Annotated in this window: 447 protein-coding genes, 8 tRNA genes and 3 pseudogenes (2 of these 458 cut by a window edge); 208 read left to right on the top strand and 250 right to left on the bottom strand. The window is 71.2% G+C overall.

The window, feature by feature from the left end:
* The 5 genes from HUO13_RS13580 to HUO13_RS13560 form a co-directional block, all read right to left on the bottom strand.
* Positions 1–473, bottom strand: partial view of an enoyl-CoA hydratase/isomerase family protein gene (locus tag HUO13_RS13580; protein WP_211901726.1) — the 5' portion only. Its footprint begins 346 nt before the window's first position; only the first 473 of its 819 coding nucleotides appear in the window; its start codon is at positions 471–473; its stop codon lies beyond the left edge, outside the window.
* A 146-nt stretch (positions 474–619) separates the two neighbouring features.
* On the bottom strand, positions 620–829 hold the full coding sequence (locus tag HUO13_RS13575) for a helix-turn-helix domain-containing protein (RefSeq protein WP_009942935.1): 210 nt from the start codon (positions 827–829) through the stop codon (positions 620–622).
* A 224-nt stretch (positions 830–1,053) separates the two neighbouring features.
* Positions 1,054–2,682: an ABC-F family ATP-binding cassette domain-containing protein gene (locus HUO13_RS13570; protein WP_211901725.1), complete on the bottom strand. Its 1,629-nt coding sequence runs from the start codon at positions 2,680–2,682 to the stop codon at positions 1,054–1,056.
* Positions 2,683–3,039: 357 nt separating this feature from the next.
* Positions 3,040–3,714 (bottom strand): acVLRF1 family peptidyl-tRNA hydrolase, encoded by a 675-nt coding sequence (locus HUO13_RS13565; protein WP_211901724.1) that lies wholly within the window; start codon positions 3,712–3,714, stop codon positions 3,040–3,042.
* Positions 3,704–5,284 (bottom strand): deoxyguanosinetriphosphate triphosphohydrolase family protein, encoded by a 1,581-nt coding sequence (locus HUO13_RS13560; RefSeq protein WP_211901723.1) that lies wholly within the window; start codon positions 5,282–5,284, stop codon positions 3,704–3,706. Before HUO13_RS13560 ends, HUO13_RS13565 begins: the two co-directional genes overlap by 11 nt.
* 82 nt (positions 5,285–5,366) lie before the next feature.
* Between HUO13_RS13560 and HUO13_RS13555 the strand changes: the two genes are divergently transcribed.
* From HUO13_RS13555 to add, 5 genes are all read left to right on the top strand, one after another.
* Entirely contained in the window at positions 5,367–6,551 is a 1,185-nt protein-coding gene (locus HUO13_RS13555; RefSeq protein ID WP_211901722.1) for a lycopene cyclase family protein, read from the top strand.
* A gap of 943 nt (positions 6,552–7,494) precedes the next feature.
* Positions 7,495–9,291, top strand: a complete 1,797-nt coding sequence (locus HUO13_RS13550) for a GGDEF domain-containing protein (RefSeq protein ID WP_211901721.1) — start codon at positions 7,495–7,497, stop codon at positions 9,289–9,291.
* A gap of 537 nt (positions 9,292–9,828) precedes the next feature.
* Positions 9,829–12,231: a GH92 family glycosyl hydrolase gene (locus HUO13_RS13545; RefSeq protein ID WP_211901720.1), complete on the top strand. Its 2,403-nt coding sequence runs from the start codon at positions 9,829–9,831 to the stop codon at positions 12,229–12,231.
* 91 nt (positions 12,232–12,322) lie between these two features.
* Positions 12,323–13,186, top strand: coding sequence for an MOSC domain-containing protein (locus HUO13_RS13540; protein ID WP_211901719.1), 864 nt, complete (start codon positions 12,323–12,325; stop codon positions 13,184–13,186).
* A gap of 230 nt (positions 13,187–13,416) precedes the next feature.
* Positions 13,417–14,478, top strand: a complete 1,062-nt coding sequence (gene add, locus HUO13_RS13535) for an adenosine deaminase (RefSeq protein ID WP_211901718.1) — start codon at positions 13,417–13,419, stop codon at positions 14,476–14,478.
* A gap of 137 nt (positions 14,479–14,615) precedes the next feature.
* On the opposite strand, the gene HUO13_RS13530 is transcribed toward add, so the two are convergent.
* From HUO13_RS13530 to HUO13_RS13500, 7 genes are read right to left on the bottom strand one after another with little or no spacing between them, the layout of a single operon-like run.
* Positions 14,616–15,026: a metal-sulfur cluster assembly factor gene (locus HUO13_RS13530; protein ID WP_211901717.1), complete on the bottom strand. Its 411-nt coding sequence runs from the start codon at positions 15,024–15,026 to the stop codon at positions 14,616–14,618.
* A gap of 34 nt (positions 15,027–15,060) precedes the next feature.
* Positions 15,061–15,519: a Fe-S cluster assembly sulfur transfer protein SufU gene (sufU, locus tag HUO13_RS13525; protein ID WP_211901716.1), complete on the bottom strand. Its 459-nt coding sequence runs from the start codon at positions 15,517–15,519 to the stop codon at positions 15,061–15,063.
* 10 nt (positions 15,520–15,529) lie between these two features.
* Positions 15,530–16,852 carry a cysteine desulfurase gene (locus HUO13_RS13520; RefSeq protein WP_211901715.1) on the bottom strand — a complete coding sequence of 441 codons (1,323 nt, stop codon included), beginning with the start codon at positions 16,850–16,852 and terminating at the stop codon, positions 15,530–15,532.
* Positions 16,849–17,622: a Fe-S cluster assembly ATPase SufC gene (gene sufC / locus HUO13_RS13515; RefSeq protein WP_211901714.1), complete on the bottom strand. Its 774-nt coding sequence runs from the start codon at positions 17,620–17,622 to the stop codon at positions 16,849–16,851. The genes HUO13_RS13520 and sufC overlap by 4 nt, the downstream gene beginning before the upstream one ends.
* 47 nt (positions 17,623–17,669) lie before the next feature.
* Positions 17,670–18,860: a Fe-S cluster assembly protein SufD gene (sufD, locus tag HUO13_RS13510; protein ID WP_249124764.1), complete on the bottom strand. Its 1,191-nt coding sequence runs from the start codon at positions 18,858–18,860 to the stop codon at positions 17,670–17,672.
* Between the two features lies 1 nt (position 18,861).
* Positions 18,862–20,325 (bottom strand): Fe-S cluster assembly protein SufB, encoded by a 1,464-nt coding sequence (gene sufB, locus HUO13_RS13505; protein WP_211901713.1) that lies wholly within the window; start codon positions 20,323–20,325, stop codon positions 18,862–18,864.
* A complete protein-coding gene (locus HUO13_RS13500) occupies positions 20,322–21,140 on the bottom strand; it encodes a helix-turn-helix transcriptional regulator (RefSeq protein ID WP_211901712.1) in 819 nt (272 codons plus the stop codon). The genes sufB and HUO13_RS13500 overlap by 4 nt, the downstream gene beginning before the upstream one ends.
* A 145-nt stretch (positions 21,141–21,285) precedes the next feature.
* On the opposite strand from HUO13_RS13500, the gene mptB reads away from it, so the two are divergent.
* The 5 genes from mptB to HUO13_RS13475 all read left to right on the top strand — a co-directional run bounded on the left by mptB (position 21,286) and on the right by HUO13_RS13475 (position 26,553).
* Positions 21,286–22,911: a polyprenol phosphomannose-dependent alpha 1,6 mannosyltransferase MptB gene (gene mptB, locus HUO13_RS13495; protein ID WP_211901711.1), complete on the top strand. Its 1,626-nt coding sequence runs from the start codon at positions 21,286–21,288 to the stop codon at positions 22,909–22,911.
* 11 nt (positions 22,912–22,922) lie between these two features.
* Complete coding sequence (locus HUO13_RS13490) at positions 22,923–23,858, top strand: ABC transporter ATP-binding protein (protein ID WP_011873587.1); 936 nt, start codon at positions 22,923–22,925, stop codon at positions 23,856–23,858.
* A gap of 77 nt (positions 23,859–23,935) precedes the next feature.
* Entirely contained in the window at positions 23,936–24,652 is a 717-nt protein-coding gene (locus tag HUO13_RS13485; RefSeq protein ID WP_249125100.1) for an ABC transporter permease, read from the top strand.
* A 28-nt stretch (positions 24,653–24,680) separates the two neighbouring features.
* Positions 24,681–25,532 carry an SCO6745 family protein gene (locus HUO13_RS13480; RefSeq protein WP_211901709.1) on the top strand — a complete coding sequence of 284 codons (852 nt, stop codon included), beginning with the start codon at positions 24,681–24,683 and terminating at the stop codon, positions 25,530–25,532.
* A gap of 136 nt (positions 25,533–25,668) precedes the next feature.
* On the top strand, positions 25,669–26,553 hold the full coding sequence (locus HUO13_RS13475; protein WP_211902869.1) for a COX15/CtaA family protein: 885 nt from the start codon (positions 25,669–25,671) through the stop codon (positions 26,551–26,553).
* Positions 26,554–26,570: 17 nt separating this feature from the next.
* Here HUO13_RS13475 and HUO13_RS13470 read toward each other — a convergent pair whose 3' ends face one another.
* From HUO13_RS13470 to HUO13_RS13460, 3 genes are all read right to left on the bottom strand, one after another.
* Entirely contained in the window at positions 26,571–27,065 is a 495-nt protein-coding gene (locus HUO13_RS13470; protein ID WP_211901708.1) for a GbsR/MarR family transcriptional regulator, read from the bottom strand.
* A gap of 410 nt (positions 27,066–27,475) precedes the next feature.
* Complete coding sequence (locus tag HUO13_RS13465) at positions 27,476–28,357, bottom strand: ATP-grasp domain-containing protein (RefSeq protein ID WP_432757856.1); 882 nt, start codon at positions 28,355–28,357, stop codon at positions 27,476–27,478.
* The gene (locus tag HUO13_RS13460; protein WP_211901706.1) at positions 28,354–28,668 is read right to left on the bottom strand and encodes a hypothetical protein; all 315 of its coding nucleotides are present in this window, start codon (positions 28,666–28,668) and stop codon (positions 28,354–28,356) included. The genes HUO13_RS13465 and HUO13_RS13460 overlap by 4 nt, the downstream gene beginning before the upstream one ends.
* 141 nt (positions 28,669–28,809) lie before the next feature.
* On the opposite strand from HUO13_RS13460, the gene HUO13_RS13455 reads away from it, so the two are divergent.
* The 4 genes from HUO13_RS13455 to HUO13_RS13435 all read left to right on the top strand — a co-directional run bounded on the left by HUO13_RS13455 (position 28,810) and on the right by HUO13_RS13435 (position 32,668).
* On the top strand, positions 28,810–29,778 hold the full coding sequence (locus HUO13_RS13455; protein WP_211901705.1) for a quinone oxidoreductase family protein: 969 nt from the start codon (positions 28,810–28,812) through the stop codon (positions 29,776–29,778).
* Positions 29,779–29,973: 195 nt separating this feature from the next.
* Positions 29,974–30,867, top strand: coding sequence for an NAD-dependent epimerase/dehydratase family protein (locus HUO13_RS37370; protein WP_249124762.1), 894 nt, complete (start codon positions 29,974–29,976; stop codon positions 30,865–30,867).
* A gap of 19 nt (positions 30,868–30,886) precedes the next feature.
* Positions 30,887–31,252 carry an iron chaperone gene (locus tag HUO13_RS13440; RefSeq protein WP_211901703.1) on the top strand — a complete coding sequence of 122 codons (366 nt, stop codon included), beginning with the start codon at positions 30,887–30,889 and terminating at the stop codon, positions 31,250–31,252.
* A 27-nt stretch (positions 31,253–31,279) separates the two neighbouring features.
* Positions 31,280–32,668, top strand: coding sequence for an MFS transporter (locus HUO13_RS13435; RefSeq protein ID WP_249124761.1), 1,389 nt, complete (start codon positions 31,280–31,282; stop codon positions 32,666–32,668).
* Between the two features lie 188 nt (positions 32,669–32,856).
* Here the strand turns inward: HUO13_RS13435 and HUO13_RS13430 are convergent, their stop codons facing one another.
* On the bottom strand, positions 32,857–33,831 hold the full coding sequence (locus HUO13_RS13430) for a heme o synthase (protein ID WP_211901702.1): 975 nt from the start codon (positions 33,829–33,831) through the stop codon (positions 32,857–32,859).
* A 454-nt stretch (positions 33,832–34,285) separates the two neighbouring features.
* Here HUO13_RS13430 and tkt point away from each other — a divergent pair, with 454 nt between their 5' ends.
* From tkt to HUO13_RS13395, 7 genes are all read left to right on the top strand, one after another.
* Complete coding sequence (tkt, locus tag HUO13_RS13425) at positions 34,286–36,385, top strand: transketolase (RefSeq protein ID WP_211901701.1); 2,100 nt, start codon at positions 34,286–34,288, stop codon at positions 36,383–36,385.
* Between the two features lie 14 nt (positions 36,386–36,399).
* Entirely contained in the window at positions 36,400–37,500 is a 1,101-nt protein-coding gene (tal, locus tag HUO13_RS13420; RefSeq protein WP_211901700.1) for a transaldolase, read from the top strand.
* 258 nt (positions 37,501–37,758) lie between these two features.
* A complete protein-coding gene (locus HUO13_RS13415; RefSeq protein ID WP_211901699.1) occupies positions 37,759–39,402 on the top strand; it encodes a glucose-6-phosphate isomerase in 1,644 nt (547 codons plus the stop codon).
* Entirely contained in the window at positions 39,399–40,928 is a 1,530-nt protein-coding gene (gene zwf, locus HUO13_RS13410) for a glucose-6-phosphate dehydrogenase (RefSeq protein WP_211901698.1), read from the top strand. The genes HUO13_RS13415 and zwf overlap by 4 nt, the downstream gene beginning before the upstream one ends.
* Positions 40,925–41,890, top strand: a complete 966-nt coding sequence (opcA, locus tag HUO13_RS13405) for a glucose-6-phosphate dehydrogenase assembly protein OpcA (RefSeq protein ID WP_211901697.1) — start codon at positions 40,925–40,927, stop codon at positions 41,888–41,890. Before zwf ends, opcA begins: the two co-directional genes overlap by 4 nt.
* Positions 41,887–42,666, top strand: coding sequence for a 6-phosphogluconolactonase (pgl, locus tag HUO13_RS13400; RefSeq protein ID WP_211901696.1), 780 nt, complete (start codon positions 41,887–41,889; stop codon positions 42,664–42,666). Before opcA ends, pgl begins: the two co-directional genes overlap by 4 nt.
* Positions 42,667–42,965: 299 nt before the next feature.
* Positions 42,966–44,180, top strand: coding sequence for a glycoside hydrolase family 10 protein (locus tag HUO13_RS13395; protein ID WP_211901695.1), 1,215 nt, complete (start codon positions 42,966–42,968; stop codon positions 44,178–44,180).
* Between the two features lie 69 nt (positions 44,181–44,249).
* Here HUO13_RS13395 and HUO13_RS13390 read toward each other — a convergent pair whose 3' ends face one another.
* The 4 genes from HUO13_RS13390 to rraA form a co-directional block, all read right to left on the bottom strand.
* Entirely contained in the window at positions 44,250–44,708 is a 459-nt protein-coding gene (locus HUO13_RS13390) for a pyridoxamine 5'-phosphate oxidase family protein (RefSeq protein ID WP_211901694.1), read from the bottom strand.
* Between the two features lie 190 nt (positions 44,709–44,898).
* A complete protein-coding gene (locus HUO13_RS13385; RefSeq protein WP_211902866.1) occupies positions 44,899–45,534 on the bottom strand; it encodes a potassium channel family protein in 636 nt (211 codons plus the stop codon).
* 19 nt (positions 45,535–45,553) lie between these two features.
* Entirely contained in the window at positions 45,554–46,921 is a 1,368-nt protein-coding gene (locus HUO13_RS13380) for a TrkH family potassium uptake protein (protein ID WP_249124760.1), read from the bottom strand.
* A gap of 60 nt (positions 46,922–46,981) precedes the next feature.
* Entirely contained in the window at positions 46,982–47,458 is a 477-nt protein-coding gene (gene rraA / locus HUO13_RS13375; RefSeq protein ID WP_211901693.1) for a ribonuclease E activity regulator RraA, read from the bottom strand.
* 154 nt (positions 47,459–47,612) lie between these two features.
* On the opposite strand from rraA, the gene HUO13_RS13370 reads away from it, so the two are divergent.
* The gene (locus HUO13_RS13370) at positions 47,613–48,524 is read left to right on the top strand and encodes an amidohydrolase family protein (RefSeq protein ID WP_211901692.1); all 912 of its coding nucleotides are present in this window, start codon (positions 47,613–47,615) and stop codon (positions 48,522–48,524) included.
* A 145-nt stretch (positions 48,525–48,669) separates the two neighbouring features.
* Here HUO13_RS13370 and HUO13_RS13365 read toward each other — a convergent pair whose 3' ends face one another.
* From HUO13_RS13365 to gap, 5 genes are all read right to left on the bottom strand, one after another.
* Positions 48,670–49,011: an RNA polymerase-binding protein RbpA gene (locus tag HUO13_RS13365; protein WP_211901691.1), complete on the bottom strand. Its 342-nt coding sequence runs from the start codon at positions 49,009–49,011 to the stop codon at positions 48,670–48,672.
* Positions 49,012–49,067: 56 nt separating this feature from the next.
* On the bottom strand, positions 49,068–49,301 hold the full coding sequence (secG, locus tag HUO13_RS13360; RefSeq protein WP_009942974.1) for a preprotein translocase subunit SecG: 234 nt from the start codon (positions 49,299–49,301) through the stop codon (positions 49,068–49,070).
* 97 nt (positions 49,302–49,398) lie between these two features.
* Positions 49,399–50,184 (bottom strand): triose-phosphate isomerase, encoded by a 786-nt coding sequence (gene tpiA, locus HUO13_RS13355; protein WP_211901690.1) that lies wholly within the window; start codon positions 50,182–50,184, stop codon positions 49,399–49,401.
* Positions 50,185–50,186: 2 nt separating this feature from the next.
* On the bottom strand, positions 50,187–51,389 hold the full coding sequence (locus HUO13_RS13350; protein WP_211901689.1) for a phosphoglycerate kinase: 1,203 nt from the start codon (positions 51,387–51,389) through the stop codon (positions 50,187–50,189).
* Positions 51,390–51,417: 28 nt separating this feature from the next.
* Positions 51,418–52,428, bottom strand: coding sequence for a type I glyceraldehyde-3-phosphate dehydrogenase (gap, locus tag HUO13_RS13345; RefSeq protein WP_211901688.1), 1,011 nt, complete (start codon positions 52,426–52,428; stop codon positions 51,418–51,420).
* A gap of 419 nt (positions 52,429–52,847) precedes the next feature.
* On the opposite strand from gap, the gene HUO13_RS13340 reads away from it, so the two are divergent.
* Positions 52,848–53,825 (top strand): glycoside hydrolase family 16 protein, encoded by a 978-nt coding sequence (locus tag HUO13_RS13340; RefSeq protein WP_211901687.1) that lies wholly within the window; start codon positions 52,848–52,850, stop codon positions 53,823–53,825.
* 81 nt (positions 53,826–53,906) lie between these two features.
* Here HUO13_RS13340 and whiA read toward each other — a convergent pair whose 3' ends face one another.
* The 6 genes from whiA to HUO13_RS13310 all read right to left on the bottom strand — a co-directional run bounded on the left by whiA (position 53,907) and on the right by HUO13_RS13310 (position 61,353).
* Positions 53,907–54,887, bottom strand: a complete 981-nt coding sequence (gene whiA / locus HUO13_RS13335) for a DNA-binding protein WhiA (RefSeq protein WP_211901686.1) — start codon at positions 54,885–54,887, stop codon at positions 53,907–53,909.
* Positions 54,878–55,834, bottom strand: a complete 957-nt coding sequence (locus HUO13_RS13330; RefSeq protein WP_211902865.1) for a gluconeogenesis factor YvcK family protein — start codon at positions 55,832–55,834, stop codon at positions 54,878–54,880. The genes whiA and HUO13_RS13330 overlap by 10 nt, the downstream gene beginning before the upstream one ends.
* A gap of 20 nt (positions 55,835–55,854) precedes the next feature.
* Complete coding sequence (gene rapZ, locus HUO13_RS13325; protein WP_211901685.1) at positions 55,855–56,733, bottom strand: RNase adapter RapZ; 879 nt, start codon at positions 56,731–56,733, stop codon at positions 55,855–55,857.
* On the bottom strand, positions 56,730–58,868 hold the full coding sequence (gene uvrC / locus HUO13_RS13320; protein WP_211901684.1) for an excinuclease ABC subunit UvrC: 2,139 nt from the start codon (positions 58,866–58,868) through the stop codon (positions 56,730–56,732). Before uvrC ends, rapZ begins: the two co-directional genes overlap by 4 nt.
* 180 nt (positions 58,869–59,048) lie before the next feature.
* Positions 59,049–60,128 (bottom strand): glycoside hydrolase family 172 protein, encoded by a 1,080-nt coding sequence (locus tag HUO13_RS13315; RefSeq protein ID WP_211901683.1) that lies wholly within the window; start codon positions 60,126–60,128, stop codon positions 59,049–59,051.
* Between the two features lie 202 nt (positions 60,129–60,330).
* Positions 60,331–61,353: a dihydroorotate dehydrogenase gene (locus HUO13_RS13310; protein WP_249124759.1), complete on the bottom strand. Its 1,023-nt coding sequence runs from the start codon at positions 61,351–61,353 to the stop codon at positions 60,331–60,333.
* A 149-nt stretch (positions 61,354–61,502) separates the two neighbouring features.
* Between HUO13_RS13310 and HUO13_RS13305 the strand changes: the two genes are divergently transcribed.
* From HUO13_RS13305 to HUO13_RS13295, 3 genes are all read left to right on the top strand, one after another.
* On the top strand, positions 61,503–62,261 hold the full coding sequence (locus tag HUO13_RS13305) for a DeoR/GlpR family DNA-binding transcription regulator (RefSeq protein WP_211901682.1): 759 nt from the start codon (positions 61,503–61,505) through the stop codon (positions 62,259–62,261).
* A complete protein-coding gene (locus tag HUO13_RS13300; protein WP_211901681.1) occupies positions 62,254–63,432 on the top strand; it encodes an MFS transporter in 1,179 nt (392 codons plus the stop codon). The genes HUO13_RS13305 and HUO13_RS13300 overlap by 8 nt, the downstream gene beginning before the upstream one ends.
* A 246-nt stretch (positions 63,433–63,678) precedes the next feature.
* The gene (locus HUO13_RS13295) at positions 63,679–64,005 is read left to right on the top strand and encodes a hypothetical protein (RefSeq protein ID WP_211901680.1); all 327 of its coding nucleotides are present in this window, start codon (positions 63,679–63,681) and stop codon (positions 64,003–64,005) included.
* 17 nt (positions 64,006–64,022) lie between these two features.
* On the opposite strand, the gene HUO13_RS13290 is transcribed toward HUO13_RS13295, so the two are convergent.
* Positions 64,023–64,607 carry a helix-turn-helix domain-containing protein gene (locus tag HUO13_RS13290; protein WP_211901679.1) on the bottom strand — a complete coding sequence of 195 codons (585 nt, stop codon included), beginning with the start codon at positions 64,605–64,607 and terminating at the stop codon, positions 64,023–64,025.
* A gap of 117 nt (positions 64,608–64,724) precedes the next feature.
* Between HUO13_RS13290 and HUO13_RS13285 the strand changes: the two genes are divergently transcribed.
* On the top strand, positions 64,725–65,561 hold the full coding sequence (locus HUO13_RS13285) for an EamA family transporter (RefSeq protein ID WP_211901678.1): 837 nt from the start codon (positions 64,725–64,727) through the stop codon (positions 65,559–65,561).
* 125 nt (positions 65,562–65,686) lie between these two features.
* A complete protein-coding gene (locus tag HUO13_RS13280; protein ID WP_211901677.1) occupies positions 65,687–66,394 on the top strand; it encodes a B3/B4 domain-containing protein in 708 nt (235 codons plus the stop codon).
* 285 nt (positions 66,395–66,679) lie between these two features.
* On the opposite strand, the gene HUO13_RS13275 is transcribed toward HUO13_RS13280, so the two are convergent.
* The 9 genes from HUO13_RS13275 to HUO13_RS13235 form a co-directional block, all read right to left on the bottom strand.
* Positions 66,680–67,846 carry a GDSL-type esterase/lipase family protein gene (locus HUO13_RS13275; protein WP_249124758.1) on the bottom strand — a complete coding sequence of 389 codons (1,167 nt, stop codon included), beginning with the start codon at positions 67,844–67,846 and terminating at the stop codon, positions 66,680–66,682.
* A 157-nt stretch (positions 67,847–68,003) separates the two neighbouring features.
* Positions 68,004–68,459 (bottom strand): PH domain-containing protein, encoded by a 456-nt coding sequence (locus HUO13_RS13270; RefSeq protein ID WP_211901676.1) that lies wholly within the window; start codon positions 68,457–68,459, stop codon positions 68,004–68,006.
* Positions 68,456–68,953, bottom strand: coding sequence for a 6,7-dimethyl-8-ribityllumazine synthase (gene ribH, locus HUO13_RS13265; RefSeq protein ID WP_211901675.1), 498 nt, complete (start codon positions 68,951–68,953; stop codon positions 68,456–68,458). The genes HUO13_RS13270 and ribH overlap by 4 nt, the downstream gene beginning before the upstream one ends.
* Entirely contained in the window at positions 68,950–70,248 is a 1,299-nt protein-coding gene (locus HUO13_RS13260; RefSeq protein WP_211902862.1) for a bifunctional 3,4-dihydroxy-2-butanone-4-phosphate synthase/GTP cyclohydrolase II, read from the bottom strand. The genes ribH and HUO13_RS13260 overlap by 4 nt, the downstream gene beginning before the upstream one ends.
* A gap of 11 nt (positions 70,249–70,259) precedes the next feature.
* Entirely contained in the window at positions 70,260–70,910 is a 651-nt protein-coding gene (locus tag HUO13_RS13255) for a riboflavin synthase (RefSeq protein WP_211901674.1), read from the bottom strand.
* A gap of 9 nt (positions 70,911–70,919) precedes the next feature.
* Positions 70,920–71,918, bottom strand: coding sequence for a bifunctional diaminohydroxyphosphoribosylaminopyrimidine deaminase/5-amino-6-(5-phosphoribosylamino)uracil reductase RibD (gene ribD / locus HUO13_RS13250; protein WP_211902861.1), 999 nt, complete (start codon positions 71,916–71,918; stop codon positions 70,920–70,922).
* Positions 71,919–71,962: 44 nt separating this feature from the next.
* A complete protein-coding gene (gene rpe, locus HUO13_RS13245; RefSeq protein ID WP_211902860.1) occupies positions 71,963–72,649 on the bottom strand; it encodes a ribulose-phosphate 3-epimerase in 687 nt (228 codons plus the stop codon).
* A 150-nt stretch (positions 72,650–72,799) separates the two neighbouring features.
* The gene (locus HUO13_RS13240; protein WP_211901673.1) at positions 72,800–74,194 is read right to left on the bottom strand and encodes an amino acid permease; all 1,395 of its coding nucleotides are present in this window, start codon (positions 74,192–74,194) and stop codon (positions 72,800–72,802) included.
* A 133-nt stretch (positions 74,195–74,327) separates the two neighbouring features.
* Positions 74,328–74,747 carry an OsmC family protein gene (locus tag HUO13_RS13235; protein WP_211901672.1) on the bottom strand — a complete coding sequence of 140 codons (420 nt, stop codon included), beginning with the start codon at positions 74,745–74,747 and terminating at the stop codon, positions 74,328–74,330.
* A gap of 427 nt (positions 74,748–75,174) precedes the next feature.
* On the opposite strand from HUO13_RS13235, the gene HUO13_RS13230 reads away from it, so the two are divergent.
* Positions 75,175–75,888, top strand: a complete 714-nt coding sequence (locus HUO13_RS13230; protein WP_211901671.1) for a zf-HC2 domain-containing protein — start codon at positions 75,175–75,177, stop codon at positions 75,886–75,888.
* A gap of 231 nt (positions 75,889–76,119) precedes the next feature.
* On the opposite strand, the gene HUO13_RS13225 is transcribed toward HUO13_RS13230, so the two are convergent.
* From HUO13_RS13225 to ggt, 5 genes are all read right to left on the bottom strand, one after another.
* Positions 76,120–76,590: a nucleoside deaminase gene (locus tag HUO13_RS13225; protein WP_211901670.1), complete on the bottom strand. Its 471-nt coding sequence runs from the start codon at positions 76,588–76,590 to the stop codon at positions 76,120–76,122.
* Positions 76,591–76,667: 77 nt separating this feature from the next.
* On the bottom strand, positions 76,668–78,089 hold the full coding sequence (locus HUO13_RS13220; RefSeq protein ID WP_211901669.1) for an RsmB/NOP family class I SAM-dependent RNA methyltransferase: 1,422 nt from the start codon (positions 78,087–78,089) through the stop codon (positions 76,668–76,670).
* Positions 78,086–79,015, bottom strand: coding sequence for a methionyl-tRNA formyltransferase (gene fmt / locus HUO13_RS13215; protein ID WP_211901668.1), 930 nt, complete (start codon positions 79,013–79,015; stop codon positions 78,086–78,088). Before fmt ends, HUO13_RS13220 begins: the two co-directional genes overlap by 4 nt.
* Before the next feature lies 1 nt (position 79,016).
* A complete protein-coding gene (gene def, locus HUO13_RS13210) occupies positions 79,017–79,565 on the bottom strand; it encodes a peptide deformylase (RefSeq protein ID WP_211901667.1) in 549 nt (182 codons plus the stop codon).
* Positions 79,566–79,761: 196 nt separating this feature from the next.
* Positions 79,762–81,570, bottom strand: coding sequence for a gamma-glutamyltransferase (gene ggt, locus HUO13_RS13205; RefSeq protein WP_211901666.1), 1,809 nt, complete (start codon positions 81,568–81,570; stop codon positions 79,762–79,764).
* A gap of 171 nt (positions 81,571–81,741) precedes the next feature.
* Between ggt and HUO13_RS13200 the strand changes: the two genes are divergently transcribed.
* Positions 81,742–82,533, top strand: coding sequence for a hypothetical protein (locus HUO13_RS13200; protein ID WP_211901665.1), 792 nt, complete (start codon positions 81,742–81,744; stop codon positions 82,531–82,533).
* A gap of 58 nt (positions 82,534–82,591) precedes the next feature.
* Here HUO13_RS13200 and HUO13_RS13195 read toward each other — a convergent pair whose 3' ends face one another.
* The gene (locus tag HUO13_RS13195) at positions 82,592–84,130 is read right to left on the bottom strand and encodes a putative glycoside hydrolase (protein ID WP_249124756.1); all 1,539 of its coding nucleotides are present in this window, start codon (positions 84,128–84,130) and stop codon (positions 82,592–82,594) included.
* Between the two features lie 482 nt (positions 84,131–84,612).
* Between HUO13_RS13195 and HUO13_RS13190 the strand changes: the two genes are divergently transcribed.
* A complete protein-coding gene (locus HUO13_RS13190) occupies positions 84,613–85,449 on the top strand; it encodes a polysaccharide deacetylase family protein (protein WP_349253379.1) in 837 nt (278 codons plus the stop codon).
* A 19-nt stretch (positions 85,450–85,468) separates the two neighbouring features.
* Here the strand turns inward: HUO13_RS13190 and HUO13_RS13185 are convergent, their stop codons facing one another.
* Positions 85,469–87,490, bottom strand: a complete 2,022-nt coding sequence (locus HUO13_RS13185; RefSeq protein WP_211901662.1) for a primosomal protein N' — start codon at positions 87,488–87,490, stop codon at positions 85,469–85,471.
* Positions 87,491–87,655: 165 nt separating this feature from the next.
* Between HUO13_RS13185 and lysA the strand changes: the two genes are divergently transcribed.
* Positions 87,656–88,981 carry a diaminopimelate decarboxylase gene (gene lysA / locus HUO13_RS13180; RefSeq protein ID WP_211901661.1) on the top strand — a complete coding sequence of 442 codons (1,326 nt, stop codon included), beginning with the start codon at positions 87,656–87,658 and terminating at the stop codon, positions 88,979–88,981.
* An 87-nt stretch (positions 88,982–89,068) separates the two neighbouring features.
* Here the strand turns inward: lysA and HUO13_RS13175 are convergent, their stop codons facing one another.
* Complete coding sequence (locus tag HUO13_RS13175) at positions 89,069–90,016, bottom strand: helix-turn-helix transcriptional regulator (protein ID WP_211901660.1); 948 nt, start codon at positions 90,014–90,016, stop codon at positions 89,069–89,071.
* 60 nt (positions 90,017–90,076) lie between these two features.
* Here HUO13_RS13175 and HUO13_RS13170 point away from each other — a divergent pair, with 60 nt between their 5' ends.
* Together HUO13_RS13170 and HUO13_RS13165 are read left to right on the top strand one after the other, a co-directional pair.
* Positions 90,077–90,817 carry an SDR family oxidoreductase gene (locus HUO13_RS13170; protein ID WP_211901659.1) on the top strand — a complete coding sequence of 247 codons (741 nt, stop codon included), beginning with the start codon at positions 90,077–90,079 and terminating at the stop codon, positions 90,815–90,817.
* Between the two features lie 67 nt (positions 90,818–90,884).
* A complete protein-coding gene (locus HUO13_RS13165) occupies positions 90,885–91,343 on the top strand; it encodes a tRNA (cytidine(34)-2'-O)-methyltransferase (RefSeq protein ID WP_211901658.1) in 459 nt (152 codons plus the stop codon).
* Here the strand turns inward: HUO13_RS13165 and HUO13_RS13160 are convergent.
* On the bottom strand, positions 91,319–92,038 hold the full coding sequence (locus HUO13_RS13160; RefSeq protein WP_211901657.1) for a YwaF family protein: 720 nt from the start codon (positions 92,036–92,038) through the stop codon (positions 91,319–91,321). The genes HUO13_RS13165 and HUO13_RS13160 overlap by 25 nt on opposite strands.
* Before the next feature lie 221 nt (positions 92,039–92,259).
* On the opposite strand from HUO13_RS13160, the gene HUO13_RS13155 reads away from it, so the two are divergent.
* The gene (locus tag HUO13_RS13155; protein ID WP_211901656.1) at positions 92,260–93,018 is read left to right on the top strand and encodes a S1 family peptidase; all 759 of its coding nucleotides are present in this window, start codon (positions 92,260–92,262) and stop codon (positions 93,016–93,018) included.
* Positions 93,019–93,098: 80 nt separating this feature from the next.
* Here the strand turns inward: HUO13_RS13155 and metK are convergent, their stop codons facing one another.
* The 9 genes from metK to HUO13_RS13110 all read right to left on the bottom strand — a co-directional run bounded on the left by metK (position 93,099) and on the right by HUO13_RS13110 (position 101,336).
* On the bottom strand, positions 93,099–94,280 hold the full coding sequence (metK, locus tag HUO13_RS13150; RefSeq protein WP_432757855.1) for a methionine adenosyltransferase: 1,182 nt from the start codon (positions 94,278–94,280) through the stop codon (positions 93,099–93,101).
* Between the two features lie 116 nt (positions 94,281–94,396).
* Positions 94,397–95,650 carry a bifunctional phosphopantothenoylcysteine decarboxylase/phosphopantothenate--cysteine ligase CoaBC gene (coaBC, locus tag HUO13_RS13145; RefSeq protein ID WP_211901655.1) on the bottom strand — a complete coding sequence of 418 codons (1,254 nt, stop codon included), beginning with the start codon at positions 95,648–95,650 and terminating at the stop codon, positions 94,397–94,399.
* On the bottom strand, positions 95,647–95,940 hold the full coding sequence (gene rpoZ / locus HUO13_RS13140; RefSeq protein ID WP_211901654.1) for a DNA-directed RNA polymerase subunit omega: 294 nt from the start codon (positions 95,938–95,940) through the stop codon (positions 95,647–95,649). Before rpoZ ends, coaBC begins: the two co-directional genes overlap by 4 nt.
* A gap of 232 nt (positions 95,941–96,172) precedes the next feature.
* A complete protein-coding gene (gene gmk / locus HUO13_RS13135) occupies positions 96,173–96,775 on the bottom strand; it encodes a guanylate kinase (protein WP_211901653.1) in 603 nt (200 codons plus the stop codon).
* The gene (mihF, locus tag HUO13_RS13130; RefSeq protein WP_029621395.1) at positions 96,772–97,089 is read right to left on the bottom strand and encodes an integration host factor, actinobacterial type; all 318 of its coding nucleotides are present in this window, start codon (positions 97,087–97,089) and stop codon (positions 96,772–96,774) included. Before mihF ends, gmk begins: the two co-directional genes overlap by 4 nt.
* Before the next feature lie 1,063 nt (positions 97,090–98,152).
* Positions 98,153–98,932 (bottom strand): ESX secretion-associated protein EspG, encoded by a 780-nt coding sequence (locus tag HUO13_RS13125; protein WP_211901652.1) that lies wholly within the window; start codon positions 98,930–98,932, stop codon positions 98,153–98,155.
* A gap of 73 nt (positions 98,933–99,005) precedes the next feature.
* Positions 99,006–100,202, bottom strand: coding sequence for a hypothetical protein (locus HUO13_RS13120; RefSeq protein ID WP_249124754.1), 1,197 nt, complete (start codon positions 100,200–100,202; stop codon positions 99,006–99,008).
* A 68-nt stretch (positions 100,203–100,270) separates the two neighbouring features.
* Positions 100,271–100,822 carry a DUF3558 domain-containing protein gene (locus HUO13_RS13115; protein WP_249125098.1) on the bottom strand — a complete coding sequence of 184 codons (552 nt, stop codon included), beginning with the start codon at positions 100,820–100,822 and terminating at the stop codon, positions 100,271–100,273.
* Between the two features lie 7 nt (positions 100,823–100,829).
* Positions 100,830–101,336, bottom strand: a complete 507-nt coding sequence (locus tag HUO13_RS13110) for a hypothetical protein (protein WP_211901649.1) — start codon at positions 101,334–101,336, stop codon at positions 100,830–100,832.
* 307 nt (positions 101,337–101,643) lie between these two features.
* Here HUO13_RS13110 and HUO13_RS13105 point away from each other — a divergent pair, with 307 nt between their 5' ends.
* Positions 101,644–102,597, top strand: coding sequence for an alpha/beta hydrolase (locus HUO13_RS13105; RefSeq protein WP_211901648.1), 954 nt, complete (start codon positions 101,644–101,646; stop codon positions 102,595–102,597).
* Positions 102,598–102,663: 66 nt separating this feature from the next.
* On the opposite strand, the gene HUO13_RS13100 is transcribed toward HUO13_RS13105, so the two are convergent.
* The 7 genes and pseudogenes from HUO13_RS13100 to HUO13_RS13070 form a co-directional block, all read right to left on the bottom strand.
* A complete protein-coding gene (locus tag HUO13_RS13100) occupies positions 102,664–103,146 on the bottom strand; it encodes a hypothetical protein (RefSeq protein ID WP_211901647.1) in 483 nt (160 codons plus the stop codon).
* Complete coding sequence (locus tag HUO13_RS13095) at positions 103,143–104,219, bottom strand: serine/threonine-protein kinase (RefSeq protein WP_211901646.1); 1,077 nt, start codon at positions 104,217–104,219, stop codon at positions 103,143–103,145. The genes HUO13_RS13100 and HUO13_RS13095 overlap by 4 nt, the downstream gene beginning before the upstream one ends.
* A gap of 142 nt (positions 104,220–104,361) precedes the next feature.
* A pseudogene (locus tag HUO13_RS38055) lies at positions 104,362–104,595 on the bottom strand (cytochrome P450); the annotation flags it as partial.
* Positions 104,596–104,790: 195 nt separating this feature from the next.
* A complete protein-coding gene (locus tag HUO13_RS13085) occupies positions 104,791–105,048 on the bottom strand; it encodes a hypothetical protein (protein ID WP_211901645.1) in 258 nt (85 codons plus the stop codon).
* Position 105,049: 1 nt separating this feature from the next.
* Complete coding sequence (locus HUO13_RS13080) at positions 105,050–105,310, bottom strand: non-oxidative hydroxyarylic acid decarboxylases subunit D (RefSeq protein WP_249124749.1); 261 nt, start codon at positions 105,308–105,310, stop codon at positions 105,050–105,052.
* On the bottom strand, positions 105,307–106,731 hold the full coding sequence (locus HUO13_RS13075; RefSeq protein ID WP_211901644.1) for a non-oxidative hydroxyarylic acid decarboxylases subunit C: 1,425 nt from the start codon (positions 106,729–106,731) through the stop codon (positions 105,307–105,309). The genes HUO13_RS13080 and HUO13_RS13075 overlap by 4 nt, the downstream gene beginning before the upstream one ends.
* A 12-nt stretch (positions 106,732–106,743) precedes the next feature.
* Positions 106,744–107,325: a non-oxidative hydroxyarylic acid decarboxylases subunit B gene (locus HUO13_RS13070; RefSeq protein ID WP_211901643.1), complete on the bottom strand. Its 582-nt coding sequence runs from the start codon at positions 107,323–107,325 to the stop codon at positions 106,744–106,746.
* Positions 107,326–107,551: 226 nt separating this feature from the next.
* Between HUO13_RS13070 and HUO13_RS13065 the strand changes: the two genes are divergently transcribed.
* A complete protein-coding gene (locus HUO13_RS13065) occupies positions 107,552–107,980 on the top strand; it encodes a MarR family winged helix-turn-helix transcriptional regulator (RefSeq protein WP_249124746.1) in 429 nt (142 codons plus the stop codon).
* A 147-nt stretch (positions 107,981–108,127) separates the two neighbouring features.
* Here HUO13_RS13065 and pyrF read toward each other — a convergent pair whose 3' ends face one another.
* The 7 genes from pyrF to pyrR form a co-directional block, all read right to left on the bottom strand.
* A complete protein-coding gene (pyrF, locus tag HUO13_RS13060; protein ID WP_211902856.1) occupies positions 108,128–108,964 on the bottom strand; it encodes an orotidine-5'-phosphate decarboxylase in 837 nt (278 codons plus the stop codon).
* The gene (gene carB, locus HUO13_RS13055) at positions 108,964–112,296 is read right to left on the bottom strand and encodes a carbamoyl-phosphate synthase large subunit (RefSeq protein WP_211901642.1); all 3,333 of its coding nucleotides are present in this window, start codon (positions 112,294–112,296) and stop codon (positions 108,964–108,966) included. The genes pyrF and carB overlap by 1 nt, the downstream gene beginning before the upstream one ends.
* A complete protein-coding gene (gene carA, locus HUO13_RS13050) occupies positions 112,296–113,417 on the bottom strand; it encodes a glutamine-hydrolyzing carbamoyl-phosphate synthase small subunit (RefSeq protein ID WP_211901641.1) in 1,122 nt (373 codons plus the stop codon). The genes carB and carA overlap by 1 nt, the downstream gene beginning before the upstream one ends.
* Positions 113,414–113,950 carry a transporter gene (locus tag HUO13_RS13045; RefSeq protein WP_211901640.1) on the bottom strand — a complete coding sequence of 179 codons (537 nt, stop codon included), beginning with the start codon at positions 113,948–113,950 and terminating at the stop codon, positions 113,414–113,416. The genes carA and HUO13_RS13045 overlap by 4 nt, the downstream gene beginning before the upstream one ends.
* Entirely contained in the window at positions 113,950–115,248 is a 1,299-nt protein-coding gene (locus tag HUO13_RS13040) for a dihydroorotase (RefSeq protein WP_211901639.1), read from the bottom strand. The genes HUO13_RS13045 and HUO13_RS13040 overlap by 1 nt, the downstream gene beginning before the upstream one ends.
* Positions 115,249–115,384: 136 nt before the next feature.
* Positions 115,385–116,317, bottom strand: coding sequence for an aspartate carbamoyltransferase catalytic subunit (locus tag HUO13_RS13035; protein ID WP_211901638.1), 933 nt, complete (start codon positions 116,315–116,317; stop codon positions 115,385–115,387).
* A complete protein-coding gene (gene pyrR, locus HUO13_RS13030; RefSeq protein WP_211901637.1) occupies positions 116,317–116,907 on the bottom strand; it encodes a bifunctional pyr operon transcriptional regulator/uracil phosphoribosyltransferase PyrR in 591 nt (196 codons plus the stop codon). Before pyrR ends, HUO13_RS13035 begins: the two co-directional genes overlap by 1 nt.
* Positions 116,908–117,256: 349 nt before the next feature.
* Here pyrR and bldD point away from each other — a divergent pair, with 349 nt between their 5' ends.
* Positions 117,257–117,745: a transcriptional regulator BldD gene (gene bldD / locus HUO13_RS13025; RefSeq protein ID WP_009943043.1), complete on the top strand. Its 489-nt coding sequence runs from the start codon at positions 117,257–117,259 to the stop codon at positions 117,743–117,745.
* A 176-nt stretch (positions 117,746–117,921) separates the two neighbouring features.
* On the opposite strand, the gene nusB is transcribed toward bldD, so the two are convergent.
* The 3 genes from nusB to HUO13_RS13010 form a co-directional block, all read right to left on the bottom strand.
* Entirely contained in the window at positions 117,922–118,368 is a 447-nt protein-coding gene (gene nusB / locus HUO13_RS13020) for a transcription antitermination factor NusB (RefSeq protein WP_211901636.1), read from the bottom strand.
* A gap of 66 nt (positions 118,369–118,434) precedes the next feature.
* A complete protein-coding gene (gene efp / locus HUO13_RS13015; RefSeq protein ID WP_211901635.1) occupies positions 118,435–119,001 on the bottom strand; it encodes an elongation factor P in 567 nt (188 codons plus the stop codon).
* 83 nt (positions 119,002–119,084) lie between these two features.
* Positions 119,085–120,194, bottom strand: a complete 1,110-nt coding sequence (locus tag HUO13_RS13010; protein ID WP_211901634.1) for a M24 family metallopeptidase — start codon at positions 120,192–120,194, stop codon at positions 119,085–119,087.
* A gap of 137 nt (positions 120,195–120,331) precedes the next feature.
* On the opposite strand from HUO13_RS13010, the gene HUO13_RS13005 reads away from it, so the two are divergent.
* Positions 120,332–120,859, top strand: coding sequence for a methylated-DNA--[protein]-cysteine S-methyltransferase (locus tag HUO13_RS13005; RefSeq protein WP_211901633.1), 528 nt, complete (start codon positions 120,332–120,334; stop codon positions 120,857–120,859).
* A gap of 26 nt (positions 120,860–120,885) precedes the next feature.
* On the opposite strand, the gene HUO13_RS13000 is transcribed toward HUO13_RS13005, so the two are convergent.
* Positions 120,886–122,190, bottom strand: a complete 1,305-nt coding sequence (locus tag HUO13_RS13000) for an MFS transporter (RefSeq protein ID WP_211901632.1) — start codon at positions 122,188–122,190, stop codon at positions 120,886–120,888.
* Between the two features lie 63 nt (positions 122,191–122,253).
* Here HUO13_RS13000 and HUO13_RS12995 point away from each other — a divergent pair, with 63 nt between their 5' ends.
* On the top strand, positions 122,254–123,246 hold the full coding sequence (locus tag HUO13_RS12995; RefSeq protein ID WP_211901631.1) for a GlxA family transcriptional regulator: 993 nt from the start codon (positions 122,254–122,256) through the stop codon (positions 123,244–123,246).
* Here HUO13_RS12995 and HUO13_RS12990 read toward each other — a convergent pair.
* Positions 123,243–124,016, bottom strand: a complete 774-nt coding sequence (locus HUO13_RS12990; protein WP_211901630.1) for a PIG-L deacetylase family protein — start codon at positions 124,014–124,016, stop codon at positions 123,243–123,245. The genes HUO13_RS12995 and HUO13_RS12990 overlap by 4 nt on opposite strands.
* 439 nt (positions 124,017–124,455) lie before the next feature.
* Here HUO13_RS12990 and HUO13_RS12985 point away from each other — a divergent pair, with 439 nt between their 5' ends.
* The gene (locus HUO13_RS12985; RefSeq protein WP_211901629.1) at positions 124,456–125,631 is read left to right on the top strand and encodes a glycoside hydrolase family 64 protein; all 1,176 of its coding nucleotides are present in this window, start codon (positions 124,456–124,458) and stop codon (positions 125,629–125,631) included.
* 36 nt (positions 125,632–125,667) lie between these two features.
* Here HUO13_RS12985 and HUO13_RS12980 read toward each other — a convergent pair whose 3' ends face one another.
* The 8 genes from HUO13_RS12980 to HUO13_RS12945 all read right to left on the bottom strand — a co-directional run bounded on the left by HUO13_RS12980 (position 125,668) and on the right by HUO13_RS12945 (position 132,346).
* On the bottom strand, positions 125,668–127,149 hold the full coding sequence (locus tag HUO13_RS12980; protein ID WP_211901628.1) for a beta-xylosidase: 1,482 nt from the start codon (positions 127,147–127,149) through the stop codon (positions 125,668–125,670).
* A gap of 345 nt (positions 127,150–127,494) precedes the next feature.
* Complete coding sequence (gene aroQ / locus HUO13_RS12975) at positions 127,495–127,926, bottom strand: type II 3-dehydroquinate dehydratase (RefSeq protein ID WP_211901627.1); 432 nt, start codon at positions 127,924–127,926, stop codon at positions 127,495–127,497.
* A complete protein-coding gene (gene aroB, locus HUO13_RS12970; RefSeq protein ID WP_211901626.1) occupies positions 127,923–129,038 on the bottom strand; it encodes a 3-dehydroquinate synthase in 1,116 nt (371 codons plus the stop codon). Before aroB ends, aroQ begins: the two co-directional genes overlap by 4 nt.
* 43 nt (positions 129,039–129,081) lie before the next feature.
* Complete coding sequence (locus tag HUO13_RS12965; protein WP_211901625.1) at positions 129,082–129,609, bottom strand: shikimate kinase; 528 nt, start codon at positions 129,607–129,609, stop codon at positions 129,082–129,084.
* Positions 129,609–130,814 carry a chorismate synthase gene (aroC, locus tag HUO13_RS12960; protein ID WP_211901624.1) on the bottom strand — a complete coding sequence of 402 codons (1,206 nt, stop codon included), beginning with the start codon at positions 130,812–130,814 and terminating at the stop codon, positions 129,609–129,611. The genes HUO13_RS12965 and aroC overlap by 1 nt, the downstream gene beginning before the upstream one ends.
* Before the next feature lie 69 nt (positions 130,815–130,883).
* On the bottom strand, positions 130,884–131,513 hold the full coding sequence (locus tag HUO13_RS12955; RefSeq protein ID WP_249124744.1) for a prepilin peptidase: 630 nt from the start codon (positions 131,511–131,513) through the stop codon (positions 130,884–130,886).
* Between the two features lie 144 nt (positions 131,514–131,657).
* A complete protein-coding gene (locus HUO13_RS12950) occupies positions 131,658–132,113 on the bottom strand; it encodes a PTS sugar transporter subunit IIA (RefSeq protein WP_211901623.1) in 456 nt (151 codons plus the stop codon).
* Positions 132,110–132,346: a glucose PTS transporter subunit EIIB gene (locus HUO13_RS12945; RefSeq protein WP_009943059.1), complete on the bottom strand. Its 237-nt coding sequence runs from the start codon at positions 132,344–132,346 to the stop codon at positions 132,110–132,112. The genes HUO13_RS12950 and HUO13_RS12945 overlap by 4 nt, the downstream gene beginning before the upstream one ends.
* Positions 132,347–132,631: 285 nt before the next feature.
* Between HUO13_RS12945 and HUO13_RS12940 the strand changes: the two genes are divergently transcribed.
* From HUO13_RS12940 to HUO13_RS12925, 4 genes are all read left to right on the top strand, one after another.
* A complete protein-coding gene (locus HUO13_RS12940) occupies positions 132,632–133,453 on the top strand; it encodes a GntR family transcriptional regulator (RefSeq protein ID WP_211902854.1) in 822 nt (273 codons plus the stop codon).
* On the top strand, positions 133,450–134,739 hold the full coding sequence (locus HUO13_RS12935) for a PTS transporter subunit EIIC (RefSeq protein WP_211901622.1): 1,290 nt from the start codon (positions 133,450–133,452) through the stop codon (positions 134,737–134,739). Before HUO13_RS12940 ends, HUO13_RS12935 begins: the two co-directional genes overlap by 4 nt.
* Before the next feature lie 45 nt (positions 134,740–134,784).
* Positions 134,785–135,054: an HPr family phosphocarrier protein gene (locus HUO13_RS12930; protein WP_009943063.1), complete on the top strand. Its 270-nt coding sequence runs from the start codon at positions 134,785–134,787 to the stop codon at positions 135,052–135,054.
* Between the two features lie 165 nt (positions 135,055–135,219).
* A complete protein-coding gene (locus HUO13_RS12925) occupies positions 135,220–135,801 on the top strand; it encodes a hypothetical protein (protein WP_211901621.1) in 582 nt (193 codons plus the stop codon).
* Positions 135,802–135,816: 15 nt separating this feature from the next.
* On the opposite strand, the gene HUO13_RS12920 is transcribed toward HUO13_RS12925, so the two are convergent.
* The 14 genes from HUO13_RS12920 to aspS all read right to left on the bottom strand — a co-directional run bounded on the left by HUO13_RS12920 (position 135,817) and on the right by aspS (position 152,959).
* On the bottom strand, positions 135,817–136,671 hold the full coding sequence (locus HUO13_RS12920; protein WP_211901620.1) for a shikimate dehydrogenase: 855 nt from the start codon (positions 136,669–136,671) through the stop codon (positions 135,817–135,819).
* Entirely contained in the window at positions 136,658–137,884 is a 1,227-nt protein-coding gene (gene mltG, locus HUO13_RS12915) for an endolytic transglycosylase MltG (RefSeq protein WP_249124741.1), read from the bottom strand. The genes HUO13_RS12920 and mltG overlap by 14 nt, the downstream gene beginning before the upstream one ends.
* The gene (gene ruvX / locus HUO13_RS12910) at positions 137,881–138,357 is read right to left on the bottom strand and encodes a Holliday junction resolvase RuvX (RefSeq protein WP_211901619.1); all 477 of its coding nucleotides are present in this window, start codon (positions 138,355–138,357) and stop codon (positions 137,881–137,883) included. Before ruvX ends, mltG begins: the two co-directional genes overlap by 4 nt.
* Complete coding sequence (gene alaS, locus HUO13_RS12905) at positions 138,354–141,026, bottom strand: alanine--tRNA ligase (RefSeq protein ID WP_211901618.1); 2,673 nt, start codon at positions 141,024–141,026, stop codon at positions 138,354–138,356. The genes ruvX and alaS overlap by 4 nt, the downstream gene beginning before the upstream one ends.
* A gap of 67 nt (positions 141,027–141,093) precedes the next feature.
* On the bottom strand, positions 141,094–141,393 hold the full coding sequence (locus HUO13_RS12900) for a hypothetical protein (RefSeq protein WP_249124738.1): 300 nt from the start codon (positions 141,391–141,393) through the stop codon (positions 141,094–141,096).
* Positions 141,390–141,791 carry a DUF948 domain-containing protein gene (locus HUO13_RS12895; protein ID WP_009950852.1) on the bottom strand — a complete coding sequence of 134 codons (402 nt, stop codon included), beginning with the start codon at positions 141,789–141,791 and terminating at the stop codon, positions 141,390–141,392. Before HUO13_RS12895 ends, HUO13_RS12900 begins: the two co-directional genes overlap by 4 nt.
* Before the next feature lie 102 nt (positions 141,792–141,893).
* A complete protein-coding gene (locus HUO13_RS12890; protein ID WP_211901617.1) occupies positions 141,894–142,853 on the bottom strand; it encodes a 2-hydroxyacid dehydrogenase in 960 nt (319 codons plus the stop codon).
* A 587-nt stretch (positions 142,854–143,440) separates the two neighbouring features.
* Positions 143,441–144,802 carry a replication-associated recombination protein A gene (locus tag HUO13_RS12885; RefSeq protein ID WP_211901616.1) on the bottom strand — a complete coding sequence of 454 codons (1,362 nt, stop codon included), beginning with the start codon at positions 144,800–144,802 and terminating at the stop codon, positions 143,441–143,443.
* A 35-nt stretch (positions 144,803–144,837) separates the two neighbouring features.
* Positions 144,838–146,349: a SulP family inorganic anion transporter gene (locus tag HUO13_RS12880; protein ID WP_211901615.1), complete on the bottom strand. Its 1,512-nt coding sequence runs from the start codon at positions 146,347–146,349 to the stop codon at positions 144,838–144,840.
* Between the two features lie 95 nt (positions 146,350–146,444).
* A complete protein-coding gene (locus HUO13_RS12875) occupies positions 146,445–147,044 on the bottom strand; it encodes a carbonic anhydrase (RefSeq protein ID WP_211901614.1) in 600 nt (199 codons plus the stop codon).
* A 69-nt stretch (positions 147,045–147,113) separates the two neighbouring features.
* Positions 147,114–147,446: a hypothetical protein gene (locus HUO13_RS12870; RefSeq protein WP_211901613.1), complete on the bottom strand. Its 333-nt coding sequence runs from the start codon at positions 147,444–147,446 to the stop codon at positions 147,114–147,116.
* Positions 147,447–147,844: 398 nt separating this feature from the next.
* Positions 147,845–148,582 carry a GNAT family N-acetyltransferase gene (locus HUO13_RS12865; protein ID WP_249124735.1) on the bottom strand — a complete coding sequence of 246 codons (738 nt, stop codon included), beginning with the start codon at positions 148,580–148,582 and terminating at the stop codon, positions 147,845–147,847.
* Positions 148,583–148,837: 255 nt separating this feature from the next.
* Positions 148,838–150,049 carry a phosphotransferase gene (locus HUO13_RS12860; RefSeq protein ID WP_211901611.1) on the bottom strand — a complete coding sequence of 404 codons (1,212 nt, stop codon included), beginning with the start codon at positions 150,047–150,049 and terminating at the stop codon, positions 148,838–148,840.
* 1,089 nt (positions 150,050–151,138) lie between these two features.
* Entirely contained in the window at positions 151,139–152,959 is a 1,821-nt protein-coding gene (aspS, locus tag HUO13_RS12855) for an aspartate--tRNA ligase (RefSeq protein WP_211901610.1), read from the bottom strand.
* A 1,010-nt stretch (positions 152,960–153,969) separates the two neighbouring features.
* Between aspS and HUO13_RS12850 the strand changes: the two genes are divergently transcribed.
* Positions 153,970–155,013, top strand: a complete 1,044-nt coding sequence (locus tag HUO13_RS12850) for a hypothetical protein (protein WP_211901609.1) — start codon at positions 153,970–153,972, stop codon at positions 155,011–155,013.
* 1,052 nt (positions 155,014–156,065) lie between these two features.
* On the opposite strand, the gene HUO13_RS12845 is transcribed toward HUO13_RS12850, so the two are convergent.
* Positions 156,066–157,178, bottom strand: a complete 1,113-nt coding sequence (locus HUO13_RS12845; protein ID WP_211901608.1) for an Rv2578c family radical SAM protein — start codon at positions 157,176–157,178, stop codon at positions 156,066–156,068.
* Positions 157,179–158,101: 923 nt separating this feature from the next.
* Between HUO13_RS12845 and HUO13_RS12840 the strand changes: the two genes are divergently transcribed.
* The gene (locus tag HUO13_RS12840; protein ID WP_211901607.1) at positions 158,102–159,349 is read left to right on the top strand and encodes a YibE/F family protein; all 1,248 of its coding nucleotides are present in this window, start codon (positions 158,102–158,104) and stop codon (positions 159,347–159,349) included.
* A gap of 55 nt (positions 159,350–159,404) precedes the next feature.
* Here HUO13_RS12840 and HUO13_RS12835 read toward each other — a convergent pair whose 3' ends face one another.
* Genes HUO13_RS12835 through HUO13_RS12825 form a run of 3 tightly spaced genes read right to left on the bottom strand, consistent with a single transcriptional unit; the run spans position 159,405 to position 162,035 of the window.
* Positions 159,405–160,040: a hypothetical protein gene (locus HUO13_RS12835; RefSeq protein WP_211901606.1), complete on the bottom strand. Its 636-nt coding sequence runs from the start codon at positions 160,038–160,040 to the stop codon at positions 159,405–159,407.
* Positions 160,037–161,299: a histidine--tRNA ligase gene (gene hisS, locus HUO13_RS12830; RefSeq protein WP_211901605.1), complete on the bottom strand. Its 1,263-nt coding sequence runs from the start codon at positions 161,297–161,299 to the stop codon at positions 160,037–160,039. Before hisS ends, HUO13_RS12835 begins: the two co-directional genes overlap by 4 nt.
* A 43-nt stretch (positions 161,300–161,342) precedes the next feature.
* Positions 161,343–162,035 (bottom strand): MBL fold metallo-hydrolase, encoded by a 693-nt coding sequence (locus HUO13_RS12825; RefSeq protein ID WP_211901604.1) that lies wholly within the window; start codon positions 162,033–162,035, stop codon positions 161,343–161,345.
* Between the two features lie 210 nt (positions 162,036–162,245).
* Between HUO13_RS12825 and HUO13_RS12820 the strand changes: the two genes are divergently transcribed.
* Both HUO13_RS12820 and HUO13_RS12815 read left to right on the top strand, forming a co-directional pair.
* Entirely contained in the window at positions 162,246–163,070 is an 825-nt protein-coding gene (locus tag HUO13_RS12820; RefSeq protein WP_211901603.1) for a peptidylprolyl isomerase, read from the top strand.
* 143 nt (positions 163,071–163,213) lie between these two features.
* The gene (locus tag HUO13_RS12815) at positions 163,214–163,615 is read left to right on the top strand and encodes a VOC family protein (RefSeq protein WP_211901602.1); all 402 of its coding nucleotides are present in this window, start codon (positions 163,214–163,216) and stop codon (positions 163,613–163,615) included.
* A gap of 4 nt (positions 163,616–163,619) precedes the next feature.
* Here HUO13_RS12815 and HUO13_RS12810 read toward each other — a convergent pair whose 3' ends face one another.
* The 9 genes from HUO13_RS12810 to HUO13_RS12770 all read right to left on the bottom strand — a co-directional run bounded on the left by HUO13_RS12810 (position 163,620) and on the right by HUO13_RS12770 (position 173,816).
* Positions 163,620–165,935 (bottom strand): RelA/SpoT family protein, encoded by a 2,316-nt coding sequence (locus HUO13_RS12810; RefSeq protein WP_211901601.1) that lies wholly within the window; start codon positions 165,933–165,935, stop codon positions 163,620–163,622.
* 174 nt (positions 165,936–166,109) lie between these two features.
* On the bottom strand, positions 166,110–166,658 hold the full coding sequence (locus HUO13_RS12805; protein WP_211901600.1) for an adenine phosphoribosyltransferase: 549 nt from the start codon (positions 166,656–166,658) through the stop codon (positions 166,110–166,112).
* Complete coding sequence (gene secF, locus HUO13_RS12800) at positions 166,655–167,881, bottom strand: protein translocase subunit SecF (protein WP_211901599.1); 1,227 nt, start codon at positions 167,879–167,881, stop codon at positions 166,655–166,657. Before secF ends, HUO13_RS12805 begins: the two co-directional genes overlap by 4 nt.
* A complete protein-coding gene (gene secD / locus HUO13_RS12795; protein ID WP_211901598.1) occupies positions 167,878–169,473 on the bottom strand; it encodes a protein translocase subunit SecD in 1,596 nt (531 codons plus the stop codon). Before secD ends, secF begins: the two co-directional genes overlap by 4 nt.
* Positions 169,474–169,888: 415 nt before the next feature.
* Positions 169,889–170,290 carry a preprotein translocase subunit YajC gene (yajC, locus tag HUO13_RS12790; protein ID WP_211901597.1) on the bottom strand — a complete coding sequence of 134 codons (402 nt, stop codon included), beginning with the start codon at positions 170,288–170,290 and terminating at the stop codon, positions 169,889–169,891.
* A gap of 407 nt (positions 170,291–170,697) precedes the next feature.
* The gene (gene ruvB, locus HUO13_RS12785) at positions 170,698–171,777 is read right to left on the bottom strand and encodes a Holliday junction branch migration DNA helicase RuvB (RefSeq protein WP_211901596.1); all 1,080 of its coding nucleotides are present in this window, start codon (positions 171,775–171,777) and stop codon (positions 170,698–170,700) included.
* 16 nt (positions 171,778–171,793) lie between these two features.
* Entirely contained in the window at positions 171,794–172,396 is a 603-nt protein-coding gene (ruvA, locus tag HUO13_RS12780) for a Holliday junction branch migration protein RuvA (RefSeq protein ID WP_211901595.1), read from the bottom strand.
* The gene (gene ruvC / locus HUO13_RS12775; RefSeq protein WP_211901594.1) at positions 172,393–172,992 is read right to left on the bottom strand and encodes a crossover junction endodeoxyribonuclease RuvC; all 600 of its coding nucleotides are present in this window, start codon (positions 172,990–172,992) and stop codon (positions 172,393–172,395) included. Before ruvC ends, ruvA begins: the two co-directional genes overlap by 4 nt.
* Before the next feature lie 317 nt (positions 172,993–173,309).
* The gene (locus tag HUO13_RS12770) at positions 173,310–173,816 is read right to left on the bottom strand and encodes a DUF4262 domain-containing protein (protein ID WP_211901593.1); all 507 of its coding nucleotides are present in this window, start codon (positions 173,814–173,816) and stop codon (positions 173,310–173,312) included.
* A 228-nt stretch (positions 173,817–174,044) separates the two neighbouring features.
* On the opposite strand from HUO13_RS12770, the gene HUO13_RS12765 reads away from it, so the two are divergent.
* Positions 174,045–174,674, top strand: a complete 630-nt coding sequence (locus tag HUO13_RS12765; protein WP_211901592.1) for a class I SAM-dependent methyltransferase — start codon at positions 174,045–174,047, stop codon at positions 174,672–174,674.
* 94 nt (positions 174,675–174,768) lie between these two features.
* Here the strand turns inward: HUO13_RS12765 and HUO13_RS12760 are convergent, their stop codons facing one another.
* From HUO13_RS12760 to HUO13_RS12730, 7 genes are all read right to left on the bottom strand, one after another.
* A complete protein-coding gene (locus HUO13_RS12760) occupies positions 174,769–175,521 on the bottom strand; it encodes a YebC/PmpR family DNA-binding transcriptional regulator (RefSeq protein ID WP_211901591.1) in 753 nt (250 codons plus the stop codon).
* Positions 175,522–175,570: 49 nt separating this feature from the next.
* A complete protein-coding gene (gene pdxT, locus HUO13_RS12755) occupies positions 175,571–176,227 on the bottom strand; it encodes a pyridoxal 5'-phosphate synthase glutaminase subunit PdxT (protein ID WP_211901590.1) in 657 nt (218 codons plus the stop codon).
* Between the two features lie 14 nt (positions 176,228–176,241).
* On the bottom strand, positions 176,242–177,642 hold the full coding sequence (locus tag HUO13_RS12750) for an amino acid permease (RefSeq protein ID WP_211901589.1): 1,401 nt from the start codon (positions 177,640–177,642) through the stop codon (positions 176,242–176,244).
* Positions 177,643–177,973: 331 nt separating this feature from the next.
* Positions 177,974–178,186 carry a hypothetical protein gene (locus HUO13_RS12745; RefSeq protein WP_211901588.1) on the bottom strand — a complete coding sequence of 71 codons (213 nt, stop codon included), beginning with the start codon at positions 178,184–178,186 and terminating at the stop codon, positions 177,974–177,976.
* Between the two features lie 85 nt (positions 178,187–178,271).
* Positions 178,272–178,475 (bottom strand): hypothetical protein, encoded by a 204-nt coding sequence (locus HUO13_RS12740; protein WP_211901587.1) that lies wholly within the window; start codon positions 178,473–178,475, stop codon positions 178,272–178,274.
* Positions 178,476–178,672: 197 nt separating this feature from the next.
* Positions 178,673–178,984 carry an AzlD domain-containing protein gene (locus HUO13_RS12735; protein WP_211901586.1) on the bottom strand — a complete coding sequence of 104 codons (312 nt, stop codon included), beginning with the start codon at positions 178,982–178,984 and terminating at the stop codon, positions 178,673–178,675.
* Positions 178,981–179,697, bottom strand: coding sequence for an AzlC family ABC transporter permease (locus HUO13_RS12730; protein WP_249124733.1), 717 nt, complete (start codon positions 179,695–179,697; stop codon positions 178,981–178,983). The genes HUO13_RS12735 and HUO13_RS12730 overlap by 4 nt, the downstream gene beginning before the upstream one ends.
* 70 nt (positions 179,698–179,767) lie before the next feature.
* Between HUO13_RS12730 and HUO13_RS12725 the strand changes: the two genes are divergently transcribed.
* A complete protein-coding gene (locus HUO13_RS12725; RefSeq protein WP_211901584.1) occupies positions 179,768–180,328 on the top strand; it encodes a helix-turn-helix domain-containing protein in 561 nt (186 codons plus the stop codon).
* A 21-nt stretch (positions 180,329–180,349) separates the two neighbouring features.
* Here the strand turns inward: HUO13_RS12725 and HUO13_RS12720 are convergent, their stop codons facing one another.
* From HUO13_RS12720 to pdxS, 4 genes are all read right to left on the bottom strand, one after another.
* Positions 180,350–180,751, bottom strand: coding sequence for a VOC family protein (locus HUO13_RS12720; RefSeq protein ID WP_211901583.1), 402 nt, complete (start codon positions 180,749–180,751; stop codon positions 180,350–180,352).
* A gap of 89 nt (positions 180,752–180,840) precedes the next feature.
* Entirely contained in the window at positions 180,841–181,689 is an 849-nt protein-coding gene (locus tag HUO13_RS12715) for a helix-turn-helix transcriptional regulator (RefSeq protein WP_211901582.1), read from the bottom strand.
* A gap of 115 nt (positions 181,690–181,804) precedes the next feature.
* Entirely contained in the window at positions 181,805–182,959 is a 1,155-nt protein-coding gene (locus tag HUO13_RS12710) for a glycosyltransferase (protein WP_211901581.1), read from the bottom strand.
* A gap of 262 nt (positions 182,960–183,221) precedes the next feature.
* On the bottom strand, positions 183,222–184,139 hold the full coding sequence (gene pdxS / locus HUO13_RS12705) for a pyridoxal 5'-phosphate synthase lyase subunit PdxS (protein ID WP_211901580.1): 918 nt from the start codon (positions 184,137–184,139) through the stop codon (positions 183,222–183,224).
* Between the two features lie 214 nt (positions 184,140–184,353).
* Between pdxS and HUO13_RS12700 the strand changes: the two genes are divergently transcribed.
* Entirely contained in the window at positions 184,354–186,468 is a 2,115-nt protein-coding gene (locus tag HUO13_RS12700; protein ID WP_211901579.1) for an elongation factor G-like protein EF-G2, read from the top strand.
* Between the two features lie 42 nt (positions 186,469–186,510).
* Here HUO13_RS12700 and pgsA read toward each other — a convergent pair whose 3' ends face one another.
* The 6 genes from pgsA to HUO13_RS12670 form a co-directional block, all read right to left on the bottom strand.
* Complete coding sequence (pgsA, locus tag HUO13_RS12695; RefSeq protein ID WP_211901578.1) at positions 186,511–187,116, bottom strand: phosphatidylinositol phosphate synthase; 606 nt, start codon at positions 187,114–187,116, stop codon at positions 186,511–186,513.
* 92 nt (positions 187,117–187,208) lie between these two features.
* On the bottom strand, positions 187,209–187,868 hold the full coding sequence (locus HUO13_RS12690) for an SDR family oxidoreductase (protein WP_249124731.1): 660 nt from the start codon (positions 187,866–187,868) through the stop codon (positions 187,209–187,211).
* A 211-nt stretch (positions 187,869–188,079) separates the two neighbouring features.
* Positions 188,080–188,655 (bottom strand): HIT family protein, encoded by a 576-nt coding sequence (locus HUO13_RS12685; RefSeq protein ID WP_211901577.1) that lies wholly within the window; start codon positions 188,653–188,655, stop codon positions 188,080–188,082.
* Positions 188,652–190,676, bottom strand: coding sequence for a threonine--tRNA ligase (thrS, locus tag HUO13_RS12680; protein ID WP_211902851.1), 2,025 nt, complete (start codon positions 190,674–190,676; stop codon positions 188,652–188,654). The genes HUO13_RS12685 and thrS overlap by 4 nt, the downstream gene beginning before the upstream one ends.
* Before the next feature lie 146 nt (positions 190,677–190,822).
* A complete protein-coding gene (locus HUO13_RS12675) occupies positions 190,823–192,916 on the bottom strand; it encodes a putative bifunctional diguanylate cyclase/phosphodiesterase (RefSeq protein WP_249124729.1) in 2,094 nt (697 codons plus the stop codon).
* A gap of 15 nt (positions 192,917–192,931) precedes the next feature.
* Positions 192,932–193,741 (bottom strand): SAM-dependent methyltransferase, encoded by an 810-nt coding sequence (locus tag HUO13_RS12670; RefSeq protein ID WP_211901575.1) that lies wholly within the window; start codon positions 193,739–193,741, stop codon positions 192,932–192,934.
* 330 nt (positions 193,742–194,071) lie between these two features.
* Between HUO13_RS12670 and HUO13_RS12665 the strand changes: the two genes are divergently transcribed.
* Positions 194,072–195,424, top strand: a complete 1,353-nt coding sequence (locus HUO13_RS12665; RefSeq protein ID WP_211901574.1) for an FAD-dependent oxidoreductase — start codon at positions 194,072–194,074, stop codon at positions 195,422–195,424.
* An 80-nt stretch (positions 195,425–195,504) separates the two neighbouring features.
* On the opposite strand, the gene HUO13_RS12660 is transcribed toward HUO13_RS12665, so the two are convergent.
* On the bottom strand, positions 195,505–196,803 hold the full coding sequence (locus tag HUO13_RS12660) for an enolase C-terminal domain-like protein (RefSeq protein WP_211901573.1): 1,299 nt from the start codon (positions 196,801–196,803) through the stop codon (positions 195,505–195,507).
* 228 nt (positions 196,804–197,031) lie between these two features.
* On the opposite strand from HUO13_RS12660, the gene HUO13_RS12655 reads away from it, so the two are divergent.
* Positions 197,032–198,492 carry an aldehyde dehydrogenase (NADP(+)) gene (locus HUO13_RS12655; RefSeq protein ID WP_432757854.1) on the top strand — a complete coding sequence of 487 codons (1,461 nt, stop codon included), beginning with the start codon at positions 197,032–197,034 and terminating at the stop codon, positions 198,490–198,492.
* Positions 198,493–198,539: 47 nt separating this feature from the next.
* Here the strand turns inward: HUO13_RS12655 and HUO13_RS12650 are convergent, their stop codons facing one another.
* Positions 198,540–199,091, bottom strand: a complete 552-nt coding sequence (locus HUO13_RS12650; RefSeq protein WP_249124728.1) for a TetR/AcrR family transcriptional regulator — start codon at positions 199,089–199,091, stop codon at positions 198,540–198,542.
* A gap of 53 nt (positions 199,092–199,144) precedes the next feature.
* On the opposite strand from HUO13_RS12650, the gene HUO13_RS12645 reads away from it, so the two are divergent.
* Positions 199,145–200,200, top strand: a complete 1,056-nt coding sequence (locus HUO13_RS12645; RefSeq protein ID WP_211901570.1) for an FAD-dependent monooxygenase — start codon at positions 199,145–199,147, stop codon at positions 200,198–200,200.
* A 71-nt stretch (positions 200,201–200,271) separates the two neighbouring features.
* Here the strand turns inward: HUO13_RS12645 and HUO13_RS12640 are convergent, their stop codons facing one another.
* Positions 200,272–201,105: a putative RNA methyltransferase gene (locus HUO13_RS12640; protein WP_211902850.1), complete on the bottom strand. Its 834-nt coding sequence runs from the start codon at positions 201,103–201,105 to the stop codon at positions 200,272–200,274.
* Positions 201,106–201,192: 87 nt separating this feature from the next.
* Here HUO13_RS12640 and HUO13_RS12635 point away from each other — a divergent pair, with 87 nt between their 5' ends.
* Positions 201,193–202,611 (top strand): lipase maturation factor family protein, encoded by a 1,419-nt coding sequence (locus tag HUO13_RS12635; RefSeq protein WP_211901569.1) that lies wholly within the window; start codon positions 201,193–201,195, stop codon positions 202,609–202,611.
* Positions 202,612–202,656: 45 nt separating this feature from the next.
* Here HUO13_RS12635 and HUO13_RS12630 read toward each other — a convergent pair whose 3' ends face one another.
* The 4 genes from HUO13_RS12630 to HUO13_RS12615 all read right to left on the bottom strand — a co-directional run bounded on the left by HUO13_RS12630 (position 202,657) and on the right by HUO13_RS12615 (position 207,283).
* On the bottom strand, positions 202,657–203,886 hold the full coding sequence (locus HUO13_RS12630; RefSeq protein WP_211901568.1) for an SAM-dependent methyltransferase: 1,230 nt from the start codon (positions 203,884–203,886) through the stop codon (positions 202,657–202,659).
* A gap of 26 nt (positions 203,887–203,912) precedes the next feature.
* Complete coding sequence (locus tag HUO13_RS12625) at positions 203,913–205,295, bottom strand: FAD-binding oxidoreductase (RefSeq protein ID WP_211901567.1); 1,383 nt, start codon at positions 205,293–205,295, stop codon at positions 203,913–203,915.
* A gap of 577 nt (positions 205,296–205,872) precedes the next feature.
* Positions 205,873–206,859 carry an adenylate/guanylate cyclase domain-containing protein gene (locus tag HUO13_RS12620; protein WP_211901566.1) on the bottom strand — a complete coding sequence of 329 codons (987 nt, stop codon included), beginning with the start codon at positions 206,857–206,859 and terminating at the stop codon, positions 205,873–205,875.
* On the bottom strand, positions 206,831–207,283 hold the full coding sequence (locus HUO13_RS12615) for a universal stress protein (protein ID WP_211901565.1): 453 nt from the start codon (positions 207,281–207,283) through the stop codon (positions 206,831–206,833). The genes HUO13_RS12620 and HUO13_RS12615 overlap by 29 nt, the downstream gene beginning before the upstream one ends.
* A 350-nt stretch (positions 207,284–207,633) precedes the next feature.
* Here HUO13_RS12615 and HUO13_RS12610 point away from each other — a divergent pair, with 350 nt between their 5' ends.
* Entirely contained in the window at positions 207,634–209,091 is a 1,458-nt protein-coding gene (locus HUO13_RS12610) for an amino acid permease (RefSeq protein WP_211901564.1), read from the top strand.
* A 130-nt stretch (positions 209,092–209,221) separates the two neighbouring features.
* Positions 209,222–210,154 carry a type I pantothenate kinase gene (gene coaA / locus HUO13_RS12605; RefSeq protein WP_211901563.1) on the top strand — a complete coding sequence of 311 codons (933 nt, stop codon included), beginning with the start codon at positions 209,222–209,224 and terminating at the stop codon, positions 210,152–210,154.
* 12 nt (positions 210,155–210,166) lie between these two features.
* On the opposite strand, the gene HUO13_RS12600 is transcribed toward coaA, so the two are convergent.
* Positions 210,167–210,589 (bottom strand): hypothetical protein, encoded by a 423-nt coding sequence (locus HUO13_RS12600; RefSeq protein WP_211901562.1) that lies wholly within the window; start codon positions 210,587–210,589, stop codon positions 210,167–210,169.
* On the opposite strand from HUO13_RS12600, the gene HUO13_RS12595 reads away from it, so the two are divergent.
* Positions 210,570–211,151 carry a hypothetical protein gene (locus tag HUO13_RS12595; protein ID WP_249124726.1) on the top strand — a complete coding sequence of 194 codons (582 nt, stop codon included), beginning with the start codon at positions 210,570–210,572 and terminating at the stop codon, positions 211,149–211,151. The two genes, HUO13_RS12600 and HUO13_RS12595, sit on opposite strands and share 20 nt — an antisense overlap.
* Before the next feature lie 16 nt (positions 211,152–211,167).
* Here the strand turns inward: HUO13_RS12595 and HUO13_RS12590 are convergent, their stop codons facing one another.
* Complete coding sequence (locus HUO13_RS12590; protein ID WP_249124725.1) at positions 211,168–211,743, bottom strand: DUF6114 domain-containing protein; 576 nt, start codon at positions 211,741–211,743, stop codon at positions 211,168–211,170.
* 42 nt (positions 211,744–211,785) lie between these two features.
* Positions 211,786–212,388: a DUF6230 family protein gene (locus tag HUO13_RS12585; protein WP_249124724.1), complete on the bottom strand. Its 603-nt coding sequence runs from the start codon at positions 212,386–212,388 to the stop codon at positions 211,786–211,788.
* A gap of 262 nt (positions 212,389–212,650) precedes the next feature.
* Between HUO13_RS12585 and HUO13_RS12580 the strand changes: the two genes are divergently transcribed.
* The gene (locus HUO13_RS12580; RefSeq protein WP_211901560.1) at positions 212,651–214,987 is read left to right on the top strand and encodes an ATP-binding protein; all 2,337 of its coding nucleotides are present in this window, start codon (positions 212,651–212,653) and stop codon (positions 214,985–214,987) included.
* 104 nt (positions 214,988–215,091) lie between these two features.
* On the opposite strand, the gene HUO13_RS12575 is transcribed toward HUO13_RS12580, so the two are convergent.
* Positions 215,092–216,738, bottom strand: coding sequence for a PucR family transcriptional regulator (locus HUO13_RS12575; protein ID WP_211901559.1), 1,647 nt, complete (start codon positions 216,736–216,738; stop codon positions 215,092–215,094).
* A gap of 175 nt (positions 216,739–216,913) precedes the next feature.
* On the opposite strand from HUO13_RS12575, the gene pruA reads away from it, so the two are divergent.
* Both pruA and HUO13_RS12565 read left to right on the top strand, forming a co-directional pair.
* Positions 216,914–218,542: an L-glutamate gamma-semialdehyde dehydrogenase gene (gene pruA / locus HUO13_RS12570; RefSeq protein WP_211901558.1), complete on the top strand. Its 1,629-nt coding sequence runs from the start codon at positions 216,914–216,916 to the stop codon at positions 218,540–218,542.
* Between the two features lie 222 nt (positions 218,543–218,764).
* The gene (locus tag HUO13_RS12565) at positions 218,765–219,694 is read left to right on the top strand and encodes a proline dehydrogenase family protein (RefSeq protein ID WP_211901557.1); all 930 of its coding nucleotides are present in this window, start codon (positions 218,765–218,767) and stop codon (positions 219,692–219,694) included.
* A gap of 296 nt (positions 219,695–219,990) precedes the next feature.
* Here HUO13_RS12565 and HUO13_RS12560 read toward each other — a convergent pair whose 3' ends face one another.
* Together HUO13_RS12560 and HUO13_RS12555 are read right to left on the bottom strand one after the other, a co-directional pair.
* Complete coding sequence (locus HUO13_RS12560) at positions 219,991–220,362, bottom strand: hypothetical protein (RefSeq protein ID WP_211901556.1); 372 nt, start codon at positions 220,360–220,362, stop codon at positions 219,991–219,993.
* A 210-nt stretch (positions 220,363–220,572) separates the two neighbouring features.
* Complete coding sequence (locus HUO13_RS12555) at positions 220,573–220,836, bottom strand: hypothetical protein (RefSeq protein WP_211901555.1); 264 nt, start codon at positions 220,834–220,836, stop codon at positions 220,573–220,575.
* Here HUO13_RS12555 and HUO13_RS12550 point away from each other — a divergent pair.
* A complete protein-coding gene (locus HUO13_RS12550) occupies positions 220,745–221,356 on the top strand; it encodes a DUF5753 domain-containing protein (RefSeq protein ID WP_282976442.1) in 612 nt (203 codons plus the stop codon). The genes HUO13_RS12555 and HUO13_RS12550 overlap by 92 nt on opposite strands.
* A gap of 24 nt (positions 221,357–221,380) precedes the next feature.
* The gene (locus HUO13_RS12545; RefSeq protein WP_211901553.1) at positions 221,381–221,755 is read left to right on the top strand and encodes a DUF397 domain-containing protein; all 375 of its coding nucleotides are present in this window, start codon (positions 221,381–221,383) and stop codon (positions 221,753–221,755) included.
* Between the two features lie 75 nt (positions 221,756–221,830).
* Here the strand turns inward: HUO13_RS12545 and HUO13_RS12540 are convergent, their stop codons facing one another.
* Complete coding sequence (locus HUO13_RS12540) at positions 221,831–223,195, bottom strand: CitMHS family transporter (RefSeq protein ID WP_211901552.1); 1,365 nt, start codon at positions 223,193–223,195, stop codon at positions 221,831–221,833.
* A gap of 187 nt (positions 223,196–223,382) precedes the next feature.
* Here HUO13_RS12540 and HUO13_RS12535 point away from each other — a divergent pair, with 187 nt between their 5' ends.
* From HUO13_RS12535 to HUO13_RS12525, 3 genes are all read left to right on the top strand, one after another.
* On the top strand, positions 223,383–225,002 hold the full coding sequence (locus HUO13_RS12535; protein ID WP_249124722.1) for an ATP-binding protein: 1,620 nt from the start codon (positions 223,383–223,385) through the stop codon (positions 225,000–225,002).
* Positions 224,999–225,667 (top strand): response regulator, encoded by a 669-nt coding sequence (locus tag HUO13_RS12530; protein ID WP_211901551.1) that lies wholly within the window; start codon positions 224,999–225,001, stop codon positions 225,665–225,667. The genes HUO13_RS12535 and HUO13_RS12530 overlap by 4 nt, the downstream gene beginning before the upstream one ends.
* A 196-nt stretch (positions 225,668–225,863) precedes the next feature.
* Positions 225,864–226,709 (top strand): polysaccharide lyase, encoded by an 846-nt coding sequence (locus tag HUO13_RS12525; RefSeq protein ID WP_249124720.1) that lies wholly within the window; start codon positions 225,864–225,866, stop codon positions 226,707–226,709.
* A 178-nt stretch (positions 226,710–226,887) separates the two neighbouring features.
* Here the strand turns inward: HUO13_RS12525 and HUO13_RS12520 are convergent, their stop codons facing one another.
* The 16 genes from HUO13_RS12520 to HUO13_RS12445 all read right to left on the bottom strand — a co-directional run bounded on the left by HUO13_RS12520 (position 226,888) and on the right by HUO13_RS12445 (position 246,445).
* Positions 226,888–227,490: a hypothetical protein gene (locus HUO13_RS12520; protein ID WP_249124718.1), complete on the bottom strand. Its 603-nt coding sequence runs from the start codon at positions 227,488–227,490 to the stop codon at positions 226,888–226,890.
* A gap of 63 nt (positions 227,491–227,553) precedes the next feature.
* Entirely contained in the window at positions 227,554–228,432 is an 879-nt protein-coding gene (locus tag HUO13_RS12515; RefSeq protein ID WP_211901550.1) for a 1-aminocyclopropane-1-carboxylate deaminase/D-cysteine desulfhydrase, read from the bottom strand.
* Positions 228,433–228,537: 105 nt separating this feature from the next.
* A complete protein-coding gene (locus HUO13_RS12510) occupies positions 228,538–228,993 on the bottom strand; it encodes an ester cyclase (protein ID WP_211901549.1) in 456 nt (151 codons plus the stop codon).
* Positions 228,990–230,237 carry an MFS transporter gene (locus HUO13_RS12505; RefSeq protein ID WP_211901548.1) on the bottom strand — a complete coding sequence of 416 codons (1,248 nt, stop codon included), beginning with the start codon at positions 230,235–230,237 and terminating at the stop codon, positions 228,990–228,992. The genes HUO13_RS12510 and HUO13_RS12505 overlap by 4 nt, the downstream gene beginning before the upstream one ends.
* A gap of 98 nt (positions 230,238–230,335) precedes the next feature.
* A complete protein-coding gene (locus tag HUO13_RS12500; protein WP_211901547.1) occupies positions 230,336–230,776 on the bottom strand; it encodes an acyl-CoA hydrolase in 441 nt (146 codons plus the stop codon).
* Positions 230,769–231,242 carry a holo-ACP synthase gene (gene acpS, locus HUO13_RS12495; RefSeq protein WP_211901546.1) on the bottom strand — a complete coding sequence of 158 codons (474 nt, stop codon included), beginning with the start codon at positions 231,240–231,242 and terminating at the stop codon, positions 230,769–230,771. The genes HUO13_RS12500 and acpS overlap by 8 nt, the downstream gene beginning before the upstream one ends.
* 5 nt (positions 231,243–231,247) lie before the next feature.
* Positions 231,248–232,054, bottom strand: coding sequence for a hypothetical protein (locus tag HUO13_RS12490; protein ID WP_211901545.1), 807 nt, complete (start codon positions 232,052–232,054; stop codon positions 231,248–231,250).
* Positions 232,054–232,335 carry an acyl carrier protein gene (locus HUO13_RS12485; RefSeq protein WP_211901544.1) on the bottom strand — a complete coding sequence of 94 codons (282 nt, stop codon included), beginning with the start codon at positions 232,333–232,335 and terminating at the stop codon, positions 232,054–232,056. Before HUO13_RS12485 ends, HUO13_RS12490 begins: the two co-directional genes overlap by 1 nt.
* A gap of 36 nt (positions 232,336–232,371) precedes the next feature.
* Positions 232,372–233,643 (bottom strand): type III PLP-dependent enzyme, encoded by a 1,272-nt coding sequence (locus tag HUO13_RS12480; protein ID WP_211901543.1) that lies wholly within the window; start codon positions 233,641–233,643, stop codon positions 232,372–232,374.
* On the bottom strand, positions 233,640–234,995 hold the full coding sequence (locus HUO13_RS12475; RefSeq protein WP_211901542.1) for an ATP-grasp domain-containing protein: 1,356 nt from the start codon (positions 234,993–234,995) through the stop codon (positions 233,640–233,642). The genes HUO13_RS12480 and HUO13_RS12475 overlap by 4 nt, the downstream gene beginning before the upstream one ends.
* On the bottom strand, positions 234,988–235,956 hold the full coding sequence (locus tag HUO13_RS12470) for a 3-oxoacyl-ACP synthase III family protein (RefSeq protein WP_211901541.1): 969 nt from the start codon (positions 235,954–235,956) through the stop codon (positions 234,988–234,990). The genes HUO13_RS12475 and HUO13_RS12470 overlap by 8 nt, the downstream gene beginning before the upstream one ends.
* A gap of 58 nt (positions 235,957–236,014) precedes the next feature.
* Complete coding sequence (locus tag HUO13_RS12465) at positions 236,015–236,971, bottom strand: 3-oxoacyl-[acyl-carrier-protein] synthase III C-terminal domain-containing protein (RefSeq protein WP_249124716.1); 957 nt, start codon at positions 236,969–236,971, stop codon at positions 236,015–236,017.
* Positions 236,968–243,006, bottom strand: coding sequence for a type I polyketide synthase (locus HUO13_RS12460; protein WP_211901540.1), 6,039 nt, complete (start codon positions 243,004–243,006; stop codon positions 236,968–236,970). The genes HUO13_RS12465 and HUO13_RS12460 overlap by 4 nt, the downstream gene beginning before the upstream one ends.
* A gap of 60 nt (positions 243,007–243,066) precedes the next feature.
* Positions 243,067–244,035, bottom strand: a complete 969-nt coding sequence (locus HUO13_RS12455; RefSeq protein ID WP_211901539.1) for an ester cyclase — start codon at positions 244,033–244,035, stop codon at positions 243,067–243,069.
* Positions 244,032–245,321: an NAD(P)/FAD-dependent oxidoreductase gene (locus tag HUO13_RS12450; RefSeq protein WP_211901538.1), complete on the bottom strand. Its 1,290-nt coding sequence runs from the start codon at positions 245,319–245,321 to the stop codon at positions 244,032–244,034. Before HUO13_RS12450 ends, HUO13_RS12455 begins: the two co-directional genes overlap by 4 nt.
* Positions 245,322–245,422: 101 nt before the next feature.
* Positions 245,423–246,445, bottom strand: coding sequence for a ketoacyl-ACP synthase III family protein (locus tag HUO13_RS12445; protein ID WP_211901537.1), 1,023 nt, complete (start codon positions 246,443–246,445; stop codon positions 245,423–245,425).
* A 545-nt stretch (positions 246,446–246,990) separates the two neighbouring features.
* Between HUO13_RS12445 and HUO13_RS12440 the strand changes: the two genes are divergently transcribed.
* A complete protein-coding gene (locus tag HUO13_RS12440; RefSeq protein ID WP_211901536.1) occupies positions 246,991–248,568 on the top strand; it encodes a helix-turn-helix domain-containing protein in 1,578 nt (525 codons plus the stop codon).
* 41 nt (positions 248,569–248,609) lie between these two features.
* Here the strand turns inward: HUO13_RS12440 and HUO13_RS12435 are convergent, their stop codons facing one another.
* Together HUO13_RS12435 and HUO13_RS12430 are read right to left on the bottom strand one after the other, a co-directional pair.
* The gene (locus HUO13_RS12435; RefSeq protein ID WP_249124714.1) at positions 248,610–249,386 is read right to left on the bottom strand and encodes a protocatechuate dioxygenase; all 777 of its coding nucleotides are present in this window, start codon (positions 249,384–249,386) and stop codon (positions 248,610–248,612) included.
* 184 nt (positions 249,387–249,570) lie between these two features.
* The gene (locus tag HUO13_RS12430; RefSeq protein WP_211901535.1) at positions 249,571–250,383 is read right to left on the bottom strand and encodes a helix-turn-helix domain-containing GNAT family N-acetyltransferase; all 813 of its coding nucleotides are present in this window, start codon (positions 250,381–250,383) and stop codon (positions 249,571–249,573) included.
* Between the two features lie 250 nt (positions 250,384–250,633).
* Here HUO13_RS12430 and HUO13_RS12425 point away from each other — a divergent pair, with 250 nt between their 5' ends.
* Positions 250,634–251,047: a cold-shock protein gene (locus HUO13_RS12425; protein WP_211901534.1), complete on the top strand. Its 414-nt coding sequence runs from the start codon at positions 250,634–250,636 to the stop codon at positions 251,045–251,047.
* 73 nt (positions 251,048–251,120) lie between these two features.
* On the opposite strand, the gene HUO13_RS37360 is transcribed toward HUO13_RS12425, so the two are convergent.
* Together HUO13_RS37360 and HUO13_RS37355 are read right to left on the bottom strand one after the other, a co-directional pair.
* The gene (locus HUO13_RS37360) at positions 251,121–252,290 is read right to left on the bottom strand and encodes a zinc-binding dehydrogenase (protein WP_282976866.1); all 1,170 of its coding nucleotides are present in this window, start codon (positions 252,288–252,290) and stop codon (positions 251,121–251,123) included.
* Positions 252,267–253,397, bottom strand: a pseudogene (locus HUO13_RS37355) (aminotransferase class V-fold PLP-dependent enzyme); the annotation flags it as partial. The pseudogene HUO13_RS37355 and the gene HUO13_RS37360, both read right to left, overlap by 24 nt.
* A gap of 167 nt (positions 253,398–253,564) precedes the next feature.
* Between HUO13_RS37355 and HUO13_RS12415 the strand changes: the two are divergent.
* On the top strand, positions 253,565–254,392 hold the full coding sequence (locus tag HUO13_RS12415; RefSeq protein ID WP_211901532.1) for an aldo/keto reductase: 828 nt from the start codon (positions 253,565–253,567) through the stop codon (positions 254,390–254,392).
* 120 nt (positions 254,393–254,512) lie between these two features.
* Here the strand turns inward: HUO13_RS12415 and HUO13_RS12410 are convergent.
* The 4 genes from HUO13_RS12410 to HUO13_RS12395 form a co-directional block, all read right to left on the bottom strand.
* Positions 254,513–254,587: transfer RNA gene (locus tag HUO13_RS12410), tRNA-Val, on the bottom strand.
* A 1-nt stretch (position 254,588) separates the two neighbouring features.
* Positions 254,589–254,660, bottom strand: a tRNA-Cys gene (locus HUO13_RS12405).
* 45 nt (positions 254,661–254,705) lie between these two features.
* A tRNA-Gly gene (locus HUO13_RS12400) sits at positions 254,706–254,778 on the bottom strand.
* A 173-nt stretch (positions 254,779–254,951) separates the two neighbouring features.
* A complete protein-coding gene (locus tag HUO13_RS12395) occupies positions 254,952–255,377 on the bottom strand; it encodes an SsgA family sporulation/cell division regulator (protein WP_011873518.1) in 426 nt (141 codons plus the stop codon).
* A gap of 888 nt (positions 255,378–256,265) precedes the next feature.
* Between HUO13_RS12395 and HUO13_RS12390 the strand changes: the two genes are divergently transcribed.
* The 4 genes from HUO13_RS12390 to HUO13_RS12375 all read left to right on the top strand — a co-directional run bounded on the left by HUO13_RS12390 (position 256,266) and on the right by HUO13_RS12375 (position 260,037).
* Positions 256,266–256,676, top strand: a complete 411-nt coding sequence (locus HUO13_RS12390) for a TIGR02611 family protein (protein WP_211901531.1) — start codon at positions 256,266–256,268, stop codon at positions 256,674–256,676.
* A gap of 49 nt (positions 256,677–256,725) precedes the next feature.
* A tRNA-Val gene (locus HUO13_RS12385) sits at positions 256,726–256,797 on the top strand.
* Between the two features lie 733 nt (positions 256,798–257,530).
* Entirely contained in the window at positions 257,531–258,619 is a 1,089-nt protein-coding gene (locus HUO13_RS12380) for a tryptophan dimethylallyltransferase family protein (RefSeq protein WP_249124712.1), read from the top strand.
* A gap of 38 nt (positions 258,620–258,657) precedes the next feature.
* The gene (locus HUO13_RS12375; RefSeq protein WP_211901530.1) at positions 258,658–260,037 is read left to right on the top strand and encodes a tryptophanase; all 1,380 of its coding nucleotides are present in this window, start codon (positions 258,658–258,660) and stop codon (positions 260,035–260,037) included.
* Positions 260,038–260,110: 73 nt separating this feature from the next.
* On the opposite strand, the gene HUO13_RS12370 is transcribed toward HUO13_RS12375, so the two are convergent.
* From HUO13_RS12370 to pepE, 5 genes are all read right to left on the bottom strand, one after another.
* Positions 260,111–260,737 (bottom strand): GTP-binding protein, encoded by a 627-nt coding sequence (locus HUO13_RS12370; RefSeq protein ID WP_211901529.1) that lies wholly within the window; start codon positions 260,735–260,737, stop codon positions 260,111–260,113.
* Between the two features lie 22 nt (positions 260,738–260,759).
* Positions 260,760–261,137, bottom strand: a complete 378-nt coding sequence (locus HUO13_RS12365) for a DUF742 domain-containing protein (protein ID WP_211902843.1) — start codon at positions 261,135–261,137, stop codon at positions 260,760–260,762.
* 12 nt (positions 261,138–261,149) lie between these two features.
* Positions 261,150–261,575 (bottom strand): roadblock/LC7 domain-containing protein, encoded by a 426-nt coding sequence (locus HUO13_RS12360; RefSeq protein WP_009942554.1) that lies wholly within the window; start codon positions 261,573–261,575, stop codon positions 261,150–261,152.
* A 19-nt stretch (positions 261,576–261,594) separates the two neighbouring features.
* Entirely contained in the window at positions 261,595–263,868 is a 2,274-nt protein-coding gene (locus HUO13_RS12355) for a sensor histidine kinase (protein ID WP_249124709.1), read from the bottom strand.
* Between the two features lie 492 nt (positions 263,869–264,360).
* Positions 264,361–265,122, bottom strand: coding sequence for a dipeptidase PepE (gene pepE, locus HUO13_RS12350; protein ID WP_211901527.1), 762 nt, complete (start codon positions 265,120–265,122; stop codon positions 264,361–264,363).
* A 74-nt stretch (positions 265,123–265,196) separates the two neighbouring features.
* Here pepE and lhgO point away from each other — a divergent pair, with 74 nt between their 5' ends.
* Entirely contained in the window at positions 265,197–266,405 is a 1,209-nt protein-coding gene (lhgO, locus tag HUO13_RS12345; RefSeq protein WP_211901526.1) for an L-2-hydroxyglutarate oxidase, read from the top strand.
* A gap of 130 nt (positions 266,406–266,535) precedes the next feature.
* Here lhgO and HUO13_RS12340 read toward each other — a convergent pair whose 3' ends face one another.
* From HUO13_RS12340 to HUO13_RS12330, 3 genes are all read right to left on the bottom strand, one after another.
* A complete protein-coding gene (locus HUO13_RS12340; protein ID WP_249124707.1) occupies positions 266,536–267,177 on the bottom strand; it encodes an ESX secretion-associated protein EspG in 642 nt (213 codons plus the stop codon).
* A 296-nt stretch (positions 267,178–267,473) separates the two neighbouring features.
* Entirely contained in the window at positions 267,474–267,872 is a 399-nt protein-coding gene (locus tag HUO13_RS12335; protein WP_211901524.1) for a phage holin family protein, read from the bottom strand.
* A 164-nt stretch (positions 267,873–268,036) separates the two neighbouring features.
* A complete protein-coding gene (locus HUO13_RS12330) occupies positions 268,037–269,014 on the bottom strand; it encodes a Ppx/GppA phosphatase family protein (RefSeq protein ID WP_211901523.1) in 978 nt (325 codons plus the stop codon).
* Positions 269,015–269,309: 295 nt separating this feature from the next.
* On the opposite strand from HUO13_RS12330, the gene HUO13_RS12325 reads away from it, so the two are divergent.
* Both HUO13_RS12325 and HUO13_RS12320 read left to right on the top strand, forming a co-directional pair.
* On the top strand, positions 269,310–270,356 hold the full coding sequence (locus tag HUO13_RS12325; RefSeq protein ID WP_211901522.1) for an LLM class F420-dependent oxidoreductase: 1,047 nt from the start codon (positions 269,310–269,312) through the stop codon (positions 270,354–270,356).
* Positions 270,357–270,429: 73 nt separating this feature from the next.
* Positions 270,430–271,518 (top strand): Zn-dependent alcohol dehydrogenase, encoded by a 1,089-nt coding sequence (locus HUO13_RS12320; RefSeq protein WP_211901521.1) that lies wholly within the window; start codon positions 270,430–270,432, stop codon positions 271,516–271,518.
* A gap of 168 nt (positions 271,519–271,686) precedes the next feature.
* Here HUO13_RS12320 and HUO13_RS12315 read toward each other — a convergent pair whose 3' ends face one another.
* Together HUO13_RS12315 and HUO13_RS12310 are read right to left on the bottom strand one after the other, a co-directional pair.
* Complete coding sequence (locus HUO13_RS12315) at positions 271,687–273,027, bottom strand: MFS transporter (RefSeq protein ID WP_211901520.1); 1,341 nt, start codon at positions 273,025–273,027, stop codon at positions 271,687–271,689.
* 173 nt (positions 273,028–273,200) lie between these two features.
* Positions 273,201–274,172, bottom strand: coding sequence for a D-2-hydroxyacid dehydrogenase family protein (locus tag HUO13_RS12310; RefSeq protein ID WP_211901519.1), 972 nt, complete (start codon positions 274,170–274,172; stop codon positions 273,201–273,203).
* Between the two features lie 139 nt (positions 274,173–274,311).
* Between HUO13_RS12310 and HUO13_RS12305 the strand changes: the two genes are divergently transcribed.
* Complete coding sequence (locus HUO13_RS12305; protein WP_249124705.1) at positions 274,312–275,091, top strand: cupin domain-containing protein; 780 nt, start codon at positions 274,312–274,314, stop codon at positions 275,089–275,091.
* Here HUO13_RS12305 and HUO13_RS12300 read toward each other — a convergent pair.
* A complete protein-coding gene (locus HUO13_RS12300) occupies positions 275,039–275,692 on the bottom strand; it encodes a hypothetical protein (protein ID WP_211901517.1) in 654 nt (217 codons plus the stop codon). The genes HUO13_RS12305 and HUO13_RS12300 overlap by 53 nt on opposite strands.
* Before the next feature lie 445 nt (positions 275,693–276,137).
* On the opposite strand from HUO13_RS12300, the gene HUO13_RS12295 reads away from it, so the two are divergent.
* Together HUO13_RS12295 and HUO13_RS12290 are read left to right on the top strand one after the other, a co-directional pair.
* On the top strand, positions 276,138–276,689 hold the full coding sequence (locus HUO13_RS12295; protein WP_211901516.1) for a hypothetical protein: 552 nt from the start codon (positions 276,138–276,140) through the stop codon (positions 276,687–276,689).
* A 299-nt stretch (positions 276,690–276,988) separates the two neighbouring features.
* Complete coding sequence (locus HUO13_RS12290; protein WP_249124703.1) at positions 276,989–278,926, top strand: glycoside hydrolase family 2 protein; 1,938 nt, start codon at positions 276,989–276,991, stop codon at positions 278,924–278,926.
* 18 nt (positions 278,927–278,944) lie between these two features.
* Here the strand turns inward: HUO13_RS12290 and HUO13_RS12285 are convergent, their stop codons facing one another.
* The 3 genes from HUO13_RS12285 to dctA all read right to left on the bottom strand — a co-directional run bounded on the left by HUO13_RS12285 (position 278,945) and on the right by dctA (position 281,706).
* Positions 278,945–279,595, bottom strand: coding sequence for a cyclase family protein (locus tag HUO13_RS12285; protein ID WP_211901515.1), 651 nt, complete (start codon positions 279,593–279,595; stop codon positions 278,945–278,947).
* A gap of 110 nt (positions 279,596–279,705) precedes the next feature.
* The gene (locus HUO13_RS12280) at positions 279,706–280,161 is read right to left on the bottom strand and encodes a carboxymuconolactone decarboxylase family protein (RefSeq protein ID WP_211901514.1); all 456 of its coding nucleotides are present in this window, start codon (positions 280,159–280,161) and stop codon (positions 279,706–279,708) included.
* 87 nt (positions 280,162–280,248) lie between these two features.
* Complete coding sequence (dctA, locus tag HUO13_RS12275; protein ID WP_211901513.1) at positions 280,249–281,706, bottom strand: C4-dicarboxylate transporter DctA; 1,458 nt, start codon at positions 281,704–281,706, stop codon at positions 280,249–280,251.
* 432 nt (positions 281,707–282,138) lie between these two features.
* Here dctA and HUO13_RS12270 point away from each other — a divergent pair.
* The 3 genes and pseudogenes from HUO13_RS12270 to HUO13_RS12260 form a co-directional block, all read left to right on the top strand.
* Positions 282,139–283,038 (top strand): annotated as a pseudogene (locus tag HUO13_RS12270) (2-hydroxy-3-oxopropionate reductase); the annotation flags it as partial.
* A 16-nt stretch (positions 283,039–283,054) separates the two neighbouring features.
* Positions 283,055–284,830 (top strand): glyoxylate carboligase, encoded by a 1,776-nt coding sequence (gene gcl / locus HUO13_RS12265; protein ID WP_211901511.1) that lies wholly within the window; start codon positions 283,055–283,057, stop codon positions 284,828–284,830.
* 154 nt (positions 284,831–284,984) lie between these two features.
* Positions 284,985–285,905, top strand: coding sequence for a sigma-70 family RNA polymerase sigma factor (locus HUO13_RS12260; RefSeq protein WP_211901510.1), 921 nt, complete (start codon positions 284,985–284,987; stop codon positions 285,903–285,905).
* A 57-nt stretch (positions 285,906–285,962) separates the two neighbouring features.
* Here the strand turns inward: HUO13_RS12260 and HUO13_RS12255 are convergent, their stop codons facing one another.
* From HUO13_RS12255 to HUO13_RS12240, 4 genes are all read right to left on the bottom strand, one after another.
* Entirely contained in the window at positions 285,963–286,724 is a 762-nt protein-coding gene (locus HUO13_RS12255) for a DUF427 domain-containing protein (RefSeq protein WP_211901509.1), read from the bottom strand.
* A 97-nt stretch (positions 286,725–286,821) separates the two neighbouring features.
* Complete coding sequence (fmdA, locus tag HUO13_RS12250; RefSeq protein WP_211901508.1) at positions 286,822–288,069, bottom strand: formamidase; 1,248 nt, start codon at positions 288,067–288,069, stop codon at positions 286,822–286,824.
* A 51-nt stretch (positions 288,070–288,120) separates the two neighbouring features.
* Entirely contained in the window at positions 288,121–288,765 is a 645-nt protein-coding gene (locus HUO13_RS12245) for an AmiS/UreI family transporter (protein WP_211901507.1), read from the bottom strand.
* A gap of 53 nt (positions 288,766–288,818) precedes the next feature.
* The gene (locus HUO13_RS12240; protein WP_211901506.1) at positions 288,819–289,091 is read right to left on the bottom strand and encodes an FmdB family zinc ribbon protein; all 273 of its coding nucleotides are present in this window, start codon (positions 289,089–289,091) and stop codon (positions 288,819–288,821) included.
* A 206-nt stretch (positions 289,092–289,297) separates the two neighbouring features.
* On the opposite strand from HUO13_RS12240, the gene HUO13_RS12235 reads away from it, so the two are divergent.
* The 4 genes from HUO13_RS12235 (at position 289,298) to HUO13_RS12220 (ending at position 292,325) form a co-directional block, all read left to right on the top strand.
* Positions 289,298–289,474, top strand: coding sequence for a hypothetical protein (locus tag HUO13_RS12235; RefSeq protein WP_211901505.1), 177 nt, complete (start codon positions 289,298–289,300; stop codon positions 289,472–289,474).
* A gap of 111 nt (positions 289,475–289,585) precedes the next feature.
* Complete coding sequence (locus HUO13_RS12230) at positions 289,586–290,506, top strand: ABC transporter ATP-binding protein (RefSeq protein ID WP_211901504.1); 921 nt, start codon at positions 289,586–289,588, stop codon at positions 290,504–290,506.
* Positions 290,503–291,534 carry an ABC transporter permease gene (locus tag HUO13_RS12225; RefSeq protein WP_211901503.1) on the top strand — a complete coding sequence of 344 codons (1,032 nt, stop codon included), beginning with the start codon at positions 290,503–290,505 and terminating at the stop codon, positions 291,532–291,534. Before HUO13_RS12230 ends, HUO13_RS12225 begins: the two co-directional genes overlap by 4 nt.
* A gap of 14 nt (positions 291,535–291,548) precedes the next feature.
* Entirely contained in the window at positions 291,549–292,325 is a 777-nt protein-coding gene (locus HUO13_RS12220; RefSeq protein WP_249124701.1) for a hypothetical protein, read from the top strand.
* Here the strand turns inward: HUO13_RS12220 and HUO13_RS12215 are convergent.
* From HUO13_RS12215 to HUO13_RS12185, 7 genes are all read right to left on the bottom strand, one after another.
* Positions 292,308–293,096, bottom strand: coding sequence for an alpha/beta fold hydrolase (locus HUO13_RS12215; protein ID WP_211901501.1), 789 nt, complete (start codon positions 293,094–293,096; stop codon positions 292,308–292,310). The two genes, HUO13_RS12220 and HUO13_RS12215, sit on opposite strands and share 18 nt — an antisense overlap.
* A gap of 34 nt (positions 293,097–293,130) precedes the next feature.
* Positions 293,131–293,598, bottom strand: coding sequence for a hypothetical protein (locus tag HUO13_RS12210; RefSeq protein WP_211901500.1), 468 nt, complete (start codon positions 293,596–293,598; stop codon positions 293,131–293,133).
* A gap of 52 nt (positions 293,599–293,650) precedes the next feature.
* Positions 293,651–294,748, bottom strand: a complete 1,098-nt coding sequence (locus HUO13_RS12205) for an acetate/propionate family kinase (RefSeq protein ID WP_249124700.1) — start codon at positions 294,746–294,748, stop codon at positions 293,651–293,653.
* The gene (locus HUO13_RS12200) at positions 294,736–297,132 is read right to left on the bottom strand and encodes a phosphoketolase family protein (protein WP_211901499.1); all 2,397 of its coding nucleotides are present in this window, start codon (positions 297,130–297,132) and stop codon (positions 294,736–294,738) included. The genes HUO13_RS12205 and HUO13_RS12200 overlap by 13 nt, the downstream gene beginning before the upstream one ends.
* Positions 297,133–297,387: 255 nt before the next feature.
* Positions 297,388–298,443 (bottom strand): Gfo/Idh/MocA family oxidoreductase, encoded by a 1,056-nt coding sequence (locus tag HUO13_RS12195; protein WP_211901498.1) that lies wholly within the window; start codon positions 298,441–298,443, stop codon positions 297,388–297,390.
* Between the two features lie 21 nt (positions 298,444–298,464).
* Positions 298,465–299,172: a response regulator gene (locus HUO13_RS12190; RefSeq protein WP_211901497.1), complete on the bottom strand. Its 708-nt coding sequence runs from the start codon at positions 299,170–299,172 to the stop codon at positions 298,465–298,467.
* 46 nt (positions 299,173–299,218) lie between these two features.
* A complete protein-coding gene (locus HUO13_RS12185; protein ID WP_211901496.1) occupies positions 299,219–300,403 on the bottom strand; it encodes a sensor histidine kinase in 1,185 nt (394 codons plus the stop codon).
* Between the two features lie 368 nt (positions 300,404–300,771).
* On the opposite strand from HUO13_RS12185, the gene HUO13_RS12180 reads away from it, so the two are divergent.
* Positions 300,772–301,581 (top strand): SAM-dependent methyltransferase, encoded by an 810-nt coding sequence (locus tag HUO13_RS12180; protein WP_211901495.1) that lies wholly within the window; start codon positions 300,772–300,774, stop codon positions 301,579–301,581.
* Between the two features lie 87 nt (positions 301,582–301,668).
* Here the strand turns inward: HUO13_RS12180 and HUO13_RS12175 are convergent, their stop codons facing one another.
* On the bottom strand, positions 301,669–301,938 hold the full coding sequence (locus HUO13_RS12175; RefSeq protein WP_211901494.1) for a helix-turn-helix domain-containing protein: 270 nt from the start codon (positions 301,936–301,938) through the stop codon (positions 301,669–301,671).
* Positions 301,939–302,248: 310 nt separating this feature from the next.
* Between HUO13_RS12175 and HUO13_RS12170 the strand changes: the two genes are divergently transcribed.
* From HUO13_RS12170 to HUO13_RS12010, 34 genes are all read left to right on the top strand, one after another.
* Entirely contained in the window at positions 302,249–303,073 is an 825-nt protein-coding gene (locus HUO13_RS12170) for an alpha/beta fold hydrolase (RefSeq protein WP_211901493.1), read from the top strand.
* Between the two features lie 139 nt (positions 303,074–303,212).
* Positions 303,213–303,842: an amidase family protein gene (locus HUO13_RS12165; RefSeq protein WP_249124698.1), complete on the top strand. Its 630-nt coding sequence runs from the start codon at positions 303,213–303,215 to the stop codon at positions 303,840–303,842.
* Positions 303,839–305,329, top strand: coding sequence for a recombinase family protein (locus HUO13_RS12160; protein WP_211901492.1), 1,491 nt, complete (start codon positions 303,839–303,841; stop codon positions 305,327–305,329). The genes HUO13_RS12165 and HUO13_RS12160 overlap by 4 nt, the downstream gene beginning before the upstream one ends.
* A gap of 494 nt (positions 305,330–305,823) precedes the next feature.
* A tRNA-Gly gene (locus tag HUO13_RS12155) sits at positions 305,824–305,891 on the top strand.
* A gap of 191 nt (positions 305,892–306,082) precedes the next feature.
* Positions 306,083–306,154, top strand: a tRNA-Trp gene (locus tag HUO13_RS12150).
* A 58-nt stretch (positions 306,155–306,212) separates the two neighbouring features.
* A complete protein-coding gene (locus tag HUO13_RS12145) occupies positions 306,213–306,626 on the top strand; it encodes a hypothetical protein (RefSeq protein WP_211901491.1) in 414 nt (137 codons plus the stop codon).
* Between the two features lie 16 nt (positions 306,627–306,642).
* Complete coding sequence (locus tag HUO13_RS12140; RefSeq protein WP_211901490.1) at positions 306,643–306,798, top strand: hypothetical protein; 156 nt, start codon at positions 306,643–306,645, stop codon at positions 306,796–306,798.
* Positions 306,795–306,920 (top strand): hypothetical protein, encoded by a 126-nt coding sequence (locus tag HUO13_RS38050; protein ID WP_282976412.1) that lies wholly within the window; start codon positions 306,795–306,797, stop codon positions 306,918–306,920. The genes HUO13_RS12140 and HUO13_RS38050 overlap by 4 nt, the downstream gene beginning before the upstream one ends.
* Before the next feature lie 592 nt (positions 306,921–307,512).
* Entirely contained in the window at positions 307,513–307,950 is a 438-nt protein-coding gene (locus HUO13_RS12135) for a hypothetical protein (protein ID WP_211901489.1), read from the top strand.
* Positions 307,951–308,191: 241 nt separating this feature from the next.
* Positions 308,192–309,577, top strand: coding sequence for a hypothetical protein (locus HUO13_RS12130; RefSeq protein ID WP_211901488.1), 1,386 nt, complete (start codon positions 308,192–308,194; stop codon positions 309,575–309,577).
* Between the two features lie 57 nt (positions 309,578–309,634).
* Positions 309,635–310,996: a phage portal protein gene (locus HUO13_RS12125; RefSeq protein WP_211901487.1), complete on the top strand. Its 1,362-nt coding sequence runs from the start codon at positions 309,635–309,637 to the stop codon at positions 310,994–310,996.
* The gene (locus HUO13_RS12120; RefSeq protein WP_211901486.1) at positions 310,996–311,739 is read left to right on the top strand and encodes a hypothetical protein; all 744 of its coding nucleotides are present in this window, start codon (positions 310,996–310,998) and stop codon (positions 311,737–311,739) included. Before HUO13_RS12125 ends, HUO13_RS12120 begins: the two co-directional genes overlap by 1 nt.
* Entirely contained in the window at positions 311,736–313,508 is a 1,773-nt protein-coding gene (locus tag HUO13_RS12115) for a glycerophosphodiester phosphodiesterase (RefSeq protein WP_211901485.1), read from the top strand. Before HUO13_RS12120 ends, HUO13_RS12115 begins: the two co-directional genes overlap by 4 nt.
* A 72-nt stretch (positions 313,509–313,580) precedes the next feature.
* Positions 313,581–314,090 (top strand): PspA/IM30 family protein, encoded by a 510-nt coding sequence (locus HUO13_RS12110; protein ID WP_211901484.1) that lies wholly within the window; start codon positions 313,581–313,583, stop codon positions 314,088–314,090.
* 54 nt (positions 314,091–314,144) lie between these two features.
* A complete protein-coding gene (locus HUO13_RS12105) occupies positions 314,145–315,041 on the top strand; it encodes a phage major capsid protein (RefSeq protein WP_211901483.1) in 897 nt (298 codons plus the stop codon).
* Between the two features lie 153 nt (positions 315,042–315,194).
* A complete protein-coding gene (locus HUO13_RS12100; RefSeq protein ID WP_211901482.1) occupies positions 315,195–315,566 on the top strand; it encodes a Gp19/Gp15/Gp42 family protein in 372 nt (123 codons plus the stop codon).
* A gap of 10 nt (positions 315,567–315,576) precedes the next feature.
* Entirely contained in the window at positions 315,577–315,870 is a 294-nt protein-coding gene (locus tag HUO13_RS12095; RefSeq protein WP_211901481.1) for a hypothetical protein, read from the top strand.
* A gap of 4 nt (positions 315,871–315,874) precedes the next feature.
* Positions 315,875–316,210, top strand: a complete 336-nt coding sequence (locus tag HUO13_RS12090; RefSeq protein WP_211901480.1) for an HK97 gp10 family phage protein — start codon at positions 315,875–315,877, stop codon at positions 316,208–316,210.
* Positions 316,207–316,590 (top strand): hypothetical protein, encoded by a 384-nt coding sequence (locus tag HUO13_RS12085; protein WP_211901479.1) that lies wholly within the window; start codon positions 316,207–316,209, stop codon positions 316,588–316,590. Before HUO13_RS12090 ends, HUO13_RS12085 begins: the two co-directional genes overlap by 4 nt.
* Before the next feature lie 39 nt (positions 316,591–316,629).
* Entirely contained in the window at positions 316,630–317,286 is a 657-nt protein-coding gene (locus HUO13_RS12080) for a hypothetical protein (RefSeq protein ID WP_211901478.1), read from the top strand.
* 72 nt (positions 317,287–317,358) lie between these two features.
* Positions 317,359–317,529: a hypothetical protein gene (locus tag HUO13_RS12075; RefSeq protein WP_211901477.1), complete on the top strand. Its 171-nt coding sequence runs from the start codon at positions 317,359–317,361 to the stop codon at positions 317,527–317,529.
* 31 nt (positions 317,530–317,560) lie between these two features.
* Entirely contained in the window at positions 317,561–317,878 is a 318-nt protein-coding gene (locus HUO13_RS12070; RefSeq protein WP_211901476.1) for a hypothetical protein, read from the top strand.
* Positions 317,879–318,042: 164 nt separating this feature from the next.
* On the top strand, positions 318,043–318,381 hold the full coding sequence (locus HUO13_RS12065; RefSeq protein WP_211901475.1) for a hypothetical protein: 339 nt from the start codon (positions 318,043–318,045) through the stop codon (positions 318,379–318,381).
* Between the two features lie 39 nt (positions 318,382–318,420).
* Positions 318,421–322,014 (top strand): transglycosylase SLT domain-containing protein, encoded by a 3,594-nt coding sequence (locus HUO13_RS12060; RefSeq protein ID WP_211901474.1) that lies wholly within the window; start codon positions 318,421–318,423, stop codon positions 322,012–322,014.
* A gap of 110 nt (positions 322,015–322,124) precedes the next feature.
* Positions 322,125–322,994, top strand: coding sequence for a phage tail family protein (locus tag HUO13_RS12055; RefSeq protein ID WP_211901473.1), 870 nt, complete (start codon positions 322,125–322,127; stop codon positions 322,992–322,994).
* A gap of 31 nt (positions 322,995–323,025) precedes the next feature.
* Complete coding sequence (locus HUO13_RS12050) at positions 323,026–324,285, top strand: hypothetical protein (RefSeq protein ID WP_211901472.1); 1,260 nt, start codon at positions 323,026–323,028, stop codon at positions 324,283–324,285.
* Positions 324,286–324,339: 54 nt separating this feature from the next.
* On the top strand, positions 324,340–325,485 hold the full coding sequence (locus HUO13_RS12045) for a hypothetical protein (RefSeq protein WP_211901471.1): 1,146 nt from the start codon (positions 324,340–324,342) through the stop codon (positions 325,483–325,485).
* 104 nt (positions 325,486–325,589) lie between these two features.
* Positions 325,590–326,084, top strand: coding sequence for a hypothetical protein (locus tag HUO13_RS12040; protein ID WP_211901470.1), 495 nt, complete (start codon positions 325,590–325,592; stop codon positions 326,082–326,084).
* 13 nt (positions 326,085–326,097) lie between these two features.
* Entirely contained in the window at positions 326,098–326,400 is a 303-nt protein-coding gene (locus tag HUO13_RS12035) for a hypothetical protein (protein ID WP_211901469.1), read from the top strand.
* A gap of 1 nt (position 326,401) precedes the next feature.
* Positions 326,402–327,190 (top strand): hypothetical protein, encoded by a 789-nt coding sequence (locus HUO13_RS12030; protein WP_211901468.1) that lies wholly within the window; start codon positions 326,402–326,404, stop codon positions 327,188–327,190.
* Entirely contained in the window at positions 327,187–327,414 is a 228-nt protein-coding gene (locus HUO13_RS12025) for a hypothetical protein (RefSeq protein WP_211901467.1), read from the top strand. Before HUO13_RS12030 ends, HUO13_RS12025 begins: the two co-directional genes overlap by 4 nt.
* Before the next feature lie 129 nt (positions 327,415–327,543).
* Positions 327,544–328,233, top strand: a complete 690-nt coding sequence (locus HUO13_RS12020; protein ID WP_211901466.1) for a DUF2637 domain-containing protein — start codon at positions 327,544–327,546, stop codon at positions 328,231–328,233.
* A gap of 71 nt (positions 328,234–328,304) precedes the next feature.
* Positions 328,305–328,565 (top strand): hypothetical protein, encoded by a 261-nt coding sequence (locus HUO13_RS12015; RefSeq protein WP_211901465.1) that lies wholly within the window; start codon positions 328,305–328,307, stop codon positions 328,563–328,565.
* A 132-nt stretch (positions 328,566–328,697) separates the two neighbouring features.
* Positions 328,698–329,183: a hypothetical protein gene (locus tag HUO13_RS12010; protein WP_211903427.1), complete on the top strand. Its 486-nt coding sequence runs from the start codon at positions 328,698–328,700 to the stop codon at positions 329,181–329,183.
* A 58-nt stretch (positions 329,184–329,241) separates the two neighbouring features.
* On the opposite strand, the gene HUO13_RS12005 is transcribed toward HUO13_RS12010, so the two are convergent.
* Entirely contained in the window at positions 329,242–329,955 is a 714-nt protein-coding gene (locus HUO13_RS12005) for a helix-turn-helix domain-containing protein (RefSeq protein ID WP_211901464.1), read from the bottom strand.
* Positions 329,956–330,829: 874 nt separating this feature from the next.
* On the opposite strand from HUO13_RS12005, the gene HUO13_RS12000 reads away from it, so the two are divergent.
* The 32 genes from HUO13_RS12000 to HUO13_RS11850 all read left to right on the top strand — a co-directional run bounded on the left by HUO13_RS12000 (position 330,830) and on the right by HUO13_RS11850 (position 351,698).
* Positions 330,830–331,051 (top strand): hypothetical protein, encoded by a 222-nt coding sequence (locus tag HUO13_RS12000; RefSeq protein ID WP_211901463.1) that lies wholly within the window; start codon positions 330,830–330,832, stop codon positions 331,049–331,051.
* Positions 331,052–331,306: 255 nt separating this feature from the next.
* Positions 331,307–331,930, top strand: a complete 624-nt coding sequence (locus HUO13_RS11995) for a hypothetical protein (protein WP_211901462.1) — start codon at positions 331,307–331,309, stop codon at positions 331,928–331,930.
* Positions 331,931–332,043: 113 nt separating this feature from the next.
* Entirely contained in the window at positions 332,044–332,853 is an 810-nt protein-coding gene (locus tag HUO13_RS11990) for a hypothetical protein (RefSeq protein ID WP_211901461.1), read from the top strand.
* A gap of 970 nt (positions 332,854–333,823) precedes the next feature.
* A complete protein-coding gene (locus HUO13_RS11985) occupies positions 333,824–334,627 on the top strand; it encodes a hypothetical protein (RefSeq protein WP_211901460.1) in 804 nt (267 codons plus the stop codon).
* Between the two features lie 139 nt (positions 334,628–334,766).
* A complete protein-coding gene (locus tag HUO13_RS11980) occupies positions 334,767–335,435 on the top strand; it encodes a hypothetical protein (protein WP_211901459.1) in 669 nt (222 codons plus the stop codon).
* 39 nt (positions 335,436–335,474) lie between these two features.
* A tRNA-OTHER gene (locus HUO13_RS11975) sits at positions 335,475–335,578 on the top strand.
* Positions 335,579–335,611: 33 nt separating this feature from the next.
* Positions 335,612–335,851 carry a hypothetical protein gene (locus tag HUO13_RS11970; RefSeq protein WP_211901458.1) on the top strand — a complete coding sequence of 80 codons (240 nt, stop codon included), beginning with the start codon at positions 335,612–335,614 and terminating at the stop codon, positions 335,849–335,851.
* Positions 335,852–335,881: 30 nt separating this feature from the next.
* Positions 335,882–335,961, top strand: a tRNA-OTHER gene (locus HUO13_RS11965).
* A 74-nt stretch (positions 335,962–336,035) separates the two neighbouring features.
* Positions 336,036–336,404 (top strand): hypothetical protein, encoded by a 369-nt coding sequence (locus HUO13_RS11960; protein ID WP_211901457.1) that lies wholly within the window; start codon positions 336,036–336,038, stop codon positions 336,402–336,404.
* Between the two features lie 10 nt (positions 336,405–336,414).
* Positions 336,415–337,626 (top strand): hypothetical protein, encoded by a 1,212-nt coding sequence (locus tag HUO13_RS11955; RefSeq protein ID WP_211901456.1) that lies wholly within the window; start codon positions 336,415–336,417, stop codon positions 337,624–337,626.
* Positions 337,627–337,630: 4 nt separating this feature from the next.
* Positions 337,631–337,825, top strand: a complete 195-nt coding sequence (locus HUO13_RS11950; RefSeq protein WP_211901455.1) for a hypothetical protein — start codon at positions 337,631–337,633, stop codon at positions 337,823–337,825.
* Positions 337,826–337,827: 2 nt separating this feature from the next.
* Positions 337,828–338,064: a hypothetical protein gene (locus HUO13_RS11945; RefSeq protein ID WP_211901454.1), complete on the top strand. Its 237-nt coding sequence runs from the start codon at positions 337,828–337,830 to the stop codon at positions 338,062–338,064.
* Positions 338,057–338,338 (top strand): hypothetical protein, encoded by a 282-nt coding sequence (locus tag HUO13_RS11940; RefSeq protein WP_211901453.1) that lies wholly within the window; start codon positions 338,057–338,059, stop codon positions 338,336–338,338. Before HUO13_RS11945 ends, HUO13_RS11940 begins: the two co-directional genes overlap by 8 nt.
* A gap of 26 nt (positions 338,339–338,364) precedes the next feature.
* Entirely contained in the window at positions 338,365–338,526 is a 162-nt protein-coding gene (locus tag HUO13_RS11935) for a hypothetical protein (protein ID WP_211901452.1), read from the top strand.
* 76 nt (positions 338,527–338,602) lie between these two features.
* Positions 338,603–338,845, top strand: coding sequence for a hypothetical protein (locus HUO13_RS11930; RefSeq protein ID WP_211901451.1), 243 nt, complete (start codon positions 338,603–338,605; stop codon positions 338,843–338,845).
* Between the two features lie 188 nt (positions 338,846–339,033).
* A complete protein-coding gene (locus HUO13_RS11925) occupies positions 339,034–339,273 on the top strand; it encodes a hypothetical protein (RefSeq protein WP_211901450.1) in 240 nt (79 codons plus the stop codon).
* Positions 339,273–339,491 (top strand): hypothetical protein, encoded by a 219-nt coding sequence (locus HUO13_RS11920; protein WP_211901449.1) that lies wholly within the window; start codon positions 339,273–339,275, stop codon positions 339,489–339,491. Before HUO13_RS11925 ends, HUO13_RS11920 begins: the two co-directional genes overlap by 1 nt.
* Positions 339,488–339,640 (top strand): hypothetical protein, encoded by a 153-nt coding sequence (locus tag HUO13_RS11915; RefSeq protein WP_211901448.1) that lies wholly within the window; start codon positions 339,488–339,490, stop codon positions 339,638–339,640. Before HUO13_RS11920 ends, HUO13_RS11915 begins: the two co-directional genes overlap by 4 nt.
* A gap of 390 nt (positions 339,641–340,030) precedes the next feature.
* Positions 340,031–340,600: a hypothetical protein gene (locus HUO13_RS11910; RefSeq protein ID WP_211901447.1), complete on the top strand. Its 570-nt coding sequence runs from the start codon at positions 340,031–340,033 to the stop codon at positions 340,598–340,600.
* 24 nt (positions 340,601–340,624) lie between these two features.
* Positions 340,625–340,804 carry a hypothetical protein gene (locus HUO13_RS11905; RefSeq protein ID WP_211901446.1) on the top strand — a complete coding sequence of 60 codons (180 nt, stop codon included), beginning with the start codon at positions 340,625–340,627 and terminating at the stop codon, positions 340,802–340,804.
* A gap of 129 nt (positions 340,805–340,933) precedes the next feature.
* Positions 340,934–343,510: a phage/plasmid primase, P4 family gene (locus tag HUO13_RS11900; protein WP_211901445.1), complete on the top strand. Its 2,577-nt coding sequence runs from the start codon at positions 340,934–340,936 to the stop codon at positions 343,508–343,510.
* Positions 343,511–343,568: 58 nt separating this feature from the next.
* Complete coding sequence (locus HUO13_RS11895) at positions 343,569–344,021, top strand: GIY-YIG nuclease family protein (protein ID WP_211901444.1); 453 nt, start codon at positions 343,569–343,571, stop codon at positions 344,019–344,021.
* Positions 344,018–344,536 (top strand): NUMOD4 motif-containing HNH endonuclease, encoded by a 519-nt coding sequence (locus tag HUO13_RS11890; RefSeq protein WP_211901443.1) that lies wholly within the window; start codon positions 344,018–344,020, stop codon positions 344,534–344,536. Before HUO13_RS11895 ends, HUO13_RS11890 begins: the two co-directional genes overlap by 4 nt.
* The gene (locus tag HUO13_RS11885) at positions 344,533–346,353 is read left to right on the top strand and encodes a DNA polymerase (protein WP_249124695.1); all 1,821 of its coding nucleotides are present in this window, start codon (positions 344,533–344,535) and stop codon (positions 346,351–346,353) included. Before HUO13_RS11890 ends, HUO13_RS11885 begins: the two co-directional genes overlap by 4 nt.
* A gap of 44 nt (positions 346,354–346,397) precedes the next feature.
* Positions 346,398–346,709, top strand: coding sequence for a hypothetical protein (locus tag HUO13_RS11880; RefSeq protein WP_211901442.1), 312 nt, complete (start codon positions 346,398–346,400; stop codon positions 346,707–346,709).
* A gap of 77 nt (positions 346,710–346,786) precedes the next feature.
* On the top strand, positions 346,787–346,963 hold the full coding sequence (locus HUO13_RS11875; RefSeq protein ID WP_211901441.1) for a hypothetical protein: 177 nt from the start codon (positions 346,787–346,789) through the stop codon (positions 346,961–346,963).
* 343 nt (positions 346,964–347,306) lie between these two features.
* Positions 347,307–348,260, top strand: a complete 954-nt coding sequence (locus HUO13_RS11870; protein ID WP_211901440.1) for a sigma factor-like helix-turn-helix DNA-binding protein — start codon at positions 347,307–347,309, stop codon at positions 348,258–348,260.
* A 56-nt stretch (positions 348,261–348,316) separates the two neighbouring features.
* Entirely contained in the window at positions 348,317–349,105 is a 789-nt protein-coding gene (locus HUO13_RS11865; RefSeq protein WP_211901439.1) for a hypothetical protein, read from the top strand.
* Between the two features lie 13 nt (positions 349,106–349,118).
* The gene (locus HUO13_RS38045; protein ID WP_282976390.1) at positions 349,119–349,244 is read left to right on the top strand and encodes a hypothetical protein; all 126 of its coding nucleotides are present in this window, start codon (positions 349,119–349,121) and stop codon (positions 349,242–349,244) included.
* Positions 349,245–349,548: 304 nt separating this feature from the next.
* Positions 349,549–349,923 carry a hypothetical protein gene (locus tag HUO13_RS11860; RefSeq protein ID WP_211901438.1) on the top strand — a complete coding sequence of 125 codons (375 nt, stop codon included), beginning with the start codon at positions 349,549–349,551 and terminating at the stop codon, positions 349,921–349,923.
* Between the two features lie 54 nt (positions 349,924–349,977).
* The gene (locus HUO13_RS11855; protein ID WP_282976389.1) at positions 349,978–350,895 is read left to right on the top strand and encodes an amidase family protein; all 918 of its coding nucleotides are present in this window, start codon (positions 349,978–349,980) and stop codon (positions 350,893–350,895) included.
* A 44-nt stretch (positions 350,896–350,939) separates the two neighbouring features.
* Positions 350,940–351,698 carry an SDR family NAD(P)-dependent oxidoreductase gene (locus HUO13_RS11850; protein ID WP_211901437.1) on the top strand — a complete coding sequence of 253 codons (759 nt, stop codon included), beginning with the start codon at positions 350,940–350,942 and terminating at the stop codon, positions 351,696–351,698.
* 47 nt (positions 351,699–351,745) lie between these two features.
* Here HUO13_RS11850 and HUO13_RS11845 read toward each other — a convergent pair whose 3' ends face one another.
* The 3 genes from HUO13_RS11845 to HUO13_RS11835 all read right to left on the bottom strand — a co-directional run bounded on the left by HUO13_RS11845 (position 351,746) and on the right by HUO13_RS11835 (position 355,716).
* Positions 351,746–352,966 (bottom strand): S8 family serine peptidase, encoded by a 1,221-nt coding sequence (locus HUO13_RS11845; RefSeq protein WP_432757836.1) that lies wholly within the window; start codon positions 352,964–352,966, stop codon positions 351,746–351,748.
* Positions 352,967–353,296: 330 nt separating this feature from the next.
* A complete protein-coding gene (locus tag HUO13_RS11840) occupies positions 353,297–354,490 on the bottom strand; it encodes an acyl-CoA dehydrogenase family protein (RefSeq protein WP_211901436.1) in 1,194 nt (397 codons plus the stop codon).
* Positions 354,491–354,555: 65 nt separating this feature from the next.
* Positions 354,556–355,716 (bottom strand): CaiB/BaiF CoA transferase family protein, encoded by a 1,161-nt coding sequence (locus tag HUO13_RS11835; protein ID WP_211901435.1) that lies wholly within the window; start codon positions 355,714–355,716, stop codon positions 354,556–354,558.
* Positions 355,717–355,878: 162 nt separating this feature from the next.
* On the opposite strand from HUO13_RS11835, the gene HUO13_RS11830 reads away from it, so the two are divergent.
* Complete coding sequence (locus tag HUO13_RS11830; protein WP_211901434.1) at positions 355,879–356,532, top strand: GntR family transcriptional regulator; 654 nt, start codon at positions 355,879–355,881, stop codon at positions 356,530–356,532.
* A 37-nt stretch (positions 356,533–356,569) separates the two neighbouring features.
* Here the strand turns inward: HUO13_RS11830 and HUO13_RS11825 are convergent, their stop codons facing one another.
* Positions 356,570–357,022, bottom strand: coding sequence for a MarR family winged helix-turn-helix transcriptional regulator (locus tag HUO13_RS11825; protein ID WP_211901433.1), 453 nt, complete (start codon positions 357,020–357,022; stop codon positions 356,570–356,572).
* 137 nt (positions 357,023–357,159) lie between these two features.
* On the opposite strand from HUO13_RS11825, the gene HUO13_RS11820 reads away from it, so the two are divergent.
* On the top strand, positions 357,160–358,353 hold the full coding sequence (locus HUO13_RS11820) for an MFS transporter (protein ID WP_211901432.1): 1,194 nt from the start codon (positions 357,160–357,162) through the stop codon (positions 358,351–358,353).
* 78 nt (positions 358,354–358,431) lie between these two features.
* On the opposite strand, the gene HUO13_RS11815 is transcribed toward HUO13_RS11820, so the two are convergent.
* Entirely contained in the window at positions 358,432–359,004 is a 573-nt protein-coding gene (locus tag HUO13_RS11815; protein ID WP_211901431.1) for a TetR/AcrR family transcriptional regulator, read from the bottom strand.
* A 94-nt stretch (positions 359,005–359,098) separates the two neighbouring features.
* Between HUO13_RS11815 and HUO13_RS11810 the strand changes: the two genes are divergently transcribed.
* A complete protein-coding gene (locus HUO13_RS11810) occupies positions 359,099–360,145 on the top strand; it encodes an alcohol dehydrogenase family protein (protein WP_211901430.1) in 1,047 nt (348 codons plus the stop codon).
* Positions 360,146–360,207: 62 nt separating this feature from the next.
* Positions 360,208–361,056: an alpha/beta fold hydrolase gene (locus HUO13_RS11805; protein WP_249124691.1), complete on the top strand. Its 849-nt coding sequence runs from the start codon at positions 360,208–360,210 to the stop codon at positions 361,054–361,056.
* A 102-nt stretch (positions 361,057–361,158) separates the two neighbouring features.
* Here the strand turns inward: HUO13_RS11805 and HUO13_RS11800 are convergent, their stop codons facing one another.
* Positions 361,159–362,019 (bottom strand): 3-hydroxybutyryl-CoA dehydrogenase, encoded by an 861-nt coding sequence (locus HUO13_RS11800; RefSeq protein WP_211901429.1) that lies wholly within the window; start codon positions 362,017–362,019, stop codon positions 361,159–361,161.
* Positions 362,020–362,256: 237 nt separating this feature from the next.
* On the opposite strand from HUO13_RS11800, the gene HUO13_RS11795 reads away from it, so the two are divergent.
* Entirely contained in the window at positions 362,257–362,934 is a 678-nt protein-coding gene (locus HUO13_RS11795) for a hypothetical protein (protein WP_211901428.1), read from the top strand.
* A 244-nt stretch (positions 362,935–363,178) separates the two neighbouring features.
* Positions 363,179–364,384 (top strand): low temperature requirement protein A, encoded by a 1,206-nt coding sequence (locus HUO13_RS11790; protein WP_211901427.1) that lies wholly within the window; start codon positions 363,179–363,181, stop codon positions 364,382–364,384.
* A gap of 10 nt (positions 364,385–364,394) precedes the next feature.
* On the opposite strand, the gene HUO13_RS11785 is transcribed toward HUO13_RS11790, so the two are convergent.
* On the bottom strand, positions 364,395–364,943 hold the full coding sequence (locus HUO13_RS11785; protein WP_211901426.1) for a TetR/AcrR family transcriptional regulator: 549 nt from the start codon (positions 364,941–364,943) through the stop codon (positions 364,395–364,397).
* A 56-nt stretch (positions 364,944–364,999) separates the two neighbouring features.
* Between HUO13_RS11785 and HUO13_RS11780 the strand changes: the two genes are divergently transcribed.
* A complete protein-coding gene (locus HUO13_RS11780) occupies positions 365,000–366,115 on the top strand; it encodes an FAD-dependent monooxygenase (protein WP_211901425.1) in 1,116 nt (371 codons plus the stop codon).
* Positions 366,116–366,125: 10 nt separating this feature from the next.
* Here the strand turns inward: HUO13_RS11780 and HUO13_RS11775 are convergent, their stop codons facing one another.
* The 3 genes from HUO13_RS11775 to HUO13_RS11765 form a co-directional block, all read right to left on the bottom strand.
* Complete coding sequence (locus HUO13_RS11775; RefSeq protein WP_249124689.1) at positions 366,126–368,129, bottom strand: tetratricopeptide repeat protein; 2,004 nt, start codon at positions 368,127–368,129, stop codon at positions 366,126–366,128.
* A 198-nt stretch (positions 368,130–368,327) separates the two neighbouring features.
* A complete protein-coding gene (locus HUO13_RS11770; RefSeq protein WP_211901424.1) occupies positions 368,328–368,528 on the bottom strand; it encodes a DUF397 domain-containing protein in 201 nt (66 codons plus the stop codon).
* Positions 368,529–368,552: 24 nt separating this feature from the next.
* Positions 368,553–369,398 (bottom strand): Scr1 family TA system antitoxin-like transcriptional regulator, encoded by an 846-nt coding sequence (locus HUO13_RS11765; protein WP_211901423.1) that lies wholly within the window; start codon positions 369,396–369,398, stop codon positions 368,553–368,555.
* Between the two features lie 444 nt (positions 369,399–369,842).
* Between HUO13_RS11765 and HUO13_RS11760 the strand changes: the two genes are divergently transcribed.
* Positions 369,843–370,124: a hypothetical protein gene (locus tag HUO13_RS11760; protein WP_211901422.1), complete on the top strand. Its 282-nt coding sequence runs from the start codon at positions 369,843–369,845 to the stop codon at positions 370,122–370,124.
* On the opposite strand, the gene HUO13_RS11755 is transcribed toward HUO13_RS11760, so the two are convergent.
* The 4 genes from HUO13_RS11755 to HUO13_RS11740 are packed head-to-tail and all read right to left on the bottom strand — an operon-like array spanning position 370,076 to position 375,144.
* The gene (locus HUO13_RS11755; RefSeq protein ID WP_211901421.1) at positions 370,076–372,025 is read right to left on the bottom strand and encodes a beta-galactosidase trimerization domain-containing protein; all 1,950 of its coding nucleotides are present in this window, start codon (positions 372,023–372,025) and stop codon (positions 370,076–370,078) included. The genes HUO13_RS11760 and HUO13_RS11755 overlap by 49 nt on opposite strands.
* A gap of 11 nt (positions 372,026–372,036) precedes the next feature.
* Positions 372,037–372,876, bottom strand: a complete 840-nt coding sequence (locus HUO13_RS11750; protein WP_211901420.1) for a carbohydrate ABC transporter permease — start codon at positions 372,874–372,876, stop codon at positions 372,037–372,039.
* Positions 372,869–373,825: a carbohydrate ABC transporter permease gene (locus tag HUO13_RS11745; RefSeq protein WP_211901419.1), complete on the bottom strand. Its 957-nt coding sequence runs from the start codon at positions 373,823–373,825 to the stop codon at positions 372,869–372,871. Before HUO13_RS11745 ends, HUO13_RS11750 begins: the two co-directional genes overlap by 8 nt.
* Positions 373,825–375,144 (bottom strand): ABC transporter substrate-binding protein, encoded by a 1,320-nt coding sequence (locus tag HUO13_RS11740; RefSeq protein WP_211901418.1) that lies wholly within the window; start codon positions 375,142–375,144, stop codon positions 373,825–373,827. Before HUO13_RS11740 ends, HUO13_RS11745 begins: the two co-directional genes overlap by 1 nt.
* A gap of 265 nt (positions 375,145–375,409) precedes the next feature.
* On the opposite strand from HUO13_RS11740, the gene HUO13_RS11735 reads away from it, so the two are divergent.
* Positions 375,410–376,012, top strand: coding sequence for a hypothetical protein (locus tag HUO13_RS11735; RefSeq protein ID WP_211901417.1), 603 nt, complete (start codon positions 375,410–375,412; stop codon positions 376,010–376,012).
* A gap of 38 nt (positions 376,013–376,050) precedes the next feature.
* On the opposite strand, the gene HUO13_RS11730 is transcribed toward HUO13_RS11735, so the two are convergent.
* Positions 376,051–376,908, bottom strand: coding sequence for a serine hydrolase (locus HUO13_RS11730; protein ID WP_211901416.1), 858 nt, complete (start codon positions 376,906–376,908; stop codon positions 376,051–376,053).
* A gap of 166 nt (positions 376,909–377,074) precedes the next feature.
* On the opposite strand from HUO13_RS11730, the gene HUO13_RS11725 reads away from it, so the two are divergent.
* Positions 377,075–377,533, top strand: coding sequence for a peroxiredoxin (locus HUO13_RS11725; RefSeq protein WP_211901415.1), 459 nt, complete (start codon positions 377,075–377,077; stop codon positions 377,531–377,533).
* Between the two features lie 115 nt (positions 377,534–377,648).
* Here HUO13_RS11725 and HUO13_RS11720 read toward each other — a convergent pair whose 3' ends face one another.
* Complete coding sequence (locus HUO13_RS11720) at positions 377,649–378,077, bottom strand: PaaI family thioesterase (protein WP_211901414.1); 429 nt, start codon at positions 378,075–378,077, stop codon at positions 377,649–377,651.
* A gap of 92 nt (positions 378,078–378,169) precedes the next feature.
* Positions 378,170–378,826 (bottom strand): trimeric intracellular cation channel family protein, encoded by a 657-nt coding sequence (locus HUO13_RS11715; RefSeq protein WP_211901413.1) that lies wholly within the window; start codon positions 378,824–378,826, stop codon positions 378,170–378,172.
* A gap of 104 nt (positions 378,827–378,930) precedes the next feature.
* On the opposite strand from HUO13_RS11715, the gene HUO13_RS11710 reads away from it, so the two are divergent.
* Entirely contained in the window at positions 378,931–380,115 is a 1,185-nt protein-coding gene (locus tag HUO13_RS11710) for a macrolide family glycosyltransferase (protein ID WP_211901412.1), read from the top strand.
* Between the two features lie 108 nt (positions 380,116–380,223).
* On the opposite strand, the gene HUO13_RS11705 is transcribed toward HUO13_RS11710, so the two are convergent.
* The 4 genes from HUO13_RS11705 to HUO13_RS11690 all read right to left on the bottom strand — a co-directional run bounded on the left by HUO13_RS11705 (position 380,224) and on the right by HUO13_RS11690 (position 384,768).
* The gene (locus HUO13_RS11705; protein WP_211901411.1) at positions 380,224–381,231 is read right to left on the bottom strand and encodes a sugar ABC transporter substrate-binding protein; all 1,008 of its coding nucleotides are present in this window, start codon (positions 381,229–381,231) and stop codon (positions 380,224–380,226) included.
* A gap of 55 nt (positions 381,232–381,286) precedes the next feature.
* On the bottom strand, positions 381,287–382,282 hold the full coding sequence (locus HUO13_RS11700; protein WP_211901410.1) for an ABC transporter permease: 996 nt from the start codon (positions 382,280–382,282) through the stop codon (positions 381,287–381,289).
* The gene (locus HUO13_RS11695) at positions 382,275–383,783 is read right to left on the bottom strand and encodes a sugar ABC transporter ATP-binding protein (RefSeq protein ID WP_249124688.1); all 1,509 of its coding nucleotides are present in this window, start codon (positions 383,781–383,783) and stop codon (positions 382,275–382,277) included. The genes HUO13_RS11700 and HUO13_RS11695 overlap by 8 nt, the downstream gene beginning before the upstream one ends.
* 202 nt (positions 383,784–383,985) lie before the next feature.
* Positions 383,986–384,768, bottom strand: coding sequence for a VOC family protein (locus HUO13_RS11690; protein ID WP_211901409.1), 783 nt, complete (start codon positions 384,766–384,768; stop codon positions 383,986–383,988).
* A 330-nt stretch (positions 384,769–385,098) separates the two neighbouring features.
* Between HUO13_RS11690 and HUO13_RS11685 the strand changes: the two genes are divergently transcribed.
* Positions 385,099–386,868 (top strand): serine/threonine-protein kinase, encoded by a 1,770-nt coding sequence (locus HUO13_RS11685; protein ID WP_211901408.1) that lies wholly within the window; start codon positions 385,099–385,101, stop codon positions 386,866–386,868.
* Between the two features lie 33 nt (positions 386,869–386,901).
* The gene (locus HUO13_RS11680; RefSeq protein ID WP_211901407.1) at positions 386,902–387,558 is read left to right on the top strand and encodes a ClpX C4-type zinc finger protein; all 657 of its coding nucleotides are present in this window, start codon (positions 386,902–386,904) and stop codon (positions 387,556–387,558) included.
* Between the two features lie 18 nt (positions 387,559–387,576).
* Here the strand turns inward: HUO13_RS11680 and HUO13_RS11675 are convergent, their stop codons facing one another.
* Positions 387,577–388,617 (bottom strand): lactonase family protein, encoded by a 1,041-nt coding sequence (locus tag HUO13_RS11675; RefSeq protein ID WP_211901406.1) that lies wholly within the window; start codon positions 388,615–388,617, stop codon positions 387,577–387,579.
* A 167-nt stretch (positions 388,618–388,784) separates the two neighbouring features.
* On the opposite strand from HUO13_RS11675, the gene rocD reads away from it, so the two are divergent.
* The gene (gene rocD / locus HUO13_RS11670; protein WP_211901405.1) at positions 388,785–390,038 is read left to right on the top strand and encodes an ornithine--oxo-acid transaminase; all 1,254 of its coding nucleotides are present in this window, start codon (positions 388,785–388,787) and stop codon (positions 390,036–390,038) included.
* A gap of 171 nt (positions 390,039–390,209) precedes the next feature.
* On the top strand, positions 390,210–390,839 hold the full coding sequence (locus tag HUO13_RS11665; RefSeq protein WP_211901404.1) for a TetR/AcrR family transcriptional regulator: 630 nt from the start codon (positions 390,210–390,212) through the stop codon (positions 390,837–390,839).
* On the opposite strand, the gene HUO13_RS11660 is transcribed toward HUO13_RS11665, so the two are convergent.
* Both HUO13_RS11660 and zapE read right to left on the bottom strand, forming a co-directional pair.
* Complete coding sequence (locus HUO13_RS11660; protein WP_211901403.1) at positions 390,836–392,068, bottom strand: FAD-dependent oxidoreductase; 1,233 nt, start codon at positions 392,066–392,068, stop codon at positions 390,836–390,838. The two genes, HUO13_RS11665 and HUO13_RS11660, sit on opposite strands and share 4 nt — an antisense overlap.
* 133 nt (positions 392,069–392,201) lie before the next feature.
* Positions 392,202–393,230 carry a cell division protein ZapE gene (zapE, locus tag HUO13_RS11655; RefSeq protein WP_211901402.1) on the bottom strand — a complete coding sequence of 343 codons (1,029 nt, stop codon included), beginning with the start codon at positions 393,228–393,230 and terminating at the stop codon, positions 392,202–392,204.
* Positions 393,231–393,282: 52 nt separating this feature from the next.
* On the opposite strand from zapE, the gene HUO13_RS11650 reads away from it, so the two are divergent.
* The 12 genes from HUO13_RS11650 (at position 393,283) to HUO13_RS11595 (ending at position 400,286) form a co-directional block, all read left to right on the top strand.
* A complete protein-coding gene (locus HUO13_RS11650) occupies positions 393,283–394,017 on the top strand; it encodes a pyrimidine reductase family protein (RefSeq protein WP_211901401.1) in 735 nt (244 codons plus the stop codon).
* Positions 394,014–394,577: an RNA polymerase sigma factor gene (locus HUO13_RS11645; RefSeq protein WP_211901400.1), complete on the top strand. Its 564-nt coding sequence runs from the start codon at positions 394,014–394,016 to the stop codon at positions 394,575–394,577. Before HUO13_RS11650 ends, HUO13_RS11645 begins: the two co-directional genes overlap by 4 nt.
* Positions 394,570–395,148 carry an anti-sigma factor family protein gene (locus HUO13_RS11640; RefSeq protein ID WP_211901399.1) on the top strand — a complete coding sequence of 193 codons (579 nt, stop codon included), beginning with the start codon at positions 394,570–394,572 and terminating at the stop codon, positions 395,146–395,148. The genes HUO13_RS11645 and HUO13_RS11640 overlap by 8 nt, the downstream gene beginning before the upstream one ends.
* Before the next feature lie 101 nt (positions 395,149–395,249).
* A complete protein-coding gene (locus tag HUO13_RS11635; protein ID WP_211901398.1) occupies positions 395,250–395,765 on the top strand; it encodes an Asp23/Gls24 family envelope stress response protein in 516 nt (171 codons plus the stop codon).
* 40 nt (positions 395,766–395,805) lie between these two features.
* The gene (locus HUO13_RS11630; protein ID WP_211901397.1) at positions 395,806–396,102 is read left to right on the top strand and encodes a hypothetical protein; all 297 of its coding nucleotides are present in this window, start codon (positions 395,806–395,808) and stop codon (positions 396,100–396,102) included.
* A complete protein-coding gene (locus HUO13_RS11625) occupies positions 396,102–396,359 on the top strand; it encodes a hypothetical protein (protein WP_211901396.1) in 258 nt (85 codons plus the stop codon). The genes HUO13_RS11630 and HUO13_RS11625 overlap by 1 nt, the downstream gene beginning before the upstream one ends.
* Before the next feature lie 129 nt (positions 396,360–396,488).
* A complete protein-coding gene (locus HUO13_RS11620) occupies positions 396,489–396,671 on the top strand; it encodes a hypothetical protein (RefSeq protein ID WP_011873490.1) in 183 nt (60 codons plus the stop codon).
* Entirely contained in the window at positions 396,668–397,072 is a 405-nt protein-coding gene (locus HUO13_RS11615; RefSeq protein WP_211901395.1) for an Asp23/Gls24 family envelope stress response protein, read from the top strand. Before HUO13_RS11620 ends, HUO13_RS11615 begins: the two co-directional genes overlap by 4 nt.
* A gap of 4 nt (positions 397,073–397,076) precedes the next feature.
* Positions 397,077–397,613 carry a DUF6286 domain-containing protein gene (locus HUO13_RS11610; protein ID WP_211901394.1) on the top strand — a complete coding sequence of 179 codons (537 nt, stop codon included), beginning with the start codon at positions 397,077–397,079 and terminating at the stop codon, positions 397,611–397,613.
* A gap of 35 nt (positions 397,614–397,648) precedes the next feature.
* Positions 397,649–398,260 carry an alkaline shock response membrane anchor protein AmaP gene (amaP, locus tag HUO13_RS11605; RefSeq protein WP_211901393.1) on the top strand — a complete coding sequence of 204 codons (612 nt, stop codon included), beginning with the start codon at positions 397,649–397,651 and terminating at the stop codon, positions 398,258–398,260.
* A 16-nt stretch (positions 398,261–398,276) separates the two neighbouring features.
* Positions 398,277–399,389 carry an ATP-dependent DNA ligase gene (locus tag HUO13_RS11600; RefSeq protein ID WP_211901392.1) on the top strand — a complete coding sequence of 371 codons (1,113 nt, stop codon included), beginning with the start codon at positions 398,277–398,279 and terminating at the stop codon, positions 399,387–399,389.
* A 9-nt stretch (positions 399,390–399,398) separates the two neighbouring features.
* Positions 399,399–400,286 (top strand): 2-dehydropantoate 2-reductase, encoded by an 888-nt coding sequence (locus tag HUO13_RS11595; RefSeq protein WP_211901391.1) that lies wholly within the window; start codon positions 399,399–399,401, stop codon positions 400,284–400,286.
* Positions 400,287–400,497: 211 nt separating this feature from the next.
* Here HUO13_RS11595 and HUO13_RS11590 read toward each other — a convergent pair whose 3' ends face one another.
* Together HUO13_RS11590 and HUO13_RS11585 are read right to left on the bottom strand one after the other, a co-directional pair.
* Positions 400,498–401,301, bottom strand: a complete 804-nt coding sequence (locus HUO13_RS11590; RefSeq protein ID WP_211901390.1) for a maleylpyruvate isomerase family mycothiol-dependent enzyme — start codon at positions 401,299–401,301, stop codon at positions 400,498–400,500.
* 50 nt (positions 401,302–401,351) lie between these two features.
* Entirely contained in the window at positions 401,352–402,263 is a 912-nt protein-coding gene (locus tag HUO13_RS11585) for an EamA family transporter (RefSeq protein WP_211901389.1), read from the bottom strand.
* Between the two features lie 187 nt (positions 402,264–402,450).
* Between HUO13_RS11585 and HUO13_RS11580 the strand changes: the two genes are divergently transcribed.
* Together HUO13_RS11580 and HUO13_RS11575 are read left to right on the top strand one after the other, a co-directional pair.
* Positions 402,451–404,025: an alpha/beta hydrolase gene (locus tag HUO13_RS11580; protein ID WP_211901388.1), complete on the top strand. Its 1,575-nt coding sequence runs from the start codon at positions 402,451–402,453 to the stop codon at positions 404,023–404,025.
* 354 nt (positions 404,026–404,379) lie between these two features.
* The gene (locus HUO13_RS11575; RefSeq protein ID WP_211901387.1) at positions 404,380–404,922 is read left to right on the top strand and encodes an AAA family ATPase; all 543 of its coding nucleotides are present in this window, start codon (positions 404,380–404,382) and stop codon (positions 404,920–404,922) included.
* 102 nt (positions 404,923–405,024) lie between these two features.
* On the opposite strand, the gene HUO13_RS11570 is transcribed toward HUO13_RS11575, so the two are convergent.
* The gene (locus tag HUO13_RS11570) at positions 405,025–405,819 is read right to left on the bottom strand and encodes a DUF4389 domain-containing protein (protein ID WP_211901386.1); all 795 of its coding nucleotides are present in this window, start codon (positions 405,817–405,819) and stop codon (positions 405,025–405,027) included.
* A 376-nt stretch (positions 405,820–406,195) separates the two neighbouring features.
* On the opposite strand from HUO13_RS11570, the gene HUO13_RS11565 reads away from it, so the two are divergent.
* From HUO13_RS11565 to HUO13_RS11545, 5 genes are all read left to right on the top strand, one after another.
* The gene (locus HUO13_RS11565; protein WP_211901385.1) at positions 406,196–406,879 is read left to right on the top strand and encodes a hypothetical protein; all 684 of its coding nucleotides are present in this window, start codon (positions 406,196–406,198) and stop codon (positions 406,877–406,879) included.
* A 37-nt stretch (positions 406,880–406,916) separates the two neighbouring features.
* Complete coding sequence (locus tag HUO13_RS11560; protein WP_211901384.1) at positions 406,917–407,249, top strand: type VII secretion target; 333 nt, start codon at positions 406,917–406,919, stop codon at positions 407,247–407,249.
* Entirely contained in the window at positions 407,249–408,013 is a 765-nt protein-coding gene (locus tag HUO13_RS11555; RefSeq protein ID WP_211901383.1) for a hypothetical protein, read from the top strand. Before HUO13_RS11560 ends, HUO13_RS11555 begins: the two co-directional genes overlap by 1 nt.
* Positions 408,010–408,570, top strand: a complete 561-nt coding sequence (locus HUO13_RS11550) for a hypothetical protein (RefSeq protein WP_249124685.1) — start codon at positions 408,010–408,012, stop codon at positions 408,568–408,570. Before HUO13_RS11555 ends, HUO13_RS11550 begins: the two co-directional genes overlap by 4 nt.
* Before the next feature lie 182 nt (positions 408,571–408,752).
* Entirely contained in the window at positions 408,753–410,204 is a 1,452-nt protein-coding gene (locus HUO13_RS11545) for an Nramp family divalent metal transporter (RefSeq protein ID WP_211901382.1), read from the top strand.
* On the opposite strand, the gene ligD is transcribed toward HUO13_RS11545, so the two are convergent.
* On the bottom strand, positions 410,174–411,217 hold the full coding sequence (ligD, locus tag HUO13_RS11540; RefSeq protein WP_211901381.1) for a non-homologous end-joining DNA ligase: 1,044 nt from the start codon (positions 411,215–411,217) through the stop codon (positions 410,174–410,176). The two genes, HUO13_RS11545 and ligD, sit on opposite strands and share 31 nt — an antisense overlap.
* 10 nt (positions 411,218–411,227) lie before the next feature.
* Complete coding sequence (locus HUO13_RS11535) at positions 411,228–411,920, bottom strand: HAD-IA family hydrolase (RefSeq protein WP_249124683.1); 693 nt, start codon at positions 411,918–411,920, stop codon at positions 411,228–411,230.
* Between the two features lie 44 nt (positions 411,921–411,964).
* Here HUO13_RS11535 and HUO13_RS11530 point away from each other — a divergent pair, with 44 nt between their 5' ends.
* From HUO13_RS11530 to msrB, 3 genes are read left to right on the top strand one after another with little or no spacing between them, the layout of a single operon-like run.
* Positions 411,965–413,185: an ROK family protein gene (locus HUO13_RS11530; protein WP_249124682.1), complete on the top strand. Its 1,221-nt coding sequence runs from the start codon at positions 411,965–411,967 to the stop codon at positions 413,183–413,185.
* Between the two features lie 31 nt (positions 413,186–413,216).
* Positions 413,217–413,525: a hypothetical protein gene (locus HUO13_RS11525; protein WP_211901380.1), complete on the top strand. Its 309-nt coding sequence runs from the start codon at positions 413,217–413,219 to the stop codon at positions 413,523–413,525.
* Positions 413,526–413,585: 60 nt separating this feature from the next.
* Positions 413,586–414,008 (top strand): peptide-methionine (R)-S-oxide reductase MsrB, encoded by a 423-nt coding sequence (gene msrB, locus HUO13_RS11520; protein WP_211901379.1) that lies wholly within the window; start codon positions 413,586–413,588, stop codon positions 414,006–414,008.
* A 16-nt stretch (positions 414,009–414,024) separates the two neighbouring features.
* On the opposite strand, the gene HUO13_RS11515 is transcribed toward msrB, so the two are convergent.
* Complete coding sequence (locus HUO13_RS11515) at positions 414,025–414,858, bottom strand: helix-turn-helix transcriptional regulator (protein WP_211901378.1); 834 nt, start codon at positions 414,856–414,858, stop codon at positions 414,025–414,027.
* 89 nt (positions 414,859–414,947) lie between these two features.
* On the opposite strand from HUO13_RS11515, the gene HUO13_RS11510 reads away from it, so the two are divergent.
* Positions 414,948–415,997, top strand: coding sequence for an NAD(P)-dependent alcohol dehydrogenase (locus HUO13_RS11510; RefSeq protein ID WP_211901377.1), 1,050 nt, complete (start codon positions 414,948–414,950; stop codon positions 415,995–415,997).
* A 54-nt stretch (positions 415,998–416,051) separates the two neighbouring features.
* Here the strand turns inward: HUO13_RS11510 and HUO13_RS11505 are convergent, their stop codons facing one another.
* Complete coding sequence (locus HUO13_RS11505; RefSeq protein WP_211901376.1) at positions 416,052–416,603, bottom strand: GNAT family N-acetyltransferase; 552 nt, start codon at positions 416,601–416,603, stop codon at positions 416,052–416,054.
* A gap of 91 nt (positions 416,604–416,694) precedes the next feature.
* Positions 416,695–417,021, bottom strand: coding sequence for an antibiotic biosynthesis monooxygenase family protein (locus HUO13_RS11500; RefSeq protein WP_211901375.1), 327 nt, complete (start codon positions 417,019–417,021; stop codon positions 416,695–416,697).
* Between the two features lie 54 nt (positions 417,022–417,075).
* Between HUO13_RS11500 and HUO13_RS11495 the strand changes: the two genes are divergently transcribed.
* Positions 417,076–417,504 carry a MarR family winged helix-turn-helix transcriptional regulator gene (locus HUO13_RS11495; RefSeq protein ID WP_211901374.1) on the top strand — a complete coding sequence of 143 codons (429 nt, stop codon included), beginning with the start codon at positions 417,076–417,078 and terminating at the stop codon, positions 417,502–417,504.
* Between the two features lie 8 nt (positions 417,505–417,512).
* On the opposite strand, the gene HUO13_RS11490 is transcribed toward HUO13_RS11495, so the two are convergent.
* The 4 genes from HUO13_RS11490 to hemE all read right to left on the bottom strand — a co-directional run bounded on the left by HUO13_RS11490 (position 417,513) and on the right by hemE (position 421,606).
* A complete protein-coding gene (locus HUO13_RS11490) occupies positions 417,513–418,298 on the bottom strand; it encodes a maleate cis-trans isomerase family protein (protein ID WP_211901373.1) in 786 nt (261 codons plus the stop codon).
* Between the two features lie 70 nt (positions 418,299–418,368).
* Positions 418,369–419,064 (bottom strand): hydrogen peroxide-dependent heme synthase, encoded by a 696-nt coding sequence (hemQ, locus tag HUO13_RS11485; protein ID WP_211901372.1) that lies wholly within the window; start codon positions 419,062–419,064, stop codon positions 418,369–418,371.
* A gap of 26 nt (positions 419,065–419,090) precedes the next feature.
* Complete coding sequence (gene hemG, locus HUO13_RS11480; protein WP_211901371.1) at positions 419,091–420,503, bottom strand: protoporphyrinogen oxidase; 1,413 nt, start codon at positions 420,501–420,503, stop codon at positions 419,091–419,093.
* Between the two features lie 11 nt (positions 420,504–420,514).
* A complete protein-coding gene (hemE, locus tag HUO13_RS11475; protein WP_211901370.1) occupies positions 420,515–421,606 on the bottom strand; it encodes a uroporphyrinogen decarboxylase in 1,092 nt (363 codons plus the stop codon).
* Between the two features lie 202 nt (positions 421,607–421,808).
* Between hemE and HUO13_RS11470 the strand changes: the two genes are divergently transcribed.
* The 3 genes from HUO13_RS11470 to HUO13_RS11460 all read left to right on the top strand — a co-directional run bounded on the left by HUO13_RS11470 (position 421,809) and on the right by HUO13_RS11460 (position 425,482).
* Complete coding sequence (locus tag HUO13_RS11470) at positions 421,809–422,387, top strand: DUF3000 domain-containing protein (protein WP_432757835.1); 579 nt, start codon at positions 421,809–421,811, stop codon at positions 422,385–422,387.
* A gap of 996 nt (positions 422,388–423,383) precedes the next feature.
* On the top strand, positions 423,384–424,100 hold the full coding sequence (locus HUO13_RS11465) for a response regulator (RefSeq protein ID WP_037304891.1): 717 nt from the start codon (positions 423,384–423,386) through the stop codon (positions 424,098–424,100).
* Between the two features lie 122 nt (positions 424,101–424,222).
* Positions 424,223–425,482 carry a ribonuclease D gene (locus HUO13_RS11460; protein ID WP_211901369.1) on the top strand — a complete coding sequence of 420 codons (1,260 nt, stop codon included), beginning with the start codon at positions 424,223–424,225 and terminating at the stop codon, positions 425,480–425,482.
* A gap of 64 nt (positions 425,483–425,546) precedes the next feature.
* Here HUO13_RS11460 and HUO13_RS11455 read toward each other — a convergent pair whose 3' ends face one another.
* Complete coding sequence (locus tag HUO13_RS11455) at positions 425,547–426,095, bottom strand: TIGR03086 family metal-binding protein (RefSeq protein WP_211901368.1); 549 nt, start codon at positions 426,093–426,095, stop codon at positions 425,547–425,549.
* A 68-nt stretch (positions 426,096–426,163) separates the two neighbouring features.
* Positions 426,164–426,886 (bottom strand): helix-turn-helix domain-containing protein, encoded by a 723-nt coding sequence (locus HUO13_RS11450; RefSeq protein ID WP_211901367.1) that lies wholly within the window; start codon positions 426,884–426,886, stop codon positions 426,164–426,166.
* Positions 426,887–427,419: 533 nt separating this feature from the next.
* Here HUO13_RS11450 and HUO13_RS11445 point away from each other — a divergent pair.
* The 3 genes from HUO13_RS11445 (at position 427,420) to HUO13_RS11435 (ending at position 431,589) form a co-directional block, all read left to right on the top strand.
* Positions 427,420–428,667 carry a thiolase family protein gene (locus HUO13_RS11445; RefSeq protein WP_211901366.1) on the top strand — a complete coding sequence of 416 codons (1,248 nt, stop codon included), beginning with the start codon at positions 427,420–427,422 and terminating at the stop codon, positions 428,665–428,667.
* The gene (locus HUO13_RS11440; protein WP_211901365.1) at positions 428,664–430,763 is read left to right on the top strand and encodes a 3-hydroxyacyl-CoA dehydrogenase NAD-binding domain-containing protein; all 2,100 of its coding nucleotides are present in this window, start codon (positions 428,664–428,666) and stop codon (positions 430,761–430,763) included. Before HUO13_RS11445 ends, HUO13_RS11440 begins: the two co-directional genes overlap by 4 nt.
* 244 nt (positions 430,764–431,007) lie before the next feature.
* Positions 431,008–431,589, top strand: a complete 582-nt coding sequence (locus HUO13_RS11435; protein WP_249124681.1) for a Uma2 family endonuclease — start codon at positions 431,008–431,010, stop codon at positions 431,587–431,589.
* A gap of 7 nt (positions 431,590–431,596) precedes the next feature.
* On the opposite strand, the gene HUO13_RS11430 is transcribed toward HUO13_RS11435, so the two are convergent.
* From HUO13_RS11430 to HUO13_RS11405, 6 genes are all read right to left on the bottom strand, one after another.
* Complete coding sequence (locus tag HUO13_RS11430) at positions 431,597–432,727, bottom strand: sensor histidine kinase (RefSeq protein WP_211901364.1); 1,131 nt, start codon at positions 432,725–432,727, stop codon at positions 431,597–431,599.
* Between the two features lie 25 nt (positions 432,728–432,752).
* On the bottom strand, positions 432,753–433,424 hold the full coding sequence (locus HUO13_RS11425; RefSeq protein ID WP_211902832.1) for a response regulator transcription factor: 672 nt from the start codon (positions 433,422–433,424) through the stop codon (positions 432,753–432,755).
* 49 nt (positions 433,425–433,473) lie between these two features.
* The gene (locus HUO13_RS11420; RefSeq protein WP_249124678.1) at positions 433,474–433,962 is read right to left on the bottom strand and encodes a DUF6790 family protein; all 489 of its coding nucleotides are present in this window, start codon (positions 433,960–433,962) and stop codon (positions 433,474–433,476) included.
* Between the two features lie 293 nt (positions 433,963–434,255).
* Positions 434,256–436,187 (bottom strand): 1-deoxy-D-xylulose-5-phosphate synthase, encoded by a 1,932-nt coding sequence (dxs, locus tag HUO13_RS11415; RefSeq protein WP_211901362.1) that lies wholly within the window; start codon positions 436,185–436,187, stop codon positions 434,256–434,258.
* A gap of 243 nt (positions 436,188–436,430) precedes the next feature.
* Positions 436,431–437,663: a class I SAM-dependent RNA methyltransferase gene (locus tag HUO13_RS11410; protein ID WP_211901361.1), complete on the bottom strand. Its 1,233-nt coding sequence runs from the start codon at positions 437,661–437,663 to the stop codon at positions 436,431–436,433.
* Positions 437,660–439,660 carry an APC family permease gene (locus HUO13_RS11405; RefSeq protein WP_211901360.1) on the bottom strand — a complete coding sequence of 667 codons (2,001 nt, stop codon included), beginning with the start codon at positions 439,658–439,660 and terminating at the stop codon, positions 437,660–437,662. The genes HUO13_RS11410 and HUO13_RS11405 overlap by 4 nt, the downstream gene beginning before the upstream one ends.
* Before the next feature lie 245 nt (positions 439,661–439,905).
* Between HUO13_RS11405 and HUO13_RS11400 the strand changes: the two genes are divergently transcribed.
* Positions 439,906–440,571, top strand: coding sequence for a potassium channel family protein (locus HUO13_RS11400; RefSeq protein ID WP_211901359.1), 666 nt, complete (start codon positions 439,906–439,908; stop codon positions 440,569–440,571).
* Entirely contained in the window at positions 440,571–441,242 is a 672-nt protein-coding gene (locus HUO13_RS11395) for a potassium channel family protein (RefSeq protein WP_211901358.1), read from the top strand. Before HUO13_RS11400 ends, HUO13_RS11395 begins: the two co-directional genes overlap by 1 nt.
* Before the next feature lie 64 nt (positions 441,243–441,306).
* On the opposite strand, the gene HUO13_RS11390 is transcribed toward HUO13_RS11395, so the two are convergent.
* The 5 genes from HUO13_RS11390 to dut all read right to left on the bottom strand — a co-directional run bounded on the left by HUO13_RS11390 (position 441,307) and on the right by dut (position 444,548).
* The gene (locus HUO13_RS11390; RefSeq protein WP_211901357.1) at positions 441,307–442,065 is read right to left on the bottom strand and encodes a DUF3159 domain-containing protein; all 759 of its coding nucleotides are present in this window, start codon (positions 442,063–442,065) and stop codon (positions 441,307–441,309) included.
* Positions 442,062–442,439: an OB-fold nucleic acid binding domain-containing protein gene (locus HUO13_RS11385; protein ID WP_211901356.1), complete on the bottom strand. Its 378-nt coding sequence runs from the start codon at positions 442,437–442,439 to the stop codon at positions 442,062–442,064. The genes HUO13_RS11390 and HUO13_RS11385 overlap by 4 nt, the downstream gene beginning before the upstream one ends.
* A gap of 276 nt (positions 442,440–442,715) precedes the next feature.
* Entirely contained in the window at positions 442,716–443,327 is a 612-nt protein-coding gene (locus HUO13_RS11380; protein ID WP_211901355.1) for a LysE family translocator, read from the bottom strand.
* Positions 443,328–443,411: 84 nt separating this feature from the next.
* Positions 443,412–444,050 (bottom strand): DUF3710 domain-containing protein, encoded by a 639-nt coding sequence (locus tag HUO13_RS11375; RefSeq protein ID WP_211901354.1) that lies wholly within the window; start codon positions 444,048–444,050, stop codon positions 443,412–443,414.
* 3 nt (positions 444,051–444,053) lie between these two features.
* The gene (dut, locus tag HUO13_RS11370; RefSeq protein ID WP_211901353.1) at positions 444,054–444,548 is read right to left on the bottom strand and encodes a dUTP diphosphatase; all 495 of its coding nucleotides are present in this window, start codon (positions 444,546–444,548) and stop codon (positions 444,054–444,056) included.
* Between the two features lie 24 nt (positions 444,549–444,572).
* Between dut and HUO13_RS11365 the strand changes: the two genes are divergently transcribed.
* Complete coding sequence (locus tag HUO13_RS11365; RefSeq protein ID WP_211901352.1) at positions 444,573–445,085, top strand: DUF3093 domain-containing protein; 513 nt, start codon at positions 444,573–444,575, stop codon at positions 445,083–445,085.
* 94 nt (positions 445,086–445,179) lie between these two features.
* On the opposite strand, the gene HUO13_RS11360 is transcribed toward HUO13_RS11365, so the two are convergent.
* On the bottom strand, positions 445,180–445,482 hold the full coding sequence (locus HUO13_RS11360; protein ID WP_211901351.1) for a DUF4193 domain-containing protein: 303 nt from the start codon (positions 445,480–445,482) through the stop codon (positions 445,180–445,182).
* Positions 445,483–445,967: 485 nt separating this feature from the next.
* On the opposite strand from HUO13_RS11360, the gene cei reads away from it, so the two are divergent.
* A complete protein-coding gene (gene cei, locus HUO13_RS11355; RefSeq protein ID WP_211901350.1) occupies positions 445,968–446,663 on the top strand; it encodes an envelope integrity protein Cei in 696 nt (231 codons plus the stop codon).
* Between the two features lie 109 nt (positions 446,664–446,772).
* Here cei and HUO13_RS11350 read toward each other — a convergent pair whose 3' ends face one another.
* Positions 446,773–447,567, bottom strand: coding sequence for an inositol monophosphatase family protein (locus HUO13_RS11350; protein ID WP_249124676.1), 795 nt, complete (start codon positions 447,565–447,567; stop codon positions 446,773–446,775).
* Positions 447,568–447,660: 93 nt separating this feature from the next.
* On the opposite strand from HUO13_RS11350, the gene ppgK reads away from it, so the two are divergent.
* The 4 genes from ppgK to HUO13_RS11330 all read left to right on the top strand — a co-directional run bounded on the left by ppgK (position 447,661) and on the right by HUO13_RS11330 (position 452,103).
* Positions 447,661–448,422 (top strand): polyphosphate--glucose phosphotransferase, encoded by a 762-nt coding sequence (ppgK, locus tag HUO13_RS11345; RefSeq protein ID WP_211901348.1) that lies wholly within the window; start codon positions 447,661–447,663, stop codon positions 448,420–448,422.
* Between the two features lie 240 nt (positions 448,423–448,662).
* Positions 448,663–450,066 (top strand): RNA polymerase sigma factor, encoded by a 1,404-nt coding sequence (locus HUO13_RS11340; RefSeq protein ID WP_432757834.1) that lies wholly within the window; start codon positions 448,663–448,665, stop codon positions 450,064–450,066.
* A 131-nt stretch (positions 450,067–450,197) separates the two neighbouring features.
* A complete protein-coding gene (locus HUO13_RS11335) occupies positions 450,198–451,127 on the top strand; it encodes a pentapeptide repeat-containing protein (protein ID WP_349253370.1) in 930 nt (309 codons plus the stop codon).
* Between the two features lie 787 nt (positions 451,128–451,914).
* Positions 451,915–452,103, top strand: coding sequence for a DUF7455 domain-containing protein (locus HUO13_RS11330; protein ID WP_211901347.1), 189 nt, complete (start codon positions 451,915–451,917; stop codon positions 452,101–452,103).
* A gap of 100 nt (positions 452,104–452,203) precedes the next feature.
* Here HUO13_RS11330 and HUO13_RS11325 read toward each other — a convergent pair whose 3' ends face one another.
* The 3 genes from HUO13_RS11325 to HUO13_RS11315 are packed head-to-tail and all read right to left on the bottom strand — an operon-like array spanning position 452,204 to position 454,588.
* Entirely contained in the window at positions 452,204–453,415 is a 1,212-nt protein-coding gene (locus HUO13_RS11325) for a cysteine desulfurase-like protein (RefSeq protein ID WP_211901346.1), read from the bottom strand.
* 9 nt (positions 453,416–453,424) lie between these two features.
* Positions 453,425–454,165: a hypothetical protein gene (locus tag HUO13_RS11320; RefSeq protein ID WP_211901345.1), complete on the bottom strand. Its 741-nt coding sequence runs from the start codon at positions 454,163–454,165 to the stop codon at positions 453,425–453,427.
* 18 nt (positions 454,166–454,183) lie between these two features.
* Positions 454,184–454,588, bottom strand: a complete 405-nt coding sequence (locus HUO13_RS11315; protein WP_211901344.1) for a helix-turn-helix domain-containing protein — start codon at positions 454,586–454,588, stop codon at positions 454,184–454,186.
* On the opposite strand from HUO13_RS11315, the gene HUO13_RS38040 reads away from it, so the two are divergent.
* On the top strand, positions 454,587–454,712 hold the full coding sequence (locus HUO13_RS38040) for a hypothetical protein (RefSeq protein WP_282976350.1): 126 nt from the start codon (positions 454,587–454,589) through the stop codon (positions 454,710–454,712). The genes HUO13_RS11315 and HUO13_RS38040 overlap by 2 nt on opposite strands.
* A gap of 98 nt (positions 454,713–454,810) precedes the next feature.
* On the opposite strand, the gene HUO13_RS11310 is transcribed toward HUO13_RS38040, so the two are convergent.
* A protein-coding gene (locus tag HUO13_RS11310) for a DEAD/DEAH box helicase (RefSeq protein ID WP_211901343.1) crosses the window boundary here: on the bottom strand, positions 454,811–455,634 show its 3' end. It continues 952 nt past the right edge of the window; the window shows 824 of its 1,776 coding nt (coding positions 953–1,776); its start codon lies beyond the right edge, outside the window; it ends in the stop codon at positions 454,811–454,813.

Genomic DNA, 455,634 nt, shown 5'->3' with positions numbered 1-455,634 from the left:
GCCATCCGCAGCCGCGCGTCACTGGCCAGCACCCGCAGGTCGCAGGCCAGCGCGAGCTGGAACCCCGCGCCGATGGCGTGGCCCTGCACGGCCGCGATGGTCACGCGGTCGGGATCGCGCAGCCAGCTGAACCCCTGCTGGAAACCGGCGATCTCGGCGTCGGCCTGCTCCGTCGGGCGTCTGCCCAGCGACATCACGCCGGGCGAACCCTCGACCTCGTCGAAACCGAACAGCCTGCGGTCGAGTCCGGCGGAGAAGGCCCTGCCCTCACCGCGGACGACCACGACCCGGATGTCGGAATCCAGGCTCTGACCGATCTCCCGCAGCGCGTACCAGGTCTGCGGGGTCTGCGCGTTGAGCTTGTCCGGACGATTCAGAGTGATCGTGGCACGCCGACCCTGGATCGTGAGCCCCACACCGCCACGATCCAGCAGGTCGGCGTCCACTGTCGACTCCGCCACGCGACCCTCCATGCAGATTTGCGTTGATCGGTCGGCGCCAAGCGTACCCGCCGATCAAGGAGCGGCCGCGTGAGCAGGACATCGACCTCACCGGGCGGCTCGGCGCGCGATCACGCCCCGTCCGGCCTTGCGCGGTCGGCGACAGGTGTCGCTCGTGCTCACTTCTTCTTGGTCCGGGTCGCGCCACCGCGGCCCCGAAGCTGCACGCCGGATTCGCTCAGAACCCGGTGGACGAATCCGTAGGACCGGCCGGTCGCCTCCGCCAGAGCGCGGATACTGGCCCCCTTCTCGTACTTCTTCTTCAGGTCACTGGCAAGCTTGTCCCGTGCGCTTCCGGTGATACGCGCACCTTTCTTCAGGTCAGCCACAGTGTCCCCGCCTTCCCTCCGAGCAGGTCGGGCCGCTCGCGACCCCTGTCAGCGCAATGATCGAACAGGAAAGCCGCAAACGCCAGGCGATCATGGAAAAAGATCCGGCGCCAACCGAGGTTCACGCCCCGTCGATCACCGGAATGCACTAATCCATACGTAGTAGCCCCGGGACTCTGCTTGCTCGTGGTATCGGCACCCGATTCGGGGGCCCCACGCCTCGCTCAGGCGAGCTGGACCAGCTCCAGGTAGTCCTGCGACCAGTGGTCCTCGGTACCGTCCGGGAGGAGGATCACCCGTTCCGGTTGCAATGCCTCAACCGCTCCGGGGTCGTGGGTGACCAGCACGACCGCGCCCGTGAAGCTGCGCAGGGCGTCCAGCACCTGCTCGCGGCTGGCGGGGTCGAGGTTGTTCGTCGGCTCGTCGAGCAGCAGGACGTTGGCGGCGCTGGAGACCAGGCCCGCCAGCGCGAGCCGGGTCTTCTCGCCACCGGAAAGCGTGCCCGCGGGCTGCTGCAGTTGTTCACCGCTGAACAGGAAGGCGCCCAGCAGCGTGCGAAGCTGCTGCTCGGAGGTGTCCGGCGCGGCGCTGCGCACGTTCTCCCACACGGTCGCGTCGTGGTCCAGCGTCTCGTGCTCCTGGGCGTAGTAACCCAGCCGGAGCCCGTGACCAGGCACGATGGCGCCGGAGTCGGGCTTTTCCATCCCGCCCAGCAGCCGCAGCAGGGTGGTCTTGCCCGCACCGTTGAGGCCGAGCACGACGACCTTGGAGCCGCGGTCGACGGCCAGGTCGACGCCGGTGAAGATCTCCAGGGAGCCGTAGGACTTCGACAAACCGTCAGCGGTCAGCGGCGTGCGACCGCAGGGCGCCGGATCGGGGAAGCGGATCTTGGCGACCTTCTCCTGCGCCTGCTCGGCGTCCAGGCCGGATACCAGCTTCTCGGCACGGCGCGCCATGTTCTGGGCGGCGACCGCCTTGGTCGCCTTGGCGCGCATCTTGTCCGCCTGGGCCATCAGCGCCGACGCCTTCTTCTCGGCGTTGGCGCGCTCTCGCCTGCGGCGCTTCTCGTCGGCGGCCCGCGCCTCCTGGTAGCGCTTCCAGTCCATGTTGTAGACGTCGGCCTCGCCGCGGATCGCGTCGAGGAACCAGACCTTGTTCACCACCGCGGCCAGCAGGTCGACGTCGTGGCTGATGACCACGAGTCCGCCGTCGTGGGCCTTGAGGAACTCGCGCAGCCAGTTGATCGAGTCGGCGTCGAGGTGGTTGGTCGGCTCGTCCAGCAGCAGCGTGGTCGCCGACCTGCCGCCCGGCCCCGCCTCGGAGGCGGCGAACAGGATGCGGGCGAGCTCGACGCGGCGCCGCTGCCCACCGGAGAGCGTGCGCAGCGGCTGGCTGAGCACCCGGTCGGCCAGGCCGAGGTTGCTGCAGATCCGGCCCGCCTCGCTCTCGGCGGCGTAGCCGCCGCGGGCGGCGAAGCGCTCCTCCAGCCGCCCGTAGCGGGCGACCGCCTTGTCCCGCTGGCGGTCGTCGGCCAGCTCGGCCATCTCCGACTGCGCCTTCTCCATGTCGCGCAGGAGCTGGTCGAGGCCGCGGGCGGAGAGCACCCGGTCCTTGGCGGTGACCGACAGGTCGCCTTCGCGCGGGTCCTGCGGCAGGTAGCCGAGCTCCCCGCGGCGCAGCACCTCACCCGCGTACGGCTGGCCCTCGCCCGCGAGCACGCGCAGCGTGGTCGTCTTGCCCGCGCCGTTGCGGCCCACCAGGCCGATGCGGTCGCCCGGCTGGACGCGCAGCGTCGCTTCGGACAGCAGGATGCGAGAGCCCGCACGCAGTTCCAGGCCGGTGGCAGAGATCAAGGAAAACTCCGGAAGTCGGTGGTCGAGCGTTCACACACGAACGCCCACCGGCCGGGCCAGGACAAGGCTCGAAACCGGTGAGCGCGGTCGCCGCTAATAGGCTTGCCGGGTTCTTCTGTTAACCCGAACCCGGACTACGGGGCGCTCACGAACCACCCGTCGAGTGTACCGGTGGCCGTCCAGCGGATTTCCGGCCACCTGAATCGGCTTGCTCACACCGCGCGGGGCTTTCCGATGGCAGCGGGCTGACGTGCAGGACACTACCCGTGCGTATGCGGTTGCCGTCACGGATCGGTTCGTCACCGGCAGTGTTGGGATCGCCACGCTCCGCAGGCTGTCGCCGTATACGAGTGCCGCTCAGGCGTCGTGGATCTCGACCTCGACCGCGATGGCGCGGCGGGCCGCCTCGTCGAGGACGGTCCGCCTCGGCTCGGGCACGTCGAGCACGCGCGGCTCGGCCGAGGCCAGCAGGGTGGTCAGCCTGGGGTCCGCGCGCAGCGCGTCGAGGGCCTGGCGGTCGCCTCCGAGGACGACGGCGTCGAGCTCGGCGCGCTCGGGCAGCAGCACGCGGGCGACCGCGTCGGCGGCCGCGTCGAGCGCGCGCCGCGACTGGCCTTCCCTGCGCCGGGCGAACCGCTGCTGCGACCAGCCGCCCGCCTTGTTCCTGCCGTGGACCAGGTGCCGGTCGGTGCTCGAGCGCTCCACCCGCCCGCCCCGGCTGACCCCCACGCTGTGCGCGCCGAGCCGGACCAGCACCAGACCGATTGTGCGCGGTGTGGTCACGTGCTCGACCAGCGAGGTGACCTCCAGCCCCTCGGCATCGCCGTGCGGCGGGGCCAGCGGAGCGAACGGGACGTCGACCGCCGCGCGGGCACCGTCGGCGGCACGGACCTCGACCCGCTCCGGCGCGACACTGGTGCCCACCGCACCGCCGTGGCCGTCGGCGAAGCGCCGGAACCAGCCCTCCAGCCGTTCCGGCGCCACCTCCACCGCGCGGCCACCACCCGGGAGCTGCCTCGATCTAGAGGACAAACGTGTCGCTCCACAACTGCGTCGTGCGACCGGACAGCGCCTCCAGCAGTGCGGCGGCCTGGTCGTCGGTCAGCGACGCGATGAAGTCGACCACCGCTCGCCCGCGGGCCATCCGTTCGAGGTGCTGTTCGCCCTCGCTGCCGGTCGGCAGCGCTTCGCCGGGCCGGACCAGCAGTTCCGGCTCCTGGGCGCGCAGCTCCTCGAACTCCGCGCGGGCGCCGTCGAACAGGTCTCGCAGCCGGTGCGGGAGGCGGGCCGACTCGCTGCGGTCGATCAGCCAGTTGTCCAGCGCCTCGACCAGCTTGCTCAGCAATCTGTCCTGGCCGCGCTGGTGCAGCGCGAGGTCGGGGCGCTGGAGGACGAAGTGGCGGTGCACGAACTTGAGCACCTGCACCTCGTGCCACTGGTCGACCGCGAGGGCGACGTGCCCGGACCGGGTCGTCGGGTGCTCGTGCAGCTCGATGCCCTCCACGAGGCGCTGCGTCCACTCACCCGAGAACGCCGCGACCGACTGCTCGGCCTGCTTGGAACGGTCGAACGGGACTTCCAGCAGCTTGGTGACCAGGTTGGCCACGACCTTCTTCACGGCGCTGACGAACGCCTCGTCGTCGGCGATCCACGAGTCCTTGGCGTGCAGCCTGCGCCGCAGCCACTCCAGCGACCGGCCCTGCCGCGGGCCGGCGCCCGCGAGCTCGGCGTCGGTCAGCGTGGCCAGCTCGGTGAACTGCCCCAGCCACGCGGTCAGCTCCTGCGAGACCGTGGTGTGCTGGAGGATGCCGACGCGGTGGAAGTCCTCGAGGTCGTGGATCGCGTAGGCGATGTCGTCGGCGGTGTCCATGATCGACGCTTCGACCGTCTGCTGCCAGTCGGCGATGCGGCCGGCGAAGGCGGCCCGGCAGTCCCGCATGTCGCCCAGTTCGGTGACGTAGCAGGAGAATTTCGCCGAGCCGGTGCCCGGCGCGTCCTCGGGTTCGGACGCGCCGCGCGGGGGCGAGGGCATGTCGCGGGGGTGCGGATGCGGGCGGGAGAGCCGCGTCCACGGGTACTTCAGCAGCGCCGCCCGGACGGCCGCGGTCAGGTCGAGGCCCTCGGCGCCGACACCGCGCACGTCTATGCGGCTGACGATGCGGAACGACTGCGCGTTGCCCTCGAAGCCGTCGGGCAGGTCGAAGCGCTGCCGGGCCAGCCGGTCCAGGACGCTCTCCCCGAGGTGGCCGAACGGCGGGTGGCCGAGGTCGTGTCCGAGCGCGGCGGCCTCCACCACGTCGACGTCGCAGCCACCGAGGCGCTCCAGCAGTTCGACGTCGCGGCTGCTCGCCGAAAGCCGCTCGGCCAGAGCCCGGGCGACGTTGGCGACCTTGAGGCTGTGGGTCAGCCGGTTGTGCAGCAGCAGCCCGGAACCGCTCGGGCTGACGACCTGGGTGACCCCACCCAGTCGGGCGAAGAACGCCGAGCTCGACACCCGGTCGCGGTCGGCCCGGAACGGGCTCGCCGCGAGGTCGCCCGCCGGGTGCAGGTGTCCGGTTCGTTCGCTTCGACGGCTTGTCCTGTCGGTTTCCGGCTGGTGCATGGCCACACGTTATAGAACGCCGGTCGGAAGGCACGCACCGCGACGGGCGTGATCTGATGCTCACGTGGTGGATGTCGTAGTCGTGGGTGCTGGACCCGCCGGCCGCGCCGTCGCGGCGGCCGCCAGCGATACCGGCCTGCAGGTCGCCCTGATCGACCCGAACCCGCGGCGGGTCTGGCCGCAGACCTACGCCGCCTGGTGCGACGAACTCCCGGCCTCGGTGCCGCAGTCGGCGCTCTCGGAGGTCATGGGCCGGATGCGCGCCTTCGGCACGACCATGCACGAGTGGCCGCGGGCATACGCGGTCATCGACAACGCGACCCTGTGGAAGCACCTCTGGCGCGACGACGTCACCGAGATCTCGGGCCGCGTGGTCTCCGCCGAGCACGGGTCGACCGGTTCGACGGTGCACCTCAAGGACGGTCGCCGCATCGCATCGGCCGTCGTCGTCGACGCCTCGGGCGCGGCCCGCGTCCTCTCCGGCGGCAGACCGCCGCGCACCTCCGCCCAGCAGACCGCGGTCGGCGTCGTGCTGGAGGAGCACGAGGCGGCCGGGCTGTGTCCGCGGGGCACCGGCCTGTTCATGGACTGGCGGCCCGCGCCCGACACGCGAGGCGGCTGGCCGTCGTTCCTGTACGGGGTGCGACTGGGTGGCGAGCAGGTGCTGCTGGAGGAGACCTCGCTGGCCAGGCGCCCCGCGCTGCCGCTGGCCCTGCTGCGGCGTCGTCTGCGGAGCCGGCTCGGCGAGGCCGGGGTCGCGATCCCGGAGGGCGCGGTCGAGGAACGCGTGCGCTTCCCCGTCGACGACCCGCTGCCCCGTCCCGGCCGCGTGATCCCGTTCGGCGCGTCGGCCGGCCTGGTGCACCCGGCCACCGGCTTCAGCGTCGCGACCTCGCTGCGCAAGGCCCCGTGGATCGCCTCGGCCATCACCGCGGGCCTGCCCGCCGGTCCCGCGGCCGCCGCGAGGGCGGCGTGGTCGATCCTGTGGCCACCCCGCGCGCTGGCCGCGCACGCGCTGCGCCGCCGCGCGTTGCAGGCGCTGCTGACGTTCCCGCCGAACCTCGTCCCGGAGTTCTTCGAGTCGTTCTTCGCGCTGCCACAGCACCACCAGTCGGCCTTCCTCTCGGTCGACCACGACCCGGCCGCAACTGCGGCGGCCATGACGGCGATGTTCCGCCGCGCCCCCTGGCCGGTCCGGCGGCAGCTGGTCACCGGCGGCCTGTCCCTCGGCCGCCCGCACGCCCATCACGGCCTGGGCGGCCTGTAGGCAGGCCGGGCGGGCGGGGTGAACGGACGCGGCAGCGTCCGGGAGCGGGCGCGCGCACCCGGCGGGCGGCGTGCAGTCGGACCGGGCGGGCACGCGCACCGAGCGGACAGACGCACCGCGCGGGCAGGCAGACCGGGCTGGCAGGCGCACCGAGCGGGGCCCGGTCGGAGTCCGGGCCTGGCCGGAGACTGGCGGTTGAGCTGGTGCGTGGCGGCCGGCTGGGGCCTGGCGGTCCGGCGGGGCCTGGCGGTCCGGCTGGGCCTGGCGGTCCGGCTGGGGCCTGGCGGTCCGGCGGGGCCTGGAAGACACGGGCCGCCGGGAATGGCTCGGCGACGAACCGAGCTGACCGCTGCGCGGAGGCAGACGCACCGGACTTGACGCATTGCGGCGCGGCCAGTGGAGCGCGCGTGGTGCGGCGCGATGCGGCCAGCGGACCGGGATGGCAGGTAGGAGCTGCTGGCAGGTCCCGCGAGGCGGCAGATTGCAACCACGCTGGGCGAAGCAGCCGGGTTCGTGGCGTGGTGAACCGGCGGCGTCGCGTGCTGGATCGCGGGCGGGGTGCTCGGTCGGGGGCAGGGTCGGTCGGGCGCGGGGTCGGTCCCGGGCCGGAGCGGCTGGGCAAACACCCCTGATCATGATCATTTTCGAAGGGTGAAAGAATTCGATCTGCACGCCCGTTCCGGAAATTGGTCGCACAATTCATGGCACGATTCGTTTGTTGTTCACCAGCGCAGTTCGAACACCCGCCCGCGTTCAGACGAACTGCGACACAACGTGGCAGAACAAACGCGTTTCGTTGTGCCGCCGGACACAGTTCCGGGGGCCTTCTGCTGTTCCCGGCTGGTCAAGCGCGTTAGTTTGGCACATTGGACCCGGCGTCCTCGGAAACGAGGAGGAGCTGAGATGTCGGTGAACAGGTCGTGAACAAGCTCGATGGAACCACATGAGTACGGGCAACATCGACTCCGTGCTTGCGCTGGTGGACGAAGTACGCTTCGCATTCCAGCCGTTGATCAATGTGAAGACCGGTGCAATCGTGGCGGTGGAAGCACTCGCCAGGCCAGCCGGTGCGCATGTGCATGACCTCTTCCGGGAGGCCGCGCGGCAGCGCAGGCTCACAGAGCTGGACGTCCAGCTCGCGGTCGCGGCCCTGAAGTCGGCATCCGAGTACGAGACCCTCCTCCCGCTGCACCTGAACGTCTTCGGCGGCACGGTCGCCCACGACCTCGCCCGCCTCGACGTGCTCGGCGAGGACCTGCGCCGCGTCGGCAGGCGCCCTCAGGAGCTCACGATCGAGATCGGGCCCCCGTTCGCGCGGCTCGACCCCGCCCAGCTCGTCGCCGGCGTGGAGAAGCTGCGGGCCGACGGCTACCAGGTCGCGCTCGACGGCGTGGGTGAGGGAGACGTTCCGCTCACGCTGATCGCCGACATGCGCCCGAGCATGGTCAAGCTCGACCGGGGTGTCGTGCAGGGCCTGCCCGACACCCAGGCGCGGCTGCCGGTGCTGGAGGCGGTGCGCCACCTCTGCGACGCCACGGAGTCGCTGCTGGTCGCCGAGGGCGTGGAGAACGAACGGCAGCTCACGGCGCTGCGCCGCAACGGGGTGCGGCTGGTGCAGGGCAACCTGCTCGCACCCGCGGCGAGACGGCCGCCGACCGTGCTGACGATCCCCGGCGTGGCCGCCGAGGTCACCGACCCGCACGCCCCCTCGGTCTCCACGCTGGCGGCCGGGCCGCGCGTGACGGAGTTCCTCTCCCCCGCCACGACGCTGCCGACCGACGTCATCGCCGACCAGGTCCGGCAGGTCCTCGCCGACCACCCCGAGATCAGCGGAGTGGTGCTGGTCGACGAGCAGAACCACCCGCACTGGACCATCGACCGCAACCGCTTCCTGCTCGCCGTCACCGGCCCGTACGGGCACGCCCTGCACGCCAGGCGCCCGGCCTCGCGGCTCGCCGACGAACCGCGGGTCGTCACCACCACGACGACGGCGATGGAGGCGCTGGGGCTGATCACCGGCTCGGACCAGTACCGGATGTACGACGACGCGATCGTCGTCGACGAGTCCGGTCGCTGCCTGGGGATCGTGCGCGCCGGACACCTGATCCGCGGCATGGCCGACCTCAAGGTGGAGGAGGCCGCCGCGCTCAACCCGCTCACCCGCCTGCCCGGCAGCGACGCGATCGCCCGCGACGTGGCCCGCAGGCTGGCCGCCGACGAGGTGTTCGCGGTGAGCTGGCTGGACATCGACGGCTTCAAGACCGTCAACGACACGGCCGGGTTCTCCGCGGGCGACGACCTCATCCGCTCGATCGGCCGCACCCTGACCGACTCCGCCGCGGGGTTGAGCTCGGTGCAGGTGGGCCACGTCGGCGGCGACGACTTCCTGATCGTGTCCGACCTGGACGACCTGGTGCCGCTTTCGGAGATCCTCCTCGACCCGCCCCGCACCGCGGGCGGCGTCGACGTGAGCCTCTCGCTGGCGACGTTCGTCTGCGCCCGGGGCACGGCCACCACCTACGACGAGGTCTCGCGGCAGCTGGCTCCGCTGAAGCGGCACGCCAAGTCGCTGCACGGGTCGAGCTGGGTGATGTCGCGCCCCGGCTCGGACCGCATCGACGTGCTGCGGGGTACGCCCACGGCGCCCGAGTTCCCGACTCAGGACTTCCCGGCGTCCCACTTCCCGACGCACGGACCGGACACGCCGTCGATGGGCGGCTTCCCGCCGCGGCCGCAGTAGGCACAGCGCCACGGCAAGACCGCTCCAGCCGGAGCGCGGGACGCAAGGGGGCGCAAGCGCCCGAAGCGTCGCGGGCGCCGTGGGCGGTGGCCTCCACGCGACGAACGCCCGAACGAGCGCGGTGAGCAGCCGAGCACCTGCTGCCGGGACAGCAACCGTGCGCAGAGCCGGCGCGGCGAGCAGGAACCGCGCGGCGAGCAGGAACCGCGCGGCGAGCAGGAACCGGGCGGCGAGCAGGAACCGGGCGGCGAGCAGGAACGGGGCGGCGATCAATCCGGTCATACCACCGATGCTCCAGAGTCGAACTGGCGTTCGCCATAGCTGGATCCGGTGAACCGCGAAGCGCTGAGCGACGGCCCCGGGCGAGCGCCGCCCGCCGCAACCGCAACAGCCCCGGATCGATCGGCGCATCGCCCTGGTCCGATCAGCCGCCGAGAGGCCGTCGATCACTCGTCCTGCGCATTGCCGCCGCACGCGGGCGCCTCTTACGTTGAAGGGGTTCAGACCCATGACAACGTTGTCGACGGGAGTCAGGTTATGCCGCAGCGCCCGCGCCGAGCCTCCACGATCGCCGTCGCGTCCCTGGCCGCGCTGGTCGCCGCGGGCACTCCCGCCATCGCGCGGCCGGCCGACCCGGTGGAGGCGGTCAACACCTTCATCGGCACCCAGGACGAGGGCAACACCTTTCCCGGCGCGTCGGCTCCGTTCGGCATGACGCAGGTCAGCCCCATCGGCACGCACTACGCGGGCTGGCGCTACGACGACGCGCGCATCCGCGGCTTCGGCCACTTCTTCCTGTCCGGAGCCGGATGCTGGGAGCAGGGCGGCCTGATCTCCACGCTGCCCACCACGGGCACGGTCGGCCCCGGCGCGGGCAACGACTTCGACACCACCAGGCCCGAGGAGTTCGACCACGAGAACTACGCGGCGGGCTACACTCACGAGGGCGAGGTGGGCGACGCGGGCTACTACCGCACCAGGCTCACCGACTACGACGGCATCGACGTCGAGGCCACCGCCGACACCCGGGTCGGGGTCGAGCGCTACACCTTCGGCGATGCCGCGCCCGCCAACGTCTTCATCAACGTCGGACAGGCCAACAAGGACAACCCGATCAGCGCCAGCGGCGTGGAGGTCGTCGACGACCACACGGTGCGGGGGTGGGTCCGCAGCAAGGGCTTCTGCGGCGGCCGCGAGTACACGGTGTGGTTCACGACCAGGTTCGACCGCCCGATCTCGTCGTTCGGCACGTGGCAGCCCGATGGCGGCCAACCCGGCCGCCGCGCGGTCTCCGGCGAGCGCGGCCTGCGCGGCGCGTGGCTCTCCTTCGGCGACCGCCAGGTCACCGCGACCACCGCCATCTCCCACGTCGACCAGCAGGGCGCCGACACCAACCTGGCCGCGGAGGGCCTTGACGACTCAGGCCAGCCGCACGGCTTCGACGAGGTCCGCGAGCGCACCCAGGACCGCTGGCGGCGCGAGCTGGACCGGATCAGCGTCCAGGGCGGCAGCGCCGACGACACGGCGGTCTTCACCACGTCGCTGTACCACGTGCTGCTGCAACCGCTGACCGGCAACGACGCCGACGGCCGCTACCGCGGTTTCGACGAGCGCATCCACGTCGCCCACGACTGGACCTACTACCAGTTCTTCTCGCTGTGGGACACCTACCGGACGCAGAACCAGCTGCTGGCGATGCTGGTGCCCGACCGCGCCCGCGACATCGCGCGCTCGGTGCTCACCATCGACGAGCAGGGCGGCTGGCTGCCCCGGTGGGCCTACGCCAACTACGAGACCAACACCATGACGGGCGACCCGGTCACCCCGTTCCTGGTCGACCTGTGGCGGTTCGGCGCGCTGACGGGCGACGAGCGGCGGGCCTACGAAGCGCTCCTGCGCAACGCGAACGAGGTGCCCCCGGCGGAGTCGCCGTACGAGGGACGCGCGGGCAACGAGTCGTATCTGTCGCGGGGGTTCGTGCAGCACGACCCGGACTTCCCGAAGAAGGGCCAGGACGTCGACCCGCACCACGGCGGGTCGGCGACGATGGAGTACGCGCTGGCGGACTGCTCGCTTTCCATCATGGCCACCGCGCTGGGCAGGCAGCAGGACGCGGCGGCGTTCGCCGAACGCGGGCGGTCGTGGCGCAACGTGTGGGACGGCACCGTGCACGACCCCGAACGCGGGTTCACCGGGTTCCCGCGCCCGCGCAACCCCGACGGGTCCTGGGTGACGCCCTACGAACCGGTCTCCGACGACGGGTTCCACGAGGGCACCGCGTGGCAGTACCAGTGGCTGACGCAGCAGGACGTGCCGGGCCTGCTGGACGCCGTCGGTGGCCGGGAGCAGGCGGAGAAGCGGCTCGACACGTTCTTCGCCTACGACAAGCTGCTCGCCGACCCGGCGCGGACCGCCCGCGAGGAGTGGGTCATCGACCCCTACGACTACTACGGGCAGTTCCGCTACAACCCCAACAACGAGCCCGACCTGCACGCGCCGTGGATGTACGCGCTGGTCGGCCACCCGGGCAAGACCTCCGCGGTCGCGCGGGCCCAGCAGACGCTGTTCACCAACGCCCCCGACGGCGTGACGGGCAACGACGACCTGGGCACGATGTCGGCCTGGTACGTCTTCAGCGCGCTCGGGCTGTACCCGGCGGTGCCGGGCACCGGGCAGTTCGTCCTCAACGCACCGCGGTTCGAGCGCGCTGTGGTGCAGTTCCCGGGTCGGCGGCCGCTGACCATCACCGCGCCCGGCGCGGACGGCGGCAGGCTGCAGTACGACGCCGGTGTGCGGGTGTCCGAGGCACCGCACGAGCAGGTGTGGGTCGGATGGGAGCAGTTGCGCGACGGTGGCTCGGTCGACCACACCCTGTCGGACCGTCCTTCGGACTGGGGCACAGGTCCGGGTGCGGCGCCGGTTTCCCCCTGCGCCGGTTAGGAGCTGCTCAGCAACGGAGTCCCCGGCAGCGCGGCCGGTGGCGCCCCGCTAGCGTGTCGGCCGGGTGTCCACCGGCCGAGGAGTCCCGCGCATGCCAGCAAGTCACGTCGGCGCCGTATCGGTGCTGCGCCGCTACCCCGTCAAGTCGATGTTCGGCGAGGTCGTCGAGTCCTGCGAGGTGACCGAGCGCGGGATCGCGGGCGACCGGGCCTACGCGCTGCTCGACGTCGCGACGGGCCGCATCGCGAGTGCGAAGAATCCGCGCCTGTGGAGGGCGCTTCCCACCATCCGGGCCGGCCACGACGGCGACCACGTCGCGATGACGCTGCCCGCGGCCGCGCCGCGGACGAGCCTGTCGACCGCCGACCCGGCCGGGGCCGGCGCCGCGCTCAGCGCCTACCTCGGCCGCGAGGTCGCGCTCGTCAACCGCAAGCCGGGCGGGGCCACGCTGCAGCGCTCCGACCCGGACGAGGTGCTGGCGAGCGGCCTGGACGCCGAGGTGCACATCGAGGAGAACGAGTTCGGTTCCCTCGCGCCGCCAGGGACTCTGGTCGACGCCGCACCGGTGCACCTGATCACCACCGCGACGCTCGCCGCGATCGACGAGCACGCCGGGTCGCCGGTGGATCCGGTGCGGTACCGGCCGAACATCGTCATTGACACGCCGCATCTGCGCGGTTTCGCGGAGAACGACTGGTCGCAGCGGTACGTGCGCATCGGTGCCGAGGTGATGCTGCGCGTCATCGTGGGCACTCCGCGCTGCGCGATCCCGACGCTGGCCCACGGCGACCTGCCGGTCGACCGCGAGGCGCTGCGGATTCCCGCGCGGCACAACACCATCACGACCGAGCGCTACGGCCGGGGCGCGGTCGCCGGGGTCTACGCCGAGGTGGTGCGTCCCGGGCGGATCCGGTGCGACGACCGGGTGGAGCTGGACACCGACGAACGGGTGTGACGCGGCGGATTCGTTGCCAGGGCGAGGAAGGCGCCATACAGTGATCGACGTGGTCGCTCCCGTGCTCCGGAACCCGGTTCCGCGCGGGCGCACGCCCGTTCTCCCGCTCTACGGCCAGGACCACAGGCGCGGTGATCTCGCCTGGTAGCCGGTGACGCGCTTCTCCCGTCACCCCACCAGCCAGCACGCCGGCGCGTCCGCCGGCGGTCACCGTTGAAAGGCCGTTCCTGGTGTCCTCAGCATCGATCGACCAGTTCGTCACCGCGCTCCCGAAGGTGGAACTGCACGTCCACCTCGAAGGTTCCATGCAGCCCCCGCTGCTGCTCGCACTCGCCGAGAAGCACGGCATCGCCGGGTTCTCCCGTTCGCTGCGGGAGATCCGCGAGTGGTACGAGTTCCGCGACTTCCCGCACTTCCTCGACGTCTACCGGCGGGCGGTGGAGGTGCTGCGCGACGAGGAGGACTTCGCCGCGCTGGCGTTCGACACCGCGCGCACCCTCGCCGCGCAGAACGTGCGCTACGCCGAGGTGCACTTCAGCCTCTCCGATCACCTGCTGCGCGGCATCCCCGCCCCGGTCGTCTTCGCCGGGATCGAGCACGGCAGGAAGCGGGCCGAACGCGAGAGCGGCATCCGGCTCCGCTGGATACCCGACTTCGCCGGGGATTACGGCGCCGAGGCCGGCGAGCGCACGCTCGACGGCGTCATCGCGCACGGGCCGCAGACGGTGCTGGGCTTCGGTGTCGGCGGCCTGGAGGTCGAGCGGGACCAGTTCCGCGAGGTCTTCGCCCGGGCCAGGGCCGCCGGTCTGCACAGTCTGCCGCACGCCGGTGAGACCCGCGGCCCGGACCGGGTGTGGTCGGCGATCCGCGCGCTGGGCGCGGAACGCATCGGCCACGGCATCGGGAGCGTGGCCGACGCCGAGCTCATCGCCCACCTGCGGGACACCCAGCTCCCGGTGGACGTCTCCCCCACCTCGAACCTGCGAACGGGCGCGGTGCGGGCGCTGCCCCGTGGGTCTTCCGAGTCGCTGTGGCAGTCCGGCGGGACCGAGCACCCGCTGCCGTGGATGCTCGAGCAAGGGCTGCTCGTCACCCTCAACTCCGACGATCCGCCGATGTTCGGCACCGACCTGAGCGGCGAGTACCGGGCCGCGCACCGGATGGGACTCGACCAGGCGGCGCTGGTGCGGCTGGCCCGCAACGGCGTCCGGGCGTCGTTCCTGCCCGAACGCGACAAGACCGCGCTGCTCGCCGAGATCGACGCGGTGGCCTCGCGGCAGGCGCAGCGCTGAGCGCCTGTCTTTGACGCTGAGCCTGAGGTTCCGTCACCGCAACCGCTTCGCAAGGTGAAGTCCGAAGACAGCCTCTGAGAAGCGCGAGGGGCGCTCCTGCCCGTCCGGCAGGAGCGCCCCTCGACCGCAGGCGATCGTCAGACCGTGAAACCGAGAGCGCGCAGCTGCTCGCGGCCTTCCTCGGTGATCTTCTCCGGTCCCCACGGCGGCATCCACACCCAGTTGATGCGGAAGTCGTTCACCAGCCCGCCACCGGGACCACCGGTCAGCGCGGCCCGCGCCTGGTCCTCGATGACGTCGGTGAGCGGGCAGGCCGCCGAGGTCAGCGTCATGTCCACGGTCGCGGAGTTGTCCTCCTCGACGCGGACGTCGTAGACCAGTCCGAGGTCCACGACGTTGATGCCGAGCTCGGGGTCGACCACGTCGCGCAGGGCTTCCTCGACGTCCTCCACCGCGGCGAGGTCGGCCTTGGGAGCCGCCGGCTCCGGCATGCCTTCCACGCCGCGCTGGACGTCGTCCTCGGTCTGGACCTGGGTCTCGTCGGTCATGACGTTCCCACCTCTGTGTTGGCACGAGTGTCGCTCATGACGCCTCCTCCACACCGACGCTGGAGACGGCGTCCTTGAAAGCCATCCAACCCAGCAGCGCGCACTTCACGCGCATCGGGTACTTGGCCACCCCGGCGAAGGCGATGCCGTCCTCCAGGACGTCCTCGTCGGGCTCGACCTGCCCGCGACCCTGCATCATCTCCCCGAAGGCGGCCTGGGTCCTGAACGCCTCCCCGACGGTGCGGCCGACCACCAGGTCGGTCAGCACCGACGCCGAGGCCTGGCTGATCGAACAGCCCTGCCCCGCGTAGGAGACGTCCTCGACTACCGCGTCCGAGCCCTCGCCGTCCAGCCGGACCCGGAGCGTGATCTCGTCCCCGCAGGTCGGGTTGACCTGGAAGGACTCCGCATCGTAGGGCTCGCGCAGCCCGTGCCGGTGCGGGTTCTTGTAGTGGTCCAGGATGATCTCCTGGTACATCTGCTCCAGTTGCACAGCGCTCCCCTCACGCCACGCCGAAGAACCGCTGCGCCTCGCGCACCGCGTCCACCAGCGCCTTCACCTCGTCGAGCTCGTTGTAGAGGTAGAAGCTGGCCCGGACGGTGGCCGGGACCCCCATCGCGCGGTGCAGCGGCCACGCGCAGTGGTGGCCGACGCGGACCTCGACGCCCCGGTCGTCCAGCACCTGGCCGACGTCGTGCGGGTGCACGCCCTCGACCACGAAGGACACCGTACCGCCGCGGTCCTCGGTGCTCAGCGGGCCGATGATCCGCACGCCCTCGACCGCCGACAGCTCGCGCAGCGCCGGTTCGGTGAGGCGGCGCTCGTGCTCGGCGATGCGCTCCATGCCGACCACCGACAGGTAGTCCACGGCCGTGCCCAGCCCGATGACCTGGGAGGTCATCGGCACCCCGGCCTCGAAGCGCTGGGGCGGCTCGGCGTAGGTGGAGCGGTCGATGTGCACCATCTCGATCATCGAGCCGCCGGTGATGAACGGCGGCATCGCCGCCAGCAGCTCCTTGCGGCCGTAGAGCACGCCGACCCCGGAGGGGCCGAGCATCTTGTGCCCGGAGAACACCGCGAAGTCCACGTCCAGGGCGCCGAAGTCGACCGGCTTGTGCGGCACCGACTGGCAGGCGTCGAGCACGGTGAGCGCGCCGACCTGCCTGGCCCGCGCCACCAGCGGCTCGACCGGGTTGACCGTGCCCAGCACGTTGGACTGGTGGCTGAAGGCCACGACCTTGGCCCGCTCGGTGATCACTCCGTCGACGTCGGACAGGTCGAGCCTGCCCTCCGGGGTGACGCCGAACCAGCGCAGCGTGGCGCCGGTGCGGCGGCACAGCTCCTGCCACGGCACCAGGTTGGCGTGGTGCTCCATCTCGGTCACCACGACCTCGTCGCCCGGTCCGAGGCGGAAGCGCTCGGCCTCCGCCCCGGACGTGGCGGCGTTGCTCATGGCGTAGGCGACCAGGTTGACGCCCTCGGTGGCGTTCTTGACGAACACCACCTCGTCGACGCCGGCCCCGATGAAGCGGGCGATCTTGGCGCGCGCGCCCTCGTAGGCGTCCGTGGCCTCCTCGGCGAGCTGGTGCGCGCCGCGGTGCACCGCGGCGTTGGAGGTCTCCACGTAGGAGCGCTCCGCGTCGAGCACCTGGCGGGGACGCTGCGAGGTCGCGCCCGAGTCCAGGTAGACGAGCGGACGGTTTTCGCGCACCGTGCGCCCCAGGATCGGGAAATCCGAGCGGATCGCCGCGACGTCCAGGGGCGTGGCGGTGTCCCGTGCGTTGGTGGTGCTCGCACCAGGGGTGCGAGGAGGCTGAACGGTCATGACTGCGCGGCTGCCTCCTTCTTGCCGGTGAAGCGCACGTAGCCAGTGGTCTCGAGCTCTTCGGCCAGCTCCGGCCCGCCGGACTCCACGACCTTGCCGTCGGAGAAGACGTGCACGAAGTCCGGGGTGATGTGCTTGAGGATCCGGGTGTAGTGCGTGATCAGCAGGACGCCCCGGTCCCCCTCGGCGGTGTAGCGGTTGACGCCCTCGGACACCACGCGCAGCGCGTCGACGTCCAGACCGGAGTCGGTCTCGTCGAGGATGGCGAACTTCGGCTTGAGCAGGTCGAGCTGCAGGATCTCGTGGCGCTTCTTCTCACCGCCGGAGAAGCCCTCGTTGACGCTGCGCTCGGCGAAGGCCGGGTCGATGTCCAGGTCGCTCATGGCCTGCTTGACTTCCTTGACCCAGTGCCGGATCTGCGGCGCCTCGCCCCGCACGGCGGTGGCGGCGGTGCGCAGGAAGTTCGACATCGACACGCCCGGCACCTCGACCGGGTACTGCATGGCGAGGAACAGGCCGGCACGGGCGCGCTCGTCGACGCTCATCTCCAGCACGTCCTCGCCGTCGAGCAGGACCTGGCCGGAGTCGATCCGGTACTTCGGGTGGCCCGCGATGGCGTAGGCCAGCGTCGACTTGCCCGAGCCGTTGGGGCCCATGATGGCGTGGATCTGGCCGGAGTTCACGGTCAGGTCGACGCCCTTGAGGATCGGCTTGGCGCCTTCGTCGGTCACGACCGAGCCGTGCAGGTCCTTGATCTCCAGGGTGGCCATTTGTTTCGTTTCTCCTGGTGTGTGGAAGCTTCGTGGGTGGGCCGGGCTCAGGCGCCGACCACGGCGAGTTCGGCCTCGATGGCGGCCTCCAGCCGCTCGCGGACCTCGGGCACGGTGATCTTCTGCAGGATCTCGCCGAAGAACCCGCGCACCACCAGGCGTCGCGCCTGCTCCTGCGGGATGCCCCTGGCCTGCAGGTAGAACAGCTGCTCGTCGTCGAACCGGCCGGTGGCGCTGGCGTGGCCGGCACCCTCGATCTCGCCGGTCTCGATCTCCAGGTTCGGCACCGAGTCGGCCCGGGCGCCCTGGGTGAGCACCAGGTTCCGGTTCAGCTCGAAGGTCTCGGTGCCCTCGGCCGCGGCCCGGATCAGCACGTCGCCGATCCACACCGAGTGCGCCCCGTCGCCCTGCAGCGCGCCCTTGTAGAGCACGTTGCTGCGGCAGTTGGGCATCGAGTGGTCGACCAGCATGCGGTGTTCGAGGTGCTGGCCGGCGTCGGCGAAGTACAGGCCGAGCAGCTCGGCGTCGCCGCCCTTGTCGCCGTAGTTGACGGTGGTGTTGACCCGGACCAGGTCTCCGCCCAGGGTCACCGCCAGGTGCCGGAACACCGAGTCGCGGCCGAGGCCGGCGTGCTCGGAGCTGACCTGGGTGGCGTCGTCGGCCCAGTCGTGGATCGAGACGACCGACAGCCGCGCGGAGTCCTCGACGACGAACTCGACGTTGTCGCCGAGCACACCGGAGCCGCGGTAGTCGATGACGACGGTGGCCTCGGCGAACTGCTCGGCGCGCACCTGGAGGTGGCCGAAGGCGGTCTGGCCCTCGCCCGGGCCCTCCACGGTGATGCTGATCGGCGCGGAGGGCTGGGTGTCCTTGGGAACGGTGACGACGGTGGCCTCGGTGAACGAGCTCCACGCCTGCGCGGCGATCCGGTCGGCGGGCACGCCGCCGTCGCCGAGCCGGGAGTCGTCGCGACCCACGGTCTCGACCTTGGCGGCGTCACCCGAGTCGACCGCGACCTTGATGGAGCCGGTCGCGGTGGCCGTGCCGTCGTGCAGGCCCTTCAGGCGCTTGGTCGGGGTGAACCGCCAGTCCTCCTCGCGGCCGCCGGGGACCTCGAAGGCCTCGACGTCGTAGGAGGTGAAGCGCTGCCCGCGGGAGGACTGCGGAACCACAGTCCCCCCGTGGGAGTGCTCGGTCAGGCCGTGCTGGGCACCGTCGGTGGTGGTGGTACTCGTCATCTCAGCCGACGGCCCCTTCCATCTGCAGCTCGATCAGGCGGTTCAGTTCCAGTGCGTACTCCATCGGCAGCTCGCGCGCGATCGGCTCGACGAAGCCGCGCACGATCATCGCCATCGCCTCGTCCTCGGTCAGGCCGCGCTGCATCAGGTAGAACAGCTGGTCGTCGCTGACCTTGGAGACGGTGGCCTCGTGGCCCATGGAGACGTCGTCGACGCGGACGTCGACGTACGGGTATGTGTCGGAGCGGCTGATGGTGTCGACCAGCAGCGCGTCGCACTTGACCGTGGAGGCCGAGTGGTTGGCGCGCTTGGCGACCTTGACCAGACCGCGGTAGGAGGTGCGGCCGCCGCCCCGGGCGATCGACTTGGACACGATCGTCGAGGACGTGTGCGGAGCCAGGTGCTCCATCTTCGCGCCCGCGTCCTGGTGCTGGCCCTCACCGGCGAAGGCCACCGAGAGCACCTCGCCCTTGGCGTGCTCGCCCATCAGGAACACCGACGGGTACTTCATGGTCACCTTGGAGCCGAGGTTGCCGTCGACCCACTCCATGGTCGCGCCCTCTTCGGCCTTGGCGCGCTTGGTGACCAGGTTGTACACGTTGTTCGACCAGTTCTGGATGGTCGTGTAGCGGCAGCGGGCGCCCTTCTTGACCACGATCTCCACGACCGCCGAGTGCAGCGAGTCGCTGGAGTAGATCGGCGCGGTGCAGCCCTCGACGTAGTGGACGTAGGCGTCCTCGTCGACCACGATCAGCGTCCGCTCGAACTGGCCCATGTTCTCGGTGTTGATCCGGAAGTAGGCCTGCAGCGGGATGTCGACGTGCACGCCCTTGGGGACGTAGATGAACGAGCCGCCGGACCACACCGCGGTGTTGAGCGCGGAGAACTTGTTGTCACCGGCCGGGATGACCGAGCCGAAGTACTCCTTGAAGGTCTCCGGGTGCTCCTTGAGCGCGGTGTCGGTGTCCAGGAACTGCACGCCCTGGGCCTCGAGGTCCTCGCGGATCTTGTGGTAGACGACCTCGGACTCGTACTGGGCGGCGACACCGGCGACCAGGCGCTGCTTCTCCGCCTCCGGGATGCCCAGCTTGTCGTAGGTGTTCTTGATGTCCTCCGGCAGGTCCTCCCAGGTCTGGGCCTGCTTCTCGGTGGAACGCACGAAGTACTTGATGTTGTCGAAGTCGATGCCGGACAGGTCGGCACCCCAGTTGGGCATCGGCTTGCGCTCGAAGAGCTTCAGGGCCTTGAGCCTGGCCTCGAGCATCCACTCGGGCTCGCCCTTCTTGGCCGAGATGTCCCGGACGACGTCCTCGTTGAGACCACGTCGAGCGCCCTCGCCCGCGGTGTCCGGGTCGGCCCAGCCGTACTCGTAGTTGCCCAGCGTCGCCAGGGTCTCCTCCTGGCTGAGCTGGCCAGAGGCATTCGGCACCGTGGTGGGTGTGCGCTGCTCCGCAGCGGCAGTCATACGGGCTCCCCTCCATCAGGAATCGGGGCGGTCTCCTGCCGGTCCTTCGGGACCGGGCCGGCAGTCTTCGGATCGGTTACCGCACTGCTCTCGCCGCACTCGGACCGCGCGAGCGGGACGTGCGTCGTGCAGACCGCATCGCCGTTGGCGATGGTGGCCAACCGCTGCACGTGGGTGCCGAGGACTTCGGCGAAGGCCGCCGTCTCGGCTTCGCACAGCTGCGGGAAGTCCGCAGCCACGTGCGCCACCGGGCAGTGGTGCTGGCAGAGCTGCTCACCGCTGCCCACACGACGCGTCGAGGCAGCGTAGCCCTCCCTGGTGAGCGCGTTGGCCAGCACCTCGGCCCGTTCGGCCGGGCTGCCGCTGGCCGCCAGCGCCTCGCGGTGGTTGGCCACCAGGGCGGCCATCCTGCGCTCGGCGAAGGAGCGCACCGCCTGCTCCCCGTCGGTCTCGGCGATGAACCGCAGCGCCGCGACCGCCAGGTCGTCGTAGGCGTGCCCGAAGCGCGCCCTGCCCACCTCGGTGAGCAGGAACAGCTTCGCGGGCCTGCCCCGGCCGCGGCGACCGCGGGCGGAAGCGTCCCGCGTGTAGGCCTCGCCCTCGGCGAGCAGCACGTCGAGATGCCTGCGCACCGCGGTGGGGCTGACGCCGAGCTCCTCGGCGACCGCCGCGGCGGTGATCGGCCCGCGTTCCAGCAGCAACCGCGCGACCGCGTGCCGGGTGCGCCCGTCGGCGTGCTGCCCCGGCGCGACCTGGTGGGCCGCGGGGCCCTGGTCGGCCGCCGCAGCCCGCTGAGGCGTTCCGGCGTTTTTCACAACACGAATGTTACCTATTTAGTCGGCGGGCACCATAGGGCGGGGCCGCCACGTGATTCGTCTCACCGTCATCCGCCCCGCCGTGAACAGCGCCACCCGCGGCCCGCAGCGGCGTGCCTCGCGCCTCCCGGACGGTGCCCGGTGGATGGGACCGGTCGCCCGATTACGCTTCGTCATCGTGGTGGCAGGTGAGGCAACCGGAGAGACCGCGCCCGGCAGCGGCCCGGCGGCGGGGTCGGAGCAGGCAGACCAGGCGGGCGCGCCCCAGCCGCTGGACCGCACCGAACGGCGGCGGCTCGACGTCGTGCGCCGCTTCGGCACGACCGGCTCGCTGCTGCTGGCGGTCGGCGCGATCGGCGCGGGCGCGGCCCCGGTGGACAACCCGCTCTCCGGCGTCCGGCTGATCGGGCTCCCCGCCCGCATGCCGACCGTGGCGATGGCCTGCGCCTGGCTGGGCATGCTGATGATCGTGATGGCCTGGGTGTGGCTGGGCAGGCTGTCGTGGCCGGGCAGCAACCGGCTGGTCTCGGTGACGCAGCTGGCCCGCACCGTCGCGATGTGGGCGCTGCCGCTGGCGCTGGCGCCGCCGCTGTTCAGCCGCGACATGTACGCCTACCTCGCGCAGAGCGAGATCGCCCACCGCGGCCTGGACCCCTACGTGCTCAGCCCGCTGACCGCGCTCGGCGTGGACCACCCGCTGACCAGCAACGTCAACAACATCTGGCGGGACACCCCGGCGCCCTACGGGCCGCTGTTCCTGATGTTCGGGCGCGTCATCTCCTCGATCGTCGGCGACAACGTGATCCTCGGCGTGCTGCTGTGGCGGGTGGTGATGCTGTCCGGGCTGGCGCTGGCGATCTGGGCGATCCCCCGGCTGGCCCGCCGCTGCGGCGTGCACCCGGTGAGCGCGCTGTGGCTGAGCGCGGCGAACCCGATCGTGCTGTTCCACGTGGTCAGCGGCATGCACAACGAGGCGCTGATGGTCGGCATCATGCTGGCCGCCATCGAGCTGGGCCTGCGCTGGAAGCGGGTGCTCGGCGTGGTCGTCGCCGGGGTGCTGCTGACCGTCGGCGGCGCGATCAAACCCCCGGGCTTCATCGCGCTGGGCTTCTTCGGCGTCTACGTGGCACGCCGGTGGGGCGGGCGCTACGCCGACCTGTTCAAGGCCGCCGCCCTGCTGACCGCGGTGTTCCTGGTGACCATGACGGTGGTCACGGTCTCCAGCGGCTGGGGCCTGGGCTGGATCGAGACCTACGACGTGCCCAACCGGCTCAAGACCTGGCTGGCGCCGATGTCGGCGATCGGCATGACCGGCGGCGGCGTCTCGATGCTGCTCGGACTGGGCAACCACACCGACGCGCTGCTGGTCATCACCAAGATCCTCGGCTACGGCGTCGCCGCGACGGTGTGCCTGCGGATGCTGTGGCTGTCCTTCCGCGGCCGGATCGAACCGCTGGCCGGGCTGGGCATCACCTTCGGCGCGCTGGCGCTGTTCGGACCGGTGGTGCACCCCTGGTACCTGCTGTGGGCACTGGTGCCGCTGGCGCTGTCGACCAACGACAACCGGTTCCGCATCGCCGCGGCGGTGATCAGCCTGCCGCTGGCGCTGTTCGTACCGCCCACCGGATCCGGCTTCGAACTGCGGATCTACCAGATCCCGCTGGCCGTGGCCGCCGCGCTGGTGATCTTCGGGCTCCTGGTGTGGCTGGTGCGCGGGAGGGTGCCGTGGCCGGGCCCCACCCGCGGCGGTGTTCGCCGCGTCACGGCATAGGCTTGGATTTCGTGAGCAACGCCGACAGTCCGGCCGTCGAGCTGCGTGGGCTGAGGAAGCGCTTCGGCGGCACGGTCGCCGTCGACGGCCTCGACCTGCGCCTGGAACGCGGCCACGTGCTGGCGCTCCTCGGTCCCAACGGTGCGGGCAAGACCACCACCGTGGAGATCTGCGAGGGCTTCCAGCGACCCGACGACGGATCGGTCCGCGTGCTCGGCCTCGATCCCGCCGCGCAGGGCGAGGCGCTGCGCCCCCGCATCGGCGTGATGCCGCAGGGCGGCGGCGCCTACCCCGGCGTGCGGGCCGACGAGATGCTGCGGCTGGTCGCCTCCTGCACGGCCGACCCGCTGGACCCGGCCTGGCTGCTGGAGACCCTCGGCCTCGGATCGGTGGGCCGGACCCCCTACAAACGGCTCTCCGGCGGTCAGCAGCAGCGGTTGTCGCTGGCCTGCGCCCTGGTCGGCCGCCCGGAGCTGGTGTTCCTGGACGAGCCCACCGCGGGGATGGACCCGCAGGCGCGGCGGTTGGTGTGGGAGCTGGTGTCGGCGCTGCGCCGCGACGGGGTGAGCGTGCTGCTGACCACGCACCTGATGGACGAGGCCGAGGCGCTGGCCGACCGGGTCGTGATCGTCGACCACGGCCGGGCGGTGGCCGAGGGCACCGCCGCCGAGCTGACCGCGCCCGAGGACGGGCTGCAGGAGCTGCGGTTCCGCTCGCAGTCGTCGCTGGAGCTGGACCTGCTGCTCTCGGCGCTGCCGGAGGGATGCCAGGCCACCGAGCCGCGCGCCGGTGAGTACGTCATCCGCGGTGTCATCGACCCGCAGGTGGTCTCCACCGTGACCGCCTGGTGCGCCCGCCACGGCGTGCTCGCCCAGGAGCTGCGCGTCGGCAAGCGCAGCCTGGAGGACGTTTTCCTGGAACTGACCGGACGGGAGCTCCGATCGTGAGCGCCGAGACCGACAGCGCACCGCGGTTCCCCGCGGGGACCTTCCGGCCCTCGCCGGGGCGGGGCCGCCCCGGGCGGATGCTGGCCGCGCACACCCGCATCGAGGCGCTGCTCATCCTGCGCCACGGCGAGCAGGCGCTGCTCACGCTGATCATCCCGCTGGCGCTGCTGATCGGGCTGAGCACGCTGCACATCGGCACCGTGCCGGAGCCGCGCGTCGACTCGGTGATGCCGCGCATCCTCGCGCTGGCGGTCATGTCGACGGCGTTCACCGGCCAGGCGATCGCGCTGGGCTTCGACCGCCGATACGGGGTGATCAAGCGGCTGTCGGCGACCGCGCTGCCCCGCTGGGTGCTGGCCTGCGGTCGCGTGCTGGCGACGCTGCTGGTCGTCGCGTTGCAGGCGGTGGTGCTCGGAGTCGCCGCCGCGCTGCTGGGCTGGACGCCCTCGCCGCTCGGGCTGCTGGCCGCGGTGCCGCTGCTGGTGCTGGGAACGCTGGCCTTCGGCGCGGCCGGGGTGCTCGTGGGCGGGACGCTGCGGGCGGAGATCGTGCTCGCGCTGGCCAACGCGGTGTGGTTCGTGCTGCTGCTCGCGGGAGGCTTGGCGCTGCCCGCGTCGGACCTGCCGGGACCGCTGTCGGCGATCGCCGGGCTGCTGCCCTCGGGCGCGCTCGCCGAGTCGCTGGACGCCGCGCTCGTGCACGGTGCCCTGCCCGGATTGCAGCCGATCGCGGTGCTGGTCGTCTGGGGCGCGGTGGCCGGCGGCGTCGCGAGCCGGACAATGAAGCTGACCTGATCGAGTTACCCCGCAGTAGGGTGGGCGCATGACGACGCTCCCCCGCCAGGGCAAAGCCGCCCTGGAACTCGTGCACTCGATGATCTACTTCGCTCCCGAGGCCGCGGACGCCTTCGCCGGTCTCGGCCTCGAACGCGGCCGGATGTCCTACTTCGCGGGCCGCTCGGCCCCGATGGGCGCGGTGGGCCCCGGCGTGGTCAGCGCCACCTTCTACAACTTCAGTCCCACCAGCATCGCCGCGGCCATCCCGCGGGCCTGGGAGATCACCACGCCCGCCGAGGTCGTGGCCGCCCGCTTCGGCGCCGCGGACGGCGCGCTGCGGCGGATGCTCGGCGATGACGAGGTGAAGTCGGAGGCGGTCGCCGAGACCGCCGAACTGGCCCGCAAGGCGTCGGTGGCGTGCTCTCCCGACGGCAAGCCCCTCTTCGCCGCCCACGCCGACCTCGAGTGGCCGCAGGAGCCGCACCTGCGGCTCTGGCACGCGGTCTCGCTGCTGCGGGAGTTCCGCGGCGACGCGCACATCGCCGCCCTCCAGCGCGGCGCGCTGACCGGCTTGCAGGCCCTCGTCCTGCACGTCGCGACCGGGAAGTCGTTCACCGAGCAGGCCGCGCTCAAGACGCGCGGATGGACCGAGGACGAGTGGGCGGCCGCTCGCCGGGAGCTCCAGGAGCGCGGCCTGATCGACGCCGACGGTGCGATCACCGAGAGCGCAACGGCTCTGCGCGAGGAGATCGAGGCCGACACCGACGCCATGTCCGCCGCGCCGTGGGAGGCGCTCTCCGACGACGAGGCCCAGACCCTGTTGCAGAACGGGGGCCGGCTCAGCAAGGCGCTGTCGGACGCGGGCGCGTTGCCGCAGGGCGTCTTCTCCAAGCGCTGACGCCCTGGGTCGCCAAGCCCTGCGCAGAACGTGAAGGGGGCTTGCGCTTACCATCGACTGCGTGCCGACGGCGTTTTCCAGCCCCACAGTTCCGCGCAACGCGACCTTCTGGGTCCGCGTGCTCGCCCTGGCCGTGATGGTGACGCAAGCCCTCATCTCGGTGACCGGCTCGGTCGTGCGCGTGACCGGTTCCGGACTCGGCTGCCCGACCTGGCCGGAGTGCTTCCCGGGGAGCATGGTCCCGGTCGCCCACCCCGAGGTCGCGACGCTGCACCAGGTGATCGAGTTCGGCAACCGCACGCTCACCGGCGTGATCGGCTTCATCGCGCTCGGCTGCCTCATCGCCGCGTGGCGGGTCCGGCCGCGCAGGCCGCGTCTGGTCCGGCTGGCGCTGGTGATGCCGGTCGGCGTCGTCGTGCAGGCGATCATCGGCGGGCTGACCGTGCGGGTCGACCTCGCCTGGTGGAGCGTGTCGGTGCACTACATGGCCTCGGCCGTGCTGATCTGGCTGGCGGCCTACCTCTACAAGGCCGCCCGCGAGGGCGACCGCGAGCGGGTGCTGGTCATCACCCCGGCGATGCGGCGGCTGCTGGTGGCGCTGACCGCGGTGACCGCCGCGATGCTGGTCGCGGGCACGCTGGTCACCGCGGCCGGACCGCACGGCGGCGACCCGGACACGCCTCGCCTGGACCTGCCCATCCCGCGGCTGGTCGAGGTGCACGGGCTGCTGGTGATGGCCTACGTGTGCCTGCTCGCCGTCTTCGGCGTGTGGCTTCGCAGCGCACGCCCCACCAAGGGGCTGCTGCGGGCCTACATCGCGGCCTGCGTGCTGGTGCTCGCCCAGGGCGCGCTCGGCTCGGTGCAGTACGCGATCGGCGTTCCCGCCGTCCTGGTCGTCCTGCACGTCACCGGCTCCACGCTGGTGATCATCGTGACCGCGCTGCTGTGGGGCGAGTCGCGCTACCGCGGCCCGGTGCCCGCAGAGCCCGCGCCGGCCGCGAAGGCACCGGTCGCGGCCTGACTCCCGCGCGGAGCGCGTCAGAAGCGCAGCGTGCCCTTGCCCTCGCGCTCCCAGCGCCGCCACAGCTCGGGCATCTCCGCGGCGAGCCACCGGTAGAACTCGTGGACGGTGCGCAGCCGTCGCGCTCGTTCGCCCTGGCCGCTGAACATCCGCAGCCCGGACTCGGTGAGCTGCTCCAGCTCGGTCACGCGCTGCATGCGGTGGCGCACGAGCTGCGGCCAGCGGTCCTCCTCCACCCGGTACAGCGCGGCTTCGCGGCCCTGGCGGGTGGTCTTGGAGATGATGCCCAGCCGCAGCAGGAGCCGGACGTTGGTGCTCACCGACCCGGTGCTGGCGCTGAGTGCGTGGGACAGCTCGGCCGCGGTGCGCTCCGGCGGGTCGCAGATCAGCAGGAACGCCAGGATGCGCCCGGCGATCAGCGGCATCGCCTCGGTCGCCTCGAAGTGCGCTGCCATCTGCTCGATCCACTCCGGCATCGCCGGGCGGTCGGTGCGGTGCTCGTACTCGGCCACGCTCGCCCTCCAGGGTCCGTGCCGGGCGCGGCGCCGCGCCCTGAGATCGACTTTAGTCTTCGCTGAAAAGATAGGCGAAGGCAAACGGCGATGCCAGCACCTGAGCGCCGCAAGTCGGTGGCGATCGGGTGAAGGGCCGGTTCCCGCGCAGCGGAGGAGAGCGCCGACCAGGTCAGCAGCGGGTGCTCGACGGCCCGGGCGGTTCAGCGTCCGATGTCCGAGGGCGCGGGCGGCTCAACGGCCGGGCCCGGCGGAACGGGGGTTCGATGGCGGGCGTCTGAAGGCACGGGCCATCAGTTGCGGGCGTCCGGCGGCGAGGCCAGCTCAGTTGCGGGCGTCCGGCGGCGCGGCGGGCTCAGCGACGGGCGCCCGAGGCACACCCGGCCGAACGGCCGGGTGCCCGACGCGGCTCAGCGGCGGGCGAGCGCGGTGCGTACGGCGGAGGCGAACCTGCGCAGGGCACCGGCGTCGGTCTGGCGGAAGCCCAGCGACGGCTCGGCCAGCTCCAGTTCCAGCAGCAACGGCCTGCCATCGGCGACGCGCACGAGGTCCACCCGCGCGTAGAGCAGCTCCGCGCGGTCGACCTTGAGCAGCGCCGACGCCGCGTCCATGGCGTCCTCGGCGGCCCGGCGCAGCGCTGGGCCGGCTTCGACCGGGCGCAGTCCTTCGGTGACGAACAGCCCCGAGGAGTCCATCGCGGCGGAGTCCGAAAGCATCGCGCCCTTGACGAAGGCGTGCGAGAAGACGCCGCCGATGAACACCATCGCGGTCTCGCCCTCGGCGTCGACCGTCGCCTGGTAGGGCTGGAGCACCGCCACCCCGCCGTCGGTGTGCAGGATCTCCAGGTGCGCCCGGGCAGCGTCATGGTCGTCGGCGTCGAAGCGCGCGGCCCCGCGCGAGCCCGCGCCCACCGCCGGCTTCAGCACGAAGTCGCCCTCCGGCCACACCGGGCGCTCCCCCGGCCGGATCAGCCGGGTCGGGACCACCTCCACCCCGGCGTCGCCGAGCTCGGCCAGGTAGGACTTGTCGGTGTTCCACCGCACCGCCGGGGCCGGGTTGGCCAGCGCGGGCACCGAGTCGCACCACGCGAGGAACTCGTCGCGGCGCGGCGCGTAGTCCCACGTCGCGCGCAGCACGACGAGGTCGGCCTCGGCGAACGCCGCGGCCGGGTCGTCCCACGGCGCCCACGCCGCGTCAACGCCCAGTTCCGCGAGCGCGCCGGTCAGCGGCGTGTCGTCACCGTCGGACTCCGGCAGCTCGGCGCAGCTCGCGAGCAGGACCCGCGCCATCAGCGGGCTCGCGGCCCGGCCATCTTCCTGCGGTGGGCGGCGCCGATCTTCAGCGCCGCGGTGGTCTCGCCGTCCCAGTCCGCGGCGGTGAGCCCGTCGACGGCCTCCACCACGGCCTCACCGGTGGCGACGTCGGGCACCATCACATCGCCCAGCGCGCCGTCCTCGCCGATCAGGACCAGGCGGGCGCCGGCGCGGCCCAGGTTCTCCACCACGGCGCGCCCTGACTCGCCGTGCTCCCGCACGAACGCGCTGGCGGTCGCGACGGCCTTCGGCGACGCTTTGGTCTCGGCCTGCTTCTCGGGTGCGGTCATGCCCGGATCCTAGACGCGGTCCCGGCCCGGCCGAGACGGTTTCGTGAGCCAGCCCTCGGCGATCTCCCGGCCCGCCCGGGAAGATCACGAGCCGACGCCGGGTTGCACGGAGCAACAGGTGCAGATCGACAGGAGGCAGGCATGCGCGCTATCCGGGTACAGGCCAACGGCGGGCCGGAGGTCCTGAAACTCGCCGAGATCGAGGACCCGAGCCCGGGCCCGCGTGAGGTGCTGATCGACGTCGCCGCCGCGGGTGTCAACTTCATCGACACCTACCAGCGCTCGGGCGTCTACGACCTGGCGCTGCCTTTCACGCCCGGGTCCGAGGGCGCTGGCACCGTCGCCGAGGTCGGTTCGGAGGTCACCGGCTTCGCCGCCGGCGACCGCGTGGCCTGGGCGATGGTCCCCGGCGGTTACGCCGAGCGCGCCGTGATCCCGGTCGACAAGCTGGTGCGGGTGCCCGACGGCGTGGACGACCGGACGGCCGCGGCCGCGCTGCTGCAGGGCATGACCGCCCACTACCTGGTCACCTCGACCTACCCGGTCAAGACCGGCGACACCGCGCTGGTGCACGCCGCCGCGGGCGGCATGGGGCTGCTGCTGACGCAGCTGGTCAAGGCGCTCGGCGGCAACGTCATCGGCACCGTGTCCACGCCGGAGAAGGAGAAGCTCGCCCGCGAGGCCGGTGCCGACGAGGTCATCCGCTACACCGAGGCCGACGTCGCCGAGGAGGTCCGCGACCTGACCGACGGGCGCGGTGTGGACGTGGTCTACGACGGCGTCGGCAAGTCCACCTTCGACGCGAGCCTGGCCAGCCTCCGGCCGCGCGGCCTGCTGGCGCTGTTCGGCGCGTCGAGCGGCCCGGTGCCGCCGCAGGACCCGCAGCGCCTGAACTCCGGTGGCTCGCTGTTCCTGACCCGTCCGAGCCTGGCGCACCACATCCTGACCGCCGAGGAGCTGGCCTGGCGTTCCGGGGAGCTGTTCGAGTGGATCGGGAACGGCACGCTGCGGATCACCGTCGGAGGCAGCTACCCGCTCGCCGACGCCCACCGCGCGCACGAGGACCTCGAAGGCCGCCGCACGACCGGAAAGCTGCTGCTGATCCCGTGATCGCCGCGCCGCCCGGGGGTGCCGCTGAGGCGCCCTCGGCGGCCGCTTCCACCCGGGGCGAACAGCGCGGACGCGACGGTCCTCCTGTGCTGTGGTTGCGGCGACGGAGGTGATCGGCATGCGCGTGCTCGTCGTCGGCGGAACCCGGTTCATCGGCCGCAGGATCACCGAGGAGCTGGCCGCCGGGGCGACGAGGTGCTCGTCGCGCACCGGGGCAGGCACAACCCCGAGAACTGGGTCGCGGTGCGGCACCTGCACATGGATCGCGCCGCCTTCGCGAGCGCCGCCGAGCGGATCGGCGAGTTCGCCCCCGACGCGGTCGTGGACACCCTCGCCATGACCAGCACAGACGCCGAGTCGGTGCTGCCCCACCTGCCCGGCGTGCCGATCGTCGTGCTCTCCAGCATGGACGTCTACCGCGCGTACGAACTGGCCCTCGCCGGTGGCGGCCGCATCCCGGTGCCGATCACCGAGGATTCCCCGCTTCGGCAGGAGCGCTACCCGCACCGGGGCGCGCCTGGCGTCGATGGCTACGACGTCGACATGGACGCCTACGAAAAGCTCGACGTGGAACCGCTCTACCTGGCACGGGCCGCGACCGTGCTGCGGCTGGCGGTCGTCTACGGCGAGCACGACCCCCAGCGTCGCGAGGACTTCGTGCTGCGCAGGGTCCGCGCCGGCCGCGAACGCATCCCGGTCGGGCCCGGAAACCTGCTGTGGTCGCGCGTGCACGTCGACGACGTCGCCCGCGCCGTGATGGCCGCGCTGGACGAGCCCGCGGCGCGCGGCGAGGTCTTCAACATCTGCGAGACCACGACGGTGACCGTCCGGGAGTGGATGGCGCAGATCCTGCGGGCCGCGGGATCCGGCGCCGAACTGGTGACCGTCGCCGACGTGCCGCCCGAGTCGCTCACCGGCACCTTCGGCCAGCACCTGCTGTTCAGCAACGAGAAGGCCCGCCGGGTGCTGGGCTGGGAGCCCGGGGATCCGGCGGAGTCGGTGGCGCGGTCGGTGCGCTGGCACCTCGAACATCCGCCCACCGCCGAAGATGCCGACTTCAGCGCCGACGACCGGGCGTTGGAGAGCTGATCACGGCTAGGCTCCGGGCATGGTGCAGAGCAAGGCCGCCGACGTCGACGGCTACCTCGCGGAACTCCCCGACGACCGCAGACGGGCTCTGGAGCGGGTGCGCGAGCTCTGCCGCGCCGAGCTCACCGGCTTCACCGAGGTCATGGCCTACGGCATGCCCGGGTACCAGCGAGACGGCACGATCGAGATCGCGTTCGCCGCCCAGAAACGCTGCATCTCCCTCTACCTGCTGCGCACCGACGTGCGCGACGCGTTCGCGCAGCGGCTCGCCGACCACGACATGGGCAAGGGCTGCCTGCGCTTCCGCCACGCCGACCGCATCGACTTCGAGCTCGTCCGCGACCTGCTGACGGCCACCGCCGCCACCACCGGCGAGGTGTGCTGAGCCCCAGGCGCGGCGACACTACTTCGGGTGTCCCGTACCAGCGAGTGGCGATCGCTCGACCAGCGGCAGCGGCACGTGCTCATGTGCACGCTGAGCGTCAACATGCTGCTGTTCTTCGACCAGACCTCGGTAGTGGTCGCGCTGCCTGCGCTGCAACGCGAGTTCGGCGCCTCCGCGACCCGGTTGCAGTGGACGATCACCGCCTACCTGCTGGCGCTCGCGGTGCTGATGGTCGCCGCGGGACGGCTCGCCGACCGGTTCGGCCGCAGGCGGATGCTGCTGGCCGGGCTCGCCGTGTTCGGCCTGGCCTCCGCGGCCTGCGCGGCGGCGCCGAGCCTCGGCTTCCTCATCGGCGCCCGGTTCGTCCAGGGAGTCGGCGGTGCGGTCATGCAGCCGCTGGCGCTGGCCGCTACCTCCCGCACCGTCGGCGCGGAGCACCGCGGCTGGGCGGTGGGGCTGCTGTCCACCGGAGGCACCACGCTGCTCACGGCGGGCCCGCTGATCTCCGGGGCGCTGCTGGAGGTGGCGAGCTGGCGGTGGCTGTTCCTGGTGAACCTGCCCGTCGTGGTGTTCGCCTTCCACCAGGGACGCCGCTGGCTCGTCGCGTCGCGCGAACCCGATCCGCAGCCGGTCGAGGTCGGTTCCCTGGTGCTGCTGATGACCGGCATGGCCGGTGTGGTCGTCGGCCTCACCGAGATCGCAGACTGGGGGTTCGCGGCGGCCGGACCGGTGGCCGCCGGGTTGCTGCTGCTCTGGCTGCTGGTCCGCCACGAGCTGCGCTCGCCGCACCCGCTGCTGCCGGTCGCGCTGATGGCCCGCAACCGCGCGTTGCTCGCCTCGCTGGTGGCGCTGTTCGCCATCCAGTTCGCGGTCCTGGGCAACGCCGTCTACCTGGTGCTCTTCCTCCAGCACGGACTGGGCGAGAGCGCGTTCACCGCCGGTCTGGTGCTCGCGCTGGCCGGGGTGTTCACCCCGCTGCTGTCGCTGACCACCGGGCAGCTGACCGACCGGCGCGGACCGTGGAAGCTGGTCGTCGGCGGACTCGTGCTCGCCACCGCCGGGCTGTGCTGGGTGGGGATGCTCGCGCCGCGCGCCGGGCTGCTCGTGCTGGTCCCCGGCCTGCTCGCGTTCAGCCTCTCCCGGCCCGCGGTGTTCACCCCGGCCAGCACGGGCGCGTTCACCACCACGCCGGCCGAGCGGCGCGGCCTGGCCAGCGGACTGGTGACCGAGGCCCGCCAGCTCGGCGGGCTGCTGGGCGTCTCGGCCTGCGGCGCGGTGCTCACCGCCGTGCAGGGCACCGACCTGACCGCGCCGGCGAGGCTCGCGAACGGCTTCGAGGCCGCGATGCTGCTGGCCTCGGCGGTGACGGCCGCCGCCGCGCTCGCGGTGACCGCGGTGCTGCGCTGGGTGCGCTAGGACGTGTCTCGGATGTGTTTGCGTAGTGGGTCGCCTGGCGGAACCTCAGCCGCCTTCTCGCTCCGGGATCTCCGACTGACGTATGCCCCGCGGCGTCGAAGCTGTCCTCGCGAGAAGACGGCTGAGAACCCGCGGGAGTCCAGCTGAGTCCCACACCGCAAGCGGCTCCGCCGCTTGTGAAACAGAACCTAGAACGGCCAGCCGAGCACCGGCAGGCTGAGCGCGGAGTCCACCGCCAGCGCCACGCACACGATCATCAGGTACGTGTTGGACAGGTGGAACAGCTTCAGCGGCTTGGTCGGCTCGCCCCGTCGGGTCTGCGCGTGCAGCCGGTGCGCGAGGTAGAGGAACCAGGCACCCGCGGCCACCGCGAACGCCGCGTAGAGCCAGCCGGTGGCCGGGGCCAGCAGCAGCGTCCACAGCACCATGAGCCAGGTGAACACCACGATCTGGCGGGAGACGTAGGTCGGGCGGGCGACCACCGGCAGCATCGGCACCCCGGCGCGCTCGTAGTCGTCCCGGTACTTCATCGCCAGCGACCAGGTGTGCGGCGGCGTCCAGAAGAAGATGATCCCGAACATCACCAGCGCGGGCCAGTCCACCCGCCCGGTAACCCCGGCCCAGCCGATGACCACCGGCATGCAGCCCGCGGCCCCGCCCCAGACGATGTTCTGGGCCGTGCGGCGCTTGAGCACCAGGGTGTAGACGAAGACGTAGAACAGGATCGTGGCGACCGCCAGCACCGCCGACAGCAGGTTCGTGGTCGCCCACAGCCAGCCGAAGGACCCGAGGCCGAGCGCGATGCCGAAGACCAGCGCGTGCCGGTTCGACACGGTGTGGCGCACCAGCGGCCGGGCGCGCGTGCGCTTCATCACCTGGTCGATGTCGGCGTCGGCGACGCAGTTGAGCGCGTTGGCGCTGCCCGCGGCCATCGTGCCGCCGACCAGCGTGGCGATCACCAGCCACGGCGACGGGATGCCGCGCGCGGCCAGCAGCATGGCCGGGATGGTGGTCACCAGCAGCAGCTCGATGACGCGCGGCTTGATCAGCCCGGCGTAGGCCTTCAGCAGCTCGGCGGGGCGCCGGGCGTGCCGGGCCTGGGGTGCGTCGACGGCGGTGGTCACGACGCTGCGCTCACCGACGGCATGGAACTCCTTGGTCACTTCGGCGGAGGTTCGCGCCGGAGCGAGGGCGCAGTTGGCACCTGCGGCACGGACCGCAATGAATAGTAGGCGCGCTACCTGAACGCGCCTCGGTCGGGTGGCAGGCGGGTGGCTACCCTGCCACCGGCGCGAGAAACGGTGGCACCGGTCACGGCTGCTCGCTGGGTATTCTCGACGCCGTTCCCGCTGCCGGTACCAGGTGCGGGGCGCGGCGCGGACGGTGGCCGGGTTCCCGTACGGCCGGTCCGCACGGCCGCGTCCACGTTCGGGGCGCGAGCAGGGGCGAGCTGCGCTGCGCGTTCGGCGACGCGGGAGACGACATCAATCCAGACGGGTCGCCAGGTCCCTGATCGGACATGACTAGGCTGCCCGTCGGACGAGGGATAACAGCGGTTCGGATCGGTCAAGTCAAGCGACCGCATTCGCCGCGCCGAGGGAAACTGGAGCTGCGTCCGTGTCCGTCACCGACGATCTTGCCCGCTTGACCACCAAGCGACTCCCCGAAGACTGGACCGAGTTGGACCAGCGCGCCGTGGACACGGCCCGGGTGCTGGCCGCCGACGCGGTCGAGAACTGCGGGAGCGGGCACCCAGGCACCGCGATGAGCCTGGCCCCCGCCGCCTACGCGCTGTTCCAGCGCGTCATGAGGCACGACCCCAGCGACGCCGAGTGGATCGGCCGCGACCGGTTCGTGCTCTCCGCCGGGCACTCGAGCCTCACCCTGTACGTGCAGCTCTTCCTCTCCGGCTACGGCCTGGAGCTGGACGACCTCAAGGCGCTGCGCAAGTGGGACTCGAAGACCCCGGGCCACCCCGAGTACGGCCACACCACGGGTGTGGAGACCACCACCGGCCCGCTCGGCCAGGGCCTGGCGACCGCGGTCGGCATGGCGATGGCATCCCGCCGCGAGCGCGGGCTGTTCGACCCCGAGGCCGCCGCGGGTGAGAGCATCTTCGACCACCACGTCTACGTCATCGCCTCCGACGGCGACATCGAGGAGGGCGTGACCTCCGAGGCGTCGTCCCTGGCGGGCACCCAGCAGCTCGGCAACCTCACGGTGATCTACGACGCCAACGAGATCTCCATCGAGGACGACACCCGCATCGCGCTGTCGGAGGACACCGCCAAGCGCTACGAGGCCTACGGCTGGCAGGTGCTCACCGTGCACGGCGGCGAGGACGTGACCGGGCTGCTCGAGGCCATCGAGACCGCCAAGGCCGACACCAGTCGCCCGACGCTGATCGTGCTGCGCACGGTGATCGGCTACCCCGCTCCGACCAAGATGAACACCGGCAAGGCCCACGGCGCCGCGCTCGGTGCCGAGGAGGTCGCCGGGGTCAAGCAGGCGCTGGGCTTCGACCCGGAGAAGTCCTTCGAGGTCGCCCCCGAGGTGCTCGAGCACGCCCGCAAGGTCGCCGAGCGCGGCAAGGCCGCCCACGACAAGTGGCAGGTCGAGTTCGAGGCGTGGGCGCAGGCCAACCCGGAGCGCAAGGCGCTGCTGGACCGCCTGAGCAAGCGCGAGCTGCCCGCGGGCTGGCAGGAGAAGCTGCCGACCTACGAGGCCGGCGGCAAGGCCGTGGCCACCCGCAAGGCCTCCGGTGAGGTCCTGGCGGCGCTGGCCGACGTGCTGCCCGAGCTGTGGGGCGGCTCGGCCGACCTCGCCGAGAGCAACAACACCACCATGAAGGGCGTGGAGTCCTTCGGCCCCGCCGAGATCTCCACCGGCAGCTGGACCGCCCAGCCCTACGGCCGGACGCTGCACTTCGGCATCCGCGAGCACGCGATGGGCTCGATCCTCAACGGCATCGCGCTGCACGGCGGCACCCGCCCCTACGGCGGCACCTTCCTCATCTTCAGCGACTACATGCGGCCCGCGGTGCGGCTCGCGGCGCTGATGAAGACCCCGGTCGTCTACGTGTGGACGCACGACTCGATCGGCCTGGGCGAGGACGGCCCGACCCACCAGCCGATCGAGCAGCTCGCCTCGCTGCGCGCCATCCCCGGCCTGTCGGTGGTCCGCCCGGCCGACGCCAACGAGACCGCCGCGGCGTGGAAGGCGATCCTGGAGGACACCAGCGGCCCCGCCGGCCTGGCGCTGACCCGCCAGGGCGTGCCGACGCTGGAGGGCACCGACGCCGAGGGCGTCGCCCGCGGCGGCTACGTGCTGGCCGAGGCCGGCTCCGGCGAGCCCGACCTGGTGATCATCGCCACCGGTTCCGAGGTCGAGCTGGCCGTGGAGGCCAGGAAGACCCTGGAGGCCGACGGCGTTGCAACCCGTGTGGTGTCCATGCCGTGCGTGGAGTGGTTCGACGCGCAGGACGATGCCTACCGCGAGCAGGTGCTGCCGCGGGGCGTGCGCGCCCGCGTGGTCGTCGAGGCCGGTATCGCGCAGCCGTGGTACCGCTTCGCCAAGGACAGCGGCGAGATCGTCTCGATCGAGCACTTCGGCGCCTCGGCGGACTACAAGACCCTGTTCAAGGAGTTCGGGTTCACCGCCGACGCCGTGGTCGCCGCGGCGCGCCGGAGCCTGGACAACGCACGCGCCAACGCGTGAGTGGAGGAACATCAGTGACCACCAACAGCAACCTCGAGGCGCTGAGCGACGCGGGTGTCTCCATCTGGCTGGACGACCTCTCCCGCAAGCGGATCAACTCCGGCAACCTGGCCGAGCTGATCTCCGACCACGCGGTCGTGGGCGTCACCAGCAACCCGACGATCTTCGCCAAGGCGCTGTCCAACGCCGCGGACTACGACGAGCAGGTGCGCGAGCTGGCCGCGCGCGGCGCGAGCGTCGACGACGCCGTCCGCGAGCTGACCACCCGCGACATCCGCGAGGCGGCCGACATCTTCCGCAACGTCTACGAGGCCGGCCACGACGGCCGCGTCTCGCTGGAGGTCGACCCGCGGCTGGCGCACGACACCGAGCGCACCGTCGCCGAGGCCCTGGACCTGTGGAAGGCCGTCGACCGTCCCAACCTGATGGTCAAGATCCCGGCCACCGTCGAGGGCCTGCCTGCCATCACCCGCGTGCTGGCCGAGGGCGTCAGCGTCAACGTGACGCTGATCTTCTCGGTCGAGCGCTACCGGGACGTCATGGACGCCTACCTCGCCGGTCTGGAGCAGGCCAAGGCCAACGGCCACGACCTCGCCCAGATCGCTTCGGTGGCCTCGTTCTTCGTCTCCCGGGTCGACACCGAGATCGACAAGCGCCTGGAGTCGGTCGAGGGCGGCCAGGAGCTGCGGGGCAAGGCGGCCATCGCCAACGCCCGGCTGGCCTACGCCGCCTACGAGGAGGTCTTCGCCTCCGACCGGTTCAAGGCCCTGGCCGCCGACGGCGGCAAGCCGCAGCGCCCGCTGTGGGCCTCGACCGGCGTCAAGGACCCGTCCTACTCCGACACCCGCTACGTCGACGAGCTGGTCGCGCCGAACACGGTGAACACCATGCCGGAGGCGACGCTTTTCGCCACGGCCGACCACGCCGACGTGCGGGGCGACCAGGTGTCGGGCAGGGCGGCCGAGTCGCAGCAGGTCTTCGACTCGCTGTCGGCCGCGGGCATCGACCTCGACGACGTGTTCGCCGTGCTGGAGCGCGAGGGCGTCGACAAGTTCGAGAAGTCCTGGGAAGAACTGCTGCAGACGGTTCGCGAGCAGCTCGACCAGGCCAAGTGAGCGGTGGGCGCGGGGCGCCGGCGGCCAGGCCGCCGGTGCTCCGCGCCCTTCCGGTGCGCGGCCATGCCGCGCTTGGCCGGATCAAGCAGACTGTGTGGGCACGCCGCCGGTGTCGTGCCCGCAGTTCGGCAACGCCGAGGACGGCACCCCGGCTCGCTGCGGGGGCCACGACGGCCGTCAGGTCGCCCACGACCACCGGCCGGTGCGCACCTCGGTGTCCAATCCACGCTATTGGAACTCGAGCGCTGAAGGATTTGCATGGCGACCGAAACCTCAGTCGAAATCTCCGACTCGGCGCTGGCTGACGAGGCCCGGCCGCTGGCCGAGCGGCTGGCCGGTGACAAGGCGGCGAGCAGGCTCGCCGCGAAGGATCACACCCTGTGGGGCCCGGACGCCGAGAGCGAGGCGTCCATCCGGCTGTCCTGGACCACCCTGCACGAGAGCTCCCGGCCGCTGCTGGCCGAGATCGACGCGCTGCGCGCGGATCTGCACTCCGAGGGGCTGGACCGGATCGTGCTGGCCGGCATGGGCGGCTCTTCGCTGGCGCCGGAGGTGATCACCGCGACCGCCGGTGTGCCGCTGACCGTGCTGGACACCACCGATCCCGGTCAGGTCGCCGACGCGCTGGCCGGCGACCTCGAGCGCACCGTGCTGGTCGTCTCGTCGAAGTCGGGCACCACCGTCGAGACCGACAGCCACCGCCGCGTCTTCGAGCGGGCGTTCTCCGAGAACGGAATCGATCCTGTGACCCGCATCATCGTGGTCACCGACCCGGGCTCGCCGATGCAGAAGGCCGCCGAGGAGGCCGGCTACCGCAAGGTCTTCACCGCCGACCCCGACGTCGGCGGCCGCTACTCGGCGCTGACGGCCTTCGGGCTGGTGCCCGCCGGGCTGGCGGGCGCCGACATCTCCGCGCTGCTCGACGACGCCGCCGCGGCCTTCGCTGCGCTGCGCGAGGACTCCGAGAGCAGCCCGGCCGTGCGACTGGCCTCGGCGCTCGGCGCGGCGCACGCCAGGGGCGCCGAGAAGGTCGTCTTCGCCGACACCGGCTCGGGCATCAAGGGCCTGCCGGACTGGGCCGAGCAGCTCATCGCGGAGTCGACCGGCAAGAACGGCACCGGCCTGCTGCCGGTGGTCACCGAGGACGCCCGCGCCGCGGGCTTCGCCGACGCCGGTGACGACGCGACGACGGTGGCGATCGGTCCCGCCGACGAAGCGGCGCGGATCAGCGTCGACGGCCCGCTCGGCGGCCAGTTCCTGCTGTGGGAGTTCGCCACCGCGCTGGCCGGCCGCCTGCTGGGCATCGACCCGTTCGACCAGCCCGACGTCGAGGCCGCCAAGAAGGCCGCGCGTGCGCTGCTGGACGGCGCGGGCGGCGGCCCGGCCGCGACCCCTGCGACCGTCGACGGCTCGATCGAGGTGCACCCCTCGGGCGACTGGCTCTCGGCCGGGGTCGGCACCGTCGCCGAGGCGCTGCGGGCGTTCCTGGCGACCGCGCCGGGCGGCGGCTACCTGTCGGTGCAGGCCTACCTCGACCGGCTCGACGACGCCTCGGCGGCCGTGCTGCGCCCGGAGTTGGCGCGCCGCACCGGCCTGCAGACGACCTTCGGGTGGGGGCCGCGGTTCCTGCACTCCACCGGGCAGTACCACAAGGGCGGCCACCAGAACGGGATCTTCCTGCAGATCACAGGCACCGCCGAGGAGGAGCTGGAGGTCCCCGGCCGGCCCTACACGCTGGGCGAGCTCCAGCGCGCCCAGGCGCTGGGCGACGGCCAGGTGCTGGCCGAGCACAACCGGCCGGTTCTCCGGCTGCACCTCAACGACCGGGCGGCGGGCCTGGTCGAGCTGGTGAAGGCGGTGCAGAGCCTGCACCAGGACCAGGCACAGGAGGGCGAGGCGTGAGTTCGCACTGGCAGAACCCATTACGTGACCCGCGGGACAAGCGGCTGCCGCGCATCGCGGGCCCGTCCGGGCTGACGATCTTCGGCGTGACCGGCGACCTGTCCCGCAAGAAGCTGATGCCGGCGATCTACGACCTGGCCAACCGCGGGCTGCTGCCGCCGGGCTTCGCGCTCACCGGCTTCGCCCGGCGCGACTGGGCCGACCAGGACTTCGGGCAGGTCGTCTACGAGGCGGTCAAGGAGCACGCCCGCACCCCGTTCCACCAGACGGTGTGGGACCGGCTGGCCGAGGGTTTCCGGTTCGTGCCCGGTTCCTTCGACGACCCGCCGGCGTTCGACAGGCTGGCCGAGACCGTCAAGCAGCTCGACGCCGAGCGCGGCACCGGCGGCAACCACGCGTTCTACCTGTCGGTTCCGCCGTCGGCGTTCCCGACGGTGCTCAAGCAGCTGTCGCGTTCGGGGCTGACCGAGCAGTCGCCCGACACCTGGCGGCGGGTGGTCATCGAGAAGCCGTTCGGCCACGACCTGGCCAGCGCGCAGGAGCTCAACCGGATCGTCAACGAGGTCTTCCCCGAGGACTCGGTGTTCCGCATCGACCACTACCTGGGCAAGGAGACCGTCCAGAACATCCTGGCGCTGCGCTTCGCCAACCAGCTGTTCGAGCCGATCTGGAACGCCCACTACGTCGACCATGTGCAGATCACGATGGCCGAGGACATCGGCCTCGGCGGCCGGGCGGGCTACTACGACGGCATCGGCGCGGCGCGCGACGTCATCCAGAACCACCTGCTGCAGCTGATGGCGCTCACCGCGATGGAGGAGCCGGTCTCCTTCGCGCCGCAGGACCTGCGCGCCGAGAAGCTGAAGGTGCTCTCGGCGACCAAGCCGGTCGGTCCGTTCGACCAGACCACCGCGCGCGGTCAGTACACCGGTGGCTGGCAGGGCGGTTCGCTGGTGCCCGGGCTGCACGAGGAGGGCGGTTTCTCCCCCGACTCCATCACCGAGACCTACGCCGCGATCACCCTGGAGGTCGAGAGCAGGCGCTGGGCCGGGGTGCCGTTCTACCTGCGCACCGGCAAGCGGCTGGGCAGGCGGGTCACCGAGATCGCGGTGGTGTTCAAGCGCGCCCCGCACCTGCCCTTCGACGACACCATGACCGAGGAGCTGGGGCAGAACGCGCTGGTGATCCGGGTGCAGCCGGACGAGGGCGTGACGATGCGCTTCGGCTCGAAGGTCCCCGGCACCTCGATGGAGGTGCGGGACGTGACGATGGACTTCGGCTACGGCCACGCCTTCACCGAGTCCTCGCCGGAGGCCTACGAGCGGCTGATCCTCGACGTGCTGCTCGGCGAGCCCTCGCTGTTCCCGGTCAACGAAGAAGTCGAGCAGTCCTGGAAGATCCTCGACCCGGTGCTGGACTACTGGGCCGCGCACGGCAAGCCCGAGTCCTACAAGGCCGGGACCTGGGGTCCGCCGTCGGCGGACGCCATGATGGCCCGCACCGGACGCACCTGGAGGCGACCGTGATCATCGATCTGCCGTCCACCACCACGTCGCAGGTCAACAAGAAGCTGGTCGAGCTGCGCGAGAGCGGTGGCGCCGTGGCGCTGGGCCGGGTGCTGACCCTGGTGATCGTCACCGGTGACGGGACCGAGGTCGAGAAGGCCATCCAAGCCGCCAACGACGCCAGCCGGGAGCACCCGGCGCGGGTGATCGTCGTGGCGCGCGGCCTCAAGCAGGCGGCGCCGCGGCTCGACGCCCAGATCCGGGTCGGCGGTGACGCCGGCGCGTCCGAGGTCATCGTGCTGCGCCTGTACGGCGCGCTGGCCGACGAGGGCGCCGGGTCGGTCGTGCCGCTGCTGCTGCCGGACGCGCCGGTCGTGGCGTGGTGGCCCAGCGACGCGCCGGAGAGCCCGGCCAAGGACCCGATCGGCGCGCTGTCGCACCGGCGGATCACCGACGCCGCCGCCGAGCAAGACCCCATCGGCGCGCTGCAGGACCGCGTCCGCTCCTACACCGACGGTGACACCGACCTGGCCTGGACGCGGCTGACGTCGTGGCGCGCGGTGCTGGCGGCGGCGCTGGACCTGCCGCCGCACGAGCCGGTCACCGCGGCCACCGTCAGCGGCGCGGCGGACTCGCCGTCGACCGACCTGCTGGCGGCGTGGCTGGCGAGCTACCTGGACATCCCGGTGCGGCGGCTGGAGCACCCGCGCGGCCCGGGCATCGTCTCGGCGGTGCTGGAGCGGCCGTCGGGCAACGTCGAGATCGTCCGGCCGGACGGCAAGGTCGGGTCGCTGACCCAGCCGGGCCAGCCGGACCGGCGGGTGGCGTTGCAGCGCCGCGAGGTGCGGGACTGCCTGTCCGAGGACCTGCGCAGGCTGGACCCCGACGAGATCTACGAGGCGACCCTGCACGGGCTCTCCAAGATCACCAAGGGCGACGAGGCCGCGGAGCAGGAGACCGACGAGGAGGGCGAGGAGTCGTGACCGCTCCTGACGTCGTCGTCCACGAGGGCAGCGACAGCCTGGCCGCCGCGGCCGCGGCCAGGCTGATCACCGCCGTCGTCGACGCGCAGACCGCGCGCGGTTCGGCGTCGGTGGTGCTCACCGGCGGGCGCACCGGGATCGGCGTGCTGGAGCAGGTCCGGCTCTCCCCCGCCTGCGGCGCGGTGGACTGGGGCCGGGTCGACCTGTACTGGGGCGACGAGCGGTTCCTGCCCGACGGCGATCCCGAGCGCAACGAGACGCAGGCGCGCAAGGCACTGCTCGACCACGTCGCCGTCGACCCCGCCAGGGTGCACCCGATGGCTCCGTCGGACGGCAGGTTCGGCCCGGACGCCGACGCGGCGGCGGCGCACTACGCCGAGGTGCTGGCCACCCAGGCGGACGCGGCGACCGACACGCCGGTGCCCGCGTTCGACGTGCTGATGCTCGGCGTCGGCGAGGAGGGCCACACCGCCTCGCTGTTCCCGGACACCCCGTACGTGCGGGAGTCCGGGCACACGGTGGTCGGCGTGCACGACTGCCCGAAGCCGCCGCCGACGCGGATCTCGCTCACCCTGCCCGCGATCCGCGCGGCCTCGCAGGTGTGGCTGATGACCACCGGTGCGGCCAAGGCCGAGCCGGTGGCGGCGGCCCTGAGCGGCGCGGACCCGGTCGACATCCCGGCCGCGGGCGCACACGGTCGCAACCGCACCCTGTGGCTGCTCGACCGCGAAGCGGCCGCGGCCGTCGCACCCCTCGAGGAAGCCGAGGAGCGCTGAGCCGGCGGTAGCTGGGAAGCGGGCCTGTCGCCACCGGCGGCAGGCCCGCTTCCGCTCTTCGGGGAAGCCGAGATCCGGCAACCGGACCAGTTCCGCGGTCGCATCCGGGGCACCCGGCTCGCTCGTCGGGGGCAAATCGCCGGTGGCCGGCCTCGCGGGCGGCCGGGCCGTGCAACCCTGCGGTGATCATCAACGTCACACCGGAACACGCCCACCACCGATCCACGTCCGGTCACCGCCCGCCGCCGCGCGCTACCGTCGGCGGCCGGCACCGGACCAGCTTCGAAGGCGAGTCCTCGATGACCTCCCACCCGTCCCGCAGGACGTTCCTGGGCGCGGCGATCGCCTCCGCCGCGTTGCTGCCCGGCCTGGTCGCCGTCGCGGGCGCGACGGCACCGGCCGGTCCGACCACCGAGATGCGCGGGGAGTGGATCTCCTCGGTGTCCAACATCGACTGGCCGAGCAAGCCCGGCCTGAGCGCAGAGGCCCAGCGCGCCGAGCACACCAGGCTGCTCGACCAGGCCGTGGCAGACAAGCTCAACGCGGTGTTCGTGCAGGTCCGCCCGACCGCCGACGCCTTCTGGCCGTCACCGCACGAGCCGTGGTCGCACTGGCTGACCGGCGAGCAGGGCAAGGACCCCGGCTACGACCCGCTCGAGTTCATGGTCGCCGAGGCCCACAAGCGAGGGTTGCAGTTCCACGCCTGGTTCAACCCGTACCGGGTGAGTATGCAGGCCGACCCGAACGCCCTGGTGCCCGAGCACCCCGCGCGCAAGCACCCAGACTGGGTCTTCGCCTACAACGGCAAGCTGTACTACAACCCCGGGGTTCCCGAGGCGCGCGCGTTCGTCGAGGAAGCCATCATGCACGCCGTCGAGAACTACGACGTGGACGGCGTGCACCTCGACGACTACTTCTACCCCTACCCCGCCTCCGGCCAGAAGATCCCCGACGAGGAGACGTTCCGCCAGCACGGCGGCGGTTTCGACAACATCGAGGACTGGCGGCGCAACAACGTCGACCTGCTGGTGTCCGAACTGGACCAGCGCATCCACGCGGCCAAGCCCGACGCCCGGTTCGGCATCAGCCCGTTCGGCATCTGGCGCAACGCCTCCAGCGACCCCAACGGCTCCGACACCAAGGGGCTGGAGTCCTATTCGGCCATCTACGCCGACAGCCGCAAGTGGGTCAAGGAGGGCTGGGTCGACTACATCACCCCGCAGATCTACTGGCAGATCGGGCACTCCGCCGCCGACTACGCGGTGCTGGTGCCGTGGTGGGCGAAGACGGTGGCCGGCACCGACGTCGAGCTCTACATAGGACAGGGCGCCTACAAGGTCGGCAGCGAGGGCTGGACCGACCCTGGCGAGCTGTCGGCGCACCTGACGCTCAACCGCGACCACCCCGAGGTCAAGGGCGACGTGTACTTCAGCGCCAAGTCCCTGACCGGCAACGCCAAGGACGCCTACGCCAAGGTGGTCGCCGACCACTACGGCGACGTCCACGCGCGGTGACGTGCGGGGGCCGGTGACCGCCACCGGCCCCCGCCCACCGCAGAGACAGGGGGAGGCGCGTCGGCTCCGTCAGCGCGCGAGCTTGCGGAAGTCCCAGCTGCGCACGGTTTCCGGGGTGATCCGCAGCCACGCGTGCCGCTGGTCGTGGACGAACTCCTCGGAGTCGAAGTACTTGCGCGCGAACAACCGCTCGGGCGCCTCCAGCGCCCGTTCGGGCTCCCCGGTCCTGGGCACCTCGCCGATCACCTCGGCGTCGCCGACCAGCTCCGCGCCCCGCAGCTCGTGGTACTCCACGCCGGCGTCGACCAGCACCGCCACCCGCGGGTTGCGGGCGATGTCGGTCCACCGCTGGCTGCGGGTCAGCGAGTACAGCCACAGCGACCCGGCGTTCCAGACGAACCACAGCGGTGTGACGTGCGGTCCCGATGGCCCGCTGGTCCCGACCCGGCAGGTCCGCTCCGAGGCCAGGAAAGCGTCCAGTTCGCCAGGGGACATGGCGATCCGCCGACCGCGCTTCTGCTCCACCACGCCCGGTTCCTCCCATCGACGAGCCGTCGGGCCGATCAAAGCACACCGGCACCCGTCACCCGGTCGGCAGGCACGGCCACGGGGTGTCAGGGCATGACTTCCATCTTCGAAAGCGGTGTCGGCCGCTTGGCCCATCCTCGTGACCGGCACCGCCGCCGGAACCGCCACGCAAGACGAGTTCAACGAACTCTCACGTGACGTCGGCGAACTCCTCCACCTGGTCCTTCTGCCCGGCCACGATGAGGATGTCGCCCTTGCGCACGACGGTGTCGGCGGTGGCGTAGGTGAACTCCTCCCCCGGCCGCTTCACGCCGACCACGGTGACGCCGTACTTGGAGCGCAGCCTGCTCTCGCCCAGTGCCCGGTCCACCGCCTCGTCCGGCGTGAGCGTCTTGACCAGCGCGAAGTCCTCCTCGATCTCGATGTAGTCGAGCATCCGGCCGGTCACCAGGTGCGCCACGCGCTCGCCCATGTCGTGCTCGGGCAGCACGACGTGGTGCGCGCCGACCCGTTCGAGGATGCGGCCGTGCTGCCTGCTGGTGGCCTTGGCCCAGATGTGCGGGATGCCGAAGTCGGCCAGCAGCGAGGTGGTCAGGATGCTGGCCTCCAGGTCGGTGCCGATCGCCACCACGGCGCGGCGGAACTGCGGCACGCCCAGCTGGCGCAGGCTCTCGGGGTCGGTGGTGTCGGCGACCGCGGTGTGGGTGAGCTCGTCGGCGTGCCGCTGCACCACCTCCGGCCTGGAGTCGATGCCCAGCACCTCCGACCCGCGGCTCACCAGCTCCCCGGCCAGCGAGCTGCCGAACCGGCCCAGCCCGATCACCACGATCTGACTCGCTTCGTTCCTAGCCAACGATCGGTCGCTCCTCCGGTCGTTCGTAGCGGCGCATGCGGTCCCGCAGCGCCAGCGCGGAGGCCAGCGTGACGGGACCGAGCCGCCCGATGAACATCAGCAACACCAGCAGCACCTGCCCGCCGGCCCCTACCTCCGGGGTGATGCCGGTGGAGAGGCCGACCGTGGCGAACGCCGAAACCGTTTCGAACAGCACCTGGTCGACCCCGAAAGGCGTGATGGCCAGCAGAACCAGCGTGCACGTCATGACCAGTGCGACGCCCAGCAGGGCGATGGTCAGCGCCTGACGCTGCACCCCCTCGGGCAGCCTGCGGCCCATGACGTGCACGGTGGGCTCACCGCGGATCTCGGCGTAGATCACGAAGGCCAGCAGCGCGAAGGTGGTGATCTTGATGCCGCCCGCGGTGCCCGCGCTGCCGCCGCCGATGAACATCAGCACGTCCTGCATGAGCAGGGTCCCCGGGTACATGCCGCCGACATCGAGGTTGTTGAAGCCCGCGGTACGGGGCATCACCCCGGCGAAGAACCCGGCCAGCAGCTTGCCGGGCGCACCCAGGGGCCCCAGCGTCGCGGGATTGGCCCACTCGGTGACGGTGATGGCCGCGCCCCCTCCGGCGAGCAGCACCGCGGTCCCCCAGAGCGTGATCCTGGTGTGCAGGCTCCACCGTCCCGGCCGTCCGAAGCGTCGTCCGATCTCCAGCAGGACCGGGAAGCCGAGCCCGCCCGCGATCACGGCGAAGGCGATGGGCAGGCAGAAGTACGGGTCTGTGGCGAAGCCGATCAGGTTGTCGGAGTAGAGCGCGAAGCCGGCGTTGTTGAACGCCGAGACCGCGTGGAACACGCCTTCGTAGACGGCCCGCCCGAGTGGCAGGTCGTAGCCGAGCGAAAGCCTCGCGGCCAGCGCGAGCGCAACCACGGTTTCGAACGCCACCGCGAGTACGACGATCCTGCCCAGCACCCTGCGGACGTCGCCCAGCCCGAGCGTCTTGGTCTCGGCCTGCGCCGTGAGCCGCATCCGCAGGCCGAACCGGCGCAGCACCAGCAGGCTGAGCAGCGACGCCAGCGTCATGATCCCGAGCCCGCCGAGCTGGATCAGGCACATGATCACGACCTCGCCGGCAGCCGACCAGTACGTCGGCGTGTCCACGACGACCAGGCCGGTGACGCACACCGCCGAAGTGGAGGTGAACAGTGCGGTGATGAGGTCGCTTCCCCGGCCGTTCTCGGTGGACGCGGGAAGCATCAACAGCAGCGTTCCGATCGCGATGAGCGCCGCGAAGCCACCCGCGACGAGCAACGCCGGGAGCCTGCGCGTGGCGATGCCCGTCTTGGTGCCCGTAGACCGAGTCCGTTGAACCACTGGGTGCACGTCCCGCTGTCGTCGTTGCCCGACAGCCTCGCAGAATAGCCCGCCCCGTGCTCAGTCCACCGAGGCTACGACGACGATGCCGTCGGTGTCGCTGACCAGGTGTTCGCCCGGAACGAATTCGACGCCGCCGAAGGACACCACCTCGTCGAGCACGCCCTCGCCGGTCTTGGTGCTCTTGCGCGGGTTGGTGCCCAGCGCCTTCACGCCGAACTCCATCCCGGCCAGCACGGCCGAGTCTCGCACCGCGCCGTGCACCACGACGCCGCTCCAGCCGTTGGAGCGCCCGAGCTCGGCGATCAGGTCGCCGATCAGCGCCGTGTGCACCGAGCCGCCACCGTCGACGACCAGCACGTCGCCCTCACCTGGCCCGGAGAGAACCTGCTTGAGCAGCGCGTTGTCCTGGAAGCAGCGCACCGTGCGGATCCGGCCGGAGAACACCGCGCGACCGCCGTAGTTGCGCAGCTGCACGTCGCAGCTGCGCACCGACGGTCCTTCCCGGTCGGCGAGGTCAGCGGTCGACAGGTCCATGGTTCCTCCACGCGACGTCTCCAGAAGTGGCGTGAGCGTATCGGCTCCGCCCGGTACCGGAATCGCGGTCGCGAGCAACGCCACACCGGTTCGAGCCCTCCGCGACCCGTCCGCACACACGGCGAGACGCGGCGTCCCCTTCTATCGTCGGGCGATGGGAGCCACCGGCAAGATGTCGCCGCTCGAACCCGTCGTCGACTCCAACGTGCACCTGTGGGACCAGCGCGTGAACCCGGTGTTCTGGCTGACCGACCGCACCGCGGCCAAGGCCCTGCTGGGCGACTACGAGTCGCTGCCCGACACCTACCTGCTGGAGGACTACCGCGCCGAGACCGAGGGCTGCGGCGTGCGGGGCATCGTGTGGTCCGATCCGGGTGCGGCCGACCCGGTGGCGGCGGCGGAATGGGTGCGGCGGCAGGACGACGGCAGCGGCCAGGTGACCGGGCTGGTGACGCTCGGCGACCCGGCCTCGCCGGACTTCGCCGGCCTGGTGGAACGCGTGCGGCGAATCCCGCTGGTGCGCAGCGTGCGCGTCCGGTTCGTCGAGGCCCTGGCTCCCGGCGGCGCGGCGGACGGGTCGCCGCTGGACGACCCGCGGACCATGGACAACCTCGCCCTGCTCGCCCGGCACAATCTGGTCGCGACGATCGAGGCCGAGAGCGGGCAACTGCACCTGGCCGCCCGGATCGCCCGCGAGCTGCCGGACCTGCGCGTCGTCATCGACCACTTCGGATGGCCGACCGACCTGACCGATGCGGGCTACCAGCGGCACACCGAGCGGCTCGACGCCCTGGCGGCGGAGCCCAACGTCGCGACGCGGATCGACGCGCTCGGCACGGTCTTCGGCGACTGGACCACCGACGGCGTGCGCCGCTGGCTGCTCGCGGCCGTGGAGATCTTCGGGGCGGGCCGGTGCATGCTCGGCTCCGACCTGCCGATCGAACGGCTGCGCTCGGGTTTCCGCCCGCTGTTCGACGCCTACGGCGAGATCTTCACCCACCACTCCGACGCCGAGCGCCAGATGCTCGGTCACGGCACCGCACAGCGCTGGTACGGCGCCCCGTGACAGCGGCCGCGGCCCCGTAGTAGCCGCGGGCAGCACGGCCGCGGCGAGTTCCGCCCCACCACGGGCTGCGGCCGGGCGCGACCGGTCCGCAAAAAGCAGAACCGGGCGGGTGGGGAGATCCCCGCCCGCCCGGTTCCGGCGTCACTCAGCGGCCCTTGCGCTCCTTCAGCTTCGACAGCGCCTCCTCGAGGATGGCCATGCCATCGGAGTCGCTGCGGCGTTCCTTCACGTAGGCCAGATGACTCTTGTAAGGCTCGTTGCGCCGCGCTTCCGGCGGGTTCTGCTCGTCCTGTCCCGCCGGGAGACCGCAACGCGGGCAATCCCACTGCTCCGGCACGTCGGCGTCCATGGCGAACGACGGCCGGGTGTGGTGGCCGTTGGCGCACCAGTAGTCGACCCGCTTGCGCGGCGCCGACTCACCCCGCTCCGACTCGCCCATCGGACCCGCCCCCACGCGCGTGCCGCGAATGGCGTTACCACCGGTCATCCATCCTCACCCACCAAGCCGCCCGGGGTCGCCCGCTGCACCAGGGGTGCAGCCGGTCAACCGATCTTGATCAGCAGGCCGACCCCGACGATGGCGATGATCCACAACGCGATGACGAAGAGCGTCATCCGGTCGAGGTTCTTCTCCGCGACGCTGGAACCGGCCAGGCTGGACTGCATACCGCCGCCGAATAGCGAGGAGAGCCCGCCGCCCTTCGCCCGGTGCAGCAGCACCAGCAGCACCAGCAGCACACTCGTCACGATCAGCATGATCTTCAGGAAAAGGTCCATCACGTCCTCGTTCGCACAGCGGTTCGCAACCTAGAGTACCGGGCCGCTCTCAGCCAGTGGACCGCCGTCCGCCTCAAGCGGCCCGGCACTCACCGAGTCACGGCAGTGGTCCGCCCGCGGCCATGGCGCTGAGCTTGGTGAACTCGTCGCCGTTGAGGCTCGCACCGCCGACCAGAGCGCCGTCGACGTCGTTCTGGCCGATGAGCTCGCCGATGTTGCTGGACTTCACCGAGCCCCCGTAGAGGACCCGGATCTCGTCGGCGATCTCCTTGCCGTACTTGTCCGCCAGGGCTGTCCGCAGCGCCGCGCACACTTCCTGCGCGTCCGCCGCAGTCGCGACCTTACCGGTCCCGATCGCCCAGACCGGCTCGTAAGCCACCACGACCTGGCGAACCTGCTCGGTTTTCAGCCCCTTGAGCGCGTTGATGAGCTGGGTGGTGCTGTGCTCGACGTGCCCGCCGGCCTCGCGCACCTCCAGCGGCTCGCCGACGCAGAGGATCGGCGACATCCCGTTCTTGAGCACCGCGCGCACCTTGCGGTTGACGACCTCGTCGGTCTCGGCGTGGTGCTCGCGGCGCTCGGAGTGGCCGACGACGACGTAGCTGCAACCGAGCTTGGCCAGCATCGGGCCGGACACCTCACCGGTGTAGGCACCGGACTCGTGCTCGGAGACGTCCTGCGCGCCGTGCTTGAGCAGGAGCTTGTCGCCGTCGATCAGCGTCTGCACGCTGCGGATGTCGGTGAACGGCGGGATCACCGCCACCTCGACCTTGGCGAAGTACTTCTCCGGCAGGGAGAAGGCGATCTTCTGCACCAGGGCGATGGCCTCGAGGTGGTTGAGGTTCATCTTCCAGTTGCCCGCGATCAGCGGTTGCCTGGCCATGCTCAGCTACCCTCCTCGAGCACCGAGACACCGGGGAGCTCCTTGCCCTCCAGGTACTCCAGCGACGCACCGCCACCGGTGGAGATGTGGGTGAAGCCGTCCTCGGGCAGGCCGAGGCTGCGCACCGCGGCGGCCGAGTCGCCGCCGCCGACGACGCTGAACGAGCCGGAGTCCACGATGGCCTGCGCGATGCCGCGGGTCCCCTCGGCGAACGCGGGGTACTCGAAGACACCGGCCGGGCCGTTCCAGAACACCGTCCTGGCGCCGGCCAGGATGCCCGCGAACAGCTCCACGCTGCGCGGACCGATGTCCAGGCCCATCCAGTCGGCCGGGATCGCGTCGGCGTCGACCACGCGGGACTCGGCGTCGGCGGCGAAGCGGTCGGCGACCACGACGTCCACGGGCAGCACCAGCTTGTCGCCGTGCTCCTCCAGCAGCTTGCACGTGGACTCGACCTGGTCCTGCTGCAGCAGCGACTTGCCCACGCTGTGGCCCTTGGCGGCCAGGAACGTGTAGGCCATGCCGCCGCCGATCAGCAGCTTGTCGACCTTGGGCAGCAGCGCCTGGATGACGCCCAGCTTGTCGGAGACCTTCGAGCCGCCCAGCACCACCGCGTAGGGGCGCTTCGGGTCGCCGGTCAGCGTGCGCAGCACCTCGACCTCCGACAGCACCAGGCCGCCGGCGTAGCCCGGCAGCCGCTTGGCGATGTCGTAGACCGATGCCTGCTTGCGGTGCACCACGCCGAAACCGTCGGAGACGAAGGCAGCGCCGTCACCGGCCAGCGCGGCCAGCTCGTCGGCCAGCGCACCGCGCTCGGCGTCGTCCTTGCTGGTCTCGCGGGCGTCGAAGCGGACGTTCTCCAGCAGCACCACCGAGCCGTCCGCCTGGGTCGCCACCGCCGACTTCGCCGACTCGCCGACCACGTCACCGGCGAGGGCGACGTCGGCGCCGAGCAGCTCGCCGAGCCTGGCGGCGACCGGAGCCAGCGAGAACTTCGCGTCCGGCTCGCCCTTGGGACGCCCGAGGTGGGCGGTGACCACGACCCGCGCGCCCGCGCCGGTCAGCTTCTCGATCGTCGGCAACGACGCCCGCACCCGGCCGTCGTCGGTGATCCTGTCGCCGTCCAGCGGGACGTTGAGGTCGGCGCGCACGAGCACGCGCCGACCCCGGACGCCTTCGGACAGCAGATCGTCAAGGTTCTTCACGGTCTGCTCCTGCAGTGGGACTTCGGGTTCAGGCCAGCTTCTTGCCGACCAGCGCGGCCAGGTCGGCCAGGCGGTTGGAGTAGCCCCACTCGTTGTCGTACCAGGAGACGACCTTGACCTGGTTGTCGATGACCTTGGTCAGCGGCGAGTCGTAGATCGACGAGGCCGGGTCGGTCACGATGTCGCTGGAGACGATCGGGTCCTCGTTGTAGCGCAGGATGCCCTTGAGCTTGCCCTCCGCGGCGGCGGCCTTGAACGCCTCGTTGACCTCCTCGACCGAGGTCTTCCTGCCGACGGTCGCGGTGAGGTCGGTGACCGAGCCGGTCGGGACCGGGACGCGCAGCGCGTAGCCGTCCAGCTTGCCGTTGAGCTCGGGCAGCACCAGGCCGATGGCCTTGGCCGCACCGGTGCCGGTCGGCACGACGTTCAGCGCGGCGGCGCGGGCGCGGCGCAGGTCCTTGTGCGGGCCGTCCTGCAGGTTCTGGTCCGCGGTGTAGGCGTGCACCGTGGTCATCAGGCCGTGCTCGATGCCGAAGCTGTCCTGCAGCACCTTGGCGATCGGCGCGAGGCAGTTGGTGGTGCAGGAGGCGTTGGAGATGATGGTCTGCGAACCGTCGTAGAGGTCGTCGTTGACGCCCAGCACGACGGTCAGGTCCTCGCCCTTGGCCGGGGCGGAGATGATGACCTTCTTGGCCCCGCCCTCGTCGACGTGCTTGCGCGCGTCGGCGGCGTTGGTGAAGAAGCCGGTGGACTCCACGACGACGTCGACACCCAGCTCGCCCCACGGCAGCTTGCCCGGGTCGCGCTCGGCGAGGATCTTGATGAGCTTGCCGCCCACCTCGATGCCCTCACCGGTGACCTTCACCTCCTGGTCGACCCGACCGAGGATGCTGTCGTACTTCAGCAGGTGGGCCATGGTCGCGACATCGCCCAGGTCGTTGGCGGCCACGATCTCGATGTCGTGTTGGCTGGCGGTGGCTGCCCGCCAGAAGTTCCGCCCAATACGACCGAAGCCGTTGATACCTACGCGAACGGTCACGCCGATCTCTCCTCGTGACTGACCCAGCCGGCTGCCCGGCGGGCGAGCGGTTTATGTCTCACCGGCAACCCTATCGGTCCTGCTCCGGGTCTCAACCGGGCGGGCGACGCAGGTCGCGCAGGGGGTTGGTGGTGTCCACGGTGCGGGATGGCAACGGGTCGCGGCGGCCTCCCGCCACCCGTGCGCGCTCCCCCTTCCGGTGCACCGGGATTGGCTGCGTTCGCCGGTTGATCGGATGCTGTGAGAGCGCTCTCATATACCCGTGACCGACGTCTCTGCACCGGTCCCGCACACACACATGACGCGCCGGCGCATGACGCGCAGCGTCATGAGGCCGCGTCAGCGGCATCCGCGCTTGCGCGGATGAGTCACGGCCCCACTGGCCCACCGACCGGTGCCCGGAAGGAAGGCGAACCCCGATGCCCCGACCCCCGATGCCCAGTACGCCCCGACCCCCACGTCCCAGTAACCCGCGTCGGAAGCGGCGCGTCGCCGGCCTGTCGCTCGCCCTCGGCCTCACCCTCACCGGGCTGGCCACGGTCCCCGCGCAGGCCGACGTCCCGCCGCCGGAGCCGGGCTGGACGCCGGCCTTCGGCGACGACTTCACCGGTCCGGCCGGCTCCGGGCCCTCCGGCGAGTGGATCGTCGACACCGGCCACTCCTACCCCGGCGGCCCCGCGAACTGGGGCACCGGGGAGATCCAGAACTACACCGGCGATCCCGCCAACCTCAGCCACGACGGCCAGGGCAACCTGCGGATCACGCCGCTGCGCGACGGATCGGGTGGCTGGACCTCCGCCCGCATCGAGACCCGGCGCGCGGACTTCAAGGCGGCCGAGGGCGGCGTCATGCGGCTCGAAGCGCGGATCAGGATGCCCGACGTCACCGGAGAGGCCGCGCTGGGCTACTGGCCCGCGTTCTGGGCGCTCGGGGCGCCCTACCGCGGGAACTACTGGAACTGGCCGGGAATCGGCGAGTTCGACGTCATGGAGAACGTCAACGGGCAGAACAACGTCCACGGGGTCCTGCACTGCGACGTCGCGCCCGGCGGCTCGTGCAACGAGAACAACGGGCTCGGCGGGAGCCGGGAGTGCCCGGGACAGCCGTGCCAGCAGGACTTCCACACGTTCCGCTTCGAGTGGGACCGATCCGGCTCCGAGGAGCAGCTGCGCTGGTACGTCGACGGCCAGCAGTACCACTCGGTGTCGGAGTCGCAGGTGAACCCGACCGCGTGGCAGAACATGACCTCGCACGAGGGCTACTTCCTGCTCCTCAACGTCGCGATGGGCGGCGCCTTCCCCGACGGCGTTGCCGGACACCCCACCCCGACCGCGGCGACCGAGCCGGGGCACCCGATGGTCGTGGACTACGTGGCGGTTTACTCGCGCAGCGAGTAAAGGGCGCGTGAGCGCCATCCGCGCAAGCGCGGATGGCGCTAGGGCGCCCTCATGACTCAGAGCGTCATGTGACGCGGAGCGTCACGCCTCCAACATCTCCGCCGTGACGGCGGATTCGGTGTCGGGGAGGCCGAGTTCGCGGGCGCGCTTGTCGGCCATGGCCAGGAGGCGGCGGATGCGGCCCGCGACGGCGTCCTTGGTCATCGGGGGCTCGGCGAGCTGGCCGAGCTCCTCCAGGGACGCCTGGCGGTGCGAGAGGCGCAGCTTGCCCGCGACCAGCAGGTGGTCCGGCGCCGTGGGCCCCAGCAGCTCCAGTGCCCGCTCCACCCTGGCCGCCGCGGCGACCGCCGCACGCGCCGAGCGCCGCAGGTTCGCGTCGTCGAAGTTGGCCAGCCGGTTGGCCGTGGCGCGGACCTCGCGGCGCATCCGCCGCTCCTCCCACGCCAGCACGCTGGAATGCGCGCCGAGGCGGGTGAGCAGGGCGCCGATGGCGTCGCCGTCGCGGACCACGACCCGGTCCGCCCCGCGCACCTCGCGGGACTTCGCCTGGATGCCCAGCCTGCGCGCGGCCCCGACGAGGGCCAGCGCGGCCTCCGGCCCGGGGCAGGTGACCTCCAGCGAGGAGGAGCGGCCGGGTTCGGTCAGCGAGCCGTGGGCCAGGAAGGCGCCGCGCCACGCCGACTCGGAGTCGCAGGCGCCGCCGGAGACCACGTGCGCGGGCAGGCCCCGCACCGGACGGCCGCGCGGGTCGAGCAGCCCGGTCTGGCGGGCCAGCCCCTCGCCGTCCTTGACCACGCGCACCACGTACCGGGTGCCCTTGCGCAGACCACCGGAGGTGATCACGTGCACGTCGGACTGGTGGCCGAACAGCTCGTGGATCTCCTTGCGCAGCCGGCGCGCCGAGGACCCGCTGTCCAGCTCGGCCTCGACCACCACCCGGCCCGCGACGATGTGCAGGCCGCCCGCGAAGCGCAGCAGCGACGACACCTCGGATCGCCGGCAACAGGTCTTGGTCACCGACAGCCTGCTCAGCTCGTCCTTGACCGACGAGGTCATCGCCACCGGTCCGTCCTCCTCTCCAGAGCGGCCGTCAGGCTCGCCGCCAGCGCCTCGGGATCGTGCCGTCCCGGCATGCCGGGCAGGGCGACCCGATCAAGCAATGTCTGCGCACCCAGACCGGCCGCGGCGGCGCGGAGCCGGTCCGGGGTCGGCACCGAGTCGGCGTCGGCCAGCACCGCGTCCACCCGCAGCGCGGGTGCGTGCTGCGAGAGTACGTCGAGGTGCTGTTCGGGTGAGAATCCCGCGGTCTCGCCCGGTTGCGGGACAAGGTTGAGCACCACGACCCGCCGCGCGGAGGTGTTCACCAGCGCCTCGTGCAGCTCCGGGACGAGCAGGTGCGGCAGCACGCTGGTGAACCAGGAACCCGGTCCTAGCAGCACAACATCGGCTTCCAGCACCGCCTGGACGGCCTGCGGGCACGCCTCGGGTTCACCCCGTTCCCCGTTGCTGGAGTAGAGCCGCACCTGCTTCACCCGACCGGGCGTACTTGCCAATGCGACTTGTCCCCGGATCGTGCGAACGGCGGTGGGGTCGGAGTCGAGCCCGACGACGTCGCCCTCCATGTCCAGCGGGGTGCTCGACATCGGCAGCACCCGGCCGCGCACGCCCAGCAGCTCGCACGCCTGGTCGAGCACGGCGACGGGGTCGCCGAGCACCTCGAGCAGGCCGGCGAGCACCAGGTTGCCGACCGAGTGGCCGGCCAGCGCGCCGTTGCCGCCGAAGCGGTGCTCGAAGACCTCCGACCACACCCGGCGGTCGGTGTCGGACAGCGCGGCCAGGGCCTTGCGCAGGTCGCCGGGCGGCAGCAGGCCGAGCTCGCGCCGCAGCCTGCCGGAGGACCCGCCGTCGTCGGCGACGGTGACCACGGCGGTCACGTCCGCGGTGATCCGCCGAAGCGCCGACAGCGTCGCCTGCAGACCGTGCCCGCCGCCCAGCGCCACCGCTCGCACGGTGCCCTCGTCTCCGGTGCTCACTCGCGTCCCAGGTCCCGGTGCACGGTCTTGACCATCATCCCTTCGTCGTCGGCGAGCCGTCTGGCCAGTTCCTCGACCAGCGCGACGCTGCGGTGCTTGCCGCCGGTGCAGCCCAGCGCCAGCGTCAGGTAGCGCTTGCCCTCGCGGTGGTAGCCCGCGCCGACCAGCCGCAGCAGCTGCTGGTAGTTGACCAGGAACTCCTCGGCGCCCTCCTGGCCGAGCACGTAGTTGCGGACCTCCTCGTCGAGGCCGTTGAACTCGCGCAGCTCGGGAATCCAGAACGGGTTGGGCAGGAACCGGCAGTCCATCACCAGGTCGGCGTCCATCGGCAGGCCGTACTTGTAGCCGAAGGACAGCACCGTCACCCGGGTGCGGGTGCTGGCCTCGGTGCCGAAGGCGTCCTCGATCTTGGCGCGCAGCTGGTGCACCGACAGGGCGGTGGTGTCCAGCACCAGGTCGGCCTCCGAGCGCAGCCGCGACAGCAGCGAGCGCTCCGCGGCGATGCCGTCGGCCAGCCTGCCCTCGCCCTGCAGCGGGTGCCCGCGCCGCACCTGCTCGAAGCGGCGGATCAGCACCTCGTCGGTGGCCTCCAGGAACAGCACCTTCGGCTTGTAGCCGCGGGCGTCCAGGTCCTTGATCACCGACCCCAGGTCCTCGGTGAACGCGCGGCTGCGCACGTCCATCACCACCGCGACCCTGGTGATCGCCCCGCTCGAGCGGGCCCCCAGCTCCACCATGGTCGCGATCAGTTCCGGTGGCAGGTTGTCCACCACGAACCAGCCCAGGTCCTCCAGGCACTTGGCCGCGGTGCTGCGGCCGGCACCGGACAGGCCGCTGACGACCGCGACCTCGATGCCGGACTGCTCCTCGCTCACTGGCTCTCCCCTTCAGCGTTGTCCCGGCCCTCGCCGGTTCCCCCTCCTGCCGCCAGAGCCGCATGGACGGTCTCGGCGGTGCGCTGCCCGAACCCGGGCACCGCGCTGATCTCCTCGACGGTCGCCTGACGCAGCCTGCGCAGCGAGCCGAAGTGCTTGAGCAGCGCGGTGCGTCGGGCCTCTCCCAGACCCGGTATCGAGTCCAATGTGGAGGATGTCATGCGCTTGGACCGCTTCTGCCGGTGGTAGCGGATCGCGAAGTCGTGGGCCGCGTCGCGCACCCGTTGCAGCAGGTAGAGCGCCTCGCTGGTGCGCGGCAGGATCACCGGCTCCGGTTCGTCGGGCAGCCACACCTCCTCCAGCCGCTTGGCGATGCCGATCACGGCCACGTCGGTGATGCCGAGCTCGGTGAGCGCGTCGGCCGCGGCGTTGGCCTGCGGGGCGCCGCCGTCGATGACCAGCAGGTTCGGCGGGTAGGCGAACTTGCGGGGTCGGCCGGTCTCGGGGTCGATGCCGGCACGCTCGGCTTCCTGCGGGGTGACGGCGACGTCGGCCTCGGGCTCCCCGGCGGCGGTGTCCGCCGAGCCGTTGCCGGCGGCGGTGCCGTTGCCGGCGGCGGTGCCGTTCCCGGCGGCCGAGCCGTTGACGGCGGCGGTGCCGTTGCCGACGGCGGTGCCCGCGGAGCCGTTGGCACCGTCCTGCGGCGGGACGGTCTCCTTGAGGTAGCGGGCGAAGCGGCGGCGCACGACCTCGGCGATGGACCCGACGTCGCCGCCCTCGGCGCCTTCGCGGACCGCGAAGCGGCGGTACTCGGACTTGCGCGGGACGCCGTCCTCGAACACCACCAGCGAGGCCACCACGTCGGTGCCCTGCACGTGGCTGACGTCGATGCACTCGATGCGCAGCGGAGCCGTGTCGAGGCCGAGCGCGTCCTGCAGCTCCTGCAGCGCGGCCGAGCGCGCGGTCAGGTCACCCGCCCTGCGCAGCTTGTACTGGGTGAACGCCTCCTTGGCGTTGCGCTCCACCGTCTCCATCAGCGCGCGCTTGTCCCCGCGCTGCGGGACCCGCACGGCGACGCGGCCGCCGCGCAGCCCGCCCAGCCACTCGGTGATCGCCTCGCACTCCGGCGGCAGCTCCGGCACCAGCACCTCGCGCGGCACCGGGGTGCCGCCCGCGTCGGCCTGCTCGGCCAGCGCCGCCTGCTCGCCGTAGAACTGGGTGAGGAAGCGCTCGGTGAGCGCGGCGGTGCCGGTCTCCTCGACCTTGTCGATGACCCAGCCGCGCTGGCCCCGCACCCGGCCGCCGCGGATGTGGAAGACCTGCACCGCGGCGGCGAGCTCGTCGTCGGCGAAGGCGATCACGTCGGCGTCGGTGCCGTCGCCGAGCACGACCGCCTGCTTCTCCATCGCCCGGCGCAGCGCCTCGAGGTCGTCGCGCAGCCGGGCGGCGCGCTCGAACTCCAGCTCCTCGGACGCCTGGCGCATCTCCCGGTCCAACTTGCGGATCAGGGTGTCGGTGCGGCCGGCGAAGAAGTCGCAGAAGTCCTCGACGATGCGGCGGTGCTCGTCGGCGTCGACCCGCCCGACGCACGGCGCCGAGCACTTGCCGATGTAGCCGAGCAGGCACGGCCTGCCGATCTGGGAGTGCCGCTTGAACACCCCCGCCGAGCAGGTCCGCGCCGGGAAGACCCGCAGCAGCATGTCGAGCGTCTCGCGGATCGCCCACGCGTGGGCGTAGGGGCCGAAGTACCGGACGCCCTTGCGCCGGGGGCCGCGGGTGACGTAGAGCCGGGGGAAGTCCTCGTGCAGGGTGACCGCGAGCACCGGGTAGGACTTGTCGTCGCGGTAGCGGACGTTGAACCGGGGGTCGTACTCCTTGATCCAGGAGTACTCGAGCTGCAGCGCCTCGACCTCGGTGCCGACGACGGTCCAGCGGACACCGGTGGCGGTGGTGACCATCTGCCGGGTGCGCGGGTGCAGTCCGGAGAGGTCGGCGAAGTACGACGACAGCCTGCTGCGCAGGCTCTTCGCCTTGCCGACGTAGATCACCCGCCCCTCGGCGTCGTGGAAGCGGTACACGCCGGGGGCGTCCGGGATCGTCCCGGGAGCTGGTCTGTAGGTGGACGGATCGGCCACGCCTCCACCCTACGTGCGCGACCGACACGCCCGGTCATGAGCCGGGCGGCACCGGGCGGGTCCGGGCACGGCCTCGGCCGGATGCCCGCCCGGTGCCCGGAGAACGGGCCCGGACACCGTCCACCCCGCGCTGGCGCCACTGGTCAGCCGGGGCGGACGGGCCTGATCAGCCGGACCGGGTCACAGCGGGCGCGGCAGGCGCTGGTCCACCGGGGCCAGCCCGAACGGCAGCGACGGCAGCGTCTGGTACCAGTACGCGGTCGACGAGACGTCGTTGTTGAGCTTGTTGGCGTGCCCGTGCTCGATGGTGACCCGGATCGAGCGCTCGAAGACCACCGGGTCCTCGACGTGGAAGCGGTAGTAGGACACCTGGCCGCTCCAGTTCGCGCCTCCCGGCATGGTCAGCCCGTGGTAGGGCGCGTGGTATGCCTGCGACGGGCACCACGCGGTGTTGAAGTAGTCCTCGGTCCCGGTCCCGTGCAGGCGCGGCGGCCACGGCTCGCCGTCGATGAAGATCATGTCGTCGCCCTCGCCGTACCAGTTCCATTCGCTGGTCTCGCGCAGGTTGTGGACGTTGAGCACGCAGCCCACGTAGTGGCCGCGGCCCTCGGCCTCCAGCAGCACGTAGTTGCCCGCGCCGTCGCTGTTGGCGCCGCCGAAGAGGTACTCGTCGTTGGTCTGGTCGCCCTGCTCGATGCCGTCGGTGGGGTTCTCCCGGCGCCACTGGGCGTGGAAGTAGCCCAGCTCGGGATCGGCCTCGTCGTGCTGCTCGAAGTCGATGTAGTAATAGAAGACCACCGGTTTGACGCTCATCTCGCTGATCAGCTCGAAGCGCGCCCCGGAAGCGAAGGGCATGGCGAACCAGCAGTTGAAGCCCTTGCCGTCCTGCGGGCTCATCTGCAGCGGCGCGGAGACGAAGTTGCCGGTCCGGCCGTGGCCCATGCCGAAGAAGTCGCCCAGCGGCACCAGCACGCTCGGGTGCGCCGAGTCGTCCCAGGTGATCTTCAGCACGAGCCTGCGCAGGTAGTCGGCCTCCACCTCCTCGGGCTGACCGGCGTGCTCGACGGCCACGGTGCACCAGATGTGGGTGATCACGCCCGGCCCGCGGATGTCGGCCAGTTCGCGGGTCTGCCCCGGCTGGAGCCGGATCCGGTCGTCGTTGCCGCCGCTGGTGTCCCAGCTCGACACCCTTCCCCGTCTGCTGCGCCGCAACCTCGGCAGGTCCCGCAGACTGCTCCCGAATGATCCGTACCCGGACATCGCTGCCCCTCCCCAGTCGTTGTGCTGATCGCCGTGCCGCCGGCACCCTCGCACGGGTTGTGCCGATGATCACAACGCAACCGGAGAACGACTCGCGACGCCGGAATACTCCCGGATGCGAGCCAGAAGATCGCGATTCCCCCGAATGAAGGCAGCAACGAGCCGCGCGCCGCAGTCGGTCACGCGGTGCGGCTGGAGTCCGTCAGCGGGTCGGCGGGTGGTAGCTCTCGATGCGTCGCAGCAGGTTGCGCACCCGCGCGGCGTAGAACGGCGAGAGCGCGTAGCCGGGGTAGCTGGCGAACCAGGTCGCGCTGCCGAGGCTGACCGCGTCGGCACCGGCCCAGAAGTACTCGCGGCAGTCGTCGAAGGTGCGGATGCCGCCGGTGGCGATGATCGGCAGCTTCACCCCCGCGTCGCGCAGCTCGGCGACCACCCGCAGGCCGATCGGCTTGATCGCGCGCCCGGACAGCCCGCCGAAGCGGTTCTTCAGCAGCGGCTCGCCGGTCTCGGGGTCCAGCCGCAGGCCCTTCACCGTGTTGATGGCGGTCAGCGCGGAGACGCCGTGCTTGGCGGCGAGCCGGGCGTGGGCCAGGTAGTCGTAGTCCGGCGACAGCTTGAGGATGACCGGGTGCGCGCTGCGCGGCACGGCCTCGGCCAGCACCGACTCGATGATGGCGTTGAAGTCGAAGTTGACGTTGTGGCAGGAGACGTTGAACTCCACGGCCGCGATGTCGCCTGCGGGCACCGCGTCGTTGATCTTGTCGACCAGCGTCACGAACTCCTCCGCCGAGAACCCGCCGACGGAGATGATCGTGTTCTGCCCGCCGGTGCGCGGGTAGTAGTCGCGCAGGTAGGCGTCGAGCCCGACGTTGCACCAGCCGAAGGCGTTGAGCCAGCCGCCGTCCACCTGCCGCAGCGCCTGCCCGTAGCGCTTGAGCAGCGCGGGCAGCTCGTGCAGCGGCCACTGGTCGCGGGTGGTGAAGTGGCCCTCGCGCGGCTCGACGGTCAGCGTCCGGGTGGTGACCGCGCCGAAGCGCTCCAGCGGCACGAACTGCGAGATCGGGCTCATGCCGTAGGGGATGAGCTTGGCGTTGGCGACCCCGTAGCCGAGCAGGCTGGACGAGGTCACCAGGCGGTTGCGCAGGTGGATGTCGCCGAGCCGGACGGCGGGCGCGAGGGGTTCGTCCCGGACCAGCCGTAGGTTGCGCTCTGGGGCCACGCTCACGATCTCCTCCTGCCTGCGCCGACGACCGGCACCGTGCGTCGTCGCGTCCCATTGTCCCCCACGCCGCGCGGTGCCTCACAGGCGCCATCCAAACACACCGCTTGTTCGTTTTGTTGACTTTCGAACACTCCATGAGTTCGAATGCACTCATGGAAGCAGCGGAGCGCTCACGCGCGATCATCGAACGCCTGCGAGCGGCGGAACGGGTCACCGTGGCCGAGCTCGCCGAGGAGACCGCCAGTTCGGAGATGACCATCCGGCGCGACCTCGACCAGCTCGCCGAGCAGGGCGTGCTGCGCCGCGTGCGCGGCGGCGCGGTCAGCCTGCTGCTGCGCGGCGAGGCGACGCCGTTCGCCGTGCGCGAGCGGGAGTCGGCCGAGGCCAAGCGCCGCATCGCCGCCGAGGCCGGCGGCCTGCTCACCGACGGCGAGTCGGTGGTGCTCGACAGCGGCACCACGACGCTGGAGCTGGCCAGGGTCCTGGCGCACCGGCGCCTCACGGTGATCCCGCTCGACCTGCACTCGGCCAACGCGCTCAGCACCGGGCCGGGGGTCCGGCTGCTGATGCCGGGCGGGCAGACCCAGCCCGGCGAGCTGTCGTTCGTGGGGCACCTGACCGAGACGTCGCTGCGTGCGCTGCGCACCGACACCGCCGTGATCGGCGTCTGCGGGCTGTCGGTCCAGCACGGCCTCACCGCGCACGACCTCGCCGAGGTGCCGGTCAAGCAGGCGGCGATCGCGTCGGCGCGGCGCACCATCGCCGTGTGCGACGGCACGAAGTTCGGCCGCACCGGCCTGGGGCACGTCTGCGACATCACCGCGCTGGACGTGGTGATCACCGACCGCGACGCCCCCGCGGACGCGATCGCCGAGCTGGAGGCGGCGGGAGTGGTGGTGCGCGTTGTCTGAGACGCTCGCCACGGCTCGTCGTCCCGTCCGCGCCGAGCAGCGCGCCCGGTGGGCGTGCACGACCTACTTCGTGCTCACCGGCCTGACCTTGGCGACCTGGACCGCGCGCATCCCCGCGGTCAAGGGCGACCTGCGGCTGGACGACGCCCAGATCACGCTCGCGCTGTTCGCGCTCGCGGCCGGGACCGTGCTGGCGATGCAGGTCGTGGGCAGGCTCGCCGACCGCTTCGGCAGCGCGCGGGTCATGGTGCCCGCCGGGGTGCTGCTCGGGCTCACCACCGCCGTGCTCGGCCTCGCGTGGAACGCACCAACGCTCCTGGCCGGACTGCTGGTGCTCGGTCTGTGGCACGGCACTGTGGACGTGACCATGAACGCGCACGCGGTCCAGGTGCAGCGCCACTACGGGCGGCCGATCATGGGGGGATTCCACGGAATGTTCAGCGTCGGCGGCCTCCTGGGAGCCGGACTCGGCGCCTTCGCCGCGCACTTCCAGCTCACCGCCGCGACCAACTTCCTGGTCGTCGGCATCGCGGTCACGGTGCTGGCGGCGGTGACCGGCCGGGCGTTGTTGCCCGCGGAGGAGCACCCGCCGCAGGAGAAGCCGAGCGCGGGCCGGGGTGTGCCCGCGGCGATCCTGTTCCTCGGCGCGCTGGGTTTCTTCTGCTCGGTCGGCGAGGGGTCGGTGGCCGACTGGTCACCGCTGTACCTGCACGACACGCTGCACACCAGCGCGGCGGTGGCGCCCATCGGCTACGCGGTCTTCTCGGTGGCGATGGCGGTGTTCCGGTTCCTCGGGGACCGGATGTCCATGCTGCTCGGCCCGGTCGTGCTGGTGCGCTGCTGCGGTCTGGTCGCCGGGATCGGACTCGGGACGGCGCTGCTGCTGCACCACCCGGTCGCCGCGATCACCGGGTTCGGTCTGTTCGGCGTCGGGCTGTCCTGCATCGTGCCGCAGGTGTTCAGCGCGGCGGGCAACCGCGACCCGCAGCGCCGCGCCCGCGACCTCGCCCAGGTGAGCACCCTCAGCTACGGCGGTCTGATGGCGGGTCCGGTGTTCATCGGTCTGGTGGCGCACGGTTTCGGCCTGGCGGTCGGCCTGGCCATCCCCGCGGTTCTGGCGCTGCTGGTGGCGCTGTCCGCACCCGCCGTCCGGCCGCGGCGGGCGGGCTGAGGCGGCATCGGCGGCTCGGGCACGGGCCGGGAGTCTTCCGGTGCCGTCCCGAGTCGTTCGGTTTTGCCGGCCTGTGCGACGGGCGTCCCACGCCGTCGACCTTCCCCTGTCGCGACGCGGGACGCCCGGCTGCGAAGACGCCTCCGAGCCGGGGTACGCCGGGGGCGTCTGGCTGACCGGGTACTTCCCCTACCCGGACCAACCCTGTGCGTGCATCCGGAGCACGCGCATCCCATACTAGAACTCGTGTTCGACTTCGTCCAACCGGGTCCGCTCTCCCGGTCCGGCGACGACCGCCGGATCCGGCCACCGCGGCCCGTGTGGGTCGACCTCGCCCGCCTGTACCCGCGGCCGGAGCGCGCCCGCCCGTTCCCCGAGGGGTGGGACGTGCAGGCGGTCGTCCCCGGCGACCTGCTCGCCTGGCGGCGCACCACCACCGGGACGTGGATAGCCGAAGTGCAGTTCCGCATCCGCCGCGGCGACGACTCCGAGGGCGTCCGGCACACGGCGTGGATACCCGCCGAAGCCGTGCGACCCCGCCACGACGCGCCCGCACGCAAGGACCAGCCCTAACGGCCCCACGTGGCGGATCAGGCAGTGGAAGCAGGGCCCGGCGGCAGGTGAACGGTCATGATCAGGCGGCAGGTCTCGCCACCCGAGCCGCGGTAGGCATGAGGGGCGTCGCCGTCGAAGGTGGCGGTCTGCCCGGCTTCGACGACGTGCTCGACGCCGTCGACGACCAGGACCATCCGGCCGGAGGTGACGCTGACGGTTTCCACGACTCCGGCCTGGTGCGGGTGGCTGGGGTACTCCTCGTCCGGCTCGAGCCTCCAGCGCCAGACCTCGACGGGAGCCGAGCCCGAGGTCGTCAGCACGAGCCGAGCCTCGCTTCCCCGCTCTCCAGTCCACAGTGGCGCCACGGCGTCGGCGGTCACGACGCGGACGCGACCTTCGGGCTGCCCCTGCATCAGCGCGGACACCGAGATGCCGAGGGTGTCGGCCAGCCGGACCAGGGTGGCCAGGTTGGGGTTGCCGTGGGCTTTCTCCAGCGCCACCAGGGCCCCCTTGCTGACCTGTGCCCGCCGGCCGAGCTCCTCCAGCGACAGGCCGGCGCGGACGCGGGCCGCCCGGACGTTGTGGGCGACGGTCCGCAGGGCCGCGGCTGTCTCGGCCATCTGATCATCATCCTCGCATCAAGACCATTTCAATGAACCGATCGGTCGTTCGGTTGACCCGACCCGGTCGTTTTGCTGTACGGTCTGGTCGTTCGAATGAATGGTAAGGGATGTGCCGTGATCGCTCTGCTGCTGGCTCTGGGCAGCTCGCTCGCCTACGGGTGCGCCGACTTCCTCGGCGGCCTCGGAGCCCGCAGGGCTCATGTGCTGCGCACCGTGATGATCGCGGCCCCGGCGAGCCTCGCGGTCGAGCTGCTGCTGTGGCCGTTGCTGGGTGCCTCTTTCAGCGCCGCGGTCCTCGGCTGGGGTGCCGCATCGGGCGTCGCGTCGGCCGCCGCGTTCGCCCTGCTCTACCGCACCCTGGCGATCGGCCCGATGAACGTGCTCTCGCCCGTGACCGCGCTGGTGTCCGCCGCGCTGCCCGTCGGCGTGGGGCTTCTGCAGGGCGAGCACCTGGCCGCCGCCGGGTTTGTGGGACTGCCGCTCGCGCTGGTGGCGGTGGTGCTGGTCAGCGCCGGACACGGCGCGGATTCGGCGCGCCCGTCACCCACCGCGCTGCTGCTGGCCTTCGGTGCGGGTGCCGCCATCGCCCTTCAGTTGGTCTTCCTGCACCAGGCTCCGTCCGACAGCGGGGTGGCTCCGCTGATCGTGGGCAGGGCGGTCTCCTCGGCCATCAGCCTCGCCGCGGCGGGGCTGATGCGGCGCAAGCTGGGCACCGAGCGGCCCGCATACGCGATGTCGGCGGGCGCCGGTGCCCTGGACTCCGTGGCGAACCTGTTGTTCCTTCTCGCCGCCCGCAGCGGGGACCTCGCCGTCGTCGCCGTGATCGTCGCCCTGTACCCGGCAGGCACGGTCCTGCTCGCCCGCGGCGTGCTTGCCGAACGCATCCACCGCGGCCAGCTCGTCGGCCTGGGCACCGCCGCCGTCGCCGTCAGCCTCCTCGCCGTGACCTGAGCAAGCCCGCGACACGAACCGAGGAGAAGACCCGTATCAGGCCTCGACCTCCCCGCCGCACGCCAGCAGCGCCGCATCGGCCGCTGGAAACCCTGATCTCTCCGCAAAGGACCGGAACACCGCCCATGCGCACCTTCCAACTTGCCCCCGCCGTCGCAGATGCCTTCCCCGGCACCCTGATCGCCGTGGTCGCCGCCGCCGGCCTGCGCGGCGGCGAGCCCTGGCCGCACACCGCCGCCCTCCTGGACGAACTGGAGCAGCAGCTCGCCGACGGCACCTGGCAGCCCGCCGACGAGACCGATCCCCGCATCGAGGCCTGGCACACCGCATACCGCTCCTTCGGCACCAACCCCCGCCGCACGCGCCCCAGCGTCGACGCGCTCGGCCGCCGCCTGGCCAAGAGGGGAACCCTGCCGCGCATCAACCCGGCCGTCGACTCCTACAACGCCGTCTCCGTCCGCCACGCGCTGCCCGCGGGTGCTTTCGACCTGGACCACGTCACCGGCGACGTCGTCATCCGCCACGCCGACGGCACCGAGTCCTTCACCCCGCTCGGCGAACCCGGCACCGTCGAGAACCCCAGGCCCGGCGAGGTCATCTACACCGACGCCACCGGAGTCCTGACGCGCCACTGGAACCACCGCGACGCCCACCGCACCCGCGTCACCGAGGACTCCGCGCACGTCGCCTTCGTCCTCGAAACCCTCCACGCCGACCGTGACGGCCACCTCCTGGAGGAAGCGGTGAACGACCTGCAGGGGCTGCTCACCCCGCACGCCGAGCAAACCGCCGTGCAGTACCTCAGCCCGGCGCAGTGCCGGATCATCGCCTGAGACATGCCTCGGCGCGCACCGAGGTGAGCCAGTGGCGGTAGCGGCGCGTCTCGGGGCCGAGGCGGGGGCTCGGCGGTGACACCGGTACGCGCGTGGGGCGTACCCCTCGGCCACGCCCCACGCGCACGACGCCGGTGCACCGGCGGCCGGGATGCCGCCTGGACCAGGGCGCACACCATCCGGAGCAGCACATCTTCGGATAGCAGGGTGCCGGAGCACAAGAACGGGGTTGCCGGTCCACCAGCCTCGCCGGAACACGCCGAGGGGACCGAGCGCCATCCCGCCTCAGCCGACCTCCGCAGCGAACGGACCGCCGTCCCCGAAGACCAGCTCCGCGAAGCGCTCCCCTACTCGGCGGTGCCCGGCGGGGTCCGGGTGCAGTTCGTCGGGCAGCGGCAGCTCGGCGAAGTCCCGTTCGCCGTAGAGCGAGCGGCCGTCGAGGTAGTGCAGGTTCGGGTCGTCGGCGGCTCGGCGCTCGACGATGCGGGCGAGCTCGTCGCGGATGACGTTGAGCGTCAGCCGGCCTCCGGCGACGTCGGCGGGGTCGCCCATGGCCCGGAACCGCAGCGCGGGAGCCTCCTGGTCCAGGGCCCCGGGACCCGGGGTGTCCTCGTGGATCGGGCACAGGATCGGGGAGACGACCAGCAGCGGCGTGGCCGGATGCCCCTCGCGGACGGTGTCGAGGAAGCCGTGGACCGCCGGGCCGAAGGCGCGCAGGCGCATCAGGTCTGAGCCGACCAGGTTGATGCCGATCTTGACGCTGATCAGGTCGGCGGTGGTGTCCCGCATGGTCCGCGCGGTGAACGGGTCGAGCAGGGCGTTGCCGCTCAAGCCCAGGTTGACCAGCTCCACCTCGCCCCGGGAGGCGGCCAGCGCGGGCCAGGTCGCGGTGGGGCCCTCGGCGGTGGAGCCGTGGCTGATCGAACTGCCGTGGTGCAGCCACACCCGGCGGCCTCGGGCCGGCGCCGGCTCGACCGGGGCGTCGGCGCGCAGCGCCACCAGCTCGGTGATCTCGTTCTGGGGCAGCCAGATCTCGAGATCCTTCTCACCGGCGGGCAGGTCGGTGAACCGGGCGGTGCCAGGCTGGCCCGGCGTGGTGTCCGCGGCCCAGGTGGACATGTCGACGGTGCGGACGTTGCCGCCGGGCACGCTGGTCCGCCCGGCCTGGCGGCCGTCGACGAGCAGCTCGTACACGCCGTCCGCGGTGGCCGGGCCGCCCCCGTAGACCATCTTCGTGGGCAGCACGTCCAGCTCGACGGCGGTGGCCCGGGTGCGCAGGGCGAGCCGCACACCCGAGGGCTGGGCGGCGGCCATGGCCACGTACTCGTGCGGGAACTGGGTGCGGAAGCGGGCAGGAAGCCGGAGCGGAAGCACGCCGTGCTCGGTGCGTTCCAGCTCGATCGCGCCGCGCAGCATGGCCGGCTCGATCGGGGTGGTGATCCAGTCCGTCACCGTGCCTCCTGGACGCCGTTGAGCGGAAAGTTCATGATCACAGCGTCCCAACCGGGCAACCGATCCGCACGTGAACTTCCGATGCCCCGCGCCCCGGAGGACGGCGATCACGAGGGCGACGCGTCACCGCTCGCGCTCGGGAGGGCGTCCCAGCGCCTCAGTCCTGCTCGTCGTCAAGCCTGCGGCGCAGCTCGCGGAGCTCGCGCATCGCCGCCACCGCGTGCGCGCCGTCGGTCGCCTGGATCGCCATGATCGGCACGTACTCGTCCTCCGGCAGCTCCAGCCGCGCCCACGGCGCGCCGTCGGGGAAGCTGACCGCCTGGACCAGCTCCCAGCGGTAGCGCTGGGTGCCGATGATGTTGCGGACCTCGATGCCCGCGCTGTCGGCGCGCATGCGCGGCCGGGTCAGCAGCATCACGCCTGCCGCCAGCAGCAGGCCGAGCACGGCCATCGCCACCTGGTCGGAGACCTGGAACGTCACGCCGGTCGGCGTGTTGCGCAGCAGCGTTCCCACCACCGCGAAGGTCACGACGAGTACGACGGCCAGCGGGATCGCCACCCGGCGGATCTTCTTCGGCCGGACCTCCACCGAGCCGACCGCCGCCGCGTTCACAGGAATCCCCGCCCGTTCTCGAAGCCGCGCAGCTCGCGCAGGACCAGCGCGGTCTCCAGCGCCGCCGCGGTGGCCTCGAAGCCCTTGTCCTCGGCCGAGCCCTCGAACCCGGCACGGGCCAGCGCCTGCTCCTCGGTGTCGCAGGTCAGCACGCCGTTGCCGACCGGGGTCGACTCGTCCAGCGAGACCCTGGTCAGGCCCGCGGTGACCGAGTCGCACACGTACTCGAAGTGCGGGGTGCCGCCGCGGATCACCACGCCCAGCGCGACCACCGCGTCGTGCTGGTGGGCCAGCTGCTGGCACACCACCGGCAGCTCGACCGAGCCCGGCACCCGCACCACGGTCGGCTCGGCGATGCCGGCCTCGCTCGCCGCCGCCAGGGCGCGTTCGAGCATCCGGTCGGTGATCTTCTCGTGCCACCGGATGGCGGCGATCCCCAGCCGCAGTTCACCGGCCTGCGGCACCGACACCCGCGGACGACCCTCGCCGCTCATGCCGTCACTCCCGCCTCGCCACCGAGCGAGGAGTCCTCGCCGTCTTCCAGGTCGTACAGCTCGTGGCCCATCCGATCGCGCTTGGTCTGCAGGTAGCGCAGGTTCTCCGGGTTCGGCCGGATCGGCAGCGGCTCGCGGCCGACGACCCGCAGCCCGTAGCCCTCCAGCCCGACCCGCTTGGCCGGGTTGTTGGTCAGCAGCCGCATCGACTTGATGCCCAGGTCGCAGAGGATCTGCGCGCCCTGGCCGTAGTCGCGGCCGTCGACCGGCATGCCCAGCGCGACGTTGGCGTCGACGGTGTCGGCGCCGTCGTCCTGCAGCTGGTAGGCCTGCAGCTTGTGCATCAGCCCGATGCCGCGGCCCTCGTGTCCGCGCATGTAGAGCACGACGCCGCGCCCGGCCTCGGCGACCTTCTCCATCGCCGCGGCCAGCTGCGGGCCGCAGTCGCAGCGCAGCGAGCCGAGCACGTCGCCGGTCAGGCACTCCGAGTGCACCCGGACCAGGATGTCCTCGCCGTCGCCGATGTCGCCGTAGACCAGCGCGAGGTGCTCGATGCCGTCCAGCGTGCTGTCGTAGCCGACGGTGCGGAACGTGCCGTGCGCGGTGGGGATGCGCGCCTCGGCGACCCGCACGACCTGCTGCTCGAACCGGCGACGGTAGGCGATCAGGTCCGCGATGGTGATCAGCGCGAGGTCGTGCTCGTCGGCGAAGACCTCCAGCTCGTCGCGGCGGGCCATGTCGCCCTCGCTCTTCTGGCTGACGATCTCGCACAGCGCGCCCACCGGGCGCAGCCCGGCCAGCCGGGACAGGTCCACCGCCGCCTCGGTGTGGCCCGGGCGGCGCAGGACGCCGCCGTCGCGGGCCCGCAGCGGCACCACGTGCCCGGGGCGGTTGAGGTCGTCGGCGGCGGAGTCGGCGTGGGCCAGGACCTTGAGCGTGTGCGCGCGGTCGGCCGCCGAGATGCCGGTGCTGACGCCCTCGGCCGCGTCGACGGTGACCGTGTAGGCGGTGCCCTTGCGGTCCTGGTTCCAGTGGTACATCGGCGGCAGGTCGAGCCGGTCGCAGTCCTCGCCGGTGAGCGCCACGCAGATGTAGCCGGAGGTGTAGCGGACCATGAACGCCACCATCTCCGGCGTGGCCATCTCGGCGGCGAAGATCAGGTCGCCCTCGTTCTCGCGGTCCTCGTCATCGACGACGATCACCGGGCGTCCGGCCGCGATGTCGGCCAGTGCGCGCTCGATGTCGTCGAACTTGTGTGTGCTCACCGTGTTCGTGCCCTTGCCTTCGGGGTGCACCTCGTGCTGGTTCACCACGTCCGCCCCCTGCTGCCCCCATTGTCCCCCGAAAGCGGAGAAGCTCCACGGCCCAGGTCCGCCAACTGCGCCTGCGCGAGCCGTTCCACGTGCTTGGCCAGCACGTCGACCTCGATGTTGACCTCGTCACCAGGAGCGCGGAAGCCCAGCGTGGTGAGCTCCTTGGTGGTCGGGATCAGCGCGACGCTGAACGACTCGTCGCCCGCCTCCACCACGGTCAGCGACACGCCGTCGACGGTGATCGAGCCCTTCTCCACCACGTAGCGGGAGAGCCGCGCGGGCAGGTCGAAGCGGGTCAGGCCGTCGGCCTCGGCGGAGCGCAGCACGGCCGTGCCGTCGACGTGGCCCTGCACGATGTGCCCGCCGAGCCGGTCGCCGAGCGCCATCGCGCGCTCCAGGTTGACCCGGTCGCCGACGCCCACGTGCTTCAGCGAGGACCGGCGCAGCGTCTCGGCCACCACGTCCACCGTGAACGCTGCATCGAGGACGTCCACGACGGTCAGGCACACGCCGTTGACCGCGATCGAGTCCCCGTGGCCCGCATCCGAGGTCACCACCGGGCCGGCCACGGTGAGGCGGCTGCCGTCGGCCAGCGGCTCGGCGGCGGTGACGGTGCCGAGCTCCTCCACAATCCCGGTGAACACGGGCTCCTCCTACTCCTGCGCGACCGGTACGGCGCTGACGCGCACGTCCGGGCCCACCATCGTGACCTGCTCCACGTGCAACCGGAACGCCTGCGAGATACTTCCCACTCCGGCGTCGCCGAGGGCCGCGCGGCCCGAACCGAGCAGCGCGGGAGCGATGTAGCCCAGCACGCGGTCGATCCGACCGGCCGCCGCGAAGGCCCCGGCCAGCACCGGCCCGCCCTCCAGCAGCACGTCGACCGCTCCGCGGCCGGCGAGCTCGGCCAGCACGGTGTCCGGATCGGACGCCGGCAGCAGGATCGTCTCGGCGCTGTCGTCGAGCACCCGCGCTCCCGCCGGTACCGGCCGGTTTCCCACCACGACGCGCAGCGGCTGGTGCTCGTGCAGCCCGCCCTCCGGCGTCCGGGCGGTCAGCTGCGGGTCGTCGGCCAGCACGGTGCCGGTGCCCGCGACGACGGCGTCCACCCGCCGTCGCAGCTCGTGGACCTCGGCGCGCGCCTCGGGCGAGCTGATCCACTTGCTGGTGCCGTCGGCCGCCGCGGAGCGACCGTCCAAAGTGGCCGCGTACTTCCACGTCACGTGCGGCCGCCCGGTCCGGGCGAAGTGCAGCCAGGCGCGCAGCGGGCCGGTCGCCACCTCGTCGGCGAGCAGTCCGCTGTGGACCTCCACGCCCGCCGCGCCCAGGACGTCGGCGCCACCCGCGGCAACCGGCATCGGGTCGCTGACCGCGTGCACGACGCGGGCGATCCCGGCCGCGAGCAACGCTTCGGTGCAGGGCGGGGTGCGGCCGGTGTGCGAGCAGGGCTCCAGCGTCACCACGGCCGTGCCGCCCCTGGCCCGCTCGCCCGCCTCGCGCAGGGCGACGACCTCGGCGTGCGGGCCGCCGGGCGGCCGGGTCGCGCCGAGCCCGGCGACCGCACCGGCGGCGTCGAGCACGACGCACCCGACGGGCGGGTTGGGGCTCGTCGTGCCGCGCACGCCCTCGGCCGCGCCGATCGCCGTGCGCATCGCCGACGACAGCACCGCCTCCGAGCCCGGCCCGCCCACCGGGCTCACAGCCCGGCGTGCGCGTTCGCGAAAGCCGGGGCCGCCTGGCCGCGCAGCGCCTCGACCGCGTGGGCGGGGTCCTGCGCGCCGTAGACGGCCGAGCCCGCAACGAAGCAGTCCACGCCCGCCTCGGCGGCCTGCTCGATGGTGTCGGCGTTGATGCCGCCGTCGATCTCGACGACGAGGTTGAGGTGACCGGTGTCGACCAGCTCGCGGGCCTTGCGCACCTTGGTGAGCACGTCGGCGATGAAGCTCTGGCCGCCGAAGCCCGGCTCGACCGACATCACCAGGAGGGTGTCGTAGTGCTTGAGCACCTCGACGTAGGGCTCCAGCGGGGTGTTCGGCTTGATCGACAGGCCCGCCTTGGCCCCCGCCGCGCGCAGGTTCTTGGCCAGCATGACCGGGTCATCGGCGGCCTCGACGTGCACGGTGACGTTGTAGGCGCCTGCCTCGGCGTAACCGGGGGCCCAGCGGTCGGGGTCCTCGATCATCAGGTGGCAGTCGATCGGGATGTCGGTGGACTTCAGCAGCGACTTCACCACGGGCAGGCCGAGGGTCAGGTTCGGCACGAAGTGCGCGTCCATCACGTCCACGTGCAGCCAGTCGGCGCGGTGGCCGGGCTCGCCGTTGACGGCGGCCATCTCGTCTGCGAGGCGGGCGAAGTCGGCGGAAAGGATGGAGGGCGCGATCATCGGCTGGTTCGACACATGCGGGAGTGTAAATGCCGGTTCCCGCGCGGTCGCCCGGTGCCTGCCGGCGGCCGCCCGCGGTGCCGGGAGCGGGGTCCCGCCCGCCTCTTCCGCCACAGGAGCCTGCGCCGGGGCACCGGCCGCCGAGGCGGGTCAGCCCCTCGCCGCCGCCCGCCTACGGACCACGTAGTAGGCCCCGATCAGCAGCAGCAGGAACGGCAGGCCCGCCTTCCACGCCGTGTTGAACTGCTCGGTGAACGGGGTGGTCAGCAGCACCGCCGCCACGAACAGCATCACCAGCACGGTCGTCACCGGCGAACCCGGCAGCCGCACCGGCGACGGCGGTAGTCCCTCCGCGGCCCGCTGCCTGCGGAACGCCAGTTGCGTGGCGAGGATGAGCAGCCACACGATCAGCGCGCCGAACAGCGCCAGCCCGAGCATCATCGGGAACGCCGTCTCTGGCGAGAACGCCGAGATCGCCGCGGCCAGGGCCAGCCCCACCGCCGAGAGCAGCAGTGCCCGGCGCGGCGCGCCGTTGGCGCTGAGCCCGGTGAACCACTTCGGCGCGTAGCCGTCCCTGGCCAGCGAGTAGGTCATCCGCGCGGTGACGTAGAGGTTGGTGTTCATCGCCGAGAGCGCCGCGGTGAGCACGACGAAGTTCATGACCCCCGCCGCGGCCGGGATACCCGCCATCGCGAACAGCCGGACGAACGGGCTCTGCGTGACGTCGTCCTCGGTGGACACCTGGTTCCACGGCAGGATCGAGACCACCACGAGCATGCCGACGACGTAGAACAGCGCCAGCCGCAGCACGGTGCCGCGTGCCGCGCGGGGGACGTCCCTGGCGGGGTCGCGGGACTCCGAGGCGGTCAGCGCGACGGCCTCGGTGCCGAGGTAGGAGAAGGTGACCACGGTCAGCGCCAGCCACACCGCGCCGATGCCGTTGGGCAGGAAGCCGTCGTGCTCGGTCAGCGCGCCCACTCCGACCGGTGCCTGTCCCGGCAGGCCGAAGACGATGTAGGTCAGCCCGAGCAGGATGAACACCACGATCGTGACGACCTTGATCATGGCGAACCAGTACTCGAACTCGCCGAAGTAGCGCACCGCCGAGGCGTTGACCGCCAGCATGACCGCCGAGAACACCACCACCGGCAGCCACAGCGGCATCTGCGGGTACCAGAACTGCATGTAGAGCCCGGCCGCGACGACCTCGCTGCCGATGTTGACCACCTGCGCGGCGAAGTACATCCAGCGCTGCACGAACCCGGCCAGGCCGCCGAGGTAGCGCTGCGCGATCGGGCCGAAGCCGCCAGCCTCCGGGTGCACCACGATCATCTCGGCCAGCGCGTAGGCCAGCGCGAGCGCGGCGAACGCCGCCACGGCGTAGGCGATGATCACCGCCGGACCGGCGATCGAGATCGCCAGCCCCGAACCGAGGAACAGCCCGGTGCCGATCGCACCGCCCACGGCGATCATCCCGACCTGCCGGCCGGAGAGATCTCTGCGCAGACCGGGCTGCTCGTCCGGTTCGGTCACGGCCTGGCTCACGGGTGCCGCCTTCCTCGTCGCGGTGAGGCGCCGAGCGCCTGCGGTGCGCCGAGGACTGTACCGGCGGGTTGTGACGGATCGGTCTCGCCTGGAAGCCGGTCCGCGCACACCTCTCGCGGCCGCGGGGCCGAGGTCAGTCGCGCGGTAGCTCGAGCGAGATCGGGGTGCCCTCCTCGACCGACCGGCTCACCGTGCACAGCCGCTCGATCGCCCGCTGCACCGCGTCGACGAGCTTCGCGCGCTCCCCGGCGTCCTCGATCGAGCCGAGGTCGACGTCGAACCGCACCTGGACCTCGGCGAACTTGTGCGGGTCGTCCTCGGTCTTGGTGCGGTCGGCGTGCACGTCCAGCGCGGCCGACTCGCCGAGCCTGCGGATCAGCATGCTCTCGCTGGTCACCGCCGAGCAGCCCGCGATGGCCGCCAGCAGCAGCTCTCCCGGGGTGAAGGCACCGGGCGCGCCGTCGCGCCCGATCGTCACCTCCGCGCCGCGGTCGTTGGTCGCGGTGAAGATGTGCTTGCCGGTGCGGCGCACGTCGACCGGTGTGGATGACATTCGGACCCCTCTTCTCGGGTTGCGGTGGTTCCGCATGCTGGATGCGGTTGTCCGCACCGCCTGCGCGGGTGATCGTCACACGACCACCGCACGACGCCGCCGGGCGCCGTGCGGAACCGTGAACGTCCAACATCAGCCGCCGTGCCGATGTTCCGCACCGAGGTGGGGGCCATGACCACGACGACGTCCGGAGGGCTGGCGCGCAGGCTGTACTTCGGCGTCGCGGGGCCCGATCCGGGGGTGGGCGGTGTTCGCCGTGCCCGTGGCGGGCGCGCTGATCGCCGTGGCGGTGATGGTCTCGGCCAGCCCGCTCGCGCTGACCGTCGCCGGGGCGTGACTGGTGATCGGCGCCGTGGTGCACCTGCTGCCGGCCGGGTGAGAGCGCACCCCCCGGAACTCCGCGGGCCGTTGGTCCGACAATCTGGGTGTGAACTGTGAAAGCTGCCGGATCTCGATCTCGGCGCGGCTGGACGGCGAGGACGGGACCGCGCCCGACGAGCAGGTCGACGCCCACCTGGAGAGCTGCGCCGCGTGCCGGGCGTGGCAGGCCAAGGCCGCGATGCTCACCCGGGGGCTGCGGGTCCGCCCCGCCTCCCCGACCCCCGACCTGGTCGACGCGGTGCTCGCGCACGCACCCCGCCGGCGCCACCGGGCGGTGCCGCGCGTCGCGCTGGCCGTGGTCGCGGTGGCCCAGCTCCTGCTCGGCGCGTTGCAGATGCTCGGTCTCGGTCCGCACGCCCACCACGGCATGAGCGCGCACCTGTTCAACGAGAGCACCGCGTGGAACCTCGCCGTGGGTGCCGGGCTGCTCTGGGCCGCGGCCCGAACCCGCGCGGTGTCCGGGATGCTGCCCCTGCTAAGCGTGTTCCTGGTCGTGCTGACCGGCTTCTCACTGCACGACCTGCTGGCCGGGGTCGTGTCCGTGGACCGGGTGGCCTCGCACGGCCTGATGCTGCTCGGGCTCGGCCTGCTCTACACCGTGCACCGCACCAGCAGCGGTGGACACCCCGGCGGTGCGACGGCCGAAGACTCAGACGAGCAGATCGGGCTCTCCGGTCACCGCACCGACGTCACGGGCAGCACGGCGGCCTCCGGGCGTCCGCCGCTGCGGCCCACGGCGCAGGACCGCCGGGCGGCATGATGTCGGCGATCCCGGGAGCGAGAGGCGCCTGAGAGCCTGTTTTTGATCTTTGAAGCGGCGTCAGCCGCTTGGCCCACCTACGCAACCGGCACCGCAGCGGGTTCTCAGGCGTTCTCTCGCGAGGACAGCTCTTTCGTGGCGTATCGGCATACATGAGAAAGAGATCCCGCAGCGAGAGAACGCCTGAGGTTCCGCCACCCACGCCGCCAGTCGACCTGCCTCTGGAAACCTTCAGTCCTCGTCCTCGCCGATGTCCTCGTGCCACAGCCGCGGGTTGGCCGCGATGAACTCGGCCATCATCTCGGCGCAGCCCGGGTCGTCGAGCAGGACGACCTCCACGCCGTGCTCGGCCAGCCAGTCGTGGCCGCCGTGGAAGTTGCGGGCCTCGCCGATCACCACCCGGCCGATCCCGAACTGGCGGACCAGACCGCTGCAGTACCAGCACGGCGAGAGCGTGGTGACCATCGTCGTCCCGGCGTAGGAGCGCTGCCTGCCCGCGGCGCGGAACGCCGAGGTCTCCCCGTGCACCGACGGGTCGCCGTCCTGCACCCGCCGGTTGTGCCCCCGGCCCAGCACCTCTCCGTCCCGGCCGACCAGCGCCGCGCCGATCGGGATGCCGCCTTCGGCCGCGCCGGCGCGGGCCTCGGCCACCGCGACGGAGAGCCACTCGCGGAAGTCGGCTTCGGACGGTCGCTCCAGCATCTCGTTCCTCCCGGGCGCGGCCCCGCGGGCCGGTCTGCTGGTCGGTTCTGCCAAGGATGTCCGCCGCCTGGCCGCGCTCACACCCTCAGCAGCGCGCAGAACATCGCGTCGGTGCCGTGCCGGTGCGGCCAGAGCTGCACCGAGGGCCCGTCGCCGAGGTCCGGGACACCCGAGAAGTACGGCCGGGCGTCGAGCAGTTCCACCCCGGCGCGCCGGACGACGTCGGACACGACGCCCTCGGTCTCCGACAGGTGGGGCGAGCAGACGACGTAGGCCACGACCCCGCCCTCGCGGGTCAGCCCCACCGCCGAGAGCAGCAGCTCGCGTTGCAGCTTGGCCAGCTCCGGCACGTCGTCCGGCCGCCTGCGCCAGCGGGCCTCGGGGCGGCGGCGCAGCGCGCCGAGACCGGTGCACGGTGCGTCGACCAGCACTCGGTCGTACCCCGGTTCCAGCCCGGGGTCGCGGCCGTCGGCCACGTGGACCTCGACCGACAGCCCCTCGGTGCTGCGGCGCACCAGGTCCGCGCGGTGCGGTGCCTGCTCGACGGCGTCGAGCCTGCCGCCGTCCATCGTGACCAGGGAGCCGAGCAGGTTCGCCTTGCCGCCGGGTCCGGCGCACAGGTCCAGCCACCGCAGGTCCGGTCCCGGCACCTCGACCCTGCTCAGCGCGACCGCGACGAGCTGGCTGCCCTCGTCCTGCACCGAGGCGAAGCCCTCCCGGACCGGTTCGAGGTCTCCTGGATCGCCCGCGCCGGAGTCGAGGTGCACGCCGTAGGGCGAGTACGGGGCCTCGTCGCCACCGGTGATGGCGGCCAGCTCCTCGGCGCTGATCTCGCCTGGCCGGGCGGTCAGGTGCACCGCGGGACGGGCGTCGTCGGCGGCCAGCGCCTCCTCCAGCTCCGCACCGACCGAGCCGAGCGCGTCGGCGAAGGACTGCGCGATCCACCTCGGGTGGGCGTAGCGCAACGCCAGGTGGCCCACCGGGTCGTCGGCCCGCGCGGGCGCGAGCCGGTCGATCCACTCCTGCTCGTCGCGCTCGCTGACCCGGCGCAGCACCGCGTTGGCGAAACCCGCCTGCCGCGAACCCGACTCGGCGCGCACGATGTCCACTGTGGAGGCCACGGCGGCGTGCGCCGGGATGCGGGTGCGCAGGAGCTGGTAGGTGCCCAGCCGAAGCGCGTCCAGCAGCTCGGGGTCGATCCCGTCCAGCGGCCGGGCGCTGCACTCGCCGATGACCGCGTCCAGCAGGCCCTGCGCCCGGCACGCGCCGTAGGTCAGCTCGGTGGCCAGCGCGGCGTCCCGCCCGCTGATCCGGCGCTGCTTGAGCAGCGCGGGCAGCGCCAGGTTGGCGTAGGCGTCCCGGTCGCGAACCGCGCGCAGGGTCTCCAGCGCCGCCCTGCGGGCCGGGTCCTCGACCGGCGGCCGGGCCGGCCCGCCGCGGTGCCGTGGCGGGCGGGTTCCTCGCGGCCTGGAGGGCCTGCGGGGACGATGGTCGGTCACTTCAGCCGTTCTCCTTGCTCGATCCGGCTCCCACGTGCCCAGTCCGTGGCGGCCATCCGCTTCTTACCCTGCGCCTGCACCTCGCCCAGCGCCACCGCTGCGCTACCGGTCCCGGCCAGCACCCGCTTACGCTCGACCCGGATCTCACCCGGCGCCAGCCCGAGGTCTTCATCCACAATGGACACCGGGCCGAGCTTGAGCCGCTCGTCGCGGAACGACGCCCACGCGCCCGGGTCCGGGGTCACCGACCGGATCAGCCGGTCCACGGCCCGCGCCGGGGCGGTGAAGTCGGCCCTGGCGTCCTCGACCTCGACCTTGGGGGCGTAGCTGACGCCGTCGGCCGGCTGCTCCTCGGCCCGCAGCGTGCCGTCGGCGATCCCGTCGAGGGTGGCCACCAGCAGCTTGGCGCCGGAGACCGACAGCCGCTCCAGCAGCGCGCCGGAGGTGTCGGTGTCGCGGACCTCCTCGGTGACCACGCCGTAGACCGGGCCCGCGTCGAGCTCGGGCACCAGCCGGAACGTGCTGGCGCCGGTGATCTGGTCGCCGTGCTTGATCGCGGCCTGCACCGGTGCCGCTCCCCGCCACGCGGGCAGCAGCGAGAAGTGCAGGTTGACCCAGCCGTGCTCGGGGATCTCCAGCGCCTTCTGCCGCAGCAGCGCACCGTAGGCCACCACCGGGCAGCACTCCGGCTCCAGCTCCCGCAGCCGCGCCAGGAACTCCGGGTCGGATGCCCTGGCGGGGGTGAGCACCTCGATGCCGTGCTCGTCGGCGAGCGCCCCGACCGGTGAGCGCATCAGCTTCCGTCCGCGCCCTGCCGGGGCGTCGGGCCGGGTGACCACGGCCGCGACCTCGTGGTTGCCGGACTCGATCAGCGCGCGCAGCGCGGGGACCGCGGGCTCGGGGGTACCGGCGAAGACCAGGCGCATGTCAGCGTGCCCTCCCGAACAGCGGGTGCGGGCTCTCCTTGATCACCGGCGCGTTGCCTTCGAACCAGTCGGCCTGGCGGATCTCGCGCATCGCGGCCTTGCGGGTCTGCTCGTCGAGGCGGTCGACGAACAGCACCCCGTCGAGGTGGTCGGTCTCGTGCTGGACGCACCGCGCGAGCAGGTCGGAGCCCTCGATCTCCACCGGCTCGCCGTGCATGTTCCAGCCGCGGGCGACCACGTTGCGGTAGCGGCGGCAGTCCCAGGTCATGCCGGGGATCGACAGGCAGCCCTCCGGGCCGAACTGCAGCTCGTCGTCCACGGCGGTGAAGGCCGGGTTCACCAGGTGCCCGGCGGAGCCGTCGCAGTGGTAGGTGAACACCCGCAGGCCGACGCCGAGCTGGGGAGCGGCGATACCGGCGCCGCCCTGGTTCTCCATGGTGTCCCAGAGGTCCTGGACGAGGGTGCGCAGCTCCTTGTCGAAGTCGACGACCTCCTCGGCGCGAGTCCGAAGCACCGGGTCGCCGAATAGTCGGATCGGCTGGACGGTCAACGCGGGGCCCCCTGGCTGTGGCAACGGCAGGACCCCGGAAGTCTAGTGCGTCGCCCACCCGCCCACGGCGGACCGGTCCGCGCGCTCCTCTGCCGCCGCCGCGGTCCCGCCACCTGCGCGAAGGTCCCGCGGGCCCGGCTCAGAGGCCGGGGACCCACGGGTCCCGCACGCGGTGCTCACGGCAGCGGCGTGACGATCACCTCCCGGGGAAGACGACGGCGGCGGCCCCGCCGCCGCGGCGCTCGGGCTCGGCCGCGGCCACCCAGCGGCCGTCAGGCAGCCGCTCGACGCCGGTCGCGGCGCCGATCTCACCGCGCTCGCCGCCCTCCTTGAACTGGTGTCCGATGGCGCGCAGCTTCTCGGCCTCCGGCTGCGCGGTGAACGCGGCCTCAGCCTCGGTCTGGGCGGAGTTGCGCTGCGAGGCCCGGGGCTCGGCGATGGCGTCCACAAGGGACTCGCCGCGGTCGAGGCGCCCAGTGAGCACCTGCAGCACGGTGGTGATGATCGTGGCACCGCCCGGGCTGCCGACGGCCAGCAGCGGCTTGCCGTCCTGCAGCACGATGGTCGGGCTCATCGAGCTGCGGGGCCGCTTGCCGGGACCGGGCAGGTTCGGGTCGGGCTGGCCGGGCTGGCTCGGGGTGAAGGAGAAGTCGGTCAGCTCGTTGTTGAGCAGGAAGCCGCGGCCCGGGACGACGATCCCGCTGCCGCCGGTCTGCTCGATGGTGAGGGTGTAGGAGACGACGTCCCCGCCGGCGTCGGCCACCGTCAGGTGCGTGGTGTTGGGGCCCTCGTAGGGCTCGGCGCCGCCTGCGGGCCGGGCCTGGCAGCCCTGCTCCGGTGCCCGCGGGTCGCCGGGCGCCACCGGCGTCGGCAGCACCGCGTCGGGGGTGACCAGGCACTCGCGGGAGTCGGCGAACTCCTGGGAGAGCAGCTCCTCGGTCGGGACGTCGTTGAAGGCCGGGTCGCCGACCCAGCGGTTGCGGTCGGCGAAGCCGATCTTGCTCGACTCCAGGAAGCGGTGCAGGTACTCGGTCTTGCCGACGCCGGAGAGGTCGGTGCGCTCCAGCATGTTCAGCGCCTCGCCGACCGTCGTGCCGCCCGAGCTGGACGGCGCCATGCCGTAGACGTCCAGGCCGCGGTACTCGAGGTGGGAGGGCGCCTGCTCGACGGTCCGGTAGCGCCGCAGGTCCTCGTCGGTCATGCCGCCGGGCCGCACCACCCGGCCCGCCGCCGGGTCGACCTGCGGAGCGCGCACGGTCCGCACCACGTCGGCGCCGATCTCACCGCCGTAGAGGGCGTCGACGCCATCCTTGGCGAGCGTGCGGTAGGTGTCGGCGAGGTCCGGGTTGCGCATGGTGCTGCCGACCTCGGGCAGCTTCCCGCCGGGGAGGAACAGGTCGCGGGTGGCGGGGAAGGCGCTGAACCGCGCCTGGTTGCTCTCGGTCTGGGCCCGGAAGGTCTCGTCGACCTCGAAGCCGCGGCGGGCCAGCCGCTCGGCGGGGCGCAGGACCTCGCCGAGGTCCTTGCGGCCCCAGCGGTCGAGCGCCTTCTGCCAGGTCAGCGGGGTGCCCGGCACGCCGACGCCGAGGCCGCTGGTGACCGCCTCGTCGAACGGGATGGGCTTGCCGCCCTCGACGAACATGTCCTCGCGCGCCGACGCGGGCGCGGTCTCCCGGCCGTCGATCGTGGACACCCTGCCGCTCTGGGCGTCGTAATGCACGAAGTACCCGCCACCGCCGACCCCGGCGGAGTAGGGCTCGGTCACCCCGAGCGCCGCCGCGACCGCCACCGCCGCGTCGGCCGCGGTGCCACCGCGTCGCAGCACCTCGATGCCCGCCTGCGTGGCTTCCGGGTCGACACTGGACACCGCGCCGCCGTAGCCGACCGCCTCGGCCTGCTTGGGCGGTGCCTGCGGTCCGCCCGGCGCCGCCTGCGCCACCGGCGCGACCAGCGCGCACGTCGCCAGCACACCCACCGTGAGCCGGACCTGTCTCCCGAGCACCATCGTTACCTCCAACGAGCGACGACGCTGGATACTCTGCCGAGTACCGACGGTGAAGACAACAGGTGCGCCCGCGCGGACGGAGCAGACGTCCGGCGAGCACGAGGTGATGCCCCTGCGAGCCATGATGCCGAAACGAGCCGGGAAATCGTTCAGCTCGGGCAGAATGCACGTGTGCGGCGGGTGCGCGGGTGGCTGGGCGGAGCGGCCGCACTGGCGTGCGCGGCCATGGCGGTGACGCTGTACCTGTCGGACCTGGAGACGCTGTCGTGGGTGGCTGGCGCGGGCTCTTTCGTCACAGCGGTGTCGTCACTGGTCCTCACCCTCGCCCTGGCCCGTGTGCCCGCGTCGCGTCCGGCTCCTCCCGAGCCCGGTAGTACCGACGACGACTCCCTCCCCGTGGTCCTCGACCTGACCACCACCGCCATGCGGATCGGCGCCCGGGCGGCCGGCGCGCTCAAGGGAGTGCTGTGGTCGTTGGGATTCTTCGTCGCGATACTGCTGGTGGTATGGCTCTTCGGCGAGGAGACGCCTGCGCAGCAGTGGGCAGCGGAAATCCAGAAGAGCGCCGAGGAATTCTTGCTGTTGATGCTCTTGTTCACGGCCGTGTTCGCGCTCGAAGGCGATCTGGGCGGCCGCGACACCTTGATCGTCGACACCGGCGGCCTGACCGTCGTGGACCGGCGATGGCTCCGCTGGAAGGACCGGTCCTTCTCGCTGAGCTGGGACGAGCTGGAGACCGTCCGCGTGGCGGCCGCTCCCAACGGGAGTTCGTACACCTTGGTCGGGCGCCTCAGCGGGAACGACCGGGCGAAGCGCGCCGCCGAGCACGACCTCGCCGAAGCCCGCGGAGGCCACGTGATAGCCGCACTCCGGCTGGGGACCGACATCGCGAAGCGTGCCGGACTGCTGTCGGCACTGCGGTCGGCGCTGGAGCGCTTCGCCGGGGACAGGTACCGGCGCTGATCGCACACCTGGGCACTTCCCCCGCGGTCGGCCACGGGGGAAGTGCCCAGGTCGACGGCTAACCCGCCGGGGCGAGCGCCTGGTCGTGGTATCGGCAGTTCGCCGCCCACAGCAGGAACGACGGCATGCCGCCGTCGCCTGCCGCCTTGATCTGGGCCGCCACCTCGGCCGGGCCGTAGGAGGCGCCGAGGCTGAAGTCCTGCAGCCACGGGATGATCTGCACGTCGGTGCCCTCGACCGCCTTGGCGAACTCGGCCAGCGAGTTGCGCACGATCTCGTAGGGCTGGGTGTTGGGGTCGTCCACCCCGAACTCGCCCGGTCCCCAGTGCGACGGGTACACCATCGGCGCGATGTAGTCGGCGTACTGGGCCATCTGCCTGATGTCCTGGGCGATCTGGGTCGGCCGGTTCACCGAGATCCCGAACACCGACGCGCCCAGCAGCGCGCCGCGGGAGCGCACGGCCGGCTGGGTCTGGCGCAGGAAGTCGGCGATGCCCGCCTCCGGCGTGGTCGTCAGGCCGGGGAAGCGCATCTGCTCGATCGCCCCGTCCGGCCGCCGGACGTAGTCGTAGAGGACGTCGTCGAAGCCGAGCGCGGCGGCCTCGGTGGCGATGTCGATGTTGTACTGGCGCACCACCGGGTCGGCGAAGTTGGTGAACGCGTAGCCGCCGTATCCGCCGGTCCACGGCTGCCCGCCCGCGGTCTGCACGACCCGCTCCGGGTGGCCACCGCGCCAGGACGCCTCACCGAGGATCGGGTCCTTGAACGCCACGAGCCTGCCGACCACCCGCACGCCCATGCCGTGCAGCTGGTCGATGGCCTGGCGCGCGTTGTAGTAGCCCTTGACCGCGCCGATCTGGTTGGCCATCGGCACCGCGGAGTCGTAGGGGACCTCGCCGCTCTCGTCCTTGATGTCGAGCTCGACGGTGTCGATGCGGCCCTGCCGCGCCATCTCCAGCACCGGCTCGCGCAGCGTGGCGCTGGTCCAGGCCAGGCCGGTCATGTGCACGGCGCGCATGCCGGGGTGGCGGATGTGCACGGTCATCGTCTTCTCGGTCCGGTTGCCCGCGCGGTCCTCGGCCACCACCTGGACCTCGCGGTCGGGCCGCTCGACGACCGCGGAGAACGCGCCGTTGACGACCTGGGCGGGCTTGCCCGCGACCGTGACCGTGTCGGCGCCCTCCGCCCTTCCGGTCACCGTCACCGGCTTGCCCGGCGACTCCGGCCGCAGCGAGTCGTCGACCCGCAGCACCGGCGGCGTGCTGTCCACTGTGAACTCACGGGTCGTCGTGCTCGACCCGATCATCGAGGGGGTGACGACCTGCAGATGGTGCGGGCCGTCGGCGAGTGCGGCGGTGCGCAACCCGATCGTCCCCCGCTGTTCATCGGTGGGGACCTCGCGGTCGTCGATCAGCACCCGGACCCCGTCGGCGGAACCCGCCTGGATCCGGATCGATTCGGCGGCGTCCTGGGATCGCAACGGGTGCTGGGGAATTCCCCGCACCTCGACGTCCTCAGTGGACACCAGCCACAGCAGCAGGTAGCCGGCCACCAGCACCACCACGGTGCCGACCGCGACCGCTACCCATCTCGGCATGTCGGCCAGAAAGGCCCGGACTCCGGTTCGCAACGTTGACGCCTCTTCGGGCGCAGCATCCGTCACCGCTTTCGCCTCCCCGACTTGGGCGAATTCGTACGGCTGGCAAGGGTTTTCACGCTCGGTCGAAGTTGACCTGCGGTACCACTCTCTCAGGTGACAACTTAAAGATCAATTAACCACATGGAGTATCCACATGACGACTTCGGCTCTCTACGGTGACGGGGGCGAAGCCGCTTTGATCCATCAGGCTGACCGACGGGATGCACGTCATGTGGCCAAGACCGCGCTCCGGGGTCGCCTCGGCGACCCTCCTGATCGCCGCGCTGTGCGCGACCTCCTGCACGACGGGTTCGGCGAACGATGCCGCGATAACCCCACCGCCCCCGCAACAACAACGACCACCAACACCGGCTCCCCCGCCCCCGCCTCCGGCGCCGGAATCGGTTCGGGCCAACGAACTCGGCGACGTACCGGTGCTCATGTACCACCGCATCACCGACGCGCCGGAAAGCGTCTACGACCGGACGCCGGCCGACTTCCGCGCCGAGCTGGAAAGGCTGGCCGCGGAGGGCTACGTCCCGGTCACCGTCAGCGAGTACGCCGCAGGCCGGTTCGACATCCCGGCCGGCACCCACCCCGTCGTGCTCACCTTCGACGACGGGTCGGTGACACAGTTCACTTTGGACGGATCGGGGCGGCCCGCGCCGGGCACCGCGGTGAACATCCTGCTCGAAGTAGCCGCGGCCCACCCCGGCTTCCGCCCGGTGGCGACCTTCTACGTCTTCAACCCGCCGTTCGAGGAGCCGACCGGCGCGCGCGGCCTGAAGTGGTTGCACGACAACGGTTTCGAGATCGGCAACCACACCGTCGACCACCCCAACCTGGGCCAGGTCTCCGGTGCGCAGGCCCAGCAGCAGATCGCCGGCATGCAGCGGGTGATCACCGACGCGGTGCCGGGCCTGGTGGTGCGGTCGCTGGCGCTGCCGCTCGGGGTGCACCCGGACGACGAGAAGCTCGCCGCCGACGGTTCCGCCGACGGCGTCACCTACCACCACGACAGCGTGATGCTGGTCGGCTCGAACCCCGCGCCGTCGCCCTGGTCGGCCGACTTCGACCCCGCCAACATCCCGCGCGTCCGCTCGCAGGGACCTGGTGGCCAGGACGCGGCCTACGGCTCGACGGCGTGGCTCGACAAGCTCGCCGCGGATCCGGACCGCCGCTACACCTCCGACGGTGACCCGAACCGGGTGTCCGCGCCGGGCTCGGTGTCCGAGCAGCCCAACGCCGCCGCGCAGGCCCGCGCGTACCGGTACTGACCCTGCGGAGGCCGCCCGGTCACAGCAGTTCGAGCGGGTCCAGCCGCACCTGCAGCTCGGCCGCCTTGCGCGCGGCGCGCACAGCCTGCGCCTCGTGCAGGGCGGTCGCCAGCGCCCTGCCCTCGGCGCGTTCCACGCGGACGAGCACGCGCTCGCGCTCGGAGTTGCCCTCCTCGTCGACCTCGCCGATCGGCACCGGGCCGAGCACCTCGCCGGTGGCGGGCATCTCGACGACCTCCAGCAGCGACTCGATCGCCTCCGGGGTGCCGTCGACCGCCGCCACCCGCCTGGCGGGCGGGAAGCCCAGCTCCTCCCGGCCCGCCAGCTCCAGCGCGGCGAACCAGGCGGGGTCCCAGCGCACCAGCGCCTGGACCTGTTGCAACGACGAGTCGGCCATGACCACGACCCGTCCGCCGTCCTTGGCCGGACGCACCATCCCCGCCGCCGCGAACCACAACCGCAGCGCCTGCTCGGATGCGCGCAGCTCCGGACGCGACAGCAGCGTCCGCCCGTCCAGGAGCAGCGCGGCGCCGTAGCCGCCCTCCGCGACCGGTTCCGCGCCGGGCGTGCAGACGACCAGCGCGGGCCCGGCGGGCACCGAGTCCAGCACCTCTCCCCCGCCGGAGGTGCGCACCGCGACACCGCTGAACGCCCTGCCGAGCTCCTCGGCGGTCCGGCCCGCGCCCACCGCGACCGCGCGCAGCCGCCGCGATCCGCAGGAGGGGCAGCGGAACGCCGCTTCGGCGGCACCGCACCACCGGCAAGCGGCCGGTTTCGGAGCGCCGTCCTCGGTGCCGCCGGGCAGCGCCAGCGGTCCGGCGCAGCGGCGGCACCGGGCGCTCTCGCGGCAGTCGCCGCAGGCGAGCGCGGGCACGTAACCGCGCCGCGGGACCTGCACGAGCACCGGCGCACCGGCGCGCAACGCGCCGCGGGCGGCCTCGAAGGCCACCGACGGCAGTCGCGCCGCGCGGGCCGCGGGATCGCGCGCGAGCTGGGTGTCGTCCTCGCCGATCGCGGTCACCCGGGGTGCCGCGGCACGCACCTGGTCGCGGTGGGCGACGATCTCGCGCGCCCACCCCGACTGCACGAGCAACGCGGCCTCGGCCGTGCGCGCGAAGCCGCCGACGACCAGCGCCGCGCCGCTCGCGTGCGCGCGGTGGGTGAGCACGTCGCGGGCGTGCGGGTACGGGACCTGCGGGTAGCTGTGCAGGTCGTCGCCGTCGTCCCAGACCACCGCCAGGCCCAGGTCGCGCACCGGCGCGAACATCGCCGCCCGGGTGCCCACGACCACCCGCGTCCTGCCCCGAAGCACCGAAAGCCACCGGCGGTAGCGCTCCGCGGGACCGAGGTCGGAGACCAGCGCGACCACCCCGTCGCCGCCGACCAGCTCGGCGCAGGCCGCGTGCAGGCGCTGGACGTCGCGGTGGTCGGGCACGACGATCACCGCGCCGCGTCCCGCCGAGGCGGCGGTCGCCGCGGCTTCGGCGAGGCGGGTCGGCCAGTCCTCCCCCGGCAGGGCCTGCCACACCGCGCGGGCGGGCCGCCCCGCGTGCACGGCGTCCAAGAAGGACCCGCCGTGCTGATAGGCGCCCCACGCCTCCCCGGAAGGCCGGGCGGGCGCGGGCACCGGTTCGCTGGGCGCCTCCTTCTCGACCTTGGCCTGCCGGGGCGGGATCGCCAGCCGCACCACGTCGCTGAGCATGCCGCCGTAGCGGGCGGCGACCGCGCGGGCCAGCTCCAGCAGCTCGGGCGAGAGCACCGGCTCCGGCGAGTGCACCCGCTCGACCCACAGCAGGTTGCCCTTGAAGTCCGAGCTCTCCCGCCGCTCCAGCAGGAAACCGTCGACGAGCTTGCCGCTGAAGCGCACCCGGACCCGGCAGCCGGGGACCGCGGCCTTGTCCAGCCGGTCTGGCAGCAGGTAGTCGAACGGGCGGTCCAGGTGGGCGGGCAGCGGGACCTCGACGAGCACGCGCGCCACGGGCAGGTGCGGGGCCGCGGTCCGCTCCGCCTTCGCCCCCTTCCGCGTGTCCCCGCCTGCCATGCCTCTTCTCTACCAGACCGCGCCGACGCCGCCGGGCGCGACGTCAAGAGCACGTCAGAACCGGCGTGAGCGCCGTCAGGAGCCCGCCCGGACGGCGCCGCGGCGGCGCCGCCGCGAGTAGGTCTGGGCGGGACAGACTTCCCGCCAGCCGAAGGGAAAGATCCCGTGACCCTCGCCGAGCTGATCCCCAGCCTGCGGACCTGGTTGCCGACGCGACTGGACGAGCGGATCTGGCCGGACCGCACGACGGCGCTGCCCGACGGCGACATCACCGTCGGTGGTGTCTCCCTGGCGCACCTGGCCGAGACCTTCGACACCCCCGGCTACGTCGTGGACGCCGCCACCGTCCGGGCCCGCTGCCGCGCCTACCGGGCGGCGCTGCCCGACGCCGAGATCGCCTACGCGGGCAAGGCGTTCCTGTGCCGTGAGATGGCCGCGCTGGTGGCGGACGAGGGCCTGTCGCTCGACGTGTGCTCCGCCGGGGAGCTCGCCACCGCCCTGGCCGCGGGCGTGCCGGCTCGCCGGATCCTGTTGCACGGCAACGCCAAACCGGACCGCGAGCTGCGCGCGGCGCTTACCGCGGGCGTCGGGCGCGTGGTGCTCGACTCGCTCGGCGAGATCGACCGGCTGGGCGCGCTTGCCACCCGCCGCCAGGACGTGCTGGTCCGCGTCACCCCTGGCGTCGACGGCCACACTCACCGCGCGGTGACCACCGGCGTCGACGACCAGAAGTTCGGGTTCCCGCTGGGTCACGCCGCCGAGGCGGTCGAACACGTCCGGCGGCAGCCCCGGCTCGAACTCGCCGGCCTGCACTGCCACATCGGCTCGCAGATCACCGACGTCGGCGTCTACGAGGAAGCCGTGCGGCGCCTGGTCGCGTTCATGGCCGAGATCGCGCTGCGCCACGGCACGTGCCCGCGGCAGCTCAACATCGGCGGCGGGCATGCCGTCGCCTACCGCAGCGGCGACGCGGAGTTCGACCTGCACGGCCTCGCCGCCCGGATCGGCCGGGTGCTGGCCTTCGAGTGCCGCAAGCACGGGCTGGCCGTGCCGCGGCTGACGCTGGAGCCGGGCCGCGCCATCGCGGCTCGTGCCGGGCTGACGCTGTACCGCGTCGTCACCGTCAAGCGCGGTACCCGCACCTTCGTCGCGGTCGACGGCGGCTTCGCCGACAACCCGCGACCCGCGCTCTACGGCGCCAGCTACGAGGTGCGGCTGCTGGGCCGCGCCAGCACCGCGCCCGGCGCACCGGTCACCGTCGTGGGCCGCCACTGCGAGGCGGGCGACGTGCTGGTGCCCGACGCCGTGCTGCCCGCCGACGTCCGCGCCGGCGACCTGCTGGTGGTGCCGTGCACGGGCGCCTACCACCACTGCATGGCGTCGAACTACAACATGGTCGCCAGGCCGCCGGTCGTCGCGATCAGCGACGGTGCGGCGCGCCCGTGGGTGCGCCGCGAAACCGAGGAGGACCTGCTGCGTCGCGACTCCTGACCGGTCAGTGCCTGTCTTGAGCTCACCTTGCCGGACGGTTCCCGTTGCGAGGGCGGGCCAAGCGGCTGCGTCGCGACGCCTGACCGGTCAGGCCCGCCCGTACCGGTCGGCGAGCCTGCGCGTCGCGGCGCGCAGCTCCGGGGCGTCGAGGACCTCGAAGTCGAGGTCGAGCGCGCCGAGGTAGACCGCGAGCCGGTGCGGCGAGTCCGCGCCCGCCTCTACCACGCAGCGGTGTTCGTCGACCGCCTCGACCAGCCAGGCCGTCGGCGGGACGCGCGCCGCGACGACATCGGCGGGAGCGTGCACCCGCACCCGGGCCCGGTAGTCCCACAGGGTCGCGGCGACGCCGCGCGCGACGTGGGCGGCGAACCCGCCCTCCGGCGGTTCGCGCGGGACGAAGCGCGGACCGCCGGGTGTGCGCAGCCGGATGCGGTCGACCCGGAAAGTGCGCCAGTCGTCGCGCCCGGTGTCCCAGGCGACCAGGTACCAGCGGCGTCCGGTGTGGACCAGGCGGTGCGGCTGCACCGCGCGGGCGCTCGCGACTCCGTCGTGCCCGGTGTAGTCCAACCGCAGCCCTTCGCGGTCGCGGCAGGCCGCCGCGATGGTGGCCAGAAGCCCGGCGTCGACCGCCGGACCGCCACTGGAGACCGGCTGCACGTAGCTCTGCATGGCACCGACGCGGTGCCGGAGCCTCGACGGCAGCACCTGCTCGAGCTTGGCCAGCGCCCGCAGCGAGGTCTCGTCGATGCCGCTCACTCCGCCGGTGGCCGCGGTGCGCAGCCCGACGGCGACCGCGACGGCCTCCTCGTCGTCGAGCAGCAGCGGCGGGAGCGCGGCACCGGCACCGAGGCGGTAGCCGCCGGACGCACCCGGAGTGGCGTGCACCGGGTAACCCAGCCCGCGCAGCCTTTCCACGTCGGCGCGGACGGTGCGGGCCGACACCCCGAGCCGGTCCGCGAGTTGGGGACCGGACCAGTCGCGCCTGCCCTGCAGCAGTCCCAGCAGGCGGAGCAGCCGGGCGGAGGTTTCCAGCATCCGCCCAGTGTCTCCGGAACGCGGAACGAATTCTTCCGCGATGCCGGATCACCTCGCCCCATGAATCCATTCGCAGGGAAGAAGGCGATCGTCGCCGGCGGCTCACGGGGCATCGGCAGGGCCGTGGTGCGGCGGCTGACCGCCGGCGGAGCCGACGTCGTGTTCAGCTACGCCACCGACGACGCGGCCGCCCACGAGCTCACCGCCGAACTCACCGGACTCGGCGCGAAGATCTGGGCCGTGCGGGCCGACTCCGGCTCCCCCGAGCAGGTGGAGCACCTGTTCACCGAGGCCGACGCCCACCTGGGCGGGCTGGACGTGCTGGTCGGCAACGCCGGGATCACCTCGGCGAGCCCGCTCGCCGAGGTCACCGCCGCCGAGTACGACCGGGTCATGGCGGTCAACGCGCGGGGCGCCTTCCTGGCGATCCAGCACGCCGCCCGGCGGATGGGCGAGGGCGGGCGGATCGTCAACATCACCAGCATGAGCACCGCCTACGCGACGCCGGGCGAATCCGTCTACGCCGCGAGCAAGGCGGCCGTCGAGCAGTTCACCCGGGTCGCTGCCAAGGAGCTCGCACCGCGCGGGATCACCGTCAACGCCGTCGCACCCGGCCCGACCGACACCGGCCTGCTGCGCGGCGCCGTGCCCGCGGAGGCGCTGGAGGCCACCGCCGCGATGATCCCGCTCGGCAGGCTCGGCGAGCCGGCCGACATCGCCGATGTCGTCGCGCTGCTGGCCGGGCCGGACTCGCACTGGGTCACCGGGCACACCGTGCTGGCCACGGGCGGACTCGTGTGATCCCCGGCTGGGCGGTCGCGGCGGGTCATTACCATTCCGGCAAGCTCCGGAACCTGAAAGGACCCGCGTGTTCCACGTCGTCTTCTACCACCCCGAGATCCCGGGCAACACCGGGAACGCGATCCGCATGGCCGCCGGTTCCGGCGCCGCCCTGCACCTGATCGAACCGCTGGGGTTCTCGGTGGACGACGCGAAGCTGCGCAGGGCAGGGCTGGACTACCACGACCGCGCCGCCCTGCACGTGCACCCGGATCTGGACGCGGCGTGGACGGCGCTGCGCCCGGACCGGGTGTTCGCGTTCAGCTCGTCGGCCACCCTCTCCTACGAGACGGTGGCCTACCGCCCCGGCGACGTGCTGATGTTCGGGCCGGAGTCGGTCGGACTGCCCCCGGAACTGCTCGAAGCCGACTACGTCACGCCGCTGCGGATCCCGATGCTGCCCGGCAACCGCTCGCTCAACCTCGCCAACTCCGCGGCCATCGCCGTCTACGAGGCGTGGCGTCAGCAGGGCTTCGCCATGCCCTGAACCCGCTGCCGGGTCCACGGCCAGGTCACCAGCGCCCAGGCCGCCATCCCGACCACGAGCTCGACCCCCAGGTACCAGGGCCAGCCGCCCATCAGGTCCAGCAGCGACGGGTTCTCGGGTTTGCTGTTGAGGAACCCGTAATTGGTGCCCGCCCATTCGTTGAAAACCAGAACCGCGACACCCCACGCGAAGGTGACCGCCACCGACCGCCAGTAGTCGCGCCAGTCCGGGCGCATGTCCATTCCCCAGGTGAGGAATGCCGCAGCCCACACCACCACCAGGTGCTGCGCCCAGAAGTCGATGAAATCCAGATGCGGGAAGTCGGGGGCGTCCAGCGCCGGGGTGATCATGGCCTGCGGGGTCAGCGTGAGACCCCAGTAGTAGGTCAGCGCGTAGGCCCACTGGCTGCGCGTCCACAGCGCGTAGGCCGCGGTCATCCACGCCAGGTCGCACAGGTGCAGCGGCAGCGACACCTCCACGTCCCACTGCGACGGCAGCTGCCGGTAGACCAGCATCGGGACCAGGAAGGCCAGCATCACCAGCGCGAACCCGCGAGCGAACCGCCGGGACGCGACCGCGCCCCAGCCGCGGCCCAGCACCGCCAGCACCACCGAGCCCACGACGATCAGGCCCATCAGCACCCAGTGCGACGGCCCGTACGGGGTGAAGGTGCGCTCCACCAGGAGCGGTTCCACCAGCACAGCCTAACCCGGACTCCGCCGAGCCGGTCGGCGAATTGCTCCGTTCGCCGAACAATGCGTCCCGCGGAATTGCTTTCCCAATTGTTTCCCAATTAATCGCCATTATCCGCAGCGGCCGTTCGGCGGTGTGGGACCGGCAGCCCCCGAAGTCATCATTCTTGCCATTCCGCGCTTTCTCCGCGCGGCGATCGCTGCTCTTCCGGAGGGGAATGACCATGGGAACCTGGCGGAAATCCGCGGCGGTGCTGGGCGTGGCGGCGATGGCCTGCGCCACGGCGCTGGCCACCACCGCGACGGCCGGTGCCGACGAGCCCGGCACCTACATCGTGGGCGGCGGTGAGGTGCAGACCGAGACGCCGTGGATCTCAGCGCTGCACAACGGCGGTTCGTTCACCTGCACCTCGTCCATCGTGGCCAGCACCTGGGTGATCACCGCCGCGCACTGCGTCGACGGCGGCGGCGACTTCTCGGTGCGCATCGGCTCGCTGCAACGCAGCAGCGGCGGCACCGAGGCGCAGGTGTCGGAAGTCTTCATCCACCCCGACTACAACTGGCCCACCAGCGACATCGCGCTGCTCAAGCTCGACCGGGAGGTGCAGACCGAGTACTCGCCGCTGGCCACCGCCGAGGACCTGGCCGACGGCCAGGCCGCCACCGTGATGGGCTGGGGCTCGGAGAAGCCGGACTGGTCGGGCCCGCTGCCGGAGAACCTCAAGTACGCCGACGGCACCGTCAGCGACGCCACCTGCGAGCTGGACAACCTCAGCACCCCGGTGCTGTGCACCGACACCGACGGCAGCGTCGCAGGCGGCGACTCGGGCGGTCCGGTGCTGGTCAAGAGCCCGGCGACCGGCCGGATCGTGCAGGGCGGCGTCTGCGCCATCGGCCACCAGCCCGCGGGCAGCGGCTGGGCCGGCTACACCAGCGTCGTCGCGCACGCCGACTGGATCGCCCAGACCATGGGCACCGCCTGACGGCTCCCCCCAGAACGACAGCGGGCGGGTGGCGACCGGTCTCCCGGTACCACCCGCCCGCGATCGGCGTCTGGAAAGGCTCAGGCGTTGGCGGCCGACTTCAGCGCCTCGGCGCGGTCGGTGCGCTCCCACGGCAGGTCCAGGTCCGGGCGCCCGAAGTGGCCGTAGGCGGCCGTCGGCCCGTAGATCGGACGCAGCAGGTCCAGGTCGCGGATGATCGCGGCCGGGCGCAGGTCGAAGACCTCGTTGATCGCCGACTGGATGCGTGCCGGGTCGACGTTCTCGGTGCCGAAGGTCTCCACGAACAGGCCGACCGGGGCCGCCGCGCCGATGGCGTAGGCGACCTGCACCTCGATGCGGCTGGCCAGACCGGCGGCGACCGCGTTCTTGGCCACCCAGCGGGTCGCGTAGGCCGCCGAGCGGTCCACCTTGGACGGGTCCTTGCCGGAGAAGGCGCCACCGCCGTGGCGGGCCATGCCGCCGTAGGTGTCGACGATGATCTTGCGGCCGGTCAGGCCGGCGTCGCCCATCGGGCCGCCGACCACGAAGCGGCCGGTCGGGTTGACCAGCAGGCGGACGTCGGCGGTGTCGATGTCCAGGCCGTCGATCTCCGGACCCACGACCTGCTCGCGCACGTCGACGCCGAGCATCTTGTCGAGGTCGATGTCGGCGGCGTGCTGGCTGGAGACCACCACGGTGTCGAGCTTGACCGCCTGGTCACCGGCGTACTCGATGGTGACCTGGGTCTTGCCGTCCGGGCGCAGGTACGGCAGCACGCCGTCCTTGCGGACCTTGGTCAGCCGCCGCGACAGCCGGTGCGCCAGCGCGATCGGCAGCGGCATGTACTCCGGGGTGTCGTCGCAGGCGTAGCCGAACATCAGGCCCTGGTCGCCCGCGCCCTGCTTGGCGATCTCGTCGATGACGCCCTCGACGCGGGTCTCGTAGCCGGTGTCGACGCCCTGGGCGATGTCGGGGGACTGGGCGCCGATGGCGATGTTGACGCCGCAGGAATTGCCGTCGAAGCCCTTGGCGGAGGAGTCGTAGCCGATCTCCAGGATCTTGTCCCGCACGATCGTCGGGATGTCGGCGTAGGCCTCGGTGGTCACCTCACCGGCCACGTGCACCTGACCGGTGGTGACCAGCGTCTCCACCGCCACGCGGGACCGCGGGTCCTGGGCGAGCAGGGCGTCGAGGATCGAGTCGCTGATCGCGTCGCAGATCTTGTCCGGGTGACCTTCGGTCACGGACTCACTGGTGAACAACCTGCGGCCGGCTCCGCGCAGGTCATGCTGCTGACTCACAACTCTCCCTGGATGGTTCGAAGACTACGCCGCCGCGGTGCGGTGCGGCGGGAACTGCTCTGAGATTTGCCCTGAGGTTACTGTCGCCCCAGCCGCAGGCTGACCGCGTCCCACAATGTGGACGCCAGCAGCGACTTGGAGCCGTGGCGGATCGGGCTCTCGGCGCCGTCGGCGGCCAGCAGCCAGCCCGCGTTGTCCTCGCCCTCGAAAGCACCGCCGTCGCCGACGGCGTTGACGACCAGCAGGTCGCAGCCCTTGCGGGCGAGCTTCACGCGACCGTAGTCGAGGACCGTCGTGCCGGGGTCACCGGTCTCGGCGGCGAACCCGACGATCACCGGCACCCGCAGCCGCCCGTCCCGGCGCGCCTGCACCAGCTCGGCGAGGATGTCGGGGTTGCGGGTCAGCTTGACCGGGTCCGGGTCCTGGTCGGCCTTCTTGATCTTGTGCTCGGCCAGCGACACCGGCCGGAAGTCGGCGACCGCGGCGGCCATCACCACCGCGTCGGCACCGTCGGACTCGGCCAGCATCGCGGCGCGCATCTCCTCGGCCGTGCCCGCCCTGACCACCCGCACCCCGGCGGGTGCCACCAGGTCGGCGGTGTGAGCCGCCACCAGCGTGACGTCGGCGCCGCGGTGCGCGGCGACCCGGGCCAGCGCGTAGCCCTGGCGCCCGGACGAGCGATTGCCCAGGTAGCGCACCGGGTCGAGCGGCTCCCGGTTGCCACCCGCGGAGACCACGACGCGGCGGCCCGCCAGGTCGTGGGGCAGCGCGGCGGGTTCGGCAAGCAGGAGCCGGGCCAGGTCGACGATCTCGGCCGGGTCGGGCAGCCGGCCCTTGCCGGTGTCGGCGCCGGTGAGCCGCCCGCTGTCGGGCTCGGCCACCACGACGCCCCGGCTGCGCAGCAGGGCGACGTTGTCGCGCGTCGCGGCGTGCTCCCACATCTCGGTGTGCATCGCGGGCACCAGCAGCACCGGGCACCGGGCGGTGAGCAGCGTCGAGGTCAGCAGGTCGTCGGCCATGCCGTGGGCGGCGCGGGCCATGAGGTCGGCGGTCGCCGGGGCGACCACGACCAGGTCGGCCTCCTGGCCGAGCCGGACGTGCGGCACCTGCTCGACGTCGGTGAAGACGCCGGTCTGCACGGGCTGCCCGGACAGCGCCTCGAAGGTGGCGGCGCCGACGAAGCGCAACGCCGCCTCGGTCGGGACCACGCGCACGTGGTGCCCGGACTCGGTGAGCCTGCGCAGCACCTCGCACGCCTTGTAGGCGGCGATGCCGCCACCGACGCCGAGGACCACCCGCGGCGGGCGGTCCTCGGCGCGCGGGGTCGTCATTCGCCTTCGGTGTGCTCGAGCACGCCGGCGTGGATCTCGCGAAGCGCGATCGACAGCGGCTTCTCCCGCGGGCCCGGCTCGACCAGCGGGCCGACGTACTCCAGCAGGCCCTCGCCGAGCTGCGCGTAGTAGTCGTTGATCTGCCGCGCGCGCTTGGCGGAGTAGATCACCAGCGCGTACTTCGAGCTGACCTGCTCGAGCAGGTCGTCGATCGGCGGGTTGGTGATGCCCTCCGGGGCGTTGAGCGACGGGCTGCTGTTGAGCGCAGCCAGAGCGTTGGGGGTGCTCACGTGAGTGGCTCCTGCTCCTCGTGAATGAACGGGCACCGGTGCCGGTGCCGGGCTTGTGCGCCGACGGGCGCTGCGGGCGTCCGGCCGTGCCGACCGGCTCCAGGCCCGGCAGGGGCCGGTCCTGGCGGGCCGGGCTCGCTGGGCTTGGTCCGCTCGGCGGCAGCCGTCCGACCGCCCCCGTCCGGCTGCGCGTCGGCGCGAACCGGGTCGCCCCGGTCCGCGTCGAACGGTCTCACCGTTGGCGGCCGACCACCAATCCTATCAATTCGCTGGTCGCCGACCGCACGTCGGCGTTGACCACGGTCGCGTCGAACTCCGACTCGGCGGCGAGCTCCTCGCGCGCGGTCTCCAGGCGCTTGCGCACCACCTCGGGGTCCTCGGTGCCGCGGCCGGTCAGCCGCTCCACCAGCACCTCCCACGACGGCGGCAGCAGCATCACCAGCTGCGCCTCGGGCATTGCCCGACGCACCTGGCGGGCGCCCTGCAGCTCGATCTCCAGCACCGCCGCCCGGCCCGCGGTCAGCGCGGCCTCGACCGGCCTGCGCGGGGTCCCGTAGAGGTTGCCCGCGTAGCGGGCGTGCTCGAGCATCTCGCCCGCGGCCACCATCCGCTCGAACTCCGCGGTGTCGACGAAGTGGTAGTGCACCCCGTCGACCTCACCCTCCCGGGGCGGTCTGGTGGTGGCCGAGACGCTGAAGAACACCTCGGGTGCCTGCCTGCGCAGCTCGTTCAGCACGCTGGACTTGCCGACGCCGGAAGGCCCGGAAACGACGGTGAGCCGAGGCCGACCCTGGCGGGTGGGCCCCGGCTCAACGCCGGTTTTCGCGTCGATCACTCGCCGCTGAACTCGGCGAGCAGCGCCTTGCGCTGCCGCTCACCGAGGCCACGCAGCCGACGGCTGTTGGCGATCTCCAGCCGCTCCATGATCTGCTGAGCGCGCACCTTGCCGACGCCGGGCAGGGCCTCGAGAAGGGCGGAGACCTTCATCTTGCCCAAGACCTCGTTCTCGTCGGCGTCCTGCAGGACCTGGGCCAGGCTGGTTCCGCCTCGCTTGAGGCGCTCCTTGAGCTCAGCTCGGGCGCGACGGGCGGCAGCCGCCTTTTCCAAAGCTGCTGCCCGCTGCTCCTCGGTCAGCTGGGGAAGGGCCACCATGTCCTCCGTGATGTGGGGTTTCTCTTGATCGGTGCGGCGACGGTACCGAGCCTGCCCTGCCGGGTTCCACGCGGGTCCGACTTTTGCGAGCGAGGTTCACCGGGGGTTCCGCCGCCTGGCCCTCCAGGACCGCTCGTACACGGCACGCACGAGCACGGGGCCGCTGCAAGTACTACCAACAAAGCCGCTGAAGTGCACTAATCTCAGCCAAAACTGTTCCGATGTGTCCGATTTCCGGGCAGTTGAGCGACGCTGGGGGTGTCATCGCAGGTCAGCTCGGGCTCCGCGGAGCGCATGCGGACGAGTGACGAAGACCTCCGTCCTGGGGCGCCGCAGGCGCCGGTTCACCGGGCCGCGGGCATCGGTTCAGAGCCCTTGGAGCGCCCTCCTACCGGTCGGTAACCGGGCGGCTGGGCGCCCCGCGGGGCGGCACTCGACTGCGACGGAGCGCGTCACCGCGCGTAGCGCCGGTGACCTCCGGTGATGTACTCCACTCGGAGCAACGGTCTCGCCGAACGGCGCCGCGGGTGTGGCGCGACGCGGCCACGGCGGCACCGGCAGGGCCGCCGCACGGCAGAATCACGCCAGCTTGCGGGGCGGACGACCTTGCGCGGGCGTACCCGCCTGGGTTTGACGTGCATCTCTTTCGCAGTGACCGTTGCTACCTCGGATGGCGGGCCGGATAGGCCGAATGGCTTTCCACACCCGCACCATTCGGAGCCGCTGTTACCGGGTCGGCCCTGCCGCGTGTTGCGGGGTTGCTGCGGGCTGTGGCCGTGCCCGGCGGGTCTTCTACCAGCGGGGCAGGCACGAAACCGTCGCTATGCGCGTTGTAGCGGCTCTCTCAGCCGTTCTGACGGCTCCGAGATGCCCGTTGAAGCCCGGTCCTGTTCCTCAGGAAGGCGCGCCGCGTCTGTCCGCCCATCTCGTGCGCACAGCCGCCTCAGCGGCGTCGTAGAACCGCCGCTCCTCTGGTTCGTCCCAGGTGGGCCGACATGCGAAACCGGGCGGCCGCCGGGTGTCCCCGTCAGCCGCCCGGTGGGCGTCGAGCGCGCGCCGCTCAGTCGCGCGGAATGGACTTCAGCAGGTCCTGGACGCGCGGGGCGAGCTTGGCCTTGTCGATCGGGGCGATCGTCGTCCACGGTTCGCCGCTGCGCCGGCTCTCCTCCATGAAGTACCAGCCCTTGGCGTTGGCGAAGCAGTTCGTGACGACGGCACCCCTGGCCCGCTTGCCGTGGCCGTCCATGACGGCGGCGCCGAACTGCGCGAACGACGTGCGCTTTCCGCCGGCCATGTCGATGAGGGCGCGGGCGTCGTCGCGGCGGACGCCGTTGCGGGCCAGGCCCTCGGCCATCGCCAGGTCGGACTTGCCCGCCTCCTTCGCGGCCTTCTCCATCTGCGCGCTGCGCAGCGACACCGCGCGCCCCGGCCCGGCCTTGAGATCGGGCAGGACGCTCAGCAACGCCCGCACCATCGAGTCGGTGGGCAATGCCTGCAACTGCACGCGGTCCTCGGTCTGCACGGCCAGCGTGGCGTTGGCCCGGACGGCGGCGACCATGCCGCTCAGCTTGCGCTGCTCGCCGTCCACGAGCCGGCGGAAGGTCACGTCGAACGCCCGCTCGTAGCGGTGCAAGGGCAGAAACAGGCCGTAGATGTCGTCTTCGCGGTCCCGGTCACCGAAACCGAGACCGCGAAGCTCGTCCCAGGCGCGCTGCTCGGCCGCGCGGCGCTCGGACTGCAGGACGCCTTCCGAGAGCACGTTCAGCACGATCGGCTTGGTGCCGAGCTTGAAGTGCTTCCACGCCTCGTAGAACGCCTGCTTCGACAACTCGATCTTCACGACTGCTCCCCAGCCTTGCGCGGGCGGCACCCTCGTTGCCCGGCGCCGCCCGCGATTCCTGTTCTGTTAGGGCTTACTTCTGGTTCCAGTCACCGAAGACCGGAGGGGCCACCTTCGGCAGCTCGTCGTCGAAGAAGCCGTGGTCGCCCTTGAGGTAGTCGGGGGTCTCGTGCTCGAGGTCCTCCTCGCCCTCCTGGCCACGGCCGCGCGCTCCCGCGCCGCCCATGGCACCGGCGCCACCGCGGCCGCCCGCGCCACCGGCACCTCCGGCGCCGGGAACTCCGCCGCCGACACCGGCACGGCCGCCGGCTCCGACGCCGGACTGCCCGCCCGGTCCGAGCGCGCCGCGCCCGCCACCTGCGCCGACACCGCCGCCGGAGCGACCACCGGCACCGACGCCGGGGCCACGGCCTCCGCCGGAACCACCGCGACCGGTACCGCCACCCTGGTTCGGGCCCTGGCCGCCGCCCGGGGGGATGATCCCGGTGTTGGGACCGTACGGGTTGTTCGGGCCCTGGGGACCAGGACGCCAGCCGCTGTCACCAGGACCGCGCGTGCTGCCGTCCCAGTTCGGCGTCGTGGTCGACGGCGGCGTGTAGCCACCACCGGAACCGCCAGAACCGCCGGAGCCGGAACCACCGGAACCGAAGCCGCCGGAACCACCGCTGTAACCGGCACTGCCCGAACCGGCGGGCACTCCGCCACCGGTGCCGCCACCCGGCGCGGGCGTCATGCCTCCGACGCCGGTGTGCTGGCCACCGGACACCGTGGTCTCCATGCCACCGGGCGGCGGCGGGGTGAACACGGCGCTGGCACCGACAGTGCTCTGCGAGGCGCTGTCGTAGTTGTTGAAGGCCGTCACGGCCTCCTGGCGGAGCTTCTCGTTGTGCGCCTTGGCCGCCTCAGCATCGGTCTGGCCGTTCCACATGCTGTCCCAGCCCTCTTCGATCCAGGTGTCGTCCGGGACGGACTGCTCCTCACCCGAGGCCGGGATCGAGGAGTGGACCTTCTTGAAGGCTTCGCCCTGCTCAGTCATGATCTGCGACTGTGCCTGCGCGTTCTCCGCAGTCACTTCGGTCCACAGCACGACGGGAGCGACGGCGTCCTGCATCGCCTCGCCGGACTTGGACTGCATGATGACGCCCGCTTCGTTGAGCTTCGTGCTCACTTTCTCCGCGAGCGAGAGCAGGTAGTCCTTCTCACTCGACCATTCGGCAGAGTTGTCGTAGAGCGGCTGCGCACCCTTACCGGACTCGACCCACTTCCGCATCTGGTCCAGCGAGGACCCCTGGAAATCCGATGGTTCTATTTGCCGTGTGTCGCCCATCTCTCAGCCCCTCACGCGTTCGGCAGATTCTGCACCGCTGCCTCGGTGAACCGCTCAGCGACCTGACACAGATCCGCTCCGGGATCCTCCGGACTGAGCTTTGTGACGTTCGCGATCAAGAATCCGTTATCAGCGACATCGGCATAGAGCACACATCCGTCGCCGATCTTGAACTCGGTCACGGGATAGCCGGCCACGTCACCGACCTTGACCGGTTCGCGTGCCGTTTCCCCGATCGTTTGCGCATACGAGGCCCCGCCGCTCACCGCAACGAAGGCGCCCCAGCCAGGAGTTCCAGCCATTCCCTTCTGGTACTGACAGCCTGGCTTGTCGTTCGAAGTTCGCTCGCGCGGTTTCTGATCGGCACCCGCGGCTTTCCACTGGGATTCGCTGACTACCGAACACTTGTCAGCGATCTCCACGGCTTTTGCCGGTCCAGTGCGAGGGGCACCTTGCCCCTCGCTCGCCGTCGCGGAAGGCACTTGGCCACCGGGCGGCGTTTGGCCTTCGGTGCTCCCGCCACATCCCGCCAGCACGAGGCTGGCTGCTACCGAACCGATCATGAGTGCCTTAAGCTTCAAGACTTCCTCCGTTGAAGCTGCCCGCAGCATCCTGGTCGTTCGTGCGCGTCTGCTGCGCACTCGCGCGAAGGTTCGCCGCTGTGTCGCTGAATACCTTGGCAAGCTTCTGAAAGTTTTCCAGGTAACCGTCGCCGCTCCCAGTCGCCACCTGCACGTACGTATCGGCAGCCTGGGTGCTCACCGGATCCTTGCCGGGCGGCGGAATCAGAGTCAAGGTCTCTTGGCGATCCATGGCCCTGTCGAGGATCGCCTGGGCCTCGTCATCGAAGAACCGGGCCAGCTTGTCAACCTGGTCGGGATCCACGAGCATGGTCGTACCCGCCGACGCCGCCTCCGCGGCATTCGCCTTCCGCGCCGCGCGCGCCATGGTCACCGCACTCTGGGCCATCGCGACCGGACCAGCCATCGGCAGAGCGCCCATCGCCTGCGCGCGGTCCAACTCCCGCTGGTCATATGCATCCAACGGTATCTGGTTGCCTCCCTCGTCACCGGCCACCGAAGACTCCCCTCGTCACCCATGCCACCGGCCCGAGCACGGCAGCTGATCACCTACCAGCAGGGCAACGTTAGCGCATCACGGTGACGTCCAGGCATGGGTTTGGAAAAGGAAGCCAATACGACATCCGGGTGGTTTCCGCCCAGTGGGCGTGAAGTGTGTCGCAGGGGTGTTCCGGCAGGTACGGCAGCCGGACGGAGACGCGGCTGAGCGAATTGCGGGCAGTGCGCTCGCCCAGTCGGCCGCGGGGAAGAAGCGCGGCGCCCCGGGTGTCGCGGCCGGCGGGCTCACCGATCAAACTATGCGCGTGGAAGCAGACATTCTCGGTGAGCCGTATCGGTCCAGGACGCTGACGTTTCCGGTGCGTGGTGGCGGTGAGGCCGTCGCGACGTTGGTGCACCGAGCAGCGGAGCCGGCCGAGCGGGACACGGAGTCCGCCGAGCGGGGTGCCGTGCTGTACGTGCACGGCTTCTGCGACTACTTCTTCCAGGACCACCTGGCCACGCACTTCGTCGAGCGCGGGTACGACTTCTACGCGCTGGATCTGCGCGGCTACGGACGGTCGATGCGGCCGGGAATGTTGCCGAACTACGTCACGGACCTGTCCGAGCACTTCGAGGAGCTCGACGCCGCCGCCGAGGTCATCAGGGAGGCCGGACACTCCCGCCTGGTGGTGCTCGGCCACTCCACCGGCGGCCTGATCACGGCGTTGTGGGCCGATGCCCGCCCCGGCGCGGTGGATGCGCTGGTGCTCAACAGCCCGTGGCTGGACCTGTCGGAGTCGTGGTTCCACCGCACCGTGACGACCACCGTGAACCACGTGCTGCGGCGCGTGCTGCCGAAGTCGGTGGTGCGGCGCGGGGTGGCACCTACCTACGCTCACTGCCTGCTCCGGGAGCATCACGGGGAGTGGGATTACCGCTTGGACTGGAAGCCGGTCGAGGCCTTCCCGATCCGTTCGGCGTGGATCAGCGCGGTGCGGCGCGGCCACGCCCGGGTCCAGCGCGGGCTGTCGGTGAGCGCACCCGTGCTCGTGCTGCACTCGGCGCGCAGCCTGCTGCACCGCAAGCAATGGGAGCCCGCGGCGATGACCGCCGACACCGTGCTGGACGTGGAGCAGATCGCGCGGTGGGCGCCGAAGATCGGACCGGACGTCACGACGGTGGCGATCCAGGACGGGCTGCACGACCTGGCGTTGTCGGGACCGCCCGCGCGGGAGAAGTTCTTCGCCGAGATCGACGCCTGGCTGGCAGACAGGTAGACGGGGCGGCTCGACCGCGCCGAACCCACGCGGCCCGGCAACCACGACACGCGCCGGGTTGCGGCCTCACTGGCCGGTCTTCTCGCGCTCCTCCATGCGCTGCTTGCGCTGTTCCTCGATGCGCTTGCGCAGTTCTTCCAGCCAGTCCTGCTTGTCCTTCTGCTTCTCCTCCTCTTGTTCCTGCTGCTCCTCGTCCATGTTCTCCTGCGGCGCGGGAGTGGGAACCGTCACCGTGACGGGAGGCGGCGGTGCGGGCGGATCCATGGTGCGCACGTCCTCGGCGACCCGGTCCGCCGCCTCGAGGACGGTCCCCGCGTTGGCGGGGTCCATCCGCCCCTGGGCCTGCGCGGCGGCGATGCTGCGGGTGAGGTCGGCGAGGGCGGCCTCGGCGGCGGGGCGGTCGTGGCGCGTGGCCGCAGCCTTCACCGACTCCACTCCGGCGATCAACTGCTGGCGCACCTGCGGGTCCACCGCCGGTTGCTGCTCGCTCCCGCAAGCCGCGAGCAGCGCGAGAACAGGCGGGACGATCGGGAGCAGGAAGCGTTTCATTGCCGCACCAGGCTTTCGAGGTTGGCGAGGTCTTCCGGCAGGCGCGCGACCCCGGGTGGCCCGGAGGCCGGTGGCAGCGTCGGTCCGGGCGCTGGTTCCGGCGGCTGCTGGAGCAGCAGGAGCAGCGCGACCACGACGGCCACCGCGCCGACACCGGCGAGCGGCCACTGCCACCGGCGCCGCTTCGGCTCCGGAGCGGGTGCCGGTTCCTGCACGAGCTCATCGGCGGCGATCTGCCTGGTCGGCGGGCGGGGCGTCTCTGTGGGCACGGCCGGGATCAGGTCGGTCGCCTCACCGCTGAGCAGGTCCGCGCACCGCTCGGCCGACGGCCGTTCGTGCGGTGCGGTGGCGGTCATCGCCCGCAGGATGCCGCGCAGCGGTTCCGGCAGCGAGTCGGGCACGAAGGGTGAGCGCGTCAACCGCGCGAGTGCGGATTCGGGCCCGGTACCGGGGTATTCGGTGCGGCCCGTCACGCATTCCAGGAGCACCAGGCCGAGCGCGTAGACGTCGACCGGGTGGCCGACGCCGCTGCCTCGCACCTGTTCCGGCGCCATGTAGGTGGCGGTGCCCATGATCGCCCCGGAGCTGGTCATGCGGCCGACGGCGTCGATCAGCCGGGAGATGCCGAAGTCGGCGAGGTAGACCCGGCCGTCCCGCGCGACCAGCACGTTCGACGGTTTGACGTCGCGGTGCACGATGCCGTTGGCGTGCACGTACGCGAGCACGTCGGCCAGCCGGTGCCCGAGGTCGGCGACCTGCGCGGGCGTCAGCGGACCCGACTCCACGATGTCGGCCAGCGTCTGCCCCTCAACCAGCTGCATGACCAGGTAGAGCTCGTCGCCGCCCGCGCTGTAGTCGAAGACGGGCACCAGGCCGGGATGGCTGAGCCCGGCCAGCAGCCGCGCCTCCTCCTCGAACCGCGAGCGGCCGGTCTCGTCGGTGCCCGACCGGAAGACCTTCACCGCGACCAGCCGTTCCAGGCGGGTGTCCATCGCCCGGTAGACATCGGCCATACCGCCGCCGCCGAGGCAGGCGCCCAACCGGTAGCGCCCGCCGAGCACGCCTTCCACCATCGGCCCTCCGTACGGTTCCTCGCCACGACCATAAACGAGGACCTACTCGGCGGTATCGGCAGCGCGGGGAAGGCGGACGTTCGCGCACCGCACGGCTGGGCAGCCGGAAACGACTTTTCCGCTTCACAGGTGGTGAAACTCGTCAGCGGGCAAGGCGCAGGGTGGTGTGGAAGTTGTCGAAGGTGGCGGGTAGCCGGCCCTGCGGGCCCAGGGCCGGCCCCTTGCCGCGCTCGAACTCCGCGTCGCGCATCAGCACCGCGAGCAGTGTGCTGGTCACCAGCAGTACAAGGTTCTCGCCGGGGCAGCGGCCCGGACCCACGCTGAAGGGCACGAGGGCGCAGTGGTGTTCGGCACGGCCGTCAAGCCATGCCTCGGGGGTGAAGGTGTGCGCGAAGTCCGCCGCGCTCCGGCGCGAGGACCAGCACGAGTGGACGAAGCCGTGCGCGCGCCGGTGGTGAGCGCCGCGGAACCTTCGGAGTCATCCGGTTTTCCCTTCCGCCGCGGTGATCCAGAGGTACCCGGGGAAATCGCCGCCTACACCGCGTTGCGGCGAGGGGGAAACCAGACGCGGTCAGCCGTTCACCCGGCGAATCCGCTCGAAAGTCCACTGGTGGGCCGGTCTCGCGATCAGTTCCCGCGGAGGATCCGGCAGGAAGACCGGCTCACCGGGGAAGTGGGCGACGACGACCACCCTGTCCTCTGTGGACCGGTAGACATCGGCTGCGCTCGCGTTCCGCAGCAGCGGCAGCGCGGTCCGGTCGACCCAGTCGAGAAGCTCGGGCATCCGATCCGGGACCGCCCGCACCTCCCACATCAACGAGTCGTCCATCTCAGGCCCCTTCCCGCAGCGGCGGCACCGCAGGAAGCTCGCGGGCGGCGTCGATGTCGGCCCGCGTCATCCGGAAAGCCTGCGGATAGGACTCGCGGCGGGTCCGCCGATCAGGCTCGGTGGTGCGCCAGGCGTAGAGGCAACGGGCGCACTGCAACACCTCCCACACCCCCGCGACCGGCGACACCGCCAGCCGCCGCACCTCCTGCCACGCGCAGCGCGGACACATCATCGCGACCTCCTCCTTGCGCGGTGCGGTCACTTCCGGCTCATCAGCTCTTGCAGCTTCCCGACCCACGCCGCCGCCTCGGGCAGGTCGGCGACCGGCTGGCTGTAGTGGCCGCGCGCGTCGGGAGCCACCGGGGTCGTCGCGTCGATCACCAGCTTGTTGGAAATCCCCGGCGGCTGCGATCCCGGATCGAGCTCCAGCACCGACATGCCGGGCAGGTTCACCAGGTCCCCCGCCGGGTTGACCTTGGTCGACAGCGCCCACATCACCTGCGGCAGGTCGAACGGGTCGACGTCCTCGTCGACCACGATGACGAGCTTGCAGTAGCCCAGGCCGTGCGGGGTGGTCATGGTGCGCAACCCGACGGCCTTGGCGAACCCGCCGTAGCGCTTCGCGGTCGACACGATCGCCAGCAGCCCGTGGGTGTACATCGCGTTGACCGCGCGCACCTCCGGGAACGCCTCCTTGAGCTGCTGGTACAGCGGCACGCAGGTGGCCGGGCCGATCAGGTGGTCGACCTCGGTCCACGGCATGCCCAGGTACAGCGACTCGAAGACCGGGTCGGTCCGGTAGGAGATCCGGTCCACGCGCACAACGGGCATGCTGCGACCGCCGGAGTAGTGCCCGGTGAACTCGCCGAACGGTCCCTCGATCTCGCGCTCGCGGCCCTCGACGACGCCCTCCAGCAGCACTTCGCAGCCCCAGGGCACGTCGAAACCGGTGAGCGGTGCCGTGGCGATGGGCGCCGGGGCGCCGCGCAGCGCACCGGCCATCTCGTACTCCGACTGGTCGTAGGCCAGCGGGGTGCCCGCCACGATCGAGATCATCGGGTCGTTGCCCAGGGCGATGGCCACCGGCAGGTCCTCGCCCGCCCGCTCGGCCTCGTCCAGGTGCAGCGCGATGTCGTGCATCGGCACCGGCTGCAGGCCGAGCCTGTCGCGGCCCTTGACCTGCATCCGGTACACGCCGACGTTCTGCTTGCCGAAGTCGTCCGGGGCCTGCGGGTCGCGGGAGACCACAGCGGCCTTGTCGACGTAGAAGCCGCCGTCGCCGTCGTTGAGGCGGAACAGCGGCAGCACCGAGAAGAGGTCCACCTCGTCGCCTTCGAGGGCGTTCTCGGCGAACGGCGGGTCGGCGCGGCGCTCGGGCGGCACCGGGAAGTCCTCCCAGCGGCGGACGAACTCCTCGACCTGCTCCCTGGTCGAGGTCGTCGCGGGCATGCCCATCGCGACCGCGTGGTTGGCCCAGGACCCGTGCACGTTGAGCGCGACGCGGGCGCTGGTGAAGCCGGCGATGTCGTCGAAGTACAGCGCGGGTGCGCCGGAGCCCAGCCGGGACGCCGCGTTGGCCGCGGCACCCAGGTCGGGTTCGGGCATCACCTGTTCGGCGACGTGCAGCAGTTGCCCCTGCTCGTCGAGCGCGGTCAGGAAGGACCGCAGATCGTCGTACGCCATCGGTTCACCCCTTCAGTCGGTGGTCCCGCGCGCCGCGGCGAGCCCGCGCCAGCGGCGCGCGGGGGCGGGCAGGTCGAACTGGTCCAGCACCCGGGCCACGACGTGGTCGACGACGTCGTCGACGGACTCCGGGTGGTTGTAGAAGGCGGGCATCGGCGGCACCACCACCGCGCCCATCCGCGAGAGCGCGAGCATGTTCTCCAGGTGGATCTCGCTCAGCGGCGTTTCACGCGGTACGAGCACGAGTTTGCGGCGCTCCTTGAGGACCACGTCGGCGGCGCGTCCCACGAGTCCGTCGGCGTAGCCGACGCGGATGCCCGCCAGGGTCTTCATGCTGCACGGCGCGATGATCATGCCGTCGGTGCGGAACGAGCCGGAGGAGATGGTGGCCGCCTGGTCGCCGGAGCCGTGCACGACGTCGGCCAGCGCGGCGACCTCGCGCGCGGTGCGCGGGGTCTCCAGCTCGATCGTGGTGCGCGCCCACCTGCTCATCACCAGATGCGTCTCCACCTCCGGCAGGTGGTGCAACACCTCCAGCAGCCGCACTCCGAGGGGCGCGCCGGTGGCACCGGTCATCCCGATGATCACCCGCATGTTCCCTCCAATAGTTCGTACACGAACGTTCGTATACACACTACCATCGAGTCGTGGTGCGGATACCCCGCGATGCGTGGCGCCCGATTCGTCTAGGGTTCGTGCCACGGGCGGCGCAGCCGCCTGAGCCGAGAGTTCCCCGGAGCGAGAAGTCGTCCGAGGTCGCACTCTGACCCGCTCCGCGAGCCGCCTTCCCGAACCACTCCCTAGCCGCCGGAGACCTCAAGTGGAACTGGACCAGCCCGTCTTCCACCTCATGCGGCGGGCGCTGCAGGAGCACGGCGCGCACTGGCAGGCACGGCTGCCCCACCTCACCAAGCCCCAGTACGCCGTGCTCAGCGCGGTCAGCCGCAAGCCGGGCATCGAGCAGGCCGCGCTCGGCCAGCTCGCGGCGATCGACAAGGCGACGCTGGCGTCGCTGCTGCTGCGCCTCGAGCAGCGGGGGCTGGTGCGGCGCACCGTCGACGACACCGACCGCAGGCGCAGGCTCCTGGAGCTGACCGACGAGGGACGCGCGGAGCTGCGCACCAGCGAGCCGGTCGCCGACGCCATCGACACCGGAATGCTGGACAGGCTGACCGCACGGGAGCGCGAACAGCTGCGCCGGCTGCTGGGCAAGCTCGCACCCGGCAACGGCGAGCCGCCGCAGGCCTGAGTGCCTGCCTTTGGTCTTTGAAGCGGCACAGCCGCTTGGCCCACCCCGGCAAACCGCCACCCAGGGTGAATTGAAGACGGCCGAGCGGACCCGAAAACGCCGACCGGGGCCCCTCGCGGACGAGGAGCCCCGGTCGATGCCGTGCCGTCAGGCGAGCAGCAGTTGCGCCAGCTCGTCGCGGACGCGGCGCGCCGCCGAGCGCAGGCCGCCGACGTCGGGGCCGTGGTGCAGCACGTCGCGGGCCGTGGCGGGCAGGACCTGCGGCAGGGCAGGCCCGAACACCGCGCGCAGGTCGGCCACGGTCGCCCCCTGCGCCCCGAGCCCCGGAGCCAGGATCGGGCCGTTGAGCTTGGAGAAGTCCAGCTCACCCGGCTTGATCGTGGCCCCCGCGACGACGCCGACGTAGCCCATCGGGTCGACGCCGGCGTTGGTCTCCGCCGCCGAGTCCACGATGTACTGGGCGATCGAGTCACCGCTGCCGTGCACCGAGCGCTGGAGTCCGGCACCCTCCGGGTTCGACGTCCGGGCCAGCACGAACACCCCGCGCCCGGTCTGCTCGGCGATGCCGATGGCCGGGGCCAGCGAGCCGTAGCCCAGGTAGGGCGACGCGGTGATCGCGTCGGCCGCCAGCGGCGAGTGCTCGTCGAGGTAGGCCATGGCGTAGGCGGTCATCGTCGAGCCGATGTCGCCGCGCTTGACGTCGAGCAGCACCAGCGCCCCGGCCTGCCGGGCCTCGGCGATGGTGCGCTCCAGCACCGCCACCCCGGCCGAGCCGTAGACCTCGAAGAACGCCGACTGCGGCTTGAGCACCGCGACCTCGCCGGCCAGCGCCTCCACCGCCGTCAGCGCGAAGCGCTCGAGGCCGCTCGCGTCCTCCGGCAGATCCCAGGCGCTGAGCAGCGCCGGGTGCGGGTCGATGCCCACGCACAGCGGTCCGCGCGCGGCCGTCGCGTCGGCCAGGCGCTGCCCGAAGCCCTGGGTCATCATCCCTCACCGCCCTGCCGCAGGGCCGCCTGCAACGCCTGCAGCGGACGGACACCGATGTTGCCGCGGATGGCGGCCTCGATGCCCTGCACGGCGGCCGCGGCACCCTGCACCGTGGTGATGCAGGGGATGTCGCGCGACACCGCGGCGGTGCGGATCTCGTAGCCGTCGACGCGCGGACCCGGGTTGCCGTAGGGGGTGTTGATCACCATGTCGACCTCGCCTGCCTTGATGAGGTCGATGACGTCGCGACCGTCCCCAGCGGACTCGCCGTGGGCGTCCTCGTTGTGCTTGCGGACCACGGTGCACGGAATCCCGTTGCGCCGCAGCACTTCCGAAGTGCCGCTGGTGGCCAGGATCTCGAAGCCGAGGTCGGCCAGCCGCTTGACCGGGAACACCATGGAGCGCTTGTCCTTGTTGGCCACCGAGACGAAGACCCGGCCCGAGGTCGGCAGCGAACCGTAGGCGCCGGCCTGGGACTTGGCGAACGCCTGCCCGAAGGAGGTGTCGATGCCCATGACCTCACCGGTGGACTTCATCTCCGGCCCGAGCAGCGAGTCCACGCCGTGGCCCTCCGGCGTGCGGAACCGGTGGAACGGCAGCACGGCCTCCTTGACCGCCACCGGCGCGTCGATCGGCAGGTCCGCGCCGTCGCCGACCGCGGGCAGCATGCCCTCGCCGCGCAGGTCGGCGATCTTGGCGCCGAGCATGATCCGCGACGCGGCCTTGGCCAGCGGCGCCGCGGTCGCCTTGGACACGAACGGCACCGTCCGCGAGGCGCGCGGGTTGGCCTCCAGCACGTAGAGCACGTCGTCCTTGAGCGCGTACTGCACGTTGAGCAGGCCGCGCACGCCGATGCCCTTGGCGATGGCCTCGGTGGACCGGCGCACCTTCTCGATGTCCTGGCGCCCCAGCGTGATCGGCGGCAGCGCGCACGCCGAGTCGCCGGAGTGGATGCCGGCCTCCTCGATGTGCTCCATCACGCCGCCGAGGTAGACGTCGGTGCCGTCGCAGAGCGCGTCGACGTCGATCTCGATGGCGTCGTCGAGGAAGTTGTCCACCAGCACCGGGTGCTCCGGGGTGACCTCGGTGGCGCGGGCGATGTAGTTCTCCAGCGACGGCTCGTCGTAGACGATCTCCATACCGCGGCCGCCGAGCACGTAGGACGGGCGCACCAGCACCGGGTAGCCGATCTCGTCGGCGATGCGCTTGGCGCCCTCGAACGAGGTCGCCGTGCCGTACTTCGGCGCGGGCAGCCCGGCCCCGGCCAGCACGTCGCCGAACGCGCCGCGCTCCTCGGCCAGGTGGATCGCCTCCGGCGGCGTGCCCACGACCGGCACCCCGGCGTCGGCCAGCCGCTGCGCCAGGCCCAGCGGGGTCTGCCCGCCGAGCTGCACGATCACCCCGGCCACGGTGCCCGAGCGCTGCTCGGAGTGCACGACCTCCAGCACGTCCTCGAACGTCAGCGGCTCGAAGTACAGCCGGTCGGAGGTGTCGTAGTCGGTGGAGACGGTCTCCGGGTTGCAGTTGACCATCACCGTCTCGAACCCGGCGTCGCGCAGCGCCTGCGCCGCGTGCACGCACGAGTAGTCGAACTCGATGCCCTGCCCGATCCGGTTCGGCCCGGAACCGAGGATGATCACCTTCGGCTTGTCGCGCTGCTCGGTGACCTCCGACTCCGCCGCCGGGTCCGACTCGTAGGCCGAGTAGTGGTACGGCGTGCGCGCCGCGAACTCCGCCGCGCAGGTGTCGACCGTCTTGTACACCGGCCGCACACCCAGCCGGTGCCGCAGCGAGCGCACGCCGTCCTCACCGGCCAGCTCCGTGCGCAGCGCGGCGATCTGGCGGTCCGACAGCCCGGCCCGCTTGGCGCGGCGCAGCAGCCCCGCGTCCAGAACCGGTGCCTCCACCAGCTCGGCGCGCAGCTCCACCCACGCCGCGATCTGGTCGACGAACCACGGGTCGATCCCCGAGGCATCGTGCACCTGCTGCACAGTGGCGCCCAGCCGCAGCGCACGCTCCACCGTGTACAGACGGCCGTCGTGCGCCGTGCGCAGATCGTCCAGAGTGGACGTGAGTGTGACGCCGTCGGGATCGGACTTGGTCCAGAAGCCAACCGCCTTGGTCTCCATCGAGCGCAGGGCCTTGCCCAGTGCCTCCGAGAAGCTGCGGCCCAGCGCCATCGCCTCGCCGACGCTCTTCATCGTCGTGGTCAGCGCGGGGTCGGCACCCGGGAACTTCTCGAACGCGAACCGCGGCACCTTCACCACCACGTAGTCCAGCGTCGGCTCGAAGCTCGCCGGGGTCTCGCCGGTGATGTCGTTGCGGATCTCGTCGAGCGTGTAGCCGATCGCCAGCTTCGCGGCGATCTTGGCGATCGGGAAGCCCGTCGCCTTCGACGCCAGCGCCGACGACCGCGACACCCGCGGGTTCATCTCGATCACGACCATGCGACCGGTGTCCGGGTGGATCGCGAACTGGATGTTGCAGCCGCCGGTGTCCACACCGACCTCGCGCAGCACGTCGATGCCGACGTTGCGCATGTGCTGGTACTCGCGGTCGGTCAGCGTCATCGCCGGGGCCACGGTCACCGAGTCACCGGTGTGCACGCCCATCGGGTCGATGTTCTCGATCGAGCAGATCACCACGACGTTGTCGGCGTGGTCGCGCATCAGCTCGAGCTCGTACTCCTTCCACCCGAGCACGCTCTCCTCGATCAGCACCTCGTGCACCGGCGACTCGGTCAGCCCGAACGAGGCCATCCGCTCGAGCTCCTCGTGGGTGTGGGCCATCCCGGACCCCAGGCCACCCATGGTGAAGCTCGGCCGGATGACCACCGGCAGGCTGTGCTCGGCGACGAAGGACCGGACCTCCTCCATCGACTTGCACACCGCGCTCTCCGGCACCTCGCCGCCGATGCTGCGCACGATGTCCTTGAACCGCTGCCGGTCCTCGCCGCGCTCGATCGCGTCGATGTCGGCGCCGATCAGCTCGACCCCGTACTTCTCCAGCACGCCGCGCTCGTGCAGCGCCATCGCGGTGTTCAGCGCCGTCTGCCCACCCAGCGTGGCCAGCAGCGCGTCCGGCCGCTCGGCGTCGATGACCTTCTCCACGAACTCCGGCGTGATCGGCTCGACGTAGGTCGCGTCGGCGAACTCCGGGTCGGTCATGATCGTCGCCGGGTTGGAGTTGACCAGGCTGACCCGGATGCCCTCCTCGCGCAGCACCCGGCACGCCTGCGTACCGGAGTAGTCGAACTCGCACGCCTGGCCGATCACGATCGGACCCGACCCGATGACCAGAACGTGTTTGATGTCAGTCCTCTTCGGCATCAGCGCGCCTCACTCATCATGTCTACGAACTGGTCGAACAGGGGGGCGGCGTCGTGCGGACCCGCCGCCGCCTCGGGGTGGTACTGCACGCTGAACGCGGGGCCGTCGAGCAGCCGGAGCCCTTCCACCGCACCGTCGTTGGCGCAGTGGTGGCTGACCATCGCGCGGCCGAAGTCGGTGTCGAAGCGCTCGCCGGGCTCGCCCTCGACGGCGAAACCGTGGTTCTGCGCGGTGATCGCCACCCTGCCGGTCTCGGCGTCGATGACCGGGATGTTGATCCCGCGGTGGCCGTAGCGCAGCTTGTAGGTGCCCCGGCCCAGCGCGCGGCCGAGGATCTGGTTGCCGAAGCAGATGCCGAACAGCGGCAGCTTGCGGTCCAGGGCCTGCCTGGTCAGCTCGACCTGCTGGTCGGTGGTGGCCGGGTCGCCGGGGCCGTTGGACAGGAACAGCCCGTCGGCCCCGACCGAGAGCACCTCCTCCAGCGTGGAGGTCAGCGGCAGCACGTGGACCTCGATGCCGCGCTGGGCCATCATCCTCGGGGTGTTGGACTTGATGCCCAGGTCCAGCGCGGCGACGGTGAACCGCTTCTCCCCGACCGCCGGGACCACGTAGGGCTCGGCGGTGGTGACGTCACCGGCCAGGTCGGCGCCGACCATCCCGGCGCTGGCGACGACCTTCTCGACCATCTCCTCGTCGGAGCGCAGGTCGTGGCCGGAGAAGATCCCGCCGCGCATCGCGCCGTGCTCGCGGACGTGCCGGGTCACGGTGCGGGTGTCCAGACCGGAGATGCCGACGATGCCCTGCCGCCGCAGCTCCTCGTCCAGCGGGCGCAGCGAGCGCCAGTTCGACGGCACCCGGGCAGGGTCGCGCACCGCGTACCCGGCGACCCAGATGCGGGCCGACTCGTCGTCCTCGTCGTTCCAGCCGGTGTTGCCGATCTGCGGCGCGGTCTGCACCACGATCTGGCGGTGGTACGACGGGTCGGTCAGCGTCTCCTGGTAGCCGGTCATGCCGGTGGAGAACACCACCTCGCCCAGGGTGCTCCCCTCGGCGCCGTAGGCGTCTCCCCGGAAGATCCGACCGTCCTCCAGTACCAGCGCCGCAGGCGTGTGCGCGGTCATAGTTGCTCCTCCTGCCGCGGACTCGCGGTCTCCTCCGGGGTGGCCAGTGCCCGCACTGCCTCGACCCACTCGTTGTGCACTTCCTTGTCGTCGCAGCGGAACCCGGTGTCCAGCGACTGCTCCCCCAGCCGCCAGGTCACCACCAGCAGCCCCGCTCCGGGCACGACCTTGTTCGCCAGCTTGTGATCCACGCGGGCGTCCTGGACCGACCCGGCGGGGATCCACAGCGGACTCGCGCCGTCGCGGTCGATCCGCAGCCCCGACCGGTGCAGGTGTGCGGTGCCGTTCGCGCGGTGCCCGACATCGCCGACGGCGATGCGGTCCTGCCAGTCACCGGCCGTCGTGGTGCCGACGTACATGCCGGTCGCGGCCGCGATCAGTTCCGCCCCGGCGTCTTCCGGCGCCTCCGGGAAGCCGGGCAACTCCGCGGCCTGCCGCCGCGCCCGGTTCACCCAGCCCCGGCGCATCCCGAAGAACACCAGCGCCGCCAGCGCCAGCATCCCCAGCACCCACAGCAAGCGCTCCAGCTCCATCAGCGCCTCACCTTGCCCTCGACCGCCGTGATCGTCCCGCGCAGCATCGTGGCGACGACCCGCCCGGGCAGCTCCATGCCCTCGTACGGCGAGTTCTCGGCGATGCTGGCCAGCTCGGCACCGCGCACGGTCCAGCGCGCACCGCCGTCGACCAGCACCAGGTTGGCCGGCTCGCCCGCGGCGACCGGACGTCCCTGGTCGGCCAGCCCCGCGATCTCGGCAGGCCGCTCACTCATCACCCGGGCCACGCCGCGCCAGTCGAGCAGCCCGGTCTCGACCATCGTGGCGACCACGACGCCGAGCGCGGTCTGCAGTCCCAGCATGCCCGGCCGGGCCGCCGACCACTCGCAGGTCTTGTCCTGGTCGGCGTGCGGGGCGTGGTCGGTGGCCACGCAGTCCACGGTGCCGTCGGCCAGCGCCTGCCGCAGCGCGCGCACGTCGTCGTCGGTGCGCAGCGGCGGGTTGACCTTGTAGAGCGGGTCGTAGCCGGTGAGCAGGTCGTCGGTCAGCAGCAGGTGGTGCGGCGTGACCTCGGCCGACACCCGGCCCGGGCGCTCCTGCGACTTCCACCAGCGCAGGATCTCGGCGGTGCCCGCGGTGGAGACGTGGCAGACGTGCAGCGTGCCGCCGGTGTGCCCGGACAGCAGGCAGTCGCGGGCCACGATGGCCTCCTCGGCCGGGGCGGGCCAGCCCGCCAGGCCGAGCCTCGCGGCGTTGGCGCCCTCGTGGGCCTGCGCGCCGGAGGTCAGCCTCGGCTCCTCGGCGTGCTGGGCGACGACACCGCCCAGCGCCCTGGTGTACTCCAGCGCCCGCCGCATGATCAGCGGGTCGTGCACGCAGTGGCCGTCGTCGGAGAACAGCCGCACCCCTGCCGACGAGCGCGCCATCGTGCCGAGCTCGGCCAGCTTCTCGCCGGCCAGGCCGACGGTGACCGCGCCCACCGGGTGCACGTCGACCAGGCCGACCTCGCGGCCCCGCCGCCACACGTGCTCCACGACCACCGCGTTGTCGGCGACCGGGTCGGTGTTGGCCATGGCGTAGACCGCGGTGTAGCCGCCCAGCGCCGCGGCCACCGAACCGGTCTCGATCGTCTCGGTGTCCTCGCGTCCCGGCTCGCGCAGGTGGGTGTGCAGGTCCACGAAGCCGGGCAGCGCGACCGCGCCGCCCGCGTGCACGATCTCGTCGGCGTCGACCCGCAGGTCCGCGCCGATCTCGGCGATCACCCCGCCGTCGACCAGCAGGTCGACCGGCTCACCCTCGCCGTAGGGACGAACATCCTTCAGCAGCACCCGGCTCATGCCCGTCCCGCCTCTCCGCGATTCACAGTGGTGGTTGCATCCAGCATCAATCTCACGTTTCGCGGTTTCCTGTGACTGGGTTGCGTCACGGTCCCCTGAGGTGCGGTTGAGCAGAACTCAAGTTGACACAGCCTGCTCATGCGCCGATCTCCTCTCCGGCCAACAGGTGGTAGAGCACGGCCATCCGCACGTGCACGCCGTTGCGGACCTGCTCGGTGATGGCCGCCCGCGGGGAGTCGGCCACCGCGGGGGCGATCTCCATGCCGCGCAGCATCGGTCCGGGGTGCAGCACCACGGCGTGCTCGGGCAGCCTGGCGAGCCTGGCCTCGTTCAGGCCGTAGGCGATCGAGTACTCGCGCGCCGACGGGAAGAACCCGCCGTGCATCCGCTCGGCCTGCACTCGCAGCAGCATGACCGCGTCGAGCCCGGGCAGTTCCGGATCGAGCTCGTGGCGGACCTCGGCACCCCAGTGCTCGACGCCGGTGGGGACCAGCGTCGGCGGCGCGACCAGCACGACCTGCGCGCCGAGCGTGCGCAGCAGGTGCACGTTGGAGCGCGCGACCCGGCTGTGCAGCAGGTCGCCGACGATCGCGATGCGCCTGCCCGCCAGCTCGCCCAGCCGCTCGCGCAGGGTCGCGGCGTCCAGCAGCGCCTGCGTCGGGTGCTCGTGCATGCCGTCACCGGCGTTGACGACCTGGGTGCCGGTCGGCTCCAGCCAGCCCGCCAGCCGGTGCGCGGCACCGGAGGCCGGGTGGCGGACGATCACGCAGTCCGCGCCCGCCGCCGACAGCGTCAGCGCGGTGTCGCGCAGCGACTCGCCCTTGCCGACCGACGAGCCGCCCGCCGACACGTTGATCACGTCGGCGCTCATCCACTTGCCCGCGACCTCGAAGGACACCCGGGTCCGGGTGGAGTTCTCGTAGAACATCGTGACCACGGTCCGCCCGCGCAGCGTCGGCAGCTTGCGGACCTCCCGGCCGAGCAGGGTCTGCTTGAGGGTGCCCGCGGTGTCGAGCACGGCGGTCGCGGTGGCCGCGTCGAGCCCCTCGGTGGACAGCAGGTGGCGCATCAGGACTCCTCCCCGCTGCGGCGCAGGACCACCGCGTCGGCCTCGTCGACCTCGGTGAGCCGCACGGCGACGTCCTCGCTGCGGGAGGTCGGCACGTTCTTGCCGACGTAGTCGGCGCGGATCGGCAGCTCCCGGTGGCCCCGGTCGACCAGCACGGCCAGCTGCACCGCGCGCGGGCGGCCCTGGTCGCGCAGGGCGTCGAGGGCGGCGCGCACCGTGCGGCCGGAGTAGAGGACGTCGTCGACGAGCACGACCAGCGCGTCGTCGATGCCGTCGGCGGGCAGGCTGCTCGGCTCGAGTGGACGGTTGGGTCGTTTGCGCAGGTCGTCGCGGTAGAGGGTGATGTCGAGGGTGCCGGTGGGCACCGTCACACCGCTGAAGTCGCTGATCTTGGCGGCCAGCCGGTCGGCCAGCGGGGCGCCCCGCTTCGGGATGCCGAGCAGGATGATGTCGCTGCCGCCGGTGTCCAGAGCGGTCTTCTCGATGATCTGGTGCGCGATCCTGGCTATCGTGCGCGCAACGTCACCGGCCGACAGGAGCTCGCGCTCCTCGGCCGGGTCCGCCGCGCCCGCCTTGTGGCGTGACGCCACGGTGGACCTCCTTCCCCGCCTCACTGGACGGGTCCTTAAAGGATGGTTTCGGGTCCTCTCCCGACGGCGGTCGCCGACTGGGGAGGACGGGTGTTCCGCGACGGGAAGATCCACGCCAGTGCCGCTGCTACAAGCCGCACGGCAGGGTGTCCGCCGGGCCCGCGTTGTACGCTACCAATGCGTGCAGGTCAATCGTCCGGGTGGTGTGGTGGTACTCGCCCCCCTGCGAACGAAGACCAACTTGACCTGGTGACGCTCGCGAGCGAACATTACTCTCCGTATCGATCTGAACTTGCCTCCTCGGCATCCGGTATCGGCTGACGGGGCGAATGAAACGGAGAAACGCCACATGGGCGACTACGCCAAGGCGCTGGGCGGCAAGCTCCGCGCTATCCGCCAGCAGCAAGGTCTCTCGCTGCACGGCGTCGAGCAGAAGTCAGGCGGGCGGTGGAAGGCCGTGGTCGTCGGGTCCTATGAACGTGGCGATCGCGCGGTGACCGTGCAGAAGCTGGCCGAGCTGGCCGACTTCTACGGGGTCCCGGTCGCGGAGCTGCTCCCGGAGGGCCGGGTGCCTTCCGGCGCCGAGCCCGCCACCAAAGTCGTGATCAACCTGGAGCGGCTGCAACAGCTCCCGGCCGAGAAGGTGGGCCCGCTGGCCCGCTACGCGGCCACCATCCAGAGCCAGCGCGGCGACTACAACGGCAAGGTGCTCTCCATCCGCACCGAGGACCTGCGATCCCTGGCCATCATCTACGACATGACACCCGGCGAGCTCACCGAGCAGCTCATCGACTGGGGCGTGCTTCCGCCCGAAGCGCGCCCGGCTCGGGAGGAGTGACGAAATAGCGGAGGCCCACCCGATCGGGTGGGCCTCCGCCGTTGTGCCATCGTTCGCTCCCGTCGGCGCGGGAGCGGCCTCGATGCCGCGTTTCTCCCCTGGTCAGCTTCCTGCCGACCCGCCGGCGGCGCCGGGCCGGGTCGCGGGGCGGCACGCCCGCCCGCGACCCCTCGCGGCTACTCGGTGGCGGGGTTCGCGCCGCGCAGCGTGCTGCGCAGGCGGTCGCCGATGCCGGCGATGCGCCCGAGCACGCCGTTGACGAAACGCGGCGAGTCGTCGGTCGACAGCGCCTTGACCAGCTCGACCGCCTCGTCGATGGCCACCGCCGGGGGCACGTCGTCGCTGCGCCACAGCAGCTCGTAGAGCCCCAGCCGCAGCACCGCGCGGTCCACCGCGGGCATCCGCGCCAGGGTCCAGCCCTCGGCGTGCTCGACGAGCAGCTCGTCGATGCGCTGCCGGTTCGCGGTGACGCCCTCGACCAGGGTCACCGTGTAGTCGTTGACCGGCGGCAGGTCCGGAGAGCCGACCCGCCCGGAGAGCAGCGTGACCGCGTCCTCCCCGCGCAGGTCGGCCTCGTAGAGCACGTCCACCGCGCGTTTGCGGGCCTTGTTGCGTGCGCCCACCTCACACCCACTTCCCGGCAGCGCCGCGCCTCGCGCGGGCGCCGCCGACGGGGCCGACAGGGGCCGTCACTTGGTGCTGACGCGGCCGAGGTAACGGCCGTCGCGCGGGTCGACCTTCACCTTGTCGCCGGTGTTGAGGAACAGCGGGACCTGGATCTCGGCGCCGGTCTCCAGGGTGGCGGGCTTGGTGCCGCCGGTGGAGCGGTCGCCCTGTACGCCCGGGTCGGTGTGCTGGATGTTCAGCTCGACCGAGGCGGGCAGCTCGACGTAGAGCGGGTTGTCGTCGTGGCGGGCGACCACGACCTGGCTGTTCTCCAGCATGTAGTTGGCCGCGTCACCGACGACCGAGGCGGCCACGCCGACCTGGTCGTAGGTGTCGGGGTCCATGAAGACGTAGTCGGTGCCGTCGTTGTAGAGGTAGGTCATCTCGCGGCGGTCGACGTTGGCGGTGTCGACCTTCACGCCCGCGTTGAAGGTCTTGTCCACAACCTTGCCCGAGAGCACGTTCTTCAGGGTGGTGCGCACGAAAGCGCCGCCCTTGCCGGGCTTGACGTGCTGGAAGTTCACGACGGACCAGAGCTGGCCGTCGAGGTTGAGCACCAGTCCGTTCTTCAGATCGTTCGTGGAAGCCACGTTCGGGGTCTCTCCTGTGGTGATGGCTGCGGTGTTTCTCATCGGCGCGTTGGCGTGCTGCCGACGCGGGGCGCACGTCGCGCTCAGACGGCGATGAGCTCCTTCGTCGTCAAGGTGAGGAGCTCCGGCGTGCCAGGACGCACGACCAGTGTGTCCTCGATGCGGACGCCGCCACGCTCCGGCAGGTAGACGCCGGGCTCGACGGTGACCGCCATCCCGGCGGCGATTCTACCGTCTCCCCGCTGGGACAACGCCGGTGCCTCGTGGATCTCCAGGCCCACGCCGTGACCCAGGCCGTGCAGGAACCGGTCGCCGTAGCCGGCCTCCTCGATCACCGCGCGGGCGGCGGTGTCGACCTCGCGGACGTCGGCGTCGACGGCCACCGCGTCCCGGCCCGCGGTCTGGGCGGCGAGCACGAGCTCGTAGATCTCCTGCTGCCACTGCGCGGGCCTGCCCAGCACCAGCGTCCGGGTCATGTCGGAGTGGTAGCCGTCGACCAGCGCGCCGAAGTCGATCTTGACGAAGTCGCCGGGGGCCAGCGCCGCGTCGGTGGGCCGGTGGTGGGGCACCGCGGAGTTGGCGCCCGCGGCGACGATGGTGTCGAACGACGGCCCGGCGGCGCCGTGGTCGAGCATGCGGCCCTCGAGCTCGCGGGCCACCTCCAGCTCGGTGCGCCCGGGCCGCAGGCCGCCGTGCTCGATGAGGTCGGCCAGCGCCCGGTCCGCGGCCGCGCAGGCCATCCGCAGCGCGTCGATCTCGGCCTCGTCCTTGATCAGCCGCAGCCGCTCGACCAGCCCCGGGGCGCGCACCAGCTCGGCCGCGCCAGCGGCCTCGGCCAGCACGTCACGGCCGTCGACGGTCACGTGGTGGCTCTCGAAACCGGTCCGGCTGTGGGCGCCCGCGTCGGCGGCGATCCGCTCGGCCAGCGCCAGCGCGCTCGCCCGCTCGATGACCTGCTCCAGGTCGGGGACCTCGGCGGCGGCCTGGGTCAGGTACCGGCCGTCAGTGCAGAAGACGGTGCGGGCCTCCGCACCGGGCTCGTCCGCTGCGTGCACCACCAGGGCGGCGTTGGAACCGGTGAAGCCGGTGAGGTAGCGGACGTTGAGCAGGTCGGTCACCAGCATCGCGTCCAGCTCGCGTTCGCGGAGGCCGGTGCGCAGGTCGTGGCGGCGACGGGCGTGCGTTTCGGACATGGAACGCAGCCTAACGGCTGGACGCGCCCGCCGACCGCGGTCGAAGGGCTCTCGGCGCAAAGCCGCCAACCGCTGGTCGCGGCGTCCCGGATCGCGGCTGGGCGGCATCGTCGGTGGGCACGGCTAACCTGCGGTGCATGCGGACGGAGTTGTCCTGGACGGCGGTGCGCGGCCCGGTCGGCGAGGTGACCGCGGTGGCGGGCGAAGCCGGACTGGTGCAGGTGTGCTTCGGGGGACCGGAGCAGGTGCTGCCGCGGTACGCCGAGGCCGTGCTGGTCGAGTCCGGCGAGCCGGCCCTGCGGGCGGGTGCCCAGCTCGAGGAGTACTTCGCGGGCCGGCGACGCGAGTTCGACCTGCCCGTCGACTGGTCGAACGTCGAAGGGCTGCGGCTGCAGGTGCTGCGGACCCTCCACGAGCAGGTCCCCTTCGGACGCACGCTGAGCTACCGGGAGCTGGCGCGGCTCGCCGGTCGCCCGGAGGCCGCCCGCGCGGTCGGGACCATCATGGGCAGCAACCCGGTGCCGATCGTGGTGCCCTGCCACCGGGTGGTGGCCAGCGGCGGCGGGCTGGGCGGCTTCGGGCCCGGCCTCGAGGCCAAGCGCAGGCTGCTGGTGCTGGAGGGCGCGCTCGACGCGACGCTGCTCGAGCTCGACATGCTGGCCTGAGTCCGCACCGGGAGCGGCGCGCGGCGTCACCGCCCGGTGGCCGCCGGTTCCTTGCCCGGCTCGGCATGCGGGACGGGCCGGGCCTTGCGGACCGACAGCGAGAACGCCGTGGCGAGCAGGCACAGCAGTCCCGCCCCGTACCAGGCGGCGGCGTAGTCGCCGAACTGGTCGCGGACCACTCCGGCGATGCTCGCGATGGCCGCCGCGCCGATCTGGTGCGAGGCGAACACCCACCCGAAGACGACCGAGGCCCGCGGGCCGAAGTGCTCGCGGCACAGCGCCATCGTCGGCGGCACGGTGGCGATCCAGTCCAGGCCGTAGAAGACCACGAACAGCACCATCTGCGCTCCCGGCGTGGGCGCGAAGAGCTGCGGCAGGACGAACAGCGACGCACCGCGCAGGGTGTAGTAGACGGCCAGCAGGATCCGCGGGTTGAACCGGTCGGTCAGCCAGCCGGAGAGCACCGTGCCCGCCACGTCGAACACGCCGATCACCGCGAGCAGGCCCGCGGCCGTGGTCTGCGGCATGCCGTGGTCGTGCGCCGCGGGCACGAAGTGGGTGTTGACCAGACCGTTCGTGCTCGCCCCGCAGATCGCGAACGCGGCCGCCAGCAGCCAGAAGGCGGGCGTGTGCGCCGCGTCGCGCAGCGCGGTGAGCGCGGCCGCCGCGGCGTTGCCGGTGCGCGGTTCGGGCAGCGGTTCGCTCGCCCCGTAGGCCAGCACCCCCACGTCGGCGGGGCGGTCGCGCAGCAGGAGCCAGACCAGCGGCACGATGGCCAGCGCCGCTGCGGTGACCAGCAGGGAGGCCGAGCGCCAGCCGTAGGCCCCGGCCAGGTGGGCCACCAGCGGCAGGAAGACCAGCTGTCCGGTGGCGCTGGCCGCGGTCAGCACCCCGCTCACCAGGCCGCGCCGGGCGACGAACCAGCGGTCGACCACCGTGGACACGAACGCCAGCGCCATCGACCCGGTGCCCAGCCCGACCAGCAGCCCCCAGCAGAGCACCAGCTGCCAGCTCGCGGTCATGAACACGGTGAGCCCGCTGCCGGTCGCGACGAGCAGCAGCGCGCACACCGTCACGACCCGGATGCCGAAGCGCGCCATCAGCGCCGCGGCGAACGGCGCGGTCAGGCCGTAGAGGAGGAGGTTGAGCGACACAGCGAGCGAGATCGTGCCGTGCGGCCAGCCGAACTCGTGGTGCAGCGGGTTCATGAGCACACCCGGCACCGAGCGGAACGCGGCCGCTCCCAGCAGGGCGACGAACGCGACCGCGGCGACCCACCACGCGGGGTGGAAGCGCCGCACTTCAGGGGACGTTTCGATCACGTGCAACACCTTCGGCGACGAGGGCCGGTGCCGACGAGTGGCCGGGCGGCCAATATATGGCAGGATCTTGCCATGGCTGCTGAGTCGCGCACGTCCGCCCACCGCGTGCTGGTGCTGGGTGTGTCCGAGGTCGTCGGCTTCGACCTGACGATCCCCTCACAGATCCTGGCCAAGGCCGAGGGCGCCGACGGCGAGCGGCTCTACGACGTGCGCGTCGGCAGCCTCGACGGCGGCCCCATCCGCACCTCTTCGGGCTACTCCGTGCTGCCCGAGGTCGACCGGGACTTCCTGGCGGACACCCTGATCGTGCCCGGCACCTACGTCGCCGGGCCGTGCACCGACGGGACCCTGCCCGCCGACCTCGCCGGCTACTTCGCGGCGCTGCCCGACCGCACCCGCATCATGTCGATCTGCACCGGCGCCTACGTGCTGGCCGCGGCCGGGCTGCTCGACGGCCGTCCCGCGACCACGCACTGGGCCCACGTGGACCACTTCCGCCGCCTCTACCCCGCCGTGGACCTGCACCCGGACGTGCTGTTCGTCGACGACGGCGACGTGCTGACCTCGGCGGGCGTGGCCGCCGGGATCGACCTGTGCCTGCACGTCATCCGCCGCGACCACGGCAGCGAGGTCGCCAACCGGGCCGCCCGCCGCAGCGTCGTGCCGCCGTGGCGCGAGGGCGGGCAGTCGCAGTTCATCGAGCGCCCGCTGCCCGAGGCCACCGGCGGCGGCACCGCCGCGGCGCGCGAGTGGATGCTCGAGCGGCTCGCCGAGCCGCTCACGCTGGCGGCCATGGCCGAGCGGGCCGGGATGAGCGTGCGCACCTTCGCCAGGAAGTTCCGCGCCGAGACCGGGTGCAGCCCGCTGGACTGGCTGCTCCAGCAGCGCATCGAGCACGCCCGGCGGCTGCTGGAGTCCACGGACCTGGCCGTCGACAGGGTCGCCGAGCAGTCCGGCCTGGGCAGCGGCTCGTCCCTGCGGGCGCACCTGCGGCGGAAGCTGGGCACCACGCCGATCGCCTACCGGCGGACCTTCCGCACCAGGACCGAGGACATCCGGGCCTAGGAGACCGGGGCGGCCTGCCGCACCGGCGAGGCGTCGATGAACCACTCCCGGCCGAGCAGCAGCGCGAACACCGGCAGCGGGAGCCGGATCAGCAACCGCAGGAGCGGCGAGAGGCGCCCGGTGCCGTGCACCTGCGACCGGTGGGCGGCCAGGGCGGCGCGCTTCTGGCGCGCGAAGCGCCGCACGTCGATCCGGTGCGTGATCGCGGCGCGCGGGCTGTAGGCGTGGTCCAGGGCGGCGGGGTCGAAGCGCACCGGCAGCCGCAGCAGGCGCGCCAGTCCCAGCAGCCGGGCGACGCCGTCGCGCGGCATCGTCGCCTCCAGCACGCGCGGGACGCCGGCCAGCTCCGCGGCGAGCTTGCCCACCTCGTGCACCTTCACGTGGTCGCGGTGGCCGTAGCCGCCGTTGCCGTCGTAGCTCAGCAGCATCCGCACCTCCTCCTCGCGCAGGACGGCGGCCAGCCGCTCGGCGGCTTCGGCCGTGCCCGCCCGCACGAACCGCGTCCGCCCCGGCGGGTCCGGGAACAACACCTCGCCGTGCCCGCTGTCGGCGTAGCCGAGGTGCACGACGCGCGCGACGCCGAGGGCCCGCGCACTCGCCCGCAGCTCGTCCAGGCGGCTCGGCACCCGCTCGGTGCCCGCGTGCACGACGCCGTCGGTCGCGACCACGACGACCACCCGGTGCCCCTCGGCGGCGGCACGGGCGAGCGTGCCGCCGGTCATGAACACCTCGTCGTCGGGATGGGCGTGCAACGCCAGCACAGTCGCCATGGATCTCGGTCCTCCCGCGGCTCGTCCCGGTTGCCGGCTCGTCCCGGTTGCCGGCTCGTCCCCGTTCCGGCTCGTCTCCGCTCCCGGCAACCCTGGAGCAACCGGCCCACCCTGGAACAACCGGCCCGCCCTTGAACGGCCGGCACGCCCTGGAACGCCGGGCCCATCCTCGACCGCCGGACCGGTGAACGACACACCGCTGGCGGGAAATCGCCTCTCTCACACGGTTTTCACCGAGTTGCCGCAAGATTCCGGGGAGTGCCGGGGCGCGGTGCGCTCGGCACCACGCGGACCGGGATGTACGGGCTGTCCGTGAAGTCTGTTGACGAGCTGGGCTGATCCGCGGACAGGTCTGGGGCGGATCGGAGCATTGTCGATCGATGAGAGCGCTCTCACAATGTACCCACCGACGGGTCCGCCGTCGGGGAAGGGAGCCAGCATGATCAGCCGGAGAGCTTTCCTCGGCGGGATGTCCGCCGCCGCCCTCGCCGCGCCCGTCCTGGGCTCACCAGCCCTCGCCTCGCCCCTGACGACCGCACGCCGCCGCGCCGCGCCGACGCTGCCGCTGACGATCGCCAACAGCAGCGGGAACTTCGACAACTCCTCGATCTCGGTCTACATCGTCGGCGTCAACCTGGACACCGGCGAGCAGGCCCGCGTGACCCCGGACGGCCAGTTGCTCGCGGTCTCGCCGTCGGACAACGGTTCCGACGGCTATGCCGACTACGCGATCCCGTTGCAGGGCAGCGGCGACACCACGCTCACGCTGCCGAACATGTCCGGCCGCATCTACTTCGCGCTGGGCGACAAGCTCAAGTTCAAGGTCGTCACCGACGGTGCGGGCAAACCCGCGCTGCAGTACCCGGCAGGCTGGGTGTCCAGCGACGCCAACCACCGCGTCCTGCACGACACCGTCGAGTTCACCTTCAAGGCCGACGGCATGTACTGCAACACCACGATGGTCGACATGTTCAGCGTGCCGCTGTCCATCGAGCTCCAGGGTGCGCAGCAGCAGAAGACCGGCACCCTGGTCGCGGGCGGCCGGGAGAAGATCCTCGCCGGTGTCGGGGAGAACCCCGATTTCGGCGGGCTGCGCCAGGAGGACATGCGGGTGATCGCACCCGGGCACGCCCTGGACCTCGGCGCCTTCCCGGACACCTACTACGACTCCTACATCGACGAGGTGTGGGGCAAGTACCAGTCGACGCAGCTCAAGGTGAACACCGGCGACGGCCGGGTCTTCACCGGCCAGGTCTCCGGCGACGCGTTCACCTTCGACGGCGGGGTGCAGCCGATCGGCCGCCCGAGCACCCGCGACGTGCTGTTCTGCGACGGCGCGCTCGCCGCGCCCAACGACGGGGTCACCGGACCGGTCGCGGCCATCCTCGGCGCGGCGTTCAACCGCTCGACGCTGCTGGACGCCACCGACCAGCCGGGCACGGACCCGGCCGCGTTCTACCGGCACCAGGTGACCAACCACTACTCGAAGGTCATGCACGCCAACACCGAGGACGGCAAGGCCTACGGGTTCGCCTTCGACGACGTGGCGAACTTCGCCTCCTACATCCAGGACGGCGCGCCCACGGCGATCAAGGTCACCCTGACCCCGTGGTGAGCGTCCGCGTGGGGCTCCCGAGCGCGCCCGGGAGCCTCACCGGCCGCTCGCGGCGTCCCACTCCTGCTGGGAAACCTCCCGAAGTTGCGAGCCGTTGGCCTCCACTGCCTCGACCGGGACCGTCCACAGCCGACCCCGGTCGTCGAGCAGCCCGACCTCGCCGTCCGGTGCGCGCAACGCGGGCGCCTGCGCCCGGATCGTGGCGACGACCGGCAGATCGTCCAGCGCGGGCACCCTCTCGTCGAGCACTCCCCTGGCCATCTTCTCGGCCACCGACCGGCGCTCGACGCGGATCTTGCCGCCGTCGCGCACGACGTCCACGGTGCGGGCCGGCGAAGGAACCCCGAACCCGTCGAGCACGGCGCGTGCTCGGCGCGGCGACTCGCACGCTTCGACGTCCACCACGTCCAGCCCGAACCGGCGGATGTCGGTCGGCGCGGGGTTCAGCGCCGTGGCGCGCAGGACATCCACCGGAACGACACCGCAGGGGTCCTTTGCGGACACCGGGGCGCGACCACCCGGATCGCGCACCAGACCGGGACCTTCCTGCCACACACCGGGAATGATCAGCGGCCGGTACGGGTGGCGGGTGAAGTCGCGGTCCCAGAACGTGACCGTGGTGCCCGCCGCCGTCTGGTGGGCGATGGCGAAGGCGTCCAGGGCCTCGACCCACATCAAGTCCGCGCTGAACGCGTCGACCACCGACCGCGCCCGGCTGCCGCGGGTCGCCGAGGCGGGCTGGAAGCCCCTGTCGGTGAGCGCCTGCACCCGGTCGGTGAACGTGGCGTCCTTGGCGCGCAGCACGAACTGGCCCGCGCCGTTCCAGCCCGCGCCCGCGGCGGTGGTGTCGGTGAACATCAGGTAGAACCAGCCGTCGAGGAACAGCGCCGAGGGCTGTCCCGCCCCGTAGACGTTGGCGCGGACGACGTCGCCGGAGGCGGTCACCACGGGCCTGCCGCCCGCCTCCCGCCGCCAGGACATGCCGTCGGCGCTGCTGGCCACCCCGATGGCGTTGCCGTGGGCGTGGTCGCCCGCCGCGCCGGTGTAGTACAGGTGGTAGCGGCCGCCCGCCCGCACCACCGACGGGTCGCAGGTGTGCATCGCGTCGAACCCGCCCGGCTGTCCGGAGAACACCGGCACGGCCGGGGCGCCGCCGTCGGCGGTGAACGGCGTGCCGAGGTCGGCGGAGGCCGCGTGCAGCACGTCGTCGCCCGCGGGGCCGACGTCCGGGAGCTGGCTGCACCACCACGCCCGGTAGCGGCCGTCCTCGGCCACCACGGTCGGACCGTAGTTGTACGGGGCGGGCTGTCCGCCGGCCAGCACGACGGCCGCGCTCTCCCTGGCTGCCGAGGTAGTCAGCGTCGCGCTCGGCGGCGGGGCCGGCGAGGTCGGCTCGTCCAGCGGCCCCGGCGAACCCTCCACAGTGGTGCACGAGGCCAGCAGTGCGGTTGCCGACAGCGCGAGCAGCGCGCGGCGGAGCCGGTTCCCGCGCCCACGCGGCGAAGCCCGTTCGATCATGGCGCGGACACCGACCTCCCCCGGAGAAGACCCCGCCGCCCCGCGAGCGGCGACGTCTGAACCGGCCCAGTTTAGGAGATCGGCCGATTACCGGCCCCGCGGACGGGTTTTCCGCCCACAGCGCGGGATTCGCGCCGGCGCGGGAACGCGCTCGGGCTGCCCCGGCTCTCGTCGGGAGCAGCACGGCGCGGCACTTCGAACCGGCGGCCTCGATCGCGGCAGGGAGCGGCATCGGCTTCGCAGCGCCGGTGGCGCGCCTCGAACCGACGGCACCCGCCCCGCAGCCCTACCGGTCACCTCGCACAGCGGACGCGGCACCGCCGCTCAACACGGCGCCGCGGTAGGTCAAGCGCTCTCTTCGGCCAGCCAGCGCAGCGCCAGCGCGTACCCCCGCACGCCGAGGCCGACCACGACACCCGTCGCGATGTCGGAGAGGTAGCTGCGGGCCCGGAACTCCTCCCGCTTGTGCACGTTGGAGATGTGCACCTCGATCAGCGGCGCCTCGACCTGGGAGGCGGCGTCGCGCACCGCGACGGAGTAGTGCGTCCAGGCAGCCGCGTTGAGCACCACCGGCAGGCCCTGGTCGGCGGCCTCGTGCAGCCAGCCCACCATCTCGCCCTCGTGGTCGGTCTGGCGGACCTCGACGTCGATGCCCAGCTCCTTGGCGGTGCCCTCACACAGCGAGACCAGGTCGGCGTAGGTCGTGCTGCCGTAGACGGCGGGCTCCCGCTTGCCGAGCCTGCCCAGGTTCGGGCCGTTGAGCACCAGCGCCTTCACAGCAGCACCCCCGATCCCCCGGACTTCTGCTCCGGGGCACCGGTCAGCGCCGAGTACGCCGCCGCGATCAGCGACGGGTCCGGGCCTTCCAGCCTGCCGGGCTTGGCCAGCCCGTCGAGCACGACGAAGCGCAGCACGCCGGACCGGGTCTTCTTGTCCACCCGCATGCCCTCCAGCAGCTGGCCGAGGGCGTCGGGGTCGTAGGTGGTCGGCAGCCCGAGCAGGTCGAGCACCTTCTTGTGCCGGTCGGCGGTCTCGTCGTCGAGCCTGCCCGCCAGCCGCGCCAGCTCGGCGGCGAAGACCAGGCCGACGCTCACCGCCGCGCCGTGGCGCCAGCGGTAGCGCTCGCGCCGCTCGATGGCGTGGGCCAGGGTGTGGCCGTAGTTGAGGACCTCGCGCAGGTGCGACTCGCGCAGGTCCGAGGTGACCACGTCGGCCTTGACCTGGATGGCGCGCCGCACGAGCTCGGCGATCACCTCGCCCGCCGGGTCCAGCGCCGCCTGCGGGTCGGCCTCGACCAGCCGCAGGATCTCCGGGTCGGCGATGAAGCCGGCCTTGACGACTTCGGCCATCCCGGCGATCAGCTCGTTGCGCGGCAGGCCCTCCAGGGTCGCCAGGTCGACCAGCACGGCCGACGGCTCGTGGAAGACACCGACCAGGTTCTTGCCCGCGTCGGTGTTGATGCCCGCCTTGCCGCCGATCGCGGCGTCGACCATGCCCAGCAGCGTGGTCGGCACGTGCATCACCCGGACGCCGCGCATCCAGGTGCCCGCGACGAAGCCGGCCACGTCGGTGACCGCGCCGCCGCCGAAGGAGACCACCACGCCGTCGCGGTCGAGGCCGACCTTGCCGAGGACCTCCCAGCAGAACCCGGCCACCGCCAGGCTCTTGCCGTCCTCGGCGTCGGGCACCTCGACCCGGTGCGCGTCCAGGCCCGCCGCGGCGAGTTCGTCGCGGACGGCCTCGACGGTGGTGGTGATGCTGGGCTGGTGCACCAGCGCGACCACCGAGGCGTCGCGCAGCATGTCGACCAGCTCGCCCAGCAGGCCGCGGCCGACCACGACGTCGTAGGGCGCCTGGCTCTCGACCCTGATGCGCACGGGCTCGGTCATCCTCGGCTCTCTCCCCATCTCTGCAAGATCGTTTCGACTGGGATTATTCACGACCGGCCGCGCGGTCGGCGGTGACCCGCTCGACGAGCCGGTCGACCAGCGTGTCCGGCTCGACCCCGTCGGTGGCCAGCTCCCAGGTCGCCACCTCCCGGTAGAGCGGCAGGCGGGCGTCCAGCAGCGCCTTGAACGTCGCGCGCGGGTTCACCCCCGCCAGCAGCGGCCGCGCGGTGGACAGCCCGGTGCGGCGGGCGCCCTCGGCCAGGCCCACCGACAGGAAGACCACCGGTTGCTCGTCCAGCAGCGCGCGGGTGCGCTCGGAGAGCACCGAACCGCCGCCGAGGGAGAGCACGCCGTCGTGCTCGGTCAGCGCGGCGGCCACCGCCCGCTCCTCCATGGCGCGGAACGCGGGCTCGCCGTCGCCGGTGAAGATCTCGGCGATCGGCTTGCCCGCCTCGCGCACGACGTCGTCGTCGGTGTCGCGGAAGGCCACGCCGAGCCGGTCGGCCAGCAGCCGTCCGACCGTCGTCTTGCCGGCCCCGGGCGGGCCGACGACCACAGCGCACGGGCTCATCAGCGCACCTGCCGCTTCTCGGCGCGCTCCCGCAACCCGGCCAGGTAGCCCTCGACGTTGCGGCGGGTCTCCGGCAGCGAGTCGCCGCCGAACTTCTCCAGCACGGCCTCGGCCAGCACGAGCGCCACCATCGTCTCGGCGACCACGGCCGCGCGGGGCACGGCGGTGATGTCGGAGCGCTGGTGCATCGCCTGCGCGGGCTCGCCGGTGACGACGTCCACCGTCGCCAGTGCGCGGGGCAGGCTGGAGATGGGCTTCTTGGCCGCGCGCACGATCAGCGGCTCGCCGTTGGTGATGCCGCCTTCCAGACCGCCCGCGCGGTTGCTGCCGCGGCGCACCCAGCGCTCGCCTTCGGCCGGGTAGATCTCGTCGTGGGCGGCGCTGCCGCGCCGGTGCGCGTTGGCGAAGCCCTCGCCGATCTCCACGCCCTTGATCGCCTGGATGCTCATCAGCGCGCCCGCCAGCCGGGCGTCGAGCTTGCGGTCCCAGTGCACGTGCGAGCCGATGCCCGGCGGCAAGCCGTAGGCGATGACCTCGACGACGCCACCGAGGGTGTCGCCGTCCTTCTTGGCCGCGTCGACCTCGGCCATCATCCGCTCGGTCGCGGTGTCGCCGAAGGCGCGCACGGGGTTGTCGTCGATGGCCTTGAGGTCGTCCGGGCCGGGCAGGTGGTCCGACTCGGCGCTGACGGCACCGAGGCTGACGACGTGGCTGACGATCTCGACGCCGATCAGCTGGCGCAGGAAGTGCCGGGCGACCGTGCCCACCGCGACCCGCGCGGCGGTCTCGCGCGCGCTCGCGCGCTCCAGCACCGGGCGCGACTCCTCGAAGCCGTACTTCTGCATGCCGGGCAGGTCGGCGTGACCGGGGCGCGGGCGGGTGAGCGGCTCGTTGCGGGCCAGCGAGGCGAGCACGTCGGGATCGACCGGGTCGGCGGCCATCACCTGCTCCCACTTGGGCCACTCGGTGTTGGCGATGCGCACCGCGACCGGGCCGCCCTGGGTGCGGCCGTGCCGCACGCCGCCGATGATCTCCAGCTCGTCGGCCTCGAAGTTCATCCGGGGGCTGCGACCGAAGCCGAGCTTGCGCCGCTCCAGTTCGGCGGCGATGTCGGCGGTGGTCACCTCGACCCCGGCGACCATTCCCTCCAGCACCGCGACCAGGGCGGGGCCGTGCGATTCTCCAGCGGTCATCCAGCGCAGCACACCTGTAGATCCTGCCACGATAGGTGCTGGCCGGACGCTTCCGGGTGCTACATCCGGCGGAATCACGGCTCACCAGGCACCCGGGGTGATCGCCGGACCGCCGAACGCCGCCGGGAGGGCCGTGACCAGCCACGCGGGCGCCAGCATCGCCGGGCCGTGCGCGACCGCACCGCCCCGGGACCGGGCCGCTACCACCAGCGTCAGCGCCGCCGCCACGGCGACGCAGCCCAGCACGGCGGGAACCGACACCGCGCCGACGACGGCGCCCAGGCTCCCGGCCAGCTTCACGTCCCCCGGCCCCATCGACGCCGGCGAGAGGACGCGAACGCCCAGGTAGAGACCGGCGAAGAGGACCAGACCGGTGAGACCGCCGAGGAGCAGGACCGGGTCCGCCACTGCCAGCAGCACCGCGGCCACCGGGTAGGCGGTGAGGGTGAGCGCGTCGGGGAGCCGGCGCGCGATCACGTCGCACGCGGTGAGCAGGACCGCGAGCCAGCCCAGCCACAGCGGCACCGGAACCCACCACGGCGGCATCCAGCCACAGATGGCCGAGACCGCCACCCCCGACCACAGCACCGCGACCGCGGGCCCGCACGCGAACCTCGGCACCACCACGCCCCTGCGCAGCGAACGCAGCAGCACCCCGCCCAACCCGCCGGCGACGACACCCGCCATCCCGGCCACCACAGACCAGACCACCGGCGAAGGATCGGCCGGGCGCCCGCCCGACGGCGGGACGCCGGCGGCGAAGACCCGCGTGTCGTGTACCCGCGCGCTGCAAGGCGGGTGCCCCGCAGGTCTCCTGGGGCGCTATGGCAGACCAGGAGACCTGCGGGGGACTTGTCAGCCGCTGACTGCGAACAACGCGTCGCCTGCCTCGACCTGGCCGTCCTCGCGCAGGTCGCTGAGCGCCTCCGCCTCGACGTCGAGCGCCACGACCGGGCACACCGAGGAGTAGCCGTGCGACTCGACCTCGGTGGGGTTCCAGGTCACGATGCGCTGCCCGGCCTCGACCACGTCGCCCTTGGCCACGTGCAGCGTGAAGCCCTCGCCCTTGAGCTTGACCGTGTCGATGCCCAGGTGGACCAGGATCGCCGTACCGCCCGGCGCGGCGACGACGAACGCGTGCGGGTGCAGCGTCGCGACCGTCCCCGCGATCGGGGCGACGGCGTCGGCGCTGCCCTGCTCGGGCTTCACCGCGACGCCGGGACCGACCATCGCCTGCGAGAACACCGGGTCCGGGACCTCGCTGATCGGGGCCGCCAGCCCCCGGACCGGGCTGCCCACCTCGATGCTCACAACAGGTCCTCGATGTCCTCGGCCAGCGAGTCGGCCTCCGGTCCGACGACCACCTGCACGATCGAACCCTGGCGCATCACGCCGTGCGCCCCCGCGGCCTTCAGGCCCGCTTCATCGACCTTCGCCCCGTCGCTGACCTCGCAGCGCAGCCGCGTGATGCACGGCTCGATCTCCACCACGTTGCTCCCGCCGCCCAGTGCGGCCAGGATCGCGGCGGCCTTGTCAGCAGCCACCCCGAGCTCCCTTCGTCGTCAGCCGGTGCGCGACCCGCGCCCGGCCCGCGGTCCAGACGATCTTGCGCCACCGGATGTCGATGCGGCAACGAAAACCACACCGCCTTGACACCCGCACGCGGACCGCGCAATCTTCGCATCCAACTGGTTTAGACCGGACAGTACCAACCAGCGAACGGGACTGAACAGCAGCAGAGCGAGCGAGATCGACGCCGACCTCGGATCATCGTCGGAGAGCCTGCGCACCCCAGTCCCACAGGAGGCAGCGTGGCCGCACAGCGCACGGTGGACCCCGGCGGGACCACCGGAGGCGAACAGCGTCGTCGGGAGGTGCACCTCGCCTCCGACGCGCTGCGCGACGGGCCGCTGCCCAAGCACGTGCAGCTCCGGGAGATCCTCCGCGAGCTCGCCTCCGTCGAATTGCTGCCCGGCTCGCCGGTCCCGTCGGAACGTGAGCTGGCCACGCGCTACGGCGTCTCCCGGCTGACGGTGCGCGAGGCCGTCGGGCAGCTGGTCGCCGACGGCCTGCTGGTGCGGGTGCGCGGCAAGGGCACCTTCACCACCCGGCCCCGCGTCGACTCCGCCCTGCACCTGGCGTCCTTCAGCGAGGACATGCGCCGCCGGGGGATGCGCCCGGAGACCGTGGTGCTCGACGGCGCCGAGGCCGTGCCGCCGCAGGCCACGGCCGAGGCGCTGGGCCTGCCCGCCGAGAGCGCGGCGTACTGGCTGTTCCGGCTGCGCAAGGCCGACGGCGCGCCGATGGCCGTCGAGCGCGGCTGGTACCACCCCGAGCTGGTGCCCGGCCTGCTCGACCAGCGCCTCACCGACTCGCTCTACACGCTGCTCGACCGCGTCTACGGCGTGCGGCTGGAGCAGGGGACGCAGACCGTGCTGGCCGAGGGCGCCGACCCGGAGACCGCCCGGCTGCTCGGCGTCCGCCCGGGCAGCCCGGTGCTGGTGTTCCGGCGGGTGTCCACCGCGCAGGGACGGCCCGTGGAGGACATGACTTCCTGGTACCGGGGTGACCTGTACCAGGTGACGATGCGGCTCGACCGCAACCCGGACGACTTGCAAGGCCACGACCGCCTACCAGGAGGTAACCGATGAGTGCCAGCGCCCCACCGGCGTCCGGCAGCAAGGGATTCGCACTGCTGCAAAGACTGGGCCGCAGCCTGATGCTGCCCATCGCGGTCCTGCCCGCGGCGGCGCTGCTGCTGCGCCTGGGTCAGGACGACCTGCTCGGAGCCGTTCCGGGCCTGCAGACGGTCGCCGGCGTCATCGGCGCGGCGGGTGGGGCGTTGTTCGACAACCTGCCTCTGCTGTTCGCCATCGGCGTGGCCATCGGCTTCGCCAAGAAGGCCGACGGCTCGACCGCGCTGTCGGCGGCGGTCGGCTACCTGGTGCTCTCCGGCGTGCTGTGGGAGATCGCCAAGCCCGAGGAGGGCACCGCCTACAACAAGGGCCCCTACGGCGTGCTCGGCGGCATCATCGCCGGTCTGGTCGCGGCGTGGCTGTGGCAGCGCTACCACCGCATCAAGCTGCCCGACTACCTCGGCTTCTTCGGCGGGCGCCGGTTCGTGCCGATCGTCACCTCGGTCGCGATGCTGGTCATCGGCGTCGTGATGGGTCTGCTGTTCCCGCTGTTCGACGCGGGGCTGACCGCCTTCAGCGACGCCGTCACGGCCAACGCCGTGATCGGCGGCGGCGTCTACGGCGTGGTCAACCGCCTGCTGCTGCCGTTCGGCCTGCACCACATCCCGAACAACGTCGTGTGGTTCCTGTTCGGCGACTACAACGGCGAGAAGGGCGACATCGCGCGCTTCTTCGGCGGTGACCCGTCCGCGGGCACCTTCATGACCGGCTTCTTCCCGATCTTCATGTTCGCCCTGCCCGCCGCGGCGCTGGCGATCTGGCAGTGCGCGAAGCCCTCGCAGCGCAAGATCGTCGGCGGCGTGATGCTCTCCACCGCGCTGACCGCGTTCCTCACCGGCATCACCGAGCCGCTGGAGTTCTCGTTCATCTTCGTGGCCTGGCCGCTGCTGCTGATCCACGCCGTGCTCACCGGCACGTCGATGGCCCTGGTCAACGCGCTGGACATCCACACCGGCTTCGGCTTCTCGGCCGGGGCGATCGACTACGTGCTCAACTTCGGCATCTCGCAGAAGGCGCTGCTGATCATCCCGATCGGACTGGGCTACGCCGTCGTCTACTACTTCCTGTTCCGCTTCATCATCACCAAGTGGAACTTGCGCACCCCCGGACGCGAGGAGGAGGAAGGCGCCGCGGCCACCGAGCAGGCTGCGAGCGGAGACACATCGTCGGCACCCCGGGGGAGCACGGATAATGCCGGGAGCGGCGCACCGGACCCCGACACCGGCGGTGCCCGCAGCTGAGCCGGCCGCGACCGGCGCGTGAGCCTATTCGAGAACGGAGCATCCATGCCTGAGCGACGGGTCACCGTGGCGAGCAAGGTGGGACTGCACGCGCGTCCGGCGGCCCTGGTCGCCAAGGCCGCCGCCGCGCAGTCGGTCAAGATCACGATCCGCAAGGACGACACCCAGCCGGTGGAGGCAGGCAGCATCCTCGGCCTGATGACGCTGGGCGCGGCGCACGGCGACGAGGTCGTTCTGTCGGCCGAGGGCGAAGGCGCCGAGGCCGCGCTGGACCACCTGGTCCAGCTGGTGGGCTCGGACCTCGACGAGAGCTGAGCCGCCCCACCGACGTACGAGGTCCCCTGCCGGACGGCAGGGGACCTCGTACGTACACGGCTAGTCCTGTTGGACCGGCGATGCTCGACAGCTCGCACCGGAACCTTCCATGATCGTGCCGCGTCCCACCCGGGACCCACACCGCAGCGGCCGAGGGGATGGAAGATGAACGACCAGTTGTGGGCGCGCGGGGCGTTGTCGGCAGCGCTGGTGGCCGCCCTGTCCGGTTGTGACGGCTCAGGCGCACCGCTGAACTCGCAGCAGGTGCAGCAGGCCCTCCCGGACGCCAGGGCGCTGCCCGCCGGCTGGTCGGCCGACCACTCCGACACCCGGCTCGCCACCGGCGACGACGCGGTGAACGGCTGCCGGTACGACACCAAGGCGGGTTGCGAAGGCGTCCTGGTCGTGGCCAAGCAGGAGGTGGAGCGGCCAGGAGGCGACTCGGCGACGGTGGGCCTGCAGGCCTTCGGCACTCCGGACGGCGCCGGGTCCCGGTACGGGGCGCTGGTGGACTCGCTGGGCGGCAAGGACGACCTCACCGAGATCGACCTGCCCGCCGTCGGCGACGAGAGCCACGCCTACCAGGACTCCGACGAGACCCGGGTGGTGCTGCGGGTGGGCACCGTCGTCGCGGTCATCACCGACGAGTCCAGGGGCACCGACGTGGCGCAGCGGCTGGCCGCGATGCAGGCCGAACGCATCGAGCAGGTGCAGGGCGGGTCCCCGGCCGACGCCACCTACCGGTGAGCCGAGGCGCGCCGCTCACAGCGGGAGGGGCACCTGCCCGCCGGTCGCCGCCGCCAGCGCGTCGCGCATCGCGCGGCGCGGAGCGGTGCGGCCGGTGAACTGCTCGACCTGCCCGAACGCCTGGTGCAGCAGCATGTCCAGGCCGGTCGCCAGCCGTCCGCCCGCGGCGGCCACGGCGGTGGCCAGCGGTGTCGGCCACGGGTGGTAGACGACGTCGAGCAAGCACGCCGAGCGCGCCAGCGCGGGCGCGTGGGCGTCGACCGCACCGGCGGGCAGCGTCGAGACCACGACGTCGGCGGCCGGCACCTCGGCCGCGAGGTCCACGTCGTCGAGCCGCTCGGTCCGCACCCGCAGGCCCACCCGCTGCGCGGTCTCCAGCGCCTGGCCCGCCCTGGCGGGCTCGCGGACCGCGAGCACCACCTCGCGGATGCCCAGTTCGGCCAGCCCCGCCAGGGCCGCGGCGGCCGTGCCGCCCGCGCCCAGCAGCAGCGCCCGGTGTCCGGTGGTGAACCCTCCCGCCGCGCGCAGCGCGCCGGTCACCCCCTCGACGTCGGTGCAGTCGGCCGCCCAGCCTCCGCCCGGACGCGGGGTCAGGGTGTTGGCCGCCCCGACCGCGGCCGCGCGGTCGGTGACCACGTCGGCGAAGGCCAGCGCGGCGCGCTTGCCCGGCATCGTCACCGACAGCCCGGCCCACTCCGGACCGAGACCGCCGACCAGCCCGGGCAGCTCGTCGGCGTCGGCCTCGATCCGCTCGTAGGTCCAGTCGCCGAGGCCCAGCTCCGCGTAGGCGGCGCCGTGCAGCACCGGCGAGAGCGAGTGCTCGATCGGCTTGCCGACGACGCCGGCCCGGCGGGCCTCAGAACGCGCCACGCTTGCGCGCCTCTTCGATGAAGGCCTGGTGTTCCTGGTCGTTGTTGGCGAAGCAGGAGGTGCCGTCCGGGTAGCACTTGACGAAGTACTTCCAGCCGCCTTCCTCCGGCTTCTCCGCCGCGGCGACGGCCTCCTTGCTGACCGTCGAGATCGGCGTCGGCGGCAGGCCGTAGTTCAGGTAGGTGTTGTACGGCCCGGGCCGCTGCCGGTCCTCCGGCTTGGTCAGCAGCGTCGGCTTGTCGAGCGGGTAGTTGATCGTCGAGTCGAGCCCGAGCCGGATCACCGGGTGGGTCAACCGGTTGTAGACCACCCGCGAGACCTTCGGGAAGTCCTTCGCGATCCCCTCGCTCTGCACCAGCGAGGCGATGATCAGCACTTCGTAGGGCGAGTGACCCGTCGACTCGGCCGCCTGCGGCATGCCGGCCGCCTCCAGCATCGCCGCCGACTTGGTGACTACCTGGCGCAGCACCTCCTCGGGCGCCTCACCGGGCTTGATGTCGTAGATGCCCGGCATGATCAGGCCCTCCAGGCGGCGCTTGGGCTCGGCCTTGGAAGCGCCCTCCAGCGCCCACTCCGGCACGCCGAGCGACGCCAGGTCCGCGGTCGCGGCCACCTCGTGCATCTGCTCGGGTGTCGCGCACGGCCTGCTGCCCTGCGCACCCGCGCAGGTGGCCTCCGCGAGCTTGGTCAGGATGCCGGGTGAGTGCCCGCCGTCGGGGGTGAGCTGGTCCTCCAGCCGCTGCCCGCCGCGCACCTCGACCCGCCCGGTCTTCGCCTCCGGCGAAAGGATGTGGGTCACCGCGGCCTGGCCCGACATCTTCGACTTCATCAGGTAGAAGCCCGGCTGGATGCCGTTGATCTGCCGGTTGTTCTCGGCCGCCTTGACGAACGCCTTGGTGCTGGCCACCACGTCGGCCTGGCGCAGCTTGGTGCCGATGGCGCTGACGGTGTCGCCGGACTCGACCTCGACGACGACGTCGCCGGTGCCCTGGCCCTGGTAGTCGTCGTAGGTGCCGATCTGCAGGAACTGGCTGACCCCGTAGACCACTCCGGTGCCCACCAGCAGCAGGACGAACAGGCCCGCCAGCGCGGTCACCGAACGCTGGCGGCGGCGACGGCGGAACCTCTCCCGCTCCTCGCGCACCTGCCTGCGCCCGCGCGGCCGCGTCGTCTCCCCGGAATCGTCTGCGAACAGTCCGAGATCGTCGCTCACGAAAGTTCCTCTCGTGTCGTGTTCCCCCGAGAGTCCAACCACGCCTGCAGAATCTCGACGGCCGCGGCCTGGTCGACCACGGCCCGTTGCTTCTTACCGCGCACGCCGCGCTTGCTCAGCATCCGGCTGGCGGTGACGGTGGTCAGCCGTTCGTCGGAGTAGACCACAGGCACCGGGGCTATCCGCTCCGCGAGCGCGGTGCCGTAGCTCTCCGCGGCCTCGGCGGCCGGGCCGTGCCTGCCCGCGAGCGTCCTGGGCATGCCGACGACGACCTCGACCACCTCGTTCTCGGTGACGATCTCGGCGAGCCTGCCGAGATCGCCGCCGCCTTCGGCGTCGCGCTGCAATGTGACCAGCGGGGTGGCCAGCATCGGCGCCGGGTCGCTGAGCGCGACGCCGACGCGGACCGCACCGACGTCGATCCCCAGACGCCGTCCGGGGCCGGGCCGGTGCCCGCTGCCTTGCGCGTTCACCCGCGAGCCACCGCCTGATCGAGACCGGTGCGCAGCGCGGCGATCGCGGCGGTGATCCCCGCCGGGTTCGAGCCGCCGCCCTGGGCCATGTCGGGCTTGCCGCCGCCGCGACCGCCGACCTCGGCGGCGAAGGAGGGCACCAGCTTGCCAGCCTTGAGCCCGAGGTCCTGGCCGGGTGTGTTGACGCCGACCACGAAGCTGACCTTGTCGCCGTCGGAGGAGAACAGCGCGACCACGGCGGGCCGGGAGCCCAGCCGTCCGCGCACCTCGCCGGCCAGCGCCCGCAGCGCGCCGCCGTCGACGCCGTCGGGCACCTGCTCGGCCACCAGCGTCACGCCGTGCACGTCGGTGCCCTTGTCGGCCAGCGCGCCGGCCGACTGGAGCACCTGGGCGACCCGCAGCTGCTCGAGCTCCTTCTCGGCGCTGCGCAGCCTGCTCACCACACCGGCGATGCGCTCGGGCAGCTCCTCGGCGGGCACCTTGAACTGCTCGGCGAGCTGGGTGACCAGCAGGTGCTCCTTGCTGATGTGGCGCATGGCGTCCATGCCGACCAGGGCCTCGACCCGGTGCACGCCGGAGCCGACCGAGGAGTCGGCGACCAGCTTGACCACGCCGAGCTGGCCGATGCGGCCGACGTGCGTGCCACCGCACAGCTCGCGGGAGTAGTCGCCCATGTCGACCACGCGCACCTGGTCGCCGTACTTCTCGCCGAACAGCGCGACGGCGCCGAGCTCCATGGCCCGGTCCATGGTGGTGGTGTAGGACCGCACCTCGACGTCGTTCTGGAGGTAGTCGTTGACCTCCTCCTCCACGCCGCCGAGCACCGAGCCCGAAACCGCGGCCGGGGCGGTGAAGTCGAAGCGCATCCGGCCGGGCGAGTTCAGCGAACCGGCCTGCGCGGCGCGCTTGCCGTAGGCGCTGCGGACCGCGGCGTGCACCAGGTGCGTCGCCGAGTGCGAGCGCTCGATGGCGTGCCTGCGCCTGGAGTCGACGGCCGCCTCCAGGCTGGTGTCGACGCCCAGCTCACCCGCGGTGACCTTGGCCCGGTGCACGAACAGGCCGGGCACCGCGCGCTGCACGTCGTGGACCTCGACCTCCACGCCCGGACCGGTCAGTCTGCCGGTGTCGGCGATCTGGCCACCGCCCTCGGCGTAGAACGGGGTGCGGTCCAGGATCAGCTCGACCTCGGTGCCCGCGGCGGCCGACTTCGCCGGCACCCCGTCCACCAGCAGGCCCAGCACCCGGCTCTGCGCCTGCAGGTCGGTGTAGCCGAGGAACTCGGTGGTGCCGTGCTCGTCCAGCAGCGAGCGGTAGGTCGACAGGTCGCCGTGTCCGGACTTGCGGGCCTTGGCGTCCTCCTTGGCGCGGCGGCGCTGCTCGCTCATCAGCTCCCGGAAGCCCTGCTCGTCGACCGAGAGGCCCTGCTCGGAGGCCATCTCCAGGGTCAGGTCGATCGGGAAGCCGTAGGTGTCGTGCAGCTGGAACGCCTTGGCACCGGCGAGCTGGGTGCCGCCGGCCTTCCTGGTGTCGGCGACGGCGAGGTCGAAGATCTTCGATCCCGCGGTGAGGGTGGACAGGAAGGCGTCCTCCTCGTTGCGCATCACCGAGTCGATTCGGTCGAACTCGGTGACCAGCTCCGGGTAGCTCGGGGCCATCGCGTCGCGCACGACCGCCGCGAACTCGCCCAGCACCGGCTCGTGCACGCCGAGCAGGCGGGTCGAGCGGATGATGCGGCGCAGCAGGCGGCGCAGCACGTAGCCGCGGGCCTCGTTGCCGGGGGTGACGCCGTCGCCGACGAGCATCACGCCGGAGCGGGCGTGGTCGGCGATCACGCGGAAGCGGACGTCGTCCTCGTGGCTGGCGCCGTAGCTGCGGCCGGAGAGCTCCTCGGCCTTGGCGATGACCGGGCGGACCAGGTCGGTCTCGTAGACGTTCTCCACGCCCTGCAGCAGGCAGGCGACCCGCTCGACGCCCATGCCGGTGTCGATGTTCTTGGTCGGCAGCTCACCGATCGGCGGGTGCCCTTCCTTGGGCGGCAGCTCACCTCGGATGTCCTGCATGAACACGAGGTTCCAGATCTCGATGTAGCGGTCCTCGTCGACGACCGGACCGCCCTCGCGGCCGTACTTCGGGCCGCGGTCGTAGTAGATCTCCGAGCAGGGACCGCCCGGACCGGGCACGCCCATGTCCCAGTAGTTGTCCTTGGCGTCGCGCACCTGGATCCGCTCGGCGGGGATGCCGGTGACCTTCTGCCAGAGCGCGGCGGCCTCCTGGTCCTTCTCGAAGACGGTGACCCACAACCGCTCCGGGTCGAAGCCGTAGCCGCCGTCGGCCTGGGAGCTCGTGAGCAGCCCCCAGGCGTGCTCCATGGCGCCTTCCTTGAAGTAGTCGCCGAAGGAGAAGTTGCCCGCCATCTGGAAGAACGTGTTGTGGCGGGTGGTCTTGCCGACCTCGTCGATGTCACCGGTGCGCACGCACTTCTGGATGCTGGTGGCCCGCGGGTACGGCGCCGGGGCATCACCCAGGAAGTAGGGCTTGAACTGCACCATCCCGGCGTTGACGAACAGCAGCGTCGGGTCGTCCAGGATCAGCGAGGCGCTGGGCACCACGGTGTGCCCGGCCTTGCGGAAGTGCTCGGTGAAGCGCTGGTTGATCTCGTGGGTCTGCACGGTGGGTCCTTCGAGGTGGGCGGTGTCGGGAGATCGGTGGCGGCGGGACGCGCGGACGCTCCGGGCGTCAGCGGCCCGCCCGCCGAGCTCGCCGCTCCCGCGCCCGCCGGGCGTCGTCGTCGGTGCCGGTCGCGCCGTAGGAGTCGTCGGCGCGCTCGACGACCTCGTGCAGCTCCCGCTCCCGCTCGCTCATCCCGGCGCGGACGTCCGCGCCGAAGGACCCGACCGCTCCCGCGAGCTCGCGCATCGCACCGCCGAGCTGCTCGGCGGCCCCGGTGGGGGTCGCCTTGCGCGCGGTCTCGCCGAGCTTGCGGCTAATCGCGACACCGGCGGCGATACCGGCGCCGAACCAGAACATGCGCCTCACTTGCGACCACCCTTGCGCCGGGAGTGCCTGCCCGCGGGCTCTTCCTTGCGCTTGCGCCGGGCGCGCAGCGCCTTGCTGACTCCGTAGGAGAAGGCCGCGGTCTTCACCAACGGCCCACCAAGTGTAGCCGTGAACAGCGAGGACAAGGCCGAGACGTTGCCGCTGACGGTCTTGGCGTTGGCGGTGATGCCGTCGACCCGCTCGAGCTGGGTGTTGACGTGGGTGAGCGTCGTGTTCGCGCCGGTGAACAGCGGGTCGGAGTTCTCGTGCGCCTTGCGGATAGCGACGGTCGCTTCGTCCAGCGTGCGGCCGAGCTTGACCAGCGGGATCGCCAGCAGCACGACCAGCAGCACGAACGCGCCTGCCGCGATGAGCGCGGCGATCTGCGTGGGCGTCACGTGCCCCTCCCGTATTTCCACGTGGTGTGCGGCCACCGGTCTGTCACACTGCCGGTGGATTGATCGCGGTCAGGTTACCGAACGGCCGGGCGAGTCCCGTGCTTACCCCGCCACCGGCGTGACCGGCGCGTTCCCGCCGAGCACGGCCGCCACGTTGCGGGCCGCGAGCTCGGCCATCGCGGTCCGGGTCTCGATCGTCGCCGACCCCAGGTGCGGGGCGAGCGCGACATTGTCCAGCTCCAGCAGCGCGGGTTCGACGGCCGGTTCGCGCTCGAAGACGTCCAGCGCCGCTCCGGCGATCCGGCCCTCGTGCAGCGCGGTGGCCAGCGCCGGCTCGTCGACGACCGGACCGCGGCTGGTGTTGACCAGCACCGCGCTCGGCTTCATAAGGCCGAGGGCGCGCTCGCCGATCAGGTGCCGGGTCTGCTCGGTCAGCGGGCAGTGCAGCGACACGACGTCGGACTCGCGCAGCAGGTCGTCCTGGGCGAGGTAGCGGGCGTCGAGCTCGGTCTCCACCTCGGCGGCCGCGCGGCGCCGGCCGGTGTAGGCGATGCGCATCCCGAACGCCCTGGCCCGCCGGGCCACCGCCTGTCCGATCTCGCCGAGCCCGACGATGCCCAGCGTCTTGCCCTGCAGGCCGGTGCCGAGCATGAAACCCAGGTGGAAGCTCCACGGCTGCCGCGCCCGCAGCAGCCGCTCGCCCTCGCCGAGGCGGCGGGTGACCGACAGCAGCAGGCCGAAAGTCAGGTCCGCGGTCGCGTCGACCAGCACGCCCGGGGTGTTGGTGACCGCGATGCCGCGCCGGGTGAGCGCGGCGACGTCGACGTTGTCGTATCCGACCGCGACGTTGGCGACGACCCGCAGGCCGGGCCCCGCGGCGTCGGCCACGGCGTCGTCGATGCGGTCGTGCAGCATCGACACGATGGCATCCGCCCCGCGCACCGCCTCGTGCAGTTCGGCTACCTCGAGCGGCCGGTCCTGGCCGCACACCCGCACCTCCCCCGCCGCGCGCAGTACGTCCAGCGCCGACTCCGGCACCGACCTGGTGACCACGATGTCCACGACTACCCCAATCCGTCCAGACGATCCGCCGGGCAGCGCGAATCTACCCGTGCCCCGATCGGAGGTCTCCGGTGTCTTCCCCGCCCGCGACGTCCCCCGCTTTCACTACGCAGGTACCGCCGTCTGCGTGCTCTTGATCGAGTCCGCGGCAGCCGATGACTGGGTGGATGAACGACCAGGAGCGGACATGACGGCGAGGCTCGCCGACCGATCGGCACGAGTGCTGAGGAGCCAGACCTGCCCCATTTGCGGCAGCCCGATGATCCCGGTGCAGGGCACCGGCAAGTGGGTCTGCCCGCGGTGCTGAGCACCGCTTCGAGCGCCGCACCCCCGCGACGGCCCGGCGCCTCCGACCACGCCGGGCGGACGCCGCCGCGGCCGAGCACCGCACCGCCGGTTCCCCACCACGGCGACCGCGCGCCGTTGTCCCGGGCGCCCTTGCCCCGGGTGCCGTTACCCCGGCCGGGCACCGCCCCGGCCACCGCTCCGGAGACCACGCACGTAGGACCGGCCTGCGCACGGCGGGCGTCTGCCTCCCGAGATCACCCGTGCCAGCCCGGGCGAGCAGCGGCCGGTGCCGCGCCGCCTCAGCCCGGCGTCTCCCCGCGGACGATGCCGCGCAGCTTCGGCACGCGATCTGCGAGCGTGCGCTCCGCGCCTCGTCCGGTCGGGTTGTAGTAGTCCCGGCCCACCAGCTCCGACGGCGGGTACTGCTGCGCCAGCACGCCCTCGGTCCTGCCATGCGGGTAGCGGTAGCCCTGCGCGTTGCCCAGGCGGCTCGCGCCCGCGTAGTGGCCGTCGCGCAGGTGCGGCGGCACCGGCCCGGCCTTGCCCGCCCGCACGTCGCCCATCGCCTCGTCGATAGCGGTGATCACCGCGTTGGACTTCGGCGCGGTCGCCAGGTGGATGGTCGCCTGGGCCAGCGCGAGCCTGCCCTCGGGCATCCCGATGAACTGCACCGCCTGCGAGGCGGCGACCGCGGCCTGCAACGCGGTCGGGTCGGCCATGCCGATGTCCTCGCTGGCGTGCACGACCAGCCTGCGGGCGATGAACCTGGGGTCCTCGCCTGCCTCCACCATCCTGGCCAGGTAGTGCAGCGCGGCGTCCACGTCGGAACCGCGGATGGACTTGATGAACGCGCTGACCACGTCGTAGTGCTGGTCGCCGTCGCGGTCGTAGAGCACCGCGGCCCGGTCGACGGTGGCCTCCACGGTGGCCAGGTCGATCTTGTCCGAGCCGGTGGAGCCCGCCGACTCGGCCGCGGCCTCCAGCGCGGTCAGCGCCCGCCGCGCGTCGCCCCCGGCCAGGGCGACCAGGTGCGCCTCGGCCTCGGGTTCCAGCTCCACCGCACCGCCGAGGCCGCGTTCGTCGGCGACCGCGCGGCGCACCAGCTCGCGGATGTCGTCCTCGCCGTGGCTGCGCAGCTGCAGCACCAGCGAGCGCGAAAGCAGCGGGGCGACCACGGAGAACGACGGGTTCTCCGTGGTCGCCGCCACGAGCAGCACGGTGCGGTCCTCGACCGCGCCGAGCAGCGCGTCCTGCTGGGTCTTGGAGAAGCGGTGCACCTCGTCGATGAACAGCACCGTGGCCTCGGCCGCGCGCCCCAGCCTGCGCCTGGCCTCCTCGATGACCGCGCGGACCTCCTTGACGCCCGACGACAGCGCCGAGAGCGCGACGAACCGGCGTCCGGTGGCCAGCGACACCAGGTTCGCCAGCGTCGTCTTGCCGGTCCCGGGCGGCCCGTAGAGCAGCACCGACGCCGGGGCCGCGCCCTCCACCAGCCTGCGCAGCGGTGCGCCCGGCCCCAGCAGGTGCTTCTGCCCGATCACCTCGTCCAGCGACCGCGGCCGCATCCGCACCGCGAGCGGCGCGTTCTCCGCCAGCCGCTCGCCTGCGCGGTCATCGGCCTCGGCGCCGAACAAGCCATCGTCGAACAGGCCCTCAGTCACGCCTCGACGCTACCGGTCACCCCCGACCGGCCCGGTCAGCCGGTCCGGCCGGGCAGCGCCAGCTCCACGTCGTCGTCGGAGCGCCTGCGCTGCGCGACCCAGTGCTCGACCGCCTGGTGGCAGGCCCGGTCGAGGTGGCGGACCATGGTCATGTCCAGGTGCACGCTCTTGCCGTCGGGCACCCGCTCCAGGTGGTCCAGCAGCCTGGGCAGCCGCAGGAACGTCGCGTTGCCGCCGAACTCCACGCGCACGTGGTCGTCGTGGTGGTGCGACTCGACCGACAGCCGCGACATCTCCAGCGCGGTCTTGAGGATCGCCACGCCCAGGCCGACCAGGGTGCCGATGAGCAGGTCGGTGGCCACGATCATGACCGCCGTCAGCACCAGCACGAACGCCTCCGAGCGGTGCTCGCGGACCAGCGCCGCCACCTGGCGCAGCTCCAGCAGCTTCCAGCCGGCCTGGATCAGCAGGGCGGCCAGCACCGCGGTCGGGATGAAGTTGAGCACCCCCGGCAGCGCCATCACGAACAGCAGCAGCCAGCAGCCGTGCAGCACCCGCGAGAGCTTGGTGCGCGCCCCCGCCTGCACGTTGGTGGCGCTGCGCACGATGACCGCGGTCATCGGCAGCGCGCCGAGCACACCGCAGACCGTGTTGCCCGCGCCCTGGGCGATCAGCTCCTTGTTGTACTGGGTCTTGGGCCCGGTGTGCATGCGGTCGACGGCCGCGGCGCTGAAGAGGCTCTCCGCGGAGGCGATCAGCGCGAAGGCGACGATCGAGCCGAGCACCGCCGGGCTCACCAGCCCGCCCCAGGCATCCGAGCTGGGGACGTTGATCGCGGCCAGCAGCGAGCCGACCTCGATCTTCTTGATCGGCAGGGCCAGCACCAGCGTCACGACGCTGGCCACGACGACGGCGACGAGCGCGCCGGGCACCATCCGCACCTTCTTGGGCATCTTCTGCCACAGCGCGGCGACGACCAGCGTCAGCGCCGCCACGGCCAGGCCGCTGATGCCGGTCGCGGTCGTGGTCGCGGCCACCAGCAGGTCCGGGATGCCCGCGAACTTCTCCGGCGTGTGGGCCGGCTGGGGCAGGCCGCCGACCGGGTAGATCTGGCCGAGGATCAGCACCAGGCCGATGCCGGCGAGCATGCCCTGCACCACCGACGGCGAGATCGCCCGGAACCAGCTGCCGATGCGGCCGACGCCCATGATGATCTGCAGCAGCCCGGCCCCGGCCACGATCACGCCGAGGGTGCCGAGGCCGTGCTCGCTGACCGCGGAGGCGACCAGCACCGTGAGCCCGGCCGCCGGGCCGCTGACCTGCAGCGAGCTGCCGGGCAGCAGCCCGACCACGATGCCGCCCACGACACCGGTGATGATGCCCAGTTCGGCGGGCACGCCGGAGGCGACGGCGACGCCCACGCACAGCGGCAGGGCGACCAGGAAAACCACGAGGGAGGCGCCGAGGTCGGCGCCGAGGGTCTGCTTCGGCCAGCGCGGTGCGGTGCGGCGCACCTCCGAGCGTGGCGATTCGAGCTGAGTCGTCACTTTGCACTCCTGCGGAGATCGAAGCGGAAAAAAGGAATGAGGAAGCGCGCCCGCATCCGTAGACGCATGCGGGCGTGCGTGGTGGGGCGCTCGGGTCAGAGCGGGAGGAATTCCTCGACGTCGTCGTGCGGGCAGGCCGTGACCAGACCGGTGTCGATCTCGTAGAACCAGCCGTGCAGGCGCAGCTGCCCCGCGTCGACCCGTTCGCGGATGAACGGGTACGACCGCAGCGTGTCGAGCTGTGCCCGCAGGTGGCGCTTGCTCTCGATCCGGACGCTCGGGTCCTCCGGGCCCTGCTCGACGTCGGGCATGCCGTCGGTGCCGAGCCAGGTCCGCATCGCGGGCAGCTGCTCCAGCCCGCGCCCGGCCGCGCTGAGCGCGGTCACCGCGCCGCAGTGCGAGTGCCCGCACACGATGATCTCGGGAACGCCCAGCACGATGACCGCGTATTCGATCGTGGCCATTTCACTGGAAGCCGAATCCGGCACATAAGCCGGGACGACATTTCCCGCGGTGCGCAACTCGAAAAGCTTCCCCGGCTCGGCGCCGGTGATCTGCGACGGAACCACCCGGGAGTCCGAGCAGCCGATGAACAATGCCACCGGTTGCTGACCCGCCGCCAGTTGTCTGCGCCGGGTCTCCGGGAGCATGCCGGGATGACGACGTGCGTGGTGCACGAAGTGGTCGAAATTCATTGCTCGCCCCTGCTCAAGGTGAACACTTGTGTTGTCGGCACGTGAGGCCCGTGTTTCGGGCTTGTTTCCTCAGTGCCGGAACACCTGGAGCAGGGCGGGTGAATGCAGTGATCTGACCCGGTGTTCGGGAAGCACCGCGAGCCGGGGCCGGTAGCGCACGGCCTGCTCGGCCGCCTCCCGGTCGCGGGCGCCGTGCTGCATGCCCTGCGGCAGCGGCTTCCGGCCGAGCTCGCGGGGCAGGCAAGCCCTTCGGTGCAGTGCGATTCCGGGCAACCGCTCGCGGAGCTTCTGCCCCTCGCGGTGCTCGTGCTTCTCGGTCTCGGACTTCGACGAACCGGACTGGAAGACGGGCCCCGAACTCGCCGAGCTCTGCAGCGGGCCGAGGATGGTCAGCAACACCACGAATAGCAGGAATATTCCTGCTCTCGTGATGCGCCAAGCCGTGCTCGCCACTGGATCCTCCCACTATGTGGATACGACGAGGGGAGCTCCCCTGCGTCCTCGTCGACACTAGAGAAGGGAAGTATCGAAACGTTGAACTCAAGGTATCCGACACCCATGGGCTCTTCGCAAGTCGCGGATCGGGTAGTACCCGCCCAAAAATGAAGGAATGCTAATGCGAGTTCCCGGCCCCGCCACCTGCGAATCCACCCGAAAGGACCGTTGCGGACACCCGGGGTCGAGGGTGACGACGGGCGCTTCCACGCCCAGAGGCGACAAAAAGTGTGATCAGGGTAACCCAGACGAGCGACCGTCGTCGGAGTTCATCCGATGCCGCGCCCACGGCCGGTAATCCGGACTTATCGGACCCGGTAGTGGTAACCGTGCGAGCGCGCGAAGCCGACCCGCTCGTAGAGCAGCACCGCGCCGGGGTTGTCGGCCTCGACCTGGAGGAACATCCGCGTGGCGCCCGCCTCGGCCGCCCAACGCGCACCCGCGCGCAGCAAGGTCCCGGCCACACCGCGCCTGCGCCACCGCTCGGCGGTGGCCATGCAGTAGACCCCGCACCACTGACCGGCCAGCGCGAACAAGCCGACGCCCACCGGTATCGGCCCGGCGAAAGCGATCGCGAAGCGCGCGGGCGCACGCACAGCGTCCAGCCCCGGCTCCACCGGCCGCCCCGCCCCCGCGCCTGCGGCGAACCAGCCGTCGCGCGGTCCCGTGTCCAGCCGCACGGCGAACTCGCGCGCGACGGCACTGGCGATCACATCGGCGGTGCCGGCGACCATGGCGTCGGCCCTGGCGATCGCCGCGTACCCGCGACCGGCGAGGAACTCGTCGAGTTCCCGGTGCGCCTCCAGCGGACTCACCTGCACGACCGGACGTGCGCCGCGCCCGGCGTAGAAGCGCTCCACCCGTTCGGCCGCCGCGGCGGGATCGTCGACTACGGCAGGCGGCAACGCCGAGTTCGAACGCTTACGGTCGAGCACGCCGCAGTGGCGCAGCAGCCACCCCGCGTCGGGCCGCACCGTCGACGCGGGCCACGTCGCCGCAGCCGCGCGCTCGACCTCGTGCGGGTCCACCTGGTCGATCGCCAAGGAAGCCTCCATGCATCGTTTCCCACGGGAATGTATAGCGATGCATGCAGGGTCGGCGACCCCTTTTCCCGGCGCACGGGCAGAGTTCGCGGGCGACCACGGACCCCTCGACGTTCGGACAGCACCGTGGCGCCCCTGAGGGGCCCGCCTCGCGCATCGACGGTTCAGGCGCGAGGCTTTTCCGCCAGTGCCCGCACCCGGAGCTCTCAGCGGTCCGTTCAGGCGGCTCGTGCCGGGGCGTCGGTCAGCCGGGAACTACTCGTTCCGGAACGCCGGGTAGGGCAGCAGGTGCAGCGCGCCCGCGCCGAACCGGTCGACCAGCGCGTCCACCAGGTGCCCCGCGTACTCGGCCAGCTCGGTCATGCCCGCGGACTCGGCGTCGGCACGCAGGTGCCGCCAGCGGTCCACCAGCGCCGTGCTGCGGCGCGGCGATGGCATGTGCAGGTCGATGGGCCGGTCGGTCTCGCCGGTGCGCGGCAGGAACCACCACGTCGAGACCCACACCCACAGCAGCTGCGCGTCGAACAGCCTGGGCAGCAGCACCTCGTCGTCGTCGAGCTCCGGCCACACCTCGACGATCTCCGACCGCCAGGTGGAGAGCATGCTCTCGGCCAGGTTGTCCGGCAGGGCGTAGGAGCACCACGACGAAGGGAACGGGTACTGCAGGTAGGCCGCGTCGAGCGCGACATCGCGCACGCAGCCCCACTCGAAGTCCAGGAAGCGCACGCCGGTGCCGGTGACGAGGCTGTTGTCCGGGCAGATGTCCGACGGGCTGAACGAGCGGTAGCGGCTCGGACCGAGCAGCGCGGCCGCGTCGGCCAGCCGCTCGGCGATCCCCGGAGGGGTCCGCACGGCCAGCGTCTGCTCCAGCAGCCCGGGCAGCTCCGAGAGGGACCGCAGGATGTCGTCGGCCACCGGGTCGGTCCACGACCTGGTGCCCAGCCTGCGCATGAGCGCGTCGAAGTCCGGCTCGCTGCCCGCCATCGTCGTGTGCAGCCTGCCCAGCGCCCGCGCCCACGCCAGCAGGGCGCGCTCGGCGGCGCGCGGGTCGTCGGCGAAGAGCACGTCGGCGAGCGTCGAGCCGCGGCCGAGGTCCTCGAGCACCAGCAGGCGCTCGTTGACGTCGTGGGCGATCAGCTCGGGGCCGACCCGGACCTCCGGCGGCAGCGCGGTCGAGAGCTGGCAGCTCGCGGCCTCGTGCGCGAACGGGTCGGAGCGAGCCGAGTCCGCACAGGCCCCGTAATGCTTGACCACGAGGGTCCTGGGCAGCTCGAAGGGGGACTCGGCAACCCTGACCCGCATGACGACCGAACGGTCGCTCCCGCCGAGGTCTTCTGCATCGGCGAGCCGCACTGCGGCTCCCGTACGCCTGCTGAGCACGGCTTCAGCCGTGGCGACCGTATCGGTCACCTCCGTGCTCGCAGGGATCCGGACCTCCGGCGGGCCGGTGGTGATCTCCACGCTCATCGTCTCCAGACCCTACCCCCATTGCCCGAACCCGAACGGGCATGACCGGTCAAGTGACACACAACTGGTGGTTACCCAGGAACGCTGTGTGTTCGCCAGGTAGCCGACTCCTTTCCGACGGGCCACCGGGCACTTCCCTCCGACGATGACGGAACCCCGCATCGCCGACGTTGCACGGAAGCGAAGAACCTGCAACCCACCTTCCTGTTTACCCCCTCGGAGCGCGCTGTACGAGCCTTACGAGCCCTTGTCCTGCCTGGATTTCCTGCCCTGCGCGGCTTGTCGGCCGTCAGCCGCACACCGCGGCTGTCGACGAGCACGCGGATGCTCCGCACACAGCCACGCGGGACTCCGGCCGCGAACCGCGTACTACCCGTGTCGCGGAAATCGCCCGCCACGACGCCGTAACCGGCCGCGGGCGCCGTCGTTACCGGAACGAACACCCGCCGAGCCACGACGAAACCCGCCTTCCGTCAGACGACAACAACGGCGCCTGTCTCGACGACGCAGACGCCAGGTACCTACGACCGCGCCAAGCCCCGCGCCCCCACGAACGCAGTGCCGAAGGCCACCTCCGGCCAAGGGCTGCCCGAACACATCTGCGACCGCACGTTCGGGTGGCTGGCGGGCCGAACCACCGACTACCCGAGATCGCCACTCCTCACCCGGAAGAGCGGGACCCCGCACACCCGGCCGGTCTCCGCATCCGCAGGGTGACCACGGCTGGAATCCCCTGGAACCGCCCCCGACTCGCAAGTTTCCCCGTCGGAGCGACCGGCCCGGCATCGGTAGCGCTGGGCTCCGGCCTGCGGCCGGCCTGTCCGTCCGGTTTATCCCAGCGGCGGTCCCGAGCGGTCCCGGTTCCTCTGCTGTGGAGGGCATTGCGACGCAACGCCTCGGCCTCTTGGCCTACGTCCCCCGCTCCCCTGCCGCGCCTTCATTGGGCCGGCTCCGGCTCGGACGGGACTGGCCCGGGGGCGGAACGTTCCGCCCCCGGGCCAGTCCCCGAACCGATGCCGGTTTTCGCTGATGCCGTTCACCGACCGCGGGTCCGGCCGATGGCCGGTCCGGGCCCGCTACCGGCGGCGCTCAGCCCTGCTTCTCGACCACGCCGGGCGGGAACACCGAGATGCTCTCGTCGCCGACCTTGGCCGCGGGCTTGGCGTCCACACCCGCCTCCTTGCGCTGCTCGACCGTGATCGGCGACGGCGCGCCGGTCAGCGGGTCGTAGCCGCCACCGCTCTTGGGGAAGGCGATGACGTCGCGCAGCGAGTCCGCGCCCGCCAGCAGCATGCAGATCCGGTCCCAGCCGAAGGCGATGCCGCCGTGCGGCGGCGGGCCGTACTTGAACGCCTCGAGCAGGAAGCCGAACTTGTCCTGCGCCTGCTCCTCGCTGATACCGAGCAGCTCGAACACCCGCTTCTGCACGTCGGAGCGGTGGATACGGATGGAGCCGCCGCCGATCTCGTTGCCGTTGCAGACGATGTCGTAGGCCCAGGCGAGCGCGTTGGCCGGGTCGGACTCGAAGTTGTCGACCCAGTCGGCGTTCGGAGAGGTGAACGGGTGGTGCACGGCCGTCCAGCGGCCGGAGCCGACCGCGACGTCGTCGGTGTCGTCGATCGACTCGAACATCGGGGCGTCGACGACCCACACGAACGACCACGCGTCGTGGTCGATGAGCCCGCAGCGCTCCCCGATCTCCAGCCGCGCCGCGCCCAGCAGGGCCCGCGAGGAGGAGCGGTCGCCCGCGGCGAAGAACACGCAGTCACCGGGGGCCGCCCCGACCGCCTTGACCAAGCCGTCGCGCTCGCCGTCGGAGAGGTTCTTGGCCACCGGGCCGGAAAGCGTCCCGTCCTGGCCGACCAGCACGTAGGCCAGGCCCTTGGCACCGCGCTGCTTCGCCCAGTCCTGCCAGGCGTCGAGCTGGCGCCGCGGCTGGTCTGCGCCGCCGGGCATCACGACCGCGCCGACGTAGGGCGCGCGGAACACCCGGAACGGCGTGTCCGCGAAGTACTCGGTCATCTCGGTGAGCTCGAGACCGAAGCGCAGGTCGGGCTTGTCGGTGCCGAAGCGGGCCATCGCGTCGGCGTAGGTCATGCGCTGGATCGGGCGCGGGATCTCGTGGCCGGTGGTCTCGCGCCAGAGGGCGCTGATGATCTCCTCGCCCAGCTCGATCACGTCGTCCTGGTCGACGAAGCTCATCTCGATGTCGAGCTGGGTGAACTCGGGCTGGCGGTCGGCGCGGAAGTCCTCGTCGCGGTAGCAGCGGGCGATCTGGAAGTAGCGCTCCAGGCCGCCGACCATCAGCAGCTGCTTGAACAGCTGCGGCGACTGCGGCAGCGCGTACCAGTTGCCGGGCTGCAGGCGGGCCGGGATCAGGAAGTCGCGGGCGCCTTCGGGTGTGGAGCGCGTCATCGTCGGCGTCTCGACCTCGACGAAGTCGCGGCCGTGCAGGACGTCGCGGGCGACGCGGTTGACCTCGCTGCGCATCCGCATGGCCTTCGCCGGGCCGTTGCGGCGCAGGTCCAGGTAGCGGTGGCGCAGCCGGGTCTCCTCGCCGACCTCCAGGTGCTCGTCGAGCGGGAACGGCAGCGGGGCGGACTCGGAGAGCACCTCCAGCTCGGTGGCGGTGACCTCGATGTCGCCGGTGCCGATCTCGGGGTTCTCGTTGCCCTCCGGCCTGCGCACGACCTCGCCGGTGATGCGCAGGCAGAACTCGGAGCGCAGCCGGTGGGCGCGTTCGGCCATCTCGCCCTCGCGGAAGACGACCTGGGCGACGCCCGAGGCGTCGCGGAGGTCGATGAAGATCACCCCACCGTGATCGCGGCGACGGGCCACCCACCCGGCCAGGGTGACGGACTGCCCGGCATGACCGGCGCGAAGCGATCCGGCCTCGTGCGTGCGCATCACGGGTACTGAGCTCCTCTTGACGTGGACGGCGCGTGGTTCGGTGTGGCGCCCCGGCGCCGGCACCCTTGCTCGTGGGGCCCGCTTGCAGCGAGGACGCGAGGCTCCAAGGCTAGCCAACGGGGCACGGGTGCCGTCGAGCAGGTTTATCTCCACCGGGGCGCCGACAGCGGGCGCGGCGCCGAGGCGGGCGCGGTGCGACAGCGGGCGCGACGGGGAGCGTGGCGTGGCACGCGGACGTGGCGCAACGGCGGGCGCGGCGGGGCGCGCGGGCCCGACAGGCTGGTGTGGCGGCGCGCGGTGCGACAGGCCGGCGCGGTGCGACACGTGGGCACGGCAGTGTGCGGGTACAGCAGGCGGGCGAGCGCGGCGCGACGGGTGGAGGCGGCTCGGCCGCTCGGCGCACGCGGTGCGACAGCGGGGCGCAGCGGCGAGCGCGGTGCGACCTCGGCGCCAGTGGCGAGAGCGGGGCGACAGGCAGAGGTAGCGCAACGGCGGGCGCGGCGGCGAGTAGCCAGGACTACGGCTGCTGACCTGGGAGCGGCGGTGAGTCCGCGGGGCCAGGGCGGTGAGTCCGCGGATGCCAGGCGGCGAGTCCGCAGGCGGCAGGGCGGCAAGTCTCCGGATCAGGTTGCCGATCTGTGCGCGGCGGTTGAACCGCTCCCCGCTGCTGCCGTCGGCGCCCCGGTGAGGCAGGGCAACGCCGAGCAGCCACCGAAGCTCCGAGCGCGCCGGTGGGGCCGGGTCGAGCGCGCGCAGGCTGGCGTCGGACGGCGAACCGGACACGCGAATGGTCGATACCAATTAGGCCGCCGACGGTACACAATTCAACTGATTCGCGGGGCGCCGCGACAGGGCCAGGCATTGTTACGAGCCTGGCCCGGATCCGACACCTCCTTAAGTCGGCTTCATCCCATCCTTAAGTACTAGGGCCAATCCGGTACCCGGTCGTTGCATATCTTTGATCCACTCATTAGGTTTAGTTCGGAATTCGGCGGACACGAGGAGTAACGATGACCGGTCCGAAAACCGAGATACGTCCGGGCGCTTCGGCCGTCGTCCGCGGCGACCGGGAGAGCTCCATCTCAGCCGAACTGGCCGAACTGCTGCGGACCGGTCCGTTCGAGGCGGCCCTGCGGACGGCGATCCGATCCAGCCGGCTGAGCCTGGAGCGCATCCAGCACCGCCTGCGCGCCCGCGGCACCCCCGTCAGCATCACCGCCCTCAGCTACTGGCAGTCCGGCCGCCGCAGGCCGGAGCGGCCGGACTCGCTGCTGGCGCTGCAACAGCTCGAAAGCGTGCTCGGCGTGCCGGAGGGCGCGCTGTCGGCACTGCTCGGTCCGCCGCGCCCGCGCGGCCGCACCCGGCAGGCCTCCAGCGACGCACCGCCGCTGAGCGCGTTCTGGGCCGACAACGAGTCGGCCGTCGAGCTGCTCACCAGGATCGACACCAGCCACGACAGCAAGCTCACCCGGCTCAGCCACCACGACGTGGTGCACGTCGACGACCAGGGCGAGCTCCGCAAGATCCGGACCCGCAAGCTCATCCGCGCCGAGTGCAACGGCGCCGACCGGTGGATCATCATGTTCGACGGCGCTTCGTCCAGCGAGACGCCGCCGATCATCCGGCCGATCCGCTCGTGCCGCCTCGGCCAGGTGCTCACCGACCACGCGCGCGACATGGTGGTCGCCGAGCTGCTGTTCGACCGCGCGCTCGCGCGGGGCGAGACGATCCTGATCGAGTACGAGATCATCGAGCCGCCGACCGGGCTCAACGAGGACGACCACTCCTTCTGCCGGGTGTTCCGGTTACCGGTGCGCCAGTACGTCATCGAGTTGCAGTTCGACCCGGCGCACCCCCCGCGGAAGTGCGACAGCTACGTCGGCGACTCCTCGGGCCAGGAGGTCGAGCAGCCCAAGCCGCTGGCGGTCGACCGCTACGGCCGCACCCACGCGGTCGCCCTCGACTTCGGCATGGGCGTCTTCGGCGTCCGGTGGGACCCCGATGCCCCGGCGTCCCCGGCGCCGCAGCAGCCGAGCCCGGCGCCACGCGCCTGACCAACTACTCCACGGCCGACCCGCACGCCGGGTCGGCCGTTCGGTGTGCGCGGCGACCGCTGCGCTGATCGACCGGACACCTGCTGCGCCGAACGATCGGGTGCCTGCTCCGCCGAACGAGCGAACCAAACAAGCACGAAACGTAATCGTCAAACCAAGTCGTTGGGCCAATTCGCTGAGCCGCCGACATGATTGACACTCAATTCACCTAAAGAAAACTTTTGTAATCACGACAACAGTGCGGGAAATCGTTTTCTGCAAAGGTTGGACGTTTCGCGTCACGAGATACGAATTCCACGTCCACTGGGCGGGACTATTGGCGAACCCCGTTATGAGGCAAGGGGAAACCGGCGAGGAGCACCGATCGCAGCAGCGCACAACGGTCGCAGCAGACGACGCGCGTCGCCCACGGCACCACGAACCCGCAGCGCAACCGCCCGAGGAGCACCGGTCACGCCAGCGCCCCAGGACGGCCGCCGCTCAGTCGCACCAAGACGGCGGCCGCTCAGTCAGCGGGCCGAGGGCCAGAGCCACGGCATCGTTCTAACGGGCGGCAAGCGAACGGCCACCACCGGCGCGCCGTCTGCGCAGCCGACGTCGGCCGGCAGCTGGCAGCCGGCGTCGGCCACCACCGGCGGGCTGTGGCGGGCCATTCCTGCTGCCCCGACCATCAGCACCCCGAGCGGCCGACAATCCGCGGCCGAACCAGATCCGCGGCCAGCCATCAGCAGTCGGCCATCAGCGGCCAGCCATCAGACGAGTCCCGTGGGGTCGGTCGTCCGCCTGCCGATCATCCCGCCCACATGTGCGGCGGTCGGCCTCCTGGCTGCCTGTCCGGCGGTGCCGTGCCGCGATGGTCCGGCTGCCGGCCGCGTGGCCCCACACAAGCGGCCGTGATCGTTTTCCCCTGCCCCACTGCCCGGCCTCGGCTCGCTGCTCTCATCGTCTTCCTGCCACCTACCGCCCGGCCCGGCAGCCGCTGCTCTGATCGTTTTGCCCGCCGCCCACCGCGGCCCGACATCCGCTCCCGTGCAGCAGCGCACCGCCTGCGGTCACAACAGGGTCATCTGCTGGTCCCCTGACTGCCGGGCGGCCGCGGCGAGACGTGGCCGGGTGTCCCCTGCTTCAGCCTCCACCGGTTGCGCGGTCTCCCGGAAGTTCCGGTCGGCTCCACCCCCGGCGCCATGACGCCGCTTCGCGTCGTCGACCAGTTCGGCGATGTGGCGCTGGTAGGACTTCGGGGCATATGCGCCGTTGCGGTACAGCCGTTCGTACATCGGCAGCAGGTGCGGGTACTCCTCCCGCAGCCAGCGGTGGTACCACTCGCGCGCTCCCGGGCGCAGATGCAGGACCAGCGGCGTGATGCTGGAGGCACCGGCCGCCGTCAGGGCGGCCACTGTCTCGTCGATCTGCTCCGGCGAGTCGCTGAGCCCCGGCAGGATCGGCGCCATCAGCACCGAGCACCCCAGCCCGGACTCGGCGAACCGCCGCACGACCTCGAGTCTGCGCAGCGGCGAGGGGGTCCCGGGCTCGACCTTGCGCCACAGCACCTCGTCGACCGAGCCGATCGACACGGCGACCGAAACCTTCGCGACCTCGGCGGCACGCAGGATCAGGTCCATGTCGCGCAGGATGAGAGTGCCCTTGGTGAGGATCGAGAACGGGTTGGCCCGCTCCCCCAGGATGGTCAGGATCTCCCGCATCAGCCGGTAGCGCCCCTCCGCCCGCTGGTACGGGTCGGTGTTGGTGCCCATCGCGATCGGCTCGCCCGTCCAGCGCGGGCCGGCCAGCTCGCGGCGCAGCAGCGCCCCCGCGTTGACCTTCACCACGATCTTGCTGTCGAAGTCGTGCCCCGCGTCCAGGTCCAAGTACGTGTGAGTGCGCCTCGCGAAGCAATACCTGCAGGCATGTCCGCAGCCCCGGTAGGGGTTGAGCGTCCACTCGAACGGCACCGCCGAGACCGACGGGACCCGGTTCAGGATCGACTTCGCGTGGATCTCGATGGCGTAGGCGTCCTCGGTGCCCGCCTCGATCGGCACCGGCTCCGGCAACCGCAGGCCGGCCCGGCCGCCGCGCACCGGCTCCCGCTCGGGCAGCGCCAGCGGCAGCTCCGGCGTGGTACCTGGCTCGGCGGGCGGGGCGACCCGCTGTTGTTCCCAACGCATGACTCGATTCGAACACAGTTTCGAGATCATGTCGAGTGGGGTCATCGCTGTTCAGCCCATCGTGTCTGCCGTCACTGAGCGGTGCGCGTCTCCGCGAGGCGGCGGATCGCGTTCCCTCCGTGGTCCCCAAGTGCCTCGGCGACGAGCACTGCGAGCGACAGCCCCCGAACGCCCAATACGATTGACGGGTGACCGACGACCGTCCCCCAGCAGAACCACCAGGAGGCGAGGGGCATCGCCCGACTCGTCGGCATCGCAGGCCGGACAACGGCACCGACACCGGTTCGCACGAGCCGGGCAGGCGGCACGTCGAAGGCCACCGGCCCCCCGGCGCGGCTCCCCACCAGGATTTCGAGCAGAGCCGGTGGCAGGAGCCTCGGCCGGGCCGGCGGCGGCGTCCTGCACAGGGGCCGCCCCCAGGACGAGGACCATCCCCGGGGCAAGGGCCGAGCCCGGGACAAGGACCGGCACCGGGACAGGCTCCGGGCCCGGGTCAAGAGTCGGCGTCCGGGCATTGGCCGCCCCCAGGACGTGGGCAGCGCCCGGAACCCGGCGAGCCCCAGGACCCCGGAGAAGGCCAGGCGCCGGGGCGCGGACGGCCCGGCAGCGGCCCCGAGCAGGAGCCCGGCAGGCGGCGACGCCCGCGGCCCGATGCTCAGGGCCGGCACCCATCCTCCGAGTCCGGACACGGCGCGGGAAACGAAGACGCCGGCGGACCTCCCCGGGGAACCGAGGACACCACGGGCTCGAGCGCTCGCGGCCAGGGACGAAGCCGCGGACGCGGCCGGGAACAGGAGCGAGGGCCCGACCAGGGTCAGGATCGAAGGACCGGCCGAGGACGCCGCCGAGGCCAGAACGAGACGCCGAGCCACGGACATGGCCACGGACACGGGCACGGCCCGGCCGATCCGGCGTCCCGGCAGGTGAAGCGGCTGCTCGCCTTCGCCCTGGTGCCGTTCGCGCTGGCCGCGATCGTCGGCACCCTGCTGCTCTACCCGTTCGGCCACCAGCAGCGGACCGGCGCCGACCTGGGCCTCGGGCAGTACCCGGTGAAGGCCGAGGTCATCGCGGCCGAGGCGGGACCGTGTTCGCAGGGAGCACCGGTCGAGGGCGACCAGACGTGCGTGAAGCTGCGGGTGCGGATGCACGACGGGCCGCTGCCCGGCCGGGTCATGGAGCAGACCATGCCCACCGACCCCGGCACCCCCAAGTTCGCCGTCGGCGACGACATCGTGCTGTCCTACGCCGGGGCCAACCCCGAGAGCGAGACGTCCTACCAGGTGGTGGATTTCCAGCGCGGTGGCTCGCTGCTGCTGCTGGCGGTGATCTTCGCCGCCGCGGTGATCGTGCTCGGCCGCTGGCAGGGCGTGGCGGCCCTCATCGCGCTGGGCGTGAGCCTGGTGCTGATCGTCGGCTTCGTGCTGCCCGCGATCCTGGCAGGCGAGGATCCGCTGCTGGTGGCGGTGGTCGGCTCCGGGCTGATCATGTTCGTGGTGCTGTACCTGACGCACGGCTTCTCCGCGCGCACCTCGACCGCCGTGCTCGGCACTCTGCTCAGCCTGGCGCTCATCGGCGTGCTCAGCACGGTGTTCGCCGGGCTCACCGCGCTCACCGGGCTCGACGAGAACACCACGAGCCTCATCGGCGTGCTGGGCACCCCCATCGACGCGCGCGGCCTGCTGCTCGCGGGGACCGTGATCGGTGCGCTCGGCGTGCTCGACGACGTCACCGTCACCCAGACCAGCGCGGTGTGGGAGCTGCGCAAGGCCGACCCCGGGATGTCGTGGCGGCAGCTGTACACCTCGGGGCTGCGGATCGGCCGGGACCACGTCTCCTCGGCGGTGAACACGCTGGTCCTGGCCTACGCCGGTGCCGCGCTGCCGCTGCTGCTCGCCTACGCGCTGTCGGGCCGGACCTTCACCGAGGTCGTCACCACGCAGGCGGTGGCGCAGGAGGTCGTGCGCACCCTCGTCGGCAGCATCGGCCTGGTCGCGGCGGTGCCGATCACGACGGCGATCGCCGCCGCGGTCGCGACCCGCGAGCCCGCGGGCGGCACGGGAACGTCGGCGGCCTCGCGGGTGAGCCAGGGCGCCGCCTCCGGCGCCGGGACCACCAGGCTCACGACGAGGCGCCCGAGCCGCCGCCGCCCGCGCCCGGAGACGAGCGACTGAACCAGGGCGCCGGTCGGCGGCGCAGAAAGCAGTCGGACCCGCGCCCGAGGTTCGTTCAGTCCAGCGCGGTGACGAACCTGGCGACCGCGTCGGGGTGCAGGCGCTGCGCCATCCTGCCCTGCGGCGCCAGCGACGCGAGCCGGTACAGCGGGCGGTCGGGCGCACCGTCGCCGCGCGCCTCCGACTTCAGCTGCGCCACGACCAGTTCCGACAGCACCAGGGCCCGGGTGTCGCCGGTGCTGGCCAGGGCATCGGCGAGCCGCCGCAGCGGGTAGACGCCGAGTTCCCGGCCGCCGGTCCCGGCGTACATCGCCAGCGAGATGCTGATCGCCTTGTTCTTCGGCGGACCGCCGACCAGCAGGTTCACCGTGCGAGCGCCGCGCATGTCGGTGACGAACAGGTCGAGCCGGGTGGCCTGCTTCAGCTCGACGCGCCGGGTTCCGGCCGCGCGCACCGAGACCATCGTGCCCTGCATCCAGCAGGTCTTGCGGGACTCGACGTAGGCCAGCGCGAGCAGCGGCAGCGCGACGACCCCGGCGGTGATCGCGAAACCGAGGGGGCCGCCCACCAGTCCGACGATGCCGCCCATGGCGGCGGCGACGATCAGCGCCGCGATCGCCACGTTGCGCGAGCGCTTGCGGATCGTGGCGCGGTCGAGCAGGTCGAGCGGGACCACCTCGGGTTCGGTCACGGCTTCAGCGCCTCCCGCACGGCCGCGACCGCGTCCTCCAGCGGAACCGGCCGCTGCTCGCCGCTGGAGAGGTCCTTGAGCTGGGCCGTTCCCGCTTCGAGGTCGCGCTCGCCGAGCACGAGGGCGAACCGGGCGCCCGAGCGGTCGGCACCCTTCATGGCGCCCTTGAGACTCTTGCCGCCGTAGGCCACGTCGGCGCGCACACCGGCACCGCGCAGGCCGCCGGCGATGGAGACCAGCCGCCGCTTGGCGGCATCGCCCAGCGGCACGCAGTAGACGTCGCAACGCGCCTGGTCGCCGACCGCGAGCCCCTCCGCCTGGCAGGCCAGCAAGGTGCGGTCCACCCCGAGGCCGAAGCCGACGCCGGAGAGCTCCTGCCCGCCGAGCTCGGCCATCAGGCCGTCGTAGCGGCCGCCGCCGCCGATGCCGGACTGGGCGCCGAGGCCGTCGTGGACGAACTCGAAGGTCGTCTTGGTGTAGTAGTCCAGGCCGCGCACCAGCCGCGGGTTCTCGGTGAAGGCCACGCCGAGGTCGCTCAGGTGCGTCTTGACCTGCTCGTAGTGCTCCTTGGCCTCGACCGAGAGGTGGTCGACCATCAGCGGCGCGTCGGTCAGCAGCTCGCGGACCTCGGGACGCTTGTCGTCGAGCACCCGCAGCGGGTTGAGCTCGGCCCGCTTGCGGGTCTCCTCGTCCAGCGGCAGGCCGCTCAGGAACTCCTGGAGCTTGGCACGGTAGGCCGGACGGCAGGTCTCGTCGCCGAGCGAGGTCAGCTCGATGCGGAAGCCGGTCAGGCCCAGCCTGCGGTAGCCCTCGTCGGCGATGGCGATCACCTCGGCGTCCAGCGCCGGGTCGTCGACGCCGATGGCCTCCACGCCGAGCTGCTGGAGCTGCCGGTACCGGCCAGCCTGCGGGCGCTCGTAGCGGAAGAACGCGCCGCTGTAGTAGAGCTTCACGGGCAGCTGGCCGCGGTCGAGGCCGTTCTCGATGACCGACCGCGTGACACCGGCGGTGCCCTCCGGCCGCAGCGTGACCGAGCGGCCGCCGCGGTCGGCGAAGGTGTACATCTCCTTGCTGACCACGTCGGTCGACTCCCCGACGCCGCGCGCGAACAGCGAGGTGTCCTCGAACAGCGGCAGCTCGATGTAGCCGTAGCCCGCGCGGCGGGCCGCGTCGGCCAGCGTCTCGCGGACCGCGAGGAAGGCCGCCGATTCCGGCGGGAAGTACTCGGGGATGCCCTTGGGGGCGTTGAAGGTGCTCATCAGTTCTGGTTCGCAGTCCTCGTAGCGGGGTTCGGCGCGGGCGTCAGCGGCCCGGCGGCTGCTCGGCCGCCTCGGGCAGGTCCTGGAGGAACGGGTTGCTCACGCGCTCGCGTCCGATGGTCGTGGTGGGGCCGTGGCCGGGCAGCACGGCGGTGTCGTCGTCCAGCGCGAGCACCTTGGTGCTCAGGCTGTGCAGCATCCGCGCGTGGTCGCCGCCGGGCAGGTCGGTGCGTCCGATGGCTCCGGCGAACAGGGTGTCGCCGGAGAGCACCAGGCGACCGCCCTCGTCGGTGCCGGTGCGGAACAGCACCGACCCGCCGGTATGGCCCGGGGTGTGGACGACGTCGAAGGTGATGCCCGCCAGCTCCAGCCGGTCGCCGTCGGCGAGGTCGCGGACGTCGGTGGGCGCGGGCATGCTCGGCCCGCCGCCGAAGAGCTGGCGCCCGGCGGGCCCGAGCGCCGCGCCCGGGTCGGCGAGCATGTAGCTGTCGTCGGGGTGGATCCAGGCCGGGACGCCGTGCTCGCTGCAGATGTCGCCCGCGGAGAAGACGTGGTCGAAGTGCCCGTGGGTCAGCAGCACCGCGGCCGGGGTGAGCGCGTGCTCGCGCAGCTGCTCGGCCAGCGCGGGCCCGGCCTCCTGGCCCGGGTCGACGATGACGCAAGGCTGCCCGTCACCCCGCGCGAGCACGTAGCAGTTCGCCTGCAACGGCCCGGCCGGAAACCCGAGGACAAGCACGAGGTGCGACCCTTCCCTTCGATTCGGCGCCGGTCGGCTCCGCCCGCGCCCCGGGCGACGCCCCCGGTCACCCGGTCGCGGCCGCCCCGCGCGGCGCGCAGAACCCGGCCCCAAGGTTACCGTCCCCCCGATCTCTCAGGTTCGGGCCAGGCCGCACCCCATAAACTCCCCCGCAACAACATCGATTTCGCCAGACCGGGGAGGGAGCAGTTGCCCAGCAACGAGCAACGTCGGCAGGCGGCCAAGAGGAAGCTGGAGCGGCAGCTGGAGCGCCGCGCCGAGCAGGCCAAGCGACGCCGGACGATCACCATCGGCACCACGATCGCGGTGGTCGTCGTCGTGGTGGTCGGCGTCTTCTACTTCACCAGGACCGGCGGTGAGCAGACCCCCGCGGCGCAGCCCCCGCAAGGGGGCACGTCAGGGCCGTGCGCTTACGCCGCGACGCCCGGCGAACCGGCCGCCAAGCCCGTGTCCGCACCGCCCGACCCGGCCCCGACCCCGGCGCAGGGCACCGAGAACGTCACGCTGCGCACCAGCCAGGGCACCGTGCCGGTCACGCTCGACCGCGCCAAGGCGCCATGCACCGTGCAGAGCTTCGACCACCTGGTCCGGGCCGGCTACTTCGACGGCACCGACTGCCACCGGCTCACCACCGGCGAGGGCCTGAAGGTCCTGCAGTGCGGTGACCCGTCGGGCACCGGCGGCGGCGGACCGGGCTACTCGATCAAGGACGAGCCGCCGGTGGGCCTGGCGCCCGCGCCGGCTCCCTACGACCAGGGCGGCGCGGTGGTCTACCCCCGCGGCACGCTGGCGATGGCCAAGTCGTCGCAGCCCAACAGCGGTGGCAGCCAGTTCTTCATGGTCTACCAGGACTCCTACCTCCCGCCGGAGTACACGGTGTTCGGCAGCATCGGCGAGGAGGGCCTGAAGGTCCTCGACAAGGTCGGCGGCGCGGGCGTGCAGCCGGTCAACGGCGAGGGCGACGGCAAGCCGAACATGCCGGTGAAGATCGAGCAGGCGACGGTGGGCGCGTAGCACTCCTCCGCGCTGAGCGGGGTCGGCGGCGACGTCCGCCGGCCCCGCTTCTTCGTGTCGCGGGTCCTCACCTTCCGCCGGGCCGGTGCCGGGCCCCGGTGCCACACTGGCCTCGTTGCGCGCCCGACTCCGAGGAGCGACCGGTGACCTCTCGACTGAACCCCTACATCAGCTTCCCCGGCAACGCACGGCAGGCCCTGGAGTTCTACCACCAGGTGTTCGGCGGGAACCTCAACATGAACACCTACGGCGACTTCGGCATGGAGGACGCCGGGGTCGCCGACAAGATCATGCACGGCCAGCTCGAGACCCGCAGCGGCTTCACGCTCATGGCCGCCGACGCGCCGCCCGGGTCCGAGCACCGCGCGGGCAACAACATGTCGGTCAGCCTCAGCGGCGACGACGCGCAGGAGCTGCGCGGCTACTGGGACCAGCTCTCCTCCAGCGGCACGGTGTCGGTGCCCCTGGAGAGGCAGATGTGGGGCGACGAGTTCGGGGCGTGCGAGGACCAGTTCGGCGTGACCTGGATGGTCAACATCAGCTGACCGGTCAGGACGCCGAGGTCACGCGGTAGACGTCGTAGACGCCCTCGATGTTGCGGACCGCCTTGAGCACGTGGCCGAGGTGCTTGGGATCGCCCATCTCGAAGGAGAAGCGGCTCACCGCGACCCGGTCCTTGGAGGTCGTCACCGACGCCGACAGGATGTTCACCCGCTCGTCGGCCAGCACCTTGGTGACGTCGGAGAGCAGCCGGTGCCTGTCCAGCGCCTCGACCTGGATCGCGACCAGGAACACCGACGACGCCGACGGCGCCCAGTAGACCTCGACCAGCCGCTCCGGGGACTTGCGCAGCTCGTCGGCGTTGGTGCAGTCGGTGCGGTGGACGCTGACCCCGCCGCCCCTGGTGACGAAGCCGAGGATGTCGTCGCCGGGCACCGGGGTGCAGCAGCGCGCCAGCTTCGCCCACACGTCACCGGCGTCCTTGACCACCACACCGGAGTCGCCGGTCGTGCGGCGGCCCTGAATGGTCGAGGGCGTGGAGCGCTCGGCGATCTCGTCGGCGGCCTGGTCGACCCCGCCGACCGAGGCGACCAGCCTGCTCACCAGGTGGCCCGCCGAGATCTGCTTCTCCCCCACCGCCGCGTAGAGCGCGGTGACGTCGACGTAGTGCAGCTCCCGCGCGACCGCGCCGATGCTCTCGGCCGACACCAGCCGCTGGATCGGCAGGCCGAGCCTGCGCAGCTCCTTGGCGATGGCCTCCTTGCCGGACTCGATCGCCTCCTCGCGGCGCTCCTTGGCGAACCACTGCTTGATCTTGGCCTTGGCCCGCGGCGAGGCCACGAACGACAGCCAGTCCCGGCTCGGGCCCGCGCCCTCGGCCTTGGACGTGAAGATCTCGACGACCTCGCCGTTCTCCAGCTTGCGCTCCAGCGCCACCAGCCTGCCGTTGACCCGCGCGCCGATGCAGCGGTGCCCGACCTCGGTGTGCACGGTGTAGGCGAAGTCCACCGGCGTCGAACCCGACGGCAGCGTGATCACGTCGCCCTTGGGCGTGAAGACGAAGATCTCCCTGGTCGCCAGGTCGTAGCGCAGCGACTCCAGGAACTCGCCCGGGTCGGCGGCCTCCCGCTGCCAGTCCAGCAGCTGGCGCATCCAGGCCATCTCGTCGACCTCGACGGCGGCGTGCCCGTGACCGCCGTTGCGGCCCTTGGTCTCCTTGTACCGCCAGTGCGCCGCGATGCCGTACTCGGCGGTGCGGTGCATCTCGTGGGTGCGGATCTGCACCTCCAGCGGCTTGCCCTCCGGGCCGATCACCGTGGTGTGCAGCGACTGGTACACCCCGAAGCGGGGCTGGGCGATGTAGTCCTTGAACCGGCCGGGCATCGGCTGCCAGAGGGCGTGCACGACACCCATCGCCGCGTAGCAGTCGCGGACCTCGTCGACCAGGATCCGCACGCCCACCAGGTCGTGGATGTCGTCGAAGTCGCGGCCCCGCACGATCATCTTCTGGTGGATCGAGTAGTAGTGCTTGGGCCTGCCCTCGACCCTGGCGGCCAGCCGCGCGGTGTCGAGCTGGCCGGAGAGCTCGTCGATGACGGTCCGCAGGTAGGTGTCGCGCGAGGGCGCCCGGTTGGCCACCAGCCGGACGATCTCGTCGTACTTCTTGGGCTGCAGGATCGCGAAGGCGAGGTCCTCCAGCTCCCACTTGACCGTGGCCATCCCCAGCCGGTGCGCCAGCGGGGCCAGCACCTCGAGCGTCTCGCGCGCCTTGCGGGCCTGCTTCTCCGGCGGCAGGAAGCGCATGGTGCGCATGTTGTGCAACCGGTCGGCGAGCTTGATCACCAGCACCCGCGGGTCGCGGGCCATCGCGATGATCATCTTGCGGATGGTCTCGGCCTCCGCGGCGGCACCGAGCTTGACCTTGTCCAGCTTGGTCACGCCGTCGACCAGGTGCGAGACCTCCTCGCCGAAGTCGCCGCTGAGCCGGTCCAGCGAGTAGTCGGTGTCCTCGACGGTGTCGTGCAGCAGCGCCGCCACCAGCGTGGTGGTGTCCATCCCGAGCTCGGCCAGGATCGTGGACACCGCGAGCGGGTGGGTGATGTAGGGGTCACCCGACTTGCGGCGCTGGTCGCGGTGCTTGTCCTCGGCGACGTCGTAGGCCCGCTGCAGCAACGCCAGGTCGGCCTGCGGGTGCAGCTCCCGGTGCACCGCGGCCAGCGGCTCGAGGACCTGCTTGACCTGGGTGGCACGTTGCGCCGTGATCCGCCTGGCCAGCCGCGCGCGCACGCGCCGCGTCGCCGACGCGGTGCGCGGCTGGACGACCGGTTCGGTCGCCGGAGCAGGGGACTCGACGTCGTGGCTCACCGCACGCTCCCGGGGTTGGCACTTGTCCCGGATCCGTGGCTTTTGACCCGGACATTGAGAATAACGCCGTTCGGGCGACACCCCTTCCCCGGCGTGCCCCCCGGACGGCAGGCGGTCACTCTCTGCTGTGAACCGCAGCCGGCGCTTCTGCCTGACCGATCACCGGGCGTGAGGTCAGACGGTCAACAGGGCGTGCAACGCCACATCCCGGACCTTGTCCCGGCCACCGAGCGCGGTCAGCTCCAGCACCACGGCCGCGGCCGCGACCTCGGAGCCCGCCGAGCGGACCAGCTGGCACGCCGCGTCCAGGGTTCCTCCGGTGGCCAGCACGTCGTCGACGACGAGCACCCGCTGACCGGTGCGCAGCGTGTCGGCGGGCAGCTCCAGCGACGCCGAGCCGTACTCCAGCTGGTAGTCCACCCGGTGGGCGACCTCGGGGAGCTTGCCAGGCTTGCGCAGACCGATCACGCCGGTGCCGTGGGCCTGCGCGACCGCGGCGCCGAGCAGGAAGCCGCGCGCCTCCACCCCGGCCACGACGTCGAAGTCGTGGCCGCGGCCGAGCGCCGCCACGACGGCCGCCAGGGCGCGGCCGTCGGCCAGCACCGGGCTGATGTCGCGGAACAGCACGCCCGGCTCCGGGAAGTCCGGGACCTCCCGGACCAGGCCCGACGCCGCCCGCAGCTCGGCGTCGAGTTCGTCGAGCACCCGCACCGAACCGCTCATGATCGCCGCTTCCTCGACCTGCTCGCCTTGCCCGCGGGCTTGCGGCGCGACTCCGGCCCCTTGCCGGTGCGGGCCGGGCCGCTGGCCGCGGAGGCCATCTCCCGCTCGCGGCGCAGCTCGGCTCGTTGCTCGTCGTCCTCGGCGGACTCGGCGACGTCGCCGCCGGCGGCCTTGCCCGCCGCCCGCGCCCGGCGCTGGCGCACCTTGGCCGCCTGCGCCTTGTACTTCGGGTCGAGCATCTTGAAGTCGACCAGCACCGGCGTGGCCAGCAGGATCGACGACACCACACCGGCGATCATGCCGACCATCTGCACCAGCGCCAGGTCGCGCAGCACGCCGACGCCCAGGATGCCGGCGCCCACCACGAGCAGGCCCAGCACCGGCAGCAGCGCGATGATCGAGGTGTTGATCGAGCGCATCAGGGTCTGGTTGACCGCGAGGTTGGCCGCCTCGCCGTAGGTCCGGCGGGTCAGTCCGAGCAGGCCGCGGGTGTTCTCCTTGACCTTGTCGAAGACCACGACCGTGTCGTAGAGCGAGAAGCCGAGGATGGTCAGCAGGCCGATCACCGTCGCCGGGGTGACCTCGAAGCCGATGATCGAGTAGATGCCCGCGGTCACGACCACGTCGTGCACCAGCGCGATCAGCGCGGCCACCGCCATCCACCGCTCGAAGTAGAACGTCAGGAAGACCGTCACCAGCACGATGAACACCGCCAGGGCGATCAGCGCCTGCTTGGTGATCTCACCGCCCCACGTGCCGCTGACCGCGCTGTCGCTGATCGCCTGCTGGCTGGGCCTGCCCTGCCCGTCGACCGGCTGCAGGTCGTTGAACAGGGTCTGCTTGACCTTGCCGACCTCGTCGACGCTCAGCGCCTCGGTGCGGATCTGGATGCTCTGGCTGTCACCGGTGCCGACCAGCTGGACGGTCTCGGCGGGGCGGCCGGCAGCCTCCCGGAACGAGGTCTCGACCTGCTCGGCGCTGATCGGCCCGTTCGCGCCCGCCGCGGGCATCTGGATCTTGGTGCCGCCCTCGAAGTCGATGCCGAGGTTGAAGCCCTTGATCGCCATCGTGGCGACGCACACCAGGACCAGCAGGCCCAGCGAGACGTACCAGCGCACGCGCTTGCCGACGATGTCGAAGGCACCGGTACCGGTGTAGAGGCGGTGCAAGACGCCGCCGCGCTCGGCGCTGGCGGTGTCGTGGCCCGGAGTCGTCACGGTCACGCCTCCTCGGCGGTGGTCTGCGCTGCGCGCCTGCGGTCGGCGCGGTGCTGGGCGCCCATGCGCTGCACCGCACCGAGACCGGAGAACGCCGGCTTGGACAGGAACTTGTTCTTCGACGCCAGCGCCACCAGCGGGTGGGTCACCAGGAACACCACGACCAGGTCGAGCACGGTCGACATGCCCAGGGTGAAGGCGAAGCCCTTCACCTGGCCGACGGCCAGCACGTAGAGCACGGCGGCGGCCAGGAAGCTGACGGCGTCGGCGGAGAGGATGGTCCGCCTGGCCCGCTCCCAGGCCCTCGGGACCGCCGAGCGGAAGGTGCGGCCCTCGCGGATCTCGTCCTTGAGCCGTTCGAAGAACACGATGAACGAGTCGGCTGTGATGCCGATGGCGATGATCAGACCGGCCACGCCCGCCAGGTCGAGGGTGAAGCCGACCCAGCGGCCCAGCAGCACCAGCACCGCGTAGACGATCGCGCCGGAGAGCACCAGCGACAGGATCGTCAGCAGGCCCAGCAGCCGGTAGTAGGCCAGGCAGTAGACCGCTACCAGCAGCAGGCCGAGGCCGCCTGCGAGCAGGCCCGCCTCCAGCGAGGCGACGCCGAGGGTCGCCGAGACCGTCTCGGCCTCGGACTGGTCGAAGGCCAGCGGCAGCGACCCGTACTTGAGGATGTTGGCCAGGTCGGTGGCGCTCTGCTGGTTGAACTGGCCGGTGATGTTGGCGTTGCCGCCGAGCAGCGCCTGCTGGATCGTCGGCGCCGACACGACCTCGGTGTCGAGGACGAACGCGGCGTTCTGGCCGACGTTGGCGGAGGTGAAGTCCGCCCACACCTTTGCGCCGGAGCTCTTGAAGTTGAGGTCGACCGACCAGCCGGGGTTGCCCTGCGTCGGGTTCGGCGGCGACGCCTGGGCCTGGTCGATCTCCTTGCCCTCCAGGAACACCGGCTCCAGGACGTACTTCTGCTTGCCCTCGCGGTCGCAGGCGACCAGCGGCAGCTTCGGGTCGTCGTTGCCGCGCAGCGGGTCCTCGGCGTTGCAGTCCAGCGCCTGCAGCGCCGCCATTTGCACGTTCGGGTCGGTGCTCTGGCGGGTCTTCTTGGCCTCTTCGATCGGGTCCGCGGGCGCGGGCTGCTGGTTCAGCGCGCTCTGCGGGGAGTTGCCCGCCGGACCCTGCGGCGGTGCCGGGTTCTGGGGCGCGGGCTGGTTGGCCGGGACCATCATGCCGGGCACGACCTTGCGGAAGTTCAGCTCCGCGGTCTGCCCGAGCTGCTTGGCGTCCTCACCGCCCGCGCCGGGGACCGTGATGACGAGGTTGGAGCCGTCGCGGGTCACCTCGGAGCCGCTGATGCCCATGCCGTTGACGCGGGTCTCGATGATCTGGCGCGCCTGGTCGAGCGACTCGTTGGTCGGCGGGCGGCCGTCGGGCGTGCGCGCCGTGAGCGTGACGCGGGTGCCGCCCTGCAGGTCGATGCCCAGTTTCGGGAAGGGCTTGTGGTCGCCGGTGAGGAACACCAGCGAATACAGAGCGGCGACGATCAGCGTGAAGATCGCGAGGTAACGCCCTGGGCGGATCTGCCCGGCCGGAGGTGCCACGGTGCGTCGGTCTCCTGTCCACGGTCGGTGTCGAGGTCGAGCTGGAGCGGAGTCGAGCCCGGCCGGGAGCGCACCGAGGGTGACCAGCGGTGGCGCACCGGACACTCGCGGCTCGGCAGGCGCGTGTCGGGCGGCGCGTGCGGACGCGTCGCACCGCGCGTGCCGAGCATCGGGTGTCCGGCCCGGGCGGGATCAGCGATCATCCACCGCCGTCACCGGCGGTGGATGATCCACAACAACCCATGTCAAGTCTGACAGGCCACGCGGCGGCAGCACTGCGCCGGGTCATCAACGGCGCGTCGACCACCGGACACCGGGCGTGACCCGAGGAACGGCGGCCTGCTTCGGGACGAGCGGCCCGGCCGAGGTGCGACCGGGTGCCCGCGCTCGCCGACTCGCGCGCGCGGCGCGACGGTCAGTTCGTCTTCTGCTGCTGCTCGATCGGCTCGGCGACCTGGGCCTTGGACTCGGTGGCCGACTCCTCGGTGTCCTTCTCAGCGGACTCCGCGGGCTCGTCGTCGGTCGAGGTCGCGGTCTCGGTGGCCGCCTCGGACCCGGTCTCCACCTTCTCGCGCACGGCGGCGCGGACCCAGGTCGTGGTGATGCCGGAGGCGATCTCCAGCTCGATGGCGTCGTCGCTGGTGCTGACCACGGTGCCGAACAGACCCGACGTGGTCATGACCCGGTCCCCTGCGGCGAGCGAGTTCTGCAGTTTCTGCTGGTCCTGCATGGCTCGCTTCTGCTTGCGCGCCTGCAGGAACAGCGGCACCGCGAGCAGGGCGATCAACAGCGGGAAGATCAGGGATGAGAGATCCATCTTGCTCCGTTCGGGGGGCGCGAGCCGGTGACCGGCGTGTAGGGCGCGCCCGAATTGTTCGGATGTACGCCCCCCAGTGTGCCAGTTCCACCGGAGGTAGCGGGGACACTACTACCCGACGCCCACTCGCCCGCGGGAAGCGGGTGCCGCCTCCCGGCGACGCGACGTGATCACAACCAGCTCAACGGCGTTCACGCGCGGTAGTGACTCCGAAGCCGCCGACGCGGTCGGCTTGCGCACGGTGTCACGTGGCTCCGCCTCCCGGACCCGCCCAGCCGATCACAACATCGTCGCTGGTCACACGCCTGCCCGGAGTCGATCCGCTAGCGCTCGTTCCTCGCTTCGCGAACGCTGCGCCGCATCCGGTCGCCACGCGCGGCGCACGCCGGCGCACGGAACGGGGTGGCTCACACCTCGTCGGCGAACAGGCTCCGCGTCGCCTCGCCGGGCGCGTGCTGGGGCGGAACGAGGCCGAGATGTTGCCAGGCCGCGACCGTCGCCACCCGGCCCCTCGGCGTTCTGGCGAGCATCCCCGCCCGCACCAGGTACGGCTCGCAGACCTCCTCGACGGTGGTCGGCTCCTCGCCGACCGCGACCGCCAGCGTCGAGACACCGACAGGCCCGCCGTTGAACGAGCGCACCAGCGCGCCGAGCACGGCGCGGTCGAGCCGGTCGAGACCGTGCTCGTCGACGTCGTAGACCTCCAGCGCGGCGCGGGCGACCTCGATGGTGACCGCGCCGTCGGCACGGACCTCCGCGAAGTCGCGCACCCGCCGCAGCAGCCGGTTGGCGATGCGGGGTGTGCCGCGCGAGCGACGGGCGATCTCGACCGCGCCGTCGTCGCGGAGGTCCACTCCGAGGATGCCCGCCGACCTGCGCACCACCAGCTCCAGCTCGGCCGGTTCGTAGAACTCCATGTGCGCGGTGAAGCCGAAGCGGTCGCGCAACGGCCCGGTCAGCGCGCCCGACCGCGTCGTGGCGCCGACCAGGGTGAACGGCGCGATCTCCAGCGGGATGCTGGTCGCTCCCGGCCCCTTGCCGACGACGATGTCGACGCGGTAGTCCTCCATCGCCAGGTAGAGCATCTCCTCGGCGGGCCGCGCGATGCGGTGGATCTCGTCGATGAACAGCACGTCGCCCTCGGCGAGGTTGGACAGCATCGCCGCCAGGTCGCCGGGGCGCTCCAGCGCGGGACCGGAGGTGACCCGGATCGACGCGCCGAGCTCGGCGGCGATGATCATCGCGAGGCTGGTCTTGCCGAGCCCGGGCGGGCCGGAGAACAGCACGTGGTCGGGCTGGTCGCCGCGGTTCAGCGCGCCGTGCAGGACCAGTTCGAGCTGCTCGCGGACCCTGGCCTGGCCGACGAACTCGCTGAGCCTGCGCGGCCGCAAAGTGGTCTCGACGTCCTGCTCGGCGTTCTCCTGCTGCGGAGCCAGCGACACCTCGTCGCCGGTCGGTCCCGGATCCACCTGGGCATCCTCGTGCATCACGCCACCCACACCGTCACTTCTTCGGGCCGAGCGCCGCCAGCGCCTTGCGCAGCACAGCCGAGGTGTCGGCGACCTCGCCGTCGGTGGCGAGCACCGCCTCGACGCTCTGCTCGGCCTGCTTCGCCGAGAAGCCCAGGCCGACCAGCGCCTCGGAGACCTCCGAGCGCACCCGCCCCCGGTCGGGTGCCTGCGCACCGGCGCCCGCGGTCCCGGCCACCGTACCGACCTTGTCGCGCAGCTCCAGGATCAGCCGCTCGGCGCTCTTCTTGCCCACGCCCGGGACCTGGGTGAGCGTGGTGATGTTGCCGTCGGAGAGCGCGTGGCAGAGCTGGTCGGGGCTGAGCACCGCCAGCGTCGCCAGCGCAAGCCGCGGGCCGACGCCGGACGCGGTCTGGAGCAGTCCGAACAGGTCGCGCGCCTCGGCGTCGGCGAAGCCGTACAGCGTCAGGGAGTCCTCGCGCACGATCAGCGACGTCCACAGCCGCGCCTCCTCCCCGCGCCGCAGACCGGCCAGGGTGGCCGGCGTGGCGTGCACGGCCATGCCGACGCCGCCGACCTCGATCACGGCGTGGTCGAGCCCGACCGACAGCACCGGGCCCCGCACCGAGGCGATCATCGCTGGACTCCTCCTGTCCGCGCCGCCCGCGTGGCGGCGGCCTGCCGCGCGTCCTTCAGACGCGCCTTGTGGTTGCGGGCCAGCGCCGCGGCCTTCGCCTCGGCCTCGGCGAGCCGGCCCGCCATCGGTGCCCGCCAGAGGTGGCAGACGGCCAGCGCCAGCGCGTCGGCGGCGTCGGCGGGCTTCGGGGCCTCGGCCAGCCCGAGGATCTTGGTGACCATGGTCGTCACCTGGCGCTTGTCGGCGCGGCCGGAACCGCTGATCGCGGCCTTGACCTCGCTCGGGGTGTGGAAGGCCACCTGCAGGCCGCGGCGCGCGGCGGCAAGCGCCACGATGCCGGAAACCTGCGCGGTGCCCATCACGGTGCGGACGTTGTGCTGGCTGAAGACCCGCTCGATCGCGACGACCTCGGGCCGGTGGGTGTCCAGCCACTCGTCGACGGCCTCGGCCACGCCCAGCAGCCGGGCGGACAGCTCCTGGTCGGCCGGGGTCCGCGCCACGCCGACCGCGACGCAGGTGACGGAGCGGCCGCGCCCGCCGTCGACCACGCCGATGCCGCAGCGGGTCAGGCCCGGGTCGACTCCGAGTACCCGCACGTCACCACTCCTCGCACCAGCCTGAACACGCGTTCGAACCCTACCGGACCGGCGAGGCGGGCCACTCGCAACGACACGCGCACGCCTCACCCGGCGGTGTGGTACTGGCCATGATCCACCCCAGCACGCCCTGAGGTGTCAGCGGCGTGCCGTCGGGCGCCGACCGTGCGACTCCGGACAGGCCGGTCGTCCCGGCGGTTCCGGCCGGTGACGATCCCCGCCGCGGATCGGCCCGGGACGGAACGGCCGCCGACGATCCTGGGGCGTCTCGGCCGTCGACCGCGCTGGGCCGTTGACGTCCCTGCGCCGTCGCCGGCTCAGGGGCCGTCGGATCCCGGCGTCCAGTTCTCGGGGGCGCCGCTGGCGGTCAGCACCGGCTGGTACTCGGCGAAGCCGCCCGGGGCGTCGTCGTGCCAGGGGAACCTGCCGTCCGGAGTCGCCGCGATGAGCTGCACGGCCGGGAAGTCGCCGTCGCCGTAGACGAGGAAGGCGCTGCCGAGGAACTCCGGGTAGTGCTGCTTGGCGACCTTCTCCACGGTCATCCAGCAGCCGTCCAGGAAGCCGTCGTAGAGCTGCCCCGGCTTGAACCGCTCACCAGCCGCAGCCCGCCGCACGTAGGTGTTGATCACCGAGTGCGCCACGTCCTTGGGCAGCCCGATGGTGACCGCCTCCGGCTTGCCGAACCGGCGCCACGCACCGACGGAGAACGCGTACGCCGCGCCGTGCTCATCCTCCGCCACGTGCATCACCGCGGCGCCGTCGCGTTCCGCGGTGTTGACCAACCAGCTGCGCAGACGTTCATCCGTGTCGACCACGGCGGTCATTCTGCCGATCGGCGCGCCGTGGTCAAACCGCCGCCACGCGTGCGGCGGCGGTCCCGGCGGTGGGTTCGCCCACACCCGCCACCGCCCGGAACGTCCTGCCTACGGGCGGTGCGCGACGCGAGGGAAAGGGCGTGCCGCGCGCCCTTGACTTCGAGCGCTGTAGAGGTCCGAAGCTGGCGGCGACCGCGGGCCCACGACGGGCCCGCCCGCAGCGGACAGGAGTCGCGCATGGACACGACCGTGCCCCGGGAGATCTTCGACACCGCCTACGAGAACGGCACCGCACCGTGGGTGATCGGTGAACCCCAGCCCGCCGTACTCGAGCTGGAACGGACCGGCGCCATCCGCGGCGCCGTGCTGGACGCCGGCACGGGCGCAGGCGAGCACACCATCCACCTGGCCGGGCTGGGCTACGACGTGCTCGGCATCGACTTCTCGCCGTCCGCGGTGGAGCAGGCCCGGGCCAACGCCCGCGCCAAGGGCGTCGAGGCGCGGTTCGAGGTGGCCGACGCGCTCGACCTCGGGACGCGGCAGCGCTTCGACACCGTCCTCGACAGCGCCCTGTTCCACGTCTTCGGCACCGAGGAGCGGCAGCGCTACACCCGCAGCCTGCACGCGGTGTGCCGGCCGGGCGCGGTGGTCCACGTGCTCGCGCTGTCCGACGCCGAACCGGGCTTCGGCCCGCGCATCAGCGACCAGGTGATCCGCGACGCCTTCACCGACGGCTGGGAGCTGGAGGACCTGCGCCCGTCGCGCTACCGGGGCATCGCACGGGGCGACGACGCCGACGGGCTCGGCCTGCCCGACGGCAGCACGACCGACGTCGCCGCCTGGCTCGCGCGGGCGCGCCGCCTCTGAGTCCACAAGGGCCCGACACGCCGACGCGGCGGGGCCGGAGCAACACCGGCACCGCCGCGTCTCGGCCGCGGTCGGCCTGCGCCGACCGCGGAAACTATGCGTTGACCTCTTCCAGGACCTCGTCGCTGACGTCGAAGTTGGCGTAGACGTTCTGCACGTCGTCGCAGTCCTCGAGCACGTCGATCAGCTTGAACAGCTTGCGCGCGCCGTCGGCGTCGAGGGGGACGTTGACCGAGGCCAGGAAGTTGGTCTCGGCCGAGTCGTACTCGATGCCCTCGGCCTGCAGCGCCTTGCGCACGTCGACCAGGTCGGACGGCTCGGTGAGGATCTCGTAGCTCTCGCCGAGGTCGTTGATCTCCTCCGCGCCCGCCTCGAGCACCGCCGAGAGCACGTCGTCCTCGCTGAGGCCGTTCTTCGGCAGCAGCACCACGCCCCTGCGGTTGAACAGGTACGCGACCGAGCCCGCGTCGGCCATCGAGCCGCCGTTGCGGGTCATCGCGGTGCGCACCTCGCCCGCGGCGCGGTTGCGGTTGTCGGTCAGGCACTCGACGAGCACCGCGACGCCGTTCGGGCCGTAGCCCTCGTACATGATCGTCTGCCAGTCGGCGCCACCGGCTTCCTCACCGCCGCCGCGCTTGCGGGCGCGCTCAATGTTGTCCTGCGGCACCGAGTTCTTGCGCGCCTTCTGGATGGCGTCGTACAAGGTCGGATTGCCATCCGGGTCGCCCCCGCCGGTCCGCGCGGCAACCTCGACGTTCTTGATCAGCTTCGCGAAAAGCTTGCCGCGCTTGGCGTCGAGGGCGGCCTTCTTGTGCTTTGTGGTGGCCCACTTCGAGTGGCCGCTCATCTCTCCTCCGTCTGTCTACGACCGCACGACCTCCGCTCGGCGGTCCCGATCAGGACGCGCGGACGGTCTGCACGAAATAGCGGTGCACGCGTTCGTCCCCGCTGACCAGCTCCGGGTGGAAAGCGGTGGCGAGCACGGGCCCCTGCTGAACCGCGACGATCCTACCGGCGGGCGCTGTGACCTCGGACCCATGGCCGCTCGGCGCGACGCTGGCCAGCACCCGGACGTCGGCGCCGACCTTGTCGACCCAGGGTGCGCGGATGAACACCGCATGCACCGGGCCGTCGGTGACGCCGGCGAAGTCCAGGTCGGCCTCGAAGGAGTCGACCTGGCGGCCGAAGGCGTTTCGCCGCACCGCCATGTCGATCGCCCCGAACGGGCGGACCGGCGGGGTGTCCTGCTCCACGCGGTCGTCCAGGACCGTCCCGGCCAGCAGGACCATGCCCGCGCAGGAGCCGAAGGCGGGCATGCCCGCCGCGAGCCGCTCCCGCAGCGGCTCGAACAGTTCGAACCCGTCGAGCAGGCGGGTCATGGTGGTGGACTCACCGCCGGGCAGGACCAGGCCGTGCACCTGGGCCAGTTCCTCCGGACGGCGCACGGGCCTGGCCTCGGCGCCGCTGCGCTCCAGGGCGGTCAGGTGTTCGGCCACGCCCCCTTGCAGGGCGAGCACTCCGATGACTGGTCGAGCTGTGGACACGCCACCCATTGTCCAGCACCCGGTCACGAGGACGAAGCCCGGCCGCGCACCCCCCACCAGCCCACGGCGATGGCCACGACCAGCACCGGGACCGCGTAGAAGGACCAGCGCACCGCCGTCTCCTCGGAGAAGCCGGCCAGCACCACGATGAGACCGAGGAAGCCCAGCACGACCCAGTTGGTCCAGGGCGAGCCGGGCATCCGGTAGCCGGGCCGCTCGACGTCACCGCGCAGCGCCCGGCTGCGCAGCCTGGTCTGGGCGTAGAGGAGCGCGGCCCAGGTGGCGATGACGCCCAGCGAGGAGATCGAGGTGGCGATGTCGAAGGCGTCCTTGGGCACCACGTAGTTCAGCAGCACCCCGACCAGGAAAACCGCGCCGGTGAACAGCACCGCGCCGTAGGGGGCGCGGCGGGAGTTCATCCGCTCGGTGAAGGACGGGGCCTCGCCGCGCTGCGCCAGCGACCGCAGGATGCGTCCGGTCGAGTACAGCCCGGAGTTGCAGCTCGACAGCGCGGCGGTGAGCACCACGAAGTTCATCAGGTCGCCCGCCCAGGGCACGCCGATGCTGGAGAAGACGGTGACGAACGGGCTCTGGTCGCCGTTGTAGGAGGTCCACGGCATGACCATGCAGAGCAGCAGGACCGAGCCGACGTAGAAGACGCCGATCCGCCACACGACGCTGTTGATCGCCTTGGGCATCACCTTGGCGGGGTTCTTGGTCTCGCCCGCGGCGATGCCGACCATCTCCAGCGAGGCGTAGGCGAACATCACGCCCTGCAGGCTCATCAGCACCACCGGCAGCCCGTGTGGCATGAAACCGCCGTGGTCGACCAGGTTGTGCGGGCCCGCCGCGGCGCCGCCGACGTCGGCGGCGGTGACGACCAGGGCCAGGCCGACGGCCAGGAAGCTGACGATGGCCAGCACCTTGATGACGCTGAACCAGAACTCCAGCTCGCCGAACAGCTTCACCGACAGCACGTTGACCACCAGCAGCGCGACCAGGCAGAGCAGCGCGGTCAGCCACTGCGGGAAGTCGGGGAACCACTTGCCGATGTAGATCCCGGCCGCGGTGATCTCGGCGATGCCCGCGCCCGCCCAGTTGATGAAGTACATCCAGCCCGCGGCGAAGCCCGCCCACGGTCCGATGAACTCGCGCGAGTACTCCACGAAGCTGCCCGCGACGGGCTTGTAGAGCACGAGCTCGCCGAGGGCGCGCATCACGAAGAACGCGGCGGCGCCGCACAGCAGGTAGGAGAGGATCAGCGCGGGGCCGGCCTGCTCCATGCGGCCGCCGACGCCGAGGAAGAGGCCGACGCCGATGGCGCCGCCCATCGCGATCATCTGGACCTGGCGGTTGCCCAGGCTCGGCGCGTAGCCCTCGTCGGTTGCCGAGGTGCGGCGGGGCGCGTCCGGTGTGGTGACCAAGGGGCGACCTTCCGTGGTGAGAGCTGGCACGGGTGGGCCAGCTCGTTACGGCATCCGAGGTACCGGTGGGTACTCCCGGTTTGGCTGGGGAGACCCTAATCACCACGTTCAGGCGATCCACGACTGGGGTTAACGAACGCTTACATCCTCGCGAAACACCGAGGCCGGAGGCATGGAACGGCGGCGGGCGGGCGGACCGGAAGTCGGACGAGGCAGCAGCCGGGCGAAGCGGTGGGGCCAGGCGGCGGCGCATCGGTCGACGGACCGAGCGCGGCTGAGCCGAACGGCTAGCGATCAGCCAGGCGCTGGCGACGGTCGTTGCGAAGCACGGTCAGCAACGACGAAGAGCGGCGGTGTTCGGCACCCGTGGCCCGTCCACTGGGCCGGTGATCGAGTAGCCCATCTCTTTCAAGATCCGAACCGCCTCATCCGGAGCGTCCCGGACCAATGTTGCGACCTGCATCCGCCGCCAACGCTCCCGGCCCGATTCGATCGCCTCCTGCGCGCCTTCCAGCCTGTCGAACCGGAACTCGTCGAAAAGCATCTGGAGGAAGTCCTCCATGCACGGGCGCCCACGGGCACCGCTGAGCGAAAGCGGTCGCTTTCGCATGGGTGTCGAGCGGCACGCACTACTTCCCGAGAAGAAAGTCGATTTCGACGAGTTCGTTGTAGATCTCGCGCTCGTCCGGCGAGGCGGTGTGGTCGTCAGCAGCTCTCTTGAACAGCTCTTCCTCATCGAAAGGCAGCGCCGCCAGCAACTCTTCCCTGCGTTGGTTGAGCTGCTCGGCAGTGATCTCGACCAGAGCGACGGTCAGGTCACACCTCCCCGACACCTTCGGTCACTCCTCGAACAGTAGAGTGATCAGCTGACGATGTGGGGCGAGTTCGGCCTTCAGCAGACGAAAGTCACCAGATGGTAGTCGGCGAGCCCGCTTGCGGCCCCTGAGCCGCCCACCCAGGAGACCACCAGACACCGCTCGCCGGGACACCGCCGCGCCGGAATCGGACCCCGGCAGCCGTCCGCCCCAGCTCAGGCTGCGAGTTCGAGGAACCGCAGGCCCGCCGTGGTCACGGCGGCGGCGAGGACCACCACGACGAAGGGGGCCCGCCGCCAGGCCAGGACGCCGCCGACGGCGACCCCGGCGAGCCGGGCCCAGCCCGCGAAGCCGCCGCCCTCGGCCACCGCGCTCGTGACGACGAAGGCGCCGAGCAGGGTGATCGCGGCGATGGACATCAGCCGCTCCCACCGGGGCGAGATCGTGATCCGCCCGCGCAGCAGCGGTCCGGCCAGCCGCATGGCATACGTGCCGCCCGCAAGGGCCAGCACCACTGCCATCGTCATGACTCCTCCTCCCCCTTGCGCCCGCGCGGCAGCGGCAGCGCGGCTGCGACGCCCACGAGCGCGGCCATCACCGGCAATCCCTCCGGCAGGATCGGCGTGCTCACGACCGCGACCAGGGCTCCTACCGCGACGGCGCGCAGCGTCGGGCGGTCGCGCAGCGATGGCACGATCAGCGCGAGCAGCGCGGCGGGCAGGGCCGCGTCGAGGCCGAAGACGTCCGGATCGCCGACCTGCTGGCCGAGCAGCCCTCCAACGAAGATCGACGGCGCCCAGGTGCAGTAAAGGGCGATGCCGGTGAGCCAGTAAGCACGCCGCTTCGCCGCCGGGTCCCGCTGGGCCAGGGCGAAGGCCACCGACTCGTCGACCATCAGGTGGCTGCCGACCAGCCGGGTGAGCGGCCCGCGTGCGAACAGGTCGCCGATCGCCAGGCCGAACGGCAGGTGGCGGGCGTTGAGCAGCAGGCCGCCGACGACCGCGGTGACCGGCGCCGCGCCCGCGGTCATCAGCCCGACCGCCATGAACTCCGAGCCGCCTGCGAAGATCACCGCCCCCATCAGCGTGATCATCCATAGCGGGATGCCCTTGCTCACCGCGATGGCGCCGAGGGAGGCGCCCACGATGGCCATCGCCGCCGCGATCGACAGCACGTCGCGCAGGAGCTTGTCGCGCCAGATCCCTCGGGAACCGGGTCGCGTTCGCTGTAACGAACTCACAGTCCGGTATAGTGAACAACGTGCCCCTTGTTCGTCAAGTCGAACACAAGGACCGGTGAAACGAACGACGATGAGCACCACCGAAAGCACCCCGCTGGAGATCATCTCCGCCGCGCTGCGCCGCGAACGCGACCGCGTCGGCCTGTCGCTCACCGAGCTGGCCAAGCGCGCCGGAATCGCCAAGTCCACGCTCTCGCAGCTCGAGTCGGGCGCGGGCAACCCGAGTGTGGAGACGCTGTGGGCGCTCGCGGTCGCCCTCGGCGTGCCGTTCACCAGGCTCGTCGACCCGCCGACACCGCAGGTGCGCATCGTGCGGGCCGGCCAGGCCACGTTCGTGCGCTCCGAGCAGTCCCCGTACGCAGCAGCGCTGCTGTCGTCGTGCCCGGCCGGCGCCCGCCGGGACCTGTACCTGCTGGAACTGGAACCCGGCGGGGTCCGCGACGCCCAGGCTCACATTCCCGGGACGGTCGAGCACGTCGTGCTGACCGCGGGACGGATGCGGGTCGGCCCGGAGTCGAACCTGGTGGAGATCGGCCCGGGCGACTACGTGTCCTTCTCCGGCGACGTGCCCCACCAGTACGAGGCGCTGGAGCCCGGCACCACCGCCGTACTGGTGATGGAGCACGTCTGAGCCGCGGCCCGGCCGGGGCGCTCACTCAGGGCGCGGCAGGTAGGTGCCGAACGCCCAGTGGTTGCCCTCGAAGTCGCGGGCACCGTACTCGCGCGAGCCGTAGTCGGTGTCGCCGAGCTCCCTCGTGATCTCGGCGCCCGCCCCGCGCGCCCGCTCGTAGTGCGCGTCGATGTCGGGCACCCACACGTAGACGGTCCACTCCGCCTTGAGCGGGTCGGGATCGATCACGGCACCGGAACCGCGGGCCGCCGAGCCGAACATGATGGTGCCCGCGCCCAGACCCATCTCGGCGTGCGCGATCGTCCCGTCCGGTCCGGGGACCGAGAAGCGCTGCTCGAAGCCGAACGCCTCGTGCAGCCACTGCCAGGCCTTGGCCGCGTCCGCGTAGCGCAGCGCGGGGAAGATGTTGGGTTCGCCGCTCATGACCACTCCTTCTCGCCGGGGCCTCCGGTTCGGCCCGATGTGCACGACGTTAGGAGCGGGGCGCGGTGGCGGGCTTGGACGAATCTGACCTATTCGGCGGGCTTGGGCAGCTCCAGCCGCATCTCCTGGCACCACACGCTCGGAGTGGTACCGGTGAGCAGGCGGAAGTCCCGGTTGAGGTGCGCTTGGTCGCTGTAGCCGCAGTCGAGCGCGATGTCGCCGATGCGGTGGCCGCCCCGCTCCAGCAGCCGGATCGCGCGTCCGCAGCGCAGCACCCGCGCCAGCGTCTTCGGCGTGACCCCGACGTGGTGGCGGAACTGCGAGACGAGGTAGCGGTGGCTGCACCCCAGGTCGTCGACCAGGGCGGCGATCGGGATGCGCCCGTCGGTCTCCCGCAGGCGGCGCCAGGCCCACGCCGCGGCGGGCGACGGCGGCCTGCCGCGTTCGAACAGCGCGGGCAGCAGGGCGTCGAGGAGGTCGAAGCGCTCGGTCCAGCCGGAGGCGTCGGCGAGCCGCTCGACGAGCAGTCTCCCGGTGCGGCCCAGCAGGTCCTCGACGTCGCTGACCGGATCGGCGAGGCCGTCCATCGGGACGTCGAACAGCCGCGAGGCGCCGAGCGGCGTCAGCGTCATCTCCAGCCCGTGCTGCTCGCCGGTGTACTCGGTGACCGCCCAGGTGTCGTCGACCGGGGCGACGAAGCTGGTGAGCTCGCGGCCGCTGCCGCCGCGCGGGTCGCTCACCGCGATCTTGGGGCCGAAGCTGAGGATGATCGTGACCTCGCCGGTGGGCACCTCCCGGCGCCGCACCGGGACGACCGAGCGCTCGCGGTAGCCGATGTAGCGGGTGACCAAACCGCGCAACGGCGGGGCGGGCTCGCGCAAGGCCATGTGCCACCAGCCGTGCTCGGACTCGTCGGCCAGCACCCGCATCCCGGACATGCGGCTCACGGTAACGGCTGCCGGCCCGCCCAGCAGCGGTTTCGACACCGCCCTGGACAAGGCGCTACCGGGGCCTGGCCGACACCGACGGCACCGGCCAGGCACACCGGCGTTGTCAGCCGGCGAACTCCGGCAGCCGGGCGGCGATCTCCTCCGGCGATGGCATGGCGGCGACCTCCTGCGCCAGCGCCCGCACCGGTGCGTCGAACTCGCTGCCCTCCAGCAGCTTGCGAGCCCCGTCGGCGATCGCCTCCGGGCTCAGCTCGCCGGGTTGCAGGCTCAGCGCCGCACCGCCGTCGACGACGGCCTCGGCGTTGTTGAACTGGTCCGCGCCCTGCGGCGTCAGCAGCTGCTTCACCCCCGCTCCCAGCGCGCCCAGCGTGGTGCCGGAACCACCGTGGTGCACGATCAGGTCCAGGTGCGGCAGCAGGTCGGCCTGCGGCAGCCACGACACCGCGGTCACGTTCTCCGGGAGCTGTCCGAGCGCCGCGGCCTCCACGAGCCGCCCTCCCGAGACCAGCACCCGCACGTCGAGCCCGGAGAGGCCCTCGATCGCGGTGCTCAGCACGTCGGCGGTGCCGAACGCGGTCCCCAGCGTCAGGTAGACCAGCGGGCGGTCCCGTTCGCCGACCACCTCGGGCAGCTGGCCGGGTTCGGCGAAGGGCACCGGACGCAGTTCGACGCGGTCGCCGGTGGCGCGGAAGTCCGGGCCCTGCAACGACGGCGGGTAGATGTCCAGGTACGGGTTGCCCAGGATGTTCGCGTAGCGATCCGGGACCGTCTCGCCGATCTCCGCCGCGAGCTCCCCGAGCGATCCCGCGATCCTGTCACCGAGCCCGGCGGAGACGACCCGGCCGAACCCGTGGCAGAGGCCGGGAATGCCCGCCCGCCTGGCGGCGAGCCCGGCGCCGGGGTTGCCCGCCTCGTGCACGACGAGGTCGAAGCTGCCCGGCGTCACGACGTCACGGAGGTCGGCGAGGAACCGGCGCGGCAGCGCCGAGCCGAAGACCCCGGCGATGACCCGCTCCTGCGCTTCCGGTCCCTCCTTGCGGGGATCGGTGACACCCGCGGCCTTGCTCGCGATGGCGAACGCCTCCGAAATCGGCATTCCCGCGGCGACGGGTTCGAGGTCCAGCGCGGTCAGCACCGGGTGGAAGTCGGCCCCGGTGGCGTAGACGACCTCGTGCCCGGCCTTGCGCGCCGCCGCGGCGAGCGGGAGCAGCGGGTAGGTGTGCCCGTGTGTCGGAAGACTTGAGAACAGAATGCGCACCGTTGAAGCCTAAGGCGGGCCGCCCGCCGGCAGTGCGGGTTTTTCTGGTTGCCGCCGTTGGGGATTCGTCACTGCGAACGGAACGGAAATCAGCGGGGCGAGCGCGTAAAATGCGACTGTCGCGATATCGCCCTGTTTGTGCCGACTCCGCCGTTGTTCCCGGATCCACCGCTGCTTCCGGATCGGCCGTTTCGGCTGGTTTCCGGCGGATGCGCCGGGCCGGTGCGACCGCGACGGTCGCACCGGCCCCACGACGCTCAGGTCACCAGCCGCGCTTGGCGTAGCGCTGCTCCTGCTCCAGATCGTCGACGTTGATGCCGACCATGGCCTCGCCGAGACCGCGCGAGACCTTGGCGATCACGTCCGGGTCGTCGTAGAAGGTGGTGGCCTTCACGATCGCCTCGGCGCGCTGGGCGGGGTTGCCGGACTTGAAGATCCCCGAGCCGACGAAGACGCCCTCGGCGCCGAGCTGGCGCATCATCGCGGCGTCGGCCGGGGTGGCGATGCCACCGGCGGTGAACAGCACGACGGGCAGCTCACCGGTCCTGGCGATCTCGCGGACCAGCTCGACCGGGGAGCGCAGCTCCTTGGCCGCGGCGTAGAGCTCCTCCTCGCCGAGCACCGACAGCCTGCGGATGTCGGCGCGGATCTGGCGCATGTGGCGGGTCGCCTCGACGACGTTGCCGGTGCCCGCCTCGCCCTTGGAGCGGATCATGGCCGCGCCCTCGGAGATGCGCCGCAGCGCCTCGCCGAGGTTGGTGGCACCGCAGACGAAGGGCACCGTGAAGGCCCACTTGTCGATGTGGTGGTCCTCGTCGGCGGGAGTCAGCACCTCGGACTCGTCGATGTAGTCGACGCCGAGCGACTGCAGCACCTGCGCCTCGGCGAAGTGCCCGATGCGCGCCTTGGCCATCACCGGGATGGACACCGCGCTGACGATGCCCTCGATCATGTCCGGGTCCGACATCCTGGCCACGCCGCCCTGGACGCGGATGTCGGCGGGCACCCGTTCCAGCGCCATCACGGCCACCGCACCGGCGGCCTCGGCGATCTTGGCCTGCTCGGGGGTGACCACGTCCATGATCACGCCGCCCTTGAGCATCTCGGCCATGCCGCGCTTGACGCCGTCGGTTCCGGTCACCGGCTGCGCGGTGGGGCTGCTGGCGGAGGTCTCGGTCACTGTCGGCCTTTCTCGAAGTCAACGCCTTGCGCTACCAGGCTAGAGCCGAACTGGACCACTCGCGCAGTCCACTACACCGCATTCCTGGTAGTCCACTTCCGCTCCCCCGTGCGCGACCCCGTCCTATGCGGTTACCTCCCTTGCACGACTCGCGGGACAGGTGTGTGATCGGGGACACACTGGTCCGCGTCAGCTATCCGCGCAGGGAGCAGCCATGGGGAGCAAGCAGAGCAGCACAGTGGGAGGTCATGCCGGGCCGGCGCCAACCGACCCGGCCATGATCCGCAACGTAGTCCTGGTCGGGCCTTCGGCGTCCGGCAAGACCACGCTGGCCGAGGCGTTGCTCGCCGCGACCGGCACCGTCAACCGCGCAGGCTCGGTGGTCGAGGGGACCACGGTGTGCGACCACGAGCCCTCCGCCATCGAACAGCAGCGTTCGGTCGGGCTCGCCGTCGCGCCGATGCAGCACGGCGAGTACCGGGTCAACCTCATCGACACCCCCGGCTACGCCGACTTCGTCGGCGAGCTGCGCGCGGGCCTGCGCGCGGCCGACGCGGCGCTGTTCGTGGTCTCGGCCGCCGAGGGGGTCGACGCCGCCACGCAGACGCTCTGGCACGAGTGCGGCGCGGTCGGCATGCCGCGCGCCGTGGTCATCTCGCGGCTGGACGCCCCCCGCGCCAACGTCGAGGCCGCCATCGCCTCCTGCCGCGAGGCGTTCGGCTCCGGCGTGCTGCCGCTGTACCTGCCGCACCACGACGGCGACGGCTCGGTCAACGGCCTGGTCGGGCTGATCACCGCCAGCATCTACGACCGGGAGGGCGTCAGCGGCGCCGACCGGGAGGTCCGCGGCCGCATCAGCGGACCGCGCGACGAACTGATCGAGAGCATCATCGCCGAGAGCGAGGACGAGTACCTGATGGAGCGCTACCTCGGTGGCGAGACCATCGACGAGCAGACTCTCATCGGCGACCTGGAGACCGCCGTCGCCAGGGGCGGCCTGTACCCGGTGATGCCGGTGTGCGCGGTGACCGGCGTGGGCATCCCCGAGCTGCTCGACGGCATCATCCGCGGCTTCCCCTCACCGCTGGAGCACAAGCTGCCGCAGTTCACCGACCCGGACGGCCGGAACCCCCGCACCCTCACCCCCGACCCGTCGGGACCGCTGGCGGCCGAGGTGGTGCACACCTCGGTCGACTCCTACGTGGGCCGGGTGTCGCTGGCCAGGGTGTTCTCCGGGACGATGCGGCCAGAGCGCCCGGTGCACGTCTCCGGGCACGGCATGGCCGAGCGCGGCCACCCCGACCACGACGAGGACGAGCGGGTGGCCCACCTGTACTCGCCGCTCGGGCAGAACCTGCGGGAGGTCTCGCACTGCGTCGCGGGCGACCTCTGCGCGCTGACCAAGATCGGTTCGGCGGAGACCGGCGACACCCTGTCCGACCCGGGCGACCCGCTGCTGCTCACGCCGTGGCCGATGCCCGAGCCGCTGCTGCCGATCGCGGTCACCGCCCACAACCGCAGCGACGAGGACGCCCTGGCGCGCAACCTCAACCGGCTCATCGCCGCCGACCCGAGCCTGCGGCTCGAACGCGCCAGCGAGACCCACCAGCTCGTGCTGTGGTGCATGGGTGAGGCGCACGCCGAGGTCGTGCTGCAGCGGTTGCGCGAGGGCGGCGCGGAGATCGACACCGAGCCGGTGCGCGTCGCGCTGCGCCAGACCTTCGGCCAGCCCGCCAAGGGCCACGGCCGCCACGTCAAGCAGTCCGGCGGGCACGGCCAGTACGCGGTGTGCGACATCGAGGTGGAGCCGCTGCCGCGCGGGTCCGGCATCGAGTTCGTGGACAAGGTGGTCGGCGGGGCGATCCCGCGGCAGTTCATCCCGAGCGTGGAGAAGGGCGTCCGCCACCAGATCGAGAGGGGCATCGAGGAGGGCCAGCCGCTGGTGGACCTGCGGATCACGCTGGTCGACGGCAAGGCCCACAGCGTCGACTCCTCCGACGCGGCGTTCCAGACCGCGGGCGCGCTGGCGCTCAAGGCGGCGGCCGAACAGGCCGGGCTGGTCACCCTCGAGCCGCTGGACGAGATCGAGGTGCACATCCCCGACGAGCACCTCGGTGCGGTGCTGGGCGACCTGTCGGGACGCCGGGGCAAGGTCGTCGGCACCGAGCCGGAGGACTCCGGGTGGACGGTCGTGCGGGCCCACGTGCCCGCCAGCGAGCTCACCCGCTACGCCATCAACGTGCGGTCGCTGAGCTCCGGCAGCGCCCGGTTCACCAGGCAGTTCGAACGCTACGACCAGATGCCGGAGGCCCTGGCGAGCAAGAAGTGAGGCCCCGCTCCGGGCGCCGGCGACCGGCGCCCGGAGCCGTCCTCACGGCCGGTGCGCGCTGACGTGCACCGAGTGCAGCCGCTGCGCGATCGTGATCAGCGACAGCGCCACCAGCAGCCACAGCGAGACGTCGAGGACCACGGGCACGCCGAGGCCGTGCAGCCCGGTGCCGACCAGCACCACGATGAACCGCTCCGCCCGCTCGGCCAGCCCGCCGTCCGCGTGCAGCCCGTTGGCCTCCGCGCGGGCCTTGACGTAGGAGATCACCTGCGCGCCCACCAGGCAGATCAGCAGCGCCGCGCCGCGGGTGGTGCTGCCGTCGACCACCAGTGCCCACCACACCAGCGCGGCGAACAGCGCCCCGTCGACGATGCGGTCGCAGCTGGCGTCGAGCACCCCGCCGAAGGCCGACGCCTTCCCGCCCGCGCGGGCCATCGCGCCGTCGAGGACGTCGAACAGCAGGAACACCGTGACCACGGCGCTGCCGACGAACAGTTCGCCGCGCGGGAAGAACCACAGCGCGGACGCCGACGCGGCGACCGTGCCGGTCACGGTCACCGCGTTCGGGGTGAGGCCGAGCCGGACCATGGCCGTGCCGACCGGATCGGTCAGCCGCGACAGCGAGGCTCGCGCGAAGATGTTCAGCATTGCCGGAAGTTCTAACCGCCTGTGCACCGTGGTTGCCGCCTACTCCGTGCAGAGTAGCCGTCCTGATCACCGCGCATGCCGAAGGCGGGCGGTCAACCGCGGTTCTCGCGCAGGAATTCCCTCCAAGTGGTCCGGCCGCCCGGCCGGGTGGTGAGCTCTCCCGCCCGGAAGGCCCTGCCCAGCTCGCCCGGGATGCGCAGCGGCAGGACCGGACGGCGCCGGCCACGCTCCTCCAGCCAGCACCGGGCCGCCTCGTCGAACGACAGCACCTCCGGGCCGCCGAACTCCTCCACGGCGCGCGTCGCGGGGCGTCCCGCCTGCTCGACGAGCCGGTCGGCCGCGTCGCGCGGGTCGACCGGCTGCGCGCGGACGCCGCGGTCGGCGACCAGCACGCCGAGGCGGGCCATGGCGGTGAACGCCCGGTCCACGAAGTCGTGGAACTGGGTGATCCGCACGACCGACCACGGCACCGCGCTCGCGGCGAGCGCCTCCTCCGCGGCGATCTTGGTCCTGAAGTAGCCCCAGGACACGCGGTCGATCCCCACGATCGACGGGTAAACCAGGTGCTCGACACCGGCGCGGGCGGCCGCCTCGGCGAGCCGCCGGGTGCCCTCCAGGTCCACCTGCCGGGTGTAGCGGCCCCGGTAGGGAGCCGCCGCGAGGTGCATGACGGTGTGCACCCCGGTCAGGGCCTCGTCGAGCCCGGCACCGGTGGCGACGTCGGCGACCACCCACTCGACCGGACCCAGCACCCGCCGCGCTCCGCGGCTCGCGGCCCCGCACTTCAAAGCCCGCATCGACCAGCCGAGGGGTCAGGGCGCTGCCGAGCACGCCGGTCGCACCGGTCACCAGAACGCGCTTGCCGCGCTTGTACTCATCAGTCACACCGTCCTGACGAGACAGCCCGGCGAGGCGTGACGGCCGTGCCGCCGCGGCGCGGGACCAGGGTGCTTCGGGCCTGCCTCAGCCGAGCTCGCGCCAGGCGTCGGCCAGCAGCTTGCGGGTCTCGCCCAGCAGCTGCGGCAGCACCTTGGTGTGGCCGATGACCGGCATGAAGTTCGAGTCGCCGCCCCAGCGCGGCACGACGTGCTGGTGCAGGTGCGCGGCGATGCCCGCGCCCGCCACCGGCCCCTGGTTCAGCCCGATGTTGAACCCGTGCGGAGCCGAGACCCGGCGGATCACCCGCATGGCGCGCTGGGTGTACTCGGCCACCGCGACGGTCTCCTCCGCCGTCAGGTCCGTGTAGTCGGCGACGTGCCGGTACGGCAGGACCATCAGGTGCCCCGGGTTGTACGGGTACAGGTTGAGGATCGCGAACACGACGTCGTCGCGGGCGACGATCAGCGTCTCGTCGTCGGGCAGCCCGGAGTCGAGCAGCCTGCAGAACGGGCAGCCGTCGCTCTCGTCGCCCTCCGGCTTGTTCTCGCCCTGGATGTAGGCCATCCGGTGCGGGGTCCACAGCCGCTGGAGCGCGTCCGGGACGCCGAGACCCGGCTGCTCGACCAGCTCCACGTCCTCCGGGCCGGGCCGACCGGTCACGCCAGCTCCGTCTGGAAGGTCTCCGCGGTCGGCGAGGAGTTCTCCCTGCGCTCGACCCAGTGGGTCAGCGCCGCGACCGCGGTGTCCACCGGCACCCCGTTGATCTGGGTGCCGTCGCGGAAGCGGAACGAGACCGCGTCGGCCTCGACGTCCTTGCCGCCTGCCAGCAGCAGGAACGGCACCTTCTGCGTGGTGTGGTTGCGGATCTTCTTCTGCATGCGGTCGTCGCTGGCGTCGACCTCGACGCGGATCCCCTTGGCGCGCAGCGCCTTGGCCACCCGGTGCAGGTGGTCCAGGTGCTCGTCGGCGATCGGGATGCCGACGACCTGCACCGGCGCGAGCCACGCCGGGAACGCACCCGCGTAGTGCTCGGTCAGCACGCCGAAGAACCGCTCGATGGAGCCGAACAGCGCCCGGTGGATCTTGATCGGCCGCTGCCGGGAGCCGTCGGAGGCGGTGTACTCCAGCTCGAAGCGGTCCGGCAGGTGGTAGTCGACCTGGATGGTCGACATCTGCCAGGTGCGGCCCAGCGCGTCCTTGGCCTGCACCGAGATCTTCGGGCCGTAGAAGGCCGCGCCGCCCGGGTCGGGGACCAGCTCCAGGCCGGAGGACTCGGCGGCCTCGCGCAATGCCTCGGTGGCCACCCGCCAGCTCTCGTCGTCGCCGACGTACTTCTCCTCGTTGCGGGTCGACAGCTCGAGGTAGAAGTCGTCGAGGCCGAAGTCGCGCAGCAGGTTCAGCACGAAGTTCAGCAGCGACTTCAGCTCGTCCTGCAGCTGCTCCGGGGTGCAGTAGATGTGCGCGTCGTCCTGCGTCATGCCGCGCACGCGGGTCAGGCCGTGCACCACGCCGGACTTCTCGTAGCGGTAGACCGAGCCGAACTCGAAAAGCCGCAGCGGCAGCTCGCGGTAGGAGCGCCCGCGCGAGCGGTAAATCAGGTTGTGGAACGGGCAGTTCATCGGCTTGAGGTAGTAGTCCTGCCCGGGCTTGCGGACCTCGCCGTCCTCGTCGCGCTCCTCGTCGAGGTGCATCGCCGGGAACATGCCGTCCTTGTACCAGCTCAGGTGGCCGGAGGTCTTGAACAGCGCGTCCTTGGTGATGTGCGGGCTGTAGACGAACTCGTAGCCCGCCTCCTCGTGCCGCCGCCGCGAGTAGTCCTCCATCTCCCGGCGGATGATCCCGCCCTTGGGGTGGAACACCGGCAGCCCGGAGCCGATCTCGTCGGGGAAGGAGAACAGGTCCAGCTCCGAGCCGAGGCGGCGGTGGTCGCGGCGCTCGGCCTCGGCCAGCAGCTCCAGGTGCTCGTCGAGCTTCTCCTTGGACTCCCACGCGGTGCCGTAGACGCGCTGGAGCTGCTGGTTGCTCTGGTCGCCGCGCCAGTAGGCGGCGGCCACCCGCATCAGCTTGAACGCCGGGATGTAGCGGGTGTGCGGCACGTGCGGGCCCCGGCACAGGTCGCCCCAGACGACCTCGCCGTGGCGGTCGACGTTGTCGTAGACGGTCAGGTCGCCGCCGCCGACCTCCATGACCTCGCTGGTGTCGACGTCGTCGCTGCCGGACTTGAGGTCGACCAGCTCGAGCTTGTAGGGCTCGCCTGCCAGCTCCTCGCGGGCGGCCTCGACGGAGTCCAGCCTGCGGCGGGAGAACTTCTGCCCGGACTTGATGATCTGCTTCATGCGCTTCTCCAGCGCCTGCAGGTCCTCCGGGGTGAACGGGTGCTCGACGTCGAAGTCGTAGTAGAACCCGTCGCGAACCGGCGGGCCGATGCCCAGCTTGGCCTCGGCGTGCAGCTGCTGGACGGCCTGGGCCAGCACGTGGGCGGCGGAGTGCCGGATGACGCTGCGGCCCTCCTCGGTGCAGGCCGCGACGGCCTCCACCTCGAGGTCGGACTCCGGGGCCCAGGACAGGTCGCGCAGCGCGCCCTCGGGGTCGCGGACCACGACGACCGCCTCCGCCCCCTTCGACGGCAGCCCCGCCTCGAGCACCGCCTCACCGGCAGTTGTGCCCGCCGGAACCTTCACCCGGGGAGCTTGCTGGGCGGCGGACGGCTGAACGGACACGGTTACTCCTAGGCTGGTGCCGGTCGCGCACCGGCACGGGGACGCTACGTACGAACGATGCTATCGGCCCGCCGCCGACCGGTTCCTGCCAGCTCCGGCGGGCGGACTCAGCCGCCGATCATCCCGGCGATCTCGCTGGCCGACGCCCGGCCGCCGGTGTAAGGACCCTGGACGCTGCTCACGCCGAGCTGCTGGAGGCACTTGGCCTGCTCGTCGGTGCGGACGTCGCGGGCGATGACCGGCAGCCCGAGCAGCGCGGCGGAGGTCACCACGCCGTGCACGAGGTGCTCGTCGAGCGGGCTCGGGCCTCCGGGGTCGGCGAAGCCGTCGAGGAAGTCGCCGAAGATCTGCACCGCGTGCAGCGGCAGCCGCCGCATGCGGGGGATCTGGTTCAGGTCGTGGCCGAAGTCGTAGACGGCCAGCCGGACGCCCATCTCGGAGAGGATGTCCAGGAAGTCCACCGGGTCACCGCTGTGGTCGAACAGCGCCGACTGGGGCAGCCCCAGCGCCAGGCACTCCGGCGGCAGGCCGGTCTCGCGCAGGATGCGCTGGACGTCGCCGACGAGCTCGGGGTCCCGGCAGTGCCGGGGCGAGAGGTTCACCCCGGCCATCGGCGCGTCCGGGCCTGCGCGCCGCACCCACTCCAGCGCGTGCTCGCACGCCCGCCGCAACGCCCAGGTGCCCAGCCGCGTGATGAGCCCGGTCTCCTCGGCCAGCCCGAGGAAGTCCTCCTCACCGAGCTCGCCGAGCTCGGGGTGGTCCCACCGGATGGTGGCGCCGGCGGCGAGCAACGCGCCCGACTCCAGCCGCACGATCGGCTCGTACTCGACGAACAGGTCGTTCTGCTGGAGCGCGGCGGGCATGGCCGCCGAGAGCCGGAACCGGCGGCGGGCATCGGCGTTGGGCTCGGGGTCGAACAGCGTCCACTGGTCGCGCCCGGCGGCCTTGGCCCGGTAGAGCGTGATGTCGGCGTCGCGCAGCAGCTCGTCCGCGCTGGTCCCGGCGACCTCGCGCTCCACGACGCCGACGCTGGCCGACGCGGTCAGCTCGTGGCCGCCGATGTGCACCGGCCGGGTGATCTCGGCGAGCATCCGCTCGACCAGCTCGAGCTGGCCCGCGGTGCCCTGCGAGTCCGGGGTGAGCACGACGAACTCGTCACCGCCCATCCGTGCGGTCAGCATGCCCTCCTGCCCGCTGACGGTCTGGATGCGGTGGGCGATGGCGCGCAGCAGGTCGTCGCCGATGGGGTGGCCGAGGCTGTCGTTGACGGCCTTGAAGCCGTCGAGGTCGAAGTAGCACAGCCCGACCCGCCTGTCGGGGTAGGTCGGTTCCAGCGCGGAGTCCAGCCGGGTCTTGAGCAGCGTGCGGTTGGCCAGCCCGGTCAGCGGGTCGTGGGTGGCCTGCCTGCGGAACTGCTCCTGCAGCATGTGCCGCTCGGTGATGTCCTCGTAGAGCAGGATCTGGTAGCCGGGCTCGCCGCGGGCGTCGCGGACCAGCGACGCCGAGAGCTGGGTCCAGATGTGCGCGCCGTCGGGGCGGGTGTAGCGCAGGTCGCGGTGGAAGCGCTCGGTCTCGCCGGCGGCCAGCTGGGCGTCCGCGGTGCGCAGGTCGGCCAGCCAGTCCTCGTCGACGAGGTCGAACAGCGTGCCGCCGACCAGCTGCCCGCCGACGCCGTCGAAGATCTGCTCCATCGACGGGTTGACCTCGTCGATGGTGCCGTCGAGCGCGGCGATGGCGATGCCCAGCGCGGAGGAGACGAACACCGCCCGCGACCTGGCCTCGCTGGCGCGCAGCGCCTCCTCGGCGGCGTCCCTGGCGCGCAGCACCGCCTGCTTGATGACCTCCTGCTCGGCCAGCGTCCGCTCGCGCAGCCGCCGCGCGTACCCCGCGCCCAGCGCGCCGAGGACCACGTTGATGCGGTCCGGCTCGGCCGCGGCCACCAGGCGCGGGAGCTCCGCGGCCAGCAGCCGCAGCGTGTTGGCGACGGCGGTGGTGTTGGTCAGGTGGATCCCGACCATCCGCTCGCCGACCCCCGCCGCGATGCCCGCGGAGGCGTCACCGCCGGTCATGGCGGTGGCCAGCTCGTCGAGCCGGTCGGCCAGGAACGCCTCCAGGTCCTGGCGGGCCATCGGCACGTAGCTGGTGTTGATGATCTCCCGGGTCCACCGCTTGGCGAGCTCGGCGCGGTGCGGTCCGGACATCCCGGTACGCCGCATCTAGATCTTTCGCCCGAGTGCCCCGTAGACGATCGACCTCTCGGGCTCGTCCCACACGTCCTCGTCGGTGTCGGGGTGCCAGGCAGGCACGTACACCACGCCGGGCTCGACGAGCTCGAACCGCGACATCAGATCGGCCACCTCCTGGCGGGTGCGGGAGACCACGGGGTTGCTGCTGTTCTTGTACAGGTCGATGATCCTTCGCAGACTCTCGGGGTGGTGGTCGGTACTCGCGTGCGACACGCCGAGGTAGCTGCCCGGTGCCATCCGGTCGTGGTAGGCGCCGATGATCTCGTCCGGGCGCCGGGAGTCCGGCACGAAGTGCAGCAGGGCGACCATCAGCACGCCCACCGGCTGGTCGAAGTCGAGCAGCCGCCGCACCTGCGGTGAGTCGAGCACGCCGGAGATGTCGGCCGCGTCGGCGTGCACCACGTCGGCGTTGTCGTTGCCGTCCAGGATGGTCTCGGCGTGGGCTACGGCGACCGGTTCGTTGTCCACGTAGACCACCCGCGCGCCCGGGTCGACCTGCTGGGCGATCTCGTGGACGTTGCCCGCGGTCGGGATGCCCGAGCCGATGTCGAGGAACTGCCGCACGCCCTTGTCGAGCAGGTGGCGCACCACCCGGCGCAAGAAGGCGCGGTTGTTCTGGGCGAAGTCGCGCACGTTGGGTACGGCCGCCTCGACCTTGCGGGCGAGCTCGCGGTCCACCGCGAAGTTGTGCGCTCCTCCCAGGTAGTAGTCGTAGCAGCGGGCGGCGCTGGGCACTTCCAGGTCGACGCCCTTGGGCAGCCAGTTCGGCCGCGACTCCATCGCTGGATCCCCTCGTTCGGCGGTGTCCCGGGGCGGCGATCACTGATCGCTCTACCCGGTTGTCAGCACATCGGGTGGATGATCATGTGCATCCTAGTGTCACAGCCCGCAGTCGGTCACGTACCGAATGTGCTTACGATCTCGCCGACACTTCCGCGTTTCCTCGCCCGAGGGGCGGCTATGAGCATTGTCACGGTCCGCATGCCGGGATCGCGGGTAAGGCATGCCTAACATGGAAGTGATCCAGTGTCAGACCACGGCTCAACGACGGGCCGGCAGAGCGTTCGATCCGCGGCCATGCGAGGGCTGGGGAAGCAGGAGGAAGATCAGATGACCCGCGCACTGCGAGTGGCCATCGTCGGGGCAGGGCCCGCCGGCGTCTACGCCGCCGACATCCTGACCAAGTCCGAGACCCCGGTGGACATCGACCTGCTCGACCGGATGCCCGCGCCCTACGGGCTGATCCGCTACGGCGTCGCGCCCGACCACCCGCGCATCAAGGGCATCGTCAACGCCCTGCACCGGGTGATGGAGAAGCCGGAGATCCGCTTCCTCGGCAACGTCGACTACGGTGTGGACGTCAAGCTGGACGACCTGCGCCGCCACTACGACGCGGTGATCTTCTCCACCGGCGCCGACAAGGACCGCGAGCTCGACATCCCCGGCGCCGACCTGCCGCAGAGCCACGGCGCCGCGGAGTTCGTGTACTGGTACGACGGCTACCCCGAAGCGCCGCGCGACTGGACGCTGGAAGCCGAGCAGGTCGCGGTGATCGGCGCGGGCAACGTCGCGCTGGACGTGGCGCGGGTGCTGGCCAAGCAGGCCGACGACCTGCTGCGCACCGAGATCCCGGACAACGTCTACCAGGGACTCAAGGCGTCCAAGGTGACCGACGTGCACCTGTTCGCCCGCCGTGGCCCGGCGCAGACCAAGTTCACCCCGCTCGAGCTGCGGGAGCTGGACCACCAGGACGGCATGGAACTGGTCGTGCACCCCGAGGGCTTCGAGCTGGACGAGGCCAGCGAGGAGGCGATCCGGACCAACAACCAGGTCAAGACGATCGTCAAGACGCTGCAGGACTGGGCGCTGCGCGACCGCAAGGACGACACCCCGCGGCGGCTGCACTTCCACTTCCTGCGCGGCCCCGCCGAGATCGTCGGCACCGACCGCGTCGAGGGCCTCAGGACCGAGGTCATGGAGCTCAACGGCGACGGCAGCGTGCGCGGCACCGGCGAGTTCGAGACGGTGCCGGTGCAGGCGGTCTACCGGGCGGTGGGCTACCTGAGCTCGCCGGTGGCCGACCTGCCGTTCGACCACGGCACCGGCACCGTGCCCAACGACGGCGGCCGGGTGCTCGACCTCGACGGCGAGCACATGCAGGGCGTCTACACCACGGGCTGGATCAAGCGTGGCCCGGTGGGACTGATCGGCCACACCAAGGGCGACGCCCTGGAGACCATCAACAACCTGCTTGCCGACCTGGACTCCTTCACCCCCGCCGAGCAGCCCGAGCGCGACAGCGTCCTGCGCCTGCTGGACGAGCGCGCCGTGGAGTACACGACGTGGGACGGCTGGAACCTGCTCGACGCGCACGAGAAGTCGCTGGGCGAGGCCCTGGGCCGGGAGCGGGTCAAGGTCGTCCCGCGCGAGGACATGGTGCGCATCTCCCGCCCGGAGAGCTGATCGCGACCGACCGAGGACGGGCCCGTGCGATGCGCGGGCCCGTCCAGCTTTTCCGGTCCGGTGCGGTGCGTTCTCGTCCGTCAGTGCCAGGCCCCGCCGCCCGGGAAGCGGTAGCGCTCCAGGGTGTCCCGGCGGATCTCGGCGCTGTAGCCGGGGATCTCCGGCGGGAGGTAGCGCCCGTCGCGCAGCCGGACCGGGTCGACGAAGTGCTCGTGCAGGTGGTCGACGTACTCGATCACCCGGTTCTCCAGCTCACCGCTCACCGCGACGTAGTCGAAGATCGACAGGTGCTGCACCAGCTCGCACAGCCCCACTCCCCCGGCGTGCGGGCACACCGGGACGCCGTGCGCGGCCGCGAGCAGGATCGAGGCGACGGCCTCGTTGACCCCGCCGAGCCGGCAGGCGTCGATCTGGCAGATCCCGATCGCCCCGGCCTGCAGGAACTGCTTGAACATCACGGGGTTGTGCGCGTGCTCGCCGGTGGCCACGTGCGTGGGCGCGATCTCGCGCTGGATGGCGGCGTGGCCGAGCACGTCGTCGGGACTGGTCGGTTCCTCGAACCACCAGATGCCGAACTCGGCCAGCCCCCGGTGCCATTCCACGGCGTCCGCGACGCCGAGGGTCTGGTTGGCGTCGATCATCAGCCTCCGGTCGGGGCCGATGATCTCGCGGGCGATGCGGCAGCGCCGCCGGTCGTCGGCCAGGTCCGCGCCGACCTTGAGCTTGACCGAGTCCCAGCCCTCGTCGACCGCCTCCTGGCACAGCCGCCGCAGCTTGGCGTCGTCGTAGCCGAGCCAGCCGGCACTGGTGGTGTAGGCCGGGTAGCCCTCCCGGCGGATGCGGGCCTCCCGCTCGGCGCGTCCCGGCTCGGCGCGTTCGAGCAGGTCGACGGCGGCCTCCGGGGTGAGCGCGTCGCGCAGGTAGCGCCAGTCGACCAGGTCGGTGATCTCGCGCGGGGACATGTCGGCGAGCAGCTTCCAGACGGGCTTGCCCGCGAGCTTGGCCGCCAGGTCCCACGCCGCGTTGACCACCGCGGCCGTGGCCAGGTGGATGACGCCCTTGTCCGGTCCGAGCCAGCGCAGCTGGCTGTCGGCGGTGAGGTGGCGGGCGAACGCGCCGAGGTCGCCGACGATGTCGTCGACCGGGATGCCCCGCGCCCGGTTCGCCACCGCCCGGACCGCCGCGACCACCAGGTCGTTGCCGCGCCCGATGGTGAAGGTGAAGCCGTGACCCTCGGGCACCTCCGGGTGGTCGGTGCGCAGCACGACGTAGGCCGCCGAGTAGTCGGGCGCCGGGTTCATCGCGTCGGATCCGTCGAGCTGCCGTGAGGTGGGGAAACGCAGGTCGACGGTTTCGAAGTCCACTACGCGTGCGGTCATTCGGTCACTCCCGCTGCTCGGTCGACACGGTGCCGACTGCCATCGTGGCCCACGGAGACCTCCGATCAAACCCCGTGATCGGCCTCGGCCCGCTCATCCGCGGCGTTCTCCGGTCTTGATCCATCCGATGTATTTGGCCGGACCAAACCCGGCCCTGTCGTACTACGGTGGGCCGCGGGGCGCAGGAGCCGCCGCCGATCGCAGAGCACCGCAGATCGCAAGGGAGCCATCTTGACCGCGACCGACCCGATTCCGGACACCACCGCAGCAGGTCTCGAAGCCGTGCTCGAGCGGGCGGCCGGGGCGGCCGAGTCCTTCGGGGCGTTGCCGCCCGCCGAGCGGGCCCGGCTGCTCGGCGCCGTCGCCGACGCGCTGGACGCGGCGGGCGCCGAACTGCTGCCGCTGGCCATGACCGAGACCAACCTGTCCGAGGCCCGCCTGACCGGAGAGCTCAAGCGCACGACCTTCCAGCTCCGGCTGTTCGCCGAGGTGCTGTCCGAGGGCTCGTACCTGGGGGCCACCATCGACCCGGCCGACGACGGCTTCGCCCTCGGGCCCAAGCCCGACCTGCGCCGGATGCTGGTCCCGCTCGGCCCGGTGCTGGTCTTCGCGGCCAGCAACTTCCCGTTCGCCTTCAGCGTTCCCGGCGGCGACACCGCCGCCGCGCTGGCGGCGGGCTGCCCGGTCGTGGTCAAGGCGCACCCGGGCCACCCCCGCCTGTCGGCGCGGGTCGGCGAGATCATCTCCGCCGCGCTCTCCGAGCACGGTGCCCCGGAGGGCGCGTTCGGCGTCGTGTTCGGTTTCGAGACCGGCACCGCCGCGCTTCGCGACCCGCGTGTGAAGGCCGCGGCCTTCACCGGCTCGGTCCCGGCCGGGCGGGCGCTGTTCGACATCGCCGCCTCGCGTTCGACGCCGATCCCGTTCTTCGGCGAGCTGGGCAGCCTCAACCCCGCCTTCGCCACCCCGGCGGCGGTGCGCGCCCGCGGCGCGGAGATCGCCAAGGGCTTCGTGACCTCGTACTCGGGCAACGCCGGGCAGCTGTGCACCAAGCCCGGCCTGCTGTTCCTGCCGGCCGACCACGGGCTGGAGGACGCACTGGCGTCGCAGTCGCGCGAGGTCGGACTGCACCGGATGCTCAACGACCGCCTGCACGAGGGCTACCGCTCGCGGCGCGCCGAGGTCACCGGTGTGCCGGGCGTGCGGGTGCTGGCCGAGGGCGAGGTTTCCGAAGGCACCGTGCCGACGCTGCTCACCACCGATGTGCAGACCCTGCTGGCGAACCGGGAGACGCTGCTGGAGGAGGTCTTCGGGCCGCTGTCCATCGTGGTCACCTACCGCGACGAGGACGAGGCCCGGCAGGCGGCGGAGGCGTTCGAGGGCAACCTGACGGCGACCCTGCACGCCGAGGAGGAGGACTCGGAGTTCGGCGCGAGCCTGCTGAAGAGGCTTCGGGACCGGGCGGGGCGCCTGCTGTTCAACGGCTGGCCGACCGGTGTCGCGGTGTCCCCCGCGATGCAGCACGGCGGCCCCTACCCCGCCACCACCGACCCGCGCTTCACCTCGGTGGGCACCGCGGCGATCGAGCGCTTCCTGCGTCCGGTGACCTACCAGAACGTGCCGCAGGCGCTGCTGCCGGAGGCGCTGCGCGACCACAACCCGTGGAACGTGCCGCGGCGGGTCCACGGCTGATGGCGGCGGCCGGGTGCGGCCCGCGCGGGCGCAGGCACCCGGCCGCTTCAGCCGAGCAGTCCGCGCAGCAGGGGTTCCACGTCGTCGGCGAGGTCGCCGTCGCGCCCGGCCTCCAGCAGGCGCTGCTCGAGCAGCCCGTCGGCGAAGGCCAGCAGCAGTTCGGCGTGCCGGTCGGGTTCGGCCGAGCCGAGCGCCCGCAGCCAGCCCGCCGTGACGGGTCGCAGCGGGTGGCAGCGCCGCAGGTCGGCGCACAGCTCGGGGTCGGTGGCCGCCTCGGCGGTCAGCGCACGGCGCGCCAGCGCGACCGGTCGCCCGGCGCCGAGCCGGTGCCGCAGCAGCGAGGCCACCGCCTCGGCCAGCTCGCGGACGTCGGCGGGCGTGCGCCGTCCCGCGAGGGCGAGCACCGCCCGTTCGTCCCGGTCCGCCAGGTGCGCGAACACCCCGCGCAGCAGGGCCTTCCTGGTGCGGAAGTGGTTCGAGGCCGAGCCGGCGGGCAGTCCGGCGGTCTCGTCCACACCGCGATGCGTCAGCGCCCGCAGGCCGCGCGCGGCCAGCAGCTCCACCGCGGCGTCCAGGATCTGCTCCCGACGGGTGCTCATCGCGCGGATCATATATGTGCAACTTTGCACTACACACGTAGTACAGTGCGCCGATGACCAGACGGGCGATCATCGTGGGCGGTGGCGTCGGCGGACTCGCCTCCGCGGTCGCGCTGCACCGCGAGGGCTGGGAAGTCGAGGTCCACGAGCGCGCGCCGCGGATCTCCGGTCCCGGCAACGCCCTGACGCTCTGGGCCGACGCGCAGGAGGCGCTCGACGAGCTCGGCATCGGCGATGCCGTCCGGGCCCGTTCGCCGTTGCACGAGCACTTCGAGCTGCGCAGGCCGGACGGCAGGGTGGTCACCTCGGTCGACGTCGGCGGGGAGGGCGAGGGCCCCAGCCCGCGGGTGCTCACCCGGAGCTCGCTGATGCGGCTGCTGCTCGACGAGCTGCCCGCGGGCGCCGTGCACACCGACAGCGACATCGACCCCCACGTCGCGCTGAGCGCCGAGTGCGACGTGCTGGTAGGTGCCGACGGCGTCCACAGCCGGATCCGCACCGCGCTGTTCCCGGCGTCGCAGCCGCGCTACATGGGTTGCATCGCTTGGCGGGGAACCGCCGATGTGGACACCGCGTTCCACGGCCAGACCTGGGGGCCGGGCCGCAAGTTCGGCGTCGTGCCGGTCGAGGACGAACCGGCCCAGTGGTTCGCCTGCCTCACCGCGCCCGCCGACTACCGGCTCGGCGCTCACCACCAGGAGCTGCGCTCCCTCTTCGCCGGCTGGCACGACCCGATCCCGCGGATCATCGAGGCCACGCCGGAGTCCGAGATCGTCCGCGACGAGGTCTGCCAGCTCGCGCCCGCTCCGGAGACGTTCGCGGTGGACAACGCCGTGCTGGTCGGTGACGCCGCGCACGCGATGACACCCGACCTCGGCCAGGGCGCCTGCCAGGCGCTCATCGACGCCGTGACGCTGGCCGCGTGCCTGCGAGGCGCCGACGACCCCGGGCAGGCGCTGGCCGACTACGACCGGGCCCGGCGACGGCCGACGCGCCGGATGGCCACCGCCTCGCGGGTGCTCAACCGGATCTCCCGCGCGCGGACGATGCCCCGCGCGCGGCTGAGCGCGATCCGCATCGCCCTGCGGCTGCCGGTCGCGCGGAGCTGACCCGCTGCGCTTCAGGCGGGGGCCCTGATCCGACCCGTGCCAGCGGCCTGCCCCAGCGGCGCCGTGCCGCGCTACTCCCGGCGGTAGACCGAGACCGTGACCGACGCGGTGACCAGCACCGGCTCGGGCAGCGCCGCGATGCGCGCGCCGATGTCCCGCGCCGAGGAGTGCCACGCACTGGGGCCCATGCCCACCACCGCCTCGGCCTCGGCGCGGTCCAGCCGCATGGTGAACTCGCACGTCCGCTGCCCGACGGGCTCGAACAGGCCCCCGAGCTGCTGGTCCAGCCGCTCCTGCTTGCGCTCGTCGACGCTGAGCAACCCGAGCTCGGCGACCAGCCCGCCGAGGTGCTCCGGGTTCGGCGTGACGACGACGAGCCGCCCGCCGGGCCGCAGCACCCGGTGCATCTCGGCCGCGTTGCGGGGCGCGAAGACGTTGAGGACCGCGGACGCGCCCGCGCTGCGCACCGGCAACGCCCGCCAGGCGTCGGCGACCGCGGCCCCGACCCTGGGGTGGATCTTGGCCGCCCGCCGGCACGCGTACTTCGAGACGTCGAGCGCGAGTCCGGTCCCGGGTACCGCGTCCACGAGCCTGGCCAGGTAGTGACCGGTGCCCGCGCCGACGTCGACCACGCAGCCGCCCTCCGGGCGCGCCTCGGCGACGGCGTCGCGGACCTGGCCGGCGATCGGGTCGTAGTGGCCGGCTGTGAGGAACGCCGAGCGGGCGGCGACCATCGCCGCGGTGTCGCCGGTGCCGGCGGGCGGATGTCCGGTCAGCAGGCTCACGTAGCCCTGGCGGGCCAGGTCGAACACGTGCCCCGACGCGCAGCGCAGGCTCTGCCCGGCGGCGGCCAGGTCCGCACCGCAGTGCGGGCAGACCAGCACGTCCACCACGTCGTCCAGCAACCTGCAACCCTCCACACCGCGTGCTCCGTCAGCGATTCTAGAGACGGCCCGGCACGCTGGAACCACGGTCGAAGCGAGGAGGGACCGATGAACTGGCAGTGGTTCGTCAGCGCCGACTACGCGCAGGCGCGCTTCGTCGTCCAGCACCTGCTCGCCCTCACCTACCTGCTGGCCTTCCTGACCGCGGTCACCCAGTTCCGGCCACTGCTCGGCGAGCACGGGCTGACCCCGGTCCCGCGCTTCCTGGCGGCGGCCGGGTTCCGCCGGGCGCCGAGCCTGTTCCACCTGCACTACTCGGACCGGTTCTTCGCCGCGGTGGCCTGGCTCGGCACGGCGGTCAGCGCGGCGGTGCTGGCCGGGGCCGCCGACGTGCTGCCGCTGTGGACGTCGATGGCGGTGTGGGCGCTGCTGTGGGTGCTGTACCTGTCGATCGTCAACATCGGACAGGTCTGGTACTCATTCGGCTGGGAGTCGCTGCTGCTGGAGGCCGGTTTCCTGGCGATCTTCCTCGGACCCGCGCACCTGCCGCCGCCGATGCCGGTGCTGTGGCTGATGTGCTGGCTGCTGTTCCGCGTCGAGTTCGGCGCCGGGCTGATCAAGATGCGCGGCGACTCCTGCTGGCGCGACCTCACCGCGCTGTACTACCACCACGAGACGCAGCCGATGCCGGGACCGCTGAGCAGGAGGTTCCACCGGCTTCCCCGGCCGCTGCACCGGATCGAGGTCGCGGCCAACCACTTCACCCAGCTCGTCGTCCCGTTCGGGCTGTTCGCCCCGCAGCCGGTCGCCTCGGTGGCCGCGGTGGTCGTCGTGGCGACGCAGCTCTGGCTGGTGCTCAGCGGCAACTTCGCATGGCTGAACCTGGTCACCATCACGCTGGCCTTCGCCGCGATGGGCCCGCAGGTGCTCGGCGGACTGCCGGTCCCGCTCCCCGACTCGCCCGCGCCGGTCTGGTGGCTGGCGCTGGTCCTGGTGCTGACCGCGACGATGGTGGCGCTGAGCTACGCGCCCGTGCGCAACATGCTCGGCAGGCGCCAGGTCATGAACCGCAGCTTCAACAAGCTGCACCTGGGCAACACCTACGGCGCTTTCGGCAGCATCACCCGCACCCGCTACGAGGTCGTCGTGGAGGGGCGCGACGGCGACTCGCAGTGGCGGGAGTACGACTTCAAGGGCAAGCCGGGCGACCCGATGCGCCGCCCGCCGCAGGTGGCCCCCTACCACCTGCGGCTGGACTGGCTGATGTGGTTCTGCGCCATCTCGCCCGGCTACGGGCGCGGCTGGCTGCCGCGCTTCCTGGAAGCGCTGCTGCGCAACGACCGGCACGTCCTGAAGCTGTTGCGCCGCAACCCCTTCCCGCAGTCCCCGCCCACCGAGGTCCGCGCGCGCTTCTTCCACTACCGCTTCACCACCGCGCGGGAACGCCGCGAGACCGGCGCCTGGTGGATCCGCAACCCCGTCGGCGAGTACGTCCCGCCGATGTCCCTGAACGACCTAGCGCCGTGACCCTCGAGCCGCCGATCAGCCGCGGCGAGGCGGTTCGCGGTCAGCTCACCAGGCCGGGCGCAGCGGCATCCGGGCGTCGGTGCCGTCCAGGCGCACGCCCAGGACCTGGTGCAGCTGCACGACGTTGAGCTCGAAGCCCAGCCGGCAGGCCGCCATGTACAGCCGCCAGACGCGGGCGCGCTCGGGCCCCACCTCGCGCACCGCCGCCGGCCAGTTCGCGTCGAGGTTCGCGGACCAGCCGGCCAGTGTCAGGGCGTAGTGCTCCCGCAGGTTCTCCTCGTGGCGCACCTCGAAGCCGTTGTCGTTCATCGCCGACACCAGGGTGCCGACCGGCTCCAGCTCCCCGTCCGGGAAGACGTAGCGGCTGATGAACTTGCCCGGCCGGGAACCGTGGCTGCCGTCCGGCCTGGTGATGCAGTGGTTGAGCAGCCTTCCGCCGGGCTTGAGCTTGTCCTGGAGGAACGAGAAGTACGCCGGGAGCTGCGCGGCTCCGATGTGCTCGGTGAGCCCGATCGAGCTGACCGCGTCGAAACCGGTCTCCCGGACGTCGCGGTAGTCCAGGTGCCGCACCTCGGCCAGGTCGGCCAGCCCGCGCTCGGCGATGGCCTTCTGCGCCCACTGCGCCTGCTGCCGCGACAGGGTCACGCCCAGAGCCCGCACGCCGTAGTGCTTGGCGGCGTGCATCACCATGCCGCCCCAGCCGCACCCGACGTCGAGCAGCCGCATCCCCTTGGCCAGCCCGAGTTTGCGTGCCACCAGGTCGTGCTTGGTGAACTGCGCCTCCTCCAGGCTCGAGCCCGCCTCCGGGTACACCGCGCAGGTGTAGGCCATCGAAGGTCCGAGCACCCACTCGTAGAACCGGTTGGATACGTCGTAGTGGTGCGAGATGGACAAGCTGTCGCGCCTCTTGGAATGGCGCCAGCCCCGCGGCCGGTACTCCTGCGCCGGCGGCCGCACCGGCCACCACAGCCGCAGCCCGCCCAGCCGGGACATCAGCGCGAGCCTGGTCTTCAGCGGCACGTCGCTGACCGTGATCGCCGGGAAGCTCGACAACGCGGCGTACATGTCGCCGTGCACTTCCAGCGAGCCCGTGACGTAGGCACGGGCCAGCCCCAGCTCACCGGGAGCCGCCGCCAGGTGCGACATCGCCAGCGGCGAACGGATCTCGATGGCGACGTCGGCACCGGCCCTGCCTGCGCGGCTCCCGTCGTAGGCGCGGAACTCGACCGGGACGTCCTCCCCGAGGATGCGCGGGAACACCTCTGCCAGCCCCATCACCGAAACTCCTTCCCCTGCGCGCGTCACTTTTCCCGGACGCACTTGTCGTAGAGGCCCGGAAGACGTCCGTCCGGGTCGTAGCGCTCCTTGAGGCGCTGGTAGGCGGGGCGGTTGTACAGCCGCCAGAACTCGTCCTCGCCGTAGTAGGCGTTGGAGTACAGGGACTTGTGCCCGCCGAGCTCGCCGACCACGCGCTCGATCGCGCGGTTGTGGGTGCCCGGCGCCTCGTCGGGCCGCAACGGCACCGCCGACCAGAAGCCGACGTTGACGTAGAGCGTGTCCGGGTCCATCGGGTACAGCGGCCAGCCCTTCCGGTCGCGCAGGCGCACCGGGCACAGCCAGACCGGGCTGATCCCGGTCTCGGCGTGGAAGAACTCCAGGAACTCCGCCAGCCTGTCGACGGGGATCTCCACGTCCTGGATCACCGGCTCGTTCCCGCCACCGCCGCGCAGCCTGGAGAGCCGGTCGGTGAGGCCGAGGCGGCGGTCCCACGACACGATCCGGCGGTAGACGTCGGACCGGCGGTAGCGGCGCGGCCAGAACCGCCGCACCAGCGGGTGCTGGACTCCGAATGCGCGCGAGCACCAGAACCAGTCGGTGTCCCAGCGCCACAGGTAGTCGCGGATGGACAGGTGGTCGGTCTGCCGCGTGCGCAACGAGCGGTAGTAGACCTGCTGGCCGGTGTAGTCGCTGGTGGGCGGGGCGTCGGGCCGGTACTCCCCCAGCGTCAGGTACTGCTCGCCCGCCGAGAACACGGTGCCGTCGAGGAAGTCGACCGGGTGGCCGTCGTGCTCGCGGTCGCGGCAGATGCTCGCGATGGCCTCGGCGCACTCGGCGGCCGATCCGAAGCGCAGGTGGCGCAACCGCACGTAGGACTGCACCGGCTCCAGCTCGATCTCCAGGCGCAGGGCGTAGCCCAGCGTGCCGTAGGAGTTGGGGAACCCGCGGAACAGTTCGGCGTGCTCGTTGTCCGGGCGGGCGAGCACGACCCGGCCGTCGCCGGTGAGGATCTCCATCTCCCGCACCGACTCGTGCGGCAGGCCGTTGCGGAAGGAGGTCGACTCGATGCCCAGCCCCGCGATGGCCCCGCCCAGCGTGATCGTCTTGAGCTGCGGCACGACCAGCGGGATGTGCCCGGACGGCAGGTGCGCGTCGACGATGCTCTCGTAGGTGGCCATGCCCTGGACCTGGGCGGTGCGGGTCGACGGGTCCACGGCCAGCACCCGGTTGAGACGGGCGACGTCGAGACCGGGGCCGGTGGCGGGGTCGCGGAACCGGAACAGGTTCGAGGTCGCTTTGGCGAGCCGGACCGGTTCGCCCGCGGGCAGTCTCGCGTAGCTGTCGGCCAGCGCGGCGACCTCGTCGGAGTGACTTGCCGGAATGACCGTTCCCCGCTCGGTTCCCATGAGTCGACCTTATGACCGCCGATGTCCGGGGGCATCCCACACGCGGATGCCGCAGTCCAGCCGCTCGGGTGATCAAGCAGCCCGATACGGACATGAAGAACATTCACGCATGGTCGGGCGGTGAAGCGGTTGACCGTCCACGGTCGAGCGAACCCGCAGGCAGGAGAGCCGACAGGCCGCCCGGCGTCACCGGGAGCAGGTTTCTGCTGCACATCGTTTGCAACAGCGAGGCACCGGTGAGCGATCTGTATCACACTGACGGGAGTGGCCATGCCGGAGCTCCGCACCGTCGGCGACTACACCGCGCGCACGGCGTTGTTCGTCGCCGAGGCACCCGGCGCCGAGATCGTCGGCACCACGGCCGTGCGGGCCGACGGGCCACCCCCCGGAGTGGATCGCCGAACGCTACCCGTCGGGCACGACCGCGCAGATCTTCCGCGGTCTAGGTCCGCCCCGGGCACCGACGTGGGACGGGGATCTCGAAGTGCACCGCCGGGCCGTACCGGGGATCGGTGCGCGCGTCGCGGACCTCCCCGGCGATGCCGCGCTGAGTCCCGGGCCGCAGCGCGCGGCGCGGTCAGCGCGCGCGGCGCAGCGCCCAGGCGCGCAGGCCCCGGAAGCCCTGGACCTTCGTCGGGCCGACCGAGAGCAGGTGGTAGTCCGGGTGGTCGCGCAGCGCGGCCGACACCTCCCGGTCGACCAGCACCGAGGCGGGCCGGGCCACCGAGGTGAGCCTGCTGGCGATGTTGACCGTCGAGCCGTAGACGTCGCCGAACCGGGCCAGCACCACGCCCTTGGCCAGCCCGATGCGCAGCGGTGGCAGCCGCGTCGACTGGGCGATCTGCTCGTTGAGGCTGAGCGCGATCTCGGCGCCGTCGGCGGCGGTGTCGGTGACGAACAGGACCTCGTCGCCCACGGTCTTGATGATCCGGCCGCGGTTCTCGGCGACCACGCCGGTGGCCAGCTCCTCGAAGTCGTCGATCAGGCTGGCCAGCTCCAGCTCGGTGAAGTCCCGGATCAGCCGGGTGTAGCCGACGATGTCGGCGAAGCCGATGACCAGGGTCCGCTCGTCCTCACCGGTGTCGCGGCCGCCGAGCTCGCGCATCGCGGTGGCGGTGAGGTGCCGCCGCCACACGTAGCCCTGCAACTGCTCCATCACCGGCATGATCGCCCCGGCGAACTGCGCGGTCGTGGCCAGGTCGCCGGAGAAGTCGTCGCCGAGCACCGTCCGGAAGATGCCGACCTGCCACTCCGCCAGCCGCGACATCGCCTGGCCCAGCGAGCGCGCGACCGCCGTCTCCGCCTCGGGCGTCAGGACCTGCGCCGAGACGAGCTGGACCAGCCTGCGCAGCGCGGCCACGTCGGCGTCGGTGAACACCACGGCGTCGTCGTCGACGTGGGCGAAGCCCATGGCCTGCCAGAGCCGCTCGGCGCGCCGCAGCTCGACGCCGGCCTCCCGCGCCACGTCGGCCTTGGTGTGGCGCGCGGGCCCGCCGAGCAGGACGGTCTCCAGCTCGGGGCGCCCGGCCACCGCGTCATCGCGAGGTTCGGACAACGAGCACATCGCAGTCGGCGCGGCGGGACACCTCGGAGGGCACCGAGCCCAGGATCCGGCCCTTCACCGTGTTCAGGCCCCGGCTGCCCACCACCAGCAGGTCGGCCGAGTGCTTCTCGGCGGCCTCGACCAGCGACGCCACCGGAGCGCCGACCACCGAGACGGTCTCGACCTCGGTGGCGCCCGCGGTGCGGGCGCGGTCGGTGGCCTCCCGCAGGGTGTCCTCGGCGGGCGCGGAGCCGATCACCTGGAAAGCCTCCTCGCCGAGCTCCTGCTTGGCCTGCTCGACCTCGCGCTCGCTGTTCGGGTAGTAGGCGCAGACGATCACCAGCGCGGCGGAGGCGTCCCGCGCGACCTCGGCGGCGCGGGCCACCGCCCGCAGCGACGGCGGCGAGCCGTCCGTTCCGACGACGACCTTGCGGTAACTGGGCATCCGATCTCTCACTTCCGGCGGCGGGCTGCGTTGCACGCGGACGTGAACACTAACGATCCAGACCGCTCGCCGTCACGCATGGCGCACAGATGTTCCCCGGTGTGCTGCGGGCTGCACCCCGATCCAGCCTGGCTAGTGCGATCGAACAACCAACAGCGCGATATGTCGTCCGAACCGACAACCTTGTCGGCCCGGGCCCCGGCGTAGGTTTCGCCGCAACGTGCTGCAGGCCACGTCCGGGTTACCAGCGCGAAAGGCGGTCCGGGCAGGTCGGTGGTGGACACGAGTTCGCAGGTCACGCCAGCGCACGTACGCTTTTCGCACCAAATGCAGGAAACAGGGAGCAACCCGTGGCAACCAACCTCCACCCCGGACGGGGGATATTCCGCCGCAAGCCTGTCGCGGACATCTCCGAGGACGGCGAGACCGGCCTGCAGCGTTCGCTTGGGCTCTGGCAGCTCACCGCGATCGGGGTCGGCGGCATCATCGGGGCCGGGATCTTCTCCCTGGCCGGCGCGGTGGCCAACGAGAAGGCCGGACCGGGCGTGCTGCTGTCGTTCCTCATCGCGGGCATCGCCAGCGCCGCGGCGGCGTTCTCCTACGCCGAGTTCGCGGGCATGATCCCCAAGGCGGGCTCGGCCTACACCTACGGCTACGTCGTCCTTGGCGAGGTGGTCGGCTGGCTGATCGGCTGGGACCTGCTGCTGGAGTACACCGCGATCGTGGCGGTGGTCGCGATCGGCATCTCCGGCTACTTCAACGACCTGCTCGGGTTCCTCCACATCGACCTCCCGCTGTGGATGTCCGGGGCCCCCGGCACCGAGGCCGACGCCGGCGCCCCACCCGGCAGCTACAAGATCAACCTGTTCGCGGCGCTGCTGTGCCTGTTCATCGCGTTCATGCTCAACCAGGGCATGAAGAGCGCGGCGCGCTTCGAGACGCTGCTGGTCTACCTCAAGGTCGCCGTCGTCCTCCTGGTCATCGTGGTGGGCGCGTTCCACATCAACGCGGGCAACTACCAGCCGTTCCTGCCCTACGGCATCGGCGGCGCGTTCACCGGCGCCGCGACGGTCTTCTTCGCGGTGTTCGGCTACGACGCGATGAGCACGGCGGCCGAGGAGTCCAAGGACGCCCAGAAGCACATGCCAAAGGCGATCATGTACTCGCTGGCCATCTCGATGGTGCTCTACGTGCTGGCCTGCCTGGTGCTGACCGGCATGATCCCCTACACCGAGATCAGCTCCGAGAGCGCGTTCTCCAGCGCCTTCGCCGACGTCGGCCTGCCCGCGCTGGGCGCGGTGATCGCCATCGGCGCGATCCTGGGCATCCTGACCGTGCTGTTCACCTTCATGCTGGGCGTCACCCGGGTCGGCTTCGCCATGAGCCGCGACGGGCTGCTGCCGCGGTGGTTCGCCAAGACCCACCCCACGCGCAAGGTGCCGTCCCGGTTCACCTGGCTGATCGGCATCGCCTCGGCGCTCATCGCCGGTCTGCTGCCGATCGGTGAGGCCGCCGAGCTGACCAACATCGGCATCCTGCTGGCGTTCGTCATCGTGTGCGCCGCGGTGATCGTGCTGCGCTACCGCCGGCCCGACCTGCCGCGCGGCTTCAAGTGCCCGGGCATGCCGGTCGTGCCGGTCATCGGCATCATCTTCTCGATCTGGCTGGTCACCTTCCTGGCGCCGGAGACCTGGCTGCGCTTCGGCGCGTGGTTCGCCATCGGCCTGGTGATCTACTTCGCCTACGGCTACCGCAACTCGAAGCTGAACCCGGCGCGCAAGGGCTCTCAGATCGATCAAGGCGAATAACGTCGATCTCATCGTGCACTGCGTCACAGCGCGGTGAGGTACGGGCGACCTAGAGTTTGCGGTGCCGTCGATGACCATCGGCGGCACCGCAAACTGCTCTGCGGAGCGTCCTCACTGCCGAGGGGTGCCTGTGACGCGCGTTCGCGAACTGAGCCCGTACGTCGAGTTGCACCGGGACCAGTGGCGGGAGTTGCGCAACTCCATGCCGCTTCCCCTGTCGGAGACCGAGCTCGACGCGCTGCGCGGCCTCGGCGAGCAGGTCGACCTCGCCGAGGTCGCCGACGTGTACCTGCCGCTGTCGCGGCTGATCAACCTCCAGGTGGCGGCGCGGCAGCGGCTGCACGAGACCACCACGACGTTCCTGGGCGAGCAGTCACGCCGCTCCAAGACCCCGTTCGTCATCGGGCTCGCGGGCAGCGTCGCGGTCGGCAAGTCCACCACCGCCCGGATCCTGCGCACCCTGCTCGCGCGCTGGCCCGACCATCCCAGGGTCGACCTGGTCACCACCGACGGCTTCCTCCACCCGCGCGCCGAGCTGGTGCGGCGCGGGATCATGCACCGCAAGGGCTTCCCGGAGAGCTACGACCGCCGCGCCCTGCTGCGGTTCGTCACCGAGGTGAAGTCCGGCGCGCCCGAGGTGAGCGCCCCGGTCTACTCCCACGTCGCCTACGACATCGTGCCCGGCGAGGAGAACGTCGTGCGCAGCCCCGACATCCTGATCGTGGAGGGGCTCAACGTCCTGCAGCCCGGCCCGAGCCTGGCGGTGTCGGACCTGTTCGACTTCTCCATCTACGTCGACGCCCACACCGAGCACATCGAGCGGTGGTACATCGAGCGGTTCCTGACGCTGCGCCACACCGCCTTCGCGAACCCGGGCTCGCACTTCCACCACTTCGCGGGCCTCTCCGACGAGGACGCGCGGGCCGAGGCCCGCCACCTGTGGCGCACCATCAACGAACCGAACCTGGTGGACAACATCCTGCCGACGCGGCCGCGGGCGACGCTGGTCCTGCGCAAGGACATCGACCACTCCATCAACCGGGTGCGGCTGCGCAAGCTCTAGCCGGGCACCGGCTCACTCGCCGACGATGGTGGCGCCCGGGATGCGCAGGGTGCCGCCGGAGAGGTCGGTGTTGCGGGCGACTACCTCGGTGAAGGTGATCTCCGGCAGCCGCAGGAAACCCAGGTCGAGGTTCGGCGCCAGCAGCGACTCCGGCGACAGGGTGACCGGCACGAGCGGGAGCCCCGCGACCGCGAGGGTGCCGGAGAGCTGGACGGTGTAGAGCTCCACCGGCCCTTCGGTCACCGTGGAGGTGCTGCCGGGCCTGCCCGCGGCCTTCTGCGCCTTGCCGTTGCCGAGCAGACCGCGCTGGACCAGGTCGGTGATCTCCAAGCGGTCGACGGTGAAGTGCAGCGTCCGCACCGGCTTGCCCTGCACGTCCCGGTCGGCCAGGCCGCGGTAGCGCACGCCGCTCAGCTTGAGCCTGCTGCCCGTCATGGTCCAGATGCGGCCCGGTCCGGGCGCGGTACCCGTCGGCTGCGCCGAAGGCAGGCCCGGCTTCGGTTCCTGCGCGGGGGCGGGCGGCGGAGGCACCGTGCTGGAACCGCTCGGCGGTGCGGGCGCCGTGGTCGAGGGCGGCGGCGCGGTGGTCGACGGAGTCGGTGTCCCCGGCGGGCGCGGCGTCGACGAGGGGCTGGGCGTCGCCGAAGGGCTGGGCGTCGCCGAAGGGCTCGCCGTGGTCGACGGGCCGGGTGTGGTCGACGGGCCGGGCGTGGTCGACGGGTTCGGCTTCGGCAACGGCGTCGGCGTGGTCGTCGACGAGGGTGCCGTCGACGACGGTGCGGCCGAGGGCGACGGCGTCGCCGACGGTCCAGCCGACTTGGAGGGCTGGGTCGTCGACGACGGCTCCGGTGTCGAGGTGGTCGACGTGGCGGTTCCCGGGTTCTGGCACGGGACGAGCACCTGCACCAGCGGGCACAGCACCCCGCCCTGCGCGGAGGCGGCGGGTGCGGCGAGGCCGCCCAGCACCACCACCAGCGACGCGGCCGCCGCGAGGTGAACGCGCCGCAAGTCCCTCACGCACCCGTCCGGTCGGACGCGCTGACATGACGGGACGGCCCGGACCGCACGGTCGCCACCCCGGAGGCGACGATCCCGGTCCGCTGCGCGGACGCACTACCACCGGCGGGCTCGTCGCGGCCCCGGCGACGCGCGCCGGGCGACCACGCGAGCGCGAGCGCCGCGCCGATGATCCCGAGCAGCGTGCCCAGCATGAACGACCCGAGGTTCGAGGTCACGATCGCCACCAGCGACAGCAGCAGCGCGACGACCCCGGCAACGACCCGCAGCTCCGGCCGGGCCCAGAACGAGATCCCGCAGCTCACCAGCACGACCCCGATCACCAGCGAAGAGATTCCGCCCATGGTGTTGAGCGAGATCATCGCGTCGCCGAACCGCAGGGACGCGTACGGCGGGAACAGCACGACCAGGCCGGACGCGGTGGTGAACAGCCCCGCCCAGAAGGGCCGTCCCCGCCGGAACTCGCGGAAGCGCCCGGGCCCGCGGGAGTTGTGGGAGTCACGAGAGTTGCGGGAGTCGCGAACGCGCTCCCCTGCGGTCCTCGCGTCGCTGCCATGCACCACTGTGGTCACCACCAGTTCGTTCGAGGAGTCGGGCTCAGGAAGGCGATCAGGTCAGAAGCACTCGTCGTGGCCCGCGCTCGCGGCGATGCGGACCTGGTTGAGCTTGAGCGTGGAGGCCGTCGTGGACCACGCCACCTGGCGCAGCCGGTCGATCTGCGCCCCGTCGGCCTGGATGCCGAAGGCACCGGACGGCCCCTGCGCGCCGCCGGGCCCCTTGTCGAAGGTTCCGGCGTCGCGCCCGATCTCGACGTTGCTCAGCGTCATGTCGCCGCTGACCTGCTCGACGCCGAGGACCATGTTCTCCGCCGACATGCCCGCCTGGCCGGGCGCGGCGATCTTCACCGTGACGTCGCCGACCACGGGCAGCGCGGGCACGACGAACGACTGGCAGAAGTTGTCGATCCTGGCCTTGCGGAAACCGTTGACCAGCACCGGGTGCGCTCCCGACGAACCATGGTCGACCGACCCGTACTGCACCACGCCCTCGCTGACGAGCTTGTCCCCCGATGCCTTGTAGCTCATGCCCGACACCGAGAACGACGCCGCGAGCGCACCCCGGGACAGGCCGGTGAACATCAACCCGACGCCCGCGAGCCCGACCACGAAGACGAGCGCGAAGACCTTCCAGCGCGTGCGTCCGACCACCGTGCTCATCGCCATTGATCCACCTCCGCCGCGGCCACCGGCTGTTCGTTTCCTACTCCCGAGTAAGGGAGCGGTGTGACGACACTGACGCATCGGTGACGGGGTAGGTACCCGTGCAAATACCTGGTTGGGTACGCATACCGACCGTCCGGTCGACCTGCCGTGCCCGGGCCGTCACCTGGCGTCGGCGGAAGCCGGGCGTTCCGGACAGTCCGCACGCGGTCTGATCGTGTGGGCTACGCCTGACGATGCCCCGTACTAGTCTGTCCGCGTGGCACGGACCACCACCGAACGGCGCAGTGCGGGCAACCTGCCCGCGGGCGCGACCAGCTTCGTGGGACGGCGGCACGAGCTCACCGAGGTCAAACGACTGCTGTCGGTCTACCGGCTGGTCACGCTGACCGGGCCGGGCGGGGTGGGCAAGACCCGGCTGGCGATGCGGGCCGCCGCCGACGTGCGGCGGGCCTTCCACGACCAGGCGTGGTTCGTCGACCTGGGCGAGTTGCGCGAGCCGAACCTGGTGCCGCAGACCGTCGCCGAGCAGCTGGAGATCCACGAGCAGTCCTCCCGGCCGGTGCAGGGCGCCGTCGTCGAGCGGCTGGGCGCGGGCCCGACGCTGCTGGTGCTCGACAACTGCGAGCACCTGGTCGACGCGTGCGCCGCGCTGGTCAACACGCTCATCCAGGTGTGCCCGGAGCTGCGGGTGGTGGCGACCAGCAGGCAGTCGCTGGGCCTGGTCGGCGAGTGCACCTACGCCGTGCCGCCGTTCGAGGTGCCCGATCCCGAGCACGCCGGCTCCCCGCACGCGGTCGCGCACTTCGACTCGGTGCGGCTGTTCGTCGCCCGCGCGGCGGCGGTGCTGCCCAGCTTCGAGGTCGACCAGTCCAACTACCAGGCGCTGGCCCGGATCTGCCACGACCTCGACGGGATACCGCTGGCGATCGAGCTGACGGCGGTGCGCCTGCGCTCGCTGTCGCTGGGGCAGATCGCCGACCGGCTTACCGAGCAGCACCGGCTGCTCGGCGAGGCCACCCGCGGTCTGCCACCCCGCCAGCGGACGCTGCGGGCGCTGATCGACTGGAGCCACGAGCTGTGCTCGGAGCCCGAACGGCTGGTGTGGGCGCGGGCGTCGGTGTTCTCCGGCAGCTTCGACCTCGACGCCGTCGAGCACGTCGCCAGCGGCGACGGGGTGGCCGAGGCCGACGTGCTGGGGCTGGTGGACGCGCTGGTGGACAAGTCGATCTTCCTGCGCGACTCCGGACAGGCCGTCGCGCGCTACCGGATGCTGGACATCACCCGCGCCTACGGCGTCGAGAAGCTGGTCGCCGAGGGTGGGCACGAGGCGGCGCGGCGCCGCCACCGCGACTACTTCGCCGGGGTGACGCGGCGCTTCGCCGCCGAGTGGCTCGGCCCCGACGAGCCGGCCTGGATCAACCGGCTGTGGCTGGAGCACCCGAACCTGCGCGTGGCCTTCGACTACTGCGCCCGCCAGGAGGGCGAGGCCGAGCCCGGGCTTCGGATGGTGGTCCAGCTCGCCGACTTCCTGTCCCTGCGCGGCTACCACACCGAGACCCGGATGTGGCTGGACCGGCTGCTGGCCTCGGCGACCGGACCGTCCCACGAGCGCCTCTCCAGTCTGATGCTCGACGCGTGGTTCGCCCTGCAGCAGGGCGACGCGGGCACCGCACGCTCGTCGCTGCGGGAGTCGGAGGTCCTGGCGGCCCGGATCGGCAGCCCGGAGGAGCTGGCCTACCTGGCCCACCTGCGCGGGATGGAGGCGCTGGTCGAGGCCGACGTCGACCGGGCGGACCCGCTGTTCGGCGAGGCCTACGAGCGCTTCCGGACGGCGGGGTCGCCGCGCGGGGAGATGCTCACGCTGTTCCTCTACGGCCTGACCGTCGGCCACCGCGGCCAGGCCGAGAAGGGCCGGATGCTGCTGGACACCTGCATCGACAAGTCCGTGCGCCTCGGCGACACGTTCTGGCGCTCGCACGCGCTGTGGGCCCACGCCTACATCGACGTCGCCGCCGAAGAGCCGGACCGGGCGGAGCGCTCGTGCAAGGAGTCGCTGCGGCTCGGCAGGCTGCTGGCCGACCGGACCGCGATGGCGTTCTCGCTGGAGACGCTGGCGTGGGTGGAGGCGACCCTGGGGCGGCACGGCCGCGCCGCCACGCTCTTCGGCGTCGCGGCGTCGGTGTGGGAGTCACTGGGCGGCTCGCCGGAGTTCTACTCCAGCTTCGCCCAGGCCCACCACAAGCACGTGGCCGGCGTGCGCGAGGCCCTCGGTGACAGCGCCTACGAGCAGGCGTTCGAGCAGGGGCACCGGCTCTCCGCCGCGCAGGCCGTGGACTTCGCGCTGGAGACCGAACGGCCGCGGGACGCCCGGCAGTCCGCCGGGGAGCAGCCGCCGGTGCTGACCAGGCGGGAGTTCCAGATCGCCGAGCTGGTCGCCGAGGGGCTGACGAACCGGGACATCGCGGCGCGGCTGGTGATCTCCACGCGGACCGCGGAGGGGCATGTGGAGAACATCCTGACCAAGCTCGGCTTCAGCTCGCGCACGCAGATCGCCGCCTGGGTCACCGCCCGCCGCGAGTCCGCCTCGCGGTGACCATCCATCTCCCGCAGGTCTCCCTCGGCCCGCACCGGAAAGCCGCTACCCGGTCCCGGCCGCAGGCATGAGTTCCTGGGTGCCGAAGAGGTGGCACACCTGCGTCAACGGCGACCGGTTCCGGTTCGCCGCGCCAGCAGCAGTTGCAGGTGCGCGCTCAGCCGCTCGGACGGGTCGCCCAGGTCGATACCGCTGATCTCACCCGCCCGCCGGACCCGGTAGCGCAACGTGTTGGGGTGCACGTGCATGCGCTCGCTGGCCGCCCGCACGTCGCCGAACTCCTCCAGGTAGGCCAGCAGCGACCGCGCCAGCTCGGTGCCGTGCTCCGCGTCGTGCTCGGCGAGCACGGCCAGCCGGGCGTCGCGGAACCGCTCGTTGCCCTGCAACAGCGTGAGGACCTCGCTCAGCACGACCTTCGCGCGCACGTCGGAGATGGTGGCGATCGAGGTCCGCTGGTCGTGGGACAGCGCGTCGAGCACCCGGTCGGCCTCGGTGCGCGACTCGGCGACCTCGTCCAGGGTCGGCACCGCGGAGCCGACGCCCGCCTGCACCCGCGCCCGCAGGTGCTGTCGCGAGGCCGCGGCGATCTCGCGCGTGAGGCTCAGCGCCGCGGACGCCGCCGAGCGCTCCGGCAGGTCCGGCAGCAGCACGTACACCCGCGAGCCGATGGTGGTGACCAGTGCGCTGCGGCGGTAGGCCGAGGCGTGCACGGAGATCAGGCTGGTCATCTCGGAGCGCTGCAGCTCCAGATCCGACCGGTCCTGACCCGCGGCGTCGGCGGGCCGCAGGGTGAACACCACGACCACGGCGGGCTTGTCCGCGTCGGCGCCGATGTTGTCGGCGACCGAGCGGGCGTCGACCCGGCCGTCGAGCAGGCCGGTGAGCAGGTTCTCGCGGAAGCGCGGCCCGGCGGTGGCCTCGGTGCGCTGGCGGATGAGCTGCAGCGCCGCCACGCGGGCCGCGCCCAGCAGCGCCTTCTCCGAGCGCTCCGACAGCGGCTGCTCGCCCTCCTGCACCCAGATGGTGCCCAGCGGCTGGTTGCCCGCGTGGATACCGACCGCCATCCGCTGCCGGATGCCCAGCTCGGGGCGCTCGTCGATGCGCACGACCTCCTCGCCCGCGCGCAGCCGCTGGTAGACGCCCCACTCCCGCAGCATCGCCAGGTACGGCTCCGGGCCCTGCCTGCCGAGGATGGACAGCCTGCGCAGCTCGTCGACCTCGTCGTCGGAGCGGGAGTAGGCCAGCACGCGGTTGGCGGTGTCCTCGATGCTGACGATGCCGTCGGTCATCGCCGCGACCGTCTGCGCCAGCGAGAACAGGTCACCCAGCGCCTCCCCCACGTCGGCGTCGGTGGTCAGCCGGGCGTTGTCCACCGCCGAGCGGGCGAAGGACTCCAGCTGCTCCCACCGCACCTCCGGACGCACGCCCAGCAGGGCCACCCCGCCGTCGATCGCGGTGTCGCGCAGCGCGCGGGCGTCGCTCTCGGCGTGGACCTTCACCGCGACCGCGGCGGCACCGTCGTGGGCGGCGGCCCGGACCAGGCGCATCGCCGCGCGCCCGCGAGCGCCGATGACCAGGACGAGGTCGCCGCGGCGGGTGCCGGAGTCCTCCTCCGGGTCGACAATGACGACATCGCGGACGTCGACGTCGAAGCCGCTCGGCGCCGCGAGGACGTCGACCAGCGGCTCGCCCACCGCGATGAGGAGCTGACGCAACGGCACGCCCGCCGAGTCGACACCGATTTCCCGCACTTCCCGTTCCTTTGTCCAACAGAACAACCCGATCGGGTCAACGATAGCCGATCGGACAACTCCGCAAGCCCGCCGAACTCCTAATGTCCGAGGTAACAGCACGCTGGGGCACTCTGCACCCGCGCAGTGCTCCCCAAATGCACGCAGCGACTTCTCGCAAGGAGGCGTAATGGCCATGGATGCCATCACTTCGGTCCCGGTCCCGTCCAACGAGCCGGTCAAGACCTACGCTCCGGGCTCGCCCGAGAGGGAGTCGCTGCAAAAGCGCATCGCCGAGCTGGAGTCCGAGCGCATCGAGCTGACCTCGACCATCGCCGGCACGCAGCGGATGGCCGGCGGTGAGCGCTTCGACGTGGTCCAGCCGCACAAACACGCCCACGTGCTGGGCACCTGTGCCGAGGCCACCCACACCGACGTCGCCGACGCCGTGGCCGCGGCCAAGGACGCCGCCGCGCAGTGGGCCGCGACCCCGTTCGACGAACGCGCCGCGGTCATCCTGCGCGCCGCCGACCTGCTCTCCGGCCCGTGGCGCGACACCATCAACGGCGCCACCATCCTGGGCCAGTCCAAGTCGGTACAGCAGGCCGAGATCGACGCCGCCTGCGAACTGATCGACTTCCTGCGGTTCAACGTCCACTACGCCCGCCAGATCATGGCCGAGCAGCCCAACTCGGTACCCGGCGAGTGGAACCGGATGGAATACCGCCCTCTGGACGGGTTCGTCACCGCCATCACCCCGTTCAACTTCACCGCCATCGCCGGCAACCTGCCCACCGCGCCGGCGCTGATGGGCAACACCGTGGTCTGGAAGCCCACCCCGTCGCAGCAGTTCGCCGCGCACTTCACCATGCGCCTGTTCGAAGCCGCCGGCATGCCCCCAGGCGTGATCAACATGGTCACCGGCCACGGCCAGGCCGTCAGCGACATCGCCCTGCCGGATGCCGACATGGCCGGCCTGCACTTCACCGGCTCCACCGCCACCTTCAAAAAGCTCTGGCGCACCATCGCCGACAACCTCGACACCTACCGCTCCTACCCCCGCATCGTCGGGGAGACCGGCGGCAAGGACTTCATCGTCGTGCACCCCTCGGCCGACCCGGCCCCGCTGGCCACCGCGTTCGCCCGCGGCGCCTTCGAATACCAGGGCCAGAAGTGCTCGGCGGCCTCCCGCGCCTACGTCCCCCGCTCCATCTGGGAGGGCGGGCTGCGCGAGGAGCTGGCCGAGCTGACCCGCACCATCAGCTACGGCGACGTCACCGACTTCTCCCACTTCGGCGGAGCGGTCATCGACGCCCGCGCGTTCGCCAAGCACAAGGCCGCCCTCGACCGGGCCGCCAACACCCCCTCGATCGAGATCCTGGCCGGCGGCGGCTACGACGACAGCGTGGGCTACTTCGTCGAGCCCACCGTGCTGGTCGGCACCGACCCGGCAGACGAGGTCTTCACCACCGAGTACTTCGGCCCGATCATCGCCGTGCACGTCTACGACGACGGCAAGTACTCCGAGATCCTCGACGTCGTCGACAGCTCCAGCCCGTATGCGCTGACCGGCGCGGTGTTCGCCACCGACCGCTCGGCGATCGACGAGGCGCACCGCAAGCTGCGCCACGCCGCGGGCAACTTCTACGTCAACGACAAGCCCACCGGCTCGATCGTCTCCCGCCAGCCCTTCGGCGGCAGCCGCGCCTCCGGCACCAACGACAAGGCCGGTTCGCTGTTCAACATCCAGCGCTGGACCAGCCCCCGGGCGATCAAGGAAACCTTCAACGCCCCGACGCAGCACACCTATCCGCACATGGGCTGACAAGCGCCCGATGGCGCTTCTCATGGCGCGTCGACGCCGCCCGCGTTCAGCGTGGGCCCGCTCCCCCGACGCGGGTCCGCGCTGAACGCCCACGGCCGACGCGCCGACGGTGGCAGCGCCAGCCGCGCGAGGCGCGGCTGCACCTGGGAAACGCAACCCGCGTGCGTTGCGGCCCCGCCCCGCTGCGGGGCCGCCACCACCTACCCCATGAAGGAGAGCACGATGCTCCGGACTCCTCTGCTGGCCGCGGCCCGCTCCACCGGTGTGCGCAAACTCGTCGAGGCCAACCCGCTGACCAGCTCGGTCGTGGATCGCTTCGTCGCGGGCACCACGCCCGCGGACGCGGTGCGGGCCACCCGGTCGCTGAGCGACCAGGGCATGCACGTCACCCTCGACCACCTCGGTGAGGACACCCTCGACGCCGGCCAGGCCACCGCCACCGTGCGGGCCTACCAGCGGGTGTTCGCCGCACTGTCCGAGGCGGGGCTGACCGAGCGGGCCGAGGCGTCGGTGAAGCTGTCGGCAGTCGGGCAGTTCCTGCCCAAGGACGGCGAGAAGATCGCGCTGGAGAACGCCCGGCAGATCTGCGAGGCCGCGGCCGCCGCGGGTACCACGGTCACCCTGGACATGGAGGACCACACCACCACCGACTCGACGCTGGGCATCCTGGCCGACCTGCGGGTGGACTTCCCCTGGGTCGGGGCGGTGCTGCAGGCGTACCTGCACCGCACCGAGGGCGACTGCCGCGACCTGGCCACCGCCGGGTCCCGGGTCCGGATCTGCAAGGGCGCCTACGCCGAACCGGCCTCGGTGGCGTTCCAGGGCAAGCAGGAGGTGGACCGCTCCTACGTGCGCTGCCTGAAGGTCCTGATGAACGGTGCCGGCTACCCGATGGTGGCCACCCACGACCCGCGCATGATCGCCATCGCGGGCGACCTGGCGGCCAGGGCCCGGCGCGCCCCCGGCAGCTTCGAGTACCAGATGCTCTACGGCATCCGCACCGAGGAGCAGCGCCGGATCGCCGCCGAGGGCGACCGGCTGCGGGTCTACGTCGCCTACGGCGACGAGTGGTACGGCTACTTCATGCGCCGTCTCGCCGAGCGCCCGGCCAACATGGCCTTCTTCCTGCGCTCGCTGGTCAGCAGCCGCTGACCCCGGTGCCCGGCCCCCGTTCGAAGCGGCCCCCCGAACGCTTCGACCGGGGGCCGTTCCACGTCCGAGGAGCGCCCTGCTCCCAAGTGGTCACGTACCTGGGCGAGCCGCCGGTGCGGCCGGGTACGCCCAGCTCATGAACGCGATAGCGCACTCAGGGCAGATTCGCCGGTTTCCTGATCGTTGCCGCCACGTCTGCTCGCACGGAATTCCGCATAGCGCCGCCATCCCGGGACCGAGGAGTGCATGGGCGCGGTCCCGGTAGTGCACGCTCGTTCCCCACTTGACCGGGGCCATCAGCGAAGTCCGGGCAACCAGAAAGCGGTGGACGGGCGCCGGGCCTGCCCCGGCGCCCCGGGGTGGCCGTGCGGCGGAAGTTCGAGCAGCGCGGTGATCACGTCGGCGACCGTCCCGGTGGTTTCCCACAGCGGGTCGCCGTGCGGGTAATCCTCGATCCGGACGCGGGCGGCGACCGCTTCGGTCATCGCCCGCAGGGTGTAGCTGTCGACCACCCCGTAGGCACACCAGCGTTCGGCATAGATGGCCGTGACGGTCCTGCCATCGCAAGCCCCGAAATGCCTGACCCTGAACCCGGATTCGACGCTGCGCTTGAGCGCGGCGAGGTGCGGTTCCTCTTCCCTGCTGGGCGGCATAAGCAACATGGTCATTCCTGACGTGGTGGGAACGGCGGTCCTGCCGGAGGTCGGGGTCTCGGCAGGACCGCCGCGCTGCGGCCCGGCGACCCGTTGGAAGGCGCCGGGTTGAGAAGTGGCGGGCGACGCGCGGAACCCGCGGTTTCGCCAGACCGCGAGCTCGACGCCGAGCCGCCCGCCCATGCGCCCGGCCGTCACCTGGGGGCGTGGTTCGGCCGGGGTGGATCAGCGGCGGCGGACGAACGGAAGGACCCGCGAGGCATCGCTCCACCGCCGGACTTCGACCGCGGCCGCGTGGTCGCACAGGTCCTCGGCGAGCGCGCGTGCCGCTTCGGGGGTCATCACCGCCGCCTCGGCAGGCGGCGCGAGAAGAACCACCCGGTCACCACCGACGTAGGTGGACACCATCCTCGGCCGATCGAAGCCGTCGGCGCAGGCGACGTTTTTCCTGGCCGGACGCGACAACGCCGGGTTGGTCGGGGCAGCCATCAGGGTCATCTCCCACAGACAGTGCGAGACATACGTCCGTGCCATGCACGCCAACGAACCCGAGATCGATGGGCTGACGATCGATGATCACGTAAAAGCCCGGCTCGCGCGGCAGGACATCCTGGATGCGCCAGAGCCGACCAACGCGCACTTCGTGCTCTCGGAATCATGCTTGCGTCGCATGTGGGGCGATGCCGAGGTCATGCGTGAGCAGCTCGATTACCTCGTCAAGGTATCGAATCGCCCGAACGTCATGATCCAGGTGATGCCGTTCAGGACCCCTCCCGGCCGCCGATCCCCCATAGGCAACCACTTCGTCCTGCTTCGCGTGCCGTCGCCAGGTGCCGCCGGACCGCTCGAACTCGCATACGTCGAAGGCGAAGGAGAGATCCGATACCTCGACGACAAGAAGGCGCTCGCCGCGCACGACACCGCTTGGGCACGTCTGACCTCGGCCGCCTTGAGCTTCGACGAGAGCCGCAAGTTCATCGCGAAGGTCGCCCGCGAGTTCAAGAAGTGAGCAACCAACATTTAGGGAGGCCGTATGACCACAACGCCAGCGCCGTTCGCCGAACACGACTTCCGCAAGGCGACCCGAAGCGAACCGCAAAAGTCGTGCGTGCGGGTGGCGCGCAGGGCTGACCGGGTCGAACTGCGCGACGACAAGACGACCTTCGGCGCGCCGGACGACCACCGCCTCGTGTTCACCGCCGAGCAGTTCGACGACTTCCTCACCGCCACCCGCGCAGGCCGCACCGAGGGTCTGTGCCTGGAGATCACCCGCCGCGAGGACGGCACACACGTCTTCCGCAGCAGCACATCACCGGATGCCGAACTGGTCTTCACCGAGGCCGAGGTCGACGCCTTCCGCGACGGCATCGCCAAGCACGAGTTCGACGCTTTCGCCTACGCCGCATAGGTTTCCGTTCGCCTAAGAACCCGTGAGTCTTTTGGGTCGCCAGAGCGGCCCAAAAGACCCACGGGTCCTGTCGGGTCAGTGGATCGCGATGATCCCGATGCCGAGTCCGCTGGCGATGACCACGGCGCAGACCACCAGCGCCCACTTGATGGCGAAGCGGTGGTGGTCGCCGAGGTCGACCTTGGCCAGCCCGATGAGGACGTACATCGCGGGCACCAGCGGGCTGAGCATGTGGATCGGCTGGCCCAGCAGCGATGCACGGGCGATCTCCATGGCGCCGATGCCGTGCTGGGCGCCCGCCTCGGCCAGGATCGGCATGACTCCGAAGTAGAACGCGTCGTTGCTCATGAAGAAGGTGAACGGGACGCTGAGCACCGCGACGATGACGCTGAAGAACGGGAACAGCGCGTCGGGCATGGCCGCCAGCAGGTATTGCGCCATCTGCTCGATCATCCCGGTGCCCGAGAGCACGCCGGTGAACACCGCCGCGGCGAACACCATCGCGACGACGGCCACCACGCTGTCGGCGTGGGAGGCGATGCGGGCGCGCTGCTGCTCCAGCCGCGGGTAGTTGACGATCAGCGCAAGCCCGGTGCCGATCATGAACAGCACCGCGATCGGCAGGACGCCGATGATGAGCGCGGTCAGCAGCGCCATGGTCAGCGCGCCGTTGAACCAGATCAGCTTCGGCCGCAGGGACTCGCGGTCGGGGGCCAGGACGTCGAAGTCGGCCGGGCCGCCGGCCGAACCGCCGCGGTCGCTGTCGTCGCCACCACCGGTGACGGCCGGGCCGCCCGCGCCGACCAGCACCGGGGCACCGGTGCGGGCGCGGAGCCGGGAGCGCTCGCGCAGGCCGAGCGCGTAGGCGATCACGAACACGGTGGCCAGCCCGGCCGCCAGCGCCGGGATCATCGGCACGAACAGCTCCTGCGGGTCCAGCCGCAGCGCGCTGGCCGCGCGCGCCGCCGGGCCGCCCCACGGCACGACGTTGAGGACCGCGTTGGTCATGCACGCCAGGCCGGTCATCAGCACCGGGCTCACCCCGAGCTTGCGGTAGATCGGCAGCAGCGCGGAGACGGTGATCATGAAGGTCGTCGTGCCGTCGCCGTCCAGCGACACCAGCGCCACCAGTGCGACCGTGCCCATGATGAGCCGCAGCGGGTCGTTGCGGGTCAGCCGGACCACACCGCGCGCGATCGGGTCGAACAGCCCCGCGTCGATCATGATCCCGAAGTAGAGGATCGCGAACAGCAGCATCGCCGCCGTGGGCGCCACGTCGGTGATGCCCTCGGTGATCATGTCGCCCAGGTCCGGGGCGAAGCCGCCGAGCACCGCGAAGACCGCGGGCACCACGATGAGCGACACCATCGGTGAGAGCCGTTTGCTCATCACCAGGTAGAGGAAGACGGTCACCATGCACAAGCCGAGCAGCGCGATCAACGCTTCCTCCTTCCCTGGAGGGCCCCAGCGGTCCTCCGGACGACTCCGAGTGGCCCCGGTTACAGCGGTGTTTCGTTTCGCGGAACCGTAGGTGACCCGGTTCACCACGGGGAATGTTGTCCGCGTTGTTCGTCTATCCCGCGTTCGACGCGTTCTGCGCGTTTTGCTCGACGGGTATGGTCGGTGCATGTCACGCCGCCCGATGCGGTTCGCGCGGCAGGCGTTGCTCCTCCAGATCGGGCTGATCACCCTGGTCACCGCAATCGGGTTCCTGCTCGTGGCGTCGCTGCTCGACCGCAACCTCACCGACCAGTACGGCCAGCGCGCGCTGGGCGTCGCCCGCGCGGTGGCCGCCGACACCGGCCTGGCCGGCGCGGTCGCGGGCGGGGCGCAGCAGGCCGTGCGCGACGAGGCCGAGCGCGCCCGCGAGGCCACCGGCGCGCTGTTCGTCGTGGTGACCGACCGCGACGGGGTCCGGCTGTCGCACCCGAACCCCGACGAGATCGGCGAGCACGTGAGCACCGACCCGCGCTGGGTGCTGGCCGGGCACGAGGTCGTCAACGTCCAGCGCGGCACCCTCGGGCTCTCGGCCCGGGGCAAGGTGCCGCTGCGCACCGCCGACGGCACCGTCGTCGGACAGGTCAGCGTCGGGTTCGACGCCCAGCACATCGAGACCGCGCTGCTGCGGCTCATCGCCACCTCGGCGGCGTTCGCGGGCGGGGCGCTGCTGGTCGGGGTGGCCGGGGCGGCGTGGCTGACCCGCGTGCTCAAGCGGCGCACCCTCGGGCTGGAACCGCACGAGCTGGCGGAGCTGGTGCGCCAGCGCGAGGCGGTGCTCTACGGCATCGGGGAGGGCGTGCTGGCCGTGGACGCGGGCGGCCGGGTCTCGGTGTGCAACCGGGAGGCCGAGCGGCTGCTGGACACCCGGATCGAGACCGGCTCCCCGGCGGCCGACCTGGACATCCCGCCGCGGCTGCGCGAGGTGCTGCTGGCGGGCCGGCCGGTGAGCAACCTGATCACCGTCTCCGGTGACCGGGTGCTGGTGGCCGGACACCGGCCGGTCCGGCGCGACGGCACGGACCTCGGCGGCGTGCTCACCCTGCGCGACCGCACCGACCTGGAAGCGCTCAGTCAGGAGCTGGAGTCGGTGCGCGGCATGACCGACACGCTGCGCGCGCAGCGCCACGAGTTCACCAACCGGCTGCACACGCTGTCCGGGCTGCTCCAGACCGAGCGCCACCAGGAGGCCGTCGAGTACGTGCAGGCGCTGTCCACCGGCTCGATCGCCGGGCTCGGCCCGGCCGCCGACGCGGTGCGCGACCCGTACCTGGTGGCGTTCCTGTCGGCGAAGAAGGCCGGGGCGCTGGAGCGGGGCGTGGAGCTGGAGCTGGGCGAGACCAGCTGGGTGCCCACGGCGGTCGTCGCGCCGGTGGAGGTGGTGACCGTGGTCGGCAACCTGGTGGACAACGCCATCGACGCGGCGCGCACCGGCTCGCGGCGGCCCGCGCGGGTGGAGGTCGACCTGCTCGCCGACGGCACCGCGCTGCACGTGTCGGTCGTGGACAGCGGGGACGGCGTGCCGGAGGCGCTGCGGGCGCGGATCTTCACCGAGGGTGTGTCGTCGAAGGGCGGCGGCAACCGGGGGCTCGGGTTGGCGCTGTGCCGCCAGGCGGCTCGCAGCCTCGGTGGAGACGTGCGGCTCGCGGAGCCCGAGGACGGGACGGGCGGGGCGGTGTTCGTCGCCGTGCTGCCGGGTGTGCTGGAATCCGCGACCGGTCCGGTCGACGAGCGGGAGGCGAAGCTGTGATCAGGGTGGCCGTGGTGGACGACGACTTCCGGGTGGCGCAGGTGCACGCCGAGTTCACCGAGCGGGTCCCGGACTTCAAGGTGGTCGGCGTCGCCCACAGCGCCGAGCAGGCCCGCGAGCTGGTCGACACCCGGAACCCCGACCTCGTGCTGCTCGACAACTACCTGCCCGACCGGTCGGGCATCGCGTTGCTGGGCGAGCTCGACGTCGACGCCATCATGCTCACCGCCGCCACCGACCCGGCCTCGGTGCGTGCGGCCCTGGCAGCCGGTGCGCTGAACTACCTGGTGAAGCCGTTCACCGCCGAGCAGCTCGGGAGCAGGCTCACCGCCTACGCCCGCTACCGGGCTCGCCTGCCGGTGACCGGCGGCGCGGTCGACCAGGACGAGATCGACCGCGCGATGCGGCTGCTGCACGAGGGCGACCGCCCCGCCGCTCCTAAGGGGCAGTCGCCGCTGACCTCCCAGCTGGTGCTGGATGCGTTGCAGCGCGGGGAAAGCGCGCGTTCGGCGGCCGAGATCGCCGAGGAACTCGGCATCGCGCGGGCGACCGCGCAGCGCTACCTCGCCGCTCTGGCGCAGGACGGCAAGGCGCGCATGACCTTGCGCTACGGCGCCAGCGGCCGCCCCGAGCACCAGTACGAACCACTGTCCTCGTCGCGGTAGCCCGGCAGCCGCCACGCGGCGGTGTTGACCGCGAACCGTCTTGCGGTGTCTGCTCTGAACGGCCGGAGGAACCCTCCTGCGGCCACGACCGCACCGCCGCCCGGTCGACGTTCGTGAGTGGGTGCGGTGTGCCTGTCTCAACACCGGCTCACCCGCTCACGTCCTGCTGATGCCGACGCCTCAAGAGGAGAGCGACGTGAGAAGACGACGTGGATTCCGGCGGGTTCGCCGGGCGAGCGGGTTCGCGGGCATGTCCCTGGCATTGCTGATGGCCCTGTGCGCGGCCCCGGCCGGTGCCGCGCCGGAGGTCTCGGCCGCACCGTGGACCGGCGGTTTCGCCGACTTCCCGGGCAGTTCGTGGAAGCAGCACTGGGGAGTGGTCGGCGAGGGTGGCTTCGGCTACGACCGGATGCAGGCCCAGGGAGAACAGCTCGACGTGTTCTACGGCAAGGGATCCTCGGCGCCGTCGTGCGACAACTGCCCCAGCGAGGGCGGTGGCCAGTTCTACACCGACTTCCGCTCCATCGGGCGCGACGACCTCGCCGACGCCCGGACCCTGCACCTGAGCTACCAGGTCAGGTTCGGGTCGGACTGGGACTTCGGCGCCAAGGGCGGGAAGCTGCCCGGCCTCTACGGCGGCCCGCCCGGGCACTCCAGCGGCGGCGAGCACGGCGACGCCTGGTCGACCCGGTACATGTGGCGCGTCCGCGGCGGAGAGTCCCAGGCCACCGTCTACGTCTACGACCCGTCGCAGGGTGGCGGCTACGGCAAGGACGTCGGCCTGGGCGCGTGGTCGTGGCAGGCCGACGGCGGCTGGCACACCGTCGAGCAGTCGGTGGACCGCGACAGCGGCACGATCACCGTCGACTACGACGGGCGAGAAGTGCTGCGGGAGCAGGGAATCCACCAGATCTCGGAGATCCCGTTCTCCGGCGTGTTCTTCTCGACGTTCTTCGGTGGCCACGACACCTCGTGGGGCCCGAGCCGCGACGTGCACGCCCAGTTCCGCGACTTCCGGGTGAGCGAGGACGAACTCCGCTGAGCGCGGGGACGCCAGGGCCGGTGCGGTGCCCCGCACCGGCCCTTCCTCGTGGGTGAGGGCCCGCTCCCGCCGCCGTTGTAGCGAGCGGGCCCCCGTCCGCGGGGCGGCGGCCCGAGGTCCGCCGCCGACCGGATTCGCCCAGACGGTCCTCATAGGACGGTCACTCGCGGCTGGAGGCTCACCTCCACGCCGGTTCCGCCGCGTGGGCCTGGCGGACCGCCGCACGCAGGTCGGCCCATCGCGCCGGGCCCGCCAGACCCAGGTGGTAGAGGTGCAGCTCCGAGGCTCCCGCGCTGCCGAGCCCGCGCACGTGGTCGCTCATGCCCACCGGCTGCGCGGCCACCGCCGTGACGTATGCATCGATGTCCACTTCGGACGGTACTTCAGACCGGGCGGCCGCCACGTCGCTGATCGACTTCTCGCCAGGATTCCAGCACTGCAACACCACGGAATCGACCTCGCTCGCGGCGTCGGGCGTCAGCCCCGGCAGTGCGCCGGTCGCCCACGGGTCGACCGCGCCGTGCAGGACGACCCGGTGGTCCGCACCGATCTCGGCCAGGACCGAGCGCCGGAGCTCGTCGGTGGCCCGCTGCCGGGTCGCGAGCAACGCCGCCGACACCTCCGCGGGCAGCCGGTCGTCGGTGGCGGCCAGGTCGCCTCCGGTGACGAGCCTGCGGACCTCCGCCCACAGCAGGGCTCGGACGTCGTCGGCCTCCAGCGCCCGCTGCCGCCAGCCGCGGGCGCAGGCCGGACAGCAGCACACAGGAGTTTGGGAACTCACCCGCTGCGACCGCTCGACAGCCAAGAGCGTTCAACGTCGCTACCACAACAGAGCATGATCGCGTCAACCAGTTACCACGCCGACGATCGTCGTACCCGGCTTGAAGTCACGTCGTTCGACCAAGACGAACACCCCGTAGAGCATCTTGGCCACGTAGACCCAATCCAGCTCGACCCCGTGCCGTCCTCGAAAATCCTGGATGAACTCGTCCAGGTTCCTCGTCTTCCTGGCAAAACCACCGAAGTGGAAGTCGAGCGCGAGGGTCCAGTTGTCGCTGACCTTGCCCAGACCTTCGCGCTGCAATCGGGCGATGTCCTCGTAGAGGAAGTGTGCTCCCTTCAAGACCGGGAACCCAATAGTTCGCTGTCCGGCCCTAAGCGATCCCGCTATCCCCGCGATCGTGCCACCGGTACCACAAGCACAGCAGATCACATCGAAGTCGGTCTCGATCTCCGCCGCCAGCTCAGCACAGCCTCGCACCGCGAGAGCGTTGCTACCACCCTCTGGAAGCAGGTAGAACCGCCCGAACCGCTCTCGCAGCGCATCGGCAACGGAAGGATCGTGCTTGTTCCGGTACGTACCGCGATCGAGATACGAGAGCCGCATGCCACAGGAAGTTGCGAACGCCAACGTGTCATTGAGCGGGAGGTGCTGCTCCCCACGAATCACACCCACGGTCTTGAACCCGAAGTAGCAACCGGCTGCTGCTACTGCCCGAATGTGGTTCGAGTACGCACCGCCGAAAGTCAAGAGAGTGTCGTGTCCCGTGCGCTGCGCTTCCTGGAGGTTGTACTTGAGCTTCCGCCACTTGTTGCCTGGCATGTGGGTGTGGATGAGATCGTCACGTTTGAGGATGACTCGCACCCCCTTGGCAGCAAGCCGATCATCTTTCACCTCGATCTCAGGTGACGGGAGCTGCAGGTCAACTTCTGGCCAGGCCACAGCAGTGATTATGCCGAGTAGTCGATCGCGTCGTGAACGTCAATGGTGAGAGGCCAGACGCCTCCGCGGCCCCGCCCAAGCCGTCGGGGCGGGGCCGCACTGCCGTCAGGGCCGGTGGATCGCCTTCAGGTCCGACAGCAGCCCGAGGGCGTCCGACAGGACCCAGTACTCGGCGATCTTGCCGTTCTCGATGCGGGTGATGGACATCCCGGTGTACTCCACCGGCGTTCCCGGCTCCGCCTGGGCGTTGGGCGCGCCACCGGCGTAGGTGCCGGTCACCACATAGCCGCCCGCGACGAGGTCGCCCTCCTGGATGGGGCCCGGCACGGTCCGGAAGCGCACGCCGTCGAGCAGGGTGCGCACCGAGGTCACCCAGTCCAACAGCCCCTGGCGGGTGGTGATCTGGTTGGAGTCGGGGAAACCGAGGTACCGGGCGAGCTGTGCGCTGTGCACGACGACGTCGTCGGCGATGAACTCCGCGGTGTCGGCGTAGTCGAGGTCCCCGTTCCACAGGTCGACGAACTTCTCGAACAGCACCTTGCCGCGCACGTCCGCGGTCATCGGGCCACCTCCTGCGCCGCCTGCTTCTCCTGCGCCGCGACGGTGCCCGCCGCTCCCTTGATGCCGGCCAGCAGCGGCAGCACCAGCAGCGCGCAGACGCCGCAGATCACGCCGATCACCACGAACGAGGCGCCGCGCTCCAGCAGCAGCGCCGCCAGGCTGGTCGCCAGCATCATGCCGAGGTACTGCGCGGAGCTGTTGAGCGCCAGCGCGGTACCCCGGATCTCCGGGCGCAGCTCGCTGACCAGCGCGGTCAGGCACGGCTGGCCGATGCCGACCGCGGTGCCCCACGCGATGAAGGCGATCAGCACCAGCACCAGGTTGTCGCCGATCAGCGGGGTGGCGATCACCCCGGTCGCGGCGACCAGCGCGGCCACCACCATCACGGTCCGCTTGCCGACCCGGTCGGCGATGCGGCCGCCCAGCAGCGCCCCGGCCATGCTGCCCGCGCCCGAACCCATGATGGTCAGGCCCGCCTGCGCCTCGTTGAGGTGGAACCGCTCGGCGTAGAAGGTGCCGATGTTGGAGAACAGCCCGTAGAGAGCCGCTGCCCAGAGCAGCGTGCAGGCCAGGACGAACAGCACCGCGGGCGTGGAGACGGCGCTTCGCACCATACCCAGGACCGCCTTGGCGGCGCTGGTCTTCTGCGGCTTGCCCGCCGACGGCCCGGCCATTTCCGGCAGCAGCACGAGCACCAGCACCAGGACCACCGCGGTGGCCGCGGCGATGACGAAGAACGCCGCGCTCCAGCTGGTGAGGTAGGCCAGGTAGGAGCCGATCGGGACACCGACCACCGACGAGCTGAGCAGCCCGGCCACGACCTTGCCGATCGCCTTGCCGCGCTGCTCGAACGGGTGGGTGTCGGAGATCATCGCGTACACGCTGGGCATGATCATCGCCGCGCCGAGCCCGGAGACCGCGCGGCAGGCGAGCAGGAACCCGAAGTTCAGGCCGACGCCGGTGAGCGCGTTGCCCACCACGAAGACGACCAGTCCGATCGTCAGGATGCGGCGGCGGCCGAGGCGGTCGGACAGGGCACCGAAAAGCGGTGCCGACAACGCGAACAGCAGCGCGTACATGCTCACCAGCAGCCCGCCGAGCCGGGCGGGCGCACCGGTGTCCTCGGCGATGGCCGGGATCAGCGGCGCGACGACCATGGCGTCGAGGCCGATCAGGAACGCGCTGGATATCGCGATCGCCATGACCCGGCTCGGGCTCGGGGTGTTCTGGGCGGGGACGGTCATCCGGATCCTCTCCAACAGGAATTCCGCAGTGGTTCAGCGACTCTGGGTTCGGTCGACTGAGTGGCTGGATGAACTCGGTGGTTCGGTCGGCTCTGGGTTCAGTCGACTCCGGTGGTGCTGGGAACGAGGTGCGGGGCGGTTGACGAACGACGCCGCGCCAGAGCTGCGGGGATCACGGTAGTGCCGACACCCCGGCAGACGAGGACTGGTTCGTCGAGAAACTCGGCCGCGGTGGGACTTTCGCCGTAGCGCGACGCGATGACCTTGCGCGCCTGCAGCTCCACCGTGCGCCGCAACCGGCTGCGGCGCACCAGGCGGCCGGTCGCCTCGACGAAGTCCCCCGCGCGCACCGGTGCCAGGAACTCCAGGGCGCCGTAGCCGGTCAGCAGCCCCTCGTCCCCGTCGGTGCGGATGGTGATCTCGGTGACCAGGTCGCCGAACAGCTCCAGAATCCGCGCACCGTCCACCAGGTCGCCTCCGTAATGGGCGTCCTGCTGCCCCATCCGGACCCTGATCGTGGCGGTGACCACCTCAGACATCCCTGCTCCTCGCTCTGCCTCTGCTCGCCCCTTGCGAGGCGATCTCCTCCAGCGTCGTGCGGGCGATGCCCGCGCCGCCGCCCAGCGGTGCCCCGGCCCTGCCGCCGACCGCCACCGCGACCACGTAGTCGTCCTTGTGCGAGATCGAGACCGCGATCTCTGCCATGCCGAGGGCGTCGGCGCGCGCGGACGCCGCCCCGGTCAGTTCCACGACCGGAGCGGCGGTGACGTCGCGCAGGATGCCGACCTGCCTCGGGGTGATGCCCCCGCCGACTCCCGTGCCGAGCGCCTTGAGCACCGCTTCCTTCGCCGCGAACCGGCCTGCGAGGAACTCGCGGGCGCGGCTCGCCCCGAAGGTGTCTGCGATCGCGAGCTCGGCGGCGGCGTAGGTGTAGGTGCGGAACCAGGGGCGGGCGAGCAGTGCGTCCAGCTCCCCCGCGCCCAGCACGTCGACTCCGACCCACATCGCCGCTACTGCCGTCCCGAGCGCAGCACGGCGAGGTGGCCCTGGCCGGTCCGCGGCTCGACGTCGGCCAGCACCACGACCGCGTGCTCCTGCTGCCAGTTCCGCCAGTTGCGGGCCAGTTCCAGCCACACGCTGGTGCAGTAGCCGCCGGGCGCGACGCGGTGCACGGCGCTGCCGTCGAGCCCGTCCCACGCGCTCCACGGGCCGACCACCAGCAGGGTGTCGTCGGGGTCCTTGGCCGCGAGCTCGCGGAGCCGCTCGGTGGCCGCGTCCGCCGTCGGAGTGGTCTCCACGGCGTCGACCCGCAGCCCGTCGGCACCCCCGAACACCAGCAGCGCACCGGAGTCCACCAGCTCGTTGTCGTGCACCAGCGGATGCCGGGTGGGCATCGTGGTCTGCTCCAGCACCGCGAGCACCGCGCACTCGGCGCGCCCGCTGCGCTGGAACCCCGACATCACCCGCAGGGCGGTGAACGGCGCCGCCAGCCCCTGCTCGGAGATCGCGAAACTCGTCGCCCGGCCGCCGAGCCGCATGTTCAGGTGCGAGGCGACGGCGGTGAACGGGTGCACGTCGGGCAGCGCGTGGGTGACGATCACCAGGTCCGCGACCAGTTCCCCGATGCCCTCGTCGTCGACCAGGGCGTCGGCCAGGTCGCGGTGGAAGACGTTGGCACCCCCGCGCAGCAGGGCCTCGTCCACGGTCTCGCCGAACGGCTCCACCAGGTCGCGGTAGAAGGCCGTGATCGAAGGGTCGTCGTGGTAGGGCCGCGCCGGCGGGGAGACCACCGCCGCGGCCGCGCTCACCGCCGGCATCACCGCTCCCCGGCGCCGACCACGTCGCCCGCCTCGGCGCGGCGGGCCAGCAGGTAGTCGGTGAGGGTGCCGACCGACTGGAAGTCGTCCATGTCCAGGGTCTCCGGGTCGATCTCGATGCCGATGCCGTCCTCCAGGGCCATCAGCAGCTCGAGCACCGACGTGGAGTCCAGGTGCAGGTCCTCGAACAGCCGGTCGCCGGCCGCCAGCCCGGAGACCTCGCGCTCCAGGACCTCGGTCAGCGCGGTCTCGACGGCGGACACGACCTCGTGCTTCTCCATGCTCGTCACACCTTCTTCGTTTCGGTGGCTTCGTGTTCAGAACTCGATGAGGGACTGCTTGCCGAGCAGGTCCTCGACGTCGTCCCGCCGGCGGACCAGGTGGGCGCGGCCCTCGTGCACCATGACCTCGGCCGGGTAGCCGTGGCTGAGGAAGAGGCCGGGCGAGGCCGACGGCCCGTAGGCGCCGGAGCGCTCCACGCCGATGAGGTCGCCCGGTTCCACCGGTGGGAGGGCGACCTTCTTGCCGACGACGTCGTTGGGCGTGCACAGCGGGCCGGTGAGGGTGTATTCCGCCTCGGCCTCGTCGGCGTAGCGGGTCAGCGAGCGGATCGGGAAGTTGCGCTTGACGAAGCTGCCGATGCCCACCGCCGCCATGTGGTGGTTGGTGCCGCCGTCGGCGACGACGAACTGCTCGCCCATGGACTCCTTGACGTAGAGCGCCCGCATCACGTACGTGCCGCACATCGCCGTCAGGTAGCGGCCGAGCTCGTTGACCAGCCGGGTGTCCGGGTGCTTGTCGCGGAACCGCTCGACGGCCTCGTTGATGCCCTCGGCCAGCGACGGCAGGTCGAGGTCGGTCTCGTTTTCGAAGTAGGCGACGCCGAAGCCGCCGCCGAAGTCGACCGTCCCCAGTGGAATGCCGAGTTCGTCGGAGAGCTGGTCGGCGGTCTCCAGGATCTGGCGCGTGTTGTGCACCAGGTCGGCGTGCTTGAGGAACCTGGTGCCCATGTAGGCGTGGATGCCGGTGAGCCGGACGCGGCGCAGTCCCTTGAGGAACTCCTGGTTCTGCCGCAGGATCTCCACGTCGATGCCGAACTGGCGGGGCTTGCCGCCCATCGCCAGCCCCGATCCCTTGGTGTGGAAGTCGGGGTTGATGCGCAGCATCACCGCGAGCTCCCCGACACCGCGTTCGACGGCGAGCTCGTCGAGGATCCGGACCTCCTCCAGCGACTCGCACACCACCGCGTGCAGCCCGGCGGTGACCAGCTCCTCCAGCTCGGCGCGGTTCTTGCCCGGCCCGAGGAAGATGGTGTCCTTCGCGGCGATCCCGGCCCGGCGCGCGGTGGTCAGCTCCACCAGCGAGGAGACCTCCGCGCCCGCGCCCAGCGAGCCGAGGCAGCCGCACACGCTGATGTTCGGGTTCGCCTTCAGCGACAGGAAGATGTCCACCGACGGGTGCAGCAGGTCGCGCAGCCCCTGGTAGGTCGAGCGCAGCACCTCCGCGTCGTAGAGGTAGAGCGGGGTGCCGAACTCCGCGGCGATCTCGCTGATCGACAGCCCCTGCACCCGGAACTCGCTGCTGGTCATGCTGCTCCCTCCACTGCCTGCACCTTCTCCAGCGCGGCGGTGACCGCGCGGTCGAGCTCGCCGAGCTCGCCGCGGTCGTGGCCGAACAGCACCGCGTAGAGCCTTCCGTCGAACGGGCCGGAACCGGCCTGCGCGTTGACCGTGCCGAAGCAGGTCACGATGAGCCCGCGCCCGCCGGCCGGGGTGTCGGCGAGGGGTCCGAGCACGTCGCGGACCTCGTCGAACGCCACCGCTCCGGCCAGGTGCAGCGGGTAGTGCTTGGCCAGGGCGACCCCGTCCGGCGCCTGGTGGCGCTCGGTGACCCGGCCCTGGTAGGTCGACATGTTGAGCCGGGCGTTGAGCTCCAGCACCGGGTGGACCACGTCGTCGGCCGAGACCAGCGCGTCCACGCCGACCACGCCGAAGAACCCGTCGGCGTGCAGCCGGGCACCGATCCGCTCGGCGGTCCCGGCGATCTCGTCGAGCTGCGCGGCCGAGAGGTCCGGCGGCATGACGTGTCCCATGTGGACACCGCCGGAGACCATCGCCTCCTTGACGAAGTCCAGCGTCACCGACCCGGACCGCGAGATGGTGATCTGGTAGTTGAGGTCGAAGCGCTTGGCCATGAACCGCTCGGCGACCACGTGCAGGGTCCGGTCGTCCTTGCGCTTGGCGCGCTGGTCGACCATGCGCAGCAGCCGGTCGGCCTTGCGCCTGCTGTCGACCACGACGAGGCCCTTGCCGGAGACGCCGTAGGCGTCCTTGACGATCACCGGCTCGGTCTCGGACACCGACTCCAGCGCGGCGTGCAGGTCGTCGGTGCTCTCGCAGCAGAACCCGGGAATCGCCCGCAGTCCCAGCTCCTCGACCAGACGGCGGCTGTAGATCTTGCTGTTGACCCGCTCGTAGGTCGCGGCATCCGGCACCGCCAGTGGAAGCCCGCTGCGCTCGGAGACCGCCTGCTCGACCGCCGAGTTGCCCATCGGCATCAGGTACGCGCCGCCTGCGGCCAGCTCGCCGAGCCTGCGCAGCGCCTCCGGCGACTCCAGCACCGCTTCGGCGGTGCCCGTGCCGCCGCCCGCCACGACCAGCTCCTCCGGCAGCGGGAACCCGGATTCCTCGGCGTAGCGGCGATATCCGGGGTCCAGCGGCTTGCTCAGCAGCAGGACGTCCGACGGCTCGGCCAGCATCGCGCCGAGCTCCTCCATGCGCTGCACGGTCGCGGTGGTCACCGACAGCGGAGCGGCGGGCAGGCCGACGTAGCCGCGCGCCCACTGGTGTTCGACCTCGAAGCCGCACAGCCAGACGAACCGGGCGTCGGCCCGCCCGACCAGGGCTTCCTTCAGCCTCGGCGTGTAGGTCGCCTCATGCATTGCTCGCACCATCCCCCTGGTGAGTGATGACCATCGCCGCGAACGTCGCGCCGAGCCCGACGGTGGCGAACACGTAGTGCCTGCCGGGCACCAGCCGCCCTTGCGCGCGCAGCGTGGAGTGGTTGTGGAAGACGTCGGAGGCGAAGCAGTGGCTGAACCTGGCGATGTTGTCCAGGAACACCCGCTCGCGCTCGATGCCCAGCTCGCCGATGGTCTGCCGCCAGGACTGCATGTTGACGTTGTGCGGGATGACCAGGTCGATGTCCGGCAGCTCCAGCCCCGCCCCGGCCACCGCCTCCCGCACGACCTCGGCCAGAACCGGCGCGTAGACCTTGCCGAACCGCAGGTTGCGCTCCTCGTCCAGCAGCATCGACGCCGAGAAGTCGCCGAGGGTGCGGGTCACGTAGGAGCGGACCTGCTCGCCCGGACCGCCCACCCCGACCAGGCAGGCCGCCGCGACGTCGCCCATGATCGCGGTGTCGGCGATGAGCTGGACCTTCGGCGAGAACGCCTGCTCGCCGGTGACCACCAGCGCGCGGGTGGTGCCGTCGCCTTCCGCCCGCAGCAGTTCGGCGGCCACGTCGACGGCGGCCATGCCGCTGGCGCAGTTCTGCTGGCTGATCGCGAACGCCTCGGCGTGGCGCAGCCCGAGCCGGTCGCGGATCTCCCGCGCGGCGTCGACGTGCGGTGGGGTGAGCGCCTGGGTGGTGTGGGCGAAGATCACGTAGCGGATCCGCGCGGGGTCCGCCTCGGCCTCCACGATCCGCCGCGCCGCGGGCAGCACGACGTCGAACAGGCCCATCTCCGGGTCGAACCGGATCTCCCCGAGTCCGTGCACCCGCTTGAAGAGCCGGATCTTCGAGCGGTTGAGCCCGAGCCGCTCGGCCAGGTCCTCGACGGGCACCCGCCGCTCCGGTGCGAAGGACTCGATCCTCTCCAACGTCGTCGCCGACGGTCTCATCGCTGGGTCTCCCGGGTTCGTGGGTCGGTGGCGCGCGCGGCGCCCGGTCTGGTTCGCATCAGCGCTCCCCGCGGTGGGTCAGGACGGCGGCCTTGAACGACGCCCCGGCGCCGACCGCGGCGAGCAGGTAGTGCCCGCCGGCGGTCAGGCGCCCGGCGTCGCGCAGCGTCGTGTAGTTGACGAAGACGTCGGAGGCGAAGCAGTGGCTGTAGCGGGCGATGTTGTCCAGGAACACCCGGCCCGGCGGGATCCGCAGCTCGTCGATGGTCTGCCGCCAGGCGTGCATGTTGACGTTGTGCGGGATGACCATCTCGATGTCGGACAGCTCCAGCCCCGCGGCGGCGACCGCATCCCGCATGACCTCCGCGAGCACGGGCGCGTAGTCCTTGCCGAACCGGGCGGCCTCCTCCGGGCTCAGCGAGACCAGCTCCGCGTACTGGCCGAGCGTGCGCCCGGCCAGGGCCGTCACCGGGTCGCCGTCGCCGTCCAGCGCGACCAGGCACGCGGCCGCGGCCTCGCCCATGATCGCGGTGTTGGGCAGCAGTCCGATGATGCGGGAGAACGCCTTCTCCCCCGTCACCACCAGCGCCCGGGCCCCCGGTTCGGCGCCCGCGCGCAGCAGGGCGGCGGCGACGTCGATCGCCCCGAGCCCGACCGCGCAGTTCTGCTGGGTCAGCCCGAACGCCTGCGCCCCGCTCAGGCCCAGCTCGTCGCGGATCCTGCCGGGCAGCTCCGCCAGCGGCGGGCTCACCTCGTGAGTGGCGTGGGCGTGGACGACGTGGCGCACCCGCGCGGGGTCGGCCAGCGACTCCACGACCCGCCTGGCCGCGGGCAGCACCAGGTCGAGCAGCCCCAGCTCGGGGTCGACGCGCAGCGTGCGCAGCCCGTGCACCTTTTGGAACAGCGACAGCTTCGCCTTGCTCAGGCCCAGGTCGCCGGCCAGCTCCCCGACCGCGACCGCGCGGCCGGGGAGGAACGACTCGACCCGCTCCAGGGTCGCCAGGCCGCCCGTCACGCGCCTGCTCCCCCGCGCAGCGCCCGCAGCCACTCGTCGACCGCGCGCGCCGTGGTCGCGGCGTGTTCGGCCAGCATCGTGAAGTGGTCGCCAGGTGTGTCCACAGTGGTTTCCGCAAGCGTCCACCTCGGACGGTCGTGCGCTCCTTCCCGTTCGGTGGCGCGGATCATCACCGAAGGAACGTCCAGCGGACGGGGTTCCCAGCCGTCGAAGATCCGCAGGTAGCCGCCCATCGCGATCAGCCGGTGGTCGTCCAGGAACGCGCTGCTGGCGGGCTCGAGCATCTTGGCCGACACCATCGCCAGGTCGTCGAGGTCCACCGGGCTGGCCAGGGTGTCCAGCAGCACGACGGCCTCGGGCTCCACGCCCAGCTCCCGCAGCCGACGCCCGACGGCGTGGGCGATCCAGCCGCCGGTGGAGCGGCCGAGCAACACCACGCCGCGTCCTTCGGCGAGCTTCGCGGTCGCCTCGGCCTGGGTGGCGGCCAGCGCCTCCAGCGACTCCGGCAGCGCTTCGCCCGCACCGAAGCCCGGAAGCGGGGGCGTGCAGACCGCGTGTCCGCCCAGGTGTGAGACGAGCTGCTCGTACTCGTGCGGCCCGGAGATCGCCATCATCGACGAGAAGCAGACGACGACGGGGCCGTCACCGGTGACCGCGGGGAACACCGGCGGTTCGGTGTCCGGACCGAACAGCGGACGCAGCTGCGCGGCGTTGGCCAGCAGGTTCGCCGCCGGGCCGAGCAGCCGCGACTCGTAGGCGTCGCGGAACAGTCCGACCAGCGTCTCGCTCCGGACCGGCGCGGGGGCCGAGCCCGTCAGCGCCGGCAGCACCAGCTCGTGCAGCTTGGCGGCCAGTGCCCGCGGCGTCGGGTGGTCGAAGACCGCGGTGGGAGGCAGCCGCAGGTCGGCGGCCTCGCCCAGCGCGTTGCGGAGCTCGACCGACAGCAGCGAGTCGAAGCCCTGGTCCCGGAACGTCGTGTCCACGCCGACGGCGTCGGCTCCGCTGTGGCCAAGGATCGCGGCCACCGTGGTGGTCACCAGCTCGGTGAGCGCCTTGAGCCGGTCGTCGTCGGAAAGCGCGGCCAGCCGGTCGCGCAGGGACGACGCGGGCTGCGCGGCGGTGCCGCCGCCGGAGGCCGCGCGGCGCGTCGAGACCCGCACCAGGCCGCGCATCAGCGGCGGCAGCGGTGCTTTCCCGGCCCGCAACGCCTTGCGGTCCAGGCGGACCGGCACCAGCGCGGCGCGGTCGGACGCGCACGCGGCGTCGAACAGCTCGACGCCCTGCTCCTGGTCGATCGGCAGCACGCCGTAGCGGGCCATCCGGTTCAGGTCGGCCTGCCCGAGCGTGCCCGCCATCCCGCCACTGGGCTGCCACATGCCCCACGCAAGCGCGGTCGCCGGCAGGCCCTGAGCCCTGCGGTGCTGCGCGAGGGCGTCCAGGAAGGCGTTGCCCGCGGCGTAGTTGCCCTGTCCGGGGCTGCCCAGCGTTCCGGCGACCGAAGAGAACAGCACGAACGCTCCGAGATCGGCGTCGCGCGTCAGCTCGTGCAGGTGCAGCGCCGCGTCGACCTTCGGGCGCAGCACCTTGCCGACGCGCTGCGCGTCGAGCGAGGTGATGATCCCGTCGTCGAGCACGCCCGCGGTGTGCACGACCGCGCTGAGCGGGTGCTCGGCGGGCACCGACGCCAGCAGCGCGCGGACGGACTCCCGGTCGGTGACGTCGCAGGAGGCCACCGCAACCGCGGCACCCATCGCCTCCAGCTCGGCCACCAGCTCCGCGGCACCTTCGGCCCGCGGCCCCCTGCGGCTGGTCAGCAGCAGGTGCCGCACGCCGTGCTCGGTCACCAGGTGCCTGGCCAGCAGCGCGCCGAGCTCCCCGGTGCCCCCGGTGACCAGCACCGTGCCGCGCCAGGCGGCGGGACCGGGCTCCCCGGGCGCCGACGCCCGCGCCAGCCTGGGCACGCGCACCTCCCCGCCGCGCAGCGCCACCTGCGGTTCGCCGGAGGCGATCGCCGCGGGCAGCATCGCCGCGTCGTCGTCCACGTCGACCAGCACGAAGCGGTCCGGCGCCTCGGACTGCGCCGAGCGCACCAGGCCCCACACCGCCGAGGCCGCCAGGTCGAGCACGTCCTCACCCGGCTCGGCCGCGATCGCCCGCCGGGTCACCACGACCAGCCGCGAGGAACCGCCGACCATCCAGTCCTGGAGCAGCCCCAGCATCTCCACGGTCGTGCGGTGGGTGGCCTCGGCGAGATCGGCGCCGCCCAGCGAAGTACAGGCCACGACCACGTTCTCGGCGTCGATCCCGCCTTCGGCGAGCGCCTCGCGAGCCTCGGCGGGGCTGTAGAAGCGGCGCACGGTGCCCGGTTCTCCGGAAGCGGCGACCGGTGTCCAGTCGACGTGGAACAGCGAGTCGTTGCCGCGGCGCGCCTGGCCGAGCTGCTCGGCAGGCATCGAGCGCGAGACGAAGGACTCCACCGACACCACGGGCTCGCCGTCCTGGTCGGCGGCGGTCACCCCGACGGAGTCGGTGCCCACACCGGTGAAGCGCACCCGCAACGCCGACGCGCCGACCGCGTGCAGCCGGACCCCGTTCCAGGAGAACGGCAGCCGTCCCGACGGCGTGCCCTCGCGGACCTCCTCCCACGCCAGCGCATGCAGGCATGCGTCGAGCAGCGCGGGGTGCAACCCGTAGGAGGCGGCGTCGGCCCGCTGCTCGGCGGGCAGCTCGACCTCGGCGAACAGCTCGTCGCCGCGCCGCCACACCGCGCCGAGCGCCTGGAACGCCGGGCCGTAGGCGAAACCGGTGTCGGCCAGCCGTTCGTAGAGGCCGTCGAGGTCCACTTCGGACGCTTCGGCGGGCGGCCAGACGTCCAGGCGTTCTCCCGCACCGCCGGAGACCGCCAGGTGGCCGTTGGCGTGCTGGACCCACGAGGCATCCTCCTCGTCGGGCCGCGAGTGCAGGCTCACCGCCCGCCTGCCGTCGTCGTCCGGGCCGCCGACCGCGACCTGGATCAGCAGGGAGCCGTGCTCCGGCAGCACCATCGGCGCCTGCAGCGTCAGCTCCTCCACCGCGTCGCAGTCGACCTGGGCCGCCGCCCTGGCCGCCAGCTCCAGCAGTGCCGTGCCGGGCACCAGCGTCGCGTCGTGCACGACGTGGTCGGCCAGCCACGGGTGCGACTGACGCGAGAGCCGTCCGGTGAAGACCGCGCCGTCGCGGTCGGCGAGCGCGGTGACCGCGCCCAGCAGCGGGTGCTCGGCGGGGCTCAGGCCGACCGAGGCGACGTCACCGGTCGCCGCGGGCTCGTCCAGCCAGTACCGCTGCCGCTGGAACTGGTAGGTCGGCAGGTCGACGCGCCGCGCGCCGGTGCCCTCGAACACGGCCTGCCAGTCCGGGGAGATGCCGCGCACGTGCAGTTCGCCGAGCGCGGTGAGCGCCGAGACCGGCTCCGGGCGGCCGCGGCGCAGCAGCGGGACCACGAGCGCGTCCTGGTCGTCGCCCAGGCACGAGCGGGTCATGGCCGAGAGCGTGCCGTCCGGGCCCAGCTCGACGAAGACGCCGACTCCCTCGGCGCGCAGCGTGGTGACCACGTCGCTGAACCGCACAGCCTGGCGCACGTGCTGCACCCAGTAGTCCGGCGAGCAGAGCTGCTCTGCGGTGGCCGGTTTCCCAGTCACGTCCGACACCACCGGGATCAGCGGCGCCGAGAAGGACAGCGTCGACACCACCGCCGCGAACTCGTCGAGCATCGCGTCCATGTGCGGTGAGTGGAACGCGTGGCTGACCTGGAGGCGCTTGGCCTTGCGGCCCTCTGCCTCCAGCCGCGCGGCGGCTTCGGAGACCACGTCGTCGTCACCGGAGAGCACGACCGCGCTCGGACCGTTGACCGCGGCGATCGAGGCCCGGTCCAGCCTGTCCCCGAGCGCGGCCAGCGCCTCCTGCTCGGTGGCCTGGACGGCGATCATCGCGCCACCGGCGGGCAGCCGCTGCATCAGCTTTCCGCGCGCGACGACCAGTTTCGCCGCGTCCGGCAGCGACAGCACCCCGGCCACGTGGGCCGCGGCGAGCTCGCCGATCGAGTGCCCGGTGACGAAGTCCGGGCGCACGCCCCAGTGCTCCAGCAGCCGGTACAGCGCCACCTCGACGGCGAACAGCGCGGGCTGGGTGAACTCGGTGCGGTTCAGCTTCCCGGTGGGGTCGTCCTCGGCGAGGACTATTTCGCGCAGCGGCTCGCCGAGGTGGCGGTCCAGCTCGTCGCACACCGCGTCGAAGGCGGCGGCGAACACCGGCGAGGACTCGCGCAGCCCCCGGCCCATGCCGAGCCGCTGGCTGCCCTGGCCGGTGAACAGGAACGCGGTCCGGCCGGTCGCGCCGCCGGCGCCGCGCACCACGTTCGCCGCGCGGCCCCGGGACTCGACGGCCTCCAGGCCCGCGACGAGTTCGGCCAGGTCGCCGCCGACGACCACCGCGCGGTGCTCCATCGCGGTGCGGGCGGTGGCCAGCGAGAAGGCCACGTCCACCGGGATCGCGGCCGGGTCCAGGGTTTCGCGCAGCCGCCGGGCCTGCGCGCTCAGCGCCTCGGCGCTGCGGCCGGAGAGAACCCACGGCACCACGACATCGCCCGCCGGAGTCCCCGCCGGCTCGTCCTCCTGCGGCTCCTCGATGATGACGTGCGCGTTGGTCCCGCTGATGCCGAAGCTGGAGACGCCCGCGCGCCGCACCCGGTCCGCCGACCTCGGCCACGCCACCGGCTCGGTCAGCAGCCGCACGTCCCCGCTCTCCCAGTCCACGTGCGGGCTGGGCTCGTCGACGTGCAGCGTCTTCGGCAGCACGCCGTGCTGCATCGCCTTGACCATCTTGATGATGCCGCCGACCCCGGCCGCGGACTGGGTGTGGCCGACGTTGGACTTCAGCGACCCCAGCCACAGCGGACTGCCGCCACGGCCCTGCCCGTAGGTGGCCAGCAACGCCTGGGCCTCGATCGGGTCGCCCAGCTTGGTGCCGGTGCCGTGGCCCTCCACGGCGTCGACGTCGGCGGCGGTGAGCCCCGCGTCGGCCAGCGCGTCGCGGATGAGCTTCTGCTGCGACGGCCCGTGCGGCGCGGTGAGCCCGTTGCTCGCGCCGTCCTGGTTGACCGCCGACCCGCGGATCACCGCCAGCACCCGGTGGCCGTTGCGGCGCGCGTCGGAAAGCCGCTCCACGACCAGGGTTCCGACGCCCTCGGCCCACGCCGTGCCGTCGGCCGCCGCCGCGTAGGACTTGCAGCGCCCGTCCACCGACAGCCCGCGCTGCCTGCTGAACTCGGTGAAGGAGAACGAGGTGGCCATCAGCATCACGCCGCCGACAACCGCCATCGAGCACTCGTCGCGGCGCAGCGACTGGCCCGCCAGGTGCAGCGCCACCAGCGACGACGAGCACGCCGTGTTGACCGTGACAGCCGGGCCGTCGAAGCCGAAGGAGTAGGAGACGCGCCCGGAGGCCACGCTGCCCGCGCTGCCGACGCCGAGGTAGCCGTCGAAGCCCTCGACCGGCGTCTTGAGGAAGCGCAGTCCGTACTCGTCGAACATGATCCCGACGAAGACGCCGGTATCGCTGCCGCGCAGCGTCTCGGGCCGGATGCCCGCGTCCTCGAACGCCTCCCACGTCGTCTCCAGCAGCAGCCGCTGCTGCGGGTCGACGGTCACCGCCTCGCGCGGGGAGATCCCGAAGAACGCCGGGTCGAAGTCGGCGGCGTCGTGCAGGAAACCGCCGTGGCGCACGTAGCTCTTGCCCACCGCGGCCGGGTCCGGGTCGTAGATCCCGTCGAGGTCCCACCCCCGGTCGGCCGGGAAACCGGTGATGGCGTCGCGGCCCTCGTCGACCAGCCGCCACAGCTCCTCCGGCGAGGTGACGTCACCGGGGAACCGGCAGCTCATGCCGACGATCGCCAGCGGTTCGCCGTCGCGTTCGCGCACCTGGCGCAGCTCGTCCCGGGTGCGGTCGAGCTCGGCGGTGGCGCGTTTGAGGTACTGCAGGAGTTTCTCTTCGTTGGACATGCCCAGGTTCTCTTCCGTCGGAGAAGGCTGTGGTGGTGGCGGGCCCGCGGACCGCCTGGGTCATCCGGCGCTGCCCGCCGGGCCGAGCTTGCTGTCCAGCAGGGCGAACATCTCCTCCGGCGTCGCCGAGTCGAGCTCGCCCGTCTCGTCGCCGGCGGGCGCCAAGGCCCGCTGCAACGCGGTGAGCCGCTGCGCGATCCGGTCCCACACCTCGTCCTGGCCTGCCAGTCCCGCAACGGCCTCCTCCAGCCGGGAGAGCGCGGCCAGCGCGGTGGCCTCCGGTCCGCCGAGCTCGGCGGCCAGCTCCGACCACAGGTGGCCGGCCAGCGCGCCGGGTGCCGGGAAGTCGAAGACCATCGTCGCGGGCAGCGCGAGCCCGCAGCTCTCGCCGAGCTGGGTGCGCAGCGCCATCGCCGTCACCGAGTCCGTGCCGAGCGCGACGAAGCTCTCGGTGCCGGAGGAGGCTCGGATCTCGTCGCGTTCGAGCAGTTCCGCGGTCGCGTCGAGCACCAGCGCGAGCACCCTGGCGCGTCCCGCCTCCGGCGGCAGCTCCGAGAGCTCCGCGCGCAACGCCAGTGCCTGCGCCGACTTCGGCATCGGCACCGCGCCGAGCTGGGCGTAGAGGTCGAGCTGGTCGTCGGTGAGCCAGTACTCGGCGATCCTGCCGTTCTCGAAGCGCAGGATGTCCACGCCCCGGAAGGTGACCGGGGTGCCCGGCTCGGCGGTCGCCGTCGCCGGCCTTCCGCCCTGCCAGACGCCGTTGAACACCCAGCGGCCGAGGGCGAGGTCGCCGACGACGAACGGGCCGAGCTCGCCGGAGATCCGCGCGTCGTCGTCGAACGACGAGCGGAAGGCCGCGATCCAGGCCGTCAGCGTCTTCGGGTCGTGGATGGTGTCGGCGTCGGGCATCCCGTGGTCGGGGATGTTGACCCGCAGGCCGTCCGAGACGACCTCGTAGGCCAGCTCGTACTCGCCGTTCCAGATCCGCGACCAGCAGTCCCACAGTTCGCGGTGCGAGCGCTCGGTCATCGGGCGCCCTGCCCGGTCAGCACGCGCTCGCCGGAGTGCACCGGTTGCGCCCTGGGCCGCAGCAGCGCCCGCCCGTTGACCATCGAGCAGCGCGCGACCGCCCACGGCGACAGGAAGTCGGGCACGCTCATCAGCCGCGAGCCGAAGACGTGGAAGTGCTCGGCCATCCGGCTGTCGCGGGCCGCCGCGGAGAAGGTGAACCGCTCGATGTGGTTGAACGGCCGCGCGGTCGCGTAGTCGGCGATGAGGTGCGCGTGCGCCTTGAGGTTCTCGGCGCGGCGCTTGCGGTAGTTGTTCAGCGCGGCGCCGAGGTCGCCGTGGCCGAGCACGGCGGGGGCGGTGGTGTCGGCCAGCCAGTGCGCCGACTGCATCGCCCACGCGCAGCCGACCGCGGCCAGCGGGTCGCTGGTGAGGGCGGCGTCGCCGACCAGCGCGTAGCCCGGCCCGGTCGACTCCCGCACGACCAGCGGGTAGTTGACGGTGCCGGTGATCTTGGTGACGCGCTCGGCGGCGTCGATGTCGGGGGCGTCGGGCAGCGCCTTGACGAAGCGGCGGTAGGCGCCTTCGAGGTCGGCCTTGAACTCGCCGAGCCGTTCCATCGACGGCAGCACGGAGATGACCGTGATGTCGTCGTCGTTGGGCATCACGTAGGCGTTGTCGGGCTCCAGGTAGTACGCCTTGGCGCTGTGGCCTTCCGGCCGCGGCAGCCCGCGGAAGTGCGCGAAGTAGCTGAAGCGGTTGTTCGGCGAGGTCTCCGACGGGGTGCCCGCGAGCTTGGCGATGGCCGAGTCCTTGCCGTCGGCGCCGACGACGAGCGTGGCGCGCACCTCGAAACGCTCACCGCCCGCGGTGCCCGCGACCCCGACCACCCGGCCGTCGTCGGTCAGCAGCTCGTTGACGGTGTGGCCGAGCAGCAGGTCGACGCCCTTGGTCGAGGCCGCCAGCCGCCGCAGCATCGGGTCCAGCACCTCGCGGCGCACGTTGTAGCCGTGCGGGAGGACGCCAGGGCCGACCCGGTCCTCCGGCCGGATCCAGCCCCAGCGGGTCCAGTACTGCGCGGAGTTGCGCACCGCGCCCGCCTCCTCCAGCTCACCGATCAGGCCGAGCTCGGCCAGCACCGGGTAGCCGCAGGGCTGGATGTAGTGCGTGCAAAGCACCTTGTGGGCGTTGATGTCGGACCGGCGCTCCAGCAGCGCCACCTTCGCGCCGCGGCGGGCGTAGAGGACGGCGGCGGCGCATCCTGCGACGCTCGCTCCGTTGACGACGACGTCGTAGGTGTCGGTCATGGTTTGCACCTTTCCGTTCAGTGCTGGGCGGAATCGGCCCGGCGGAGTACCGCGGCGAATCCGGTCGCGCGGTTCGGTCGAGTGGTCTTTCTTCGGGCGGGCTACGGGGCCTGGACGACGAGGCAGGACCAGGTGAACCCGCCGCCACCGCCGATCAGCACCGCGAACTCCCCGGAACCCAGGAGCCCGGACCGGGATATGTGCGTGAGGTTCGCCAGCAGGTCACCGGCGCCGAGGTGCCCGCTCTCCTCGCGCAACCGCAGGACCTCGCCCTTGACCAGGCCCTCCAACACCGGCAGGTACATCATGTCGAGCACGCTGTCGCTGAGCCTGGGCAGCGCGACGCAGGCGATGCGCGAGTCGTCGGGTTCCACCCCGGCGTCGGACAACGCCCGCAGCAGAACGCCGCGAACGCTTTCCCGTGCTGTGCTTTGGAATTCGGCGTTCCCGCCGTGTTGCTCCAGGTAGGCCTTCTTCGGGCGCCTGATGTCCACCGCGCCGCGCCACATCGGCGCGGGCGAGAACTCGTCGCGTCCCCGGTACATCACCTCGAACTCGGCGGCGGTGGTGAACGCCAGCGACCGCAGGTGCAGGCCGCTTCCGCGCCTGCGCAGCACCGCGGCCGTGCCCGCGTCGCCGTAGACGACCCCGTAGTCGGCCGACCACCGGTCGAATCCCGGCGGTGCGAACCGGTCCGCCGTCGTGACCAGCGCCGAGTCCACGCCCGGATCGGCGAGCATCCGGTCCACCGCCAGGCCCACCGCGGCCGCACCCGCGTTGGAAAGCTGCTGGACGCCGACCGGGAACGCCCGGCCCGCCCCGATCTCGTTCGCGATGTAGTGCGCGGGCGACCAGAAGTCGTGCCCCTGGTGGTAGATCCACGCGTGGGCCAGGAAGCCGATGCGCGCCGGGTCGGCGCCCGCGTCGGCCAGCGCGGTCCGGGCGGCGCGCACCGCCATCTCCGGTGCGGCCAGCTCGGACACCGGCACGTGCGACAGACCCAGGTCCGGGACCTCGCCGGCAGGCAGCCGGCCCGCGCGCACCACCTCGGCCGCCGTCTCCCGGCCCGGCGGCAGCCAGGTGGTCACGGCGTCCAGCGTCAGCGCTGCTGGAGCGATTCTCATCGGTTTTTCCCCACAGAACCGGCGGTGGTGCCGCCGGCGATTCGAGCTGCGATTGGTCAGATGATTGCGGGCCGCGCTACCGGCACCGGTTGAATTCGCGACGACCGCGCCACGCGGTCAATTCACCATTCCGCACGTCATTCCCCCATCTGATGCCACGGCCTTACCCCCTTCAGCGGAATTGCGGGGGCGGCAGTCCCATGCACACCAGGCGATCTCGCCCAGATCAAGGTTTCCCAACGCGGACATCGACGGCAACAGCATCCATGACGCGTTTTCGCCGCATTCTGGGCGCACCGGGCGTATACCCGGGCTCGAACGGGAGGTGCGCGCAGCGCACGCGTCGGTTCGAGTTCACCGCGGGTCTGACAGATCTGTCGGCCGATCCGGATCTGAACCGAATACTCCGAGCGAGTGATTACCTATACTTGAGCCGCATTTCCGGCACTACTCACTGGGGGTAGGTGGTGCACGGGAACGGCGTTTCGCCGGCCCGTGCCCGCACGCCCGCCACCGTCTGGAGGGACGAGGACTTGATTGAGCGGGTGGACAGGACGAGGAGGGCCAAGCGGACCGGACTGGCGCGCAGCAGGCGGCTCGCCGGCCACACCCAGGGCGCGCTGGCGGCCCGGCTCGGTGTCGACCGGTCCACGGTGGCCCGCTGGGAGAACGGCGAGGCCACGCCCGGCCCGACGCTGCGACCGGTGCTGGCCGCAACGCTGGGCATCACGCCGTACGAGCTGGACATCCTGTTATCCAGCGGCGGCACGGGGGTGCTCGCCCCGTGCCGCCGCACCCGGACCGGCGAGCCCGGTCCGCAAGCGAGCACCGTGCCCGCGCCGCCGTGGACGCCGGGAACGCAACGGACCGCGCTGGTGATGCGCCGCCGAGGAGCCGGCTACACCCAGGACAGCCTCGCCCAGGAGCTCGGCGTCGCGCGCTCGACGGTGATGCGCTGGGAACGCGGTCTGGTCGCCCCCGGACTGCCGCAGCGGACACGACTGGCGCAGGCGCTGCGGATGTCGCCCCAGGAGCTCACGGCGCTGCTGGGCGATTCCGGCTCCGACCACGCCACCGCCCTGGCCCCGCAACCGCGCACCACGACCGCACCCGCCGAGGACTCGACCGCGGTCGGCGCGGTGCTGGCCACCGCAAAGGTGCTGCGCCAGGAGATGACCGTGCTCGCGGTCTCCGGCTCCGCCGAGCGGGTCGCCGCGCTGGAGGAGACCGTCGACCAGCTCCGCCGCACGCACGTGCGCACCCGCCCGATGCAGACGGTCTTCGCGCTGACACCGGTGCTGGCCGAGCTCCGCGCGCGCCTGCGCGACCATCGCGACGAGCGGGTCCTGCGGCGGCTGCGCACCGCCACCGCGATGGCGTCGACCATGTTCGCCGACGCGCTGCTGCGGCTCGGCCAGCTCGACGAGGCACGCGGCTGGTACCGCGCCGCCCGCGTCTGCGCCGACGCCACCGGCGACCCCCAGCTGCGCGCCCAGGTCCGCGCGCAGCAGGCGATCCTGACCTACTACACCGGCGACCTGCACGCGACCGTCGACCTGGCAGGCCAGGCACAGGCGATCGTCGGCGACCTGGCCTCCCCCGGCGGCGCGCTGGCCTCCGCCGCGCAGGCGCGGGCGCTGGCGCGGATGGGCGCCCGGGACGCCACGTTCACCACGATCACCGACGCCCGCCACCGCTACGACCGGCTCGGCGACCAGCCGGGGGACGACATCTTCTCCTTCCCCGCCAAGCGCCTGTACCTCTACCTGTCCGGTTCGCTGTCCTACCTCGGCTGCACCCGCTACGCCCCCGGGGTCCAGGACAAGGGCCTGCTGCTCTACGCCGCCGAACCGGACACCTTCGGCATCGACCCGATGCTGCTGCGTTTCGACCAGGCCGTCGGCATGGCCCAGGCTCGCGACCACGCCGACGCCGCCGCCTACACCCGCTCGCTGCTCACCGAGGTCGGCGGCGACGGAGCGCGGCTGCCGCTCGCGCTGACCCGCGCCAGGGACGTGGCGGGGGCCATCGGGCAGGACGGGCGCGACCTGCCCTCCGTGCGGGACCTGCGCGAGCTCATCGCCGAGCTCGACCGCGGCCCGGCGGACGACACGGCGGCGTGACATCCGTCCACTGTGGTCGGACTCCGGACCGGCGGACCGCCCTACCGGCCGTCCTTGTCGGAGTCGGCGGAGAACACGATGGCGCCGAGGTGACCGTCGCCGTCCTCGGTGATCTTCAGCAGCATGGTCTCCTCGAAGATGTTGTCGTTGTCGTTGAACGTGTCCCGCCCGGTGTGCGCCGCGTACGGCTGCGCGGCGCACACCTCCGCGTTCAGCGCCTCTTCGAACATCACCTGCGTCGTCAGCACCCGGGAGTTGCTGACGTGCACCATCGCGTGGATGTGCACCGTGCGCCCGCGGTACCAGCCCGGCCAGATCGTGGTGAACTCGACGATTCCGTCGGCGTTGGTGACCTGCGCGCCGCGCAGGTAGCGCTTGTCGTCGGTGGGCACCAGGTCGGCCATGTCCCCGCCGTCGCCACCGCCCGGCCCGGGCGGCATGGCGCCGCTGGGCGGTGCGCCGCCCTCCGGCCGCGGGCCGGCCGGTTGCCCGCCGCCGGTCGACTGCGCTTCGGCGCCTGAGTAGAGACCGGCGGCGTCGCAGTGCCAGATCTCGACGACGGCGTTGCTCAACGGCCGGCAGGTTTCGCTGTCCTGCACCTTGATCGCCAGCCGCAGCCTGCTGCCCTGCCGGTCCTCGCGGATGTCGCTGCGGATCTTGTCGGCGTCGAAGTAGTACGGCCCCTGGGTCGTGTCCGGGGTCAGGGTGCAGGTGTTCGCCCCCTCGAAGAGACCGGTCAGGTCCGAGCTCGTGGTCGCCTGCGGGCTGACCGACTCGCCGGTGGCGTGGTGACGGTCGTACTGCCGCCACCGCCGCACGCCGCCAGCAGCGTTCCCAGCCCCACCGAGCTGATCCCGGCGAAAACCGTCCGGCGGCTGACGCGCTGCCCTTCGTGGTCATGTCCCATCTGCGTCCTTTCCTCGTGCGACGTCTGGAAAGAACGCTAGGACCGCGAGTTCGGGAAACGCTGGGAGTCGTGTGTGAGCTTGCCGGGAACCGGGCTCAGACCGGGTCGTCGTCCGGTCTTCTGCGTTCCAGGATCACGGTGTCGCGCCACACTCCGTGGTGCCGCGCGATCCGCTCCCGGACGCCGACGGTGCGGAAGCCCGCCGCGCGGTGCAGCGCGATACTGGCCAGGTTCTCCGGGAAGATCGCGGTCTGCAACGTCCACAACCCGTCGGCGTCCGCGGCCTCGATCTGCTTGCGCAGCAAGGCGTTTCCCACTCCACTGCCGCGAGCTCCGGCCCCCACGTAGAGGGAGGTCTCCACGACGCCGGAGTAGCACGGCCTGGAGGAGGCCGCGGTCGCCGCGCCCCAACCGGCGACCCGCCCGCCCGCCTCGGCGACCCAGCGGTGCCCGGGCAGCCACTTCACTTCCAGGGCCTCGCGGTCGGGGACCTCGGTCTCGAAGGTCGCGTTGCCGGTCTCGATGCCCTCGGCGTAGATGCGCCGCACGTCGGGCCAGTCGGAGGGCCGCAGCGCCCGGACCACGATGTCGTCGGCCACCCGAGGCGACCAGCCGTGAGTCTTCTGGCGCACCAGAGCAGCCCAGAGGACATGCGGGTCCGTCACTTCGGCGCCCTCGGCGCGCAGCAGCACGAATCCGCCGTCGGCGAGCCTGCGCAGGTGGCCGGAGCAGGCGGCCTCGCTGACGTCCAGTTCCCTGGCCAGCTCGCCGACTGCGACGGGGCGGCCCGCGACGGCCACGCGGTACAGCAGGCGGACCCGGGTGGGGTCGGCCAGGCACGCGAACCGCTCCGCACAGGCGACGGCGGTGTCCTCGCCCAGCGGTGCGGGATCGGAGGTTCTCGGCATGGCGGCAGTATCGGCGCCGTCCGCACTCCCGTCACGGACCCCGGTGAAACAAGCGTGTTAACACATCCACCGCCGTCGATCCGCGCTCGCCGGCAAGCTCTCGCGCACGGCAGCGCGCTCCGTCCGCCGAGTTCGCCCTGCCGTCTTCTTGCGGCCACCTCGGCCCGCCTGGTCCGCGCTGTAGGATCCCGGTCGTCGTGCCGGGGCACGGCGCAGTCGCGGTGTGCGGGTCCAGGTAGAGGTGAACGCGGTGCAGACCGGCAGGATGGTGCGGTTCGACGAGGTCCGCGGCTACGGGTTCGTGGCTCCCGACCAGGGTGGCGAGGACGTGTTCGTCCACGCCAACGACATCCGCGCCGACAAGCACCTCTTCCGGCCCGGCCTCCGGGTCGCCTTCGAGGTGGAGGACGGCGAACGCGGGCTGAAGGCATCCGACGTCCACATCGTCGAGCAGCCCGGCGCTGCCGACGCGCCCCAGCCCACCGGCGCGCGCACCGACCACGACGACGAGGCCCTGTGCGACGTGCTGTCGGCCGCGCGCTTCCGCACCGAGCTGACCGAGGCGCTCCTCGAGGCCGTCCCCACCCTGACCGGTGCCCAGATCACGCAGGTCCGCGAACGCGTGATCGAGCTCGGCCGCGCCCACAACTGGATCGAGGCGTAAGGCGCACGCGCCTGAACCGGGGCGTGCGCACCACCCGAACTCCTGGGCAGCGTCAGCCGCTCGCGGTGCGGGGTCACGGTCCGGTCGTGATGGCCACGCGCGGGGCCGCGTGGCCGCGCGCGTCGGCGATGGCGCGCTCGTAGTCGGCGAGCGGGTAGCTCACCGGCACCAGCGCCGCGAAGGGCCTGCGACCGGCGGCCCGATCCAGGAACGCGACCGCCTCGGCGAGGTCGCCGACGCCGTAGTTGTGGCTGCCGACCAGCGTGGACAGGTTGCGCACGAAGCCGCTCGGTTCGAGGTGGACCTCCGGCGACGGCGACACCGAACCCACCAGTGCGATGCGTCCGTCGATGCCGATCAGCCCGAAGGCCGACTGCACCGCCGAGGCGTTGCCGGAGACCTCGAACACCACGTCCGCACCATCGCCCGCCGACACCTCGTCGAGGACCTCGGCCAGTTCGGCCGGGGAGCAGACCGTGTCCGCGCCGAACTCCCGCGCGGCCTCCCTGCGCTCCTCGTCGAGATCGCAGGCGACGACCGCGGCCGCGCCGCGGTCCTTGGCATACGCCACCGCGGTGAGACCGAGCATTCCGCAGCCGAGGACGACCACGACGTCGCCCGCTGCCAGCCGGGCGCGCCGGGCCGCGCACACGACGGTGGCCGTCGCGCAGTTCGCGGGCGTGGCCACCTCGTCGGGCATCGCCTCTGGCACCCGCACGATCCCGGTGCCCGCCAGCAGGTGGCAGTGCGTGGCGAAACCGCCGTTGAGCGCCCACCTGTCGGTCACGGCCTCGTGGCCGTACTTGCGGACCGCGACGCACTTCTGCGGCACGCCCCTGCGGCAGCGCGCGCACGTCCCGCAGGCCGTGCCGATCGTCCACGTCACCCGGTCGCCGGGGGCCAGGACCTCCCCGGTGTGCGAGCGGACCTCCCCGCCGGTGTCGACCACGGTCCCGACCACCTCGTGCCCGAGGACCGTCGGCACGGGTGTGCTCCGGTGGCCCGCGATCGTGTGCAGGTCGCTCCCGCAGATGGTCGCCATCCGCACCCGCACGAGGACCTCACCGCCGGACAGCCTCGGCAGGGGTCGGCCGGAGAGGGCGAAACCGGCGTCGGCCCCGCGCCACAGCAGTCCCGTCGCGGCGCCGGACGCGTCGGTCGCCTCTTTGTGTCCATGGCGGACCTTTCCGTCCGTCAGCGCGGGCGTGAGCCCGGAGTGCAGCGAGGCCAGCGACGAACGCACGGCGTCGACCGCCGCGGCACCGGTCGAGGCGTGCGGCGAGAGCCGGACGTGATCGCCGCGCACGGTCGCGGTCACGCCGCCCGCGGCCAGCGCGGCACCGACCTGTTCCGAGGGCACGCCGGCCACCGCGAACGCCAGGATGCCGCCCCGGCGCGCGGTGGCCGAGACGACTTCCGCGCCGCTGGAGCGCACAGCGTCCTCCAGCTCCGCGAGGCGTTCGGCGATCCGGGCTTCGATGGCACCCACCCCGACGTCCTCGACGAGCTCGAGCGCGGCGGCGAACGCACCCGCGGTCACCGGGCTGAGGTTGCTGATGGACCAGCTCGCGGCCGTGTCGGCGGCCGGGTGGATCCGGTTGTCGAAGACGCCTGGGTCGCGGGCGCCCGTCCAGCCGGAGAGCACCGGCTCCAACCGCTCCAGCGCCCGGTCCGAAAGCACCGCGAACCCGGTCCCCCACCCGGCTCGCAGCCACTTCTGCCCGCCCGCGACCAGCACGTCAGCGACCTCCCACGGCTCTCGCACCGCGCCGAAGCCCTGGATGCCGTCGACCACGAGCAGCCGGTCGCCGACGACGTCGCGCAGCGCCGCGAGGTCCGCCCGGTGACCGGTGCGGAAGTCCACGGCGCTCACCGACACCACCGTGGTGTCCGGCGTCAGCGCCGCGGCCACCGCGTCGGGGGTGACCACGCCAGCCGGAGGCCGCATCCACCGCACCAGGATGCGGCCCGCCTGCTCGGCGCGCGCCCACGGATAGGTGTTGGCCGGGAACTCCGCCTCGGACACGAGCACCTCGCCGCGCGCGTCGAACGCCGCCTGGAACAGGCCGAGACTGGTGTGCGGGAGCAGGACGACGTTCTCGGCGCCGGCGCCGCTGAGGCGTGCCACCGCCGCCTTCGCCCGCCCCTCGCCCGGCATCAGTCCGTCCACAGTGTCCGAACCAGCGCGGGCGGACCGAGCCAGCAGCTCCGCTGTGGTGTCCAGCACGGCCTTCGAAGGAGGACCGAACCGCGCGAAGTCGAGGTAGCCCGGCGACTCGTCGAACTGGGCGAGATAAGCCCCGACACCGCCGGACGACGCGCCCGCGGCGCGCGGATCGCTCTGGAGCAAACGCTCGCCGGAGTACGTCACGCGCACATCCTCGCAGCACCGGGTGAACTCCAGGTGCAGATCGACGATCCCGGCCGGTTCCCGGCCCTCATCGCCGGTGTCCGGTCGAGCCGCCGGCTCGTGGTTACGCTCGGGGAGGACGCATCCAGTCGTGGAGAGGTTGATCCGTGACCAGCATCGCGACCCGCACGCTCAACGACGGCCGGCACATCCCGGTCATGGGGCTCGGGACCTACCCGATGGACGACGCCGAGGCCGAGCGCGGCGTGAGCGGCGCGCTCGAGATCGGATACCGGCTGATCGACACCGCGGCCAACTACGGCAACGAGACCGGCACCGGGCGCGGCGTGACCGGCAGCGGCGTGCCCCGGGAGGAGGTCGTGGTCACGACCAAGCTGCCGGGCCGCCACCACGGCCACGACGAGACCCTCGCCTCCTTCGAGGAGTCGCGGCGCAGGCTGGGCCTGGACCACGTGGACCTCTACCTCATCCACTGGCCGCTGCCCCGCCTCGACAGGTACGTGGACTCGTGGAAGGCGATGATCAAGCTGCGCGAGAAGGGCGTGGTCGGCTCGATCGGCGTCTCCAACTTCACGCCCGAGCACATCGAGCGCCTGGAGCGGGAGACGGGCGTGCTGCCCGCGATCAACCAGGTCGAGCTGCACCCGGCCTTCCCGCAGGACGAGCTGCGCGCCTACCACGCGGACAAGGGCATCGTCACCGAGAGCTGGAGCCCGCTGGGTCGCGGTGCCCTGCTCGACGACCCCGCCATCACCGAGATCGCCCGCGCGCACGACGTCACGCCCGCGCAGGTGGTGCTGCGCTGGCACCTCCAGCTCGACGCCCTGCCCATCGCGAAGTCGGCGGACCCGCGACGCCAGCGGCTGAACCTCGACATCTTCGGCTTCGAGCTCGGCGAGGACGAGATGACCGCCGTCGCCGACCGTCCGCACCGGCGCATCGGAGGCGACCCGGACAGCCACGAGGAGTTCTGACCCCGGCCACCGCTGCCGGGCCCGGCCTCTCGACCGCCGGAAGCGGGTCGCAGACCCGGACGACGAACAGGCGCCCTGTCGATGAACTCATCGACAGGGCGCCTGAACCGCGAATATCACTGGTGCGCGATACTGGGATTGAACCAGTGACCTCTACCGTGTCAAGGTAGCGCTCTCCCACTGAGCTAATCGCGCGAGGCGGAGGCGGGAATCGAACCCGCGTACAGGGCTTTGCAGGCCCTTGCCTAAGCCACTCGGCCACTCCGCCGTGCCTCGGATCCAATCCGAAACGGGCTGGACCTGACTCATCCAGAGCGGACGACGGGACTCGAACCCGCGACCCTCACCTTGGCAAGGTGATGCGCTACCAGCTGCGCTACGTCCGCCTGCCTGCGGCTTGCCGACTTCGATCTCGAATCCCTGGTGTGGGTTCTCGATCTCCGGCCGTCCGCCGCGTTGCACGAGAAACTTTAGACCACGCCGCCAACGGCGATCGAACCGGGGTCCCGCTACCCGGTCTTGAACAGCGTCGGACCTGGCCAGACCCAGTGCGGGCCGGTCAGGACAGGTCGTGCGGCAACAGGCGGGTGAGCGCGTCGTCGACGTTGACCCACAGGTTCTCGTTGCCGGGGACCACCACGTCGTAGGTGCGGTCCAGAAAGTCGGCCAGCTCCTGCGCCGAAGCCTCGAACACGGCGTGCCCGGAGGGGGAGCTCAGCTCGATCACCACGACCTCGGGGTCGTCGACCGCGGGGCGGATGGTCACATCGCCCACGCCCGCGTGCGCGATGAGGCCGTCGGCCAGCAGGTCGCGCGCGAAGACCCATTCGACCCAACCCGCGCGGCCGGTGCGGAACGCGGCCACCACGGCGTAGGGGTCGCGAGTGTCGTAGCGCAGCTCGACCTGCACCGGCACGGCCGGCGTCTGCGGGGCCAGCAGATCGAACACCGCCGTTGAACGGAGTGTCACGTGATCGTTACGCATTGTCCTCGCCTTCCTACTACCTTTCGGTCCGCTTATCGACCGAGCAACACAGTTGTGACGCCTTCCTGGGCCCGATGGCTCGCAACTCGCGGATAGATCACCCGTACGGGGCAGGCCCCAATTCGCTGGGCAACCAAGGCAATGCGCAGCGTGTTCACCCGCTCTTTTCAAACCGGACCCGCCAACGGGTCCGCCGCCCCCGGTAAGCCCTGCCGATCCCCTAGCGCCGGATGGGCCGTCCGCCCTCCGGCGGACGCCGCCCGGAGCCCGTGCCCCGGCACCACCCGGCGATCGGCCACTGGCAGTTCCCACACGCCACCGCATGCGCGGTCGCGCCCGGGAGGAACCCATCGCGTTCGTCGGACAACGCCGCCCGGCGAGATCGAATTCCCGCTCTCCGGCCCTGTTCCGGCGACCCCACCAGGATAAGCGATGAACTCCGCGTCCCCCCTGTTCCGCACGCGTCCGCTGAGACGCTCGCCACGCGCGTTCCCCGAGTCGGACCAACCGCTCCGCCCGGTCGCCTCCACCGCCACGCGTGCCCGCTGAAGCACCACCGAGACAGGCGTCACAGTGTGACCAGGATCGAAGCCGCCCGACAGGGCCGAAGGACTCCGGGCGCCGGCGAAATCGCATGATTCACGTCACAACCCGTCGGGAGGCCGTCTCCGGCTCACCGGCGGCGGTGTCCGCGATGACCGGATCGGAGCCGTATTCTGGCCGACAGCGGGCGCCGCAGAGGCTCAGCCGTCACGACGCCGAACCGCCGCCCGGTAGAAGTCCAGCGAACCAGGCAACCGGCAGGTGGGTCCCCTGAGCAACAGAGCCGAATCGCGGCCGCGCTCCGCGGAGGCGACCGAGGAGAAGCGATCATCGTGGCGCGCCCGGGTGCACGCCTGGCGGGAGAGGCTGCACCACCGCCGCGAGTCGATCCGGGAACGGCCAACGCTCAACGCGACCTACCGGATCACCCTTGGGGCCTTCGGCGCCGTCGTGCTCCTGGCGGGCATCGCGATGATCCCCTACCCCGGCCCCGGCTGGCTGGTGGTGTTCGCGGGACTGGGCATCCTGGCCACCGAGTTCCACTGGGCGCACCGGGTCAACCTCTTCGCCAAGCGCCACTACCACCGCTGGATGGACTGGCTGTCCCGCCAGCACCTGGCCACCAAGCTGGCGGTCATGGGCGCCACCGGGCTGATCGTGCTGCTCACGCTGTGGCTGCTCGGCCTGTTCGGCACCGTCGGCGGCTGGTTCGACCTGCACTGGCCGTGGCTGCGCTCCCCCCTGTTCGGGGACTGAAAACGATCGTGTATTGTTCTTCTCGTCGCCGGGAACGGCGGCGGAAGACGGGCGATTAGCTCAGCGGGAGAGCGCTTCGTTCACACCGAAGAGGTCACTGGTTCGATCCCAGTATCGCCCACAGGCAAAGGGCCTGGCCAAGACTCCGAATGGAGATCGCGGCCAGGCCCTTTTCGTTGTTCCGCGAGCGTTGCCGAAGTCCGCCGCTCCACACACCCGCCTTCCGGCTCTTGTGCGGAAAGGCGGAGGAGATCGGAGCAGCCGCGGGAATGGCCTATCGCGGTGGCGGCAACGCTCCGGCGGGCCTCACCCGCCCTCCCCCTTCGCCGCCGTCGGTCGCGCTGCGCGCACGCGACCGGGACGGGCGGACGAGGACCGACTGCGGGCGCACACGGCGCCGCTGGAGCCTCGGACGCGCAACCTCGCCCGCGACACGATTGCCAACGCCCCGCGGAGGCTCCTCGGCCATGCCTCGGCCCGGCGGAGCGGCTGCCGCGGCGGAAGTCCCCGCTGGACTTCGCAACGTCCATCCGGTAGGGACACCCACGGCCGGGGACAGGCTCATCCACATCGGAGCCACATCGGACCCCGATCCGGCAAGAGCGCGGCAGGATCCATCCGGTCACCGGAAGATAACTCCCCGATAAATTCTCAATCCGACGATCGTTGCGACTCGCCGGCATCCGCCCGCCAACCATCCCATACACGGCGCGTGACATTGAAGTCGGACTTTGAGTGCAAGATCACCCCTACGGCGGGTATCAACTCCCAGTTTAGCCCATTAGAGTGACCGGTCGTAGTTGCCGATTAAACCGGATCCCCCCTCCGGTTCAGCACCACAGATCGGAGCCGCCATGCGCGCTGCCGGTGTCCCGCTTGGCGAATACATAGCACACCAGGTCAAAAACCTCTGCGGCGTGCTCGGAATCGACGACAACGGTCCACTCGAGACCATCGACATGCTGCTCGGCCCAGCCTACTTCAGGCCCATTTCGGAACCGCCGTTATGGCCGAGCGATGTTGCCGACGACGAAACTCCGGTAGAATTGTCGTTCACCCTCGACGACGACGCCGGTCCGCGAATGCGAATTCTCGGTGAGCCGCTCGCGACCAACCCCGGACCCACCAGCAACCTGCACGCCGCACTGCAACTGCTGGGCGCGCTGAGCGAGCGCTACGCGCCTTCCCTCAACCGTTTCGACACCGTCTCCGACCTGTTTCTCCCCGGTGAACCGCAGGGCAAGTTCTCCCTGTGGATCTCCTTCATCTTCGGGTCCGACTCGCGGGACCCGACGCTGAAGATCTATTTCAACCCCAACGTGCGGGGGGCCTCCGAGGCGCACCGGCTGGTCGCCGAGGCGCTGGAGCGGCTCGGCTTCCCCGGAGCGTTCGACTGCGTCTCCGAATACGGCCTCACCCGCGGAAACCTCGACCGGCTCCCGTTCTTCTCGCTCGACCTCGAACCCGGCCCGCGAGCCAGGGTGAAGGTCTACATCATGCACGACGACGCCCAGGCATTGGACGCGCAACGGGCGGCCGAGGCCGTCGAGGGAATCGACTCCGAGCACATCCGGCGATTCTGCGAATCGCTGGCGGGCGACGTTCCCACATTCTCCAACCGTCCCCTCACCACGGCTTACGACTTCGTCGAAGGCGATGGCGCACGCCCCAGCTTCCACACACTGCACCTGCCGATCCGGGACTACGTCGCAAACGATTCGATCGCCCGCCAGCGACTTCTGCGACTGCTGCGCGACCGCGGGGAGGACTCGACGCTCGCGGCTCGCGCCATCGAGGCCGTCTCCACCCGCCCACTGGACGCCGGATCGGGACTGATCTCCTACATTTCCCTGCGCTCGGGACCCCAGCAAAGCGGCACCACGATCTATTTGTCGTCGGAAGCCTACAGCTACAAACCAGCGCTGGCCGAATTCGCCCGCTGAGACCGGAGCGTTTCGAACCAACACCCAGGAGAAGCTCAATGCGAGAACTCAGGCCTTACGTGTCGGCGGTCGTGCGCCCCATTCCGATCACCACCAGGGAAGAACGCGAACGAGAACTGGCCCGCGCCGGATACAACCCGTTCAACATCCAGGCCGACAAGGTCTCGATCGACTTCATGTCGGATTCCGGTACGGGTGCGCTTTCAATCGACCAGCAGGCCTGGGCACAACGCGCCGACGAGAGGTACGCGGGCGCGGAGTCGTTCTACCGGTTCCGGGAGTCGGTGGCCGACCTGGTGCCCTACCCGCACATCCTGCCGGTCCACCAGGGACGAGCCGGCGAACGAATACTCTTCGGTGCACTGCTCAAGTCCGGCCAGATCAGCGTCAGCAACACCCATTTCGACACCACTCGGGCCAATGTGGAGCTGCTCGGCTGCCAGGCGCTGGACCTGCCGTGCCCGGGAGCCGCCGACCTCGACAGCGATGCCCCGTTCAAGGGCGACATCGACCTGGACGCGCTCGAGCGGCTGCTGACCGGCTATGCCGGCGGCCGGGTCGGCCAGATCCTGATGACCATCACCAACAACGGCGGTGGCGGCCAGCCCGTGTCGATGGCGAACCTGCGCGCGGTCAGCGAGCTCGCCCGCCGGCACGGCGTGCCGTTCCTCCTCGACGCGGCGCGGTTCGCCGAGAACGCGTGGCTGGTGACCCGCCGGGAGGAGGGGTACGAGAACTGGACCCCGCGCGAGGTCGCACGCGCCGCCTTCGAGCTCGCCGACGGGTGCGTGGCGAGCCTGAAGAAGGACGGACTTTCCCACGTCGGCGGCTTCATCGGGTTGCACGACACCGGGCTGGCGACCCGGTGCGAGGCCCACGTCATCGCCGGGGAGGGCTTCCGGACCTACGGCGGGATGACCGGACACACCATGGAAACCCTCGCCCAGGGCCTGCGGGAGGTGGTGGAACCCAGCTACCTGGCCGACCGCGAGCGCGAGGCGGCCTTCCTCGCCGACGAGGCCCACCGCGCGGGAGTCGACACCGTGCGGCCGTCCGGTCTGCACGCGATCTACCTCAACGCGGGCAGGCTGCTGCCGCACCTGCGACCGGGCGACTTCCCGGGCCACGCGCTGGGCTGCCAGCTCTACCTGGAAGGCGGCATCCGGGCCGTCGAGCTCGGCTCGCTCTACCTCGGCAAGCTCGACGACGACCACTCCCTGGTCTCGCCCGCGCCCTACGAGCTGGTCCGGCTGGCCATCCCGCGCCGGGTCTACGACCACAGCCACCTGGAGTACGTCGGCGACGTGCTGGCTTCGATCGCAAAGGAGCCGGAGCGGGTCCCGGGCTACCGGATCACCCACGCGCCGGAGCTCCTGCGGCACTTCCACCTGCGCCTGGAGCCGGCCGCGCGCCGCTGACGGCCGCGCACGACGAGGGGCGGGTGGTGGTCACCGGGTCGCCGGTGACCACCACCCGCTCCTGCGCGCCTCGCTACTGGGCGGCCGGGACCTCGCTGTCGACCGGCTCGCCGTCGCCGGCGCCGGCCTCGCCCTCGGTCTCGTCGAGCCGCCGGATCGAGTACTCGATCAGCTCGACCAGTGCGTTCTTGGCCGCCTCCCGGTTGCGGGCGTCGGAGACCACCACCGGCACCTCGTCGTCGATGTCGAGGGCGTGGCGGACCTCCTCGGCCCCGTAGGGGATCGAGCCGTCGAACTGGTTCACCGTGACGATGAACGGGATCCCGCGGCTCTCGAAGAAGTCGATCGCCGGGAAGCTGGCCTCGATGCGCCGGGTGTCCACGATCACCACCGCGCCGATCGCGCCGCGGGCGAGCTCGTTCCACATGAACCAGAACCGGTCCTGCCCGGGCGTGCCGAACAGGTAGAGCACGAGCTGCTGGTTGATCGTGATGCGGCCGAAGTCGAGCGCGACGGTCGTGGTGTTCTTCTCCTCGATGCCCGCCAGGTCGTCGACCCCGGCGCTGGCCTCGGTGAGCACCTCCTCGGTGCGCAGCGGCACGATCTCGCTCACCGAGCCGACCATCGTGGTCTTGCCCGCGCCGAACCCGCCGGCGATGACGATCTTCACCGCTGTCGGCGCGGTGAGCGTCTCGGACATCGAATCCCCCTTGGGCGCTTGGTCAGAGCCTGCGGACACCATCGAGCACCGCCTGGAGTAGTTTTCGGTTCGGCATCTCGGCCGTTCTGGACGACGCCGAGCCCGCGATGAGGTCGCCGCGCTCGATGAGATCGCCCACCAGCACCTTCCCCACCACCAGGGGTACGTCGAGGTAGGAGGCCACTTCGGCGATCGACAGCGGCCGCTTGCAGAGCTCGAGGATGTCCAGGTGTTCCACCGACAGGCCGGAGCGGTCGGTGGTGCCGCGGCGGGCGGTCACGACCTGCGTGACCATGTCCAGTTCGGGGCTTGTCGGACGGGTCCGTCCCCGCGTCATCGCATAGGGCCGGACCAGCGGGCCCGCCGCCTCGTCCAGCCACACGTCGTCCTCGCGAGCCATCATCGTCGGGCCTCAGCCCTGCTTGAGGTCGACCGGCTCGCCACCGCGAGGCGCGGAGCTGAGGTAGTTGCCCACGCGGACCACGAGCAGGTTCATCTCGTAGGCGATCATCCCCACGTCGGCCTCCTCCTCGCCGAGCACCGCCAGGCAGGCGCCGCTCCCGGCGGCGGTGACGAACAGGAACGCGTGGTCCATCTCGACGATGGTCTGGCGGACCTTGCCGCCCTTGAAGTGCCTGCCGGTCTCCTTGGCCAGGCTCTGGAAGGCCGAGGCCATCGCGGAGAGGTGCTCGGAGTCCTCGACCGACAGTTCAGCGGACTTGGCCAGCAGCAGGCCGTCGGAGGAGAGCACGACTGCGTACTGCGCCCCGACGACCCGCTGGACCAGGTCGTCCAACAGCCAGTTCAACTCGGCGTCTGAGCCGACCTTCTCGCTCATGCACACACTGCCCCTTCGGTCACTGGAGAGAATCACGGTCGGAACCGTCGTCGCTGCGACGTGCCTTGCGGGTACCGCGCTGGAAGGCGGTCATGTTGCCTCGGGTCCGCTCAGGCGAATGGTCGACCTGGTACTCGCGCTCCTCCTGCTGCTCCAGTGGTTCGTCGCGCAGCTGGGGAACGAGGTTCTGCTGCCGTCGCCGTCTGGGCAACGGCGGCCTTCCGTCCGGGTCCACGGAGGGGAACTCCGGCTTTTCGTTCTGGGTTTCGGCGGGCACCGAAGGTTTGCGCCCGTTCCTGACCACCGGCTCGACCTCCCTGCGGGGTGCCGGAAGATCGCGCTCGGTCGCGGGTGTGCTGCCCTCCCGGTTGCGGGGAACCATGGGCGACAGCTGGTTGGCCGCGGCCACGCGCATCGTCTCCGGCGGATCCTCGTGCCCCTTCTCGGACACCACGATTTCGGAGGGCAGCAGCACGAAGGCCACGATCCCTCCCTCGGCGGACTCTCGGAGATCCACTTCGATGCCGCGCCTCGCGGCGAGCCTGGCGACCACGAACAGGCCGAGCCGGGAGTCACCGCGCAGGGTGATGTCCTCGAACCTCGGGGGGTTCACCAGGAGTTCGTTGGCGTCGTCCCTGGCGGCGGGACGCATGCCCAGACCCTGGTCCTCGATCTGCACCAGCACGCCGCGCGGGGTGTCGCTGCTGTGGACCTGGACCTGGGACCGCGGGGACGAGAACGCGGTGGCGTTCTCCATCAGCTCCGCGCACAGGTGGATGACGTCGCCGACGGCGGTGCCGTGCACGGCGACCTCGGGCACCTGGTTGACCCGGACCCGGTGGTACTGCTCGGTCTCGGCGACCGCGGCGCGCAGGACGTCGACCAGGCGGACCGGCTTGCGCCACTGCCGTCCCGGCTGCTCGCCGGCGAGGATGATCAGGTTCTCGGCGTTGCGCCGGGCCCGGGTGGCGAGGTGGTCGAGCTGGAACAGGGTGTCCAGCCGCTCGGGGTTCTCCTCCTCGCGCTCCATCTTGTCCAGCACCTTGAGCTGGCGGTGCACCAGCCCCTGGTTGCGGTGGGCGATGCCGAGGAAGACCTTGTTGACGCCCTCACGGGCCTGGCTCTCCTTGACCGCCGCCGAGACCGCGGTGAACTGCGCGGTGTTGAAGGCGTCGGCCACCTGGCCGATCTCGTCGCCGCCGTAGTCCAGGGCGGGCAGCTCGGTCTCGATGTCGACCTTCTCGCCGCGCTCCAGGCGGGTCATGATGTCGGGCAGCCGTTGTTGGGCCAGGGTCAGGGAGTCGGTGCGCAGGTTCGCCAGCCGGGTGACCAGCGCGCGGTCGACCAGCCTGCGGGAGTTGCGGATCGCCAGCACGATTCCGAGGATCACCGCGAGCAGCGCGACCGCGCTGCCGATGATGACCTCGAAGTAGCGCGCGTTGCCGTTGGCCAGCACCAGCTCGACCGCCTGGGTCGAGTGCGAGATGACGATCCTGACCAGCTCGTCGGCGACCTGGTTGCTGGCGTCGAGCCACTGCTGCTCGGTGACGCGCAGGTCGCCGCTCTGTTGCGGGGGGTGCGAGATCAGCTGGTTCTCCAGCTGCTGCAGGTTGCGCCACGCGTCGCTGTTGAGCAGCTGCTCGTACTCGGCCTTGGCCTGCGGCTGCAGGTTCGGCGCGTCGGTGATCAGCTTGGAGCGGTAGGACCCGACCAGGCTGACGAACGTCGTGTGCTGCTCGGGGGTGAACCGCCCGGCGGCGACCGCGTTGCCGCCGAGGGAGGCGACCCTGGACATCTGGTCGGCGGCCCGGAACAGGTCGGTGGCCGTCAGCGCGCCCTGGATCGACTCGCCGTCGGGCACCAGCCGCGACTGGGTCTCGAACAGGTTGCCGCCGGCGTCGAGCACGCTGTTGTAGTAGTCGAAGACCTCTTCGGGGCTCGCGGTGTGCCCGTCGATGCGGCCGCGCTCCTGCGGGAGCTGGTCGAGCAGCGACACGAGCTTGTCGGCACCCTGCACGATGTTGTCCGGCGCACCGGAGAGCAGGCCCTGCATCTTGGACTTCATCTGGTCCACGGCGCGGTCGGTCTCGGCCCGCTGAGCGGGCAGCGTCGCCGTGGCGGCCGGGCTGTGGCCCAGGCTGAGCATCGTCAGCTGGCGCTCCTTCTGCAGCGCCACAAGGCTGTTGACCGCGGGGATCGAGGCTTCCTTCACGCCGAGACCGACGGTGCGCAGGTAGAAGCCCTCGAAGATGGTGTAGGAGGAGAAGACCGCCCACATGACCAGCAGCACCACGCTGGGCAGGATGACCACCCTGGTAAGGCGTGACCGGATGGTCCTGTAGTCACTACTCTCGGAACTGCTTGTTCGACTCACAGCGCTCCAGAACTATTGAACCGCCCGAGGGCATGCCGACCGGGATTGACTTGCGGTGGGCGAGGGCGACCGCGTCTCACATCGGGAAAGGTCCGTGGGCGACCCCGGTGCGGAGCGAGTGAGCTGCCGGGTCGCCGACGCCTCGGACGAGGTGTGCCCGTCGGCGTGGCCATTGAGTCGCACCTTCGTTTCGCAGCCGGACCACTACCAGTTCCCGCCTCAACGCCGCTGTTGCGACACCACCCAGCAGGATGATTCGGACCTTAGCACAATGTGATCATGGTGCCCTTCGGAGGATCTTATCCGATCACATGAAGGCTTTTCGGGTGAGTCCCTTGGTCCGATCTACCTATTTCGGGGCATCCGTCTGACCGCCGGTAGCGCGCGGCGGCAACGGGGAGCGAGCCTCGCTCACCCGAGGTCGTAGCGCGGCCGTTCGCCCAGCAGGCAGGAGAGATCCGCGCCGGCGGTCAGCTCGCGGGGTTCGGCTCCCCTGGTGAACAGCCGGGCGCCCGCGGCACCGCCGAGCTTGGCGCGCTCGCCGCTCACCCGCACCCACGAGCCCTCGCGCACTCCGAGGACCGGGACGTCGTTCTCCTCCAGGAACTCGGCGATGCGCTCCTCCCGCGTCTCCCCCATGTGCGTGCCCGCCGGGTCCGGGTCCAGGTAGTGCGGGTTGATCTGGAAGGGCACCAGGCCGAGCGCGTCGAACGACGGCGGCTGCACGATCGGCATGTCGTTGCTGGTCCGCAGCGTCGGGCAGGCCATGTTCGTCCCCGCGCTGGAGCCCATGTAGCGGGTTCGGTCGCCGACGGCCTCACGCAGCGCCGCCACCAGGTCGCGCGCGTAGAGGGCCGAAAGCAGGCGGAAGGTGTTGCCACCGCCGACGAACACGGCTTCGGACTCGCGCACCGCCGCGACGGGGTCGCCTGCCCGGTGCAGCCCCTCCACCCGGACGCCGAGCGGGCGGAGCGCCTCCCGCACCGCATCGGTGTAGGCGTCGTGCTCCCGCTTGGCGTAGGGCACGAAGACCAGCCGGTCGCGGCCGTCCAGCCACCGCGACACGGCCTCCAGCGCGTAGCCGAGGAAGGTGCTGGTGTGCGTCGTCGAGCTGGAGAGCAGCAGCAGTTCCACGTCCTTGCCCTTCCGCGAGAGGCCGGCGGCCGGTTCCAAGCTATCCCCACTCCCGGGCCACGCGCCCGGGACGGCACTGGAACCGGCCGGCCGTGGCGGCGAGGATGGCGGCCATGACGGCGACCAACGACGTGACCATCATCGGCGGCGGCATCGTCGGGCTGGCGACCGCGTTCGCGCTCGCGCGCGACGGGCGCGAGCGGCGGATCGCGGTGATCGACAAGGAACCGGCCTGGGGCGCGCACCAGACCGGCCACAACTCCGGCGTCATCCACAGTGGACTGTACTACCCGCCTGGCAGCGGCAAGGCCCGTCTGGCCAGGGCGGGCGGCGAGGCGATGTACGCCTTCTGCGCCGAGCACGGGATTCCCGTCGAACGGACCGGGAAGGTCGTGGTGGCGACATCGGACGACGAGCTGCCGCGGCTGGCCGAGCTGGCCAGGCGGGGCGAGGCCAACGGCGTTCGGGTCACCGAGCTCGACCCCGCCTCGCTGCGCGAACGGGAACCGAACGTGCGCGGCATCCGGGCCCTGCTGGTGCCCGACGCCGGGATCACCGACTTCGGGGCGGTCGCCCGCCGGCTGGCCGGGCTGCTGGCCGGGCTCGGGGTCGAGCTGCACCACGGCACCGAGCTCGTCGGAGTCCGCACCGACGGGGCGGAACTGGTCCTGGAGACCACGACCGGGGAGATCCGCAGCCGGCACGCGGTCAACTGCGCCGGGCTGCACAGCGACGTCGTCGCCGAGCTCGCCGGGGCCGAGCCGCCCGCGCGCGTCCTGCCGTTCCGCGGCGAGTACTTCGAGACCACCGGTGCCGCCCGCGACCTGGTGCACGCGCTGGTCTACCCGGTGCCCGACCCGGCCTTCCCGTTCCTCGGCGTGCACCTCACGCGGATGGTCGACGGCAGCCTGCACGTCGGCCCCAACGCGGTGCCCGCGCTCTCGCGCGAGGGCTACGACTGGCGCTCGTGGTCCGGGGCGCACCTGCGCAGGCTGGCGACCGACCCGGCGCTGCGGGTGCTGGCCAGGAAGTACTGGCGGACCGGCGCGGGTGAGATCGCGCGGTCGGCGTTCAAGCCGCTGTTCGTGCGCGCAGCCCAGCGGCTGCTGCCCGGCCTGCGCGGCAGCGACCTGCGCCGGGCGGAGGCGGGCGTGCGCGCGCAGGCCGTGCGGCCCGACGGCACCCTGGTCGACGACTTCCTGGTGGTCGAGGACCGGCACTGGGTGCACGTGCTCAACGCCCCGTCCCCCGCGGCCACCGCGTCCCTGCTGATCGGGGCCGACATCGCCGAGCGGACCCGGCGGTCGCTGGACGCCGCGTAGGTTCCGCCCGGAGCCAGAGGGCGCCTGAGTGCCTGTCTTTGGTCTTTGAAGCGGCGAAGCCGCTTGGCCCGTCCTCGCAACCGGTTCCGCCACCGGAACTGCCACTCAAGCTGAGTTCGAAGACCGCTTCTCAGGCCGGCCGGTCGAGTTCCTCCGCCTGCTCCCACAGCACCTCGGTGTAGCGCTGCAAGGCCCTTCCCAGGGCGAAGCTGCCCGCGGGTGTGACCATCGCGTAGGAGTCGTCGGGCACCTCCGGGACCACGGCGACCCGGCCGGTCGGCGAGTGCAGCACCTCGATCTCCGACGGCGCGCGCAGCAGCGTGCCGTCGGACCGGCACAGCGCGATCCCGATCCGCGCGGTCACCTCGTCGGCCTGACGCAGCAACGCTCCCACAGCCCTGGCGTCGTCCGGAGGGACCTCGCGCAACCGGAGCTCGTAGGCCAGCCAGTCGACCTGGTCGTCACCGCGCCCGGCGGCCTCGGCACGCGCCTCGGCCAGGATCCGGCTCGGCAGCGTGACCTCGCTCCCCACTGCAGCCGCCGCCTCCGGCAGCGCGCCCGTCAGCGCAGGCCACGGCGCGTCGGGGCGGACCTGGTCGGCCGTTACCTCCTCGCCGCGCACCACGACCCGCACGGCGGTGGCGCGCTCGACGGCCACCAACACGCGCGTCTCGTCAGCGCCGGGTTCGGTGATCCGCAGGAACCCGTACACCGCGCCGCCCGCCAGCGCGGTCAGCACGTCCTGCCAGCGGGCCTCGAGCCGGTAGGGCATGCTCGGCGGCCCGGAGCCCGGCCTGCCGGTCAGAAAGGCAACGGCCTCCGAGGCACCAGCGCGCGTGACGCCTGAGCTGGCGAGGGCTTGGAACTCCCGGAAAGTGCAGCGCATCCCCGACTCCGGCGACTGGTTTCGAGCAGTTGAGGATAGTCGGCCGATCACCGCGGCGTCCGCGCCCGCACCGACCGACCACTCCAACGGCCGCTCCGGCCGGTCCCCGGCGCGCTCAGAGGCTGTCTACGACTCTTGGAGCGGCGAAGCCGCTTGGCCCGCCCCCGCGCGTTCAGCGCCTTTCAGACCCTCGGCCGCTCCTCGCCGGGGGTTCGCGCCCGCCGGACGACGCCATGCAGCGCGCTGCTGACGATCGTGATGATCAACGCGCCCCAGAACGCCGGCCAGAAGCCGTCGACGTGGAACGGCAGGCCCAGCTCGCCTGCCAGGTAGCTGGTCAGCCAGAGCAGCAACGCGTTGACCACGAGCCCGAACAGGCCCAGCGTCAGCACGTAGAGCAGGCAGCCCAGCGTCTTGGCGATCGGCTTGAGCACCACGTTGACGAGCCCGAACACGACCGCCACCGCGAGCAGCGTGAGGATCTGCGCCGGGGTGTCGTGCCCGCCGAGCGTGATCCCGGGCAGCAGCGTGGTCAGCCACACCGCGACCATGGTGATCAGGATGTGCACCAGAACGGCCACGTCGCGACCTTCCTGACTAGACGGCGGTTGACCCTTTCGACGCTACTTGTTCCGGGGATCTTGCGCCGGTTCTCGGCAGTGCCCGGTTGGCAGGGACGGCCTTTCCGCGGCGTACGGCTGTACGTGAGAGAAAGATCCCGGAGGGTCTGCACCGAAGCGGGTGCTCAGGTGAAGATCTCCGCCGACGCCGCGTGCAGCGTCTCTCCGGAGACCCCGCCCGCCCGCTCGCACGCCTCGGCGAAGCGGAAGACCATGCCCTCGCGCAGTCCCCACGGGCAGATCTCAAGCTGCTCGAGCCCGATCGCGTCGAGGATGACCTCGGCGACCACGGCACCGGCCAGGATGCGTCGCGCGCGGGTGCGCGACACACCGGGCAGCTTGGCGCGTTCGGCCTGGCTCAGCGAGGCCAGCTTCGGGATCCAGCTCTCCAGGTTCGCCCGTGCCAGCCGGTCGGGGTGGCGCACGGCGCGGACTCCGGAGCTCTCGGTCAGCACCGCGAGCTGGCGCAGCACCTTCGACAGCGCGACCGGGTGCCCCAGCTCGGTGCCCGGCAGGTGGCGCAGCGACCGCCGGACGTCGCCGCGGATCGCCGACACCAGCTCCTCGACCTGGTCCGGGCCCGGCGGGTCGCCGGGGAGGTACTGGCGGGTCAGCCGTGCCGCGCCGAATGGCAGCGAGACGACGTCGTCGGGGTAGGGCCCGGCGCCGGTGGCGACGTCGCTGGTACCGCCGCCGATGTCGACGGTGGTCATCGTCGCGCCCGCGCGACCGTGCCAGCGCCACGCGGCGTGGTAGGTCAGGGCGGCCTCGTCGCGCGGGGTGAGCACGCCGATCCGCACGCCCGCCACGTCGCCGAGGCACCTCCTCAGTTCGACGCCGTTGACCGCGTCGCGCACCGCGGAGGTGCCGTAGGCGACCAGCACGTCCGGCGCCTCGGTCCGCGCGGCCCGGACGCACTCGCGCACGGCGCGCTCGGCCTGCTCGATGCCGAGGGCGGTGACCACCCCATCAGGTGTGGTGTTCTCGGCGAGCCGGGTCCGCGCCTTGTGGCTCCAGGACGCGCGCGGCAGGCGGCTCCTGTCGAGGTCGACCACCTCCAGGTGCGCGGCGGCCGATCCGACGTCCAGCAGTCCCAGCCTCATCCGATACCCGTTCCCGATGCGGCACCTGGGCAAACGCGACGCACCGCGTTCGCCCGCGCACGGCAGGTGACGGACCGGAAGCAAGGCTGAGATAGGTACATGTGTCCCATTATTCCGGATCGACCCACCCGGGCTCCCGGGCACGTGGCCGCCTTCACTCCGGGCTTCACACCGAAGTGGGGCGCGACGAAGGCGCCCGGGGACTCCCGAAACCCGCTTACCCGGCGGTAACCTCTGGGCACCTCGGCGGCGGAGCCGGAACGCGTCGCCGCGGGCCGCAACGGAGAGGACCACCATGCGCATCGGTATGCCGCTCAACTACAGCGGCGGGTTCAAGGAGACCGTCGACGAGCTCGCCGGCTACGAGAAGGCCGGACTTGACATCGTGTACGTCCCGGAGGCGTACTCCTTCGACGCGGTGAGCCAGATGGGCTTCATCGCCGCCCGCACCGAGCGGCTGGAGATCGCCTCCGGGATCCTGCAGATCTACACCCGGACGCCCACTCTGACCGCGATGACCGCCGCCGGGATGGACTACGTCTCCGGGGGGCGCTTCACCCTCGGCATCGGCGCGTCCGGACCGCAGGTCATCGAGGGCTTCCACGGCGTGCCCTACCACGCCCCGCTCGGTCGCACCCGCGAGATCGTCGACATCTGCCGCCAGGTGTGGCGGCGGGAGAAGGTGGTGCACGAGGGCAAGCACTTCCAGATCCCGCTGCCCGAGGGCCAGGGCACCGGCCTGGGCAAACCGCTGAAGCTGATCAACCACCCGGTGCGCGAGCGGATTCCGGTCATGATCGCCGCCATCGGCCCGAAGAACGTCGCGATGGTCGCCGAGATCGCCGAGGCGTGGGAGCCGATCTTCTACGTGCCGGAGAAGGCCGGGGAGGTCTGGGGCGACTCGCTGGCCGCGGGCAAGGCCAAGCGCGACGCGTCCCTGCCCGAGCTCGACGTGGTGGCGCAGGCGCCACTGGCCATCGGCGAGGGCCTCGACGACTACCTCGACGGCATGCGCCCGATGCTCGCGCTCTACATCGGGGGCATGGGTGCCAAGGGCCGCAACTTCTACAACGACCTGGCCACCCGCTACGGCTACGAGGCCGAGGCCGAGAAGATCCAGGACCTCTACCTGGCGGGCAAGAAGGACGAGGCCGCCGCGGCGGTCCCGAAGGAGCTGCTGGTCAAGACCTCGCTGATCGGACCGGAGGGCCACGTCAAGGAGCGGCTGGCCGCGCTGCGGGAGTCCGGCGTGACCACCCTCAACGTCACCCCGCTGGCCGGCACGGCGCAGGGCCGCACCAACCTCATCGAACGCGTCCGCCGGCTCGCCGACGAGCTCTGACCCACCGCGTCCCAGCCCCTGTCCGGCGCCTGGCGGCCGCCGCCAGGGCACTGCCCACCGAAGGAGACCATTGATGACAGCCGCACAGGCAGCGGTGCTGCGGGAGATCGGCGGCGAGCTGCGGGTGGAGGACGTCGAGCTGCCCGCTCCCGGTCCCGGCCGGGTCCGGGTGAAGCTGGCCGCGACGGGGGTCTGCCACTCCGACCTGTCGCTGGCGACCGGCGTGCTGGCGCACCCGGCGCCGGTGGTGCTGGGCCACGAGGGCGCGGGCCGGGTGGTCGAGGTCGGCGAGGGCGTGGAGGGGCTGCGCCCCGGCGACCCGGTGGTGCTCAACTGGACGCCGCCGTGCCGGGAGTGCTGGTTCTGCACGCACCAGCAGCCCTACCTGTGCCCGCACGCGAGCGACGCCATGGGCCGGCCCTACGGCACGCTCGCTGACACCACCCCGGTGTACCCGGGTCTGGGCACCGCGGCCTTCGCCACCGAGACCCTGGTGGGCGCCAACGCCTGCATCCCGCTGCCGGAGGACGTGCCGCTGGAGCAGGCCGCGCTGCTCGGGTGTGCGGTGCTGACGGGCGCCGGAGCGGTGTTCAACGCCGCGCGCGTGCGTCCCGGTGAGAGCGTGGTCGTCTTCGGGCTCGGTGGCATCGGGCTGTGCGCGGTGCAGGCCGCGCGGATCGCCGGGGCGGGTCCGATCATCGCGGTGGACCCGGCGGTGGAGAAGTTCGACCTCGCCCGGCGGCTCGGTGCGCCCCACGCGCTGGAGCCGTCGTCCGACCTGAGCAAGCGGATCCGCAAGCTCACCGAGGGCCGCGGCGCGGACCACGCCTTCGAGTGCGTGGGCCGGGCCGAGACCATCCGGGGCGCGTGGTCGGCGACCCGGCGCGGCGGGCAGGCCACGATCGTCGGGCTGGGCTCGGTCTCCGACGAGGTCACCTTCAACGCGCTGGAGATCGGCCACTTCGCCCGCACGCTGCGGGGCTGCATGTACGGCAGCACCGACCCGCGGGTCGACGTCCCGGTGCTGCTCCAGCACTACCGGGACGGGGCGCTGGACCTGGACTCGCTGGTGTCGCAGCGGATCGCGCTGGAAGACATCGGTGAGTCCTTCGCGCGGATGAAGGCCGGGCACGGGGCCCGCAGCGTGGTGGTGTTCGAGTAGGGACGTCGCGAGAACGGGGCGGTGCGGGCTTTCCACGCACCGCCCCGTTCAGGCGATACGGGAGAGGAACCCGGGCCAGCGGGCGCCTGAAGTTCCGCCACCGGAAGTAGTGCGAACCCGGCGACGGCTGGCGGGCGGTCCGCACCGCCCGCCAGCCGTCGCGGACCGCTACGCCTGCGCGACCCGGGCAGCCGCCGGGTCGGTCGCCGCGGTCGGCCGCGTCTCTCGCAGCCCCCACGCCGACAGCAGGGTCACCAGCGCCATGGCGAACAGGAACGCCGCCACCGACGCCGAGGTCCCGGTCGCGGCCAGCAGCGCGGTCATGATGAACGGGGTGCCGCCACTGACCAGGATGGCGGCGAGCTGGTAGGCCAGGGACGCGCCGGAGTAGCGGACCCGCGGCTCGAACAGCTCGCTGAGGTAGGCCGCCAGCGGCCCGTAGGTCAGGCTCGACCCGACGCTGCCCACCGTCGTGGCGATGGCGACGCCGAGCAGGGTCGCGGTGTCGACCAGCCAGAAGAACGGGAACGCCCAGACCAGCAGCAGACCCGCGCCCGCGAAGATCAGCGGCCGCCTTCCCCACCGGTCCGACAGCGCGCCGCTGAGGAAGATCGTCGCGACGCCGACCGCCGAGGATCCCAGCGCGAGCAGCAGCAACGCGTTGCGGTCCATGTCCAGCTCAGTGGTCGCGTAGGCCAGCAGGCCCGAGATGCTGATGTAGAACACCGCGTTGGTGGCGAACAGCAGCCCCGAACCCAGCAGCACGGTCCGCTTGTGGGAGCGCAGGACCTCCATCAGCGGTGCCTGCTCGACCCGCGCGGCCTCCTGCTGCTTGCGTTCCTTGAGCTCCTGGAACACCGGGGTGTCCTCGACCTTGAGCTGGATGAACAGCACCACCGGTGCCAGTGCCGCGCTGGCCAGGAACGGGATCCGCCAGCCCCACGACAGGAACGCCTCGTGCGGGACGGTCGCGCCGACCAGCAGGAACGCCGCGTTGCCGAGGATCACGCCGAGGGGGACGCCCATCTGGCCGAAGGTGCCCGCCCGGCCGCGGCGCGAGCCCGCGGAGTTCTCGGTGAGCAGCAGGATGATGCCGCCCCACTGCCCGCCGACGGCGATGCCCTGCAGGAACCGCAGCGCCACCAGCAGTACGGGCGCGAGCACGCCGATGGTGGCCGCGCCGGGCAGGACGCCGATGAGGAAGGTCGCCCCGCCCATCATGATCAGGCACGTCACGACCGCGGGCTTGCGGCCGATGCGGTCGCCGAGGTGGCCGAAGACCAGGCCGCCCAGCGGCCGGGACACGAAGCCCGCCCAGAAGGTGGCGAAGGAGAGCAGGATGCCGATCAGCGGCGTGGAGTCGGGGAAGAACAGCGGCCCGAAGACCAGGGCCGCGGCGGTGGCGTAGATGAAGAAGTCGTACCACTCGATGGACGACGCGATCAGCGCGGCGATCATCAGCTTGCGGGAGGCGTGGTCGCGGGTGCCCGCCTGCTCGCTCAAGGTCATCGGCTGTCTCCTCGGTTCGGCAACAGGTCCAGACCGACTGGTTGGTATGACTGTGAGCTACGTCTCTTCGACCGTCAAGGACGCTTTCTCTGAGCGGTAGCGGGGCCGCGCGGATCACCGACCGCGCATCCGGCCGGTCAGCGCGGGGGCCGACCGGCCGGCAGGACGCGGCGTCAGCCTTCGTTGAGGACGCGGACCGGCGCTCCCTCCAGGAACGCGCCGATGGACTCCACCGTGTCGGTGTAGAAGGCCCGGTAGGTCCCCTCGGTCACGTACCCGAGGTGCGGGGTCAGGACCGTGCGCGGCACACCGCGCCACGGGTCGTCGGCGGGCAGCGGCTCGCGCTCGAAGACGTCGATGCCCGCGCCCGCGATGCGCCCGGCGTGCAGCGCCTCCCGCAACGCGGCCTCGTCGACGATCGGCCCGCGCGAGGTGTTGATCAGGTAGGCCGTCGGCCGCATCAGGGCCAGTTCGGCGGCACCGACCAGCCCGCGCGTCCGGCGGCTGAGCACCGTGTGGATGCTCAGGATGTCGGAGGAGGCGAACAGCTCCTCCTTGTCCACCCGGCGGGCACCGGCGGCCTCGGCCGCCTCGTCGGTGAGGTTCTGGCTCCAGGCGATCACCGGCATACCGAACGCCCGCCCGATCGCCGCGACCTGCGTCCCCAGCCTGCCCAGCCCGAGCAGCCCCAGCGTCCGCCCGCCGAGCTCGACCCCGACGGTGCGCTGCCAGCCGCCCTCGCGCAGCGCCCGGTCCTCCAGCGGGATGTTGCGGGTGACGGCGAAGATCAGGCCCCAGGTCAGCTCCGCGGTCGGCTGCCAGGAACGGTCCGCGGACCCGCTGCCGCCGGTGCCGGAGACGGTGATCCCGAGCTCGGAGGCGGCGGCCAGGTCGATCGACGCGTTGCGCATCCCGGTGGTGACCAGCAGCTTCAGGTTCGGCAGCGCCTCGAGGACCTCCCGCGGGAAGGGTGTGCGCTCCCGCATCGCGGCGATCACCTGGAACGGCTGAAGCCGCCGCACGAGCTCTTCGCGGTCGGCGACGTGGTCGTGGAAGAACTCCACCGACGCGGGCAACGAGTCCCAGTCGGCGTAGTCCCGCGCCACCCGCTGGTAGTCGTCGAGCACGGCCACCCGAACTGCCATCGCTCCTCCTCACCTGGACTTCGCGGCCCGACGATCCTATGCGGCGCGAACGACCGCGCGGCGGGCCGCCGACGGCCGCCGCTGATCTCGGCCTCTCGGGGGACGCCGCCGGGCACCACCCGTCAGGGACACTGTCGTGGTGACTGGATCGACGCTGCTGCACCTCATGCCGTTGAGCGCGTTCCGCGCCGACCCCGCCGAGCCGATCACGGCCGCCAGCCTGGCAGGCGAGGGGTTCGTGCACTGCTCTCCGGACGTGCCGACCACGCTCGCGGTCGCCAATGCGCTCTACCGCGAGGCCGACGAACCGATGGTCGCCGTGGAGCTGGACCCGTCGCGGTTGTCGGCGCCGGTGCGGTGGGAGGCCGCCGACCCCGCGCCGCCCCCGGGCGTCTCTTCCGACGTGCTGTTCCCGCACGTCTACGGGCCCATCGAGCGGGCGGCGGTCATCGGCCTGCGGTACGCGCGCCGCGACGTCGCCGGAACCTACCTGTCGCTGGAGACCCGCAGCCGCACCGCAGAGGAGTTCGACCTGCTGCCCCACCCGGAGGGCGGCTGGTTCCGGCGCACCTGGGCCAGCGGCGTCGAGGTCTCCCGGTCCGCCGAGGTCCGGCCGACGGCCACCTCGATCTACTTCCTGCTGGCCCCCGGGCGCACCTCGGAGTGGCACGCCGTGGCCTCCGACGAGCTGTGGTTCTGGCACCGGGGCGGTCCGCTGACGCTGTCGCTCGGCGGGACCGGCGAGCGGCCGGGCGAGGAGCCCGGGACCGTCGTGCTGGGCGGCGGCGCCGGGCAGGTGCCCCAGGCAGTGGTCCCCGGCGGGACCTGGCAGCGCGCGACCGCGTCGGCGACGGCGGAGACGCTGGTCAGCTGCGTCGTCTCGCCGGGGTTCGACTTCGCAGACTTCCGGACCCTCTGACCTGCGCGGACCCGATCCCGGGCGAGGCCGTGACGCCGATACCGCCCGGCCGGGAGCTCCACCGCCTCCGGGTGGTCGCGGCGTGGCGGCCGGGGCGGGCCGGTGTGCGCGCCAGCGGACCCGGCCCGATCGCACCGAGCCCGGCCGAAACGGTGCTGGCGAACAGCGCCACCAGGACCAGCAGCCCGGAGAACGCGGGCACGCCCAGCCGGGCGATGCGGGGCATGGCCGGCTCGGCCCACCGATGCCGGGGCACCGTCCCGCGCGCCGGTGCGGCGGCCGGGACGGGTTCGGCGGCAAGGAGAGGTCTGGCGGTCGGGGCGGAGATCGGCGCGGTTGCCCTGGCCTGATCCGGTACGGCCGCGGCGGAGCCGGCCGGGACCTCGCCGACCCGAGCCGGTGCGGCGGTTCCGGCGAGCACGGCCGCGGAGACCGCGGGCACGCGCGGTCTCCTGCCGACGAGCTTCCGCTCCACCCAGCACATGCCCAGCAGCGACCCCATGATCACCGCTATCCCCGTCGTCGCCGCGACACCGAACACGGCCAGCGTGTTGAACACCGGCACACCACCCCCGCGCTTGAGCAGCCCGCGATGATCCACGCGTTCCCCTGAGCGCGGGCCGCCGACGCACAATTCACGGCTCCTGGCGCGGGCTTCGTTGTCCCAACCGTAGGACCGGCGCGGAAGAACCGCTGGCAGAGGACTCGACACGCCCCCGATCAGGTGATGAACGACTCACGTCGCCGACACGTGGAAAAACCCTTCGCCCCGAATTCGCACAACCCGTCTTGATCGGGCAAACCGCGCGCATCGCGGGCTACCATCGGGGCCGGGAATCCGCGTCGCACCGGCGGCCCTTGCTTCGTTGGTGTGACGTGGCCCGCTCCCGGACAACCCTCCGGCCCCGTCCAGGCGTCTTCCAGTGACCCGGGTTGTCCTGGGCGGACCGGGCTCGCCGGGCACGCGGCACGCGCGTCGCGTCGGCGGGTTCCGCCGAACACGCCGGGGACCGGGCACGACGAAGCGGTCAGGAGGTGTCGATGACGTGAGGGGCTACGGCGTACACCTGCTCTTCCACCTGCTGGCCGTCGTCTCGGGCGGCGCTGCGGGAGTCGCGGCGGGCCTGTGGTGGTTCGCGGCGAACGCGGTGGCGATGTGGATCGCCACCGCCGCGCTGGTGGTGGGCATCATCGTGCTGATCCTCGAGGGGCTCTACATCTCCGGCGTGCAGAACCAGGGCAGACCGCCGCGGCCGGCACGCCGCCCCCGGCGGCCCGATCCGCCCACCTACGGGCGCCCGCCCGCCTCCCCCTCCGTCGCGGCGCACGAGCCCTCGTACCCCCAGCAGCACCGCTCCCTCGGCTCCCACCCGCGGGTCCTCGCCGGTCCGTTGCCGGAGAACGAGCCGCCACCAGCGCCGCAGCCGGACGAGGAGCGCTACCGCAGCGGGACCCGGGCCGACTACGAGCCCGCCGAGCCGCCCGCCGTCGGCGGCGACACCATCGTGCAGCCCCCCTCGCCGAAGGATGCCGACCAGGAGACCAGGAAGTCGGCGGCCGACGCCCTCAAGGAGTGGAGCGCCAACCACCGCTCCTGAGTCCCGGGGCCGGCACATCCGGGCTCAGGGCGTGGCCGGCCGGTGAACCCGCCTCACAGGTCCGCTGTCGCGCGGACGCGGCCGTGACCGCGCTGGTCGGCCCGCACCGCACGCGCAACCCTGCCAGCCCGCACTGCGCATCTGCTCCAGCAGGGCGAACATCGGCGCCGTTCCTGGCTCCGCGGCGCCCGGCGTGCTCGAATCGTCCTCTCCCCTTCTCGCGGATCGCGGCCACCGACAACCGTGCTCGGAGAGGACGGCTGCCATGTCCAGTTCCCCTTTCCCGGCGAGGTTCTCGCGTGCTGCGCAGGCACAACACGCTCGACGTGGTGGTCGACGGCTCCTTCCGGCCCGACGTGCCGCCGAACCACGGCCTGGACCGCCCGAGCAGCGCCGTGGACTTCTGGCAGCCCGCCGGCCTCTACCGCGAGGTCGAGCTGGTCGGCGTGCCGGTGGTGCACATCGCCGACGTGTTCGCCAGGCCCTACGACGTGCTCGGGCGTCCCGGCCTCCGGGTGCTCTGCGAGCTGGACCTCGGGCGGGCCGCCACCGGCCTGCGCGTGGACGTCGAGCTGCGGCGCAACGGCACGGCGATCGGCTCGGCCACCACCCGGCTCCCTCCCCTCCCATCGGGAAGGCACGCGGTGACGCTCGACGTGCCGGGCCTGACCGGGGTCGAGCTCTGGTCGGTCGAAGCTCCCGCTCTCCACGACGTGGTGGTCACGCTCTGCGAGCAGGAACGGCCGGTCCACGACCACTCGGTGCGCACGGGGTTCCGGGAGGCCCGTTTCGAACGGTCCGGCTTCTACCTCAACGGCGAGCGGCTGCAGCTGTTCGGCCTCAACCGGCACCAGTTCCACCCGTTCGCCGGAGGCGCGATGCCCGCGCGAGTGCAGCGCAGGGATGCCGAGATCCTGCGCGACGAGCTGAACTGCAACATGGTCCGCTGCTCGCACTACCCGCAGCACGAGGAGTTCCTGGACGCCTGCGACGAGCTCGGGCTGCTGGTGTGGGACGAGCCGCCGGGCTGGCAGTACCTGGGCGGCGCGGACTGGCTGGACCGCGCCTACCGCGACGTGCACGACATGATCGTGCGCGACCGCAACCACCCGTCGGTGGTGCTGTGGGGCGTCCGGCTCAACGAGACGCCGGGCAACGCCGAGTTCTACGCCCGCACGCAGCGGCTGGCGAGGTCGCTCGACGACTCCCGCCAGACCACCGGTGCGATGCACGGAGCCGACCACGGCACGACCGACTTCCAGCACGACGTGTTCGGCTACAACGACTATTCGGCGAGCACGGCCCGCGACGGCGGGTGGCGCCCCGAGCTGGCACCACCGCGCGACGACCTGCCGTACCTGGTGAGCGAGGCGATCGGCACGCTGTCCGGGCCGTCCAGGTTCTACCGCCGCACCGACCCGCAGGACGTGCAGCAGGGCCAGGCGCTCGCGCACGCCCGGGTGCACGACCGCGGCCGCTCCGACCAGCGCTACGCCGGGGTGCTGGCGTGGGCGGGCATCGACTACCCGTCCGGCAACGGCAACGTCTTCCTGGGCGTGAAGTGGCCCGGCGTGGTCGACCTGTTCCGGATTCCCAAGCCGGGGGCGGCGATGTACCGCGCGCAGGCCGATCCGCTGCGGCGTCCGGTGATCGAGCCCTCGTTCTACTGGGACCTGGGACCGCCGAGCCCGGTTACCGGTCTCGGTGCGCGGGCGGCGATCTGGTCGAACCTCGAGCGGCTCGAGCTGTACCTGGACGGGACCCACCACGCGACCCTGGCACCCGCGCGCGAGGAGTTCCCGCACCTGCCGCATCCGCCGTTCTTCGCCGACCTGTCCACCGCGGGTGGTGCGGTCGAACTGCGGGTGGACGGCACGCTCGGCGGTCGCGTCGTGCTCAGCCGCAGTTTCTCCGCCGACCGCGCCCGCGACCGGTTGTCGCTGCGGCTCGACGACGACTCCCTGCGCAGCGGCGGGACCGACGCGACCCGCGCCGAACTGCGGGCCGTCGACGAGCACGGCGCTCCCCGCCCGTACGTTTCCGGTGCCGTGGCCCTGGAACTCGACGGCCCGGCGGTGCTGGTCGGCAGCAACCCGTTTCCCCTGGAGGACACGGGCGGCGCGGGGGCGGTGTGGCTGCGCAGCACCGACGGCACCGGCACCGTGCGCCTGCGCGCCCACCACCCCACCCTGGGCGCCGCGGAGGCGACGCTGGTGGTGGGGGCGGACGCTGGTTGAGCAGGCTCTACGGCCTCATCACTGGATGGTCGCGAAAGCCCGTACGGGGAAGGTCGCGAGCCCGCTCACGGCCGGAGGCACGGCGGTGAACCGGGCTCCTGTCGCGGGGAGGGCGCCCAGGCCGGTGAGGTGCTCGACGACCGGCACGTCGGCGCCCAGCAGGACGGTGTGCGCGGGCCGGTCGCCGGTGCGGGTGTCATCGATGTTGACCGAGTCGATCCCCACGAGCGCGGCACCGCGATCGACCAGGTACCGGGCACCGGCTTCGGTGAGGTGCGGGTGCTCCGGGGCGCCGTAGCGGTCTGTGCCCCAGTGCCGGTCCCAGCCGGTCCGCAGCAGCACGGCGCACCCGCCGACCTCGACGCCCTCGAACGCGTCGGGACCGATGGCGCTGTCGCCGCCGTCGACGACGGCAGCGGGCAGCATCGCGCAGCGTTCCAGCGGCAGCCGGCTCAGGTCGTCCCCGTCGCGGAAGCGGTGCGCGGGAGTGTCGAGGTAGGTACCGGTGTTGGAGACCATGCTGATCCGCCCGATGGTGAACTCCGTGCCCGCCGAGTAGTGCGAACGCGAGTCGTCGAAGCTCAGGTGTCTGGAGATCTCCGGCCCCGGCAGGCCCGGGTAGGTGACCATCCCCGGCTCGATGACATGGCTGAGATCGACCAGACGCATCGGCTCATCATCGCAGCCGGTGAGGGCTGTCGCCCGGGTGCGGAGACGGCGCCGCCCGCCGCGGCGGTGCGCGGCGGGCGGTCGCGGCAGGACTCGACGTCGGAGCCCGGTCAGAAGTTCGTGCCCGCGGGAACCCGGAGCGTGACGTTGACCCGGTTGAACATGTTGGTCACGCCGATCCAGAGGACCAGGGCGGCCAGTTCCTCCTCGTCGTAGTGTTCGGCGGCCTCGTCCCAGATCTCGTCGGGCACCGCGCCGGGGTGGTCGGCGAGGCGGGTGGCCGACTCGGCCAGCGCCAGCGCGGCCCGCTCGGCGTCGGTGAAGTAGGGCGCCTCCCGCCAGACCGCGGTCGTGGCCAGGCGCTCGTCGGTCTCCCCCGACTTCTTCGCGGTGCGCACGCCGTAGTCGACGCACGCCGCGCAGCCGTTGATCTGGCTCGTACGCAGGTGGACCAGCTCCAGCGTCCGCTCCGGGACCCCGCCCTGGTGCGCCGCCTTGATGAGGGACTGGATGGCCTCCATGACCCCCGGGAGCAGCGTCGCGGGGTTGTTCATCCGTGCCTGCATGGTCTCTCCTCGTTCCTGGTGGAGTTCGTCTTCACCTCCATGACGAACCGCCGGGAGAGGATGTGACAGCGACGGCCGAAGTGCGTGTCAGGCCTTGGTCGTGGCGTCATCGCCTGGCGCCTGCTGCGCCGGGATGCCCTCGGCCGCGACGACCGGCGTTCCGGTGCCCTGCGCCGCCTCGCCCGCCATGGCGGGGACGCGCTCGCCGGACTGCTCACCCGACTCGTCCTCGGACTGCAACGCCTTCGAAGACGCCTCCGGTGTGGAGAGGACCTGCCGCGCCTGGTCCTGGTCCAACGCGTTGTCCCACTTGGACACGATGAAGGTCGCGACGCAGTTGCCGAGCAGGTTGGTCACCACCCGCATCGTGTCCATGATCCGGTCGGCGCCGAGCATCAGGGCGACCGCGGCCACCGGGATCACGCCGACCGCGGAGGCGGTGGCCGACAGCGCGATGAACGCCGATCCGGGGACGCCCGCCATGCCCTTGGAGGTCAGGATGAGCACGAGGACGACGGTGATCTGCTGCCCGATCGTGAGGTCGACGCCCACGGCCTGCGCCATGAACAGCGTCGCCAGCGACAGGTAGATGGACGCGCCGTCGAGGTTGAACGAGTAGCCGGTCGGCACGACCAGGCCGACGGCCTCCTTGCGGCACCCGGCCCGCTCCAGCTTCTCCATCATGCGCGGCATCACGCACTCGCTGGACGCGGTACCGACGGCGAGCGCGAACTCCTCGCGCGTGTAGCGCAGGAACCGCACGAGGCTCAGCCCCGTCAGCACCCGCATGAGGATGCCGAGCAGGACGATGAACAGCAGCGCGGACCCGTAGCACGCGGCGATCAGCTTGGCGTAGGTAGACAGGGACGAGAGCCCGTACTGGCCGATCAGGTAGGCCATCGAACCGAACACCGCGATCGGCGCCAGCCGCATGACGTAGCCGATGACCTTGAAGATGATCTCGCCGGCCTGCTCGATGAAGTTGAAGACCTGGGGCGCGCGGTCGATGCCGACGTGCAGCAGTCCCGACGCGAACAACACCGCGAACAGCAGGACCTGCAGCAGCTCGTTCTCCGCGAAGGCGCCCACCGCGCTGTCGGGGATCATGTGCAGCACGAACTCGGCGGGGCCGGGCATGTGCCCGCCCTGGGTCTTGGCCTCCACGCCCGAGGTGTCGAGCGTGCCGGGGTCGACGTTGAGCCCCGCGCCCGGCTGGAACACGTTGCCTGCGATGAGGCCGAGTGCGAGCGCGGCGGTGGTGACGACCTCGAAGTAGATCAGCGCCTTGAAGCCGATCCGGCCGACGGAGCGCATGTCGCCCGCCTTGGCGATGCCGACGACGACCACGCAGAAGATGAGCGGGGCGATCACCATCTTGATGAGGCGGATGAACCCGTCTCCGACCGGCTTGAGGGCTTCGCCGAAGTCGGGCCAGAAGTGCCCGGCGATGATGCCGATGACCGCGGCGATCAGGACCTGGACGAACAGCGAGGACAGGACGTTCCTCAGCCGTGTCTTGCGCAGGGGAGCGATGACTTGGGACACGAGCAGCTTCTTTCGCGATGCGGAAGTTCACTTTCGTTATGTGGGACCTGAGTGTGAGTCGGGGCACTCATCCCGTCAAGCAAGCTTCCGCGAGCAGAATTCACAAATGGTCTCGGATTTGTTTCCGACCAGGAAACTCAACAAATTGTTGAGAACAAGACTGGAGCGGATCCATTCTTTTCCGGGCCCGATCGCGGAACCGCGGATTGGGCCACCGGGGCGCGTCAGGCGACGACGGCTTGCCGGAGGACCCTACGCCAACCGGCGGCATGCCAGGTAGGTCGCGAGCCGGCGGGCTGGCAACGAGAAGCCCTTCTGCGCAGCCTGAACGCGCCAGGCTTGACGTGGCGCGGGGCGGCAGCCTAGCGTCTATTTCACTACACAGAATTCTTTTTCCGCAATACGAAACTACGCGCGCCGTGCAGGCGACCGGGAGAGATTTCCATGACCACTGTTGCGTTCCTGGGGCTGGGCATCATGGGTGGGCCGATGGCCCACAACCTCGTGCGAGCCGGGTTCGACGTGATCGGCTTCAACCGCAGCCGTCCTGCGGTCGACCGTCTCGTCGAGCAGGGCGGCCGGGCGGCGGACTCGATCGGCGAGGCCGTGCGTGCGGCGGACGTCGTCGTGACGATGCTGCCGGACTCGCCGGACGTCGAGGAGGTCGTGCTCGGCGAGGGAGGTGTGCTCGCCGGCGCGAAGGAGGGCCTGCTGCTGATCGACTGCAGCACGATCCGCCCGGAGACGTCGAAGTCCGTCGCCGCCGCGGCCGAGCGGTTCGGCGTGCGCGTGCTCGACGCTCCGGTCAGCGGCGGCGAGCAGGGCGCCATCGACGGCGCGCTGTCCATCATGGTCGGCGGTGCGCCCGAGGACTTCGAGGCGGCCCGGCCGGTGCTCGACGCGGTCGGCAAGACGATCGTGCGCGTGGGTCCGGCGGGCGCGGGGCAGACGGTCAAGGCGGCCAACCAGCTCATCGTCGCCGGGAACCTCGAGCTCGTCGCCGAGGCGATCGTGTTCCTGGAGGCCCAGGACGTCGACACCGAGGCGGCGACGAAGGTCCTGGCCGGCGGCCTCGCCGGCAGCGCGATCCTCGACCGCAAGTCCGCGGGCATGCTCGCCCGCGAGTTCACGCCCGGGTTCCGCCTCGCCCTGCACCACAAGGACCTGGGCATCGTGGAGTCGACCGCCCGCGAGTCGGGCGTGGTGCTGCCGCTGGGCGCGGTGGTGTCCCAGCTCGTCGCGGCCCTGGTCGCGCGCGGCGACGGCGGCCTCGACCACTCCGCCCTGCTGAAGCTGGCCGAAGAGCTCTCCGGTCGCGGCCGGGAATCCTGAGGAGAGACGACCGAACATGCCCAAGATGACCGCCGCCGCGGCGGCCGTGGAAATCCTCAAGCGCGAGGGCGTGGACCACGCGTTCGGCGTCCCCGGCGCCGCGATCAACCCGTTCTACGCCGCGTTGCGCGCCCGCGGGGGGATCGAGCACACGCTGGCCCGCCACGTCGAAGGCGCCTCGCACATGGCCGAGGGCTACACCCGGACCGCGCCGGGCAACATCGGCGTGTGCGTCGGTACGTCCGGCCCCGCCGGGACCGACATGGTCACCGGCCTGTACTCGGCCTCGGCCGACTCGGTCCCGATCCTGTGCATCACCGGACAGGCTCCGGTCGCCCGGTTGCACAAGGAGGACTTCCAGGCCGTCGACATCTCCTCGATCGCGCAGCCGGTGACCAAGATGGCGGTCACCGTCCTGGAACCCGCGCAGGTGCCCGGCACGTTCCAGCAGGCCTTCCACCTCATGCGCTCCGGCAGGCCGGGCCCGGTGCTGATCGACCTGCCCGTCGACGTCCAGCTCGCCGAGATCGAGTTCGACCCCGACACCTACGAGCCGATGCCGCTGGCCAGGCCCGCGGCGACCCGGGCCCAGGCCGAGAAGGCGCTGGCGATGCTCGCGGCCGCCGAGCGCCCGCTGATCGTCGCCGGTGGCGGGATCGTCAACGCCGATGCCGCCGATCTCCTGGTCGAGTTCGCCGAGCTGGTCGACGTCCCCGTGGTGCCCACGCTGATGGGCTGGGGCACCATCGCCGACGACCATCCGCTGATGGCGGGCATGGTGGGGCTGCAGGCCGCCCACCGCTACGGCAACGCCACGATGCTCGAGGCCGACTTCGTGCTGGGCATCGGCAACCGGTGGGCGAACCGGCACACCGGCGGCGTCGACACCTACACGCGGGGCCGCACGTTCGTCCACGTCGACATCGAACCCACCCAGATCGGCCGGGTGTTCGCGCCCGACTACGGGATCGTCTCCGATGCCGGAGCGGCGCTGGAGCGGTTCGTCGAGGTGGCCCGGTCGTGGAAGGCCGAGGGGCTGCTCCCCGAGCGGACGGGATGGGTGGCGCGGTGCCGGAGGCGCAAGCAGACCCTCCAGCGACGCACCCACTTCGACGACGTTCCGATCAAGCCCCAGCGCGTCTACGAGGAGATGAACCGGGCGTTCGGGCCCGAGACCCGCTACGTCAGCGCGATCGGGCTGTCGCAGATCGCCGCGGCCCAGTTCCTGCACGTGCAGCGGCCCAGGCACTGGATCAACTGCGGCCAGGCCGGTCCGCTCGGCTGGACGGTGCCCGCCGCGCTCGGGGTGCGGGTGGCCGATCCGGAATCCCCGGTCGTCGCGATCTCCGGCGACTACGACTTCCAGTTCATGCTCGAAGAACTGGCCGTCGGCGCGCAGTTCAACCTGCCCTACGTGCACGTCGTGGTGAACAACTCCTACCTCGGGCTGATCAGGCAGGCACAGCGCGGGTTCGACATGGACTACTGCGTGCAGCTCTCGTTCAAGAACATCAACGCCCCCGAGCTGGGCGCCTACGGCGTCGACCACGTCAAGGTCGCCGAGGGCCTGGGCTGCAAGGCGATCCGGGTGCACGAGCCCGGCGACCTGCTTCCCGCGTTCGAGAAGGCCGGGAACCTCGCCGCGGAGCACCGGGTTCCGGTGGTCGTGGAGGTCATCCTCGAACGCGTCACCAACATCGCGATGGGCACCGAGATCGACGGCGTCGCCGAGTTCGAGGCCATCGCGGAGGTCGCTGCGGACGCCCCCACCGCCACCGCGCCGCTCATCTGACCCGCCGTCCCGCCCGGCGCGCCCCCGTTCACCCCGGGCGGGACGGCCCCCCAATCCTGGTCGTCCGCAACGGCGCGGTCCCTTCTCGTCACATCCGGCGCACGCCGTCCGTCAACACCTGTGACGGACCGCGCCGAGAGAATGTGACGCAGCGATGGACGACAACGAGTTCCTGGCCGACCGGTTCGAGGCGCACCGCGCTCACCTGCGCGCGGTGGCCTACCGGATGCTCGGCTCGCACGCCGAGGCCGAGGACGCGGTGCAGGAGGCATGGCTGCGCCTCAGCCGCTCCGACACCTCCGAGGTGGCCAACCTCGGCGGCTGGCTGACCACGGTCGTCGGCCGGGTCTGCCTGGACGTGCTGCGCTCGCGGCGGTCGCGGCGCGAGGACCCGCGGGGCGTGCACCTGCCCGACGAGGTCGCGCGCGAGCGGGACCCCGCCACGCCCGAGCAGCAGGCCGTCCTGGCCGACTCGGTCGGGCAGGCGCTGCTGGTCGTGCTGGACACGCTCGAGCCCGCCGAACGGCTGGCGTTCGTGCTGCACGACATGTTCGCGGTGCCCTACGACGAGATCGCCCCGGTCGTCGGCCGCAGCACCGCGGCCGCGCGCCAGCTGGCCAGCCGGGCCCGCCGCCGGGTGCAGGGCACCTCTCCCGCCGGCGGGGCCCGCACCGCCGAAGGCGACACCGCCCGCAGGCGCGAGGTCGTCGACGCCTTCCTGACCGCCGCCCGCGGCGGCGATCTCGAAGCCCTGCTCGCGGTGCTCGACCCGGACGTCGTCCTGCGCGCCGACGGCGCGGCGGTGGCGACGGCCGGGGCGAGCCGGGCGCAGGGCGCTCCGCTGCTGGCCGGCGAGATCCGCGGGGCCTCTGCGGTGGCCGACACCTTCTCCGGGCGCGCGCGGGGGGCGCAGCCCGCGCTCGTCGACGGCGTCCTGTCGGCGACCTACGCGCCGGGCGGGACGCCGCGCGTGGTGTTCGGGTTCGCCGTCGAGGACGGCCGGATCGTCGGCATCGACGTCGTCGCCGACCCCGCCCGCCTGGCCGAGCTCGACGTCGAGCTCCTCGAGCCCTGACCTGCCCGCACCGGTCCGCAGGTCTTCCGGGTTGCCATCGCAACCCGGAAGCCCCGGCTACGACACCGGGCTGAACGGCGTGCGCGGGCGCTGCTGGGGTTCGCCGTCGACCGTGATGTCCACGCGTTCGTCGTAGAAGCAGGCCAGCCCTGCGATCTTCTGGCTCTCCGGCAGCGGCACGGGGTAGGACCAGACGATGCCCGCGTGCTCGGTGTCGCCGATGACGACGTCCCAGTAGCTCGCCGTGCCCTTGTACGGGCACTGCGTCCGGTGGTCCGACGCGCGCAGCAGGTCCATGCGGACATCGGGGATCGGCAGGTAGTACCGCGGCGGCAGGCCCGTCTCGAACAGGATGTGCGGGCGGTGCGAGTCGGCGACGACGACGTCGCCGATGCGCACCACGACGTGGCGGGAGCTGGCCAGCACGTCGACGCGCTTGTGCGGGTCGCGGGGGTGCACGTAGACCGGTTCGTCCTCCTCGAACCAGTGGTCCATGGCCTCCCACGCGATGCGCACGAGCCCGCGCAGCTCGCGCACCGGCGACTCCAGGTAGCCGATGGCGGCCGCTTCGGCGACGGCGTCGGCCGCGCGCACGTCGTAGACCGTGCCGTCGCCCAGCCTGCCGGAGTGCCGCGTGGCACCCGTCGGTTCGAGCCGGGCCCGCACGTCCTCGGCCGGCAGGTAGTAGGTCGGGTAGTACTGGTGCTCCCACACCAGGACCGGACTCCGGGTGTCGGCCACGAGCCGGCCGCGCAGGTACGCGCGCACCCGCTTGTGCGAGGTCTCGGTCGGTACGTCCTGGCTCGGGTCACTGCTCATGCTGACCTCCGAAACGTCGGGTTCCAGGGTCAACGCCGGGCGGACCCGCCTGCTTCCCGCGGGTGGCCCCACCGCGGCGGGCGGGGCCACCCGGCGGTCAGGACGTCACCGCGCACTGGCCGCGGTCCTCGCGGGCCGGGCCCGCCGCACTCGGCCGCACGTCGAAGTCGAAGATCGCCGTGGGCAGGTACAACGAGCAGCACGCGTTGGGGATGTCCACCACGCCGCTGATCCGGCCCTCGATCGGAGCCGACCCGAGCAGCAGGTACGCCTGCTCACCGCTGTAGCCGAACTTCTTGAGGTACTCGACGCCGTTCAGGCACGCGCGGCGGTAGGCCACCGAGGCGTCCAGGTAGTAGTTCGTGTCGGTGTCGTGGTCCACCGAGATCCCGATGAAGGTCATGAACTCCGAGTAGCGCGGCTCGACGTTGCCCGGCATGAACACCGGGTTGGTGCTGATCCCGTAGGTCTCCATGCCGCCCTTGATGAGGTCGACGTGGAAGTCGATGAACCCGCCCATCTCGATCGCACCGCAGAAGGTGATCTCCCCGTCGCCCTGGCTGAAGTGCAGGTCGCCCCCGGAGAGCTTGGCGTCCTTGACGTGCACGGGGTAGAACACCCGGGAACCGCGGGTGAAGTTCTTGATGTCGTGGTTGCCTCCGTTCTCCCTGGCCGGCACCGTGCGGGCGCCCTCGGCGGCGATCCGTTCCGCGTCGGAACCGCTCGCCTGCCCCGCCAGCGCGCCCGCCGCCGACGGCGGCAGCCCGAGCGGCGGCACCCGGTTCGGATCGGTGTCGATGAGCGCCTGCTCCCGCCGGTTCCACCGCTGCAGCAGCTCCGCGGAGGGGGCCGTGCCGAACAGGCCGGGGTGGGTGATGCCGGTGTAGCGGACCCCTGGCAGGTGCCGGGAGGTCGCCACCTGGCCGTGGAAGTCCCAGATCGCCTTGTAGGCGTCCGGGAAGTAGTCGGTCAGGAAGCCGCCGCCGTTGACCTTGGCGAAGACGCCGGTGTAGCCCCAGCCCTGGCCGGGGGCGTCGCCCACCTCCTGCGGCACCGGGCCGAGGTCGAGGATGTCGACCACCAGGAGGTCGCCGGGCTCGGCGCCCTCCACGCCGATGGGGCCGGAGAGCATGTGCGTGACGTCCAGGTCGACGTCGCGCACGTCGTTGGCGGAGTCGTTGTTGCCGAGCTGCGCGTCGGTCCACTCCCGGCACTCGACGCGGAACTCCTGGCCCGGCCGGACCATCACGGCCACCGGGACGTCCGGGTGCCACCGGTTGTGGCCCGGTACCGCCTGCTCCCGCATCGACTTCGACTGGTCGACGCTGAACACCACTTCTGGCATGGAAATCATCTCCCGCTGATGCGTGTGCTCCGGCTGGGCCGGGTCCCGGTCTCAGTGCGCCGGGGTGGGCGGCGGGGCCGCCCGGGGTCCGCGCGCCGCGCGATGCGGCACCGCGCCGCTGGTGAACAGCCAGATGCCGGCGAACACCACGACTCCGAACACGGCCAGGGCGACAGCGATCCGGTCCGGGTACACCCAGTAGCCGGTGAGGGTCAGGAAGGCCGGGATCGCCGCGGTGACCCACCCCTCGATGGCGGCGACCCAGCCGGTGTAGGTGGTCAGTCCCTCCATCTTCAGCCCGAGGAGGAGGAAGAACAGCAGCCACAGGAACGACCAGTAGAGCCAGATGACGCCGAACGGGGCGTCCCCCAGCAGCCGGAAGTTCGCGAACGAGTAGCCCAGCGCCATGATCGCGACGAACAGCGAGAACCATCCGACGCCGGTGCTGTCGAACTCCCCGATCAGGCCGATGCCGACGTAGAGGTAGGTGAAGCCGAACAGGTAGATGCCCGACGCGTTGAGGATGGTCACGGGGTCGTTGAGGTTGGCGGCGATCAGGATGGTCGGCGTGACCACCTGCAGCGCGCCGACGAAGATGTTGAACACCCCGATCGACTTGGGGTCGGCCTTGCCCAGCAGCATCACGCCGTTGAGGAAGAGCACCGCTCCCACGTAAAGCAGTCCCACGAATGCCACCGATGACACCTCCTATGCCGCGACGGTGGTGACGAGCCGGGCGAGTACCGGTCTCACGGCCGGGGAAGGCGGCTGAGCGCCGGGTGCGGGGCGGGCGGGGGCCTGCCCGGTACCTCCGAGACCACCGCGGGCTCGTCGGCGCTGCGTTCCTCGATCGCACGCGCCCGGCGCATCGGCGCGCTCGTGGCCACCAGGTGGGGCGCCGAGAAGATCCGGCGCGCCTGCCCCCGGCATCCCGGGCACTCGTGCGTGTCGGCCGCCGTGCCGATCGGCTCGTGCGCGTCGAAGCGGCCGCAGTCGGGGCAGTCGTACTCGTATGTGGCCATCGGTGCCCCCTCGGACCTACCGGCCGGCCATCGGTCGTGGTCGATGGCCCACCACCCAGAACACGCCCGTGCCTAGTGCCCTGTCCAGGGACTCCAGTCCCGGTCAGCCGTTGACCTGGCGGGCGGGGTTTGTTTTCGTAGGGCACCCGTGAGCCGGCCCCCGAACCCAGTCGGTTCTCCCCCGTCGACGATTCCCCGGTGATCCCATGAGCGGCCCCCGACAGCACCCCGGTCACGTGGTCGTGACCGCGTGGACGTGCCCGGACTGCGACGTCGCAGGGCGCACCCCGCCCGAAGCCTCCCCCGCGTGCTGGAACTGCGGTGGCCCCGTCGTGGTCACCGCCCGGCCGACGGTGCCGCAGGCCGAGACCCCGGTGCGCTGAAACACCACCGCCCGGCGGGCGAGCGCGAGGTCGTCGCGCCCGTGCCCGCCTGCAACCTCCTGCCGTCCCGTACGTCCTACGGGGACGAGATCAACGGCAGAGGAGTACCGGATGGCGGAAGAAGATGCCGGAATCCTGGCGAGGGAGGTCCGCAGGCGTTTCGGCTCGGTCGAAGCCGTGCGCGGGATGGACCTCACCGTGCCGCACGGGGAGGTGACCGCGCTCGTCGGCCCCAACGGGGCGGGCAAGACGACGTTGCTGCTGATGCTGGCCACGCTGCTGGCCCCCGACTCCGGGGAGTTACGCATCGCCGGCCTGGACCCGGTGGCCGACCCCGGCGCGGTTCGCTCCCGAATCGGCTGGATGCCCGACACCTTCGGCGTCTACGACCAGCTGATGACCCACGAGTACCTCGGCTTCTTCTGCGAGGCCTACCGCGTTCCGGCCTCGGCCGCGCGGGACCGCGTCACCGAGCTGCTCGACCTGGTGCACCTGGCCGAGTTCGCCTCGCAGCCGGTGCACGTGCTGTCGCGGGGGCAGAAGCAGCGCCTCGGCGTCGCCAGGGCGCTGGTGCACCGGCCGAGCGTGCTGCTGCTGGACGAGCCGGCCTCCGGGCTCGACCCGAGGTCGCGGGTCGAGCTGCGCGACCTGCTGCGCGCGCAGGCGCGCGAAGGCACCGCCGTGCTGGTGTCCAGCCACATCCTGACCGAGCTGGAGGAGATCGCCGACCGGGTCGTGTTCGTCGACCGCGGTACGACCGTCAGCGAGCACCGGATGGCCGACCTCGGCGGTCACCGCTCCACCTGGCGGATCCGCGTGCTGGAGGGCGATCTCACCGGCGCGCTGCGCAGCCGCGGCCTGACCCCTGGCGGGCAGACGCCCGCAGGGGTCGACGTCGAGCTGGAGTCCGAGCACGCGGCTGCCGACCTGCTGCGAGACCTGCTGGCCGACGGGGTGCGCGTCGTCGGCTTCGGCCCGGCGGGCAACCACCTGGAATCCGCTTACCTCGCACTCACGGAGGACCGACGATGACGCTGGGTGGGGTCACCACCGTTGCCAAGCAGGAGTTCCGAGTCCGGCTGCGCACGGGCCGCTGGCGGTGGTTGCTGGCGTCCTGGTTCGCCGTGATCGCGGCGTTCGCGGTGTTGCTGCGCATCGGGCTGCTGGTGCTGGACGAGGAGAACGTGCGCCCGGGGATACCGCTGTTCGGCGGTGTCATGCTCTTCGTGCTCGGGTTGTCGCTGCTGGTCGCGCCTGCGCTGACCGCACAGTCGATCAACGGCGACCGCGAGCGCGGCACGTTGGCGACCGTGCAGGTCACCCGGCTGTCGGCGGGCGAGATCGCGGTCGGCAAGCTCGCCGCCGCGTGGGGCACCGCGCTGGTGTTCCTGGCGCTGACGCTGCCGTTCGTGGTGTGGGCGGTCATCGAGGGCGGTGTCGGCCTGCTGCGCGCGGGGGCGGTCGTGCTCATCGTCGCGCTGCTGATGGGCGTGGTGTGCGCGGTCGCGCAGGCGCTGTCGGCGCTGTTCGCGCGGGGGATCACCGCGACGCTGATGTCCTACCTGCTGGTCTTCGCGCTCACCGTGGGCACGCTGATCTCCTTCGGCCTGGCCGTGTCGCTGACCGTGACAGAGGAGCAGCGGACCTACACGACCGAGCGGACCGACGAGAACGGCAACGTGCTGCCCGGACCGCCGGTGACCGAGACCTACCAGTCGGAGATACCCCACCCGGAGCTGGTCTGGTGGCTGCTGGCGCCGAACCCGTTCGTGATCCTCGCCGACTCCGCGCCCGAACCGCCTGTCCGGTACAACCGGATCACCGAGCGGATGGAGCCCGAGACGTCGATGGACCCGCTGAGCGTGATCGGGTACCTGGTGCGCGAAAGCCGCCAGCCGACCAGCGAGTACGCCGGTTTCGCCCCGGTGCCCGAGCCGCCGGCGGTGTGGCCGTGGGGACTGGGGTTCCAGGTGCTGCTCGGCGCGGGTTCGGTGTGGGTGAGCGCCCGGCGGCTGCGCACCCCGGTGCGCGGTCTCACCAAGGGCGTTCGGATAGCTTGACCCAGGCGGCCGGCGTGGCATCCACGCCGGCCGCCCGAGCCGAGCAGGAGGTCGGGACCATCGAGACGCCGGTGGAAGCGGGGGCGGTGCGGCCGTCGGCCGCGGTGTTGCGCGGCCGGGTGCGCGAGTGCGACCGGCTGCTCCCCCGCCCGGGGACGGTCCCGCACTCCGACGTGCCCACCGTCGGATGGCGGGAGTTCTGCGACCCGGCCGGTCCGTGGCTGGGCCGCTGCGTCGAGGAGTGGCAGGAACGCGGCGGCTTCCGCCACCGGCGCGCGGGGATCGTGCTGGTGGCGTTCAGGTTCGGCTGGCTCGCCTGCTGCGCCACAGTGCCCGAGTACCACCTCGGCGTCGAGATCCCGAGCCTCGAAGGACTGCGGGTGGTCGTCTCCGGTGAGGGCCGGCTTTCGGCGCTGCGGACCACTGGCGCGCTGCCCGCCGAAGCGGGCCCGGCCGACTGGTGGCGGCAGCTCAGCGATGCTTTCACGCCGCTGGCCGAGGCCCTGCACGCGCTGGGCGGCCCCGAGCCCGGGAGCCACGAGTACTGGGGCAACCCGGTCGGGTCGATCGCGACGGTGCTGTGGCGGCTGCAACGCGGCGGGATGCCCGGCGACGTGGTGCGCTCCGCGCGGGAGCTGCGCGCCGCCACCGGCCGGGCCGAGCTGCTCGACATCGACCCCGACCGGGACGGGCCGTGGATGCGCCGGCGCACCTGCTGCCAGTGGTGGCGCGGCACGGGCGGTTACTGCGACGAGTGCGTGCTCTGGGACTCCTCAGCGCGCAAGCGCTGAAGCGGCGAGGAAATCCAGCACCAGTTCCGCGACGGCCTCCGGGTGTTCGGCCACCATGCCGTGGCCGGCCTCGACCTCGGTGACGCGCACGTTCGGCCTGCGTTCGCCGAGCGCCGCCAGGTCGCGTCGCAGCCCGGCCCGGTACCCCGCCATCAGCTCGGCGAACTCCGCGGGCAGGCCGGGCAGTTCCCGCCCGGCGAGCACGACCAGGAACGGGCACCCGACCTGCTCGAAGACCGGGATGCAGTCGGCGAACTCCGGGGCCTCCCGCAGCGCCGAGGCGACCTCGGGGCCAGGCCTGCGCAACGACGATGACTGTGCGGAGAACAGGGCGTTGAGGCGTTCGAGCTGGAGGTGCACCTGCTCCTCGGGCAGTCCGAGGTAGTGCCGCGGCTCGGTGACGCTGGAGCGGTGGCCGTCGAGGCTCACCACCGCCGGGCAGCCGGGGCGGCGGCGACCCCACATCCCGGCCAGCATGCCGCCCAGCGAGTGCCCGACCACGTGCGGGTTCTCCAGGCCGAGGCCGTCCACCGCGGCCGCGATGTCGTCCAGCACGGCGTCCCAGTTCCACGGCCCGTCACCGGACTCGCCGTGGCCGCGCAGGTCCATCGCCACGACCCGGTGGGCGTGGGTGAGCAGCGGGGCGAAGGCGTCCCACGCGGTGAGGTCGCCGCCCGCGCCGTGCAGGAGCACCACCGGTGCGCCCTCGCCGTCGTGGTCGCGGACCCGGATCGGAACCGCACCGCCACGCACCACCAGGTCGGCAACCATGTCTCTCCTGTCTTCGGACCGGATTTCCGGACGCTCATGCCGCGAGTGCGCGCAGGCGTTCCCGCACCGACTCCGAGTCGATGCCGCCGTCGGGGTGCCTCCGCAGCTTGCCCCGGCTGACCAGGTCGTGCACGCCCTGGCGGGTGATGCCGAGCATCGCCCCGGCCGTCGCGAACGCCACGCGGCGCCGGGCCGGGTGCCCGACGCGCCGCGCGGTGACCCGGCCCAGCGGCGTGCGCCACCAGCTCTCCGGCGGGTCGAACGGCTCGTCACCGGGGTAGAGCGCGGCGAGCAGGCGGGCGACGAGCGCGACCGCGGGCTCGTCGGCGGGCCCCAGCAACCGCGCCGCCCACATCTCGGCGTCGGCCCGGACCCGCTCGCGCAGCGGGCCGGTACCGGCCCCGTCGAGCAGGATCTCCAGCGGGTCGAGCAACCTTCCGCCCACCAGCCGCACCAGTTCCCCGGCCAGCTCGGCGTGCACGGCGGTCGAGTCCTGAGCCACGGCCCACCTCCCTGCTACTTGACACAGAACAGCAAGTACTTGACATCCGCTGTCAAGCAGCGAGTGCTGCCCGGGTCTGCCGCGCGATCTCCAGGTCCTCCCGCGCCGAGACCACGACCGTGCGCGCGCCCGCGTCCGCACCGCTGATGTCGGCGTCGGCCGAGACCTCGTCGTTTCGCGCCTGGTCGACCTCCACGCCGAGGAAACCCAGCGCCTCGCACAGCGATGACCGCACCGGAGTCTGGTGCTCGCCGACGCCGCCGGTGAACACCAGCAGGTCCAGCCCGCCCAGCACCGCGACCATGGCACCGGCGTGCCGCACGAGGCTGTGCGTGAAGACGTCGAAGGCCAGCGCGGCGTCCCGGTCGCCCCGGCCGCTCGCGGCGAGGACGTCGCGCAGGTCCGAGGAGACCCCGGACAGGCCCTCGATCCCGGAGCGCTTCTGCAACGTCTCGAACACCTCGCCGGGCTCGACGCCCGCGACGTCGATCAGCCACTCCACGAGACCGGGGTCGGTGGAGCCACAACGCGTGGCCATCACCAGTCCCTCGGCCGGGGTGAAACCCATCGTCGTGTCCACGCACCTGCCGTCGCGCACCGCCGCGAGCGAGGCCCCGGCACCGAGGTGGCAGCTCAGCACCCGGCCCTTCCCGGGCTCCAGGCCGGCGAGCTCGGCGCCCCGGACGACGGCGAAACCGTGCGAGAGACCGTGGAACCCGTAGCGGCGGATCCCCCACTCGCGGTTCCACTCGCGCGGCAGCGCGTAGGTCGCGGCGGCCTCGGGCAGCGTGGTGTGGAACGCGGTGTCGACGCACACCACCGACGGCGTGTCCGGCGCTTCCTCCAGCGCCGCGCGGACACCGGAGAGCGCCCGCGGCTGGTGCAGCGGCGCGAGGTCGGTCAGCGAGTCCAGGTACTCCAGGACCTTGTCGTCGACCACGACCGGCCCGGTCACCTCGGTACCGCCGTGCACGACCCGGTGCCCCACGGCGTCGGCCCCGTGCTCGTCGATGAACTCGGCGATCGGTTCGCGTTCGCCGTCCCACCGCTGGACGTCATGGCTCGCGACGACCGAGTCCCCGTCGAGCACGCGCAGCTTCAGGCTGCTGGACCCGGCGTTGACGGTCAGCACCCGCATCACGACCGCCACGCCCAGTCGCGCACCTCGGGCATGTCCTCGCCGTGGGTCGTCACGTGGTGGCGGTGCTCGATGAGCTTGCCCTTGAGGTGCTCTCGCGCGTAGGCGGCGCGCGGCCCGAGCCGCGGCACCCGGTCGATGACGTCGATGGCCAGGTGGAAGCGGTCGATCTCGTTGAGCACGCACATGTCGAACGGCGTGGTGGTGGTGCCCTCCTCCTTGTAACCGCGCACGTGCATGCCTTCGTGGTTGTGCCGCCGGTAGGTCAGCCGGTGGATCAGCCACGGGTAGCCGTGGTAGTTGAAGATCACCGGGGTGTCGCGCGTGAAGAGGCTGTCGAACTCCGCGTCCGACAGCCCGTGCGGATGTTCGCGCTCGTCCTGCAACCGCATCAGGTCCACCACGTTGATCACGCGCATGCGCAGGTCCGGGAAGTGTCCGCGCAGGATGTCGACGGCCGCCAGCGTCTCCATCGTCGGCACGTCCCCCGCGCAGGCCATCACCACGTCCGGGTCGCCGCCGGAGTCGGTGCTCGCCCAGTCCCAGATCCCGATCCCCTTCTCGCAGTGCACGATCGCCGACTCCACGTCCAGGTACTGCGGTTCGGGCTGCTTGCCCGCGACGACGACGTTGATGTAGTCGCGGCTGCGCAGGCAGTGGTCGGCCACCGACAGCAGGGTGTTGGTGTCCGGCGGCAGGTAGACCCGGACGATCTCGGCCTTCTTGTTCACCACGTGGTCGATGAAACCCGGGTCCTGGTGGGAGAAACCGTTGTGGTCCTGGCGCCACACGTGCGAGGTCAGCAGGTAGTTCAGCGACGCGACGGGCCGCCGCCACGGCAGGTGCCTGCTGACCTTCAGCCACTTGGCGTGCTGGTTGACCATCGAGTCGACGATGTGGGCGAACGCCTCGTAGCAGGAGAAGAAGCCGTGCCTGCCGGTCAGCAGGTAGCCCTCCAGCCAGCCCTGGCAGGTGTGCTCGGACAGGATCTCCATCACCCGCCCGCCCGGGGCGAGCGACTCGTCGTCCGTCTCGGTCTCGGCGACCCAGGCGCGCGGGGACGCCTCCAGGACGGCGTCGAGCCGGTTGGAGTTGTTCTCGTCCGGCGCGAACACGCGGAAGTTGCGCTGCGCGGAGTTGAGCCGCAGGACGTCGCGCAGGAACCGGCCGAGCACCCGGGTACCCTCCGCCTTGTCGGCTCCCGGCGCCTGCACGGGAACCGCGTAGTCGCGGAAGTCCGGCAGCCGCAACCCCCGGAGCAGATGACCGCCGTTGGCATGCGGGCTCGCGCTCATCCTGCGGTCTCCCACGGGACTGCCCGCTCTGATCGCCTCGACCGGACGGCCGCCGGTGTCGAACAGCTCATCCGGCCGGTAGCTGCGCAGCCACTCCTCCAGCAGGCGCAGGTGTTCCGGGTTGTCGCGCGGGTCGCTGATCGGCACCTGGTGCGAACGCCACGAACCCTCCAGCGGCTTGCCGTCGACCGTCGCCGGACAGGTCCAGCCCTTGGGCGTGCGCAGCACGATCATCGGCCACCTGGGACGGTGCGGGTGCCCGTCGCCGCGCGCGCGGCGCTGGATCGCGGCGATCTCGTCGAGGCAACGGTCCAAAGTGGCCGCGAACAGGTGGTGCATCGGCAGCGGCGAGGAGCCCTCGACGACGTAGGGCTCGTAACCGAACCCGCGCAGCATCGACAGCAGCTCGTCCTCCGGGATGCGCGCCCACACCGCCGGGTTGGCGATCTTGTAGCCGTTGAGGTGCAGGATCGGCAGCACCGCGCCGTCGGTGGCCGGGTCGAGGAACTTGTTGGAGTGCCAGCTCGTGGCCAGCGGCCCGGTCTCGGCCTCGCCGTCACCGACCACGCAGGGCACGATCAGGCCGGGGTTGTCGAAGGCCGCGCCGAAGGCGTGCGAGAGCGAGTAGCCGAGCTCACCGCCCTCGTGGATCGACCCGGGCGTCTCCGGGGCCACGTGGCTGGGCACTCCGCCGGGGAAGGAGAACTGGGTGACCAGCCGGCGCAGACCCTCGTGGTCCTGGGCCACATCGGGGTAGATCTCGCTGTAGGTGCCCTCCAGCCACGCCGCCGCCACCAGCGCGGGGCCGCCGTGGCCGGGACCGATCACGTACATCATGTCGAGCGAGCGCAGCCGGATCGCCCGGTTCAGGTGCGCGTAGACGAAGTTCAGGCCCGGCGTGGTCCCCCAGTGCCCGAGCAACCGGGGCTTGACGTGCTCGGGGCGCAGCGGCTCCTTCAGCAGCGGGTTGTCCATCAGGTAGATCTGCCCGGCCGACAGGTAGTTCGCCGCGCGCCACCAGAGCTGCAACCGCTCCAGCTCGTCCTGGCCGAGGTGCTCGGCCACGTCGGTTGAGGTGCTCCAGGTGTCGGTGGTCGTCATCGGCGAACTCCTCAAGCCGCGTCGGCGTACTCCTCATCACGCCGTTACCCAGCATGTCGCGATCCCACGCCCACCTCTCAGCGTGGGAAGCGGGCGCGGGATCGCAACTCGGGCCTGGGGGTCGCAGTAGCGCTCGGCTGCGCTCAAGCGCAGGCGGCGATGCCGGAATCCGACCGGATTTGTCCTGTTCGAACAGGGAGAACCGGAGTGCGCCGCACCCGCGAGCCGCTGTTCGCCCTGACGCGGCAGGGTCGTTCAGCCCTCCTGAACCAGCCGTTCGACGGTGCCGTTCTCGGCCGAACGGCGGGCGGCCTCGATGATCTCGATGCCGGCGACCGAGTCCCGCGGATCAACCGGCAGCGGGCCGCCGTCGCGCAGCGCGGACACCACCGCGTCGTAGAACGCCTGGTACCGCCCCGGCTCGGTGGGCACCGTCCGGCTCTCGCCGACCGTGCCGAGCTGACCCCAGAGCTCCTGCGGCTCCTCGCCCCAGCCCGGGTCGGCCGGGCCGCCGCCCGCGCCCATCGCGGCCTCCTGCGGGTCGAGCCCGTACTTGGTGTAGGCGGCGCGGTCGCCCAGGACCCGGAACCGGGGACCGTGCTGGGCGGCGAACTTGCTCATCCACAGGTGCGAGCGGACCCCGCCGGTGTGGGTCAGCGCGATGAACGAGTCGTCGTCGACCTCCACACCGGGCCTGCGCCGGTCGACCTGGGCGTAGACCGACTCGACGGGACCGAACAGCAGCAACGCCTGGTCGACCAGGTGGCTGCCGAGGTCGTAGAGCACGCCGCCGGCCTCCTCGGCACCGCCCGACTCCCGCCATCCCGGCTTGGGCGTGGGCACCCAGCGCTCGAAGCGCGACTCGAAGCGGTGCACCGGCCCCAGCTCACCGGCCTCGATCAGCGCCCGCACCGTCAGCAGGTCGTTGTCCCACCGCCGGTTCTGGAACACCGTCAGCGGCACGTCCTCGCGCGCGGCGTGCTCGATCAGCTCACGCCCCTGCTTCGAGGTGGGCACGAACGGCTTGTCCACGACCACCGGCACCCCGGCGTCGACGAGCGCCCGGGTCAGCTCGTAGTGGGTGCGGTTCGGGCTGGCGACGACCACGAGGTCCGGCCGGCGCTCCAACAGCGCGTCGAGGTCGTCGACGACCGCCGTGCCGGGGTGGTCCTGCTCGATCTTCGCCCGCCGTTGCGGGTTGGCGGTCACCACCGCGTCGAGCCGCAGGTTCTGGTTCGCCGCGATCAGCGGCGCGTGGAAAACGGCTCCCGCGATGCCGTAGCCGATCAGGCCGACCTTCAGTGCACTCATGCCCTCATTACATCAACCGGGTCAGCCCGCCGACTCGCGCCGGCACTGCACCGGCGGCATCGCCCGCTGCCCGGGGTGCACCAGGCCCGTCTCGTAGGCGGTGATGACGAGCTGGGTGCGGGAGTTCAGGTGCAGCTTCTGCATGACGTGGTAGAGGTGCGACTTCACGGTCAGCTCGGCCAGCCCGAGGTTGCGGGCGATCTCGGCGTTGGAGCCGCCCTTGGCGACCTCCAGCAGCACGTCGCGCTCCCGGTCGGTCAGGCCGCTGAGCTCGGTCCCGGCGTCGCGCACACCCAGCGACGCGAAGCGCTGGAGCAGCCGCCTGGTCACCCGCGGCGCCAGCAGCGCGTCGCCCGCGGCGACGGTGTGCACCGCGCGGACCAGCTCCTCCGGCGGCGCGTCCTTGAGCAGGAAGCCGCTCGCGCCCGCGCGCAGGGCCGCGTAGACGTACTCGTCCAGGTCGTGGACGGTCAGCATGATCACCGCGGTCTGCCCGTCGGTGATGTCGATGATCTCGCGGGCGGCGGTGATGCCGTCCACCCCCGGCATCCGGACGTCCATCAGCACGACGTCGGGCCTGCGGCGCTGCACGGCGGCGACCGCCGCCTGCCCGTCGGCGGCCTCGGCCAGCACCCGCAGGTCCGGCTCCGCCGAGAGCAGGGCCACCAGGCCGGCGCGGATCATCGCCTGATCATCCGCGACCACGATCGTCGTGTCCGAAGGCTGCATCGGCGGCCCCCCTCCGATCAGGCCCGGTGCCGGGTGGAGTTCCGACTCAGACCAGGTCCGAATTTTCCGCGCACGGTAGCACGGCTTCCAGGTGGAACCCGCCTTGTACCGGATGGGCGGTGAACGTTCCGCCGACCAGCGCGACGCGTTCGCGCAGGCCGATCAATCCGTGTCCGGACGAGGTCCCGCGCGCGCCGTTGCCACGCCTGCGGCCGCCGGTGACGTGGTTGGTGATCTCGATGCGCAGCGCCGCGGTGCCGTATTCCAGCAGCACCCGGGCGTATCCCGGCCCGGCGTGCTTGAGCACGTTGGTCACCGCCTCCTGCACGACGCGGAACGCGGTGAGCTCCAGTCCCGACCCCAGCTCGCGGATGCTGCCCCGGCGTTCCAGCCGCCACGACACGCCCGCCTCGCGCAGCGACCCGATCAGGTCCTCGACCTTGTCCAGTCGCGGCATCGGCTGCAGGTCGGCGTCGTCGGTGACGGCGCCGGCGCTGGTGTCGGCGCGCAGCGCGCCCAGCATCGTGCGCATCTCGCTCAGCGCCGCGCTGGAGGTCACCTCCAGGTCGCGCAGCGTCTCGCGGGCGTGTCCGGGGTCGCGGTCGACCAGCGCGCGGGCGACCCCGGCGCGAAGCGCCACCACCGAGAGGTTGTGCGAGACGATGTCGTGGAACTCGCGGGCGATGCGGGCCCGCTCCGAGGCCGCGGCTTCGACCGCGAGCTGGTCGCGGGCCTGGTCGAGCAGCGCGACGGTGCGTTCGAGCTGGGCGGCGCGCAGGCTGCCGACCCTGGCCGCGTAGCCCCAGCCGACCACCATGAACAGGTCCACCCCCGCGTAGACCACGCTGGCCACGCCCTCCATCAGGGTCGGCGCGGGGAACGAGTAGAAGAACGGCCAGACCATCGCCACCATCGCCGCGACCGTCGAGCCGAGCGGTCCGCTCGTGCGGCAGACGGAGTAGACCGAGAACAGGATCGGGAAGCTGGTGGGGCCCCAGCTGAGGTCGAGCAGGGTGAGCACGATGGCCGCCGAAGTCGTGGTGACCAGCGGGATCCACGGCCAGCGCCTGCGCAGCATCAGCGTGCAGATCGCCGGGCAGCTGAACAGCAGCGTCCACCACCCCGACATGCCGGGAGGACCGGGCTCGACGAGGACCGCCAGCACGTAGAGGCAGCTGAACAGCACGACCACCGCAAGGTCGAAAAGGACCGCCCGCCTCGTCTTCGCCATCAGCACCCGCCCTCATGTGTCCCTCGACCGGGGGATCGTAGACCAGCCTCCACCGCGGCTGATCCCGCCGATGCCGCCGGTCGGCGGCGGTGTCGGCCGGCCGCCGGCGGCGCGGTCGTCCCCCGATTCCTCTTCGTTCCACCTGCCGACGGCGCCGGTCGCGCGGGTTCGCCCGTGCCGCTCCGTCCGTCGTCGGGTCGTCGCTCGTCCCACCGGAGTCCGCCGCCCGCGTCCGCCCGCCGAGTCCCGCCGCGTGGTTCGGCCCCTGCCACCGGCCTGCGTCCCACCGGGTGAACACACTCTGTCATGGGTCGATTACGGTACGATTACACGAGGAGTAGTGAGCAGCGGCATGCCGGGGGTCCCCCATGGTCGACACGCAGCGCCTGATGTCCCGCAAGATGGACATCGACCGCCCCTGCGCCGCGCGGATCTACGACGCGTTCCTCGGCGGCAGCCACAACTTCGGCGTCGAGCGCCGGTTCGTCGAGCGCGCGGAGGCCGAGCTGCCCGGGATCACCGAGGTGTACCGGGAAAACCGGGCGTTCGTCCGCCGGGCCGTCGAGTACCTGCTGGCCCACGGCGTGCACCAGTTCCTCGACCTGGGCTCGGGCATCCCCACCATCGGCCACGTGCACGAGGTGGCCCGCAGGCGCACCGGGGAGTTCCGGGTGCTCTACGTCGACAACGAGCCGCTGACCGTCGCCCACAGCCGGCCGCTGCTCGACGACGAACCGCGCGCGGCGATCATCGAGGCCGACTGCCGCGACCCGGAGTCGGTGCTGCGGTCGCCGGAGGCGGCGGCGCTGATCGACTTCGACCGCCCGGTGGCGCTGCTGATGTCGGCGGTGCTGCACTTCGTGCCCGACCGCGACTCCCCTGCGGCGCTGGTCGAGACCTACCGCAAGGCGCTGGCGCCGGACTCCCACCTGGCGATCACCCACCTCACCGCCGACCACGACCCGGCGACCGCGGGCACCCTGGAGCGCTTCTACGCCGAGACCGCCGACCCCCTGGTCGCCCGGCCCGCGAAGTGGATCGACGCCCTCTTCGGCGACTTCGAGGTGCTGCCGCCGGGCACCAGCCACCTCACCGACTGGCGCCCCGATCCCGACCAGACCTCGGCCGTCCCCCGCTACCGCGTCGTCCACGGCGGCCTCGCCCGCAAGCCGGAGTAGGCCGGGCGAACCGGGCTCCTCACCCGCCGCACGAGAACCATGCGCGGCGAGAAGCGCCGGACATCCGGCCGGGAAGCCCGGCTCAGGTCAGAAGACCCCGGGCTCGACCCGCCCCATCGCTTCGAGGTAGCGGAAGGCCACCCGCTTCGCGGGTACGACCTCGCCCGCTTCGAAACTTGCGACGTCGGACTCCGGCACCCCGGCCGCCGCGGCGAGGTCCGCCTGCATCCAGCCCTGCTCACGGCGGGCGAGGGACACGAGCCGCACCAGGTCCTCGGTGTCGTGGGGATGTTCGCCGGAACCGCCCGCATCCGCTGCCGAGCCGAGCTGATCACCATGTCCAGTCGTGCGTTGCACCTCGACATCTCTCCATGTTCCGGGTGGCGTCCAACCCTATCCCGCACACCTTCCCCTGATGCCGGTGGACGCCATCGGATGACCGGTGCGCTCGTGCGGGCATCGCGCCCATGCAGGCCCGATTCCACCGGGGCCGGGCCGGAAGCGGGTGGGTGACGTAGTCCCCTGTGGAACCGGCTGGCCGGCGTGAAGCGTGGGGTGGTGTCGAGGTCAGGCCGAGGACGTGCACGGGAGGAGAGGCGTGCGAGTTCGGCAGTGTCCGTCCGCAGCTCCCCGAGCCTCCTTCCGCCGGCATCGAAGGAGGCGTCGCATGGGCACCATCACCAGCAACGACGGCACGAAGATCTACTACAAGGACTGGGGCTCCGGTCAGCCGATCGTGTTCAGCCACGGCTGGCCGCTCTCATCCGACGACTGGGACGCCCAGTTGTTGTTCTTCGTGCAGCAGGGCTACCGGGTCATCGCACATGACCGGCGCGGCCACGGGCGGTCCAGCCAGGTGGGCGAAGGCCACGACATGGACCACTACGCCGACGACCTCGCGGCGTTGACGGCGCACCTGGACCTGACCGACGCCGTCCACGTGGGGCATTCGACCGGCGGCGGCGAAGTCGTGCGCTACCTGGGCCGGCATGGTGCGAGCCGGGTGGCCAAGGCCGCGATCATCAGCGCGGTACCGCCGCTGATGGTCAAGACCGAGGCCAACCCGGGCGGTCTTCCCAAAGAGGTCTTCGACGGGTTCCAGACGCAACTCGCGGCCAACCGCTCGAAGTTCTACCGCGAACTGCCCTCGGGACCCTTCTACGGCTTCAACCGGCCGGGAGTGGAGTCCTCGGAGGCCATCATCCAGAACTGGTGGCGCCAGAGCATGATGGGCGGCGCGAAGGCGCACTACGACGGCATCGTCGCCTTCTCGCAGACCGACTTCACCGAAGACCTGAAGAAGATCACCGTGCCCGTCCTGGTCATGCACGGCGATGACGACCAGATCGTTCCCTACGCCGACTCCGCGCCGCTGTCGGCGAAGCTCCTGCAGAACGGGACGTTGAAGACCTACGAAGGCTTCCCGCATGGCATGCCGACCACGCACGCGGACACGATCAACGCCGATCTGCTGGCCTTCCTGAGGTCGTGACCTCGGCCACCGTTCACGGAAGCCGACAGCCTCCGCCCGCGACACCGCCGAGATGCGGGGGCTGATCACGGACCGCGACCGCGCGCACTCCCCGAATGCCGGTTGACGCCCGTGGTCGGCGGGTCCAATGTGGGCCAACGTGGGCATCGCACCCGGGGCAGGCCTGCCCTCCTCCCGCATCTCTGACCTGGTGCTGCTGGACGCCGTCGAGCTGTCCTGGCTGCTCCGCCGCCGCGAGGTCTCCTGCGTCGAGGTCATGCGGACCTACCTGGACCACATCGACCGCTTCAACCCGCTGGTGAACGCGATCGTGTCGCGCGCCGACGACGAGACGCTGCTCGAGCAGGCCAAGCAGCGGGACGAGGAGCTGGCGCGCGGCGAGTGCAAGGGCTGGATGCACGGCTTCCCGATCGCGGTGAAGGACCTCGCCGACGCCGAGGGGTTCCCCACCAGCAAGGGTTCTCCGATCCTGGCCGGGCAGACCGCCGCCGACGACGAGATCGCCGTGCGCAGGATGCGCGACGCGGGTGCCATCGTGATCGGCAAGACCAACGTTCCCGAGTTCGGCCTGGGTTCGCACACCTTCAACCGCGTCTTCGGCACCACGGTCAACCCGTTCGACCCGTCCCGGTCCGCGGGCGGCAGCAGCGGCGGTGCCGCGGCGGCCCTGTCGCTGCGGATGCTGCCGGTCGCCGACGGCAGCGATTTCATGGGGTCGTTGCGCAAGCGGTTTGCCGCCGAACCACAACGCGCTACGCTGCGGGAATGACCTTGCGCGTCCTGGGAGCCGTCCGTCTGTCCCGCCTCACCGACCAATCGACCAGCCCCGAGCGCCAACGAGAGCGCGTCGAGTGGTGGGCGTCCGGCAACGATGGCCGCGTGGTCGATGTGGCAGTTGACCTCGACGTGTCCGGCTCCGTCTCACCGTTCGAGCGCGACGACCTCGGACCCTGGCTCACCCGCCGCGCCGGCGAGTGGGATGTCTTGGTCGCGTGGAAGCTCGACCGCCTGTCCCGCTCCGCGCGCGACACCCTCGACCTCCTCGGATGGGCGCAGGAGAACGGAAAGCGAATCGTCGCGGTAGACGACAACCTCGACACGGCCACCCAGATGGGGCGAGTCTGGATTCAGCTCGCCTCGATCTTCGCTGAGGTTGAGCGAACGAACATCCAAGAGCGCGTATCCGCGGCCCGGAAGTACCTCCGGCAGGCGGGCCGTTGGGGCGGCTCCAAAGCGCCGTATGGGCACCGTGTCGTGGGCCGCCCCGAAGGCGGTAAGCAGCTCGCCCTGAACGAGGCGGAGGAGCCTGTTGTCGTCGAGATCGTGGGCCGCGTGCTGGCCCGGGAATCGCTCGTCGACATCGCGCGGGACCTGAACGACCGCCGAGTCCCCGCCCCCTCGGGTAAGGTCGGCTCCGGTTGGACTCACGGACAACTACGCCGGATGCTGCGCCGGCCGTCTCTCCGCGGTCTCGCAGAGCACGACGGACGCCTTGTACGAGACTCAGAAGGGGTCCCCGTGGTGTACGGCCCGCCGTTGGTGGACGGCGAGACGTGGACGCTGCTTCAACGTGAGCTCGACACCCGTCAGGAAACCCGCGCCCCGTACCGCGCGGTTGGGTCCGCCGGTTTCCTCCTCGACGTCGCGTTCTGTGTGTGCGGTCGAAAGATGTACGCCACGCCGGCGAAGAACAAGAAGTACGACGCGAGCATGTACCGGTGCGCGGGCTACCGGGCGGGCTACGGACCTCGATGCACGGTCAGCGCCGGCATGCGGTCGGCCCGCCTCGAAGAGTTCGTCGAGGAGAAGTTCCTCGCGGCGGTGGGGCGCCTTCCGATCCGGGTCCGGACCGACACGCCCGCGGTCGACCGCTCCGGGGAGCTCGCAGACATCGAGATGTCGCTCCGGGAGCTTCGAGAGGACCGGGCGGCCGGCCTGTTCCGGGGTCCGCGGGGAACGTCGGAGTTCCGCGCGGCGTACTCGAAGCTGGAGGACCGGCGGGAGGAGTTGCTCGCGCTGGCGTCTCAGGAGACCGCTACGGAGTGGTCCGACACGGGGTTGACCTTCGCAGCGGAATGGGCCGTCGCGTCGAACCAGCGAAAGCGAGAGCTCCTACTCGACTGCGGCGCGCGAGTCGAGGTCGGCCCGGCGAAGAGTCGGGGCGCGAAGAACTGGCGCGATCGGCTGCGCTTCGACCTTCGCGGCCCAGAATGGTTGCTCGAACTCGGAACGGATGACCCGCTGATCTGGGATTAGTTGTAACGATCAGGTCACGCACGGAAACTCCAGGCAGTTTTCCGAGGTTCCGTGAACCACGCGTACCAACTATATAGGTGAAGAAACCTGAGTTTCTCCGCGCGGCACTTCGCCCGCGGGTAGTTGTCCGTTCACGCCCGTAAGACCCTCTTGTCGTCTCATGGTGGGCCGCGGTGTGGACGGATTCTCGTCCGGCGAGTTGATCCGGGTATGCAGCAGGGCCGCTCCTCCCCGCGCATTTCCGTTCCTCGCCGGCTCGACCGGTCCGGGTCGAGTTCGTCTGCGCGGTGCCCTCTCCTCCACCGCTGCGATCGAGCTCCCCGGACCGGTCCTCCGTTCTTGCCGTCTGATCCACGGCACCCTGCTGGCTCTGGTCTGACCCACCATCCATGCAGGGCACGCCCGAAGAGGGCACAATCCCGCGACGGGTCCTCGCGGGCTTATGGCGCTGAATGTCCCCGTCACGATGATGACGGTGCGGCCCCTTCGGCGCAGGTGCGTAGCTCAACTGGCAGAGCCCCCCGACCACGGGGAGATGCGGGTTCGAATCCCGTCCGCACCACAGAGCCGATACGCCACTGACGTGGGCCGCACAGCCAACACGTCACGCGGACTCGGCTATTGCCCCGTAGGCCGTGGGGTGACTGGCGTCCGAGAGAGACGCCGAAAACGGCCGCCCCCGGGCGTGTGCGCGTCGCGGGTTGGAAATGGAGCACGGTGCACCTGGGGCAGACCGGGACCCGTGCTCCGCCTGGGTTCCTGTTGTAACGGTAGCAGTGCCGGTCTCCAAAACCGGCGGTCGAGGTTCAAATCCTCGGGAGCCCGCGCGGCGAGCTACGCGCTTGCTTGCTTTCTCAATTCCGCGATGGAAAGGACCGGCGAGATGCCGAAGGAACGAATTCACTCCAGCGACCTCCGGTACCCGGATGTCACCGTGAACTGGGGGCGCGGCGAAGGTTTCGCCACGGTGCGCCTGCACACAGAACACACCATTCTCGACGAGAACCAGCTCGATCGACTGGCTTCGATCCTGAAGCGTGCTCGTCGCCAGGTGGACGAGCCCCGGCTTCCCGACCTGTACCTATTCGCCAACGCGGGCGAGACGTTCCAAAAGGGTTGGGTCCGAGACCTCGCGGTGTGTGTGTCGAACGTTTACGCGCTTGAGGGCCTCACTATTCGTGATGCCTACGTGACACGAAAGGCCGTCGCACACCCAGACTTCCCCAAGGCCAACGACATCGTCCGGCGCACCTTCGCCAAGACCCCGGGGGCGCACGCGCTCCACATTATCGACTGAGAGCGTAGGAGCGCCCGTGTTTCAGTTTGCCCTGCACCTGCTCGGCCGTGAGTTGCTTTCCTTCGCGGTCGGTTTCGAGAAGCCGGAGACGGTCGTCGTCGACAACTCCGGGGGTTCGTTTGAGCTCCCGTTCGGCTTCGCCTCAGCCACCGTCGAGGAGGAAGACGAATGACGCTGGAGATGAACAAGTCCAACGGCCAAGGCCGCGTGAAGCCCGGCGGTAAGAAGGATGGCCGAAAGGCCGGCCGTGGCCAGAAGCCGGGACCGAAGCCGGGCAGCAAGAACCGAAAGTAACGAAAAGTAATTCCCGGTTGCGAAAAGTAATTCCGGCCCTTCTGGAGGTGTCCCACATGAGCGCTGCACTGCTGGTAGGGCTGCTGGTACTCCTCCTGCTGGCCGCATCAAGGGTGGATCGCTGATGCCGGGTGGGTGGACTACCAATCGTGTTGACCCGCTACCCCGTGGTTGGCGCACAACACGCGCCCGCATCATCGAGCGGGACAAGAGCACATGCCGTCTGTGCCACGCGCCTACGCCACGCCCCGAGGTCGACCACATCGGGGACCGCAACGACCACAGCGACGCGAACCTTCGTGTCCTATGCCCGCCGTGCCACGCGAAGCGCACATCTTCACAGGGTGTAGCAGCACTCCGGGCACGGTCCGCAAGACGATACAGGCCACCGGAAACCCATCCAGGCTACGTTTCGTAGCGTTCCATACGCTCTGTAGCCACTGTTTCTGCTGGTCAGAGCCCCCCGGGGGTCCCACCCCCCCCGGGGGACCTTCCTCATCGGGGCCCATACGGCCGACAGTTCCGCCCGGAACATCAGATTTCACTTTCCTCTGTTCAGACACACACAGTTACAGCGCCGGAAGGAGGCGACATGCCCGGAGTACCCGGAAAGGGTGGTCGCGTCCCCAAACGCGCGGACCAGCGTCTCGGACACCGAGCGAAGGCGGAGAAGGAGGCCGTAGAGTCCCTCGACATCACTGGCCCGGTCGACCCGGGTGAACTACTCGTCGAGGCCCCGCACCCGATCGTCCAGGAGCTCTGGGACGCAGCCCTCGCGAGCGCGCAGCGTCGGTTCATGGAGCCTACGGACTGGGCGCAGCTCCAGCTCGTGTTGAACGAGATACAGGACTACCTCAACGCCCACAAGAAGAACGGCCAGATCCTCGCGACGCTGATGTCTGCTCTTGGCGACCTGCTGTTCACCGAAGGCCACCGTCGCCGCGCCCGTTTGGAGATCAACCGCGACGGCGAGAAGCCGAAGGCGCCCGTGATCGACATGGAGGCCATGCGGAAGGCGATGGGTGGCTGATATGCAGGTCGAGCCGATCACTCACGGGCCGACGTTCCAGCGTGACCCCGAGACCGGCCGGTTCGTCCTGCCGAAGTCCACGATCGGCCCCTACGTCGTCCACTGGATCGAGAGCACCCTCGTCCAGCCGGACGGCGAGCACGCCGGCGACCCGATCAAGCTGACCCCCGAACAGATGCGTTTCATTTGGTGGGTCTACGCGCTGGACGAGAACGACAAGTTCAAGTTCAACGACATGACGATGGTCCGGATCAAGGGCGCGTCGAAGTCGGGCATGGCCGCGATGCTGTCGATGGTCGAGTTCGTCGGCCCTTGCCGACCGGCTCGCGACGAGGCCGGAAACCTGATCGCCGTCCCGCACCCGAAGCCGCTGATCCAGATCGCCGCGGTGAACTACGAGCAGACGAACAACACGTTCGCCTACTTCGGCGGTCTGATCACCGAGGCTGTCAAAGAGCAGTACGGGATCACCCTCGGCAAGGAGATCGCCTACAGCGAGGCCGGCGGAAAGCTCATGGCGGTCTCGTCGAACTATCGCGCGCTGGAGGGTGCCCGCCCGTCGTTCGCCGTTCTGGAGGAAACGCACCTCTGGGTCGAGGGTTCCACGCAAGGCCCGAAGATGTTCGAGGTCATCAGCCGAAACCTGGCGAAGTCCCCGGACGGATCGGCTCGCTCGCTTCAGGTCTCCAACCAGTTCGACCCCTCGGAGAACAGCGTTCTCCAGGCGACATGGGAGGCGTACCAGGCGATCCAGACGGGCCGCTCGAAGGCGTCCGGGGTGCTGTACGACTCGATCGAGGCGCCGCCGGACATCGACATCACCGACCCGGACCAGCTTCGCGCGGGCATCAACGCCGCCAAGGGTGACGCCTTCTGGCTCGACGTCGACCGCGTCATGCAGGAGGTCTTGAACACCCGAATCCCCGTTTCAATCTCTCGGCGCTTCTGGCTCAACCAGCAGACCGCGAGCGAGGATTCGTTCGTCTCTCCACAGGAGTGGGGCGCGCTGGCAGTCGCCGGCCGGACCCTGAAGCCGGGTGACCCGATCACCCTCGGTCTCGACGCCTCGGTCTCCGATGATCACACGGCGTTGGTCGCCTGCCACGAAGACGGCTTCCTCCAGCTCCTTTGGCGCTGGGCACCTGACCCCCGGGACCCGGACGCCAGACTACCCCGCGAGGAGCTCGACGAAGCGGTTCGCCACGCCTTCGCGACGTACAAGGTTCAAGCGTTCTTCGCCGACCCGTCGTTCATCGAGGCGCATGTCCTCGCGTGGAACGCGGACTTCGGTCGTGTGCTCCGCGTCAAGGCGACCGGTCGCGACCCGATCGGCTTCGACCTCCGAGGAAAGAAGCAGGACTTCACCCGCGCTGTGGAGCTGTTCCAGGACGCCGTTGTGAACGGTCATGTCTCGCACGGGGCCGATCCTCAGCTCTCCTGGTACGTCCTGAACGGTCGACGTGTGGCCAACCGTTACGGCTACTCCGTCGCGAAGGTCACCCCGGATAGCTCGCGCAAGATCGATGCGCTGATCTCCGCCATCCTCGCCTACCGCGCGTGGGCCGAGATCAAGAGCTCCACCAAGGGCCGATTGGTCCGCCGCGGCGCGATCCGCCTTCCCCGATAGCCCCCGTTCCGGGGCGCACGCCCCTATCTGAACGGAGTGACGATGCCTGACGCACTGGTGTCGAAGATCGAGGAGCTGGAACACCGGCACGACGACAAGTCGTATCGGCTGTACGACACGTACTTCCGCTCCCAGTTCCGCCCACAGGCTCTTGGCCTGGCGGTCCCCCCGGAACTCGAGCACCTCCGCGTGGTCCTCGGTTGGCCGCGGCTGGTCGTCGAGGCTCTGGAGGAGCGGTTGACCGTGACCGGATTCCGCACCCGGTCGAGCAGCGACCCGAGCAACGAGGAGCTGGGCCGAATCTGGCGAGCCAACCAAATGGCCCAGTGGTCCACGGTGGCTCACACGGAGGCTCTCGTTCAGGGCCGCGCGTTCGTGTGCGTCGGCCCCAACGCCCGGGACCCGAAGACGCCGCGCATCACGGTGGAGTCCTCGCGGTACATGACGGTGGAGATTGACCCGCGCACGGGTGACATCGTCGCCGCTCTCCGCCTGTACGGGGAGGTCGACGACAAGCCGAACGCGGGACCCGAGTACTGCGCCCTGTACCTGCCCAACGTGACGCACTACTTCCGTCGCGGTCACGGCGGGTGGGTGCGGGACGGCGACCCGTTCGTTCACAACCTCGGAATGCCGGTCTTCCAGCTCACCAACCGCCTGTCGCTGGTCGACCGCAAGGGCGCCTCCGAGATCGCCGACGTGATCGACCTCGTGGACGCCGCCTGCCGCACCTTGACCAACCTGGGCGCCGCGGTCGAGACGTTGAGCTACCCGCAGAACTGGGTCCTCGGCGCGACTGAGGACGACTTCACGACCGCTGACGGCGAGCCGCTGTCGGAGTACGACGTTCGGATGGGGCGTCTTCAGCTTCTCACCAACGATCAGGCGAAGATTCAGCAGCTCTCCGCGGCCGACCTCCAGCAGTTCGTTGCGGTGATCTCGATGTTGGCGAAGCAGCTCGCATCGGTGACCGGCCTCCCCATGCACTACATGGGCGCTACGGGCGAGACCAACCCGACGTCGGCAGACGCGATCCGCTCTGGCGAGGCTCGCCACGTCAAGCGCGCGGAGCGCCGCATTGCCTCGTTCGGCGCGACCTGGACTCAGGTAATGGAGCTGGCGGCCCGTATCGCCGGCGTCCCTGCCGATGACATCGAGGTCACGTGGTCGGACCCGGCGACCCCGACCGTCGCCCAGCAGGCCGATGCCGTCGTGAAGCTCGTCGCCACCCGCGCCGCGGACGGCCGTTCGGTCATCCCGCTGGAGTTCGCCCGTCGCCGCCTCGGTTACACCCCCGATGAGATCGAGGAGATGGCCGAGCTCGAAGGCAACGACCCGCTGTCCCGCTTCCTGGCTTTGAGCGGCCCGGAAGTTCCCGCACCGACGACCCCTGAGGGTGACACGACCGAGGAGGCGTGATGAGCCTTTCCTCGTTCTACAGCGCACAGCGCGCGATCCTCGGCCCCCTGATCGACGCGGCGTTGCGGCTTCTCGGCCTGTCTGCTGGGAAGCCGCTCTCGCCCCAGCAGCGGCGCGACCTCGTGACGATCCTGACGGAGTCGGCGAACGGCGCCCGAGACAAAGCGTCCGCGCTCGCCTTCGAGCTCTACGAGGAGCTTCGTCCCAGCGACGCGGACCCGTTCGGCCGGCCGCCGGTCATCAACCCGATGCCAGAGCGCTACTTCGAGAAGGTTCTCTCCACGTACCTCGATGACCTGGAGTCCGAGGACAACAACCGGGCCGCGGTCACCCGCATCACCCAGGCCGCGGCGAGCACGGTTGAGAACGCCTCTCGCGAGACGATCCAGGCTGCAACTCGCATCGACCCCGTGGCTGTGCGCTGGGCGCGCGTCCTGACCGGCGTGGAGTCGTGTGGCTTCTGCGCGATGCTTGCTGCCCGCGGTGCGGACTACCGGACCGAGACCTCCGCCGGCGGCAACAACGACTGGCACCCCGGGTGTGACTGCCTCGTGGTCCCGGTCTTCCGCGGGCACGAGACCGAATGGCCTGGCTACGCGGAGTCTCAGAAGCTCGCCCAGTTCTGGGCTGACAAGACCTCGGGGCACCGAGGCAAGGACGCCTTGCGCGAGTTCAAGCGCGTGTTCGCCTCCGAGGACCCGACTTCGTACTCCCCGATCACAACTGAAGGGACCGCCCGATGACCGCCCCCGTTCCCGAGTGGGGTACCTGCCGCATCCGGGGCCAGTGGGTTGACCTCACGGGCAACCCGATCCAGGGCCGAGTGACCTTCACTGCGAGCCCGAGCGTCCTGCTCGCCGTGGAGTCTCAGAAGATCATCCTTCCGGTCCCCCGCACGGTCGACCTGGACTCGTTCGGTCGGATCGACGTCGTCCTTCCCGCGACGGATGACCCGGACATCAATCCGGTCGACTGGACCTACACAGTCCAGGAGATTTTCACCGCGGCCAAGGGCCGCACGTACTCGATCGCTGCACCGGTCGACGGGGACTTGAACCTCGTCTCGGTCGCCCCCGGTTCACCGTCCAACGGCTCGACGATCATCGTCGGACCCAAGGGGGACAAGGGGGACGCGGGCGACTTCCTCGGCGAGCGGATCACCGTCGCCGAGTGGGAAGCGACCCGCCCGTCCCCGTACTTCCTGGCGCACCGCGGTTCCGGTGACATCTACCCGGAGAACTCTCTCGAAGCCTTCGAGCACGCGATCCGCTCCGGCGCCACGGCTATGGAGGTCTCCTGTGGGATGACCGCAGACGGCCACCTCGTCGTCATGCACGACCTGAACTTCGACCGCACGACCAACGCCACGGGTCCTGTGTCGTCGGTGCCCAGCACCGCATTGCCGGCGGTTCGCATCACGAAGATGACCCAGACCGGTAGTTGGACTGCGGACAATGCCCCTCGCGTGGTTCTCCTGGAGGACGTCTTTCGCCGGTACGGCGGGCAGGTTGTCATGTTCCTCGAAGCCAAGCTTGACGCCGCGTACCCCGCGATGATGGAACTCGTCGAGCGTTACGGACTTCAGGACTACACGGTGGTGAAGGCGTTCTACACCTCCGGGCGCATCGCCGCGGCGAAGGCTGCCGGGTACAAGGTGTTCGGCTACTTCGGCACGAAGGCCGAGATGACCGCCGGCAATATCGATTCGCTGGTTCAGGCCGGCGTTGACTACCTCGGAGTCCCGTACTTCGACGGGAACATTCTCACCCCGATGCCTGACGAGGTCGTGGCGTCCGCCGTTGACACAGGCATTCCGGTGCTCATGTACCCGCTTCACCGCCGTTGCGACGTCGCTCCGAACGCCGCCCGCGGTGTCGCCGGCTTCATCACCTCCGGGTACGGCTACGTCAACACCCATGACGCGATCACGACTCGCGACGCATGGTGGTCGGGCCGCACGGAACCGGGGCAGCTCACGCTGGACCAGTCAGGAGCGGCCTACGCCCCGAAGTGGGTGTCGCCGAACGTTCTCCGGCTGGACCGGGTCGGGCGCCACTTCATCAGCCTGGGCCAGATGTCCCCGCTCGACAACGCCACCGGCAGCTACCAGATCGACTTTGAGGCGTGCTGGTCGACGCTGCCAGCGGACCTGACGACCAATCTCACGTTGGCGTTCGGCCGTGTGGATGACGAGTACTACGAACACCAGTACGCGCACGGCAACGGATACCACGCCGTTCACCGCCCGAACGGGCAACTCCAGCTCTACAGCCACGTGCACGGCTCCGCCGGCGGAACTCAACTCGGGTCCACCGCCACCACGGCCGCCGCTGGCGCGGGCACCTGGATGCAGTTCCGTCTGAACGTGACCCCGACAGGGATCACTTGGCAACGCCTCGACTCGGCCGGCTCGGTCACCTCGACCAACACCGATCACCGCGGCGGATACCTGCACATCGGCAAGAGCTCCACTGACGGAGTCCTGGACTTCCGGAACTTCGTCATCACCTGATCCATCTTCCCCGCGCCGGACGCGGGGGTTCGCACCACCCAACAACGAGCCCTCCGGGAGGGACGTAGCGCTATGTCCGAAATCAACGAAACCCCCGTCGAGTCTGCCGGACAGACCGAGACGACCAGCGGCGACGAGCGGAGCCCCGAGTTTTACGAGCGGGAGCTCGAACGCGCGCGTAAGGATGCGGCCAAGTACCGCGAGCGCGCGAAGACCGCCGCTGAGGAAGCCGAGACCAAGCTCCGCCAGGAGTTCGCCACTCGCGAGGGCGAACTGACCGCGCGGATTGAGGAGCTGACCGCCCAGGTTGGCGCCGCTGAGGTCAAGGTCTCCGAGACCGAGCGTGCAGCGACGAAGCTGCGCCTCGCGGTCGAGAACGGCGTACCTGCCGACAAGATCGACGTGTTCACGAAGCGCCTGGTTGGTGACAACGCCGACGAGCTCGCCGCGGACGCGAAGTCGCTCGCGGAGTTCTTCGGCCCGGCGAGTGTGCAGGAAGACCGCTCGCAGGGTAGCGGCGCAGTGCCGCTGAACAGCCCCACGCTTCTCCAGATGATCGAGCGCAAGCTCGGTTCGCGCTGATCCACGTTCTGACACAAACGCGGATCACTCCCTCCCGAGAATAGGAACCCCCGCATGTACACCTCGGACTTCTCTGAGTTCCTGAAGCCCGCCGAGATCGACGCCATCTTCGAGCAGACCCGCCGCAAGAGCGTCGTCCAGCAACTCGCCCGCCAGGTCACCATGGGCCAGCACGGGACCAACATCCCCGTGTGGACCGGCAAGCCGACCGCCGGTTTCGTGGACGAGGGCGCCGTGAAGCCCACGAGCGAGGTCTCGGCGACCGTCAAGAAGATGGTCCCGCACAAGATCGCCGTCATCGTCCCGGTCTCGGCCGAGCTCGTGCGCGCCAACCCGCTGGGTGTCATCCAGCACGCCCAGGCCGACATGGTCGAGGCTCTAGCCGTCGCGTTCGACAACGCGGTTCTGCACGGCGTCAACTCGCCGTACGCGAACGACCTGTCGGACGTCACCCAGACCGCGGAGATGGACACCAACGGAGCCGGCGCTTACGCCTCGTTCAACGGCATCCTGCGGACCCTGGTCACCAACGGCAAGAAGCTGACCGGCTTCGCGCTGGACTCGGTCGTCGAGCCGGACCTGAACATCGCCGTGGACGGCACCGGCAAGTCCATCTTCGTCGAGTCCGCCACTGACGTGAACGACGTGGTTCGCCAGGGTCGCCTGCTGGGCCGCCCGACGTTCCTCAGCGACAACCTGAAGAACGCCGCGGGCACCATCGTGGGCTTCGCCGGCGACTGGTCTCAGATCATCTGGGGTCAGGTGGCCGCGATCCAGGTTGACGTCACCGACCAGGCCACCATCGAGCTGTCCGGCGCCGGCGGGACTCTGAACCTCTGGCAGCGCAACATGCTCGCGCTCCGTGCGGAGGTCGAGTACGGCGTCCTGATCAACGACCTGAACAGCTTCGTGAAGATCCAGGCCAACGACCCGGCGACCCCGGCAGCCTGACCTGACTGGCAGGGGGCGTCTTCGGGCGCCCCCTCGCCCTGAACCTTGGAGGTAATCCCGTGAAGCGACTTCGCTACGCGGACGGGGCGACGGTCACGGTCTGCGAAGAGTTCGCCGAACGCATGCTCCGCGCAGGCTGGCAGGAGGTGACCAATGGCGACGGCGACCCCGCAGGACGTAGAGAGCCGGCTCGGAAGACCGTTCGAGGACGGCGAAGCGGAACGAGCGGCGACGCTCCTAAGCGACGTCGAGCTCCTGATTCAAAGCCGGCTGAGTGACCTGACGTCGGTTGACCCCGGCTTGCTCGTCATGGTCGAGGCGACCGCAGTCGCCCGAGTTCTCCGCAACCCTGACGGAATCCGCGAGCAGAACGCGGAGTCGTTCGGCTACACGCTGGACACCCGCGTCGCGAGTGGCTACCTGACGGTGCTCGATACCGAGTGGCGCCTCCTGGGCGTCCGCCGCGGGTACGGCTCCATCCCGATGAAGTTCCGGACGGTGACCGATGCGCCTTGCACATGGTGAGACCGTCACGGTGACCCGCTACGGCACCAACCCGCACGGCGAACAGACGGTGATCTCCGAGCATGAGGTCCCGCACTGCGCGATCGTCATCCGGTCGAGCGCCGAACCGCTGAACCTTCGGTCCGAAGTCGTGACCACGGCGACTCTCCTCGCCCCCTACGGCGCGGATATCCGTGAGACGGACCGCGTCACGCAGGCGAACGGCACCCGGTGGGACGTCGTCGGAAAGCCGGCGGACGTCAAGTCCCCCTTGACCGGGTGGCGCCCGGGTCAACGCTCGACGCTCCAGCACGTGAGCGGGTGATCGCGTGGCCCGATACCGCCCCAATCACAAGGGGATCGCCGCGTACCTCCGCAGTTCGGAACTCGCGGACGTCACGAAGGCCATCGCCGAAGACGTCGCCCGCCGCGCACGCGAGAAGGCGCCCCGCTCGAACAACCCCGAAGACGGCCATTACGCGGACGGAATCACTGTCGAACGAGACGACTCCGCCGGCGCCAAGGGTGACCGGGTCGGCTTCAACGTCGTGGCGACGCAAGGTCACCCGACGCTCGTGGAGTGGGGCCGCAAGCCTGGCAACGGGAGCCCCGGCTACCCGGGCCAACACGTCATGCGCGATGCCGCCAAGGAGGTGACCGAGTGAAGACGTTCCCCGACGTCGAGGAATGGCTGATCGCCTACCTCGGAGACGTTGCCCCGGTCTACACGGTCACCCCCGCGCAGATCAACGGGACGGTAATCCAGGTCAACCGCGTAGGCGGTTCCTCGGACCTGATCACGGACCGCCCCCGCGTCGAGATCGCAGTCTACGTCCCGGAGGGCGCCGAGTCCTCTGCTCGCGCGGAGGCGTGGCGCATCACCGAGATCATCCGCAACCGCATCGACGAGGCTCGCGGGAAGGTCGCCGGCGGGAAGCTGTGCGACAACGGGCGAATCGACAACCCGCCCCAGCTCCGCCCGGACGCGAACACCTCTCTTCGGCTGGTCGTGACGACGGTTCAACTGTCGTTCCGCCGCCAGTAGTCACGTTAAAACACAAACGCGTTCCGGAAGGGACCTTTCATGTCTCTCGACACCATCAAGCAGAAGCAGTCGGATCTGATCCGCAAGAGCCTGGACGCCGCGGTCTTCGTCGCGCCCTACTCGGCGACCCTGCCGACCGCTCTCACCGACGCGACCGGCGCCATTCAGCCGCTCCCCGCCGGGTACGTCGACCTGGGCCACCTGTCCCAGGACTCCGGCGCCTCGTTCGCGCGTGAGTCGGAGGTCTCCGAGGTTCTGGCCCTGGGGTCGCTGACCCCGGTCCGTCGTGATGTCACCTCGAACAGCTCGACGCTGACCGTCGTCGCCCTGGAGACCAACAAGACCACGCTGGAGCTGTACACGGGCGTTGCCCTGGACTCCGTCACGGGCGCGGTCGGCAGCGGCGAGGTTTCGTTCGCCGAGGCGAACCGCCCGGCGCTGAAGTACTACCGCGTGCTGACCGTCGCGCAGGACGGCGACACCGGCAGCGAGATCTATATCGGTCGCCTGTTCACCCGCGCCTCGGTGACTGAGGTCGGAGAGGTCACCGCGTCCGCGGAAGACCCGATCCAGTACGAGATCACGTTCGCCACCTCGCCCGACGACGAGGCCGGTTACGCCGTGAAGCACTTCTTCGGCGGCCCCGGCTGGCTGGCCCTGCTGGAAGACGCCGGTTTCACCCAGGCTGGCGCCTGACGTCTTGAGGGGGTCGGGCATCCGGGCACCGACCCCCTCTTCTACCTCGCCCGGAGAGAACGGAGATCCCGCGTGAGCATCGAAGTCCGCCGGATCGCTGACGGAGCGGTCATCCCCGTGGCCACCCCGTCCGCGGCCAACGACCTGGTTGCCAACGGCGTTGCCGTCCCGGTGGCCCCGAAGGTCCGCACGCACAACCGCCCCAAGCGCGCCGAAGAGGCTCCCGCCGAGTCGGCCGAGTAATCACCCCACAAAGTCCCGGAAGGCTTTCAACATGTCCAAGATCGGCAAGCTGTCCGAGCTCCGTAAGTCCGCCGCTGCGAAGGCCGGCGCGAAGGTCCACCCCTACACCCTCGACCTGGGCGAGGAGACCGTCACCATCAACCCGCCCGGTGCCCGTGCGCTGGTCATGCTCAAGCGTGCCTCCGAAGACCCGATGGAGGTTCTCGAGCTGTTGGCCGGCGAGCACGCGGAGAAGATCCTCGACGCGATTGCCGATGACGGCATCGAGGTCTTCAACGCCCTGCTGGACGACATGTTGAAGTCCTTCGGGATGAGCAACGGCGAGGAGTCGGACCCTACCGAGCGGTAAGCACCTTCTGTGAGGCTGCTTACCTCCTCGACCGGTACGGGGCAGAGCTGGAGTACGACTTTCTGACTCTGCTCCGTATCGACCTCGCTGAGTTCTTCAACGGCGAGCGCGGGTGGCTTCAGTTCCTCCGACTCGCCTACGAGCTCCCCCGCGACTCCCGCTTCATGGCCGCGTGGCACTCCGACCCGGAGGCCGCCCGCGAGTACATCCGTCAGCACCCAGAAGTGCTGGACTCAGAGTCCAAGAAGCCGGGCGCCGCCGTCCGCGATCTGTCCGACTGGTCCCCCACCGTCGAGTTGCTGACCACGCTCGTGAACGAAATCCGCGGGTACCGGGCCGACTACGCCTTCGTCAGTGCGCAGGGCAAGGGTGGCCGGCGAAAGCCGGACCTTCTTCCCGGACCCCGTTCGGCGCTGGAAGCGGAGATCGCACGCCAGAAGCAAGACCGGCTTGCCCCGATGCGGCGAGCCTTCGTTCCCGTTCCCCCTGTCCGGAAGGACTGACCCATGTTCACGACCTCGCCGGAAAGGGGGTGATTCCAGATGGCTCGTTACACCGCTGGCACCGTCGAGGCCCGGGTGACTCCTGACCTCGACGGTTTTCACAAGACGATGGCGAAGGCGACCCGGGCCACGAAGGTAACCGTCGACATCGACACGTCCGCGGCTCAAGCCAAGATCGAGGCGCTGACTCGAGCCCACAGGGTGAAGCTCGACGTCGAGATAGACACGGCGAAGACGAAGACTCGACTCGCGGGCCTGGTCCGCCAACTCGACGGTCCCACGCGCAGCCTCCGAACGCTGGTTGCCGCGGCCTCGCAGGCCGCTGTCGCGCTCGTTGCGCTGGGCGGAGCCGCAAACGCGATCGGCGGTCTCGGTGCTGCTCTCGCCGCCGCCTCCGGCGCTGCTCTACTGCTGCCGGGAGCTATCGGCGCTGGAATCGCCGTCGCCGGAGCCCTGAAGTTGGCGTTCGCCGGCGTCGGTGACGCCATGAAGGCCATCGTCGAAGGCGACGCAAAGAAGCTCGAAGCGGCCCTTGCGGGTCTCGCCCCGTCCGCCCGCGAATTCGTTCGCGCGGTCGCAGAGATGCGTAGCCGCTTCGTCGAGCTACAACAGAGCGTCCAGGGCGCCGCGTTCCGCGACCTCGCGGCCCCGTTCCGAGAGATGGCGACCGCGGTCCTGCCCACCCTCAAGACCGGACTGACCGGCATCGCGGAGGAGTTCAATACGATCGCTCGCCGGTCGCTGCTGTTCTTCACGCAGACCGGCGTCATCCGCGACATGGGCGCGATGTTCGAGAGCACGCGAGTCATCGTGCGCAACCTCGGCGACGCCTTCACCCCCATGTTGCGCGCCTTTACGACCATCGCTGCTGTCGGCCTCCCGATCCTCGCGGAGCTGACGGGCGGTCTCGGCGCCTCGGCTCGCGAGTTCGCGAGCTTCATCGCGCAGGCCGGCGCAAACGGTCAGCTCGAAGAGTGGATTCGCAACGGCCTGTCTGCCCTTCAGATGATGGGTCAGGTTCTCCAGAACATCGGCGTCATCATCTACGAGGTCTTCAGCTCCGCGACGACGAACTCCGCGTCGTTCCTGACAGTCCTCCGGGACGCCACGGATCAGATCCGCCTGTTCGTCCAGAGCGCGCAGGGTCAGGAGTTCCTGAACACGATCTTCACGGCTCTACGGGACACGGTTCACGCGCTGGCACCTGGTGTGGCTGTCCTCCGAGACGTCTTGGTCAACCTGGTCTCGGCTGTCGGACCGAGCCTGCCCGGCATCGGAACCGCGTTCAGCAACATCGTCAACGCGCTGAAGCCGTTCGCGGACATCCTCACTGGGCTGGTCTCGTTCGTTCTCCCCGGTCTGACCTGGTTCCTGACCAACGTTGGCCCGTGGCTGGCTGCGATGCTCGTACCGACGCTGGCCGTGATCGGCGCCTATAAGGCGTGGATCGCGGTCACCACGGCGTTGAAGATCGCTCAGGTGGCGCTGAACGCCGCCTGGACGGCCAACCCGATCGGCCTGATCATCACCGCGATTGCCGCTCTGGTCGGAGCCCTGATCTACGCGTACAACAACGTCGGGTGGTTCAAGGACTTCGTTGATGCGGCCTTCAAGGTCATCGGTGATGTTGCGGTCTGGCTGTGGGAAAACGCCCTTAAGCCCGTGTTCGGGTGGATCGCTGAGGGCTGGGACCTGCTGATGATCGGAATGAGTTGGGTCTGGGAGAACATCCTTCGACCCGCGTGGGACGCGATCAGCTCGCACGTCACGTGGATGTGGGAGAACGTGCTCCGGCCGGTCTTCGACTTCATCGGTCGCGCGTGGGAGGCTCACCTCCTCGCGATGCAACTCATGTGGGAGACGGTTCTCCGTCCCGTGTGGGACGCCCTGTCAGCCGCGGCTCGGTGGATGTGGAACAACGTTCTCAAGCCCGTCTTCGACTCGATCGGCTTCGGCTGGTCCGCCTTGCTGAACGGCATCCGGTGGGTCTACGACAACGTTCTGAAGCCCTGCTTCGACGCCGTAGGCCGCGCCGTCCACGAAGTCGGAGTCGCGTTCGATCGTGCGGTGAAGTGGATTGGCGACATCTGGAACACGATTAAGGGCATCCTGGCGAAGCCGATCAACTTCATGATCGATGTCGTCTACAACGGCGGCATTAAGCGTGCATGGGACACAGTCGCCGGCTGGCTGAACCTCCCGCCGCTCCCGAAGCTGGAACGCATCCAGGAGTTCGCAACCGGTGGTGCCGTCCGCGACGCTACGGGCGGTGGCCGGGTTCCGGGGGTGGGCAACAAGGACACCGTTCCTGCGATGCTCATGCCCGGCGAGTACGTGATCTCCAAGAAGGTCGTCCGGCAGTGGGGTATAGACAACATTCATGCCGCCCACTCCGCGGCCCGCGCCGGCAGCCGGGTTGGACCCGAAGGTCTTATGCAGCGCTTCGCCACTGGCGGCCGTGTCGAGGAGGCGAAGAAGTTCGCCCGCTCCCAGCACGGCAAGCCCTACCAGTGGGGTGGCACCGGCAACCCCTCGTACGACTGCTCCGGCTTCATGTCGGCGATTCACAACGTGCTCGTCGGTCGCCCGCCGAACTCGCGCCGCTACACCACGGCCGCGTTCGCCGGCGGTCGCCCTGCCGGTGGCTTCGTCCGCGGCCTGTCTTCCGCCTTCACCATCGGCGTCCAGACCGGCCACATGGGCGGCACGCTCGACGGGATGAACGTCGAGTCGTCCGGCGGCAACGGCGTGCAGGCCGGCGGGCGAGCCCGCGGTACGACCTCGTTCCCGTGGCAGTTCAGCCTGCCGGAGGTCGGAGGACAGTTCGTCGACGGCGGTCAGGGTGGCGCGTTCAACCCGCTGTGGTGGATCGTCGACCTGATCAACGGTGCGCGTAACGTCGCCAAGGGCGCCGTCTCCACCTTGGTCAACGGCTTGATGCCGGGTCCGGAGTCGGGATGGAAGCTCGCCGCCAAGGGCGTTCCGAACAAGGTCATCGACGGCATCGCCGATTTCGTGATCTCGAAGGTTGGCCCCGCGGGGTCCGCCGGCGACGTGAGCGGGATCAGCGGCCCCGTGGTCGACCAGGTCCGCCAGGTCGCCGCCCGCTTCGGGTGGGACCAGGGTCCGGAGTGGGAAGCGCTCGCGAGGATCATCCAGAAGGAAAGCTCATGGAACCCGAACGCGGCGAACCCGAGCTCCTCGGCTCGTGGTCTCTTCCAGAAGATGACCAGCGTCCACGGTCCAGTCGAGTCCACCGCAGCCGGTCAGGCCGCGTGGGGTCTTGACTACATCCGCGGTCGCTACGGCTCTCCGTCGCGCGCGTTGTCTCATCACAACGCGGTCGGCTGGTACGCCAAGGGCGGCCCGGTCGTGCGGCCCTCGCTGTTCGACAACGGCGGCATCCTGCCCCCGACGCCGAACGGCTACGGCCTGTACGCGAACCACTCCGGCCGTAATGAGGCCGTGCTCACCAACGAGCAGATGGGTTGGCTCCGCGGTGCTGCCGACAACGGCGCGAGCGGCCCCCCGGTGACGGTGAACAACAACATCGAAACCCGGGTCGACGCATCGCCGGAGGCAATCGCGCAGGCCACCACCCGTTACGCACGTCGCGCATTCCGCGGTGCGTAGTCCCGAGAGTGCGGGGTCGGAACACCACCGGCCCCGCACCTTCGCACCCGCGACAACGAAACGAGGCGCCTGTGTACGGCCGTAACGAATGGCAGCTCGATTGGTTCGTGATGAACCGCCCGCAGTCCAGCTATGAAGCCTGGCTTCAGTCCGAAGACGGCGGGTGGTCGTCCCCGCCCGCGGTCAGCACGAAGACGGGCAGGGTCAACGCTCACGGCGCGGTCGTCTCGCCCGTGTGGAAGGACGCCCGCTCGATCACCCTCGAAGGCCGCGCCTACGCCCCGAGCGACGCCGCGGTGAAGATGCTCGCCGCGTACCTCAAGGGCATCTGCGCCGACCCGAACAAGACATACCGCCTGAGCTCGAAGACCGAAATCGGCGAGATCGAGTGCCAGGTGAAGCTTGACGGCCCGGTCCTGATCGACTCCGGAGACGACTTCTCCAGCTCGATCACCTTCTCGATCCAACTCGTCGCCCCGGACCCGCGGCTGTACCGCTCCGAGTGGCAGACGATGGCGACCGGACTGCCTCGGGATACCACCGGCGGACTCGACTTCTCCGACCCAGGACTCGACTTCTCCGACCCAGGACTCCAGTTCGGTACGAGCAGCACTCAGACCGGTTTTGTGGTCCTGCGCAACACGGGCACGGCTCCCGCTCCGGTCGTCTTCACGCTCCGAGGCCCGCTGACCAACCCCTCTATCACGACCACGGTCGACGGCGAGTCGTACACGATGAAGTACAACGACACGCTGACCGAGGGCGAGTTCGTGGTCATCAACCCCGAGCACCCTTCCGTCCTGCTGGGCGGCACCGCGTCCCGTCGCGAGCTGCTCAACCCCGCTGACTTCCGGGGCTTCTACGTCCCTCCCGCCGTCCCCTACGGCCCGCCGGGTGAACTCCGCGTCGGCCTGATCCACGAGGGCGCGTTCACCGAAACCGGGACCCTCACCGCGGAGTGGCGGTCCGCGTCGTGGTGACCCCCTTGACTCAACCTCGGAGTGTGAACCCGTGCCAACCCTGAAGCAGACCGCCGTGTCCCCGGTCGACCCCTGGGCCGTGCAGGAGAAGATCAGTACGAGTGACGCGCGCTACGCGCTCGCCTCGACTCTGATGCCGGCGAGCGACTCGTCCTTCATCGAGTACGTGTCGGGCGTCATGGCGTCTGGCGACGGTGGCGACACGCACATGGCCGCGAAGGTCCAGCCGGCCGGCGGGATGAACGTCACTGTCGAGCCCGCCAACATCGTGATCAACACGGAGAACTCCGGCCCGTACATGGGTGTGGTCTACGAGCAGGAGACCCTGACCCTGGCTCCCGCGTCGTCTTCGGCCAACCGGATGGACGTCGTGATCGCCCGCATCCACGACGACCTGAACCCCGCACTCGGCAGCCCCGCCGGCGAGCGCAAGCTCACGATCGAGCTGTGGACCGGTGACGACGTGACCGGCGTCCCCGCTACCCCCACGCTGCCTGTGTCCGCCGGCTGGCACCCACTCGCCTACATCACGGTGAACTCGGGCACCACCACCATCACCGAGGCCATGATCCGCGACGCTCGCGGTCCGGGTCTGGTGACCCGTGGCGGTATCCGCCCGTTCTACGGTGCAGACGCCTCGACCGCCGGCGCGCACTTCTCGGCTCCGGGCGCCTACCCGGGCGAGCAGCGATGGATGCACACCAACGGGTTCCAGCACCAGATTTTCTACGGCGACAACGGCGACCCCGCCCGCTCCGGGTGGCGTGGCGTCAACAACATGCTGGTCTACAACGCCAACTCCCAGCGAGACCCGAACTCCTGGGTCCGCGGCTGGCAGACGCTCGCGACCATCACGTCCATCACGATCCCCTACCCGGGGACCCCGTTCATGGTCGAGCCGACCGGGCGCGTCGCCGCTGAAATCAGCATCGACTGCGCGATTGAGTTCGGTATCGCGGTGGGTAGCGCGGGTGGAAAGCGGATCAACTGGTCTCGCGTGTCGACCTCGCGGGACGGCCTGTCGCATGACCCGAACCTCGACACCTCGTGGTCAGTCACGATTCCCGGGGTCGTCTACGGCCCGTTCTACGACACCACGACGATCGTCCTGTACTCGTACAACTGGGCTGTGAACGGCTCCGCTCTCCGTGGCTGGTCGCACGGCGGCGTCCCGGCGAATCACACCCTGCTTCAGGTGAAGGTCACCCCCTCCACCGTGCAGCCGCCGAACGACTCGACGAACGACGGTTCGGGCGACGACCTCCCGGACAAGACGCCCTCTGGCCCGTAGCCGCTCGCGGGTGGGTCACCACATGGCCCACCCGCTCACGCCCGGAAGGCTCTCATGACCAATCTGAAGCAGTGGCGCGTCCTGGTTGCGCGCACCGTAGACGGGGCTGTCGTCGCCGACGTCCGCCCGTCCGAGTTCCCGACGTTCTCCCGCGAGATCAACGCCGCCGGCTCCTGGGGCGTGACACTCCAGCTCGACGACCCGAGCAACGTACACGTCGACTTCCGGTCGCTCGCGACCTCGGTCCGCTACTCGTGGGCGGTCTGCTACGGCGACTTCGTCTGCCAGGCCGGTCCCGTCACCACCTACGGCATTGACGAAGCCTCGCGCACGCTCACAGTGGGTGGCGCCGGCATCGGCGTGCTGTTCGATCGCCGGATCATGCGCAACCCCAACGGACACACGGCGATCGTGGACCCGAGTGAGGACATCGCGTACGCCAGTTACTCGATCCGCGGTCTCGTCCGCGACATGGTGGCGCTCAACATCGCGCAGCCTGGCTACGAACTTCCGATCGACATCGATACGGACTCGGTCACGGGCAACCACTCGGGCACGCACCACGCCTACGAACTGAAGTCGGTCGCCGACCTCATGGACCAGTTCGCCGACAACGCCGAACGCTGCGAGTACGAGTTCGCGCCCTACCTTGCCAACGGAGGAACGCACGTCCGGTGGGAGCTCCGGGTGAAGTCCCCGGGACTCGGTGACCCGGACACCCCCGCGGTCTGGGATTCTCACGGCGCCCTTGGCCCCGTCGCAGTCGACGGAGACGGCTCCGCTGCGACCGCAACTCGAGTGTGGGTCAAGGGGTCCGGCTCCGACCGCGGTCTGCTGACCGGCTTCGCCGAAGACGCCACCCTGTACGCAGACGACTACCCCGGTCTTGACTACGTCGACACAGAGCATTCCAGCGTGACCGAGCAGGCGACCCTGGAGTCTTACGCGGACACCGCGCTCGCCGCCTTCCGCTACCCGCTCGAAACGTGGTCGACGGACATCCGCATCGACGGACTGACCTCCGCCGGCGTGCGCGTCTCCCCCGAGCTCGGAACCTGGAACCTGGGCGACGCCCCGTGGTTCGCCGTGCAGGGGCACTCGTGGATTCCGGACGGCATGTACCGCCGGCGCATCGTCGCCTTCTCCAGCAGCAGCCAAGACCGGGTGAAGCTCACCCTCCAGGAAGAGGAGCCCGCCTGATGCCTCGTTGGACGCCCCCGGGCCAAGACGACGTCGTTGCCCGCCTTGCCCGCCTGGAGAAGCAGATCGCGGAGCAGTCCCGCGCGACGACCCAGCGGGACCGGATGAAGGTCGAGCTCTACTGGACGAATCCTCTCGCAGAGGGCGAGCAGCGAATCACCGCGGGGTCGTGGCACACCGCGCCCGAGGTCGACACCGCCGGCATGTACCGCTGGAACGTTGGCGGTGCCACGTACACGGAAATCCCTTACGCCGGCCGCTGGCGGGTCCGCCTCGACGTCGGCCTTGGCCGCCGGCCGGACGGACAAGACCGGTTGGTCGGTGCCTGGCTGAAGCTCAACGACAACACAGGAACGGTCCTGAACGCGGACACGATCGCCTACGACACGGTGTTTCGCCGGAACCCGCCCGGCATGTACCGGCTGATCGTCGAGGCCGACCGTGTTTTCTCCGCCGGCGATCATGTCTCCCCCGGCTTCTGGAACGAAGGAACCGGCGGTTCCCGCGTGCTGGGCATCTACGACCCGGTCACAGAAGACCCCGAGCCCGCCCCGAAGGCTCCCACCTACTTCACGGCCGAGTACATCGGCCCCAACTGACCCGGACATCCACATGCCGCATGACGAATACGAGGCAGTGATCACGTTGCGCGATCTCCACGAGGACATCAGGGCGATCCGCAACGACCTCACCACGGTCATTGCCCAGCTCTCCGCGACCACGACCACGCAGGCGGACCACGAGATGCGTATCCGCGAGCTCGAGAAGACCACCGCGTCGTCCGTTGAGGTCGCGAAGCACGAGGAGCGCCTCGACGCTCTCGACCGGAAGCACTGGTACGCCACGGGCGCGCTGGTGGTTCTGGGAATCCTCTTCCCCAACCTCGGGGAAATCGCCAAGCTCTTTGGAGGCTGACATGGCCTGGCGCGTTGCGCGCAGCCTTGACACGCTGCTCGCGCAGTTCAACGCCCGCTATCCGAACCGCTCGAAGGTTTCGGACGGCTCGATCGGCGATGCTGCCCACGCGAGTCGGAGCTCTGACCACAACCCGTGGTACGGCCCCGGCATCGTCACCGCGCGGGACTTCACCCACGACCCCGCCAACGGGATGGATATCGACCGCCTGACGGATGAGCTCGCCGCATCCCGCGACCCCCGGATCAAGTACATCATAGCGAACGGCTACATCCTCGACTCCCGTCCGGGCAACAACCCGTGGCGCTGGGTCCGGTACACGGGCTCGAACCCCCACACCAAGCATTTCCACCTTTCCGTGATGCCGAACGCTTCCGCGGACGACCCCCGCCCGTGGAACCTTCCGTCGTTCGGAAACGCTTCCCCCGCACCCGCTCCCGCCCCTGCTCCCGCCCCGACTCCGGAGGATGCCGACGTGCAGTTCCACGACACGTTTCCCAACAAGACCAACGGCAAGCCGATCAGCCTCGGTGACGCTCTCGGCTTCATCGACAAGAACAGCCACGAGACCCGCGGCATGGTCCAGGAGATCCGCGACGAGGTCCGCAAGGCCGTGTTCGAGCTGACCTACCGCCACCCGTCCCGCGTCGCGGGCAGCGAGTACGCGGACACCATGCTCGGCTACTCGGTCAACGCCGACAGGTACGGCTATGAGCTGTCGAAGCGCATGGACGCCTTGGAGAAGAACGTCGCCAAGCTGGTGGCCTTCGTGGAGGGTCAGGCCAAGTGACCAAGCTCCTTGTCCCGTTCGTTCAGAAGACCGTCCCCGCTCTCTGGGCTGCCCTGGTTACCTGGCTTGTCTCGGCTGGCGCTCCCGGCTGGCTGGTCGACGCGCTCGCCGGCGCTGAGGCCGTCGTCCTGGCGGTCGCCTTCGCCGCCGTCTATGCCCTGATCGAGGCCGTCGAGCCGAAGCTCCCGAGCTGGCTTCGCGCGGCACTGGTCGCCAAGAAATAGCACTTCCGCCCCCGGCGCTTCCGGAACTTCCGTTTCCGGCAGTTCCGGGGGCGTTTGTGTTTCACCGTGGTGTGCTACACTTCCGCTACCGGTTCCGGAAGTTCCGGAACCCCGGAAGTAGGAGCGGAAATGTACCGGAAGTTGGCTTCCGTCGCGGTCGCAGTCCCCGCCGTGATCGCCGCCGTGGTGAGCTTCGAGCACGTACGCGAGCTGGCGGAGTTCGCCGGCGAGGAGTGGCGAGCGTGGCTGCTCCCCCTGTCTGCGGATGGCCTGGTCATCGCGTCCAGCATTGCCGCTCTGACGGCCCGTCAGGCAGGCCGGAAAGTCCACCCTATGACGGTCCTCAACCTGGTGGTCGGCCTGCTGGTGAGCGTGGCCGCGAATATTCTCACCCCCTTCTTGGAGGACTTGACCCCGCTCGCGGTCGACGTCCTGTCCGCGTCCGTGGCCGCGTGGCCCGCCGTGGCGCTGGCGCTGGCCTTCGAGGAGCTCCTCCGGCTCCGGGCTTCCGCGAGTGCGGAACCGGAAACGGCGGAACCGGAAGCGGAACCCGTGTCGGAAGTTCCGGCGGAACCCGAGCCCGAGCCGGAACCCGTGGCGGAAGTTCCGGAACCCGTGGCGGAAGTTCCGGAGCCCGCGGAAGCTCCGGCGGAGCGGAAGCCGAAGCCGAACAGCGCTCGCGAGGAGGCAATGGCCCTGGTTCGCTTGGACCCCTCGATCTCCGGCGCGGCTCTTGGTGCCCGCTTCGGCCGAACGGACCGGTGGGGTCGCCTGATCAAGACCGCGGTGGCGGAAGAGGCGGTTACTCAAATCGGGTGAAGCCACGGTGAGACGTAAACGTGGTGTGCTGAGCTTGCAGAGCAAGAACGGAACGAACGAAGGAGCCCGACATGAACAACACCCACCCCATCGAGCAGGCCCCCACCGCCAAGGACCGCCCGATCGAGATGGACGAGCGCGCCGCCGGAGCTCTCCAGTGCGGCCGGGCGACCTATTTCGAGCTGGCGGACTACCTCAGCCCAGGCGAGGCCACGAGCGTCATGCTCCGCATCGTCCGGATGTCGCCACTTCTGACCAACCGGGACGTAGCCAACTGGGCCGAAGCGTACAGGCGCCAGCTGCAGGGGGGCGACGCGACGGACGAAAGCTGACCTGGACGAAACGCCTTCGGGCGTCGCGGGGAACGAGACCCGCCTGATGAGTCCCGCCGGCGCCCGCCGGTCGGTAACACCCGACCCGATCCCGTCGATACGTCAGCGTTGCAACACAAACGAGGAGAAGAAATGGCGAAGTACTACACCGACCCCGCCACCGGTCAGCGAGTGAAGATCCAGAAGTCCCACAAGATCCGCAATTTCGTGGTTCTTCCGGGCGTCGGATTGGTCGCCTTGATCGTGGTGATATCCGCGGCGAGCGGAGGCGGGGGTTCCGCCCCGACTGCCCCGGTCGTTCCGGCGTCCCCAGTTTCCGCGGAGCCGGCCGCCACTGGCGCCTCGTACGCAGAGGTCTTCGGCACTGGCGAGGCGATGGTCACGGTCATGACCGATGGCTCCTCGACGAACACGGTCAAGCTGCCGCACCGGGTCGACCTGCCGGAAGGCTTCGCCACCGTGTCGGTGAGCCGCGGCCCGAGCATGGAAAGCTACATGCAGAACGGCGGCCCGGACTCCGGCGAGGTCGGTTGCCGCATCGTCCGGGACGGCAAGGTCGTGGACGAGAAGAAGGCGTCGGGCCAGTTCGCCTCCGCCTCCTGCACGAAATTTATGTGATCGACGAGGAAAGCCCCCTTCCAACCTTCGGGTCGGGAGGGGGCTTTTTCGTTCCGGGCTACCGTCCGAGCACTGGCGCGAGCTTACCGAGCATGTGTGCACCGCACCAACGGGACTCGGAGTCGTGGGGGTCGACCACCTCCCGCGCAAGCTTCTTCGCGAGCTTACGAGGTTGAGGGCACGACGGGAGGTCGCGGGCGACCCGCCTCGACGTCGCCCAATCGAGCTGGAGCAGCCGCGAAACCTCAGACGAGATGCAGAGGTGCCGTACCTTCTCGTCCGTCTCCAGCACCTCGATCACGGCGCGTGCGTTCTCCTGCCCGGGTGTCTTCGCCAGGATCGAGAGCGCGTTCGTGCGCAGCGTCGCCGTCTTGCCTTCCACCATCCAGCGTCGGAGGTTCGCGAACGCGTCGGGGTCCGCCTTGTGCACGATCGCGAGGTCCGTCGCGTGGGCTGTGGGAGCCTTGGCGATGATGTCGGGATCACCTTCTCGGATGGCTTTGGTCAACAGCGCGATCTTCGCGCCCTTGAGCTTGATCAGCCCGGGGTGTGTGATGTCGCGGCGGAACACCTCGCCCCCTTCCTGCTCGATGGTGCGTTCGTAGGCTTCGATGATCCCCGCAGTAGCGGTACGCCGTCCAGTCTCGACGTGCCCCAGCGTCGACTTCGCGTAGTGGGTGGCTCGCGCCATCCGTTCAAGGCTGATCCCCACGCTTAGCCTGGCTTCACGCAGGATTGGCCCTATGTCAAGGTCGTCATCTGTAGACGCCATGTAGACCCCCGACCCCTACCCATCGCCCACCGTGAGCGAAAGACTACTTCACGGATGGTCCCCGTTGGCGTTGTTCCGTCCCCCGACCCCCGAACGTTGGCGGGGACCGTCCTTCCAAACCGGGGAGGTATTGGGTGTGGACACGTTTGGTGCAGTCATGGAGCGAAAGCAGCCGGCGTCGAGCGATGCGGCGCCGAAGGAAGCGGGTCCGGTTGTCTCCCGCGACGTCTGGACGGACGCGGTCGGCACGGTGCACGAGCGTCAGCCGGGTACCTCGGCAACGACCCATTGCGGTCTGGTCATGGGCGAGCACCGACACCCGCCGTCCGCCCGCGCTTGCCCCGTGTGCGTCGAGGCAAGCCTTCGCGAGTTCTGCCTCCGGCACAATTGCGGGACCTGCGGTTGCGGCCACAGATCCCACGCCGAAGAAGATCCAAACGGGTGATTGCGCGACACCGCCGATCAGGGTATCCAGCAGCCTGGAGACTCGCGATCAGGAGGGGGCGTGCATGGAGCGCAAACCGATGAAGTGCTACGCATGCGGGGGCTCTGGGGTGATCCTGGTGTCCCAGTTCACGGAGCACGTCGAGGAATATCAGACCGAATGCGTATGCGTTCGATGCAAGGGCGAGGGTTCGATCTCGGACGGCTTCGGAACGTCTGATCTGCTGCTCTCTCTCGTCGACCTGCCGTTAAGAGAAGGCCCCCCGTGCATCTGCCACTACCCGACGCACGGGCCGATGGGGCACCCACAGTGCCCCGCCAGGTAACCAAAGAAGGAGAGATCATGAATCACCGCATCCCCGACCCTTGCCCGGTCTGCGGTCATCGCTTCTGCATCTGCCCGCCGAAGGCGTCGCGGTAGGCTCCCGCCATGCAGCGGCAGGACATCAACGAAGCGCTGAGGACAGTCGAGCGCAGACTCGAACAGGGCGAACCGCTCCCGCAAGACCCGGAGCTCTCCCGACTCCTCGGCACCGCGATGCGGATGCTTCGTGAAATGCACGTAGGCCCGGACACCTGGGCTAAGGGGTGGCTGTCCGCCGAGATGGCTTTCGGCGACTTCGCCCGGAAGTTCAACGAGCTCACCCAGTAACACGACCCCCGTCAGTCTTCGGACCGGCGGGGGTTTCACCTGATCGTCGTAACCCATCCACGGTGAAACGAAAACGTGGCATGGTAGGCTCGTCCCTACCAGCCCGAGAGGAGGCTCAATGTCCGACGCAGGGGACACCAACGAGGTCGACACCACCGCCGAGGTGACTGACGAGGACTGGCAGCTTGCGCTGCTCGCCTCCTCGCAGGGTTTGATCTCGTTCTGACCACGTCGAAACACTATCGAGGAGTCTCCGTGAACAACATCGCCATCATCGGCCGCAAGCGCAGCGGCAAGGACACGGCAGCCGCGGCCCTCGTCGAGGAGCTCGGATACACCCGCCTCGGGTTCGCGGACCCGCTGAAGGACGCGGCGCTCGCGCTGAACCCGATCGTCGAGGCGTTGGACCCCGACTCACGTCGCGGCTACGCCCTCTGCGAGGAGATCCCCGAGGTACGCGAGGCCATGTCCTACAGCAGGGAGGTCCGCCTCGCCGCACTGGTGGACGTGGTCGGCTGGGAGACGGCCAAGGACCGGTTCCCCGAGGTCCGCCGCATCCTCCAGCGTCTCGGCGACGAGGCCGGTCGCCAGGTGCACGGCGAGGGGACCTGGATCGCCCAGCTCCTCGACCGCATCGAGCGCGCGAACGCCGCCGGCAACCCCGTGGTCGTCCCCGACGTGCGATACCCCAACGAGGTGGGGGCGCTCGACGAGCGGGGGTTCGTCATCGTCCGCATCACCCGACCCGGCTACGACGTCGCTACCCCGGGTGAGCACGCGTCCGAGAAGGTTGACGCCCTCCCGTACGACATCGTGGTCATCAACGACCGCGACCGGGACGCGCTGAGGAGATCCATCCTCGACATCGCCAAGCGCTGACCTGCACCAACACGGAACCCGCTCTCGGTTCGCCGGGGGCGGGTTCCCGCGTTTGGACAGAATCACACCCGCGGTGGAACACAAACGGTGCTGATTCACGGTACGATATGCGAATGAAGACGCTGTCGGACCTGCGAGACGAAGCCGTCGATGAACTCCTTGCCGCGGCGAACGCTGAGGGCGACCTCGCAACGCTACATCTGCGCCGGCTGTCCGAACTCTACGTCGACATGCGGGAGCTCTGCCCCGACCCGTTCGGTCGGGGTCCGGACTACTCGGGTCGGTCGAAGGAGTACCGGGCCGCGGTCTCATCCATCTACCGCGACGTGACGGACGAAGTCTCCGCCCGGACACTGGACCAGATCAAGAACAAGGTCCGCTATCACACCTCGACGGCCCTGAGGGAGCGTCTCGCCGACCGCCCGGAGGTGCTCGAAGAGTACGGGGTTCAGCGTCGCTCCGTGAAGGAACGCCTCGCGGACCGGGTCAAGCAGCGTCGAGCGCTCGTGGACGCGGGCATCATGTCGTCTGAGGAAGACGACCCGAACGCAACCTCTCGCCTGGTCCACAGCGCACGCTACCTCCTCGACCTCGCTGCGGAGGAGGGTCTCGAAGACGTCACCCGGGACGCCCGGGACCACATCGTCAGCGCCGTTGACCAGATCGTCTCGCACGTCCCCGACCTCGTGCCGCCGGCCGAACGTGTCCGCCTCGCCCGAAACATCCTGTCCTCTGTCGACGATGATTCGTTGAAAGGGCAACCGGAGCCGACCCGCGAGCGTGTTGACCAAGAGCTGACAGAGACGCTGGAGCACGCGACACGCCTCCGCCGGCAAACGACCACGGTAGAGAACACGCTCGCTACCATCGACGAGATCGCGGCGAAGTACGCGGGCCGAGGGTCGGCACGGAAGAGGGCTTAGAACGGGTACTACGGAGTGGGTATGTCGGAGAGGGATCGACTCCTCGCGGAACTCGACCGGTTACGTCTCCGGGCCGAAGAAATCGGCCGAGAGCTGGCAGCGCTGGACGCAGCCGACGAGTCCCCGCCACCGTTCCGGCGTACCCGCCTCCGCCTCGTCAAGGGAGCTGTGGCCGTCGCGATCGGAGCTCTGGCTCTCGCGAACTGGGCACGCACCCGACCGTTCGCGATGGCCGCTTCCGCTGCCGCTCTGTCCGCTGCCGCGGCCGTGGTTCTCATGAGCACCCCGACCGACGATGTCTTCCCCGAACGTCGGCGCCCCGTCATCGCGGAGCCGTCTCGGCCGTTGCTGGTTCCGCCTACCGTGACCGTCACTCGCCCCCTGCCGCCGGCGGCGACGCCCCCGAGTCCCGTGCAGGACCGGTTGATCGTGTCGACGTGGGAGAGGGACGACGAGGCGTCTCGACCGGTGGATGCTCCGGGGGGTGGGGTTCCTCCGCAGCCGCCAGGCGAGGACCCGGGGGCGCCTGAGATCCCCGAGACCCCCGCCCCTCCTCCGCCGGACGACGGCGAGACCTCGACGCCTTCGCCCCCTCCCCCGCCCGAGCGGCGCTGCCTCGCGGACGTCGAGCTCCTGGGGCTGGTAGACCTCGAACTGTGCCCAAACCGGAAAAACCGCCTCTGACCTGCGAAAACTCCGATTTTGGTGACAGCGGTGACACCCCCTCCCATTATCCGCTATAGGCGACTTTTTCAACATCAACTCCCCTAAGGCACTAATCCGGGGGGGTGTCACCACTGTCACCCGATTACCTTATTTCCGCAGGTCAGAGGCCGTTTTTACCCGTCGAGAAGCTCCGCGGGGGTGCTCCGCGTCGAGGAGGGGCGAAGTCGAGGTCGCGCCGTGAACCAAACGCGCCGCTGCGTACCAACTACCTGGGTGTCAATTCTGACCAACCCAGGGAGCCCCTGTGCCCGCAGTCAAGACCGTAAAGAAGAACGACAGTAGGTTCTACGTCCGTCCCGACCGCGATGAGCGCGTCCCGGGCGTGACCAGCATCCTGAACATGATCCCGAAGCCCTTCCTCACCTTCTGGGCCGCGAAGGTCGTCGCGGAGACGGCCCTGGAGTGCCTACCCGAGGTGACCGGCCTCGCACTGAAGGACAAGCAAGGCGCGATCGACTTCCTGAAGGGCGCCCCCCGCCGCTCGACCGCCGGCGCGGCCGACACGGGGACTGCGGTTCACGACCTCTTCGAGCGCATCGCGCGCGGGGAGAACATTGGCCGAATCCACCCGGAGTACCAGCCCTACGTGGATGGCATCCACGCGTTCAACGACAAGTTCCAGCCCGAGTACCTGTTCCTGGAGCAGACGACCTGGAGCGACACGCACCGCTACGCCGGAAGCTTCGACTTCATCGCCAAGATCGAGGGTGAGACGGTGATGGGAGATGCGAAGACCACGCGCTCTGGGGTGCACAGCGAAGTTGCGATGCAGTTGAGCGCGTACAGCTACGCGGACCACATCATCGACACGACGGGAGAGATCCAGGAAATCCCGAAGATCGATGCGGGTGTGGTGGTGCACCTCCGCCCCGAGGGTGTCCGGCTGGTCCCTGCTCGCGTGGACGAGGAGACCTTCGAGGCATTCCTGACGCTGCGCAAGGTCTTCGACATCGTCAACGACCAGATGTCCACGATGGTCGGCAAGCCGGTCTTCGACACGACGACGGAGAAGTCCACCGGCTCGCAGCGTCGCGCCGCCAAGCGCTGACCACGCTCAAACACAAACGCCCCGGATTGCTCCAACCGAGTGATCCGGGGCACCCGTGAACCAAACGCGCCGCTGCGTACCAACTACTCCATTGAACGGGACAACGATCCCGACGATGAGACACAAACGAGGAGCTTGCATGTCTCTCCGAATCTTCGAGACTGACCCCGAGGCCGCCGCCAAGAAGCGGACCGGCCCGAGCTTCACCCCGGACTTCCGCCTCCGCGGCGGCCTGGTCGCCAACGGTCAGCCGGTCGCCTTGAGCACCTGGGCGTTCACCACGGAGGACCCGACCATCGCCCCCACCTTCGCCGAGAAGTTCGGCGGCGAGGTCGAGGTGCTGGACGTCGAGAAGGGCGACGACCAGCGCATTGTCACCGAGACCGCTTCGGTCGATGTCCTGATCGACGGCCCGAAGTCGCTGTCGACCGTGATGGTCCTGTACGGCATGAACGGCCCTATCCACAAGTGCGACGGGATGTACTCCCTCCTGGAGGACGAGGAGGGCGAGCCGTGCGGCTGCCCCGCCGGCTTCGCTGAGCGCAAGGCTCTCGCCAAGAAGGGCCGCGGCCCGTCGCCCGAGATCAAGCTGACTTTCCAGCTCGCGGACGCCCCTGATCTGGGTATCGGCTTGTACCGCACCGGTTCTTGGTCGCTGGTCCGCGACCTCCCGGAGATCGAACGCGAGCTCGAAGCCCGCGCCGGGGACACTCCAATCCGCGCCCGGCTGAAGCTGGTCTTGGTCGAGTTCACCACGAAGGCCGGCATGGACGTCAGCTATCACCGCCCGGTCGTCGAGTTCATCTGATCCATCGGTAGCCCCCGGAAACCCCGGGGGCACCACAAAGCGCGCGTCGTCCAACGGCAGGACGCCGCCCCGCCCTTGCCCGCCAGAGCTCGGGGGTGCACCGGGGATCAACGGAAACGCGGGTTCGACTCCCGCCGCGCGCACTTCATGAAACCCATTTCCTTAAAGGAGCCGTCATGTTCATTTACCACCTGACCCGACGCGGCTACGACAACGGCCCGACCCACGACGCGGCGGACGAATTCGCGGTTGTCGCGAACGACGAGAGCGAAGCCCGACGCCTCGCCGCCCGTGACTGTGGTGACGAGGGTCCAGGTATCTGGCGGGACTCGATCGCGTCGGCTTGCGTTCTCGTCGGGACCGTCACCGCCAGTCTTCAGCCGGGCGTCCTGGTCCGCGAGTTCAACGCGGGCTGACCAAGACCCGGACCCCACCGGTCCGGGCATGCGCGCGTAGTTCAAGCAGTCAGAACGCCCCAATATCCGGATGGCGAGGGGAAACGCGGGTGCAGGTCCCGCCGCGCGCACGTCCACAACCACGCCCCCGCAGGTGCAGTCACCGAGACCGCCTGTGGGGGCGTTTCCACGTCGAGGAGCCCTCATGTCCGTCTTCATCCGCGCGACCGAGTGCATGGTCGAGATGGAGTTCGAAACCCCGTCCGGCAAGCGGATCGCCACTCTGCACCCCCGCGAGGCGTACGCGCTCGCCACGTACGCGGAGTGGCTCGTCTTCTCTGGCCAGACCGGTGACGAGCCCTCCTGCTTCCTGAACCTGCCCGACGAGGTCGCTCTCACCCCTGGCGACGTCGAGTCCTGCCCGGATGGTCACGAGCACGCCGTTTCGCTGTTCCTGGCGGTCGACCTCGGGACCGACCGTACGAACGTCCACGCGATCGAGATCAAGCGTGAGGACGACCTCGCTCTCTTGCCGGTCGCCTTGTTCGCCGCTGCTGCAACCGCTACCCGTTAAGGAGCCCGCTATGTCCGACTACAAGCCCGAGATCGGCGACCGCGTCACCTGGACCGGCTTCCCGAACCTGAACACCCGCGTCGGCACCGTCACCCGCGTGTCCGCAGACTCCCCGACGATGGTCTACGTCGAGGCCGACAACGGAGACGAGTTCCTTCAGGCCGCGAACACCCTCCGCCCCGTCCAGGACTTCAAGCCGGGCGACCGGGTCCGATTCATCGACGCTGAAGGCGTAGGTACCGTCATCCCCAAGCCTTATTGGGCACGCGGTAACCCCAACGGCACCGCGACCGTTTACGTCAAGTTCGACCCAGGCCAGCGGGTTTTGTCCATCCCGATTTTCGTTGAAGCGCGCCGGCTCGTTCAGGTCGCCCCTTTCCCGTTCGGCTGGACGGACGTCGGTTACACCGACGAGACCACCCCGGAGCCGGCTACGTGCAAGTTCCGGGACCTCGACGCCGGCGACACCGAGTCTTTGCGGATCATGTCCCGGGACTTGGTTGAGGAGTTGGACGAGACCCGCGCCCGCGCCGACCGGTTCGAGCGCGAGCTTCAAGCAATGATCGTCGACCGCAACAGCGCCGCGGAGATGGCGTACGAGCAGAAGGCCCGCGCCGAGAAGGCGGAGGCGCAGCGGAACGATTACGCCGGTCAGCTCGCCGACGAGGTGTCCGTCTCGACGCATCTGCGCACACGCGCAGAGAGGGCCGAGGACCGGGTTCGCTACCTCGAAGACTTGACGGGAAAGCTCCGCACCCGCGCCGAGAAGGCCGAGGCAGAGCTGGCGGAGTGCTCGGAATACTTCGCGGTGAAGGCCGAACGGGACGGTTGGAAGGCCCGCGCCGAGAAGGCGGAGGCCGAACTGTCCCGGGTCGAGGAGCTGGAGGACCAAAACCGCGTCCTGAAGTCCGACCTCGCACACGCCCGTGCGGCTGGTGACGTTCTCCTCCGCCGCTCCCGGGAGCTCGCCGAGCTGAAGGCCGCCCTCCGCACCCTGGGCGAGGATGGCTGCCGTGGCGACGTCGAATGTCCCGCCTCGAAGCACGTCGAGGGGTGTTACGCGAGCTACAACAAGCCCCGCCGCTTCCGCGACGCACAGGGCGACGTGTGGGAGCAGCAGCCCAACGGGTTCTTTCGTCTCGCAGGGGAGAGGTCGAAGGACCGGGAACTGTCCTTCGTCGAAGAGTACTGCGGTCCCCTGACCGACATCACCAACGAGTAACCCCATGGCCGCCATCGTCGCCGGCCGCCCCGAGGTAACCCACGACCAGCAGCGTCGGACTTATGTCTGGCGCTGTTGGGTCGTTTCCCTCTCCGGCCTGGTCTTCACCCGCTGCTACGCCACGGGCCACGCCCGCACCGAGTACGCCGCGACCGTCGCGGCCTACGCCCACTTTTCCGCCTGTCATAAGGAGAGCTGACCATGCGCACGCCTGAGACCCCGCTCCTGAACGTCGAGACCTGTTCGCACGGCAAGACCAACGATGGCGGGATCACCGCCGTGCAGGAGGGGGTGTTCTTCACCTTCCCGGCATGCGGCCGGGCCCACCAGGCGACCCGCGACAAGTACGAGGTGGACACCGCCTGGCTGGAGGAGCAGCGGATCGCCGACGAGCGTCGCGCCCGCCTGGCTCTGGCTCGGGAGGCCCGCCGTGGCTGACCTCGACGCCCCGATTCGGGCCAAGATCGCGGACCTGGACTACTGGCCGCACGAAAGCCACCCGGCGAAGCGGGACGCCGGACCTCTCGCCGACGCCCTCCGCGCCGTGCTGGCCGAATGCGACGAGGCAGAGACGGCCTGTTGCGACGCGATCTCTACAGACCTGGTCCGCGCCGCAATCGCCCGCGCTCTGGGTATTGACCCGGACCCCTGCCCGTACACGCACTCCCACACCCGCGCGTTCTGCGGGCGTCCTTCCTGCCGGGAGAGCTGATGCCTGACCCCAAAATGATCAGAATCATGGCCGAAGCAATCCGCGGGGTGGACGCCGAGGTTTACAACGACATCGAGCCGTGGGACGTGTACGAGGGTTACGCCGAGGCTGCGCTCGCCGCCTACGAGAAGGCGGCTTCCACGCCCCGCGAGCCGCATCATTTCGTCGAGGGCGTCGTCTACCTCTGACCCCCGAAATTGTCAGTCCTCCGCGGTATTCTTGCGGTGTCTTCGTTTTCCGCACCATTCTTCTGAGGAGCCCTTCATGCTTACTGTCCAGGTCCACCCGATTCAGCTCAAGTTCACGACTTCCCCCGCCGGCCAGACGTGCGATCTGTGCGGCGCCGCGGAGGTCTGGACGTCCCCCATCAAGCCCGACGTCAGCCCCGACTGCATCGCGCGTGCGCTCCACTTGGTTCACCTGGTCGTGAAGCACAAGGCCGAGGTGCAGCACATGTTCACGCGTGAGGGCCGACGCGAGGAAGTAACCGTCACCATCAACCCGTAACCGCAAGGAGATTTGATCATGCTGGGAGTGAAGGACGAGTTCGGTCGCGACGCGGACCACTGGTCGCAGGGCGACGACAAGGTGAAGGATCTCGTCGACACCGACAAGAAGAAGTAACCGCACTCCCAGGAGGAAGACCCGATGGCTTCGGCTGTCGGGTCTTTTTCTTGGGCGGAAAAGGAGCCCCAATGACTGAGTACGTGTACCGCGTCGTCGATCAGAACGGCGACGTCCCGACCAACGTCACGGGCCGCGCCAAGGTCTACAACCGCAAGGCCAGCGCCACGTCACAGGCGAAGGCGCTGAATGAGTGGGAGCACGAACTGTTCAATAGCTGGCGCACGCCCCCGAACCGGGAGCAGAAGGTCTACCGCACCCAGCGCGCCGCCGTGGTGTGGGAAGACCTCGACGCCCTGAAGGATGCGTGATGACCAACCTCGACGACCGGATTCGCGAGCGGATCGATTGGGCTTACGACGAGCCGCACGCCTGGGCTCACGACGTGTTCGACGCTCTCCGCGCCGTGCTGGACCTGTGTAACGAGCTGGAGGCGACGGCCCCGAACGGTTTCGCCGAGTTCATATCCGGCGCTACCGCCCTTCGGTTCAAGACCGCCATCGCCCGCGCCCTGGGGGTGGAGCCGTGAAGACCTATGCGGTCTGGATGCAGATCCCGAACGAGCCCCAGAAAACCCCGTGGTCGAACATCGCCCGCGGTGTCACCGCCGAGGAGGCCGACGTCTACCGACGCACATGCTTCTTCCCGATCCACGTCGAGGAGGAGGTGAGGCCGTGAGCCGTTTCGTGCTCCGGGACGGAACAGTTCTCGACGTCCCGCCCCGCGACTATTCGTTTTACGTCGACAAGCCTGAGGGGGTGTGGTGCTCGCTCTGCGAGGTCGTCATTCCGCCCCCACGCCACCCGGTCGGCCCCGGCGGGGAGAAGTTCGACCGCCAGACCAGCCGCATGACGCATTCCGTTCTGCACCACGTCGACAGAAGGGGGCGACCATAGCCGCCATCCACATCACCGCCGAGAGACCCCTCGCTCCGGGAGACATCCGGGCGATTGGGCGCGGTGATGAAGTGCTGATCTACCCGGCGGCCCCCGGTCGACAGGACTGGGGGTCTCTTCTCGCCGCGATGCCGAACGCGATCGCACGAGGCGCGTCGGTGAGGTGGACGCGATGAAGTCCATCGAAACCGAGTACGCCGGCTATCGCTTCCGGTCCCGCCTTGAAGCACGTTGGGCGCTCGCGTTCGATGAGCTCGAGCTCGAGTTCGCTTACGAGCCGGACGGCTTCGTACTCCCCTGGCGGTTCCGCGAGCAGTGGTATCCGCGCGCCTCGAAGTTCCGCTACCTGCCCGATTTCTTCCTTCCCGACCTCGGTCTGTGGGCGGAGGTCAAGGGCCGCTTTACGGCGCACGACCACACGAAGACGATCAACGGTGCCGCGGCTCTGTCCGAGTCTGGCAATGACGTCTTGGTCCTGGGCGAGGTGTTCCGCCAACCGCGCGGACAGTCTCGCCGGCCGTGGCGTCTGCACTTCGCTGGCGGCGAGCTGACCGCTACCCCGTGGCCGCCGGTCGAGGACCCGCCCGTCGAGCTGATCGCCTCGGAGCACGATCCGCAGGCGATCGGCAACGCGGTCGACCTTCTCCGGGGCTACGTCTGCGAGGAGCCGCTCCCGGCTGACTACCTCGCGGCGTTCCGGGCGGCCCAGCGGGCGCGGTTCGAACACGGCGAGTGCGGCTGACCCAAACCGATTGGAGTGTCCGGAATGACCGAAGAAGAACTGAAGGCGTACGCCAAGGAACTGATCTTGGAGCACGCGCACAACGTCGAGTACCTGACCATCCACGAGATGGCCGAGGACTACGCCCCGAACGGGATCAGCGACGCGGACGCCAAGAAGGTGGACCGGCTGATCCACTCCGCGAAGGTCACCGTCGACTGGTGACCAGCGACCGATTCGAACACGGCGAGTGCGGCTGAACCAAAACGGCGCCTGCGTACCAACTCAGGCGATGAAGGGGCGGGTCTCCACGACCGCCCCTTCTCCGCGTGCATACACAAACGAGGAGACTTGATGACCAGTTACCAGCGTTCTCTGCTCGACACGGGCCTTGCGCTCGTCCGGGCGGGCTACTACGTCTTTCCCCTCACCGTCGTCCTGAACGAGGAGACGTCCAAGAAGCGCTTGTCGATGCCCTTCCCGCACGCTGAGAGCTGGAATGTCCATTCCACCATCGACGAGGCGCAGGTCCGCGAGTGGTTCGCGACCCCGCGGAAGTCGATGAAGGGCATTGCCGTCGACTGCGCGAAGTCCGGCATCGTGGTCGTCGATCTGGACGTCTCGGACTCGGTCAACGGGATTGAGGAGTGGAACAAGCTCCCCGCCCAGCAGCCAACCCCGATGACGGTGGTCACCCGCTCCGGAGGCGTTCACCGCTTCTACCGGGACCCGTCCGGCCGCATCCGCAACTCCGCCGGCGAGGTCGCCCCGGGTATCGACATCCGCGGCGCTGGCGGTCTGGTCATCACAGCCCCTACTCGGGTGTTCGGCTCTGACGCCTCGTACGCCTTCGGCGGTGCGATCGTCCCTGTCGACGATCTCCCGGCGCTGACTCCGGACATGATCGAGGTCATCACGGCCCGCCAGGAGACCCAGCGCCCGAAGTTCGACCCGAGCATTCACGGTTCGTACAAGGTCTCGGTTGAGCAGGGCGAGGAGATCCTCCGGAACCGCCTGGAGCGGCTGAAGTCGGGCCGCGGCATGCGTTCCGCGATCTTCGGCTACGCGGTCGGCTACGCCCAGTTCGAGGGCGCGAAGGCTGCGAAGGATGACGCGGTGCTCGACGATGACGCGCTGACCGCGGCTGTCGCCAGGGATGTCCTGGAGGCGGTGCCGTGGGAGGCGCTCGACGAGGAGGACATGACGTGGATCGCGGACGGCGTCTCGAAAGGCTCGTCGCAGCCTTGGGAGCTGGCCGCGGCGTCTGAGGTCACCCCGTCGATCGAGACCAACGTCCCGCTCGACGAGCTCATGCAGCGCGAGGCGCCCCGGATGCCGGGCCACCCTCACCAGTCCCACGCCCTCGCGGCGCCGGTGGTCGTCGAGGAGCTCGAGGGCCGGTACCTGTTCGTCGAGGGTCTCGGCTGGCATGAGTGGGTGGGTGACCGCTGGTCGCCGGAGCCGAACATTCCGGTCCGTCACGCCGTGCAGCGGGCGATCCGTCGTCACCGGTCCGAGGCGAATCGCATGCTCGACGCGATCGACAACAACGAGCAGCGCCGCGGCATGGCCGAGGAGGTCGCGATCCTCAAGGCGGAAGGCGGCGACGGCCCGTCCCAGCGGTTGAAGGAGCTCGAGGAGCGTCTCGAGGCGGTCGCCGAGTTCCGTCGTTCGTGGAAGGCGTACGGCGAGTGGTGGTCGGCTCTGGGCAACGGTCACGACTTCAACCAGGTGATGAAGTTCGTCGAGGCGGACCCGGGTCGGATCTACATCCGCGCTTCCCGCCTGGACGCGGACCCGAACCTGTTGAACTGCACCAACGGAACGGTCGACCTGCGCACGGGAGAGATCCGTCCGCACAACCCGCAGGACTACATCACGAAGTCGACCCACGTCCCCTACGACCCGAAGGCAACCCATCCGCTGTGGGATAAGGCTCGCCAGGCGTTCGCGCCGGGTACGGAGTCGTGGCTTCAGCTCAAGGTGGGCGAGGGTGCGTTCGGCCGGCCGAGCAACGACGACACGATGTTGTTCAGCTTCGGGCAGGGCAGCAACGGGAAGTCGACGCTCACGGATGCGATCCTGTACAGCCTCGGGGATTACGCCGTGTTCCTGCACGACAAGGCGGTTCTTGGCTCGGACGGCGACCACAGCACCGAGAAGATGGTCTTCCGCGGGGCGAGGTGGGCGATCCTGGAGGAGCTCCCGGAGGCGCAGGTCCTTCGCCCGGCGATCATCAAGAAGTTGATCGGCACGGCGAAGATCACGGCCCGCTTGATGCGTCGGGACAACGTCACGTTCGACGCGACTCACTCCCTGCTCGTGAACTCGAACCACCGCCCCCAGGTGCTCGAAAACGACCGCGGCACGTGGCGCCGGCTGATCGCCGTCCCGTGGCCGTGGACGTACAAGTTCCCGGGCGAGGAGCTGGAAGACGAGTCCGACCTCCGGGCCGACCCCCAGGTGAAGCACTCCTTGAAGTCGTCGCTCGACGTCCAGAAGGCGGCCCTCGCCTGGATCGTCGAGGGCGCTTGCGGGTTCACCAAGGGTGGTGGGTCATGCGGTGAACTGCCGGATGCGGTCGCGAAGGAAACGCAGTCGTGGCGCATGGAGTCGGACACGTTCGGCGCGTTCTTCGACGCGGAGCTCACGATCGACAAGAAGGCCGCGATCAGCTCGAAAGAGCTGCTCGACGCCTACAACGAGTGGCTGGCGGACCTGGGCAAGAAGCCGGTTTCGGACGGCTACATCGGAACTCGCCTGGCGTCGACCAAGGGCGCTAAGCACGTGGCCAACCGCCGGATCAAGCGGAATTCGAAGTCGGTCGAGATCTCGACGACCGGTCCCGTGTCCGCGCTCCCGGAGCAGTTCCGCGCCTGGGTCGGTCTCCGCTGGAAGACCGCGGCTGAGAAGCAGGCCGAGACCGACTGACCCCCGGCGGGGGTTCATCCGAGCCCCCGCCACGGTCAAACACAAACGAGGTGAAACTTTGATTTCGATTACCGACGAGAAGGTCTGTCGGAGGTGCAATACGGGGAAACCGCTCGCGGAGTTCCATCGCAAGAACGCCTCCCCGGACGGCCGCCAGGACTGGTGTAAGCCGTGCCAGAAAGAGGCGGTCTACTCGGGTCGCGACTCCCTCCCGGTCGACGGACCAGCGGGGTACGTCTACCTGGTCCAGTTCAGCACCGGCCGTACGAAGGTCGGCAGGGCGACGCATCCGGAGCACAGGATATCCCAGCACGCTTACAACGCGGAGTGCATGGGCCTGAGCGTGGCCCGTACGTGGATCAGCCCCGTTGTGGCGGACCCCGCCTCCCTGGAGACCGCGGCGATCCGCATCGTCGCCGACCTGTCCACGTCGACAGTCAAACGCGAGTGGTTCGACGGGGTCGACTTCGATTCCGCCGTGGAGCAGATATCGAGCTTGGAGGAGAAGTGAACGGCGAGATTTGGCGACCCGTGCCCGGATGGGTTTCGTACGAGGCCAGCAACAAAGGGCGTGTTCGATCCGTTCGGTCCGGTCGGGTGCTTTCCTCCCCGCCCGGCGGTGACGGGTACCGCCGCGTGTATTTCAAGGTTGAAGGTCGGCGTTCCGCTTGGACCGTGCATCGGGTGGTGTTGGCCGCCTTTCGCGGGCCGAGGCCCGAAGGTGCACAGATCCGGCATTTGGATGGTGACAAGTCGAACAACCATCTGGAAAACCTCGCGTACGGCACGCCTTCCGAGAACGCAGCAGACACGAAACGGCACGGCCAGAACAGCAACCTCAACAAAACCCATTGCCCGAATGGGCACGAGTACGCCGGTTGGAACCTGATCGACAGGGATTCCCACGGTCGCGGTTGTCGCTCGTGCGCCTACGCCGCTTCGGAGGCGTGGCGGATGGCGAAGTTCGGGCACCACCTCGACAAGCGGTCTTTCGCTGACGACCTGTACAGGAGGAACCAGCCGTGACGCAGAAAGCGCTTTTTCTCGATATCGAATCCGAGTCCGCGGACCTTCTCTGGTCGCTACCCCCCGAGAATTTCGTCCGGCTCACGGGTTACGCCTGGGGCGCGAACGGCGATGTCGTGCTGACGGAGGATCTCGAAGATGTCCGGGCCGCCATCCGCGAGGCGGACGTCATCGTCGGTCACCGAATCCACGCCTTCGACCTCATCGGCATCTTCGGTAAGGACTCGACCGAGCCCCTGGAACTGGCGCTTGCCGACAAAGTCTTCGACACCTGGGTCCACGCCACCTTGGTCCACCCCGCCCCGTCGAGCTACGTCGACCGAAACGGAAATCCCGTGTTCGTGGACGGCCCGGAGCGGGCAAAGAAGTGGTTCAGCCTGGACAACCAGGCGTATCAACTGGGTGTCGCCGGCAAGTCCCACGACCTGAAGGCACTCGCCAAGGAGTTCGGGGGTTTCGGCAACATCCCGACCTCTGACCCGCGGTTCCGTGACTACCTCCGCCAGGACGTCATCGCTACCCGGGACGTCGCCCGCCGGCTGTCCCAGCTCGGAAGCCCGACCGACCCGTACGCCCTGCGGGAGCAGATCAACGCGGCGATCGACGCGCAGAACAGCCGCAACGGCTGGCGTATCGACGTCGAGCGGGCGAAGGCTCGCGTCGCGGAGCTGGAGGAGATCCAGCGAACCACGCTGGAGATGTTGCACGAGCGGTACGGCTTCCCGACTGAGGGCAAGGCGCCGCTTCGCACGAAGGCCGGCAAAGAGGCGGTTCTCCGGGCGCTGGCGGAGGTCGGCATTGCCGAGGACAAGCTTCCTCGCACCAAGAACGGCGGGCCGTCGTTGGGCGGTGAAGGGCTGGTCGAGACCGCCAAGAAGTACGGTTCGGACGAGGCGCTCGAACTGGCGCAGGCTATCGCCCGGATCGGCGGTCTCCGCCCGCTGGCGCAGTCAGCCCTGGACAACGTTCAGCCAGACGGCAGGGTGCACGTCGACATCCACACGCTTCAGCGGTCTGGCCGAAAGAGCACTCAGAACCCGGGCTTGACCGTGTGGACGTCCCGAGACCCGAAAGGAGCCGTCGAGAAGTCGTACTTCATCCCGAACGAAGACGATCACGTTCTCGTCGAGCTCGACTACTCGCAGGCTGACGCCCGGATTGTGGCCGCCTACTCCGGCGATGAGGCGTTCAAGGAGCGCTTCGCCCCCGGTGCGGACGCTCACCTGCTCACGGCCCACATCGTGTGGGGCGCAGACGTGGTCGGCTACGACAAGAAGAACCCGGTGACCAAGCAGTACCGGGACACGGCGAAGGCCCAGAACCACGCCTACTCGTACAACGCGGGCGCCCTGACTCTGTCACGAAACGCGGGTGTCCCTCTGGAGACGTCGAAGCTGTTCGTCGCCCAGATGAAGCGCGCGTACCCCCGCGTCGAGAAGTGGAAAACCCGCGTGATCAAGGAGGCCCAGCGTTACGGCTACGTCGCGAATTGGTGGGGTCGTCGAATGATCGTCGAGCGCGACCGGGAGTTCACCCAGGCTCCTGCGCTCTACGGCCAGTCGGGTACGCGGGAAATCGTCGTTGACGGCCTGATCCGCATGGCTCGACGCGACGTCCGACTGATCACGTTCCTCGTCGCCCAGGTTCACGACGCCCTCGTCTTCAGCCTCCCCGCCGGCGAGGTCGAGGAGCTGACCGCGGTCATCCGCGAGTGCATGGAAACCACGTGGTCGCCCGGCGACGGCATCGGCCAAGAGATCCACTTCCCCGTCGAGGCAGGTCGCCCCGCGAAGGACTGGCAGGAAGCCGGTCACTGATCACCGCACCACGTTCGAACACAAACCCAACCAAGGAGCTTTTCATGCGTGAAACCAACATCGTCAACGCTCTGTCCGCTGTCGTCCGTGCCGCCAAGACCGCATCGGAGATCGCCCCGATCGTCGAGCACCGTCGTTACGAGCTTCCTCTCGGCTACTCCGCACCCCGCGGGGTCGGCGGCGTCGCTCGCCCGGTCGAGGCGGTGCTGATCGCCCAGCAGGACCGCGGCGTCATGGCCGAGGTTGACGCGACTGTCAACGCCCTGAACCGGGCCGCCGCGGACCTGGAGATCGCGATTCGAGCGATGAACGCGGCCCTCGACCGGTGGGAGGGGTCCGCTACTCCGACCGAGTGAATCCGCCGCCCCGTGAACCAAACGCCCGGCTGCGTACCAACGGCCGTTTTGAAGCGAACTTCCATCAAGGAGCCCCCATGCTGATCCGCCCGTCCAACCGTCGTTACTTCCCCGCCCCGACCGTCCCTGAGTCTGGCTTCGAGAACGACCCGGTCAACATGGCCGCCCCTGTCGAGCTTCACAGGGAGGTCGAGACCGACGCCGCCGGGCGCGCCTGGACCCGTATCGCGCTGGCTCCCGCACTGCCCGCGTGACGTTAAAACACTACTCCGGGCGGGTGATTTCCAGAACGGGTCACCCGCCCGGTGGTTGTGTTCGTTTCCGATCATCCTCGCTGGTCGGCGCCCGTGCGGGAGTCCTCGGGCGCCACACAGGGGGCACGAGTGCCCGAGATCCACGTTTGATTGTTGACGTGGCTGTCCCGTACAAATACCTCACCGCGCCCGAACGGATCTCACGCAAGCCGGGCGCACCACGCGAAAACACAAACGAGGAGAAGACATGCCGAAGTCCGCCTTCCACGCCGACCGCGAAGACCGCCGCGCCGCTGCCGCTACCGCGATCATGGGTTACGGCGTCCAGAACGCCGCCGAGCGGGTGTCCCGCCTGCTGGCTGACCCTGACTTCGTTGAGGCGAACGCCCGGTTCAACACCGTCGAGGTCATCAACGACTTCGTCCCGTCGTCCCGCACAGCCCACGCTGACGCGAAGGCGGCCCGCCGCGAGCTGTTCCGGGACCCCCAGGTCCGCCGCGTCACCGTCGAGTTCGTCGGTACCGGGTACGCGATCGTGGCCGAGCGGTACGCGACCTTTACTGCGGACGAGCTCGCGGAGCTGACCGCCTCCGACGTTGACGGATACGCCGCTCTCCTGGCGCTGTACGCGCGGTTCCTCGCCAAGATCGAGTCGAACGCCAACCGGTACGGCTCGACCAAGGACGTGGACGGCCCCGGCGCGGTCTTCGACCACGACGACGCTCACCAGGAACAGGTTGTCGCCCTGCTGGAGGTGCTGGCCGCGGAAGCGGACGACCGTCCGTTCGCTGCACGCTTCTCCAGCCGTGCACGCACGGTCGGCTACGAAGCTCGCAAGTTCGCGACGCCGTACACGGTCCCCGGGAAGACGGTTCTCCGGGTGCAGTCGGCGATCCGGGACGCGAAAGGAGATCTCTCCGCTGCCGCTGCTGCTCTCGCGGAGTCGCAGGGCGACCGGAACGGGATCTCGGCCGACCGCTTCGGCGCGGTTGTGGATGCCATCCAGCCGGGCCGCCGGGTCGACATCGACGACGAGACGACCCGCAACATTGACGACCCGAACGCCCTGTCGGCTCTCGCTGGCGTCCTGTCTGGTTTCGATGACGAGCGCCTCGACGAGGCGTGGTCGCTTCTGTCCGACCGCGAGCAGGACGTGTTGACGGCCCACCTCGGCCTGGACGGCGAGGAGCCGATGACGCACCTGGATGTTGCGCGTGTCCTGGGTATCAGCCGGCCGACCGTCACCCGCGCTGCCTCGTCGGGTCTGGCCATTTTGCGATCAGCCATGTCGCGTTGAAACATTTACGTGATGACGAGCGATACAGGGTTCACCAGCACCGAGGAGGCCGACCGATGAACCGCCCGACGATCACCCTTCCCGCCGGAAGCACTCGCCCCCGGATCATCTTCGACTTCCTGATGGACGAGGGGTGGTTCGAAGACATCTTCTCGTCGAAGCGGAAGTTCACCGTGACTGAGGGGCCAACCCCGGAAACCCGCATCAGTGAGGCCACCGGACACCTGCACGAGCCCGGTTACCGCCGGCTTGAGGCCCACACGTGGGAGGTCGACCGTCTCGCGACGCTGCTGCGGGTCGCCGTGATCTCGTTCGGCGAGGTTCGGTTCGTTGACGAGGAGGCGGGTTCCGCCACGGACGTCACCGCCGAGAACGTCGAGCAGGTCGCACCTCGCGGCAAGCTCACCCGGGCACGCGAGGACCGAGCTCGGTACTTCAGCCGCGTGTTGGACGTCGAGGAAGCCACCCCCGAGCGGGTCGACGAGATCAACGACCGCCTTACCCGCGCCCAGGCCGCGGAGCGGGGAGAGCTCGAAGAACTCCGCGCCCAGAAGCTCGAAGCTTGGCGCAACCGCCAGTACCGCGCCCTCCAGGAGGAGCGGGCCGCCGAGACCGCGGACTCGTGGGACTCGACCGAGGAGCAGGAAGCCGCGGCCAGCCGTCTGCGAGAGAGCGTCGAGATCGCCAAGAAGCGCGGTTCGGTCGCCACCGTTCCCAGCGTCCAGCCCCCGAAGCTCGACACCCCCGAGCAGCGCGAGCGTCGCGCCCAGCTCGACAGGCAGGCGTACCGCGCTGCCTCCGCCCCGCGTTCCCGCCGCGCCCCGCGGTTCACCAAGTACCTGTGACGAGGAGAAGACCTTGAGCAACTACGAGAGCATGACCGACTGCCACTGCGCCCCGGGTCACTGCCGCCACATCGGCACTGCGCCGAGCGAGCCCCGTATCGCCAAGACCTACAACCGCACCCCGCATCCGAAGCGCTGACCACGTTCGAACACAAACGAGGAGACACCGTGAACCGCAATCGACGCCCCCGCTCTGTCCGTAACCCGCTCGCAGGCCTCTCCGGCGTCGGCCGGCACCTGCTGACCCTGTCGACCGTCCCCCGGGTCGGTAGTCACGTCTCCGCCCGCGTCGACGGTGCCCGCGTGAAGGTGCGCGTCGAGAGGGTCGGCGCCCGCCTGGATGTCGAGGGGCGGGTCACGTCAGGTCGCGGTGTTCGCCCCGGCACCCGCGTCACAGCCCCGCAAGGATCGTACGTTCTCACCAACTGATCAAGGAAGTCATTATGAACAACCCCGCCGAAGAACTCCGCCAGGCCGCCGCGACGCTGCGCGAGCTGGCCGCCAAGGCAAAGCCCGGACCGTGGACGGTCGATGACAACGGAGATGTTCACGCCAGCGAACGATTGCCGGGGAGTGAGCACCGGACCGCGTACGCCTACGAAACCAACGTGTCGATCCACGATTCCGAGTACGGAGACCCCGGCATCGCTGACGAAGCCGATGCCCGCTGGATCGCCACCTTCTCCCCCGCCGTCGCGGAGCCTCTGGCCCGAGTCTTCCTTGACGAGGCAGGGACCCGCGACGAAGGATCGGGCGCGGACAACTACCCGAACGAAGACGCCCTTGCCCTCGCCCGCCAGATCAACGCCGCCACCTGACGCACCACCCACAGCCCCCGTCCAGCCCCTCACCGGGCAGGTCGGGGGCTTTTTTTGTGCCTTCTCCGACTTCATGGTTCGGAGCCAACTGATAACCCCGCCGCCTTCTGCCACGTGCTCGGGCTGCGCCCGAGCTTCGGCCGCGTCCCGAAACCGGGCTTCCTCAGCGAACCCTCCGTGTCCGGCCCGATGGCCCGCACCGTGCGCGACCTGGCCATGCTCCTGTCCACTATGGCCGGTCCTGATCCGCGCGCCCCGCTGGGCGTCGAACAGGACCCCGCGGTGTTCGCCGAACCGCTGGAGCACCGCGTCGACGGCCTGCGGATCGGTTGGCTCGGCGACTTCGGCGGCTACCTGCCGACCGAACCCGGCGTGCTGGCGGTGTGCGCGTCGGCGCTGGGGACCTTCGAGGAGATCGGCTGCGTCGTCGAGCCGGTGGAGCGCGAGCTGCCCGTCGAGCAGGCGTGGGAGACGTTCATGCTGTGGCGGCACTGGATGACCGGCCAGACGCTGCACGACCTGCACGCCGACGAAAGCAACCGTGCGCTGCTCAAACCGGAGGCGGTCTTCGAGGTGGAGGGCTACCTGCGGATGGGCGTGCGCGAGATCGCCGCCGCGCTCACCGGCCGCGACGACTGGCACGCGCACGTCGCGGCGCTGTTCGACGACTACGACTTCCTGATCGCGCCGACCGCGCAGGTCTTCCCGTTCGACGCCGCGCTGCGCTGGCCGCGCGAGGTCGGCGGCCGGACCATGGACACCTACCACCGGTGGATGGAGACCGTGGCGCCGTGGACGTTGTCCGGCCACCCGGTGCTCAACCTGCCCGCCGGTTTCGGCGCCGCCGACCTGCCGATGGGCGTGCAGCTGATCGGCCCGAACCACGGCGAGCTGGACCTGCTGCGACTCGCCCACGCGTATGAACGCGCCAGCGACTGGGTGCACCGGGTGCTGCCACCACCGCTACGTTGATCGGATCCGGCACCAGGCGGCGCTCGCGGGAGGTTGGCATTTCGATGGGAACCGAGATCTTCTCATTGCAGGACGAGGTCGCGCTGGTCACCGGCGGTGGTCAGGGCATCGGCCTGGAGATCGCCAGGGCGCTGCGGTCGGCGGGCGCCCGGGTCGTGATCGGCGAGATCAACCACGAGACCGGCGAGAAGGCCGCCGCCGAGCTGGAATGCGAGTTCCTGCCGCTGGACGTCACCGACTCCGGCGCGGTCGCCGACGGTGTCGCGCGGATCGTGGCCGAGCACGGGCGGATCGACGTCTCGGTGCACAACGCCGGGACGGTCCGCAACGAGCCCGCGGAGTCGATGCCGGACGAGTCGTGGCGCGCGGTGCTCGGGCTCAACCTCGACGCGGTCTTCTGGTGCTGCCGAGAGGTCGGCAAGGCGATGCTCGCGCAGGGCTCGGGCTCGATCATCAACATCGCGTCGATGTCCGGTCTGATCTCCAACCACCCGCAGCCGCAGGCGTCCTACAACACGTCCAAGGCCGGGGTCATCATGCTCACCAAGTCGCTGGCGGGCGAATGGGCCGGGCGCGGCGTGCGGGTGAACTCGATCTCCCCCGGCTACACCGGCACCGAGCTGCTCAGGCAGGTCGAGACGTCCCAGCCGGAGTGGTTCCGCACGTGGATCTCGCAGACCCCGATGGGCCGGGTCGCCGAACCGCGCGAGCTCGGGCCGATCGCGGTCTTCCTGGCCTCGGAGGCCAGCAGCTTCGTCACCGGCAGCAACGTCGTCGCCGACGGCGGGTTCACGGTGTGGTGAGGCCCCTCCCGGCAGGCCGCCGGGAGGGGCTCGTCGCAGCACCGCCGTCAGCTGCCGGTGTAGAGCAGCTTGTTCGGCGAGCCGGGGCGCGGGTCCTTGACCACGTCGCTGGTCGCCGCGCCCGTCAGGCCGCTGGAGACCGCGGCCGGCGCCGCCGACGGGTTCGCCGACAGGTACAGCGCCGCCGCACCCGCCACGTGCGGCGTCGCCATCGACGTGCCGCTGATGGTGTTGGAGGCGGTGTCGTTGGTGTGCCACGACGAGGTGATGTTCACGCCAGGCGCGAACAGGTCCAGGCACTTGCCGTAGTTGGAGAACTTCGCCCGGTTGTCGCCGTTGTCCGTGGCACCGACGGTGATGGCCTCGGCGGTCCGCGCCGGCGAGTAGCCGCAGGCGTCGATCGGGTTGCCGGAGGAGTCGCCGTTGCCCGCCGCGACGGCGTAGGTGACGCCGGAGCCGACCGAGTTGCGCACCGCCTGGTCCAGCGCGTTGCTGGCGCCGCCGCCGAGGCTCATGTTGGCCACGGCCGGCTTCTTGGCGTTCTTGGTGACCCAGTCGATGCCGGCGATCACGCCGTCGGTGGTGCCGCTGCCGCGGCAGTCCAGCACTCGCACGGCCACGATGCTGACCGCCTTGGCCACGCCGTACTCGGCGCCGCCGATGGTGCCCGCGACGTGGGTGCCGTGGCCGTTGCAGTCGCTGGCGTCGTTGTCGTTGTCGACCGCGTCGAAGCCGTGCTTGGCCCGGCCGCCGAAGGTCCGGTGGCTGATCCGCACCCCGGTGTCGATGACGTAGGCCGAGACGTTGGAGGCGTTCGGGCCGTAGGTGTAGGCGTTGTTCAGCGGCAGGTTCCGCTGGTCGACCCGGTCCAGACCCCACGACGGCGGGTTCTGCTGGGTCTCGATGGCCCGCACCTGCTTGTTGGGCTCGACGAAGGCCACCGCCGGGTCCTGCGCCATCCGCATGGCGTTGGGCTCCTGCATGGAAACCGAGAAGCCCCGGAGCGCGGTGTCGAATGTGCGGGTCAGTTCGCCGGGATATTTGGCCAGCAGGTTCTCCGCGATGGCCTCCACCCCCGACTGGGTTTCCGGAGTATCGGCGAGCACCACCAGGTAACTGTTGGGGATGATCGTCTCGGCACCGGCCGCGGGGGCACGGTGGTCGGCCTGGGCCGGAGTCGCGACCGCGGTGGCCAGCGCCACCCCGACCGCGGTGGCCAGCACCGCCACGGTCCGACGTCGACGCCAAGCAGCTCGAACTCGTTGCATGAAGCTCTCCCTCATGTGGAGGTGCTCGGCTCCCAGGCGGAACCGGAACAACCGGGAAACATGAAGACCGCTTACCTGAACGGGAGAAATTGACACCCTGCCGAGCGGAGGCACAACCGCCTGCGCAGTCGCAATACTCTTCCGCCACCGCGATTTTTCTCGGCGCCCCGAAGAATCGCCGATCAGAATGGGTGTTGTTATCCAAACGAGATCGAATCTTGGCGCAATCTTTTCCGAGAACAACACTTAAGCGGGAACGAGAGAAATGAGATCCACTCGTTCCCGCCGAAATGTCAGAACGGCTCGTTTTCTGTTCGAACTACCGGTTTCTCAGCCCCGGAAGGCGGCCAGCCCGGTCAGCGCCTGGCCGATGCTCAGCGCGTGCATCTCGCTGGTGCCCTCGTAGGTCAGCACCGACTCCAGGTTGGTCATGTGCCGGATCACCGGGTACTCCAGCGAGATGCCGTTGGCCCCGAGGATGGTTCGCGCGGTCCGCGCCACCTCCAGCGCCCCGCGCACGTTGTCCAGCTTGCCGAAGCTGACCTGCTGCGGGAGCAGCTTGCCCGCGTCCTTGCGCTTGCCCAGGTGCATCGCCAGCAACCGGCCGTTCTGCACCCGGACCGCCATGTCGGCCAGCTTGCCCTGGGTGAGCTGGAAACCCGCGATCGGGCGGCCGAACTGCTCGCGGCTGCCCGCGTACTCCAGCGCCGACTCCAGGCACGCCCGCCCGGCGCCCGTGGCACCCCACACGATGCCGTAGCGGGCCTCGTTGAGGCAGCTCAGCGGTCCGCGCAGACCCTCGGCCTCGGGCAGCCGGGCCTCGGCGGGCAGCCGCACGTCGTCGAGGACCAGCTCACTGGTGACCGACGCGCGCAGCGACAGCTTCTGCTTGATCTCCGGTGCCGAGAAGCCCGCGGTGTCGGTCGGCACGACGAAGCCGCGCACGCCGTCGTCGGTCTGGGCCCACACCACCGCGACGTCGGCGATGGTGCCGTTGGTGATCCACATCTTCCGGCCGTTGAGCACCCAGTCCGAGCCGTCCCGGCGGGCGGAGGTGCGCATCGACGCCGGGTCGGAGCCGTGGTCGGGCTCGGTCAGACCGAAGCAGCCGATCGCCTCGCCGGCCGCCATCCGGGGCAGCCACTGCCGCTTCTGCTCCTCCGAACCCCAGCGCCAGATCCCGAACATGGCCAGCGATCCCTGCACCGACACCAGCGAGCGCAGGCCGGAGTCGCACGCCTCGAGCTCCTCGCAGGCCAGGCCGTAGTCCACGGCCGACATCCCGGCGCAGCCGTAGCCCTCCAGGTGCATGCCGAGCACGCCGAGCTTGCCGAGCTCCCTGGCCAGCTCCCTGGCCTGCGGGAACTCACCGCGCTCGAACCACTCGCCGACGTGCGGCAGCACGTGGTCGCGGCACAGCGCGCGGACGCTGTCGCGGATCGCGAGCTGCTCGGTGGTGAGCTCGTCGTCGATGCCGAGCGGGTCGCGAGGATCGAAGGCGGGGCGGGCACCGCTGCTGCTCATGGCGGGATTCCTTCCTGGGGAAACGGTTGTGGGGCTCGGCCGGTCCGATGGCCGGGCGGTCGTCGTCAGGCCGGCGGTGGTCCGGCGGGGCCGGCCAGCCAGGCCCGGATCTGCTCGCCGTGCTCGCCGAGGCGGGGCGGGGCGAGCGGCTTGACGCCGGCGGAGTCGGAGAGGTCGATGGGCATGCGCACCTGCGCCGTCGCGCCCTGACCCGGGTCGACCAGCGGATTCAGCCCGAGCGACTCGGCGTAGTGCACCGCGCGGGAGAGGTCGTTGACCTGGCCGCAGGCGATGCCCGCGCGTTGCAGGCGCTCCTGCCAGTCGGCGGCGGGACGGGCGCCGAGCACGTTCTCCATCAGCTCGACCAGCGCGGGCCGGTTGGCGACCCGCTGCGCGTTGGTGGCGAAGCGCTCGTCCTCGGCCAGCCCGACCAGGCCGAGAGCTTCGGCGAGCCTGCCGAACTGCACGTCGTTGCCGATGGCCACCACCAGGTAGGCGTCCTCGCAGCGCAGCGTCTCGTAGGGCGCGATACTCGGGTGCTGGTTGCCCATCCGCGCGGGCGGGACTCCGGTGGCCAGCATCCCGCTCATCTGGTTGACCAGGGACGCCAGCAGGCTCGACAGCAGGTTGACCTCGACGTGCTGGCCGCGTCCGGTGGCCTCCCGCTGGCGCAGCGCGGCCATGATCCCCAGCGCGGCGTCCTTGCCGGTGAGCACGTCGACCAGCGCGACGCCGACCTTGGTGGGTGGCCCTTCCGGGCTGCCGGTGATGCTCATCAGCCCGCCGAGCGCCTGCACCACGAAGTCGTAGCCGGGCAGGTCGGCACCGGCGCCGCTGCCGAAGCCCGAGATCGAGGCGTAGACCAGCCGGGGGTTCAGCTCGGCGGCGCTGTCGAAGTCCAGCCCGTAGCGGGCGAGCGACCCTGGGCGGAAGTTCTCCACCAGCACGTCGCTGCGGCGGACCAGCTCGCGGGCTGCCTCCTGGTCGGCGGGGTCGCCGAGGTCGAGCGTGATGCTGCGCTTGCCGCGGTTGACCGACTCGAAGTAGGACGAGGCGTGCTCGGTCCACGGTGGACCCCAGCTCCGGGTGTCGTCGCCGGTGCCCGGCCGCTCCACCTTGATGACCGTGGCGCCGAGGTCGGCCATCAGCATCGTCGCGTACGGCCCGGCGAGCACCCGGCTGAAGTCCGCGACAACCACGCCGTCCATCGGCAGGGCACGCTCCATGCTCGGACCCACCTCATCTCCGCGCCGACGCCGTCGGCTTGCATCCGGGGAAAGTTGGATCCAATATACAGTTGCCGAACGACGGGTCAACCGTTCGAAGAACGCGAACCGCCCTCGCTCACCCATAGGATCGACATACCCACGCCGAGGCACTGGAGTGCGATGCGACGCCCACCCACCACCCAGGAGTTCGTGCTCGACGAGCTCCGGAAGTCGATCGTGGCAGGCGAGCTCGCACCCGGGCAGCCCATCCGCCAGGACGCGATCGCCCAGCGCCTCGGGGTGAGCCGGGTGCCGTTGCGCGAGGCGCTCAAGACGCTGGAGGCCGAGGGCCAGGTCGTGTACCAGCCGCACCGGGGCTACTCGGTCGCCGAGCTCTCGCTCGACGACCTGCTGGAGGTCTACCGGATGCGGGAGCTGCTGGAGTCGGAGGCGGCGACGGTGGCAGCGGAGCGGTTCGGCGAGTCCGACCTGGCGGTCATCACCGAGGCGCAGCGCGAGGTCGAGTCCGCGTCGCGCGTCGGCGACCTGGTGGGCATGATCGCGGCGAACCGGCGCTTCCACTTCGCGCTGCTGGAGCCCGCGCGGATGCCGCGGCTGCTGCGGGTGGTGCGGACGCTGTGGGACGCCACGGACGCTTACCGGGCGGTGTACTACAACTCCGACGCCAACCGGGCGAGGGTGCACGAGGAGCACGCCGCGATCGTCGACGCGGCCAAGCGGCACGACGCCGCCGAACTGGTCGTCCTGCTGACCGAGCACCGCGAGCACGCCGTCGACACGCTGCGGGCCACCATCCCGGCCGAGCAGGACTGAGCCGGGCCAGGCCGACGGGCCGTGCGACCGCGCGCGTTCAGACCGCCGTGGGCTCGAGGGTTTCCAGCGCGCGGACCAGCGGGGCCAGCTCGGGCACGTCGCTGGCCTCGTCCATCGCCTCGCGCAGCGCGGTGTCGTGCGTGGGCCGGGCCGCGGCCAGCAGCTTCTGGCCGGACTCGCTGACCTCGGTGTAGATCCCCCTGCGGTCGTCCTCGCACAGGTATCGGCGCAGCAGTCCGAGCTTCTCCAGCCTGGTCACCAGCCTGGTCGTCGCGCTCTGGCTGAGCACGACCGCGTTGGCGAGCTGCTGCATGCGCATGTGCCAGCCGTCCTGGCGGGACAGCACGTCGAGCACGGTGAACTCGCTCACGCTGAGGTCGTGCTCGTGCTGGAGCGATCGCTCGATCCGGGTCTCGATCCGGGCGTGCAGAGCGGCCAGGGCTCGCCAGCCCTGGGCGCGGGCTTCTGCCGCGTCATCGGACAGGGACATCGTCGAACCTCCCGAAGTGCTGACGGATCGGCCTCCAGTCTACCCCAGCCCCGCAGCTAAGCAGCGTTTGCAATATGCGGCGTGTGCAATTATTGTCGACGCCGCTAACAGACGAACGCGAAGCAAGGAGTAGCTCGATGCCCCTCGCGCTCTGGGCGCTGACGATCAGCGCCTTCGGCATCGGAACGACCGAATTCGTGATCATGGGGCTGCTGCCCGAGGTCGCCGCCGACTTCGCGGTGTCCATCCCCACCGCCGGATACCTGATCTCCGGCTACGCGCTGGGGGTCGTCGTCGGCGCGCCCCTGCTGACCGCGCTCGGCACCCGCGTCCCCCGCAAGCGGATGCTGCTCGGGCTGATGGTGCTGTTCATCGCGGGCAACCTGCTCTCGGCGCTGGCGACCAGCTACGGGCTGCTGCTCACCGGCCGGGTCGTCGCCTCGTTCGCACACGGCGCGTTCTTCGGCATCGGCGCGGTGGTGGCCGCCGACCTGGTCGCCCCGCACAAGCGGGCGGGCGCCATCGCGATCATGTTCACCGGGCTCACCGCCGCCAACGTGCTCGGTGTGCCGATGGGCACCTGGCTCGGCCAGTCCTACGGCTGGCGCTCGACGTTCGTGGTCGTCTCGGTGCTCGGCGTCATGGGCCTGCTCGGTGTCGCCACCCTGGTCCCGCCGCAACCGCGCCCGGCTGCCACCGGCGTCGGCCGGGAGCTGGCGTCGTTGCGCAGCCTCCAGGTGTGGCTGGCCGTGGCGATGACCGTGCTCGGCTTCGGCGGCGTGTTCGCCGCGTTCACCTACGTCGCGCCGATGATGACCGAGGTCGCCGGCTACACCCCGGCGGCGGTCACCTGGCTGCTGGTGCTGTTCGGGGCCGGGCTGTTCGCGGGCAACCTGCTCGGCGGGCGCCTGGCCGACCGGGCGCTGATGCCGTCGCTGTATGGGGTCCTCGCGGCGCTGGCCGTCGTCCTCGGGCTGTTCACCTTCACCGCGATGAGCAAGGTGAGCGCGGCGATCACGCTCGCGCTGGTCGGCGCCGCCGGGTTCGCCACCGTGCCCGCGCTGCAGAAGCGGGTCATGGACAAGGCCGAGGGCGCTCCGACGCTGGCCTCGGCGGTCAACATCGCCGCGTTCAACCTCGGCAACGCGCTGGCCGCCTGGCTGGGCGGGCTGGTCATCGAGGCCGGGCTCGGCTACACCGCGCCGAACTGGGTCGGCGCCCTGATGGCGGCCGCCGCGCTGGGCATCGCCCTGTTCTCGGGCGCGCTCGACCGCCGTCCGGCGCGCACGGCCGCCGCGGAGCCGACACCGGAACCGGCCGCGGTTCGCTGACCGCACCAGCCCGCTGTTGCCCCAGGCCGCCGTCCCGTGCACGCGCTCGGGACGGCGGCCTCTTTCCGCGAGTCCGCCTCAGACCGCCGCGCGCAGCAGCGCCGCGGCCACCTTCTTCGCCTGGTCCGTCGTGCCGCCGATGCCCGCCGACTCCGCCACCGTGACTCCCTCGTAGAGCAGCAACGCGCTCTTGGCGAAGTCGTCGGGGTCGCCGGCACCGGCCTTGGCGGCCAGCTCGGCGAAGTAGTCGCGCATCCACCGCTTCTGCCCCACGATCACCTCGCGCGCCGGGTGGTCGGGCGACGGCAGCTCGGCGAGGGCGTTGACGAAGGCGCAGCCCCGGAAGTCCTCCCGCATCCAGGCAGCCAGCGCGTCGTAGGCCCCGAGCACCTTCTCCTCCGCGGAGTCCGCGCGCTGTTCGACCCACTCGGTCAGCCACTCCCGCCAGCGCTGGTCGCGCTCGGTCAGGTAGGCGGTGACGAGGTTGTCCTTGGAGCCGAAGCACGCGTAGAGCGTCTTCTTGGTGACCCCCGCCTCCGCCGCGATGGCCTCGACGCCGACGGCGTGGATGCCCTGCCGGTAGAACAGCTCGGCCGCCACGTCGAGCACCCGGCGGCCGGCCGGGGTCAGCTTCGCCAACGAGTTCCGCACGCAGCCGACTATACCGACCGGTGGGTTGACATGGCGACCCGCGAGTGCTCGACTGGAGTAACTACACCGGTCGGTATACCTGAAGGAGGCAGCGATGCGTGCAGTGCGGCTCACCGGTTTCGGCGGCCCGGAGAAGCTGGAGTACCGCGAGGACGTGCCCGACCCGCAGGCCGGTCCCGGCGAGGTGCGGGTCAGGGTCGCCGCGACGGCCATCAACAACACCGACATCTGGACCCGCGAAGGCGCCTACGGCTCGGCGGAGGACCCGGAGTCGAGCGCGGGGTGGCGGCGCGAGCCGCTGAGCTTCCCCCGCATCCAGGGCGCCGACGTCGTCGGACACGTCGACGAGGTCGGCGAAGGCGTGCCGGACTCGCGGCTCGGCGAGCGGGTCGTGGTCGACCCCATGCTCTACACCGGCGGGGAACGCGAGCTGGTGACCACCGAGTACCTCGGCAGCGAACGCGACGGCGGCTTCGCCGAGTACGTCACCGTGCCCGCCGGGAACGCCCACCCGGTGCGCAGCTCCCTCACCGACGCCGAGCTCGCCACCTTCCCCACCGCCTACACCACGGCGATGCGCATGCTCAACCGCGCGGCCGTCCGCGACGGCGAGAGGGTCGTGGTGACCGGGGCTTCCGGCGGCGTCGGCTCGGCGCTGATCCAGCTCGCGGCCCTGCGCGGCGCACACGTCGTGGCGGTCACCAGCGCCGCCAAACGGCAGCTCGCCCTGGACCTGGGCGCGGAGGCGACCGTGGACCGCGCGTCGGACGATCTCGCCGGCGAGATCCGCGCGACCGGGCAGGCCGACGTCGTGGCCGACGTGGTGGCCGGGCCGCACTTCGGCGCGCTGCTGCGGGTGCTGGGCCCGCTGGGCCGCTACGTCGTGGCCGGGGCAATCGCGGGTCCGCTGGTGGAGACCGACCTGCGCACGGTCTACCTGAACCAGGTGCAGCTCATCGGCTCGTCGTTCGGCACCCACGAGGACTTCGAGCAACTGCTGGGCCACGTCGCGGCGGGCGAGCTCAAGCCGCTGCTGGCGGGCACCTACCCGTTGCGCGAGCTGCACCGCGCCCAGAAGGACTTCGTCGGCAAGGACTTCTTCGGCAAGCTGGTCGTCACCCCGGAGACCGAGGCCGTATGAGCGACACTCCGATTGCTTCCGCTCATGACGGCGCGGGTCTCCCGCACCAACACCGAGGCGGTATGACCCCGTTGGACCGCAACGTGATCGTCGACGGCGTCCGGATCGCCTACCGGTACCGCGGCGGAGACGGCCCACCCCTGGTGCTGCTGCACGGAACGCCGTCGCACTCGGCCATCTGGCGCCACGTGATCCCGGAGCTGGAAGCCGGCGGCCACTCCGTGCTCGCCTACGACCTGCTGGGTTTCGGCGAGTCGGAGCGGCCGGTGGACCGGGACACCTCGGTCACCGCGCAGGCCGGGCTGCTCGGCGAACTGCTGACGACACTGGGAATCGACCGGTGCGTGCTGGTCGCGCACGACATCGGCGGCGCGATCGGGCAGATCTTCGCCACCTCCCGGCCGGACCGGGTCGATGGGCTGGTGCTCGTCGACCCGGTCAGCTACGACTCGTGGCCCTCGGAAACCTGGCGGCGCGTCATCCGCGACCACCTCGGCGACTACGCGGCCATGCCGCGGCAGGACTTCGAGGCCATGCTGACCCGGCAACTGCGGATGACCGTCTCCGGCGAGATGGCAGAGGAGGTGCTGGAGACCTACCTCGCGCCGCATCGCGGTCCGGTCGGCCGGGTGTCGTTCTTCGAGCACCAGGTGCGCCATTACGACTCGGCGCCGACCGAGCGCGTCGCACCGCTGCTGGGAGGGCTGCCGATGCCGGTGCGCATCCTCTGGGGCGAGGACGACCGCTGGCAGCCCGTCGCCTACGGCGAACGCCTCGCGAGCGACATCCCGCACGCCGAGCTGGTCACGGTGCCCGGGGCGGGGCACTTCCTCATGGAGGACCGGCCGCACCGCGTCGCCGAGGAGATCCTGCGCTTCGCGTCACGCCTTTCCCAGTCGCGCTCCGCGTAGGACCGATCTCGTGGGACATCGAGCTCGCCCGGACCGTGGTGGAGCGCCGGCGCGAGCTGTGAGCGCGGTGTCCCGAACCTCGACCCGGGACACCGCGGTCGCTCAGCTGTAGTCGTAGAAGCCCTGGCCGGACTTCTTGCCCTTCAGGCCCGCGTCGACCATGCGCTGCAGCAGCGGCGGCGCGGCGTAGAGCGGCTCCTTGTACTCGTCGTGCATGGAGTCGGCGATCGCCTTGAGGGTGTCCAGGCCGACGAGGTCCGACAGCGCGAGCGGACCCATCGGGTGGGCGCAGCCCAGCACCATGCCGTTGTCGATGTCCTCGGCGGTGGCGTGGCCGCCCTCCAGCATCCGGATCGCCGAGAGCAGGTAGGGCACCAGCAGGGCGTTGACCACGAAACCGGAGCGGTCGGTGGCGCGGATGGTCTGCTTTCCGAGCTGTTCGGTGGCGAACGCCGACGCGCGCTGGACGGTCTCCTCGGAGGTCAGCAGCGACGGCACCAGCTCGACCAGCTTGAGCACCGGGACCGGGTTGAAGAAGTGGATGCCCATCACCTGCGCGGGGCGCTCGGTGGCGGCGGCCAGCTTGGCGATCGGGATCGAGGAGGTGTTGGAGGCCAGGATCGCGTCCGGGTCGCTGACGATCTTGTCGAGGTCTTCGAAGAGCCTGGTCTTGAGCTCGGCGTCCTCGGCGATGGCCTCGATCACCAGCTGGCGGTCGTCGAGGTCGGCCACCGTGGTGGTGAAGTGCAGCCGGGACTGGGCGGCGTCGCGCTCCTGCTCGGTGATCTTGCCCTTGTCCACCGCGCGGTTCAGCGACTTCCACAGCCGCGACCGGCCTGCCCTGGCGGCGTCGTCGGTGACCTCCACGACGATCACGTCGAGCCCGGCCAGCGCGCTGACCTCGGCGATGCCCGAACCCATCAGACCGGCACCGACCACACCGAGGCGTTCGATCTTCGTCACGACACCCGATCCTTTCCGCTCACGACTCCAACGTCCGAGCGCCGCTCGCCCGGTGCCGCCAGATCATGCCAGGAACTGGGGTTACTGACCGGTAAGCGTGCGCTACGCCACCGTAGGTCACGCGGTGGAGCAGCCCGAACCGGGCGACGCGGCGCCGCGCGAGTTCGCCCGGTCGCCGTCTGTCGCGGCGTTGCACGAGGCGCAACGCTTGGGCGACGTGCGAACCGGGGAGGCGCGATGCGGCGGTGGTACGAGAGCGTGCTCGCCGAGCTGGTCGTCGCGGCAGGCGTGCCGCTGCTGGCGATCGGCCTGATGGCCTGGGGTTCCTACCTCGACGCCTACGGCCCCGGCGGGGCCGCCGCGTTCGGGTTGCAGATCCTGGCGACGCTCGTGTGGCTGTCGTCGCTGGCCCTGCACCCGGAAGACGCGATGGGGGCGAACTTCGTCGCTCTCCTGGCGCTGATGTTCGCACTGGGCCTGACCAAGGTGGGCATCGACGACGCGGCGCTGCACGAACGCGGTCTGCGGACGGTCTGCACGGTGCTCGACGTCGTCGAACGCCAGGAGACGACATCGCACTACACGCCGTCGTCCGACCCGGACATGCCGGGCTCGTGGAGCACGACCACGACCTACTACTACGACCACGGCCTCCGGTGCGACGGCGGGCCGGTCGAGCACCTGACGACCGAAGGCTCCGCCGCCGCGAAGAAGGGCGAACGCCTGGAGATCGCCTACGACCCGCAGGGCCGGCTCGGGCCCGTGCCCGCGGATGCGCTAACCGACGGCACCGCGGCAAAGCGGACCGCGGCCGCCCTGCTTGCCGTGGCCGTCCTCGCCAGGGTCGGCGGCGTCGTCTGGCTGAGGAGCAGCTCCTGGCGGTACCGGCGTCGCAGCAAGAGCAGCCGGTGGTGATCAGCCCGCCAGGGGCCCGGATGCCGAACGGGGGTCAGGCACTCACCCCCGCCTGACCCCTCGGCATCTCCCCCAGCTCACCTGACCCCGAAGTATTTTCATGTTACCCCAACAGCGGCATCGCCGACTACGCGCGAAGGCGGACTGGGAGTACGCGCACCGGACGGCGGGATACCCAGGAACGGGCCACAATTCGACGACGTCGCCGCAGGTCAGCCGAGCGAGCCGGAGTAGGTGAGCCGAATTGGCCGAAGTCCCGCCGCTGCGCGCGCGGATGCTCGCGCGCGATCCCCGCGAGCAGCACCGCGCCGCCACCCCGCTGGAGCTCCTGTTCGACCTCTGCTTCGTCGCCGCCGTGGGCCAGGCGGCGGCGCAGTTGCACCACGGCATCTCCGAGGGCCACGTCGCGGGCACCGTGCTCGGTTATCTCATGGTGTTCTTCGCGATCTGGTGGGCGTGGATGAACTTCACCTGGTTCGCCTCCGCCTACGACACCGACGACGTGCCGTACCGGGCGCTGACGCTGGTGCAGATGGCCGGGGTGCTCGTGCTGGCCGCCGGGGTGCCCGCCGCGTTCCGCGACTACGACTTCACGATCGCGACCATCGGCTACGTCGTCATGCGCGTCGCCCTGATCGCGCAATGGCTGCGCGCGGCCCGCGAACACCCCGAGGGCCGGCCCTGCACGCTGCGCTACGCCGTAGGGGTCGGGGTGTGCCAGGTCGCCTGGATCGGGCGGTTGTGGCTGCCGGACCCGTGGCGCGAGATCGGCTTCGCGGTGCTCGTCGTCGCCGAGATGCTGGTCCCGGTGCTCGCCGAGCGCAGGATGCAGACCGCGTGGCACCCGCGGCACATCGCCGAACGCTACGGCCTGTTCACGATCATCGTGCTCGGAGAGGTGGTCCTGGCCGTCACCGCCGCCATCCAGGAAGACGTCGCCGACGGAGGCTGGTCGGCCGGCCTGCTGGAGATCGGCGCCGGCGGCCTGCTGATGATCTTCGCGATGTGGTGGCTCTACTTCAAGCACACGGTGAGCGACCACCTGCGCGACTCCCTGACCAGGGCGATCGCCTGGGGCTACGGGCACTACCTGGTCTTCGGCGGGATCGCCGCCGTCGGCGCGGGGCTGGAGGTGGTCATCGACAGCCACGCGCACAAGGCCCACCTCGACACTGTCGGGGCGGCACTGGCGGTCGCGGTGCCGCTGCTGGTCTACCTGGTCGTGCTGAGCGTTCTGCACGTGCAGCTCGTGCACTCCGGCGGGCTCATGGTGCTCGCGACGATCGTCGGCGGCGCGTTGCTGCTGTTGACGGCGGGCATGGCCGACACCCTCACCATCGAGTTCGCCACGCTGCTCATGGGCCTGGAGATGGTGCTGGTCCTCATCGCCGGACTGGTCATCCAGCACACCGAACCCAGGACTCGCGAGCTGGCCGACCGCCCGGCGTAGCAGCTTGCGCTCAGCTCATCACCGCGGTCAGCATCCGGCGGACCGTGACGCGCAGCGCCGCGTCGTCGAGCTCCCGGCCGCCCGAGCCGGTGATCTGCTCGAGGAGCAGGCCGTCGAGGAACGCGACGAAGTCGCGGGCGCGGTCGGCGGAGCCGGTGACCCCCGCGGCCTCCAGCCGGTCGGCTGCCATCTCGCGGATCGTCGCGCTGGCGGGGGTGAGCAGCTCGCGCAGCTCCGGCCGCCGGGTCGCTTCCAGCATCAGCTCGTAGCAGGCGAGCTGGTGGTCCCGGCCCCTGGTGAGCAGCTCGCGCACGTACCCGGCGATCACCACGGCCAGCTCGTCGAGGTCGGTGGGCAGGTCCGGCTCCACTGCCACGGTGACCTCGGTGACGCGCTCCACCACCGCCTCGATCAGCGCCTTGCGCGTCGGGAAGTAGTACGACGTCGAGCCCTGCGGCAGCCCCGCGGTGCGGTCGACGTTGCGATGGGTCAGCCCGCGCATTCCTTCGCAGGCCAGGGTTGTGATCGCCGCGTCGGCGAGCTCTGTTCGACGGGACACTCGCCCACCTCCTCTCTACAAGTGTAGAGTCCTCTACAGATGTATAGGAGGTCGCGGTGAAGGCGATTGTTCTCGGCGGCGGCATCGGCGGACTGGCCACCGCGGTCGCCCTGGACCGGGCGGGCTGGCAGGTCGAGGTCCTGGAGCGGGCGCCGGAGTTCGGCGAGGTGGGCGCGGGTCTGGCGGTGCTGCCCAACGCGATGCGGGCGCTGGACTCGCTGGGGCTCGGCGACCCGGTCCGGGCCCTGGCCGTCGACGGGGCCCAGGCCGGGGTGCAGGACGTGTCCGGCCGCTGGCTCTCCCGCGCCGACGCGGCCGAGCTGCGCCGCCGCTACGGCGAGTGGGCGATGGTGCACCGCGCCGACCTGCTCGAGGTGCTGCGCGCGAAGGTCCCGGCCGAGGCGCTCCGTCCGGGAGTGCACGTGCGGGAAGTGCACGCGGACGGCACGGTCGTGCACTCCGCCGGAACGAGCACCGCGGACCTGGTCGTCGGCGCGGATGGCGTCCGCAGCGCCACGCGCCGCTCGCTGTGGGAGGACGCGGCGCCACCGCGCTACGCCGGCTACACGACCTGGCGGATGATCAGCGCCCCGGTCCCGGTGCGCGAACCGGTCGAGACCTGGGGCCGTGGCATGCGGTTCGGCTACGCGCCGCTGGCCGACGGCCGGGTCTACTGCTATGCCGTGGCGAACGCGCCCGAAGGCAGCGGCGGTGGGCTCGCCGAGCTGCACGAGCGCTTCGCGGGCTGGCACGACCCGATCCCGGCGCTGCTCGCCGCCACCGAGGAGAACGCCGTGCTGCACCACGACACCTACGAACTACCCTGCCTGAGCACCTATGTGCGGGGCAGCGTCGTGCTGGTCGGCGACGCCGCCCACGCCATGACCCCCAACCTCGGCCAGGGCGCGTGCCAGGCACTGGAAGACGCCGTGGTCCTCGGGTCGGCGGTGCGGGGCGTGCGCACCAGAGCGGTGCTGGCGGACGCGCTTGCCCGCTACGACCGGGAACGCAGGCCGCGCACCCAGATGGTCGTGCGCCGCTCCCGGCGCATCGGCGAGGTGGCGCACTGGTCCTCCCCCGCGGCGGTCGCACTCCGCGACGGCGCCATGCGCCTGATGCCCCGCTCGACGTTCGTCCGCTCCTTCGCCCCGATCCTGGACTGGACCGCGTGAGCGGCTCTGGTCATGATTCCGTGGCGTCCAGCGCATCGAGGTTTTCGCGGACGTTCTCGGCGTCGGGATGCCCGAGCCCGTCGAGGATGGCGAGTGCCTGCTGCCAGGCGTCCCGAGCCCCCTCCACCTCACCCCAGGCCCGCAGCGCTTCGCCGAGCTTGTTGAGGCACACGGCTTCGCCGAACTCGTGGCCGATGTCGCGACGGTGCTGCACCGCCTGGCGGTAGGTCCGCACCGCGTTTTCCATGTCGCCCGCGAGGAAATGCGCGGAACCGAGGTTAGTCAGGGCATACCCCTGCCCGAACTGGTCGGCTACGGCGTAGGCGCGGTGCAGAGGCGGGAACGCCGCGCCGAACTCTCCCAGGTGCGCCAAGGCAAGTCCGAGGACCGCGTCCGCTCCTCCCGGGTCGATGACCTTGCCGTCGGCGCTTTCCTGCATCCGCAGCGCCTCCCGCGCGGAGGCCGCCGCGTCCGCGTAGCGGCCCATCTCGAGGAATGTCTCCCCCAGCACCGCGTGCATCAGGGCTTCCCAGTCGCGTTCACCAAGCTCGGCGAACAGCTCGGCGGCGGACTGCCTGCAGCGGATGGACGCGTCGAACTCGCCTCGGAAGAGGTACGCCGTGCTGAGATCGCTGAGCAGCCGTGCCTGCAACGGGCGGTCTCCGCTCTCCCGCGCGCCCGCAAGCCCGTCGGCACTGCTCACCTTCATCTCGTCGACGAGACCACGCAGCTTGAACGGGAAGGTGGCGGCGTGTGACAGCCACGGGCCACGGGGCAGCCGGAGTGCCACCGCCTGGCGGACGGCGGACAGGACATTGGCGTGCTCGGCGTCCCACCAGTCCAGGGCCTCTTCGTAGGTGGCGAAGTCGCGCCACAGGTACTGGTCGACGTGGTCCAGCTCGGGCAGGGGCCGCGTTGGTTCCAGTCGATGGTTGGCCGCGTAGGTCGTGTAGAGGTAGTGGTCCAGCAGACGTTCGAACGCGGCAGTGCGTTCCTGCGCCGAGTCGTCCTCATGCGCGCGCTCGCGCGCGTAGGCGCGGAGCAGGTCGTGGAAGACATAGCGGTCGCCCGCTCGACGGGTGAGCAGGTGGGCGCGGCACAGCTCGGCCAGGAGTCTGCGGACGCCGCGGTGGTCGGTCCCTGCCACCGCCGCTGCCGCGCCGGTGCCGATGTCCGGCGAGTTGGGCAGTCCGAGCAGGCGGAACAGCCGAGCGGCTTGCGGGGAGAGTGAGCGGTAGGACCAGGAGAACACCGCCCGGATGCCGGTCTCGCCACCCGCGTCGAGCGCATCCAGCCGGTTGCGCTCGCTTCGGAGGTCGGCCGCGAGCTCCTCCAGCGGCACGTCCGGTTCGGCGGTGGCCTGGACCGCGACCAGGGTCAGCGCCAGTGGCAGCCCGGCGCAGTGGTGCAGCAACGCCTCCACTGCCTCCGGCTCGTGCTCCAGGCGTTCGCCACCGATGTACCGAGCCAGGAGTCGGCGACCTTCGTCACGGGTGAGGGTCTCGAGGGCGAGCCGCTGAGCACCGTGATGGGCCACGAGCCCGTCGAGTCGCTGACGACTGGTCACGACGACCAGGCAGCCGGGCGAACCCGGCATCAACGGCAGCACCTGCTCGGCGTTGCGGGCGTTGTCCAGCACGAGCAGCATCCGCCGACCGTGCAGCAGTGTGCGGAACTGCGCGGCTCTGGCCTCTTCCGCGACGGGCACGGCCTCCGGCGCGACACCCAGCGCGGTGACGAAGCCGCCCAGCGCCTCCCCCGGGGTCACCGGCTCCGCGGCCGGGTCGAAACCCCGCAGGTTGGCGTAGAGCTCCCCGTCCGGGAACCGCTCCCGGACCTGGTGCGCCCACTGCACGACCAGTGTCGACTTGCCCACGCCCGCGAGCCCGTCGATGGTCGACACCAGGACGGTGTGGTCACTTCCCGCGCCGTTCAGCAACGTGGTCAACGCGTCCTGCTCGACGGTGCGGTTGATGAAATGCCGTACCGCGGCGGGAAGCTGACGAGGCACCATGCGCGGAGCCGCCGGGTTGGCCGCGCCGTGGAAGTGCACGTCACCGTGTATTTGCTGCGCTTGTACCACGCTTTCAGCGGTTGACGCGCTGTTGTGCGTGTTCCCGTGCGGAGCTGCCAAGTCTGTCCCCAAAGCTGAATCGAGTGGTCCCCGTGAGTCTTTTGGGCTGCTCGAGCAACCCAAAAGACTCACCGGCGTTCATGCGTCGAAGCGGCCGTCTCGGACACCGGAGACGAACCCGGCCCAGCAACGCGCCGACAGGACCAGGGTGCCGCCGGCGCGATCCTTGGTGTCGCGGACTCCGACCGTCGTCGGGGTCACCGCGACCTCGACGCACTGACCACCATTTCCGCCGCTACGGGAGGACTTGCGCCATTCGGCGCGGGCTAAGTCGCTCACTTCCCGCGCTCCTTTCCATCGCTGTCACAGGTTCAGCACCAGGTTAGCGAGGAAGTCCTTGGTTTTCTTCGGCGTTAGCGCAACTTTGCGCACCCGTTCGAAGGTGTCGACGTAGCCGTTCACGTCAGCGGGCCGCTCCAGGTAGAGCGCACCCTGGTGGTTCTCCAGGTACACCGCGCCCATGTCCGGGTCTTCCTCGAACCTGAGCAGGGTGAACGGCGAGACCATCGCCGCGTGCGCACCCGCTTCGAACGGCAGCACCTGGAAGGTCACGTGCGGGAGCTTGCTCAGCTCGATCAGGTGCTGGATCTGCTCCCGCATCACCTCGCGGCCACCGACCAGACGACGGAGCGCGCCCTCGCTGAGCACGGAGAACAGCCTGGGTGGGTTGCTGCTGGTCAGCCGGTCCTGCCTCGCCTGGCGCTGGTCGACGTAGCACTCGACGTCGAAGCCCGCCGATTCCTCGTTGAAGGCGGCGGTCACCGCGCGGATGTAGCCGGGCGTCTGGAGCAGGCCGTGGATCAGCTCCGCGTCGTAGGTCCACAGCTCCGTCGCGTCGGTCTCCAGGCCGACGTAGTCGCGGAACCAGTCCGGGACGGTGTCGCCGTAGGCGGTCCACCACCCGCGCTGGTTGGCCTCGCGGGCCAGCCGCAGGATCGCCTCCGACCGCGGCGACTCGACTCCGTAGAGCTGCAACAGCAGCCGCACGTGCGCGATCTTCGGCGCCTGCTTTCCGTTCTCCACTTTGGACACTGTCGCCTGCGACACGTCGAGCCATTCCGCGGCGGCCCGCGAGGACTTGCCCGCCGCATCGCGCAACTGGCGGAGCTGCCTGCCGAGCTGGCGCCGTCGGATCGTCGGTCCGGACATCCCAAGATCTCCAATCTCGATGTTGGCGCCAGTCTGCACCGGGAATTCGGCGGAGCAAACGAAGATCACCCTTTCGGTGAGCGACACAGTAATATTCGTCCTGATACGTTCGCACTGTCGGTCGCCCCCTTCCCCGACATCGCGGCCGACAGTCCGCCCCGGTCCCCGATCTCCAGCAGCCGGGGCGGACGCGGGGGGATTCGGCGAAACCTTTCCGCGAGGAAATCCCATGCGCTCTCAGCAAGAACTCGCCCTGCTACCGCTGTACGCGATCACGGTGTGGGCGTTGACTTTGTGCGCGGCCGCCATCTGGTGCGATCTGCGGCGCAGGACCAAAACAAAACCGATTCGCAATTGGCGCGCGAAACGACGGACACAGGCGACGACCAAAGAGATCTGGGACCGCCACCCCGAATCCCGTCCACGCGGACAGGACCCCGACGCATGACCGGTCGAATCGCCTTCGCACGGCTGGTTGCGAAACCCGGAATCCCGGAACGCGAACGGGTGTGCCACGCGGTTCCCATTCCCGACGACCTGGACGGCGTGCCGGTCGAGCTGCCCGCCTACTGCGGCGTGGTCGTGGTCGCGCGGGAGTGCGAGTGGTCGCTGTACCCGGCGGGCATGCCCTGCATGGCCTGCATGATCTCGGCGCCGGCCGCGATCAACGCCGTACTTCAGGGAAGCTCCGGGGACGGCCGCAGTTCGAGCACCCGCACGCCGTAGGGCAGCAGCTCGATCTCGGGCACCTCGGCTCCGGTCACCAGGTCGTGAAGCGAGCCTTCGACCCGCGGCGTCACGGTGATCGGTTCGGCGTTCTGCCCGACCAGCCACGCGAAGCGGCGACCGTCCTCGTGCACGAGCGCGTCGGCGAAGACCTCCGGCCGGTCCACCACGACCGGTCGCCGCACTCCCGCGACGGCGGCCAGCGCGGCGTAGATCCGGTAGGTGGGCTCGGGGTTCACCCGCGCGTTGCTCGCCGCGAAGTGCTCCAGCGGATAGGTGCAGAGCACCGCCTGCCCCTCCCCCGTCACGTGGCGCAGCAGGGCGGGACGGCCGTGGGCGTCGGTCGCGACGACCTTCGCCCCGCGCGGCACCACCGGCAGGAAGGTCCGGCTGTGCTCGTTGCCGCCCACCCGGAACCGCAGCACCTCACCGGCCTCGATACCGCCGAAGTCCTCGGTGAAGGTGAACTCCACGTGCTCGTCCTCGACGGCGTCCACCAGCCCGTAGGCCAGCTGCTTCTCGACGCCGAAGGTCTCGTCCAGGTAGGGCAGCCACGCTCCCCTGTGGTGCTCGACCTCGCCCGCGCAGTACGACAGGTACAGCACCGACCCGGCCGCCACGCGTTCACGCAGCGCGAGCCAGGTCGGTCCCTGGACCTGCTTCACGCACGGCAGCAGGTACAGCGCGCAGTCCTCGACGCCGTCGCGCTCCCGGACGAAGCCGACCGGCAGGTCGGCCTCCCGCGCCGCGACGTAGCCCTGCCGCAGCGTCGTGAAGATCAGCGGCCGGTCGTCGGCCTGCGCGTACGGATAGCCGTGTTCGAGGTACTCGCTGACCAGCAGCGCGACCTCGGTGTCGGTCCGGGAGCACCGGGGGAAGTCGACCGCGTCGAGCGTGCGCGCGAAGGAATCCAGCTCCAGCAGCGGGGGCTTCGGCGCTCCGGTGTGGTCGGTGATGCCGAAGTGCATCTCGAAGGGGTGGTGCGAGTAGGGTTCCTGCGCCACCAGGCCGTCGTAGTCGGTGTTGTTCCACGCCAGCCAGCCGGTCGCCCCGGCCAGCAGCGACGTGTGCAGCGTCTGCCGGTAGTAGTGCCCGGCGTTCTGCGCCGAGACGTGGTCACTGGAGAGCCCGAACTCCTCCAGCACCACGGGTTTTCCCGCCACCGCCGACAGTTCGCAGACGAACGCGGCGTTGAGGTGCTGGCGCACCGGGTCGCTGTCCATCCGGTAGACGTGCGGTCCGACGAAGTCGACGAGCGCGCCGGTGTCGCGCACCGAGAACCCGTTGTCCACGCCGGTCACCTCGATGCCCCACGCACCGTCGCCGAGCGACACCGGCTGGCGCGCGCCGCCCGCGCGGACGGCCTGCACCATCAGCTGCGCCCAGCTCAGCACGTGCTCGGCGGGCGCGACGGGTTCGTGGCGCAACCGGCCGTAGATCGGCATCTCGTTGCTGATCAGCCACCCCGCCACCGCGGGGTGCCCGGCGAAGCGCTCGCTCATCCGCTCGACGAACCACGCCTGCCGCGCCACCAGCCACACGTCGGCGTAGAGGTCGCGGCCGCCGCGCCACGCCGGGTCCCAGTTGTCGCCGGACATGTGACCGACGATGAACGTCGGAATGGAGGTCATACCGATTTCGGTGTGGGCGTCGAGGAAGTCGGCGAAGTGCGCGGCCTTCTCCTCGTCGATGCGGTCGGGTTCGGGCATGAAGTCGGGCCAGTAGAAGAACGAGCGGGTCTGGCGCAGGCCGTTCTCGGCCAGCACCTCCAGCTCGGAGCGCACCACCGCCGGGTCGTAGTTGCGCCACATCAGCGGCCCGCCGGTGCGGGACCAGAAGTTGGCGCCCAGCCAGACGGCGGGCTCGCCGTCGACCCGCACCTTGGCGGAGTTGCGTCGCATGGCACGCCCCTTCACTTCACGGCTCCGGCGGTCAGGCCCTGGACCAGGTACCGCTGGAGCAGCAGGAAACCGACGACGACCGGGATGCTGACGACCAGCGAGGCCGCCATCACCTCGTTCCAGTACACCGAGGACTCGTTGGAGTACTCGCGCAGCCCGACCGCCAGCGTGCGGGAGTCGGAGGTGGTCATGATCGAGGCGAACAGCGTTTCGCCCCACGCCGTCATGAAGGCGTAGATGCCGACCGCGGCGATACCGGGCTTGGCGGCGGGCAGCACGACCCGCAGCAGCGTCCCGAGCGGACCGGCGCCGTCGATCAGCGCGGCCTCGTCGAGGTCGGCGGGGATCGAGTCGAAGTAGCCGACCAGCATCCAGATCGAGAACGGCAGCGAGAACGTCAGGTAGGTGATGACCAGACCGGCGTGGCTGCCCTGCAACATCACCCCGGTGACCTGCCCGATGGTGGCGTAGATCAGGTAGAGCGGCAGCAGGAACAGGATGCCGGGGAACATCTGGGTGGACAGCACCGTGATGCGGAACAGGTCCCGGCCGCGGAAGCGGTACCGGCTGATGGCGTAGGCGGCGAAGACCGCGATGAGCACCGACGCGCACGCCGCGCTCAGCGCCACCACCGCGCTGTTGACGAAGTAGTCCGCCAGCGACACCGTCGACCACATGTCCACGAAGGGCTGAAAGGTGATCTCCGACGGCAGCCACTGGAAGGTGTCCTGCACGTCGTCGAGCGGCTTGACCGCCGAAGTGACCATCACGTACAGCGGGAGCACGGTGAACAGCACGAGCGCGCTCAGCCCGGCCACCCGCAGCACCCGGAACCACGTGGGCTCACGCATGGCGGGCCCTCCTCGATGTCACGAGCAGGTAGAGCGCGGTGACGGCCAGCAGGAACAGCAGCAGCAACGTCGACATCGCCGAGCCGAGGCCGAAGTTCCAGGTCAGGAACGAACTCTGGTAGACGTGGATGGACACCAGGTTCGCCGCCGACGGCACCGACTGGTCGAACAGGATGTAGGGCACGTTGAAGTCGTTGAACGTCCACAGGAACAGCACCAGCACCAGCACCTGGCTGACCGGGCGCAGCATCGGCAGCGTGATCGAGGTGAAGCGCTGCCCGATCCCGGCGCCGTCGACCGCGGCGGCGTCGTAGACCTCGGACGGGATCGACTGCATCCCCGCCATCAGAGCGAGGAACGCGAACGGCCACAACCGCCACACGGCTGTGACCACCAGGCTGGCGAACGCGTTGTCACCGAGGAGCCAGAAGCTTTCCCCGCCCACGCCCAGGTCTGCCAGCGCGGCGTTGACCACGCCGTCGCCCCGGTCGAGCATGAACTTCCAGATCATCGCCGCGGTGTAGACCGGCAGCGCGTACGGGACCAGCAGCAACGCGCGCAGCAGCGTCCGCCCCGGGAACGCGCGCTGCAAGAGCGTCGCGGCGAACATCCCCAGCGTCCACGACAACGCGACGGTGATCAGCGAGAACGCCGCGGTGGTGGCGAAGGAGCGCAGCAGCTCGGCACCGACCGCGCTGTCGAAGTCCACGGCGAAGCGGTAGTTGTCCAGCCCGGCCCACGGCGCGGTCAGCCAGTGGCGCAGGAAGAACTGGTTGAGCTGGAGGAAGCTCATCCACAGCCCGCCGAGCATCGGGACGACGTGCACCAGCAGCTCGAAGAACAGCGCGGGCGCCAGCAGCAGGTAGGGCACCGCGCGACGGCTCGGCGTCCACCTCCGCCGATCCGTCCACTGAGGACGATCGGTGCCGCGCTGCTCGACCGCCGCCATCACCCGCCTCCGCTGCCGTTCATCTTCTGCTCGGCGTCGGCCAGCGCCTCGCGCACGTCCTCGCGGCGCACCGGCTGCCCGGTGGCGGCCCTGGCGAACAGGTCGCGGATGGCGGCGCCGATCGTCGTCTCGAACCGGCTCTCGGCGGGGATCATCGGCATCGGCTCGGCGTCCCGCGCCAGCACACCGGCGAAGGTCTCGTTGGCGGGGCTGCGGAACACCGGGTCGTCGTAGGCGTCCCGCACCACCGGCAGCGTGCCGTAGGCCCCGTTGAGGATGCGCTGCTCCTCGGCGCTGGTCAGGAACTCCACCAGGCGCAACGCCTGCTCCCGCTTGGGACTGTCGGCGAAGACGGCGATGTTGCTGCCCGCGACGTGGCTGCGCACCGCCTGCCCGCCGCGCGGCAGCGGATCGAGGACCGGCATCGGCGCCACGCCGTAGGCGTCGTCGGGCATGCCGTTGGAGCGCATCGCGGCGATGGCGCTGTTCTGCGCGATCAGCATCGCGGCGCGGCCGTTGGTGAACTCCGAGACCGCCTCGGAAGTGGTGCCGATCTCGGCGTCGTCGGCCTCGACCACGCGGTGCGCGCTCATCAGCTCGACGTAGCGCTGCACCGCGTCGATGGCCCGCGGTGAGGTGAACCTCGCCCTGCCCTGTTCGTCGATGAAGTGCACGCCGTGCTGCCTGCCGAAGATGAACGCGAAGTGCGCGTTCTCGGTGTAGCTGGCCCCGGCGACCACCAGGCCCCGGCGGTCGCGGGCCGGGTCGGTGAGCCTCGCCGCCACGTCCAGGAACTCCGCCCAGGTGCGCGGCGGCGTGGTGATCCCGGCCTCGGCGAACAGCCGCTTGTTGTAGAACAGCCCGTAGGACAGGCCGTAGAGCGGCACCGACGACGGTTCCCGCCCGGCCATCCCGGCGGAGGTCATGCTGCTGGCGACGAACCGGTCGCGACCGCCGAGGCGGCGCATCACCTCGTCGTCGAAGGTCACGAACGCGCCCGTGGCCTGCAAGGAGGCCGACCAGGTGTTGCCGAGGTTGACCACGTCCGGGCCTACGCCGGAGGTGGCGGCGCCGAGGATGCGGTTGAGCAGGTCGGACCAGGCGATCACCTCGACGTCGACCTCGATGCCGGTGCGCGCGGTGAACTTGTCCAGCTCGGGGCGCAGGATCTCCAGGTCCTGCGCGGTGCTGGCGCCCTGGTTGCTCGCCCAGTAGGTCAGCGTCCGTTCGTCCCGAGGTGCGGTGCAGGCGGTGAGCGCGCCGGCGAGGAGCACCGCGGCCATCGCGAGCGCGGCCAGCACGCGAGCCCGGACGAGCATCCGGACTCCTGTGACTCGGCTCACTCGGCCCAAGCTAGGATCTGAACCCGTCGAGCCAAAGGACCGTTATCCGGCCGTGATGAAACCTGTCCGGTTGTCATGATGCGAATCCGGTGCCCGGAATGCGGTCCGGACGGCGTTCTGCCTGCTCGGCGGTCATCCACAGTGGACGAGAACAGGCGCGCAAGCACCCGAACGGGCGCTGCCGCGGTAAGGAAAATCTCAACACCGGCACGGGCGGCGGCCGGTTGTGGTGGAGTTGGGTATGTCCGAAGCCGAACGCGTGCCGGGTCCGGAGACGATCGCGGCGTTCTGGCGGTGGTGGGAGCGAACCCGCGACCCGATCGCCGAAGCCATCGGCGATCTGCGCATCCAGGACTTCGTCGAACCGCTGCGCGACCGCCTCGGCACGCTGCACCCGGACCTGCGCTTCTCGCTGCGGCCGGGACTGGAGTCGGCGCACGCCTTCGGCATCACCGGCACGACACCGCAGGCGCGGCGGATCGCGACCACGGTGCTCGCCGCCGCGCCCGCGCGCGACGCGGTGTGGGAGTACACCGGCCTCGGCGATCAGGCGCCCGTCCCAGCCGCCGGATGCGGTGATCTCGAGATCGAGCTGACGGGCCTGCGGGTGGCGGTCGAGCACCACCCCGACCTCGACACGGCCGTCCTGCACTTCTTCCACCCCATGCTCGCCGCGCTCAGCGAGGAGGCGGCCGAGCAGTTGCTCGCCGGCACCCTCACCGCGGTCATGGGCGACGACGGCGCGACGCGCCGGACGAAGCTGATCCTCACCCGCGCGCCGGTGAAACCCGCGGGCGCCGTGGAGCTCAGCGCCCTGCGACCGCTCCTGGAGGCGCTGGACTGAGTCCCGTCGTCACTTCCCGGTCACTCGTCACTTCCCGGTCACTCGTCGAGTCCCGCCCGCAGGACATCCGTCGCCTCCGAAATCCTGCGCTTGGCCCCGTCGTAGCCACCGGAGACGGGCTGGGACGACAGCAGCGCGACGACGTAGCGCTGCGAGGTGTCGGTCACCCCCGCGCTGTGCATGTTGGTCTGGTTCCGCACGCAGCACATCCAGGCGGACTTCACCTCCGCGGACGGCAACTCCTCGAGCCCGTAGTGCTGGTCGAACCCGCCGGCGGCGACGTCCGGGGCGTCGCGCAGCGCCGCCATGACGAAGTCGCGGTCCTCCGGCGGGAGGTCGGTGAGCACGTACTCGAACACCCGCACCACGTCCTCGGCGGAGACGATCGTCTCGCCCCACCTGGCGAGGTCGTCCGGTGGCCGCGTCGCGGTGAGGCCGAGCCGTTCGGCCACCCGGCGAACCGCGCCCGGACCGTCGAAGCGTTCCCACAACGCGTTCATGGCGTTGTCGTCGCTCGGGCCGAGCGCCTGGCGGATCCAGGTCCGCGCTTGGTCATCGACCGGCACCACGTGGCGCCGGTCGAGCACGTCGACGGCCACGATCAGCTTCGCCAGCGACGCGGAGTAAACCGGTGCGCCCGCCTGGCCGCCCTTGGCGAACTCACCGGTGCGCCGGTCGAGCACGGCGACCTCCAGCCTGCCGTCGACCCGACCGGCCGCCCAGGCGTCGACCGCGTGGACCGCAGCCCCGGCGCGTCCCTCCGGCGGCGCCTTCGGCGGCGCCACCTCGACGTCCGGCACCGGCGGCCGCGTCACCGCCCTGACTTCGGCCAGGCCCATCACCAGCGCCGCGGCGCCGACCGGCAGGCACAACCCGACAGCGACCCGCCGCCGCAACGACGAGCCTTCCCCCCGACCCCCGACTCCCATAGGGCCCCCCGACCCCCGACTCACGTTCGGACTCCTTTCCCTACCCTCCCCCGGAGGCCGCAAACCGGGTTTCCTATCACCCACACGGGCATTCCGAATACGATCCGGCCAAACGCCGCGAAGGAGAACACCGATGCGACCAGGCGACACCGCCGAGGACTTCGTCCTGCCGGACCAGCACGGGACCGAGCGCAAGCTCTCCGAACTGGCGACCGACGGCCCGGTGGTGCTGTTCTTCTACCCCGCCGCCATGACACCGGGCTGCACCGCGGAATCGTGCCACTTCCGGGACCTGTCCGCAGAGTTCGCGGCGGCCGGGGCCGCGCCGGTGGGCGTGAGCACCGATCCGGTCGCCAAGCAACGCCGGTTCGCCGAGGCCAACTCCTTCGGCTTCCCCCTGCTGTCGGACTTCGACGGCCAGGTCGCACGCGCGTTCGGCGTCAAGCGGCGCTTCGGACCGCTGCCGGTCAAGCGCCACACCTTCGTCATCGGCACGGACCGCACGGTGCTGGAAGTCATCCGCAGCGAGTTCCGGATGACCGCCCACGCCGACCAGGCCCTGGCTTTCCTGCGCGACCGCGGCCAGGGGTGACGCGCGGGCAGGACAGGCAGCGGCCTCGTGCGGGTCGCTACGCGGGTCGCACAGCGGTGGAACAGGAACGCGATCAGGGCTGGGCGGCCAGGGGTGAGCGGCCGCCGACGTGCTTTCAGGCTCGCGCCGGCCTGATGAGGGCTGTCGCGGTCGCGGCCGCGACGACCGTGCCGGTGCTGTCGACCAGTTCGCCTGCGAGGAACGCGATCTGCCCGCCGCGCCGGGCGATCCGGCCCCGTCCGACGAGACGGCCTGGCCGCGCCGGGGCGAGGAACTGCACGTGCAGGTCCGTGGTCGGGGCGAACTGACCCGCGTCCAGGGTGGCCACCAGCGCCGGGCCGAGTGTGTCGTCCAGCATCGCGGCGAGGAACCCACCCTGCACCACGCCGACCGGGTTGAGGAAGCGTTCGCCGGCCGTGAAGGCAACCTCGATGGTCCCCTCGTCCGGGTTCACCTCGACGAGTTCGAACCCGAGGGTCTTCGCCGCGGGCGGAGGGTCCGCCCTCCTTTCCAGCACGTCCCAGAACGGCCCCTCACGAGTCATGGCGCCGCAGGGTACGCGCCAACCCCGACATCAACTCGCCGCGACCGCGCATGCGTGCCGGGACTGCTTGACCGGCGGCGGGCCGAGCCCGGTCAGCCCTCCCCCTCCACTCTGCCGACACCCCGGGCCAGTGGGGCTCGCCAGCCGAAGCGCAGGGCGAGCAGGCGGACGGTCACGGCGATCAGAGCCGCGAGGGCGCTGGTGAGGGGGTTGAGCAGGTGCAGGGCGGCGAGGGCCGCGACCAGGGCGCTGCCGAGCAGCGCGGGCACCGCGTAGATCTCGCTCTCCGGGTGCAGCAGGGCGGGGACCTCGCCGGCGAGCACGTCGCGCAGCGCCCCGCCGCCGATCGCCGTCATCACGCCCAGCGCGGCGGCGGGCAGCGGGTGCATGCCGTAGTTGAGCGCCTTGATCGTCCCCGCCACGCAGAAGACGCCCAGCCCGAAGGCGTCGAAGATCAGCACGAAGCGGTTGATGCGAGCCAGCCGCGGGTGCCAGAAGAACGTCAGCGCGGCTGCCACGAGCGGGGTCACGAAGTAACCCATGTCGGTGAAGGCGACCGGTGGGACCGCGCCGATGACGACGTCGCGCAGCACTCCGCCGCCGAGCGCCGTCACCTCGGCGAGCACGGCGATGCCGACGGCGTCGAAGCGCTTGTGCACCGCGAGCAGCGCACCCGAGAGCCCGAAGGCGAAGATGCCGATCAGGTCCAGGATCTCCTGCACGACCGGACTGACGATCACGGTTGACACCGCAACGTTCTACCCCGCGCCACCGGGCCGCCGCACGTCCGGCGGTATCCGAATCCGAGGTACAACGGTATGGCCATCCCCTCCCGACCCGTGGACGGACGAGCATGCACCTGGCCTTCTTCGTTCCCCCCGCACCCGGCCACATCAACCCCGTGCTCCCGCTGGTCGCCGAGCTGGTCCGGCGCGGGCACCGGGTCGGCTTCGCCACCGGCGCGAGCATGGTCCCGGCGGTGCGGGCCGCGGGCGCCGAGCCGGTCCCGCTGCCCTCGGAGATCCCGGACCGGCCGCTGTCCGGCACGACCTTCACCGCGGGCGACCTGGCCGCGATGCTCGAAGGGGTTCTCGCCAACGCCCGTGCCGACCTGCCGGTGGCGCTGGAGCACTTCGGCGCCGAGCGGCCGGACGTGGTGTGCTTCGACGCCATCAACCCGTTCGGCCGCGTGTTCGCCGACTCGCTCGGCGTGCCCACCGCCGCGCTGGTGCCGAACCTCACCGGGCACGACGACGCCCCGCTGTCGGAGACGTTCATGCCCGAGGCGTTCGACTTCGGCGACGCCCGCCTGCTCGCGGCGCAGCAGGCCATGACCGACTTCGCCGCCGGGCTCGGCGTGGGCGCGCTGCCGGACCCGATGAGCGAGGTCATGGCGCCGCTGAACCTGGTGTTCGTGCCGAGGCCCTTCCAGCCCGGGGGCGAGGCGTTCGACGACCGCTTCCACTTCGTCGGCCCGTCACCGCGGCCGGAGGACGCGTCGCGGTGGCGACCGCGGCGCCCGGACGCACCGTTGGTGTTCGTCTCGCTCGGCACCGTCTTCAACGACCGGCCCGACTTCTTCCGCGCTTGCGCGGAGGCGTTCGAGGGGACGCGGTGGCAGGTGGCTATGTCGGTCGGCAGCCACATCGGACTGTCCACATTGGGCACATTGCCGGACAACGTCGAAGTGCGGCCGCACTTCCCGCAACTGGCGGTGTTGCGCGAGGCCGACGCGTTCGTCACGCACTGCGGCATGGGCTCGACGATGGAGGCGCTGTACCACGAGGTGCCGATGGTCGCCGTGCCGCAGGTTCCCGAACAGCGGCGCAACGCGCGCCGGGTGGCGGAGCTGGGGCTGGGCACACTGCTGGAGGAGCCGGACGCGGCGTCGATCCGCGCGGCCGTCGAGTCGGTGGCCGAGGACGTGCGGATCGGGGAAGCCCTGGCCCGGATGCGGGAGGCGATCGAGGAGTCGGGCGGAGCGGCCGCGGGCGCCGACGCGCTGGAGCGCTACGCCGGCAAGGCCGAAACGCCCTGACGGCGTCGCCTCACCGCACCCCGCAGCCGGGAAAGCTCATACCCGCATTAGGCCGGCGGCCGGTGACCGACCGGGTCACCGGCCGCCGCCGGGTGGTTCACCGGCCGCTCACTGCGGCGGGTTCTCGCAGCTCGGGTTGAGCAGCTTCTGCACCTCGGGGCTGTCGAGGTTCTCCTTGGTGATCAGCATCGACCCGGTGTCGGTCGCCGGAGCAGGCCGCTGCTGGGCGCGGATCTTGGTGATCGCGGCGTCCACGGAGGCGAAGCCCATCTTGAACGGGTTCTGCGCGATGAGACCGGTGATCACGCCTTGCCGCAGGGCGTTGATCTCGCCTTCCGAGGTGTCCCAGCCGATGATCTTGACTTGACCGACCCTGCCCGCCTGCCGCACCGCCTCGGCGGCGCCGAGCACGCTCGGCTCGTTGGCGGCGTAGATGCCGTTGAGGTCCGGGTTGGCGGTCAGGATGTCCTGGGTGACCTGCAGCGCCGTGTTGTAGTCGCTCTCGCTGGACTGCTGCGCGACCAGCTTCAGCCCGGGGTTCTTGGCCAGCCCCCGCTTGAAGCCCTCGGCGCGCGTCTCGTTCGTGCTGGTACCGGGCTGGAACTCGATGAAGGCGACCTTGCCCTGCCCGCCGAGCTCCTTGGCGAGCAGGTCGGTGCCCTGCTCGGCCGCCGCGACGTTGTTGGTCGCGAACACCGGCACGTCCGGCGGCTGCGGGTTGGTGCCGGAGTCCATGTTGACCACCGTCGTGCCCTGCTGGGTGGCGGTCCTGGTGATGTCGGCCAGCGCCTTGGCGTCGGTCGCCGCGTAGACCAAGCCGTTGACGTCGCCCTTGGAGAGCAGGTCCTGCAACAGGTTCTGCTGCCCGCTGACGTCGCTCTCGGCGGGCACCCCGTCCCAGTGCACCTTGACGTCGGGCTGCTTGGACGCCGCGCACTCGGCGCCGACGCGAACCTGCTCCCAGAAGTCGAATCCGATCGCCTTGGGCACGACCGCGATCTTGACCGGGCCCTCCTTCGCCGCGTTGTCCCCGGTCTGCTCCCGGACACCGACCGAGCACGACGTGGCCGCCACCGACAGCGCCAGCAGGCAACCGGTTGCCAGAACCTTCCTCATGGGCCCCTCCCTGGGTACCGACGTCTTCCCGCCCCGCACGCCCGCGGCGGTGGCGCTAACCGGCGTCACCGGTGAGCTTGCGCCGCTGGTAGCGGTCCCACCACACGGCGAGCCAGATGATCACGCCGATCAGCACGTTCTGGTAGAAGGTGCTGATGTCGAGCTGCACGGCGCCGTTGCGGATGACCGCGACGAGGAACGCTCCGATCAGCGAGCCGACCACGGTGCCGCGCCCGCCGAACAGGCTCGCGCCGCCGATGACCACCGCGGCGATCACGTCCAGCTCCAGTCCCTCGCCGAAGTTCGGCTGCCCGGAGTTGATGCGCGAGGCGGCGATCATCCCGCCCAGCCCGGCAAGCGCGCCCGAGAGCACGTAGACGGCGGTGGTGTACTTGCGCACCGGCACACCGGACAGGCGCGCGGCCTCCATGTTGGAGCCCATGACGTAGGCGTAGCGGCCGAGCCGCGTCCTGGTGAGCACCAGGTGCCCGGCCACCGCGACCACCGCGATCAGCACGATCGGGATCGGGATCACCCCGATCACGCCCTGCCCCAGCAACCGGAACGACTCCGGCGCGCCGAACACCGCGACCGCTCCGGTGAAGATGAGCACCAGGCCGCGGCCGACGCTGAGCATGCCGAGCGTGGCGATGAACGGCGGCAGTCCCACCACCGACACCAGCAGCCCGTTGATCAGGCCCGCCATCGCGCCGACGGCGATCCCGCCGACGACGCCGATCAGCGGGTTGAAGCCGAAGTCGGCCATCAGCATCACGCCGAGCACGCCGGAGAGCGCGGCCACCGAGCCGACCGACAGGTCGATGCCGCCGGTGATGATCACCAGCGTCACGCCGACGGCCATCACCGCGTTCACCGAGGTCTGCGAGCCCAGGTTGAACAGGTTGTCGGCGGTGAGGAACGACGGTGCGACGAACGAGAGCGCGATGAAGGCGACGATCAGCGCGCCCGCCGCCGCGACCTGGGACACCGCGCCGGAGGCGCGGTCAAGCAGACCGCCCACCACTCCGCGGTCCTTCGTCTGCTCAGCCATGGTTTTCCTTCGCTCCGGTCGCGAGTGCGACGACGCGTTCCTCGGAGAACTCCGCGCGCGGGACCTCGCCGGTGATCCGGCCGCCGCGCATCACCAGGATCCGGTCGCACATGTTCAGCAGTTCCGGGAGGTAGCTGGAGATGAACACGACCGCCTTGCCCTGCCCGGCCAGCGCGTCCATCTGCTGGAACATCTCCGACTTGGCCCCGACGTCCATGCCCCGCCCGGGTTCGTCGAAGAACAGCACCTCCGCTCCGGTCTCCAGCCAGCGCGCGAGCACCACCTTCTGCTGGTTGCCGCCGGAGAGCGTCTGCACCGGACGGCCGACCCACGGCACCCGGATGCGCAGGGAGTCCCGCTCCCGCTCGGCGACCCGGCGCTCGGCGCGCAGGTCGATCAGTCCGGCGCGCATCGGCAGCCGCGCCATCGTGATGTTCTTGTCCACCCCCAGTTGCAGGGCAAGACCATCGGACTTGCGGCTCTCGGTGAGGTAGCCGATGCCCGCGGCGATCGCGTCGGCCGGCCCGCGGATGCGCAGCCGCTTGCCGTCGAGCGAGACGGTGCCGGCGTCGGGCAGCTCCGCGCCGAAGACGGCGCGCGCCAGTTCGGTGCGTCCGGCGCCGACCAGCCCGGCCAGGCCGACGATCTCGCCCGCACGCACGTCGAACGACACGTCGTGCACGACGTCGTCCCGGCTCAGCCCGCTGACCCGCAGCCGCACCTCCCCCGGTGCGGAATGGGTTCGCGGGTAGAGGTTCTCCACGTCGCGGCCGACCATGAGCTGGACCAGCCTGCCTTCGTCCAGTTCGGACACCGGGTGGGTGTCGACCACCGCGCCGTCGCGCATCACGGTCACCCGGTCGCCGATCTCGAAGATCTCGTCCAGCCGGTGCGAGATGTAGAGGACGGCGATGCCCTGCGCGGTCAGCTCGCGCACGATGCCGAACAGCTCCGCGGTCTCGCGTTCGGTCAGCGTCGCGGTCGGCTCGTCCAGGATGAGCACCTTGGCCCGCACGGCCAGCGCCTTCGCCAGCTCCACCCGCTGCTGCTCCGCAGTGGACAGCAGCCCGACGCGCCTGCCGGGGTCGACGTCCAGGCCGACGCGGGCCAGCAGTTCGGCGGCGGCGCGGCGTTCCCTGCCTCGCGAGATCCAGCCGAAACCACCGGGTTCGTCGCCGATGAACAGGTTCTCGGCGACCGAGAGGTCCGGGGCGAGCGCGAACTCCTGGTGCACCATCGACACGCCGAGCCTGCGCGCGGCGCCGGGGCCCTGGTAGGTGACCGGTGCGCCCGCCAGCTCGATGCGGCCCGAGGTCGCCGGCTCGACCTGGGCGATGAGCTTCATCAGCGTCGACTTGCCCGCGCCGTTCTCACCGGCGAAGACGTGGACCTCACCGGCGAAGACGTCCAGGTCCACATCGGATACGGCGACCACGCCGGGGAACCGCTTGCCCACCCCGCGCAACGCCACCGCGACTGGGCTGTCTGCGTTCGGCGTCACGGTCGCTCCCCCTGATCGGCGTTGATCGGCCCGCTCCGGCTCGCGTGAGCCGGATCATACCCACTACACCAGAGCGTCGAAAGGGTTGGAACAGAGCCAAGTAACCGATTACCAGATCGTTGCCCGCGCAGGCACCCGCGACTCGCGGCGGCCGACGCCGACGGCCCCGGCGCGTGCCGGGGCCGTCGCGTGCGAGGGGGTTTCAGCTGCTCGCGCTGGTGATCACCGCGATCTGCGCGCCGAAGGGGTCGAGGAACATCGCCAGCCGCCCGATCTTCGGTGCCGACACCGGTGCGACCAGCTCGGTCGCGCCGTTGGCGGTGGCGGTGGCGAACACGGCGTCGCAGTCGGCGACCTCGATGTAGGGATGCCACTCCGGTCCGCTGCCCGCGTCGAGGTTCTCCCGCGCGAGCTGCATGATGCCGCCGTGCCCGCCGTCGGGGCCTGCCGCCTGTGCGGCGACGATGAGGTAGGTGACCTGCGGCATCGAGGCATCCTCGACGCGCCAGTCGAAGACCGACCGGTAGAACCGCCCCGCCTCGGCCGCGTCCGGTGTGTACAGCTCGGTCCACACCAGCGAGTTCGGCTCGCCGACCACCTCCAGGCCGGTGGTGCGGTTCGGCTGCCACACCCCGAAGCGGGCGCCCGCGCTGTCGGTCAGGGCCGCCATCCGGCCCTGGTCGAAGATGTCCAGCGGGCCGACGCGCACCGCGCCGCCCGCCTGCACGACGGCTCTGGCCGTGGCGTCGGCGTCGTCGGTGCGGAAGTACACCGTCCACGCCGAGGTCGCGCCCTGCTCGGTCAGCGGCCCGACCGCCCCGGCCATCCTGCCGTCGATCATGAAGAAGCCGTAGCCGCCGGCGTCGGGCCCCGCGCTCCGCAGCTGCCAGCCGAAGAGCTTGCGGTAGAAGGCGGCGGCCGCCTCGGTGTCGGGCGTGCCCAGGTCGAGCCAGATCGGCGCGCCGACGTCGGTGGTCCTGAACATGGGTGGTCCTTCCGGGCGAGTGCGTGCGGGCGCCGCGTCGGCGCGGGAGCGGGCCCGCGGGGGCGGCGGCCCCCAGTCGCCTCAGAATGGCAAGGAGGACCGACAACCGCTGGGTGGCCGACGCCGCGGGCGCCGCTCGCGCTGCCTGCGCGGAGCCTCACCGCCCGTTGGACGCACCCGTTCGCCGACCTCGACGGGTGACACCCGATGAGTGGTCCCGGTCGCAGCCGGATGACCCGATCGGCCCATGGACAGCGGCGGCATCCGTAAGCTCGTCGGTACGGCCGCACCCGTGACGGCCGGGCCGCGCAGGACAGGAGGGGACGACACGTGCAGCCGCTGTTGACCAGCGAGCCCACCAGAGTCGGCGACTACCGGTTGCTCGCACGGCTCGGCAGAGGAGCGATGGGGGCGGTCTACCTCGCGCGGTCCCGCGGCGGACGGGTGGTGGCGGTCAAGCTCATCCGGCCCGACCTGGCCGACGACGCCGAGTTCCGGGAGCGGTTCCGCCGCGAGGTGCAGATGGCCCGCTCTGTCGGCGGCTTCTGGACGGCCACGGTCGTAGACGCCGACACCGAGGCCGAGCAGCCCTGGCTGGCCACCGAGTACGTCCCCGGCCCGACGCTGCACCAGGCAGTGGCCGACCACGGCGCGCTGCCCGAGCACACCGTGCGCAGCCTGGCCGCCGGGCTGGCCGAGGCGCTGGCGGCCATCCACCGCGCGGACCTGGTGCACCGCGACCTCAAACCGGCCAACGTGCTGCTCGGCCCGGACGGGCCGCGGGTCATCGACTTCGGCATCTCCCGCGCGGTGACCGGCAACGCCCTCACCGCCACCGGAATGTTCCTGGGCACGCCCGGCTTCTTCTCTCCGGAGCAGACCGTCGGCAGCGAGGTCGGCCCGCCCAGCGACGTGTTCTCGCTCGGCGCGGTGCTGGTGTTCGCCGCGACCGGCATGGGCCCGTTCGGCAACGAGAACACCGCCGCCATGCTCTACCGGGTCGTGCACACCGAGCCGGACCTCGACGAGGTGCCCGACGGGCTGCGTCCGCTGCTGGCGTCGTGCCTGGCCAAGGAACCCGCGCAGCGGCCGACGCCCGCGCAGCTGCTCGACGGGGTCGGAGAGCAGAGCCCGCAGGGCAGCCAGTGGCTGCCCCCGGCGATCACGGCGGTGATCACCGAGCACGCGACCGAGCTCCAGCGCACGGCGTCGGCTGCCGCGGTGGCCGACTCGCCGCCCGGCGAACCCAAGCCCGTCACGCGCGCCTACACGCAGGCCCAGCCGCAACCGCAGGTCCATGCGCCCACTCCGAACCAGGCGCACGCGCCGATCCCGCCCGCTGGGCAGGCTCCCGCAGCACCGCCCGCGCAGCCGCGAGGCCAGGCCACCGCCGAGCCCAAGCCGGTCACCCGCACGTTCACGCCGGCCCAGCCCGCACCTCCGCAGCAGGTGCAGCCCGCGGCCCAGCAACAGGTGCAGCCGGCGGCGCAGCAACAGGTCCAGGGGCAGCGGGGCAAGATCGTGCCCGCCCAGCCCCGCCAGACCGCGCAGACCCAGGCCGCCGTGGCCAGGGTGCGCGCCGACGTCCCCGGACCGACGTTCGCCACCGGCGGCCGGGTCGGCGCGTTCGTCTCGGCCGTGGTGATCGTGCTGCTGATGGTCGGTGCACGCGAGCTGAACAGCGCGATCGGCACCAACCCGAACGTGCGCGGGCTGTTCAACCTGGGCATGCTGCTGCTGGCCGTCAGCGCCGGGTGGTCGCTGCTGCGCGTCGTGATGCCCAGCCTGCGGCTGAAGGTCAACAACGACGGCCTGCGCATCTCCCGGCTCGGCCTCGGCAGGGAGATCCCCTGGTCGCAGGTCCGGCACATCGGTGTCGTGGGCCGCGGCAAGAAGCAGTCGGTGGCCGTGTGGCTCGCCGACGGGATCCCCGCGCCGCGCTCGAACCTGTGGCACCGGACCCGGGGCTACCACGGCGGGACCAAGGTGTTCCCGATCGGCGCCACCGGCGGCTGGTGGACCAGGCGGCAGGAGGTCAAGCGCGTGCGGTTGGCTCTCCAGCAGTACGCGCCCGGCCGCTACGACCACAAGCTGCTCTGAGCCGAGCCAGACGGCCGGCGGACGGGAGATCTCATGAACGTGTCCGAAGACACCGGGGCCAACCCTGTCTGCTCCTTCTGCGGAGCCAATACCGCGCAGGTCAAGCACCTGATCAGCGGACCTGGCGCGTGGATCTGCGACGGGTGCGTGCGTGCCTCCTACCAAATCATCGAGGGCTCGCGGCGGGAGAAGACCCGCAGCGCGGACGAACCGGCACCGGCGACCGGTGCGGATGCGGCCGTGCCGATAGACGACCCGATCATGGCCACGATCGCCCAGGTGCAGCAGGCCGCCCTGCAGGGGCATCGGGAGCAGGCCGCGTCCGCCTACGAGCAGCTGTGGTCCCAGGTGGAGCGCCCGCTGCACCGCATCTCGGTCGCGCACTACATGGCCGATCTGCAGGACGACCCGGCCGAGGAGCTGCGGTGGGACGAGCGTGCGCTGGAGGCTGCCGCCGAGGTCACCCCGCAGCACGCCGACGCCGCCGCGGTGGCTCCGCTGCGGGCGTCGCTGCACGTCAACGCCGCCCGCGCGCTGCACGAGCTCGGCCGCCGGGAAGACGCCCGCGAGCAGCTCGGAGCTGCCCGGCAAGCCGAGCGGATGCTGCCAGAGGACGGTTACGGAAGCCTGGTGCGTTCCCGGATCGACGAGCTCGGCACCGAGATGGACGGGCAGCAGACGCTGCTGTAGTGCCTCTCTGAAAAGCCCCTAGGCGACGGGCAGCAGGCAGACCGGCGCCGGCGTCTCCACCGGCTCGCCGACCGGCTCCAGGCCACCGTCACCGTGAACCCGCAACGCACGCAGTGTGCCGCTGTCCTGACCGGCCGCGAAGAGCACCGCGCCGTCCGGGGACAGCGCGATGTGCCTAGGTCCGGCGACGCCCGCGGGATGGATGCCTAGCAGCCGGAAGTCGTCGCAGCCGAACACCGCGATGCTGTCGTGCCCGCGGTTGGAGGCGAAGGCGAACCGGCCGTCCGGGGAGACCACCACCTCCGCGGCCAGGCTCTTCTCCCGGTGGTCTTCGGGCACCGTCGGCAGGGTGCGTCCGGTCTCGGCCGCGCCGGTCTCCGGGTCGTAGGCGACCTCGGTCAGCGCCGAAGCCAGCTCGTTGAGCAGGTAGAAGCGGGTGCCGGAGGGGTGGAACGCCAGGTGGCGCGGGCCCGCGCCCGCCGCCACCGTCACCTCGGTCCGGATCGCCAGGTGCCCGGACTCCGCGTCGAAGTCGTAGACGTAGACCGAGTCGGTCCCGAGGTCGGCGGCGAGCACCCGCCGCCCCGCCGGGTCGGACAGCACCTGGTGGGCGTGCGGCCCGTCCTGGCGGTCGCTCGGACCGCTGCCGCTGTGCTGGACCACGTGGCACGGCTCGCGCAGCACCCCGCCCTCGGCGACCGGGTGCACCACGACGTTGCCGGAGACGTAGTTGGCCGTCAGCAGGAACCGGCCGGACGGGTGGATGCTGAGGTGGCAGGGTGCCGAGCCCAGCGTCGGCTGCGAGTTGACCTCCCGCAGCGAGCCGTCGTCGCACACCGCGAACGACAGGACCCGCCCCTCCCAGACCTCGCTGACCGCGAACAGCGTCGAGCCGTCCGGCGCGAGCGCGAGGAACGACGGGTCGGCCGCGCCGGCGACCACGTCGGTGCACCGCAACGCTCCCGTGCCGTCGGCGATGGCGAGCCTGATCCCGTCCGCCTTCGACTCCTCCCCCGTGTAAGCGCCGACATACATCCGGTACTCGCCGTTGTCCGGCATCCACGCCTCCTCCGCAGATCTGCTTCCGACCAGGATCGCAGGGACCGCCCGGCCGAGCCCACAACCACAACGTTTCACCGTGGCACTCGTTCATCACGCAACGAAGCATCGGAACAAGCAACGTCTCGCGGCTGAAATCGACGATGCCGGGCACATAACCTATGCCCATGACTGCCGCCCCATCGCGTGCCACCGCGCAGGCCGACACCACCACGACCGACGCCACCGACCGGTTCCTCGGACTCGCCGACCACTACAGCGCGCACAACTACCACCCGCTCCCCGTGGTGATCGCCGAAGCCTCGGGCGCGTGGATGACCGATGTGGACGGTCGCCGCTACCTGGACTTCCTCGCCGGATACTCGGCGCTGAACTTCGGCCACGGCCACCCCGACCTGGTCGCCGCGGCCACCGAGCAGCTCGGTCGCGTGACGCTGACCAGCCGCGCCTTCCACCACGACCAGTTCGGGCCGTTCTGCGCGGAGCTGGCCGAGCTGACCGGCACCGACATGGTGCTGCCGATGAACTCCGGCGCCGAGGCGGTGGAGTCGGCGATCAAGGTCGCCCGCAAGTGGGCCTACCAGGTCAAGGGCGTGCCGGAGGACCGCGCGGAGATCGTCGTCGCGGGCTCCAACTTCCACGGCCGCACGACCACCATCGTCTCGTTCTCCACCGACCCGACCGCGCGTTCGGACTTCGGCCCCTTCACCCCCGGCTTCGTCGTCACCCCCTACGGCGACGCCGACGCCGTCGAGGCCGCGATCACCGAGCGCACCGCGGCCGTGCTGGTGGAGCCCATCCAGGGCGAGGCGGGCGTGGTGGTGCCGCCCGCCGACTACCTGCCGCGGTTGCGAGCGCTGTGCGACGACAACCAGGTCCTGCTGATCGCCGACGAGATCCAGTCCGGCCTTGCGCGTACCGGCGAGCTGCTGGCCAGCGAGCACGACGGGATCCGCGCCGACCTCTACACCCTGGGCAAGGCGCTCGGCGGCGGCATCATGCCGGTGTCGGCGGTGGTCGGTCGGCGCGAGGTGCTGGGAGTGCTGCGCCCCGGCGAGCACGGCTCCACCTTCGGCGGCAACCCGCTGGCCTGCGCCGTCGGCCGCGCGGTGATCGCGCTGCTGCGCACCGGCGAGTTCCAGCGGCGTTCCCGCGAGCTCGGTGCCCACCTTCACCAGCGGCTCGGCGAGCTGGTCGGCCAGGGCGTCGCCGAGGTGCGCGGGCGGGGCCTGTGGGCCGGGGTGGAGATCGAGCCTGGCGGGCCGGCGGGCCGCCAGGCCAGCACCGCGCTCGCCGAACGCGGCGTGCTGTGCAAGGAGACGCAGGACACCACGCTGCGCATCGCGCCGCCGCTGGTGATCAGCCGCGCGGACCTGGACGCCGGCATCGACGCCGTCGCCGAGGTCCTCACCGGACGCTGACCGGCCGCCGCGGCCCGGGTCGGACGCCTGGCGCGTGCGGATGCGGCGTCGCGGGTCAACCGCCGCGTCCCGGGCGGATGCGGCGTCCCGGGCGGATGCGGTGCGGCGCTTAGGATCGGGGCGGCCACCGGCGAACCGGCCGGGGCCGCCCGCCGATCCGAGGAGAGCGCCTTGACGGCATCCCGCCCCGGTCCGCGGCGCACCGCTGCGACCTTCACCGAGCAGGTCCGCCGCAGGCAGATCATGGACAGCACGATCGAGCTGATCTCGGTGCGCGGCTACACCGGTACCTCCCTGTCGGCGATCGCCGAGGCCGCCGGGATCTCCAAGGCGGCGGTGCTCTACCACTTCTCCTCGAAGGACAACCTGACCGAGGCGACGCTCCAGCACGTCTTCGAGCAGTACACCGCCTACGTCATGGAGCGGGTGGAACGGGCCGCCGACGCGCGCGAGGCGGTGCTGGCCTACGTGCGGGCGATGATCTCCTACAGCCGCGACAACCGCCGCCACATCCGGCTGATCACCGAGGTGCTGCTCGACGACAAGGGCGGGACGCGGCTCAAGGCGCCGGGCTCGCACGAGGCAGGAGGCCGGCTGCGAGGCCTGGCCGACCTGCTCGCGGCGGGTCAGGAAGCCGGGCTGCTGCGCGACTTCGACACCACCACCATCGCGCTGGCGATCGGCGGGGCCATCGACGGCGTGGTCAGCCAGTGGCTCGCCGATCCGGAACTCGACCTCGACGCCGCGACGGAGGAACTGGAGTCCTTCGTCATGCTCGCGATCGACCGCCGAGCGGCCTAACGCTGCGCGCGCCGGGCGAAGCCGGGTGCGCGCTCCGGGCGGACGCCGACACCGCCGACGTGGGCCGTCACCGCGCCGAGCGCCGGGAACCGCCGCAGCAGCCGCATCGGAAGCGGCAGTCGCTTCGCGCCGAGGGTGCCGTCGAGCGCGGGCCGCAACAGCATCTCGTGCTCGCCGAGCTGCAACCGCTGGGCCACAGCCGTCGGCAGCATTCGCCGACGCTGCACGCGCGCGAGGTCGGCGACGCCGACGGTGCCGCGCAGCAGCGGCGCCGCCAGCAGCCGGGCGGTCGCCGCCGCGTCCTGCACCGCGAGGTTCACGCCGACCCCGCCGACCGGCGACATCGTGTGCGCGGCGTCGCCGATGCAGAGCACGCCGTCGGCGTACCAGCGCGGGAGCCGATCCATCGAGGTCTCCAGCAGCTTGACGTCGTCGAAGGAGCCGATCTCCTCCAGCACGTGCGGCGGCCAGCCGAACAGTTCCGCGAGCGCACCCCGGAACCACTCGATGCCGCGCGCCCGCAGCCTGGCGTCGTCGCCCTTGCGGATCAGGTAGGAGGTCTGGAGGTAGTCGCCGCGGTCCATCGTGACCGCGACCTGGCCGTCGGCGAACCGGGCGAACACCTGCCCGCCTGCACCGGAGCCGGACACCGCCGGAACCCGCACCGACCAGACGTCCATCGGGATGTCGAACGCCCGGGACCGCATCCCCGCCGAGCGGCGGACCACGGAGCCGCGACCGTCGCACCCGACGGTCAGGTCCGCGGCGAGCTCGCCGGGACTGCCGTCCTCGTTGAGGTAGCCGACGCCGGTGACGCGGCCGCCCTCCGAACGCAGACCCGTGACCTCCTTGCACATCCGCAGGGTGAACGACGGCTCGTCCTGCGCCGCGTTCGCGAGCAGGTCGAGGAAATCCCACTGCGGGACCATCGCGATGTAGTTGCGGCGGCCCCGGAGCCGCCCGAAGTCCGCGGCGACCACAGTGGACTCACCGATCCGCATCCGCATCCGTTCCAGCTCCCGCTGCGGCAGCGCGGCGAACCGCTCCCCGAGCCCGAGGTCGTCGAGCAGGCGCAGGGTCGACGGGTGCACGGTGTCGCCGCGGAAGTCCCGCAGGAAGTCGCGGTGCTTCTCCAGCACGGTGACCTCGACCCCGGCCCTGGCCAGCAGCAGTCCCAGCATCATCCCCGCCGGGCCGCCACCGACGACGCAACACCGCGTGCTCTCCATACCCGCCTCCGCTCCGATCACCGACGATGCTAACCGATCGGTCAGCGAACTGACCGATCGGTTAGACATGCGGCCCGGAAAACACGAGTGGCCGCGCCCGGAGGGACGCGGCCACCACCAGTTCAGCGTGCGGTCAGGACTTGGCGAGGTCGCGCGACAGCGCGGTGAGGCGGCTGGTCGCACGCAGGTACTTCTTGCGGTAGCCGCCCGCCAGCATCTCCTCGGTGAACAGCACCGGCAGCGCCTCGCCCGAGACGCGGACCGGGATCGCCCGGTCGTAGAGCCGGTCCGCCAGCGCCACCAGCCGCAGCGCCACGTCCTGGTCCGGTGCCGCCCGGACACCGCGCACGTGCACCGCGCTCACGCCGTCGACCAGGCGGCCGTACTTCGACGGGTGCAGGCGGGCGAGGAAGGCGCAGAGCTCCTCGAAGTCGTCGAGCGTCGCGCCGTCGGTGGCCGCGGCCAGCTCGGTCAGCTCGGTGTCGCTCATCGGGTCCGGCGCGTCGGGCAGGCCGCGGTGCCGGTAGTCCGGGCCGTCCACGCGCACGACCTCGAAGCGGGCGGACATCGCGTGGATCTCGCGCAGGAAGTCCACCGCGGCGAACCGGCCCTCCCCGAGCTTGTCGGGCAGCGTGTTCGACGTCGCGGCGATGTGCACGCCCGCGTCGGTGAGCTTGGCGATGAGCTGGGTCACCAGCATGGTGTCGCCGGGGTCGTCGAGCTCGAACTCGTCGATGGCCAGCAGCCGGTGCTCGGAGAGCCTGCGGACGGTCTCGGCGAAGCCGAGCGCGCCGACCAGGTTGGTCAGCTCGACGAAGGTGCCGTAGCTCTTGGGCCCGGGCACCGCGTGCCAGGTCGAGGCCAGCAGGTGGGTCTTGCCGACGCCGAAGCCGCCGTCGAGGTACAGCCCCGGCTTGCCCGGGTCCGCCTTGCGCCCGCCGAACAGCGACTTCCACCACGACCCGCCACCGACGGCGGCGGCCGAGACGCGCCCGGCGAAGGCCCCGCACGCCTCCACCGCCGCGGCCTGGCTGGGCTCGTCGGGGTTGGGGACGTAGGTGTCGAAGCGGACCTCGTCGAACCGGGGCGGAGGGGTCATCGCACCGACCATCTCGTCCGGCGAGAGCTCGGGACGGCGATCGGCCAGCCGCGGGGTACTCATGCGCCGAGCCTAACCGGCATGTTGGGATGGACCCGTGGACAGGCTCTGGCCGATGAGTGGCGCACCACAGGCGGACGGCGAACTCGAGGACTTCTACGCCTACCCGGAGGGGCTGGAACGCCCGTGGGTGCGGGTGAACTTCGTCTCCAGCCTCGACGGGGCGGTGACGATCAAGGGCAGGTCGCGCGGCCTGTCGGCACCCGAGGACCAGCGGGTCCTCGGTCTCATCCGCGACCTCTCCGACGTGGTGCTGGTCGGTGTGAGCACCGCCGTGCTCGAGGGGTACCGCGGCGTCAAGCGCACCGAGGTCCGCAGCGAGCGCCGCTCCCGCCTGGGGCTCTCGCCGGTGCCGCCGATCGCCCTGGTCACGCGGTCGTGCTCGCTGCCGGTGGACTCCCCGCTGCTCACCGACACGCTCGTGCCGCCGATCGTGCTCACCTGCCAGGCCGCCCCCGCCGACCGGCGGGCCGCGCTGGCCGATGCCGGGGCCGACGTGGTGGTCGCCGGGGACGAGCAGGTCGACCTGCCTGCCGCGCTGGCCGCGCTCGACGAGCGGGGACTGCGGCGCATCGGCTGCGAGGGCGGGCCGACGCTGTTCGGCTCCCTGGTCGAGTCCGACCTCGTCGACGAGCTGTGCCTGACGATGTCGCCGCTGCTGGCAGGCGGGGACGCGGGGCGGATCGCCAAGGGCACCGGTGTCGGCGTTCCCCGGCGGATGCGCCTGCTCTCCGCGCTGCACACCGACGAATCGCTGCTGCTGTTGCGGTACGCGAGAATGCACGCGTGACCGCTCGCGCCGACACCGACCAAGCGCTGATCGCAGCAGCGCAGCGCGGGGACGCGTCGGCGTTCGACGAACTGGTCCGCCGCCACACCACCACCATGTACCGGGTGGCGGTGCGCATCCTGGGCAACTCCTCCGAAGCCGAGGACGCGGTGCAGGACGCGTGGGTCTCGGCGTGGCGGTCGCTGAAGCGCTTCCGCGGCGACGCCGCGCCGTCGACGTGGCTGTACCGGGTGGTGACCAACGCCGCGCTGGCCCAGATCCGGCGGCGCAGGCCCACCGTGCCGCTCGACGTCTCCGACGAGGCCGTGGGCGGGTTGTTCGCCGATCACCGCGATCCCGAAGGCCAGGCGGTGCGCAACGAGGAAGCCACCATGGTCCACCGCGCGATCGCGACCCTGGAACCCTCGCAGCGGATCCCGCTGGTCCTGCACGAGTTCGAAGGGATGGGCTACGAGGAGATCGCCGAGGTCCTGGACGTCGGCGCCCCCGCGCTGCGGTCCCGGTTGCACCGCGCGCGGTTGGCGCTGCTGGCCAGGCTGAAGGAGATGCGCCATGGCTGATCGCTCCTCCGACGCCGACCGGGTGCTGCCCTGCGGGCGCACCGTCGGCGAGTTGGTCGGCTACCACGCCGACGGCGGGACGCCCGAGCTCGCCGCGCACGTCGCGGGCTGCCCGCACTGCCAGGCCGAGCTGGCCGAGCTGGATTCGGCATGGGCGGCCGTGCGCCGCACCGCGAACCTGCCGGTCGAGCCGCCGGACGGGCTGGTCGACCGGGCGCTGACGACCGTGCGCGGCATCCGCGGCGGTGCCGGGTCGGCGCCGCTGGAGTTCGACCAGGACGGCGGGTCGCTGCGGATCTCGCCGCAGGCGGTCCTGCTGCTGGCCCGCCGGACCTGCGCCGAGATCCTGACCGCCCACCCCGGGGTGCACCTGCGGGGCTGCGGGGGCGACGTCGACGAGGTGCGGATCGACCTGCAGGTGCAGTACCCGCTGCCCGCCCCGGCGCTGGCGGAGATGATCCGGACCGAGCTCGCCGACCGGCTGCACGTGGCGCTCGGCGGGGCCGCGCCCGCGGTGTGGATCAGGATCGCCGACGTCGCACCACCTGAATCATCCGATTGGGTGACATAGGACACGCGCCCGGCAGATCCGGGCCGAGCCGAGCATCCGATCTCGCAGGAACATCCCCGCCGGGGCAGCCGAGACCGGCGGGACAGCGGAAAGGACTACCCATGGCCCAGACCCAGACCGGCCAGAGCCAGACCGGATCGACCGAGAGCGGCCAGGAGACCAGGCGCGTCCCGGACAGCCGCACCGGCGGCACGTCCCCGGCCCGGCTGGCCGACGAGACCTCGCAGGGCCGCACCAGCATCGCGGCGTCGGTCGTGCAGAAGATCGCAGGCATCGCGGCAAAGGAGATCTCCGGCGTCCACGCGATGGGCGGCGGCGTTTCCCGCGCGTTCGGTGCCATCCGGGAGCGCATCCCGGGCGGCAGCGGCACCTCGTCGACCTCCGGGGTGCAGGTCGAGGTCGGCGAGAAGCAGGCCGCGGTGGACCTCGACATCGTGGTGGAGTACGGCGCGTCCATCGTGGACCTGGCCCGCGCGGTGCGCCGCAACGTGATCGGCGCGGTGGAGCGGATGACCGGCCTCGAGGTCATCGAGGTCAACATCTCGGTCAACGACATCCACCTGCCGTCCGAGGACGAGGAGGGCAACGGCACGCCACCCACCTCGCGGGTGGAGTGACCGACCGGGGACCACGGGCGTGGCGGCGAGGAAGGGCGCGATGACCGCGACCGACGAGGAACTGGCGGAGCGGGTGGCGGCGGTGGTGCTCGCCCACCCGTCGGTGCTGCGGCTCGACGGCGGCGAGTACGGCGTGGTCGCCACCCACCTGCCGGGCCGGCGGGTGACCGGCGTCCGCTCCCGCGAGGACGGCACTCCCGCCGAGGTGGCGGTGGTGCTGCGCCTGGACCGCCCGCTGCCGGAGCTCGTCGCCGAGCTTCGCGCCGAGATCGCGCGGGTGGCGGGGCGCGGACCCGTCGACATCACCGTCAGCGACGTCGAGCAGGCAGGCGCGTGATGACCGGCCGGGACGCCGCGGCACGTGCGGACCTGCGGGCCTTCGTCCGCAGGCACCACCCCGACGTCGGAGGCGACCCCGAGGTCTTCGCGGCCGGGCTCGACGAGCTGCGCGCCCGGCAGGCCAGGGAGCTCGAGCTCGACGACGCCCGCTACGACGCGCCGATCGTGATCGTGCCCCGGCCCGGCGTCGTGCGCGGCGTCGCGCGCCGGATCAGCGGGTGGCGGCGACGCAGGCGCCACCCGCGGGTGCGGTGACGCGGGGCGGGTGCGGTGGTCTTCGGCGCTCCCGCCGGAGATGATCAGCGGTGCCGCCCACCGCGGTCCCCGAAGAACGGAACCGAAGCCGCCCCCGGGACCCACCGGCCGGCACCGATAGGAGACAAGGTGAACGCAACGCAGACCGGCCTGCTGGCCGGGCTCATCCTCGGTACCGCCGCGGCCGTCGGCGGTTTCGCCGGCTTCCTGATCGCCCTCGCGGTCGGCGCGATCGGGCTGGTCGTCGGGCGCGTGCTCGACGGCGAGATGGACGTGCGCGACATCCTCGGCAGGCGAGGCAGGGACCGGTGACCGCCGAAGCGGCGCGCACCGCCACCGAGCCTCGGCCGCCGGACGGCGGCCTGCCCGAGCCCGCCGAGCGAGGCGCCCTCGGCATCGACCGCACCGTGCTGCGCAAGATCGTCGAGCACGCCGCGGACGAGGTCGCCGGTGGCGCCCGGGTCCGCCGCCGCCTGGCCGGGGTCGGGCTCGGCGAGCACGGCGCGAGCGCCCACGTCGCCGGGCCGGACCGCGAGCTGCGGATCAGGCTCGACGTGGTGCTGCGCTACCCGGCGCCGGTGCGCGAGACGGTGCGCAGGATGCGCGAGCGCATCGCCGCGGATCTGGAACGCATCGCAGACTGCCGGGTCCGCACGGTCGACGTGACCGTCTCGGCGATGGTCCGCGCGGGCAAGCGGCAGCGAGTGGAGTGAACCGATGCGTGTGCTGGTGCGCCTGATCGCGGCGCTGTTCGGACTGGCCCTCGCCGCGGCGGGTGCCCTGCTGGTCGCCGAGACCGCCTGGGCGTGGCTGCGGCCGGACAGCGGTGGCCTGATCCTGCCGCTGCCCGAGCTGCGCTCGGCGCTGAGCGCGCTGACCTGGGACCAGACACCGGTGCGCGTGACGGCGGCGCTGGTCGCCGTGGCCGGACTGGTGCTGCTGCTGCTCGCCTTCGGCGCGGGCCGCAAGGACATCCGGCTGCACGACCCGGCGCCCGAGGTCACCGTGACCACCGACCCGCGCTCGCTGGCGCGGCTGGTCGGGCACCACGTCCGCGCCCAGGACGGCGTGGCCGGGGCGACGGTGACCGCCGACCGCCGCAAGGTCCGGGTACGGGCCACCGCGCAGTTCCGCCAGACCGCGGAACTGCTCGACGAGCTGACCGAGACCGCCAGGACGACGGTCCACGAGCTCCCGCTGCGGCGGACGCCGAAGGTGACGGTGTCGCTGTCGGCCGCCAGGGAGCGGCGTTGACCGCGACCGGCCGGGTCGACCGGTCAGGAGGGCTGATGAGCGAGAAACCCGAGATCCGTCCGAGCACCACGGCCACCGGCCGCGCGCTGGGCTTCGAACGCGGGGTCGTGGTCGTCCTCGGGCTGCTCGCACTGCTCTGCGGCGCGCTGGCGCTGGTCGTCGGCATGGGCTGGCTGGGCACCTACCGGGGGCAGCGACCGGTGCTGGATCCGCTGCTGGTGCAGTGGTGGCGGTCGTTCCCGCAGTTCGCGACGGCCGCCGCGATCGTGCTGGGGCTGCTGCTGGTGGTGGTCGGCATCTGGTGGGCCGCGCGGGCGCTGCGGCCGGAGACCAGGCCCGACCTGCGGATGGAGGACGGCACCACCGGCAGGCTGCTGGTGTCGGCGAGCGCGCTGGCCGACGCCGTGCAGGCCGACGCCGAGTCGGTCACCGGGGTCAAGCGGGTGCGGGTGCGGATGGCAGGCGACGTGCGGCGGCCGAACCTGCGCCTCACGCTGTGGCTGCACGAGGGCACCAGCGTGCGCCACGTCTGGGAGGAGCTCGACGAGAAGGTGCTCTCCCACGCCAGGCGAGCACTGGAGACCGAGGTGCTGCCGACGGCGATCAGGCTCGAACTGGACCGCGCACCCCGGCAACGGGTGCGCTGACGAGGAGGCCGCGGCGATGACGCTACCGCTGCAACCGCCGGTCAAGCCCATGCTGGCCAGCCCGGTGGACGGGGTGCCCGAACGGTCCGGGCTCTTCTTCGAACCCAAGTGGGACGGCTTCCGCTGCCTGGTCTTCGCCGACCCGGGCGCGGCCGAACCGCTGTTCCTGCAGTCCAGGACGGGCAAGTCGCTGAACCGCTACTTCCCCGAGGTGCTGGACGGCCTCGGGCGCGTGCTCACCCGACCCGCGGTCCTCGACGGCGAGCTCGTCGTCACCCGCCAGGACGAGCACGGCGACCGGCTCGACTGGGACGCGCTGACCGAACGCATCCACCCCGCCGCGAGCAGGGTCAAGCTGCTCGCCGAACGCACCCCGGCCACCTTCATCGCCTTCGACCTGCTCGCACTCGACGACCGCGACCTTCGCGGCGAACCCTTCTCCACGCGGCGGGAACTGCTCAGCGGCCTCGAATCCGACCACAGTGGACTGCGCACCACCCCGGCCACCCAGGACCACGCGCTGGCAGGCGAGTGGTTCCGGGTCTTCGAGGGTGCCGGGCTCGACGGCCTGATCGCCAAGGACGCCGACGGCCGCTACGAGCCGGGCAAGCGGACCATGCTCAAGGTCAAGCACGCCCGCACCGCCGACTGCGTCGTGGCGGGGCTGCGCTGGCACGCCAACACCGAGCCCGGCACCGCCGTCGGCTCCCTGCTGCTCGGCCTGCACGACGACCGTTCGGTGCTGCACCACGTCGGCGTGGTCGGCGCGTTCCCGGCGGCGCGCAGGCGCGAGCTGGCCACCTCGCTGGCCCCGCTGCTCGGCGCCGAGAACCACCCGTGGCTCGGCCCGCACGCCGAGGACGGCAGGCGGCTGCCGGGCGGCGTGACCCGCTGGCGCAGCGGCGAGCTGGTCTGGGAACCGCTGCGACCGGAGAAGGTCGTGGAGGTCGCCTACGACCACACCGAGGGCGCGATGCCGTCGCGGTTCCGCCACACCACGCAGTTCGTGCGCTGGCGCCCGGACCGCGACCCGGAGTCCTGCCGCTACGACCAGCTCGAGGAACCCGCGCGCTACGACCTGGAATCGGTGCTCAGCGGGACAGTGCGCGCGCAGGACGCCGCGAAGTAGTCTCCCCGCGTGGGTGAACAGCGAATCGCGGTCATCGGAGCCGGAGCGGTCGGCGCGGTCCTGGCGGAAGCGGCGCAGGCGGCGGGCCACCAGGTCACCATGTGCGTCCGGACGCCGTTCGAGCGGCTGGTCGTCGACGGTCCCGGAGGAACCACCGAGCTCCCGGTCGGGATCGTCACCTCCGCGGAACGGGTCCCCGAGGTCGACCGGGTGCTGCTCACGACCAAGGTCCAGGACGTCGCGACCGCCGAGCCGTGGCTGCACGCCTTCGACGACGGCCGCACGCCGGTCGTGGTGGTGCAGAACGGCGTCGAGCACGAGGAGTCGGTGTCGGCACTGGGCTGGAGCGGGCCCCTGCTGCCCGCGCTGATCTACGTCGGCGCCGAGCGGGTCGCGCCCGGTCACGTGGTCCGGCGGACCCGGGCCAGGGTCGTCGTCCCGCGCGGCGAGCTGGGCGCGGCGCTGCCGGAGCTGCTGCCGGACGTGGGGGTCGAGTCCACCGGCGACTTCCGCACCGAGGCGTGGCGCAAGATGCTGATGAACGTCGCGGCCAACCCGATCACCGCGCTCACCATGCGCCGCCTCGACGTCCTCGACGAGCCCGGCGTGAGCGAGCTGTGCGCGGCGGTGCTGGCCGAGGCGGTGGAGGTCGCACGGGCCGAGGGCGCCGACCTGACCTCCGCCGACGCCGACAAGGTCGTCGACGCCTACCGGACCGGTTTCTCCCCGGACAACGGCACCTCGATGCTCTACGACCGGCTGGCGGGGCTGCCCACCGAGCACGAGCACATCAGCGGACCGGTCGTGCGGGCCGGGCAGCGCCACGGCATCGCCACGCCGCTGAACCAGGCGCTGCTGACGCTCATGCGCGCGGTGCGGCCAGGTGGCACGGGCTGACCGGCCGCAGAGCCCGTCTTGAGTTCTTTGAAGCGGCGCAGCCGCTTGGCCCACCCTCGCGACCGGCACCGCCGCGGGTTCTCAGGCGTTCTCTGACGAGGACAGCCTTTTCGTGGCGTATGGGTGACGCGAGAAAAGGATCCCGGAGTCAGAGGGCGCCTGAGGTTCCGCCACCGGAACCGCCAGGCAGGGTGAGTTCGAAGACAGGCTGTCACCCCTCGCCCCGGAGCCAGAAGCTGACGCGGTCCAGCCACGCGTGGAACAGCTCCGCGTCGCCGAGGATCTCGACCTCGGCGCCCGGGGCGGGCTTGCGCCCGTAGATGGTGAGCAGCAGCCCGCTCAGCGGTCCGCGCACCGCCGCAGCGGCCTTCTCGTGCGCTCGCCGCCAGGTGATCGGCTCGCCGGACAGGTCGACCAGCCACTCCGCTCCCGCCTCCGGCGGGGCGTCGGTGGCGTGCAGGTGCAGGGAGCGGCCGGGACCGAGCAGCTCGCGGATCGACGGGCTCTCCTCGAAGACCTGCTCCAGCGCGCCGAAGTCCATCCACTCGTCGAGCGCGTCGACGGCGACCTCGCCGTCCACGTCGAACTGCGCGCCTGCGACCAGCGCGGCGTCGGAGCGGTGGACCGCGGTCTCGTGCACCATCCGGCGGGCCCAGAACACCGGTGTTCCGCCCGGGGCGACGGTCCACACCCGCGCGTCCGGCCCGGCCTCTCGCAGGGTCTCGGCGAGCCGCGCCGCGCCGTCGGCGAGCCAGGCGTCGAGCACTGCCGCGTCCTCGTCGGTGTAGTCGGCGAGGTCGTTGATCCGCTCTTCGACCGGCTCGGACGCCCGGGTCCGCACGACCTCCTCGACCCAGCGGTGAGCGGCGCCGACGTGCCGCAGCAACTGGCCGAGGTTCCAGCCCGGGCAGGTCGGCACCGGTGCCGTCAGGTCGGCGCCCGCGACCGCGGAGCGCAGCAAGTCGGTCTGCGCGACGACCTCCGCGCAGCAGCGGTCGAAGCTCAAGATCGGCATGGCGCCAAGCTAGACCTGCGCCGCGCCACGCGCACCCGGTTAACGCACGGTCAGGTCTGGGTGCCGACCGTGCGTGTCGCGCCGACCGAGGCGATCACGACGCAGCCGACGGCCGCCCACTGCCACGCGCCGAGCGCCTCTCCCAGCACGACCAGCCCGGCCAGCGCGGCGACCGCGGGTTCCAGGCTCATCAGCACGCCGAAGACGCGCGGCGGGATCCGGCGCAGGGCCTCCAGCTCCAGCGTGTAGGGCACCACCGACGACATCAGCGCGACGAGCAGCCCGACGGCCAGCACCGCCGGGTCCAGCAGCACCGGCCCCGCGTCGGCGACGCCGAACGGCGCCGCCACCAGCGCACCGACGGCCATCCCCAGCGCCAGGCCGGAACCCCCGGAGGTCCGGCTGCCCAGCTTGGCGCTGACCAGGATGTAGCTCGCCCACAGCACGGCCGCCAGCAGCGCGAAACCGACGCCCACCCAGTCGAGTCCGCCGTCGGCCCTGGACAGCAGGAGCACGCCGGCACCGGCGAGCAGCGCCCACACCACGTCGAGCTTGCGGCGCGAGCCGAACAGCGCGACCGCGAGCGGGCCGAGGAACTCGATCGTCACCGCCACGCCCAGCGGGATGCGCTCGAACGCCTGGTAGATGCTCATGTTCATGCCGGCCAGGACCAGGCCGTAGCCGACGACCACCGCGAGCGTCCTGCGGTCCGTGCGCAGCGACGGGCGCCAGACCACCAGCAGGACCGCGGCCGCGAAGAACAGCCGCAGCGCCACCACGCCCGACGAGCCGGCGACGGCGAACATCTGCTTGGCGAAGGCGGCACCGACCTGCAGGCTCACGATGCCCAGCAGGACCAGCACCGGCGGCGGGACCGCCCCGAAGGCGCGGGCGGCGGTCTGCTCCAGTCCCACCACCGGCCGTCCCCGGGACGACGCCCCGTCCATGTGCGCCATGACCATGACCGCGCAGGCTCCCTTCCCTCGCCGCTCCGGGCGCACGCTACCGCCGCGCGGCGATTGGTCGAACCGCATTGTCGGCTATCCCTCACCGCCCCGGACGTCCCAACAGCCCCTCACCGCGGTCTCACGTGGATCATGCGATGCTGACCGCAGTTCGCATCCCGTGCATCCACGACGAGGAGTACCCGTGCCGCGCAGCACCCCCCGGCGCACCGCTCACCGGGTCGGGGTGCTCCTGCTGCCGTTGCTGCTGCTGGTCGTCGCGGCGTGCTCGGCCGGGCCATCGCAGCGACCGCCGGTGGCCTACCGCGACGCCGAGCAGCAGGTCACCCCGCAGCCGCAGACGCCGGGACCGGCGCCCGTGCCGCCGCTCGGCCCGTCCGTGCAGGAGTCGCTGACGTGGGACGACTGCACCGAGCAGACCCGCGGCGAACTCGGCGTGCCCGCGCTGCCCGCGGGGATGACCTTCGCCTGCTCCCGGCTGCCCACCACGCTCGACTCGCCGGAGGCGCCCGGGCGCGGCACCGCGCGCAGCGCCGTGATCAGCGCAGGCTCGGGCCAGGTGCCGCTGGTGGTGCTCGGTGACATCGGCGGCGAGCCGGGCACGGCCTTCGCGGCGCGGATGGCGCTGCGGCTGCCTCCGGAGCTCCTGCGCACCTTCCGCGTGATCGGGATGGACCGCCGGGGCACCGGCGAGTCCGACTCCGCCGACTGCATCCCGGTCGAGCGGCGCAACGCCATCCTCGGCTTCGACCCCAGGGCCACCGACCGCACGACGCTGGACCGGCTCGTCGACTCCGTCCGCGACGCCAGCCAGCAGTGCCTGCTCAGCCTCGACGAGCGGTTGCAGGCCTACGACACCTGGCGCACCGCCGCCGACCTGGAGGAGCTGCGGCTGGAGCTCGGTGTCCCGAAGCTGCACGCCATCGGCCGCGGCGAGGCCGCCAGGGTCCTGACCACCTACACCGAGCGCTTCCCGGAGAGCGTGGGCCGGATGGTCCTCGACGGCGCGCCCGACCCGCAGCTCGACGCGATCGCCCAGGGCGAGGCGCAGGCGCAGGGCGGGGAGCAGGTGTTCGACCGGTTCGCAGCCGACTGCGCCGCGCGCGGCTGCCCGCTGGGTCCCGACCCGCGCCGGACGGTCGCCGACCTCGTGGAGCGGACCCGCGCCGCGCCGCTGCCCGGGACCTCGGTGACCGCGGGCAAGATCACGCAGGCGGTGCTGCTGGGTCTGCAGGACCGCGACGCCTGGCCCGGGCTCGCGCAGGCGCTGGCCGCCGCGAACCGGGGCGACGGCAGCGCGGTGGCGGCCATGGTCGCGCCGCTGGTCGAAAGCACGCCGCCGGCACCCGCCCGGCTCGACGGCGACATGATCACCAGCTGCAACGACACGACGCTGCGCGTGCCGCCGCAGCGCAGCACCGAGATCGCCGCGGACTGGAGCGCGCGGTTCCCGCTGTTCGGAGGCGTCTTCGCGCAGCGGCTGGTCTGGTGCGGGCTCTGGCCGGTACCGCAGCAGGCGCTACCGGTCCCGCACACCCCGGGGCTGCCGCCCTTGCCGGTGATCAGTACCGCGCACGACGCGGCGGTGCCCGCGCTGGGCAGCGATCACATGGCCGAGCAGCTGCCGTCTGGTGTCGTGCTGCGCTGGCTGGGCGCCGGGCACGGCGCGGTCGGCCGCTCCGAGTGCGCCACCACCGCCGTCACCAGGTTCCTGGTCGACGGCGTGGTCCCTACCGAGGGCATGGCCTGCCCGGGGTGATCCCGCAATCACCCCGGGCAGGCTTTCCGCCGCTCAGCGGCAGCTCGAGCAACAGCCGCAGGACGGGCCGGAGCAGCTTCCGCAACAGCTGCAGCCGCCCGCCTGGGCCGGGGCGGTCTCGCGCTCGGTGTGGACCATGGGTCTGCCTCCCGGTGTGACGAATGCCAGCAGTAGCGATGGTCCTGCCGGGGGCTCCGGCAGCGACACCGCCGCGAGAGCGGTGCGTTGTCCGCCAGTGTGCTGAAAGGCGGACATGCGCATATCGCTATGAGTAACCGCGGGCGCGAAAAGCAGGCGACGCCCGCGGTCGGAAATGCCACCATGTGATCAACCACGATCCCCGGAGCGCGTTCCGTGAACACCTCTGACCAGGCAATCCTGCTGCTCACCGGCATCCAGGCGGCGGGCAAGTCGACCGTCGCGCAGGGCGTTGCCGAGCGCCTCACCCGTTCGGCGCACGTGCGGGGTGACGTGTACCGCCGGATGGTCGTCGGCGGCAGGGAGGAGATGACGGGCTCACCGTCGCAGGAGGCGCTGCGCCAGCTGCGCCTGCGCCACCGGCTGACGGCCGGCACCGCCGACGCCTACTTCGACGCCGGTTTCACCGCGGTCGTGCAGGACGTCGTCCTCGGCGAGCACCTGGCCGACATGGTTCGTGCCGTCCGCAACCGGCCGCTGCTGGTCGTGGTGCTCGCTCCCTCGGTGGAGGCCATCGCCGAGCGGGAGGCGGGCCGGGGCAAGGTCGCCTACGACAGCTGGGCCGTGCACGAGCTCGACACCGTTCTGCGCGAGCAGACCCCGCCGCTCGGCCTGTGGCTGGACACCTCGCACCAGACCCCGCAGGAGACCGTCGACGAGATCCTGCGCCGGGCGTGGACCGAGGCGGCGGTGGACTGACGCCGGGGCGATACGTCAGAAAAAGATCCCGGAGCCAGAGGACGCCTGAGGTTCCGCCACCGGCACCGCCACGCAAGGCCAGGTGAGTTCAGAGAACGTCCCTCAGACCGAAGGAGCGATCTCGTACTCGTAGTACTGGTAGTACTCGGGTGCGGGCTCGTGAAGCGCGCTCGACAAGCCCGTCGCGAGCAGGCCGAGCACACCCAGCACGATGAACGCGATCAACAGGACCCGTGCCCCCGTGGACAGCGTCAGCGGCCGGGTCCCCTGCGCTCGCGCGCCCTCCGCCGCCGAGCCGCCGTCGCCGAAGAGCCGCTTCGGGTAGGAGTCGGTCAGCAGGTACCAGTAGGACTGCACGCGCAGCTCGTAGCGGACGAACGCGGCGGACGCGCCGAACACCGGCTGCGGTGTCCGGCCCGTGATCAGCACGGCGAGCCAGAGGAAGAACGCCAGGACCGTCCAGCCGTGGGCGAGCACCGCCGCCACGACGGCGGCGGGGATGACCAGGATCAACCGGAAGAACACCGCCGCGCGGTTGAGCCGGCCAGGGCGGATGTCCACCCGTACCGGGTAGCCGATCGAGGTGGTCAGGAACTGCGGGTAGCTGTCGACCAGCAGAGTCAGGTACGCGCCGACCCGCGTCCGGTAGCCCACGTAGAGCACGAGGAAGTCGGCGATCCACGTCGGCAGGCGCGCGGTGAACAGCGCCGCGAACCACCCCAGGACCGCGACCACCGCCGCCGCGATGCCGACGGCGTAGAGCACGATGAAGTGCGGGATCAGCAGGATCAGCCGCACCAGCACCGTCCACCTGCGCTGTGGGCCCGGCCCCTCGATCTGCACCTCCGGCAGGAACGGCGGACGCGACTCCCCCGGCTGTCCCCCAGGTTCGCTCATCACTGCCTCCGGCGTACTCGCGAAGGAACACGACAGCGCTCGCCGAAGGTAGCACCGGCGGGCCGAAGTCACCCGATTTGCCGACTGGGGGCCGGGATTCCGCCCTGGATTCGGGTTTCCTTCGATTCCGCGTGCGAAAAACCCCTGTTCGAATTAGCTGAATCCGGTCACTTTTCCTTTCGATCATCACGCGTAGCGAAGCACGAAGCCGCAAGAGCACTGCTCGGCGATTCCACGTCCCGCTCTCCGCTGGGCCGAACGGGTAGGAGAAGCGGCTCCGCACACCGGGCTGGATCGCGATGCGCTTAAAGTTCGCGGCAGTCTGGAGATCGCCGGGAGTGCCGGGTAGTACCGATCCGGGAAAGGACCCCGCACCATGAGCCACGGCAGACGCAATCCGCAGGACTGGGAGTTCGACGACGCGGCATCGTGGGACGCCGATGACGACGCGCCGGAGCCGGACGACACGGCAGGCGTCCTCGGCCAGGATTCCGCGGGCGCTGTGGCGGTGCGCGTCACCGGCTCCGGGGCGGTCACGTCGGTCGCCCTCGCCGACGACTGGAAGCAGTCGGTGGCGCCGCACGAGCTGGGCGCGGCCGTGCTGGCCGCGATGACCGCCGCCACCGTGCAGGCGATGGCCGAGACCGTGCCCGCGGCCGGAGCGCAGCCCGCGTCTACCCGGCCGCCCGCGGACACGTCGCCGCTGAGCAGGCAGGACGTGTTGCGGTTGCTCGACGAGGTGTCCGCGGACCTCGCCGAATTCACCCGGCGGATCAGCGCCACGTCCAACCAGCCTGTTTCCCTCGAGAGCGCGGGCGGGCACGTCAGCGGCACCGCCAAGCGCGGCCAGGTCCTGGAGATCTCAGTGGACCCGGACTGGGCGGGCGCGGCCCGGGACTCCGAGATCGAGGCCGAGCTCACCGAGCTCCTCGCCGGCCTCGTCGAGCGCAGCGTGCCGGCGGATGCGACCGCCGGACCGCGCAGCCGTGCGATCGAGGAGCTCCAGTCCCTGGCCGCCGATCCGCACACGCTGCTGCGCCGGCTCGGCTTGTCGCGCTGAGGCCCGCCCCCACGTCCCTTCGCAGGAGGAGCAGACCGTGACCCAGCCAGGCATCGCCGTAGAGCTCGAAGCCCTGCGTTCGGACGCAGCGGTGTGGAAGACCGCCGCCGAGGACCTCCAGGTCGCGCTGGACACCGCCGGCTCGCTCGGCGTGACGGCGGCCGACGTTTCGAAGTGGGCCGACGACCGGGGCTTGGACGCCACGTTCAACGCCGCGCGGGACGCGCTGGCCGCCATGATCCATCAGGCCGCCGAGTACTTCCGCGAGATCGGCGACGACCTGCTCGAGGCCGCCGACCAGTACGAACGCGACGACGCGCAGGGCAGGCACGGGATCCAGGCCGTGCACGGGCAGTTGGGGGAAAGCTGATGGCGAACGTGCTCGTGCAGCAGGCCGCGGACAAGACCGATGAGATCGACCGGGCGATCAACGGCTTCTGGGAAGTGGTCGACGAACTGCTGAGCTGGGTCCCCGACTTCCTGTCGTACCTGGTGGAGCCGATCCAGCGCAGCATGGAGGCGCTGGCGCAGCAGTTGCGGGAGTTCTGGGACGAGATCAACCGGTCCTTCGAGCTACCTGGCGACTCCGACCGGCTGCGCGAGATCAGCGACCAGTGGGCGAACGCCGTGGCGACCCCGATCGGCGACGTCGCGGGCGACATCACCCTCTCCGGACTCCAGGCGAACGTCCGCTGGGAGGGGCCTGCGGCCGAGGCTTACAAGGCGCTGGTCCCGAAGCAGGAGGAGGGGCTCAACGGGATCAAGGACCTCGCGATGCAGATGCGCGGGTCGCTGAACAACCTCGCCGACGCCATCGACGCGTACTGGCTCGCGACGCTGGTGGCCCTCGGCGTGTTCGTGGTCGGGGCCGTCGCGGCGATCGCCACCGCCTGCACGGTCGTGTGCACGCCCATGGCGATCGCCGCCATCGCCGGCGCGGCGGCCGTGTCGATCGGCCTGATCACCACCGGGGTCATGGCGCTGAACAGCTACCTCGACGTCATCGACACCGAGCAGACCACCTTGCGGGACAAGATCCGCGACCTCGGCGACCGGTGGACGCGGTCGGCCCACGACCTGTCCGACGGCAGCGTCAGCGACGGCGACGGATCGGACTGGCGGGTCAACCGATGACGGCCGGTCAGCAGCGGCAGCGGTACGCGGCGCTGCCGCCCGGGTTCGGGCGGACGATCGGGACCACGTCGTTGCTCGCCGGCCTGGTGTCGCTGGTGCTGGGACTGGTGGCGGGGGTGCTCATCGTCGCGCTCGGGTACCGGCTGCCGACCTCGGCCAACCCCACGACGATCGTCATGGTCGGCATGGGCGGGATCTCGGCGTTCTTCCAGGTGTTCTCCTGCGTCACGCTGCTGACGGCACGTTCCTACGTCACCCACGGGCATCTGGACGTGCCGTTCGCGACGAGAGCCCGGCGCCTCCTGGTCGTGTTCTGGGCGGGAACCGTCGCGACGACGGTGATCTCCTGCTGGGTCCTGGTCAAGGCGGTGGAGAGTCCGGGGAACTTCTCCAGGGGGGAACGCGTGGAGTTCGGCCCGCCCGTGGTCGGCTACCTGGTCCTGCTTGCGGTGCCGTGCGCGCTCGCGCTGTGCAACCTGCTCGTCGACCGATGGCTGCTGCGGCCTTCCGCCCGGACGCTGCGCAGGTACGCCGACGGGGAGACGACCGCGCACTGACGTGACACCCCGGAGCGCACCCGCGACCGCTGTCCGCACTCCGGTCCGAGCCGCGTTCTGCTCGCTCCGCGAGCCGTTCCCGCAGCTCGGGTCTGTCGCATCCGGGCGACGGGTTCTACCGTTGTAGGTGTCCGGGCGCTGTGGCCTGCGCTGCGCGGCGCGGCGGGCGACTAGGAGCGGTCATGACCCAACCGGGTGAGGGCAGATCCGACCGGGCGCCTACGGCGACGGAGATCCCCAGCACGCAACTCCCCGGCGTTCCCTATGCCGACCTCCCGGAACCGAAACCGTTGCGGAAGGTCCTGGGCCCGAGCGTGCTCCTGCTCGCGGGGGCCATCGGGTCCGGGGAGTACGTGCTGTGGCCCTACATCGCCTCACAGGTCGGCCTGGCCCTGGTGTGGCTGGCGCTGATCGGTGTGCTCACCCAGTACTTCCTCAACATGGAGATCGAGCGCTACTCGCTGGCCACCGGGGAGACCGCCGTAACCGGGTTCACCCGGCTGTGGAAGCACTGGGGCTGGCTGTTCATCATCATGACCGTGGTGCCCTGGGCGTGGCCCGGGTGGGCGACGGGCGGCACCACGACGCTCTCCTTCGCGCTGGGCTTCCCCGAGGACGCCATCCCCTACGTCACCATCGGCGTGCTGGTGCTGATCGGCCTGGTGCTCACGGTCTCGCCGGTGGTGTACAGGACCGTCGAGAAGATCCAGTTCTTCCTGGTCGGCCTGATCGTGCTCTTCCTCCTCTACGCCGCACTGGTGCTGCTGGGGGCGCCGGGCTGGCTGGCGATCGGCAGGGGCTTCGTGACGGTCACCGAGATCCCCTCGTCGGTGGCGGCGATCCCGGCCGCGACGCTGCTCGGCGCGATCGCGTTCGCCGGCGCGGGCGGCGCGCTCAACCTGGTCCAGTCGAACTGGATCCGGGACAAGGGACTGGGCATGGGCAGCCGCCTGCCCAAGGTGGTCTCACCGTTCACCGGTGAGGAGCAGGCCGTGGCGACCACGGGCTACTTCTTCCCGCAGGACGAGGAGAACCTGCGCAGGTGGCGTGGCTGGTGGCGGGTCGCCGACCGGGAGCAGTTCATCACGTTCTTCGTGATCGGCCTGTTCGCGCTGCTCATCCTGATGGGCCTGACGTTCGTCACCATCGGCGTCGGCAGCCAGGCGGAGGACTTCGCGTTCATCGAGCTGATGGGCCAGCGGCTCGGCGAGGTCACCGGGACGATCTTCTACCTGCTCGGCACGGTCGTGCTCTACTCGACGAACCTCGCCGTGCTGGACATGGTCGGGCGGGTGACCGCCGACGTGCTCAAGACCGGGCCGCTGCGCGACAACACGGCGCTGAGCGAGAGCCGGATCTACTTCATCGTGGTGTGGGCGGAGATCGTCTTCGGCTCGGTCATCCTGGCCTCCGGTGTGGACGAGCCGCTGGTACTGGTGATCATCGCCTCCGCGCTCAACGGCATCGTGATGTTCGTCTACTCCATCCTGCTGATCCGCCTGAACCGCGGTGTGCTCCCGAGGGAGATCGGCCTCAAGGGCTTCCGCCTCGTGGCATTGGCCTGGGCCGTGCTGTTCTACGGCGGCTTCTCGCTGTTCACGATCTACGACGAGTTCTCGCAGCTGTTCGGCTGAGCGCTCGGGCTCCCCTTCCGCGAGCGCGTGGGCTCCCCCGGCATCTTCGGATAGTCCGGTGGGTAAGGCATCTCGCCCAGACCCCGGTCGCGTTCGTCGCGGGCGTACCAGTCGAGCAGGGCCTCGATGCCGTAGGCGCGGTCGTCCAGTTCGCGGTGCGGGTCGCCGTTCTCGGCCAGCCAACTCGGCACGGTCTGGAGGTCGAAGTCGTCGGGTTCGACCTCGGGCAGTTGCGACCAGGTGAGCGGGGTGGAGACGGTAGCCCGCTGGTTGCCGCGGATCGACCAGGCCGAGGCCACGGTGCGGTCCCGGGCGGCCTGGTTGAAGTCGAGGAAGACGCGCTCGCCGCGGTCGGGCTTCCACCAGTCCACGGTGGCCTGCCGCGGGATGCGGCGCTGCACCTCGCGGGCCAGCGCGATGACCGCGCGCCGCACCATGATGAAGTCCCACTCCGGGCGGATGCGGACCAGCACGTGGATACCGCGGCCGCCGGAGGTCTTCGGGAAACCGGTGAGCCCTGCCTCGGCCAGCACCTCCCGCAGCACCTCGGCCACCCTCGCCGCGTCGGCGTAGTCGGTGCCGGGCTGCGGGTCGAGGTCGACGCGCAGCTCGTCGGGGTGATCGACGTCGGCCGAACGCACCGGCCACGGGTGGAAGTCGAGGGTGCCGAGCCCGGCCGCCCACACCAGCACCGCGGGTTCGCTCGGGCAGACCTGGTAGGCGGTGCGCCCCGACGGGAAGGTGACCTCCACCTGCCGCACCCACTCCGGCGCTCCCTTGGGGACTCGCTTGGCGTAGAAGGGCTCTCCGGGCACACCGCCGGGATAGCGCTTCAGCGTCGTCGGGCGGTCGCCGATGGCGCGCAGCATCGGCTCCGCGACCGACAGGTAGTACTCGGCGATCTGCCGCTTGGTGAACCCCCGCTCCGGGAAGTACACCTTGTCCGGATTGGACAACCGCACCGTGCGCGTGCCCTCAGGCCCGTCGACCTCGAATTCCGCGTGTGCCGCCACGACGAGCAGCCTAAGTCGAGATCGGCGCTCCGTCCCGGTGAACGCGGGAGCCGGCCAGCCGGAGCAGCACGCCGTCGGGCAGCGCCTCCAGGTCGTCGAGCCCGGCCAGCTCCCAGGTCGGCGACGGCTCGACTGGCCCTCCGACGCCGATCACGGGCATCCCGGCCGCGATGGCCGCGCGCACGCCCGCCTGCGCGTCCTCGACGACCGCGCACCACGCGGGTTCGACGCCGAGCCGCCGCGCGGCGAGCAGGTAGCCGGCCGGGCCGGGCTTGCCCGCGTCGGTCTGCTCGCTGGTCACCAGCACCTCCGGCACCGGCAGTCCGGCGGCGGCGAGCCTGGCCCGGGCCAGCGGTTCGGTGCAGGCGGTGACGATCGCCCACGGCATGCCGTCCAGCGAAGCCAGCAGCCGGGCGGCGCCGGGCAACGCGCGCACGCCGTCGGTGTCCTCGATCTCGTCCGCGAGCAGCGCGCGGCTGTCCGCGAGGTTCTCGGCCACGGGGCGCTCCGGCAGCACCTCGGCCATCACCTCGTGGCCCGGCCTGCCGTGCGTGCGGTGGAAGAACGACTCCAGCGGGATGCCCACCGCGTCGGCCCAGCGCTGCCAGCTGCGGCGTACGGCCGCGTGGGAGTCCACCAGCGTGCCGTCGAGATCCAGCAGGACCGCGCGGACCCGCAACTCATCGATTCTTTTGTTCTCCATGAGAACAAAATAGGATGGGGTCCGTGCCGAGGGGAAGGGGCGAAATGGCCGAGCATCCGGGTGCCGCCGAGCGCCGGGAACCGCGGATGGTGCCGGACGCGCCAAGGCATTCGCCTGCCCCGGCCGACATTCCGGACGCCACGCCGCGCACCGCCGCGGCACGGGTGCTGACGTTGCTGCACCACGGTGGGCCGCTGTCGCGCAGCAGCGCCACCTCGTCGCTCGGGCTGGCCCGCAGCGCCATCGGCAACGCACTCACCGAACTGGAGGCACTGGGGCTGGCCCGCACGAGCACCCCCGCGACCTCCGGCCGCGGGCGGCCGTCGCCGCTGGTCGAGGCCGCGCCGACCGCGCCCTTCGTCGTCGCTTGCGCACTGCGGCCCGACCGCCTGGAGGTCACCACCGGCACCATCGGCGAACCCGTCGCGCCATCGCACCCCCACCCCCTCGGCGAACGCGACTTCGCGCCGGAACGGCTGGCCACCGTCCTCGCCGAACAGGTCGAGCAGGCGGTCCGCCGGCAGGCCGGCGGCCGGGCCTGCGCGGGCGTGGGTGTCGCGATGCCCGCCGCCATGCGCGAGAGCGACGGTTTCGTGCACTCGTCGCTCTGCTACGGCTGGGCCGACGTGCCGTTCGGGCGGCTGGTCAAGGCGCTGCTGCCGGACCTTCCGGTGCACTTCGGACGGGACAGCAACCTCGCCGGGATGGCCGAGTACCGGCGCGGGGCGGCGGCCGGTGCCGCGAACGCGCTCGTGCTCACCTGCGACGGCAAGGGCATCGGTGGCGCGCTGGTGAACGCGGGCACGCTGTTCACCGGCGGCGGGCACGCGGTGGAGGCCGGGCATCTCATGGTCGACTCCGAGGGCGAGCCGTGCCCGTGCGGTTCGCGTGGCTGCCTGGAGCGCTACGCCGACGGTGCGGCGCTGGCTCGCGCGGCCGCCGCGACCACCGCCGAGGAAGCACTCCGGGCCACGACCGCACGGGCCGAAAGCGCCCGGCGGCGCACCGCGGGCACCCTCGGCGCCGGCCTCGCCGGGCTGGCCACCGTCCTGGACCCCGACCGGATCGTGCTGACCGGATTCCTCGCCGAGCTGCTGGCCGCCGAGCCCGGCGTGCTGACCGAGGAGCTGCACCGGTTCTCGCTCGTGGCCCGCACCAGGCGGCTGCGGCCGGTCCCCGGCGCGCTCGCCGAGCCGGCGCTCACCGGCGCGGCCGACCGCGCCTTCGCCCCGCTGCTGCGCGCTCCCCAGCGGATCGGCGGCTGAAACCGCAGGCCCGCGGCGCTACGGTGACGGCATGCCAGCGCAGGACGGCGAGGGGTGCGACGGCCCGGCCAGGCGGTTCGACGACGACCTCGCCGGGCTCGATCCGCACGACCCCGAGGCCAGGGCGTTCGCCGAGCACCTGGACCGGATGGAGCGCAGCGGTTCCAAGGCCACCGTCGAGGGGATGCTGCACGGCGTCGAGGACTTCGCCCAGAGCGCCAACCGCACCGAAGGCCACCGCCGCGTGGTCGCCGTCGTCGTGGTCTCGCTGATGCTGTTCGGCGTGCTGTTCACGGTCTACAACGCGGTCGCCTTCGTGCTGGACACGTTCCTGGGCTGAACCGCGGGACCGCGGGAGCCCGCACGGGCGGACGATCTTGGAAAGCATTAGCGTGGAGGCATGGAACCGGATGTGGGTGCCACCCCGAAGGTCTCGAAGTCCGACGAGGAGTGGCGGCAGCAGCTGAGCCCGTCCGAGTACGCGGTGCTCCGGGAAGCGGCCACCGAACGTCCGTGGACAGGCGAGTACGTCGACACCAGGACGCAGGGTGTCTACGAGTGCAGGGCGTGCGGGGCGGAGCTGTTCCGCAGCGAGACCAAGTTCGAGTCGCACTGCGGCTGGCCCTCCTTCTACGACCCCCGCGACACCGACGCGGTGATCCTGCGCGAGGACCGCTCGCTCGGCATGGTGCGGGTGGAGGTGCTGTGCGCGACCTGCCACGGCCACCTGGGCCACGTCTTCGAGGGCGAGGGCTACGACACGCCGACCGACCAGCGCTATTGCATCAACTCGATCGCCCTGCGCCACGTGCCGAAGGCCTGACGCGCCCAGCCCCCGGTCACCCTGCCGGAGCGAGCGTGCGGGTGGCCAGCAGGTTCAGCGACTCGGCGGAGGGCGAGCCGGGTTCGGCGTGGTAGGCGATCACCTTCTGGTCCGGATCCGGCAGGTGCATGGTCTCGTAGGCCAGCGTCAGCCGGCCTGCCACCGGGTGCCGCAGCTGCTTGCGCCCGTAGCCGAGGTCGCGCACGTCGCGGTCCGCCCACAGGCGGCCGAAGACCTCGCTGCGCCCGGAGAGCTCCTCGACGAGCGCGCACAGCGCCTCGTCATCGGGGTGGCGCCCGGCGTCGAGCCGCAGGAGCGCCACGATCTCGGTCGCCTTGGCCGTCCAGTCCACGTAGAACTCGCGCGCGGCCGGATCCAGGAAGACCTGCCGCGCCAGGTTGCGCTGGTCGGGCTCCATGGCCGGGAAGTCGCCCAGCAGCGCGCAGGCGAGCCGGTTCCAGCCGAGGATGTCCAGCCGCCGGCCGAGGACGATCGCGGGCGTGCTGTCCATCGCGTCGATGAGCTGCTGCAACGCGGGACGCACCCGCTGCTGCGCGCTGCGGCGCCGCTTGCGCACCGGGCGCACGAGGTTGCGCAGGTGGTCCCGCTCGGCCTGGTCGAGCCGCAGCGCGTCGCAGATCGCCCCGAGCACTTCGCCGGAGACGTTCTGGGCGTGCCCCTGCTCCAGCCGCGTGTAGTACGCCACGCTCACCCCGGCCAGCTGCGCCAGCTCCTCCCGCCGCAGGCCGGGGACGCGGCGCCGACCGTACTGCGGCAGCCCGACGTCATCGGGGCCCAGCCGGGCGCGGCGGGTGCGCAGGAACTGGCTCAGCTCGGTGCGGTGGTCCATGCGAAGGTGTTTCTCCCAGTAGTAGGAACCGGATTCGTACGTTCAACGCCCGCTGGTCGCGCAGGTCAGGCGTGGGCAGGCTGGACCGCATGAACGACACGATCGCTGCCTACGCCGCGCCCTCCCCGAATGCCCCGCTGGAGCCCACGCCGGTCCCGCGACGCGAGCTCGGCGAGCACGACGTCCTCATCGACATCTCCTTCACCGGGATCTGCCACTCGGACATCCACCAGGTCAACGCCGAGTGGGGCGAGGGGATATTCCCCATGGTGCCCGGGCACGAGATCGCGGGGGTCGTCGCGGCGGTCGGCTCACAGGTGACCCGCCACACCGTCGGCGACCGGGTCGGGGTCGGGTGCTTCGTCGACTCCTGCCGCGACTGCGACAACTGCCGGGCCGGTTCGGAGCAGTACTGCACCGGCGAGCTCGGCGCGGTGATGACCTACAACGGCGTCGACCGGGACGGCAAGCCCACCTACGGCGGCTACGCCAGGCAGGTCGTGGTGGACGAGAGCTACGCGCTGCGCATCCCCGACGGCCTGCCGCTGGACGAAGCGGCGCCGCTGCTGTGCGCGGGCATCACGGTGTACTCGCCGCTCACGCGCTGGGGCGCGGGTCCGGGCCGCCGGGTCGCCGTCGTCGGCCTCGGCGGGCTCGGCCACGTGGCGGTCAAGATCGCCCGTGCCAAGGGCGCCGAGGTCACGGTGCTCAGCCAGTCGCTGCGGAAGAAGGACGACGGGCTGCGGCTGGGCGCCGAGCAGTACCACGCGACCTCGGACCCGGCCACGTTCGAACGGCTGGCCGGGAGCTTCGACCTGATCATCAACACCGTCTCGGCGGACCTCGACCTGGACGCCTACCTCGGCCTGCTGCGCACCGACGGCACCCTGGTGCAGATGGGCCTGCCCGAGCGCCCGGTGCCGGTCTCGGCGTCGACGCTGATCGGCGGTCGCCGCACGCTGGCCGGCTCGCTGATCGGCGGGATCGCCGAGACGCAGGAGATGCTGGACTTCTGCGCCGAGCACGGGATCGGCGCAGAGGTCGAGGTGATCCCGGCCGAGCGGATCAACGAGGCCTACCAGCGGGTCCTCGCCAGCGACGTCCGCTACCGCTTCGTCATCGACACCGCGACGATCTGACGCGGCGCGCCGGGTGGCGGGCACCCGAGCCCGCCACCCGGCGAACGCGGGCGCTCATCCTGCGGCGACCGGCCCCGCCAGCCTCCGCCACACGACGTCGACGCCGACCTCCGAGCTGGTCACCGGCTGCTGCGACGGGCAACGCCGCTCGACCTCGGTGAAGCCGAGCCGCCTGGGCACCGCCGCGCTGGCGTGGTTCGCGGCGTCGTGGACGATCTCGACCTGTCCGGCGCCTATGCGGAACGCCTCTGCCACCAGCGCCCGCGCCGCGCGCGTCGCGATGCCCCGCCCGGTGTGGCCGGGGTGCAGCCAGTAGCCGATCTCGAACCCACCGGTGCGCGCCATCAGGCTGCAACTGCCGATGGCCGCCCCGTCCTCGGCGAGGATCGCGTAGTTGTAGGCCGCGCCGCTGTCCCAGTCGGCCTGGCTGCGCTCGATGAACTTCAGCGCCTCCGGCCGCCCGTAGCCGTCGGCCACCCACGCCATCCACGGCGCCAGGTGGTCGAGTGCCTCGGTCGTCACCCGAAGCGCCTCGTCACCGTCACCACGGGACCAGCGGCGAAGCCGTACCCCGCCGTCGGCCAGAAGCTCCGATGGTCGCTCCACGCCGGCAATTCTGGCGTCGGCCACCACCTGCGGCACTCCGGCTTCCGGGTGGTGTTCGGCTCGCCGCCACGCAAGGCGTCAGGACAGCCTCTCAGGCGTGGTGCACCGAGTCGACGGAGTAGAGCGCCGGTTCGAACCGGGCGATCTCGGCGGCGGCCGACATGTGGTGCCGGCATTCCGGGTTGGCCAGCATCCGCTGGAAGTGCTCCGAGCTCTCCCACTGGGCGTAGTTCGCCACGCGGGTGCCGTCCAGGCTGACGTGCAGATTCGCCGAGACGAAGCCGGGCTGGTGGCGCATGACCTCCTCGGTCGCCCGCGCCAGCACGTCGACCAGCTCCCGCTGCCGGCCGGGTTCCACGGTGAAGACGTTGATCAGCGTGACGAGGTCGGCGTCGGCGTTGATCTCGGTGGTCGGCATGCTCTCCCCTTGTTGTCAGGTTCCTTACACGAGCATTGTTGTAAGGTTCCTGACATGAGTCAAGCCGACGTGCGGAACCGGGCCGGATACCAGGTCAAACGGACCCAGCAGGCGCTGAACCAGGCGTGCGAGCGCCGGCTCCGCCCTCTCGGGCTCTCGATGTCGAAGTACGCCGTCCTGCACGCGCTCGCCGAGGAACCCGCGATCTCCTCCGCCGAGCTCGCGCGGCGGTGCTTCGTCACCCGCCAGTCGTTGCAGGACGTGCTCGGTGGTCTGCGCGGCGCGGGCCTGGTCGCCGTCGCCGAGACCGCGACCGGCGGCAGGGCGCGTCCGGTGACGCTCACAGATGAGGGCGAGCGGCTGCTGCGCGAAGCCGACCGCACCGTCTCGGAGGTCGAGGAACGCATGCTCGCGGGCATCGGCCCCGATGACCGGCGACGGCTGGTCGAACTGCTGGCCTGCTGCGCGGACAGCCTTTCCTGAGACCGGGTTCACTCCTCGTGCGGGGGCGGCTGGACGTCGAACAGGCATCCATACCCGTGCACCGGCACGTGCAGCCCGCCGGCGTGCAGCGCGTGCCACAGCAGCACCTGGTTGGCGGTGAGCACCGGACGCCCGAGGTCCTGCTCCAGCGCGGCGATCACCCCGACCGCGCGCATCCCGTTCCCGCCGACGAACACCGCCTCGGCCCTGGCGGGCACGTGCTCGCGCACCCAGTCGTAGAGCTCACCGGGATTGATGCTGCGCTGGTTGCTCGGCAACCCGACCGGCGAGTTGAACACCACCTCCAGGCCCTGGTCCCGGAAGTACTCCGCGCCCATGCCGCTGAGCCGCTGGTCGAACCACGGCGGATCCAGCAGCGCCAGCTCGCCCACGCCGAGCGCCCGCAGGGCGAGCACCGCGGCCGAGCAGGTGGCCACGACCGGGATGCCTTGCGTGGCGGCGTTGAGCCGGTGGAGCATCTCCGCCTCGGCCGCCGGACCGGTCGCGTACCCGGAGCTGGTGAAGGCGAAGGCGATGCTGCGCACCGGCGCCGCGGCCAGCAGCCGCGCCGCGTCGTCGACGTGCGGCGGATCGGCGTACTCCCGGATCGGCCCGAGCGGGATCGTCGACGGCATCCGGCCACCGCGCGCCATCGCGCCGAACGGCACCCGCGCCGCGTGCACTCGAACACCGTCGGGCGCCATCACCTGCAACTCCGACTCCGGCCCGACATCCCCGTGCGGAGTCAGCACCCCGATCCGCGCCCGCGCGTCCCACCCGTCCGGTTGCCACATAGCGCCATTCCAAGCCCAGCGGCGCCGGGCCGCGACCGGAGGCGCTCAGGGCACAGCGGCCGCCGAAGGCTCAGGGCAGGCGGGTGACCAGGTCGGCGACGTCCACGCGGTGACCGGTGTAGAAGGGGGTCTCCTCGCGCACGTGCAGCCGCGCCTCGGTGTAGCGCATCTTCCACATCAGGTCGACGATCCGGTGCAGCTCGTCGGCCTCGAAGGCCAGCACCCACTCGTAGTCGCCGAGCCCGAACGACGCGACCGTGTTCGCGCGCACGTCGGGGTAGTCGCGGGCGGCCTTGCCGTGGTCGGCCAGCATCGTGCGGCGCTCGTCGTCGGGCATCAGGTACCACTCGTAGGAGCGCACGAACGGGTACACGCAGACGTACTTGCGCGGCTCCTCACCGGCCAGGAAGGCCGGGATGTGGCTCTTGTTGAACTCCGCCGGGCGGTGCAGCGCGACATTGCTCCAGACCGGCTCCGACGAGTGCCCCAGCGGCGTCTCGCGGCGGAACCCGGTGTAGGCGGCCTGCACGGCCTCGATCTCGGCGGCGTGCCACCAGATCATGAAGTCGGCGTCGGCGCGCAGACCCGACACGTCGTAGACCCCGCGCACCACGACACCGGATTCCTCCAGCGAGTCCAGGTACTCCTTGGTCGCCTGCGCGGCCTTCTCCCGGTCCTCGGGCAGGGTGTCCTGCTCGATGCGGAAGACCGACCACATCGTGTAGCGGATCGTGTCGTTGAGCTCGGAGTAGTTCAGACGCGCCATGGCTCCATATTCCCACCGCGACCTGGTCAGGCCGCCACGAGGTCTCGCGTGACCTTGGCCGCAGCCGCCTGCCCGGTCGCCACGCAGGCGGGCACGCCGAGGCCGTGCAGCGCGGCACCCGCGACGGCCAGTCCCGGCACCTCGCCGACAGCGCGCTCGATGCCGGAGACCGCGTCCAGGTGCCCGACCCCGTACTGCGGCAGCCCGCCGCCCCAGCGAAGCACGGCGGTGTCGACCGGGTCGACGGCCGCGCCGATCAGCTCGGAGAGGTCGGCGCGCACCCGGCGCAGCAGCTCGTCGTCGGTCAGCCGCAGCTCCTCGGTCTCACCGAAGCGGCCCACCGAACCGCGGACCAGCAGCTCACCGTTCTCGCCACGGAGGTGCGGCCACTTGCGGCTGGAGAAGGTGAACGCCTTGGCGGTGAACGGCGTGCCGTCGGCATGGGTCTCGCCGCGCGCGATCAGCACGCCCGAAGCGTCGGGCAACGGCGTCTCGGGCGGCAGTGCCAGGCCGACGACGACCATGGAGGCGACGTCCACCCCGCCCATCCGGTCGGCGGCCTCGGGCACCACGCCGGAAAGCAGCCGGCGGGCCGCGGGCGCGGGAACGGCGAGCACGACCGCGTCGGCCTCCAGCACGTCCGGGTCCGGCGCGGAGCCGATCTCCAGACGCCATCCGGTGCCGCTGCGCTCCACCGCCCGCACCGGCAGCCCGAGGCGGACCTCGGCGGAGCACTCGCGGACGAGCTCGTCGACCAACCGCTGGTAGCCGCTTGCGAAGGCGCCGAACACCGGCGGCTTGCGTCCCGGCTCGCTCGGCGCGGGCAACGCCGCGGCGGCCGCGGCCGTGACCGACTCCGCACCGGCGTCGATGGCCGCGGCGAGCGCGGGGATCGTCGCGCGCAGGCCCAGCAGGTCGGCGTTGCCCGCGTAGACCCCGCCGAGCAGCGGCTCGACCAGCCGGTCGACGACCTCGTCACCGACCCGTTCGCGCAGCAGCCTGCCGACCGACACGTCGGCTCCACCCAGGTCCAGCGGCGGCAGGTCGGCCTCCGCGCGCACCGCCGCGACACCGGCCTCGGACAGGACGCCCTGCACGGCTTCGGGCGAAGACGGCACGCCCATGACGGTGCCGCCGGGCAGTGGCCGCGTCCGCCCGCCGGCGCGCACCGTGGCCGAGGCGCTGCCCGGGTACACGATGCCGTCGTCGACGCCCAGCTCCTCGGCCAGCCGCAGGACTTCGGGCCTGCGCACCAGGAAAGCCTCGGCACCGAGGTCGAAGTCGCGGCCCGCGAGCCGGACCGTGCGCAGCTTGCCGCCGAGCCGGTCGGTCTGCTCGACCAGGGTGATCCGCGCCTGCGGTCCGAGCTCCCGGCGCAGCCGGTACGCCGCGGCCAGCCCGGCCGCACCGCCTCCGACGACCGCGACGTGCTGTGGCACCGTTGCTCCGCTCACCGCTCGCTCTCGGCGTGCACGAGTTCGACGACCCTGGTCAGCACACCGGGATCGGTACTCGGCAGCACGCCGTGACCGAGGTTGAAGATGTGCCCGCCCGCGGCCCGGCCCTCCGCGAGGATGCGGCGCACCTCCCGCTCGACCGGCTCCCAGCCCGCGAACAGCACCGCGGGATCGAGGTTGCCCTGCACGACCGGGTCGCCCTGCTCCGGGGCGGCCTCGCGCAGCCGCTGCGCCGCGGTGTCCAGCGGAACCCGCCAGTCCACGCCCACCACGTCGGCGCCCGCCGAGCGCATCGAGCCCAGCAGCTCGCCGGTGCCGACCCCGAAGTGGATCTTGGGCACGCCGGCGGTGCCCGGCGTCTCGGCAACGCCCTCGAAGATGCGGCGGCTGTGCGGCAGCACGAACTCGCGGTAGTCACGCAGCGACAGCGCACCGGCCCACGAGTCGAAGAGCTGGATCGCGTCCACGCCCGCGGCGAGCTGGGTCCGCAGGAACGTCAGCGTCGTGTCGGCGAGCTTCTCCAGCAGCGCGTGCCAGGTCGCGGGCTCGGAGTGCATCAGCGCCTTGGTGCGCTCGTGGTTTCGGCTCGGGCCGCCCTCGACCAGGTAGGAGGCCAGCGTGAACGGCGCACCGGCGAAGCCGATCAGCGGCGTGCTGCCCAGCTCGTCGAGCAGCAGGCCGACGGCGTCACCGACCTTGGACACCTGCTCGGGCGCCAGCGACGGCAGCGTCGCGACGTCGGCCGCGGTGCGCACCGGCTCGGCCACCACCGGCCCGGTGCCCGCCACGATGTCGAGCCCCACGCCGGCCGCGTGCAGCGGCAGCACGATGTCGCTGAACAGGATCGCGGCGTCCACGCCGTGGCGCCGCACCGGCTGCGCGGTGATCTCGCACACCAGGTCGGGTGTCAGGCACGACTGCAGCATCGGGATGCCTTCGCGCACCTTGCGGTACTCCGGCAGCGAGCGGCCCGCCTGCCGCATGAACCAGACCGGCGTGTGCCGGGGCGTCTCGCCGCGAGCAGCGGCCAGCAGGGGTGCGTCGGCGAGGTCGCGGCGGGGCGTGACCGGTGCGGAATTCGTCATCGAAGTGCTGCCCGTAGGTCGTGGGGTCGGTCCCCGGGCGGTCGTGGCTTGCCGAACTCGCGGGAAACCGGCTTGCGACGGCCATCTTCGCACGCCCGCGAGACGGCTCCGGCGGCACCGCCGGGGCCGTCTTGATCTTTCTCGGCACGGCTCGGCGTGGCTTGCCGCGCCGCCGCCCGGCAGGCGCCTACAGTGCATCGGTGTGACGGAGATGCCGGTGGCGCCCGAGTTGTTCCGGCAGGCGGTTGCCGCGTTGAAGTCGTCCCGCCCGCGCCAGGAGATCGAGGTCAGCGAGGTCGGGCCGCCGCGGCGGCTCGCGCCGTGGGCCTACGCGGTCGCGGCGGAGGCCAACGGACCGGCGGGCGAGCTGGCAACCGCGCGGTTCGTCCTGCTGCACGACCCGGACGGCCAGGAGGCGTGGAAGGGCGTGCTGCGGCTGGTCATCTACCTGCGGGTGGAGCTCGATCCCGAACTGGCGACCGACCCGCTGCTGCCCGCCGTCGGCTGGTCCTGGCTCACCGACGCCCTTGAGGACTCCGGGGCGTCGTGGACGGCGCTGGGCGGCACTGTGACGCTGACGTCGTCGGCCCGCTTCGGCGACATCGCGGGCCCCACGCGCAGCCACGACCTGGAGCTGCGCGGGTCGTGGACCGCGATCGACGCCGACCTCGGGCCGCACGGGGCGGCGTTCCACCAGCTGATGGCGACCGCGGCCGGGCTCCCGCCGGAAGGCGTCTCGATGCTCGGGCCCCGCACGGCGGACAACGGCCGCCCCTGCTGACAGCGGCCTCGGCCGCTTTCCGGGCGCAGGCCCCACTTCCCCGACGCCAGCCCCACTGCCGGCTTCCGAGAGCCTGCTGCTGTCGCCCGGCGGCAGCAGCAGGCAGCTACCTGGGCACGGTTTCGCCAGCCATGTGACGCTCGCCGCGGTCGCCGTGGCACCTCGACTCCGACGCGCCTCGACGGTGTACGGAGCTGGTCCGGTCAGTCGCGCGAAGACGCCGCTGCGTCTGCGTCCCGGCGCGGGGCTCCGATCGGCCTCTGGGCCGGTCCCTGGCCGCCGGGATCCGCCGTGCACGCCGAGTGCCCCAGCCAGGCCGGACCGTTGCCCCAGCCGGGCCGGACCACCCCGTTCCGCTGCGTGACCGCCCTGCACCCGAATGCCACGTCCCGGGTGCCGCCGAGCTGCCACTCGCCGCAGGCGGCAGGCCGCTCGGCGCTGCCACCCGAACGCCGACCTATCGCCGTCGGAGGGTCGCCGACCGGTCACCCGCCGTTCTCACCCGAAGCGGCGACCGTTCGCCGTGGGAGAGCCGTCATTGATCACTCCCCGCCGACCGTTCACCGCTCGTCACTCGAACGCCAGTCGCACGAAGCGTGACCATCCAAGCGCGTTCCGTTACATTTCTGCATTGCCCACGCCTGACCGCGACGCCGCGCCGCGACACTCCGAGGCGGGCCGACCGCCCCCGAAACCTCCCACAGGCCCGATCGAAACGATTGAATGCGCAAACTTTTCGCGATCCGCAATCTAGGTGTGTCGTTTCACCACGTACCGACGTTAGCCACATCGCCTACTGTCACCCGATTGAGCGATGCAATCATGTCCGAGTAACAACTCGATCGGGATACATACCCGATTGATCGTCCCGCTGACCCGCTTGGGCGGTTACGCTGCCCCCGACGACACCACTTTCGGTCGATCAGTGGCGCGGCTGATTGGTCGAGAGTCCCGGTGCCGGTCGGGGGGCACGACCGACTCCAGGGAGGTAGTGACGTGGCTGCCGTCGGCTTAGGTCAGGCCGCTCGAACCACGCCTGCCGGCGCTTTGCCGGCCAACATGGTCCCGCACCCGCGGGAAGAGCTGTTCACGGTGCTCGTGGTGGATGACCATCCGCTGCTCCGGGAGGCAATCGCCGCCCGGTTGCTGCAGATGGGCGCCGGCACGGTGCACGAGGCCGCATCGATGGCCGAGGCCAGGGCTCGGGCCCTGGCGACCGGTCCGTGCGACCTCGCCATCCTCGATCTCGGACTCCCCGACGGGACCGGCATCGACCTGGTGACGGAACTCCGTACCCAGGGCTGGCCGCGGATCGTGGTGCTCGCTTCGTCCGATGACCCCTATGCGGTCCGGGCCGCCTTCCAGGCAGGTGCGCAGGCGTACCTGCTGAAGTCGGCCTCGCCGATGGTGGTCACCGACGGGGTGCGCCGCGTTCTCGACGGCGGCGTGTATGCCGATCCCAGCGTGGCCCCGGTGCTCGCCGCGGGCACGAGGGTTCCGGGAACCGACAACACGCCCCGGGAGCTGTCCGGGCGTGAAGTGGAGGTGCTCCAACTCGTGGCCGACGGCCGATCCAACAAGGAGATCGGCGAGGCGCTCAACCTGTCCGCGCTCACGGTGAAGAGCCACCTGTCGCGGATCGGCCGCAAGCTGGGCACCGGCGACCGGGCTCAGATGGTTGCCCTGGCCATGCGCGCCGGGGTGATCAGATGACGGGCTGAGAGATCCACTGGTGCGGGCGCCCCCTCGGCGCCCGCACCGCCGACCCCGGTGCGGCCGGACCGGCGACCTCGGGCAGTCCAGCCCACACCAAGGACCGGAACACGTAAGGTCTGATGGCCGTGGAAGCTGCAACCCCCGAGTCCACCGGACCCGGCCGCCCGGAACCGGTGCTGCTGACCGAGCCGGCCGACGGCGTACCGCCGGTGGTCGACTCCCCCGTCGCGCTGCAAGCCGCCGCGACCGCGCTCGCCGCGGGAGCCGGGCCGGTGGCGGTCGACACCGAGCGAGCCTCGGGTTACCGCTACTCGCAGCGCGCGTACCTGGTGCAACTGCGCCGGGAGGGTGCCGGCACGGTGCTGGTCGATCCGATCGCGCTGGCGGGCTCGCTGGAACCCCTTGTCACCGCGTTGGACGACACCGAGTGGGTGCTGCACGCGGCGTCCCAGGACCTGCCGTGCCTGGCCGAGCTGGACTTGCGGCCAGCGCGCCTGTTCGACACCGAGCTGGCGGGCCGCCTGGCCGGGTTCGACCGGGTCTCGCTCGGCGCGCTCGTCGAGCGCATGCTCGGATACCGGCTCGAGAAGGGCCACAGCGCGGCCGACTGGTCGCGCCGTCCGCTGCCCGCGGACTGGCTCGCCTACGCCGCGCTCGACGTAGAGCTGCTGGTCGCCCTGCGCGAGGCGATGCACGCCGAGCTGGAACGCCAGGACAAGCTGGAGTGGGCGTGGGAGGAGTTCGAAGCCGTCCGCACCGCCCCGCCCGCGCCGCCGCGCGCCGAACCGTGGCGCCGCACGTCGGGCATCCACCGGGTGCGCAGCCCCCGCCAGCTCGCGGCGGTCCGCGCGCTGTGGGAGGCGCGTGACTCGGTCGCCCGCGAACGCGACATCGCGCCCGGACGCATCCTGCCCGACAGCTCGATCGTGCAGGCCGCGCAGGCGAATCCGAAGACGGAGGCGGACCTGACCGCGCTGCCGGTGTTCGGCGGCAGGCAGCAACGGCGCCGTGCCTCGATGTGGCTGCACGCCCTGCGCAACGCGCGGCGGCTGTCGGCCGACGAGCTTCCGGTCGCGTCGCCGCCCAACGAAGGTCCGCCACCGCCGAACCGGTGGGCCGATCGCGACCCGGCCGCCGCGGCCCGGCTTTCCGCGGCCCGCGCCAAGCTCTCCGAGATCGCCGAGAAGCACCAGTTGCCCGCGGAGAACCTGCTGCTGCCCGATCTCGTCCGCCGCACCTGCTGGGCACCGCCGGAGGACATCAGTGAGGAGGCCGTCGCGCGGCTGCTGCGCGAGAAGGGCGCCCGCGAGTGGCAGATCTCGCTGACCGCGAACGCCCTGAGCACCGCACTGCACGCCGAACCGGCCGCGACGGACTAGGCCCGGGCGCGGGCATTGGGTGTCGGGGCGTGTTGGCCCGGCCGTGGAGCGTTGCGGATCCGGCTTACGGTTGGCGACCGAGGTAGGCGAGCAGTTTGTCCTGTTCGGACGCGTCCTCGCCGACGATGACCTCCGGGCCGCACACCCCGCTCCTACGGATGTTGTCGCCGAGGGCGCGGGCGTCGGCGTGCACCCTGGCGACCTCGTGCGCGGGCAGCGACTCGTCCTGTCCGGTGGCCCGAGCTATGTCCCAGGCGTGCACGAGCAGGTCGAAGCCGAGGAAGCGGTCGACCGTCGCCTCCGCCGTGGTCGGCCCGAGGATGCCGTCGTACTGCTTGCCCGCGCGGTCGGGGTCTTCCAGCAGTGCCTGGATGGCGTCGCGGGCCTCGCTCCACGCGCCGAGCGGGTCGTCGTCGACGTAGCGGTGCAGGGTGACCGACAGCCCGGCCCACGACGGCATGTCTCGGTGCACCTCGACGACGTGGCGCAGCACGTCCCGTGCCGTCCAGCCCTCGCAGGGCGAGGGGTTTTCCCAGCTTCCGGCGGGAACGGCCGCGACGCGGCGGGTGAACTCGGCGGCCAGCGCCCGGTAGCGCTCGGAGATGTCACTCATGTGCAAGAGCATGCTCCGCCGAGGTCGGGTTGTCGTGTACGGATCGGACACCGCGATCCTCCGCTCCCTCAACCGCTGATGAGCGCACGTGGGCTCGCACCACCGATCTCGCGGCAGTCTCGCGAGAGGTGCGACTGGTCGGTGTAACCGGCGGCGTCCGCGAGTTCGGCGAGCCCGGCGGGCGCGCCGGGATGGCGGGCCATCCGCAGGAAGCCCTGGAGCCGCAGGATGCGCCGCAGCATCGACGGCCCGTACCCGAAGGTCCGGGTGCAACGCCGGTTGAGCTGCCGCTCGCTCAGCCCGGTCGCGTGCGCCATGGCGGCCACGGTGGTGCTGGTGTCGTGCAGGAGCATCCGCCGCACCGTCTCGGTCGCCGGGTCCTGCGGCGTTGCCCCGGCCAGCCACCTTCGGGCGTGTTCCTGCAGGATGCCGAGCCGTTGCCGCTGGTCGCCCACCTCGCCGAGCTGCTCGGAGAGCTGCCGTTGCGCGCGTGACCCGAGCACGTCGTCCAGCCCGATCCGCCGGTCCCGCACGTCGGCGGTGTCGAAGCCCAGCACGCTCCCCGCCCGGCCCGGCCGGAACCGCACCCCCACTGCCTCGACCCCGGCGGGGAAGCTGAACGACCACGCAGCGGTCTCCGGACCGCAGACGCGGACCACGCCGGTGCTGATCCACAGGACGTCGACGCATCCGTCCGGCACCAGACTCGCCTGCCCGCCCACATCGGCCGTCCAGCCGGTGACCAGATCCGTCACAAGATCCGGCGCGACGGCAGACGACGTGTACAGCATGGACAGAGCCTAGGCCGGGACGGCGACAGGCGGGAGGCTGCGCAGCGGCGGGACGCCGGACACCGGCGGGAGTCGGGGCCCGACACACCGGCGCTAGTCCGACAACCAATGCCAGTACACGTCCAAGGCGCCTGACACACCAACATGAGCTGGGGATCATCCGACACACCCGCGCGAGTTGGACACCCGCGAGTCCCACACACCGCCACCATCGGCCGACACCGCCGCCGCCGCATCCACCCACGCCGCCGCCCCATCCGCGCTGACGCGCAGATGGCGCCCCCGGGCGCCGCCCACGCCGGGCGCATCCGCGCTGACGCGCGGATGGCGCCGCCGGGCGCCGCTCAACGCCGCACCCGGGTCGTGAGGGCGCCCGGGGCGTCGAGGAACAGGGGTGTGAGGCACCCGACACGGCGAGGCGTGTGGTTACCGGTGGGTAATAAGCGCTAGAGTGCCGTTACCGGCTGGTAGCGGGCCCGCTCCCGCCAGACACCGCCGAGGCACAACCCACCACACCAAGTGAGGAGCACGCCGTGGCCGCACCTGCGTCGGCAGCCGCCGACACGCGCAGCGCAGCACGTGCTGTTCGGGACGTGGTCTTCGTCGACGGCGTTCGCACGCCGTTCGGCAAGGCCGGCTCGAAGGGCCTGTACGCCGAGACCCGCGCCGACGACATGGTCGTCAAGGTCATCCGGGAACTGCTGCGGCGTCACCCCGAACTCCCGCCCGAGCGCATCGACGAGGTCGCCATCGCCGCGACCACCCAGACCGGCGACCAGGGCCTGACCATCGGCCGCAGCGCCGCGCTGCTGGCCGGGCTGCCCAAGTCGGTCCCCGGCTTCGCCATCGACCGGATGTGCGCGGGCGCCATGACCGCCGTGACGACCGTCGCCAGCGGCATCGCGTTCGGCGCCTACGACGTCGTGATCGCCGGCGGCGTCGAGCACATGGGCAGGCACCCGATGGGCGAGGGCGCCGACCCGAACCCGCGCTACGTCGCCGACCAGATCGTCGACCCCTCCGCGCTGGTCATGGGCTCGACCGCGGAGAACGTGCACGACCGCTACCCGAGCCTGACCAAGGACCGCACCGACGCCTACGCCGCGCTCAGCCAGCTGCGCTACGAGGAGGCGGCCCGCGCGGGCAAGATCGCCCCGGACCTGGTGCCGGTGTCGACCCGCTCGGCCGAGAACGGCTGGGGCCTGGCCACCGCTGACGAGCCGCCGCGTCCGGGCACCACGGTCGAGGCGCTCTCGGGCCTCAAGACCCCGTTCCGCCCGCACGGCCGGGTCACCCCGGGCAACGCCGCGGGCCTCAACGACGGCGCGACCGGCTGCCTGATCGCCGACGCCGACACCGTCCGCGAGCTGGGCCTGCCGGTCGGCATGAAGCTCGTCGGCTACGCCTTCGCGGGCGTCGAGCCGGAGGTCATGGGCGTCGGACCGGTGCCCGCGACCGAGAAGGCCCTGCAGAAGGCCGGGCTGACCATCGACGACATCGGCCTGTTCGAGATCAACGAGGCCTTCGCCGTGCAGGTGCTGGCCTTCCTGGAGCACTTCGGCATCGCCGACGACGACGCGCGGGTCAACCCGTGGGGCGGCGCGATCGCCTGCGGTCACCCGCTGGCCTCCTCCGGCGTCCGGCTGATGACCCAGCTCTCGCGGCACTTCGCCGAGCACCCCGAGGTCCGCTACGGCATCACCACGATGTGCATCGGCTTCGGCATGGGCGGCACGGTCATCTGGGAGAACCCCAACTACACCGAGGGAGGCGCGCGGTGAGCGACGAATTCGCATCCCTGTTCCCGGACGAAGTGGTGACCAAGGCGTTCACCCGGCTCCTGGACGTACCGGGCCTGCCCGGCAAGCTGGCCCTGGTCACCATCGACAACGGCCACGACCACACCCGGCCGTCGACCTTCGGTCCCGGCGGGCTGGCCAGCCTCGACGCCGCGCTCGACGAGGCCTTCGCCGCCGAGCCTGCCGCCATCGCGGTCACCGGCAAGCCGTTCGTGTTCGCCGTCGGCGCCGACCTCTCCGGCGTCAAGCAGATCTCCGAGCGCAAGCACGCCCACCAGGTCGCCAAGACCGGCCACGACGTGTTCCGCAGGCTGACCGAGTCCGAGATCCCGACCTTCGCGTTCGTCAACGGGGCGAGCCTGGGCGGTGGCCTGGAGCTGGCGCTGTCCTGCCAGTACCGCACGGTCTCGGAGGGCGCGGGCGCCATCGCGTTCCCGGAGTGCTTCCTCGGGCTGTTCCCGGGCTGGGGCGGCACGCAGCTGCTGCCCAACCTCATCGGCGCGGACTCCGCGGTGACCGTGATCATCGAGAACGCGCTGAACCAGAACAAGATGCTCAACCCGAAGAAGGCCACCGCGCTGGGCATCTTCGACGTGCAGCTCGAGGCCGCGGACTTCCTCGAGGAGTCGCTGCGCTGGGCGGTGCGTGTCATCAACGGCGAGCAGACCGTGCCGCGGCCGGAGATCGACCGCGGCCAGGCGTGGGACGACGCCGTCAACCGCGCCAAGGGCATCGTCGAGGCCCGCACCCACGGCGCCTCCCCCGCCGTGACCAAGGCCGTCGAGCTGATCGACCTCGCCCGCGACAACGACCTGGACGCCGGCTACGCCGCGGAGACCGAGGCGCTCGCCGACGCCCTGATGTCGGACGAGCTGCGCTCGGGCCTGTACTCCTTCGACCTCACACAGAAGCGCGCCAAGCGCCCGGCGGGCGCGCCGGACAAGTCGCTGGCCCGCGAGGTCAAGAAGGTCGGCGTTGTCGGCGCCGGGCTGATGGCCGGGCAGTTGGCGCTGCTGTTCGTGCGCAGGCTGAAGGTGCCGGTGGTCATCACCGACATCGACCAGGCGCGCATCGACAAGGGCGTGGGCTACATCCACGGCGAGATCGACAAGCTGGCGGGCAAGGGCCGCATCTCGGCCGACGAGGTCAACCGGCTCAAGGCGCTGGTCACCGGTTCGCTGGACAAGGGCGCCTTCGCCGACGCCGACTTCGTGATCGAGGCCGTCTTCGAGGAGATGTCGGTCAAGCAGAAGGTGTTCGGCGAGCTGGAGGAGCACCTCTCCCCCGAGGCGATCCTGGCCACCAACACCTCGTCGCTGTCGATCACCGAGATGGCTTCGCGGCTGCGCAACCCCGAGCGGGTCGTGGGCTTCCATTTCTTCAACCCGGTCGCGGTGCTGCCGCTGCTGGAGATCGTGCGCGGCGAGAAGACCGACGACGCGGCGCTGGCCACCGCGTTCTCGGTCGGCAAGCAGCTGAAGAAGTCGTGCGTGCTGGTCAAGGACGCCCCGGCGTTCGTGGTCAACCGGCTGCTCACCCGGTTCATGGGCGAGGTCATCGCCGCGGTCGACGAGGGCACCCCGTTCGAGGTTGCCGACCGCGCGCTGACCCCGCTGGGCCTGCCGATGAGCCCGCTGGTGCTGCTGCAGCTGGTAGGCCCGGCGGTCGCCCAGCACGTCAACCACACCATGCACCGGGCCTACCCGGACCGCTTCGGCGTCAGCGACAACCTGCAGCGGTTCGTCGACGCGGGCAAGGCCGCGGTGTGGCAGTGGGACGAGCAGGGCAACCAGAAGATCGACCCCGAGGTCGCCGAGCTGTGGCAGCAGGGTGACAACCCCTCCACCGAGGAGCAGGTCCGCGAGCGGGCGCTCAAGGCGCTGGCCGAGGAGGCGGGGATCATGCTCGACGAGGGCGTGGTCGCCGAGGCGCAGGACCTCGACCTGTGCATGATCCTGGGCGCGGGCTGGCCGTTCTGGCTGGGTGGCATCACCCCGTACCTCGACCGCTCCGGTGTGTCGGAGCAGGTCAACGGCAAGCGGTTCCTCGAACCGGGTGTGGCCAGCGTGCCCGCCTGAGCGAGCTGAACACCTGGAGGGGCCGGGACGTCGCCGACGTCCCGGCCCTTCTTCGTGCGGTACACCATCTCGACGGTCACCCTCATCCCGATGTCCCACCCGGAAGTTCAGCAGGTGCAGGTGCACCGGGTGGTGCAGGCCGGTCACGAACCGCCAGATCGGTCGTGTCCGGCACGAACGGGGAGAACAGCGGCCCTGCGGTTCTGCCATGATGGGTGGCGAGGCGAGATGGAGGACACCCCACGTGACCGCGCTCCGCCCCTACGAACTCGGTTCGTTCACTATCGCTGATTGGCACGCGCTACCCGCGCGGGAAGACGGTTCGCGTCTGGAGCTGATCGAAGGGTACTGGCTGGTCACCCCGCCACCGAACGGTCAACATCAGTGGGCGGAGGGAGAGGTCGTTTTCTCCCTCAAGGACGCCATCCGCCGCGCCGGGAGAACTGACCTGTTCGCCGTGGCGGGCGTCGGCGTGGAGATCAGCACCACCTACCGCACCGCCCTGGTGCCGGACTTCGTCATCCTCAACACCCGGCCGCTCGCGAACTCGTTCCAGGCGAGCGACGTCGTCCTCGCGGGCGAGATCTGGTCGCCAGGCAACAGCGGTCGCGAGCGCAAAGACAAGTTCGCCGCCTACGAGCAGGTCGGTGTGCCGTTTTTCTGGAGCATCGCGCAGGATCTCGGCGGGCCCACCGAACTCGCCGCCTACCGGCTCGAAGACGGTCGCTACGTCTGCGAGGCGACCGCCGAGGCCGGGCAGGGCCGGGTCGGCATCGCCGGGAGCCCTGTCGAGGTCGAGCTGGACATCGCCGCGCTGCGCCCCTGAGCCGTCCTCAGGGCGCGACGGGCAGCTCGACGGTCACCGCCAGGCCGCCTCCGGCGACCGGCTCCGCCGCGACGCGGCCGCCGTGCGCGGCCGCCGCCGCGCGCACGATCGACAGGCCGAGCCCGGCGCCGGTGCGGGCGGTGCGCTGCACGCCCGCGCGCCGGAAGGGCTCGAACAGCGCCTCGACCTGATCGGTGCCGATCTCCTCCCCCGACGACGCCACCCGCAGCGACGCCCAGCGCGGCCCGCTGCCGACGTTCACCATCACCCAGCCCCCGTCGACGTTGTGCCGCACGGCGTTCTCCAGCAGGTTGCCCGCGACGCGTTCCAGCAACGCGGGGTCTCCGACGGCGAACGCGGGCTCGTCGCAGCAGTCGATGCGGATGCCGCGCTGCGCCGCCTCCACCGAGACCGCGCGCAGCGCGCGGCCGACGACCTCGGTGAGGTCCACCGGTTCCCGGACCGCCAGCTCCACGCCTTCGGTGCGGGCCAGCAGCAGCAGCGCCTCCACCAGCCGCTCGGCCCGCGCGGTGGCCTCCCGGACCACGTCGGCCATCCGGCGCAGCTCCTGCTCGTCGGCGTCGGGGTCGGACAGGGTCACCTCCAGCTCGGTGCGGACCACCGACAGCGGTGTCCGCAGCTCGTGGCTGGCGTTGGCCACGAACCGGCGCTGGGAGTCGAACGCCGCCTGCAGGCGGTCGAGCATCGCGTCGAAGGTGTCGGCCAGCTCGGCGACCTCGTCCCGCGGGCCGGACAGCTCGATCCGCTCGTCCAGCGACTCCGCCGACAGCCGACGGGCCGAGTCGGTGACGTCGTGCAGCGGCCGCAGCACCCGGCCGGTCACCGTCCACGCCAGCACCGCCGCCGCCAGGACCACCGCCACGAACGCGGCGCCACCGATCAGCAGCACCTGCTCCCGCGCCGACTCGCGCAGCGCCTCACCGAGCAGGCTCGCCGGGACGTCGACGCCGTGGACCCGCACCACGCTGCCGTCGGGCAGCCGGGGCACCGCGGCCACCACATTGCCGACCAGCAGCCAGCCCAGCCACAGCAGCAGCGCACTGACCCCCGCGACCAGGGCGGTGGCCAGGAGCGTGATCCGGAGCCGAAGACCCGGACCACGTCGAGCGATCGGCACCGGACGCGGGCCGCGGGCCGCCACCTCAGCCCCGGCCCGCCGTGGGAACCCGGTATCCCGAGCCGACGACGGTGTCGATCACGCCCGGTTCCCCCAGCTTCTTGCGCAACGTCATCATCGTGACCCGGACCGTCGTGGTGAACGGATCGGCGTTCTCGTCCCAGACCCGCTCCAGCAGTTCCTCGGAGCTGACCACCGCGCCGCCCGCCCCGAGCAGCACCTCCAGCACGCCGAACTCCTTGCGCGTCAGCTCGATCTCGCCGCCGGAGCGCGAGACGGTGCGGCGGGCGGGGTCCAGCGCCAGGTCGCGGGCGGTCAGCAGCGGCGGGACGGCCGGGGTGGCACGCCTGCCCAGCGCCCGCACCCGCGCCGTCAGCTCGGCGAACGCGAAGGGCTTGGCCAGGTAGTCGTCGGCCCCCAGCGACAGCCCCTCCACCCGGTCGGCGACCGTGCCGCTGGCGGTGAGCATGATGACCCGGGTCAGCTGCCCGGAGGCCACGACCGAGCGGCACAGCTCGTCGCCCGACATCCCGGGCAGGTCGCGGTCGAGCACGATCACGTCGTAGCGGGTGATCGACGCCTTCTCCTGCCCGCTCTCACCGTCGTAGGCGACGTCGACGGCCATTCCCTCCCTGCGCAGCCCTCTGGCGATGGCGTCCGCCAGCGGCTGCTCGTCTTCCACGACCAGGATCCGCACCTGTTCACCCTGCCACAACGCGCGGATCACCGAGCCCGCTTCCCCGGCTCTACACCCTCGCCGGTGCCGCGCTGCGCCTGCTCGCCGCGGTGTAGCCGGCGAGACCGAGCAAGGCGAGTGCGATCGCGATCTCGATCACCAGGAACAGGCCGGCGTTGTTCGGTGCGGTGTTGTCGTGCGCGACCAGCTCGTGGGTGTGCACGATCGCGTCACCGCCCAGCCAGATCCCGCTGACGAGACCGGCGACGGGACGCACGCCCGGGTTCCAGTAGCCCACCAGAGCCAGTACCGCGAACGCCAGGTTCGCCACGGCCACCTCGTACTGGAACGGGTTGCCCGCCGGGAACCCGATGCCCTGCGCGGTCTCGGCGGCGAAGGCGGTGTGGGCGACCGCTCCGAGCAGCCCGGCCAGGCCGACCGCGCTCAGCAGCAGCCAGCCCATCAGCAGATCGGGCACGGACACGGCTCGGTCGTGGCGGCGGCGCAGCGCGTACTGCACTCCGAAGCCGACGAGCGCGACGACCAACCAGAACAGCATGTACATCGGCTCCCCCTCCGCCTGGCGCCGCAGACCCCCTGCCGCGCGGGCGATGCCCACCCACCGCGGAAGCGGGCACTTGGCAGGACGTGTGAGTCCCACACCGCAAGCGGCTCCGCCGCTTGTGGAACAGACCCCAGCTCCCCACTACCCGCGCGCCGAGATCGATACGCGGTCGTGGTCGGCGTCGCCGGGCGACCGTCGCGGCTCACGTCGGCAACGGCCCCGGGGCCCCGAACGCGAGTGGCCTCCCACCGCGTTGGGTGGGAGGCCACTGCTGCGTGCCGGTTCTGTCAGGCTCCGGTGGCGGTCTCGCCGCGGCCGCCGTTGCCCACCGCGACCGGGGTCAGCCTGCCCGCGACCCACTCGGTGATGCGGCGCGCGATGTCCTGCTCGGTCAGGCCGAGGTCGGCCAGCACCTCGTCGCGGGAGGCGTGCTGCAGGAACCGGTTGGGCACAGCCAGGTCGCGCAGCGGCACGTCGATCTCCTCGTCGCGCATGGCGGCCGCCAGCGACCAGCCGAAGCCGCCGTGGCGCCCGCAGTCCTCCAGCGTGACCACCAGGCTGTGCCGGGCCGCGAGCTCCAGCACCGTCCGCGGCACCGGCACGACCCAGCGCGGGTCGACCACGGTGACGCCGATGCCCTGCGCGGCCAGCCGCTCGGCGACGGCCACGCCCAGCTGGCCGAAGGCGCCGACGGCGGCGAGCAGCACCTCGGAACGCTCGTCCGCGGCGGGCTTGCTCAGCACGTCCACACCGCTGATCCGCTCGACGGCGGGCACCTCCTCGATCACCGAGCCCTTCGGGAACCGCATCACCGTCGGCCCGTCGTCGACGGCCACGGCCTCGCGCAGCTCCTCGCGCAGCGTCACCGCGTCGCGCGGCGCGGCGACCTGGATGCCCGGGATCGCGCCCAGGATCGACAGGTCCCACATGCCGTTGTGGCTGGCACCGTCGTCGCCGGTGATGCCGGAGCGGTCCAGGGTCACCGTCACCGGCTGCCGGTGCAGGGCGACGTCCATCAGCAGCTGGTCGAAGGCCCGGTTGAGGAACGTCGAGTACACCGCGAACACCGGGTGCAGACCGCCCATGGCCATGCCCGCGGCCGAGGTCATGGCGTGCTGCTCGGCGATGCCGACGTCGTAGCAGCGCTCCGGGTAGGCGGCGGCGAACTTGTCCAGCCCCGTCGGGCCGAGCATGGCCGCGGTGATCGCCACCACGTCCTCGCGCTCGGCGCCGATGCGCACCAGTTCGTCGGAGTAGACGTCGGTCCAGATCTTGGGGGCCGGCTTGGTGGGGATGCCGGTCTCCGGGTCGATGACCTTGACCTGGTGCATCTGCTCGGCCACGTCGTTCTCGGCGGGCGCGAAGCCGTTGCCCTTGCGGGTTACCGCGTGCACGATCACCGGGCCGCCGAAGGCCTTGGCCATCGACAGCGCCTGCTCCATGGAACGCAGGTCGTGGCCGTCGACCGGGCCGAGGTACTTGATGCCGAGGTCGGAGAACATGACCTGCGGGCTCAGGGCGTCCTTGATGCCGCTCTTGGCCGCGTGCAGCCCGGTGTAGAGGGAACGGCCCACCACCGGCAGGTTCTGCAGCGTGCGGCGCCCGCTCTCCAGCGCCCGCTCGTAGCCCGGCTTGAGCCGCAGCCCCGCCAGGTGCTCGGCGAGGCCGCCGATGGTCGGGGCGTAGGAGCGGCCGTTGTCGTTGACGACGATGACCACCGGGCGGTCCGGGTCGGCGGCGATGTTGTTCAGCGCCTCCCAGCACATGCCGCCGGTGAGCGCGCCGTCGCCCACGACCGCCACCACGTGCCGCTGCTCGGGGCCGAGCTGGAACGCCCTCGCCAGGCCGTCGGCGTAGGACAGCGCCGTTGAGGCGTGGCTGTTCTCCACCAGGTCGTGCTCGCTCTCGTCGCGCGACGGGTAGCCGGAGATGCCGTCGCGCTTGCGGAGCCGGTCGAACCCGCCCTGCCTGCCGGTGACGATCTTGTGCACGTAGGCCTGGTGGCCGGTGTCGAAGACCACGGCGTCGCGCGGCGAGTCGAACACCCGGTGCACGGCCAGGGTGAGCTCGATGGCACCCAGGTTCGGCCCCAGGTGACCGCCGGTGCGCGACACCTTCTCGATCAGGAAGGAGCGGATCTCAGCGGCCAGCTTCGCCAGCTCACCGTGCTCCAGGCGTTTGACGTCGGCCGGGCTTTGCACGGACTCCAGCAGCGTCACCGCTTCACCTCGCTTGTCTCGCCGGGGGCTGTCGACCGGACTGCGGTTCCGCCCAGTCTACGGAGGGACGCCGCGCCCAACCTGAACGGTTCGGTCCGGAACCGGAAATCGCCTCGGATCAGAGCGCACGCACGCCGTTGACCAGGCACTACCCGATCGGGTGTGCCCATCACACCGCGCTGGCCCGCGCACGGCGGCCGTCCGGGTGATGACGCTGCGCTACCGGCACCGGCCCTCCGGAGGTCACGGCTGGTCAACGCGCTCCAGCAGGGCGATGCACTCGACGTGGTGGGTCATCGGGAAGGCGTCGAACGCCTCGATCTCGACCAGCCGGTACCCGCCTTCGGCGAACAGCCCGACATCGCGGGCCAGCGCCGCCGGGTCGCACGCGACGTGCACGATCCGCGACGGGCGGTGCGCGCACACGGCCTCGGCCACCTCGCGCCCGGCGCCCTTGCGCGGCGGGTCGAGCACGACGACGTCCGGCGATGGCAGGTCCTCGTCGCGCACGACGTCCTCGGTTGTGCCCGCCCGGAACTCCACCTGCGGCAGATCGCGGAGGTTGCCCACGGCGTCCTCCACCGCGCGCCGCGACGACTCCACCAGCAGCACCGAACCGGTCGGCCCGACCTGCTCGGCCAGTCCCGCCGCGAACAGCCCCACCCCGCCGTAGAGGTCCCACGCCACGCCGCCCTCCGGGGCCGCCGCCATGCGCGAGACGACCGCGGCGAAGGTGTCGGCGGCGGCCACGTGCACCTGCCAGAAGCCGTGCGCGGCCAGCTCCCACGTCCGGCCCGCCGCCTCCTCGCGCGCGACGCCGCTACCGCTCACCTGCCGGGAAACGCGCTTGCCGCCGCGCTGCCGGTCGTGCGCGGTGACGTGCACCTGGGCCGCGGAGTCCGCGGCGACCTCCACCTCGGAGCCCGGTCGCCACCGCCGGGAGGTGACGTCCTGGATCGCCTCGGCGACCGTGATCGGGCAGTCCTCTGCCGGCACCACGCGGTGGCTGCGGTGCGCGCGGAAACCCGGCCGGCCACCGCGGTCCACCGCGACCCGCGCCCGGGTCCGCCAGCGCAGCAGGCCGCCGGGCAGCTCCTGGACCCGCACCGGCAGGTCGATCCCGGCGATCCGCTTCAGCTGCTCGGTGACGACCGCCGACTTCAGCTCGCGCTGCGTCTCGCCCGAGGCGTGCTGCCAGTCGCAGCCGCCGCAGCGGTCGCGGCCGCGCGCCATGTCGGCCAGCGGGCACGGCGGAGCGACCCGCCCCGGCGCCGCGGTGCGGACCTCGACGGCGTCGGCGCGGCAGAAGCCGCCACCGCCGTCCTCGGTCACCTCGGCGACCACGACCTCGCCGGGCAGCGCGTGGCGGACGAACACCACCCTGCCCTCGTACCTGGCCACGCAGTGCCCGCCGTGGGCGACCGGGCCCACTTCGACCTCCAGCAGGCGTCCGGTCCAGTCCGGTTTGCCGCTCACCGGCGCTCGTTCCCCTTCACGTCTTCCAGGCCCCGGCGCACCGCGCCCGGGACGGTGGTGGGCCGGTGGCTCACCCGCTGCGACGACTCCAGCTGCCACGGCACGCTGGTGACCATCACGCCGGGCTGGAACAGCAGCTTGCTCTTGAGGCGCAGGGCGCTCTGGTTGTGCAGCAGCTGCTCCCACCAGCGCCCGACCACGTACTCGGGGATGAACACGGTGACCACGTCGCGCGGGCTGTCCCGGCGGATGCGCTTGACGTAGCCCAGCAGCGGCCGGGTGATCTCCCGGTACGGCGACTCCAGCACCTTCAGCGGCAGCGGCAGGTCCTCGGCCTCCCACTTGGCCACCAGCGCGCGGGTGTCCTCGTCGTCGACGTTGACCGTCACGCCCTCCAGCACGTCCGGGCGCGTCGCCCTGGCGTAGGCGATGGCGCGCATCGTCGGCAGGTGCAGCTTGGAGACCAGGATGATCGCGTGGTTGCGCGACGGCAGGACCGCGTCGACCTCCTGCTCCTGCAGCTCCTCGGCCACCCGGTCGTAGTGCTTGCGGATCGCGGTCATGAGCACGTAGATCGCCGCCATGGCCGCGATCGCGATCCACGCGCCCTTGGTGAACTTGGTGACCAGCACGATCAGCAGCACGCTGGCGGTCATGAACAACCCGAAGGAGTTGATCATCTGCGAGCGCCGCATCCGGCGCCGCTGCACCGGGTCGGTCTCGGTGCGCAGCAAGCGGTTCCAGTGCCGGATCATGCCGCTCTGGCTGAGCACGAACGACATGAACACGCCGACGATGTAGAGCTGGATCAACCGGGTGACCTCGGCGTCGAAGGCGAGCACCAGGATGATCGCGCTGACCGCCAGGAACAGGATGCCGTTGGAGAAGGCCAGCCGGTCGCCGCGGGTGTGCAGCTGGCGCGGCAGGAACCGGTCCTGCGCCAGGATCGAGCCCAGCACCGGGAATCCGTTGAACGCGGTGTTGGCCGCGAGGACCAGGATCAACCCGGTGAAGAACATCACGTAGTACACCGCGGGCGGGAACCCGGCGAAGACCGCGTTCGCCAACTGGGCGACCAGCGTCTTCTGCTCGTAACCGGGAGGCGCGCCGATGAGCTGGTGTGCCGGATCCTCGGCCACGACGGCACCCGTCATGCCCGCGAGCACGATCAGCCCCATGAACATCGCGATCGCGAGAACGCCCATCAGGGCCAGCGTCGTGGCGGCGTTGCGCGACTTCGGTTTGCGGAACGCGGGCACACCGTTGCTGATGGCCTCGACACCGGTGAGCGCGGCGCTGCCTGAGGAGAACGCCCGCAGGATCAGGAAGGCGAAGGCGACCCCGGCCATCTGGGTCTCCTGCGCCAGGTGGAAATCGGCGCTCTCGGCCCGCATCTCCTGACCGAGAACCAGACCCCGGAAGAGGCCGACGACGACCATGCCGAGCACGCCGAGCACGAAGGCGTAGGTCGGAATCGCGAACAGCGAACCCGACTCCTTGACACCGCGCAGGTTCATCGCCGTCAGCAGCACGATGGCCCCCACGGCGAACAGCACCTTGTGGGTCGCCACGAACGGGATGACCGAGCCGATGTTGGCCGCCGCCGAGGAGATCGACACCGCCACGGTGAGGATGTAGTCCACCAGCAGCGCGCTGGCCACGACCAGACCCCACCGCCTGCCGTGGTTGACGGTGGCCACCTCGTAGTCGCCACCGCCCGAGGGGTAGGCGCGCACGTTCTGCCGGTAGGACGCGACCACCGCGATCATCACGATCGCGACCACGATCCCGATCCACGGGCTGAACGCGTACGCCGAGATGCCCGCGACCGACAGCACCAGCAGGATCTCCTCCGGTGCGTAGGCCACGCTGGACATCGGATCCGAGGCGAACACCGGAAGCGCGATCCGCTTGGGCAGCAGCGTGTGCGCCAGGCGGTCACTGCGGAACGGCCGGCCGACGATCAGTCGCTTGGCCGCGGTTGCGAGCTTGGACACGGCCAAGAGCGTAGGCGCAACCACTTCCCATGTGGTGAGCGCGGCGGGCACAGGGGTGCCCACGTCACATCTGGGCTCAAGCCCCCTCCCCAACTACCGTATTCACCCGATAGGGTGCAGCAGCCCGTTCGGGCGGGAACTCGCCGACAGAAGTCACGCACCGGGTAATCCGGGTACCGTCACGCTGGCATGACGACCGGCGGGGTCGCCGAAGCGAAAACCCCCTTTCAGCGAGGAGACAGGTCGTGCACGTGGTGATCATGGGCTGCGGCCGGGTCGGGGCCTCCCTGGCCACGGCGTTGCAAAGGCTCGATCACACCGTGGCCGTGGTCGACAAGAACGCCCTGGCGTTCCACCGCCTGGGCCGCGACTTCCACGGCCGGCAGATCACCGGCAACGGCTTCGACCGGGACGTCCTGATCGAGGCAGGCATCGAGAAGGCCGCGGCGTTCGCGGCCGTGTCCAACGGGGACAACTCCAACATCGTCGCCGCCAGGGTCGCCAGGGAGACCTTCGGCGTCGAGCACGTGGTGGCGCGCATCTACGACCCGAAGCGGGCCGAGGTCTACCAGCGGCTGGGCATCCCGACCGTGGCGACCGTGCCGTGGACGACCGACCGGTTCCTGCGGATGCTGCTGCCCGAAGGCGTCGCCACGGCGTGGCGGGAGCCGTCCGGGACGGTGGCGGTGCTCCAGCTGCCGCTGCACGAGGGCTGGGTCGGCCGCAAGGTCACCGAACTCGAAGAGACCACCGGTTCCCGCGTGGCGTTCATCATGCGCTTCGGCAACGGGATCCTGCCCACGCCGAAGACCGTGATCCAGGCCGACGACACCGTCTACGTCGCCGCGCTGTCGGGCACCGTCACCGACGTCACCGAGTCCGCCAGGCAAGCACCCGAGGAGACCCACTGATGCGCATCGCCATCGCGGGGGCCGGTGCGGTAGGCCAGTCCATCGCGCGGGAGCTCATCGAGGGTGGCCACCAGGTCATGCTCATCGAACGCACCGCCGAGAACTACCGGCCGAAGAACATCGACGAAGCCGAATGGGTGCTCGCCGACGCCTGCGAGCTGGCCTCGCTGGAGGAGGCGGGCATCGAGTCCTGCGACGTCGTCATCGCCGCCACCGGTGACGACAAGGTCAACCTGGTGGTGTCGCTGCTGGCCAAGACCGAGTTCGCGGTCCGCAGGGTGGTGGCCCGGGTCAACGACCCGCGCAACGAGTGGCTGTTCACCGACGCGTGGGGGGTCGACGTCGCGGTCTCGACGCCGCGGATGCTCGCCGCGGGCGTGGAGGAGGCGGTCAGCGTCGGCGACCTGGTCCGGCTGATGACCCTGCGCCAGGGCCAGGCCAACCTGGTCGAGATCACCCTGCCGGAAGGCACGCCGCTTGCCGGGCGCCGGGTGCGCGACCTGAAGCTGCCGGAGAACGCCGCGCTGGTGACCATCCTGCGCGGCGGCCGGGTCATCGTGCCGCAGTCCGACGACCCGCTGGAAGCGGGTGACGAGATGCTGTTCGTCGCCACCGACGACGTCGAGCACGAGATCCGGGCCGTCGTGCACGACACCCAGAACCTGGCCTGAGCCGAAAGACGACGACGCCGGTGCGCCTACCCGACGGGTAGGCGCACCGGCGTCGTTGCTTCTGTCAGCTCGATGCGGGGTTGGAGCGCAGCGCCGGATCGGCGCGTTCGGCCTCGGCGGTCTCCTCCGCGATCTTCGAGGCCCGGCGCACCGCCCACACCGTGACGATCAGCGCCAGCCCGGTCAGCGGGTAGCCCATCGCGATCCGGGCGAAGGCCAGCCAGCCGGTCTCGTCGGAGACGTAGAGCCACTGCTGCACGACGAACTTGGCCGCGAACACCACCGTCCACGCCAGGGTCGCCAGGTCGTAGCCGAGCATCGCCCTGCGGTTCCTGCGCCAGGAGAACCCGAGCCCGTTGAGCGCCGACCACACCACGCCGACCAGCGGCCAGCGGGCCACGATCGACACCAGGAACACCCCGCCGTAGACCAGGCTGGTCCAGATGCCCAGCAGGAAGAAGCCCTTGGCCTCCCCGGACCGGTAGGCGATGAACGAGCACACCGCCACCCCGATCACGCCGGAGATGGCCGGCTGCAGCGGCTCCTTGCGCACCAGCCGCACCACGGCGATCGCGACCGCGACCCCGATCGCCGACCAGATCGCGACCATGAGGCTGGCCAGCGTGCTGATCACGACGAACACGACGATCGGGACGGCGGAGTAGGCGAGGCCGCTGACCCCGCCCATCTGCTCGAGCATCGTCTTCTCGGCGTCTTGCACGCGGTCCTCGGAGGGACCGGGTGCCGGGCCGGTGGTGTCGGCCGGCTCCGCGCCGGCTGGGCGGTGGCCTCCGGAGGCCGCCGATGCGTTGCTGTCGCTCATGCGGTGTTCTGCAGCTCGTAGTAGGGGTTGTAAAGCACCTTGCGGCCCTCGCGCACCGCTATGCGGCCGCTGGCCTTTATGGTGCGCCCGGGCTCGATGCCGGTGATCCGGCGCCGGCCCAGCCACACGAGGGTGACGCCGTCGGTGCCGTCGAACAACTCGGCTTCCAGCGTCGGCGCGGACGCCTTGGGCGACACGCCCACGCTGCGCACCCTCCCGAGCACCACGACCTCCTCGCCGCACTTGCAGTCGCAGGCCCGCTGGGCACCTGCCTCCTGCGAGCGCTCGGAGAGGTCGTCGGCGTCGAGCTGACCGACGTCGCTGGTCAGACGGTGTAGGAGGCGACGCCAGTAGCCGCTCCCTGTCTTGCTCATCTAGCGCTCCCGTGCGCTTCGGGGCTCGACTTCGCAGCCCGTCCGACTCCAGCGTAGCCCGCTGGGAACCGGAGGGTCGCCAGCCCGGCGACAATTGGACCTTGACCCCACGATCGGATCATTTTCCGATCACGCGAGGAGTCCCGCGCGGCTCGCGGCGCGCACGACCATCGCGCGGACGCGGGTGGTCCGCAAGACCCTGCGCCGGAGTGAGTCCGAGCCCACGTGCCGGTGCGCTCCCGCTCGGCGCGTGGGCACCGTTCGCGGGGTCGGGCGCTAGTTCTGCGAGAGCGCCAGGGCACCGCCGAGGCCGATGAGGTTGGTGCCGCTGGCCGGCTGCTGGCGCCCGCGCCGGCGCGGGTCGCCCGCCGGTCGGCAGGCCAGCGGGCCCGCGAACACCGCGACCAGCAGGTCAGCCGCCACCGCGAACACCACGAAGACCAGTCCGAGCGCGAGGAACGCCGGCGTCTGGGAGCCGCGCTCGGGGTGCACGAACTGCGGGATGAACGCCAGGAAGAACATCGCCGTCTTCGGGTTGAGCACCTCGGAGACGAAGCCCTGCACCACCGCGGAACGCCCGGAGGAGGCCGCCGTCCGCAGTTCCGGCGGCTGCCCGGCGCGCAGTTCCAGCAGCGCGCGCACCCCCGGGTAGATGAGATAAGCCGCACCGGCGAACTTCAGCACGGTGAAGGCGAGCGCGGAGGCGGCGAGCAGCGCCGAGAGCCCGGCGGTCGCGGCGACCACGTCCACGGAGGCACCGATGCCGTTGCCGATCGCCGATCGCACGCCCTCACGGCGGCCACCGCGGATGCTGCGGGCCGGCACGTAGAGGATTCCGGGGCCGGGCGCGAGGGCGATCAGCAGGGTGGCTCCGAGGTAGAGCCCCACTCGTTAGGCGTTGGGCACGGCGGCAGCCCATCGGCCGCGGAACTCGCGACCGATCCGTTTTCCGGCGCCGCCGCGCCCCCAGGACTAGCCCTGCTGTTGCTGCTGCGCCTGCTGGATGTGCCGGGCGATCGCCTCCGGCAGCTCGATCGGCAGCGGGGTGCGCACCGGCAGCGGCTCGTCACCGCGCACCACGACGGTCTCGTCCAGCACCGCGTAGAGCAGCTTCGCGCAGTCCTTGGCGTGCTCGGCCGGACCGGCCGCCACCCCCCGCACCAGCCACCGCGGCCCGTCCACGCCCACGAACCGCAGCGCGGCCTTGGGCGAGTCCGCGACCAGCTCCGGCCCCCAGTCACCGCCTTCGCTGTGAACCCGGGCCCCGTCCTTGCGCAGCTGGTCGGCGAGCTCCTTGCTCACCTCCGGCCACAGCGGGCTGCTCTTCGGCGCGGCGAAGGCGCTGACCGTCAGCCTGCCGAACTGGGTGACCATGTGCACCGCCCGGACCGGCCCGGAGGGGTCCACCTCGACCTGCAGCTGTCCGCCTTCGGGCACCGGCACCCGCACCGAGCCGAGGTCGAGCCGCTCGACACCGTCGTCGGGCGCTTCGGCCTCGTCGTACGGGCCGTGGTCGGCGGACTCCCCGGTCTCGTCGACGATCGGTTCGTCGCCGAACGGCTCGTCACCCGCGTCGTCCGCGGCTCGCCGTCGACGGCCCCATCCGAACATCCCTCAGACCTCCGTCCTGTGATCGGCTCCGGCCTCCGCCGGAACCGTCAGCACCTCGTGCCCGCCGGTGGATCCGTACCCCCCGGCACCCCGTTGCGACTCCGGCAGCGCGTCGACCTCCTCGAAGTCGGCGTGCTCGACCTTCTGCACGACGAGCTGGGCGATGCGGTCGCCCCGCCGGAGCGTCAGCGGCACGGCCCGATCATGGTTGATCAGGCAGACCTTGATCTCACCGCGGTACCCGGAGTCCACGGTTCCAGGCGCGTTGACCACGCTCAACCCCGCGCGGGCGGCCAGCCCTGACCGGGGGTGCACGAAACCGGCGTAGCCCTCCGGCAGCGCCACCGCGACGCCGGTGCCCACGAGCGCGCGTTCGCCCGGCTGGAGGGTCAGATCGCTGGTGGTGACCAGGTCGGCTCCCGCGTCGCCGGGCTTGGCGTAGGACGGGATCGGGACATCGGGGTCGAGTCGGGTCAGCAGGACCTTCACGTTCGGCACGGGCGGCGAGACTACCCTGAAGACGTGCAGAAGAGCGCAGAAGCAGCCGGTCCCGCCGGGGACACCCCCGGTCAGGGGAACGAGGAGGGCCGTCCGGAGTTCCGCGAGCGGCTCTACGCGTCGTGGTGGACGTGGCCGCTGCCGGTGATCGGCGCCGTGCTGATGGCCGCCCAGGTGCACATGGGCTACCCGGGGGTGCGGGCGTGGCTGCCGTACGTGGTGCTGGTGCCGCTGGCGATCGCCATCCCGCTCTGGCTCGGCCGGACCAGGGTCGAGGTGCGCGGCGGCGAGCTGTGGGCGGGCGAGGCGCACCTGCCGTTGCGCTTCGTCGAGGACGTTGAGGTCGTGCCCGGCCGGGACAAGCGGCGCACCCTCGGCCCGGACCTGGACCCGGCGGCGTACGTGCTGCACCGCGCGTGGGTGCCCACCTCGGTGCGGGTCTGGCTGGACGACCCGGACGACCCGACCCCCTACTGGATCGTCAGCACGCGCAGGCCGGAGAAGCTCGCCGCGGCGCTGGGCCACCCCACCGCCTGAGCCGCGGAACCGGACGCGAAAAGGCACTGGGCACACGCCGTCGCGTGTGCCCAGTGGTTTCTTTCCGCTCTTGGCTATCGGCGCGGACGCGGGCTCAGGCCGCGCAGTCGCGGCAGATCAGCCGGCCGTTGCGCTCTTCGGCGAGCCGGCTGCGGTGGTGCACCAGGAAGCAACTGGCGCAGGTGAACTCGTCAGCCTGCTTGGGGAGGACCTTGACGGTCATCTCCTCACCGGAAAGGTCGGCGCCCGGGAGCTCGAAGTTCTCCGCGATCGCCCCTTCGTCCTCGTCGACGACGCCGGATTGCTCCGTGTTGCGCCGCGCCTTGAGCTCCTCCAGCGAGTCCTCCGCCATCTCGTCGGACTCGCTGCGGCGCGGAGCGTCGTAGTCGGTCGCCATCGTGTTTCACCCCTGCGATATGTGGAGACTGCAATGGTGTGCCGCTGGTAAACGTCCCAGGGCCCGGATTTGTGCCCGCAGGGGAGAGTGACGGCGATCTCGCTGGCGCAACGCGTTGATTCCCCCGAAACGAGCGATTCGCCTCACTCATCACTGCGGGAGGCGCCGAGAGGGTAGCTCATACGACACGGCCGCACGCACCGGGTCACCCGTAGGTGTGGTGTTCGCGGCAGCGGGGCAACCCGGCAAGATCGGCGGAACAGGTGCGGAGCCGCCGCGTGGGGGCGCCTGGGAACCACCCGGACGGGCGTTGGGGTGCATGTTTCAGGTGCGTCCGGAGGATTCGCCCTGATCGGCAACAAGTGCGATACGACGGCCGGTCCGGCACCGCGCGCGCGAGTCCCAGCGCCTAGGCTGATCCGAGCAGGATGCCAAGATCGGCGGGACCGGCGAACGTCAACGGGAGGGTGGCAGGAGTGGCTGCCGTGAGCGCGAGGTGGGGTCGGCGCGGCCCCCGGTACCGACGGCGGCGGCCGGTGCCCGCGCTGCTGGTGCTGGCCGCGCTGGTGGTGCTGTCGGGGGTGCTGTGGACCAGGATCTTCGAGGGCGTCGAGGACATCGAGACCGCGACCAGTTGCAACACGCCTGGCGCGCCTACCGCGCCGCCCGCCCCCGGTGAGGAGCCGTACGCCCCGCTGGGCAAGATGCTGCCGCGCAACTCCCTCGACCAGACCCCGCCGATCCCCCCGCAGGACATCCGGGTGCGGGTCCTCAACGGCAACGGCGAGAGCAGGCAGGCGTCGCTGATCAGCAACGAGCTCAGCGGGCTCGGCTTCGCCAAGGGCGGCGACCCGGACAACGACCCGGTGTATCCGAACTACGACCTGAACTGCCACGGCCAGATCCGGTTCGGCGCGGCAGGGGTCAACGCGGCCCGCACGCTCAGCCTCATCGCGCCCTGCGCGCAGCTGGTGCGCGACGAGCGCCAGGACGCCGGCGTCGACTTCGCCCTGGGGGCGAAGTTCGACGACATCAAGACCACCGCGGAGGCCAAGCAGGTGCTCCAGGAGCTGGAGCACTGGGTACCGCAGCGCGACAGCGCGGGCGGCGCCCAGCAGGAGGTCAGCCCGCCGCCGATCGATCCCGCACTGCTCGTCGCCGCGCGCGACGTGCACTGCTGATCCGGCCATCGCGGATGTGGATGGGCCTGGTCACCCGCGGGTGACCAGGCCCATCCACGTCCGCAGTCAGCGGTAGGAGCCGCAGGACGTCCGGTAGCGGCTGGGCCGCCTATGCCCCGCCGAAGCGGCGCAGGGTGTCCTTGAGGGCGGTGCCGATGCCGGGCGTCACGCACACGATCGTCCCGTCGCCGAGACCGTCGTCGGCGCCCGGGAAGGGCAGCCGCAGCTCGGCGCCCGCCTCCGCCGCGATGAGCGCGCCCGCGGCCCAGTCCCACCGGTTGAGCCCGCGCTCGTAGTAGCCGTCCAGCCAGCCGGCCGCCACCGCGCACAGGTCGAGCGCGGCCGACCCGCTGCGCCGGATGTCGCGGACCTCGGCCAGCAGCTTGCCGACCGTCGCGGCCTGCTCCCTGCGCCGGTCGACGGTGTAGGCGAAGCCGGTGCCGACCAGCGCCAGGTCGAGGCGCTCCGCGCCGGAGACACGCAGCCGCCGCTCGCCCAGGTAGGCCCCGCGTCCCAGCGCGGCGCTCCACACCCGGCCGGACACCGGTTCCACGACCGCGCCCGCCACCGAGCGCCCGTCGACCTGGGCCGCCAGCGACACCGCGTACCACGGGAAGCCGTAGAGGTAGTTCACCGTGCCGTCGATCGGGTCGACGACCCAGCGCAGGCCGTCCAGGGCGCTTTCGCCGCCCTCCTCCTCGCCGAGGACGCCCTCCCCCGGCCGCAGCTCGGCCAGCCGCTCCCGGACCAGGCGCTCGGCCGCCCGGTCGCCGGCTGTGACGACGTCGGTCTCGGCACTCTTGGTGCCAACCGAACCGTCAGTAACAGCATCGTCACGCACAGTGCGCGCCAGATCCGCCGCCTGGCTCGCGACCTGCACCGCTACGGTGCGAAGAGTTTCCACGTCGAGCTCATTTGCCAATCCCACGAACACATCGCAACACAACACGGTTAAGGTCTGCACACCTTCGTCTGAATCGAATAGGAAGGGTCAGCCATGGGAACTGCCCGCGGTTTCGGCGTGGACATCGGCGGGTCCGGCATCAAGGGATCGGTGGTGGACATCGACGCCGGCGTGCTGGCCGAGGAACGCATGCGCATCCCGACCCCGCAGCCCTCGACCCCGGCCGCCGTCGCGGACGCGGTGGCCGAGATCGTCGAGAAGTTCGCGTGGACGGGTCCGGTCGGCGTGACGCTGCCGTGCGTCGTCAAGCGCGGTACGGCGCACACCGCAGCGAACGTCGACAAGAGCTGGATCGGTACAGACGCGCAGGCGCTGTTCGCCGAGCGGCTCGGCAAGCCGCGCGAGGAGGTCGTCGTGCTCAACGACGCCGACGCGGCCGGCCTGGCCGAGATGCGCTCCGGCGCCGGTGCGGGTCACCGGGGACTGGTCGTGCTGCTGACGTTCGGCACCGGCATCGGCAGCGCGATGTTCGTCGACGGCAAACTGATCCCGAACACCGAGTTCGGCCACATCGAGGTCGCGGGCCACGACGCCGAGACCCAGGCCGCCGCATCGGTCAAGGACAACCTGGAACTGTCCTACCCGGAGTGGGCGCAGCGCGTGGGCACGTACCTGGAGGGGCTGGAGAAGTTCCTCTGGCCCGATCTGATCATCGCAGGTGGCGGTGTCAGCCGGAAGGCGCACAAGTGGCTGCCGCTGCTGGAGTGCCGCACCCCGATCGTGGCCGCCGAGCTGAAGAACGACGCGGGCATCGTCGGAGCCGCGACGGCCGCCGCGGGCGGCATCGAGCACTGAGGGAGCAGCCCGCTCAAGTGCCCGGGGGCGGGGCGGCTCCGCCTTGCAGCGGAACCGCACTCGTCCATCGCAGTTACAATGGAACACGACCCACCTGATCCGAGGCCGCCGGACGAGCCGCAAGCGCAGCTCACGTGCCGTACGGGAGGACTTCGGTCAGGGTGGGTTGTCCCCGACCTTTGGCGGCCGAGGTTTCGCGCCCTCCGGCCAGCCCTGATCGACCGTCGCGAAAGGGCGTACGTGGCAGCCGCAGAAACCGCAACCCGACGCTCCAGCTCCGCTGCAAACTCTGGCGGTGCCCAGTCCCAGTCGGACCAGACCCAGGCGAACGCCGCGGCCTCCGACGCCGAGGAGACCCAGCAGTCGACCTCGACGCGCAAGACCGCGGCGAAGAGTTCTGCGGCCAAGAGCCCGGCCGGCACCAAGTCGACCGCCCGCAAGACCGCGGCCAAGCCGGCGGCGAAGAAGGGCGCCAAGACCTCTTCGGCCAAGCCGGCGAAGGGGGCCTCGGCCAAGGGCAACGGCGAGAGCATGGAGATCGACGAACCGATCGAGACCGATCTGACGTCTCCTGATGTCGCCGACCTGGCCGAAGTCGAGGTGGAGATCCCGGAGGAGCCCACCGTTCCCGAGGACGAGGACGGCAAGGCCGACTCGGACTTCGTGTGGGACGAGGAGGAGTCCGAGGCGCTCCGGCAGGCCCGCAAGGACGCCGAGCTCACCGCATCGGCGGACTCGGTCCGCGCCTACCTCAAGCAGATCGGCAAGGTGGCGCTGCTCAACGCCGAGGAAGAGGTCGAGCTGGCCAAGCGCATCGAGGCCGGCCTCTACGCGGCGGAGCGGCTGCGCCAGGCCGAGGAGGCCGAAGAGCGGCTGGCCATGCAGATGCGGCGCGACCTGCGCTGGATCGTGCGTGACGGTGAGCGGGCGAAGAACCACCTGCTGGAGGCCAACCTCCGGCTCGTGGTCAGCCTCGCCAAGCGCTACACCGGCCGCGGCATGGCGTTCCTGGACCTGATCCAGGAAGGCAACCTCGGCCTCATCCGGGCCGTGGAGAAGTTCGACTACACCAAGGGCTACAAGTTCTCGACCTACGCCACCTGGTGGATCCGGCAGGCCATCACCCGGGCCATGGCCGACCAGGCGCGCACCATCCGCATCCCGGTGCACATGGTGGAGGTCATCAACAAGCTCGGCCGCATCCAGCGCGAGCTGCTCCAGGACCTGGGCCGCGAGCCCACGCCGGAGGAGCTGGCCAAGGAAATGGACATCACCCCGGAGAAGGTGCTGGAGATCCAGCAGTACGCCCGGGAGCCCATCTCGCTGGACCAGACCATCGGCGACGAGGGCGACAGCCAGCTCGGCGACTTCATCGAGGACTCCGAGGCGGTCGTCGCGGTCGACGCGGTGTCGTTCACGCTGCTGCAGGACCAGCTCCAGTCGGTGCTGGCCACGCTGTCGGAGCGCGAGGCGGGCGTGGTGCGGCTGCGCTTCGGCCTCACCGACGGCCAGCCGCGCACGCTGGACGAGATCGGCCAGGTCTACGGCGTGACCCGCGAGCGCATCCGCCAGATCGAGTCCAAGACGATGTCGAAGCTGCGGCATCCGTCCCGGTCGCAGGTGCTGCGCGACTACCTGGACTGAGCACAACGTAGGCGAGGAGGGCGTCCGCCCCGGAGCGATCCGGGACGGGCGCCTTCTTCGCGTCCGGGGCCTGCCCGCTTCGCCCGAGAGGCGGGACCGGTGGACGTGCGGTCGCGGCAGGATCGTGGATCGTGAGACGTTCCCTGTCCGCGGACGAGCACCGGGTGCTGTCCAACGGCGCCATCGTCGGCTGGGCTGTGGGCCTGCTCGTGCTGGCCGCTGGCTCGGTCATCACGCTCTGGTCGCTGCTCGGCTCGGGCGGCCCGAACGCCTCCGTGCGCCTGGACATCATCCGCACCGCGTTCAGCATCGTGGTCGGCGGTGGCGGCGCGGCCGGACTGCTGCTCGCGGCACGGCGGCAACGGGCGACCGAGCTCGACCTCCGGCAGCGCGACCACGACGCCGCCGAGACCCGGGTGACCGAGCTCTACGGCAAGGCCGCCGACCAGATGGGCAGCGACAAGGCCCCTGTGCGGCTTGCCGGGATCCTCGCGCTGGAGAGGCTGGCCCAGGGCCACCCCGAGCACCGGCAGACCATCGTGGACCTCATCTGCGCCTACCTGCGCATGCCGCGGGAGGACGATGTGAGCGCCGCGCAGGAGGAGGAAGTCCGCCGGACCGCGCAGGGCGTCCTGGCGGCGCACCTGCGGCCGGAGGAGGCGTCCCGGTTCTGGCCGGACGTGCGGCTGAACCTGTCCGGGGCTCGGCTGCAGTCCTTCACGTTCGCGCGGTGCAGCGTGCGCACCGCTTCCTTCGCCGACGCGCGCTTCCACGGCGCGGCCGTGTTCCGGGGTACCACCTTCGATCGGTCGGCCGACTTCCGCAACGTGCGGTTCACCGGTCTGGCCGACTTCCGCCGCGTCACGTTCGGCGGTGAGGGACCGAACTTCCGGGGCACCTCGTTCGAGGGTGCGGTGGACTTCGGGGAGCACACGACCGCGGTCCTCACCGGGGCGGCGGCCTCGGAAGACGACGGGAGCAGGCGGAAGTGGCCGAGCGGGTGGGTGGCGGAGCCGTCGGCTGAGCGACCGGGTTGGGCGAACCTCGTGCGCGAGCGGTGACCGATTGCTCGCGCAGCGGAACCGAATGCGGCCGCGAAGCGTCTTATCGGTACCAGCTGAGTCCTGCGAGTGAGGAAGGAGCCGGGACATGAACAGAGGCTGGATGCCCATCCCCCTGCGGGGGTCGTACGGATGCAGCCGGTTCGGGCGGCAGCTCCCGCGCAGGACTCCGGAGGGTGCTCCACGCGGCTAGACGGTCGCGCGGGTCACCCGAACCTCCGAGGGGCCTGCGCGAACCGAACCGGGAAGCGGCGTACCCGCGCCGCTTCCCGTCCTTTCCGGCGCGGTGGCGCGGCTGGGTGGTCGCGCGACCGCGCCGAGTCATGCGCCCAACGTGTGCGAACCACCACGAAACGTGCGATTCTCGGCTCTGGACGATGGAAATCGTTGCCGTGATCACCGAGCGGAAGCGTTCCGACGATCGGGAATTTCCTGTTCGCCTACAGCGGAACACCCAGTCGCCGAACCAGGCGAAATGTGACAAGAGACACCCCGCCGTGCGATCCGGCGAGCGCCGGAGATCGCGTCGGACGACCTTGACCCGCCGGATTTCCCCTAGTCACAAGGCTTTCACCACCCGTTGGCCACTCTGCGCTATCGCCGTTGCTGCAACCGGGTGCTTCGACGTGACGACAGTCGCCACACCCAACGGGAACACTGACTTCCGCTGAAGCGTCTGCAAGAGTGGAGCCAACGAGCACCGACCTGACAGCCAGTGGGCCACGGTGGTCGTAGCAGGATCGAGGGCGCCGGTAGATCTCCGGCGCCGGGACGGAGGGAGATCACGATGCCTGGAACGCTCACCCGCCCCGAGCTGACCGCCGCCGACCGCTGCGACCGCTGCGGGGCCGCTGCGAAGCTTCGCGCCGTACTGCCGTCCGGCGGGGAGCTGCTGTTCTGCGGGCACCACGCCCGCGCCTACGAGTCCGGTCTCCGCGAGATGGAGGCTGAGCTCCAGCAGGACGAGCAGCACTAGCACCCGAGTCAGCGTTCCCCCGGGGAAGCCTCGCTTCTCCGGGGGAACAGCTTTTTCGGGGGACTTCTGCGGGGCTTGTCCGCCCTGTCGAGGTCGCCCCTCAGCCGGTCAGTTCACCCAACGCGTCGAGCAGGCGGCGAACGTCCTCCGCGTTGCTGTAGTGCGACAGGCTGGCCCGGACGCCGCCCTCAGGCCCCAGCCCGAGCGCGTCGACGGCCTCCCAGGCGTATGAGTGCCCGTGCGAGACGTTGACGCCGCGAGCGGCGAGCTTGTCCGCCACGACCGAGGGAGACGTCCCCCGCACGGTGAAGAACGCCGTCGGAGTGCAGTCACTCGACTTCGGCCCGTAGCGCTTCACTCCGCCCAGCCCGTCCAGACCCTCGAACAGCATCCGCCGCAGACCCTCCTCGTGGTCGATGACAGCCCTGCGCGAGGTGTCGAGCTTGTCCGCCCGGCTGCCGTCGGCGTCGGAGTCCAGTTCGGCGAGGTGCCGCACCGCGGCGGTGACCCCGGCCATCGCCTCGAACGAGTTGGTGCCGAGCTCGAAGCGGTCGGGCACGGTGTCCGGCGACGGCGCGAGCTTGTCGGGGTGCAGCGTCTCCAGCGTCCAGTGGTCGGCCGCGACGACGGCCGCCAGGTGCGGACCGGCCCACTTGTAGGCGCTCGTGGCGTAGAGGTCGGCACCCAGCTCGCGGATGCGCACCCTCGCGTGCGGACAGTGCTGCACACCATCCACATAGGACAGCGCCCCGGCCTCTGCGGCGCGCTCGGTGATCCTGGGCAGGTCGGGCATGATGCCGAGCAGGTTGGAGGCCGCGGTGACCGCGACCAGCCGGGTCCGGTCGCCGATGAGCTCGATGACGTCGTTCGCGGACAGCTCCCCGGTGTCCGGATCGATGTCGGCGACGCGCACGGTCGCACCGGCCCGCCGCGCGGCCTGCACCCACGGGCGGAAGTTCGCGTCGTGGTCCAGGCGCGTCACCACGACCTCGTCGCCGGGACGCCAGCCCGCCGCCAGCACCGAGGCGAACCGGTAGGTCAGCGCGGTCATGCTCGGTCCGAACACCACGCACGCCGGGTCCGGTGCGCCGACGAGGTCGGCCACGGCCGCCCGCGCCTCGGCGACGATGCCGCCCGCGCGGCGGCTGGACTCGTACGGTCCGCCCTGGTTGGACACGCCGATGCGGTAGGCGTCGGCGACCGCGTCGATCACCGCCTGCGGCACCTGCGTCCCCGCGGCGCCGTCGAGCCAGGCGCGACCGTCCGACAGCGCCGGGTACTGCGCACGGATCTTCTCCACGTCGTAAGCCATGCGGCGACCCTACGAGCCTGTGGCCCCGGTCACGAGGACATTCCGGGTGAACACCGCATCGGTGACGTCACCGACCAGCTCCACCACGTTGGGACCGTAGACCTCGGACTCCAGAACCCGCAGGACGACGCAGAACCGCCCGTGGGTGCCGTGGGCGCGCATCAGGTCGCGGTAGTGCGACGCGAGGTAGCGCCCGGCCGCGCGGTTGGACGTCGAGGACTGCCCGCAGATCAGGAACGTCGGCTTGTCCAGCCGGGCGCGGACGATCTTCGCGAGGGCGACGTACTCGACCCTGCCCTGCTCGAACTCGTAGTGGTGCTCCCCCACGGCGATGGTGATGGGCTGCGAACGGTCGGAGTCGAGGAGGGCGAGCCCCGGCAGCGCCGACCGCATGTGCGCGACGGTGCGCCGGTTGGCGGTCGGCCCGCCGATGCAGAACTCCGCCTTGTCGGCGATGCCCGCGTAGGCCTGGTCGTGGAAGATCACGTTGGGCCTGGCGCCGCAGTCCCCGACGGTCGCCGACAGCTCCAGCAGCGCGGCGGCGTCGTTGCGGTGCACGCTGTGATCCTGGGTGGACGAGGCGTGCCGGGGCACCACGACGAGGTAGTCGGAATCGGCGACGAGGCCGAAGAACTCGCGCTTGCGCCCAAGCCTGCGCCGCGCCACCAGCCGTGCCGTCAGCCACACGACCGAGCCCGTGATGGCGCTGGCGATGATGTTGAGCGCGACGTTCCACGCGTCTGCGGTCACGGCCCCACCTCAAGATCGTCACTCGTCCGCGGAAGAGGCTAGCGGGCCGTAGCGCGCGAGACAGCACCTTCGCCCGATGCATCGGCGGTGCGGTGGGGACGACCCCGCGGCGCAGCCGGGGCAGATGTTGGGCTCGGCCGCCATTTCCAGGACCCGACACCTCCCACCAACTAGGTCGGCCGAGCGCTGCGCCATCGCGAGCAACCTCCTGCGCTCGTCACCGATGACGCGTAGACGACCAGCATGACGCGACTCCTCGGGCGTGATGCCCTGCTTGCCGGTCTCCATCCGGGAGATCTTGGACACCCGCCGGCCGAGTTGCTCCGCCACGCGCTGGCAGGTCAGCTTCCGGTCCTTGCGCAGTTCGCGGAGTTCCCCTCCCAGCCCACGACCGATGACGGTTGCCTGCTTGGGAGCGGACATGGGCTCTCCTTACCTGCCGGGCGGCGGGCACCTCTTCGGCCGGTTCACCTCCGCCGAACAGGCGCGCAGGCGTCTCGCCGTGCTCGGAGAAGTCCGGCTCGCGTGGGTCGACGGTGTGGACTGACCCGGTACGACCGCTCCCGCCGAACGGCCCGGCGGCCACGCCGCGAGGGCCGTTCGCCGCGCTCGGCGCAGGTCGCGCCGTGGCTCACCGCACGTCACTCACCAGGACCGCAGTGTCGCGATGCGCTCCTCGAGCTGTTCGACGGAGGCCATCGCGGTCGGCGGTCCCCCGCACACCCTCCGCAGCTCGTTGTGGATCATGCCGTGTGGCTTGCGGGTGCGGTGGTGGTGCAGCGACACCAGCGTGTTGAGCTCCTTGCGCAGCCCGTGGATGCGCTCCTGCACGCTCTGCGGCTTGCGCTGCTGGGCCTCCTCCTCGGCCTTGGCCGCCTTCGCCGCCTTGTCGGCCGACTCTCGCTTGGCGACCTCGGTGAGCTGCTCCTCCTGCCGCTGCCGCAACAGGGCGCGCACCTGGTCCGGCTCGAGCAGGCCCGGCAGTCCGAGGTAGTCCTGCTCGTCCTCGGACGTGCCGAACGCGGCGGTGCCGAAGGACGACCCGTCGTAGATCACCTGGTCGAGCTCGGCGTCGGCGCCAAGCGAGGTGAACGCCTTCTCCTCCTCACCGGGCTCGTCGCGGCTGCGGTTGGCCTCGGCGAGCAGCTCGTCGTCCCAGCCGTCCTTCTCGCGGTGCGGCTTGCCCAGCACGTGGTCGCGCTCGGCCTCGAGCTGGCTGGCCAGCTCCAGCAGCACCGGCACGCTGGGCAGGAAGACGCTCGCGGTCTCCCCCGGTCTGCGCGCACGCACGAACCGGCCGATGGCCTGGGCGAAGAACAGCGGCGTCGAGGCGCTGGTGGCGTAGACGCCGACCGCCAGGCGCGGCACGTCGACGCCTTCGCTGACCATCCGGACCGCGACCATCCACCGGTCCTCGGACTCGGAGAACTCCGCGATGCGCCCGGACGCCTTCGGGTCGTCGGAGAGCA

It is taken from the genome of Saccharopolyspora erythraea, assembly GCF_018141105.1.
Lineage (GTDB): Bacteria > Actinomycetota > Actinomycetes > Mycobacteriales > Pseudonocardiaceae > Saccharopolyspora_D > Saccharopolyspora_D erythraea_A.
The sequence above is the reverse complement of the archived record's forward strand: the minus strand, read 5'-3'. Positions and strand labels throughout refer to the sequence as shown.

Bases quoted from the DNA above. Each gene is read 5' to 3' on its own strand.
- HUO13_RS12380 (WP_249124712.1), top strand. From the start codon at position 257,531: ATGCGCGCTGCCGGTGTCCCGCTTGGCGAATACATAGCACACCAGGTC.
- secG (WP_009942974.1), bottom strand. From the start codon at position 49,301: ATGGACCTTTTCCTGAAGATCATGCTGATCGTGACGAGTGTGCTGCTG.
- sufC (WP_211901714.1), bottom strand. From the start codon at position 17,622: ATGGCCACCCTGGAGATCAAGGACCTGCACGGCTCGGTCGTGACCGAC.
- HUO13_RS12565 (WP_211901557.1), top strand. From the start codon at position 218,765: ATGCTCCGGACTCCTCTGCTGGCCGCGGCCCGCTCCACCGGTGTGCGC.
- HUO13_RS12700 (WP_211901579.1), top strand. From the start codon at position 184,354: ATGGGGAGCAAGCAGAGCAGCACAGTGGGAGGTCATGCCGGGCCGGCG.
- HUO13_RS12470 (WP_211901541.1), bottom strand. From the start codon at position 235,956: ATGAGACCGTCGGCGACGACGTTGGAGAGGATCGAGTCCTTCGCACCG.
- HUO13_RS11970 (WP_211901458.1), top strand. From the start codon at position 335,612: ATGTTCATTTACCACCTGACCCGACGCGGCTACGACAACGGCCCGACC.
- HUO13_RS12930 (WP_009943063.1), top strand. From the start codon at position 134,785: ATGCCTGAGCGACGGGTCACCGTGGCGAGCAAGGTGGGACTGCACGCG.
- HUO13_RS11950 (WP_211901455.1), top strand. From the start codon at position 337,631: ATGGCCGCCATCGTCGCCGGCCGCCCCGAGGTAACCCACGACCAGCAG.
- HUO13_RS11810 (WP_211901430.1), top strand. From the start codon at position 359,099: ATGCGTGCAGTGCGGCTCACCGGTTTCGGCGGCCCGGAGAAGCTGGAG.
- HUO13_RS12535 (WP_249124722.1), top strand. From the start codon at position 223,383: ATGTCACGCCGCCCGATGCGGTTCGCGCGGCAGGCGTTGCTCCTCCAG.
- HUO13_RS12145 (WP_211901491.1), top strand. From the start codon at position 306,213: ATGCCGAAGGAACGAATTCACTCCAGCGACCTCCGGTACCCGGATGTC.
- HUO13_RS11680 (WP_211901407.1), top strand. From the start codon at position 386,902: ATGAACGTGTCCGAAGACACCGGGGCCAACCCTGTCTGCTCCTTCTGC.
- HUO13_RS11325 (WP_211901346.1), bottom strand. From the start codon at position 453,415: ATGGCTTACGACGTGGAGAAGATCCGTGCGCAGTACCCGGCGCTGTCG.
- HUO13_RS11795 (WP_211901428.1), top strand. From the start codon at position 362,257: ATGCGGCGGTGGTACGAGAGCGTGCTCGCCGAGCTGGTCGTCGCGGCA.
- msrB (WP_211901379.1), top strand. From the start codon at position 413,586: ATGGAACCGGATGTGGGTGCCACCCCGAAGGTCTCGAAGTCCGACGAG.
- HUO13_RS11495 (WP_211901374.1), top strand. From the start codon at position 417,076: ATGAGTCAAGCCGACGTGCGGAACCGGGCCGGATACCAGGTCAAACGG.
- HUO13_RS11960 (WP_211901457.1), top strand. From the start codon at position 336,036: ATGTCCGTCTTCATCCGCGCGACCGAGTGCATGGTCGAGATGGAGTTC.
- HUO13_RS12450 (WP_211901538.1), bottom strand. From the start codon at position 245,321: ATGACCGACACCTACGACGTCGTCGTCAACGGAGCGAGCGTCGCAGGA.
- HUO13_RS11690 (WP_211901409.1), bottom strand. From the start codon at position 384,768: ATGTTCAGGACCACCGACGTCGGCGCGCCGATCTGGCTCGACCTGGGC.
- HUO13_RS13550 (WP_211901721.1), top strand. From the start codon at position 7,495: ATGAGTACGGGCAACATCGACTCCGTGCTTGCGCTGGTGGACGAAGTA.
- HUO13_RS12460 (WP_211901540.1), bottom strand. From the start codon at position 243,006: ATGTCCAACGAAGAGAAACTCCTGCAGTACCTCAAACGCGCCACCGCC.
- HUO13_RS12160 (WP_211901492.1), top strand. From the start codon at position 303,839: ATGACCTTGCGCGTCCTGGGAGCCGTCCGTCTGTCCCGCCTCACCGAC.
- ggt (WP_211901666.1), bottom strand. From the start codon at position 81,570: ATGGTGCTCGGGAGACAGGTCCGGCTCACGGTGGGTGTGCTGGCGACG.
- HUO13_RS11375 (WP_211901354.1), bottom strand. From the start codon at position 444,050: ATGTTCGGATGGGGCCGTCGACGGCGAGCCGCGGACGACGCGGGTGAC.
- HUO13_RS12445 (WP_211901537.1), bottom strand. From the start codon at position 246,445: ATGAGAATCGCTCCAGCAGCGCTGACGCTGGACGCCGTGACCACCTGG.
- tpiA (WP_211901690.1), bottom strand. From the start codon at position 50,184: ATGGCCAGGCAACCGCTGATCGCGGGCAACTGGAAGATGAACCTCAAC.
- HUO13_RS11925 (WP_211901450.1), top strand. From the start codon at position 339,034: ATGACTGAGTACGTGTACCGCGTCGTCGATCAGAACGGCGACGTCCCG.
- pgsA (WP_211901578.1), bottom strand. From the start codon at position 187,116: ATGCTGAACATCTTCGCGCGAGCCTCGCTGTCGCGGCTGACCGATCCG.
- HUO13_RS12045 (WP_211901471.1), top strand. From the start codon at position 324,340: ATGACCAATCTGAAGCAGTGGCGCGTCCTGGTTGCGCGCACCGTAGAC.
- HUO13_RS12630 (WP_211901568.1), bottom strand. From the start codon at position 203,886: ATGGGGCTGGCAGAGGTGTTCCCGCGCATCCTCGGGGAGGACGTCCCG.
- HUO13_RS12560 (WP_211901556.1), bottom strand. From the start codon at position 220,362: ATGACCATGTTGCTTATGCCGCCCAGCAGGGAAGAGGAACCGCACCTC.
- HUO13_RS13005 (WP_211901633.1), top strand. From the start codon at position 120,332: ATGCGGACGGAGTTGTCCTGGACGGCGGTGCGCGGCCCGGTCGGCGAG.
- HUO13_RS12935 (WP_211901622.1), top strand. From the start codon at position 133,450: ATGAGTGCCAGCGCCCCACCGGCGTCCGGCAGCAAGGGATTCGCACTG.
- HUO13_RS12980 (WP_211901628.1), bottom strand. From the start codon at position 127,149: ATGATCGAACGGGCTTCGCCGCGTGGGCGCGGGAACCGGCTCCGCCGC.
- HUO13_RS12620 (WP_211901566.1), bottom strand. From the start codon at position 206,859: ATGTGCTCGTTGTCCGAACCTCGCGATGACGCGGTGGCCGGGCGCCCC.
- HUO13_RS11590 (WP_211901390.1), bottom strand. From the start codon at position 401,301: ATGCCGATCTTGAGCTTCGACCGCTGCTGCGCGGAGGTCGTCGCGCAG.
- HUO13_RS11900 (WP_211901445.1), top strand. From the start codon at position 340,934: ATGACCAGTTACCAGCGTTCTCTGCTCGACACGGGCCTTGCGCTCGTC.
- ribD (WP_211902861.1), bottom strand. From the start codon at position 71,918: ATGCGCACGGCGATCGGCGCGGCCGAGGGCGTGCGCGGCACGACGAGC.
- HUO13_RS12585 (WP_249124724.1), bottom strand. From the start codon at position 212,388: ATGAGCACGGTGGTCGGACGCACGCGCTGGAAGGTCTTCGCGCTCGTC.
- HUO13_RS11360 (WP_211901351.1), bottom strand. From the start codon at position 445,482: ATGGCGACCGACTACGACGCTCCGCGCCGCAGCGAGTCCGACGAGATG.
- lhgO (WP_211901526.1), top strand. From the start codon at position 265,197: ATGACGGCGACCAACGACGTGACCATCATCGGCGGCGGCATCGTCGGG.
- HUO13_RS13560 (WP_211901723.1), bottom strand. From the start codon at position 5,284: ATGCACCAGCCGGAAACCGACAGGACAAGCCGTCGAAGCGAACGAACC.
- HUO13_RS11765 (WP_211901423.1), bottom strand. From the start codon at position 369,398: ATGTCCGGACCGACGATCCGACGGCGCCAGCTCGGCAGGCAGCTCCGC.
- HUO13_RS11395 (WP_211901358.1), top strand. From the start codon at position 440,571: ATGCGCATCGCCATCGCGGGGGCCGGTGCGGTAGGCCAGTCCATCGCG.
- HUO13_RS11610 (WP_211901394.1), top strand. From the start codon at position 397,077: ATGCGTGTGCTGGTGCGCCTGATCGCGGCGCTGTTCGGACTGGCCCTC.
- gcl (WP_211901511.1), top strand. From the start codon at position 283,055: ATGCCCAAGATGACCGCCGCCGCGGCGGCCGTGGAAATCCTCAAGCGC.
- HUO13_RS11820 (WP_211901432.1), top strand. From the start codon at position 357,160: ATGCCCCTCGCGCTCTGGGCGCTGACGATCAGCGCCTTCGGCATCGGA.
- HUO13_RS13190 (WP_349253379.1), top strand. From the start codon at position 84,613: ATGTACCACCGCATCACCGACGCGCCGGAAAGCGTCTACGACCGGACG.
- hemQ (WP_211901372.1), bottom strand. From the start codon at position 419,064: ATGGCGCGTCTGAACTACTCCGAGCTCAACGACACGATCCGCTACACG.
- HUO13_RS12000 (WP_211901463.1), top strand. From the start codon at position 330,830: ATGCAGCGGCAGGACATCAACGAAGCGCTGAGGACAGTCGAGCGCAGA.
- HUO13_RS12635 (WP_211901569.1), top strand. From the start codon at position 201,193: ATGAACTGGCAGTGGTTCGTCAGCGCCGACTACGCGCAGGCGCGCTTC.
- HUO13_RS11930 (WP_211901451.1), top strand. From the start codon at position 338,603: ATGCTTACTGTCCAGGTCCACCCGATTCAGCTCAAGTTCACGACTTCC.
- HUO13_RS12430 (WP_211901535.1), bottom strand. From the start codon at position 250,383: ATGCCGAGAACCTCCGATCCCGCACCGCTGGGCGAGGACACCGCCGTC.
- HUO13_RS11330 (WP_211901347.1), top strand. From the start codon at position 451,915: ATGCCTGGAACGCTCACCCGCCCCGAGCTGACCGCCGCCGACCGCTGC.
- HUO13_RS12995 (WP_211901631.1), top strand. From the start codon at position 122,254: ATGGCTGCTGAGTCGCGCACGTCCGCCCACCGCGTGCTGGTGCTGGGT.
- HUO13_RS12285 (WP_211901515.1), bottom strand. From the start codon at position 279,595: ATGCGTCTGGTCGATCTCAGCCATGTCATCGAGCCGGGGATGGTCACC.
- HUO13_RS11990 (WP_211901461.1), top strand. From the start codon at position 332,044: ATGAAGACGCTGTCGGACCTGCGAGACGAAGCCGTCGATGAACTCCTT.
- HUO13_RS12395 (WP_011873518.1), bottom strand. From the start codon at position 255,377: ATGCGTAACGATCACGTGACACTCCGTTCAACGGCGGTGTTCGATCTG.
- HUO13_RS12990 (WP_211901630.1), bottom strand. From the start codon at position 124,016: ATGGCGACTGTGCTGGCGTTGCACGCCCATCCCGACGACGAGGTGTTC.
- HUO13_RS12545 (WP_211901553.1), top strand. From the start codon at position 221,381: ATGACCACAACGCCAGCGCCGTTCGCCGAACACGACTTCCGCAAGGCG.
- HUO13_RS13045 (WP_211901640.1), bottom strand. From the start codon at position 113,950: ATGGAGCTGGAGCGCTTGCTGTGGGTGCTGGGGATGCTGGCGCTGGCG.
- HUO13_RS11845 (WP_432757836.1), bottom strand. From the start codon at position 352,966: ATGCAACGAGTTCGAGCTGCTTGGCGTCGACGTCGGACCGTGGCGGTG.
- HUO13_RS12230 (WP_211901504.1), top strand. From the start codon at position 289,586: ATGGCGGAAGAAGATGCCGGAATCCTGGCGAGGGAGGTCCGCAGGCGT.
- HUO13_RS12760 (WP_211901591.1), bottom strand. From the start codon at position 175,521: ATGAGCGGCCACTCGAAGTGGGCCACCACAAAGCACAAGAAGGCCGCC.
- HUO13_RS13170 (WP_211901659.1), top strand. From the start codon at position 90,077: ATGAATCCATTCGCAGGGAAGAAGGCGATCGTCGCCGGCGGCTCACGG.
- HUO13_RS13235 (WP_211901672.1), bottom strand. From the start codon at position 74,747: ATGTCATCCACACCGGTCGACGTGCGCCGCACCGGCAAGCACATCTTC.
- HUO13_RS13440 (WP_211901703.1), top strand. From the start codon at position 30,887: ATGGTGCAGAGCAAGGCCGCCGACGTCGACGGCTACCTCGCGGAACTC.
- HUO13_RS11490 (WP_211901373.1), bottom strand. From the start codon at position 418,298: ATGTGGCAACCGGACGGGTGGGACGCGCGGGCGCGGATCGGGGTGCTG.
- HUO13_RS13365 (WP_211901691.1), bottom strand. From the start codon at position 49,011: ATGACCGGTGGTAACGCCATTCGCGGCACGCGCGTGGGGGCGGGTCCG.
- HUO13_RS11545 (WP_211901382.1), top strand. From the start codon at position 408,753: ATGACCCAACCGGGTGAGGGCAGATCCGACCGGGCGCCTACGGCGACG.
- HUO13_RS13415 (WP_211901699.1), top strand. From the start codon at position 37,759: ATGGCGACCGAAACCTCAGTCGAAATCTCCGACTCGGCGCTGGCTGAC.
- HUO13_RS11725 (WP_211901415.1), top strand. From the start codon at position 377,075: ATGCGACCAGGCGACACCGCCGAGGACTTCGTCCTGCCGGACCAGCAC.
- HUO13_RS12030 (WP_211901468.1), top strand. From the start codon at position 326,402: ATGGCCTGGCGCGTTGCGCGCAGCCTTGACACGCTGCTCGCGCAGTTC.
- HUO13_RS13115 (WP_249125098.1), bottom strand. From the start codon at position 100,822: ATGATCGGTTCGGTAGCAGCCAGCCTCGTGCTGGCGGGATGTGGCGGG.
- hisS (WP_211901605.1), bottom strand. From the start codon at position 161,299: ATGAGCACCTTCAACGCCCCCAAGGGCATCCCCGAGTACTTCCCGCCG.
- HUO13_RS13095 (WP_211901646.1), bottom strand. From the start codon at position 104,219: ATGGTGGAAGGCGTGCTCGGCGGGCGCTACCGGTTGGGCGCCTGCCTC.
- HUO13_RS12190 (WP_211901497.1), bottom strand. From the start codon at position 299,172: ATGCAGCCTTCGGACACGACGATCGTGGTCGCGGATGATCAGGCGATG.
- HUO13_RS11420 (WP_249124678.1), bottom strand. From the start codon at position 433,962: ATGCTGTTCTGGTTGGTCGTCGCGCTCGTCGGCTTCGGAGTGCAGTAC.
- HUO13_RS12510 (WP_211901549.1), bottom strand. From the start codon at position 228,993: ATGACCGCGGACGTGCGCGGCAAGGTGCTGTTCGAGAAGTTCGTCGAC.
- HUO13_RS13520 (WP_211901715.1), bottom strand. From the start codon at position 16,852: ATGACCGTTCAGCCTCCTCGCACCCCTGGTGCGAGCACCACCAACGCA.
- HUO13_RS11660 (WP_211901403.1), bottom strand. From the start codon at position 392,068: ATGGAGAGCACGCGGTGTTGCGTCGTCGGTGGCGGCCCGGCGGGGATG.
- HUO13_RS12720 (WP_211901583.1), bottom strand. From the start codon at position 180,751: ATGAGCGGCGAACCCAACATCTTCCCCGCGCTGCGCTACGCGGACGCG.
- HUO13_RS12195 (WP_211901498.1), bottom strand. From the start codon at position 298,443: ATGAGTGCACTGAAGGTCGGCCTGATCGGCTACGGCATCGCGGGAGCC.
- HUO13_RS11450 (WP_211901367.1), bottom strand. From the start codon at position 426,886: ATGCTGTACACGTCGTCTGCCGTCGCGCCGGATCTTGTGACGGATCTG.
- HUO13_RS12105 (WP_211901483.1), top strand. From the start codon at position 314,145: ATGTACACCTCGGACTTCTCTGAGTTCCTGAAGCCCGCCGAGATCGAC.
- ruvA (WP_211901595.1), bottom strand. From the start codon at position 172,396: ATGATCGCCTCGGTGCGGGGCCCGGTGCTGTCGGTCGGGCTCGACCAC.
- yajC (WP_211901597.1), bottom strand. From the start codon at position 170,290: ATGGATCTCTCATCCCTGATCTTCCCGCTGTTGATCGCCCTGCTCGCG.
- HUO13_RS11530 (WP_249124682.1), top strand. From the start codon at position 411,965: ATGGCCGAGCATCCGGGTGCCGCCGAGCGCCGGGAACCGCGGATGGTG.
- HUO13_RS12675 (WP_249124729.1), bottom strand. From the start codon at position 192,916: ATGTCCGGACCGCACCGCGCCGAGCTCGCCAAGCGGTGGACCCGGGAG.
- ribH (WP_211901675.1), bottom strand. From the start codon at position 68,953: ATGAGCGGCGAGGGTCGTCCGCGGGTGTCGGTGCCGCAGGCCGGTGAA.
- sufD (WP_249124764.1), bottom strand. From the start codon at position 18,860: ATGACGAGTACCACCACCACCGACGGTGCCCAGCACGGCCTGACCGAG.
- HUO13_RS13100 (WP_211901647.1), bottom strand. From the start codon at position 103,146: ATGAAACGCTTCCTGCTCCCGATCGTCCCGCCTGTTCTCGCGCTGCTC.
- HUO13_RS12110 (WP_211901484.1), top strand. From the start codon at position 313,581: ATGTCCGAAATCAACGAAACCCCCGTCGAGTCTGCCGGACAGACCGAG.
- zapE (WP_211901402.1), bottom strand. From the start codon at position 393,230: ATGAGTACCCCGCGGCTGGCCGATCGCCGTCCCGAGCTCTCGCCGGAC.
- HUO13_RS12320 (WP_211901521.1), top strand. From the start codon at position 270,430: ATGACAGCCGCACAGGCAGCGGTGCTGCGGGAGATCGGCGGCGAGCTG.
- HUO13_RS11710 (WP_211901412.1), top strand. From the start codon at position 378,931: ATGCACCTGGCCTTCTTCGTTCCCCCCGCACCCGGCCACATCAACCCC.
- HUO13_RS11460 (WP_211901369.1), top strand. From the start codon at position 424,223: ATGGCCGTGGAAGCTGCAACCCCCGAGTCCACCGGACCCGGCCGCCCG.
- HUO13_RS13455 (WP_211901705.1), top strand. From the start codon at position 28,810: ATGCGCGCTATCCGGGTACAGGCCAACGGCGGGCCGGAGGTCCTGAAA.
- HUO13_RS12485 (WP_211901544.1), bottom strand. From the start codon at position 232,335: ATGGAGAAGCACGAGGTCGTGTCCGCCGTCGAGACCGCGCTGACCGAG.
- mptB (WP_211901711.1), top strand. From the start codon at position 21,286: ATGGGACCGGTCGCCCGATTACGCTTCGTCATCGTGGTGGCAGGTGAG.
- HUO13_RS12240 (WP_211901506.1), bottom strand. From the start codon at position 289,091: ATGGCCACATACGAGTACGACTGCCCCGACTGCGGCCGCTTCGACGCG.
- HUO13_RS13085 (WP_211901645.1), bottom strand. From the start codon at position 105,048: ATGGACGACTCGTTGATGTGGGAGGTGCGGGCGGTCCCGGATCGGATG.
- HUO13_RS11750 (WP_211901420.1), bottom strand. From the start codon at position 372,876: ATGCGTGAGCCCACGTGGTTCCGGGTGCTGCGGGTGGCCGGGCTGAGC.
- HUO13_RS13185 (WP_211901662.1), bottom strand. From the start codon at position 87,490: ATGGCAGGCGGGGACACGCGGAAGGGGGCGAAGGCGGAGCGGACCGCG.
- HUO13_RS12645 (WP_211901570.1), top strand. From the start codon at position 199,145: ATGACCAGACGGGCGATCATCGTGGGCGGTGGCGTCGGCGGACTCGCC.
- HUO13_RS12330 (WP_211901523.1), bottom strand. From the start codon at position 269,014: ATGAGGCTGGGACTGCTGGACGTCGGATCGGCCGCCGCGCACCTGGAG.
- HUO13_RS11455 (WP_211901368.1), bottom strand. From the start codon at position 426,095: ATGAGTGACATCTCCGAGCGCTACCGGGCGCTGGCCGCCGAGTTCACC.
- ppgK (WP_211901348.1), top strand. From the start codon at position 447,661: ATGGGAACTGCCCGCGGTTTCGGCGTGGACATCGGCGGGTCCGGCATC.
- HUO13_RS12325 (WP_211901522.1), top strand. From the start codon at position 269,310: ATGCGCATCGGTATGCCGCTCAACTACAGCGGCGGGTTCAAGGAGACC.
- HUO13_RS12255 (WP_211901509.1), bottom strand. From the start codon at position 286,724: ATGAGCAGTGACCCGAGCCAGGACGTACCGACCGAGACCTCGCACAAG.
- HUO13_RS11875 (WP_211901441.1), top strand. From the start codon at position 346,787: ATGCTGATCCGCCCGTCCAACCGTCGTTACTTCCCCGCCCCGACCGTC.
- HUO13_RS11830 (WP_211901434.1), top strand. From the start codon at position 355,879: ATGCGACGCCCACCCACCACCCAGGAGTTCGTGCTCGACGAGCTCCGG.
- HUO13_RS12615 (WP_211901565.1), bottom strand. From the start codon at position 207,283: ATGCCCAGTTACCGCAAGGTCGTCGTCGGAACGGACGGCTCGCCGCCG.
- HUO13_RS12340 (WP_249124707.1), bottom strand. From the start codon at position 267,177: ATGCCCTACCGGCTCGAGGCCCGCTGGCAGGACGTGCTGACCGCGCTG.
- HUO13_RS12770 (WP_211901593.1), bottom strand. From the start codon at position 173,816: ATGACCGCCGTGGTCGACACGGATGAACGTCTGCGCAGCTGGTTGGTC.
- HUO13_RS12665 (WP_211901574.1), top strand. From the start codon at position 194,072: ATGACCCGCGCACTGCGAGTGGCCATCGTCGGGGCAGGGCCCGCCGGC.
- HUO13_RS12875 (WP_211901614.1), bottom strand. From the start codon at position 147,044: ATGAATTTCGACCACTTCGTGCACCACGCACGTCGTCATCCCGGCATG.
- HUO13_RS12650 (WP_249124728.1), bottom strand. From the start codon at position 199,091: ATGAGCACCCGTCGGGAGCAGATCCTGGACGCCGCGGTGGAGCTGCTG.
- HUO13_RS38050 (WP_282976412.1), top strand. From the start codon at position 306,795: ATGACGCTGGAGATGAACAAGTCCAACGGCCAAGGCCGCGTGAAGCCC.
- HUO13_RS11650 (WP_211901401.1), top strand. From the start codon at position 393,283: ATGAGTGGCGCACCACAGGCGGACGGCGAACTCGAGGACTTCTACGCC.
- HUO13_RS11880 (WP_211901442.1), top strand. From the start codon at position 346,398: ATGCGTGAAACCAACATCGTCAACGCTCTGTCCGCTGTCGTCCGTGCC.
- amaP (WP_211901393.1), top strand. From the start codon at position 397,649: ATGAGCGAGAAACCCGAGATCCGTCCGAGCACCACGGCCACCGGCCGC.
- HUO13_RS13010 (WP_211901634.1), bottom strand. From the start codon at position 120,194: ATGTCCGAAACGCACGCCCGTCGCCGCCACGACCTGCGCACCGGCCTC.
- HUO13_RS11315 (WP_211901344.1), bottom strand. From the start codon at position 454,588: ATGTCCGCTCCCAAGCAGGCAACCGTCATCGGTCGTGGGCTGGGAGGG.
- HUO13_RS13290 (WP_211901679.1), bottom strand. From the start codon at position 64,607: ATGGCCGAGACAGCCGCGGCCCTGCGGACCGTCGCCCACAACGTCCGG.
- fmt (WP_211901668.1), bottom strand. From the start codon at position 79,015: ATGCGCCTGGTCTTCGCCGGTACCCCCGAGCCCGCGGTCCCCGCGCTG.
- HUO13_RS13540 (WP_211901719.1), top strand. From the start codon at position 12,323: ATGCCAGCAAGTCACGTCGGCGCCGTATCGGTGCTGCGCCGCTACCCC.
- HUO13_RS12035 (WP_211901469.1), top strand. From the start codon at position 326,098: ATGCCGCATGACGAATACGAGGCAGTGATCACGTTGCGCGATCTCCAC.
- pdxT (WP_211901590.1), bottom strand. From the start codon at position 176,227: ATGGGTGGCGTGTCCACAGCTCGACCAGTCATCGGAGTGCTCGCCCTG.
- HUO13_RS11935 (WP_211901452.1), top strand. From the start codon at position 338,365: ATGGCCGAAGCAATCCGCGGGGTGGACGCCGAGGTTTACAACGACATC.
- HUO13_RS13530 (WP_211901717.1), bottom strand. From the start codon at position 15,026: ATGACCGACGAGACCCAGGTCCAGACCGAGGACGACGTCCAGCGCGGC.
- HUO13_RS12225 (WP_211901503.1), top strand. From the start codon at position 290,503: ATGACGCTGGGTGGGGTCACCACCGTTGCCAAGCAGGAGTTCCGAGTC.
- HUO13_RS12185 (WP_211901496.1), bottom strand. From the start codon at position 300,403: ATGGCGAAGACGAGGCGGGCGGTCCTTTTCGACCTTGCGGTGGTCGTG.
- HUO13_RS11515 (WP_211901378.1), bottom strand. From the start codon at position 414,858: ATGGACCACCGCACCGAGCTGAGCCAGTTCCTGCGCACCCGCCGCGCC.
- HUO13_RS13485 (WP_249125100.1), top strand. From the start codon at position 23,936: ATGCTGGCCGCGCACACCCGCATCGAGGCGCTGCTCATCCTGCGCCAC.
- HUO13_RS11755 (WP_211901421.1), bottom strand. From the start codon at position 372,025: ATGCGACGCAACTCCGCCAAGGTGCGGGTCGACGGCGAGCCCGCCGTC.
- HUO13_RS12310 (WP_211901519.1), bottom strand. From the start codon at position 274,172: ATGGCAGTTCGGGTGGCCGTGCTCGACGACTACCAGCGGGTGGCGCGG.
- pruA (WP_211901558.1), top strand. From the start codon at position 216,914: ATGGATGCCATCACTTCGGTCCCGGTCCCGTCCAACGAGCCGGTCAAG.
- HUO13_RS12555 (WP_211901555.1), bottom strand. From the start codon at position 220,836: ATGGCTGCCCCGACCAACCCGGCGTTGTCGCGTCCGGCCAGGAAAAAC.
- HUO13_RS11385 (WP_211901356.1), bottom strand. From the start codon at position 442,439: ATGAGCAAGACAGGGAGCGGCTACTGGCGTCGCCTCCTACACCGTCTG.
- carA (WP_211901641.1), bottom strand. From the start codon at position 113,417: ATGACCGCGCACACGCCTGCGGCGCTGGTACTGGAGGACGGTCGGATC.
- HUO13_RS11805 (WP_249124691.1), top strand. From the start codon at position 360,208: ATGACCCCGTTGGACCGCAACGTGATCGTCGACGGCGTCCGGATCGCC.
- rpe (WP_211902860.1), bottom strand. From the start codon at position 72,649: ATGATCGCGCCCTCCATCCTTTCCGCCGACTTCGCCCGCCTCGCAGAC.
- HUO13_RS12235 (WP_211901505.1), top strand. From the start codon at position 289,298: ATGAGCGGCCCCCGACAGCACCCCGGTCACGTGGTCGTGACCGCGTGG.
- HUO13_RS13155 (WP_211901656.1), top strand. From the start codon at position 92,260: ATGGGAACCTGGCGGAAATCCGCGGCGGTGCTGGGCGTGGCGGCGATG.
- HUO13_RS12170 (WP_211901493.1), top strand. From the start codon at position 302,249: ATGGGCACCATCACCAGCAACGACGGCACGAAGATCTACTACAAGGAC.
- HUO13_RS13075 (WP_211901644.1), bottom strand. From the start codon at position 106,731: ATGGCGTACGACGATCTGCGGTCCTTCCTGACCGCGCTCGACGAGCAG.
- HUO13_RS12200 (WP_211901499.1), bottom strand. From the start codon at position 297,132: ATGACGACCACCGACACCTGGAGCACCTCAACCGACGTGGCCGAGCAC.
- HUO13_RS12135 (WP_211901489.1), top strand. From the start codon at position 307,513: ATGCCCGGAGTACCCGGAAAGGGTGGTCGCGTCCCCAAACGCGCGGAC.
- HUO13_RS11625 (WP_211901396.1), top strand. From the start codon at position 396,102: ATGACCGGCCGGGACGCCGCGGCACGTGCGGACCTGCGGGCCTTCGTC.
- HUO13_RS11905 (WP_211901446.1), top strand. From the start codon at position 340,625: ATGACCGAAGAAGAACTGAAGGCGTACGCCAAGGAACTGATCTTGGAG.
- HUO13_RS11760 (WP_211901422.1), top strand. From the start codon at position 369,843: ATGACCGGTCGAATCGCCTTCGCACGGCTGGTTGCGAAACCCGGAATC.
- HUO13_RS12055 (WP_211901473.1), top strand. From the start codon at position 322,125: ATGAACCGCCCGCAGTCCAGCTATGAAGCCTGGCTTCAGTCCGAAGAC.
- HUO13_RS12660 (WP_211901573.1), bottom strand. From the start codon at position 196,803: ATGACCGCACGCGTAGTGGACTTCGAAACCGTCGACCTGCGTTTCCCC.
- HUO13_RS12965 (WP_211901625.1), bottom strand. From the start codon at position 129,609: ATGAGCCCGTGCGCTGTGGTCGTCGGCCCGCCCGGGGCCGGCAAGACG.
- HUO13_RS12005 (WP_211901464.1), bottom strand. From the start codon at position 329,955: ATGGCGTCTACAGATGACGACCTTGACATAGGGCCAATCCTGCGTGAA.
- HUO13_RS12500 (WP_211901547.1), bottom strand. From the start codon at position 230,776: ATGTCTGAGGTGGTCACCGCCACGATCAGGGTCCGGATGGGGCAGCAG.
- HUO13_RS12315 (WP_211901520.1), bottom strand. From the start codon at position 273,027: ATGACCTTGAGCGAGCAGGCGGGCACCCGCGACCACGCCTCCCGCAAG.
- HUO13_RS12015 (WP_211901465.1), top strand. From the start codon at position 328,305: ATGAACAACACCCACCCCATCGAGCAGGCCCCCACCGCCAAGGACCGC.
- HUO13_RS13280 (WP_211901677.1), top strand. From the start codon at position 65,687: ATGCGCACCTTCCAACTTGCCCCCGCCGTCGCAGATGCCTTCCCCGGC.
- HUO13_RS11720 (WP_211901414.1), bottom strand. From the start codon at position 378,077: ATGACTCGTGAGGGGCCGTTCTGGGACGTGCTGGAAAGGAGGGCGGAC.
- HUO13_RS13120 (WP_249124754.1), bottom strand. From the start codon at position 100,202: ATGCGGAAGTGGGTCGAGTCCGGTAAGGGTGCGCAGCCGCTCTACGAC.
- ruvB (WP_211901596.1), bottom strand. From the start codon at position 171,777: ATGCACGAGGATGCCCAGGTGGATCCGGGACCGACCGGCGACGAGGTG.
- HUO13_RS12060 (WP_211901474.1), top strand. From the start codon at position 318,421: ATGGCTCGTTACACCGCTGGCACCGTCGAGGCCCGGGTGACTCCTGAC.
- HUO13_RS12260 (WP_211901510.1), top strand. From the start codon at position 284,985: ATGGACGACAACGAGTTCCTGGCCGACCGGTTCGAGGCGCACCGCGCT.
- HUO13_RS11390 (WP_211901357.1), bottom strand. From the start codon at position 442,065: ATGAGCGACAGCAACGCATCGGCGGCCTCCGGAGGCCACCGCCCAGCC.
- acpS (WP_211901546.1), bottom strand. From the start codon at position 231,242: ATGTGGGTCGGAGTCGACGTGCTGGGCGCGGGGGAGCTGGACGCACTG.
- HUO13_RS11510 (WP_211901377.1), top strand. From the start codon at position 414,948: ATGAACGACACGATCGCTGCCTACGCCGCGCCCTCCCCGAATGCCCCG.
- HUO13_RS11745 (WP_211901419.1), bottom strand. From the start codon at position 373,825: ATGGCGGCGGTCGAGCAGCGCGGCACCGATCGTCCTCAGTGGACGGAT.
- HUO13_RS13305 (WP_211901682.1), top strand. From the start codon at position 61,503: ATGGAAGCAGCGGAGCGCTCACGCGCGATCATCGAACGCCTGCGAGCG.
- HUO13_RS11840 (WP_211901436.1), bottom strand. From the start codon at position 354,490: ATGAGCAGCAGCGGTGCCCGCCCCGCCTTCGATCCTCGCGACCCGCTC.
- HUO13_RS13480 (WP_211901709.1), top strand. From the start codon at position 24,681: ATGACGACGCTCCCCCGCCAGGGCAAAGCCGCCCTGGAACTCGTGCAC.
- HUO13_RS11735 (WP_211901417.1), top strand. From the start codon at position 375,410: ATGTCCGAAGCCGAACGCGTGCCGGGTCCGGAGACGATCGCGGCGTTC.
- bldD (WP_009943043.1), top strand. From the start codon at position 117,257: ATGGGCGACTACGCCAAGGCGCTGGGCGGCAAGCTCCGCGCTATCCGC.
- pyrF (WP_211902856.1), bottom strand. From the start codon at position 108,964: ATGACCCAGGGCTTCGGGCAGCGCCTGGCCGACGCGACGGCCGCGCGC.
- HUO13_RS12065 (WP_211901475.1), top strand. From the start codon at position 318,043: ATGGCCGCGTGGCACTCCGACCCGGAGGCCGCCCGCGAGTACATCCGT.
- HUO13_RS12725 (WP_211901584.1), top strand. From the start codon at position 179,768: ATGAGCACCACCGAAAGCACCCCGCTGGAGATCATCTCCGCCGCGCTG.
- HUO13_RS11850 (WP_211901437.1), top strand. From the start codon at position 350,940: ATGGGAACCGAGATCTTCTCATTGCAGGACGAGGTCGCGCTGGTCACC.
- HUO13_RS12280 (WP_211901514.1), bottom strand. From the start codon at position 280,161: ATGCAGGCACGGATGAACAACCCCGCGACGCTGCTCCCGGGGGTCATG.
- HUO13_RS12040 (WP_211901470.1), top strand. From the start codon at position 325,590: ATGAAGGTCGAGCTCTACTGGACGAATCCTCTCGCAGAGGGCGAGCAG.
- fmdA (WP_211901508.1), bottom strand. From the start codon at position 288,069: ATGCCAGAAGTGGTGTTCAGCGTCGACCAGTCGAAGTCGATGCGGGAG.
- HUO13_RS11630 (WP_211901397.1), top strand. From the start codon at position 395,806: ATGACCGCGACCGACGAGGAACTGGCGGAGCGGGTGGCGGCGGTGGTG.
- HUO13_RS12080 (WP_211901478.1), top strand. From the start codon at position 316,630: ATGTCTCTCGACACCATCAAGCAGAAGCAGTCGGATCTGATCCGCAAG.
- HUO13_RS11835 (WP_211901435.1), bottom strand. From the start codon at position 355,716: ATGGAGCGTGCCCTGCCGATGGACGGCGTGGTTGTCGCGGACTTCAGC.
- HUO13_RS11920 (WP_211901449.1), top strand. From the start codon at position 339,273: ATGACCAACCTCGACGACCGGATTCGCGAGCGGATCGATTGGGCTTAC.
- HUO13_RS13370 (WP_211901692.1), top strand. From the start codon at position 47,613: ATGGGAGCCACCGGCAAGATGTCGCCGCTCGAACCCGTCGTCGACTCC.
- HUO13_RS12010 (WP_211903427.1), top strand. From the start codon at position 328,698: ATGGCGAAGTACTACACCGACCCCGCCACCGGTCAGCGAGTGAAGATC.
- HUO13_RS11860 (WP_211901438.1), top strand. From the start codon at position 349,549: ATGAACAACCCCGCCGAAGAACTCCGCCAGGCCGCCGCGACGCTGCGC.
- HUO13_RS12215 (WP_211901501.1), bottom strand. From the start codon at position 293,096: ATGGTTGCCGACCTGGTGGTGCGTGGCGGTGCGGTTCCGATCCGGGTC.
- HUO13_RS11600 (WP_211901392.1), top strand. From the start codon at position 398,277: ATGACGCTACCGCTGCAACCGCCGGTCAAGCCCATGCTGGCCAGCCCG.
- HUO13_RS12860 (WP_211901611.1), bottom strand. From the start codon at position 150,049: ATGAGCGTGGAGATCACCACCGGCCCGCCGGAGGTCCGGATCCCTGCG.
- HUO13_RS12370 (WP_211901529.1), bottom strand. From the start codon at position 260,737: ATGTCCGAGACGCTCACCGCGCCGACAGCGGTGAAGATCGTCATCGCC.
- aroB (WP_211901626.1), bottom strand. From the start codon at position 129,038: ATGACCGAGCCCGTGCGCATCAGGGTCGAGAGCCAGGCGCCCTACGAC.
- HUO13_RS12365 (WP_211902843.1), bottom strand. From the start codon at position 261,137: ATGGCTCGCGAGGACGACGTGTGGCTGGACGAGGCGGCGGGCCCGCTG.
- HUO13_RS13395 (WP_211901695.1), top strand. From the start codon at position 42,966: ATGACCTCCCACCCGTCCCGCAGGACGTTCCTGGGCGCGGCGATCGCC.
- HUO13_RS12715 (WP_211901582.1), bottom strand. From the start codon at position 181,689: ATGTCCGGGATGCGGGTGCTGGCCGACGAGTCCGAGCACGGCTGGTGG.
- HUO13_RS11570 (WP_211901386.1), bottom strand. From the start codon at position 405,819: ATGAGCGAACCTGGGGGACAGCCGGGGGAGTCGCGTCCGCCGTTCCTG.
- HUO13_RS12735 (WP_211901586.1), bottom strand. From the start codon at position 178,984: ATGACGATGGCAGTGGTGCTGGCCCTTGCGGGCGGCACGTATGCCATG.
- HUO13_RS13175 (WP_211901660.1), bottom strand. From the start codon at position 90,016: ATGCTGGAAACCTCCGCCCGGCTGCTCCGCCTGCTGGGACTGCTGCAG.
- HUO13_RS11980 (WP_211901459.1), top strand. From the start codon at position 334,767: ATGTCTCTCCGAATCTTCGAGACTGACCCCGAGGCCGCCGCCAAGAAG.
- HUO13_RS11705 (WP_211901411.1), bottom strand. From the start codon at position 381,231: ATGAGGAAGGTTCTGGCAACCGGTTGCCTGCTGGCGCTGTCGGTGGCG.
- HUO13_RS11550 (WP_249124685.1), top strand. From the start codon at position 408,010: ATGACGGCCGGTCAGCAGCGGCAGCGGTACGCGGCGCTGCCGCCCGGG.
- HUO13_RS12925 (WP_211901621.1), top strand. From the start codon at position 135,220: ATGAACGACCAGTTGTGGGCGCGCGGGGCGTTGTCGGCAGCGCTGGTG.
- HUO13_RS12625 (WP_211901567.1), bottom strand. From the start codon at position 205,295: ATGGGAACCGAGCGGGGAACGGTCATTCCGGCAAGTCACTCCGACGAG.
- HUO13_RS11535 (WP_249124683.1), bottom strand. From the start codon at position 411,920: ATGGAGAACAAAAGAATCGATGAGTTGCGGGTCCGCGCGGTCCTGCTG.
- HUO13_RS11525 (WP_211901380.1), top strand. From the start codon at position 413,217: ATGCCAGCGCAGGACGGCGAGGGGTGCGACGGCCCGGCCAGGCGGTTC.
- HUO13_RS11700 (WP_211901410.1), bottom strand. From the start codon at position 382,282: ATGGCTGAGCAGACGAAGGACCGCGGAGTGGTGGGCGGTCTGCTTGAC.
- HUO13_RS13070 (WP_211901643.1), bottom strand. From the start codon at position 107,325: ATGCGGGTGATCATCGGGATGACCGGTGCCACCGGCGCGCCCCTCGGA.
- rraA (WP_211901693.1), bottom strand. From the start codon at position 47,458: ATGGACCTGTCGACCGCTGACCTCGCCGACCGGGAAGGACCGTCGGTG.
- HUO13_RS11585 (WP_211901389.1), bottom strand. From the start codon at position 402,263: ATGGTCATGGCGCACATGGACGGGGCGTCGTCCCGGGGACGGCCGGTG.
- carB (WP_211901642.1), bottom strand. From the start codon at position 112,296: ATGCCGAAGAGGACTGACATCAAACACGTTCTGGTCATCGGGTCGGGT.
- HUO13_RS12850 (WP_211901609.1), top strand. From the start codon at position 153,970: ATGACCGGTCCGAAAACCGAGATACGTCCGGGCGCTTCGGCCGTCGTC.
- HUO13_RS11555 (WP_211901383.1), top strand. From the start codon at position 407,249: ATGGCGAACGTGCTCGTGCAGCAGGCCGCGGACAAGACCGATGAGATC.
- HUO13_RS12480 (WP_211901543.1), bottom strand. From the start codon at position 233,643: ATGACCAGCAGCGAGTTCCGGGTGCAGGGGCTGTCGATCAGCGAGATC.
- HUO13_RS12505 (WP_211901548.1), bottom strand. From the start codon at position 230,237: ATGACCGTCCCCGCCCAGAACACCCCGAGCCCGAGCCGGGTCATGGCG.
- HUO13_RS13315 (WP_211901683.1), bottom strand. From the start codon at position 60,128: ATGTCCGGGTACGGATCATTCGGGAGCAGTCTGCGGGACCTGCCGAGG.
- HUO13_RS12985 (WP_211901629.1), top strand. From the start codon at position 124,456: ATGATCAGCCGGAGAGCTTTCCTCGGCGGGATGTCCGCCGCCGCCCTC.
- HUO13_RS11865 (WP_211901439.1), top strand. From the start codon at position 348,317: ATGAACCGCCCGACGATCACCCTTCCCGCCGGAAGCACTCGCCCCCGG.
- HUO13_RS12670 (WP_211901575.1), bottom strand. From the start codon at position 193,741: ATGGAGTCGCGGCCGAACTGGCTGCCCAAGGGCGTCGACCTGGAAGTG.
- HUO13_RS11565 (WP_211901385.1), top strand. From the start codon at position 406,196: ATGAGCCACGGCAGACGCAATCCGCAGGACTGGGAGTTCGACGACGCG.
- HUO13_RS12020 (WP_211901466.1), top strand. From the start codon at position 327,544: ATGTACCGGAAGTTGGCTTCCGTCGCGGTCGCAGTCCCCGCCGTGATC.
- HUO13_RS12120 (WP_211901486.1), top strand. From the start codon at position 310,996: ATGAGCCTTTCCTCGTTCTACAGCGCACAGCGCGCGATCCTCGGCCCC.
- HUO13_RS13460 (WP_211901706.1), bottom strand. From the start codon at position 28,668: ATGACCGCACCCGAGAAGCAGGCCGAGACCAAAGCGTCGCCGAAGGCC.
- HUO13_RS12130 (WP_211901488.1), top strand. From the start codon at position 308,192: ATGGTCCGGATCAAGGGCGCGTCGAAGTCGGGCATGGCCGCGATGCTG.
- rocD (WP_211901405.1), top strand. From the start codon at position 388,785: ATGACTGCCGCCCCATCGCGTGCCACCGCGCAGGCCGACACCACCACG.
- HUO13_RS12115 (WP_211901485.1), top strand. From the start codon at position 311,736: ATGACCGCCCCCGTTCCCGAGTGGGGTACCTGCCGCATCCGGGGCCAG.
- HUO13_RS11740 (WP_211901418.1), bottom strand. From the start codon at position 375,144: ATGCTCGTCCGGGCTCGCGTGCTGGCCGCGCTCGCGATGGCCGCGGTG.
- HUO13_RS11945 (WP_211901454.1), top strand. From the start codon at position 337,828: ATGCGCACGCCTGAGACCCCGCTCCTGAACGTCGAGACCTGTTCGCAC.
- HUO13_RS12490 (WP_211901545.1), bottom strand. From the start codon at position 232,054: ATGCCGGCGGTGAGCGCGGCCGCGGCGGTGGTCTCCCCGCCGGCGCGG.
- HUO13_RS12100 (WP_211901482.1), top strand. From the start codon at position 315,195: ATGGCGACGGCGACCCCGCAGGACGTAGAGAGCCGGCTCGGAAGACCG.
- HUO13_RS12845 (WP_211901608.1), bottom strand. From the start codon at position 157,178: ATGCGTTGGGAACAACAGCGGGTCGCCCCGCCCGCCGAGCCAGGTACC.
- HUO13_RS12070 (WP_211901476.1), top strand. From the start codon at position 317,561: ATGTCCAAGATCGGCAAGCTGTCCGAGCTCCGTAAGTCCGCCGCTGCG.
- HUO13_RS13040 (WP_211901639.1), bottom strand. From the start codon at position 115,248: ATGAGCCGGGTGCTGCTGAAGGATGTTCGTCCCTACGGCGAGGGTGAG.
- HUO13_RS13035 (WP_211901638.1), bottom strand. From the start codon at position 116,317: ATGCGCCACCTGCTGTCCACCGAGGGGCTCGACGCGGCCACCGCGACC.
- HUO13_RS11955 (WP_211901456.1), top strand. From the start codon at position 336,415: ATGTCCGACTACAAGCCCGAGATCGGCGACCGCGTCACCTGGACCGGC.
- HUO13_RS13545 (WP_211901720.1), top strand. From the start codon at position 9,829: ATGCCGCAGCGCCCGCGCCGAGCCTCCACGATCGCCGTCGCGTCCCTG.
- HUO13_RS11675 (WP_211901406.1), bottom strand. From the start codon at position 388,617: ATGCCGGACAACGGCGAGTACCGGATGTATGTCGGCGCTTACACGGGG.
- HUO13_RS12805 (WP_211901600.1), bottom strand. From the start codon at position 166,658: ATGAGCGGTTCGGTGCGGGTGCTCGACGAACTCGACGCCGAGCTGCGG.
- HUO13_RS12180 (WP_211901495.1), top strand. From the start codon at position 300,772: ATGGTCGACACGCAGCGCCTGATGTCCCGCAAGATGGACATCGACCGC.
- HUO13_RS13475 (WP_211902869.1), top strand. From the start codon at position 25,669: ATGGTGACGCAAGCCCTCATCTCGGTGACCGGCTCGGTCGTGCGCGTG.
- HUO13_RS11500 (WP_211901375.1), bottom strand. From the start codon at position 417,021: ATGCCGACCACCGAGATCAACGCCGACGCCGACCTCGTCACGCTGATC.
- HUO13_RS11775 (WP_249124689.1), bottom strand. From the start codon at position 368,129: ATGGTGCCTCGTCAGCTTCCCGCCGCGGTACGGCATTTCATCAACCGC.
- HUO13_RS12765 (WP_211901592.1), top strand. From the start codon at position 174,045: ATGGACACGACCGTGCCCCGGGAGATCTTCGACACCGCCTACGAGAAC.
- hemE (WP_211901370.1), bottom strand. From the start codon at position 421,606: ATGACGAATTCCGCACCGGTCACGCCCCGCCGCGACCTCGCCGACGCA.
- HUO13_RS12745 (WP_211901588.1), bottom strand. From the start codon at position 178,186: ATGCTTTTCGACGAGTTCCGGTTCGACAGGCTGGAAGGCGCGCAGGAG.
- coaBC (WP_211901655.1), bottom strand. From the start codon at position 95,650: ATGACGACCCCGCGCGCCGAGGACCGCCCGCCGCGGGTGGTCCTCGGC.
- HUO13_RS12360 (WP_009942554.1), bottom strand. From the start codon at position 261,575: ATGAGCGAGAAGGTCGGCTCAGACGCCGAGTTGAACTGGCTGTTGGAC.
- HUO13_RS11910 (WP_211901447.1), top strand. From the start codon at position 340,031: ATGAAGTCCATCGAAACCGAGTACGCCGGCTATCGCTTCCGGTCCCGC.
- HUO13_RS13195 (WP_249124756.1), bottom strand. From the start codon at position 84,130: ATGCCGAGATGGGTAGCGGTCGCGGTCGGCACCGTGGTGGTGCTGGTG.
- HUO13_RS13225 (WP_211901670.1), bottom strand. From the start codon at position 76,590: ATGCTGGAGCGACCGTCCGAAGCCGACTTCCGCGAGTGGCTCTCCGTC.
- HUO13_RS12475 (WP_211901542.1), bottom strand. From the start codon at position 234,995: ATGCATGAGGCGACCTACACGCCGAGGCTGAAGGAAGCCCTGGTCGGG.
- HUO13_RS12455 (WP_211901539.1), bottom strand. From the start codon at position 244,035: ATGACCGAGCGCTCGCACCGCGAACTGTGGGACTGCTGGTCGCGGATC.
- HUO13_RS13340 (WP_211901687.1), top strand. From the start codon at position 52,848: ATGCCCCGACCCCCGATGCCCAGTACGCCCCGACCCCCACGTCCCAGT.
- HUO13_RS11635 (WP_211901398.1), top strand. From the start codon at position 395,250: ATGGCCCAGACCCAGACCGGCCAGAGCCAGACCGGATCGACCGAGAGC.
- HUO13_RS38040 (WP_282976350.1), top strand. From the start codon at position 454,587: ATGGGCTCTCCTTACCTGCCGGGCGGCGGGCACCTCTTCGGCCGGTTC.
- HUO13_RS11825 (WP_211901433.1), bottom strand. From the start codon at position 357,022: ATGTCCCTGTCCGATGACGCGGCAGAAGCCCGCGCCCAGGGCTGGCGA.
- HUO13_RS12375 (WP_211901530.1), top strand. From the start codon at position 258,658: ATGCGAGAACTCAGGCCTTACGTGTCGGCGGTCGTGCGCCCCATTCCG.
- HUO13_RS12600 (WP_211901562.1), bottom strand. From the start codon at position 210,589: ATGACGGGCAGCAGGCTCAAGCTGAGCGGCGTGCGCTACCGCGGCCTG.
- HUO13_RS11640 (WP_211901399.1), top strand. From the start codon at position 394,570: ATGGCTGATCGCTCCTCCGACGCCGACCGGGTGCTGCCCTGCGGGCGC.
- sufB (WP_211901713.1), bottom strand. From the start codon at position 20,325: ATGACTGCCGCTGCGGAGCAGCGCACACCCACCACGGTGCCGAATGCC.